Here is a 448,569-nt window from a genome sequence, read left to right as displayed (position 1 = left end):
CGTGCCCCGGGCGGACTCCCGGTCCCGGCCCCGGGCGCGTTGTCGGTCTCGGCCCCGGGCGCGCTGTCGGTCTCGCTCCCGGGCGCACTGTCGGTTCCGGCCCCGGCCCCAGCCGCTCCGTCGGTCTCGGCCCCGGCCGCGAACAGGGCCCGGTAGGAGGGCCGTTGCCACAGTTCGGCATGGGGCGCCACGGCGCGCACGCGTCCGTCCTCCAGCCAGGCCACCAGGTCGGCCCGCGCCGCGGTCGACACCCGGTGGGCGATCAGCACCCGGGTGCGGTCCGACCAGGCCGAGGCGAGCGCGGAGTCGACCCGCGCCTCGGTGGCGGTGTCCAGGCTCGACGTCGCGTCGTCCAGGACGATCACCGCCGGATCGTGCACCAACGCACGTGCCAGACCCAGGCGTTGGACCTCGCCACCGGAGAGCGGGGCGTCGGACAGCGGGGTGTCGAAGCCGTGCGGGAGACGGGTGACGAAATCGTCCGCCCTGGCCGCCGCGGCGGCCGCCACCACGTCCTCGTACGAGGCGTCGGGGCGGGCGAAGGCGATCATCCCGTGAACCGTGGCGCCCAACAGCGCGGGCCGCTCGAAGGCGTACCCCACAGCGGCGTGCAGGGCGCGGGGCGTCAGCTCGCGCAGCGGTACGCCGTCGATGGCGACGGCGCCCCCGTCCGGGTCCCTCAGCCGTCCGATCAGCGCGGCCAGGGTGCTCTTGCCCGCCCCGGACCGGCCGACCACCGCGAGAGCCGTACCCGCCGGGACGGTGAGGTCCACGGCGTCGAGGAGCAGCCGGGAGCCCGAGCGTACGGTCACTCCCGACAGGGTCACCGTGCCGTGGCCGCCCGCCGGGCGGGCCCGGGTGCCGGGGGCCGGGGCCGGCTGGTCGACGACCTCGGCGACCCGGCGCGCCCCGGCGGCCGACATGCCGAGGGCGAAGAGCGCGTCGAGCTGGTCGAGCGCGCCCATCGCCAGCGCCGTGTACCCCACGACGGCGGCGAGCTGCCCCGCGGTGATGTCCCCGTTCAGCAGGGCGAGACCTCCGGCGCAGAGCACCAGCACTTCGACGGCGGGGATCAGCAGGCCGACCTGCCAACCGGTGTCGCGCTGCAACCGCCAGACCCGGTGACCGGTCCGGGACAGTTCCGGCAGGGGTTCCAGGACCCGGGACGTCTCGGCCCCGGCCGTGCCGCTCGCGCCGATGGTGCGGGCCCCGCCGAGCGCTTCCAGCAGCAGCGCGGAGATCCTGCCCTGGGTCTCCTGGTAGTGGAGGAAGAGCCCGGAACTGCGGTTCATGAACATGCGGGCGATGAACACCAGCGGCGGCACGCCCAGCGAGAAGCAGAGCCCGATCCGCCAGTCCAGCAGCCACAGCGCGACCACCCCGCCGAGCGAGGTCAGCACCGCCGCCGAGGCCGTGACCAGGGTGACCCCGGCCGAGCCCGCCTGCGCGCAGCCCGCGGAGAGGCGGCCCGCGAGATCGCCCGCGGGGAAGTCCGCCGCACCCGGCACCCCGGCGTCCAGGGCGCGCCGGGCCAGGGTCCGGCGCAGGGCGGCCACCGTCCCGGAGCCGTAACCCCCGTTGGCCAGGGTCTGGACGGCCCCGGTGATCACGACGAGGGCCAGGAGGGCGGCGCACACGAGGACGGGGCCCGAGGAGGGCCGCCGCGCGACGACCGCGTCCAGGGCCCGCGCCATGGCCCAGGGGAGCGCGAGCGTGCAGGCCGAGCCCAGGACCGCCGTGACGGACGTGAGGACGAACCAGCCGCGCGTCTCGGCGGTCGCGTCCCTCAACAGCCGCTCCGGGGACGTCATGGCGCTCCTTCCGAGGATCCCGCCGGGGCGGCGGGCGGGGCGTGCGCCGGGCGGGTCCGGGTCGGTCCCGCCCGGCGCACGGCTGCTACTGCTGCTCGATGCTGGTGATCGAGCAGGTCCAGGTACAGGTGCGGGTGCAGCCGGCCAGGGCGACGGACTCCTCGCCCTCCAGGGTCTGCAGCTCGTCAACGTCGACGGTCATGGTGTTGTCGATCATGGTGTCGTCCTTTCGTCGTGAGTGATGTGCGGGAACACCGCCGGGGTCCGGCGGTGTCGCACGGCCGCGTCGGCGGCCGTGAGCTCTGGGTGGGCGGCGGTGCGGCGGCGGGCCGGGGGGCCGGCCGTCAGGAAATCCACCAACCGGTCGGTGAGTCGGGCGCCGCCCCGCTCCTGGAGCGGGTGGTGGCCCGCCCCCGCGATCTCGAGGCAGTCGAAGGGGGCGCGCTCCGCGTGGTCTGCCCCGGCCAGCCGTTTCCGCAGGCGGCGCGTCTCGTCCACCGGCACCACGGGATCGTCCGCGCCGTGCAGGGCGAGCAGCGGTACGCGGATGCGGCCGGCCAGCCGTTCGACGTCCCGGTGGCCGAGGTCGTCGTCCGGCGGTTCGCCCAGCCCGTGCCGGTCGATCAGCGCCCGTACGGCGGGAGTTCCCCGTTCGTGCAGTCCGCGCGCGGACAGGAACGGGGCGATCACCGCGCAGCGTGCCCAGGCGTACGGGTCGGCGCACACGGCCAGCAGGGCGAGGAAGCCCCCGTAACTGACGCCGAGGAGGGCGGGAGGCTCGGCGCCCGGCGGGCGGCGCTCGGTCAGCGTACGGACCAGGGACCGGATGTCCGCGAGGTCGGGCACCCCCCAGGCGCCGTGGACGGCCGCCGCGTGCGGGCGGCCGTAGCCGGTGCTGCCGCGCTGGTTGGGGGCCACCACCGCCGCCCCGGCCTCCGACAGGCGCGCGAACAACGGGTTGAAGCCGAGCGTCCAGTGGTCCTCCGGGCCGCCGTGCAGGGCCACGACGACGGTGGGCGCGGTGCGCCAGTCGCCGAGGCAGACGGACTCGAACCGTCCGGACGGGGTCGGGAACCACTCGGTGGCTCCTGCGGCCGTGGGCGTGGGCGTGGTTGTGCTCGTGGGCGTGGTTGCGGTTGTGGTTGTGGCCGTTGTCGTGGTTGTGATGGGGGGTGGTGTGTCGTGTGCGGCGGGGGCCGTCGTGGTGTCCGGGACGGTCACCAGATCGGCGGGGCGGTCCGGGGTCGCGTACACGACGCGCAGCCCGCCCGCGCTCCAGCCGGCGGCCGGGTGGAACGCACCCGGCGGCAGCGCGGCGGGCCGGGGCCGGTCGTCCGCCACGTCGTACAGGAACAGGCGGGCCTGCGCACCCCGGGAGACCCGCAGGGCCACCCGCCCGCCCGCCGGGTCCGCGGCCAGCGGAAGGACCGCGCCGTCCAGGGAGTTGAGCCGGTCCGGGAAGTCGAGGCGGGCCCGGCCGTCGAGGCCGGTGCGGGCGATCCGCAGCCGCCCGTCGCCGGGGTCGCTCGCCGTCAGCAGCAGCCCCGAGCCGGGGGCCGACAGCAGCAGGCGGTGGGTGCGGCCGGTTGCCGTGGACGCGAGCGGGCGCCAGGTCCCGTCCCGCAGATCGAGGGTGACGGGACGGTACCCCTCGGGCCCTTCGAGGTCCGTGGCGTAGCGGCAGCCGGTTCCGTCCAGCGGCAGGAGAGCGGTGACACGGCCCGGCAGGGTCACCGGATCGGTCAGGCGCAGCGGTGCGGGGCGGACCCGCCAGACCCGGGTGCGGCCGTCCCGGCCGGTCTCCACGGCCAGCGCGAGCGCGTCGGGCGGGCCGCCGGGCGTCAGCCGCAGACCCCGCGCCTCGATGGCCGCGGATTCACCGCCGCCGCCCGTGAGGCCCGCTCCCGCGCCGGTGGCCGGGTGGGACAGCAGGAGCAGATGACGGCCGGAGCCCGCCGCCCCGCGCAGCCGCAGCAGTCCACCGTCCTCGGTCGGCAGCACCTGGGTGGCGGTGGACTCGGCCGATGTGCCCTCCCGGTAGCGGGGCGCACCGTCGGCGTACCGGGACGCCGGGCCGTCGAGATCCCACCAGCCCGGGACCAGCCCGCCGTCGGCCGCGCCCACCAGACAGGCGGCGAAGCGCGACCGGGCCGAGAAGCGGAAGCTGACCCGCTCCGGCCGCCGCTTCACACCGCACCCGGCCCGGTGCGCGCGTGCGGCCGGTCGGCGGCGGCCGGCCGCACGACGGCGTTCCCGCCGGTGGTGTTCAGGGCGGTGGTGTTCCGGCCGGTGGTGTTCAGCGCGGCGGTGTTCCGGCCGGTGGTGTTCAGGGCGGCGGTGCCCCGGCCGGCGGGGGCGGGGCGTTCCGGAGCGTCCGGCATCCAGAGCCGGGTGCCGCCGTCGCGCAGGCGCAGCAGCATGCCGACCGTTCCGGCGAGGCCGGTCTGGTATCCGGCGGTGACCGCCTCCAGCGACTCGTCGGGCACCACCAGGAGACCGTCGCGCAGCACGGCCCGGGTGTGGATGCACGCGGCCAGTTCCCGGGCCCGGTCCCGATAGCGGGGGTCCCCGAGCGCGGCGGACATGTCGAGCAGGAACTCCGCGTTGCCGGCGAGCCCGTGGCAGGCGGCGGGGGAGGAGGACCACATGGTCTCCCGCACCGCGGCCGCCGCGAGCGCGGCCGACTCCCGGTGGCGTTCCTCGCCGGACTTCCGCCAGAGCCGGATCAGGAAGGCGCCGATGCCCGAGGAGCCGCTGCACCAGTGCGTCTGGCCCACCGGCCCGTCGGCGACGCGGTCCCCGGCCGGCCAGACCGCCCGCCCGTCCTCGAACCGGGCGAGCTTCACCAGGGTGTCGCCCGCCACGCCGGCCGCGTAGACGAGGTCGTCCCGCCCGGTGGCCAGCCCGGCGGCCAGCAGGAACGCCCCGACGCCCGCGATGCCGTGGGCGAACCCGTAGTGGCGGGCCCCGGCGAGGTTCGAGTCGAACGTGGCGGGGACGGGCCAGATCACCCCGGCGGGGTGGTCCTCGGCGGCCGTGAGGAGGCCCTTGGCGCAGGCGATCACCCGGTCGCGGAAGACCGGGTCGCCGGTCGTGCGCCAGAAGTGGAGCTGGGCCATCCCCGCCCCGGCGGCGCCGTGGCAGATGTCCGGGTTGGGCCATTCGACGGGAACGGCGCGGGCCAGCGCGGACGCCTCCTCGGCGACGGCGTCGTCGCCCAGCAGGAGCGCCGCGTCGAGCAGCGCCCAGGCGGTGCCGGAGCGGCCGAAGTGCAGGCCGGGCAGCAGCGTTCCGTCGGCCGTCCGGCCCGCGGAGGGTTCGGCCAGCCGGCTCCGCGTCCACTCCGTGAGCTCGGCCACCCCTCGGTGCACCTCGGGCCCCGCGCCTGCCGCCGCGGCCCGGGTGAGTACGGCGAGGACGCCGGCGGAGCCGTACTGGACGTTCAACGGGTCGGTGGTGGCGCCGAAGGCGCTGACGTCCCAGCGGTGCCCGCCGTCGCCGGAGCGGGTGCGGAGCAGATAGGTGAGGCCGTCGGCGATCAGCCGCTCGCGGTCCGCGTCGGCGATGCCCGCACCGCTCTCCCGGCCGGCGGGCGGCCGGGCCGGCCCGGCCGTTTCCCGGACGTGGGAGATGGCCCTTGCCCGGGTCCCGGCCGCGGGAGCCCCTGCTGCGGGAGTTCCGGCCCTGGGAGTCCCGTTCGCCGGAGCCGGAGCCGGAGCCGGAGCCGGAGCCGCAGCCGTGTCCGCGGGAGCCGCAGCCGGAGCCAGAGCCGTGTCCGCGGGAGCCGCGGCATCCGCATCCGCAGCCGCGAGAGCCTCACGCACCCGGGGAAGGTCCCAACGGCCTTCGGGGCGAGGGGAACAGAGAGCCAGGAGCAGCGGCAGCAGCCGTGCCGCCCAGGGGCGGTCGGCGATGGCCAGGGTGATCAGCGCGTCCGTGCGGTCTCCCACCGGGCGCTCGTCCGGGACCAGCAGCATGTCGACGCCCGTCGCCAGATGCAGCAGCACCGCGCCGAGGCTGTAGAGGTCGCCCGCGTAGGTGGGGGGCGTGAAGTCGTAGTCCGTCAGCGCGGACACCTCGGGTCCGACATAGCCGGGGGTGTAGCCGCGGCGGACCGGGACGCCCTCGGGGGCCAGATACTCGACGTCGATCAGCCGTACGTCGCCGTCCGGGGTGACCATGAGGTTGTTCGGCGAGAGGTCCCGCAGCACATGGCCGGTGCCGTGGACGGCCGCGACGATGTCCACGATCTGTGGGGCCAGGGCCAGGAACTCCGCGAGGTCGCGCACCGGGCGCTCCGCGATCCGGTCGCGCAGCGTCCGCCCCGGTACGCACTCCTGGGCCAGGAACAGGTTGCCGCCCTGGCCGAAGAGCTCGATCCCGGCCGGGGTGAAGCCCAGCGGGGCCAACTCCCGCAGCATGTCGGCCTCGTGGCGCAGGGTGTCCTGGAGGTCGGTGCCGTCCATGCGCACCCCCACGTGCGCCCGCGCCTCCTTCACCACGACCTCCCGGCCGGTGGACTCGTCGGTCGCCAGATACACCCCGCCCTTGAACGCGTGGCGGATCGCCTTGCCGACCACGTACCGGTCGTTGAGCCGGACGACCGGCTTCTTCCTCGGAGCGGTGGGAGCCGTGGGAGCCGTGGGAGTGGTGAGGGTGGTGGGCGTCGTGCCGGTGGTGGCGGCCGTGGTCACGGGCCGCGCCGTTTCCGTACCGTCCGGCGCGGCCGGGAACGGCGGCGGCGCCCACGAGGGCGTGGTCACCCAGGCCTGACGCCGGTCCTTCTCCAGCCCCCCGTCGGGGCGGCGCAGCCGGACGTCCGCGTCACCGTCGTTCGTCGTCGTCCGCACCCCGTGGAACACCCCGTAGCGGTAGTGGACGAGGCTGCCCGGGGCGTACGGCCGGTCCGACAGGATGCGCGGGCCGCGCAGCCCCAGCGTCGCCTCGTGCAGCCGCCGGGCCAGCCGGCGGAACCGGTCCGGGGTGTCGGGGTAGACGGTGATGAACTTGCCGCCGCCCCCGCGGTCCGCGCGCCCGCCCGTCAGCAGGGCGACCCGGTCCAGAGCCCCGGCGAACTTGAACGAGGCCCGCTCCTCGACCAGGACGTCCGCCGCCACCGCCAGGACCAGGGCCGCCGACAGCGGGGTCGCCGACAGGTGCAGTTTCCAGCCCTGCTCCCCGCTCCGATGGCCCTTCGGGCGCACCGAGCACCAGAACTCCCCTTGATCCACCGCCCATTGCTCCGCGCCCCGCCGGTGCAGGACCCCGTGGACGACGGCGGGCAGCAGGCCGGTGTCCACGGCGAAGTAACTGCTGGTGCCGGGTTCGTCGCGGTCAGCGGTCACGAGAGGTCCTTCCGGTGCGGAGCGGAGTGTGGCCGGGTGTGCCGTGCCCGAGGACGGCCGATGCGACGTGATGAGCCGTCATATGTCTTTCGGCCACGACTGATCGAAAGATCTGCTGAGTTGTCCGGGAATCCCCGACCGCCCCCCGGCCGTCTGTGCCTATCGTGGCCGCAAGCGATCCCCCGATCGCCACGGGTGACGTTAGCGGTGTGCCGAGGGGCCGGTGCACCACCCGTTCTGGGGGGTTGCGATCAAGGGGGGCCGACGGATCGACAGCAGCGAAACGGGGCTCCACCGCGCCCGGAAGACCATGGTCATCGCCACCGCGCTCTACCGCGGCAGCCACCTGGTCGCGGGCGGCGTCGCCGTCACCCAGCACCAGCGCGACCGCCCGTTCCCGTGGCTGGCCCTGGGCTCCGTGATCACCCTGACCGCCCTCATCTGGGCCATGGCCGCCCGGCGCGGGCGACTCGTCCCCTGGGCCGTGGGACTCGACGTCCTGGTGACCGGCTGTCTGCTCCCCTTCGGCGCGTACGCCTGGGGCGGGGCCCGCGCGCCGGAGTCGATCGCCTGGGTCATGCTCCTGGGCGGTTCGGCGTCGGCGATGGCCGCCGTCGCCTTCGGGCTGCGGCGTCTCGTGCTCGCCGTGGTGCTGCTGGTGGCGACCCATCTCGCCGGCTATCTGATGGTCGACGCGGGCACGGCGGTGACCGGCGCCCATCTGAACGCCCTGGTCTTCTCGGCCGTCGTCTCCTGGGTTCTCACGTGGTACCTCTGCCGGCAGGGCGCGCAGGTCGACTCCGCCAACGGGCGGGCGCTGGCCGCCGAGGCCCAGCGGGCCAGGTACGCGGAGCGCATCGCCCACCACAACGCCCTGCACGACACGGTTCTCGCCACGCTGAGCGCCATCGCCCGCGGTGGCGTCGACGCCAACACCCCGGTGATGCGCGAGCGTTGCGCCCGCGAGGCCGCCTATCTCAGGAGGCTCGTCGAGCAGGCGCACGACCGTGAGTCCACCTCCGAGCTCCAGGCCGCGCTGGAGGAGTCCGTACGCGCCGCCGAGGCGCTCGGGCTGCGGGTGACCGCCCGCTACCACGAGCCGCCCGCCGTCCCCGGCGACATCGCCCTGGCCATGTCCCGGGCCGCGACCGAGGCCCTGAACAACGTCCGCTGCCACGCCGGTACCGGTCACGCGTTCCTGACCGCCGCCGGTGACTCCGGCCGGCTGGTCGTCACCGTGGTCGACCGGGGCCGGGGCTTCGACGTCGGCGGCTCCCGTACCGGCGGGATCGGGCTCGACCGTTCCGTGCACGCCCGGATGCGGGGGATAGGCGGCCGGGCGTCCGTGGACACGGCTCCCGGCGAGGGCGTGCGAGTGGAGCTGAGATGGCCGGGCTGATCACCGTCGCCGTGGTCGACGACGACCGGATGCTGCTCGACGGCATCAGATCGTGGTTCGCCGGGGTCGAGCAGCTGCGTCTCGTCGCCTGCGCCGCCACCGTGGACGAACTGCTCGCCGGGCCCTGGGAGCCCCCGGACGTCGTCCTGCTCGACCTCATGCTGCGCGACGGACGGCCGCCCGCCGAGAACATCCGCAGACTGCGCGAGTCCGGCAGCCGGGTGCTGATGATCAGCGTGGTGGCGGACCGCGACCGGATCGTCTCCGCCATCGCGGACGGCGCCGACGGCTTCCTCACGAAGGACCACGATCTGTCGGTGCTCGTCGAAGCGGTCGGGGAGGTCGCGGCCGGGCGCACCGCCCACTCGCCGGAGCTGGCCTTCGCCCTCGCCTACGATCAGGGCGCCGCCCGCCCCAGGCTCTCCCCGAAGGAGCGCGAGGTGCTGGTGGACTACGCCTCCGGGCTCACCCTGAAGTCGACGGCCCGCAGGTCCGGCATCACGGTCAACACGGCGAAGTACTACCTGGACCGGGTGAAGGCCAAGTACCAGGAGGCGGGCCGGCCGACCTACACCAAGATCGACCTCGCGACCCGGGTCCGCGAGGACGGGTGGCGTTGACCCGCACGCGGGCGGCAACCGAAGATCGCTGGTGTGAACCCCCCTGACGTACCCCCGCACCGCCCGCCGCACGGCCCTCCCGAGCCGCCCCGCCCGCCCGAGCCGCTTCGTACCACCGAGTCGTTTCCTGCCGCCGAGCCGCCCCGCCCGCCCGGAGCGGCCTGGCAGGGCTGGGACAGGCCTCCCGAGTGGAGCCGTCCGGTGTCCGGGCCCGTGCGCGCCCCCTCCGGCTCCCGCTACGACGAGCAGGGCCGCAACGGGCAGGGCGGCGGACTCGGCTGGCTGGGCGAGCTGCTGGCCGCCCTGGTGCTGGTCGTGGTGGGTGTACTGACCGTCAGCCTGGTCGGTTTCGTCATCGCGGAGGTGCTGGACGCGGGCCCCGCGGCGGCGGACAGCGACCTCTTCTTCGAGGACCCGGTCGCGGATCTGGCCGTACAGCTCCTCGGCATCGCGGTCGGCATACCCATCGTCCTGTGGGCCGCCCGGTACCTGGGCAAACGCCCGGCCGGCACCGTCTCCTCCGTCGTCGGGCGGCTGCGCTGGGGCTGGCTCTGGCGGTGCGCCGCCGTGGCCTTCCCGCTGATGGCCCTGCAGATCGGCCTGCTGATCGCGTGGACCTGGGACGACGAGCCCCTCGGGGAATCGGGCAGCGGCTTCCCGGGGTGGCCCGTCTTTCTGCTGAGCCTGGCCGTGATCGTGGCGCTGGTCCCGTTCCAGGCCGCCGCCGAGGAGTACGTCTTCCGGGGCTGGCTGGTCCAGGTGATCGGCCGGACCGTCCGCTCGCCGTGGCCCGCGATCGTCCTGGCGTCCCTCCTGTTCGCCCTGGCCCACGGGTTCGGCGAACTCTCCGGGTTCCTTCTGCTGCTCTACTCGGCGCTGTGGTGGGGCTGGCTGGTGATCCGCACCGGCGGGCTCGAGGCCGTCATCGTCATGCACGCCGCGAACAACCTGCTGGCCTTCGGCCTGGCGGCGGGCTTCGGTGAACTCGCCGGCACGGAGACCGCGGCCGACGCCCCCTGGCAGGCCATGGCGGTCGAACTCGTCTTCGCCCCGCTGTACTGCCTGACCATGGCCCGGATCGCGGGCCGCCGCGGGGTGGAGCGGGTGAGCCCCTGAGCCCCTGAGATCCGGGGCGGCGGCCGGCGGGCGTCCGCGACGGACCTCACAGCCGTACGGTCAACTGCGCCTGGACGTGCGCCCGCAGCACCGCCGCCATGTCCGTCGCGCAGTCGCTGATCAGCCACTGGATCTGGAGGCCGTCCATCAGCGCGATGAGCTGCTGGGCGGCGTCCGACGGATCGACGTCGTCCCGGAGTTCGCCCGCCTCCCGGGCCTGGCGGTAGGCCAGTTCGGTGTTGGCAACCGATGTGCGGTAGCGGGCCTCGAAGTAGCCGTGCGCCGGGTGGTCGGGGGAGGTGGCCTCCGCCGCGACCACCGAGAACAGCTCGACGATCCCGCGCCGCTTGGCGTTCAGCTCCGCGAGGTCCGTCAGCCGGCGCAGATGGTCGACGCCCCGCGTCACACCGAGGGCCAGCCACTCGTCGTCCACGTCGTCGCGCCGCTGGAGCACGGCGAGCAGCAGCGCCTCCTTCGTCGGGAAGTGGTGCAGGAGGCCCGGGTGGGAGATGCCGCAGCGGGTGGCGATCACCCGGAGCGACGCGCCCCGGTAGCCGGCCTCGCCGAACAGGGTCATCGCCTGGTCGAGGATCTCGATCCGCTTGGCCCGGCCCTTGGCGTAGCCGCGCCGCGTCCCGGAGGTCACGCGCCATCACCCGCTGTCATCGAACGCCCTTCCCGCCCACGTGATCGGCGCGCCCACCGCTCGGGCGTACCGCGCCGCTGGTTCCGCACCGGTCCGGCACCGCCGCTCCGGCCCAGATTCTCACAGGGATGAAACGTGGCCACCCCAATACTTACCAAGCGGTCGGGATTGAGCGTACGGTACTGCGGAGTGCCGTCGTGAAAGGAACTCCCGTGGGTCTCAAGCCGCCGTACCTCGACCCCGCGCTGCCCGTCGCGGAGCGGGTCGCCGACCTCCTGGGGCGCATGACGCTGCCCGAGAAGGTCGGCCAGATGCTCCAGCTCAACGCCAAGGAGGGCGTGCGGCACCTCGTCGAGGACCTGCACGCGGGCTCGATCCTGCACGCCTCGCCGGAGCGGGTGCGGGAGGCCGCCGCGCTCACCGAGCGGACCCGGCTGCGCATCCCGCTGCTCGTCGCGGAGGACTGCATCCACGGACACTCCTTCTGGGAGGGGGCCACGATCTACCCGACGCAGCTCGGGATGGCCGCCACCTGGGACCCGGAGCTGGTGGAGCGGATCGCGCGGGCGACGGCGGTGGAGGTCGCGGCGACCGGGGTGCACTGGACGTTCTCGCCGGTGCTCTGCATCACCCGGGACCTGCGGTGGGGCCGGGTGAGCGAGACGTTCGGCGAAGACCCGTATCTGATCGGCGAGTTGGCCTCCGCGATGGTCCGCGGCTACCAGGGCGACGGCCTCGACGACCCGACCGCGATCCTGGCCTGCGCCAAGCACTTCGCCGGGTACTCCGAGACCCAGGGCGGCCGGGACGCCAGCGAGGCGGACATCTCGCGGCGCAAGCTGCGCTCCTGGTTCCTGCCGCCGTTCGAGCGGGTCGCCAAGGAGGGCTGCCGGACGTTCATGCTCGGCTACCAGTCGATGGACGGCGTGCCGATCACCGTCAACCACTGGCTGCTCGACGAGGTGCTGCGCGGCGAGTGGGGCTACACCGGGACGCTGGTCACCGACTGGGACAACGTCGGCCGCATGGTGTGGGAGCAGAAGGTCTACGGCGACTACGCGCAGGCGTCGGCGGCGGCGGTCCGTGCGGGCAACGACATGGTGATGACCACGTCGAACTTCTTCGAGGGGGCCCAGGAGGCGGTGGCGCAGGGCGCGTTGGCGGAGCCGGAGATCGACGCCGCCGTACGTCGCATCCTGACGCTCAAGTTCGAGCTGGGCCTCTTCGAGAACCCGCGCCACCCCGACGCCGGCCGGCAGGCCGAGGTCATCGGCAGCGGGGCGCACGCCGTGCTGAACCTGGAGGCGGCCCGCCGCTCGCTGGTGCTGCTGGCGAACGACGGCACGCTGCCGTTCGCGGGCGGCCTGACGGCGGACGAGGACGGCCGGGGGCGCGCCGCCGCATCGGAGCGCCCGCGCACGGTGGCCGTCATCGGCCCCAACGCGGATGACGCGCAGACCCAGTTGGGCGACTGGGCGGGCTCCTCCGGGCAGGCCGACTGGCTCCCGGACGGCCAGCCGCGCGCCATGATCCGTACGGTCCTCGACGGCTTCCGCGACCAGTCGCCCGCCGACTGGACCGTGTCGTACGCGCCCGGCGCCCGGATCCTCGACGTCGGCCCCGACCCCGAGGGGGCGTTCTTCCCGGACGGCCAGCCCCGCCCGGAGGTCGTCGTCCCGGCGGCCCCCGACGCGCGGCTGATCGCCGAGGCGGTCGCCGCAGCCGAGGCCGCCGACCACGTGGTGGCCGTCGTCGGCGACCGGATCGAGCTGATCGGCGAGGGCAAGTCGACGGCCACCCTCGAACTCGTCGGCGACCAGGTGGCGTTGCTGGACGCCCTGGCGGCGACGGGCAAGCCGCTGGTCGTCGTGGTCATCAGCTCCAAGCCGCTGGTGCTGCCGCCGTCCGCGCTCGGAGCGGCGGCGATCGTGTACGCGGCCAACCCGGGCATGCTCGGCGGCCGGGCGGTCGCGGAACTGCTCCTCGGGCTGATCGAGCCGACCGGCCGGCTGCCGCTGTCCTTCGCCCGGCACGCGGGTCAGCAGCCGACGTTCTACAACCAGGTGCGCGGCCAGCACGGTTCGCGCTACGCCGACCTCACCCAGCGCCCGGCGTTCGCGTTCGGCGAGGGGCTGAGCTATTCGACGGTCGTGTACACGGACCTGGAGGTGCTGACGGCGGTCGTCGACGAGTCGGAGACCGTACGGGCCCGGGTCACCGTGACCAACACCGGGGCGCGGCCGGCGCTGGAGACGGCGCAGGTGTACGTGAGCGACACGGTGACGTCGGTGACCTGGGCGGAGAAGGAGCTGAAGGCTTACCGGCAGGTGGCGCTGGCCCCGGGTGAGTCGCGGGAGCTCCTCTTCGAGCTTCCGGTCGCCGACTGCACGCTCGTGGACGCGGAGGGCCGCCGCATCGTGGAGCCGGGCCGCTTCGAGCTGCTGGTGGGCCCGTCGTCCCTGGACCAGGCGCTGCTGCGGGGGGAGTTCACGGTCAAGGGCTGAGCCCCGGACCGCGGGCGGCCGCGCCGCCGGAGGGGTCGCCCACGCCGTCCGGCGCGGGCGGCCTCTTCGGCGTGGGCGGCCTCTCCGGCGTGGGCGACGGCCGGACCCGGGAGCGGCCGAGGAGGACCCCGCAGAGGGTGAGCAGCAGGCCGCAGACCTGGCGGCCGGACAGGGTCTCGTCGGCGATCAGGATGCCCAGCAGCACCCCCGTCACCGGGTTGAGCAGCCCGAGAAGGCCGACCGTGCCCGCCGGGAGGTGCGCCAGCCCGGCGAACCAGGCGGCGAAGGCGACCGCCGTGGCCACCACGGCGACGTAGCCGAAGCCGAGCAGCGCGGGGCCGTCGAGCGCGGGCGGCGCGCCCTCCACCAGGACCGCGCACGGGAGGAGCAGCAGCCCGCCGCCGATGAGCTGCCAGCCGGTCGAGGCGAGCACGTCCACCTCGCCGCTCCAGCGCTTGGCGAGGACGTATCCGAACGAGGAGACGGCCATCGCGGCGACGGAGGCGAGGACGCCGACGGCGTCCACGGACCCGCTCGCGGTGAACACCATCAAGCAGACGCCCGCGATGCCCACGCCCGCCCCGGCGAGGTGCCGGGCCCCCGGCCGCTCGCCGACGAGCCCCCAGGCGAGCAGCATCATGGTCAGCGGCGCGACGGCCATGATGATCGACGCCAGGCTGGTGGGAAGGCGCTGCGCCGCCACGTACACGAGCGCGAAGAACCCGCTCATGTTCAGCGCCCCGAGCACCAGGGACTTGGCCCACCAGCTTCCGCGCGGCAGCTTCCGGCACACGGCCAGCAGGAGCAGCCCGGCGGGAAGCGCCCTGATCGCGGCCCCGTACAGGGGGGTGCCGGCGGGCAGGAACTCCCGGGTGACGAAGTAGGTCGTGCCCCAGGCGACCGGGGCCACGGCCGTGGTCAGGGCCCATTTCAGGTTACCTTCCATGGAAGGTACTATAGCTTCCATGGAAGGTAACCAGCACGGCGAAGCCGCGGAACGCCCCGCCCCGGACCATGTGGCGCGCATCCAGGCCGAGTGGGCCCGGGAACGCCCGGACGTGGACGTCTCCCCGCAGGCGGTCATCGGCCGCCTGCACCGCCTGGGCCTGCTCCTGACCGCCCGGCTGAACCTCGTCTACCGCCGTTACGGCCTGTCCGAGGGGGAGTTCGACGTCCTGGCCACGCTGCGCCGGGCCGGTGCGCCCTTCGAACGCGCTCCGGGGGAGCTGGCCGCGCACACGATGGTCACGACGGGCGCGATGACCAAGAGGATCGACCGCCTGGAGCGGGACGGCCTGGTGGCACGACGCCGGGCGGTCGCCGACGGCCGCGGCCGCGTGGTCGCGCTCACGGAGGCCGGCCGGACGCTGATCGACCGGGCGTTCACGGAGCACATGGGCAACGAGCGAGAGCTTCTGGACGCGCTGGAGCCCCGGGAGGCGGAGGAGCTGGAGCGGCTGCTGACGACGTGGCTGGCGAAGGTGGAGCCGGTGCGCGGGGGCGCGTGAGCGGCCGGGGGTGCGTGGCCCGGAGCTGAGGGCGGTGCCGAGGTACTCACTCGGACTCGGTTTCGACCCGGTGCCGGGACACGCTGAGAAGAAGCGTTTCCGCGTGCGGGTATTCGCCCGTACGGGTGTGGCGTGGCCGCCCGGACGGCGGTGGGGCGAGCACAATGGGGCGGCGGTTCGTGCAGAGGCGCGCAGGCGCCTCTCCCGCACCTTGCGCTCAAGGAGGACCGGTGGCGGAGAGCTGGACGGTTCAGCGGACCGGGCCCGGGGATGTCGCCCGCACGCAGGCGCGGGAACAACTTCTGGAAGCAGCCAGGGAGTTGTACGGCGTCAACGGGTACCGGGAGACCGCCGAGCACGATGTGTGCGAGGCGGCCGGGGTGCCGGTCGAGGTGCTGCGCCAGGAGTACGGCTCCCGGGAGGGGCTGCTCATCGCCCTCCACAACCGGGTCACGACGACCGGGCTGCGGGCGGCCGAGAGCGCCCTGCTGTCCGAGGGCATCGAGGACTGCTCGATCGCGGAGCGGGTACGGCGGCTCTTCGACGCGTACGTGGAGTCCGTCACCAGCGATCCGCGCGAGGCCCGCGTGACGTTCGTCGAGGTGCTGGGCGTGAGCGCCGTGGTGGACGAGCACTGCAAGCTCTGGCGGGCCCTGTGGACGGAGTTCCTGACCGGGGAGGCCGAGCGGGCGGTGGAGCGCGGCGAGGCGGAGGACCGGGACCACCGGGTCGACGTGATGGTGATGGTCGGCACGGTCCACGAGCTGATGGCCCACCACACCCGCCGCTGCCGCCGGGCCCGCCCCGGGGAGGTCTCCGGGGAGCTGACCGAGCTGGCGCTGTCGATGCTGGGATCCCAGCGGTCGGGTGAGCCCGAGGGGCTCTAGGGCCGGTCGCCCGAGATCTACGGCCCCGACGAGACGCCGATCAGGCCGGCAGGGCCTGTGCCGGAACCGGCTGCCCCGCGTACCGCGCGCCCAGCCCCCACGCCTGGTGCATCGCGTCGGCGAAGGCCGCCGCGAGCTTGTGCTCGCCGGTCGGGCCCGGGTGCGTGCCGTCGTAGGTGTCCGTGTGGATGTCGTACGCCGTGGGGTGCGAGGCCAGCAGGAGCGGGGAGGACGGCGCGTCGAGGTCGGCGACGGCCTTGGCGAGCAGGTCGTTGAAGTGGGCGCAGGAGGCGGCGAAGGGCGCGTCCGTCTCGGCCCGGATGTTCGGTATCACCGGGAGCAGCACCATGTGGATGTGCGGGTTCGCCGTGCGCGCCGCCGCGACGAACGCGCGGGCGTTGGCCGCCGTCTGTTCGGGGTCCGTGTAGAACCCGAGGTCTATCAGTCCGAGCGAGACCAGCAGCAGGTCCGCCTCCGCCTCGCGCACCGCGTCCGCGATCACCGGGGCCATGTGCAGCCAGCCCTCGCCCCAGCCCGCCAGATGGCGGCGGGCGGCGGGCGGGAAGGACGGGTCCGCGTACGTCCGGGAGAGCGGAGCGTTCGCCTCGGTGTCGTACAGCGTCGAGCGCGGGCCGACGATCTCGTACGGGAGGCCGGACGCCGCCTCCAGGTGCTGCCACATCCGGTAGCGCCAGGTGAAGTCGCCGGCGCGCCCGATGGTCATGGAATCGCCGACGAAGAGGAAACGCATGGCGTCATCATGGCCGATCAGGGCTCCGGCCTGCGACGTGACGATGGACACTTGGGCCATGCGTCCGTATCCGACCGGCCCGGCAGGCCGCGCCGCCGCCCCATTCGCCGCCGCTCTGGCGCTCGCTCTTCCGCTGTTCGCCGGGGCCGGTCCGGCCGTGGCCGAGGACGGGCGGCCCGACCGTGACTTCACGATCGAGGACCCCCGCATCACCGAGTCCAGCGGCCTCGCCGCCAGCCGCGCGCACCCCGGCGTCTACTGGACGCACAACGACAGCGACGACGGCCCCTATGTCTTCGCCGTCGACTCCCGCACCGGGAAGACCCTCGCGACCATCACCATGCGGGGCGTGGGGGAGCCGAGGGACGTGGAGGGCATCTCGATCGGACCGGACGGCGACCTCTACGTCGGTGACATCGGCGACAACCTCGACGGCACCTGGGACCACGTCTGGATCTACCGCTTCCCCGAGCCGAAGGTCCTGCGCGACGCCACCGTCACGGCCGTCCAGTACGACGTGAAGTACGCGGACGGGGCCCGCAACGCCGAGGCGCTGATGGTCCACCCGAAGACCGGCCGGGTCTACATCGCCTCCAAGAACGAGGACGGCGGCGGCCTCTACGAAGGGCCCGCGCAGCTGACCACCGGCTCCACGAACGTGTTCCGGCGGGTGGGGGAGGTGCCGTGGGTCACGGACGGGGCCTTCTCGCCCGACGGGACCCGGCTGGTGCTGCGCTCGTACTTCAGCGCCCGGGAGTACGCCTTCGAGAAGGGCCGTCTCGGCGAGGACCGGTCGGTCGCCGCCCCGTTCCAGCGGCAGGCGGAGTCGGTGACGTACACGGCGGACGGCTCGGCCCTGATGTTCGGCTCGGAGGGGGAGCGCAGCGGTGTCGTCCGGGTGGAGGTGGAGGGCGGGCCGGAGAAGCCCGGCGGCGGTTCCGGCTCCGGGTCCGGTTCCGGGGCTCCCTCGAAGGGCGGCGACGCGGCGGGCGAGGGGGGCGGCGACGGCAACGTGGCGCTCGGGGCCGCCGTCCTCGTCGGGGTGGCGGCGCTCTGGCTCGCCCTGAAGCGGCGGCGCGGATAGCCGGACGGGCGGGGGCGATCGAAGCGTCAGCGTGTGCCGGCCCACGGGCCGGGCGGACAGGGACGGGGACGGACGGACAGGGACGGGGCCGGGCGGGCGGACAGAGGCGTCCGGGCAGGTCCGTCCTCAGGTGTCGTCCGTCACCGGCCACACCTCGTAGTGCAGCGTCCGGTCCCGCTTCAGCCGGTGCGCGAGCGGGACCAGCACGCCCTGCACGACCGGGTACTTGCGCGACAGCATCCGCGCCGCGTGCGTGTTCTCCTTCGTGCCCGGCTTCAGCAGCCGTGCGTGCGCCCTGACCTGCGGTCCGGTCGGGCTGCCCCGGACCGTGCAGGGGGCGAGCTCCACCTGCGGGTGGTTGCGCATCCGCTCGACCTTCCAGGCGGAGGAGAACGTGCGGATGAACGCGTGATCGCCCTCGACGGCGATGTTGACCGGTGTGCCGACGGGGGTCCCGTCCTGCCGGTGGGTGCTCAGCAGGACGGCGTACTGCTTGACGAAAGGAGCGAGCTCCCGGCTGGCGTCCATATATCCATTGGGGCACGGGCCGGGGACGCTGTCATTTCCGGGCCCCCGGCCCGTCCGCGGTCCGGCCCTCGGTCCGGTCCGCCGTCCGTTCCGCGACCAGGGCCTCGAAACCGGCGATCAGCCGGTGCAGCCCGAACGCGAAGTGGTCGAACTCGGCGCTGAAGGTGTCCTCCGCCATGCTCGCCATCATCGGGTACGCGCCGCTGAGCATGGCCCGCTCCAGGTAGGGGCGCTGGTTGTCCCAGAACTCCTCGTCGCTCAGCCCGGTCTGCCGTACCGCCTCCGCCGCGTCGGCCTGGGTGCGGGCGAGGCCCTCCACGAAGCTGTTGACCGTGATGATCACGCCGATCAGCTCGGGGTCGCGCAGGCCCATGGACCGCAGGGCGGTGAGGGAGAGCTCGAGGCCGCGCAGGGCGCTGGGGCCGAGCACCGTACGCGCCTGGTTGATCTTGAGCAGCCAGGGGTGGGCGCGCAGGTTGTCCAGGTAGGTGCGGGCCATGGCGTCGATCGACGCCCGCCAGTCGGCGGGGGCCCCGGACGTGTCGGCGGGAAGGTCCGTGGGGGAGGGGAGGTCCGGGCCGGAGGGCAGGGGCTCGCCCAGGACCCGGTCGAGCATCAGGTCCAGCAGTTCGGCCTTGCCGGGGACGTACCGGTAGAGCGACATGGTGCCGGTGCCGAGCTCGGTGGAGAGCCGGCGCATGGAGACGGCCGCCAGCCCTTCCGCGTCCGCGACGGCGATCGCGGCGCTGACGATCCGGTCCAGCGTGAGGCCCGGTTTGGGGCCGCGGCTCGGGCGCTCCCCGGTGCCCCAGAGGAGTTCCAGGCTGCGCGCGATGTCGCCGCTTCCGGTGGCCGTGCCGTCCGTCGCCGCTGTCGATCCGTCTTTCGCCATGAGGTCAGCGTAGTGCTCCGGAGCAGGGCCGGGTACACCGTACCCGTATGGGAGTACGCCGTACTCAGTTTGGGGTACGGTGTACTCAGTTGGCTTCCGGTCAGTCGGAGAAACAGGGGGTTGTGCCATGTCCACGCTGGAAACCGGGTCGGGTTCCGCATCCGGGTACGCGGTGCTCGCCGAGGGCGTCGTGAAGCGGTACCGGGGGAAGGGCGGGACGGAGAAGCGGGCGCTCGACGGATTCGACCTCGCCGTCCGCCCCGGCACCGTCCACGGCCTGCTCGGCCCGAACGGGGCGGGCAAGACCACCGCCGTGCGGGTCCTCGCCACCCTGCTGCGCCACGACGCGGGCCGGGCCGAGGTCACCGGGCTCGACGTGGCCCGCGAACCCCGCCGCGTACGGAGCAGGATCGGCCTCACCGGCCAGTACGCGGCCGTCGACGAAGGGCTCACCGGGCGGCAGAACCTGGAGATGTTCGGCCGGCTCTTCCATCTCGGCAACCGCCGGGCCCGGCAGCGCGCCGGGGAACTGCTGGAACGGTTCGACCTGGTCGAGGCGGCCGACAAGGGCGCGAAGGAGTACAGCGGCGGCATGCGGCGACGGCTCGACCTCGCCTCCTCGATGATCCTTTTCCCCGATGTGCTCTTCCTGGACGAGCCGACGACCGGGCTCGACCCGCGCGGCCGGGGCGAGGTCTGGGACGCGGTCCGGGCGCTGGTGGCGGGCGGCACGACGGTGCTGCTGACCACCCAGTACCTCGACGAGGCGGACCGGCTGGCCTCGCACATCACCGTCATCGACCGCGGGCGGGCCATCGCCGACGACACCCCGGACGCGCTGAAGAACCGGGTCGGCGGCGACCGGATCGAGGTGGTGGCCGCCGACGCGGGGGACCTCGATGCGGTGGCGAGGACCGTCGGCCGGGTGGCCGGCGGCGGGCTCGTCGTCACCGACGCCGCCACCCGCCGGGTGCACGCCCAGGTCGCCGACCGGGTGGCCGCGCTGACCGAGGTGGCCCGGAGCCTCCAGGACGACGGGATCGCGGTGGAGGACATCGGGCTGCGCCGGCCGAGCCTGGACGACGTGTTCCTGCGGCTGACAGGACAGGGCACGGCCCACGACGGGTCCCGGGGAAGCACGACGCACGACGCACGGGAGGTGGCGGCGGCATGACCGTGCTCGAACAGAACCCTGCGGGGACCGACCTGTGCCACGGCCGGGGCCGCGCCTACTGGGCGGTCTCCGACTGCTGGAACATCACCCGCCGCACCCTCACCCACTACCAGCGCCATCCCTCCGCCGTCGTCTGGCAGTTGGGATTCCCGATCCTCTCCGTCCTGCTGTACGGATACGTCTTCGGCAGCGCGATGAAGGTGCCCGGGGGCGGGGACTACCGGGAGTTCCTGATGCCCGGCATGTTCGCCATGACGATGGCCATGGGCTTCATGAACACCGCCGTGGCCGTCGTCACCGACGCCGCCAAGGGGGTCGTCGACCGCTTCCGGTCCATGCCGATGGCCCCCTCCGCCTTCGCCTCCGGACGCGGGGCGGCCGACCTGGTGGTGGCCGCCGCCGAACTGACCATCCTGGCCGTCACGGCGCTGCTGATCGGCTGGCGCGCGGACGGCGGGGTGGTGGCGGCCCTCGGAGCGTTCGGGCTGCTCCTGCTGCTGCGGTTCAGCCTGATCTGGGTGGGCGTCTGGCTCGGCATGCTGGTGCCCACCCCGGAGGCGGCGGGCGGGCTGTACGCGGTCGCCTTCCCCGTCACGATGATCTCCAGCACCTTCGTGGCCCCGTCCCTGATGCCCGGCTGGCTGGGCACGATCGCGGCCTGGAACCCGATCTCCTCGACCGCGACGGCCACCCGCGAACTGTTCGGCAACCCGGTGGCGGGCGGCGGCACCTGGGTGGAGGAGCACGCGCTGCTGATGGCGGTGGTGTGGCCGCTGGTGATCACGCTGGTGTTCCTGCCGCTGGCGGTCCGCCGCTTCCAGCGCCTGAGCCGGTGAGGGGGTGAGCGCCTGAGCCGGTGGGCCGGTGGGCCGGTGAGCGCCTGAGCGGGGAGCGGTGAGCGGGCGAGCGGCGGACAGGGAGGGCGGGGGCGGGGCCGGTGCGCGTAGGGTCGGGCACCGTGCCGACGACCCCCGGGCCCCTGCCCTTCACCACCGCCCGCCTCGACGCGCTCCCCCTCGATCCGGTGTATGCCGAGGAGATGGCGGCCGTCCTCGCGGACCCGGCGCTGTACGCGTTCACCGGGGGCGGCCCGCCGGAGCCGGCCGCCCTGCGGTCCCGCTACGAGCGGCAGTGCGCCGGTTCGCCGGATCCCGGGGAGCTGTGGTGGAACTGGGTGCTCCGGATCCGCGCGGACGGGCGTCTCGCCGGGTACGTCCAGGCGACCGTACGGGGCCCCCGGGCGGAGATCGCCTGGGTGGTCGGCACACCGTGGCAGGGCCGGGGTTACGCGAGCGAGGCGGCCGGGGGCCTCGCGGCGCACCTGGCCACGGCCGGGGGCGTCCGGGCGCTCGTCGCCCACATCCACCCCGACCACGCGGCGTCGGAGGCGGTGGCGGTGGCGGCGGGCCTCGCGCCGACCGGAGAGTGGGAGGACGGAGAGAGGCGATGGGCGGGCAACCCGCCCGTTCCGGAGCCCCCGGGCCTGTCGTAGGGTCCCGGTCCATGACCGAACCCGACTTCCTCCACACCACCCGGACCTCGTACGACGCCATGGCCCCCGCCTACGTCGATTTCGCCCGCGGCGAGTTGGCCGCCAAGCCGCTGGAGCGTGCGTTGTTGAGCACGTTCGCGGAGCTCGCGGCGGGGAGCGGCGGTGGTCTCCCGGTGGCCGACGTCGGCTGCGGAACGGGCCGGGTGACCGAGCATCTCCACGGACTGGCCCTGGGACTCGACGTGTTCGGGATCGACCTCTCCCCGCAGATGGTGGCCACGGCACGGAAGGAGCACTCGGACCTGCGCTTCGAGGAGGGCTCCATGCTCAGCCTCCCGCTGCCGGACGCGTCGCTGGGCGGTCTCCTGGCCTGGTATTCGACGATCCATGTCCCGGACGAGGAACTGCCCCGTGCCTTCGCGGAGTTCCGCCGCGTGCTGGCCCCGGGGGCACATGTGCAGCTCGGCTTCCAGGTGGGGGACGAGCCGCTGCGGATGACGGAGGCGTGGGGGCTGAAGATCTCGCTTGTCTTCCACCGTCGGCAGCCGGAGCGGATCGCCGAACTGCTGCGGGACGCGGGCCTGGAGGTCCGGTCCGTGGTGTGGCGGGAGCGGGAGACGGACGGGCCGTTCCCGGAGCGGGCGCCGCAGGGGTTCGTCCTGGCGCGCAGGCCGATTGTCAGTGGCGGCTGTGAGGATGGGGACATCAGCACAACGGACTGACCGGCACACGGATTGTGGGGGACCCCATGGGCGCCTGGGACATCGGCCACTTCGACAACGACACCGCGGCCGACTTCGGCGGCCGGGTCGACGACACGGAGTCCGGGGAGAAGGCGGATGTGCTCCGGGGTGTTCTGACCGCCGTCGCGGACACCGGGGAGGCGGACTATGCGGACGGCGGGGAGCAGGCGGTGGCCGCCGCCGCGCTGATCGCCGCTCAGTGCCCCGGCGGCGAGCCCGTCACCACCGCGTACGGCCCGAAGGAGCCCCTGCCCCCGCTCCCGGCCGACCTGCGCCCGCTGGCCGTCCGCGCCCTGGACCGCCTCACCGCGAAGAACGCCGAGCCACTGGACCTATGGGCGGATGCCGGTGCGGACCAGGAGTGGCTGGCGGGGATAGCCGCGCTGCGGGTGGTGCTGGCGGGCGCGCCGGGGGAGTGAGGCCCGGCTCGGGTGGCGACGGACGGAATTCGACGGTCGCCAGATGCTTCACCAGGCCGAGCAGATGGGTCCCGGTCGGGGTCATGGGGCGGCGGCCAGTTGTTCGTCGTCCAGCCCGTGCAACTTCCACAACACGACATCGCGGTGGCGGTCGAGGCTGATGTGGAGGCTTTCCTTCTCGCCGCCGGTGTATGGGACAGGGGGAATCGGGGACACATGGGTCACGGGGGAACTCAGGTGCGGACCCTAGTGGCGTCCACCGGGTCGTGTCCTCAGCGTTTCGGGCTGCCCGTGCGCACGATCTCGTCGACGTCCAGGGCGACTTCGACACCGATGGAGGCGGGGAGCGGGGCCTCCTGGCCTGGAGCGTAGACCTCGTGGCGGTCGTAGCCGCCGGGCAGCGGTTCGGTCAGGACGTGGACCCGGGCGTGCTTGCGGTCGACGATGACGTACACCGGGATCCTGGCCTGGGCGTAGGCGGTGACCTTGTGGTGGAAGTCGGTCCGGTAGTTCTCGGAGGTGACCTCCAGGACCAGCCGGAAGCAGGCGGGGGCGTAGCAGTTGTTCTCGATCAGGTGCTCGTCGAAGTCGGCGTCCACGATCGACAGGTCGGGGATCGCGTAGTCCTCGGCGCCGCTGGGGAGCCAGAGGCCGATGCCCTGAAGGACCTCGACTTCGGTGTCGCCGTCGCTGAGGCCTGCGGAAAGGAGCGGGAGCATGACGGTGGTCAGTGCGTCGGCGTGGGGTCCGTCACGGAGCGGCGCAACGGTGATCATGCCGTCGATGATCTCGACCCGGTACCCCGGAAGCCGGTCCATGAGCCGGTTTGCCGCGTTGATCAGCGGTTTCGGCTCATCGGCGCAGGGGTGGTCGACTGATGCCGTGGGCATTGGGGGCCTCCTGCGTGAGAGGTTGGCGCAGAAACGGCCCGGCACACCGTGTGGGTGCCGGGCCGTCTCCGTACAGCGAAGAGGCGAATGGCTACAGCTTCTCGATCACGTAGTCGACGCACGCCGTCAGCGCCTGCACGTCCGCCGGGTCGATCGCCGGGAACATCGCCACGCGCAGCTGGTTGCGGCCCAGCTTGCGGTACGGCTCGGTGTCCACGATGCCGTTGGCGCGCAGCACCTTGGCGACGGCCGCCGCGTCGATCTCGTCCGCGAAGTCGATCGTGCCGATGACCTGCGAGCGCTTCGCCGGGTCGGTGACGAACGGGGTCGCGTACTTGGAGGCGTCGGCCCAGCCGTACAGGTGGCCGGACGAGGCGGCCGTGCGGCCGGTCGTGAAGTCCAGGCCGCCCTGGGTGTTCATCCACTTCAGCTGCTCGTTCAGCAGGAAGAGGGTGGACAGCGCCGGGGTGTTGTACGTCTGGTTCTTGAGGGAGTTGTCGATCGCCGTGGGCAGCGAGAAGAACTCCGGGACGTGCCGGCCCGAGGCGTGGATCCGGGCGGCGCGCTCCAGGGCCGCCGGGGAGAACACGCCGATCCACAGGCCGCCGTCGGAGGCGAAGGACTTCTGCGGGGCGAAGTAGTAGACGTCGGACTCGGTGATGTCGACCGGCAGGCCGCCCGCACCGGAGGTCGCGTCCACCAGGACGAGGGCGCCCTCGTCGGCGCCCGCGACGCGCTTCACCGGGGCCGCGACACCGGTGGAGGTCTCGTTGTGGGTGAAGGCGTAGACGTCGACGCCCGCCTCGGCCTTCGGGTCCGGGTGGGTGCCCGGGTCGGAGGCGATGACGGTGGGGTCGGACAGCCAGGGCGCGAGCTTCGCGGCCTTGGCGAACTTCGAGGAGAACTCGCCGAAGTTCAGGTGCTGGGACTTCGACTCGATCAGACCGTGCGTCGCGACGTCCCAGAAGGCGGTGGAGCCGCCGTTGCCGAGGACGACCTCGTAACCCTCGGGGAGGGAGAAGAGCGCGCGCACGCCGTCCCGTACCTCGCCGACCAGGTTCTTGACCGGGGCCTGGCGGTGGGACGTACCGAGGAGAGAGGTGCCGGTGGCGGCCAGCGCGTCGAGCGCCTCCGTCCGCACCTTGGAAGGACCGGCGCCGAAGCGTCCGTCGGCGGGCTTGATGTCAGCGGGAATCTGGATGTCGGCCACGGTCGGAGCGTAGTCCCTCCGCGGCACGGCTCAGCAACCGTGTCCGTCGGATGAGACGCGCGCTCCGACCCGTGGATCACCCCGCGGAGGGAGGAAGGCCCTACGCGTCGCGGCCGAACGGGCAGCCCAGCTCCACCGGCAGCTCGTACAGGTCGTTCTGCGTCACGATCGGCTTGTTGCGCAGCTCGGCGGCCGGGACCGCCAGCTCCAGTTCCGGGAACCGCTCGTACAGCGCGGGGAGCGCGATGCCCGCCTCCAGGCGGGAGAGCGCCGCACCCGGGCAGACGTGCGGGCCGTGACCGAAGGCGATGTGCCGGTTCGGGGTGCGGGCGGCGTCGAACTCGCCCGCCGTCGGGCCGTAGCTCTCCTCGTCCCGGCCCAGCGCGCCGAAGGAGACGATCAGGCCCTCGCCCTTCGGGAGCACCTGGTCGCCGACCTCGATGTCCTCCGTCGCGAAGCGGATCAGGACGTGCGAGGTCGGGGTGTTCCAGCGCAGCGTCTCCTCGATCACGCCCTCCCACGCGATCTCCCCGTTCAGCACCTTCTTGCGCTGCTCGGGGTGGGTCTGGAGCGCCTCCACGACGTTGACGATCAGGCTGATCGTGGTCTCGTGCCCGGCGGCGATGATCAGTTGCAGCGTGTTGACGATCTCCTCGTCGGTGAGGTGGTCGCCGTCCTCGGAGGCCGCGATCAGGGCGCTGGTCAGGTCGTCGCCCGGGTTCGCCCGCTTGCCGTCGACGATCTTCGTGAAGAGCGTTCCGAGGTCCGCCATCATCTGCGGGACCTCCTCCGGCGGGGTCTGCGTCGAGAAGAACTTCTCGAACAGCTCCTTCAGCCGCGGGTGGTCCGCCGCGTCCACGCCCATCAGCTCGCTGATGACGTTCATGGGGAGGGGATAGGCGAACTCGGCCTTCAGGTCCACGGGCTGTCCGGCCGGCAGCGCGGCCAGCCGCTCCAGGCTCGCGTTCGTCAGCGCCTCGATCCCGGCGCGCAGCCGTTCCACCCGCTTCACCGTGAGCGCCTGCGCCACCAGCGTACGGAGACGGCGGTGGTCGGCCCCGTCGACCGTCAGCATCGAGCGGCCCGGGTTGGCCAGGCCGATCAGCGGCCAGTCCATCGGTATCTCGCCGCGCCGCCAGGCGTTCCAGACGTTGATGTCCTTGACCACCCGGCTGTCGGTGAGCAGCGCGCGGGCCTCCGCGTGCCGGGTGACCGCGTAGACGTGCACCCCGCCCGGCAGCTCCACCTCGGCCAGCGGACCGGCCGCCCGCAGCGCGGCGCTCTCGCCGTCGAGGTCGGTGACGAACGGGTCGAGCGCGATACGGGCGGTCATGCGGAGCCTCCGAGGCTTCCGGGTCTTCCGACGGCGGGCGTGGGTGTGAAGAGCACCGGCAGGTCCGTCAGTCCGCGCAGCCACGGTGACGGGCGGCGGGTGAGCTGCTCGGCGGGGACGGCGAGGTCCACGTCCGGCAGCCGGTCGAGCAGGACCTCGATGCCGGTACGGGCGATGACCTCGGCGGTCTCCTGGGCCGGGAACGGGCAGCGGTGCTCGCCGTGGCCGAAGGAGAGGAAGGCGTTGTTGCCGCCGGTCAGCGCCGACGCGTGGGTCCGTATCTGCGGGTCGCCGTTGGCGGCGGCGATTCCCAGCAGCAGCAGGTCCCCGGCGCGGATGTGGCGGCCGCCGAGGTGGGTGTCGCGGGTGGCCCAGCGGCCGGCCACGTTCTGCGTCGGGGTGTCCTCCCAGAGCACCTCGTTCATGGCCTCCGCGACGCTGTGCCGGCCGCCCGAGAGCGAGGCGGCGAACCGCTCGTCGGTGAGCATCAGGCGCAGCGAGTTGCCCATCCAGTCGGCGGTGGGCTGGTGACCGGCCGCCATCATCACCATGAGGTCCTGGACGATCTCCTCGTCGGTGAACCCGCCGGTGTCCGCGATCATCCGGCTGGCGACATCGTCGCCGGGTTCGGCGTGCTTGGCGGCCAGCAGCCCGAACATCGAGGCGGCCAGGTGCTGCTGTCCGGCGAGCGCCCGCTCCCGGCCGTCGATGATGTCGTTGATCGCGCCGACCAGGGGATGGGCGTCCTCGTCGGAGAAGCCGTAGATCCGGCCCAGCACGAGGGCGGGCAGCCGCTTGGCGTACTCCGCGATGATGTCGACCGCACCCTTGGTGCAGAAGCGGTCGACCAGCTCGTCCGCGAACTCCTCCGCGTACCGCTTGAGGGAGAACGGGTCGACGCCCTCCAGCGCGTTGCTGATCATCATGGCGCGGACGCTGTGGCGCTCGCCGACCGTGTAGAGGATCGAGGGCTGCCTGCGTCCGATCATCGGCAGCAGCGGCCAGTCGTCGGGGATGCGCTCCCACTGGTTCCACAGTTCGGAGTCCCGGCTGAAGAGGACCGGGTCGCCGGTGACCTGGTGCAGCTCCCGGTAGCCGAGGACGAGCCAGGCGGGCACGTCGCCGTCCAGCACGATCGGGGCGATTGCCCCGTGGTCGCGCCGCAGGTCCCGGTAGAGCTGGACGGGGTCGCTCTGGAAACGCGGCCCGGACAGGGGGACGGACTCGTGGGTGACGGGGCAGCCCGAGGCGGTGGCGGTCACGGGGCGGGCTCCGGGGTCGGGGCAGCCGCCGCCAGAGCCGCCTCGGGGGCGAGCAGGCGGGCGGCGGAGAGCGCGGCGAGGTGCTCGACGAGCGTGATGAGCACGTACTTGCTGGAGGAGCGGTCGCGGGCGTCGCACTCCACCAGCGGCACGTCGTCCGAGAGGTCCAGGGCCTCCCGGATCTGCTGCTCGCTGTGGAACGGGCCGCCGAAGTCGTTGCACGCCACGATGAACGGCGTGCCGTGGTGCTCCAGGCGGTCGATGGCGTACCAGGAGTCGGCGAGCCGGCGGGTGTCGACCAGGACGACCGCGCCGAGCGTGCCGGAGAACAGCCGGTCCCACAGGAACCAGAAGCGCTCCTGTCCGGGCGCGCCGAAGAGGTACAGCACGGAGCGTTCGTCGAGCGTGATGCGGCCGAAGTCGAACGCCACCGTGGTGGACGTCTTGGTCTGGACGCCGTCGAGATGGTCGACGGCCTCGCCCGCCCGGGTCATCGTCTCCTCCGTGCTGAGCGGGCGGACCTCGCTCACGGATCGGACCATGGTGGTCTTGCCGACCCCGAAGCCGCCGACGACAACGATCTTGAGTCCGTTGTCGGCCGTCGCGCTCAGGGTGGCGCGGTCAGAGGTTGCGGAGTCCAACGAGCACCTGTTCCAGGATGTCGGGGTCGGGGAGCCGGTCCGCGACACGGGCTGTACGGGGGTGGCGGGCGCTGATCCGGCTGGTGTCGAGCAGGTCGCACAGCATGATGCGGACGATGCTGACCGGCAGGTTCAGGCTCGCGGCTATTTCGACGACGGCGGTGGGGCCCTGGCACATCCGCAGGATCGCGACGTGCTCGGACTGCATCCCGGGGGTCGGGTCGCACTCGGCGACGACGAGCGTCACCAGGTCGAAGGCGGCGGAGTCGGAACGGCTGCGGCCCCCGGTGAGGGTGTACAGCCGGTCCGGATCGTCGTCGCGGCCCCGTCGGGAGCGGGGCGTCGTCGTCATATGGGTGTGCTCTCGGCGGGGGTCCGTGGCGGCGCGACGAGGTGTTCGCCGAGCTGCTCGACGAGCTCGCTCATGTTGTGGCCGACGAGGCCCACATCGGCCTCCTCGTCGGCGACGACGGCCAGGTGGGCCCCGGCCCCCGCCTCCACGATGAACAGCACGCCGCCGTAGAACTCCGCCATCGCGGACCGCACGCCGCCGGTGCCGTCCCCGAACTCGACGGACGCGCCGTGCGAGAGGCTCTGGATGCCGGCGGAGATCGCGGCCAGCTGGTCGGCCTGGTCGACGGAGAGCTCAGGGGTGCGGCACAGCTTGAGGCCGTCGCGGGACAGGACGAGGGCGTGGCGGGTGCCGGGGGTGCGGTCGAGCAGCCCCTCCAGCAGCCAGTTGAGCTTCTCGTCGGTGGTCGCGGTCATCGGGTGTTGCCTTCCGGGTGCGGGGAGTTGGGCCGTACCGCCCGGCTGAAGGTGCTGAAGCGCGCTGCCTGGACCTTCGGGTCGGTGGTACGGGCCCGGGGGGTTTCGGCTCCGCCGGGGGTGGCGTTGCCGGTACGGGACTCGGCGGCGGCCAGGGTGCGGCCGCGGCGGCGCTGGGGGAGGCCGCTCTCGCCGAACGCGGGCACGACGCCGGTGGATTCGGACTCCGGCTCCGGCTCCGCCGCCGGGGTCGGGGGCGTGGAGGCGTCGTCCTCGGCGAGGGACCGGGCCGCGGGGGCGGCGTCGGCGGCGTCCGTACCGGCGGCCGAGGTGTGCGAGGGCTCCGGCTCGGCGGGGGCGGCGGGGAGCGTGGCTGCCGGGGCCGGGGCCGGGGTCGTCTCCGTCGGCGCGGGCGCGCGGGAGATGACGTCCTGGGGGAGCATCATCAGCGCGCCGGTGCCGCCGCGCGCGGACGGCCGGAAGGACACGGTCAGGCCGTGCTTACGGGCCAGCCGGCCGACGACGGCGAGCCCGAGGCGGGTGCCGGAGAGGTTGGTGAGGTCCTGGTTCTCGGCGGAGACGGCCTTCTCGGCGCGGCGCAGCTGCACCTCGCTCATGACGAGCCCGCTGTCCTCGACGGTGATGACGATGCCCGCCGGGACCTCCTCCACATACACATGGACCTCGGCGGTGGGCGGCGAGAAGTTGGCCGCGTTGTCGAGGAGTTCGGCGAGCGCGTGCATGACGCCCTCGGCCGCGTGACCGGCGATGGCGACATCGCTGGTGGAGTGCAGGCGGACCCGCTGGTAGCTGCCGATCCGGCCCATCGCGCCGCGCAGGATCGACTCCATGACGATCGGTTTGGCCCAGCGCCGGCCGGAGCGGGCCCCGGTCAGCACGGCGATGGAGTCGGCGAGGCGGCCCGCCTGGGCGGTGCGGTGGTCCAGGTGGAGCAGGTCCCCGAGCACGGACTCGTCGGAGTGCCGGTGCTCCATCTCGCGCAGGTCGGCCAGCATGCTGGTGGCCAGGGCCTGCATCCGCCCCGCCGCGTTGGCGCAGGCGGCGAGGGCGGCGGAGCGCTCGGTCTCGGCACGGGAGGCGCGGGCGGTCAGCCGGTCGACGGTGACGCCGAGGCGGGCCTGCTCGGCGGTGGCGTCCGCGGCCGTCCGCTCCTTCTCGGCGCGGGCGTCGGCGGTGACCCGGGCGGTCTCGGCGGAGGCGGCGGCCTTGATCCTGGCGGTCTCCGCGGTGAAGCGCTGGGCCTCGACGGCGGAGGCGGAGACCAGGCGCGAGGTCTCGGAGGTGAACCGCTGGGAGTCGGCGGCGCGCAGGGCGCGCAGCGTCCGCGCGGTCCCCAGGGTGTGGACGGTGACGGCCACGCAGACGCTCAGCAGCACGGCGGCTGCGCCCGCGCCCCAGGCCAGCGGGGTCCGTACCGAATCGGGGGCCGCGGCGACGCCCCACAGGGTCAGCGTGCCGGTTGCGGCTGCCGAGATCAGCAGCGCGAGTGCGGTGGGCCGGTGTGAGGGGCGCAATCGGAGTCCTCGGTGGCGGACGGTGCGGGACGGTACGGGGCGTGCGGTGTGGCGTGATGCCGGTTGGTACGGGTGGTGCGGGGTGGTGCGGACGTGGGTGGAGCTGACCGGTTGAATTCCGGACAGTTCGTCACGGTTCTGGGCGATCGCGCACAACTGGAGCTGATAATTCCTGCGCAAGTCTTGGTCACTATAGGAGACTTGACGGTCTGTTTGGGAAGATCTTGTGGGCTTTTTTGTGCGGCTTGTCCACTTTCATCCGTGCACATCCCAAGAGTTCATCCGTACCGACGGCATGCTGAAGGAATGGCCGAACAACATCGACCGCATTCCGGACCGCCCCCGGCTTTCGTCGCGGCGCTCCGCTCCGCCGTACGCGGCGAGAGCGACTTCGGCGCCACCGCACGGGCCTTGACGACGATGGACGCCTCCAACTACCGCCGCGTCCCGCTCGGTGTGCTCGCCCCGCGCGACGCGGACGACATCGCCGCCGCGCTGGCCGTCTGCCGGGAACACCGGGTTCCGGTGGTGGCGCGCGGCGGCGGCACGTCCATCGCCGGGCAGGCCACCGGGGCCGGCCTCGTCCTCGACCTCACCCGCCACCTGCGCACGATCCTCGACCTGGACCCCGCCGCCCGCACCGCCGTCGTGCAGCCTGGCGTGGTCCTGGACGACCTGCGGGCCGCCGCCGCACCCCACGGCCTGACCTTCGGCCCCGACCCCTCCACCCACAGCCGCTGCACCCTCGGCGGGATGATCGGCAACAACTCCTGCGGCGCGCACTCGGTGGCCTGGGGCACGACGGCGGACAACGTGCGCGGCCTGTCGGTGGTCCGGTACGGGGGCGAGGCGCTGCGCCTGGAACAAGGAGAAGCGGAGGGGCCCGAGGGCGTCCGGGCCCTGATCGCCTCCCACCTCGCCCTGCTCCGCACCGGCTACCCCGACCTCCCGCGCCGCATCTCCGGGTACGCGCTCGACGCCCTGCTCCCCGAACACCCCGGCGGCCCCGACCCGGTCCGGGCGTTCTGCGGCAGCGAGGGCACCCTCGGCGTCGTCACCGAGGCCACCGTGCGCCTGGTCGAGGTCCCGCGCGCCCGCGCCCTGGCCGTCCTCGGGTACGCCGACGAGTCCGCCGCCGCCGACGCCGCCCCGGGCCTCCTCCCGTACCGCCCGCTCACCGTCGAGGGCATGGCCGCCGACCTGGTCCGGGGGGCCGTCGGACTGCCGCGCGGGGCCGCCTGGCTGTTCGTCGAGACGGGCGGCGACACCCCGGCCGAGGCGAAGGCGCACGCCGAGCGCGTCCTGCGGGGAGCCGACGCGGTGGACGGGATCGTCGTCACCGACCCGGCCGGGCAGCGGGCCCTGTGGCGGATCCGCGAGGACGCCGCCGGCACCGCGACCCGGATGCCCGACGCAGGGGGTGCGGCCGGACGCGGGGGAGAGGCGTGGCCCGGCTGGGAGGACTGCGCGGTGCCGCCCGCCCGGCTCGGCGTCTACCTCCGCGACTTCCGGGCCCTGCTCGCCGAACACGGCCTGCGCGGCACCCCGTACGGCCACTTCGGCGACGGCTGCATCCACGTCCGCATCGACTTCGACCTGATCAGCGAGGCCGGGGTGGCCCGCTTCCGCCGGTTCTCCGAGGAGACGGCCGACCTGGTGGTCGCGCACGGCGGCTCCCTCAGCGGGGAGCACGGCGACGGCCAGGCACGCGCCGAGCTGCTGCCCCGGATGTACGGGGACGAACTCGTCGCCCTCTTCGGCCGGTTCAAGGACCTGTGGGACCCGGACGGCGGCCTGAACCCCGGCATCCTCGCCCGCCCCGCGCCCCTCGACGCGAACCTCCGCTTCGCCGTCCTGCCGAAGCGCCCGGTGGATGTGGAGTTCGGGTATCCGCAGGACGGCGGGGACTTCGGGGGCGCGGTCCGCCGCTGCGTCGGCGTCGCCAAGTGCCGTACGACGGAGGCGAGCGGCGCGGGCGTCATGTGCCCGTCCTTCCGCGCGACCGGCGAGGAGGCCCATTCCACGCGCGGGCGGGCCCGGCTGCTGCACGAGATGCTCGCGGGCGAGGTCATCACGGACGGCTGGCGGAGCACGGAGGTGCGGGACGCGCTCGACCTCTGCCTCTCCTGCAAGGGGTGCCGCAGCGACTGCCCGGTGGGCGTCGACATGGCCACGTACAAGGCGGAGTTCCTGCACCACCACTACCGGGGGCGGCTCCGGCCCGCCGCCCACTACGCGCTGGGCCGCCTCCCGCGGTGGCTGCGCCTGGCCGCCCCCTTCGCCCGTCCCCTCAACGCCCTGGCCCGGCTGCGCCCCCTCGCCGCGCTCGCCAAACAGCTGGCGGGGATCGCGCCCGAGCGGACGATCCCGGTGCTGGCGACGGAGACGTACAGCCGGTGGTCCCGCGCGCGTCAGGGCAGGGGCACTCACCTCCGCTCCGCCGGCCGGGTGGTGCACCTCTGGGCGGACACCTTCACCGAGCATCTGTCGCCGCAGGTGGGCCGGGCCGCGGTCCGGGTGCTGGAGGAGGCGACGGGACGTACGGTGCTGAACGCCGCGCCCGGCGCGTGCTGCGGCCTCACCTATGTGTCGACCGGCCAACTCGACGCGGCCCGCAGCGTGATGCGCCGCACCCTGGACCGGCTGCACCTCTTCCCCGGCCACCCGCTCGTCGTCCTCGAACCGAGCTGCGCCGCAACGCTCCGCACCGACCTGCCCGAACTCCTCCCCGACGACCCGCGCGCCGCGGAACTGGCCGCTTCGGTGCGCACGTTGGCGCAGTATCTGGAGGAGTACGCCCCGGACTGGACCCCGCCCCGCCTGGACCGCCCGGTCGCCGGTCAGACGCACTGCCACCAGCACGCGGTCCTCGGCGACGCGGCGGAACGGAGACTGCGCGAGCGGATGGGCCTCACCGGCGAACTCAGCGGCGGCTGCTGCGGTCTGGCCGGGAACTTCGGCTTCGAGAAGGGCCACTGGGAGGTGTCCGTCGCCTGTGCGGAGGAGCAACTGCTGCCCGCTGTCCGGGAGTCGGAACCCGGTGCCGAACTCCTCGCGGACGGTTTCTCCTGCCGTACGCAACTGGACCAGCTCGCCGGACGGCGGGCCCGGCACCTCGCGGAGGTGATCGCGGAGGGGCTGGGGCCCGGCGCGTGAGGCGGTTCGCCTCCGCCGGGCGGGCGGTCACCGGCCTCGCGCGACGATCTCGCGGGCCAGGGCCGCCAGCTGGGGGAGCGCGGGGTGGCCCGGGGCGTCGCGGCGGGCGAGGAGGACCGGGACGCCCGGGGCGTCGTCGAGCGGGACGAAGGCGACCCCCGCGTGCGGGTGCATGCCGATGGTCGAGGCGGTGGTCACCCCGCTGCCGCGTCCGGCGGCGATGGCGGTGAGCCACTCGTCGGTGTTCCCGACGGTGAGGGTCGTGGCCGGGCGGGCGTGCCGCGGCCACAGGTCGATGGTGGTGGTGCCGGAGACGGGGTTCAGGACGACGGGGCCGTCCGCCAGATCGGCCAGGGCCAGCGACGTACGTCCCGCGAGCGGCCCGTCCGCCGTCACCGCCGCCACCCGGACCTCGGTGAACAGCACCTCGGCGACGAGCCCCGGCGCGTCCACCGGGCCCCGCAGCAGCGCCGCGTCGACCTCGCCCCGGGTCAGCCCGGCGGTGCGGTCGTCGATGCGGAGCAGTTCCAGCGGGGTTCCCGGGTGGCGTTCCTGCCAGGTCCGCAGCAGCGGCGTGGTGTACGGCCCGAAGGCGGCCCAGGCGTGCCCGAGCCGCAGCGGCCAGGTGCGCAGCCGGCCGGAGTCGAGCGCCTCGTCGAAGGCGGCGACCGCGGCGGCGGCCTTGTCGCGGAAGGCGAGGCCGTCGGGGGTGAGGGCGAGGTGATGGGTGGAGCGGTCGACGAGCCGGACGCCCAGGTGCCGCTCCAGCGCCGCGAGGGTGCGGGAGACGGCGGGCTGGGTCAGCCGGAGCCGGGCGGCGGCGCGGGTGATGTTGAGCTCGTCGGCGACGGCGAGGAAGGCCCGCAGGTGCCGGAGTTCGACGGGGCGGACGGGGGAACTGCCTTCGTTCATGCGTGGAGAGCATAACGAGAGCGTGATCGGCATTTCACGGAACGCGCAGGCGTCCTTACGGTGAAGGAAAGTCATGGCGCGAAAGTGTTGTTTGCCGTACCGTCCAGTCCATTGCAGTGGACTGGGTCGCCGGGCCGGCTCCGGCTCCTGGGCCACCTCCTCCCGCTCATCCCTGTTGTCTCCCGTTTCCCCGGAAGGTCCCCCGTGAACGACCAGCGCAGCGCCGCCGAACCGGCCGCCGCAGCCGTCGCCGTACCCGAAGCGGTGACGGCGCTCGAAGGTTCCGGGACCGACCGCAGGGCCGCGCTGGTGCCGATCGTCCTGGTGGTGGCCGGCGGCCTGTCCGTCCAGTTCGGCTCGGCCGTCGCGGCGCTGCTGATGCCGAAGGCCGGCGCGCTGGGCGTCGTCACGCTGCGGCTCGCGGCCGCCGCGCTGATCCTGCTGGTCGTCTGCCGCCCGAAGCTGCGCGGCCACTCGCGCGCCGACTGGGGGACGGTGCTCGCCTTCGGCGTCGCGATGGGCGGCATGAACACGCTCTTCTACCAGGCGCTGGACCGTATTCCGCTCGGCATCGCGGTCACCCTGGAGGTGCTGGGCCCGCTCGCGCTCTCGGTGTTCGTCTCCCGCCGGCTGATCAGCGTCCTGTGGGCCGGGCTCGCCCTCGTCGGCGTCGTCCTGCTCGGCGGCGGAGGCTTCGACCGCCTCGACCCGGTCGGCGCGGCGTACGCCCTGGGGGCCGGGGCGATGTGGGCGGCGTACATCGTCTTCAGCGCCCGCACCGGCCGCCGCTTCCCGCAGGCGGACGGGCTGGCCCTGGCGATGGTGGTCGCCGCGGTCCTCTCGCTGCCCCTGGGCATCATCGAGTCCGGGGCCAAGCTGACGGTCCCGTCCACCGTGGCGCTCGGCGCGGCGGTGGCGGTCCTGAGCTCGGTGCTCCCGTACACCCTGGAGCTCATGGCCCTGCGCCGGCTGCCCGCCTCCACCTTCGCCGTGATGATGAGCCTGGAGCCGGCCATCGCGGCGGCCGCGGGCTTCCTGATCCTGGACCAGGCCCTGGCCACCACGGACGCGCTCGCCATCGCCCTGGTCATCGGGGCGAGCATGGGCGCGGTGCGCAGCCAGACGAGGCGTCGCCGCAAGGAGTGACACGGGCCGGAGGCGGCCGGCCTCACGCGGGCCGGCGGGCTCCGGGATCCGGGATCCGGGCCCGGGTCAGCCGGGCGTCGGGAACGGGAAGCGGACGTCGGTCAGCCGCTCCGACACCTCCCACAGCCGCCCCCCGGTGTCGGCGTCGAGGGCCGCCGGGGCGAGCGGGACCCTGGCCGGTCCGCCGCGCAGCTCCCCGGGGCCGTCCGGGCCGATGAGTTCGCCGCCCCGCGCGTCCGGTGCGGTCGCCGCGTACAGCTGCGGGAGCGCGCCCGCGCCGGGGCGTTGGGCGAGGGGGCGCAGGACGTGGCCGAACAGCAGCTTCACCAGGCCGGTCGGCCCGCTCGTCTGCAACCGGGTGGCGGTGTAGCCCGGGTGGGCGAGCAGGCTGCGGACCGGGCTGCCGGACGCGGTCAGCCGCCGGTGCAGCTCGTGCCCGAAGACGGCGTTGGCGAGCTTCGACCGGTCGTAGAAGACCATCGGCCCGTAGCCGCGTTCGCCGTTCAGGTCGTCGAAGTCCAGGCGCGCCTTACGGTGGTTGACCGAGGTCACCGTGGTGACGCGCGGGTCCCGTCCCTCGGCCAGCAGGTCGAGCAGCAGCCCGGTGAGCGCGAAGTGGCCGAGGTGGTTGCAGGCGAACTGCAGCTCGTGCCCCTGTGCGCTGACCGACCGGGGCGGTGCCATCACCCCGGCGTTGTTGACCAGCGTGTCCAGCCGGGAGCGGTCGGCGTGCAGGGCGTCGGAGAACGCCCGTACGGAGTCGAGGTCGGCCAGGTCCAGGCGGCGCACCTCCAGGGAGGCTCCCGGCCGGCCGGCGGTGATGTCGGCGACGGCCCGGCGCCCCTTCTCCTCGTCGCGCACGGCCAGGATCACGTGCCCGCCCCGGTCGGCGAGGGACCGGGCGGTCGCCAGGCCGAGGCCGCTGTTGGCCCCGGTGACCACGGACACCCGGCCGGTCTGGTCCGGCATCTGCCCGGCGGTCCAGCGCTGCTTCTGTGTCGCATTCCGGGGCGCGTCCCGGGTCGCATCCTGTGTCATACGGCATACGTTGTCTTTCATGGCACCAAGTGTCAAGAAGTTACTGAGTGCCAAAAATGGCATGGCGCTACGATGGGGGCGTGAGCACCCGCCCCGCAGTGACCATGGCCCAGCGCAAACGTCAGCTCGTCTCGAACGAACTGACCGAAGCGGCGCTCCAGTTGATGGCGCTGGAGGGGTTCGACGCGGTCACGGTCGACGAGATCGTGGCCACCGCCGGAGTGTCCAAGCGGACGTTCTTCCGGTACTTCGCGTCCAAGGAGGACGTGGTCGTCCAGTTCCTGGCCGACATGGGAGCGGGCATGCATGCCGAACTGGCCGCCCGCCCCGCCGCCGAACCGCCCTCTGTGGCCCTGCGGCACGCCGTCTGGGTCGCCATGGCGGCCTGCGCCGACGGCGTCGAGCACTCCGGCCGGGCCCTGCGGGTCGTCCAGCTGATCCTGCGCACCCCCGCCCTGCGGGCCCGCTTCCTGGAGCACCAGGCCCAGTGGCGCGACGACCTCGCCCTGGAGGCGGCCCGCCGTCTGGGGCTCGACCCGGAGGCGGACCTCTTCCCGCGTCTCGCCGCCGGGACCGCGCTCGCCGCCTTCGACACCGTGCTGCGGCGCTGGAGCGAGAGCGACGGTGCGGAGGACCCCGCCGCGCTCACCGACCGGGCGTTCGCCGTCCTCGCCCCGGCGCTGGACGCGGCGGGGGCGCACACCGCCGCCCCGTAAGGCCTCCGTCCGCCGTGGATCCGCCGCCCGGAATGCCCTCGTCCGTGCGGTGCCGGACCTTACAGTCGGCTGATCCGCCCCTTCCAGGGGGTGTCCGGCACTCCCTGGCACCCACCGGCCTGGAGGCCCCGCCATGGAATCGACCGGAGCGACCGGACCGACCGGCATCCCCCCGCGGACCGGCGAAGGTCAGGACCTGCTGGCCATGGTCGCCGACCAGCGCACCAACTTCCTCTACTCGGTCGTCGGGCTCACCGACGAGCAGGCCCGCACCCGTTCGACGGTCAGTGAGCTGACCCTCGGCGGCATCGTCAAGCACCTCGCGGACATGCAGCGGAGCTGGCTGTCCGTGATCGACGGCACCGCCGCCCGGACGATCGACTGGGCCGACCTCGATCCGGACGGCAACCGGATGACCGACGACGAGACCCTCGCCGGCCACCTGGACGCCTTCCACGCCGCGGCCGAGGTCTTCGACCGCACGGTCTGCGAGGAGCCCGATCTCGACCGGGCGCTCACGCTGCCGCAGTACCCCTGGTCGCCGCCGGAGCCCGTCATCTGGAGCGTGCGCCGCGTCCTGCTGCACGTGTTCCGCGAGATCGCCCACCACAGCGGGCACGCGGACATCGTGCGCGAGGCCCTCGACGGGGCCAGCACCACCGACCGGATGGCGCGGGCGGCCATGGGCGAGGAGTGGCAGGAAGGGACGACCGGCGGCGAGTGACCGAGGGGCGGGCGGCATCGGGCGATGCCGGGCCCGATGCCGCACGCCGCCCGTACCGGCCGGGCAGAAAATCATGCAAGCGTGCTTGATTGTTTCCTGGTGCGCTGCCATGCTCCTCGGCACCACACCCGGTCCCGAGGGGAGCGCACGTGTCCGCTGTCGCAGCCGTGATCGACGATCTATGCGAAGAGAGCGACGAACTCGACGCCCTGGTCGCCGTGTTGGACGACCCGGGCTGGCGCGGTCCGACGCCCGCCGAGCGGTGGACCGTCGCCCATCAGATCGCCCACCTCGGCTGGACCGACGAGGTCGCGCTGCTGGCGGCCACCGAGCCGGACCGGTTCGGGGACGAGGTGGCCAAGGCCCTGGCCGCCCCCGCGTCCTTCGTCGACGAGGCGGCCGACGCGCTGGTCGCCGCCCACGCCCCGGACGCCCTGCTCGCCCGGTGGCGGGAGGGCCGGCAGCGACTCCACAAGGTCCTGCGGGACGCCCCCGCCGGCACCCGGATCCCCTGGTACGGCCCGCCGATGAGCGTCGCCTCGATGGCGACCGCCCGGCTCATGGAGACCTGGGCGCACGGCCAGGACATCGCCGACGCCCTCGGGGTCTCCCGGGCCCCCACCGCCCGGCTCCGGCATGTGGCGCGGATCGGCGTCCGGGCCCGGAACTACGCCTACGCGGCGCGCGGGATCGCCGCGCCCGAGGAGGAGTTCCGCGTCGAACTCCACACCCCGGACGGCGACCTGGTCGCGTACGGGCCCGAGGACGCCGCCCAGCGGGTCGCCGGGCCGCTCCTCGACTTCTGCCTCCTGGTCACCCAGCGCGCCCACCGGTCCGACCTCGCGGTCACCGCCGAGGGGCGCGAGGCCGACCAGTGGCTCTCCATCGCCCAGGCCTTCGCCGGACCTCCCGGACCGGGCCGGCTGCCCCGCGCGGAGCGGGACGGCCACCGGTGAACCGCGCGGCCGCCCCCGCCCCCCTCCGGATCGGCAACGCCTCCGGCTTCTACGGCGACCGCTTCGATGCGCTGCGCTCCATGCTCACCGGCGGCCCCCTCGACGTCCTCACCGGCGACTACCTCGCCGAGCTCACCATGCTCATCCTCGGCCGCAGCCGCCTCAAGGACCCGGAGAAGGGCTACGCCACCACCTTCCTGCGCCAGTTGGAGGAGGGCCTCGGCCTCGCCCACGACCGCGGGGTGAAGATCGTCGCCAACGCCGGCGGCCTCAACCCGGCCGGACTCGCCGACGCGGTCCGGGCGTTGGCCGACAAGGTCGGGGTACCCGTCGCCGTCGCCCATGTCGAGGGCGACGGCCTGCCGGTCCCGGACGGGTTCCTCACCGCCAACGCCTACCTCGGCGGCTCCGGGATCGCCGCCTGTCTGCGGGCCGGGGCCGATGTCGTCGTCACCGGCCGGGTCACCGATGCGGCCCTGGTCACGGGGCCCGCCGCCGCCCGCTTCGGCTGGGGCCCGGACGACCTGGACGCGCTCGCGGGGGCCGTCGTCGCCGGGCACGTACTGGAGTGCGGTACGCAGGCGACCGGCGGGAACTACGCGTTCTTCGGCGAGCACGACGTCCGCCGCCTGCGTCGCCCCGGCTTCCCGGTGGCCGAGATCCACGCCGACGGCTCGTCCGTCATCACCAAGCACGACGGTACGGGCGGGGTCGTCGACCTCGGCACCGTCACCGCCCAACTCCTCTACGAGACCGGTGGAGCCCGGTACGCGGGCCCCGATGTCACCGCCCGCCTCGACACCGTGACGCTGACCCCGGACGGCCCGGACCGGGTGCGCATCGACGGCGTGCGCGGCGAGGCCCCGCCGCCCACCCTCAAGGCCGGGCTCACCCGGATCGGCGGCTGGCGCAACGAGGTCGTGTTCGTCCTCACCGGCCTCGACATCGAGGCCAAGGCGGCCCTCGTGAAGGACCAGTTCGCCGACGCCCTGGAGCGGGCCGACGGGCCCCCGCCGGCCGAGGTGCGCTGGGAGCTGTCCCGTACCGACCACGCCGACGCCGACACCGAGGAGCGGGCCGGCGCGCTGCTCCGGCTCGTCGTCCGCGACCGGAACGCCGACGCGGTCGGCCGGGTGGTCTCCGGGGCCGCCGTGGAACTGGCCCTCGGCAGCTACCCCGGCTTCCATGTCACCGCCCCGCCCGGAAAGGGCGCGCCCTACGGCGTGTTCGAGGCGATCCACGTACCGGCGGGAGACGTCGGGCACACCGCCGTGCTGCCGGACGGGACCCGGCTGCTCATGGAACCGCCCTCGCTCACCCGGGAGTTGGCCGAGGTCGAGGAACCGCCGCTCCCCGCCCCGTACCCCTCCGCCGCCACCCGGCGCGCCCCCCTGGGCCTGATCGCGGGCGCGCGCAGCGGCGACAAGGGCGGCGACGCCAACGTGGGCGTGTGGGTGCGCGACGACGCCGCGTGGCGGTGGCTGGCGCACGAGCTGACCGTCGAGCGGTTCCGGGAACTCCTCCCGGAGACCGCCGAACTGACCGTCGTACGCCATGTCCTGCCCAATCTGCGCGCCCTGAACTTCACCGTGCGCGGCCTCCTGGGGGAGGGCGTCGCCGCGCAGGCCCGGTTCGACCCGCAGGCCAAGGCGGTGGGGGAGTGGCTGCGGTCCCGGTGGCTGCCCCTGCCCGTACCGCTGCTGGCAGGCATCCCGCTCCCGGAGGTGACCGCATGACCGTCCTGCCCACCGGGCTCGACACCAACGGCCCCGACTACGCGGCCAACCGCACCGCCCTGCTGGCCAAGCTCGCCGAGCTGGAGACCGAGCACGCCAAGGCGCTCGCGGGCGGCGGCGAGAAGTACGTGGCCCGGCACCGCGAACGCGGCAAGCTTCCGGCCCGGGAGCGGATCGAGCTGCTCGTCGACCCCGACACCCCGTTCCTGGAGCTGTCGCCGCTGGCCGCCTGGGGCAGCGATTACGCGGTCGGGGCCTCGCTCGTCACCGGGATCGGGGTGGTGGCGGGCGTCGAGTGCCTGATCACCGCCAACGACCCGACCGTACGCGGCGGAGCCTCGAACCCCTGGACGCTGAAGAAGGCCCTGCGCGCCAACGAGATCGCCTTCGCCAACCGGCTCCCTGTCATCAGCCTGGTCGAGTCGGGCGGGGCCGATCTGCCGTCCCAGAAGGAGATCTTCATCCCGGGCGGGGCCCTCTTCCGTGACCTGACCCGGCTCTCCGCCGCCGGAATCCCCACCGTGGCCGTGGTGTTCGGCAACTCGACGGCCGGCGGCGCGTACGTCCCCGGGATGTCCGACCACACCGTGATGATCAGGGATCAGTCCAAGGTCTTCCTCGGCGGACCGCCCCTGGTGAAGATGGCCACCGGCGAGGAGAGCGACGACGAGTCCCTCGGCGGGGCCGAGATGCACGCCCGCACCTCCGGTCTGGCCGACCACTTCGCCGTCGACGAGCACGATGCGCTGCGCCAGGCCCGGCGCATCGTCGCCCGGCTCAACCGGCGCAAGGCGCACGCCGATCCGGGTCCCGCCGAGCCGCCGAAGTACGACGAGGACGAACTGCTCGGGATCGTGCCGGGCGACCTGAAAGTCCCCTTCGACCCGCGCGAGGTCATCGCCCGGCTGGTGGACGGCTCGGACTTCGACGCGTTCAAGCCGCTGTACGGGACGAGCCTGGTCACCGGCTGGGCGCGGCTGCACGGCTATCCGGTGGGGATCCTCGCCAACGCGCAGGGCGTGCTGTTCAGCGAGGAGTCGCAGAAGGCCGCCCAGTTCATCCAGCTCGCCAACCAGCGCGACATCCCGCTGCTCTTCCTCCACAACACCACCGGCTACATGGTCGGCAAGGAGTACGAGCAGGGCGGGATCATCAAGCACGGCGCGATGATGATCAACGCGGTCGCCAACTCGAAGGTCCCGCATCTGTCGGTCCTGATGGGCGCGTCCTACGGGGCCGGCCACTACGGGATGTGCGGCCGCGCCTACGACCCGCGTTTCCTCTTCGCCTGGCCCAGCAGCAAGTCCGCCGTCATGGGCCCCCAGCAGCTCGCGGGCGTCCTCTCCATCGTCGCCCGCGCCTCCGCCGCCGCCAAGGGGCAGCCGTACGACGACGAGGCGGACGCCGGGCTGCGCGCCATGGTGGAGCAGCAGATCGAGGCCGAGTCGCTGCCGATGTTCCTGTCCGGGCGGCTCTACGACGACGGGGTCATCGACCCGCGCGACACCCGCACCGTCCTCGGGATGTGCCTGTCCGCGATCCACACCGCACCGGTCGAGGGCGTCCGTGGCGGCTTCGGCGTCTTCCGGATGTGATCCGCCCATGAGGAGTGACGTGATCCAGACCCTGCTCGTCGCCAACCGGGGCGAGATCGCCTGCCGGATCTTCCGTACCTGCCGCGACCTGGGCATCACCACGGTCGCCGTGTACTCCGACGCGGACGCCGACGCCCTGCACGTACGGGAGGCGGACCTCGCCGTACGCCTGCCGGGGGCGGCCCCCGCCGACACCTATCTGCGCGGCGATCTCGTCGTGGCCGCCGCACGGGCCGCCGGTGCGGACGCCGTGCACCCCGGCTACGGCTTCCTCTCGGAGAACGCCGCCTTCGCCGCCGCCGTGCAGGACGCGGGGCTCGTGTGGGTGGGCCCGCCGGTCAAGGCCATCGAGCTGATGGCCTCCAAGACCCGGGCCAAGGAGCTGATGGCCGGGGCCGGGGTCCCGCTGCTGGCCCCCGTGGACCCGGCCGCCGCGACCGCCGCCGACCTGCCGCTGCTGCTGAAGGCGGCGTCGGGCGGCGGCGGGCGCGGCATGCGCGTCGTCCGCGAACTCGAAGCGCTCCCGGCGGAGTTGCGGGCCGCCGCCGCCGAGGCCACCGCCGCCTTCGGGGACGGCGAGGTCTTCGCCGAGCCGTACGTGGAGCGCGGCCGGCACGTCGAGGTCCAGGTCATGGCGGACGAGCACGGCACCGTGTGGGCGCTCGGGACCCGGGACTGCTCGCTCCAGCGCCGCCACCAGAAGGTCATCGAGGAGGCCCCGGCTCCCGGCCTGGACGAGGCCCTGCGCGCCCGGCTGTACGAAGCGGCCGTGGCGGCGGCCCGTGCCGTGGACTACCGGGGCGCGGGGACCGTGGAGTTCCTGGTCTCCGCCGACGGGCGGCCGTACTTCCTGGAGATGAACACCCGCCTCCAGGTCGAACACCCCGTGACGGAAGCCGTGTTCGGGCTCGACCTGGTCGCCCTGCAACTGTGCGTGGCGGAGGGCGGACCGCTGCCCTCGCCCCGGCCCCCGGAGGCGGCCGGCCACGCGGTGGAGGCCCGGCTCTACGCCGAGGACCCCGCCCGCGACTGGCAGCCGCAGACCGGAACCCTGCTCGCGCTGGACGTGCCGGACGCGCCGGGCCTGCGCCTGGACACCGGGTACACCGGCGGCGACGCCATCGGCGTGCACTACGACCCGATGCTCGCCAAGGTGATCGCCCACGCCCCGACCCGCGCCGGGGCCGTCCGGCTGCTGGCCCGCGCGCTGGAACGGACCCGGATCCACGGCCCGGTCACCAACCGCGACCTGCTCGTCCGGTCGCTGCGCCACCCGGACTTCACGGCGGCGCGCCTGGACACCGGGTTCTACGACCGGCACCTCGCGGCCCTGACCGCCCCGGGGCCCGGCCGGGATCCGGGCCGGGCCGCCCTCGCCGCCGCCCTGGCGGAAGCCGTACGCGCCACCACCGCCGGCGGCCCCGCCCCCACCCGCTTCGGGGCCTGGCGCAACGTGCCCTCGCAGCCGCAGCTCAAGCGCTACCGCGGCGAACCCGACGGGGCCGAGCACGAGGTCGCCCTCCGCACCCCGCGCTCCGGCCCCCCGGAACCGCACGACGCCCCCGGCGTCCGGGTCCTGGCCGCCGCCCCCGACCGCGTCACCCTCGAGATCGACGGGGTGACCCGGACCTTCGCCGTCACCGCCGACGGCGACCGGGTGCACGTGGACACCGCCGACGCCTCGTACACGTTCACCGCCCTGCCCCGCTTCACCGACCCCGCCACACGGACCGAGCCCGGCTCCCTGCTCGCCCCGATGCCCGGGACCGTCGTCCGCCTCGCGGAGGGCCTGGCCGCCGGGGTCCCCGTCGCGGCCGGGCAGCCGCTGATCTGGCTGGAGGCGATGAAGATGGAGCACCGCATCCTCGCCCCCGCCACCGGCACCCTCACCGCCCTGCACGCCGTCCCCGGACACCAGGTCGAGGTCGGCGCGCTGCTCGCCGTGGTCCAGGAGGACCCGGCCGCCATCCCCGTACCGGAGGAGACCGCATGAGCACCGCACGCACCGTCCTCGAAACCGAAGAGCACCAGGCCCTGCGGGCCGCCGTCGCCGCCCTCGGCAAGCGGTACGGGCGCGACTACATGACCACCGTCATCCGCGCGGGCAACCACACCGACGAGCTGTGGGCGGAGGCCGCCAAGCTCGGCTACCTCGGGGTGAACCTTCCCGAGGAGTACGGCGGCGGAGGCGGCGGTATGGCCGAACTCTCCATCGTGCTGGAGGAGTTGGGGGCGGCCGGCTCGCCCCTCCTGATGATGATCGTGTCGCCCGCGATCTGCGGCACGGTCATCGCCCGCTTCGGCACGGACGAACAGAAACAGCAGTGGCTGCCCGGCCTCGCCGACGGAAGCCTCACCATGGCCTTCGGCATCACCGAGCCCGACGCCGGCTCCAACTCCCACCGGATCACCACCACCGCCCGCCGCGACGGCGTCGACTGGGTTCTCACCGGCCGCAAGGTGTTCGTGTCCGGCGTCGACATAGCCGACGCCACACTGATCGTCGGCCGAACCGAGGACGCCCGGTCCGGGAAGCTGAAACCCTGCCTGTTCATCGTCCCGCGCGATGCCCCCGGCTTCGGGCGGAGCGTGATCGACATGGAACTCCACGCCCCGGAGAAGCAGTTCGAGCTCGTCCTGGACGACGTACGGCTGCCCGCCGACGCCCTGGTGGGCGACGAGGACGCGGGCCTCCTCCAGCTCTTCGCCGGACTCAACCCCGAGCGGATCATGACGGCCGCCTTCGGCATCGGGATGGGCCGGTTCGCGCTGGCCAAGGCCGTGGACTACGCCCGCACCCGCCAGGTGTGGAACGCCCCGATCGGCTCCCACCAGGCCATCGCGCACCCGCTCGCCACGGCCCACATCGACCTGGAGCTGGCGCGCCTGATGATGCAGAAGGCGGCCCGGCTGTACGACGACGGCGACGACATCGGGGCGGGCGAGGCGGCGAACATGGCGAAGTACGCGGCGGGCGAGGCGTGCGTGAAGGCGGTGGACCAGGCCGTGCACACCCTCGGCGGCAACGGCCTGACCCGCGAGTACGGGCTCGCGTCCCTGGTCACCGCGTCCCGGGTGGCCCGGATCGCCCCGGTCAGCCGGGAGATGATCCTGAACTACGTCTCGCACCAGACGCTGGGCCTGCCGAAGTCGTACTGAGGGCTGTCGTCAAACTGCCGCTTTCCGGGCGACGACGGCAGTTTGATGACAGCCCCCAGGGCGCGGGAAGGAGCGGGGCCTACTCTCCCCATTCCGCGCCCGCGCGGCGATTTTGATCCTCCACACCCGCACGGCGTCCCGCGCCTGTCGTCCAGGCGGCGCGGGCCACCACGACGACAGGGGACCGCCATGGTGTTCCGCAGCGAGTACGCAGACGTACCGGCCCTCGACACGCCCATCCACGAAGCGGTCCTCGGCGGGGCCGCCGGGTTCGGTGAGACCCTCGCCCTGATCGACGGGACGAACGGCAACTCCTTCACGTACGCCCAGCTCGACGGCTTCCACCGGCGCATCGCCGCCGCACTCGCCGAGGCCGGACTCCGCAAGGGCGACGTCCTCGCCCTCCACAGCCCGAACACCATCGTCTACCCGGCGGTCTTCTACGGGGCCACCCGCGCCGGGGCCTCCGTCACCATGGTCCACCCGCTGGCCACGACCGAGGAGTTCGCCAGGCAGCTCGCCGACAGCGGGGCCCGCTGGGTCGTCACGGTCTCCCCGTTCCTGGAGACCGCCCGCCGGGCGGCCGAACTGGCCGGCGGCGTCCGGGAGATCTTCGTCTGCGACCGGGCGGAGGGCCACACCTCGGTCCAGGACATGCTGTCCTCCACCGCCCCCGAGCCGGAGATCGCCATCGACCCCGGCGAGGACGTCGCGGCGCTCCCGTACAGCTCCGGCACGACGGGCACGCCCAAGGGCGTGATGCTGACGCACCGCTCGATCGCGACGAACCTGGAGCAGCTGAGTCCGCTCCTTCCCATGGGCCGGGGCGACCGCATCCTGGCCGTCCTGCCCTTCTTCCACATCTACGGGCTCACGGCGCTGATGAACGCCCCGCTGCGCCACGGCGCGACGGTCGTCGTCCTGCCCCGCTTCGACCTGGCCCAGTTCCTGGAGGCCATCCAGACGCACCGCATCACCGGCCTCTACGTGGCCCCGCCGATCGTGCTGGCGCTCGCGAAGCACCCGATGGTCGGGCAGTACGACCTCTCCTCGCTCCAGTACATCGTCAGCGCCGCCGCCCCGCTGGACGCCGACCTGGCCGCCGCCTGTTCGGCCCGCCTGGGGCTGCCGCCGTTGCGCCAGGCGTACGGGATGACGGAGCTCTCGCCCGGTATGCACGCGGTGCCGCTCTCCGCCGAGCAGCCGCCGCCGGGAACCGTCGGCAAGCTGCTGCCGGGCACCGAGATGCGGATCGTGTCCCTGGAGGACCCGGCGAAGGACGCGGAGCCGGGAGCGGACGGCGAGATCCTCGTGCGGGGCCCCCAGGTGATGAAGGGCTATCTGGGCCGCCCCGACGCCACCGCGGAGATGATCGACGCGGCGGGCTGGGTGCGCACCGGCGACGTCGGCCGGGTGGACGCGGACGGCTGGCTGTTCGTCGTCGACCGGGTCAAGGAACTGATCAAGTACAAGGGCTACCAGGTGGCCCCCGCCGAGCTGGAGGCCCTGCTGCTGACCCACGAGCACCTCGCGGACGCGGCGGTGATCGGCGTGTACGACGCGGAGGGCAACGAGGTCCCGAAGGCGTTCCTGGTCCGGGGCGCGACCGGGGAGGACCTCACCGCCGAGGACGTCATGGCGTACGTCGCCGAGCGGGTGTCCCCGTACAAGAAGATCCGGCGGGCAGAGTTCATCGAGGCGGTGCCCAGAGCGGTCACCGGCAAGATCCTCCGGCGTGAGCTGCGCGACCGGGAGAAGACGGAGCGGACGTGACCCTGATCGTACGGACGCAGGACCGGGGCGTGGCGACGCTGACCCTGGACTCCCCGGCGAACCGGAACGCGCTGTCGGCGGCACTGGTGGGCGAACTGCGGGAGGCCCTGGCGGTCTGCGCCGCCGACGACACCGTACGGGCGGTGGTGCTGACCCACACCGGCACGACGTTCTGTGCGGGGGCGGACCTGAAGGCGCCGCCGGACCCGGAGGCGTTCGTGGGCCTGATGCGGGGGATCGTGGCGCTGCCCAAACCGGTGGTGGCCCGGGTCACGGGCCATGTCCGGGCGGGGGGCCTGGGCCTGCTGGCGGCGTGCGACATCGCGGTGGCGGGCGAGACGTCGTCCTTCGCCCTGACGGAGTCCCGGCTGGGCCTGGCCCCGGCGGTGATCTCGCTGACCCTGCTCCCCCGGGTGGACCGCACGGCGGCGCATCGCTACTACCTCACGGGTGAGCGGTTCGACGCGGCGGAGGCGGCGCGGATCTCGCTGGTCACGGTGGCCGCCGAGGACGTGGACGAGGCGCTGGTCCCGGTCCTGAACGGCCTGCGCCGGGCGTCTCCGCAGGGGCTGGCCGCATCGAAGGAGCTGGTCACGGCTACGGTGCTGAGGAGCTTCGACCAGTACGCCGAAGACCTCATCGCCCTGTCCGCCGCGTTGTTCGCCTCCGACGAGGCGCGGGAGGGGATGACGGCCTTCCTCGAACGACGGGACCCAGCGTGGGTGCGGTGACCTCTTCTTCCTCCACCCCCTCCTCCACCCCTGCCACCCCCCACAAGGCGGCCCACGCGCCCAAGCAGGACCGCAGCCGGGCCACCAGGCAGCGTCTCCTGGAGGCCGCGGTGGCCTGCCTGGCGGAACACGGCTGGGCGGGCTCCACCGTCTCGGTCGTCGCCGAGCGCGCCGGGGTCTCGCGCGGCGCGGCCCAGCACCACTTCCCGACCCGCGAGGACCTGTTCACGGGGGCGGTGGAGTACGTCGCCGAGGAACGCTCCGCCGCCCTGCGCGCGCTCCCCGTGCAGGGCCGCGCGCAGGTGGTCGCGGCCCTGGTCGACCTCTACACCGGCCCCCTGTTCCGGGCCGCGCTCCAGCTCTGGGTCGCCGCCTCCAACGAGGCCCAGCTCCGGCCGCGCGTCACGGAGCTGGAGGCGAGGGTGGGCCGCGAGACCCACCGGATCGCCGTCGAACTCCTGGGAGCCGACGAATCGCGACCCGGAGCCCGCGAAACGGTCCAGGGCCTCCTGGACATGGCCCGCGGCCTCGGCCTCGCCAACCTCCTCACCGACGACACCGCCCGGCGGGCGCGGGTGGTGGCGCAGTGGGCGGCGCTGGTGGAGGAGGGGCTGGGGTGAGGCGGCCGCCCACCCGGCCGCCCCATCGCTGACGGGTCCCCGAACGCGGGGACCGGACCCTTCCCGGCTCAGGGGGTGTTGGGCCCCTGGGAGGCGCTGCCGTCGTAGACGTGGTCCGGGGTGGCGATCTGTGTGACCGCGCGGGCGAGCAGGGTGGACGGCTCCTGCGTTCCGCTGAGCGAATCCGTGTTGATCATGATGACCATGGTGGCCTTCTGCGCGGGCAGGTAGACGGTCACGGTCTCGTACCCCGGCAGGGACCCGTTGTGCCCGATCCACCCGCCGGTCTCGAAGATGCCCAGGCCGTAGCTGAGCCCCGGGAATCCGGTCGGCAGGGTCTTGAGCCGCTGCGCCTGGGTCGCGGGGCTCAGCAGCTCCCCGGTGGCGACGACCTTGGCCCAGCGGCGCAGGTCGTGCAGATCGGAGATCATCGCGCCGGCCGCCCACGCCCAGCTGGGGTTCCAGTCCGTGGCGTCCTCGGTCTCACCGCTCAGCGTCTGGTCGGTGTAGCCGTGGGCGTGCGGCTCGGGGAACTCGGCCCCCTTCGGGAAGAGCGTGTGGTGCAGGCGGGCGGGACGGAGCACCCGCTCGTGGATGACCTGCCCGAGCTTCTGCCCGGTGACCTTCTCGATGACGAGCCCGAGCAGGACGAGGTTGGAGTTGGAGTACTGGAACTCCGCGCCCGGCTTGAACGTGTTCTTGTGCTTCATGCCGTACGCGAGCACGCCCCGCGGGGTGAACGAGCGGTACGGGTCGCTCAGCAGGTCGTTCACGAAGCCCGGGTCGGCGGTGTACGGGAACAGACCGCTGCGCATCCCGGCGAGCTGACGGAGCGTGATCCGGTCGCCGTTGCGCACGCCGGGGACATAGGCCGAGATCGGGTCGTCCAGACCGACGCGCTTGTCGTCGACGAGTTGGAGCAGCGCGGTGACCGTGAACGTCTTGGTCTCACTGCCGATCCGGATGCGAGTGTCGGCCGACATCGGCTCACCGGTGGCCTTGTCGGCGACGCCGCTCGTGTGGACGTAGCTCCCCTTCCCCGGCATCCACAGCCCGACGACGGCACCGGGAATGCCCGCCTGTTCGCGGACCTCGTCGATGGTTCTGTCCAGCTCGGCCCTCAGCGCGGGGTCGAGGCCGCCCGGCGGACAGTCGTCCTCGCCGTGCCGGTCGCTCCCGTGGTGCTGATCGTGCCGGTCGAGGCCTGCGGCCTGGACCGCAGGGGCGGGAGCCAGGGCCATCGTGGCCAGGACGGACGCCGCGAGCAGCATCGCGGCGAAGGGGCGTCGGGTGGGGGAGCATCGCATGGCGGGACCTTTCCAGGCCGTGGGGGAGGGGGGGCGGAGCGGACGGCAACGACACCATCCGGCCCCCGGGCTCCGCGCCGCATCCCGGCCGCGTCCCGCCAAGTCCACTCGTTCGGGGCCTGAAAACGCTCGCGCCGGCCCGTCGCTCCCGCGACGGTTCGGGTGCGCTCGGGGGCCTCAGCGTGCCCGTGGGCTCGAGAAGCGTGCCCGTGGGCTCAAGAGTCGAGCACGGCGGCGACGGCCTCGATCTCGACGAGTTGGTCCTGGTAGCCGAGCACGGTGACGCCCATCAGGGTGCTGGGAACGTCATGGTCAGCGAACGAGTCCCGGACGACCGCCCAGGCCGCCACCAGGTCCTCTCGCCGGTCCGACGCGACGAGAACCCTGGTGCTGATGACGTCCTGGAGGGACGCACCTGAGGTGGCGAGGGCGGACCGCATGTTCTCGATGGCCTTCGTCGCCTGACCCGCGTAGTCACCGATCGCGGCCGTGGAGCCGTCCTCGTTCAGCGGACACGCCCCGGCGAGGAAGATCAGGCGTGACTCGGCCGGTGCCGTGGCCGCGTACGCGTACTCGGCAACGTCGGACAGGGTGGCGGAGCGGATCAACGTGACGGCACGAGCCATGGTCGGCGGTCCCTTTCCCTCGGGTGCTGGGCTCGGACATCCTGCCAACGCCCGTTGGCTCCCGCCTTCCCTTTTCGCGACGGTCCCCACGCCCAGCGCCCCTCGCCGGGGTGTCCTTCCGCTCGCGTGCACGGCGAGCGGCTGCCGTGTCGTCGGCTGCGCGTCCTCACTCCTGGCGCAGGCCCGTGATCAGCTCGCGCGGCAGGCCGTGGGTGTCGTGGAGGTAGTGGAAGTCCTCGTCGGTCAGCGGGCCTCGGAACCGGGGCCTGGCCAGCACGCCCCGGCCGCGTTCCAGGAGTTGGCCGAACCGGTGCTCCTCCTCGCGCAGCACCCGGAGCACGTCGCCGGGGCGCATGTCCTGCCGGAAGTGGTCCAAGGTGTGCCGGACCAGTTCTTCCGGCAGGTCCTCGATGCCGTACGGCAGGTCCTTCCGCCGGAGCACGGTGAGGACGCGGCGCAGCAGGCGGCGCAGTACGTAGCCCTGGCCCGTGTTGGCCGGGCGTACTCCGTCGCCGAGCAGTACGACGGCCGAGCGCAGGTGGTCGATGACCAGGCGCAGCGACGGTTCTTCCAGGGGCCACAGGGGCGGCACGAGGCGGTGCCAGGGGTCGAAGACGTCGCAGGCGAAGACGGACGACTTGCCCTGGAGCAGAGAGGCCAGCCGCTCCAGGCCGAGTCCGGTGTCCACGTTGCGCTGGGGAAGCGGTACGAGGGAGCCGTCGTCGAGCCGGCGGTGGGTCATCGTCACGTGGTTCCACACCTCCACCCAGCGGTCGTCGCCGGTGGGCGTCGACCGCGGTGGGCCGTCACCGCTCCACAGGAAGAACTCCGAGTCGGGGCCGCACGGTCCGACCGGTCCGTTGGACCACCAGTTGTCCTCCACGGTGAGTTCCACGGGGACGCCTAGGCCCTGCCACAGTTCGAGGGAGGCGGTGTCCGGCCCGGTCCGGCCGTCACCGGCGTAGACGGTGGCATGCAACCGTCCGGGATCGATGCCGAGCCCCTCGGTGAGCAGCCCGTACCCCCAGTCGAGGCTGAGCGGGCCCTCGTAGTCGCCCAGCGACCAGGTGCCGAGCATCTCGAAGACCGTCAGGTGGCGGGCGTCCCCGACCTCGTCCAGGTCCGTGGTGCGCAGACAGCGCTGTACGTTCACGAGCCGCCTGCCGAGCGGATGTGGGCGGCCCTCCAGGTGCGGGGTGAGCGGGTGCATGCCGGAGGTGGTGAAGAGCACGGCGTCGCCGGGCGGCGGCAGCAGTGTCGAGCCGGTGATCCGGCGGTGGCCGCGCTCTTCGTAGTACTCGACGAACGTGCTGACCAGCTGGTCCGTACGCATGGGAGTGGCTCCTTCGCGTTGCAGCGGGGGAGGCACCGGAGAACGGGACCGCTCGGTCACCCGGCCGGGGCCGAAGGGCCACGGGCACTGCCGACGGACCGTTTCCGGTCGCCGGGGGGAGAGAGAAGAAGGTCAGGCGGCGGCAACCGGCGAGCTGGTCGCTCGCGCGGTCGCGGTGGTGGTGATGCCGGTGACGTTCATGCTGGTGACGATAGCGCGGCCCAGGTCGCGGGAGCACGCGAATTTTCCCGCCCTGGCCTTGCCCGGCCCGCCCCGCCCCGGGCCCACTCACCGAGGCGGCTGTCCGTGATCAGTCGCGGTCGCCCGAGGTCCGTGGTGTGCGGGACGCGTCGGCCGGTCCCCGCGAAGGCTCCTGGCGGGCCCTCAGATGGGCCCGTTCGCCCTGATGGCCGAAGAGGACGAGGAGCTCGACCGTCCGGTCGTCGTCCGGGCCGAGCCAGTGCGGCACATGGGTGTCGAACTCGGCTGCCTCGCCCGGCTTCAGGACCAGCGTCCGCTCGCCCAGGATCAGCCGCAGCCGCCCGGCCAGTACGTACAGCCACTCGAAGCCCTCGTGGGTCCGCAAGGTCGGCTCGGTGTCCGGCCCCGGCGGGATCAGCAGCTTGTGGGCCTGGACGCCGCCGGGGCGGCTGAGCGGTACGTAGGTGAGGCCGTCGCGGGTGACCGGGCGGATGTGGATGCGCGGGTCGCCCGTGCGGGGTGCCCCGACCAGTTCGTCCAGCGGTACCGCGTGCACCTCCGCCAGCGGCAGCAGCAGCTCGAGCGTCGGCTTGCGGGTGCCGCCCTCCAGGCGGGACAGGGTGCTCTCGTTGATCCCGGTCCGCTCGGCCAGCTCGGCCAGCGTCATTCCGTGCCTGCGCCGCAGTTGGCGGAGGCGGGGGCCCACGGCCGCCAGGACGCTGTCCCTGCTTCCCGTGTCTGCCGTGTCTGCCGTGTCCGCTGTGCCTGCCGGGTCTCCCATGGTTGTCAGGTTGCCGAAACGGCATGGCTCCTTGCAAGTGCGGCAGCGCGTGACGCACCTTCCTGCTGAGCGGGGTGCTCCATCCGGAGCGACCGCCGCGACGACGAAGAAGATGAAGAAGATGAGGGAGACAGCCATGAGCAGCGACACCACCGGTGCCACCGACTCCGCCGCCTTCTGGGAGAACCACTACGCCGGCGTGGACGCCCAGTGGGGCACCCGGCCCAACGCGGTCCTCGCCGAGGTCGTGACCGCCCTGGCTCCCGCGCCGGGCGGCGGCGGCCGGGCGCTCGATCTCGGCTGCGGGCACGGCGGCGACGCGCTCTGGCTCGCCTCGCTCGGCTGGGACGTCACCGCCGTCGATGTCTCGGCCACCGCCCTGGGCAGGGTCACCGCCGGAGCCGCCGCGGCCGGGCTGACCGGCCGCGTCCACCCGAGCCGGCACGATCTGGCCCGGTCCTTTCCCGACGGAGACTTCGCCCTGGTCGCCGCCAGCTACTTCCACACCCCTGTGGAGATCCCCCGCGAGCAGGTGCTCCGGCGGGCCGCCGAGGCCGTCGCCCCGGGCGGGCTGCTGGTGCTGGTCGAGCACGCCTCGCTGGCTCCCTGGTCCTGGCGGGACGGCCACCAGGACGTACGCTTCCCCGCCCCCGACGACGTACTCGCGTCCCTGCGGCTGGGCGACGGATGGCGGACCGAGCGCTGCCACGCGCCCCGGCGGACCGCCACCGGGCCCGCCGGCGAGACGGCGACCGTGACCGACAACGTCATCGCCGTGCGCCGGGTCGACCGCGCCTGAACCCCGCGCCTGAACCCCGTGTCCGAGGGCGGTGCCAGGGGGGGTGTCAGAGGGGGGTGGCAGAGTGGAGTGCATCGGAATCGGAGGGGGAACCGTGGGGGATTACTTCCAGATCGTCGTCGACCGCGATGTCACCGAGGCGGACGCCGCCCCGCTGGCCGCACGCGTGGTCGCCTGGCTCGTGGCCGAGGGCGTCATCGGGCCCGACCGCACCGAACCCGTCCTCGGCAGCGATCCCGGATATCCGCCGGGTCCGCGGATCCGGGAGGTCGTCGACAGCAGCGGCTGGGGCGAACCGTGGCAGGGCGGGGGGCTCGACGTCGAGGTCACCCGCACCGTGTTCGACTCCGGGCAGTGGGCCGACCCGGCCTTGGCCACATGCCCACGCTGCGCGCGGGACACCGAGTTCCACGACGAGACCTGGGAGGAGATCCCCGGTGCCTGGTCCCCCTTCGCCGAGGCGATCGAGGACTGGTCGGCGGGGGGCGAGGCCCTCGTCCGGTGCGCGCACTGCGATGCCGCGTCCCCGCTCGGTGACTGGACCGGAATGGACAACTGCTTCGCCTTCGGCAACCTCGGCTTCACCTTCTGGGGGTGGCCCGACTTCACCCCGGCCTTCCTCGCGGAGTTCGACCGCCGGCTGGACGGTCACCGCACGGCCTTCGTGTCCGGGAAGCTCTGAGTCGGGGCGGCGCTACGGGGCGGTGCTCCGGGCCGGTGTTACGGGCCGGTGTTACGGAGCGTAGCTACGGGGGCGGGCCCGGGGCCTCGCCTCCGTAGCTACACCCGGTAGCGCCCGCCTCAGCCCGCGACGATGTCGTCGTACCCGTCGATCTCACGCGGGTCGCGCGTCCCCGGGCCGATGTAGGTCGCCGAGGGGCGCACCAGGCGGCCCGTGCGCTTCTGCTCCAGGATGTGCGCCGACCAGCCCGCCGTGCGGGCACACGTGAACATCGACGTGAACATGTGCGCCGGGACCTCCGCGAAGTCCAGCACGATCGCCGCCCAGAACTCCACGTTCGTCGCCAGGACGCGGTCCGGACGCCGCGCGTGCAGCTCCTCCAGCGCGGCCTTCTCCAGCGCCTCCGCCACCTCGAAGCGCGGCGCGGCCAGCTCGCGGGCCGTGCGGCGCAGGACGCGGGCGCGCGGGTCCTCGGCGCGGTAGACACGGTGGCCGAAGCCCATCAGGCGCTCGCCCCGGTCCAGCGCCTGCTTCACGTACGCACCGGCGTCGCCCGTGCGCTCGATCTCCTCGATCATGCCGAGGACCCGGGACGGAGCGCCGCCGTGCAGCGGGCCCGACATCGCGCCCACCGCGCCGGACAGCGCCGCCGCGACGTCCGCTCCGGTCGAGGCGATGACCCGGGCGGTGAAGGTGGAGGCGTTCATGCCGTGCTCGGCCGCCGACGTCCAGTACGCGTCGACCGCCTTCACATGCTTCGGGTCCGGCTCGCCGCGCCAGCGGATCATGAACCGCTCCACCACCGACTGCGCTTTGTCGATCTCGCTCTGGGGCACCATCGGCCGTCCCTGACCGCGTGCCGACTGGGCGACGTACGACAGTGCCATCACGGCGGCCCGCGCCAGGTCGTCCCGGGCGGTCGCCTCGTCGATGTCCAGCAGCGGTTTCAGGCCCCAGACGGGGGCGAGCATCGCGAGCGCCGACTGCACGTCGACCCGGATGTCACCGGAGTGCACGGGGATCGGGAACGGCTCGGCCGGCGGCAGGCCCGGGTTGAACGCCCCGTCCACCAGCAGGCCCCACACGTTCCCGAACGAGACGTGGCCGACGAGATCCTCGATGTCGACCCCCCGATAACGGAGCGAACCGCCTTCCTTGTCCGGTTCGGCGATCTCCGTTTCGAACGCGACGACTCCCTCAAGACCGGGTACGAAGTCGGACATCAGGCGGCTCCCTCAGTTCGGCGGGCGGCGGGCGGGCGGCGTCCTGTGGTCGGCGGCCGTGGAGCAGGTGCGGGAAAGGGCCGCTGCCATACGAAGGCCACAGGGGCCTGCCCCACGATATTGGCGGGTTCCCACGGAGCGGGGAAGCGTGACATCCGGCACAGGGGCCCATTTCGGCAGGGCGTGGTTACGGCCCCTCGACGCCGGGCAGACTCGGCCACTGCGGCAGGATGGGGCCGTGCCCACACCTGATCACTCCGTGCCCACTCCGGATCGTGCTGTGCCCGCACCGGACCACGCCGCCCATCAGGCTCCTTCCGCAGGGCCTTCCCCTGTCGATTCCACCACCGATCCGGCGGCCATGCGCGAGCAGTACCGCTCCGAGGACTTCACCGAGCGCGACCTCAGCGCCGATCCGATGGACCAGTTCGCCCGCTGGTTCCGCGAGGTCGCCGTCGGCGGGGTGCTGCACGAGCCCAACGCGATGATCGTCTCCACCGCGACCCCGGACGGCCGCCCGTCCTCGCGCACCGTGCTGCTCAAGCAGTACGACGACCGGGGCTTCGTCTTCTTCACCAACTACGACTCCCGCAAGGGCCGCGAGCTGGCCGCGAACCCGTACGTCTCGCTGCTCTTCCCCTGGCATCCCATGGCCCGCCAGGTCATCGTCACCGGTGCCGCGTCCCGGGTCTCCCGTGAGGAGACCGTGGGCTACTTCCGCACCCGCCCGCACGGCTCCCAGCTCGGTGCGTGGGCCAGCGCCCAGTCCACCGTCGTCGGCTCCCGCGAGGAGCTCATCGGCCGGTACGAGGAGCTGGCCGCCCGCTACCCGGAGGGCGAGAAGGTCCCGGCCCCGCCGCACTGGGGCGGCTTCCGGGTGGTGCCGGAGACGATCGAGTTCTGGCAGGGGCACGAGAACCGGCTGCACGACCGGCTGCGGTATGTGCGGGAGATCGGTGAGTGGCGGGTGGAGCGGCTCTGTCCGTGATCCCTGGTCCCTGGTCCCTGGCCTCTGGTCCGTGACCCGTGATCCGGGAGCGGCGCGCGGGACGGGGAACGCAGAAACCCGCAGGCTCTGGTTCCTCCGTGCACGGAGGAGCCGGCCGGACTTACCGGCGAGCCTGCGGGTCGGTGACTGCTTGGGATTGGCCGGCGTCCGGCCTGCACTGCAGAAAGAGTGCGACGACGGGCGTCAGCCCGCAGTCACCTCACGAGTCCGAGAAGAAATCACTTCCTGAACACCTCCTTTCCTGTGTGCTCCACAGCCTAGGAGCGGCCCGGATCGCGGTTCAACCGATTTATTCGACGGCGGGATCCCGAGGCGCGGATCCACCGGGAGAACGCCCCCGGGCGAAATGATTTCGGCGAAGTTGATGTGTGCTGAGTCACGTTCGAGTTGAATGGTCTGACGTGCAGCAATACACGCGGCGACGCGTGGGAGAACAGCCGACACGTTCTGCGGGGGGTGCGGAGTGGGTGCTTCCAGGAGCAGCGGGACCACCGACGAGCTCGGACCGGACGAGGATTCCGGCGGCGGGCCACCGGGGTGCTCCGCGTATCCCGGGCCCCCGGCCGGCGAGGACGGGATCCCCGGCGCGCCCGCCGGGTCCGAGCTGCTGGCGGCGCTGCTCGACGGGATGGACGCGGCGCTGTGCGCCTTCGACGCGGGCGGCACCGTCACCCACTGGAACCGCGAGGCCGAACGGGTCCTCGGCTGGTCGGCGAGCGAGGCCGTGGGACGTACCGGCTTCGCGGGCTGGGCGGTGCGCCGGGCGGACGCGGACGAGGTCCAGGGGCGGCTGATGTCGGCCATGGGCGCGCCGGGGCGGCAGGTGCACGAGTTCGCGCTGCTGCGCAAGGACGGCGGCCGGGTGCTGGTGCGGACCCAGTCCGCCGGGGTGCGCGGCGCGGACGGGAAGCCGGCCGGGGTCTACTGCGCGTTCAGCGAGGTGCACGCCCAGATCGACCTGGAGCGGGCCATCGCGCTGAGCGAGGCGCTGCTGGAGGACGCGTCCTGGGGCGTGGTGCTCGTCGACGTCGACCTGCGCCCGACCGTGGCCAACGCGTACGCCTCCCGGGCGCTCGGCGGGGGCCGCACCGCCCTCCTCGGCCGCCCGCTCGGTGAGCTGGTGGTCCAGGGCGTCGAGGAGCTGGAGGCGGCCCTGCATCATGTGCTGGCCGAAGGCGCCCCGAGCGCCCCGGCCGAGTTGTGGGTGACCCTGCGCACGGCGGAGGGCGAGCGCCGCCGGTGCTGGCGCAGCGGGTTCCTGCGGCTGGCATCGCCGTTGACGGAGGAGCCGGTTCCGCTCGGGGTGGGGTGGCTCTTCCGGGATGTCACCGCTGCCAAGCTCGCGGAGCAGGAGGCCGACCGGCTGCGGTTCCGGACGAGTCAGCTGCACCGGGCCGCCCGTACGGCCTCCGAGTGCGAGGACCCGATGGAGGCGGCGACCTCCCTCCTGGACTTCGCGCTCGCCGGGTTCGCCGACCACGTCCTGGTCGACCTGACGCCGGGTGAGTGGACGGCGGGTGACCCGGTGTCGGGCGATCCGGCGGCGGGGGAGCGTCTGGTGCGTACCGCCGCGACCCCCTCGGACGCGCCCGGACCGTGTCTGCTGGTCGCGGGCGGCTCGGTCCCCGTCCGGTACGGCCCCGGGCACCCGGCCCTCCAGGCCGTCGAGCGCACCGGCTCGGTCCGTACGAGCGCGGGCGCCGGGGCCGCCGGAGACCCGGCCTGGGCGACCGAGCGCCGCTGGCCCCGGGACGCCGCCCACGCCCTGTGCACGGTGCTCCGGAGCCGGGGCCGGACGCTGGGCGTGCTGACGTTCCTGCGCGCGGCGAACCGGGCCGCCTTCGAACGCCCGGACACGGCGTACGCGGAGACGGTGGCGGCCCGGGTCGCGGGGGCCGTCGACCTGGCACAGGCGGTGCGGCGGGCGGCCGCCACCTGAGAGTCCTCCGCGGAGAACCTCTCCCGGGAGAGCCGCCCGCCGGCACTCAGTTCTGGAACGCGGCCTTCCGGAGCTTCGCGATCTTCATGGCCTCCGCCGTCCGCTGCGGCCCCTGCGGGAACCTCTGCAGGTGGGACGCCATGGCGACCGGGTCCTGGACCGACAGCAGGAACTCGGCGATCTCCTCCTTCGCGACCACGTCGCGGAACTCGCTCGCGGTCAGGGGGACCACCCCCTCCGCCGTCGAATCCCGCTGTTCGATCCCCACGATGTCGTAGGGCGCGCCCTGCTGCGCGATCCAGCCCTTCTCGGCACCCGTGGCACCCTTCACCAGGTACTTCCGCTTGATCCGGATGGTGAGCATGTATCCGTACCGGGCTTCGGACGCGAACTGTGCCGCTATCGCGGGGTCCGTGGAGAACTCGATCAGCTTCGCGGTCTCGTCGTTGCGGGTCTGGTTCTTGTAGCCCTCGACATGCTCGGGGTCGGGGCGGGTGGCGTTCTCGTCCGGAGCCTTGACCATCTTCGGGAGGCTGATGAACGAGCCGCGGATGATCTCGTTCTGGAGGTGTTTGCGCTGGGTGGGCGTCACGCCGCGCATCAGGACGACCTCCTGTTCGCTGTCCTCGGGCAGCGAACCGACCTGGTCCTCGGGGCTCAGGGCCGAGGCAGGATCCTCCGGGGCGACCCGCCGGCCGGCCGCCTGCGACTGCTCCTCGCCCTCCGTCATCCGCTGGACGGCACCGTGCGAGCCGTTCGCCGCTCCGCGCGGGGCGGTGACGGAGGGGGCGGTACGCACCCCGGCGGCGTAGGCGGCGCCGTCCTTCTCGGCCGCCCGCTCGGAACCCTGCCTCGGGTCGGTGACGGTGATCCCGGCGCCGTTGCCGTGACCCGTCTCGGGAACGCCCTTGAGGTTCTTGTCCACATGGCTCAGCTCGTGACCGATCAGCTTCTCGTCGCTCGCGGCGCCGGAGGAGAGGAAGATGTGGTTGCCGACGGTCATGGCCTGGGCCCCCATCGCCGCCGTGGCGCGCTGGGCCACCGGGCTGCTGTGGACGCGGGTGGAGGCGAGCGCGTCGTTCCGGTAGAACGCCCCGGCCTTCGCCAGCACCGAGGAAGGCAGCGGTGTGCTCGACGAGTTCATGGCGGAGGCCAGCAGGGCGCTCTGGCCTTCCGGAGTGGTGTCCGGCACCCTTCCGTGATCGTGGTGGAGGTGTTCGTCCTCCGTGGCGCGCGCGACACCGGTGCCGCCCGGGGCGCGCTGCACCCGGGCTTCCGGCGCGGGATGCCCGCAGTCGGGACCGTGCTGGTGCCGGTCCTGCGCCCCCTGGTGCCCGGACTGCCGCAGCATCGCGACCACCGTCCGGTTCCCGACACTCCTCTGCAGGCCGGGCATCCGCTCCACGGCGGTTCCGGCGGGTGCGGGCGTCGTGCGCGGGCGGCCGGGCGCCGACGACTTCCCCGCCGCGGTGTCGTCCTCACGGGCCAGTCTCATGCGTCTTCCTCCGACGATCACAGGCGGACCAACCACCTCACGCTCGCACGGAGTACGGGCAGGTTCCCAGGGCTCCGGGGGCAGACATACGGCACTCCCGGACCCCCCGGAGGGCCGCACCTCCTGCCCGGCGGGGTAGGTCTTTCCCCAGGGCAGGGGGTGCGGCCGGTTCGCCGCGTGCGTCCGGCAGTCCGCCGGAGCGTCGTCACGCCGCGTGCAGCGCCAGGGTCGGGGAGAGCCGGGACGCCCGGACCGCCGGGTACAGGCCCGCCACCGTGCCGATGACCAGCGTCGCGCCGAAGCCGCCGCCGACCGCCCACAGCGGGACCACCCAGGGCAGTTGGCCGGAGTGGGCGTAGACCCCCGTCGCCGCCGCGCCCAGTGCCACGCCCGCCAGGCCGCCCAGGCCCGACAGCATCAGCGACTCCGTGACGAACTGGATGCGGATCTGGCCCCGGGTCGCGCCCAGCGAGCGGCGCAGGCCGATCTCGTACCGCCGCTCCAGGACCGAGATGATCATGGTGTTGGCGACTCCGACGCCCCCGACGAGCAGGGCGATGCCGCCCAGCCCCAGCAGCAGGCTGCTGAACGCGCCCTCGGTCGCCGCCTTCGCGCGGAGCGCCGACGACGGGTCGGTGACCTTCACGTTCTGCGGGTTCCGCGGGTCGACCGTCGCCGCCATCACCTTGCGCACGTCCTGCACCGCCGCGTCCGTCGAGCGTTCGTACACCGACGTGGGGTGGCCCTCGAAGCCCAGCAGGCGCTTGGCGCCCTCCCAGCCGACCAGGGCGGAACGCTCGATCTCCGGCGCGAGCGGCAGCGGGGCGAGGATGCCGACGACAGTGAAGTACCGGTCACCCAGCCACACTTGCTGTCCCGGGGCGGTGATGCCCAGCCGCTCGGCCGACACCTGGCCGAGGACCACGGAGGGGTAGCGTCCGGTCGCGGCGTTCAGCCAGCGGCCGCTGCGGACCTCGCCGCGCAGGACGCGGAGCAGGTCGGCCGTCGTCGCCTTGACCGTGATCCCGCCCGTATCGCCCTCGTCGACCTTCTCGTTGCGCCGTACGGTCGCGTCCAGGTCGGCGGTCGCGCCGACGTCCTCGACGCCCCTGATCCGGCCCACCATCCCGACCGACTCCTCCGGCAGCTTGACGTCCTCCCCGGCGAACATCGACTCGCCGGGGGAGGCGACGAGCAGGTTGGTGCCCAACGTGTCGAGTTCGCGGAGGAGTTGGGCCTGGCTGGAGGCGGAGATGCCGACCACCGAGATCATCGTGGCGATGCCGATGGCGATGCCCAGCGCGGAGAGCACCACCCGCATCGGCCGGCTCCGCAGCCCCGCCGAGCCCACGTGCAGCACGTCCCGGGGGCCGAGCCGGGCCGCCCGCAGCCGTCCCCGGCCCGCGCGGCTCACCGGCCCGCCCCCGTCACCACGGGCGGTACGCAGGACGGATTCAGTACGTCCGCGACCACCTGGCCGTCCCGGACGCGCACCTCGCGCGGCAGCTCCCGGGCGATCTCCGTGTCGTGCGTGATGACCGCGATCGTGGCCCCCTCCCGGTTGAGGTCGCGCAGCAGCCGCATCACCGCCTCCCCGGACGCCGAGTCGAGCGCCCCCGTCGGTTCGTCGGCCAGCAGCAGCGCGGGCTCGCCGACCACGGCTCGGGCGATGGCCACCCGCTGCTTCTGGCCGCCGGAGAGCTGGTGCGGCTTGTGGTCCAGGCGGTCCGCGAGGCCGACCCGTTCCAGCGCCTCGGCCGCCCTGCGGCGGCGTACGGAGCGGGAGAGGCCCGAGTAGAGCAGCCCCTCGGCGACGTTGTCGCGGGCGCTGACGCCCGGGACCAGGTGGAACGCCTGGAAGACGAAGCCCACGTGCTGGGCCCGCAGCGCGGAGAGTCTGCGGTCCGAGAGCGCCGCCACGTCGTGGCCCGCGATGTGGACGGACCCGGCGGTGGGGCGGTCCAGGGTGCCGATGATGTGCAGCAGCGTGGACTTGCCGGAGCCGGAGGGGCCCACGATGCCGAGGAGTTCGCCCTCCTCGACGGTGAGGTCCACCCCGCGCAGCGCGGCGACCGGGCCGGGGTACTCCTTGGTGACGCCCGAGAGGGCGACGACCGTACGCGCACCGGGGCCGCGACCGGGGCCGGGGCCCGAGTCCGTGCCGGGGCCGACGTCCCTGCCTGGGCCCGGGTCCGTACCGACGTGACGGCTCATATCCTCGGCACCCCGACCTTCGTGCCCTCGCGCAGACCGCCGCCGGACACCTCGACCCGCCCCTCGGCGAACATGCCGAGCTCGACCTTCACCTGGCGGGACGCACCGCCCCGGACGACCTCGACGCCGAAGCCGCCGCCGGGCAGCGCCAGCAGCGCGTTCACCGGGACGGTCAGGACGTTCTCGCGGGTCTCGCCCGTCAGGTTCACCGTGACCGGCGACTGGTCGAAGCCGCCGACCTCGTCCGGATCGTCGAACGAGACGGTCAGGGTGACCTTGGGGGTGTCGTCCTGCGGGTCGTCGCCCTGCTTCGCGGTCCGGCCGACCGACGAGACCTTCCCGGGCGCGGTCGTGCCGTCCGGCAGCTCCACGGTGACCTTCGTCCCCGCCTTCGCCAACCGGCTCTCGGCGACGTCCAGCCGGAACGTCACGATGCGTTCGGAACCGGTCGTCTCCAGGACCGGGGCCCCGGGCTGGGCCTGCTCGCCCACGCCCGCGCCGACGCTCTTGATCCGGACCTTCCCCGGCGCGAACGCGACGTCCCCCGGCCCGACCTTCCCGGTCCGCTCCGCGTCGTGGGACTTCTGCCAGCGCTCGACGGCCGCCGCGGTCAGCTCCGTGTACTCCTGGTCCGGGGTGAAGCCCGTGTAGCCCAGCTCGGCGAGATTGCGCTCCAGCTGCTCCACGTCCCGGCCCTTGTCGCCCGGCTTCAGCGTCCGGTACATGGGCCCGGAGCCGTACATCAGGCGCACCGGCCGGCCGTCGATCTCGTACAGCCGCTCGTTCCGCTCCACGGTCGAGCCGGTGCGCGGCGTCCAGGTCATGGTGCCCGCCGCGCCCGCGTTGACCTTGCGCTCCTTGTCGTAGCCGAGCGTCCCGTCGGCCTGGGCGCTGTCGCGCAGGTCCCCGCGCTCGACCGGCGCGGTCGCCGGGGGCAGGCCGGTGTTCTTCGCCCCGCCGCTCTCCTCGCCGGACCCCAGCTGGGCAAGGGCGAGGGAACCGGCGGCCACGGCGAGCACCGCCACCGCGGCCGCCACGGCTCGTCCGCGCCTCATCGGCCGACGCTTTCGCACGCCTTGTTGGCCTTCTCGAACTTCTTCATGTCCTTCTGCTTCAGCGCGGGCGCCGCCTGCATCGCCCCGCCGTCGAACTTCGGGTCGGGCATGTCGAAGCCGTTCTTGCGCATGCACCGGGCGAAGGCGACCATCTTGTCCTTCTCGGCCTGTGTCAGCTCCTTCGGACCGCCGCCGACCGCCTTGTCCTCGCAGGCCTTGAACGCCTTCTCCATCTCCTTCTTGTCCATGGACCCGCCGTCGATGGTGATGCCGACGCCGTCCTGGCCCGGCTTCGGCTCGGGGATGTCCAGGCCCTGGTCACGCAGGCACTTGCGGTGCTCCAGCGCCTGGTCCTCCTTCGTCTTCTCGCTGTCGGACGCGGATCCGCCGTCCTTCGTCCCGCCGCCGCCCGAGCACGCGGTGGCCGTCAGGGCGAGGGCGGCGGCCAGCGCGCAGGCCGCCGCGAGGGAGCGCCCTCGCGAACGTCCTCGCGAACGCGCGGCGGTCCGGCGGGAAAGGGTCTGGTCCATGGGGGCTCCTCGTCGGGTTGCTGCCAGGCCGGGTACGAACGGCCCGAGCGTGCGCGAGGACGCGGTTTCGTTTCTCTCCGCCCGGATGCTTACACCGACGAAACACCGCTTTCGGGTACACAGAGCCCATGCGTGTGCTGGTGGTGGAGGACGAGGAATTCCTGGCGGGGATGATCGCCGAGGGGCTGCGGCGTGACGCCGTCGCCGTGGACATCGCCCCCGACGGCCCGGCGGCGCTGGAGAGGCTGCGGTTCGGCGCGTACGACGTGATGATCCTCGACCGCGACCTGCCCGGCCTGCACGGCGACGAGGTCTGCCGGACGGTCGTCGCGATGCGGCTGCTCACCCGGATCCTGATGCTCACCGCCGCGGGGACCGTACGGGACCGGGTGGCCGGCCTCGGCCTCGGCGCCGACGACTACCTGACCAAGCCGTTCGCGTACGACGAACTCCTCGCCCGGGTCCTCGCGCTCGGCCGCCGCGCCCGCCCCGCCCTCCCGCCCGTCCTGGAACGGGCCGGGCTGCGGCTGGACACCGCCCGCCGCCAGGTCTGCCGCGACGGCCGTTTCCTCTCCCTCTCCCGCAAGGAGTTCGCCGTGCTGGAAACCCTGCTGCGGGCCGAGGGCGCGGTCGTCAGCGGCGACGACCTGATCGAGGAGGTGTGGGAGCAGGACACCAGCTACCGCACCAACGCGGTCCGCGTCACCCTCTCCAAGCTCCGCGCCAAACTCGGCGCGCCCCCGGTGATCGAGACCGTCCCGGGGGCCGGCTACCGCATCGGGGACGGCCCCGCCGCGGGACCGGGGAGCGCCCGGTGAACAGTGAGCGCACCCGGCTCGCCGCGCTGTACGGCGGGCTGCTGGTGATGGCCGGCGTCCTGCTCATGGCCATCGTCTATCTGCTGGTCAGCGAGGGCGTGTACGCCAGCATCGTCACCGCCGTCGCCCCGACCGTTCCCGCCACCCGGCTGGACTCCGCCGCCGTCACCGGCCCCGCGCTGCCCACCTCGGACTGGGCGCGGGCCACGATGCTCGAACCCGGCCAGATCGCGGTCGCGCGGAAGGTCAGCACCGCGGCCGGGGACGCCGCGCTCAGCCAGCTGCTGACCGTCTCCGGGATCTCCCTCGCCGTCTACTCGGCGCTCTCCGTGGCCCTCGCCTGGTGGATGGCGGGCCGGGTGCTGCGGCCCGTCGGCGTCATCACCGCCCGCGCCCGCCGGCTCTCCGGCAGCAACCTGCACGAACGCCTCGCCCTGAAGGCCCCGCCCGGCGAGCTGAAGGAGCTGGCCGACACCTTCGACGGGATGCTCGACCGGATCCAGGAGCTGGTCGCCGCCCGGCAGCGGTTCGCCGCCAACGCCGCCCACGAGCTGCGCACTCCGCTCGCCGTGCAGCGGGCCGCCGCCGAGATCGGGCTGGCCGACGACCCGCCGCCCGAGAAGGTCGCCTGGATCCGGGACAAGCTCATCGACACCGCGGCCAGCAGCGAGCAGCTCATCGAGGGGCTGCTGCTCCTCGCGGTCTCCGACGAGGGTCTGCGGCGGCGGGAGAGGGTCGCCCTCGACGAGACCACCACGACGGTCACCGAGGCGCTGGCGGCCGAGGCGAAGGAGCGGGACATCACCGTCGAGGTGGCGGTCCGGCCGGTGACGGTCGAGGGCGACGCGGTCCTGCTGGACCACCTGGTGCACAACCTGGTCTCCAACGCGCTGCGCCACAACCACCCCGGCGGGACGGTCCGGGTCCGGGTCGGGCCGGACGGTCTGGAGGTCGTCAACACCGGGCCCGAAGTGGACCCGGCGACCGTGCCGCTGCTGTTCGAGCCGTTCCGCCGCGCGCGGGCCCGCCGCCACGCGCCCGGCGAGGGCGCGGGGCTCGGGCTCTCCATCGTGGCGTCGGTGGCGCGGGCGCATGGCGGCGAGGCCCGTGCGAGCGCCAACCCGGGCGGCGGGCTGACGGCCCGCGTCGTGCTGCCGGCGCACCCGCCGCAGGCCGCGGCTCAGTGGCGGTAGAAGATCCGGTCCCGGTACTCCGTCATGACCCGGCCGTTCCACTCGTGGCCGCCGTCGACGTTGCCCGAGCGCAGCATCGGCGGTTCGATGCCCCGGGCCACCAGCTGCTCGGCGGCGGCCGCCAGCATCGCCTGCATGATCGCGCTGGTCACCACGGTCGAGGCGGGGGCGAAGGGGGCCTCGATGCCGGGGGCCGTCAGCTCCGCGTCGCCGATCGCGATCTTGCTGTCCAGGACGATGTCGCAGTGGTCCCGCAGGAAGCCGCCCGAGGTGTGCCGGGAGCGGGTGTTCTCCGCGTACGCGACCGAGGTGAGGCCGATGACCTTCAGCCCGAGGGCGCGGGCGTTCTGCGCCATCTCGACGGGCAGGGCGTTGCGCCCGGACAGCGAGATGATCACCAGGAGGTCCCCGGCGGTGGCGGGGCTGGAGTCCAGGACGGCCGACGCGAGGCCGTCCACCCGCTCCAGCGCCGAGCCGAGCGTGGCGGGCATGACGTCCACGCCGACCGTGCCGGGCACGGTGAGCAGGTTCATCAGCGCGAGGCCGCCCGCACGGTAGACGACGTCCTGGGCGGCGAGCGAGGAGTGGCCCGCACCGAAGGCGAAGAGCCGGCCGCCGGACTCGACGGTGTCCGCGACGGCCGCGCCGGCGGCGGCGATGCTGCCCGCCTCCTCGTCGCGCACCCGGGTCAGCAGGCCGATCGCCGCATCGAAGAACTGACCGGCCAGCTTGCTGTCGCTCATCGGGGAGAGCCCTTTCGACGGGGGTGGGGCGGGGTGGTGCGGCGTGGCGTCCGGCAGGCCGGGAATGCCTGTGCCGCCGATCACGTTGCGGTCTGGACCAGTGGCCTGTCAATAGCGCCTTGCGACCCCGCCCGCACGCTCTTCCACCGGTCTTCCACCGGGGCGGCACGGTTGTCCCCGCTATGCGTCAGAATTGGTGCAGGGCCATCGCACGACGTTTTCTAGTCAGAGCATGAGGGGCACGTATGTCCGGACTGATCGACACCACGGAGATGTATCTCCGCACCATCCTCGAACTGGAAGAGGAAGGCGTGGTCCCGATGCGCGCCCGCATCGCCGAACGGCTGGACCAGAGCGGTCCGACCGTCAGCCAGACGGTGGCCCGCATGGAGCGCGACGGCCTGGTCCAGGTCGCGGGGGACCGCCACCTGGAGCTGACCGAGGAGGGCCGCCGCCTCGCCACCCGCGTCATGCGCAAGCACCGGCTCGCCGAGTGTCTGCTCGTCGACGTGATCGGCCTGGAGTGGGAGCAGGTGCACGCCGAGGCCTGCCGCTGGGAGCACGTGATGAGCGAGGCGGTGGAGCGGCGGGTGCTGGAGCTGCTGCGCCACCCGACGGAGTCGCCGTACGGGAATCCCATCCCGGGCCTGGAGGAGCTGGGCGAGAAGGCCGAGGCCGACCCGTTCCTGGACGCCTCCATGGTGAGCCTGGCCGAGCTGGACCCGGGCGCCGAGGGCAAGACCGTGGTGGTGCGGCGGATCGGGGAGCCGATCCAGACCGACGCCCAGCTGATGTACACGCTGCGCAGGGCCGGGGTGCAGCCCGGGTCCGTCGTCAGCGTGACCGAGTCGCCCGGCGGGGTGCTGGTCGGCTCCAGCGGGGAGGCCGCGGAGCTCGACTCCGAGGTCGCCTCGCACGTCTTCGTCGCCAAGCGCTGACACGGCGGCCGGCCCCGCGCCGGCCGCGGCAACACAACCGTGATGTGCGCTTTCCGTTTTCCGTCCGGAATCGCAGCGGCCGGACGCGTCGCGTGCCAGGCTGAGGACTGGCAGGGGACCTGGGGGTGTCGGCCGGCCACGGCCGGCACGGTCGGGGAGGGAGCAGGGAATGCGCCCGTCGTATCGTCACGCGCACCGCACGGTGCCCGTCGCGCTGCGGAATGCCCTGATCCCGGCTGATGCGGGGCGGTTCGCGCCGCCGTCTGCCATCGTTGTCGACGCCGTCGGCCGTCCCCGGACAGGGGGCGGCCCCGGCGTCCGAAGACGCCGGGGCCGTTCCTCCCCCGTGCTGACCCGGAGCCCCGAGCTCTCGAGGTCAGTTCCCGCGGGCCCCTGTCCCCGAGCGGCCCGCCTCCCGCTGAAGATCTCCCCAGGCCGGTCGGCGTCAATCCTTGACGGGTGTCACTCGAACGTGGGGTGTTGGGTGGCGGAACCCCGTTTTCGAATAAGAGTTCGATAGCCTGGCGGGGCGCGACCACACGGTGATCGAGGACCAGAAGGGGGTGCCAGGACTATGGTGCGGCGCATCGATGTGACCGGAACCGACGGTGTACGCCTTGCGGCATGGGAGTTCGCCGACCCGCCCAAGGGGCGCGCGGAAGCGGACGGCGCGCCCGGGGTCTTACTCCTGCACGGGCTGATGGGCCGGGCCTCGCACTGGGCCCCGACCGCCCGCTGGCTCGCCGAGCGGCACCGCGCGGTCGGCCTCGACCAGCGGGGCCACGGCCGCAGCGACAAGCCCGCCGACGGCCCGTACACCCGCGACGCCTACGTCTCCGACGCCGAGGCCGCGATCGAACAGCTCGGGCTCGGCCCGGTCACCGTCGTCGGCCACGCCATGGGAGCGCTCACCGGCTGGCAGCTCGCCGCCAAGCGACCCGACCTCGTCCGCGCCCTCGTCGTCTGCGACATGCGGGCCTCCGCCCTCGGGGCGGCCTCCCAGCGCGAGTGGAGCGACTGGTTCGACTCCTGGCCGCTGCCCTTCGCCACCCTCGCCGACGTCCGGAAGTGGTTCGGCGAGGACGACCCCTGGGTCGAGCGGCCGAACCCCTCGCGCGGGGAGTTCTACGCCGAGGTGATGGCCGAGAGCGAGGACGGCTGGCGCCCGGTCTTCTCCCGCCGCCAGATGCTCCGCTCCCGCGCCACCTGGGTCTTCGACGCCCACTGGGAGGAGCTGGCTCAGGTCCAGTGCCCCGCCCTGGTGCTGCGCGGCCTCGACGGGGAGCTGGGCCGTGCCGAGGCCCAGGAGATGGTCCGCGTCCTGCCGCGCGGCCAGTACGCGGAAGTGGCGGACGCGGGCCATCTCGTCCACTACGACCAGCCGGAGGGCTGGCGGGCCGCCGTGGAGCCGTTCCTGGAGCAGCTGAGGGCCGTCCCGTAGGCGTAGCGGTGGCCGTCGGGCGGTTCAGCCCTTGCTGACCGCCGCCAGGATCTCCGGCAGCCGGTTCGCCGTGCGCGGCGCGGCGATCCGCAGCCCCGCCCACCCGATGAAGGCCCCGTAGAGCAGCCCTCCCGGCACCATGAACCACAGCGCGTCGTGGTGGTCCGTGATGTGCATCCAGACCGTCGGGACGATCACCGGCGCGGCCAGCAGCGCGGCGGCCAGCATGCCGCCGAGGATCGAGATCCAGGCCAGACCGCCCTGCCCCGGCACCACGTTCTTGAACGCGCCCTCCTGCGGGATCGAGTACGGGAACAGCGCCGAGGCCACCGCCCCCGTCGCCAGCATCGAGCCCAGCAGCGCGAAGGACAAACCCAGCGCCCCCGGCAGCGACCGCCAGTCACCGATCACCGCCGCCGTCACCAGACACACCACGAGCGTGAACGGCAGGGTGAGCAGCAGCAGGACCAGCGCCCGCGCCCGCAGCTCGACATACGCGTCCCGGGGCGAGGAGATCGTCAGCGCCACCATCCAGAAGGCCGAGGTGTCCTGGCCGAACTGGTTGTACATCTGCATGCCGAGCATCCCGGCGGCGAAGCACGCGAAGTAGACCGAGCCGGTGCCCTGGACCGCGTTGAGCAGCGGCACGATCGCCCCGATCGCCAGCGCCGTCACCCAGGCCGCCTTGGTCTTCGGGTCCCGGGCCACATACCGCAGGCTGCGCTGCATCACCGTGCCCGTACGGCCCTCCGGCAGCAGCGCCGACAGCCCGCTGCGGCCGGACTCCTCGCGGGCCGGCTCCGCCGCCGCCAGCGTCGAACCGTCCGGCGCGGTCATCAGCTTCACCAGGCTCCGCCGCCACATCCACATCAGCGCCGCCAGGGCCGCCACCGTGATCAGCAGCTGGAGGACGGCGACCCCGTAGGAACCCTCCGAGGCCGCCTGCACCGCCCCCACGGCGGAGGCGCCAGGCAGCCAGCGGACCACGTCCCCGGCGGGTTCCAGCGCGGAGAGCCCGCCGGACTGCCCGAGCCGCTGGGCGCCGAAGTTGACGAACTGGATGCCCACCGCGATCACCAGCCCGCTGAGCACCGCGAGGTCGCGGCCCTTGCGGGAGTTCAGCAGCCGTACGTTGGCCGTGGCCACCGCCCGGGACAGCGCCACGCAGAGCAGCATCGTCAACGGGACCGCGAGCACCCCGAACACGACACCGGCCGCCCCGTGCGCCAGCGCCAGGACCGAGCCGACCACCAGGCACAGGGTGAACAGCGGGCCGATGCCGATCATCGAGGACACCAGCAGGGCCCGGATCAGCGGCTGCGGCCGCAGCGGCAGCATCACCAGCCGGGTCGGGTCGAGCGTGTCGTCGCCGCTGGGGAAGAAGAGCGGCAGCACCGCCCAGCCGAGCGCCACGACACCGGTGAGCAGCACCACGACCGTGCCCGCGTGCTCGTTGCCGCGCAGCAGCACCAGGCCGAGCACCTGGCCCGCGGCGAGCAGCAGGGTGACGACGAGGGAGGCGATGAACGCCGCCTTGCGCCCGGAGGACTGCCGCAGCCCGTTCCGCAGGAGCGTCAGTTTGAGGGTGACGAAGATCGGGGTCAGGCCTGTCGTCGGCGCGGCCGGTGCGGCGGCGGTGACCGGGGCGTCCAGCACGCTCATCGGGCGCCGCCCAGCCAGTCGAGGGAGTCGCCGGCGTCCCGGCCGCCCGCGCCGACCAGTTCGAGGAAGGCGCTCTGCAGGGAGGGGGCGTCGCCACGCACCTCGGCCAGCGTGCCCTGCGCCTTGATCCGGCCCGCCGCCATCACGGCGACCCAGTCGCACAGCGACTCGACGAGCTCCATCACATGGCTGGAGAAGACCACGGTCGCCCCGGACCGGGTGTAGCGCTCCAGCACGCCGCGGATGGTCTGCGCGGAGACCGGGTCGACGCCCTCGAACGGCTCGTCCAGGAAGAGCACTTCGGGGTTGTGCAGGAGAGCGGCGGCGAGGCCGATCTTCTTCCGCATCCCGGTCGAGTAGTCCACGACCAGCTTGTGCTGCGAACCCGCGAGATCCAGCACGTCCAGCAACTGGGTGGCCCGCTTGTCCACCTCGTCGCCCGGCAGTCCGCGCAACCGTCCGTTGTACGCGAGCAGTTCGCGCCCCGAGAGCCGTTCGAAGAGCCGCAGCCCCTCCGGCAGCACCCCGATCCGGGACTTCACCTCGACCGGGTCCGTCCACACGTCGTGGCCCGCGACCTCGATCTTCCCCATGTCGGGCCTCAGTAGCCCGGTGACCATCGAGAGCGTCGTCGTCTTGCCCGCCCCGTTCGGCCCCACCAGCCCGATGAACTTGCCCGCGGGCAGCTCCAGATCGATCCCGGCGACGGCGACCTGTTCCCCGAACCGCTTCCACAGCCCCTGTACGCGAACGGCGGGCCGCGCCTCGTCGGCACCGCCCGTCGTCGCGTCTGTTTCCGTACGTGCAACCGCCCGGTCCGGCATGGCACAACCTTTCGATATCCCCGCGTGGTGGGGACCACCCTACGAAAGGCCCCTCGCGTCCTACGAGGTCCGGGCTCGGGCGTCGGCCGCCTCCCGGGCGCAGGCGTACGCCAGCGGGCTGACCAACTCGTCCACATCGGGCAGCCAGCGGTTGGCGTGGGTGGGCTTGCGGGCCCACTGCACGGCCCCCCGGCCGCCGACCCGGGTGGGCGGAGCGGCGACGTAGTGGCCCTCGCCGCGGCCGGTCAGGTCGATCGCCTCGGCGTTCCAGCCGAGCGTGCGCACCAGCTCGGAGACCTTGGCGGCGGCCCCCGGCAGCACGAAGAACAGCACCCGGCGGTCGGGCGTGCAGGTGACCGGGCCGAGGGTCAGGTCCATCCGCTCCATCCGGGCCAGCGCCAGGAAGCCCGCGGACTCCGGGACCTCCAGCGCGTCGAAGGTCCGGCCGGTCGGCAGCAGCACCGAGGCGCGGGGCTGCCTGGTCCACATGCGACGGGCCGCCGCGCCGCTGCCGGTCGCCTGGCCCGCCCAGTCCGGCCGGTCGGCGTGGGCCCCGGGCAGGGCGCAGCCGGCGTCGCCGCACGAGCAGCGCTCATGACCGTCCACCGCCTCCAGCCAGGTGCCGGGGAACACGTCCCAGTGACGCTCTTCCGCATACCGCACCGCGGCGTCGAGCAGATGCTCGCCCCGCTGCTGGGGGACCTGTGCGGCTTCCGTGACTCCGATGGGCTCTTCCACGACCAGCACAACTCCCGTCGTCACCTGGGGTTACGGCCTCCCCTGAACCCGGGCCCGGTGCATCGATCCTGCACGCGGGGCGCATCGGTGCACGGGCGGGGGCGCGCATGCGGTGTCGCACCGGAGGAGGGGTAACCACCCCCAGGACCGCCGCCCCGGGCCGCTCCCGGCCGCCGCGACGGGACAACGCGCCATGTCCGTACCGAATGCCGATGGAATATGCGCATTTCTTGTGTATGTGCCGGGCAGTGATCCCTTCCACCGATCACTGCACATAACCGATATTTCAGGGGGACATATGGCTGCAAGGCCTCTCGTAGCCCGCCAGCCCAACGAACGGCTCCAGACGCTCATCCAGGAAGCCGCCTGTTCCAACGCGGGCCTCGCGCGCCGGGTGAACATGGTCGGGGCCGAGCGGGGTCTCGACCTGCGGTACGACAAGACCTCCGTGGCCCGTTGGCTGCGCGGACAGCAGCCCCGGGGCCGGGCCCCGGGGATCATCGCCGAGGCGCTGGGCCGCAAGCTCGGACGTACGGTCACGATCGACGAGATCGGCATGGCCAACGGCAAGAACCTCGCCTCCGGCGTCGGCCTCCAGTACGCGCCGACCGTGGCCGGGGCCGTCGAGCAGGTCTGCGAGCTGTGGCGCAGCGACGTGGGCCGCCGCGATCTGCTCACCGGCTCGGCGGTCGCCGCGTCCGCACTGGTCGAGCCCAGCCGGGACTGGCTGATCTCGGGCCCGGACGCACAGGTCGAGCGGGCGGCGGGGGCCCGCGTCGGGATGTCCGACGTCGAGGCGGTGCGGGCGATGACCGCCGCGCTGACCGACCTCGACCACCGCTTCGGCAGCGGCCATGTGCGGCCGGTGCTCGTGCACTACCTCAACAGCGTGGTCTCCGGGCTGCTTTCGGGGGCGTACCGGGAACAGGTGGGGCGGGAGCTGTTCGGCGCGGTGGCCCGGCTCACCGAGCTCGGCGGCTACATGGCGGTCGACACCGGCCAGCCCGGCCTCGCCCAGCGCTACTACATCCAGGCGCTGCGGCTCGCGCAGGCGGCCGGCGACCGGGCGTACGGCGGCTATGTGCTCGCCGCCTCGATGAGCCATCTCGCCGCCCAGCTCGGCAACCCCCGCGAGATCGCCCAGCTGGCCCGCGCCGCGCAGGAAGGGGCCCGGGGACAGGTCACCCCCCGCGCCCAGGCGATGTTCTACGCGGCGGAGGCCCGCGGACACGCGCTGCTCGGGGACGCCAGGACCTGCCAGGCGGTGGCGGGGCGGGCGGTCGCCGCGCTGGAGCAGGCGGGCCCGGAGTCCGGCGACGACCCGGTCTGGATCGCGCACTTCGACGCGGGCTATCTCGCGGACGAACTGGCCCACTGCCACCGGGACCTGGGGCAGTCGGAGGCGGCGGCCCGGCGGGCCAAGGAGGCGCTCGCGGCGCTGCCGGAGACCCGGGCCCGGCGCCGGGGCATCGCGCTGGTGCTGCTGGCCTCGGCCCAGGTGCAGCAGCGCGAGGTGGAGCGGGCGTGCCACACGGGGACCCGGGCGATGGAGCTGCTGGCGACGGTGCGCTCCAGCCGGGGCGCGGAATACCTCGAGGACCTCCAGCAGCGGCTCACGCCCTACGGCGAGGAGCCCGCGGTGCGGGAGTTCGGCGAGCGCCTGGAGCTCCAGGCGGCCTGAGGGGTGCGCCGTCGCCGATGCGGTCCGGGCCGGGTTCCTGGCGGTCCGGCCGTTAACAGCGTCGTGGGGCCGGTGGGTGTTACCCACCCTGTGAAGGGGGCGTGAGGGGCGCCACGCGCTTGGCGGAGGCGGGCGACCACCCGATAGCGTGAGCCGACGATTCCGTAGGTTCACACGTAGGAGTCCCGGTGACGCAGAGCGGACAGGGCGGCGAGCAGCAGCTCCCCGCCGCACGACCCGCGCACGAGGGTGTCGTGCTGCCTGCCGACGGCGGAGCCCCCTGGACCCCGGGGGCGCCGGCCGGGCAGGGCGAGCAGGCGGCGCCCTCGGGTGGCCAGCCGTGGGGGCAGCCCTGGGGGCCGCAGTCCGACGCGCAGCCGCAGCCGGACCAGCAGGCGCAGGGGCACTACGGCTACCCGCCGGCGCAGCCCCTGCCGCCCGCGCAGCAGTCGCCGGGCCCGGAGGGCTACCAGCAGCCGGGGGCGTACCAGCAGCCGTCCCGGCAGCCCGCCCCCTACGCGCCGCAGCAGCTGCCGCAGCCGCCGTCCCAGCAGCCCGGTGGCTACCCGCAGCAGTACCCCCAGCAGCAGCACGAGCCGTACCAGCAGCAGCCGCATCAGCAGCAGCCGCACCAGCCGCATCAGCAGCAGCCACACCAGCAGCACCAGCCGCAGCCGCACCAGCCGCAGCCGTACGCGCAGCCGCTGCCGCCGGAGGCCGGGCCGGGCGCTCAGGGTGTGCCGGGCGGTGACGCGGACGCCACGCAGTACATCGCGCCCGTCCCGGGCGGTCCCGGCCCCGTGGGGCCCCCGCCGGGCGGCGGGGACGCCGACGCGACCCAGTACATACCCCCGGTGCCCGGAGGGGCCCCGTACGGGATCAGGCCGGGCGCGCCGGGGGACCGGCAGCCGCCCGCGGAGTTCGACAACCTGTTCCGCACGGAGGAACCGGCGGGCGCCACGCAGCAGATGCCGCAGTTCGACGCGGGGCGGCAGCAGCCCCCGCAGCCGTACCAGCAGCAGGGCTACCAGCCCCAGCAGCAGCCCCAGGGCGGCCAGTTGCCGCCGCAGGACCCCGGGGGCTACCAGTCCGGCCTCGAGGGCTTCCAGGGTCGCGCCGAGCAGGACGGGCCGGTCCCGCAGCAGAGCGGCGAGGCTCCGCGCCGGCGGTCCGCGCATGTGCCGCTGATCGCCGCGGTCGTCGTCGGCTGCGCCGTCATCGGACTCGGCGCGGGCGCGCTGATGAGCGGCGGCGACGATTCCGGCAAGGACGACAAGGAGCCGGTCGCCGCGCAGAGTTCACCGGTCGCGGACCCCACCACCAAGGCGGCGCCCGACCCGGCGAAGCCGCAGGCCGAGGGGCTGGACAAGCTGCTGGCCGACAGCAACAACAGCCGGGCCGCGGTGATCGGCGCGGTCGAGAAGATCAAGTCCTGCAAGGACCTGGACCGGGCGAACACCGACCTCAAGGGCGCCGCCCAGCAGCGCCGTGACCTGGTGACCCGGCTCGAGGGCCTGACCGTCGACAAGCTCCCGGAGAACGCGGCGCTGACCTCCTCGCTGAACCGGGCGTGGAAGGCCTCCGCCGCCGCCGACGAGCACTACGCCACCTGGGCGCGGCAGGCCAAGAAGAACAAGTCCGTCTGCAAGGGCGGCCAGGCCCGGTCGACGAACGAGACGGCCAAGGCCAACCAGCAGAGCGGGGTGGCCACCCAGGCCAAGCGGGAGGCGTCCAAGCTCTGGAACGCGATCGCGGTGAAGTACTCCCTCACCGAGCACACGCCCACCGAGCTCTGACCCCCGGGACGGGCCCTAACTCCGCGGGGCGTCCGTCAGGGCCTCGGCGACGTCCACGAAGCCCTTCCGCTGGGCGGTGAGACGGCCCTCGCGGACCACCTGGAACGTCACCTTCGTGTTGACGATGCGCGGGTAGCTCAAGGTGCCGACCAGGTCCTTGAAGCGCCAGCGGAGCGTCGGGGTCAGTCCGCCGGTGTCGACCTCGACGCCCCGGTTGAGGGCGGCCACGACCCGGCCCGACGTGACGTCCTGGTCGCCGATCGCCCGGACGGCCGCCCGCAGCGCCGTGTACGCGATCCACGTCGTCTGCACGGCGGTGTCGTCCGGGTCGATGCGGTTGTCCCCGAAGGCGTACTTCCCGACCACCTCGCGCATCTCCTTCCAGCGCGCGTTCCGCGCGTCGGGGTACCAGCCGGTGACGTAGGCGCCCTCGAAGGGGCTGTTCCGGCCGCCCGTGCGGTCGATGAGGGGCTGACTGACGCTGCCGAGGACGGAGGAGACCCTGACCCGCTCGCCGTCCGCCTCCAGGCGGCGGAAGGAGTCGAAGAACGTCTCCGTACGGGCGCCGAGCACCGCCGTCACACAGCTGCCGTCGGACCGCTCCAGCGCCTTCGTGGCCTGCTCGTCGTAGGACGTGGCGTCCAGGGGGGCCACGATGTCGGTGGAGGCGGGCCGGCCCGCGGCCAGCAGCCCGTTGTTCAGGAGCGGCGGCATGCCGTCGCCGCCGATCGAGTCGGGCCGCACCAGCGAGACCCGCTCGCAGCTGCCGCCCAGCTGCCGCCCGTGACCGGCCAGCAGCGCCGACTGGCCGCCGTTGACCGGGTAGGAGAGGTAGCTGCTGAACTCCTCGGTGGAGGCGCCGTAACCGCCGATGTACGGGACCCCGCCCGCCTCCAGCGCGGGCATGAAGCTCTGTCCGTGGCGGCTGTACGAACCGACGACGGCGGCCACCTTCTTCTCGACGGCCTCCCGCGCGCACCGCTCGGCGCCGATCGCGGTGTCGCCCTCGTCGCAGACGATCACCCGCAGTTCGCGCCCGTCGATGCCGCCGGTGTCGTTGACCCAGCGGGCGTAGGCCTCGGCCATCGCGGGCACCCCGGCCATCTTCACCGCGTTGATGTCGTCCGACCGGTCGGGCGCCCAGGTCATGACGGTGACGTGCTCCCTGGATCCCCCCGAGACCCCAGGGAGCACGCCACAGCCGGACAGCAGTACCGCCCCCGCCACCGCCGCGCTGATGATGCCCGGGAAGGGGCGGGAAGAGGTGGGGCGTCGCCGTCCGGTCATGGACCAGGACTTTTCCGGTCTCCGGGTAACGGCGCGGTGTGCCGTCCTCAACGCACGGTGACGTCCAGGTGAATTGCGGGGGCCCGTGCGGGGACGGTGTGAAGGAACGTACGATCGACGACCGTGCAGCAAGGTTCGGAGAACTCTTCCCGTCGCGGCCGTCGCTCCTCCACCATGGGCGGCATGCCGCTCACTGACATGCCGTGGTGGCGCTGGCGCACCAACGTGCGCTCGGCGTTGCACATGCTCTCCGACCCCACCTTCCACCACGAGTGCTGGCTCGCCGGCCGGGAAGGGTACGGGGACGTCACCGACGCCGTGTACCGCCTGGTCGAGGACACCTGGCTCGACAACTGGTCCGCCGAGAAATACATCGGCACCATATTCAGGGACTCCGCCGAGGCCGCCGCCGTGGACACCGCCGCCCTGCGGGTGCTGCGGATCATGCACCAGGTCGGCGCGGACGCCCCCGTCTCCGCCTATCTGGAGCACCACGGCTGGCCCGAGGCCGTCCACGCGGCCCGCGAGGCCCATGTGATGCTCGCCACCAATGACGCGGAGGATCCGGACATACCGCCGCGCTCGCTGGATGTCATCCGCATCATGACCAGAGCCGCCTGAGGGCGGGCCGGTGTGGCACCCTACGGGGATGACCGCGCCGCAGCCCGCCTCCTCCGCCGTCCCGGACACCGACCTGTCCGAGCAGTACGTCCTCACGCTCTCCTGCCCCGACAAGCAGGGCATCGTGCACGCCGTGTCGAGCTATCTCTTCATGACCGGCTGCAACATCGAGGACAGTCAGCAGTTCGGGGACCACGACACGGGTCTGTTCTTCATGCGCGTCCACTTCTCGGCGGAAACCACCGTGACCGTGGACAAGCTGCGCGCCAGCTTCGCCGCGATCGGCGAGGCCTTCCGGATGGAGTGGCAGATCCACCGGCCCGCGGAGCGCATGCGCATCGTGCTGATGGTCAGCAGGTTCGGCCACTGCCTCAACGACCTGCTGTTCCGCTCCCGCACCGGGGCGCTGCCGGTCGAGATCGCGGCCGTCGTCTCCAACCACACCGACTTCGCCGAGCTCGTCGCCTCGTACGGCGTGCCCTTCCGGCACCTCCCGGTGACCAAGGACAACAAGGCGGAGGCCGAGGCGCGGCTCCTGGAGCTGGTCCGCGAGGAGGACGTCGAGCTGGTCGTCCTGGCCCGCTACATGCAGGTCCTCTCCGACGACCTGTGCAAGCAGCTGAGCGGCCGGATCATCAACATCCACCACTCGTTCCTGCCGAGCTTCAAGGGCGCCAAGCCCTACCACCAGGCGCACGCGCGCGGGGTGAAGCTGATCGGCGCGACCGCGCACTACGTCACCGCCGACCTCGACGAGGGCCCGATCATCGAGCAGGAGGTCGAGCGCGTCGGTCACGACGTGACCCCCGACCAACTGGTCGCCATCGGCCGGGACGTGGAGTGCCAGGCGCTGGCGCGCGCCGTGAAGTGGCACGCGGAGCGGCGCATCCTGCTCAACGGCCGCCGTACGGTGATCTTCGCGTAGCCCGCGGACGCAGGGCCGTCGGACCGGTGTCGGCCGTCGGGCCCGGTGTCAGAGCCGGTTGTGCCCGGCGTCAGAGCCGGCTGAGCGCGGCCGTCGCGAACAGCACGTCGCGGATGGCCTCGCGGTCGCCCTCCTGGCCCGCCGCCGCTTCCACCGGCGAGATGTGCCCGGCGACGAGCCGGCAGAACTCGACCCCGTCCAGGGCCACCTGCGCCACCGCGCGCTCGGGCGAGCCGACCGCGGCCGGTGAGTCCAGCGCGATGTACCAGTCGCCGCCGCCGTGGCCCTCGATCTCCAGATGGAGCGAGCGGCCCGGCGCCCCGGCCGTGACGAGGTCCTTCGCCGGTCCCGCCAGTCCGGCGCGGCGGCGCTCCGCGAGGGTCGCCGGAAGCATCCGGGCCGCCAGGTCGATCATCCGGTGCAGATGGGCCGCGGACGGGGCCTGGTACGGGTAGTCGACGGCGTCGGCGATGTCCCCGCCGTGCACCCAGCACTCGAAGGCCCGGTCCAGCAGGGCGTCCTGCAGCGGCAGGGCGAAGGTCCCGTAGGAGACGGAGGCCTCGGCGACGTTCCGCCCGGCGAAGGACGCCGTGCGGATCAGCTCGTGGCTCTGGTCCCGCCAGGGCTCGCGGACGGCCCGGGTGGGCGGCGGCCCCGTCGCCGCCCAGTAGGCCTCGGTGCGCTCGGTGGGATCCAGCGGCACCGTGCCGCCGCCGAGGGGGTCGTCGAGCCCGAGCGCGGCCGACAGCAGTCCGTCGACCGCCGTCAGATGGCCGATCACGCCGGCGACCGTGGTCCTGCGGCTGACCGCGCGCTCCTCCTCGAACCACCGCAGGCGCACCGGCGCGTGCCACTCGGAGTCCCCGATGTCGCGCAGCAGGGCGTCGAGCCGGGCGGTCTCGGCGTCGTACGGGGCGGCCCACTCGGGCACCGGGATCCGGGCCGGGCGGCGGCCCAGGCAGCCGTCCATCACCCGGGACCGCAGCGTCGGGTCGAGGTCCAGGGAGCCATCGGTGTGCAGCAGCCCCACCGCGTCCCGCAGCCGCAGCGCCTCGTCGGCGCACGGGGCGCACGCGGTGAGGTGGACCTCCACGGCGGCGGTCTCCTCGGCCGAGCAGGCGGACAGCGCCCAGGCGCCGAGCAGGGCCTTGAGGACCTGGTGGGGGAGAGCCTGGTCGGCGGTCATGACCAGCTCCGCGGCGAGGTCCGGCCCGGTCGGGGGCTCCGGCTCGGGCCCGGGTGTCGGCTCGGGCTCCGTGCCGGGGTCCGGCTCCGGCCCGGGTGTCGGTACGGGCCCACGATCCGGCTCCCGGTGACCTCGGGCCGGATCAGGGGGCCCCGGGGCGAAGGGCCCCGGAGCGTCGCCCGACGCGGACGGCGACTGCTCCGGCACGGCCTCGTCCGGGGCGGTCCCGCCGGGCGGCGCCAGGGGCGGCAGCGGCACGGACGCCAGGTCGAGATCGTCCGCCGCCCCGCGCGGGCCCGGTATCCGGCGGGCGCCCCGCACCTCTTCCTCGCCTCCATCGCTCTCCCGTCCGTCGCCGCTCACCGGGCCCGTCCGTAACCGGGTGGCGAGGACCCCTCGAGCGGGCGGGCGTTCGCGGTGGAGAGCAGTTGGAGCCCCAGCCGGAGCCGGCGGCGGGCCTCGTCCTCGGTGACCCCGAGATCGGCGGCGGTCTGCCGGTAGTCCCGGCGGTGGATGTACGCCAGCTCCAGCGCCTGCCGCAGCGGCGCGGGCATCGAGGAGACGATGTAGTCGGCGCGGGCGGCGGACGTGGCGCTGCGCACCCGCCGCTCCAGCTCCTCCGGGTCGGGCACCGCGCCCTCGCCGTGCTCCGCCGCGTAGGAGGAGGCCGCGGCGCGGCGCAGCCGCTGGACGGACTGGCGGTGGGTGAGCCGGGCGACCCAGGAGCGCATCGAGCCCTGCTTCGGGTCGTAGGCCTCGGGGTTCTCCCAGACCTGGGCGAAGACCTCGCGGGTCACCAGGTCGGCGGCGTCCTCGTCGTCGAGCATCCGGTGCGCCTGGCTGTGCACGAGGGCCGCGAACCGGTCATAGAGCTCACCGAGCGCCGCCGCCTCGCCGCGGGCCAGCCTCTGCTGCATCCTGCGGTCCCAGCGGGGTGCCGTGTCCTTCGCCATGAAACCCCCAGCCCCCGGCGCCTGTGCCCAGTTCCGTGATCCACCCTGTGCCCGTGAGGACCGAATGTAGTCCGCCGGGCGGGCGGCGTACGAGCCTTTACGGCAACTCTCTTCCCGCGGCGCGTGGCCGTCGACGGTAGTCGATTTTCGGCCCGGATGGATCCCCGACCGCTCTGAGCAGCGGAAACGGGCCGAAGTGCGTCATTCAGCCGGAAACCTCCTGGGCCTCGATGGGTGCGTCGGTGTTTCATGGAGGCGCGGTTGGGCAGCCGCGAGGAGGAACGGAAACTTCCGGATTGCCGGAAGCCCCGGAACGAGAGGTCCAGTCGCGTGACGCTCAAGGTGAACGAGGCGGAGCAGGGCTCCTGGACTGTGCTGCGGATGAGCGGCGAACTCGATCTGGTGACCTCGCCCGTCGTGCGCCAGTCCGTCCACGAGGCGGTGGCGGAGGGCCAGCACGACGTGGTGCTGGATCTGTCCGAGGTGTTCTTCTGCGACTCCAGCGGGGTCGGCGTGCTGATCGCCTCGCGCCGGCTGATGAAGTCCTGCGGCGGCCGGCTGCGGCTGATCCTCCCGGCCCGGGGCGCGGAGGACGGTTCGCACGTCAACAAGGTGCTCGGTGCGCTCGGGGTGCGCCGTCTGTTCGACGTCTACCCCGACGCGGGGTCCGCGACCGACGAGGAGTGCAGGCCGCTGAGCGCCTGAGGCGGCGGCCGCCGATGCGAGGTTGTCACACAGGAGGAGCTGCTCGGTGACACGTGGGCGCCCCGGGCGTCGTACGCTCCCCGCATGGACAGCGCAGAGTACGAGCGAAAGATCGCGCACCGCTTCGCCGCCTTCGACCAGGACGGCAACGGCACCATCGATCGCGCCGATTTCAACGCCGCAGCCGCCCGTCTGCTCACCGAGTTCGGTACGACGGCCCGCTGCGACAAGGGGCAGGCGCTCTACACCGGTGCCGAGGCGTTCTGGCAGGGCATGGCGGGGATCGCCGATGTGGACGGGGACCAGCGGGTCACCCGTGAGGAGTTCGTGGGCGGGGCGGTGAAGCGGCTCCGGGACAATCCCGAGCGGTTCGCCGAGATCGCCCGGCCCTTCCTGCGGGCGGTCATCGCGGTCGCGGACGGCGGGAACGACGGCAAGGCGTCGGTGGCGGACGTGGAGCGGGCGCTCCGGGTCCTCGGGGCGAGCCCCGAGATCGCGGGCATCGCCGCCCAGAGCCTGGACACGGACCGGGACGGGCGGGTCGCGGAGAGCGATGTGGTGGCGGCGTTCGCCGTGTACTTCACGGTGATCGAGCCGGACGCGTAGGAATCCCGGGTGTCGCGGGGGCGGCGCGCCGCCCCCGCGACACCCGCCCTACCCGCCGAACCGCTCCCGCAGCCGGTACTTGAGCACCTTGCGCAGGGTCTCGTTGCGGGGCAGCGCGTCGAGCACCTCCAACTGCTCGGGCAGCTTGTGGACGGAGAGCCCCGCGTCCCGCAGGTGGGCGGCGAGCCCGGCGAGCGTCAGGGGCGGGGCACCGGGCGGCTGTTCGACCACCGCGCAGACGCGTTCGCCGCGTTCGGCGTCGGGGAGCCCGATGACCGCGGCGTCGGCGACGGCCGGGTGCGTGTGGAGCAGGTCCTCGATCTCCTTGGCGGAGATGTTCTCGCCCTTGCGGATGATGATGTCCTTCAGCCGCCCGGTGAGCGTGAGGTGGCCGCTCTCCTGGAGCCGCCCCAGGTCCCCGGTGATCAGGAACCCCTCGGCGTCGAAGGCCGCGGCGCCGGCCCCGGCGTCCAGATATCCCCGGCAGACCGCCTCCCCGCGCAGCCGCACCTCGCCCTCGACGCCGTACGGGAGCGGCCTGCCCCGCTCGTCGGTGATCCGGATCTCCATGCCCTCCGGCGGCCGTCCCTCGGTCAGGGCCAGGTGGGCCGGGGTGTCGTCCGGGGAGCCCATGGTGATCATCGGGACCTCGGTCATGCCGTAGCCGTGGGTGAGCTGGACGCCCATCTCGCGGACCACCGCGTGGTAGACCTCCGGCGGTTTCGGCGCCCCGCCGCCCGCCAGCAGCCGCAGGGTGGGGATGAGGCGGCTGTCCGGGTCCTTGCGCTGCTCGGCCAGGAACATCGCGTAGAACGCCGTCGAGCCGCCCGCCACGGTCACCCCGTGCCGCCGGTACTCCGCCAGCGCGTCCGGCAGCGCGAACTGCTCGAACATCACCGCCGGGAACCCGTACAGCAGGAGCATCACCGTGTAGTCGGGCCCGGCGACATGGGCGTACGGGAACGCCATCGAGCCCACGTCGTCGGCCGAGAGCTTCAGCGCGTGGGCCAGACAGGAGCCGCCCGCGATCAGGGAGCGGTCGGTGTGCAGGACGCCCTTCGGGTCGGAGGTGGTGCCCGAGGTCCAGTAGATCCAGCGGACCTCCTCGCCCGACGCGGGGGCGGGCGGGGGCGGCAGCACGGCCGGGTCGCCGTCGGGGAGGACGTCGTACGCCTCGAAGACCCGCGGCGGTTCGGGCAGTTCGGCGGCGATCCGCTCGGCCATCGCGGTGTGGTCGAAGCCCCGCCGCACGCCGGGCACGGCGAAGAACGCGGCCCCCGACTCGCGCAGCGCGAACCGCACCTCGCGGTCCCGGTAGAAGGGGATGACCGGGCTCTGCACGGCCCCGAGCCGGGTCAGCGCGAAGGAGAGCAGGGCGGTCTCCAGCCGGGTCGGCAGCTGCCAGGCCACCACGCTGCCCGCCCGCACGCCCATCCCGTACAGCCCGGCGGCGACCCGCTCGGCGCGGTCCCGCAGCCGGCCGAAGGTCAGGCTCCGGTCCTCCTGGAGCAGGACCGGGCGGTCGGGGGTGAGAGCGGCCCGGCGTTCGATCAGCTCCCAGAAGGTGCGGGAGGCGCCCAGGGCGTGGGCGGATGCGGTCACGTCGTTCACGGCGGTCACAGCGGTCCCTCCGAACTGACGACCAGTCAGATAATGCGGAGAGCGTAGGGCTCCGCGCCTTGTCGGTCCAGGGGTGCGGAGCTAGCCTGAGTCCCGCACCGAATCTGACGGGTCATCAGAAAATGCCCGCACCCGGGATCACGCCGGATGCGCCGGAGGGGACGACACCATGACGGAACTGCCTCGGATCGTCAGCGTCGACGACCATGTGATCGAGCCCGCGCACCTCTTCTCCACCTGGCTGCCCGCGAAGTACCGCGAACGCGGGCCGCAGCCGCTCACCGCGGGCATCGGGGAGCTGGCGTACACGGGCGGGAAGTACGTCATCACGATGGACCCGGACGGGCCGCCCACCGACTGGTGGATCTACGAGGACCTGAAGTTCCCGTACAAGCGGAACATCGCCGCCGTCGGCTTCGACCGCGACGACATGACCCTGGAGGGCATCACCCGGGCCGAGATGCGCCCCGGCTGCTGGGATCCGGCCGAACGCCTCAAGGACATGGACCTCAACCACGTCGAGGCCTCCCTCTGCTTCCCGACCTTCCCGCGCTTCTGCGGGCAGACCTTCGCCGAGGCGCACGACAAGGAGGTCGCCCTCGCCTGCGTGCGCGCCTACAACGACTGGATGGTCGAGGAGTGGTGCGGCGACAGCGGCGGCCGGCTGATCCCGCTCTGCATCATCCCGCTCTGGGACATCGACCTCGCGGTCGCCGAGATCCGCCGCAACGCGGCCCGGGGCGTCCGCGCGGTGACCTTCTCCGAGATTCCCACCCACCTCGGCCTGCCGTCCATCCACACCGGCTACTGGGACCCGTTCTTCGCGGTCTGCCAGGAGACCGGCACGGTCGTCAACATGCACATCGGCTCCAGCTCCCAGATGCCCGCCGCCTCCCCGGACGCGCCCCCGGCCGTGCAGGCCTCGCTCTCCTTCAACAACGCCATGGCCTCGATGATGGACTTCCTCTTCAGCGGGGTGCTGGTGAAGTTCCCGACGCTGAAACTGGCGTACAGCGAGGGGCAGATGGGGTGGATCCCCTACGCCCTGGAGCGCGCCGACGACGTGTGGGAGGAGCACCGGGCCTGGGGCGGGGTGCGCGATCTGATCCCCGAGCCGCCGTCCACGTACTACTACCGCCAGATGTTCTGCTGCTTCTTCCGCGACAAGCACGGCATCTCCGCGCTGGACGTCGTCGGCCGCGACAACGCCACCTTCGAGACCGACTACCCGCACGTGGACTCGACCTTCCCGCACACCAAGGAGGTCGCCCTCGACCACGTCAAGGGACTGGACGACGAGACCATCCACAAACTGATGCGCGGAAACGCGATCCGGATGCTCGGCCTGGACCTGGACAAGTAGGCGGGGGACGGCGGTGGATCTCGCGTACACGGAGGCCGAGGAGGAGTTCCGGCGGCGGCTGCGGGAGTGGCTGGCCGCCGTGCTCCCCGGCCTGCCCGCCAAGCCCTCGCCCGACGACTGGCCCGCGCGCCGGGCGTACGACACCGCCTGGCAGCGGATGCTGTACGACGCCGGGTACGCGGGCCTGCACTGGCCGGTGGATGCGGGCGGGCGGGGCGCGACCCCGACCCAGCACCTGATCTACCTGGAGGAGACGGAGAAGGCCGGGGCGCCCTACGTCGGGGCGAACTTCGTCGGGCTGCTGCACGCCGGGCCGACCGTCGCCGCCGAGGGCACGGCCGGCCAGCGGGCCCGCTGGCTGCCGCCCGTGCTGCGCGGGGACGAGATCTGGTGCCAGGGGTTCAGCGAGCCGGACGCGGGCTCCGACCTGGCCGCGCTGCGGACGCGGGCCGTGCGCGACGGCGACGACTACGTGATCAGCGGCAGCAAGATCTGGACCTCGCACGCCGAGGTCGCCGACTGGTGCGAGCTGCTGGTGCGCACCGACCCGGACGCGCCCAAGCACCGGGGGATCAGCTGGCTCGCGATGCCGATGGACGCCCCGGGCATCACGGTCCGGCCGCTGCGCACACTCGCCGGGTCCACGGAGTTCGCGGAGATGTTCCTCGACGAGGTCCGGGTGCCGGTACGCAACCGGGTCGGGGCCGAGAACGACGGCTGGCGGGTCACCATGGTCACCCTCTCCTTCGAACGCGGCACGGCCTTCGTCGGCGAGGTCGTCGCCTGCCGCCGCACCCTGGACGCGCTCGCCGCCGAGGCCCGGCGCAGCGGCCGATGGGACGACCCGGTGCTGCGCCGGCGGCTGGGCAGGCTCAACGCCGAATTCCGGGCCCTGTGGCGGCTCACCCAGTGGAACGTGGGGGAGTCGGAGCGGACCGGCGGCGTCCCCGGCACCGGCGGCTCGGTCTTCAAGCTGCGCTACTCCGGGGCCCGCCAGGAGCTGTACGACGCGGCGGCCGACGTGCTGGGCGGCGACGCCTTCGACCTGGACCGGGAATGGGTCCTGGACCGGCTCTCCGCCCTCTCGTACACGATCGCCGCCGGCACCTCCCAGATCCAGCGGAACATCGTCGCCGAGCGCATCCTCGGCCTGCCGAAGGGGCGCTGAGGCCACCGTGGACTTCCAGCTCTCGGACGACCAGCGGGCCCTGCGGTCCGGCATGCGCGACCTGCTCGGTGCGGTCTTCGACCGGGACCGGATGCGGGCGGCGGTGGAGCCGGGCGGTGGTGTGGACCGGGGGCTGTGGCGGGAGCTGGGCGCGGCCGGATTCTTCGCGCTGCGGCTGCCGGAGGAGGCGGGCGGGGTGGGCCTCGGGCTGCCCGAGGCGGTGCTGCTCTTCGAGGAGGCGGGCCGGGCGCTGCTGCCGGGCCCGCTGGTCGCCACGCACCTGGCGGCGGGCCGGGTGAAGGGGGCCGCCGAGGGCGGGACGGTGGTGACGGCCCTCGACGGGGCCCTGCCGGTGGCGCACCTGGCGGAGGCGGACGCGGTGCTGGTGCTGGAGGACGGGGCGCACGCCGGGGCGTGGGACGGCGCGGTGGACGGCGTGCTCAGCGGGGAGGCGCTGCGGGCCTTCGTGGCCGCCGCCCGGCCCGTACGGTCGATGGATCCGCTCACGCCCCTGCACCGGACGCCGACGGCGGAGCGCACCCCGGCGCACGCGGAGCGGTTCCGGTACGAGGGGGCGCTGCTCACCGCCGCCGAGCAGCTCGGCAGTGCCGCCCGGACCACCGAGACGGCCGTTCAACACGCCGGGGACCGCGAGCAGTTCGGATCGCCCATCGGATCGTTCCAGGCGGTCAAACATCTCTGCGCCGACATGCTCGCCCGCACCGAACCGGCCCGCGCCGCCGTGTACGCGGCGGCGGTGACCGCCGATCCGGTGGAGATCGCGGCGGCCAAACTGCTCGCCGACGAGGCGGCCGTACGCAACGCACGCGACTGCCTCCAGATCCACGGCGGCATGGGCTTCACCTGGGAGGCAGATGTTCACCTCCACCTGAAACGGGCCTGGCTCCGGTCCGCGAGCTGGCTCACCGGGGCCGGGGCGGAGGAGCTGCTGGCCGCCGATCTGGGGGCCGCGCGGCCGCGTTCCGGCAGCTCGGCGGCGTACGGCCGGGGGGTTCCGGAAGCCGGGGGCGGAGGGTGACTCAGCGCATCCGCCGGGTGTCGATACCGGCTTGTGTCCTTTGCGTGATTCGTCACCGGGTGGAGTCGGGGCCCGGCTCGGGTACGCTCCGTGGGATGCGAGTGGTTCTGGAACCGGGCGATCCGGGGGCGGCCTGTGCGGCGGCTCCGGTCCGGGGCGAGGGCACTCGACGGAGATGTGCCGGGCCTGCCCGAAGAGCGTTTCTCGCGGTCTCTGCGCGCTCCTGTTCGACTCCCCGCAGCGTGCGTCGCACAGTATGCACCACGCGTACTCCTTCGCGCTGGAATATGCCCGAAGCGCTTGTTGCGGTGACTGTACGTCAACCATGCTGTCGCGTAAGGGAATCACGTTCCGTGACCCTGAGGAGGCGCGAGGCGATGTGTCCGCCGGTTCGGATGGTGTGAGCGGTGCAGGTGCTTCAGGTTCAGCTGGAGGTCGGTCCGGATCCCGCAGAGGTGGGGCGGGCCCGTAGGTGGGCGCGGTCGCGCCTGGTCGGTTCCGGGATAGGGGATGACGAGCCGCTCGCCGAGACGCTCATCCTGCTGATCTCGGAGCTCGTCACCAACGCGGTCGTCCACACGGGCTGTCCGGCTGTGCTGCGGATGCTCTTCGGCGGGGCCGGGACCGTCCGGGTCGAGGTCGCGGACGCCAGCGACTGCCCGCCGCTCCAGCGGCACGCGGAGGGCGACGACACCAACGGCCGGGGCCTGGAGCTGGTGGACGGCCTGGCGGACCGCTGGGGCTGGCTGCCGGAGGGCGCCGGGAAGCAGATCTGGTGCGAGGTCGACCGGGGCGGCCCGGTGCGGGGCCCCCAGACGCCCTCGGTCGTCGGCCAGGGCGGCGAGGTGTGCGAACCGCCCCACTGCCTGTTCACCAACCTGGCCTGAGCGGCCGCCCCCGCTTCACAGGACCGCGACCGGGGCGACCGGCGAGCCGGTGGCCCCGGCGAACGGCTCCGGAGCGGCGCTGAGCAGGAAGGCGTACCGGCCCTCCTCCGCGCAGGCGGTGGACAGCGCCTCCAGGTTCCAGTTCTGGCCCTGGAGCAGGCCCATCTCGACCAGGTGCAGCGCGTGCACCGGCAGCCACAGGTCCTCGATCTCCGGCGGGAAGATCTCGAAGGTCAGGGTGTCGTTGGCGACCGCCGCCACGTCCCGGGCGTGGAACCACTCGGGGGTGCGCACCGACAGCCCCGGCGACGGATAGCCGTACGCGTTCCGGTCCCCGGCCAGCGCCACCTGCACCTGCCCGGTCCGTACGAGCACGATGTCCCCGGCCCGAACGCGCACGCCCCCGAACTCCTCGGCGGCGATGAGATCCTCCGGGGTGACGGCGTGCCCGCCGGGCAGCCGGTCCAGCCCCTGGGCGCGGGCCACGTCCAGCAGCACCCCGCGCGAGACGAGGTGCTCCACGGCGGCGATCGAGGAGAACCGGGCCCCGCCGTGGGCGGTGATGGTGTCCGCCGGGCGGCCGTTGTAGATCTTCCCGCTGTGCGAGACATGGGTCAGGGCGTCCCAGTGGGTGGAGGCCTGGAGCCCCATCGTGACGGCGTCGTCGCTGGTGGCGACCGTGCCGGGGCCGAAGATCTCCTGATTGATCTGCACCATCGTGTGCAGCGGATTGATCCGGCCCGGGATGAGCCCGCTCTGCACCCCGTCCTGCTGGAGCGGTAGCGCGAGAGGTGTCCGGCGGCCGGTGCGGACGGTGGCCACGGCCTCCCGCACGACGGCGTCGGTGATCAGGTTGAGGGTCCCCAGCTCGTCCTCTGCCCCCCAGCGTCCCCAGTTGTTCACGCGCTCGGCGATCTCGTGGAACTCGGCCGGCAGGGACATGGGGACCTCCTGGGTCTTGTGCCGGAGCATCTGACTGCCCGTAAAATCTAACGGTCCGTCAGAAACCGCGGGAAGGGGCCGGGCATGGGGAACTTCTTGGCAGGCAGGGTGGTCGCCGTGACGGGGGCCGGCCGGGGCATCGGGCGGGCGGTCGCGCTCGCCGCGGCGGCCCAGGGGGCGCGGGTCGTCGTCAACGACTACGGCGTCTCCGTCGAGGGCTCGGAGCCGACCAGCGAGATCGCCCGGTCCGTCGTCAAGGAGATCGAGGCGGCGGGCGGCGATGCGGTCGCGGTGGCCGACGACATCTCCACGATGGCGGGCGGACAGCGGATCGTGGACACCGCGCTGGCGGAGTACGGCCGGCTCGACGGGGTGGTCTGCGTGGCCGGGATCCTCCGCGAGCGGATGCTGTTCAACATGTCCGAGGAGGAGTGGGACCCGGTCCTCGCCACACACCTGAAAGGCACCTTCACGGTCTTCCGGGCCGCCGCGGCGGTGATGCGGAAGCAGGAGGGCGGGGGCACGCTGATCGGCTTCACCAGCGGCAACCACCAGGGCAGCGTCTCCCAGGCCAACTACAGCGCGGCGAAGGGCGGGATCATCTCGCTGGTGCGCAGCGCGGCGCTGGGCCTCCACAAGTACGGGGTCACGGCGAACGCGGTCGCGCCCGTGGCCCGGACCCGGATGTCGGCCGGGGTGCCGATGGAGCTGAAAGAGATCGGGGAGCCGGAGGACGTGGCGGCGCTGGTCGTCTACCTGCTGAGCGAGCGGGCGCGCGCGGAGCGGATCACCGGGCAGGTGTACACGATCGCGGGCCCCAAGATCGCGGTCTGGGCCCAGCCGAGGGAGCTGCGGGCGGCGTACGGGGAGGGCCCCTGGACCCCGGAGCGGATCGCGGACTTCCTGCCGGGGACGGTGGGCTCGGACCCGATGCCGATGCTGGCGCGGCTGGAGGAGATGGCGGCGGCGGCGCGGTCGGGCGACCGGCCCAACGCGCGTGGCGCCTCCGACGGTTGAAGCGGCCACCACCAGCCTCTCCGGCGTTTGAGGGGGCGGGGCCCGAGCATTCCCGCCCTTCCGGCGTGTGAGGGGCGGGCCCGAGCACTCCAGCCTCTCCGGCGGTGAAGGGGCGGGGCCCGAGCGTTCCAGCCTCTCCGGCGTTTGAGGAGCGGGGGTCCGGGGGCGGAGCTCGGGGGGGGGGGGGGGGGGCCGCCCCCCCCGCCCCCCCCCCCCCCCCGGGGGGGGGGGGGGGCCCCCGCGCGGGGGGGGGGGGGGGGGGGGCCCCCCCCCCCCCCCCGCCGGGGGGGGGGGGGGGGGGGGCCCCGCCCCCCCCCCCCCGGGGGGGTTTTGGGGGGGGGGGGGGGGGGGCCCCCCCCCCCCCCGGCGCGGCCCCGGACCCCGGTCCTCAAACGCCGGACGGGCTGGTGGTGGCCGCCTCATTCGCCGGACGGGCTGGTGGTGGCCGCTTCACGCGCCGGACGGGCTGGTGGTGGCTGCGGTGAAGCGCCGGTCGGGCTGGTGGTGGCCGCTTCAAGCGCCCGGAGGGGCCGGTGGTGGCCGCGGCGAAGCGCCGGTCGGGCCGGTGGTGGCCGCGGCGAAGCGCCGGTCGGGCCGGTGGTGGCCGCAGCGAAGCGCCGGACGGGCCGGTGGTAGCCGCTTCGCGAGCGGAGGAGACGGGGGCGGAGCCCCCAGGAGAACAGGAGGCACGTATGGACTTCCGCACCCACGTCCGCAGCTGGCTGGAGACCCACCTCACCGACGCCCCCGACCCCCGCACCTGGGAGCGGGAGCTCGGACGCGCCGGATGGATCGGGATCGGCTGGCCGGGCAAGGACGGCGAGAGCTACGGCAACCGCCGTGCGACCCTCGCCGAACAGGTCGTCTGGGCCGAGGAGTACGCCCGCTCCTCAGCCCCCGCCCGGATGGGGCACATCGGGGAGAACCTCCTCGCCCCGACCCTCATCGCCTACGGCACCGAGGAGCAGAAGCGCCGCCACCTGCCCGCCGTGGCCCGGGGCGAGACCCTCTGGTGCCAGGGGTACAGCGAACCGGGCGCGGGCTCCGACCTCGCCGGGGTGCGGACCACGGCGACCCCGGACGGGACCGGCGGATACACCGTGACCGGGCAGAAGATCTGGACCTCGCTCGCCCTGGACGCCGACTGGTGCTTTGTCCTCGCCCGCACCGACCCCGGCTCCGTCCGCCACCACGGGCTGTCGTTCCTGCTGGTGGAGATGGACCAGCCGGGCAGGATCGAGGTCCGGCCGATCCGCCAGCTGACCGGGACCAGCGAGTTCAACGAGGTCTTCCTCGACGGGGCGCGGGCCACCGAGGCCGTCGGCGGCGAGGGCAACGGCTGGCAGGTCGCCCTGGGCCTCCTCGCCCTGGAGCGCGGGGTCTCCACCCTCGCCCAACAGGTCGGATTCGCGGCCGAGTTGGACCGGGTGGTCGCCGCCGCCATGGCGAGCGGGGCCGCCGATGACCCGGTCATCAGGGCCCGGCTCGTCACCCAGTGGGCCGAGCTGGACACCATGCGCCGGCACGCCCTGCGGACCCTCGGCGCCGCCGGCGACCCGGGCGCGCCCAGCGTGGCGAAGCTGCTGTGGGGCGGCTGGCACCAACGGCTCGGCGAACTGGCCGTGCAGGTCGCGGGCGAGGCGGGGGCCGTCGGCCCGGAGCCGTGGACGGCCGCGCGACCGTACGAACTCGACGAAGCGCAGTACCTGTTCCTCTTCAGCCGGGCCGACACCATCTACGGCGGCTCCGACGAGATCCAGCGGAACATCATCGCCGAGCGAGTGCTCGGCCTACCGAGGGAGCCGAGATGAGAGGCGTCGTCTTCGACGGCACACGGACCGAGGTCGTGGACGACCTGGAGATCCGCGACCCGGGCCCCGGGGAGGTGCTGGTGGCGGTCGCCGCCGCCGGACTCTGCCACAGCGATCTGTCGGTGATCGACGGCACGATCCCCTTCCCCGTCCCCGTCGTGCTCGGCCACGAGGGCGCGGGCGTGGTCGAGGCCGTGGGGCCGGGCGTCGGCCACGTACGGCCCGGTGATCATGTCGCGCTGTCCACCCTCGCCAACTGCGGGGCCTGCGCCCAGTGCGACCGGGGCAGGCCGACCATGTGCCGCAAGGCGATCGGGCGGCCGGGGCGGCCGTTCTCGCGGGGCGGGCAGCCGCTGTTCCAGTTCGCCTCCAACTCCGCCTTCGCGGAGCGCACGGTGGTGCGGGCCGTCCAGGCGGTGAAGATCCCGGCCGACCTGCCGCTCACCTCGGCGGCCCTGATCGGCTGCGGGGTCCTGACCGGAGTCGGGGCCGTCCTCAACCGGGCGAAGGTCGACCGGGGCGACAGCGTCGTGGTCATCGGCACCGGCGGCATCGGCCTCAACGTGCTCCAGGGGGCCCGGCTGGCCGGTGCGCTCACCGTCGTCGCCGTCGACAACAACCCGGCGAAGGAGGCGGTGGCCCGGCAGTTCGGCGCCACGCACTTCCTGACGAGCGTCGAAGGGGTGCGTGACATCCTCCCCGACGGGGCCGATCACGCCTTCGAGTGCGTCGGCCGCACCGAGTTGATCCGCCAGGCGATCGACCTGCTCGACCGGCACGGGCAGGCCGTGCTGCTGGGCGTACCGGCGGCGAGTGCCGAGGCGTCGTTCCTGGTCTCCTCGATGTACCTGGACAAGTCGATCCTGGGCTGCCGCTACGGCTCCTCGCGGCCGCAACGCGACATCGCCCTGTACGCGGACCTCTACCGGGAGGGGCGGCTGCTGCTGGACGAACTGGTCACCGAGACGTACCCGGTCGAGGACTTCGCCAAGGCTGCCGATGACGCACACCACGGGCGGGTGGCCAGGGGGGTCCTGGTTTTCTAAGGCGACGCCAGGACCCGTTTTCCGTAAGGGAGTTCAGCAGGGGTGGTGGCCGGAGCGGGCCTCGGCGGCGGTCTTCAGCTCGCCGAGCCACGCTTCGAGGCCCTGCTTCAGGATCTCGGTCGCGTAGGGGACGTTCGCCTCGACCTGCTCCCCGGTGTGGGTCTCCTCGGTGCGGACGAGGACGCCATCCCTTACCGCGGTGAAGTTCCAGACGTGTACGCCGTCGATGTGCAGGCCCTCGCCGGTCGCGGGCCCGGTCCAGCGGATGCAGGAGCCCCGTTTCAGCTGCTCGACGGTGGAGGTGATGTCCAGGCTGGTGGCCGGCGTCGCCGGGTTGGGCGGGATCGGGGTCGTCCACCGGAACGCCGAGCCCGGCCGGAAGGGGCCGTGGTCGAGGCGGTCGATGCTCGTGACATGGGTCTGCCAGGCCGGCCAGCGCTCCACGTCGGTCTGGAGCTTCCAGACGGTGCTGAGTGGCGCGTCGATCACGGTCTCGGTCCGGGCGCGGACCAGGGCCCGGGAGTCGACCCCCTCGCCCTGGCAGGTGAGGGGCTTCGCGGGGCGGGGCGTCGCCCCGGCGGGCGCGGTGGCGGCGGCGAGGGCGCCGGCGACGAGCAGCGGGACGGTGAACAGGGCGGCGGTGCGGGCGTGGGACATGGTGGGGCTCCTTGTCGGTGCTGGGTGTGCGTGGGGCGGGCGGGGGTGTCGGTGTGTCAGTCGCGTGGGTCGGGTCGGTCGTGTCGGACGTGTCGGTCGCGTTGGACATGTCTGACGTGTCTGACGCCTCGGTCAGGCGGACCGGCGGGCCCGGTGGAGGGTCACGAGGAACGCGGCGGACGCGGCGACGATCAGCCCGGTGAATCCCGGGTGCATGTCCTTGGACAGGCTCTGCGCGCCGTCCGGCCGCACAAGCCAGATGGCGAGCGGGGTGGCGAACGCGAGCGCGACCAGTGAGGCCGTCCGGCGCACCGCCCGGTCGGGGACGCTCCGGAGCGTGCCGATCAGTGCGATCAGGACGGGAACGCCCGCGACGAGGGCGAACTGTCCGACCACCATCACCGGGACCGCCCAGGCGGAGACGGTCACCGACAGCGGAACGCGCCGTCCGGTGGAGGCGGAGGTGCGGGTGCGGGTGGAGGGCGACTCGATCGTGGCGGTCATGAGATCTCCTCGGGTAGAAGCTTTTGCGTTCGTTAGAAGTTGTAACGCATAGCAAGCCGAGAGGTCAATCACTTTCGTGATACCTTCTAACGAAACTTTGAGTGGGTAGCTTCGAGGGTGGGGAAGGTGGTGGACCATGGCGGAGACGGACGCGGAAACCGGTGCGCAGGCCGGTGCGCAGGCCGGAGCCAAGTCCGGTGCGGCGACCCCGCGCGAGCGCTATCGCGCTCAGGTGCGGACGGAGATCAAGGAGCACGCGTGGAAGCAGATCGCCGAGGCGGGAGCCTCCGCGCTCTCCCTCAACGCGATCGCCAAGCAGATGGGTGTGAGCGGTCCCGCGCTCTACCGCTACTTCGCCGGCCGTGACGAGCTGATCACCGAGCTCATCCGGGACGCGTACCGGAGCCTCGCCGACGCCGTCCACGCGGCGGCCGTCACCGGCGCGGACCCGGCCGGACTCGCGCACGTCCTGCGCGACTGGGCCCTGGCGGACCCGCAGCGGTACTTCCTCATCTACGGCACCCCCGTCCCCGGCTACCACGCGCCCGAGGAGATCACCGGCATCTCGTCGGAGATCATGGCCGACCTGCTGACCGCCTGCGCGGCCCTCGAACCGGACGCGCCCGTCACCCCGTTCGGCGCCCACCTCGCGGACCACCGCGACTGGGCCGGGGACCACCCCGCCCCGCCCGGGGTCCTGCACCGGGCCCTCACGTTCTGGACCCGGCTGCACGGTGTGCTGTCCTTGGAGCTGGCCGGTCACTTCACCGGCATGGCCTTCGACCCCGCCCGGCTCTTCGAGGCCGAACTGGACGACCTGCGGGCGCCCCGGGGCTGACGCCGAGGGCCTCGGAGCGCGGTGTGCTGAACGTACATTTCCGATCGCGGTGTGCTGAACCCGGATCTCAGGACGCGGTGTCCGCCGAGGTCCGGAACGTGCGCCGGTAGACCGTCGGCGGCACGCCCAGGGCCGCCTGGAGGTGCTGGCGCAGTGAGGTCGCCGTGCCGAAGCCCGCGTCCCGGGCCACCTGGTCGATCGACAGGTCCGTCGACTCCAGCAGCTGCCGGGCCCGCTCCACCCGCTGCTGGGCGAGCCACTGGCCGGGGCTGATCCCCACCTCCTCGCGGAAGCGGCGCGTGAACGTCCGTACGCTCATCGCCTCCTGCTCCGCCATGTCCCGCAGCAGGATCGGCGAGTCGAGACGGGCCAGCGCCCAGGCTCGGGCGGCGGTCGTGGTCGCGAACTGCGGCTCGGGCACCGGGCGGTGGATGTACTGGGCCTGCCCGCCGTCCCGGTGCGGGGGCATGACCGTGCGGCGGGCGATCTCGTTCGCGACGGCCGTTCCGTGGTCGCGCCGCACCAGGTGCAGGCAGAGGTCGATGCCGGCGGCGACCCCGGCGGAGGTGAGGACGTCGCCGTCGTCGATGAACAGGACGTCCGGGTCGACGCGGACCTGCGGGAAGGTCCGCTGGAAGTGGTCGGCGGAGGACCAGTGCGTGGTGGCGGGGCGGCCGTCGAGATATCCGGCCGCCGCCAGGACGTAACTGCCGGTGCAGATGGAGACCATCCGGGTGCCGGGTCGGACCAGGGCGAACGCGGCGGCCAGCTCATCGGTGAGCCGGCCCTCCTCGAAGACCGGGCCCAGCCCGTAGGAGGCGGGGACGACCACGGTTTCGGCGGTGGCGAGCGCCTCGGGGCCGTGCTCGACGAGGATGGAGAAGTCCGCGTCGGTCCGGACCGGGCCCGGCGGGCGGACCGAGCAGGTCACCACGTCGTACAGCTTCCTGCCCTGGCCGCCCGTCTCCGAGCCGACGGTGCGGCCGAAGATCCGCTGGGGGATGCCCAGTTCGAAGGGGAGCAGCCCGTCGAGGGCCAGGACGACCACGCGGTGCGGCACGACGGCCTCCTTGAAGATCACAGGAAATCCGGTAGCTGGTATAGACCACAAGCTGGTACAGGTTAGCGACGTGATGGAGAAGCCGACAGAGCGCGCGTCCATTCCCGACGCCGCGTGCGACACCCGAACGTCCCCGGCCCGGGTCCCGGTCCCGACCCTGCCCCCGCTCGACCCCGGCGGACTCTGGAACCGCAATTTCCGCTACTTCTTCGTGGCCCGTACGGTCGCGCTCTTCGGTGACGGCATGATCCCGGTGGCCCTGACCGCCGGGCTCCTGGGCGCGGGGCGGCCCGCCTCCTCGGTGGGCTTCGCGCTCGCCGCCTGGATGGGCCCGCTGGCGGTGTTCGTCCTGTTCGGCGGGGTGCTCGCCGACCGGTTCACCCCGCGCCGCATGATGATCATCGCGGACGTCCTGCGGCTGGGCGGCGCCTCCGTGCTGGCCGTGACCTTCGCGACGGGCAACCCGCCGCTGTGGTCGGTGTACGTCCTGAGCTCGGTGGCCGGCGTCGGCGCGGCGCTCTTCCAGCCCGGGGTCGCCTCGACGGTGCCGCGCGTCTCCACCGACGTCCAGCGCGCCAACGCCGTCCTGCGGGTCGCCGAGGCGCTGATGACCATGGCCGGGCCCGCCTTCGCCGGGGCGCTCGTCGGCCTCGCCAGCGCCGGGGCCGTCTACGCGGCGAACGCGGCGACCTTCGCGGTCTCCGGCGTCTGCCTCTTCCTGATGCGGCTGGCCCCGGCCCCGCACGAGGACGCGGTGCGCGGCACGTTCGCCGCCGAACTGGTCGACGGGTGGCGGGAGTTCCGGGCCCGCTCCTGGCTGTGGGGCGTGATCGCGGTCTGGACGGTGTACGGCTTCGCGGTGCTCGGCCCGATGCTCCCGCTGACCGCCGTCCTGGTCACCGAGGCGCACGGCTCGGGGGCGTACGGGATGCTGATGGCGGTGAACGGGGCGGGCAGCGTCGTCGGCGGTCTCCTCGCCCTGCGGCTGCGCCCGGCGCACCCGCTGGCGGCGGGGGCGACGGCGTTGCCGCTGGTGGCGGTGAGCCTGGCGGTGCTGGCGCTCGGGATGCCGCTGCCGGTGCTGGCGGCGGGGCAGTTGCTGGCGGGCGGATCGGCCGCGTTCTGGCTGGTGATGTGGTCCACGACCGTCCAGACGCATGTCCCGCCGGAGGCCCTGAACCGGCTGCACGCCTACGATGTGGCGGGCTCGCTCCTGATGGTCGCGGCGGGCCGCGCGCTGGCGGGCCCGGTCGCCGAGGCGGTCGGGGCGCCGGAACTGCTGGTGACGGCGGCCGTGATCAACATGGGGGTGGTGGCGGTGCTGTTGGTGGCCCGGCCGATCCGCGGCCTGAGGCGCATCACATGAGGCGCCCGGCGCGGCCCACCGCGCCCACGAGCCCGACGCCCGCGAGCCTGATGCCCATGGCCGGTCCGCCCACGGACCGCCGGCCCACGGCCCACCCGCCCACGGCCCACCCGCCCATGGCCCACCCGCCCGCGGCCGGTCCGCCGACGGCCCACCCACGCATGGCCCGTCCGCTCACCGTCCGCGTCGTGGCGGCGGTGGCGGCCTTCGGCATCGTCGGCGCGGGCCTCGGCGTGCGCGCCGGGGCGGACGGCGTCTTCGCCAAGTACGCCGGGAGCGCGCTCTACACGGTGCTGCTCTGCGCGCTCACCGTCTTCTGCGCGCCCCGCGCACGACCGGCGGTGGTCGCCTCCACGGCGCTGGCCGTGAGCTGTGCGGTGGAGTTCGCGCAGCTCACCGGCGTACCGGCGGAGCTGTCGGCGCACAGCACGGCGGCCCGGCTGGTGCTCGGCTCGACCTTCAACGCACCGGACCTGCTCTGGTACGCGGTGGGTGCGGCCGGTGCGTGGGCGGTGCTCCGGGCGGGCCGGCCCCGCCGCTGACCTGCCCGGCCCGCTTCCCGTCGCGCGTCCGCTCCCGGCTCACTTCTTGCTGCGGGCCCGCTCCTCGCTCGCCTGCATCTCCAGCACTTCGAAGACATGGGCGCTGATGCGCCGCCGGGAGGTTCCGCTGACGATGAGCGCCGCGCCCACCGCGGTCGTGGGGACGGAGAGGGCCAGGAGGCCGACGAGCTCGGGCCATTCGCGCTGCCCGGCGCACACGGAACGGCTGTTGTGGGAACCGCCGTTCTCCAGGGGAGAGCCGCATTCCACGTCGCGGATGTGGGACGGGACGCTGTACGGAACCAGCAGCAGCCAGCCGAGCCGGAGCAACAGCCCGGCCGCCACGGCGGACAGACACACTCCCCAGACCAGCCGGGTCCCGGCTCGACGGTCGAATTCCTGACGGGCGGCCCAGTGCATGACACTCCTCGTACTCGGCTCTCGCGGGCGGGTTCTCGCGTACGAGCCGAGATCGTACGCAGGCCCGGTGCGGGCCGGGACGGGCGGCCGGGCAGTGGAGCGGCTGGGCCCGGTGGGACGGCGAGGCCCGGTGGTCCGTGGTCCGGATGACGGGACAGGAGCCCCGCGTGGCCGGATCTCTGCGAAGCGTGTCCAACGGGCCACTCGTCGGGGGCCGCCCGGCCCCGGATGCTGGCTGACGTGACCTACCTGACCAAGACCGCCGGTCCCGGGGCCGCCGCCCCGGGGAGGCCCGGCCGCCGGTTGCCCTTCTCCGTCCATCGGGCGTGGATCGTCGCCGCCGTCACCTTCGTGACGATCATCGGCGGTGCGGCGTTCAACTCCCTGCCCGGACTGCTCATCGACCCGCTCCACACCGAGTTCGGCTGGTCCCGGGGCGAGATCGGGCTCGCGGTCTCCATCGACATGGCGCTGTACGGGCTGACCGCGCCGTTCGCCGCCGCGCTCATGGACCGCTTCGGTATCCGGCGGGTCGTGGCGCTCGCGCTCACCATGGTGGCGGCCGGGGCGGTCGCCAGTGTCTGGATGACCGCCTCCTGGCAGCTGATGATCTATTGGGGGCTGCTCGTCGGCCTCGGCACCGGGTCGATGGCGATGGCGTTCGCCGCGACCGTCACCAACCGCTGGTTCGTGGCCCGCCGGGGTCTGGTCACCGGCATCCTCACGGCGGCGGGGGCCTCCGGGCAGCTGGTCTTCCTCCCGCTCTGCGCCTGGATCGTCGACGAACACGGCTGGCGGCCCGCCTCGGTCACCGTCGCCCTGGCGTCCCTCGCCGTCGTCCCGTTCGTCTGGTTGCTGATGCGCGACCACCCGGCCGATGTGGGGCTCGCCCCGTACGGCGGTACGTTCGTGGCGAAGCCGGCGCCGGCCCGGGGCGCCGCGCGCCGGACGGTGCGGGTGCTGTTCGACGCGGCCCGCACCGGACCGTTCTGGCTGCTCGCGGGCACCTTCGCGATCTGCGGGGCTTCCACCAACGGCCTGATCCGCACCCACTTCGTCCCCTCCGCCCACGACCACGGCATGCCGATCACGGCGGCGGCCTCGCTGCTCGCGGTGATCGGGGTCTTCGACGTCGTCGGCACGATCTTCTCCGGCTGGCTCACCGACCGCTTCGACGCCCGCCGGCTGCTCGCCGTCTACTACGCGCTGCGCGGGATCTCGCTGCTGTTCCTGCCGATGCTGATGGCGCCCGAGGTGCAGCCGCCGATGATCTTCTTCATCGTGTTCTACGGCCTGGACTGGGTCGCCACGGTCCCGCCGACGCTGGCGCTCTGCCGGGAGCAGTACGGCGAGGACAGCGCGATCGTCTTCGGCTGGGTGCTGGCCTCGCACCAGGTGGGCGCGGCCGTGGTCGCGTTCCTCGGCGGGGTCGCGCGGGACGTGTTCGGCGACTACGACGTGGTCTGGTACGCGTCGGGGGCGCTGTGCGCGGTGGCGGCGCTGATGTCGCTGGTGATCCGGCGGGTCCGGAACGCCGGGAAGGACGTCCAGGAGGTGCCGGACACTCCCTGAGGGCGGTCCGGACACTCCCTGAGGGCAGTCCGGACACTCCCTGAGGGCGGTCCGGGCGGTCAGGGGTCCGGGCGGTCCAGGTGTTTCCGGCGCGGCGGCCCTCAGCGGCTGAACCGGCCGAACGCCCCCCGGTGGAACAGCAGGGGCTCGCCCTCGTCCGCCGCCCCCAGCGCCTCCACCCGGCCGACCACGATGAGGTGGTCGCCGCCGGTGTGGACGGCATGGACGCGGCAGTCGATCCAGGCGGGCACGGAGTCCAGCAGCGGCGACCCGGTCGCCGGGGCGTCCTCGTAGGCCACTCCCGCGAACTTGTCGGCCCCGCTCACCGCGAACCCCCGGCAGAGCGCGCCCTGTTCCGCGCCCAGGATGTTCACGCAGAACGCGCCGGCGCGGGCGATGCGCGGCCAGGTCGTCGACGTACGGGCGACCATGAAGGAGACCAGCGGCGGGTCCAGCGAGAGCGAGGCGAAGGACTGGCAGGCGAAGCCCGTCGGCCCGTCCGTGTCGCGCGCGGTGACCACGGTGACGCCACTGGCGAAGTGCCCCAGCACCCGCCGGAACTCCTGCGGTGCGACGGGCAGCCGCTCGTCGTCCCGTACCGCTCTCAGGTCCGGCCGGGGCAGCGCCTCGGGAGGCGCCCCCGGTGCGGCTGTCGTGGCGGCGCCGACGGACCTGAGGTACCGGACGGCGGTGGCGGCCATGCCTGCGTGTCCCATCACGCCGTCCATTAGAGCTGACGGCTCGTCAGATGTGAACCCGTGCGGACGGTCAGGAGCCGGAGCGCCGGGCGTAGTGGCGCTGCGCCTTGGCGCGGTTGCCGCAGCCGGCCATGGAGCACCAGCGGCGCGTCCCGTTCTTGGAGACGTCGTAGAAGTGCAGGACGCAGGCGTGGTTCGCGCAGGGGCGGATCCGGTCGGGGCGGTCCGCGACCAGGCGCAGCCAGTTCTCCGCCGCGTGCCAGGCGGGGATCCAGGACGCGTCCTCCACCACCACCGCGGACTCCGGCGTCCCGTCGGGCCCCAGTGTGCGGCGGATGTGCCCGTGGGAGAGGACCTCGTTCAGCCGGTCGACGTCCTCGGGGGCGGCCGGATCCCGGCGGGCGGCCGCGGTGGCCAGCGCGTGGAGTGCGGCCCGGGTCAGGAGCAGCCGGTCCAGCGTGGTGCGGTCGGCGGCCGGGGTGCGGGCCGTCGCCGGGGCCGGGTCCGCTCCGAGGCGTTCGCGTACCGGAGGGCTGTCCAGCCACAGGGTCAGACCGGCCGTGGAGTCCAGCAGGTCGTGCGGGCCGTCCCCGTCGATCCAGCGGGTGTTGAGCAGGTCGAGGGCGAGCGGCTCGCCGGTCAGCGGCCGGGGGTCGGCCCCGGGGGAGTGCGGCACGACTGGGCTCCTTCGTCACGCGGGGCGGAACGGCTGACCCGTCGATCATAACCAGCCAAACGAAGATCACCGGTTGACGCTGCTCATTCTAACCTTCAAACTAAAGAACAACGGTTACGAGATCACCTCGCGGCCCTGACCGAAGGAACGGGATCGACCATGGGCAAGGCGAAGAACCTCCAGACGGGCCACGTCGGCCTCAACGTCACCGATCTGGCACGCTCGACCGCCTTCTACCGCGAGGTCTTCGACTTCGAGGTGCTGTCCGAAGGCAAGGACGCCGATCGCCGCTGGGCCTTCCTGGGGCGCGACTCCCGGCTCGTGGTGACCCTGTGGCAGCAGAGCGAGGGCACGTTCGCGACGGCCCTCCCCGGTCTTCACCACCTCTCGTTCCAGGTGGACTCCGTCGAGGAGGTCCGGGCCACCGAAGCGGTCCTGCGCGGGCTGGGCGCGGAGTTCGCCCACGAGGGCGTCGTGCCGCACGGCGAGAGCGGGGTCTCGGGCGGCATCTTCTTCACCGACCCCGACGGCATCCGCCTGGAGGTCTACGCGCCGACCGGGGCCGACCCGGCGGACGCCCCGACCGCCGGTGCTCCCACCTGCGGCTTCTTCTAGGCATCGGCAGAGCGGAAGGGCAGGGTGCAGGGCCATGAGCGGATATCACCGAGGAGAGATCGCCGTGCAGGAGCGGGCGGGTCTCGCCCGGCGGGCGGCGAGCGCGCAGCGGGCCGTCCGCTCCGACATCCCCCGGGTCGCGGCGGACTTCCTCGTCCAGCAGCCCTTCCTGGTGGTGGGCGGCGCGGACGAGCGGGGGCGGATCTGGGCGACCCAGCTCACCGGTGAACCGGGATTCCTGAGCGTTCCCGCGCCGGACACCCTGGTCATCGGGGCGCTGCCCCGGCCCGATGACCCGCTGGCCGGACTGCTGACCGGCGCCGGCACGGGCGGGGCCGCCCCGGGCCGGATCGGCATGCTCGGCATCGAACCGGCCACCCGTCGGCGGATGCGGATGAACGGCCGGGCGGTCCGGGACGGGGACGGGCTCCGCGTCGACCTCGACGAGGCCGTCGCCAACTGCCCCAAGTACATCCAGGCCCGCCGGCCCCGCCGGATCGCTCCGGGGGAGGAGACCGGGCAGCGGCACACGGTCCCGGACGGCGACGCGCTGAGCCCCGCGCAGCAGGAGGCGCTGCGGTCCGCCGACACCTTCTTCGTCGCCACCGCCTCCGACCGGGGCGACGCCGACGCCTCGCACCGGGGCGGCAACCCGGGCTTCGTCCAGGTGCTCACGCCCCGGCTGCTGCGCTGGCCCGACTACGCGGGCAACGGCATGTTCCTGACCCTGGGCAACCTCGAACTCAACCCGGCCGCCGGACTCCTCGTGCCCGGCTGGGACACCGGGACCTCCCTCCACCTGACCGGCCGCGCCCGCACGGTCTGGGACGAGGACGCGGTGGCGCGGGTCCCGGGGGCGGAGCGCCTCGTGGAGTTCGAGGTCACCGCCGTGCGGGAGATCGCCGCCGCCTCCCCGCTGCGCTGGTCGGAACCCGACTTCCATCGCTTCAACCCGCCGGTGGCCGGCTGATCCGGAGTGCCGGGGACGCCCTTCTCAACGGCCCCGGTACTCCGGCGCGCGGCGCTCGACGAAGGACGCCACGCCCTCGTCGGCGTCGCGCGTGGTCATGTTGATCTCCTGGGCCGCCGCCTCGGCCGCGAACGCGGTGGTCCGGTCGCTGTCCAGGGAGGCGTTCACCAGCTGCTTGGTCAGGGCGAGGGCGCGGGTGGGCCCCCCGGCGAGCCGGCCGGCCCACTGTCCGGCCAGGGCCTCCAACTCCCCGCCCGGCACCGTGCGGTTGACCAGGCCCAGCCGCTCGGCGTCCGCCGCGGTGAGGGCGTCCCCGAAGAACATCAGCTCCTTGGCGCGCTGCGGCCCCACCAGCCGGGGCAGCAGATACGCGCCGCCGCCGTCCGGGACGAGTCCCCGGCGTACGAAGACCTCGATGAACTTCGCCGTGTCGGCCGCCAGGACCAGATCACAGGCGAACGCCAGATGCGCGCCGATCCCGGCCGCCGTTCCGTTGACGGCGGCGATCACCGGCTTCTCGCAGTCCAGCACGGCGGCGATGAGCCGCTGCGCGCCGAGCCGGATGGTCCGGGCGACATCCCCGGGGACGCGTTCGCGCGTCCGGGCCGGGGCGGCGCGCAGATCCGCCCCGGCGCAGAAGCCGCGGCCGGTGGCGGTGAGCACGACGGCGCGTACGGCGGGGTCGGCGGAGGCCTCGGCCAGCAGGGCGATGATCCGCTCCCGCTGGTCCGGGGTGACGGCGTTCATCACCTCCGGGCGGTTGAGGGTGATCCACGAGACGCCGCCGTCGAGGGAGTGCAGGACGGTCGTGTCCCGGGGGGCGGCCGCTGCCCCGTCCCGGGGGGCGGTGCCCGCCGACGCCTCCCCGCTCACCGGCACACCGCCAGCGCGTCCAGGGCCACCGCGCCCTGCCCCCGGCCCAGCACCACCAGTGGGTTGATGTCCAGTTCGGTCAGGTCGTCGCCCAGCTCCAGGGCCATGCGCTGCACCCGCAGCACCACTTCGACGAGCGCGTCCACATCGACGGGGGGCCCGCCGCGCACCCCCTCCAGCAGGGCCCGGCCGCGCAGCTCCCCGAGCATGTCCCGGGCCTGCTGCTCGCCGAACGGGGGCACCCGGACCGCCGCGTCGTGCAGCACCTCCACCAGGACCCCGCCGAGTCCCACCGTGACGGTCGGGCCGAAGAGGGCGTCGTGGGTGACCCCGACCATCATCTCGACGCCCCGGTCGATCATCTGGCAGACCAGGATGCCGTCCAGGTCCACGGACTCGTACCGGGCGATGTCGGTCAGCTCGCGGTAGGCGTCGCGGACCTGGCTGGCCGAGGTGAGACCGACCTTCACCAGGCCCAGCTCCGTCTTGTGGGCGAGCCGGGGGCCGGACGCCTTCATCACCACCGGGTAGCCGACCGGGCCCGCCGCCCGGACCGCCGCCGCAGCGCTGGTCACCAACTGCTCGCGCGGCACCCGGATCCCGTACGCGCGCAGCAGCTGCTTCGCCGCGTGCTCGCTGAGCTGCTGCCCCGGCCGCAGCAGGCCCTGCGCCTTGCGGAAGGACGGCGACGGGGTGCGCGGGGCGTCCTCGAAGGGGGAGCGGTAGCGGTCGGTGAAGCGGTGGTGGTCCAGGTAGGCCTTCACCGCGGTGACGCAGTTGCGGGCGGTACGGAAGGTGGCGAGGCGGGAGGAGCCCAGCAAGGTGGTGCGGTAGGCGTCCTCGGTGCCGACGGGGGAGCCCCAGATGACGCAGACCAGCTTGTCGGTGGCCTCCGCCGCGTCCGCCAGGTCCTGGGCGAGGCGGTCGCTCATCGGAGGGAAGGGGCCGGTGATCGGACAGATCAGCACCCCGACGGTCGGGTCGGCGAGGATCGCGTCGATGATCTTGCGGCCGCGCCAGTCGCCGACCGGGTGGCCGCCGTTGTCGACGGGGTTGGCGACGTCGAGGTACCCGGGTATCCAGGTGTGCAGCTCCTCCTGCTTCTCCGGCGACAGCGTGGGCAGCGAGAGCCCCGCCGCCGTCGCCAGGTCCGCGAAGTGCGCGCCGGTGCCGCCGGAGATCGAGTACACCGCGACCCCGTCGGCCTGCGGCGGCCGGGCGCGGGCCAGCAGGGCGGCGGTGTCCTGGAGCTCGTCCAGGCCGTCCACCCGGATCACCCCGAACTGCCGCATCGCGGCCTCCACCACCTGGTCCGCCCCGGTCAGCTTGCCGGTGTGCGAGGCGGCCGTACGGGCCCCGGCCTCCGTGCGGCCCACCTTCACGGCGACGACGGGAACCTTGGCGCGGGCGGCCCGGTCGGCGGCGAGCAGGAAGGAACGGCCGTCCTTGAGCCCCTCGACGTAACAGGCGATGGCCCCGACCTCGGGGAGCTGGGCGAAGTACGCGAGGAAGTCGGCGGTCTCCAGATCGGCCTCGTTGCCGGTGGGGGCCCAGTGGGAGAGCCGGATGCCCAGCTCCTGGAGGGCGTGGAGGGGGCGGCCCTGGTGCCCGGACTGGGTGATCAGGGCGATGGCGGGCCCCTCCAGGTCCTCCCGGAACCGCTCGAAGGCGTTCAGGTTGGTGTTCGGTCCGAGCAGCCGCAGCCCGGAGCGCTCGGCGGCCGCCGCCAGCCGGGCCTGGGCGGCCGCGCCTGCCTCCCCGGTCTCGGCGAACCCCGAGGCGAAGGCGACGGCGAACGGCACCTTGGCCTCGCCCAGCTCCTCGATCACCGGGAGCGGGTCCGCGACGAGGAGGACCGCGAGGTCGACCGGTTCGGGTACCCCGGCGACCGTGGGGAAGCAGTCCCGGCCGAACACGGCGCGGCGGGTGGGATGCACCGGGTGCAGCTTGGCCCCGACCCGGTCGGCCCAGGCGATGAGCTGCCGGGTGATGCCGGTGTTGGGGCGGCCCTCGGTGTCCGATGCGCCGACGACGGCCACCGATCGGGGCCGGAAGAAGCGGTCCAGGTCGGGCACGGTCAGGTGCAGCGGTCGCCCGCTGACGTCGAGGCCGCCCCGGGCCGAGGCCGTCGGCAGGCTGACGACGGCGGCGTGCGGTTCCTCGCCGCAGGCCACCACCCGGGCACGGAAGTCGGTGGTGAGGGTGCCGTGAGTCGATCCAAGCATCGTTCCGCCCACTCCTGCTCGATGGCCCGCCGGTGAACGGGCGGGGCCGGCCGGTTAGCTGACACCCTGTCAGGTTACTGAACTGACGCTGCGTCAGGAATGGGTGTGCAGGCAAAGGCTCGGGTGAGCACCGGGCGGCCGTGCGGGCGGAGCCCCTCGTGGTCACGGCGGGGCATTCCGTGGCGTAGTGTGGGGTCTACCGACGCGGGGTGGAGCAGCTCGGTAGCTCGCTGGGCTCATAACCCAGAGGTCGCAGGTTCAAATCCTGTCCCCGCTACTGATGTGTACGACGGTGGCCCGGATCCTCGAGGATCCGGGCCACCGTCGTATGCGGCCCCAGGTCCGGCGGCGGACGCTCGGACATCCCTCCCGGAGGCTGAGCCATGGGCGCAGGCCGCCCCGCCGCGTGAGGCTGGTGCCATGACTCAGACAGACACGACCTCCGCGACGACCTCCGCCCAGGGCCCCGTACTCGTGACCGGCGGCACCGGCAAGACCGGCCGCCGGGTGGTGGCCCGCCTCCGCGAGCTGGGGGTGGAGACCCGGGCGGCCTCGCGGTCCGGGGACACCCCGTTCGACTGGACGGACCCCACTACCTGGCAGGCCGCCCTGGACGGCGTCGCCGCCGTCCACATCACCCCGCTCGACGCCTCGCCCTCCCCGACGCCCGCCTTCGTCGAACAGGCCGTGGCGAGCGGGGTGCGGCGGCTGGTGCTGCTCTCGGCCCGGGGCACGGATGTGCCCGGCTACTTCGGCCCCGCCTACGAGGACGGCGGACCGCACGGCGAGGGCGAGCGGGCCGTCCGCGCCTCCGGCGTGACCTGGACGATCCTGCGGCCCGGCTGGTTCTCCCAGAACTTCAGCGAGGGCGTCTTCCTCGACGGCGTACGCGCCGGGGAACTGGCCCTGCCCACGGGGGACGGGAAGGCCGCGTTCATCGACGCCGACGACATCGCGGCGGTGGCCGTCGCCGCGCTCACCGAGGACGGTCACGCGGGCGAGGAGTACGGCCTCTCGGGCCCGCGCGCGCTCGGTATCGCCGACGTCCTGGACGCGATCGCGAAGGAGACCGGGAAGCGCGCCGCGTACGTCCCCGTCGAGGCGTCCGCCTTCCGGGCCGGGCTCGCCGCCCAGGGCTTCTCGGACTGGGAGGCCGGCCTCTGGACCGACGCCCTGGAGCCGATCACCACGAGCCGGGAGGCGCCCGTCCTGGACGGGGTACGCCGGGCGCTGGGCCGGGAGCCGCGCGACTTCGCCGACTTCGTCCGGGACGCGGCGGCGCGGGGCGTCTGGGGCTGAGCGCCCGCCGGGCGGTGGGGTGAGGCTCGGGCCGCCCCGGCGCTCGGCCCGAGCCTCGGGGTGCGGCCGCCCTGGCACGGGCCCGAGTTCCGTGGTGTGCGGCCGCCCCGGCGCTCGGCCCGAGCCTCACCCCGCCGGGGCGGCCGCCTCCACCGCCTCCACGGCCGACGCCTCCCGCCGGAACGCGCTCGGGCTCGCGCCGCGCAGCCGCTTGAACGCCGCACTGAAGCCGAACGCGTCCGCGTAGCCGACCCGCCGGGCCACGGCCGCCACGGTCAGCTCCGGGCGGGTCAGCAGGTCGGCCGCGAGGGTCATCCGCCACTCGGTCAGGTAGGCCACCGGCCCCTCCCCGACGAGCTCGGTGAACCGCTTCGCCAGCGTCGTCCGGGACACCCCCGCCCGGCTCGCCAGCTCCGCCGTCGTCCAGGGGTGCGCCGGATCCCCGTGCATCGCCCGCAGGGCCGGCCCGGCCACCTCGTCGCCGAGCGCGCCGTACCACCCCGGCGGATCCGCCTCGGGCCGGTCGAACCAGTCCCGCAGCGTGCACACCAGCATCCAGTCCAGCAGGCGGTCGAGCACGATCTGGTCGCCCGGCCGCCCGCGGCCGATCTGCGTCTCCAGGTAGTCGCGCAGCGGCGCGCAGTCCTGCTCGTCGGGCACCACGAGGGCGGCCGGGAGCGCCCGCAGGAGCCGCTGGGGCACCTGCGCCTGCACGTCATAGGTGGCGGCCAACAGCACGGTGGAGCAGTCGAATACGGGTCCGGAGTCCGGCCCGGACCCCAGGCCCCAGCGCGCCTCCCGCACGTCGCCGTCGGCCCGCCCCGCCCCCGTACCGTCCGCCGGGTCGTCGGTGAAGACGAACGGGGCCGGGCCCCGGACGATCGCGGCCTCGCCGACCTCCACCCGCAGCGGCTCGCCCCCTTCCGGCACGATCCACCCCGCACCGCGCAACGGCAGACACAGAGTCAGATACGCCCCGTCCGTGAACCGCAGTGACCACGGCGCACACAGCACCGAACGGCCGAACACCGCGCCCTTGCCCCGCACGCCCCGCAACAGCTCGTCGAACACGTCCATGACGCCACTGTAGGCAGCACCGCGGCCGACCCGGACGATCGCCTGTGCACGGCGGACGGACGCCCATGAGCCGGGCGCCGCCCGCCGCACCGCGGTCGGCGGACCCTCAGACGTGCTCGAGCTGACCTGCGCGGTAGGCGCCGGCCGGGTGCTGGAGGATGACGTTCAGCCGGTTGAAGGCGTTGATCATGGCGATCAGGGAGACCAGGGCGATGAGCTGCTCCTCGTCGTAGTACTGGGCGGCGTTCGCCCAGACGTCGTCCGGGACCCCGCCCGCCGCGTCGGCGATGCGGGTGCCCTGTTCCGTCAGTTCCAGCGCGGCGCGCTCGGCGTCGGTGAAGCAGGTGGCCTCCCGCCAGGCGGCGAGCAGGTTGAGGCGCAGCGGGGTCTCCCCGGCCGCGGCGGCCTCCTTCGTGTGCATGTCCAGGCAGCCGCCACAGCCGTTGATCTGGCTCGCGCGGATCTTCACCAGCTCCTGCGTCACCGGGGGAAGCGCCGAGTCCTCGACGACCTTGCCCGCCGAGATCAGGTGCTTGACGAGCTTGCCCGTGGCGGGGCTGGTGAAGACGTTGAGACGGGCGTTCATGAGGTGCTCCTCTGTTGTCATCAGTGACTCACATACCGGACGGATCGAGCCCGTGCGGATGTGACATCGGAGCGCGGGACGGCCGTCACCAGGCCGGCCCGGCCTGGAGACCGGGTCGGGTGAATGCGGCAGTCCCCGGTGTTCTCGCTTCGGCCGCCCGGACGTCGCGTGGCAGCCGGGCGATCGACGCGCGACGCCTCCGCGCTCGGCTTGTCCGCCGACAGGGCTACCGGGCGCGACGGATCCGTTCCAGCCGGGCTCGACGCTCAAGTCCTTCCCGTCGCTCGCGGCGCGCAAGGACGGTTCCCACGACGGCAGAAACCGGCAACAGGAGACTGACAGCCGCACCGGACAGGATGAGCAGCCATGCCGCACCGGCGGCATCGCTCGTCTGCCGCTCAGCAACCTCCTCGGGGGTGCCGCCGCCTATCAGGACGACACACTCCTGCACCGCGGGATCGCAAAGGTACGGCCCGGCGTCACCGAGCTGCTTGATCCCGAACCCCAGGAGGAGAATTCCCGTCGACTGGATCACAAGAGCGAGCAGGAGACCGGGAACTGCCCACTTCCACGTCTGGCTCTTTCCGTGCGACGTCCGCGCCACAGCGTGTACTCCCCTCCTCCTGGCCCGCTTCAGCGCCTGCACCGCGTCGAAGGCTCGGTAGGGCCTGTGATGCCGCGGCACCACAACACGCTACTGGCTTGGTTCCAGGCGCTGGAAGCCCTTCGAGGGCTGACGCGAAGGTTCCGAGCCGCGCTCTACCGCGAGCCCCCGGCCCCGGGCCACTCGACGCCCTCCGCAACCACGTTCCGCGCCGACTGGATGAAGGAGCGCAGTGCCGCATGCCGGGCCAGGTACACCGGCACCGCGGGCGCGTCGCGGAGGGCGGGCGGGGTCCTCAGCCCGACGCCACCCTCTTGGCGATCTTCCCGGCGTCCAGGGCCAGTTCGCGGAGCATCCCGCTGATCGGGTTGGTGAATCCGGTGAAGTAGAGCCCCGGGGCCTGCTTCGGCGAGCGGCCGCCGTGGGTGACCGGGCGGCCCTGCCCGTCCAGGACGTCGAGGTGGCCGAGCAGCGGCTCCAGGGCGCGGTCGTAGCCGGTGGCTGTGATGACGGCGTCGGGGGTGAGGCGGGTGCCGTCGGTCAGGACCACCGTCTCCTTGTCGAAGGAGGCGACCGTCGCCACCGGGGTGACCCGGCCGGCCTTCACCGCGTCGATCAGGCCGACGTCCTGGACCGGGGTCGCGCCCTCCTTCATACGGGAGTACAGACCCGTCGTGGGGCGGGGCAGGCCCCGGTCGCCGAGGTCGGGGGCGGCGACCCGGCTCAGCAGGCCGCTCGCCCGGTCGACGAGCCACACCGGCAGGCGGCGGATCAGGATGCCCGCCGCCTGCGCGGGCACGCCCGCCGTCGAGCGGCGCACGATGTGCGGGGCGGTGCGCACCGCGATCCGTACCCGGGAGGCCCCGCCCTCCGCCAGGTCCACCGCGATCTCCGCGCCCGTGTTGCCGATGCCGACGACCAAGACGTCCCGGTCCGCGTACGGGGCCGGGTTGCGGTACCCCGCCGCGTGCAGCAGCTCGCCGGTGAACGTGTCGCTCCCCGGCCAGTGCGGGATGCGCGGGGTGTGGTTGAAGCCCGTGGCGACGACGACCGCGCGGCCCCGCAGGACCCGGCCGCCCGTCGCGGTGAGCTGCCAGTCGCCGGAGCCGTCGGGGGCCGGGTCGACCCGCGTCACCTCGACGCCCGTCACCACTTCCAGCTCGTGGTGCTCGGTGTACTTCTCCAGGTACCGCACCACATCGTCCCGGCCCACCCAGCGCCCGAACCTGCGCGGCATCTTCAGCCCCGGCAGCGCGGACCAGCGGCGGGTGGTGTGCAGGTGCAGCCGGTCGTAGTGGCCGCGCCAGGACGCGCCGACCCGGTCCGACTTCTCCAGGACCACCGCCCGTACGCCCCGGGTGCGCAGCGCGGCAGCGGCGGCGAGGCCTCCGGGGCCGCCGCCGATGACGTAGACGGGACGGTCGTCCGTACGGTCGGTGGGGGCGGCGGCACGACTGCCTGCGGGGGATGGGCTGTTGGGCATGGTTCGGAGCGTAATCGCCCGCTCTGTTGATGGGTCTCGGTCAAGAGGGAAAACGATTGCGAATTGATCACGGGGGGTGTGATGCGGTGATAGATCCCCCTTCGCGCCGCTCGCTGTGAATAAGGTAAGGCTAACCTTGCTTTGTTGAGCGGGATGGCCATCGGGGGTCTGTCGCGCGGCACCGTGCCGCGCGCCCACCCGGGGGCCGAAGGGGTGGGACGTACATGAACGGCAGACAGGCGGCGCGGACGGCGACCGGTCGTGGGGGATCCGGAAGGCTCCGGGCCCGGTTCGGGGGCGTGGCCGTGCTCGCCGCCGGACTCCTCGCGCTCACCGCGTGCGGGGGCGGCGCGGACGGCGCGGACGCCCGGGGCGGTGACGGGGCGGCTGCCACCAGGACCGTGAAGCACGACGCCGGGACCGCCGGGAAGGTGCCCGTCCAGCCGCAGCGGATCGTCTCGGTGAGCGTCACCATGACCGGTCACCTGCTGGCCCTCGACGCCCCGGTCATCGCCTCCCAGGCCACCCCGCCCTCGGTCATCACCGACCGGCAGGGCTTCTTCACCCAGTGGTCCGGGGCCGCCGCCGAGAGCGGCGTCAAGGTCGCCTACCAGGGCTTCGAGCCCGATGTGGAGAAGGTCCTCGCGCTGAAGCCGGACCTCATCGTGGGCGCGTCCTCCGGCGCGGAGAACGCCGAGAAGTTCTACGACAAGCTCTCCGCCGTCGCCCCGACCCTCCTCTACCGCCACGACGACGTCTCCTGGCAGGACCTGACCGTCCGCCTCGGCGAGGACCTCGGCCGGGAGAAGCGGGCGGGCGAGGTCGTCGCCGCCCACGAGAAGCGGGTCGGCGAGGTCAAGGCCGCCATCACCGTGCCGAAGCAGTCCGCCGCCCTCGTCCGCGACAACCAGTCCGCGCTGACCGTCTTCACCCCCGAGTCCGCCCAGGGCCGGCTGCTCACCTCGCTCGGCTTCACGGTGCTGGAGCCGCCCGCCGGTCAGGGGCAGACGCAGGGCGGCCGTTCGGACTTCGCGGAGTTCAGCCAGGAGAAGGTCGCCGACACCGCGAAGGACAGCTCGCTGCTCTTCGTCAGCCACACCCCCGAGGAGATCACCGCCGCCACCGCGCGCCCGGTCTGGAAGGACCTGCCCGCCGTGGAGGACCGGCGGGTGTACGACCTCGGCCTGGACACCTTCCGGCTGGACTACTACAGCGCGGGCAACCTGATCGACAAGATCGAGAAGGCCTTCGGCTGACGGTGGTGCCTGCGAAGCCGAAGCGTGCCCTGAGCCGTACACAGCCGAGGGCCGGTGGCTGCGTGCGCCAGGTCGCCGGGCTTGCGGCGGGGCTGGTCCTGCTGGCCCTCGCAGTGGCCGGCGGTCTCGTCGTCGGCGCGCAGCCTGTGCCGCCGGCCGACGTGCTCGCCGCGCTGCTCGACCCGGACGCCCCGCACGCCTCGATCGTCCGGGAGGTCCGGGTGCCGCGCACCCTCCTCGCCATTGCCGCCGGGGCGGCGCTCGGCCTCGCCGGGGCGGTGATGCAGGGGCTGACGCGCAATCCGCTGGCCGACCCCGGCATCCTCGGCGTCAACACCGGGGCCGCCTGTGCCGTGGTCGCCGCGACCGTGTTGCTCGGGACGCGATCCCTCCACGCCGTCGTCTGGTGGGCGCTGCTCGGCGCGGCCCTCGCGGTGGTGGTCGTGTATCTGCTCGGCGGCCGAGGGGCGGGGCGGGGCACTCCCGAAGGGCTCGTGCTCGCCGGAGTGGCCGTCACCGCCGTGCTCGGGGCGGTGGTCAGCGGGCTCGGGGTGCTGGACGCCGACGCGTACGGCACCCTGCGCGTCTGGTCCGTCGGCACCCTCGCCGGACGCGAACTCCCCGTACTGTGGGCCGTTCTGCCGTTTCTCCTCGTCGGCGCGGTGCTCGCCCTCGCCGTCGCGCCCGCCCTCGACGCCTTCGCCCTCGGCGACGAGGCGGGCCGGGCGTTGGGCGTCGCGCCGGGGCGGGTGCGGCTGCTCGGGACGCTCGCCACGGTGCTGCTGAGCGGCGCGGCCACCGCCGCCGTCGGCCCGGTCGGCTTCGTCGGCCTGGTGGCCCCGCACGGTGCCCGCCTGCTCACCGGCCCCGACCACCGCCGCCTGATGCCGTACGCGGTCGTCGTCGGCGCGGGCCTGCTGCTCGTCGCGGACCTCGTGGGCCGGGTCGTCGCCCGCCCCGCCGAGATCCAGGTGGGCATCGTGACGGCCTTCGTGGGCGCGCCCGTACTGATCTGGCTGATCGGCCGAACGCGGCGCGACCGCCGCAGCGCCTCCCGGGAAGCGGTGGCGACGGCATGAGCGCCGCGACCCGTACCCGTGCGGCGGGCGAGGGGCCGCCGTCGACCCGGCCCGTGGGCGTACGGGGGCGGGGCTCCGGTCACCGCACCCTGCGCCTCACCCCCGGCCGCCTCTCCCTGCGCCTGCGTCCCCGACCTCTCGCCGTCACGCTCCTGCTGGCCCTCCTCGCGGCGGGCAGCGGCGCGCTCGCGCTCACCCGGGACGGTCTCGTACCGCCCGCCGAGGTGCTGAGCGCCCTGTTCGGCGGCGGCTCCGGGCAGGCCGCGTTCGTCGTCCTGGAACTGCGGCTGCCCCGGGTGGCCCTCGGCCTCGTCGTCGGCGCGGCGCTCGGTGCGGCCGGGGCGCTGTTCCAGCAGCTCTCCCGCAACCCGCTCGGCAGCCCCGACATCGTCGGCTTCAACTCCGGTGCGGCGACCGGGGCGTTGCTCGTGCTGCTGCACGGCGACCCGGCGTACGTGGCGGCCGGGGCGGCGGGCGGTGGGCTGGCCACGGCGGTCGTCGTCCAGCTGCTCGCCCGACGCGGCTCGTTCCGGGGCAACCGGCTGATCCTCGCCGGGATCGCGGTCGGCTCGCTGCTGGCCTCGGTCAACGCGTACCTGCTCACCCGGGCCGCCCTGGACCACGCCCAGTCGGCCCAGCTCTGGCTGATCGGCAGCCTCGGCAGCGCCGAACGCCACCAGGTCCTCCCCGCCGCACTCGCCCTCGCCGCCCTGCTGCTGGCCGCGCTCCCCGTCGTACGCCGCCTGGACCTCCTGGAGATGGGCGACGAGGCGGCGGGGGGCCTGGGCGTGGAGGCGGGCCGGACCCGGGCGCTCGTCCTGCTGATCGCGGTCGGGCTGAGCGCGGTGGCGGTCTCGGCGGCCGGCCCGATCGTGTTCGTCGCCCTGTGCGCCCCCCAACTGGCCCGCCGCCTCGGCCGTGGCGCGGGGACGGGGCTGCTGCCCTCCGCCGCGATGGGGGCCCTGCTGCTCTCCGCATCCGACCTGGTCGCGGTCGCTCTGCCGACGGCCGGCCCGCTCCCGGTGGGCGTGGTCACCGGGGCGCTCGGCGGCGTCTATCTGGCCTGGCTGCTGGGGCGCGGGCGGCGGCGCTGAGGAGAGGCGCCGGGCGTGCGCGCCTCTTGCGCGGTGCGGCCCCCTTCCGGTGAACTGACGTACCGTCAGAAACGAGTGACCGGAGGCCCGATGCAGACGTTCTGGCTCAGCGGTGCGGAATGGCTCGCCGTCCTGCGCACAGGCCTCGGCCTGTGGTGGCTGGAGAGCTGGCGGCACAAGGACAAGAAGGGCTGGTTCGAGCGCGGCACGGGCATCGCCTGGGCGGCCGACGTCGCGGGCAAGCACCGGTGGGGCGTGGTGCGCACGGGCTTCGCGCGGGTCGTCGAACCGCGCCCGAAGCTGATGGCGTACGTCGTCGTCTACGCGGAACTGGCCCTGGGCCTCGGCCTGGTGACCGGATTCCTGACCCCGATCGCTCTCGTCGCCGGGCTGCTGCTCAACCTGCTCTACCTGGTCCTGATGATCCACGACTGGGCCGAGCAGGGGCAGAACGCGATGATGGCGCTGATCTCCCTGGTGGCCCTGTTCGCGATGGCCTGGCAGACGTGGTCGCTGGACGCGGCGTTCGGGCTGTTCCTGTGAGCCCGGGGACGCCCCCGGCGCGCTTCGACCTCCCGGAGCCGGACGCCTTCACCCGTCCGTACTGGGACGCGGCGGCGGAGGGACACCTGCTCCTGCGGCGCTGCGCCGGGTGCGGCCGGGCGCATCACTACCCGCGGGAGTTCTGCCCGTACTGCTGGAGCGAGGACGTCGGGTGGGAGCGTGCGAGCGGGGAGGCGAGCCTCTACACCTGGTCCGTCGTCCACCGCAACGACCTGCCGCCCTTCGGCTCCCGCGTTCCGTACGTCGCCGCCGTCGTCGACCTCGCCGAGGGGCCCCGGATGATGACGGAGATCGTGGGGTGCGCGCACACCGGCCTCCGGATCGGCATGGGGCTGACGGTCACGTTCCGGGATCGGGGGGAGGACGGCGGCGGCGAGGCCGTAGCGGTCTTCCGGCCCTGCGGCTGACGGGCCCGGGGCCCGGCCGGGAGGAGTGGATCGTGGCCGGTCACATCCCCGGCGCCCCCCACACCGGGAACCACCGGGACAGGTCCTTCTCCACCCGGAGGTCGTCCCCCAGGACGCCTCTGACCTGGAGCTCCAGCTGGTTGTCCCGCTTCTCGGCGTCGCCGGGCAGCGGGGCGAACGGATAGAACGTGCCGCGTTTGTACAGGTAGACCAGGGCCAGGGTCCGCCCCTCCGCGTCCCGGAAGCCGATCAGGGAGCAGAGCAGGTGCGGGCCGAAGCCGCCGTCCTGGAGCAGGGTGTTCACCGCGTGCAGGTCGTTGACCAGGCCCGCCGTGTCGTCGGCCGGGTGGCTGGCCAGCAGCCAGGTGTAGCCGTACGCGTCCCGGCTGAACTCCACCGGGATGCCGCCGCGATCGGTGTCCGCGTCCAGCAGCTCGCGGACGTCCTCCTGGAGCCGGGCGAAGCCGCCGCCCTCCACGCCCGCGAAGCAGACCGACCCCAGGCCGGTCGGCGTGAAGCCGGCGGCGGCCTGGAGGGTGAGGGCGGCGGAGGGCACGGCGAAGAGCTGGTCCAGGTCGGGGCGGACCGGTTTGCTGCGGCCGAGGATCGCGTCGAACAGGCCCACTGACGTAACTCCTCAGGCGGTTAACGGGACAGGTCGGTGGAGATGCGGGACAGCTGGTCCAGGCGCTGTTCCAGCGTCGGGTGCGAGGAGAACAGCCGGCCCAGGCTCTCCTTCGCGGAGAACGCCGGCATGAAGTAGAAGGCGTTGTACGGCTCCGCCTTCCGCAGGTCCTCGGTCGGGATGCGGGCCATCTGTCCGCTGACCTTCGTCAGGGCGGAGGCGAGCGCGGAGGGCCGGCCGGTGAGCAGCGCGGCGGCGCGGTCGGCGGACAGCTCGCGGTAGCGGGAGAGCAGCCGGGTCAGCAGGAAGCTGATCGCGTACACGACGGCGCTGATCAGTGGGATCAGCAGGAGCAGGATGCCCGCCGGGTCGTTGCCCGGCCTGCTGCGGGCGAAGCCGCCCCACAGGGCGATCCGGGTGATGATGCCCGCCAGCACCCCGAGGAACGAGGCGATCGTCATGACGGCGACGTCCCGGTGCGCGACGTGCGACATCTCGTGGGCGAGGACGCCCTCCAGCTCCTCAGGCTCCAGTCGGCGCAGCAGGCCCGTCGTCGCGCAGACCAGGGCCGTCTTCTCGCTGCGGCCGGTGGCGAACGCGTTCGGTACGTCGCTCTCGGCGATGGCCACCTTGGGCTTGGGCATGTCGGCCAGTGCGCAGATGCGGTCGATGGTGCCGTGCAGCTCGGGGGCCTGTTCGGGGGTGACCTCGCGGGCGCCCATGCCGTACGCGGCGATGCGGTCGCTGAACCAGAACTGGGCGATGAACAGACCGCCCGTGATGATCAGGATGATCGGCCAGGAGCCCCGCAGGGCCGCGAGGAGCACCCCCACGAAGACGACGTAGAGCAGGCCGATCAGGAACATGGTGGTGACCATGCGACCGGTCAGACCCCGGTCGGGGGCGTAACGCGAGCGGGCTCGTGGCATCGGTGCCTCCCAACGGCTCAGCTGTCTCCCATAGTGCCCCTTTCCGGTGAGAACGGGATAAAGGTGCAGTCTGCACCGGTCAGGGCCAGAGCAGCTCGCGTGTCCAGTCGCCGTCCCCTGTGCGCCGGTAGCGCAGCCGGATGTGGCGTCGGCGGGCGTCGCCCTGGAAGAACTCGACCCCGGCCGGCTCGACCACGTACCGGGTCCAGGTCGGAGCCTCGGTGTCCGGTGCCGCCCCCGCCCGCTCCCAGGCCGCGTCCGCCGCCCGGTGCAGCTCGGCCACGGAGCCGACGACCTCGCTCTGCGCTCCGGTCAGCGCGGCGGCGAGCGCCCCGGTGGACCGGGCGTGCAGGTCGGCGTGGCTCTCGGCGGGGGTGCAGCGGACGACCCGGCCCCGGACCCGCACCTGCCGACCCTGCGCGGGCCAGTAGAAGCCGAGCGCGGCGTGCGGGCGGGCGGCGAGCTGGTGGCCCTTGGCGCTGGTGGCGTGCGAGGCGAAGTGGAAGCCCCGTTCGTCCGCGTCGTGGAGCATCAGCGTCCGTACGTCGGGCAGGCCCTCGGCGTCGGCCGTGGCCAGCGACATCGTGTGCGGCTCGACCTGCCCGGCGGCCACGGCCTCGGCGAACCAGGCGTGGAAGAGGGCGACCGGGGCGGACGGGGCCGACGCCGGGTCGAAGGAGGGCAGCTCGGTGTCCCAGACGCGCTGGGCGTGCAGGAGGTCGCGGAAGCCGGGGGTGGGGGGTGGCGTGGGTGCGTTCATGGTGGCTATTGGATCGCATGGCCTGCCTCCTTTCGCCGTAGCGCCAGGGGACGGCGTCCCCTCACTCCCGCCCCAGCACCACCGTCCCCGACGAGCAGAACCAGCCGCCCGTCCCGGAGGCCACCGCCAGCTCCGGCAGCCCGCCCCCCGACCGGCGCACCTGGCGTTCGCCGGCCTCGCCGCGCAGTTGCCTTACCGCCTCCACCAGCAGGAACAGACCGCGCATCCCGGGGTGGCAGGCGGACAGGCCGCCGCCGTCCGTGTTCACCGGGAGCGCGCCGCGCAGCCCGGTGCGGCCCTGCTCGACGAACGGGCCGCCCTCGCCCTTCGCGCAGAAGCCCAGGTCCTCCAGCGTCACCAGCGTCATGTACGTGAAGGCGTCGTAGATCTCGGCCAGGTCGATGTCGGCGGGCCGCACCCCGGCCCGTTCGAAGGCCAGCCGGCCCGAGACGGCGGCGGGGGAGACCGTGAAGTCCTCCCACTCGGACATCGTGGAGTGCGAGACGTGCTCCCCGGTCCCCAGGATCCAGACGGGGGCCTTCGCGGTGTCGGGGACGTAGTCCTCGGCGGCCAGCAGCACCGCGCACCCTCCGTCGCTGCGAATGCAGCAGTGCAGCTTGGTGAAGGGGTCCGCGATCATCGGGCCCGACAGCACGTCGTCCACCGTGATCGGCTCCCGGAACATCGCCTCCGGGTTCGCCGCCGCGTTCGCCCGCGCCGTCACCGCCACCTCGGCGAGCTGCTCCAGGGTCGTGCCGTACTCGTGCATGTGCCGGCGGGCGGCCATCGCGTACTTGGCGATCAGCGAGTGCCCGTACGCCACCTCGAACTGCGCCGGCCCCCGCGCCCCGAAGGACAGGTTCGACGTGCGGCGGCCCGCCTTGATGTCGGCCCGTGCCGTCGACCCGTAGACCAGGAGGACGGCACGGGCGCGGCCCGCGGCGATGGCGTCCGCCGCGTGGGCGGCCATCACCTCCCAGGTGGCGCCGCCCACCGCCGTGGAGTCGACCCAGGTGGGCCGCATCCCCAGGTACTCGGCGACCTCCACCGGGGCGAGGGTCCCGAGCCCCGCGGAGGCGAAGCCGTCGACGACCGAGCGGTCGAGGCCGGAGTCGGCGAGTGCGCGGCGGGCGGCCTGGGCGTGCAGGGCGTACGGCGTCGCGTCGTCGACGCGACCGCAGTTCGCGAGCGATACGCCGACGACGGCGACCCTGCGCGGACGGCCGGAGGAGGCCGGGGCGGGAGAAGCCGGGGCAGCGGTGGCCGGGGCGGGAGACATGAATCTGACGGTACATCAGATATGGCCCGCCGCAACCGTGCGTGCGCAGGGCCTTCCTTCCGCCCGGAAGTGTGCGGGACCCTGGGAATTCCCGCACCCCGCACCTAATATGACGGCGCGTCAGATCAGGAGTCGGATCGCCGGCCCCTGAGGAGGGAGCCCGCAGATGGACGCCGCCTTCACCGCGGAACAGCACGAGATCCGCCGCACCCTGCGCGAACTGCTCGCCCGGCACGGCGGACCCGCCGCGATCCCCGCCGCCGTGGGCACCGCCGAGGGCTACGACCCCGCCCTGTGGCGCCGGCTCGCCCGGGACCTCGGGCTGCCGGGCCTCGCGCTCGCGGAGGAGTACGGCGGGGCCGGCTGCACGGCCACCGAGCTGGCCCTCGCCTGCGAGGAGACCGGGCGCGCGCTGCTGCCTTCACCGCTGCTCGCCACCGCCGCCCTTGCCGCGCCCCTGATCGCCGCCCTCGGCACCCCGGACCAGCGCGCCGCCCTGCTGCCCCGGATCGCGCAGGGGGCCCTCACCGCCGCCCTCGCCGTCCCCGGCGGCTCGCTCGCCGCCGCCCTCGGCCTCACCGGCGACAACCGCGACGGGGCCTGGGCGGGCGGCGGACGGGCGGGCGGCATCCAGGCCCGCGGGCCGGGGGAGGGAGGCGGCTGGCGGCTCTACGGGGAGGCCGGCCGGGTGCTGGACGGCCACAGCGCGGGGCTGCTCCTGGTCGCCGCCCACGCCGGGGGCTATCCGCGCAGCCGTACGCTCCTGTTCCTGGTGGACTCCGGCGCGGCGGGGCTGGCGCGCACCCGGCTCACCTCGGTCGACGAGACCCGCCCGCTCGCCCGCCTCGAACTGCGCGACACCCCGGCCGGTCTCCTCGGCGCGGACGACACCGCCGAAGCGGCCGACGCGCTCGCCGCCGCCGGGCGCACGGCCGCCGCGATCCTCGCCGCCGAGGCGGTCGGGACGGCGGCGAGCGCCCTGGAGCGCACCGTGGAGTACGTGAAGGCGCGCGAACAGTTCGGCAGGGCCGTCGGCTCGTTCCAGGCCGTCAAGCACCGCCTCGCCGACCTGTACGTACGGGTCGAGGCGGCCCGCTCCGCCGCCTACCACGCGGCCCGGGACCCGGAGGCCGGGCCCCTCGCGCTCGCCCAGGCCCTGGAAGCGGCCCGGGTCACCACCGGCGAGGCCGTCCAGCTGCACGGCGGCATCGGCTTCACCTGGGAGCACGAGGCGCACCGCTACCTCAAGCGGGCGGCGGGCGACGAACTGCTCTTCGGCCCGGTCCACCGGCTGCGCGACCACGCGGCGCGGCGGGCCGGACTCTTCGGGCCCGACCGGATGTCCCTCGCCGCGCCCGGGGCGGGCGTCCGATGACCCGCGGCGCGCGCCTGGTCCAGAAGGTCTCCTCGACCCGTGCCTTCGGGCGGATCGCCCCGCACGTGGTCCCCGTCCTGGACCGGGCGGTGCACCGACTCACCCGGGGCAGGGTGCTGCTCAGCGCCCGGATGCTGCCGGGGCTCGTCCTCACGGTGCCCGGCGCGCGCACGGGCCGGCCGAGGACCACCCCGCTGGCCTGCATGCCGGAGGGCGAGGCGGAGAGCGGCTGGATCCTGGTCGGCAGCAACTTCGGCCGTACGGGGCATCCGGCCTGGACCGCGAATCTGCTGGCCCGCCCGGACGAGGCCGTCGTCAACTGGCGCGGCCGGGACATCCCGGTGCGCGCGATGCTGCTGGAGGGCGAGGACCGGGCCCGGGTGTGGGAGGCCGCGCTCGTGTTCTGGCCGCCGTACGCGGCGTACCAGCGGCGGGTGGAGCGGCAGATCCGGCTGTTCCGGCTGGAGCGGCGGTAGCGGCCGGCCCCCTCCTCCGGGAACGCCGACGGCGGACCACCCGCAGGGGTGCGTGGGTGGTCCGCCGTCGGTGAGACAGGACGTGGGGCGTCCGGGCGAGCGGGTGCCCGCCCGGCGGCGAGGGGCGTCCGGGGCCGGTGGGCCTCCTGCGCCCCCGCCTACTTCGTCGGCTTCTTGCCGGTGATGCCGAGATGGACCAACAGGGCGAGGTTGGGACGCAGTTCGGCCTGCTTCACGCCCCAGGTGGTGAAGCCCTTCTGGTGCGAGGCGACCGCGGCCAGCATCGCGACCAGGGAGCCCGCCATCGCCGCCGGACTGACGTCCTTGTCGATCTTGCCCTTGCTCTGGAGCTCCTTCACGGAATCCGTGAGGGAGTTGGTGACCGAGTTCAGGATCTTCATGCGGATCTTGTAGAACCGCTTGTCCCCCTCGGCCGCGCCGAGGTCGATCACCCGGAGGATCGCGTCGTTGTGCCGCCAGAAGTCGAGGAATCCGTCGACGAGTTGCTCGGAGGTCGCCCAGCCGGCCTTGCCGACCCAGGAGCGCCCGGCGACCAGTTCGGTCAGTCCGGCGCCCTCCTTGGCGACTTCCTCGGCGATCTCGAGGACGGCGCCCTCCACATCGGGGAAGTACTGGTAGAAAGTCGCGGGTGAAGTCCCGGCCTTCCGGGCGACGTCGATGACTTTGACGTCCCGGTACGGCGAGGAGCTGAGCATCTCGCTGAGGCAGTCGAGCAGCTTCTGCCGCGTCGCCTGACCGCGTCGACCGGCCACGCGGCCGTCGACGGTGCGTACTTGTCCTGTCATGCCGTCAGCTTACCGAGGGGCGATGGGAGCGCGATTCGGCCGACTGCAAATGGGGAACGCCGCAGGACCGGCGGGGTGCGCGGGGGCGTGGGAGCGGCGGTTTTCGGCCGCGGTGCGCGAGGGTGACGGAGCGAGGGCGCCGCCCGGAGTAAATGTTATCAACAGCCTGTGGACAACTTCGGTGGACAACTTTCGTCCACATGGTGGGCGCACCCTTCGCCAATCGGGCAAAGGTTCTCTTTAGGTGCGTCCGGGGGCGCGCGGGGCCGGGGGCGACGTTACGTTGACTGTGACGGGCGTCACTGCTACGAGAGGACTCGGTCCCATGGCCGCATTCGCGCATTCCGCGCCGTGCTGGGCGGACGTGCAGCTCTCCGACCTCGAAGCGGGCAAGCGCTTCTACGGCGGGCTCTTCGGCTGGACCTTCCGAGCGGGCGACGGCATGCCCTTCGCGGACGCGCTCAGCGGCGGCCGGCTGGTCGCCGCGCTCGCCGCCAAGAAGGACGGCCGGATGCCCACCGCCTGGGGCGTCTACTTCGCCACCGACGACATCCGGGCCACCGTCGCCGCGATCCGCGAGCACGGCGGCCAGATCATCACCGACCCGGTGCGGGCGGGACGCGCCGGAATCGTGGCCCAGGCGGCCGACCCCGGGGGCGCGGTCTTCGGTCTCTGGCAGCCGGAGGAGCGCGCGGGCTTCGAGAAGCAGAACGACCCCGGCTCCTTCTGCTGGACCGAGGTCTACACCCGGCAGCCGGAGCGGGTGGACCCCTTCTACGAGAAGGTCTTCGGCTTCCGCGGCGCCGACCTGGACGAGGCGGGCCACGACATCTCCGGCGACGCCGAGGCGCTGGTCGACTTCCGGATGTGGTCCCCCGAGGGCGCCGAACCGGGTCCGGACACCGCCGTCGGCGGCCGCAGCGTCATCACGGACGCGTTCCCGGCCGAGATGCCGAGCTACTTCCTCATCTACTTCGCCGTCGCCGACTGCGACGCCGCCGCCGAACTCGCCGTACAGCTCGGCGGCCGGGTCGCCCAGCCGCCCTTCGACATCCCCTCCGGCCGGATGGCCGTCCTGCACGACGACCAGGGGGCCGCCTTCGCCGTGCTCCAGCCCAGCGAGCTGCTCCCGTAACCGCGCCGGTGGACCGGTGTGGGGGGATACGGGCGGAAGTGACATGGGACACCCCGATCCGCCCCCGGGTTCGCAACCGGGGCCCGAGCCAGGAAGAATCGGGGTGCGTACCGCCAGGTGATGCCCAGTGGTGAGACCCTGCACAGGGCGCGCTGCGCAGGGCGGGATTCGACCGGGCGGTAATTCGCGGACTTCGTCGCCGAGGTCCGTACGGGGAGGTGGCAGGCAAGTGGTGGAGCAGCTGACGCAGCACGACCCGAGGCGGATCGGCCCGTTCGAGGTGCTGGGACGGCTCGGGGCCGGCGGCATGGGGCTGGTCTATCTCGCCCGCTCGGCGTCCGGCCGGCGGGTGGCGATCAAGACGGTGCGGACCGAACTCGCCGAGGACCAGCTCTTCCGGGTCCGCTTCACCCGCGAGGTCGAGGCGGCCCGCGCGGTCAGCGGGTTCTACACCGCGGCCGTGGTCGACGCCGACCCGCGGGCGGCCGTGCCCTGGCTCGCCACCGCCTATGTGCCCGCACCCTCGCTCGAGGAGATAGTGAACGAGTGCGGCCCCATGCCGACCCAGGCGGTGCGCTGGCTGGCCGCCGGCATCGCCGAGGCCCTCCAGTCGATCCACGGCGCGGGCCTGGTCCACCGCGACATGAAGCCGTCCAACGTGCTCGTCGTCGAGGACGGCCCCCGGGTGATCGACTTCGGCATCGCGTCCGGCGTCTCCAACACCCGGCTGACCATGACGAACGTCGCCGTCGGCACACCCGCGTACATGTCGCCCGAGCAGGCCCGCGACTCCCGCAGCGTCACCGGGGCCAGCGACATCTTCTCGCTGGGCTCCACGCTCGTCTTCGCCGCCACCGGGCACGCACCCTTCCACGGGGCCAACCCGGTCGAGACGGTGTTCATGCTGCTGCGCGAGGGCCCCGACACCGAGGGGCTCCCCGACGACCTGCGGCCGCTGATCGAGTCCTGTATGCAGATGGACGCCACGCAGCGCCCGAGCCCCGCCGACCTCCAGGCACAGCTCGCCCCGCACCTCTTCGCCTCCGGCAGCGACGACAGCGGCACGGCCTCGGCCTGGCTGCCGTCCCGGGCCACCGCGATGATCGAGCGGCGCAGGGGCGGCGGGCGCACCGCCCCGCCCGCCGCGGTGCCCCCGCCGCCGCCCCCGCAGCCGCCCAGGTCCCCGGAGCGGGACACCGCCTGGCGCAGCGGGGCCGACCTGCGCTCGCCCTCCCCGCTCGCCTCGCCCTCGCCGATGTCCGGCGGGTCCGTCCAGGCCCCCGCGGCGGGCCCGTCCGCCGCTCCCGACAGCGGGCCCGTCCATCTGCCCGGCGCCAAGGTGCCGATCGGCCCCGGCCCGCGTGCGGGGGAGGGGCGCGGGGCCGCCGCCGCGCACCCGGCCGCCGCGACCGGCTGGGTCCGCCCGCCGGCCGGAGTGAACGGTTCGCCGGCGGCCACGGCTCCGCCCGTCCCGGCCCCGGCCGCCGCCCCGGACGGCGCGGCCCCCGCGCCGGACCGCTGGCGGCCCTGGCGCTTTCGGATGTCCAACGACGTGTGGGGCACGCCGGTGGTCTCCGGCGACCTGCTGTACGTGACGTCCTTCGAGGTCCACGCGCTGGACGTGGGCAACGGGCGGCGCCAGTTCAAGACCCGGGACGTGGCCTGGGCGATGACCGTCGAGGGCGGCAGGATCCATGCCTCGGACGGCCCCTCGCTCTATGCGCTGGACGCCACGACCGGCGCCGAGCAGTGGCGGCTGGGCACCGACGCCTGGGTCTACTCCCTCAAGGCCGACCGGGGCACGGTCCTGACCGCGACCCGGGGCGGCGGCGTCCAGGGCTGGGAGGCGTCCAACGGCGAGAAGCTGTGGGAGATCACCGGCGCGCAGAGCGACTTCGAGACGGCGGAGGCCGGCCCGGTCGTCCACGACGGGACGGTGTACGTCTGGCAGGACGCCCGGCTCCGCGCGCTGGACGCCCGTACGGGCATCGAGCGCTGGTCGTACCCCATCGGCGACGCGGCCTCCTGCGGCGGCGTCCCGGTCCGGGTCACCCCGGCCCCCGACGGCTACGTCTACATCGCTGCGGGCACCCGGGTGCTGGCGGTGGAGACCGGCTCCGGCCGGGTGCGCTGGCACTTCGAGTCGCCCGCGGTCTTCCTCTCGCCGCCCGCGTTCGCGCCGGGCCCGGCGGTGACCGGCGGCGGGGTGTACCTCGCGGACTACCTCGGCACGGTGTACGCGCTGGACGCGACGACCGGCAAGGACCGCTGGCGGATCGCCACGGAGGCCCGGTCCTCCATCGAACCGGTGCTGGTCGCGGTGGGCAACGTGCACGTCGGCAGCGGCAGCGCGCTGTACACCCTGGACGCGGTCACCGGCACCCCGAAGTGGCGCTTCGCGGCGGGCGGCGACGTGGTGGGCTCCCCGGTGGTGGCGGACGGCCGCGTCCACTTCGGCTCGGCCGACCACGTCCTCTACACCCTGGACGCGGCGGGCGGCCAGCTCCGCTGGAAGCTGGCCACGGGCGGCGAGATCACCGGCTCGCCGGTGGCCCAGGCGGGTGTGGTCTACGCCTGCAGCAAGGACCGCTGCGTCTACGCACTGGACGCCCTGAAGGGCACGGGCACGGGCAACAGAGCGAGGACCTAGCCCCGTCCCCGCCGCCCGCCTGAAGGATGTCCTCAAACGCCGGACGGGCTGAAAGATGTCCTCAATCGCCGGACGGGCTTGATTTTTCCAGCCCGTCCGGCGCTTGAGGACGGAACCCTCGACGACGTGACCGTCAATGCGGCGGCGGCGCCCGGTGCGGCGGATGCACCGGATCCCGGGGATCGTCCTCCGGGTGCGCCGCCTGCGGATAAGACCGCGTACGGGGGTCACGCGGATCCGGCCCCGTGTACGGCTCCACCTCCGGCTCCGGCCACGGCGACGTCTGCACGGACATCCCCGGCTCCTGCGTCGGCGGCCACGTGTCCACCTGATCCGCCGCCGGCGCGGCATACGGCTCCACCGGCTCCCGCTCCCGCCGGCTCCGCCGGCCACGCCCGCTCATCAACAGCGCCCCGATCAGCATCAGCACCCCGCCCGCCAGCGCGTTCGCCACCCCCATCTGGAGCCCGGACCCGTCCCCGGAGACCACGAGCGAGCCCGCCGCCTGCCCCTGGCGGACCATCCACAGGATCGTGAAGCCCAGCACCAGCAGGCCCGCGAGGGCGACCACGAGCCGCGAGCGGAGCACCACGCCCGCGATCACCAGCACCGCCGCGGCCAGGAAAGGCAGCAGGATCGAGACCAGCACCCCCGACTCCGTAGCGGTGATCCCCTCGAAGAGGTCCCGCACCCGGTAGTCGTGCCCGACCCGCCCGTCGTACCAGTCGCGGAACGGGCTCAGCACGGCGGAGGCCGCACCGGCCAGGGCGACGACGGAGCCGAGGATGTTGCGGATCATCGTCAGGCCTCCAGGGGCGTACGTACGCGAACGGGCCCCGTCACCGACGCTACGCCGGGACGATCACCCCCGCCACGCAGACCATGACCGGACCGTGACAGGGTCATGACCTGAACATGGAGTCGCGCAGGGCATGCTGAGGGTCACAACGCACGCCATCGGCACGACACACGGCAACGAAACTCAAGGGGGGCTGCATCCATGATGCGGCGACAGATGAAGCTCGCGGCGGTCCTCGTCGTGGTGGTGCTCGCGCTCACCGGATTCTCGACGTCCAGTAGCGGTGGCAAGGGCGGCAAGAGCAGGAGCGGCAAGAGCAGCAGCTCGGGCGGCGGCTGCTCCAGCTCGAAGAAGAGCAACAACGGGTACCGGGACAACGACTTCGACGACGACTACGACGACTCCTCGTCCTCCGGCTCGTCCGGTTCCTACGGGACCCCGACGCCCACCGCGTCCGACGCCCCCGCCTACCGGATCGTCCGCTGCGCCCAGCCCCGCAAGGGCAAGCGCAAGGCGGTCACCTCGTCGCTGATCGAGCTGCGGGCGAACGAGCCGGGCTCGCAGGCGTACGAGATCGACGTGCGGTTCGTCGACGGCTTCGGCAACACCATGGACACCGCCGAGACCACCGTGAACCTCGACGGCGGCGAGGTCCGCACCTTCACCCTGCGGATGGAGAGCCCCCGCAAGGTGTCCAAGGTCAAGAGCTGCGAAGTGACCGTCGAGGCACTCTGAGCCGGGCGGCCCCTGCCGCACCGGGCGGACGGGCGGAGCCCCGGGCGCTCACCGCACCCGGGGCTCCCCGCCCCCGCCCCGCCCCTCGAACAGCTCCGCCTGCCGCTCCGGCGGCAGATTGCCCAGCGCGATCAGCGCCGGGGCCTGGGACATCGCCTGGGTCCTGGCCGCCTCCTTCGCGGACCACACCGCCCGGACGGTGCCCTGCACCGCCTCCGTCGGGTAGCGGGCGATCACCGTCGCCGACCGCAGCGCCGCCGCCACCGCGCCGCCCGGCTCCGTCACCTCGCTGACCAGGCCGATCCCGTACGCCCGCCCGGCGCTCAGCCGTTCCGCCGTGCCCATCAGGGACATCCGGGCGACCTCCCCGAACGGCATCCGCTGGGCCATGGCGATCGCCTCGTACGCCGAGACCATCCCGTACGTCGTGTGCGGGTCGAAGAAGGTCGCCTCGCGGGACGCGACCACGAACTCCGCCTCGCCCAGCAGATAGAACGCCCCGCCGCAGGCCATCCCCTCCACCGCCGCGACCACCGGCTTCCACAGGTCGTTCGCCTTGGGGCCGATCCGCAGGAGCGGGTCGTCGAGGGCGTACGGGGAGGAGGGCTGGGGGACCTCGGCCCCCCGGTCGATCCCGGTACAGAAGGCGCGCGTCCCGGCCCCGGTCAGGACGACCGCCCGCACCGAGTCGTCGAACCGCAACGCGCGCCACAGCGCGGCGAGTTCACCGGCCGTCTCCAGGTCGATCGCGTTGAGCTTCGCCGGCCGGTCCAGGGTGACCAGCGCGACCCCGGTCCGCTGGTCCCGCTCGGTGCGCAGGGCCATCGCTCACCGCTCCAGGAGCCAGCGGACGAGCGTGAAACCGTCAGGTCCCACGGGGCAGAACGCGGCCCGCACCGGAGCCCCGATCCGCAGCCGCGCCGGGTCCACCGAGTTCAGCGGGGCGTCCGGGGCGGCGACGACGTTCCCGGCCAGCCGGATCTGCGGGGCGTCCGCCAGCTCCACCAGCACCGCGTTGTACGGGGCCTGTTCGGCGTAGGCGGGGAGCAGCGGCGGATGCGGGACGACATACGACCAGAGCCGGCCGCGCCCGCTCATCTCCCGCCACTCGCTCGCGAACGAACCGCAGTGCGCGCAGCAGGGCCGGGGCGGGAAGCGCAGTTCGCCGCAGGCGGGGGAGGCGCAGGCCTGGACCCGCAGTTCGCCGCGCGCCGCGTACTCCCAGAAGGGCGCGCCGTCCTCGTCGACGACGGGAAGCAGCAGGGAATCGTTCATGGCCCTCTCCTCAACTCCTCAGCAGGACGGCGGACGTCGGCACGCCCTCGCCCGCGGTGACCAGGCAGGTGGCGGCGTCGGGTACCTGGGCGGTGGAGGTGCCGCGCAGTTGCTTCACGCCCTCGGTGATGAGGTTGAAGCCGTGGACGTACGCCTCGCTGAGTCCGCCCCCGCCGGTGTTGATCGGCAGCCGTCCGCCGCTCTCCAGCGCCCCGCCCTCGGTGAACGCGCCGCCTTCGCCGCGTCCGCAGAAGCCGTAGCCCTCCAGGGAGAGCGGGACGAGCGGGGTGAACGCGTCGTAGATCTGCGCCACGTCGACGTCCTCGGGCCCGAAGTCGGCCTGTTTCCAGAGCTGTCGGGCGGCGGCCCAGGCGGGGCCGGTGAGCGGGTCGTCGTTCCAGTAGTTGACCATCCCGTGGTGCTGGGCGGGCAGGCCCTGGGCGACGGAGTGGAGGTAGACGGGCTTCCGCCGGCAGTCGCGGGCGCGTTCGGCGGAGACGATGACGCAGGCCAGCGCTCCGTCGGTCTCCAGGCAGTTGTCGAAGAGACAGAGGGGTTCGCTGATCCAGCGGGAGGTCATGTACATCTCGCGGGTCAGCGGCCGGTCGTACATGATCGCGGCCGGGTTCTGGTTGGCCCGGTTGCGGCAGGCGAGCGCCACGTTGAAGAGGTGGTCGCGGGTGGCCCCGTACTCGTGCAGGTACCGCCGGGCCAGCATGCCGATCTCGTCGGCGGGCCGCAGCAGCCCGTAGGGGCGGGTCCACTGGGCGGGCGTGGGGAGTTGGACGGCGGTGTTCTTCCACGGCCGGGGCCCCGAGCCGCGTTTGCGCGACCGCCAGGCGACGCCGACGCTCGCCTGCCCGGTGGCGACGGCGGCGGCGAGGTGGGCCAGGGTGGCGCAGGAGCCGCCCCCTCCGTACCCCACCTTGCTGAAGAAGGTGACGTCACCGGCGCCGATCGCCTTGGCGACCTCGACCTCGTCGGTCTCCTCCATCGTGTACGAGGCGAAGCCGTCGACCTCGGCGGGAGCGATGCCCGCGTCGTCGAGGGCCGCCAGGATCGCCCGGCAGGCGAGGGTCTTCTCCGGTTCGGGGAGCCGTTTCGCGAACGCCGTCTGCCCGATCCCGACTATCGCCGTCGCGTCCTTGAGCGTTGCCATCCGCTGACCTCCCGCACCGTCGCGCCTGCTGACAGCGGCAGAGGCTACCGCTAATCTGACGGATAGTCAGCTAGTGCGGCGGCAGGAGGGCGCGTGATGCGAGGCGACGAGGAATGGGGCAGCATCCCGGAGCTGGTGCGGACGGCGGCGCGGCGGTACGGCTCCGTCGAGGCGGTGGCCGACGGCCGCACCCGGCTCTCGTACGCCGAGCTGGGCGAGCGGGTGGAGCGCGCCGCCGCCGCGTGCCTGGCCGCCGGGGTGGAGCCGGGGGACCGGGTCGCGATCTGGGCCCCCAACACCCCCGACTGGATCGTCTCGGCGCTCGGGGCGGTGACGGCCGGCGCGGTGCTGGTCCCGCTGAACACCCGCTTCAAGGGCACCGAGGCGGCGTACATCCTGCGGCGCAGCCGGGCCAGGCTGCTGTTCGTCACCGGCACGTTCCTGGGCACCTCGTACGTGGCGTCGCTGCGGCGGGCGGAGGTGAAGCTGCCGGACCTGGATCAGGTGGTGGTGCTGGCGGACACCGCCTCCCAGGACTACACGAGCTGGCCCGACTTCCTGGCGGGCGGGGCGGGCGTCCCGTCCTCCGCGGTACGGGAGCGGGCGGCGGCCATCGCCCCCTCGGACCCCTCCGACATCATCTACACCTCCGGCACCACAGGCCGCCCGAAGGGTGCGGTGATCACCCATGCGCAGACGCTGCGCGCGTACGCGATCTGGAGCGATCTGGCCGGTCTGCGCGAAGGCGACCGCTACCTCGTCGTCAATCCCTTCTTCCACACCTTCGGCTACAAGGCGGGGATCATCGCCTGTCTGATGCGGGGGGCCACGATGGTCCCGCAGCCGGTGTTCAACGTGGACACGGTGCTGGCGAACATCGCGGCGGAACGGATCTCGGTCCTGCCGGGCCCGCCCACGCTCCACCAGTCGCTGCTGGACCACCCGGCCCGGGGCGCCCACGACCTGTCGGCCCTCCGCCTGGTGGTGACGGGCGCGGCGGTGGTCCCCCTGCAACTGGTGGAGCGCCTGCGCAGCGAACTGCACATCGCGACGGTCCTCACGGCGTACGGCCTCTCCGAGGCGAGCGGGATCGTCACGATGTGCCGCCGGGGCGACGCGCCGGAGGTCGTGGCCACCACGTCCGGCCGGGCGATCCCCGGCACCGAGATCCGAGTCCTGGCGGAACCGGGCGCTCCGGGGGAGGTGCAGGTCCGCGGCTTCAACGTGATGACCGGCTACTTCGAGGACCCGGACACGACGGCCGCCACGATGACCCCGGACGGCTGGCTCCGCACCGGCGACGTGGGCGTCCTGGACGAGGCGGGCAACCTGCGGATCACGGACCGGATCAAGGACATGTTCATCGTGGGCGGCTTCAACGCCTACCCGGCCGAGATAGAGCAGCTCCTCGGCCTCCACCCGGACGTGGCCGACGTCGCGGTCATCGGCGTCCCGGACCCGAGGCTCGGCGAGGTCGGCAAGGCCTACGCGGTCCGCCGCCGGGGCGCGACGCTCACCGCGGACGACCTGATCGCCTGGTCCCGCCGCGAGATGGCGAACTTCAAGGTGCCGAGGACGGTGGAGTTCCTCACCGAACTCCCGCGCAACGCGAGCGGCAAGGTGGTGAAGGGGGAGCTGCGGGGCCGGTAGAGGCCACCCCCGGACATGCGGGAGGGGCCCGAGCGCTCCCCCCCCGACTCGGGCCCCTCACACATTCCCCCGTACCGCGGCCGCGGCGACTCCCCCTCGGCGTCGCCCCGGCCGCTCCCCCCGTATCCCCGTCGGGAAGGTCTAGGCGGGCTCGCCGGTGGCGTGGTTGTCCAGCGGCTTGACCGTGCCACCGGTGGCGTGGTTGTCCAGCGGCTTGACCGTGCCACCGGTCGCGTGGTTGTCCTGCGTCGTGGCCTCCCCGCCCGTGGCGTGGTTGTCGAGAGGCTTCACGACCGGCTTGTTCTTCGCATCGCTCATGGTGTTCTCCAGCTCCCTGAATGGCTGTGCTCGGATTCGACGGGCCCGCCCGGCAACTCCCCCGTCGGGTTGCCGGGCGGGGGTCTTTCGGCCGTCCAACTTACCTGCGTGGCCGAGGCCGGCCCGTCTGCCCCCCGACGCGACGGAACGACTGGGACCACCATGTCGGGGCGCGATAAACGAATGATGAACGTTGCTCACGGCTTCACGCGGGCAGCGTGGGAGCCAGCAACTTCCGTACGGCTCCGGCCTCCGCCGAACCGAGCGTCTCGTATATCTCCAGCGCCTCGCGCCAGCACACCTGGGCCCGGCCCGGCTGGCCGATTCCGTTCAGCGCCTGGCCCAGGACGGTGAGGACGTTGCCGCGCCGCCACTCCCCGCCGATTCCGCGCAGGACGGCGAGCGCCTGCTCGGCCTTCGTGGCCGCCTGCGCCGGAAGCCCGGCGGCCAGGTCCACCTCCGCCAGGCGGAAGGTGGCCATCCCCTCCCAGAGGCGCTGCCGGCTGTCCCGGAACACGGCCAGCGCCTCGTGGAGCTGCTCCGTCGCGTCGGCGAGCCGCCCGCTCTGGGTGAGGGCGAGTCCCAGGGCGTACCGGCCGTTGGCGCCGCGCAGGGCGTGGCCCAGACCGTCGTAGATGTCGATCCCCTGCTGAGCGAGAGCGACCGCGTTGGCGGTGTTCCCCATCGCGAGGTGGATCCGGGAGAGGTTGCACAGGGCGCTCGCCTCACCCGGGCGGTTGCCGTCGGCCCGGAAGTTGGCGATGGCCTGTTCGAGGTACGCCTCTCCCTCCGCGTGGCGGTTCTGGTAGAGCGCGATGATGCCGAGGTCGTTGGGGGCCCAGCAGCTCGGCAGCGGATCGCCCACGGCATGGGCGAGCCGCATGGCACGCTGCGCGTCCTGCTCCGCCTGGTCGAACCGGCCCCCCACGAGACGGGCGTTGGTGAGGGTGATCAGCGCCCGGCCCTCGGCCCGCGCGTCGTCGCTGGACCGGGCCAGGTCGCGCATGGTGATCGCCGCGGCCTCGTACTGCTTGGAGTTCGCACCCGACTCCGCGAGGTCCTTGGTGGCCCAGAGCAGATCGACCGCACGGCGTACCGCCCCGGCCCCCGACGCCTGCCGCACGCAGGCGAGCAGGGAGTTGGCCTCCGTGTAGAGCCAGTCCTGCGCGCTGTGCCGGTCGGCGAACGTCAGCCCGCCGTACTGGGTGGGCTCCCGGTGGTCGGCCAGCCGGTCCCCCGGCCGCTCCAGCGCGTACACCCCCGCAGCGGTCGCCAGATAGAAGTCCAGCAGCCGCGACAGCGCCAGCTCCCGCTTCACCGGGGGCTGTTCGTCCCGCTCGGCGCATGCACGCGCGTAGAGACGCACCAGGTCGTGGTAGCGGTAGCGGCCCGGAGCGGCGGACTCCACCAGGCTCGTGTCGACCAGGGCCTCCAGGAGGTCCTCCGCCGTGTGCGGGTCCAGGTCCAGCAGGGCCGCTGCCGCGGCGAGGGAGATGTCCGGGCCGTCCGCGAGACCCAGCAGGCGGAAGGCGCGGGCCTGGGCCGGTTCCAGCTGGCCGTAGCCGAGCTCGAACGTGGCCTTCACCGCGAGGTCGCCCGCCTGGAGCTCGTCCAGCCGGCGGCGCTCGTCCGCGAGCTTGGCGGCGAGCACCGAGACCGTCCAGGTGCGGCGCGCCGCCAGGCGCGAGGCGGCGATGCGGATGGCCAGGGGCAGGAAGCCGCACGCGGCCACCACGTCCAGGGCCGCCTCGCGCTCCGAACCGACCCGCTCCGCCCCGACGATGCGGGTGAAGAGCTGGAGCGCCTCCTCGGGCGACATCACGTCTAGGTCGACCAGATGCGCCCCGGCCAGGTCGACCATCCGCACCCGGCTCGTCACCAGCGCCGCGCACCCCGGCGTGCCGGGCAGCAGCGGGCGGATCTGGGCGGCGTCGTGCGCGTTGTCGAGGAGGATCAGGATGCGGCGGCCGTCCAGCGTCGAGCGGTAGAGCGCGGCCCGCTCGTCCAGCGTGTCGGGGATCGCCGAGTCCGCCGTCCCGAGCGCCCGCAGGAACGCCCCGAGCACCGTCTCCGGCTCCGCCGCCCGCGCCCCCGCGCCCTGGAGGTCGACGTAGAGCTGCCCGTCCGGGAAGTGCCGGCGGGCCTGGTGGGCGACGTGGACCGCCAGTGTCGTCTTGCCGACGCCGCCGATCCCGGCCACCGCGGAGACGGCCATCACCGAGCCCTCGGCGGTGGCCAGGCGGCTGCCCAGCTCGGTCACGAACGCGGAGCGGCCGGTGAAGTCGGGCACGGTCGCCGGAAGTTGTGCGGGGCGCAGCGGCGCGGGCGCCGGGGCCGGCTCGTCCGCCGGGCGGGCCAGCTCCTCGTCGGCGCGCAGGATCCGCTGCTGGAGCTGGGCCAGTTCGGGGCGCGGGTCGACGCCCAGCTCCTCCGCGAGGAGCCGGCGGGTGTCCGCGTACACCGCGAGGGCCTCCGCCTGCCGGCCGCTGCGGTACAGCGCCACCATCAGGAGCTCGCGCAGCCGCTCGCGCAGCGGGTGCGCGGCGGTGAGCGCGGTCAGCTCGGAGACGGCCTCCGCGTGGCAGCCGACCTCCAGGTCCAGGTCGAGCCGCGCCTCGGTGAGCTGGAGGCGCCACTCCTCCAGCCGGGTGCGCTGGTTGTCCGCGTACGGCCCGGGGACGGAGGCCAGCGCCTCGCCGTCCCACAGGCCCAGCACCTTGTTGATCAGGGTGCGCGCCTGGCAGCGGTCCCCCGCCGCGCGGGCCTTCTCGGCCTCGCCCGCCAGGTCCTGCGCCAACGTGAGGTCGAGCGCCGCCCGGTCGGTCCGGATCGCGTACCCGCCGGACTCGCTCACCAGGGTGTCCTGGCCCAGGATCTTGCGCAGCCGGGAGGCGTACGTCCGGATGGTGGCCAGCGCCTGCGAGGGCGGGTCCTCGCCCCAGAACGCGTCGATCAGCTCGCCCGCGGTGGCCGTCCGGCCCTCGCGCAGCAGCAACGCGGCCAGCAGGGCGCGCTGCTGGGGCGAGCCGGAGGAGAGCAGCTCCGAGCCCCGCCAGGCCCGTACGGGGCCGAGCACGGTGAACCTGAGGGCGTGCGCCGTACCCGGTTTCTCCGGAGCACGCTGCTCCGGTACGCGCACGCGTGGCCCGTTGTCACGGTCCATTGATGCCCCCTGTCCTGCTCGCCTGCCGGTCCCGCTCGTCTGCGGATCCTGCCGGTGGTGCCCGTGCCCGAATGTCCGCCCGTGCGTCGAAGTGCGGTATGCATCCGGATGGCGCGGTACCGCTGGTATCGCGCTCAACAGTCTGCCTTGTCTCGGGTGGACTCGTCAGCAGTGGGTGACGCTCTGCACAAGCCCTCGACAACGATTCGGGAACCGTGCCCCGTGCGGTGTCCGGCGGCGTCCCCGTGCCGTGACCCGTGCCCATGCGTACGCACTAGCTGACGGTTCGTCAGATCCGCGCTACCGTGGAACGCATGGAGACCTTCCCGAAGATCATCTCGGTGGACGACCACACGGTGGAGCCCGCTCATGTCTGGCGGGACCGGCTCCCGTCCAGGTACGCGGACTCCGGACCGCGCGTCGTCCGCGCACCGCTGAAGGAAATGACCTTCATGGGCGGCAGGTTCGCGCCCGTGATGGGCGCGAAGGGCGACGACGGGCCGGTCGGCGACTGGTGGGTGTACGAGGACCTGCACCGCCCGCTCACCCGCCTCGACACCGCCGTCGGCTACGACAGGGACGAGATCAAGCTGGAGATCATCACCTACGAGCAGATGCGGCCCGGCTCCTTCTCGGTCCCGGAACGGCTCGCCGACATGGACGTCAACCACGTCCAGTCCGCGCTCTGCTTCCCGACCTTCCCGCGGTTCTGCGGGCAGACGTTCACCGAGGCGAGCGACCGCGAGCTGGGGCTCCTCGGCGTGCGCGCGTACAACGACTGGATGGTCGAGGAGTGGTGCGGCCCCGAGGCGCACGGCCGCCTCATCCCGCTCACGCTCGTCCCGCTGTGGGACGCGGAACTCGCCGCCGCCGAGGTCCGGCGCAACGCGGCGCGGGGCGTGCGCGCGGTCGCGTTCTCCGAGATACCTCCCCATCTCGGGCTTCCGTCGATACATGCGGACGACTGGGATCCGTTCCTCGCGGCCTGCGACGAGACGGGCACCGTGATCGCCATGCACATCGGCTCCTCGTCGAAGATGCCGTCCACCTCCGCCGACGCCCCGCCCGCCGTCGGCTCCACCATCACCTTCGCCAACTGCTGCTTCTCGATGGTCGACTGGCTGATGAGCGGCAAGTTCGAACGCTTCCCGGGCCTGAAGATCATGTACGCGGAGGGGCAGATCGGCTGGATCCCCTACATCCTGGAGCGCGCCGACGTGGTCTGGGAGGAGAACCGGGCCTGGGGCGGCGTCGCCGAGAAGGTCCACCGGCCGCCGTCCGAACTCTTCGCCGAGCATGTCTACGGCTGCTTCTTCGACGACGCCTTCGGACTGAAGAACCTCGACGCGATCGGCGTCGGCAACGTCCTGTACGAGACGGACTACCCGCACTCCGACTCCACCTGGCCCCGCTCCCGCGAGGTCGGCGAGGAGCAGATGGGGCACCTGGCCCCGGACGTCGTCGACCGGATCGTCCGGGGCAACGCGATCGAACTGCTGGGACTCACGCCGGACGGGCTCTGGGCGGGCGCGTAGCCGTACGCACGGGGAGGGGCGGTGCCGTCTCCCCTCCCCGTACGCCGGATCAGGCCTTCGCCACCGGTTCCTGGAGCTCCGTCACCCACTGCTCCCGGTCCGCCGGGCACTCCAGGGAGACCTCGCGGTTGTAGCCGGTGGAGCGGTAGCCGTTGGCGTCCAGCCAGCGGGCCAGGGTCTGGACCGTCGGCATCACGTCGTCCATCGCGCCCCGGTGCACGATCGTCGCCGCCTCGAAGGGCGGCAGCTCCACCACGCTCACCCCCGTGTCGCCGACCGCGCCCACCGGGGCCGACACCGTCACGCCGGCGTGCACCGTGATCGCGCCGCCGTCCCCGGGGGCGTCCTCGTAGCGTGCGATGCCCGGTCCCGTCGGCCGGACGCCCGCGCCCTCGAGCAGCGGGAAGAGCTGCTCGTACAGCGGGCCGATCACCGGCCCGATGTCCTGCGGCTGGTAGCTCGCGGCCGTCCCGGTCAGCTCGGCCACCCGGACCGCGGGAACGGTCTTGATCACAACGTCGTCGGCAGGCATCTGCCCCTCGCTCTCGATCGACCGGAGCCTCGCGTCGACCCGGGCCAGCCGCGTCGACGCGGCCGCCACCGCCTCCGCCAGCTCGGCCCGGCGCAGCCGCAGCATGCCGCGCAGCTCCTCCGGCCCCACCCGCTCGTCCAGGACGTCCCGCACCTGGTGGAGCGTGAAGCCGAGGTCCTTGAGCGCGATGATCCGGTTGAGCCGTGCCAGCTGGGCCGCGCCGTAGAGGCGGTAGCCGGTGGCGGGGTCGGTGCGGTCGGGGTGCAGCAGCCCGATGGCGTCGTAGTGACGCAGCATCCGGGGCGACACCCGTCCGTACCGGGCGAAGTCTCCGATGGTGAACATGATGGCTCCCACTGCACGGCTTCACACGGTGTGAAGGTCAAGCGGCCACCCGCACCGGTTGTCGTGATGGCCCCCGGGAACAGGCAGGAGCCCCGTTCCTCCGCCGAGGCGGGGGAGCGGGGCTCCTTGGGTACTACTGTGTACGGCCGCGATCGACCGACCCGGGCAACTAGGCCGGGGTGACGTTCTCAGCCTGCGGACCCTTGGGTCCCTGAGTGACGTCGAAGTTCACGACCTGGTTCTCCTCGAGGGAGCGGAACCCGGACGCGTTGATCGCGGAGTAGTGAACGAAGACATCCGGGCCGCCGCCGTCCTGGGCGATGAAGCCGAAGCCCTTTTCAGCGTTGAACCACTTGACGGTTCCGGTAGCCATAAGCCCTCCTTGGGCCAAAGGGTTGCCCTGCTCCAGAACCTGCAAACAAGTCTGAAAACTACAAAAGCCTGCGGGTTACATGCTCCGCAGGCTCTGTACTGCAAGGGAAACCAAACTGCAACTTGCGGGCGAGCCTAGCACGCAGTCTCCGGCGAGCGGTAGAGGGAAAGATCACCTCTCCCGAATGTTTGACCGCCCCGCCGGGCGTCCGGTGAGAGGCCCCCGGAAGGGGGTGCGGACCGGGGTGTGAAACGGGGTGCGGGCAAGGGTGCGGGCGAGGGTGTGGAGGGGAGTGCGGAGGGGGCGTGGGGCAGGGCGCGCGGGCCCCGGTGGTGCCCGTGGCCGGATACGGGTCTAGCCTCGCGATGTGGACAATTCAACCGTCTCCCCCCGCGAAGGCGACGACGACCGTCGCAGCCGGCCCCGCGTCGGCCACATCCAGTTCCTGAACTGCCTCCCGCTGTACTGGGGCCTGGCGCGGACCGGAACCCTGCTCGACCTGGAACTCTCCAAGGACACCCCGGAGCGGCTCAGCGAGCAGCTGATCAGGGGGGACCTGGACATCGGCCCGGTCACCCTCGTGGAGTACCTGCGCAACGCCGACGACCTGGTGGCCTTCCCCGACATCGCGGTCGGCTGCGACGGGCCCGTCATGTCCTGCGTGATCGTCTCCCAGCTCCCGCTGGAGCAGCTCGACCGGGCCCGGGTGGCGCTCGGCTCCACCTCCCGCACCTCGGTGCGGCTGGCCCAGCTGCTGCTGGCCGAGCGCTACGGCGTCCGGCCGGACTACTACACCTGCCCGCCCGACCTGGGGCTGATGATGCAGGAGGCGGACGCCGCCGTGCTGATCGGCGACGCCGCACTGCGCGCCAACCTGCACGACGCCCCTCGGCTCGGGCTCCAGGTCCACGACCTGGGCCAGATGTGGAAGGAGTGGACGGGGCTGCCGTTCGTCTTCGCCGTCTGGGCGGCCCGCAAGGACTTCCTCGCCGCGCGGCCCGAACAGGCGGCCCAGGTCCACGAGGCGTTCCTGGCCTCCCGGGACCTCTCCCTGGAGGAGGTCGCCAAGGTCGCGGAGCAGGCGGCCCGCTGGGAGTCCTTCGACGCGAAGGTGCTGGAGCAGTACTTCACGACGCTCGACTTCCGCTTCGGCCCGGACCAGCTGGCCGGTGTCCGCGAGTTCGCCCGCCGCACGGGTAAGGACACCGGCTACCCCGCCGACGTCCATGTGGAGCTGCTCGGCGGCTGAGCCGGGAGCCGGGGCCGGAGGCCGGGGCCGGGGAATGCGGGGAATTCCCTTTTCCCGTTCCCGTACGGGGAATGGAGGAGGGGCGGCGGAACAACACATTCGCGCCTTTCCCCGGGGCGAAAAGATCCCCTCCTGACCGGAGAAGGGGGAATGGTCCGGCCGTTTCCCGGTGACCGCGCCGGTGGCGCCCCCTAGGCTTCGGTCCGAGTCCGGACCGTCCGCAGGGATTACCGTCCACGGGGTTCACCGACCGCAGGGTTCACAGGGGGAGTCCATATGCAGCCGCTGGAAGCGGGCGAACCGCACACCATCGGTGCCTACCGGCTGCTCGGCAGGCTCGGCGCGGGCGGCATGGGCCGGGTCTACTTGGGGCGCAGCGCGGGCGGCCGCACGGTCGCGGTCAAGGTCGTCCACCCCCACTTCGCCCTCGACGAGCAGTTCCGCGCCCGGTTCCGGCGCGAGGTGGAGTCCGCCCGGCGCATCGGCGCCCAGTGGACGGCCCCGGTCCTGGACGCCGACCCGGACGCCCCGGTGCCGTGGGTGGCGACCGGTTACGTCGCCGGGCCGCCGCTCTCCCAGGCGATCACCGAGCACGGCCCCCTGCCCGAGCACGCGGTACGCACCCTGGGCGCGGGACTCGCCGAGGCTCTCGCCGTCGTCCACGGCCAGGGCATCGTCCACCGCGACGTGAAGCCGTCCAACGTGCTGCTCGCCCTCGACGGTCCCCGCCTCATCGACTTCGGCATCGCACGGGCCCTCGGCGCGACCGTCTCGCTCACCTCCACCGGGGTCTCCGTCGGCTCGCCCGGCTACATGGCGCCCGAGCAGATCAGGGGCGGGGACGTCTCGGGTGCGGCCGACGTCTTCTCACTGGGCGCCGTCCTGGCGTACGCGGCGACAGGCGAGGCCCCCTTCCCGGGAGACTCCTCCGCCGTACTCCTCTACAAGGTGGTGCACGAGGAACCCGAACTGGGCGACCTGGAGGGCGAGCTGCGCGAGGTGGTCGCGGGCTGCCTCGCCAAGGATCCGGCGGCCCGGCCCGCCCCGGCCGAACTCGCCGGTGCGCTCGCCCCCGGCGGGGCGGCGGCGATGGTGGCGGGCGGCTGGCTGCCCGGCGGCCTGGTGCGCGAGGTCAGCCGGTCCGCGGTGGCGCTGCTGGACCTGGAACCGCAGGACGCGCCGGTGCAGTCGGGGCCGGTGCCGTTCAGCAGCGCGTCGCTGGGGGCGCTGCCGGGAACGGCCGCCCCGGGCCGGGGCGGGCCGTTCGGCCCGCCCGGCCAGGGCCCGCAGGAAGCGCCGTACGGGACGCCGCGTCCGCAGGAAGCGGCGCGGGATGCGGCGCAGGAAGCGGCACGGGAAGCCCCGTACGGGACACCGCGTCCGCAGGAGGCGACGCAGGACGCGCCGTTCAGGACACCGCATCCGCAGGACGACGCCTACGGCACGCCGCATCCGCAGGACGACGCGTACGGGACGCCGCCCCCGCCCCCGCCCCCGACGCCGCCGCGCGCGAAACCCGCCTCCACCGTGCCCCCGCCCCCCACGCACGCCGGGACCTACCGCCAGGGCGGCGACGGCGCGCACGGCCCCGGCGGGCTGCCGGGCCAGCGCGCGGGCGACCCCCGCCTCTCCCTGACCGTCAGCGCCGAGAACCGGCCGGCCTCCGGGGAGCGCCGCGGCCGCCGTGTCAGCTGCACGGTCGCCCTGGCCGTGGCGGGCGCGCTCGCGGTCGTCACCTTCGGCACGGGTCTGCTCGACGGCTTCCTCCCGGGCGGCAGCGCCGACCGGAACCAGGGCACCGACGCCGCGGCGACCCCGTCCGCCTCCGCCTCCTCGCCCGCCTCCGGGAAGCCGACGCCCGCCGAGTCCGACGACGCGAGCGGGGCCCCGGCCGGCGAGCTGCCGAAGGCCTACCTGGGCACCTGGAAGGGGCCGGTCACCGAGAAGACGACCGGCCAGCCGCACGGCACCCTCACCGCCGTCTTCACCGCGGGGAAGTGGGGCGCGACGGTCGTCCGGATGAGCACGACGATCTCCCAGCTCGGCATCACCGTCACCTGCAACAGCGTCGGCACCCTCGCCTCCGGCACCGCGAAGGAGCTGAACATCCGCGAGCGCACCGACCCGGACCGCCCCAGCACGCCCGGCCTGTGCACCGCCACCGAGGCCGACCTGGTCTTCCGCCTCGCCGAGGACGGCACCCTGGACTACCGCTCGAAGGAACGCGCCGCGGGCCTTCCGTACGGGAAGCTCACCCGGTCCGGCGGCTGATCGGGCAAGGGGCTGGCGTACGCTGGATCGGTCCGAGGATCCGTAGAAAAACCGCCGAAAGGTGACAGCCCGGTGACCGAGAAGGCCGACCTTCAGCCCGTCCTCGACCGAGCCGCCGAGGGCGGTCGGATCACTCCGGAGGAGGCGCTCGACCTCTACCGGTCCGCGCCGCTGCACGCGCTGGGCGCCGCCGCCGACGCCGTACGCCGCCGCCGCTACGCCGGTACGGAACACATCGCGACGTACATCATCGAGCGCAACATCAACTACACCAACGTGTGCGTGACGGCCTGCAAGTTCTGCGCCTTCTACGCCCCGCCCAAGGCCACCGACAAGGGCTGGACCCGCGACCTCGACGACATCCTGCGCCGCTGCGCGGAGACCGTGGAGCTGGGCGGCACGCAGATCATGTTCCAGGGCGGCCACCACCCGGACTTCGGCGTGGAGTACTACGAGGAGCACTTCTCCGCGATCAAGAAGGCGTTCCCGCAGCTGGTCATCCACTCGCTGGGCGCCTCCGAGATCGAGCACATGGCCCGGATCTCGAAGGTCTCCGCCGAGGAGGCCATCAGCCGGATCCACGCCGCCGGGCTCGACTCCTTCGCCGGCGCCGGCGCCGAGCTGCTGCCCGCCCGGCCGCGCACCGCCATCGCCCCGCTCAAGGAGTCCGGCGAACGGTGGCTGGAGATCATGGAGATCGCGCACGGCCTCGGCGTCGAGTCCACCTCCACCATGCTGATGGGCACCGGCGAGACCAACGCCGAGCGCATCGAGCACCTGAGGATGATCCGGGACGTCCAGGACCGCACGGGCGGCTTCCGGGCCTTCATCCCGTACACCTACCAGCCGGAGAACAACAAGCTGAAGGGGCAGACGCAGGCCACGCTCTTCGAGTACCTGCGGATGATCGCCATCGCCCGGCTCTTCCTCGACAACGTCGCCCACATCCAGGGCTCCTGGCTGACCACCGGCAAGGAGGTCGGCCAGCTGTCGCTGCACTACGGCGCGGACGACCTCGGCTCGATCATGCTGGAGGAGAACGTCGTCTCCTCGGCCGGGGCCAGGCACCGCTCCAACCGGCTGGAGATCATCGACCTGATCCGCAAGGCGGACCGGGTCCCCGCCCAGCGCGCGACCACGTACGAGCACCTCGTCGTGCACGACGACCCGGCGCTGGACCCGGTCGACGAGCGCGTGGTCTCGCACATCTCCTCCACCGCGATCGAGGGCGGCACCGCCCACCCGGAGCTGAAGCTCCTGAGCGCCAACTAGGTCTCCCGTGCTGACGATTCACGCCGCGCCGCTGGTTCTTCCGGTCGGCGCGGCGACCGTCGTGGAGGGCGCGGTGGCGGTGGACGGCGACCGGATCGCCGCCATCGGACCCTACGAGCGGGTCGCCGCCGCGCACCCGGCCGCCCGGGTCCGCCGCTGGCCCGGCCTCCTCACGCCCGGACTGCGTCAGGACCGGGCCCGGGAGCTGCTCACCCGCTGCTACCACCCGGACCCGCGCGAGGCCGAGGAGCTGGGTGAACTCCCGCTGTGGGGCGAGGATTTCGAGCGGCTCGCGGCGACGATGGACGCGACCCGGCGGGCCGGCGGCGTCCGGCGCGGGCTCCAGCGGATGCTGCGGCACGGCACCACGCACCTGGCGGGCCCCTTCGGCGCGGACGACCCCGCGCTGCGCACGGCCCTCTCCCGGTCCGGTCTCGTCCAGGTCCCGCCCCCGCCCGGCCCGCCCGGCCCGCCCGGCCCGCCGGACCTGGACCCCTTCGCGGCGGGCGGTGATCTGGCCGGTACGGCGGGCGCCCCGCTGACCGTGGGCGGGCGCGCGGACTTCGCGGTCTTCGACGTGCCCGACGAGGCGGCGCTGTACGAGGCGGGGGCGGCCGCCTGCGTGGCGACCGTCCTCGCGGGGCGGCTCGTGCACCGCGCCCGCTGAAGCCTGCGGCGCCCGGGGGATCACGGGACCTTCGGGCCTCCCAGATAGCGGCCCTTCGCGTCGTACGGCCAGGCGTTGGCGACACAGCCATTCAGCCCGTCGATCTGCTGCATCATCGCGGGCGCGGGACGGCCCTTCCCCGGGCAGGTCTCGTGGCCGCGCCCCAGCCAGTGGCCGACCTCGTGATTGACGATCAGCGCCCGGTACTCGGAGACGGGCCCGTCGAACTGCGGCGAACCGAGCAGCCAGCGCTTCAGGTTGACCATCACCTTCTCGCCGCCCCGGCAGTTGACCTCGCCGCGCGTGTTCAGCCCGTACTCACCGCACAGCCGGTCGGTGGTCGCCGGGGTGGCGATCTTGATCACCAGCCCCGCCGGTCCGTCGGCGACCTGGCGGAACGAGCGTTCGCCGCCGTGGCTCCAGCCGCGCGGATCGGCGAGGACGGCGGCGATGTCCTCGGCGGCCCGGTCGGGGTCGACGCCGATGCCGTCCTCCACCTCGACCCGGTAGGCGCTGCCCCCGCCCTTCGCCGTGACGCCCGCGCGGGCCACGGTGAACGTGCCGGGCCCCGATGCGGGGAGGTCCCCGGACCCGTCGGCGTCCGCCCCGGCCGAGGCGGACGGGACCGGGGCCGGCGGGGCGGGCCGCGGCCGGACGGGCTCCGCCGCGTTGTCCGGCCCGCCCGCCGGAGCGGTCGGCGCCCCGGCCGGAGCCGCGTTGCCCGGTCCGCCCCCGTCCTGCCAGGGGCGGCCGACGGCGAGAGCCGCGCCCGCCACGACCGCGAGCGCCAGCACGGCGAGAGAGGCCGCCCGGCGCCGGTTCCGCCGTCGGCGCCGCACCCGGGAGCGGGCCGTCGACCGCGCACGGCCCGCCCCGGGCCCCGAGGACCGGGGCGGCGGCATCCGCAGCCGGAAGGTGTCCTCGTCGCGCTCGCCGTACGCGCGCGGCAGGGTGCCCGTGGAGCGGCGGCGCGTCACGAGGCGGCCCCGCTCCGCGTCACCGGGTTCTCGTCGGCGTACGCGATCAGCTCCCGGAACCGCGGGCTCTGGACCACCCGGACCAGGTCCCCGGCGGTGACGGGGGCGCCGCCCGCCCCCGACGGCGCGGGCGAGACGGACAGCACCACCGTGCTGCGGCCGGACCGGTACCGCAGGGAGACCTCCGTCCCCGTCCGGCCCGCGGCGGGCTGCCGGTACACCCGGGCGGGCGTGCCGTCGTCCAGCGTGAGGCCGTCGCAGGTCAGCCCCTTCTCCGGGAGGTCGCGGCAGGCGGGCGTCGCGCTCCCCGGATCCGGGCGCACCGACAGGCGGACGGCGTGCACGATCCCGCCGCGCCGCCCCTGGTAGCTCTGCGCGTCGTCGCCGACCGGCAGGACGGTCCCGATGGACGCGGGCAGCAGGGCGTCCAGGGCCCCGGCGACCTGCTTCCGGAAGTCCTCCAGGCGCGGGGCCTCCTCGGGGCCGGAACCCGGCGGGGCCGACAGGGGCGGCGATGCGGGGGGCGTCGTCGCCCCGGGGGTGGATATCGGGCTCGGCATCTCGGGGCGTGGCTCCGTACGTTGGGGTGACGGGGTCGGGGCGGGCAGGGAGAGGGACGGTCCGGCGGGCACGACGGGATCCGCCTCGGGTCCCGACAGCAGCCAGGGACCGAGCACGGCGAGGCCCAGGGTCACGGCGGTGACCGCGACGAAGGTACCGGCCACCGCGAACGCCCGGGTCCTGGCCCGGCGTCGGCGCCCCTCCCGTACGGCGGCGGGGACCAGGTCGGGCTGGAGGGGCAGCGGTCCCGCGGTCCGGTGCAGGGCGTCCCGGAACAGCTCCTCGTCGGGCGCGCGAAGCGGCGGGTGCTCGTGCGGTTCAGGGGTCATGACCGGCCCTCAGCTTCCGGTGGAGTAGAACTGGACGTCGCCCATCCGGGCGCGCAGTCGGACGAGCGAACGCGAGCACTGGCTCTTCACCGTGGACTCGCTGCACCGCAGCAGCGAGGCGACGGTCTCCACGCTCAGGTCGTCCCAGTAGCGCAGGACGACCATCGCCCGTGCCCGGGGCGGGAGTTCGGCGAGCAGCCCGAGCAGGGTGACCCGGAGGTCGGCCCCCGCGGCCGGATCGGGGTGCGGGCGGGGCGCGTTGCGCCGGTGGGCGAGCAGATCGCTGACGGTGCGGCGGCGTTCGGCCACGAAGGTGCGCACCAGCACGGTCCTGGCGTAGGCGTCGAGATGGTCCGCCCGGCTCGCCCTGCGCCAGTGCTGGAAGAGCTTGGCGAGCGTCGTCTGCGTCAGGTCCCGCGCGCCCTCGACGTCTCCGCACAGCAGGTAGGCCGTCCGGTACAGCCGGTGCTGCCCGGTCCGGGCGTACGCCTCGAACGCGGCGCTCTCGCCGTCCGCCATGGCGGGCTCCGCCCCAGCCGGCATCCGCCCTCCCCTCTCCTCGACCCCCACCCCTTACAGAGCACGCGTGTGCCGAAAAGGTTGAAGAGAAGTGAAGATCGGTTCGTGGCGATGTGCCGGCCGGTCCACGCACCGGTCCGGGGGCGTCTCACTCCCTGGCGGATCCTGGTGCCCGCGCGAAGCGCTGTGCTAGAACAGCGCTCGTGACAGTCGATCGTTTTCTGGTGGAGTGCCTCCACATCGATCTCTGCCGCGTTTCCAGCGCATCCTGTTGATGCCTGCCGCGGCATCCTCGGCGATGCCCACGTGATGCCTGCGCGCGTCCCCGGTATCCGCGCCTCCCGCGCCTTCTCCGCCTCCGGTCTCCGCCCCTCGCGTCCGCGCGTTCCCCGCGCCGCCCGCTCTTTCCTCCCGCCGGCCCGTTCCCCGGTCCTGCGACGCTCCATGACTCCGGAGACCCCTTCATGCCGACCTCCCCGTCCGTGCGGGAACGGACCGCCGGACCCGCCGGACCCGCCGCCCCCGTGATCTCCGGCCCGCCGGCCGGGGACGGCCGCCGCCGCCGTCCCGAACGCACCGCCCTGCTGCGCCGCATCGGTCTGCGGGTCCTCGCGCTCGCCGTCCTGCTCGGCCTCTGGCAGCTGGTGACCGCGCTCCAGCTGTGGTCGCCGGTGCTGGTGCCCTCGCCCGCCGCCGTGTGGCGGGCCCTGCTGGAGACCTCCGGTACGCACGACGGCGTCCGGGGCTACCAGGGGCACACCCTGATCGAACACCTCGGGATCAGCCTGCGCCGGATCTTCGTCGGGGCCGGCGCGGGCGTGGCCGCCGGGCTGGTGGCCGGCGTCCTCATGGGGACGCTCCCCTGGGTCCGGGTGGTGCTGGAGCCCGCGGTGGCCTTCCTGCGCACCCTGCCCCCGCTCGCCTACTTCAGCCTGCTGATCATCTGGTTCGGCATCGACGAGGCGCCCAAGCTGTGGCTGCTGGCCATCGCCGCGATGCCGCCGGTCGCCGTCGCCACCGCATCGGCGGTGGCGTCCGCGCCGACGGCCCTGGTCGAGGCGGCCCGCGCGATCGGGGCGCGGCGCGCCCAGGTCGTCACCTCCGTCGTCCTGCCGTCCGCGCTGCCCGAGATCCTCGTCGGCGTCCGGCTCGCCTTCGGCATCGCGTACTCCTCCGTCGTCGCCGCCGAGACCGTCAACGGACTGCCCGGGATCGGCGGACTGATCCGCGACGCGCAGCGCTACAACCAGTCCGACACCGTCGTGCTCGGCCTCTTCGCCATCGGCATCTCCGGTCTGCTCATCGACGCGGCGCTGCGGCTGCTGGCGGACCGGCTCGCCCCGTGGCGCTCCCACGCATGACCCGCCCGCACCACCGCCCGCACCGCAACCCCGGAACGAAGGACACCCACATGCCCCGAACACGCGGCCTCCTCCGCATCACCTCCCTCGCCGCGGCCCTGGGCTCCCTGCTGGTGATGACGGCCTGCGGTCAGGGCGGCGGCTCCGGCGACGGGGGCGACGGCGGCAAGACGATACGCATCGCCTACCAGGCGTTCCCCAGCGGCGACCTGATCGTCAAGGAGAAGGGCTGGCTGGAGAAGGCGCTCCCCGGCTACCGGATCAAGTGGACCAAGTTCGACTCCGGCGCCAGCATCAACACCGCGTTCGTCGCCGGGGCCGTGGACCTCGCCGCGATCGGCTCCAGCCCGGTGGCCCGGGGGCTCTCCGCGCCGCTGAACATTCCGTACGAGGTCACCTGGGTGCTCGACGTGGCCGGGGACAACGAGGCGCTGGTCGCCCGCGACGGCTCCAAGATCTCCTCGGTGAAGGACCTGGAGGGCAAGAAGGTCGCCACCCCGTTCAGCTCCACCTCGCACTACAGCCTGCTCGCCGCGCTCGACCGGGCCGGCGTGGACGCCTCGAAGGTCCAGCTCCTCGACCTGGAACCGCAGGACATCCTGGCCGCCTGGACCCGCGGCGACATCGACGCCACGTATGTCTGGCTGCCGACCCTGGAGGAGCTGAAGAAGACCGGCGAGGTCATCGTCTCCAGCCGCGAACTCGCCGCGGGCGGCAAGCCCACCCTCGATCTCGGCGTCGCCTCCACCAGCTTCCTCGAGGCCCACCCCGACGTGCTGCCCGCCTGGCGCACGGCGCAGGCCCAGGCGCTCGACCTGATCCACGACGACCCCGACGCCGCGTCGGCGGCCGTGGGCAAGCAGCTCGGCATCAGCCCGGCCGAGGCGGGGGCCCAGATCGAACAGGGCATCTTCCTCAAGCCCGCCGAGCAGGCCGACGCCAAGTGGCTCGGCGCCCCCGGCAAGGTCGGCGGTCTCGCGGACAACCTGCACAGCGCCGCGCAGTTCCTCGTCGACCAGAAGCAGATCGACTCCGCACCGGACGTCGAGACCCTGCGCAAGGCCATCCACGTGGAAGGGCTCAGCGATGCCGTCAGCCCCTGACACCCGCAAGGCTCGCGAGACGCGCGAGGAGACCGTTACGGACCCCGGCGCCGCGTCCGTCGTCTCCGTACGCGAGGTCCGCCACTCCTACGGGCGGGGCGCGGACGCCGTGACGGCGCTCGGCCCCCTCGACCTGGAGATTCCCGCCGGTGAGTTCCTGGTGCTCGTCGGGCCCTCCGGCTGCGGCAAGAGCACCCTGCTGCGGCTGATCGCGGGCTTCGAACACGCCACCGAGGGCACGGTGGAGGTGTTCGGCGAGCGCCCCGACCCCGGCAGCCAGGCGGGGATCGTGTTCCAGCAGCCGCGCCTCTTCCCCTGGCGCACGGTCGGCGACAACATCGGCCTGGCGCTGAAGTACGCGGGCGTGTCCCGGGACGAACGCCGGGAGCGGACCGCGGAGTTGCTGGAACGCGTCGGCCTCGCGGACACCGCCGGCCGCCGCATCTGGCAGATCTCCGGCGGCCAGCAGCAGCGCGTCGCCATCGCCCGCGCCCTGGCGGGCGGCAAGCGACTCCTGCTGCTCGACGAGCCGTTCGCCGCGCTCGACGCCCTCACCCGGGAGCGGCTCCAGGAGGACCTGCGTACGGTGAGCGCGGAGACCGGGACCACCTCGGTCTTCGTCACCCACAGCGTGGACGAGGCGGTCTTCCTCGGCACCCGCGCGATCGTCCTCACCGACCGACCCGGGAGCATCGCCCTGGACATCCCGATCGACCTGCCCCGCACCGGCGCGGACCCCGACGAACTGCGCGGACTGCCCGAGTACGCCGCGCTGCGGGCCGAGATCGGCACGGCGGTGCGCAACGCGGCCCGCTGACACCGCGGCCCGGCACCACGGCACGCCCTGTACGACGAGAGGAGAAGGATCATGACCATCGCGACGACGCCCGTCCTGCGCGAGGCCCGCATCCCCGCCGACGGTCTCTACGAGGGCCCGCGCGAGCTGCGCCGGGTCCCGGAGGGCTGGACCGACCGCCCCTACGAGCGGTTCCGCGTGGTTCCGCTCGGCCGGGTCATCGGCGCCGAAATCCACGGCGTCGACCTCTCCCGCCCGCTGGAGGCCGCCCTGCGCGACGAGCTGGACCGGGCCCTGCTGGAGTGGAAGGTGCTGTTCTTCCGCGACCAGCACCTCACCTCGCTCCAGCAGCGCGCGTTCGCCGGGCACTGGGGCGAGCTGGAGACCAACCCGCTGCTCGCCACCGGCGACGACCCGGAGGTGGTCCGCTTCGACCGCACCGCCGTCCCCACCTTCGAGAACGTCTGGCACACCGACGTCACCTTCCGCGAGCGCCCCGCCCTCGGCGCGGTCCTCCAGCTCCGCGAGGTGCCGCCGGTGGGCGGCGACACGCTGTGGGCGGACATGGCCGCCGCGTACGACAACCTCCCCCGGGAAGTGCGGGAGCGGATCGAGGGGGCACGGGCGGTGCACGACTTCATCCCCGGCTTCTCCCGCTTCTATCCGCCGGAGCGGCTGGCGGCCCACCAGGAGCGGTTCCCGCCGGTCGAGCACCCGGTGGTGCGCCGCCACCCGGTCACCGGCCGCCGGACGATCTTCGTCAACGCCTCGTTCACCACCCGGATCGTGGGCTTCGCCCAGGAGGAGAGCGACCGGCTGCTGCGGCTGCTCTTCCAGCAGGCGCACGCCCCGGAGTTCCAGGTGCGGTTCGCCTGGCGCGCGGGGGACGTCGCGTTCTGGGACAACCGGGCGACCCAGCACTACGCGGTCAACGACTACGCCCCGCACCGCCGGGTCGCCGAACGCGTGGCGATCGCGGGAGACCGCCCTCACTGATCCGCGGGGCCGGGCTGCTTGAATGGCAGGGTGACCCGAGCCTCCCTGGAAAAGCAGCCGCACGAAGTCGCCTCGATGTTCGACGGTGTGGCGGCCAACTACGACCTGACCAACGACGTGATCTCGCTCGGCCAGGCCCGGCTGTGGCGCAAGGCGGTCGCCCAGGCGGTGGACGCCCGCCCCGCACAGAAGATCCTGGACCTGGCGGCCGGTACGGCGACCTCCTCGCAGCCCTTCGTGAAGGCGGGCGCCTATGTCGTGCCGTGCGACTTCTCGCTCGGCATGCTCAAGGTCGGCAAGGAGCGCCATCCGTGGATGCCGTTCACCGCGGGCGACGGCATGAGACTGCCGTTCAAGGACGAGACGTTCGACACCGTCACGATCTCCTTCGGGCTGCGCAACATCCAGGACACCGACGTGGCGCTGCGCGAGCTGTACCGGGTGACGAAGCCCGGCGGCCGGGTCGTGATCTGCGAGTTCTCGCAGCCGACCTGGACCCCGTTCCGCACGGTCTACACGGAGTACCTGATGCGGGCCATCCCGCCGGCCGCCCGCGCGGTGTCCTCCAACCCGGACGCCTACGTCTATCTCGCCGAGTCGATCCGGGACTGGCCCGACCAGCCCGCCCTGGCCGCACTGCTCCAGAAGGCCGGCTGGTCGGACGTCGCCTGGCGCAATCTGACCGGCGGCGTGGTGGCCCTGCACCGGGCCACCCGCGCCTGACGGTCCCGCGACGGCCCCGGTCTCACAGCTCCAGGCGGAAGCAGACGGCCTCCTGGCCGCGCGGGGTGGCGTACGACTCGGCCCGCCGCATCCCGAGCCGTTCCGCGACCGCCATCGACCGGGCGTTGCCCGAGTGGACCATCGCGACCGCCTCGCGCACCCCCGCCGCCCGCAGCCGCTCCAGCGTGATGCGGGCGGCGGCGGAGGCGTACCCGCGTCCCCATGCGGCCCGCCCCAGCCGCCAGCCGATCTCGGTCGCCCCGACCGGCCCGTAGTGGGTGTGCGGCCACGGCTGCGCCCCCGTGAAGCCGAGTACGGTGTCGTCCTCGTCCGTGACGGTCCACAGGCAGTAGCCGAGCTCCGCGTCGTGCCGGCGCTGGCGCGCGGTGAGTTCCTCGTACACGGAGAAATCCGCCCGCCGGCCCCCGAAGAACTCCATGACCTCGGGGTCGTCGAAGGCTCGGTGCCAGCTCAGGGCGTCCTCGTCCGTCGGAACACGGAGGCGTACGGCGGGGGCCGAAGCCGGGGGCGTGGCAGGCGCGATCGACATGAGGGAGCCCTTCGGAGGGTTGGTCTGCAGGCCCCCATAGACTGCACGGGACATGTGCCGCGCGGCACGCGAATTCGAGTCTTCGGGAGATCCGACCGTGACCGAGCCCCTCTCCGAGCACAGCGCGGACGTGATCGTCGTCGGAGCGGGCCCAGCCGGCTCGACGACCGCGTACTACCTCGCCAAGGCCGGACTCGACGTCCTGCTCCTGGAGAAGACCGCCTTCCCCCGGGAGAAGGTCTGCGGCGACGGGCTCACGCCCCGCGCCACGAAACAGCTCGTCTCCATGGGGATCGACATCTCCGAGGAGGCAGGCTGGCTGCGCAACAAGGGCCTGCGCATCATCGGCGGCGGCCAGCGGCTCCAGCTGGACTGGCCGGATCTCGCCTCCTACCCGGACTACGGCCTGGTCCGCAAGCGCGACGACTTCGACGAGCAGCTGGCCCGGCAGGCGCAGAAGGCCGGAGCCCGGCTGCACGAGCGCTGCAACGTGGGCGCACCGATCAGGGACGAGCGCACCGGCCGCATCACCGGCGTCCAGGCGAAGATCGGCGAGGAGAAGACCCCGGTCACCTTCCACGCCCCCCTCGTCGTCGCCGCCGACGGCAACTCCACCCGGCTCTCCCTGGCGATGGGCCTGCACCGCCGCGAGGACCGCCCGATGGGCGTCGCCGTCCGGACGTACTTCACCTCGCCCCGCCACGACGACGACTATCTGGAGTCCTGGCTGGAGCTGTGGGACAAGCGCGGCTCCCAGGACCGGCTGCTGCCCGGCTACGGCTGGATCTTCGGCATGGGCGACGGCACCTCCAACGTGGGCCTCGGCATCCTCAACTCCTCCTCCGCCTTCAAGGAGCTGGACTGGCGTGAGGTCCTCAAGGCCTGGTGCGCCTCGATGCCCGAGGACTGGGGCTACACCCCGGACAACATGACCATGCCGATCCGGGGCGCGGCCCTCCCGATGGCCTTCAACCGCCAGCCGCACTACACCAAGGGCCTCCTGCTCGTCGGCGACGCGGGCGGCATGGTCAACCCGTTCAACGGCGAGGGCATCGCGTACGCCATGGAGTCGGGCCAGATCGCCGCCGACGTCATCGTCCAGGCCCACGCCCGCGCCACCCCCGCCCAGCGCGAACTGGCCCTGAACAACTACCCGAAGGTGCTCAAGGAGACCTACGGCGGCTATTACACGATGGGCCGCGTCTTCGTGAAGCTGATCGGCAACCCGAAGATCATGAAGATCGCCACCCAGCGCGGCCTGACCCACCCGCTGCTGATGAAGTTCACGCTGAAGATGCTGGCCAACCTGACCGACCCGCAGGGCGGCGACGCGATGGACCGCATCATCAACGGACTGTCGAAGGTGGCCCCGAGGGCCTGAGGCCGCTCAGGAAGGGCCCGCCGCACGCGTGCGTTCGTAGTGGCGGGCCACCCGGGCCCGGTTGCCGCAGGAGGGCTTGCACCACTCCTGCCGACCGTGGCTCTTGACGAAATAGCGTACGCAGCGCGGCGCGTGACAGGCCCGCAGCAGCTCGCGCTCCGGGCCGCTCAGGAAGTCGACGGCGTCCCGCGCCAGTGCCGCGACCAGCCGTACGCCCGGATCGTCCTCCGATGACAACAGGCGGGCCGTCAGGGCCCCTTCGGCCGGCCACTCCAGCTGGGGGGCGACGGGCTCCCGGGCGGCGGCCGCGTTGAGGTGGGTCAGTGCCCGGTCGGCGGGCATCAGCCGGTGGGCGTCGGCCGGGCTGGGCGGTGCCGGGCTGACCACCCGGGCGAACAGGGCCCGCACCGCCCGCCGCAGGCCGATGACCGCGGCCCGGAGCTCCTCGTCGGCGACCAGGTCCCCGGGGGCGCTCGCGGTGGTCAGCAGGCCGGGCTGCTGCTGGAGCCAGCGATGCGTTCCCCGGACCGTGTCCAGGTCGTCGAGGACTCCGCCGTCCCCGTCGTGACGGATGGTGCTCACCAGCTCCATGACGGGCCGCTGTGCCACCCGTTGCTCCCTCCGCCGCCTCTTGAACGTCTGCGCTTCCCACTCTAGAGTCCTAACGGAAGAATGAAAACAAGCGTTAGACGGGGGAGTGCCGCTCATGTTGCTTGCTCAGATCAGCGATCTGCACCTGGACGGGAGTGAACGCGCGACGCGGCGGGCCGCCCGCGTCATGGACCATCTGCGGGCCCTGCCCCGCCCGGTCGACGCGCTGCTGGTCACCGGGGACATCGCCGACCACGCGACCGAGGCCGAGTACGAGGAGGCCGTACGCCTGCTGGACGCGCCGTTCCCCGTGCTCGCGTGCCCCGGAAACCACGACGCCCGCCCCGCCTACCGCAAGGCCTTCCTCGGGGAGGCCCCGGACACCGCGCCCGTCAACCGGGTCCACCGCATCGCCGGAACCGCCATCCTGATGTGCGACTCCACGATCCCGGGCCGGGACGAGGGACGCCTCGACGCGCAGACGCTCGCCTGGATCGACGCGACCCTCACCGGGCTGCCCGACGGCGTCCCCGCGCTGATCGCCTTCCACCAGCCGCCCGTCGAGCTCCACCACCCGCTGCCGGACGCCGGGATGCTCCAGGAGCCCGAGCGGCTCGCCGCCCTGCTCGAGGCCCACCCGCGGGTCGTCGCCGTCCTCACCGGGCACGCCCACACGGCCGCCGCCTCGGCCTTCGGGGGCCGCCCCCTGATCGTCGGCCCCGCCGTCACCTGGACCCTGCGCATGCCCTGGGAGGGGGACCGGCCGGCCGACCGCGACCAGCCCCCGGGCCTCGCGTTCCACGTCCTGGGCGAGGACCGGCGGCTGACCACGCACTTCCGCGTCGTCCTCTGACGCCCCACGCGCCCACCCGCCACCGGTAATCCTCGGCCCCGCGGGTGATCGTGTGCGATGATTTGCGCGCCTCCCCGGTTGTCGGCAGTCCGGACCGGCGGGCGCCCGCCCCCGCACACAGCGGCGGCACCCGGCGCGTACCACTCCTCTTGACGCACGCTCACACCGAACGCAGGCCAGCGGGGTACGGAACAAGCCGATACAGCGCTGCTCGACCCCAAGGACAGACAGCCATGACCACCGCCTCCCTGCCCCAGCACCAGGGCCTCTTCCTGGAGCCCCGCTTCGCCGTGGATCCGACCGCGACGGACGAGGACGAGGACTTCGACGCCCCGTACGACGCGCCGCCCGCGCCCACCACCTCGGCCAAGGAGCCGGAGCGGACGAACCGCCGCCCCCGCCGCCGCTGATCCGGACGGCGGCCCTCCGGCCGGGAAAACCGCTGGAGGCGCCGCCACCCGGACGGTAACCTCCTGTCCCATGGCCAGCCCCGAGTCCGACAGACTCCGGCCACCGGTGCGCCGGTGGCCGTGTTCGTGCTGAGCGTCGCCGCCTGACCCCTCGGGTCACCGGCCCCCTCCCGTACGGTTCCACGCCCGCCGGATCACCGCGGGTACGGGCCGTTCCTCCCTCGCGTACGCGCTGAATCACCCCCGTACGCAGGGTTCGTGCCACCGGCTGATCACCGCCGGGCACTCCGCCGCCCCCGCCGGGCCTCCGGCGGGCGTCTCGCGCGGCCCGCATCCCCGCACTCCGGCCTGTCTGTCCACCCGACGGTTCCGTTCCAAGGGGCTTCTCACCCATGCCATTCGCCGTATATGTCCTCGGGCTCGCGGTCTTCGCCCAGGGCACCTCCGAGTTCATGCTGTCCGGGCTCGTCTCGGGCATCGCTGCCGACCTCGACGTCTCGCTCTCCGCCGCCGGCCTGCTCACCTCCGCCTTCGCCGTCGGGATGGTCATCGGCGCCCCCCTGATGGCGCTCTCCAGCCGCACCTGGCCCCGCCGCCGCGCCCTGCTCCTCTTCCTCACGGTGTTCGTCGCCGCCCATGTCGTGGGCGCGCTCACCCCGAGTTACGAGGTGCTCCTCGCGACCCGCTTCGTCGGGGCCCTCGCCAACGCGGGCTTCTGGGCGGTGGCCCTGACCACGGCCGTCGCGATGGTCCCCGACCGGCTGAAGGGCCGGGCCACCGCCGTGGTCGTCGGCGGAGTCACGATCGCCTGCGTGGTGGGCGTACCGGCCGGCGCGGTCCTGGGGGAGCGGTGGGGGTGGCGGTCGGCCTTCTGGGCGGTCGCGGTCGTCTCGCTGCCCGCCGTCCTCGCGGTCCTGCGCTCCATCCCGGGGGGCCGGGGTACGGACCCGGGCGTCGCGCCCGTGCCCGTACGGGACGAACTGCGCGCGCTGACCGGACCCCGACTGCGGCCGGTCCTCCTCACGATGGCCCTGGTGCAGGGCGCGACCTTCTGCACGTTCTCCTACCTGGAGCCGCTCCTCACCCGGGAGACGGGCCTGGGAGCGGCGTGGGTGCCGGTGTCCCTGGCGCTCTTCGGGGCGGGCTCCTTCGCCGGGGTCACGGTGGCGGGCCGGCTCGCCGACACCCGCCCGGTCGCCGTCGTCGCCACGGGCATGGCCGCGCTCGCCCTCGGCTGGGCCGCGCTCGCCCTGACGGCGGGCAGCCCGGTGCTCGCCCTGGCCCTGATCCCGTTCATGGGCCTGCTCGCCTTCGGTACGGGCACCGCCCTGATCACCCGGGTCCTGAGCCTCGCCCCCGGGGCCCCGACCCTGGCCGGGGCCTTCTCGACGACCGCGTTCAACCTGGGGGCGACGGTGGGCCCGTGGGCGGGCGGCCTGGCCCTGGACGCCGGGCTCGGCTTCCGGGCGCCGGTCTGGGTGAGCGCCCTGCTGATGGGCGCGGCGCTGCTCACGGCCGGGGCCGGCCGGGCGTGGGCGGCCCCGAGCCGCGCGACGGGCTGAGGCCCAACGGCCGAGGGCCGCCACTCCCGAGCGGGGGAGTGGCGGCCCTCAGCCGGATTCCGGTGCGCCGACGGGCGCCGCGGAACCGCTTGTGAATCAGAGAACGCGGACCGCGCCGGTCGGCCGGTCGTAGTCCAGGGAGCGCTGCACGGTGCCGGTGCCGGAGTTCTGCGCGCCGACGAACTCGCCGCCGCCGACGTAGATCGCGACGTGGTACGCGCTGCCCGCGCCGCCCCAGTACAGGATGTCGCCGGGCTGGAGGTTGTCCAGGGAGACCTGGGTGCCGGCGGTCGACTGCGACTGCGAGACGCGCGGCAGGTCGATGCCCACCGTGCGGTAGGCGGCCTGGACCAGGCCCGAGCAGTCCCACGCGTTGGGGCCGGTGCCGCCGGAGACGTACGCGTCGCCGACCTGGGCCTTGGCGAACGCGACGATGGCGCCGGCGGAGCCGCCGACGTTGGAGGAGGACGAGGGGGCGGAGGCGGAGCTGCCCGAGGAGCCGGAGGAGGCGCTGAGCGTCGTGCGCTCGGCGGTGCGGGAGGCGCGCTCGGCGCGCTCCTCCGCCGCTGCCTCGGCCCTGGCCTTCGCGGCGGCTTCGGCCTTCTTCTCGGCCTCTGCCTTGCGGACGGCCTCGGCGTGGGCCTTCTTGGCCGTCTTCGCGGCCTTCTCTGCCGCGGCGTCCTCGTACGCCTGTGTCTCCAGGTCGAGGGCGACCTGCTGGGTGGCCTGAGCGGAGGCGGCCACAGCGGTGGAGAAGCCGGACGTGATGGTGGGCATCTCGATGGTCTGGGTCACCGGCTCGGCCTGGGCCGGACCGGCGGCACCCGCGACCGCGATCGTGCTGAGGACGCCACCGGCAACTCCGGCTCGCAGCGCCGACTTCGAGGCACGCTGGCGGGGCTTCCGGTGGCTGGGTATGTGAGCGGTGTGGGACATGGGTACTAGCGCTATCAGGGCCCCGGGGGTCCCATCAAGAAACGTGTGTTGCGACACAGTTACGTTCGGAATGTGTGAATCCGCTTTCTGAGCGCCTTTATTGACGCCGTAACGGGCAAATCGGACGGTCGCGATCAGGCGCGTGATCACCGCCTTTCGGTAATACGCCCTAATTGCCCGTCGCTTACCATCCGTTCACACCGATGGCCAAGCCCCGCTTTCCGGGAGGTGGGGCCGAGTGGCGCAGGTCACAGTGTGAGTCCACCGGGGCGGGCAACCCTCGCGCCCGCGACCGGCGTGGCCGCCCACGGCCGGGTGCTCGATCCGGAACTTCGTGAATGCACGCACATGTCCCCATCGATCCCTGTTGCCCCTCGACCGGGTGACGGGCGAGGTCGAGTGGCCCCTTATCACCGCCGGGCGTCCCATCACCAATTTGCTTGTACAGGCCGTCGATTGATAGCGCCGCACGCCTTTGACCAGCGGTAACACCACTGAATGTCACGTCTCGTGATCACTCGGCCGCTTCGCGTACGAAGATCACCGCTCATACGACTTCATGATCCTTCGTCAGGTGGTGGAGATCACAAAGCCGTTGTCGTACCCCGTGTCGCAGATCACAGGGGAGCAGGCATAGGATGCGGGGCAGTCGGGCTTGTGAACTGCCTCACATGTGCACGATCTTGGTGAGGCGGCGAGCCGGTCGCCCGATGCGGTCCAACGGTCAAGGACGACTGGAAGGAGCTGAGGAGCGTGAATGCCTACGCGCCCATCCTCGTGCTCGGCGCCCTCGGGGCAGGGTTTGCGATCTTCTCCGTGGTCATGGCCACGCTTATCGGCCCCAAGCGCTACAACCGGGCGAAGCTCGAGGCGTACGAGTGCGGTATCGAACCCACCCCGACTCCGGCCGGAGGCGGCCGCTTTCCCATCAAGTACTACCTGACGGCGATGCTTTTCATCGTCTTCGACATCGAGATCGTCTTCCTCTATCCCTGGGCGGTCTCCTTCGACGCCCTGGGGATCTTCGGGCTCGTGGAGATGCTGCTCTTCGTGCTCACCGTCTTCGTCGCCTATGCGTATGTGTGGCGTCGGGGCGGCCTGGAATGGGACTGAGGGGCTGAGGGGCACACCATGGGACTCGAAGAGAAACTGCCGAGCGGCTTCGTTCTGACCACGGTCGAGCAGGCCGCGGGCTGGGTGCGGAAGTCCTCCGTCTTCCCGGCCACGTTCGGACTCGCCTGCTGCGCCATCGAGATGATGACGACCGGCGCGGGCCGCTACGACCTGGCCCGGTTCGGGATGGAGGTCTTCCGCGGATCACCGCGGCAGGCGGACCTGATGATCGTCGCGGGGCGGGTGAGCCAGAAGATGGCTCCCGTCCTGCGGCAGGTCTACGACCAGATGCCGAATCCCAAGTGGGTCATTTCCATGGGGGTTTGTGCGTCATCGGGCGGAATGTTCAATAATTACGCCATTGTGCAGGGTGTTGATCACATTGTCCCGGTTGATATTTATTTGCCGGGATGTCCGCCCCGACCCGAGATGCTGCTGGACGCGATCCTCAAGCTCCACCAGAAGATCCAGAACGGCAAGCTCGGGGTCAACGCCGAGGAGGCCGCCCGCGAGGCGGAGGAAGCGGCCCTCAACGCACTGCCCCTGATCGAGCTGAAGGGGCTGCTTCGGTGAGCGAGAACCCCAACGCGAACGGCAACGCCGTACCCGCCCCGCGCGACACCGGCGGCGAGGTCATCCGCGTCCGCAAGGGCATGTTCGGCGCGAACAACGGCGGCGACACCTCCGGCTACGGAGGCCTCGTCCGCACCGTCACCCTGCCGGGAGCCGTCTCCCGGCCGTACGGCGGCTGGTTCGACGAGGTGGCCGACGAGCTCGAAGGGGCCCTGGAGGAACAGGACCTGCTTCCCGCCAACGCCATCGAGAAGACGGTCGTCGACCGCGACGAGCTGACCTTCCACATCGCCCGCGAGCACCTGGTCCAGGTGGCCCGCACCCTGCGCGACGACCCCGCCCTGCGCTTCGAGCTCTGTACGGGCGTGAGCGGCGTCCACTTCCTGGGCGACAAGGGCCGCGAGCTGCACGCCGTCTACCACCTGCGGTCCCTCACCCACGGCCGGGTCGTCCGGCTGGAGGTGTCCGCCCCGGACAGCGACCCGCACATCCCGTCGCTCGTCGAGGTCTACCCGACCAACGACTGGCACGAGCGCGAGGCGTACGACTTCTTCGGGCTCGTCTTCGACGGGCACCCGGCCCTGACCCGGATCATGATGCCGGACGACTGGCAGGGCTTCCCGCAGCGCAAGGACTACCCGCTCGGCGGCATCGCCGTCGAGTACAAGGGCGCCCAGATCCCGGCTCCGGACCAGCGGAGGTCGTACTCCTGATGACCACTCCCCACGCAACGCCCCGTGCCACGACCGAGGGGACTGTCTACACAGTCACCGGCGGCGACTGGGACGAGGTCGTCGAATCCGCGGTGAAGTCCGACGACGAGCGCATCATCGTCAACATGGGCCCCCAGCACCCGTCCACGCACGGGGTGCTGCGCCTGATCCTGGAGATCGACGGCGAGACCGTCACCGAGGCCCGCTGCGGTATCGGCTACCTCCACACCGGCATCGAGAAGAACCTCGAATTCCGCAACTGGACGCAGGGCACCACCTTCGTCACGCGGATGGACTACCTGACGCCGTTCTTCAACGAGACGGCCTACTGCCTGGGCGTCGAGAAGCTCCTGGGCATCGAGGACCAGATCCCCGACCGGGCCACCGTCCTGCGCGTGCTGCTGATGGAGCTCAACCGGCTCTCCTCGCACCTGGTGTGCATCGCCACCGGCGGCATGGAGCTCGGCGCGACCACGATCATGATCTACGGCTTCCGCGATCGTGAACTGGTTCTCGACCTCTTCGAGCTCTTCACCGGCCTGCGGATGAACCACGCGTTCGTCCGCCCCGGCGGCCTCGCCCAGGACCTGCCCCCGGGCGCGGTCGACCGGCTGCGCGAGTTCATCAAGACCATGAAGAAGAACCTGCCGGAGTACGACAAGCTCGCCACCGGCAACCCCATCTTCAAGGCCCGCATGCAGGACGTCGGCTACCTCGACCTCACCGGCTGCATGGCGCTCGGCGTCACCGGCCCGGTGCTGCGCTCCGCCGGCCTCCCGCACGACCTGCGCAAGTCCGACCCGTACTGCGGCTACGAGACCTACGACTTCGAGGTCCCCACCGCCGACACCTGCGACTCCTACGGACGCTTCCTCATCCGGCTGGAGGAGATGCGCCAGTCGCTGCGCATCATCGAGCAGTGCATCGACCGCCTGGAGCCAGGACCGGTCATGGTCGCCGACAAGAAGATCGCCTGGCCCGCCCAGCTGGCCCTCGGCCCCGACGGTCTCGGCAACTCGCTCGACCACATCCGGAACATCATGGGCACCTCCATGGAAGCCCTGATCCACCACTTCAAGCTGGTGACCGAGGGCTTCCGGGTCCCCGTCGGGCAGACGTACACCGCCGTCGAGTCCCCCAAGGGCGAACTCGGCGTGCACGTCGTCTCCGACGGCGGCACCCGCCCCTACCGGGTCCACTTCCGCGACCCGTCCTTCACCAACCTGCAGGCCATGGCGGCGATGTGCGAAGGCGGCCAGGTCGCCGACGTCATCGTCGCCGTCGCGTCCATCGACCCCGTGATGGGAGGCGTCGACCGGTGACCACATCACGCCAAGACGTCAGTCTGGGGATGCCGCAGCTCCCCGCCACCCCCTACCCGGCCGAGGTACGCGCCCGGCTCGACGCGGACGCGAAGGAGGTGCTCGCCCGCTACCCCGGCAGCCGCTCCGCCCTGCTGCCGCTGCTGCACCTCGTGCAGTCCGAGGAGGGATACGTCTCCCGTACGGGCATGGCCTTCTGCGCCGAGACGCTCGACCTCACCACCGCCGAGGTCACCGCCGTCGCGACGTTCTACTCCATGTACCGGCGCAGGCCGAGCGGCGACTACCAGGTCGGCGTCTGCACCAACACCCTGTGCGCGGTCATGGGCGGCGACGCCATCTTCGACACGCTCAAGGAGCACCTCGGCGTCGGCAACGACGAGACCACCGAGGACGGCAAGGTCACCCTCGAGCACATCGAGTGCAACGCCGCCTGCGACTTCGCGCCCGTCGTGATGGTCAACTGGGAGTTCTTCGACAACCAGACGCCCCAGAGCGCCACGCAGCTCGTCGACGACCTGATCGCCGGACGGACCGTCGAGCCCACCCGCGGCGCACCGATCTGCTCCTACAAGGAGACCGCCCGCATCCTGGCCGGCTTCCCCGACGAGCGTCCCGGCGCCGTCGAGGCCACCGGCGGCGCGGGCCCCGCCTCCCTCGTCGGGCTGAAGCTCGCCAAGGGAGAGGCCCTCCCGAAGGCGCGCGTGGTCTCCCCGCGCGCCGGGCAGCCCCAGGGCGCCCCGCCGCACGACCCTTCGCCGTCGGAGCACCTCAGCTCGCACGACGCACCACAGCAGACCTCGGCCTCCGACCCGGATCACTCGGCCGGGCCCGCAGCCGAGGAGGGGGAGTGATGACCTTGGCCGCCGAGATCGACCACAACGGGACGAGCCCCGAGAAGCTGCTCGCACCCGTCCTCTCCGCCTTCTGGGACCAGCCCGATTCCTGGACCCTGGACACCTACCGCCGCCACGAGGGCTACGAAGGGCTGCGCAAGGCACTCGCCATGGCGCCCGACGACCTCATCGCGTACGTCAAGGACTCCGGTCTGCGCGGACGCGGCGGCGCGGGCTTCCCCACCGGGATGAAGTGGCAGTTCATCCCGCAGGGGGACGGCAAACCGCACTATCTCGTCGTCAACGCCGACGAGTCGGAGCCGGGGACCTGCAAGGACATCCCGCTCCTCTTCGCGAACCCGCACAGCCTCATCGAGGGCATCGTGATCGCCTGTTACGCGATCCGCTCCTCGCACGCGTTCATCTATCTGCGCGGTGAGGTCGTCCCCGTGCTGCGACGACTGCACGAGGCCGTACGAGAGGCGTACGAGGCGGGTTATCTGGGGACGAACGTCCTGGGCTCAGGACTCGATCTGGAACTCACGGTGCACGCGGGCGCCGGTGCGTACATCTGTGGTGAGGAAACCGCGCTGCTCGACTCTCTCGAAGGGCGGCGTGGCCAGCCCCGGCTGCGGCCCCCCTTCCCCGCGGTCGCCGGTCTGTACGCCTGCCCCACTGTGGTGAACAACGTCGAGTCCATCGCCTCGGTTCCCGCGATCCTGAACCGGGGCAAGGACTGGTTCAAGTCGATGGGCAGCGAGAAGTCCCCGGGCTTCACGCTCTACTCGCTCAGCGGCCACGTCACCAGCCCCGGCCAGTACGAGGCCCCGCTCGGCATCACGCTGCGCCAGCTCCTCGACATGAGCGGCGGCATCCGGGCCGGTCACCGGCTGAAGTTCTGGACGCCGGGCGGCTCCTCCACCCCGATGTTCACCGAGGAGCACCTCGACGTCCCGCTCGACTACGAGGGCGTCGGGGCCGCCGGGTCCATGCTCGGCACCAAGGCGCTCCAGTGCTTCGACGAGACGACCTGCGTCGTGCGGGCCGTCACCCGCTGGACCGAGTTCTACGCCCACGAGTCCTGCGGCAAGTGCACACCCTGCCGCGAAGGGACGTACTGGCTGGTCCAGTTGCTCCGCGACATCGAGGCGGGCAAGGGCGAGATGGCCGACCTCGACAAGCTCAACGACATCGCCGACAACATCAACGGCAAGTCGTTCTGCGCGCTCGGCGACGGTGCCGCCTCGCCGATCTTCTCCTCGCTCCAGTACTTCCGCGAGGAGTACGAACAGCACATCACGGGCAAGGGCTGCCCCTTCGATCCCGCCCGGTCCACGGTCTGGGCCGACGACACGAACACCGACGGCAAGAACGCTCACCGGGGGGTGAACGCATGACAGTCACCACGAGTGCGCCCTCCGGGGGCGGCGAGGCGGCACTGCCTCCCGAGGACCTGGTCACGCTGACCATCGACGGCATCGAGATCAGCGTCCCCAAGGGGACCCTGGTCATCCGGGCCGCCGAACTCCTCGGCATCGAGATCCCGCGCTTCTGCGACCACCCGCTCCTCGACCCCGCCGGCGCCTGCCGCCAGTGCATCGTCGAGGTGGAGGGCCAGCGCAAGCCGATGGCCTCCTGCACCATCACCTGCACCGACGGCATGGTCGTCAAGTCGCAGATCACCTCTCCTGTCGCCGACAAGGCGCAGAAGGGCGTGATGGAGCTGCTGCTGATCAACCATCCGCTGGACTGCCCCGTCTGCGACAAGGGCGGCGAGTGTCCGCTCCAGAACCAGGCGATGTCGCACGGCGGCGCCGACTCCCGCTTCGACGGCAAGAAGCGGACCTTCGAGAAGCCCGTCCCGATCTCCACCCAGGTGCTGCTGGACCGCGAGCGCTGCGTGCTCTGCGCGCGCTGCACCCGGTTCTCCAACCAGGTGGCGGGCGACCCGATGATCGAGCTGATCGAGCGCGGCGCGCTCCAGCAGGTCGGCACCGGCGAGGGCGACCCCTTCGAGTCGTACTTCTCCGGCAACACCATCCAGATCTGCCCGGTCGGCGCGCTGACCTCGGCGGCGTACCGATTCCGCTCCCGCCCCTTCGACCTGGTCTCCACCCCCTCGGTGTGCGAGCAGTGCTCGGGCGGCTGCTCGACCCGGACCGACCACCGGCGCGGCAAGGTCATGCGGCGCCTCGCGGCCAACGAGCCCGAGGTCAACGAAGAGTGGCTCTGCGACAAGGGGAGGTTCGGCTTCCGCTACGCCCAGCAGCGCGACCGGCTCACCACCCCGCTGGTCCGCAACGCCGAGGGCGTCCTGGAGCCGGCGAGCTGGCCCGAGGCCCTGGCAGCCGCGGCGGCCGGTCTCCTCGCCGCCCGCGGCCGTACCGGCGTCCTGACCGGCGGCCGGCTGACCGTCGAGGACGCCTACGCCTACAGCAAGTTCGCCCGGGTCGCCCTCGACACCAACGACATCGACTTCCGCTCCCGGGTCCACAGCGCCGAGGAGGCCGACTTCCTGGCCGCCCGGGTCGCCGGACGCGGCCGGGACCTCGACGGCCGGGGAGTCACGTACACCGCGCTGGAGAAGGCCCCCGCGGTCCTGCTCGTCGGCTTCGAGTCCGAGGAGGAGGCGCCCGGCGTCTTCCTGCGGCTGCGCAAGGCCCACCGCAAGAGCGGCCAGAAGACCTTCGCGCTCGCCTCGCACGCCACCCGGGGCCTGGTGAAGGCGGGCGGCACGCTGCTGCCCGCCGCCCCCGGCACCGAGACCGAGTGGCTCGACGCGCTCGCGGGCGGCGTCGGCCTGGAGGCCGAAGGGGCGGCTGCCGCCGAGGCGCTGCGCGGGGAGCACTCCCTGATCATCGTCGGCGAGCGGCTCGCCGGAGTGCCCGGCGCGCTGAGCGCCGCCGTCCGCACCGCCACCGCCACCGGCGCACACCTGGTGTGGATCCCGCGCCGGGCCGGCGACCGGGGCGCGGTGGAGGCGGGCGCGCTCCCCTCCCTGCTGCCCGGCGGCCGCCCGGCCACCGACCCGCGGGCCCGGGACGAGGTCGCGGACCTGTGGCGGGTGGCCGAACTGCCCTCCCGCTACGGCCGTGACACCGGCCAGATCATCGAGGCCGCGGCCACCGGCGAACTGGGCGCGCTGCTCGTCGCCGGGGTCGGCGTCGAGGACCTGCCCGACCCGGCCCGCGCCCTTCAGGCGCTGGACGAGGTCGGCTTCCTGGTCTCGCTGGAGCTGCGGCCGAGCACGGTCACCGACCGGGCGGACGTCGTCTTCCCGGTCGCCGCCGTCGCGGAGAAGTCCGGCACCTTCCTCAACTGGGAGGGCCGGGCCCGGATGTTCCAGGCGGCCCTGAAGCCCGAGCAGATGCCCCGGACGCTCGCACCGGTCGACTCCCGGGTGCTGCACATGCTGGCCGACGCCATGGACGTGCACTTCGCCCTGCCGGACCTGACCGCCGCCCGCCGCGAGCTGGACCGGCTCGGCGGCTGGGAGGGCGGCCACGCGGAGGACCCGCGGGAGAGCGCACAGCCGCTGCCCCGGCCCGGCGACGGCGAGGCGGTCCTCGCGGGCCACCGGATGCTGCTCGACCTCGGCCGGCTCCAGGAGGGCGACACCGCGCTCGCCGGAACCCGGCACGCGGCCGTCGCCCGGCTCTCGGCGGTCACCGCCGCCGAGTCCGGCGTCAAGGACGGCGACCTGCTCGCCGTCACCGGACCGGCCGGCACCGTCGAACTGCCCCTCGCGGTCACCGACATGCCGGACCGGGTGGTCTGGGTGCCGCTGAACTCGGTGGGGCGCGGCATCCCCGCCGGCACCGGCGCGAACCCCGGCGGCCTGGTGCGGATCGGCCCCGCCGCCGCGCCGGGTGCTCCCGTCGAACCATCGGAGGTACGAGCGTGACTGGCCTCGCCGCACTCACGACGGCGCCCGAGGGCGTCGTCCTCGCTGCCGAGGATCTCTCGATGTTCGGCACGGACCCCTGGTGGCTCGTCGGCATCAAGGCGGTCTTCTGCTTCGCCTTCCTGATGGTGACCGTGCTGTTCTCCATCGTGTGGGAGCGCAAGGTCGTCGCCTGGATGCAGCTGCGCATCGGCCCCAACCGCCACGGCCCCTGGGGCATGCTCCAGTCGCTCGCCGACGGCATGAAGCTCATGCTGAAGGAAGACGTCGTCGTCAAACGGGCCGACAAGGTCGTCTACGTCCTGGCGCCGATCATCGCGGCGATCCCCGCGTTCATGGCGATCGCGGTCATCCCGTTCGGCCCCGCCGACAACCAGGTGTCGATCTTCGGACACCGTACGGCGATGCAGCTCACCGACCTTCCGATCGCGATGCTCTACATCCTCGCGGTCGCCTCGGTCGGCATCTACGGCCTCGTCCTCGCGGGCTGGTCCTCCGGATCGACGTACCCGCTGCTCGGTGGTCTGCGCTCCTGCGCCCAGATGATCAGCTACGAGATCGCGATGGGCGCCGCGTTCGCCTCGGTGTTCCTCTACTCCGGGTCGATGTCGACCTCGGCGATCGTGGAGGCGCAGGCGGACCGGTGGTTCGTCATCCTGCTGCCGGTCTCCTTCATCATCTACATCATCACGATGGTCGGGGAGACGAACCGGGCGCCGTTCGACATGCCGGAGTCCGAGGGCGACCTCGTCGGCGGGTTCAACACCGAGTACTCCTCGATCAAGTTCGCGATGTTCATGCTCGCCGAGTACGTCAACATGGTCACCGTCTCCGCGGTCTCCGTGACCCTCTTCCTCGGCGGCTGGCGGGCTCCGTACCCGATCAGCACCTTCTGGGAGGGCGCGAACCAGGGCTGGTGGCCCATGCTCTGGTTCATCCTCAAGGTCCAGCTGCTGCTGTTCTTCTTCATCTGGCTGCGCGGCACCCTGCCCCGGGTCCGCTACGACCAGCTGATGAAGCTCGGCTGGAAGGTCCTCATCCCGGTCTCCGTGGTCTGGCTGATGCTCGTCGCCACCGTCCGCGCCCTGCGCAACGAGGGCTACGACTTCTCCCGGATCGTGCTGTACGTCGGCGCGGCCGTGATCGCGATCCTGCTGATCTCGTTCGTCGTCGACATGTTCCGCGACCGCAGAAACCGGATCGAGGAGGAGGCGGCCGGACCGGAGCCCGCCTTCGACCCGATGGCGGGCGGGTTCCCGGTGCCTCCGCTGCCCGGACAGACCCTGCCGCCGGTGCCCAGGCGCACTCCACGACGCGAGCGGGAGCTCGTTGTCAGTGGCGGGCCGGATACTCAGAGTGACGGAAATGCGAGTGACGGAAAGGAGGCCGGCGGTGTCTGAGAAACCAGAGCTCACGGGCTCATCGGGATCCGCTGGATCCTCGGGCAAGGGGGAGTCGGGGGAGAAGTTCCAGAACCCCGTGGCCGGCTTCGGCGTGACCTTCAAGGCCATGTTCAAGAAGCGGCTCACCGAGCAGTACCCGGAGACGCCGAAGGTGACGGCGCCCCGCTTCCACGGCCGGCACCAGCTCAACCGTCACCCGGACGGCCTGGAGAAGTGCGTCGGCTGCGAGCTGTGCGCCTGGGCGTGTCCGGCGGACGCGATCTACGTGGAGGGCGCGGACAACACCGAGGAGGAGCGCTACTCCCCGGGAGAGCGCTACGGCCGCGTCTACCAGATCAACTACGCGCGCTGCATCCTGTGCGGACTCTGCATCGAGGCCTGCCCCACCCGGGCGCTGACGATGACGAACGAGTTCGAGCTCGCCAACACCACCCGCGAGAGCCTCATCTACACCAAGGACGAGCTGCTCGCGGGCCTGGAGGAAGGCATGGTCGACAGCCCGCACGCGATCTTCCCCGGCATGGACGAACAGGACTACTACCGGGGCGTGGTCACCGAGGTCGCGCCCGGCACGGTCCGCCAGACGGCCGTGTCCAAGGGCGAGAGCGACAAGCCCGACGAGGACCCCGCCGCGTCGGCCAGGACCGCCGACACCCCGCAGGACAAGGGGGTGGGGGCGTGAACGCGCTGGCCGCAGCCACCTCCACCTCGTTGGGCGAGGCCTTCCAGTTCTGGATCCTGGGCACCGTCGCCGTGATCGGCGCGCTCGCCACGGTCCTGCTGAAGAGGGCCGTGCACAGTGCGCTCTCGCTCGCCGGGACCATGATCGTCCTGGCGGTGTTCTACCTCGCCAACGGGGCCTATTTCCTCGGCATCGTCCAGGTCGTCGTCTACACCGGCGCGATCATGATGCTGTTCCTCTTCGTCGTCATGCTCGTCGGCGTCACCGCTGCGGACTCCCTCAAGGAGACCCTCAAGGGGCAGCGCTGGATGGCCCTCGGATGCGCCCTCGGCTTCGGCATCCTGCTGATCGCGGGCATCGGCCACGCGTCCCTGAGCACGTTCCAGGGGCTCGGCGCCGCCAACGCCCGGCACGGCGGCAACGTCGAGGGGCTCGCCAACCTCATCTTCACCAAGTACGTCTTCGCCTTCGAGATCACCGGCGCCCTGCTGATCACCGCGACGGTGGGCGCGATGGTGCTCACGCACCGCGAGCGCACCGAACGCGCCAAGACCCAGCGGGAGATGTCCGAGGAGCGCGTGCGCGGCAAGCACCTCCCGCCGCTCCCCGCCCCCGGCGTCTACGCCCGGCACAACGCGGTGGACGTCCCCGGTCTGCTCCCCGACGGCACGCCGTCCGAGCTCACCGTCATGCAGACGCTGCGTCAGCGCGGCCAGGTCCGTGACGTCTCGCAGCAGTCCCTCGCCGATCTCAAGGCCCTGGAGCAGCGCTCCGGGGAGCGACTCGGGCGCGAGGACGCGGACGTCGTGGCGCGCGGAGCCAATCCCCCGTCCGCGGCGGAGAACTCGGAGGCCGCCAAGTGAACCCGGTCAACTACCTCTACCTCGCGGCCCTGCTGTTCGCGATCGGCGCCTCCGGGGTGCTGATCCGGCGGAACGCGATCGTGGTGTTCATGTGCGTCGAGCTGATGCTCAACGCCTGCAATCTGGCGCTCGTCACGTTCTCCCGGATGCACGGCAACCTCGACGGGCAGATCGTCGCGTTCTTCACGATGGTCGTCGCAGCCGCGGAAGTGGTCGTCGGACTCGCGATCATCGTGTCGTTGTTCCGCTCCCGCCACTCGGCCTCGGTCGACGACGCCAGCCTGATGAAGCTGTAAGGGGTCGGAAACGTGGAGAACCTGATTGCGCTGCTCGTCGCGGCGCCCCTGCTCGGAGCGGCGGTCCTGCTCTGCGGCGGACGCCGGCTGGACAAGACCGGCCACTGGCTCGGCACCCTGCTCGCCGGCGCCTCGTTCGTCGTCGGACTCATCCTGTTCACCGACATGCTGGGGAAGGGCGCCGAGGACCGGGCCCTGCACCAGCACCTGTTCAGCTGGATTCCGGTGGAGGGCTTCCAGGCCGACATCGCCTTCCAGCTCGACCAGTTGTCGATGACGTTCGTCCTGCTCATCACCGGTGTGGGCACGCTGATCCACATCTACTCCATCGGTTACATGGAGCACGACGAGCGCAGGCGCCGCTTCTTCGGCTATCTCAACCTGTTCCTCGCGGCGATGCTCATCCTGGTCATCGCCGACAACTACCTGCTGCTGTACGTCGGGTGGGAGGGCGTCGGTCTGGCGTCGTTCCTGCTCATCGGCTTCTGGCAGCACAAGCCCACCGCGGCCACCGCCGCGAAGAAGGCCTTCCTGGTCAACCGGGTCGGCGACATGGGCCTGTCGATCGCCATCATGCTGATGTTCACCACCTTCGGCACCTTCGCCTTCGGGCCGGTGCTGGAGTCGGCGGGCGAGACGAGCCAGGGCAAGCTGACGGCCATCGGGCTGATGCTGCTGCTGGCCGCCTGCGGCAAGTCGGCCCAGGTGCCGCTGCAGTCCTGGCTCGGCGACGCGATGGAGGGCCCGACCCCGGTCTCCGCCCTCATCCACGCCGCGACCATGGTCACCGCCGGCGTCTATCTCATCGTCCGCTCCGGCGCGATCTTCAACGCCGCCCCGGACGCCCAGATGGTCGTCGTCATCGTCGGCGCGGTCACGCTGGTCTTCGGTGCGATCGTCGGTTGCGCGAAGGACGACATCAAGAAGGCCCTCGCCGGGTCGACGATGTCGCAGATCGGCTACATGATCATGGCCGCGGGCCTCGGCCCCATCGGCTACATCTTCGCGATCATGCACCTGGTGACGCACGGCTTCTTCAAGGCCGGGCTCTTCCTCGGCGCGGGCTCCGTCATGCACGGCATGAACGACGAGGTCGACATGCGCAAGTACGGCGGCCTGCGGAAGTACATGCCGGTCACCTTCGTCACCTTCGGCCTCGGCTATCTGGCCATCATCGGCTTCCCGGGCCTGTCCGGCTTCTTCTCCAAGGACAAGATCATCGAGGCGGCCTTCGCCAAGGGCGGCACCGAGGGCTGGATCCTCGGCTCCGTGGCCCTGCTGGGCGCCGCGATCACCGCGTTCTACATGACGCGCGTGATGCTGATGACGTTCTTCGGCGAGAAGCGCTGGCAGCCCGACGCCGAGGGCCACGAGCCGCACCCGCACGAGTCCCCGAAGTCGATGACGATCCCGATGATCGTGCTGGCCTTCGGCTCGGTGTTCGCCGGTGGGTTCTTCGCGATCGGCGACCGGTTCATCAACTGGCTGGAGCCCGTGACCGGTTACGACCACGGGCACGCCCCGCTGAGCGCGGCCACGGTCACCGGAGCCACCGTGGTGGCCCTGGTCGTCGGGGTCGGGATCGCCTGGGCGATGTACGGCCGCAAGCCCGTGCCCGTCGTGGCCCCGCGCGGCTCGGTCCTCACCCGGGCCGCCCGCCGCGACCTTCTCCAGGACGACTTCAACCACGTGGTCCTGGTCCGCGGCGGCGAGCACCTCACCCGCTCGCTGGTCTACGTGGACCACTCCCTGGTCGACGGCGTCGTCAACGGCACGGCCGCCTCGGTCGGCGGACTCTCCGGCCGGCTGCGCAAGCTGCAGAACGGCTACGCCCGCACCTACGCGGTCTCGATGTTCGGCGGTGCGGCAGTCGTCATCGCCGCGACCCTGCTGATGAGGGCGGTCTGATCACATGTCCTTTCCCCTCCTGACCGCGACGGCGGCGCTCCCGGCGATCGGCGCCATCGCCACCGCCGCCGTCCCCGCCGCGCGGCGCACCGCGGCCAAATGGCTCGCGCTGTTCTTCTCGCTCGGCACGCTCGTCCTGGCGGCGATCGTCTTCATCCGCTTCGAACCGGGCGGTGACCGCTACCAGCTCACCGAATCCCGGGCCTGGATCGCCGACTTCGGCGTCCGTTACGAACTGGGCGTGGACGGCATCGGGGTGGCGCTTCTCGCCCTCACCGCGCTGCTGATCCCGTTCGTCATCGTCGCGGGCTGGCACGACGCCGACCCCCTGGAGACGAAGTCCTCGCGCTGGCGTCCCACGCAGGGCTTCTTCGCCCTGATCCTCATGGTCGAGGCCATGGTGGTCCTGTCGTTCGTCGCGACCGACGTCTTCCTCTTCTACATCCTGTTCGAAGCCATGCTCATCCCGATGTACTTCCTCATCGGCGGCTTCGGCGACCGGGCCCACGCGGGCACCGACGAGAACGCCGCGACCCAGCGTTCGTACGCGGCGGTCAAGTTCCTCCTCTACAACCTGGCCGGCGGCCTGATCATGCTGGCCGCGGTCATCGGCCTCTACGTGGTCGCGGGCACCTTCTCGCTCTCCGAGATCGCCGAGGCCCGCGCCAACGGCTCCCTGGAGATGGCGACCAGCACCGAGCGGTGGCTGTTCCTCGGGTTCTTCTTCGCCTTCGCGGTGAAGGCCCCGCTGTGGCCGCTGCACACCTGGCTGCCGAACGCGATGGGCGAGGCGACCGCCCCGGTCGCCGTGCTGATCACCGCGATCGTCGACAAGGTCGGCACCTTCGCGATGCTCCGCTTCTGCCTCGGGCTCTTCCCGGAGGCCAGCAAGTGGGCGACGCCGGTGGTCATCACCCTGGCGCTGATCTCCATCGTGTACGGGGCCCTGCTCGCGGTCGGCCAGCGCGACATCAAGCGGCTCATCGCCTACGCCTCGATCTCGCACTTCGGCTTCATCGTCCTGGGCATCTTCGCGATGACCAGCCAGGGCCAGTCGGGTGCCACGCTCTACATGGTCAACCACGGGATCTCGACGGCCGCGCTGCTGCTGGTCGCCGGATTCCTCATCACCCGGCGCGGATCACGGCTCATCGCGGACTACGGCGGGGTGCAGAAGGTCGCCCCCGTGCTGGCCGGCACGTTCCTCATCGGCGGCCTGGCCACCCTGTCGCTGCCCGGACTGGCTCCGTTCGTCAGTGAGTTCCTGGTCCTGGTCGGCACGTTCAGCGCGTATCCGGTGGCCGGCATCATCGCCACCTCCGGCATCGTGCTCGCCGCGCTCTACGTCCTGGTCCTCTACCAGCGCACGATGACCGGGCCGGTGAAGGAATCGGTCCGGTCCATGCCGGACCTCAAGGCCCGTGAGCTGGCGGTCGCGCTTCCGCTGATCGCCGTGCTGATCTTCCTGGGCGTCTTCCCGAAGCCGCTCACCGAGGTCGTCAACCCGGCGGTGGAGCACACCATGTCCGACGTACAGAAGAAGGACCCCCAGCCCGAGGTGGAGGCCGCCAAGTGAGCGCAACAGCTGTCCACAGTCTGTGGACGACGGTGAGCGGGGTGACATCGGCGGCACCGGGGGACTCGTTCACGGCACCGAAGATCGAGTACACCCAGCTGATGCCCGTCCTGATCATCGTGGGCGCAGCCGTCCTGGGCATCCTGGTGGAGGCCTTCGTGCCACGCCGGGCCCGCTACCACACCCAGCTCATCCTGACCGTGGTGGCGGTCGCCGCCTCGTTCGCCGCGATCGTCAGCCTCGCGGCCGACGGATACGGCACCACGGAGGCCCGGATCGTGGCGGTGGGAGCCATCGCGATCGACGGCCCCACGCTGTTCCTCCAGGGCACGATCCTTCTGGTCGCCCTGGTGGCGGTGTTCACCTTCGCCGAGCGCCGGCTCGACCCCGCGTCCGACGGCGCCCGGGTCGACTCGTTCGCCGCCCAGCCCGGGGCCGTGCCGGGCAGCGACAGCGAGAAGGCCGCGGTGCGGGCCGGGTTCACCACCACCGAGGTCTTCCCGCTGCTCCTCTTCTCGGTGGCGGGGCTGCTGGTCTTCCCGGCCGCCAACGACCTGCTGACCCTCTTCATCGCGCTGGAAGTCTTCTCGCTCCCGCTCTACCTCCTGTGCGCCGTCGCCCGCCGCAAGCGGCTGATGTCGCAGGAGGCGGCCGTGAAGTACTTCCTGCTCGGCGCGTTCTCCTCGGCGTTCCTGCTCTTCGGGATCGCCCTGCTCTACGGCTACTCGGGCTCCCTGGGGTACGCCGACATCGCCAACGTCGTCGACGGCTCGGTCCTGGAGATCGACCCGGCCCTCGCCGACACCATGGGCAACGACGCGCTGCTGCTGATCGGCGGCGCGATGATCCTGACCGGCCTGCTCTTCAAGGTCGGCGCGGTCCCGTTCCACATGTGGACCCCGGACGTCTACCAGGGCGCCCCGACCCCGGTCACCGGATTCATGGCCGCCGCCACCAAGGTCGCCGCGTTCGGCGCGCTGCTGCGCCTGCTGTACGTGGCGCTGCCGGGTCTCACCTGGGACCTGCGGCCGGTCATGTGGTCGGTGGCCATCCTCACGATGCTGGGCGGCGCGATCGTCGCGATCACCCAGACCGACATCAAGCGGCTGCTGGCCTACTCCTCGATCGCGCACGCGGGCTTCATCCTCGCGGGCGTCATCGCGGCCAGCCCGGAGGGCATCTCCTCGGTCCTGTTCTACCTGGCGGCCTACTCCTTCGTGACGGTCGGCGCGTTCGCCGTCGTCACGCTGGTGCGGGACGCGGGCGGCGAGGCCACCCACCTGTCGAAGTGGGCCGGGCTCGGCCGTCGCTCGCCGCTGGTCGCCGCGGTCTTCGCGGTGTTCCTGCTGGCCTTCGCGGGCATCCCGCTGACCTCCGGGTTCTCGGGCAAGTTCGCGGTGTTCAAGGCGGCTGCCGAGGGCGGCGCCGGCGGACTGGTGGTCGTGGGTGTGCTCTCGTCCGCCGTCGCGGCGTTCTTCTACATCCGGGTGATCGTCCTGATGTTCTTCAGCGAGCCGAAGGCGGACGGCCCCACGGTCGCCGTCCCGTCCCCGCTGACCATGACGACGATCGCGGTCGGCGTCGCCGTGACCCTGGTGCTGGGCCTGGCCCCGCAGTACTTCCTGGACCTGGCGAGCCAGGCGGGCGTGTTCGTGCGGTAGCCCGCGCAGTATGGACGACAGCAGCGCCGGACGGTCCCGTTATCCACAGGACCGTCCGGCGCTGTCGTAGGAGCCGCCTATCGTGGTCGGGGACGGAACCAGACGGGACAGGGCCGGGACGTGCGGACCTCGGGGGACAGAGCATTGGGTGTGACCATGGATGTGACCGGGACGGTGACCGACACCGACACGGGCGGCGAGAGCGAGGCGCGGCGGACGCTGCACCGCGTCTTCGGGTACGAGTCGTTCCGCGGGGAGCAGGGCGCGGTCATCGAGCATGTGGTCGCGGGCGGCGACGCGGTCGTGCTCATGCCCACCGGCGGCGGAAAGTCCCTCTGCTACCAGATCCCGTCCCTGGTCCGACGGGGCACCGGCGTCGTCGTCTCACCGCTGATCGCCCTCATGCAGGACCAGGTCGACGCCCTGCGGGCGCTCGGCGTCCGGGCCGGCTTCATGAACTCCACGCAGGACTTCGACGAGCGCCGCTCGATGGAGGCGCAGTTCCTCGCGGGCGAGCTGGACGTCCTGTATCTGGCGCCCGAGCGGCTGCGCCTGGACTCCACCCTCTCCCTGCTGGCCCGGGGCGAGATCTCCGTCTTCGCGATCGACGAGGCGCACTGCGTCGCCCAGTGGGGCCACGACTTCCGCCCCGACTACCTGGCCCTGTCCGTGCTCGGCGAGCGCTGGCCGGACGTGCCGCGCATCGCCCTGACGGCGACCGCGACCCACGCCACGCACGAGGAGATCACCCGCCGCCTCGGCATGCCGGACGCGAAGCACTTCGTCGCGAGCTTCGACCGGCCGAACATCCAGTACCGGATCGTGCCGAAGTCCGACCCGAAGAAGCAGCTCCTCACCTTCCTGCAGGAGGAGCACGCCGGGGACGCGGGCATCGTCTACTGCCTCTCGCGCAACTCCACCGAGAAGATCGCGGAGTACCTCTGCCGCAACGGCGTCGAGGCCGTTCCCTACCACGCGGGCCTGGACGCCTCCACGCGCGCCACCCACCAGGCGCGCTTCCTCCGCGAGGAGGGGCTCGTCGTCGTCGCGACGATCGCGTTCGGCATGGGCATCGACAAGCCGGACGTGCGCTTCGTCGCCCATATCGATCTCCCCAAGTCCGTCGAGGGGTATTACCAGGAGACCGGCCGCGCGGGCCGTGACGGGGAGCCGTCGACGGCGTGGATGGCGTACGGACTCCAGGACGTCGTCCAGCAGCGCAAGCTCATCCAGGGCAGCGAGGGCGACGAGGCGTTCCGCCGCCGGGCCGCCTCCCACCTGGACTCGATGCTGGCCCTGTGCGAGACGGTCCAGTGCCGCCGGGCCCAGCTGCTGACCTACTTCGGCCAGGAGCCCACGGCCCCCGCCTGCGGCAACTGCGACACCTGCCTGACCGCGCCGGAGACCTGGGACGGCACCGTCGTCTCGCAGAAGCTGCTCTCCACGGTGGTCCGGCTGAAGCGCGAGCGGAACCAGAAGTTCGGCGCCGGCCAGATCATCGACATCCTGCTGGGCCGCAAGACCGCCAAGATCATCCAGTTCGACCACGACCAGCTCTCCGTCTTCGGCATCGGCGAGGAGCTGGCCGAGGCGGAGTGGCGCGGTGTGGTCCGCCAGCTGCTCGCTCAGGGCCTGCTCGCGGTCGAGGGGGAGTACGGCACGCTGGTCCTCACCGAGGAGAGCGCGACGGTCCTGGGCCGGGAGCGGGACGTGCTGCTCCGCAAGGAGCCCAAGAAGCCCACGTCCCGGTCGTCCTCCTCCGCCGGCGGAGGAAGGGGCGCCAAGGGCAAGGCGGCCGTCGCCGATCTTCCCGAGTCCGCCGTCCCGGTCTTCGAGGCGCTGCGCGCCTGGCGCGGGGCGACGGCGAAGGAGCAGGGCGTCCCGGCGTACGTCATCTTCCACGACGCCACGCTGCGCGAGATCGCGACCCTGCACCCGGCCTCGCTCGCGGAGCTGGGCGGCGTCAGCGGCCTGGGCGAGAAGAAGCTCGCGACGTACGGGGAGGGCGTGCTGGAGGTCCTGGCCCGGACACCGGGAGGCGCGACACCGGCGTCCCCGGAGGCGTCGGCCCCGGCTCCCGCGGCCCCCGTGCCCGCGTCCCGTCCGGCGGCCCCGGCGCCCACCAAGGCCCCGGCGCCCACCAAGGCCCCGGTCGCCCCGGCCCCGCAGCACAGCGACCCCGAGTTCGGCTGGGACGAGGAACCGCCCGAGTACGAGTGAGGCGTACCGGGCGGTGGGAAGGGGCGGCGGGACCTAGCTCAGGTCCCCCGCCCGGCGGCGTGGAGTGATCGCCGTGAGGTCCAGGTCCACGGCGAACGGCACCGACACCTTCATCCGGTCGTGGAAGATCCCCGTCGAGGTGTACGCGCCGGTGGCCGGCTCCCGCTCGAAGACGTACACCACGGCACGCCCGTCGTGGTTCTCCACCCGCCAGTAGTGGGGGATCGTCGCGCGGGCGTACTTCACGGGCTTGGTCTCCCGGTCGCGGGACCGGGACTCCGGAGATACGACCTCGATGGCGAGGCGCACCGACCCGGCGGGAAACCGGGTCTGGTTCGGGTCCTGGATGACGTCACCGTCGATGACGATCACATCGGGCTCGGGCCGGTTGTAGCGGTCGATGTCGATGGTGAACTCGCGCACGACCTCCAGCTCGGGCGGAGCCAGGGACTGCAGTTGCCAGTTGAAGAAGTCGACCGCTCGCGAATGGAAAAGGGTCTGCGGACTCACGAAAACGAGGCTCCCGTCGATCAGCTCCGTATGCGGAGGCAGATTCGGGAGTGTGTCCAGGTCATCGGCGGTCCAGCCGCCCTCGGGCGGGACCGCCCACCGCGGCTCGGAGGCCTCGGGTTCGATGCTCATCATTGCTCCCATGGGGAGGAGTCTCGCGGGCCCGACCAGCGTATCCGGCGGGAACCGGATGAGGCTCCCCCGAACGTATGAACGCCTCTCGCGCCGCTGACCGGCTCTCCCAGGGGGCGTCCGACCCCCCTAGTCCCCGTCGCTGCTCCCGCCCCCGCCCCCGCTCCCGCTGAAGCCGCTCCAGCCGTCGCCGGTCTCGTTCTGCTTCACGTTGTAGCGGACGGCCACGGCGGTCCACTCGGAGCGGCGCATGGCCTTCATGACCGTCCGGCCCGTGCGGCCGAGGCGGGTCAGTTCACCGGCCAGGCCGATCGCCGAGACCAGGGAGGCCAGCACCCGGTCGCGGTGCTCCGGGTACCCGGCCGCCTCGGCCGCAGCGAACCGGTCGAGGACGCCCCGCGAGAGGTCCGGCACGCCCGGGAAGTGGCGGTGGTACGGGAACAGGCCGAGGAAGCGGTGGGTCCGCCGGGACAGGACGGAGCGCTCGACCAGGGAGTCCAGGTACTTCTCCTGTACGTACCGGTCGTAGTCACCCACCCAGCGCCGGGCGCGGGTCCCCGAGCGGCGGCGGCCCTTGGCCGGCGGGTCCAGGGTCCGGAGCAGGGCGGCGAGCAGCGGGTCGGCCGGGTCCAGCGGGTTCACCACGTGGACCCGGCCGCGCTCCTCGCGTATGCGGCCCTGGAGCTCCAGCTCCGCGAGGACGGCACCGGCGGTCCCGAACGCCAGGTTGCGGGCCACGCATATCGGCTTGCCCCGGTCCGGGTCCAGGGCGAGCAGGATCAGTTCCTCGGGCAGCGTCAGCTCGGGGGCGTCGTGCGTCATGGCGCGGAGACGATCCTTCCGGTCACATCGCCGAGGCCCACGCGGGTGCCGTGCGGGCCGGGGGCCCAGGCGGTCAGCGTGACCGTGTCGCCGTCCTCCAGGAACGTCCGCTTGCCCTCGGGGAGTTCGAGGACGTCGCGGCCGTTCCAGGTGAGCTCCAGGAGCGAGCCGCGCTGGGCGGGCTCGGGGCCGCTGACCGTGCCGGAGCCGTACAGGTCGCCGGTGCGCAGCGACGCGCCGTTCACCGTCATATGGGCCAGCTGCTGGGCGGCCGTCCAGTACATCGAGGCGAACGGCGGCTCGGCGACGGCCTGGCCGTTGATCTCGACGGTGATCCGGATGTCGAAGCCGCCCGGCTCCTCGTCCTCGGCGTCGTCGAGGTAGGGCAGGAGGGGGAAGTCACGGGCCGGGGGCGCGGTGCGGGCGGCGTCCAGCGCTTCCAGCGGGGTGACCCAGGCGGCGACGGAGGTGGCGAAGGACTTGCCGAGGAACGGGCCGAGCGGCACGTACTCCCAGGCCTGGAGGTCGCGCGCGGACCAGTCGTTGAGGAGCGAGAGCCCGAAGACGTGCTCGCGGAAGTCGGCCAGCGGCACCGGGGCGCCCTGGGCGGAGGGGACGCCGACGACGAAGCCGACCTCGGCCTCGATGTCGAGCTTCACCGAGGGCCCGAAGACGGGGGCCGGGTCGGTGGGGGCCTTGCGCTGGCCGCTGGGCCGCACCACGTCGGTGCCGGAGACCACGACGGTGCCGGAGCGGCCGTGGTAACCGATCGGCAGGTGCTTCCAGTTGGGGGTGAGCGCGTCGCCGTCCGGCCGGAAGATCTTCCCGACGTTGGTGGCGTGGTGCTCGCTGGCGTAGAAGTCGACGTAGTCCGCGACCTCGTACGGCAGGTGCAGGGTCACCGCGTCCACCGGGTACAGCAGCGGCTCGATGTCCGCGCGGTGGGCGGGGACGGTCAGCCAGGCGGTGAGCGCGCGGCGCACGTCGCGCCAGGCGGTGCGGCCCGCCGAGAGCAGCGGCGTCAGGCTCGGCTGCGCGAGCAGCCCCGCGTAGGGGGAGCCCAGTGCGTGGGCGGCGGCCCCGGCGTCCAGGACGTGGTTGCCGATGCGGACGCCGACCCGGCGGTCGTCGGGGTGGTCGGGGGTGGAGAACACACCGTACGGAAGGTTGTGCGGGCCGAAGGGGTCGCCCTCGGCCAGATCGAGCGGGCTGCTCTGCTCGGGCATGTGGTGCTGCCTCGCTTTCCAGGTCGCGTGGAGGACACGTTACGTCGGTGCTCCTACCCAGCGGCAGCGCCCTGACTATCCCCAACTGTGTGTATTGCCCGGAAAGTTCGTCGGGTCCCCCGGAATTCCGGGGGACCCGACGGTGCGACCGGGAGGCTGCTCAGCCCGCCGTGCGCGGGATGCGCTTCTCCCAGGTGCGGTGGAAGACGACCTCCTCGCCGTCCTTGCAGATGACCTCGTCGGAGGTGATGAAGTCGTTTTCGTCGGCGGAGATCTCGGAGCGGGTCTCGATCTCCACGTCCCAGGCGGCCTCCGGGCGGTGCAGCCGGATCCGCCAGTCGGAGCGGGTCCGCGCGGAGAGCGGGTCGTCCTCCTGGATCGTGTACGTCTCCAGGGCGTCCTCGGTGAACTCCAGGCCGTCGGGGTAGACCCGCGTACCGCCGTAGCGGGGGTCGACCTCCAGCCGCCAGGCGCCCTCGGCGACATCGCGGACGACGAGGCGTTCGGGGCGCGGCTCGTCCAGCGTGACCGGGTGGACGACGCCGAGCGGTTCGGACTGTTCCGGTTCGCCGAAGGCGATCGCCGGGTCCTCGGTGTGGCGGCGCACCGGCAGCTCGACGAAGCTGCCGTCGGCGTCGAGCGTGAAGCCCGCCGAGCCGGCCTGCGGCCAGATCCAGGGCCAGTACGAGGAGGAGACGGCCAGCCGGATGCGGTGGCCGGGCGGGAAGGTGTGCCCGATGCCGTTGAGGTCGAAGACCACGTCCTCGGTCTCGCCCGGGGGCCAGTCGTCGGTGCGGTCGCGGCCGTGCCGGGCCGCGAGGTTGAGCACGCCCCGGGTGACCAGGGTGGAGGAGCCGTCGGGCGCCACGTCGCAGAGGCGGGCGATGGCCTGGCCGCGCGGCACGTCCATCCGGATGCGCAGCTTCACCCGGGGGCGGCCGAGGATCTCGATCGGCGCATCCTCGACGGGGAATTCGAACGACACCGACTTCGCGTCCTCGTCCCGCTGGTCCGGCGGCAGGTCCGCGTCGTTGCCGAACGGGAAGAAGCGCCCGGCGTCCAGGCCGGTCTGCTGCGGCGAGGCGACGATCCGCTCGCCGCCCTGGAGGGCGTACGCCACCGGGGAGACGTTCTCCGAGGGCCAGCTCGCGTCCCCGACCCAGCGGCCCGGCAGCGTCTCGTACACGGTGGCGGGCGGGTGCGAGCCGCTGATCCAGGACCGCAGCAGCGGCTCCCGCATCACGCCCGTCTCCTTGCCCTTGAGGTGCTGGTCCCACCAGCGCAGCGTCTCCTGGAGGAAGCCGATCGCGGGTCCCGGCGGCAGCCCCCGGTCCGGGTACTGGTGCGACCAGGGGCCGATCAGCCCGCGCACCCGCTCCGGGTCGAGGTGCTCCACGAGCCGCAGGACGGTGTCGCGGTAGGGGTCGTGCCAGCCGCCGACCGCCAGCACGTTCGCCTTGATCGCGCCGTAGTCCTCGCAGACGCTGCCGTGCTTCCAGTAGGCGTCGCGGCTCTGGTGGGCCAGCCAGGTGTGGATGAAGGGGTCGACGGCCTCCAGCCGCTTCAGCCACATCTCCTTCCAGCCGTCGCCGACCTGCGTCGGGTCCGGCGGGCGGCAGACGAAGGCGAGCATGGTGGCGGCCCAGGCGTGCATGTCCACGGCGAGGACCGAGCCGCCCATGTAGTGGACGTCGTTGTCGTAGCGGTCGTCGGCCGAACAGACGGTGACGATCGCCTTCAGCGGCTCGGGGGCGAGCGCGGCGATCTGGAGCGAGTTGAAGCCACCCCAGGAGATGCCGAACATCCCGACCCGGCCGGAGCACCACTCCTGCTGGGCCAGCCAGTGGACGACGGCGACCCCGTCCCGCAGCTCCTGCGCGTCGTACTCGTCGCCCGGCAGCCCCTCGCTGTTGCCGTGGCCCCGGACGTCGACCCGTACGGAGGCGTAGCCGTGGCCCGCGTACCAGGGGTGGCGCTGCCAGTCGCGGGGCGCGGTCCAGTCGCCGAGCCGGTAGGGCAGGTACTCCAGCAGGGCGGGGACCGGTTCGTCGGTCAGCGGCCGCCAGATCCGGGCGTAGAGCCGGGCGCCGTCGGGCAGCGGGATGTACACGTCCTCGTGGGTCGTCTCGTACGGGAACTCGGTCGTGATGTTCATGGGTCACCTCGGTGGGGGACGGGGTGCGAGGACGCGCTCAGCGGACGGGGTGCATCGTGCGCCTCAGCCAGGGGGCGGCGAGGATCATCGCGATGCCGACCGCCACCGCGATGGCTCCGTTGACGCCGAAGTACGCCGGGTTGGAGACCTCGCCGTAGAGCTTCACGACCTGGGCCTGGATGCCGTTGGCGACGGCCAGCGACAGGAACCACAGGGCCATCGTCTGGCTGGCGAAGGCCTTCGGGGCGAGCTTGCTGCTGGCGGAGAGGCCGGAGGTCTCCAGCAGGACGTCGCCGAGTCCGAGCAGCAGATAGGAGCCGACGATCCACCAGGCGGCCATCTTGTAGGTGTCGCCCGCGTGGCCGGAGGTCGGCAGGACCATCAGCAGGAAGGAGAGCCCGCCGAGGATCACGCCGAAGGCGATCTTGTTGGAGGCGTGCGGCTGGCGCTTGCCCATCCTGACCCAGGTGGCGGCCACCACCGGGGCGAGCGCGACCTCGAAGGCGCCGAGCGCGGAGGCGTACCAACTGGCCGGGAAGGTGAAGCCGAGGACCTCGGTGCGGGCGTTGGTCGAGGCGAGCAGGATCATCGTCGAGTACGCCTGGAACAGGATGAAGTTGAAGACGACCGAGCCCAGGAAGAGCACGACGTACGGGCGCAGCCTGCCGCGCTCCTCGGCGGTGACCCGGGGGCTCCTGAACATCACGACGAAGTAGGTGATCGGGGCGATGATCGAGATCACCGTGAGCACGTCCACGAACCGGTCGATGGTCAGCCAGCCCGCCAGCGTCAGGGCGGTCGCGAGGACGGCGACCACGACGGCCCCGCCGATGATCAGCCGGACCGCGCGGCGCATCGCGTCGGGGGCCAGCGCGAATTCGGCGGCGTGCTTACGCCCGGCCAGGTGACGGCGGCCCGCGACGTACTGGATCAGACCGAAGGTCATGCCGATCGCGGCGGCCGAGAAGCCCCAGTGCCAGCTCAGGTGCTCGCCGAGCCAGCCGGTGATCAGCGGGCCGGCGAAGGCGCCGATGTTGATGCCCATGTAGTAGAGGGCGAAGCCGGCGTCGCGCCGCTCGTCGTCGGTGCGGTAGAGCTTGCCGACCATGGAGGCGACATTGGGTTTGAGCAGGCCCGTTCCGGCGCTGATCAGGCCGAGGCCCACCCAGGTCATGGCGTCGGTGGGGACGGCCATGCAGTAGTGGCCGCACGCGATGAGGATGCCGCCGTACAGCACGGCGCGGTACGAGCCGAGGATCCGGTCGGCCAGCCAGCCGCCCGCCACGGAGACCAGATAGACCAGCGTGCCGTAGGCGGCGGAGACGGAGGCGGCGGTGCCGGGGTCCATGTCCATGCCGCCGTTCGCCACCGTGTCGGCGAAGAACAGCACCAGGATGGCCTGCATCCCCAGGAACGAGAACCGCTCCCAGACCTCCAGGCCGGACAGGGTCATCAGCCCCCGTGGCTGGCCGAAGAAGGCGTGATCGTCCTCGGGCGGGGGGTGGGCCGGCTCGGTGTCGGCGGTGCTGTGGGACAAAGCGGGTACTCCTGATCGTATGAGCTGATCACGAACATACCGGTGGCGGCGGGAAGCCGCCCACGGTGATCCAAAGGGGACCGGATACGCTGAGTTGAGTGAAGACAGCGACACATCGACATTGCGTGTGATCGTCAGCAGACAGGAGATGCCCTCGTGACCGTCGTCGGGCCGTTCGGACTGCACGTGCGGGACCAGTCTCTTGAGACCGATGTCCAGTTGGGCCTGGCCGCTGTCGAGGCGGGGCTGGTCGAAGCCACCAAGAGCGATGTGCCCTTCATCACGGAGGCCGCCCAGCACCTGGTGCGTGCGGGGGGCAAGCGGTTCCGCCCTCTCCTGGTCATGCTCGCGTCACAGTTCGGCGATCCCGACGCGCCGGGCGTCGTCCCCTCCGCCGTCGTCGTCGAGCTGACCCACCTGGCCACGCTCTACCACGACGACGTGATGGACGAGGCCGACGTGCGGCGCGGGGTGCCCAGCGCCAACACCCGCTGGGGCAACTCCGTCGCCGTCCTCACCGGCGACTTCCTCTTCGCCCGCGCCTCCCACATCCTGGCCGACCTCGGCCCCGAGGCCGTCCGCATTCAGGCCGAGGCCTTCGAGCGGCTCGTCACCGGCCAGATCCTGGAGACCGCGGGCCCGCGCGACGGCCGCGACCCGGTCGACCACTACCTGGACGTGCTCAGCGGCAAGACCGGCTCGCTCGTCGCCGTGTCCGGCCGGTTCGGCGCGATGATGGCCGGGGCCGACGAGCGGACCGTGGACGTCCTCACCCAGTACGGGGAGCGGCTCGGCATCGCCTTCCAGCTCGCCGATGACGTCCTCGACATCGCCTCCGACTCCCACGAGTCCGGCAAGACCCCCGGCACCGACCTGCGCGAGGGCATCCCGACGCTCCCGGTCCTGCGGCTGCGCGCCCAGGCGGCGGCCTTCGGCCAGCCCGACGACCTGGAGCTTGTCGAACTGCTCGACTCCGACCTGAGCAATGACGACACCCTGGTCGAGGTGTTGCGCCGGCTGCGCGCCCACCCGGCGCTGGAGCAGGCCCGCCAGGACACTGTGCGCTACGCCCAGGAGGCGCGCGCCACGCTCGCCCCGCTGCCCGAGGGGTATGCGAAGGCCGCGCTGGAAGAGCTGTGCGACGCCGTGGTGCACCGCGCGGGCTGAGCCCGTGCCGGCGTGCGGTGACGCGGCGTCATCCGGTGGCCTACCCCTACTGGATGGCGCGGATGCCCCGTCCGGTTGTCATACCGGAGCAGTAGGCGGAGTTGATCCCCCGGGCTGACGCTTGAGGCCGTCCGTTTTGGTCAGATGGATACCAACGGAAGCCGCGACCACGGAGGTAGGGCACACATGGACCCGAACGACAGCGCAGAGACCACCGGCGAGGCCACGGGCACTGTCGTGGGCCGCCGAAAGGCGACGCGCTACATCGTCCCCGTCGCGGTCGCGGGGGTGGCGGCCGCCACCATCGGCCTCGTCCCGGCGCTCGCGAACACCGGCGACCCGGACCTGCCGAAGATCAGCGCGCAGGAGCTCATCGAGAGGATCGCCGCCTCCGACGAGGAGCAGCTCTCCGGCACGTTCAAGATCAGCGCCGACCTGGGCCTGCCCCTCGACGGCCTCGCCGGCTCGTTCGTACCGGGCGGCGCGGGCAAGGGCGGCGACAAGGACGGCGGCGCGGCGGCCCCGCAGGACAAGCTCATGGAGCTGACGTCCGGCACGCACACGCTGCGGGTGGCCGCCGACGGCCCGGAGCGGCAGAAGCTCTCCATCCTCGGGGACGCCTCCGAGTACAGCCTCATCCACAACCAGGGCGAGGTCTGGGCGTACGACAGCCAGTCCGACGAGGTCTACCACGCCGAGGCCCCCGAGGGCCGGGACGGGGCGGACGGCGCCAAGAAGGCCCCGAAGGCCCCCAAGGGCGCGCCGGCCACTCCGAAGGACTTCGCCGAGCAGGCGCTCGCGGCGGCCGGGGACACCACATCGGTCACCGTGGACGGCACGGCGCAGGTCGCCGGGCGGGACGCGTACCAGCTGCTGATCAAGCCGAAGCAGTCCGGTTCGACGTTCGGCTCGATCCGTATCGCCGTGGACGCCGAGAACGGCGTACCGCTGAAGTTCACCCTGTCGGCGGCGAGCGGCGGCAAGGCCGTGGTCGACGCCGGGTTCACCAAGGTCGACTTCTCCCAGCCCGCCGCGTCCACGTTCGCCTTCACGCCGCCCAAGGGCGCCAAGGTGACCGAGGCCGACGAGCTGGAGACCGGCAAGGACGAGCGGGGCGCGGCGCAGAAGGCGCTCCCCGGGCAGCTCGCCGAGCTGGACGGCTTCGAGGGCCTCAACGTCATCGGCGAGGGCTGGACCTCGATCGCCGAGATCAAGACCCCCGGCGGCAAGGGTCTCCCCGAGGCCGGCTCGGGCGACGTCCCGGCCGAGGCGCAGGGCCTGCTCGACGCGCTCGGCGACAAGGTCACCGGGAAGTTCGGTTCGGGCACGGTCTTCAAGACGCGCCTGGTCAACGCCCTGCTGACGGACGACGGCTCGGTCTACGTCGGAGCGGTGACGAAGGACGCGCTGGTGCGCGCCGCCGACGCCGCCGCCAAGTAGGACACGCCCTCGGCGCTCGCCCTGCCGGGTGACCGGCGCAGGACACCGCCCCGTCGCACACCGTGCGGCGGGGCGGCAGCGCCGTGGGGCCGCCGGCCACGCGGACAGGACACGCGGACGGGAGAGGGGCGACCGGGATGACGACGACGGGGACAGCGGCGGCGCGCGCGGGAGGCGTCCAGGGCGCGGGAGGCGCGGAGGACCTCGCGCCGGTCATCCGCACCCGGGGCCTGACCAAGCGTTACCGGGGCGGCCAGCTCGCCGTGGACGGCCTCGACCTGACCGTGCCCGCCGGCAGCGTCTTCGGCTTCCTCGGCCCCAACGGCTCCGGGAAGACCACCACGATCCGGATGCTGATGGGCCTCATCGACCCGACGTCCGGCACCGCCGAGGTGCTCGGCCGCCCGATGCCCGGAGCCGCCCGTACGGTGCTGCCGCAGGTCGGCGCGCTGATCGAGGGGCCCGCGCTGTACGGCTTCCTGAACGGCCGGGACAACCTCCTGCGGTACGACCGGGCCGACCCCACCGCCGACCCGCGCACCCGCCGGGCCCGCGTCGACGAGGCCTTGGCGCGGGTCGGGCTCGCCGCCGCATCGGCCAAGAAGGCCAAGGCGTACTCGCTCGGCATGAAACAGCGCCTCGGGCTGGCCGCTGCCCTGCTCCGGCCGCGAAGGCTGCTGGTCCTGGACGAGCCGACCAACGGCCTCGACCCGCAGGGCATGCGCGAGATCCGCTCCCTGGTCCGGGAGCTGGCGGCCGAGGGCACCACGGTGTTCCTCTCCTCCCACCTGCTGGACGAGATCGAGCAGGTCTGCACGCACGCCGCGGTGATGGCCCGGGGCCGGCTGATCGTCCAGGGCCCGGTCGCCGACCTCGCCGCGGGCGCCCGGGGCCGGCTCGCCGTCACCACCCCCGACCCCGGGGACGCCGCCCGCATCCTCCAGGAGCACGGGCTCACCGGCCTGAGCGCCGACGGCGACCGGCTCACCGCCGACGCCCCGCCCGCCGCCGTGGACCTCGCCGACCTCAACGCGGCGCTGGTGGGCGCCGGGGTGCGGGTGCGGTTCTTCGGCGTCGAGCGGGGCTCGCTGGAGGACGCCTTCGTCGCACTCACGGGAGAGGGATTCGATGTCGCAGGCTGAGGCTGATCCGGCGCGTCCGGGCGATCCGGTGCGTCCCGGCGGTCCGGCGCGTTCCGGCGATCCGGCGCGTCCGGGCGATTCGGTGCGTCCCCGCGACCCGGTGCGTCCCCGAGGTCCGCTGTGGACGCTGGGCCTCCTCCGGTCCGAGATCACCACCCTGCTCCGCCGCCACCGGACCTTCGCCCTGCTCGGCGTCCTCGCCGCCGTACCCGCCCTCATCGGGATCGCGGTCCGGATCGAGACGGGCGGCGGCGGTGGCGGGGCGGGCGAGACGGGCGGTGGCGGGGCGGGCCCGGCGTTCCTCGCCCAGGTCACCAACAACGGCCTCTTCCTCGTCTTCGCGGCCCTCGCCGCGACGCTGCCGGTCTTCCTGCCGATGGCCGTCGGCGTCGTCGCGGGCGACTCCATCGCGGGGGAGGCGAGCAGCGGCACGCTGCGCTACCTGCTGGTCGCCCCGGCGGGCCGCACGCGGCTGCTGCTGGTGAAGTACGTCTCCGTCCTGGCCTTCTGCCTGGTCGCGACCCTGGTCGTGGCGGCGTCGGCGCTGGCGGTGGGCGCGCTGCTGTTCCCGGTGGGCGAGGTCACCACGATCTCCGGGACCCGGATCGGCTTCGGCGAGGGGCTGGTGCGGGCGGCGCTGACGGCGTTGGTCGTCGCCGTCTCCCTGACCGGGTTCGCCGCGCTCGGGCTGTTCGTCTCGACGCTGACCGGCAGCGGGATCGGGGCGATGGCGGCGACCGTCGGGCTGCTGATCACCGTGCAGATCCTGGACAGCATCCCGCAGCTGAGCGGCGTGCATCCCTATCTGTTCGCGCACTACTGGATGTCCTTCGCGGACGTCCTGCGCGAACCCGTCCACTGGGACGACCTGATCAAGAACTTCCAGTTGCAGGGGCTGTACGTCGCGGTGTTCGGCTCGGCGGCCTGGGCCCGCTTCACGGCCAAGGACATCACGGCCTGAGGGGGGCGCTCCGGGAGGGCCGTCCGGGGAGGGCGTCTCTCCTGGCCGGATCGGATCGGCGGGAACCCGTCCGCGCCGTCGGCCGGGCGAGCCGTCCCCCGATCGGCTCGTCGCGGCACGAACGGCACGAACGGTGCGGACAAGAGGAACGAAGCGACACGGTACGTTCCGTTTCCGCCTGGGTATTGTTCGGTCCTTGGCGACGAGATGTCAACAAGAGATTGGCTGGAACCCCCCTATGCTCACCGAATGATCACATCACCGAGCAGTGTGCGCCGCAGCGAACGGGCACGCCGCGCGATCCTGTGGTCCGCTCTCGACCTCTGTACGGAGCGGGGGTACGGGCACGTCACGATAGAGGCCATCGCGGCCGGCGCCGGGGTCAGCAAGAAGACGATCTACCGCTGGTGGCCGTCCAAGGGCGCGGTGCTGCTGGAGGCGTTCACCGACGCCCTGATCGACGCCACCCCGTTCGCGGACACCGGCGATATCGGCGCCGACCTGCGCACCCATGTCGCCGGCGCGGTCCAACTGCTCTCGGTGCCGCCGTTCGGCCCCGCCTACGCGGGCATCCTCTCCGAGCTGCACCACGACGACCTGCTCGCCCAGCAACTGCGCGAGCAACTGGTCGACCCACGCGTGGAGGAAGCGATCGGCCGGCTGCGCAGCGCCCAGGAACAGGGCCAGATCCCGCCCGGCGCGGACCTCCCGCTGGCCGTGGAGATGCTGTACGGCCCCGTCTACTACCGCCATGTGCTGCGCAAGCCCGTCCAGGACGAGGCGACGGTCGCGGCCCTGGTGGACCACGTCCTGCGCTCGCTGCGCGCGCCGGGGTACTGAGGAGAGCCGCTCCGCCTACCCGAAGGCCTCCAGGGCCAGCGGCAGGTCGTCCAGCCACGCCTGGAGGCGGGAGCGCCTCCCGGCGGCGAGAAGGCACGGGTGGGCCGCGCCGTGGTGCAGGTGCACGACGACCTGGAGGTGCTTGGGGCCCGCGGCCGCGTACGTCACGGTGCTGATCCGGGCCCAGGTGTAGTGCACCTCCGCGTTCTCCGGGCCCAGCGTGACGCCCTCCTCGTCGACCAGGAGCGAACTTCCCGGTCCGACCGCCACGAAGGTCAGGTCGGCGAAGCCGGCGGCGGGCGGCACACCGCCCGCCAGGACGGGCTCGGTGGGGGCCTGGTGCGGCAGGAAGGCGTTGGACGGGGCGTACGACGGCGGCGGCGGGAGCACCGCCACCGTGGGGGCGTACGCCGCGGCGGGCGCATCGGCCGGGGCGTCCGGTACGAACAGGTCCAGGAGGCCCGCCGGGGTGGGCCGCTGGTCCGGGGCCTTGGTCAGACACGCCGCCAGGACCGGACGCAGCCCCTCCGGCACGGCGGCCAGGTCCGGCGGCTCGTGCACCGACCGGTACATCATGCCCATCGGCGTGCCCGCCCCGAACGCGCTGCCACCCGCCGCCGCGACCAGCACCGCACCCAGCGCGAACACATCGGCGGCGCCGCTGACGGCCTCCCCCTGGGCCTGCTCGGGGGCCAGGAACCCCGGCGTCCCGAACGCCATGCCGGTCGCCGTCAGACGGGTCGACTCCAGGGCCCGCGCGATGCCGAAGTCGAGAACCCGAGGACCGTCCGGGGCCATGATGATGTTGCCGGGCTTCAGATCGCGGTGCACCAGCCCGCAGCCGTGGATCGCCGCCAGCGCCTCGGCGAGCGCCGCCCCCAGCTGCCGCAGCCGGACCTCGTCCATCGGCCCCTCGGCCTCCAGCAGCCCGGCGAGGGTGGGCCCGGGAACGTACGCCGTGGCCAGCCAGGGCGCCGCCGCCGCAGGATCCGCGTCCACCACGGGGGCCGTGTGGAAGCCGCCCACGCTGCGCGCGGCCGCGACCTCGGCGCGGAACCGCTCCCGGAAGTGCGGGTCGCTCGCGAGCTCCGGGCGGGCCACCTTCACCGCCACCGCCCGCCCGCCGCGCGAACGCGCCAGATAGACGGTGCCCATCCCGCCGGCGCCCAGCTCCCGCTCCACCGTGTACCCGCCGATACGCTCCGGCAGGCTGCTGCCGTCCGCTCCGTGCTGCATGTGCTGAACGCCCCCCTGTGTTCCGGCGGTTCAGTATGACGCAGGGCCCCGCCGCGGCCCGCGGCCGTCACGCCCCCGCCGTCACGCTTCCGCTGTTCACGCCTCTGCCGTCCAGCGGTGGCCGGGCCCGGTGAGCCGGGTGATGCTGGTCCGGCGCGTACCGGCTCCGGTGTACCGGTGCGCCGGAGCCGGAGGGCGGGTGGAGCCGTGTCGGACGCCGAGACCCCGGCCGGGCGCGGAGGGGCAGCGGAGGTGGGTAGGGCCGCTGAGGTGGGGAAGGCAGCCGAGGCGGGAGGGGCAGCTGAGCCGGGAAAGGCAGCCGAGCCGGGAAAGGCCGGAAGTGTGACGGCCGGAAGCGGGACGGCCGGAAGCGGGACGGCCAAAAGTGCGAAGGCCGGAGGCGGGACGGCCGGAAGCGGGAAGGCCGAAAGTGCGACGGCCGGAAGCGGGACGGCCGGTCGGCTCGGGAGCAGCCCCGAGCAGCTGGACGAGGCCGTGCTGGCGGCGGTGTTCGACCAGTCCGCCGTGGGCCTGATCGTGCTCGACCCGCAGCTCCGGCTGGTCCACGCCAACTCACTGGTCGAGGGCGTGGAGACCGAGGAGTACATCGGCCGCCGGTTCACCGAGGCCTTCCGGCTCGACGACCCGGACGGCTCCGAGCTGCTCCTGAAGCGGGTGCTGGCCGGTGAGGGTCCGGTGCGCGACCACCCCGTCCGGGGCCGGCTGCGCCGGATCCCCGGCGACCGGGAGTTCCTGGTCTCCTCCTACCGCCTGAACGGCCCCGAGGGCCCCGCGGCGCCCGCGCTCGGCCTGTTGACCGCGGTCGTCGACGTCACCGAGCGGGCGCGGGCGCGCGCCCGGGGGGCCGCGCTCGCCGCCGTGCGGGACGCGGTCGGCGGCTCTCTCGACGTCGCCGCCACCTGCCGGTCCTTCATCGACGCCCTGGTGCCCGGATTCGCCGACCTCGCCGTCATCGAGGTGGTGGACGAGGTCCTGCGCGGCGCCGACCCGCCGGTCGGTCCGCTGCCGCCGGAGGCCCCGCTGCGCCGCGCGGCCCGCGGCCGGTGCGAGAGCGTCCGGGACACGGCGGAGGCCGCGGCCGGGGACCGGGGCCGCCCGGACGGCGCGACCCGCCGCCTTCCTCCCCGTACGCCGTACGCGCTCGCCGTCGCCGATCTGAGGCCCCGGCTCGTCCCGCTGACCGGCGACACCCCGTGGCTCGACGCCGACCCGGACGGCGCGCAGGCCGTGGCGCAGGCCGGCGCCCACTCCCTGATCGTCGTCCCCCTCACCCTGCGGGGCGCGGTCCTCGGGCTGGTCAGCCTCTACCGGTGCGGGGCCGCCGAGCCCTTCGACGAGGACGACCTCTCCGTGGCCGGGACGGCGGCCACCCGCGCGGCCCTCGGCATCGACAACGCCCGCCGCTACGAGCGCGAGCACGTCATCGCCTCGACCGTCCAGCGGCGGCTGCTCCCGCAGGTCGAGCGGCAGCAGACCGCCGTCGAGACCGCCCATGTCCTGCTGCCGGGCCGGGACAGCGGCTGCTGGTTCGACACGATCCCCCTGTCCGGCGCCCGAACGGCCCTGGTGGTGGGCGGTGTCGGGGGCGAGGGCCTCCAGTCGGCCATCGCGATGGGCCAGCTGCGTACGGTCATCCAGGCGCTGGCGGGCCTCGACCTGGAGCCGGAGGAGGTCCTGGCCCGGCTCAAGGACACGGCCGACCGCCTCGCCCACGAACGGGCCGCGCTGCCCCCGAGCGACTCCCTCCACGGCGAACCCCTGAGCGCGGGCTGTGTGTACGGGGTCTACGACCCGTTCACCCGCACCTGCACCGTCGCGCGGGCCGGGCACCCCGCGCCGCTGATCGTCGGACCCGACGGGCGGGCGATCGCCCTCGACGTACCGGAGGGTCCCGGACTCTTCTCCGCCGACAGCGCCCTCTTCGCCCCCGCCGCCGTCACCCTCGAGGAGGGCAGCCTCCTCGCGTTCTGCACCGCCGAACTGCTCTCCGGCGACCACGCCGAGGAACGCATCACGCGGGCCCTCGCCCGGTCGGGCCGCAGTCTCCAGCAGCGGGGCGACGACATCGTCTACGCGCTCCCCGACGACACCCGTTCCGCCGGTGCGGCCCTGCTCCTGGCCCGTACGGGTACGGTCTCCGACCACCTCGTCGCCACCTGGGACCTGCCCCAGGACCCCACGGCGCCCGCCACCGCCCGGGTGCTCGTACGCGACCGGCTCCAGGGCTGGGACCTGGACGAGGACACCGTCGAGGCGACGGAGCTGATCGTCAGCGAACTGGTCACCAACGCCGTCCGTTACGGGGCCCCGCCGCTGCGGCTGCGCCTCCTGCTGGACTCCACGCTCACCTGCGAGGTCCACGACGGCTCCACGGCCGCCCCGCACCTGCGGCACGCCCGGACCGTCGACGAGGGTGGCCGGGGCCTGTTCATCGTGTCCCGCCTGGCCTCCCACTGGGGAGCCCGCCACGGGCCGGACGGCAAGGTGCTGTGGACCGAACAGGACCTGCCGGGCGCCGATTCCGGCCCACCTGAGCCCCCGCCCCCGCCTCCGTCCCCCTCTCCGCTCCCGCCGGACTGATTCCGCCCGAACGGCACGTCGGTCGCGCCGATCGAGCAGAGTGGTCCCCATGACGACACCCGCGGAGCTGCTCCGTTCCTTCGCCCGCACCCGCGCCTCCCTCGACGGCGAGGAGGTCACGTACTGGTGGTCGGGAGACGTCTACTCCTGGGCCCCCGACGAGCCCTACCAGCGGGTCTTCGGCTTCGAGGGCCTCAATGTCTCCCGCCTGGTCCAGGACGCCGATGCCGGTCCTGACGCGTACCAACTGCTCACCCGCGAGGCGGCGTTCTATCTGGATCCCGTCAGCCGCGAGATCCTGGAGACCTGGCAGGACCTGCCGGTGGTGCACGTCTGGAACGACCCGGCGAACCAGAAGTGGCGTCCCTTCCCGATCCCGACGACCGACCTCGGGGATCAGGTCTGCTTCAGCCTGGAGATCCCGCTCGCCTACCCGTCGCCGCTGCCGGTCGCGCAGTATCCGGTCCACTCGGCGGGGGACACGTACAAGGCCCTGGAGCTCTTCCAGTTCTTCGCCGACCGCGCCGACCTGGCGGGCCCGGCGCCCAGTGTCCCGGCCACCATGTCGTGGAGCCGGATGTCCCCGTGGCTCCCGTGGATGGCCCGGGGGCAGCGGCCCGGCGGCCTCACCTTCCACTGCCGGGGCCGCAAGCTCGGTGCGTACGCCGAGGTCCCCGAGCGGACGCGCGCCTATATCGCCGCCCACCACCCGGAGTTCGCCCACGCCCCGGAGCGGTGGAGCGAGCCGAACGAGACCAGCTGGACCTACTTCCGCAGGCTCAACCCGCCCCAGGGGTAGGCCCCGGCGACCGGATCCGTCTACGGGAGCGCGATGTCGCGGCCCGGACCGCCTTCGACGGTGTCCTTCCCCGGGCCGCCGACGATCAGGTCGTCGCCGCCCTCGCCGTGCAGCATGTCGTCGCCGGTGCCGCCGAGCAGGATGTCGTCGCCGTCCCCGCCCATGACGTGGTCGTCGCCCGGACCCGCGTACACGATGTCATCACCGTCGTACGCCTCGATCATGTCGTCGCCCCGGCCACCCCACAGCAGCTGGTCGCCGTCGACGGCCATCAGGTGGTCCATGCCGTCGCCGCCGTCGAGGACGACGCGCCCCATGACCATGTCGTCGCCCGCGTCACCCCGCACCGTGTGCGCGGTGTGGGCGTGCAGCATGTCGTCGCCGGGGCCGCCGCTGACGGTGGCGACGCCGGGGTCGCTGGTGGCGATCTCGTCGTCGCCGTCGCCGAGGAAGACGTCGATCCGGTCCGGCCGGGCGCTGTCGGTGGGCAGTTCGCAGACGACGTACGTCTCGTCCCCGGGGGTGAGATACGTGCAGTGGTCGCCGGGCTCCATCGGCACCGCGTCACGGAAGCCGATGCGCCGGACCCCGTCGCCCTGGTCCATCGGCACCACGTGGAGGTCGTTGACCTGGCCGGGGGCGGCGGTGAAGGTGATCGACTGCGTCGCCCAGTCGGCGCCGACGCGGGCCTTCGCCCCGGTGGCGGCGGTGGCCGCGACTGCCGGGGACACGGCGAGGCCGGTGGCGAGCAGGGCCACGGCGGCTGCGTGGGCGGTGACGTGGTGGCGGTTCATGGGACCTCATCTCGATGGGTGGCCGGTGTCCTCGCCCGCGCACAGGCGAGGAGCCGCCCGTCGCCCGGAGCGAACGGTGCACCGCCCGCTCCGGACGCCGGCCGGACATCAGCCGGTCCGGTTCATTCAGGTTCGTTCAGCTTCATTCGGCTTCGTACCGGCAGAGCCGGGAGTGCGGGAGTGCGGTGGCGCGTCAGCTCACGTTCACGTCGATGCAGGCGTAGAAGGCGTTGGTGGTGTCGGCGATGTTCCACACGGCCAGAACCTTCTGCTTGCCGGACAGGCCGCCGAAGTTCACCTGGTGCGTGACGGTCTCGCCGGGCCGGGCGCCACCGTCGTTGAACTCCGCGAGCCTCTGGCCACCGGCGTAGTACTGCCAGGTGCTGGTGGCGTGACTCACGGTCAGCCGCCAGTTGAAGCTGGTTGTCCGGCCGACCGGGGTGACGTTCCAACCCTTGCCGTCGTCGTTGAGCTCGGCGAAGCGGGCGTTCCCTCCGCTGCAACTCGTCAGACCCTTGGGGCCCTCGACGCTCTGCGGCTCGTACTTGATCTCGCCGCAGGAGACCACGCCGGAGGCGCACTGGGCCTGTCGGCTGGGGGGTGAGGATATGTAGCCGTGCGCGCTCGCGCTGCCGGCGGGCAGGCTCACGGCCAGCAGTGGGGCGATTCCCGCGCCGATGGCGACGGCCAGCATCTTCTTGCTCTTCATGACAACTCCTCTGTGGGGGTTGGCGCTTGCCCGCACGAGGGGCAAGCATGCACATGACAAGCAGCAACGCCATGACGGTGGGGGCTGTCACGGGTGGCGATGGAAGCGTACCCCACTTGGTCTAGACCAAGCTAGGGTGCGGGCGCGGGCGACGTTGAGGCGGCGGCTCAGCCGAACAGCCGCTCCAGGACCACCGCGACCCCGTCCTCCGCGTTCGACAGCGTCACCTCGTCGGCCGCCGCGCGCAGCTCCAGGTGGGCGTTGCCCATGGCCACCCGGTGCCCCGAACCGGCGAACATCGGCAGGTCGTTGGGCATGTCCCCGAACGCGATCGTCCGCTCGGCCCCGGTGCCGAACAGCTCGGCGGCCACCGCCAGCCCCGTCCCCTTGTCCACCCCGCGCGGCGCGAGCTCCACCGTGCCGGGCCCCGCCATGGTCACCGTCGCCAGATCACCCACGGCCCCCCGCGCGGCGGCCGCCAGCGCGTCGTCGCCCAGCTCCGGGTGGCGCACCAGCACCTTGATCACAGGCCGCTCCCACAACGCGGCCCGGGATGAGACGCGTTGGGCGGGAAGCGTCGGGTTCGGCATCCGGTACCCGGCCTCGATCAGGGTCGCCCCGTCCACGCCGTCCTGGTCCACAGCGGCGAACACGGCCCCGACCTCCGCCTCGATCTTCCCGAGCGCGGTGTCGGCGGCCTCCCGATCCAGGACGACGGACCGCAACAGCCGCCCTGCGTCGGCGTCGTACAGCTGCGTCCCCTGCCCACAGACGACGAGCCCGGTGTACGCCAGGTCCGCGAGCAGGGCCCGTATCCCCGGGACGGGCCGCCCGGTGACGATCAGATGGCGGGCGCCCGAGCCGGCGGCGCGGGCGAGCGCCGCGCGGGACCGGGCGCTCACGGTGTCGTCCGGGCGGAGCAGGGTGCCGTCCAGGTCGGTGGCGACGAGGTCATAGGCGGGGGGCGTGGGCATGGGCCCCAGCCTAGAAGGACCCGAACGGCCGCTTGCCCGCCAGGGGTGGATCGGCTATGCGGATCGGCCGGGCGGGCGCGGGGACCGCTGTCGCGTCAGGCGAAGATCCCGCTGTAGGCGTTCAGGGCCGGCTGGCCGCCGAGGTGGGCGTACAGGACGTTGGAGTCCTTGGGGATCTCGCCGCCGCGCACCAGGTCGATGAGTCCGGCCATGGATTTGCCCTCGTAGACCGGGTCGATGATCATCCCTTCGAGCCGGCCGGTGAGCTTGATGGCGTCCACCGTGGACGGCACCGGTATGCCGTAGAGCTCGCCGGCCCAGCCCTCCAGGACGGTGATCTCGTCGTCCTTCAGATCCCTGCCGAGTCCGATGAGTCCGGCGGTGGCACGGGCGATTCTCGCCACCTGGTCACGGGTCTCGGCGAGCTTCGCCGACGCGTCGATGCCCAGGACCCGCCGCGGCCGGTCCTGGCCCGCGAACCCGGCGATCATGCCTGCCTGGGTGCTGCCGGTGACGCTGCACACCACGACGGTGTCGAAGAACACGCCCAACTCCTCCTCCTGCCGCTGCACTTCGCGCGCCCAGTTCGCGAAGCCGAGGCCGCCGAGGGGATGGTCGGATCCGCCGGCCGGAATGGCGTACGGGGTGCCGCCCGCAGCCCGTACATCGTCCAGGGCCTGACGCCAGCTGTCCTTGACGCCGATGCCGAAGCCCGCCTGCACCAGGCGCACGTCCGCGCCCATGATGCGGGACAGCAGGATGTTGCCGACCTTGTCGTTGACCGCGTCGGGCCAGTCCACCCAGCTCTCCTGGATCAGGACCGCCTTCAGGCCGGCGCGGGCGGCCACGGCCGCCACCTGCCGTGTGTGGTTGGACTGCACGCCGCCGATGCTGACGAGCGTGTCCGCGCCCTGCCGGAGGGCGTCGGGAAGCAGGTACTCCAGCTTGCGGGTCTTGTTGCCGCCGTAGGCGAGACCGGCGTTGCAGTCCTCCCGCTTGGCCCAGATGCGTGCACCGCCGAGATGCTCGCTGAGCCGGTCCAGCGGATGCACCGGGCTGGGGCCGAACAGCAGGGGGTAACGCTCGAAGTCGTCCAGGGACATCGCGGGCTCCTCGTGGGCGTGGATGGTCCGGCGCGGCCCGGTGACGAGCCGCGTCGCACGGGCGTTCAGGAAACTTCGGGCGCGTTGCTCGACGATCTGCCGCCGGTCCCCGATCCGCCGGGTTCCCCGGTGGCGGCCCCCGTTCCGGCCTCCGGCCAGGCGTCGAGCAGCGGCAGCAGCGTCTGCCAGTTCGCCCGGGTCGCGGCCACCGCGCCCTCGACGTCCCCGGCCGCGCACAGCGCGATGATCCGGTCGTGCTGGGCGACCGACCCGCGCCCGCTCAGCGAGGAGAAGCGCAGCCGCTCCAGGCGTCGCAGTACGGGCGTGAACTGGTCGAGAACGGTGGCGACGGCCGCGTTGGCGCAGGCGGTCACGGCGACGCCGTGGAACGCGTCGTCGGCCTCCAGCGCCCCGTCCGCGTCGTTGCGCCGCAGGGCGTCGGCGAAGCGCGCGTTCGCCTCGCGCATCGCGTCGAGCTCCACCGCGCCCAGCTGTGGGACCGCTTCGCGCACGGCGAGTTCGTGCATGGCGGAGGTGACGGACTGAGCGGCCCGGACGGCGCGGACGTCGAGCGGGCTCACGAGGGTGTGGCGACCGGGCTTCGTCTGCACGAGCCCCGCCTGCTCCAGCCGCGCCAGCGCCTCACGCACCGGCGTGCGGCTGACCCCGAGCCACTCGGCCAGGTCACCGTCGTTGAGACGCTCGCCGGGCGCGAGCGTGCCGTCGACGATGGCGTCACGGATGGCCCGGTAGGCGCTCTCACGGAGGAGCGACCGGGAGACGAGACCTCGGTTCTGCGGAACTGGCATGCAATATATTGCATGCCGTACGGGGGTGGGCTGTCAAGGGCGGTGCGTGCGTCGTCGTGCGCGGTGCGGTCATGGCAGTTCGGGTGCCTGTGACCGATGCCTGACCGCCGCGCAGGGGAGACGGACAAGGTCGCCGCCCGCGAACACGCCGCGAAAGAAGACGAGTTCGCCGGAATTCAGAACTGACGCGTGCTCACGAAGCTGAATACTGACGGCTTTCACGCCACCATGCTGCCGACGAGGGCCCTGCCTGTTCTCGCCCGCGCCGAAGTCTCCCCGTGGCGGCCGATCCCCCTCACTGACGACCACACCAGCCCTCGTGAACATCGGCTTTCGGAGGAAACGACCTCCTCGTTGGAGAAACCTCCCAGCTTGTTCGGTGGCTCGGATTCGTTAGTTCCTGCTGGTTGACGCAAAGACCGATGACAACGTTGTATTTGGCGCAGCCCGCGTGACCAGTGGGTCACATGAAGCCCTTCTGACCAGAGGGCTAAAGGGAGTACAGAAAACAGATCATGGGGGATACGCATGTTTTCCATGCGTCGCAGAACGATAGGCCAGGCTCTGGTTACCGCGTCCGCGCTCGTCGCCGGAATGCTCGCCACCCTGGCACCTGCCACGGCTGCCGAGCAGCCGTCTCCGCCGTCGGCTCAGGAATATCTGTCCTGGCTTGCTGCGCAGGGCGATCCCGGGGCGGCCCGGACGGCCACAGAGTTCAAGGCCTTGTCCGAGGCCGACCAGAAGAAGTTTCTCGCCTACTTGGTGGACAAGGAGGCAATGGCCGCTCTCGCCCAGGCCGCTACCGGGGACCTCGACGGTGATCCCGCCGACGAAACCGGCGGCCCGGTGCAACATAAGCGTGCCGTGCTCGCCGACGGCGACATCGAGGTCACCTCGGAGCAGGGGGTGAAGCCGGAGTCCCCCAACGGGCAGGCTTCCACCTTCGCCGCGGCTCAGGACTGGTCCTGCTGGTACAACGCGAAGCAGAAAGTGCTCGGGGTCACCATCACGAGCCTGAACTTCAAGCAGTGGTACCACTCCACCGGAACCAAGGTGGACAAGGTCTACAACGCGTCGGCCTCGCACACGAACTACAACGTGGGTGTCTCGATCAGCCACGAACCGGAGGAGCAGTGGATCTCCGGTGCCGGCAACGCCCTGGCCTACGTGACCTGGCACGGGAACATCATCTACAAGGGGTTCGGTGTGAGCCTGGACAAGCGCCACCATCTGCGGTGCGACGAGACTGGGCTCAGGTATCACTATCTCAAGAACGTCTAAGGAGTGCCCATGGCATCCACTGCTCGACGGGTCTGGTTGTTCGTCGGCGTAGCTTTGGCCGCGCTGCTGGTGATAGGCGTCGTGGGTATGGCCCTTTGGGCTCAGCTCTGACATCGGAACGGGAGACGGTATGCCGAACGCCACTGTCCAGGCGGCCTACTGGGGGGCACCCAGGAATTCCTCTGCGGCTTCTCCGGCCGCAGTGGCAGGCTGGGTGCTACTGGTCCTACTGGCGCAGGTGATCTTGGCCGCCGTCCCTCTCGCTGTGATCCTGGTGTTCACCAAGCTGCAGAACAATCGGCTCCCGGTGCGCCTGGGCGTGATCGTGTGGAGTATTGCGGTCACCGTTGCAGCGTTGGTAATCGCCACAACGACAGGAACGGCCGGATTCGCTTAGCGAAGCGGAGAGCGTAGTCCCCCGGCCCGCCAATCCGGTGCCGGGGACTACGTGAATCTGTAGCGGCGAACCGGGGACGCGACGATCGTCTACGCCAGGTTCGACCGGCGGATCGACACCCGGGGCGTCGGCGTGGCCGCTCCACCTGGTTGCAGCAACAGCCCCACCGTGCCTGCACGGCGGGGCTGTTGCGCTGTTGGCTCGGGCTCAGGCGGTGCCGAAGTCTCCGGCCCGGACGCCCGCGACGAAGGCGGTGAATGCGGCGGCGGGGATGGTGAGGGCCGGGCCGGTCGTGTTCTTGGAGTCGCGGACGGGGACGATGCCGTGGGGGGTGGCGAGGTTGGTGGCGACCTCGACGCACTGGCCGCCGTTGGCGCTGTACGAGGACGTGAACCAACGAGGGGTCTCGGTTGTCACGGGTGCCCTTCCATAGTTACGGATGATGCAACTCTCCGGACTTGATACCCGTGACGAAGGCGGTGAATGCGGCGGCGGGGACGGTGAGGGCCGGGCCGGTCGTGTTCTTGGAGTCGCGGACGGGGACGATGCCGTGGGGGGTGGCGAGGTTGGTGGCGACCTCGACGCAAGCGCCGCCATTGTTGCTGTACGAGGACGTGAACCAACGGGGGGTCTCGGTTGTCACGGGGTGCCCTTTCGCAACTGCCTGAACATGTCTACGGACGCCGCCTGGGAGGGCGCTACTGCCTGCATCTGATGGTAGGCCGTCAGATGCGGCACCACCGAGCCACTTTCACGTTCCAGATAGCCCTGCTGCGCGGACTCCGCGTACGACATGAGCGAGCGGTCGGGCAGGGTCAGGATGTAGAGCGGCAGATCGAACGGGCGGTGCTCGCCCATGTCGAACGTCGCCACCTGGATCACGGTGTTGGGCAGCTCGGCGAACTCGATCAGGCGGTCCATCTGTGCCTTCATGACCTCCGGTCCGCCGACCGGCCTGCGGATGCAGCTCTCGTCCAGCATCGCGAAGACCAACGGCGGCTTCTCCCGGACCAGGGCTGCCTGGCGCTCCGCTACCAGCGCTACGCGCTCCTGTGCCTGGTCCGCGGTGATCGCTCCTCGCCTGACCGCGCTGTCCGCCAGGACCGTTGCGTACTCCGGGGTCTGGAGCAGGCCCGGCATGACGCCGACCTCATACAGCCGGATCTCCGCCGCCCGGCGCTCGTAACCGAGGAACTCCGGGAAGCCCTCCAGCAGGCTGCCGTGCTTGATCTGGCCCAGTTCGCGCTCGAACGACGCCTCGGTCCCGGTGAGCCCCAGCACCCGGTCCGTACTACGAGAAAAGCGCAAGGTCGCGAGTTTGCGACCAGTTTCCACCGACGAGATGTGCGTGCTGGAGTAGCCGTTGTGGTTCCCCAGCTCCTCCTGCGTCCAGCCGCGCTGCTCCCGTAAGCCGCGCAGACGTGCACCGTAGGCCGCCTGCGCGGAGCTTTCCGGGTTCAACTCCTTGATGTTCACGGACCCCGCCCCGATCTTCCGTGCCGAATAGGCAAGTTGAATGGCTCCTCACGGTAGGTCACGCTGAATCGCCCCGGTAGTCATACGGCTACAGAGAGGAGCGATAGGTGTACGGCGAGAACGTCTGCCCGAACGTGCAGCAGCCTCCCGGCCTCCCGGACCTCGGAGCGCTCATGGTGGACACCGGTCACGGTGACCGCGTGGGCGAATTCCGTGGGGTCGCCGGCCCCTACTGGTCGCTGCGGCCCGTGGGCGGCGGGGCCGAGTGGGAGGCCGAGCCGCATCGGGTCCGGCCCGCGATCCTCATGGAGCAGCTCCGGGCAAGGGCCGCACGGCTCAATGCCCGCAGTCGGGGTGAGGTGCTGTGAACGTCCGGCATCCGCACCCCACTTGGTACGTCGCCGAGAGCCACGGCGGTGACGCGGCCCGGTCCGTCCGGCTCGGCGGGATTCTCGCCCCGACGCGGCGGCTGGCCCTCCGCTGGCTGCGGCGGCAGGCCCGGCGCATTGCGGACGCGCTCGACCCGGACCCGTACACCCCCTGGGTTCCGGCCCGTGCGCTGTACCCGGCCGGCGCGGTCGGCCGACGCGACGCACCGGCCGAACTCCGTTTCTGGGTAACCAGTTTCCGTGAACACGACTACGCGCTGGGGCGGCTCGCCAACGGGCTGCCGTACGAGTTCGTCGCCCGGGACGCCGCGTCCTGGTATGGGCTCGTCATGCGCCCGCTGGTCGCCGCCCGTACCCCTTCCCCTTCTCACCGGCAAGGATGAGCGCCATGTTGCAGTGCACCGCCTTCACCGAACTCCCCGAAATGGGCGCCCGCGTCGCGCTCATGGGACTGGAGGACGGGCCCGGCCAGGCGTCGGAAGCGCCTGAACTGGACGAATTCCTGCTCTGCGAACTCGGCGAGCACGACGAGGGGACCGAGCACGCGGCCCAGCTCTGGTCGGCTTCGGCCTCTGCGGGGCGGGACCTGTGGATGTTCTGGGCCGAGGCCGACGGACGCCGGAAGTTCCGCTTCAAGGAACTGCTGCCGTGCCCGGCCGTCATCCACCGGCTGTCCGTCAAGGACGGGGACGCCTGCGTGCTGTACGACCGGCACCCGGCCGCCCACTCCTGGGACGTGAGGGATCCGCTCGCCGATCTGATGGCGGAGCGGATCCGGGAGGACGTACGGCGCGAGCGGGACGGCCGAGGGTCCGCCTAGCGCCTGTTCGGCCCCGGCGGGGGACTCGGACGCTCCCGGAGCCGGCCGCCGACCCGCACGTTCCATCGATGGCTCACATCATGATCCACCGCAGAGGGTCCGGGTCAGCGCCATCAGCCGCTTCCTGGCCTCGGTGTCATACGCCTGCTCATGGGCTCGGGCATCGGTGAACTGGTTGAAGTAGCGGCCGGTGGTCGTCTCCAGATCGGGATCGAGGAGCAGCCGCACCGTCGGACGTACGCCCTCGTCGACCGTGGTCGCAGGGGTCAGGCCGTAGGCGCGGACCCCGCTGGTGTCCATCAGATGGGCGGGGTGAAGCGCGTTGACCGTGACGCCGGTGCCGTCCAGCTCCGCGGCCAGCTCGAAGGTGGCCATGATCAGGGCGAGCTTGCTCTTGCAGTAGGCGCGCAGCCCTTCGTAGTCCTGCTCCAGCATGACGTCGTCGAAGTCGATGGCCTCCTGCCCGATCGAAGCGACGTTGACCACGCGGGCCGGCGCCGAGTCGGTCAGCAGCGGCAGCAGGCCGCGGGCGAGTGCGTAGGGGGCCAGGTGGTTGACCGCGAAGCGCAGTTCGTGCCCCTGCCGACTGAACTGCCGCACGTGCGGGTCGGGGCCGCCGCCGACGACGGCGTTGTTCACCAAGCCATCGAGCCGCGGCTCGGCATCGCTGATCCGCGCCACGAGCGCGTGTACCTGGTCGAGGTCGGCAAGATCGGCGAGATAGGTGCGGACGGTCGCATCCGGCGCGGCAGTCCGCACCTCGGCCGCGACGGCGTCCAGACGGGTCCGGTCCCGGCCGTGCAACAGGACGGTCCGGCCGCGGGTGGCCAGGTCCAGTGCGATGCCGCGGCCCAGGCCCTGCGTGGCTCCGGTGATCAATGTCGTGCCTTGGTTCATGGCATCCAGCCTGGCAGCACCTCAACGAAACACAGGGGAGTGCGCTGACCCTGGTGTCCCCACCACCAGGGTCACGAACCTCGTTCTCGCCCTCGGCCGCAGATATCTGCCGATCGGCAGATGTGCGGAGTGCCTCCGCGCGGCAGCCTTGATTCCCCGACGACACACGCCGCTTCGAGCGGAGACCGGGGAGACCGGGGAGATCGCGGAGATCGCGGGGACCGGGGATTTCGCGGAGATCAGGGGGAGCCGTCATGCCGAACACCGTCACCGATACGCCTGCCGATACGCCCGCCGGGAAGGCCGCCGATACGCCCGCCGGGAGGGGGGATCCGGAGGGCGGCCCCCGACCTCGGCGCTGGTGGTCCGGGTGGTCCCGGTGGCCCGACCGGGCCGGACAGCTGGCGGTCGTGTGGTCGGCGCTCTACGGCGCGGCGGCGCTGTACTGGGCCCTGGGCGGGGACGGCTTCCCCTTCCAGAAGGTCGACGAGGACCGCTCGTCGGGATCGATCCTGGAGCCGAGCCGGGCCGAGGTGGTCGCCCCGGTGGTGGCCGTGTTCTGCGCCCTCGGCGTGGTCGCGGGTCTGCTGATGCTGAAGAACCTCGGGACCGGCCGGGTCCGCAAGGCCCTCCTCGCCTACGGGTGGGTGGCCGGCAGCGCCCTGACCCTCCTGATCCCCGACTACTCGCTGCTCGGTCTGCTGGCGTTCTCCCCGGCTCTGCTCGTGTTCGTCTTCACCGGGGTGCCGGGCCCGCAGGACATGGGCGACATCCTGTACTGGCACCGCGGGAACCTGATGATCGTCTTCATCGGCGGGCTGCTGTGGGTCGCCGCGACACTCGCGTACCAGCGGCGCACCAACGGGCAGTGCGTGTACTGCGGCCGGGCCCCGCACGGTCCCGGCTCCTGGACCGACCCCGTCAGGCTGCGTATCTGGGGGCGCCGGGCGGTGTGGCTGGCCGTGCTCTCGACCCTCCCGTACGACATCACCCGCATCGCCTGGTACTTCGGTCAGCCGCTCGGCATCACCGACGCGTTCCTGAAGGAGATGCAGGACACGCCCGACATGCTGGAGATCGGGCTCGCGCTGGGAGTGGTGTCGACCCTGGGCAGCCTGCTGATGCACGGGCTGATCGCCAGGTGGGGCGAGGTGTGGCCGCGCTGGGTGTGGTGGAAGAAGGGCCGGCCGATCCACCCGGCGACGGCCGTCGTCCCGGCCGGGTTCGTCGCCGTGGTGCTCATTCCGGCCGGCCTGATGGCGGTGCGCGGCTTCGAGTCCGACTCGTGGGGAATCACGGGGCCCGCGATCCTCTGGATGGTGTGGGGCGCCGCTCTGGGCGCCGCCACCTACCTGTACCACCTGCGCCGCCGTGGCGTCTGCCGCGGTTGTGGGCAGGGGTGACCCCGGCCCCGGTACGAGGCGCTGTCTGCCCGCCGGTCCGCCGATTCGGCTTCCCGTTCCGCCGGGCTACTTCGACTCGACCCGTCCGAACGCGTCGGGGCCCGACGCCAGCGCCTCGCGGGCCGTCCGCCAGGCGGTCTCGTCGGCGTACAGCCTGCTGCGCAGGTAGGCCCAGGTGAGCCGGGCGACCGCGGCCACGCGCGCGGGGTTCTCGTCGGTCGTCTCGGCGACGTCGTATCCGGAGACCCCGCCGAGTCCGTGCTCCGCGCCGAAGAGGGTGAGCAGCGCCTTGGGACCGGGCGCGAGGGTGTAGGGGTCGGCGTGCCAGTCCGGGCCCCGGACCGTCAGATGGCCGGACTCGTCCTTGTCACCGGCGACCACGAGTGCGGGCGTCTCCATCCGGGAGAAGTCCGTGGTGGTGAGGAAGGGCAGGCTCTCGGCCACGGCCGGCACGATGGCGTCGCCGCCCCGGCCCGGCGCGGCCAGCAGGACGCCCGCGCCGATCCGGGAATCGGCCAGGTCCACCTCCGTACCGTCGTCCGGATCGGTGAGGCGCGCGCCCAGCAGGAGGCCCGCGGTGTGGCCGCCCATGGAGTGCCCGGCGACGGCGATCCGGTCCCGGTCCAGGCGGCCGGTGAGTCCGGGCACCGCCGCCTCGATCTCGTCGAGCCGGTCGAGGACGCGCGACAGGTCCTCGGCGCGGGAGCGCCAGTGCAGGGGTGCGCCGGGGGTCTCGGGCGGCAGGTCCAGCGTCGTCGAGCTGAGGTGGGTCGGCTGGAGCACGGCGAACCCGTGCGCCGCCCAGAAGGTGACGAGCGGCGCGTAGCCGTTGAGCGAGGAGAGGTTGTTCGAGTAGCCCTGGCCGTGCGAGAGCAGGATGACCGGCAGGCGGCTCCCGGCCCCGGGTGTTCCCTGCCCGGGTGATCCGTGTCCAGGTGTCCCCTGCCCGGATGTCCCGTGTCCGGGTGTCCCGGCCCCGGTCAGCGGTACGGAGACGCGGACTTCGAGGTCCACGGCCCGGTCGGGGGCGGGCAGCGTCACCGGGCTGACGGAGAGGACGGGGGACGGCGGCCCGAAGACTTCGGACGGGCCGAGCGTGGCGGTGTTCGTGCGCAGGGGATGCGTGCTCATGGGAGGGGTCCCTTCCGGAAGATCCCCGCCCGGGTCCGAGGGGCCGGCGGGCAGGGGAGTGGAAGCGTCCGGCTTCGGCTAAAGTGAAGCGGAACGTTGTTCCATTTACAATACGGAGCACTGTTCCGCTTTGTCAACGGCGGAATGGGCGAGGAGTGAGAGGGGTGCGCGGTGGCTGCCGCCGATGAAGTCGCAGGGGTGTCGGCCCGACCCAGGAGGGCCGACGCGGTACGCAACCAGCAGACGCTGCTCGCCGCCGCCGCCGAGGTCTTCGTGGCCTCGGGGGTCGACGCGCCGATCCGTGAGATCGCCAAGAAGGCCGGCGTCGGGATGGGCACGATCTACCGGCACTTCCCGACCCGGGCGGACCTGGTGGTGGCCGTCTACCGCCACCAGGTCGAGGCCTGCGCCGAGGCGGGTCCGGCGTTGCTGGCCGAGGAGGAGTCCCCGTTCGCCGCGCTGGAGAAGTGGGTGGACCTCTTCGTCGACTTCCTGGTCACGAAGCACGGGCTCGCCGACGCGTTGCGCTCGGACAGCGGCGGCTTCGAGGCGCTGCACGCCTACTTCCTCGAACGCCTGGTGCCCGTCTGCGGGCAGTTGCTCGACGCGGCGGTCGCGGCGGAGGAGTCCCGGCCGGGCATCGAGCCCTACGAGCTGATGCGGGGGGTCGGGAACCTCTGCGTGGGGCGGGACGACGATCCGCGTTACGACCCGCGCCGCTTGGTGGAGTTGCTGCTGCGCGGGCTGCGGGTCGCGTAGGGCCTCCTGGGGTGTTCACGCCGACCGGGCCGAGGTGTCCGAGGAGGCTGGGCGTGCCGGCCGCAGGTACGGGCCGAGGTCGTGCGGCGCGGATGCGGCGGGCCGTCGCTCCCGAGTGGCCGGCTCGGGCCGGGTGCTCGGTCCAGGCGGAACTGGTTGTCCCTGTGGCCGACTTGGGCCGGATGCTCGGTTCAGGCGGAACTCGTTGTCCTCGTGGTCGGCTCGGGCCGGGTGCTCAGTTCAGGCAGAACTCGTTGTCCTCCGGATCCGCCATGACGATCCAGCTCCCGCCCTGCTCGTCCACCGTGCGCAGCGCCCGTGCGCCCAGCGCCGCCAGCCGCTCCGCCTCCGCGTCGCGCTGCCCCGGGGCCGAGTGCACATCGATGTGGAGGCGGTTCTTCACCGTCTTCGGCTCCGGCACCCGCTGGAACAGCAGTCGCCGCCCCTGCCCCGTACCGCTGACCTCGTCGTACGGGTCGTCCGGATGCCGGGCCGCCGCGAGGTCGCGCCAGGCGCGGCGGCCGTGGGCGTGGGTCGTGATGGCCTCGGGAACGGCTCCGGCCGCGAGGAGCTGCTCGACCAGGGGGCTGTTGTCCTCGACGAGATAGCCCAGGGCCGCCGCCCAGAATCCGGCCTGCGCGTGCGGGTCGGCACTGTCGATCACGAGCTTCCAGGACAGGGGCTGCGCCTGCGGCTTCGGCTGTTCCTGCGTCGGTGTCGGTGTCTGCGTCATGGACACCGTTTATAGTGGTTACATGAGCGAGAAGGCAACGGACACGCCGGAACGGTCCGAGCGGCCGGGGCGGCAGGAGCCCTCCGGATTGTTGCTGCGGCATCCGGACGGCAGTGCGTTCCGGTTCGATCCGGGCGCTCTGTGTCTGGAGCTGCTGCCGACCGGGGGCCCCGGCCCGCTGTCGTACTTCGAGGTGCTGCACGAGCCGGCCGACCTGGTGCGCTGGGCGGCGGAGAGCCGGCTGCCCGGCGGGCTCTCCGCCGGATCCCGGGACGGGCTCGCGGTGAGCGGGGACGAGGTGGCGAACGCGCGTGCTCTGCGCGATGCGCTCTGGCGGCTGGCGGAGGGGCGGGTGGGCGGGGCGTCGCCCGGCCCCGACGACCTCGCCACCCTCAACGCCGCGGCGGCGCACCCGCCCCTGACGGCCCGGCTGACCGCGGCCGGCGGCCGGGAGTGGGCTCCGGGGGGCACCGGGACCGGGCTGCTGTCCACCGTCGCCCGCGATGCGGTCGACCTGTTCAGCGGGGCGTACGCCCACCGGATCCGCTCCTGCGGCGCGGACGGCTGTCGCCTGCTGTTCGTCGACACCTCCCGCCCAGGCAAGCGTCGTTGGTGCTCGATGGAGCGCTGCGGCAACCGTCACAAGGTCCGGGCCCACCGCGCCCGGCTGACCGCCACCGACGAGTGACGCCCCCTACGCCTCGCGCGGGGGGCACGCGGGGCAGGCGTGCCGGTCGATCGCGGCCAGCAGGCGCGTGGCCGCCGCCTGTACGGCCCCCGCCGGGGAAGGGCCCCCGACCTCGGGTGTGTCGGGCATGTCCGGGGTGGCGGCCAGGCGCACGGCCGTGGCACGGTCCGCCACCACCGCATCGTGAGCGGCCCGGGTCCACGCCGGGTGCTCGGCGTTTCCGGCGGCCAGAATCGTGGCGAGCAGGTCCAGGACGCCCGCCCGGTCCCTGACCATGTCCGTCGCCGCCAGCTCCCAGAGGAACGGCACCGTCGCCGCCGTCGAGTCGAAGACGGGCGGGGTGCCGATCCACCGCTCCAGATCGCTCAGGGCCTCGCCCGAGGTCGGCGCGTCCCCCCAGGCGATCCGCGACAGCACGCCGGGAACCTGGGACGCGGAGCCGTACGCGTGCTGCAGCTCATGCCACCGCACGTTCCTCATGGCCCCCAGCACAGTCCCCATCCGGGCACTCAATCAGCCTTTACCGCACGGCGTCCACCATGCCGGGGGACCGGTCCGTGGGCCGGCCCACTCCGTGGAGCCGGCGCAGATACTCCCGTACGGCGCGGGCGTCGTCCGCCGGGGCGAGAACGCCCACGTGGTGGTCGGGGCGTACGACCACGACGGTGCCCGTGCCCGTACCGCCGGAGGCCTCCGTTCCGTACGCGGCCGCCGCACGGCCCGCGTCGTCGACCACCGCTCCGGGCTCCGCTCCGGCCCGGTCCTCGCCTGCCGCGTACACCCGGCAGATCCGCACCCCGGCGTCGCCGTGGGTGGCCGCCGCCTCGCGCAGGACCGCCGCACTGCCGGGGCCGAAGCCGAGGACGGTGGTGTGGGGCCCGGCGAAGACGCGGTGCAGTCGGGTACGGGCTCCGGTCGCCGCGTCGACGCAGGGGGCGTCCGGGGCGCGGTCCCCGGCGTGCGGGGTGGGGGATTCGGCATCCGGGGCACGGTCCCCGGCGGCGGGTGCGTCGGACGAGACGTCGTCGCCCTGCGGGGCGTCGGCCGGAGCACCGCTGTGGGCGTCGGCCAGGGAGCTCCAGCGGTAGCCGACGCCCAGACCGGTGGTGTCCGAGGTGATCGCCGCGTCCAGGCCCCCGCCGGGCCGGCGGATCGCCTCCAGCGTGGCCCGCAGCCGCTCCGATGCGAGGTCCAGGGTCCGGGCGGCCACCGGAAGCCGCTCCTCCTCGTAGGTGTCCAGCAGCTCCGCGTCCGCGTGACCGGCGAGCACCTGGCCCAGCTTCCAGCCCAGGTTGAACGCGTCCTGGATGCCGGTGTTCATGCCGAGGCCGCCCGCGATGGCGTGCACATGCGCGGCGTCGCCCGCGAGGAAGACCCGCCCCGCGCGGAATCGGTCCGCCATCCGCTCGTTGACCCGGTACGTCGACAGCAGCTCGGCCCGCGTCAGGTCCTGGCCCCGCAGTGCGGTGTGGTGGGCGAGCAGCCGCCGGAACCCGTCGGCGGTGGGCGGGAGCGGCCGGCCCCGCCCGTCCCGCTCCGGCCCGGCCTGGAACCACCAGCCCGTCCGCGTACCGGGGATCGGGCAGAGCATGACCGCGCCGTCCTCGTCGAACCACTGGTGCCAGCGGGTCCGGTCCAGGGCGCTCTCGGTCAGGTGGACATCGCCGCAGACCATCACCTGGTCCTCGTCGGTGCTCCCCTGGAACCCGATCCCGAGCAGCTTTCGTACGGAGCTGTGGGCGCCGTCGCATCCGACGGCGTACCGGGCCCGCAACGCCGGCCCCTCGGCGAACGCGACCTCGACAGGACCCCCGTCGGCCTCGCCCTCGCCCTTGCCCTCGCCCTTGCCCCGCTCCTGCGACAGCCCCACGACCTCGCGGCCCAGCTCGACGCGGACGCCGTGCGCGGCCAGCCGGTCACGGAGGATGCCCTCCAGCCGCCACTGGGCGATCAGCCGTCCCCGGGCGTAGGGGACGTCCGGGGACGGCGCGGAGTCCGCCCACGGATCGGCCTCCGCGACCGGGAGGCGGTCGCGGTACTTGAGCATCGGCAGCGGGGCCGAACCGGCGGCGAGCACTTCCTCGGCCACCCCGAGATCGTCCAGGATCTCCAGCGACCGGGGGTTGGGGCCCTTGGCGCGCGAGGTGCGCGGCGGCGCGGGGGACCGGTCCACGATCCGTACGGCGACGCCGCGCCGGGCCAGATCGCAGGCCAGCACCAGCCCGGTGGGTCCCGCTCCCACGATGAGTACGTCCACGTCGGTCATACCTGTCTGCTCCCTCGGTCACGTCGTCCGGCGACACCGTCCGGTGCCACCAGGAAAACGTAACCAAGTAAGAAAAGCAACTAGGTAACCTTTTCTTGCGGGAGTGGCGCGCCCGCGACCCCCGTCTCGACCCCCGTCTCCGCCCCCGCCCTCGTATCCGTCTCGGGCTCGATCCCGGTCGCGGGCGCGCCGGCCGCCGCCGCCAGCAGCTTCAGCGCCAGTGCCCGGTTGCGCCGAGCCGTGCGCAGCGCGTCCCAGGTCAGCAGCGACAGGGCCAGCCAGACCAGGGCGAACCCGGCCCACCGCTCGGGCGGCATCGACTCGTGGAAGTAGAGGACGCCCAGTCCGAACTGGAAGACCGGGGCCAGATACTGGAGCAGCCCCAGCGTGGACAGCGGCACCCGGACCGCCGCCGCGCCGAAGCAGATCAGCGGGATCGCGGTGACGACGCCCGTCGCGGCCAGCAGGAACCCGTGCCCCGCGCCCCCGGCCGTGAAGGTCGACCCGCCGGTCGCGGCGAGCCAGAGCAGGAAGCCGAGCGCGGGCACGAAGAGCACGGCGGTCTCCGCCGCCAGGGACTCCAGGCCGCCCATGTTCACCTTCTTCTTCACCAGGCCGTACGTGGCGAAGGAGAACGCCAGCACCAGCGAGACCCACGGCGGCCTGCCGTACCCGATCGCCAGGACCAGGACGGCGGCCAGGCCCGTGGCGACCGCCGCCCACTGGACCGGCCGCAACCGTTCGCCCAGCAGCAGGACGCCCATGGCGATGGTGACCAGCGGATTGATGAAGTACCCGAGCGAGGCCTCGACGACCTGGCCGTTGTTCACGGCCCAGATGTAGAGGCCCCAGTTGACCGTGATGGTCGTCGCGGCGACCGATATCAGGCCCAGTTTGCGCCGGTCGCGGGCCAGCTCGCCGATCCAGGCCCAGCGGCGCACGGCCAGCAGGGCGATGGCGACGACGCCGAGCGACCAGACCATCCGGTGGGCGAGGATCTCGATGGCCCCGGACGGCTTCAGCAGCGGCCAGAAGAGGGGCACGATGCCCCACATCCCGTACGCGCCGATTCCGTACAGCAGGCCTGCCCGCTGTTCGTTCCTGCCCTCCACGTGCCCTCCCGGCCCACCCGCGTCGGCGAATCCACCGACGGCACGACGGTAGCGCCGGAAGGGGCTTCATGTCATGGCCGTCTCACGGAAACACTCATGACCGTCCCGTGTGCGGGGGTGAGCGGGCGCGCGTCGGGGCTCAGGCGGCGGGCAGGGCGGCGCGTACGGTCTCGGCGAGGGGCGTCGTCGGGCGGCCGATGAGCCGGGCGAGGTCGCCGCTCGTCCCCGCGAGCCGGCCCCGTGCGATCGCCTCGTCCACGTCGGCGAGGATCGCGGCGAAGGCCTCCGGCAGTCCCGCGCCGACCAGGATCTCCCGGTGCACGGCGGCCGGGACGTTGTTGTACGCGATCGTCTCGCCGGTCAGCTCGGACAGCAGCGCGGCGTACTCGGCGAGCGACCAGGCGGTGTCGCCGCTCAGCTCGTAGGCGGTGTTCAGATGGCCCTCGCCGGTCAGCACGGCGGCTGCCGCGGCGGCGTAGTCGGCCCGCGCGGCGGAGGCGATGCGGCCCTCGCCCGCGTTGGCGACGACCGCGTGGTGCGCCAGGACCGGGGCGAGGTTGGCGGTGTAGTTCTCCGTGTACCAGCCGTTGCGCAGGAAGGTGTACGGCAGCCCGGAGTCGAGGATCAGCTGCTCGGTGGCCCGGTGCTCGTCGGCCAGCGTGAAGTCCGCGTCCGGGCCGCCGAGCACGCCGGTGTACGCGAGCAGGGCGACGCCGGCCGCCTTCGCCGCGTCGATGACGGCGGTGTGCTGCGGCACCCGCTTGCCCACCTCGCTGCCGGAGATCAGCAGCACCCGGTCACCGGGCCGGAAGGCTCCGGCGAGGGCCTCGGGGTGGTCGTAGTCCGCGACGCGCAGCTCCACGCCCCGGGCGGCGATCTCGGCGGCCTTCTCCTTGTCGCGCACGACCGCGACGACCTCGCCGGCCGGGACGGTGGTCAGCAGGGCGTCCACGACGAGGCGGCCCAGCGCGCCAGTGGCTCCGGTGACAACGATGCTCATGGGGGTTCTCCGATTCTGGTGGTCCAGTCAGCTTCTGCGCTCGATCGCGACCTTACGCACAGCGCTAACCAGAAGAAAGTACCCACTTTGAAGTAAGGTACTGGTATGGGAGTAAGCACCGAGAGCTCACGTCCGGACGTCCAGCAGCGCATGTGTCCGTCCCGGCTGATCCTGGAGCACGTGACGAGCCGCTGGGGCGTCCTCGTCCTGGCGGCGTTGCTGGAGCGTTCGTACCGCTTCAGCGAACTGCGCCGCACGGTCGGCGGGGTCAGCGAGAAGATGCTGGCCCAGACCTTGCAGACGCTGGAGCGCGACGGCTTCGTCCACCGGGACGCGAAGCCGGTGATCCCGCCGCGGGTGGACTACTCGCTCACCCCGCTCGGCGTCGGGGCCGCCGAACAGGTCTGGGGGCTCGCCCGCTGGACCGAACGCCAGGTGGACGTGGTGCAGGCGGCGCGGGAGGCATACGACAGGGCCCGGACCTGATCCCCATGGGGGACCGGGCCGGGCCCCGGGCGGTGCGCGTACCGTTCGCGCCCGGCCTCAGCCGATGACCGTCCAGGTGTCGTTGCCCGCGAGGAGCGAGCCGAGGTCGCCCTTGCCGTCGCGCTCAAGGGCGGCGTCCAGCTGGTCCGACATCAGCGTGTCGTAGACGGGCCGCTCGACACTGCGCAGCACCCCGATCGGGGTGTGGTGCAGGGTGTCCGCGTCGGCGATCCGGGACAGCGCGAACGCGGTCGTGGGCGACTCGGCATGGGCGTCGTGGACGAGGACCTGCGAGCGGTTCTCCTCCGTGACGGCCACGACCTCGAGATCACCGGTGGCCGGATTCCGCACCACGCCCTTGGGCTGCTGGGAGCCGAAGAGGATCGGCTGCCCGTGTTCGAGGCGGATGACGGCCTCGGCGGCCTGTTCCTTGTCCTTGAGGGCCTCGAAAGCGCCGTCGTTGAAGATGTTGCAGTTCTGGTAGATCTCCACCAGCGCCGTGCCCGAGTGCTCGGCGGCGGCCCGCAGCACGCTCGTGAGGTGCTTGCGGTCGGAGTCGACCGTCCGCGCCACGAACGTCGCCTCCGCGCCGATGGCGAGGGACACCGGGTTGAAGGGGGCGTCGAGCGACCCCATCGGCGTCGACTTGGTGATCTTGCCGATCTCGGAGGTGGGGCTGTACTGGCCCTTCGTCAGCCCGTAGATCCGGTTGTTGAACAGAAGGATCTTGAGGTTCACGTTCCGGCGCAGGGCGTGGATGAGGTGGTTGCCGCCGATGGAGAGCGCGTCGCCGTCACCGGTGACCACCCACACCGACAGATCGCGGCGGGAGGTGGCGAGCCCGGTCGCGATGGACGGGGCGCGGCCGTGGATGGAGTGCATCCCGTAGGTGTTCATGTAATACGGGAAGCGGGAGGAGCAGCCGATGCCGGAGACGAAGGTGATGTTCTCCTTCGCGAGGCCCAGCTCCGGCATGAAGCCCTGCACGGCGGCGAGGACCGCGTAGTCGCCGCAGCCCGGACACCAGCGCACTTCCTGGTCGGACTTGAAGTCCTTCATGGACTGCTTCGCCTCGGCCTTGGGCACCAGCTGCAGCAGTTCATTGTGCCGCAGTTCGTCGGTGTCAGGCATCGATGGCCTCCTTGAGGGCCGTGGCGAGCTGCTCGGCCTTGAACGGCATTCCGTTGACCTGGTTGTAGCTGTGGGCGTCCACCAGATACTTCGCCCTCAGCAGCATCGCGAGCTGGCCGAGATTCATCTCCGGCACGACGACCTTGTCGTAGCGCTTCAGCACCTCGCCGAGATTCTTCGGGAAGGGGTTGAGGTGGCGCAGGTGGGCCTGGGCGATGGGCGCTCCGGCGGCGCGCAGCCGGCGTACGGCGGCGGTGATCGGCCCGTACGTCGACCCCCAGCCGAGCACCAGCGTGCGGGCCCCGGCCGGGTCGTCGACCTGGAGGTCGGGGACCTCGATGCCGTCGATCTTCGCCTGGCGGGTCCGGACCATGAGGTCGTGGTTGGCCGGGTCGTAGGAGATGTTGCCGGTGCCGTCCTGCTTCTCGATCCCGCCGATGCGGTGCTCGAGGCCGGCGGTCCCGGGGACGGCCCAGGGGCGGGCCAGGGTCTGGGGATCGCGCTTGTAGGGCCAGAAGACCTCGGTGCCGTCGGCCAGCGTGTGGTTCGGGCCGGTGGCGAAGGGGGTCTTGAGGTCCGGCAGCCCGGCCGTCTCCGGGATGCGCCAGGGCTCGGAGCCGTTGGCGAGGTAGCCGTCGGAGAGCAGGAAGACCGGGGTCCGGTACGTCAGGGCGATCCGGGCCGCCTCGATCGCGGCGTCGAAGCAGTCGGCCGGGGTCTGCGGGGCCACGATCGGGACCGGGGCCTCGCCGTTGCGCCCGTACATCGCCTGGAGCAGGTCGGCCTGCTCGGTCTTGGTCGGCAGCCCGGTGGACGGTCCGCCGCGCTGGATGTCGATGATCAGCAGCGGCAGTTCCAGGGAGACCGCGAGACCGATCGTCTCCGACTTCAGCGCCACTCCGGGCCCGGACGTCGTCGTGACGCCCAGCGACCCGCCGAACGCCGCGCCGAGCGCCGCACCGATCCCGGCGATCTCGTCCTCGGCCTGGAAGGTCCGCACGCCGAAGTTCTTGTGCCGGGACAGCTCGTGCAGGATGTCCGAGGCCGGGGTGATCGGATACGACCCCAGGTAGAGCGGCAGGTCCGCCAGCCGGCCGGCGGCAATCAGGCCGTAGGACAGGGCGAGGTTCCCCGAGATGTTCCGGTAGGTGCCGGTGGGGAAGGCCTGCGACGCCGGGGCGACCTCGTAGGAGACCGCGAAGTCCTCGGTCGTCTCGCCGAAATTCCACCCGGCCCGGAAGGCGGCCACGTTCGCCTCGGCGATCTGCGGCTTCTTCGCGAACTTCTGCCGCAGGAACGTCTCCGTCCCCTCGGTCGGCCGGTGGTACATCCAGGACAGCAGCCCGAGGGCGAACATGTTCTTGGAACGCTCGGCCTCCTTGCGGGGGAGCCCGAACTCCTTCAGCGCCTCCAGCGTCAGCGTCGTCAGCGGCACCGGGTGGACGTTGTAGGCCTCCAGCGAACCGTCCTCCAGCGGACTGGTCGCATACCCCACCTTCGCCATCGGCCGCTTGGTGAACTCGTCGGTGTTCACAATGATTTCCGCGCCGCGCGGTACGTCGTCGATATTCGCCCGCAGTGCGGCGGGGTTCATCGCGACCAGCACGTTGGGGGCGTCGCCCGGGGTGAGAATGTCATGATCGGCAAAGTGGAGCTGGAAAGAGGAGACTCCCGGCAGGGTGCCTGCGGGGGCCCGGATCTCGGCCGGGAAGTTCGGCAGGGTGGAGAGATCGTTGCCGAAGGAGGCGGTCTCCGAGGTGAAACGGTCGCCCGTGAGCTGCATACCGTCACCCGAGTCGCCCGCGAACCGGATGATCACCCGGTCCAGGCGGCGGATCTCCTTCCCGCCGGCACCCGTGATCTCCGTCGTACCCGCCTGCGGAGCTCGCTGTCCCCCGAGGACGGCGTCGTTGGCCTCATCGGCCTTCTCGGCGGCGCTACTGACCTGGCTCGTCACTGAACTGGACCTCCCTTGGGGCGGCGGTTCGGAACCGTCCGGCCAGCCGGCGATCCCAGAGACCACCCTACGTCCGCGTAGGTGGCCCCCCAGGGACCGATCATATGGTGGACACCGTTTTGAGAGACCCATTTAGTCAGGTTTGTCACCCTTCACAGCCTCCCGATCGCAGGGGTGGGAGCGGTCTCGCCCTGAGTCTTTGGTCCTAGGCCCCCCTCGGCCCTTCCTTGATCAGAGGTGCCCGTCCGTCACCCGCCGGACACCCTGGACTCGCGGAATGCCCCCGAAGCGCTTCCGGTGCGCTCCCGGCGTGCCCCCGGCGGGTGGTCGCCGGGGGCACGCCGGGCAGGCTCCCGCTCCACGAGTTTCTGACAGAGTGTCAGATGCTTAGGAATTCAGGTAGGTCAGCACGGCGAGGACGCGCCGGTGGTCCCCGTCGCTGGGCGACAGCCCCAGCTTCAGGAAGATGTTGCTGACATGCTTCTCGACCGCCCCGTCGCTCACCACGAGCTGCCGGGCGACCGCGGAGTTCGTCCGGCCCTCGGCCATCAGACCGAGGACCTCCCGCTCGCGCGGCGTCAGCCCGGCCAGCACGTCCTGTTTACGGCTGCGGCCCAGCAACTGCGCCACCACTTCCGGGTCCAGCGCCGTCCCGCCCTGCGCCACACGCACGACGGCGTCCACGAACTCGCGGACCTCGGCCACCCGATCCTTCAGCAGATACCCCACCCCCCGGCTGCTGCCCGCCAGCAGCTCGGTGGCGTACTGCTCCTCGACGTACTGGGAGAGGACCAGCACCCCGATGTCCGGGTAGTCCTTCCGCAGCCGCACCGCCGCGCGCACGCCCTCGTCCGTGTGGGTCGGCGGCATCCGCACATCGGCGACCACCACATCGGGCAGAGCCTGCTGCGCGTCGAGATCCGCGACGGTCTTGAGCAGCGCCTCGGCGTCCCCGACCCCCGCGACCACGTCGTGCCCGAGATCGGTGAGCAGGCGGGTGAGGCCCTCCCGGAGCAGGACCGAATCCTCGGCGATGACCACGCGCACCCTGTTCTCCACGTTCTCCACGACTGTGTGTCCCCCACTGTTCCGAATGTGCCGCGTTCCCCGCGGCCCCGCACGCACCACGCCCGACCACCGCGCACCGCGCCCCGACCGCTCAAGCATCCCAGGACCAGGACACGGATGGGGAGCCTGTGGATAACCCGCACGCCCCGTCGCCCGGACCGAGGGTCCGGGCGACGGGGCGTACGTACGCGAGTGAGGCGGCGGTCCCGGAATCAGCCCCGCCAGGGCAGCTCGGCGGTGACCGTCGTCGGGCCGCCGGCCGGGGAGTCGACCACGAGGACCCCGTCCACCGCGTCCAGCCGCTCCGTCAACCCGGCCAGCCCGCCGCCCGAGGACGGGGACGCCCCGCCCCGGCCGTTGTCCGTGACCTGGAGCATCAGCCGGTCGGATGCCCGCCACACGTCGACCGTGGCCCGGGTCGCCCGAGCGTGCTTGCTGATGTTCTGGAGCAGCTCCGAGACGGTGAAGTACGCGATCCCCTCGATCGCCTGCGCGGGCCGGGCGTCCAGATCCACCTCGACCGTCACGGGCACGGTGCAGCGGGAGGCGATGGCGGAGAGCGCGGCGTCCAGACCCCGGTCGGTGAGGACGGCGGGGTGGATCCCGCGGGCCAGGTCGCGCAGCTCCTGAAGGGCCACCTTCACCTCGCCGTGCGCCTCGTCGACCATGCGCGCCGCGGCCTCGGGGTCATCGGTGAGCTTCTCCTTCGCCAGCCCCAGATCCATGGCGAGGGCGACCAGGCGGGCCTGGGCCCCGTCGTGCAGGTCGCGCTCGATGCGGCGCAGGTCGGCGGCGGCGGTGTCCACGACCACGCCCCGGTCCGACTCCAGCTCGGACACCCGGGTGGCCAGCCGGGACGGACCCAGCAGACCGGTGACCATCAGCCGGTCCACCGTCAGCAGACCCCGTACGACCCAGGGCGATGCCAGCACCAGCGCCAGGCCCACCGCCCCGGTCACCGCCAGCTCGCCGGGCGAGTCCAGATACTCCTGGTGGGTGCGGTCCCCGTACAGCTGGATGCCGTCGGACCCCCCGAACACCGGGAAGAGCCAGAACCACAGCGGGTACGTCAGCGCCGCCAGGCCGTACAGCCAGAACGTGATCGAGACGACGAACGTGAACACGGCCCACGGGAAGTGCAGCAGCGTGTACACCAGGTGCCGCCAGGACACCCCGCTCTTGAGGACCGCGCCCATCCAGGACATCGGGCCGCCGGTCTTCCCTTGCACCCGCTCCGGATCCGCCACCTCCACCCCCAGCAGCCCGCGCGCCCGGTGCCGCTCCAGCGCACCGAAGCCCCGGCAGACGGCGAGACCGGCCGCGAGGACCGGAATCCCGATGAAGGTGACCAGCAGGCCCGCGCTCATCGACGTCACGGTGACCGCGAAGACGAACATCACCGTGCTGAGCGGGAAGCTCAGCAGCGCGTAGAGCAGCTCGCGCCAGGCGCGCGCCTCCAGCGGCGCACGCAGCGGCGCCGGGAGGAAATGCTTCACCGGGGTCTTCGCCCCGAAGCCGGGGCCGGAGCCCTGGTGCTCCAGGTCCCGCGTGTCCGGTCCGTATGCCGTGGCCATGAGTCCCGTCCGTTCCGTCTCTGTCTCAGTCTCTCAGTGGGCTGTGCGTGGGGCTTGGGCTGTGGCCCGTCACCCCGGACCGTTCTCCCTCCAGGGTGCTGGCCGGCGGCCTTCCGCACCATGAGGTCCCTCTCCGTATCCGACCGGGGGTTTTCCCCACCCCCGGGCCCCGGGGCAGGCCGTGGGCGGCGGTCAGGCGGCCCGGTCGCGCCAGGGCAGCTCGGCGGTGACGGTCGTCGGCCCGCCCTCCGGCGAGTCCAGGACGAACACCCCGTCGACCGCGTCGAGCCGCTCGGCGAGCCCCGCCAGCCCCGAACCCCCGCCCATCCGGGCCCCGCCCCCGCCGTCGTCCGTGACCTGGAGCATCAGCCGGTCCTCCGAACGCCACACCTCGACGGAGGCCGACTTCGCACCGCTGTGCTTGCTGACGTTCTGGAGCAGCTCCGAGACGGTGAAGTACGCGATCCCCTCGATCGCCTCCGCCGGACGCCCCCGAAGCCCCACCGACACCTTGACCGGGACCGTGCAGCGGGAGGCGATGGCGGAGAGCGCGGCGTCCAGACCCCGGTCGGTGAGGACGGCGGGGTGGATCCCGCGGGCCAGGTCGCGCAGCTCCTGGAGCGCCACCTTGATCTCGCCGTGCGCCTCGTCGACCATGCGCGCCGCGGCCTCGGGGTCGTCGGTGAGCTTCTCCTTGGCGAGGCCGAGCCCCATGGCGAGGGCGACCAGGCGGGCCTGGGCCCCGTCGTGCAGGTCGCGCTCGATCCGGCGCAGGTCGGCGGCGGCGGTGTCCACGACCACGCCCCGGTCCGACTCCAGCTCCGCGATACGCCGCTCCAGCTCGTCCGATGGCGACAGCAGCCCGCGCACCATCGCCCGGTCCGCCAACGTCAGCCCCCGCGTGATGAACGGCAGCACCGGCCACAGGACGAACAGGCTCACCAGCGTCACCGCGAACGTCAGCACCCCCCACGGCAGTCGGATGAACCCGTACAGCAACGCCCGCCATCCCACCGGGTCCTTCAGCCCCGCCCACAGCCGGGCGAAGAACCCCTGGTCCCGGTGGGCGCGCGCCAGCGGGCTCGGCTCCTCGACCCATACGCCGAGCATCCGCCGCGCCCGCCACCGCTCCAGCCGGCCCAGCAGCCGCGAACCCTGGAGCCCGCCGACGAGCAGCGGCAGCCCGACCACGGTGACGGAGAGCCCCGCGCCGACGGCGATCACGAGGACGCTGCAGAGGAACCCGACAACGGCCAGCGGCAGATTGGCGAGCAGATAGGCGATCTCCCGCCAGGTCCACCGGTCGAGGGCGAGGCGGGCGGGCGGCAGCCGGTCGGGGCCCGGCAGGGAAGGGCTCATGGTCATAGCCACAGCCTGCCGGGCCGCACCCCTCGCACACCATGGGGCTCATGGGTGGGGTGAAGTAGGGATAACCCCACCCGATGCCCGACGCGGCTGCTTACGCTGCGTTTAGCAGGCCCTAGACTCCCGTGCGTACAGAAGCAGGTACGTGGGACAGATGCGGGCGACGAGGGAGTGGGGGGCGGACGTGACCGACGTGACGGACGTGACCGGCGTGGCGGACGCAGCGGGAACGACCGGCGTGGCGGACGCGGCGGGTATGACCGGCGGGACGGTGGACGCGGCGGGAACGACCGGCGTTGCGGACGCGGCGGCAATGACCGGCGGGACGGTGGACGGACCCACCGCACTCGCCTCCGAGTACTTCCAGAGCTACTCGGTCATCGGCCTGCTCGCCCTGGTAGGCGTCCTGTTCGTCGCCGTGGCCTTCGGAGCCGGACGCCTGCTGCGCCCCGTCGTCCCCACCCCGGAGAAGCTCCTCACCTACGAATGCGGCGTCGACCCGGTCGGCGAGGGCTGGGCGCACACCCAGGTCCGCTACTACGTCTACGCGTTCCTGTACGTGATCTTCGCCGTCGACTCCATCTTCCTGTTCCCGTGGGCCACCGTGTTCGCGGCCCCCGGATACGGCGCGACGACCCTGGTCGAAATGTTCATCTTCCTCGGCTTCCTGGCCGTGGGACTGCTCTACGCATGGAAGAAGGGCGTCCTCGCATGGGCCTGACGAGCCGGCCGACCCCCGCGTCACAGCAGCCCGCGCCCCCGTCCGACCCGGTCCTCCTCCCCGAGCCGAAGCGCCTCGGCGTGCTCTCCCGGCTCGCACCGGAGCCGATGAAGGTCGTTCTCAACTGGGGCCGCCGCTACAGCCTCTGGGTCTTCAACTTCGGACTCGCCTGCTGTGCCATCGAGTTCATCGCCGCGTCCATGGCGCGCCACGACTTCATCCGGCTCGGTGTGATCCCGTTCGCCCCCGGCCCCCGTCAGGCCGACCTCATGATCGTGTCGGGCACGGTGACGGACAAGATGGCCCCGGCCGTGAAGCGGCTGTACGAGCAGATGCCCGAACCGAAGTACGTCATCTCCTTCGGCGCCTGCTCCAACTGCGGTGGTCCCTACTGGGACTCGTACTCGGTCACCAAGGGCGTCGACCAGATCATCCCCGTCGATGTGTACGTACCCGGGTGCCCGCCCCGGCCCGAGGCACTGCTCCAGGGCATCCTCAAGCTCCAGGAGAAGATCGCACGCGAGTCCCTCGCCGAGCGGTACGCCTCCGGGACGACGGGCGGCGGCGCGTCCACCGAGGCCCTGCGCAGCGGCCTGGTCGCAGCGCCGACGGCCCCGGGTCCGCGGGCGGATCCGGCGGCGGACCCGACGGAGGGCGCGACACCGGGGGAGGAGCGGCGATGAGCGACCACGAGCAGCACGTGGGATCCGCCGGAGCCCCTGCGGATTCCGGGGCCGAGGCCCCCGCGGTGGCCGCCGCCGGGGCTTCGGCGGATTCCGGGACCGGGGCCCACGGGGTGGCCGCCGCCGGGGCTTCGGCGGAGGCCTACGGCCGGCTGCCGGACGGGGTCACCGACCTGTTCGGCGACGAGGCCACGGCCGAACTCGCCTACGACCTGCTGACGGTCGACGTCCCCGCCACCGCCTGGCTCACGGCCCTGCTGACCGCCCGCGACGAACTCGGGTGCAGCTATTTCGACTGGCTCAGCGCCGTGGACGAACCGGGCGCGGGTTTCCGCGTCTGCGCCCATGTCGCCGCCCTGGGCACGGGGACGGTGCGGCGGCTGATGGTACGGACGACCGTGCCGCACGACGCCCCGGTCCTGCCCAGCGCCATCGACGTCTACGCGGGCGCGGCGTGGCACGAACGCGAGACGCACGAGATGTTCGGCGTGGCCTTCGAGGGTCACCCCCATCTCGTACCGCTGCTGCTGCCGGAAGGCTTCGAGGGCCACCCGTTGCGCAAGGACTTCGTCCTGGCCGCGCGCGTCGCCAAGGCCTGGCCCGGGGCGAAGGAACCGGGCGAGGCGGCGGACGGCCACACCGGCCCCAAGCGCCGCGCGATGCTCCCGCCCGGGGTCCCCGACCCGAACGAATGGGGCCCGCTGAAGGGCCAACTCCCCCCGGCCGCCGCCCGCCCGGCCCGGGGCGCCCGCGCCGCGGCCGACCGCCCGCCCCGCCGCAGCCGCACCGCCGGCGAGGGCTCAGCGGCGCAACGCCCGACACCGACCGGCGCGGAGGCCCCGCAGGAGTCCCCCACACCCCCGGAGACCCCTTCGGCGACCACGCAGCCCTCGGCGACCACGCAGCCCTCGGCGATCACGCAGCCCTCGACGACCACGCAGCCCTCGGCGACCAGGCCCCCGCGCCGCTCCCGGTCGGCGTCGGAGGGCTCGGCCGGCCAGCGTCCGGACCCGAACGCGCCGGGCGACGCACCCGGTCCGCCCCGGGTGCGCAGCACGGACGCCCCGTGGCACGAAGCCCAACCAGCCTTCGAGGAAGCAGAGTCCGCGGAGCCCCGGGTTGGCGCAGTGCCGTCGCGTGGGCCTGCTGGGCCTGCTGGGCCTGCTGAGTCGCCTGGGCCTGCTGGGCGCGCTGGGCCCGCCGAGTCGTCTGAGCCCGCAGAGCCTGCTGAGCCCGCCGATTCGCCTGAGTCAGCTGGGCGCGCCGAGCCTGCTGAGCCTGCCGAGTCGCCTGGGCCTGCTGGGCGTGCTGGGCGTGCCGAGTCGCCCGAGCCCGCTGTGCCCGCGGAGCCCGCCGAGTCGTCTGAGCCTGCCGAGCTCGCAGAGCCCGCTGGGTCCGCCGGGTCGCCCGAGCCCAGTGGGCCCGCTGCGCGCTCGGAAAGCGTCGAGGGCCCGGAGCCAGCGTCTCCGGATGCGCCTTCTCAGCCCCTCCGGCGTTTGAGGAGCGGGGGCACGGGGGCGGAGCCCCCGGTTCGGGAAGGGGCGGGCAGGGGAGAAGCCCCGCGCAGCGGCCCCACCCCCACCCCCGACGACAAGCCCACCCCCGACGAGCCGGCCCCCACCGACAGGCCCACCCCGGACAACCCCACCCCGGACAACCCCGCCGGAGGCGATCCCGAGTGAACGACGCTCTCGACATCGCCCTCCGCCTGGCCATCGTCTTCGTCGTGTTCCTGGTGGCCCCCCTCCTCGTGGGCCAGACGGAGCACAAGGTGATGGCCCACATGCAGGGCCGCCTGGGCCCCATGTACGCAGGCGGCTTCCACGGCTGGGCCCAGCTCATCGCGGACGGCGTGAAGTTCGCGCAGAAGGAAGACGTGGTGCCGGCCGCGGCCGACCGCCGCGTCTTCCAGCTGGCCCCCGCCGTCGCCCTCCTCCCGTACCTCCTCGTCCTCGTGGTCATCCCCGTCGGCCCCGGCGACGGCGCGGTCGGCCAGGTCGTCGACGCGGGCATCTTCTTCGTGCTCGCCGTCATGGGCATCGGCGTCCTCGGCTCGCTGATGGCGGGCTGGGCCTCCGCCAACAAGTTCTCCCTCCTCGGCGGTCTCCGTACCGCCGCGCAACTCCTCTCCTACGAGCTGCCGATGCTCCTGACCGCCGCCTCCGTGGCCATGGCGGCCGGGACGGTCTCGCTCACCGGCATCCTGGACGCCTTCGCGTGGTGGTGGCTGCCCTGGCAGATCGTCGGCGCCCTGGTCTTCTTCGTGGCCGGTCTCGCCGAACTCCAGCGCCCGCCGTTCGACATGCCGGTGGCCGACTCCGAGATCATCTTCGGCGCCTACACCGAGTACACCGGTCTGCGCTTCGCCCTGTTCCTCCTCGCCGAGTACGCGGGCATCGTCGTCCTGTGCGCCCTGACCACCGTCCTCTTCCTCGGCGGCTGGCACGGCCCGTTCGGGGCCGACGGACTCGGCTGGCTCTGGACCCTCCTCAAGACCGCCGTCCTCGCGTTCGTCGTCATCTGGCTGCGCGTCAGCTACCCGCGTCTGCGTGAGGACCAGTTGCAGAAGCTCGCCTGGACCACCCTCGTCCCGCTCGCCCTCGCGCAGATCGCGCTCACCGGCATCGTGAAGGTGGCGATCAACTGATGCCCCCGATCCCCGGATCCGGCCTGGCCAAAGGCCTGGCGGTCACCCTGCGCACGATGACGCGGAAGACCGTCACCGCGCAGTACCCGGACACCCAGCCCGAACTTCCGCCCCGCTCCCGCGGCGTCATCGGACTGTTCGAGGAGAACTGCACGGTCTGCATGCTCTGCGCCCGTGAGTGCCCCGACTGGTGCATCTACATCGACTCCCACAAGGAGACGACGCCGCCCGCCGCCCCCGGCGGCCGTGAGCGCAGCCGTAACGTCCTCGACCGGTTCGCCATCGACTTCTCCCTCTGCATGTACTGCGGTATCTGCATCGAGGTCTGCCCCTTCGACGCGCTGTTCTGGTCGCCCGAGTTCGAGTACGCGGAGACGGACATCCACGAGCTCACTCACGAGCGCGACAAGCTCCGCGAGTGGATGTGGACCGTGCCGGAGCCGCCCGCCCTCGACCCCGGGGCCGAGGAGCCGAAGGAGCTCGCCGCCGCACGCAAGGCCGCGGACAAGCTCGCCGCCCAACGTGCACAGGAGCAGCAGGAGCAGCAGGAGCAGGCACAGCAGGCACAGACGGACCAGACAGACCGGACGGACGAGAAAGGAGGAACCCCGTGATGCTGCACACCGCACCCCCTCTGCTCAACGCCACTGCCACCGCCGCCACCGCTGCCGCAGGCGACCACCCCGGTTTCCTCTCCCCGTCCGGCGTCGAGATCGCGTTCCTCCTCGTCGGCCTCGCCACCCTCGGCGCCGCCGTCATCACGGTCACGACCAAGCAACTGGTGCACGCCGCGCTCTGGCTCGTCGTGGCGCTCGGTGGACTGGCCGTCGAGTACCTCCTGCTCACCGCGGAGTTCATCGCCTGGGTCCAGGTACTGATCTACGTCGGTTCCATCGTCGTCCTCCTCCTCTTCGGCCTGATGCTCACCCGGGCCCCCATCGGCCGCTCCCCGGACGCGGATTCGGGCAACCGGTGGGTCGCCCTCGGAGTGGCCGCAGCGGCGGCCGCGGCGCTCGTCTGGGTCGTGGTCGACGCCTTCCGCACCACCTGGATCGACCTCGACGGGGCGGCCCAGGGCTCCACCGAGGTCACCGGCGCGTTCCTGTTCCAGAACTGGGTACTGCCTTTCGAGGCACTCTCCGTCCTGCTGCTCGCCGCCCTCGTCGGCGCGATCGTCCTGTCCCGCAAACGCGACACGGACACCGCGGTCCGCCCCGGCCCGTCCGGCCAGTCCAGCCAGTCCGGCCCGTCCGGCCAGGAGGACCAGAGCTGATGCACCTCGCCTATCCCGCCGTGCTCGCCGCCCTCCTCTTCTGCATCGGCCTCTACGGTGTCCTCGCCCGCCGCAACGCGATCCTGGTCCTGATGTCCGTCGAGCTGATGCTCAACGCCGTCAACCTCAACCTCGTCGCCTTCGACGTCTGGCTCCGCGACACCCTCCACTCCGGCCAGGCCCTCACGCTCTTCACCATCGCCATCGCCGCCGCCGAGATCGGCATCGGCCTCGCGATCGTCCTGGCCGTCTACCGCAACCGGGGCACCTCCGCCATCGACCGGCTCCGCGACACCGCCGAGACCGACGCAGCCGAGACGCTCCCCGACGACGCCGAGACCGACAGCGCCGAGACCGACGACGCCGAGACGACTCCCGGCCGAGCGGGCGCGAACGCAGGGAAGACCAAGAAGGCAGAGGCCACCACGTGACCACCACGACCCTCGCCGCCCTCGTTCCCCTCCTCCCGTTCCTCGGCGCCCTCGCCGGGCTCGCCGTCGGCCGTACCGCCCCGGGCTTCGTCCGCCCGCTGGCGATCCTCCCGACCCTCACCGCGGCCGTCCTCGCCGTCCTCGTCGCCGTCCGCCAGGGCGGCGGCCGGGCCATCGACGCCGCGACCCAGCTCACGCCGACCGGTTCGGTCCCGATCGACCTGGCGCTGCACCTCGACGGCTTCGCCGTCCTGGTCGCCGTGCTCGTCACCGTCGTCGCCACCTGCGTACAGCTCTACTCGACGGCCTATCTCCGCGGCGACGCCCGCTACCCCTCCTACGCCGCCCTCGTCTCCCTCTTCACCTCCGCGATGCTCCTGGTCGTCTACTCCGGCGACCTGATGGTGCTCCTGGTCGGCTGGGAGATCATGGGCATCTGCTCGTACTTCCTCGTCGGCCACTACTGGGAGACGCCCGAGGCCCGTGCCGCCTCCCTCAAGGCCTTCCTGGTCACCAAGCTCGGCGATGTCCCCTTCCTGATCGGCCTGTTCGCGCTCGCCGCCGACACCGGCAGCTTCCGGATCACCCGGATCCTCGCCGCCGTCGGCAACGGAGGACTCGACCACCCCACCCTCATCGCCCTGCTGCTCCTCGCGGGCGTCGCGGGCAAGTCGGCCCAGTTCCCCCTGCACACCTGGCTGCCCGACGCGATGGCCGGTCCCACCCCCGTCTCCGCGCTCATCCACGCCGCGACGATGGTCGCCGCCGGCATCTACTTCGTGGCCCGTCTGCTGCCCGTCTTCGCCTCCTCCGGCGCGGCGCTCGTCGTCCTCGCCGTGATGGCCGCCGTCACGATGATCGGGTCCGGGCTCGCGGCCCTCGCCCAGGACGACATCAAACGCGTTCTCGCCTACTCGACCATCGGCCAGCTCGGCTACATGTCGGGCGCCCTGGCCGTCGGCGACCGGAGCGCCGCCGTCTTCCACCTGATCTCGCACGGTGCGTTCAAAGCCGTCCTCTTCCTCGCCGCCGGGGTCGTCATCCACGCCGCCGGCACCAACTCACTGGCCGCCATGTCCCGGATGGGAGGCCTCGCCCGCCGCATCCCGGACGCCTACTGGACGATGACCGTCGCCCTCCTCGCGCTGGCCGCCATCCCGCCCTTCGCCGGCTTCTTCTCCAAGGAAGCCGTCCTCGTCGCCGCCGAGCACACGGCCCTCGGGGACCGGACCGTCGCCCCGGCCGCCGCCGGCTGGACGATCCTGATCGCCGGGCTCCTCGCCGCCGTCCTGACCGCCGCCTACGCCGTACGCCTCTGGCTCCTGGCCTTCCGCGGGCGCGGCGCCGAAGTCCCCGACCACGGCAAGCAGCCCCTCGCCATGACCTCCGTCCTGTGGATCCTGGCCGTCCCCACCATCGGCTTCGGCCTCACCGTCGGGATGATCGGCGACTGGTTCGACGGGCACGGCCTCACGCCGTCCCTCACCACCGCCGTCCTGTCCACCGGCGTCGGCCTCGTCGGCGGTCTCGTCACCTACGGCGCATGGCGGCACACCACCGCCCTCGCCGCCCGCACCCCCATCGGCGCCGTCGCCGCCCACCCCGGCGCCGAACCCGCCCTCGTCGAAGCCGAGGCCATGACGTCCCACACCGCCGCCTACGGCACCATCGCGGACGCCCCCGACCCGGCCGACCCCGGCAGGCTCCTCCTCGGGCCCCTCCACCGACACGCGGTCACCGGCTTCCACCTGGACGCCCTGTACGCGGCGCTGTTCGTCCGGCCCGTCCAGAGGGCCGCCCGCCTCGTCCGCTTCCTGGACCGCGAGGTCGTCGACACCTACGTCAACGGATCGGGCGCCGTCGCCCGCTTCCTCGGCACCGCCGTCCGCCGGGCCCAGACCGGCAACGTGCAGACCTACGTCAGCGCCCTGCTCGCCGGGTCCCTCGTCCTGGCGATCGCCGCCGTCGTCTTCGCCAACGTCAACGCGGGGTCGTGACCGTGATCGATATCAGTGCGTCCGTGATGCAGTTCCTTCTGGCGTTCATCGTCGTCGCCCCCCTCCTCGGCGCCGTCGCAGCCCTGCTGCCCGCCCCGCCCGGCCTCAAGGGGAGGAACCCCGACCAGGCCGTGCTCCGCCACGGCGTGACCGTCACCGGCGCCGTCCTTCTCGCCACGATCGTCCTGGCCGTCGGCTTCGACCACGACCACCCCGCCACGATGCAGGCGACCACCGACATCAGCTGGATCCCGGCGCTCGACGTCCGCATCCACCTCGGCATCGACGGCATCTCGCTCCCCCTCCTGGTCCTGACCGCCCTGCTGACCTTCCTCTGCGCGCTGTACAGCTACTTCAAGCTGCCCGCGGGCCCCTCGCCGAAGGCCTTCGTCGCCCTCGTCCTGGTCCTGGAATCCGGCACTCTGGCCACCTTCGCCGTCCTGGACCTGCTGCTCTTCTTCCTCGCCTTCGAGATGGTCCTCATCCCGATGTACTTCCTCATCGCCCGCTGGGGCGGTGACCAACGGCAGGCAGCCGCCTGGAAGTTCATCCTCTACACACTGCTCGGCTCCGTCGTCATGCTGCTGGGCCTCCTCCTCATCGGACTGAAGAGCGGCACCTTCGACATGGTGGCACTCGCCACTGACAACGGCCGGGGCCTCACCACATCCGTGCAGGTCATCGCCGTACTCGCGATCGGTCTCGGCCTCGCCGTGAAGACCCCGATGTGGCCCCTGCACAGCTGGCTCCCCGCAGCCCACACCGCCGCCCCCACCGTCGGGTCGGTACTCCTCGCCGGCGTCCTGCTGAAGATGGGAACGTACGGATTCGTCCGGATCCTGCTCCCCATCGCCCCGGACGGCATGCGGACCTTCGCGCCCTACCTCGCCGCGTTCGCCGTCGTCGGCATCGTCTACGGATCCCTCGCCTGCCTGGCTCTGGCCCGTACCGGCGCCAAGGGCGACCTCAAGCGCCTCATCGCGTACTCGTCCGTGGGGCACATGGGCTTCGTCCTGCTCGGCATCGCCACCATGACCCCCACCGGAGTCAACGGAGCGCTCTTCGCCAACATCGCCCACGGCCTCATCACCGGCCTGCTGTTCTTCCTGGTCGGCGCGATCAAGGACCGCTACGGCACCGCTGACCTCGACACACTCGCCGGAGCGACCGGGGCCGCCCTCTACGGCCGGGCGCCCCGTCTCGGCGCGCTGCTCGCCTTCGCTGCCGTCGCCTCGCTCGGCCTGCCCGGACTCGCCGGATTCTGGGGCGAGATGCTCACGCTGTTCGGCGCGTACAGCCCCGCCGAGGGTCTCAGCCGCCCCGCGTTCCGCACCTTCATGGCCATCGGGGCGTTCGGTACCCTGCTCACCGCCGCCTACATGCTCATCGTCGTCCGCCGCGTCTGCATGGGCGAGCACGCGCCCGACTCGCGGCTGTCGCCCGACGACCGGGCCCCACAAGCGGTGGACGGGCCCCAGCCGTCCGGGGCCGCCGGCTCCCGAACGGCCACGACCCCGCAGCTCGCCGACATCCAGACGTACGAAGCCGCCGCCTGGACCCCGCTCGCCGTGCTCACCGTCCTCGCCGGTCTCTGGCCCGCCGTCCTCCTCGGCCTCACCGACCCCGCCGTGCAGCAGCTCCTCGCAGGAGGCAAGTCGTGACCGCGGACCTCAGCACCATCCCGGACCTCAGCGCAACCGCGGTCGCCGCGGCCCCGGACCTCGCCGCGGCCCCGGACCTCGCCGCGGCCCCGGACCTCGCCGCGGCCCCGGGCCTCCTGGCCGGCGCGGCCGACGCCCCCAGCCTCGTCCAGTCCATCGACTGGCTCGCCATCGCGCCTCCCACCCTCACCGCGCTGGCCGCCCTGGTCGTCCTCGTCGCCGATCTGTTCCTGCCCACGCACCGCAAGCAGCTCCTCGGCTACGGCGTCCTCACCGCGCTGGCCGCCGCCCTGGCGTTCCTGATCCCCCTGCGCGCCGGGGACCGGGCCACCTTCTGCGTCACCACCGGCGCCCAGGCCTGCAGCTACACCGCCGACCACTTCACCGTCGTCATCCAGGCACTCGTCCTCGGCGGCGCGTTCCTCACCGCCCTGCTCTCGCTCGACGACACCCGCAAGCTGCCCGCGGGGGAGTACTGGTTCCTGCTCCTGGCCTCCGCCGCCGGGGCCGCCCTGCTGCCCGCCTCCCGCGACCTCGCCACGCTCGTCGTCGCCCTCGAAGTGGCCTCGCTGCCGGCGTTCGCCCTCGTCGGCATCGTGCGCGGCGACCGGCGCTCCTCCGAGGCCGCGCTGAAGTTCTTCCTCTCCTCCGTCGTCGCCACCGCCGTCATGCTGCTCGGCGTCAGCTTCGTGTACGCGACCACGGGCACCCTGCACCTCACCGAGATCGCGGACCGCCTCGGCGACGTGCCCCCGGTGCTCGACACCCTGGCCAAGACCGGTGTGGCCCTCACGCTCGTCGGCTTCGCCTTCAAGACGGCCGCCGCGCCCTTCCACTTCTGGGTCCCCGACACCTACGTCGGCGCGCCCCTCCCGATCGCCGCCTATCTCTCCGTCGTCGGGAAGGCCGTCGGGTTCTCGGGGCTCATTCTGGTGACCGTCATCGCGTTCCCCTCCTACGCCGACGTCTGGGGACCCGCCCTCGCCGTCCTCGCCGCGCTCACCATGACCGTCGGCAACGTCGCGGCCCTCCGCCAGAACGCCACCCGCGCCCGCAGCGCCGTCCGCCTCCTGGCCTGGTCCTCGGTCGCCCAGGCCGGTTACCTCCTGGTCCCGATCGCCGCCGCCGCGTACTCCAGCGACGAACAGATCGGCTCCACGGTGGCGTACGCCCTCATGTACGCCGTCGTGAACCTGGGCGCGTTCGCGGTCGCCGCCCTCGTCGCCCGTACGCACCCCGGCAACCGGATCACCGACTACCGGGGCCTGTACGCCACCCGCCCCCTCGCGGCCCTGGCCCTCGGGTTCTTCCTGCTCTGCCTGGCCGGACTGCCGCCCGGCATCATCGGGCTCTTCGCGAAGGTCACCGTCTTCTCCGCGGCGGTCGACGCCGGCCTCGGCTGGCTCGCCGTCGTCATGGCCGTCAACGTGGTGATCGCTCTCTACTACTACCTTCAGTGGACCGCGATCCTCTTCCGTACGCCGGACGGAGCCCCGGAGTCGACCGCGACGGTCACCGGAGCCCCGGCCTCCGCGCCGCCGCGCCGATTCCGGGCCCCCACCCCGCTCACCACGGCGATCGTCCTCACCTCCGCCGCCGGAATCCTGCTCTCCGGGGCTCCGCAGGCCGTCCTGCGCTTCGCCTCCGTGAGCCTGTTCTGACTCCTCCCGCGCCCGCAAGATCGGTTTGCCCGCGCCCCCCGCCGCAGGGCATGGTCTTGGCTGCATACGTCACGTATCCGGCGTGATCGTGTCGGGAACAAGAGGAGAGAGAGCAGTGCTGAACGGGTTCAAGGACTTCATCCTGCGCGGGAACGTCATCTCGATGGCGATCGGGCTCGCCGTCGGGGCCGCCTTCACCGCTGTCGTCACAGGCTTCAGCAACGCCTTCATCACCCCGTTGATCGGCCTCGCCACCCGCGGCACGGGAGACTTCAGCAAGGCCTCCTACAAGGTCGACGGCGTCGTGTTCCCCTACGGCCTCTTCATCAGCGCCGCCATCGCCTTCCTGATCACCGCCGGGGTGCTGTACTTCTGCGTCGTGGTTCCCATGGCCAAGGTGCAGAACCGCTTCGCCAAGGAGGAAGAGGCCGTCGACATCAAGGCCGCCCTCCGCGACTGCCCGCGCTGCTTCAGCGAGATCCCCGCCGTCGCCTCCCGCTGCGGCCACTGCACCAGCGAGGTCGAGCCGGACTCCGAGGCGCTCTCCCTCGCCAAGCTCCCCGCACAGCAGCACTGACCGCACAGCGGCACAGCACCGACCGCACAGCAGCACCCCCGCACCCCCCGCACCACCGCGCCACGAAGACGCCCCGCCACCCGTACGGCCCAGCACCCCTCCGTACGGGCCCGGGGGCCTGACCGGCGTGAACACGCGGCACGGCCCCGCCCTCCGGCCGCACGCACAAGGGAACTAGCTCCTCTCGCCTGGCGTTGACCAGTACAGGAGGCTCCACTGGGGAGTGGAGCACCACCATGCAAAGGGTTCCCCTGCGGCACCACTTGGAGGGCGTACCGTGCACCGCCGGCACAACGGGCTGAAGACCGCTGTCCTCCTCGGGGGACTGTCCGCGCTCATCATCGTCATCGGCAGCTTCTTCGGACGTGCGGGTCTGGTCATCGCGCTCCTGGTAGCCGTCGGCACCAACGCGTACGCGTACTGGAACAGCGACAAGCTCGCCCTGAGGGCCATGCGCTCCCGCCCGGTCAGCGAATTCGAGGCGCCGCAGCTCTACCGCATCGTCCGCGAGCTCTCCACCGCGGCCCGTCAGCCCATGCCGCGCCTCTACATCTCCCCGACCCAGGCGCCCAACGCGTTCGCCACCGGCCGCAACCCGCGCAACGCCGCCGTCTGCTGCACCGAGGGCATCCTCCAGATCCTCGACGAACGCGAGCTGCGCGGCGTCCTCGGCCACGAGCTCAGCCATGTCTACAATCGGGACATCCTCATCTCGTCCGTGGCCGGAGCCCTCGCCTCCGTCGTGATGTTCCTGGTCAACTTCGCCTGGCTCATCCCGGTGGGCCGCTCCAACGACGACGAGGGGCCCGGCCTCCTCGGCATGCTCCTGATCATGATCCTGGGGCCGCTCGCCGCATCCGTCATCCAGCTCGCCGTCAGCCGCTCCCGCGAGTACGAGGCCGATGCCTCCGGGGCCCAGCTCACCGGCGACCCGCTGGCTCTCGCCAGTGCCCTGCGCAAGCTCGACGCCGGTACGAAACAGCTCCCGCTGCCGCCCGAGCCGCGGATCGAGACCGCGAGCCACATGATGATCGCGAATCCCTTCCGTCCCGGCCAGGGGATGGCGAAAATGTTCTCCACCCACCCGCCGATGGCGGAGCGCATCGCCCGACTAGAACAGATGGCAGGTCATCGCCCGTGAAAACCATCCTGAACGTCATCTGGCTCATCCTCTGCGGATTCTGGATGTTCCTCGGCTACCTGGTCGCGGGCCTCCTGCTCTGCATCACCATCATCGGCATCCCGTTCGGGCTCGCCGCCTTCCGGATCGGCGTCTACGCCCTCTGGCCGTTCGGCTACACCGTCGTCGACCGCCGGGACGCCGGTTCGCCCTCCTGCGTGGGCAACGTCCTCTGGCTGATCCTCGCCGGATGGTGGCTCGCCCTCGGCCACATCACCACCGGCATCGCGCTGTGCATCACGATCATCGGCATCCCCCTGGGCATCGCCAACTTCAAGCTGATCCCCGTCTCCCTCATGCCCTTCGGCAAGGAGATCGTCCCCACGGACCAGCCCTTCGCCACCCGCTAGGGGCGTCCTGCCCGCCGGCTCCCCGGCGGGCTCCGGGCAACCGAACACCTGCCCACCGCGTCTTGGGTTCCAAGACGAAGCAAGGGGTAGGTGCAGCGACATGGGCATCATCAGTTGGATCATTCTTGGGCTCTTCGCCGGAGTCATAGCCAAAGTCCTCCTCCCGGGACGCGACCCGGGCGGGATCATCGGCACCACCCTCATCGGCGTGGCCGGGGCCTTCGTCGGAGGCTGGCTCTCCAGCCAGTTCCTCGACCGCCCCATCAGCAACGACTTCTACGACACCGCGACCTGGATCGCCGCCATCGCCGGTTCACTGGTCCTGCTCATCGCCTACCGGCTGCTGTTCGGCAACTCCCGCGACCGCCGCTGACCCGCAGCCGGTCACCGGGGCCCGCGAGCGGCCGGCACACACCGCCCTACCGCGCGTCCCGTGACGACAACCCGGTCTCCCGCAACGTCAGGTTCAACCGGCCGGCCCGCAGCCCCGCGGCCGGGTCGGCCGGTCCCGCGTACACCTTCGGCACCCCGTGGAACGCGAAACGCGACGGCCCGCCGAAGACGAACAGATCCCCGGACGCCAACTCCACATCCGTGTAGGGCCGCCCGCGTCCCTCCCTGTTCCCGAAGCGGAACACACACCTCGCCCCGATGCTCAACGACACCACAGGAGCGCCCGACCGCTCCTCCTTGTCCTGGTGCATGCCCATCCGCGCGTCGGCGTCATAGAAGTTGATCAGCGCCGTGTCCGGTGCGAACGTCTCCGCCGCCTCGTCCCCGTACGCATCGGCCACCGCCGCCCGTCCCAGATCGCCCAGCCACTCCGGGAACGCGGCCACCCGGGCGCCGTTCACATCGTCCGCCGTACGGGCGTACCGATACGGCTGCCAGTGCCACCCCAGGCACACCGTCCGCACCGACATCACCCCGCCGCCCGGCAGCGCCGTGTGCCGCAACGGGACCGGCCCCCGGGCCCACTGACGGCACGCCGCCACCAACTCCCGGCGCTGTTCCACCGACAGCCACTCCGGCACATGGACGGCGCCCGGCGCGACGACCGCCCTCGGACGCCGGAACAGGCCGTCCGAGGACGGCGGAAGCCCAGGCGCCACGGCTCAGCCCGCCACGCCTTCGATCCCCAGCAGCAGCCTCTTGCGCTCCAGGCCGCCCGCGTACCCCCGCAGCGCCCCGTCCGCCCCGATCACCCGGTGGCACGGCCGGACGACCAGCAGAGGGTTGCGCCCGATCGCGGTGCCCACCGCCCGGACCCCCGCGCCCGGGGCCCCGACCTGTGCCGCGACCTCCCCGTACGACACCGTGCTCCCGTACGGGATCGACTCCAGCGCCGCCCAGACCCGCCGCTGGAACTCCGTGCCCACGCCCTCGGCGAACGGCACGTCGAACCGCGTCGAGCGCCCCGCGAAGTACGCCTCCAACTGCCGGGCGACCTCCGCGAACGCCCCGGGGTCGTGCCGCCAGGCGTCCTGGACGACCGCGCCGCCCTTCTGCCCGGACATCGACACCGAGAGCAGCCGGACTCCCGCCCCGTCCGCCGCCTCGCCGACCAGCAGCAGCTCACCCAGGGGGCTCTCCAACCGCGCGTACACCGTCGTCGTCATGCCTTCTCACTCTCCCGATCCGTACGGCCAGTCTGCGCCGCTCGCCCCGATGCCACCGGCGGTATTCGGACATCGCACCCGCACCACCCCCGGGCCGGGAACACGAAGAGGCACGCCGTCGAGGTCGGCCTCGGCGGTGTGCCCCCGTCGTGCTCGGATCAGCTCAGTTCAGCTCAGTTCAGCTCGGCTCGGCTCGGCTCAACCGATCCGGCAACGCCCGTACGGATCGGAACAGTTGATCACCGGTAGTTCGCGAACTGCACCGCGAACTCGAAGTCCTGCCCCTTGAGCAGCGCCTGCACGGCCTGCAGGTCGTCCCGGCTCTTCGAGCTGACCCGCAGCTCGTCGCCCTGGACCAGCGCCTTGACGCCCTTCGGACCCTCGTCGCGGATGATCTTCGCCACCTTCTTGGCGTTCTCCTGGGAGATGCCTTCCTCGATCGTGGCGAAGATCTTGTATTCCTTGCCGGAGAGCTGCGGCTCGCCGGCGTCCAGCGACTTCAGCGAGATGCCCCGCTTGATCAGCTTGGACTGGAAGATGTCGAGGATGGCCTTGACGCGCTCCTCGCCGTTCGCCTCCATCAGGATCTTCTCGCCCGACCACGAGATCGAGGCGCCCGTGCCCTTGAAGTCGTAACGCTGGGAGATCTCCTTGGCGGCCTGGTTGAGGGCATTGTCGACCTCCTGCCGCTCGACCTTCGAGACGATGTCGAAACTGGAGTCGGCCATGACGTGTGGCTCCTTGCGTCGAATGCTGGGGATACAGCGCAAGCCTAGCCACCGCCGCCCCCTCCGGCTGCTGATCAATGAGGTGGCGGAGCACCCCTGGCCATCAGGTATTGTTTACGTCGTCGCCAAGGAGCTCACCACGAGATCCAACGCGTCGTTCGAGGCGGTGTGCCCGAGTGGCCAAAGGGAGCAGACTGTAAATCTGCCGGCTCAGCCTACCCAGGTTCGAACCCTGGCGCCGCCACGCGAACGAAGCCCCCGACCAGTCTTCTGGTCGGGGGCTTTCTCGTTGTCCGGGTGGGGAGTTCCGGGTGGCGCCCGGTGCGGATCAGTTGCCCGCGACATCCTTCACGGCCACGGTCACCGGCACGTTCCCGGAGATCGCCTCGAGGGTGAGGCCCGCCGTCGCCGGGGTGTCCAGCAGCTCCAGCAGGGTGGCCGCCACATCGTCGCGGGGGATCGGGCCACGGCCCGTGGAGGCGGCGAGGAGGACCTGTCCGGTGCCCGCGTCGTTGGTCAGCATGCCGGGGCGCAGGATCGTCCAGTCCAGCGCGGTGCGGGCGCGTACGTCGGCGTCGGCGGCGCCCTTGGCCCGCTGGTACAGGTCGAAGACCTCGTCGCCGGGGTGGTCGGGGTCGGCGCCCATGGAGGAGACGACCAGGTAGCGGCGGACGCCTGCCGCCTCGGCCGCGTCGGCGAACAGCACGGCCGCGCCGCGGTCGACGGTGTCCTTCCGGGCGGCGCCGCTGTTCGGCCCCGCGCCCGCCGCGAAGACGGCCGCGTCCGCGCCGCGCAGAACCTCCGCGGTCTGCTCGACGGTGGCCGATTCGAGGTCCAGCACGGCGGGTTGGGCGCCGGCCTCGGTCAGGTCCTGACTCTGTTGGGGGTTGCGGATGATCCCTACGGCTTCATCCCCGCGTGCGGCGAGCAGCCGCTCCAGCCGCAGTGCGATCTGTCCGTGTCCACCTGCGATGACAATGCGCATACCTCCGACCGTACGCCCGGGGGCGGGCTCGCGCTCAGTTCCTGGGCCCGGCACCGGAGTCGGGTCGCCCCTGGCGCGGAAGTCCGCCGAGGCCGGTGGTGGCGTCGGAGTCGGAGTCGCAGTACTCGCGCACGGCGCTGGTGCGGGCGACGACCCGGCCGCGGTGGATGACGATGCGGCTGTAGGCGAGGGACAGCACCGCCGAGAGCCGTTCGCCGCGTACGGCGAGGAGTTCGGCGGGGAAGCCCGCCTCGACCCGCACGTCGGGAAGGCCGAGGGTCGCGCGGGCGGCCGTGGAGACCATGGCGTACGCCTGTTCGGCACGTAGCCCGGCCTGGGAGGCGAGGAGGTAGGCGGCTTCGAGCGGATCGCCGCGGCCGACCGGGTTGGCCGTGTCCCGCAGTGCGCCGCTGCCCGCCGCGACGCGCACACCGGCGGAGCGCAGGAGGCGCACGGGGGCGGTCGTACGGCGCTCTGCTCCGGCGCAGCCGCCCTGGGGCAGGCAGACCACGGTGATGCCGGCGGCGGCGAGCTGGTCTGCTGCGCGGGCCGCGGCGTCCAGCGGCAGGTGGGCCAGGCCCGCGCAGGGGCCGAGGGTGACGCCGGGGCGCAGGCCGGCGGCCATCGCGGCGAGCCGGGCCAGCCGGGCGGGGTCGTCGCCGTCGGTGTGCAGGTCCACGGGGCAGCCGTGCTCGGCGGCGATCTCCAGGACGGCTTCGGTGTAGCCCGTGGGGTCCGGGTCGAGGTCGGGGCAGCCGCCGACGACGGCCGCGCCCATCTTCACCGCGTCCCTGAGCATCGCGAGGCTGTCCGCTCCGGCGATGCCGGTGAGGAGCCGGGGGACCGCGACGGGCATGACGTCGGCGAGGCCGCGCAGGGCCCGCCGGGTCTGCAGGACGGCTTCGAGCGGGGCGAGGCCCTGGACGTCGCCGACGCGGACGTGGGTGCGCAGGGCGGTGGCGCCGTGGCCGAGCTGGAGGAGGGCGGCCTCCGTGGCGCGGCGCTGGATGTCCTCGGCGCGGTGGGAGGCGGGGCCCGGACTGTCGGGGCCCGCGCTGTCCGCGGTGAGGGCGGTGTCGCTGTGGGCGTGGGGCTCGGCGGGGGCGGGGAGCAGGAGGTAGCCGCGGAGGTCGATGCGGGGGCCGCGGGCGGTGAGGCTGCCCGCGGTGCCGACGGCCTCGATCCGGCTGCCGCTCAGGCGTACGTCGACGGCCCGGCCGTCGGCGAGGCGGGCGCCGCCGAGGACGAGGGCGGGGGAGTCGGCAGTGGCGGCCGCCTCGGCGCTGTCGGGCGCGTTGTCGTCGGGCCGCCGTGGCTGGCTGTCAGGCATCGCGCTCCTGGGAGGGGTGCAAGATCACACGGAGTGACCACACCCTAGGGGCGTGCGGGGGCGGCTTCCGGGAGGAGCGGAATAGTCGTACCGGTGCGCCTGTGCCGGACGCCGGCGGGGCCGGGTCCGGAGTCGCGCGTGGCCTGGATCAAGGCCTGATCAGGGGGTGTGGGCGGCCCCGGGCGGGGGGCCGGAGCGTGCGTCACAAACGGATTTGGGCAACCGGCGGGGGACCGTGTAATGTCTTCATCGCTCGCCCCAATAGCTCAGTCGGTAGAGCGTCTCCATGGTAAGGAGAAGGTCTGCGGTTCGATTCCGCATTGGGGCTCTGGTGATCGGGAACTCCCGCTTCGGCGGGAGGACTCATCATCAAAGCGGTGTAGCTCAGTCGGTAGAGCAAGCGGCTCATAATCGCTGTGTCACCGGTTCAAGTCCGGTCACCGCTACTAACGGTAGCCGATTGTTGGGTCGGTCCTTCGATCGGCTACTCTTTTATGCGTTCATCCGTCCATCCGTCCGTCCAAGGAGCACTCACGTGGCTGCCACCGACGTCCGCCCGAAGATCACGCTGGCCTGCGTGGAGTGCAAGGAGCGGAACTACATCACCAAGAAGAACCGGCGTAACAACCCGGACCGTCTTGAGATGAAGAAGCACTGCCCGCGCTGCAACTCGCACACCGCGCACCGCGAAACACGCTGAATCAGGCTCGTACACGAGGCCGTCCCCTCTGGGGGCGGCCTCGTGTCGTTGTCTGGGGTCGTCCCCGCATGGCGTGCCCTTATTCGACTTTCATCAGGAGGTAGCGAGCTCATGGCGCTCGACCAGTCCTTCGTGGGGCGGACCTATCCGCCCACTCCGGCGTACGAGGTCGGCCGGGAGAAGATCCGCGAGTTCGCCGAGGCGGTGGGTGACACCCATCCGGCGTACGTCGACGCGGAGGCCGCCCGTGCGCTCGGTCATGCCGATGTGATCGCGCCGCCCACGTTCGTCTTCTCGATCACCTACCGGGCGGCCGGAGCGGTGGTGCAGGACCCGCAGCTGGGCCTGGACTTCAGCCGGGTGGTGCACGGCGACCAGAAGTTCTCGTACGTGCGTCCGGTGCGGGCGGGGGACCGGCTGACGGTCACCTCGACGATCGAGGGCATCAAGTCCCTTGCCGGCAACGACATCCTGGACGTCCGCGGGGATGTGCACGACGAGGCCGGCGAACTGGTGGTCACGACGTTGATGAAGCTGGTGGCGCGCGCCGCCGAGGAGGCGTGATGACGGCAAAGGTCTCTTACGGTTCGGTCGAGGTCGGCACGGAACTGCCGGCGCGGACGTTCCCGGTGACACGGGCCATGCTCGTGCAGTACGCGGGCGCCTCGGGCGACTTCAACCCGATCCACTGGAACGAGAAGTTCGCGCGCGAGGTCGGGCTGCCGGATGTGATCGCGCACGGCATGTTCACGATGGCCGAGGCGGTCCGGGTGGTCACGGACTGGGCCGGCGACCCGGGCGCGGTCGTGGACTACGGAGTGCGTTTCACGAAGCCGGTCGTCGTGCCCAACGACGACAAGGGCGCACTGATAGAGGTCAGCGGCAAGGTCGCCGCGAAGCTCGACGACAACCTGGTCCGGGTGGACCTGGTCGCCCTGTGTGACGGCAAGAAGGTGCTGGGGATGTCCCGGGCCGTGGTCCGGCTCGCCTGAGGCGTACCGGCGCGGAGCTCGGAGGTGAGGGGCGTTCCTCCTGCGGAGGGGCGCTCGGGGTCGCGGTGGCCGCCTGAGCCTCCGGACCCCGGTGTACGGTCCGTGGCCCCGCACGAGCGGCGGGGGCGCGGACCGTACTCTTGTCCCCGTGCAGGAACTCCACGACACCCCCCTCGCCCCCCTGACCACCTTCCGGCTCGGCGGCCCCGCCGCCCGGCTGCTGACCGCCACGACCGACGCCGAGGTGATCGCCGCCGTGCGCGAGGCCGACGCGAGCGGCACCCCGCTGCTGGTGATCGGCGGCGGCTCCAACCTGGTCATCGGGGACAAGGGCTTCGACGGCACCGCGCTGCTGATCGCCACGAAGGGCTTCGCGCTCTCGGGCACGTCGTTGGAGCTGGCGGCCGGTGAGGTGTGGACCGACGCCGTCGCCCGGACCGTCGAGGCGGGCCTCGCGGGCATCGAGTGCCTGGCGGGCATCCCCGGATCCGCGGGCGCGACGCCCATCCAGAACGTCGGGGCGTACGGGCAGGAGGTGTCCTCCACCATCACGGAGGTCGTCGCCTACGACCGGCACACGCAGGAGACCGTGACGATTCCGAACGCCGCGTGCGCATTCTCGTACCGCCACAGTCGTTTCAAGGCAGAACCCGATCGCTTCGTTGTGCTCCGCGTCCGATTCGAGCTGGAAGAGGCCGCCGGGCTTTCCGCGCCCCTCAGGTACCCCGAAACGGCCAGGGCGATGGGCGTCGAACAGGGTGACCGCGTTCCCGCCGCGGCGGCCCGGGAGACCGTGCTGAAACTCCGCGCCGGCAAGGGCATGGTGCTCGACCCCGAGGACCACGACACCTGGTCGGCAGGGTCCTTCTTCACCAATCCGATCCTCGACCAGGCCGCGTTCCAGGACTTCCTCGACCGGGTCGGCCAGCGTCTCGGCCCGGACGTGACGCCTCCGGCGTTCCCCGCCGGGGACGGCCGGACCAAGACCTCGGCGGCCTGGCTGATCGACCGCGCCGGATTCACCAAGGGCTACGGCAGCGGCCCCGCCCGGATCTCCACCAAGCACACCCTCGCCCTCACCAACCGGGGCGCGGCCACCACCGAGGACCTGCTCGCCCTGGCCCGCGAGGTCGTCGCCGGGGTGCACGCCGCCTTCGGCGTCACCCTGGTCAACGAGCCGGTGACGGTCGGCGTCAGCCTGTGACCCGCCGGGACGCCGCCGCTCAGTAGGCGATGCCCACGCCCTGCCGTACGGCCGCCGGGTCGTCGATCAGCGCCAGCATGGCGTGCGCCGCATCGGCCCGGGAGATGGACCGGCCGCTGCGTGGCGCACCGCCCACGACCCGGCGGTAGACGCCCGTACGCGGCCCGTTCGTCAGCTTCGGCGGCCGTACCGAGGTCCAGTCCGTCGCACTGCCGGCCAACGCCGCCTCCATCCGGGCGAGATCGGTGTACAACTCCGCCAGGACCGCCCCGATCCCCTTGCGCAGCAACCGGTCGACCAGCGGATCGCCCTCCGGCTCCGGCCCGACCGGCGCCGCGCTCACCACCAGCAGCCGGCGCACCCCCTCGGTCTCCATCGCCGTCAGGATCTTCCCCGTGAGCCGCTCGGCGACGCCGTTCGCCCTGCGGCCGCGCGAACCCAGCCCCGAGAGCACCGCGTCCCGCCCCGCCACCGCAGCCCGCACCGCCGCCGGATCGTCCAGCCGGACGACAGCGTGCGGCGCCGCGTGCTCCAGCGGCCCCGGGATCCGGTCCGGGTCGCGGACCACGGCCGTCACCTCGTGGCCCGCCGCGAGCGCCTGCCCCACGATCTCCAGGCCGACGCCGCCGGTCGCCCCGAACACGGTGATCCTCATAGCGCGCCTCCTGGTGGGTGAGTGTTCACTAACCCCTACAGTGGGTGGCTTCCCGCCCGGTCGTCAAGATCTTCGCCCCACCGTCGCTTGGAGCACGCATGGACCAGAAGCCCGCCCGCGTACGGATCGTCGACGCGGCGCACGAGCTGATGCTCTCCATCGGCCTGGGCCGGACCACCACCAAGGAGATCGCCAGGGCGGCCGGCTGCTCGGAGGCGGCGCTCTACAAGTACTTCACCAGCAAGGAAGAGCTGTTCGTCACCGTCCTCACGGAGCGGCTGCCCCGGCTCGGGAACCTGCTCGGCGACCTGACCGCCGGCGAGGGCAGCGTCGAGGGCAACCTCGCCGACGTCGCCCGGCAGGCCGCCCTGTTCTACGAGCAGACCTTCCCCATGGCCGCGTCCCTGTACGCCGAACCCCAGCTCAAGCGCCGTCACGAAGAGGGCCTGCGGGAACTGGGGGCCGGGCCCCACCTGCCGATCCGGCAACTCGACGGCTACCTGCGCGCCGAGCAGCGAGCGGGCCGGGTCCGGGCCGACGCGGACACCTATGCTGCGGCCTCGCTGCTGCTGGGCGCCTGCGCCCAGCGGGCCTTCGCCTACTCCGCGCTCCCCGACGGCGCGCCCCCGCAGACCCTGGACGACTTCGCCGCCTCCCTCGCCCGCACGCTGCTGGCCGGGATCGTCCCGGGGGCTTCTGGCGGGATCCCGGCCGGGATCAGCTAGCCAGCCAGTGGTCGATCCCGGACAGCAGCTTCTCCCGTACGTCCACGGGGGCCGCCGATCCGCGCACCGACTGGCGGGCCAGCTCGGCCAGCTCCGCGTCGGTGAAGCCGTGGTGGCGGCGCACCAGTTCGTACTGGGCGGCCAGCCGCGAACCGAACAGCAGCGGGTCGTCCGCCCCCAGCGCCATCGGCACACCCGCGTCGAACAGAGTGCGCAGGGGGACGTCGGCGGGCTTCTCGTAGACACCGAGCGCCACATTGGACGACGGGCAGACCTCGCAGGTGACCCCGCGCTCGGCGAGCTTGCGCAACAGCCGGGGGTCCTCGGCGGCGCGCACGCCGTGGCCGATGCGCGAGGCGTCCAGGTCGTCGAGGCAGTCGCGCACGCTGGAGGGCCCGGCGAGCTCCCCGCCGTGCGGAGCCGCCAGCAGACCGCCCTCGCGGGCGATGGCGAAGGCCCGGTCGAAGTCGCGGGCCATGCCCCGCCGCTCGTCGTTGGAGAGCCCGAAGCCGACGACGCCCCGGTCCGCGTACCGCACGGCGAGCCGGGCCAGCGTGCGGGCGTCCAGCGGGTGCTTCATCCGGTTGGCGGCGATCACCACGCGCATGCCCAGGCCGGTGTCCCGGGCTGCGCTGTCCACGGCGTCGAGGATGATCTCGATGGCCGGGATCAGCCCGCCGAGCAGTGGGGCGTACGAGGTGGGGTCGACCTGGATCTCCAGCCAGCCGGAGCCGTCCGCGACATCCTCCTGGGCGCTCTCGCGCACCAGGCGGTGGATGTCCTCCGGGGACCGCAGGCAGGACCGGGCGATGTCGTAGAGCCGCTGGAAACGGAACCAGCCGCGCTCGTCGGTTGCCCGTAGTTTGGGGGGCTCGCCGCCGGTCAGGGCGTCGGGGAGATGGACCCCGTACTTGTCGGCGAGTTCGAGCAGGGTGGTAGGCCGCATCGACCCGGTGAAGTGCAGGTGCAGGTGGGCCTTGGGCAACAGACGTACATCACGCTCCATTGGAAGATCCTGCCGCACGGGCGGGCCGGAGCGGTAGCCGCTTTCCCTTTTAGGGGGGCCACTCGAACAAAAAGCGCCCCCGGCCGGTGGAGGATTCCACCGGCCGGGGGCGCTTTTTGTTCGAGTGGCTTCGTGACCGGTCAGGCCTTGGCCTCGCCCAGCAGCTTCTGGATCCGCGAGACGCCCTCGATGAGGTCGTCGTCGCCCAGGGCGTAGGAAAGGCGCAGGTAGCCCGGGGTGCCGAAGGCCTCACCCGGGACGACGGCGACCTCGGCCTCGTCCAGGATGAGGGCGGCCAGCTCGACGCTGGTGGCCGGGCGCTTGCCGCGGATCTCCTTGCCGAGCAGACCCTTCACCGACGGGTAGGCGTAGAACGCGCCCTCGGGCTCCGGGCAGAGCACGCCGTCGATCTCGTTGAGCAGCCGCACGATGAGCCCCCGGCGGCGGTCGAAGGCGGTGCGCATCTCGGCGACGGCGTCCAGCGGGCCGGAGACGGCGGCGAGCGCGGCGACCTGGGCGACGTTGGAGACGTTGGAGGTGGCGTGCGACTGGAGGTTGGTCGCGGCCTTCACGACGTCCTTCGGGCCGATGATCCAGCCCACCCGCCAGCCGGTCATCGCGTACGTCTTGGCGACGCCGTTGACGACGATGCACTTGTCGCGCAGCTCGGGGACGATCGCCGGGAGCGAGGTGAACGTGGCGTCGCCGTAGACGAGGTGCTCGTAGATCTCGTCGGTGAGCACCCACAGGCCGTGCTCGACGGCCCAGCGGCCGATGGCCTCGGCGTCGGCCCGGCTGTAGACGGCGCCGGTCGGGTTGGACGGCGAGACGAACAGGACGACCTTGGTCTTCTCGGTGCGCGCGGCCTCCAACTGCTCGACGGAGACCCGGTAGCCGGTGGTCTCGTCGGCGACGACCTCGACCGGGACACCGCCCGCGAGCCGGATCGACTCGGGGTAGGTGGTCCAGTAAGGGGCCGGGACGATGACCTCGTCGCCCGGGTCGAGGATCGCGGCGAAGGCCTCGTAGATGGCCTGCTTGCCGCCGTTGGTCACCAGGATCTGGCTGGCCTCGACCTCGTAGCCGGAGTCGCGCAGCGTCTTCTCCGCGATGGCGGCCTTGAGCTCGGGGAGCCCCCCGGCCGGGGTGTAGCGGTGGTACTTCGGGTTGCGGCAGGCCTCGACCGCGGCCTCGACGATGTAGTCGGGCGTCGGGAAGTCGGGCTCGCCGGCCCCGAAGCCGATCACCGGACGCCCGGCGGCCTTGAGAGCCTTGGCCTTGGCGTCGACGGCGAGGGTCGCGGACTCGGAGATCGCACCGATGCGGGCGGAAACCCGGCGCTCGGACGGTGAAGTTGCAGCGCTCATGGCCCCATGCTCCCAGACCGCGAAAGCCGTCGGCACAGGGGTTTCAGAGACCGGACAGGACCCGGACAGCATCCGGACAGGACCGGTCGGTAGTTGTCTGTTCGACGCGGCGGCCCCGAGCACGTACACTCACCTGTCGTTGGCCTTCACCAGCCGCACCGTTCCTGCACCCGGTCACCGGGAAAGATGCGGTAGGTTGGTGGAAACCACAAAGGGTCGTAGCTCAATTGGTAGAGCACTGGTCTCCAAAACCAGCGGTTGGGGGTTCAAGTCCCTCCGGCCCTGCTACACACTCCTTCGCCGGGATGTGTGCGCATGTACGTACTTCATTGCACAGCCGTGCGGCTCCACCGGGCGCGGCACGGCCACGACCCGGAATCAGGTGAGTAGCGTGACGGACGCCGTGGGCTCCATCGACATGCCTGATGCTGAGGATGAAGCTCCCGAGTCGAAGAAGAAGGCTCGGAAGGGCGGCAAGCGCGGCAAGAAGGGCCCTCTGGGTCGGCTCGCGCTGTTCTACCGCCAGATCGTCGCCGAACTCCGTAAGGTTGTCTGGCCGACCCGTAGCCAGCTCACGACGTACACCTCCGTGGTGATCGTGTTCGTCGTCGTCATGATCGGTCTTGTTACCGTTCTGGACATGGGCTTCGCCCGGGTCATCAAGTACGTCTTCGGCTGATCTCGCGGAAGGCGTCCGACCCGGCGCCCCTTTCGCACGTTCCACCCTTTGTATCCAGGAAGAAGCAGCCATCGTGTCTGACCCGAACCTGAACGACGCCGTCGAGCCCGAGGCTGGCGCCTTCGAGTCCGCCAAGGACGAGCTCGACATCGTTGAGGCTGCTGACTCCGTGGACCCGGACCAGGCCGAGGCCGCCGACCTCGCCGCGGGCGAGCCCGCCGAGCAGGCCGCCGTGAACGTCGAGTCCGACGAGTCCGATGAGTCCGACGAAGACACCGCGGGTTCCGACGCCGTCGAGGAAGAGGCCGCCGAGGCGGTCGAGGTCGACGACGAGAACGCCGACGACGAGAGCACCGACGAGGAAGAGGCCGAGCCGGCCGCCCCCGTCGACCCCGTCGCCGCCCTGCGCGAAGAGCTCCGCACTCTCCCCGGCGAGTGGTACGTCATCCACACGTACGCCGGTTACGAGAAGCGCGTGAAGGCCAACCTCGAGCAGCGCGCCGTCTCGCTGAACGTGGAGGAGTTCATCTATCAGGCCGAGGTGCCTGAAGAGGAAATCGTCCAGATCAAGAACGGCGAGCGCAAGAACGTCCGGCAGAACAAGCTCCCCGGCTATGTGCTGGTGCGCATGGACCTGACGAACGAGTCCTGGGGCGTCGTGCGGAACACGCCGGGCGTCACCGGCTTCGTGGGCAACGCCTACGACCCGTACCCGCTGACCCTGGACGAGATCGTGAAGATGCTCGCCCCGGAGGCCGAGGAGAAGGCCGCCCGCGAGGCCGCCGAGGCCGAGGGCAAGCCGGCTCCGTCCCGCAAGGTCGAGGTCCAGGTGCTGGACTTCGAGGTCGGCGACTCGGTCACCGTCACGGACGGCCCGTTCGCCACGCTGCAGGCCACGATCAACGAGATCAACGCCGACTCGAAGAAGGTCAAGGGCCTCGTCGAGATCTTCGGCCGCGAGACCCCGGTCGAGCTCAGCTTCGACCAGATCCAGAAGAACTAGCGCTTCCCGCCGGTTACTGGACACATGCCTACCCAGCAGGTCAGAGAGGCTTCACAGCCGCTCTGACCTGCTGGGTTTTTGGTCGCACAGCTATACCCGTTATCGTTGTGCGGTATGCCTCCATCCGGATGACCGGAATCGGCGGCGAAACACTCTCATAGGACCCGGAGAGAGCAATGCCTCCCAAGAAGAAGAAGGTCACGGGGCTTATCAAGCTCCAGATCAACGCCGGTGCGGCGAACCCGGCCCCGCCGGTCGGCCCCGCGCTCGGTCAGCACGGCGTCAACATCATGGAGTTCTGCAAGGCCTACAACGCCGCGACCGAGTCGCAGCGTGGCATGGTCGTGCCGGTGGAGATCACGGTCTACGACGACCGCTCCTTCACCTTCATCACGAAGACTCCGCCGGCCGCCAAGCTGATCCTCAAGGCCGCGGGTGTGGACAAGGGCTCCGGCGAGCCGCACAAGACCAAGGTCGCCAAGCTGACGGCCGCCCAGGTCCGCGAGATCGCCACGACGAAGCTCCCCGACCTGAACGCCAATGACCTTGACGCCGCGTCGAAGATCATTGCCGGCACCGCCCGCTCCATGGGCATCACGGTCGAAGGCTGATTCAGCCCCGTAACCCCCAGTGGTAGGACCAAGCGCTGGTCCGCACCACGACTCCACACTCTGAAACCACAGGAGTAGAAGTGAAGCGCAGCAAGAACCTCCGCGCTGCGGACGCCAAGATCGACCGGGAGCGCAACTACGCCCCGCTCGAGGCCGTCCGTATCGCCAAGGACACCGCCTCCACGAAGTTCGACAGCACCGTCGAGGTCGCCTTTGCCCTGGGTGTCGACCCGCGCAAGGCCGACCAGATGGTCCGTGGCACCGTGAACCTCCCGCACGGCACCGGCAAGACCGCCCGGGTCCTGGTCTTCGCGACCGGTGACCGTGCTGCGGCCGCGGAAGCCGCTGGAGCCGACATCGTCGGCGCCGACGAGCTCATCGACGAGGTGGCGAAGGGCCGTCTGGACTTCGACGCCGTCGTCGCCACCCCGGACCTCATGGGCAAGGTCGGCCGTCTGGGCCGCGTGCTCGGTCCGCGTGGCCTGATGCCGAACCCGAAGACCGGCACCGTCACCCCCGATGTCGTGAAGGCTGTCAACGACATCAAGGGCGGCAAGATCGAGTTCCGCGTCGACAAGCACTCGAACCTGCACTTCATCATCGGCAAGACCTCGTTCGACGAGACGAAGCTGGTGGAGAACTACGCAGCGGCGCTGGACGAGATCCTCCGTCTGAAGCCGTCCGCCGCCAAGGGCCGCTACATCAAGAAGGCCACCCTGGCCACCACGATGGGCCCCGGCATCCCGCTGGACTCCAACCGCACCCGCAACCTCCTCGTCGAGGAGGACCCGGCCTCCGTCTGAGCCACTGTGCTCACCCGGTAGCCGCGTCGTACGCGTGCACTGTGTGAACGGGCCCCGCAACCTTTCGAGGTGCGGGGCCCGTCCTCGTATCCGTAAGGCCCCATGCCTGTCAGTGCCCTATGACACTGTTGTGCGGGGGACGAAGGACGATACGAGGGGTGGACGGTTACATGAGGACGAGCACGGCACGACGCATGGGTACGGCTCTGGCCGCCGCGGCGGCACTGACGTCGATGGCGGCCTGCAGTGGCTCCGACGGCTCGGGGGGCTCCAGCGGCTCCGGCGGCTCCGGCAGCAAGGACAAGGCCGGCGCGGTCGGCAAGGCGAGCCCGGTGGCCGCGCTGAAGCAGGTGCAGCTGAAGACCGGCGGCGCCCAGTCCGCGCGGATCGAGGGCACCACCGAGATGGGCAGCGCCGTGTCCATGAAGCAGTCCGGGGCCATCGGCTGGGCCGACGGCCTCTCGGGCGCGCTGACCATCACGTACACCGGCGGCACCATGGGCGACGCCCTGAAGCAGTCCGGCGGCGACGGCTCGGTGCAGGCGCGCTACTTCAAGGACGAGTACTACGCCAACATGGGCGACGCCATGGCGGCCAGCACGGGTGGCAAGCACTGGATCCGCTATGCCTACAAGGACCTCGCCGAGCTGGGCGGGGCCTCCGGCGACGTCATGAAGGACCAGATCCAGAACAGCACGCCCGAGCAGGGCGTGAAGTCGCTCCTGGCCTCCGGCGACGTGAAGAAGGTCGGCCAGGAGGACGTCCGCGGGGTCCCCGCGACGCATTACTCCGGCACCGTCGACGTGGCCGAGCTGACCGCGAAGAACAGCAACCTGGACGCGAAGCAGCTGGCCGCGTTCAAGGAGCAGCTCGCGCTGGCCGGGGTGACCACGCAGACCGTCGACATCTGGGTCGACAAGAACGACCTGCTGGTGAAGAAGACCGAGCGCGGCGAGATGAAGACCGGCGCGTTCAACTCGACGCTCTTCTACAGCGACTACGGCACCGAGGTCCCCTCGGAGCAGCCGCCGGCCTCGGACACCGTGGACTTCAAGGAACTGCTGAAGCAGCAGGGCGGCGCCACGGGCGGCGCCTCCTGACACCTCCCGCAAGGGACGAACGGGGACGGATTTGCTCCGCCCGTATCCGGTCGCGTACTCTCACCAGGAAGCCAAAGACCGCTGGTCGTCACCGCGCTCTCGCAAGGGGGACGGTGACCGAAGGTTCCGCTAGATCGGACGACCTGCGCAGGTGACTGTGGAACGCTCCCGGACTCTGTTCGGTCGAGCCGCGCCCTGGCACTTGTGCTGGGGCGTTTCGTCTTTCCCGGCCCCTTCTGAGCGGTCCTCATCACCCGGAAGGAGGCCGACGCTCATGGCAAGGCCCGACAAGGCTGCCGCGGTAGCCGAGCTGACGGACCAGTTCCGCAGCTCGAACGCCGCCGTGCTGACCGAGTACCGGGGTCTCACCGTGGCACAGCTCAAGGAGCTGCGCCGTTCGCTCGGTGAGAACGCCCAGTACGCCGTGGTGAAGAACACGCTGACCAAGATTGCGGCCAACGAGGCCGGGATCGACACGCTGGACGACCTGTTCTCGGGTCCGACGGCGGTTGCCTTCGTCACCGGTGACCCGGTGGAGTCGGCGAAGGGTCTTCGTGACTTCGCCAAGGACAACCCCAACCTCATCATCAAGGGCGGTGTCCTTGACGGTAAGGCGCTGTCCGCCGATGAGATCAAGAAGCTCGCGGACCTCGAGTCCCGCGAGGTTCTGCTCTCCAAGCTGGCCGGTGCCATGAAGGGCAAGCAGACTCAGGCTGCGCAGCTCTTCCAGGCTCTGCCGTCGAAGTTCGTCCGCACCGCGGAAGCTCTTCGTGCCAAGCGGGAAGAGCAGGGCGGTGCCGGTACTCCGGCTCCCGCCGAGGCCGCCGAGTAATTTCGCTCAGCGGTCCAGCGGGCTCCACGTACGCCCGCCGACACATACATCCGGCACCTGCCGAATAGTGGAAGGACGCCATCATGGCGAAGCTCAGCCAGGAAGACCTGCTCGCTCAGTTCGAGGAGCTCACCCTCATCGAGCTCTCCGAGTTCGTGAAGGCCTTCGAGGAGAAGTTCGACGTCACCGCCGCCGCGGCCGTCGCCGTTGCCGGTCCGGCCGGTCCGGGCGCCGTTGCCGAGGCCGCTGAGGAGCAGGACGAGTTCGACGTCATCCTCACCGGTGCCGGCGAGAAGAAGATCCAGGTCATCAAGGTCGTGCGTGAGCTGACCTCGCTGGGTCTCAAGGAGGCCAAGGACCTCGTCGACGGCACCCCGAAGCCGGTCCTCGAGAAGGTCGCCAAGGAGGCCGCCGAGAAGGCTGCCGAGTCCCTCAAGGCCGCCGGCGCTTCCGTCGAGGTCAAGTGACTTCGAGAGTCTCCTGACTCTCCCGAGGCCGTCCTCGCCGTAAGGCGATGACATCACCTCACCGAAGGGCGATCACCCATCCGGGTGGTCGCCCTTCGGCGTGCCCGTGGCGGGTCCCTTGCTCTTCCGCCGACGACGAGTAGGGTGATCTTCGCCGTGCGCCTCTCGCAGGCCCCCCAGGGGCGTCCTGCGGGCTTCCCGGGGGCGGCCGGTGAAGGCTCCTGGAGGTCCGATCGGACCGGCGGGCCTTGACGAACCGGACGCGGCGCGCAATTCTCAGGACGCGTCATCACTTCGATCCGTATCCGAGGCATGGATCGAGAGTGAAGAGGGCAGTAAAGAAGAGCGCACCCCGCGCGAGGGCTAGGGCTAGACATAGGTGTTGAGAACAGCTGTTGAGAGCAACGTGGGTCTCTGAGAACCCCGACTGGACATCAGTGTGCCGCTTGGCTACACTGACCCTTTGCGCTGCCTGTTAGCTGCCTCCTGCCCGTCACCAGGGGCATGCCCACGCTGAAGCACCGATGACCGACCCCCTTCGACCTGGTCGTTTTGCGACCGATTCGGAATGGTCTGTCTTTGTGTCCAGGGTGGGACCGGTACGCGCGTAGTGAGTCCGAGCCCTCGGAAGGACCCCCTCTTGGCCGCCTCGCGCAACGCCTCGACCGCGAATACGAACAACGGTGCCAGCACCGCCCCGCTGCGCATCTCTTTTGCAAAGATCAAGGAGCCCCTCGAGGTTCCGAACCTCCTCGCGCTGCAGACCGAGAGCTTTGACTGGCTCCTCGGCAACGCCGCCTGGAAGGCTCGCGTCGAGGCTGCTCTGGACAGTGGACAAGACGTCCCCACCAAGTCCGGCCTGGAGGAGATCTTCGAGGAGATCTCACCGATCGAGGACTTCTCCGGGTCGATGTCGCTTACGTTCCGCGACCACCGCTTCGAGCCCCCCAAGAACTCGATCGACGAGTGCAAGGAGCGCGACTTCACGTTCGCCGCGCCGCTCTTCGTCACGGCCGAGTTCACCAACAACGAGACCGGCGAGATCAAGTCCCAGACGGTCTTCATGGGCGACTTCCCGCTCATGACCAACAAGGGCACCTTCGTCATCAACGGCACCGAGCGTGTCGTCGTGTCGCAGCTGGTCCGCTCGCCGGGTGTCTACTTCGACTCCTCGATCGACAAGACGTCCGACAAGGACATCTTCTCCGCCAAGATCATCCCTTCCCGGGGTGCCTGGCTGGAGATGGAGATCGACAAGCGCGACATGGTCGGTGTCCGCATCGACCGCAAGCGCAAGCAGTCGGTCACCGTCCTCCTCAAGGCTCTCGGCTGGAGCACCGAGCAGATCCTGGAGGAGTTCGGCGAGTACGAGTCGATGCGCGCCACCCTGGAGAAGGACCACACCCAGGGCCAGGACGACGCACTGCTCGACATCTACCGCAAGCTGCGTCCCGGCGAGCCGCCGACCCGCGAAGCTGCTCAGACGCTGCTCGAGAACCTCTACTTCAACCCGAAGCGCTACGACCTCGCGAAGGTCGGCCGCTACAAGGTGAACAAGAAGCTCGGCGCGGAAGAGCCGCTCGACGCCGGTGTTCTCACCAGCGACGACATCATCGCGACCATCAAGTACCTGGTGAAGCTGCACGCCGGTGAGCTCGAGACCGTCGGTGAGTCGGGTCGGACGATCGTCGTCGAGACCGACGACATCGACCACTTCGGCAACCGTCGTCTGCGCAACGTCGGCGAGCTCATCCAGAACCAGGTCCGTACGGGCCTGGCGCGGATGGAGCGCGTCGTGCGTGAGCGCATGACGACCCAGGACGTCGAGGCGATCACGCCGCAGACCCTGATCAACATCCGGCCGGTCGTCGCCTCCATCAAGGAGTTCTTCGGCACCAGCCAGCTGTCGCAGTTCATGGACCAGAACAACCCGCTGTCGGGTCTCACCCACAAGCGCCGCCTGTCGGCTCTTGGCCCGGGTGGTCTCTCCCGTGAGCGGGCCGGCTTCGAGGTCCGTGACGTGCACCCGTCCCACTACGGACGCATGTGCCCGATCGAGACCCCTGAAGGCCCGAACATCGGTCTGATCGGTTCGCTCGCCTCCTACGGCCGCGTCAACGCGTTCGGCTTCATCGAGACGCCGTACCGCAAGGTCGTCGACGGCCAGGTCACCGACGAGGTCGACTACATCACGGCCGACGAGGAGGACCGCTTCGTCATCGCCCAGGCGAACGCGACGCTCTCCGACGAGCTGCGCTTCACCGAGCCCCGCGTCCTGGTCCGCCGTCGTGGCGGAGAGGTCGACTACGTGCCCGGCACGGACGTCGACTACATGGACGTCTCGCCGCGCCAGATGGTGTCCGTCGCCACCGCGATGATCCCCTTCCTGGAGCACGACGACGCCAACCGTGCCCTCATGGGCGCGAACATGATGCGTCAGGCGGTGCCGCTCATCAAGTCCGAGGCCCCGCTCGTGGGCACCGGCATGGAGTACCGCTGCGCCACCGACGCCGGGGACGTCCTCAAGGCCGAGAAGGACGGTGTGGTCCAGGAGGTCTCCGCGGACTACATCACCGTCACGAACGACGACGGCACGTACACCACGTACCGCATCGCCAAGTTCATGCGCTCCAACCAGGGCACCTCGGTCAACCAGAAGGTCGTCGTCGCCGAGGGCGACCGGATCGTGGCCGAGCAGGTGCTCGCCGACGGACCGGCCACCGAGAACGGTGAGATGGCCCTCGGCAAGAACCTGCTCGTGGCGTTCATGCCGTGGGAGGGTCACAACTACGAGGACGCGATCATCCTGTCGCAGCGCCTCGTGCAGGACGACGTCCTCTCCTCGATCCACATCGAGGAGCACGAGGTCGACGCCCGTGACACCAAGCTCGGCCCGGAGGAGATCACCCGGGACATCCCGAACGTCTCCGAAGAGGTCCTCGCCGACCTCGACGAGCGCGGCATCATCCGGATCGGCGCCGAGGTCGTCGCCGGCGACATCCTCGTCGGCAAGGTCACGCCCAAGGGCGAGACCGAGCTGACCCCCGAGGAGCGCCTGCTCCGCGCGATCTTCGGTGAGAAGGCGCGCGAGGTGCGCGACACCTCGCTGAAGGTGCCGCACGGTGAGATCGGCAAGGTCATCGGCGTCCGCGTCTTCGACCGCGAAGAGGGCGACGAACTGCCGCCGGGCGTGAACCAGCTGGTCCGCGTCTACGTCGCGCAGAAGCGCAAGATCACCGATGGTGACAAGCTCGCCGGCCGTCACGGCAACAAGGGCGTCATCTCCAAGATCCTGCCGATCGAGGACATGCCGTTCCTGGAGGACGGCACCCCGGTCGACATCATCCTCAACCCGCTGGGTGTCCCGTCCCGAATGAACCCGGGACAGGTCCTGGAGATCCACCTCGGCTGGCTCGCCAGCCGCGGCTGGGACGTCTCCGGCCTCGGTGACGAGTGGGCCCAGCGCCTGCAGGCCATCGGCGCCGACCAGGTCGCCCCCGGCACCAACGTCGCCACGCCCGTCTTCGACGGTGCGCGCGAGGACGAGATCACCGGCCTCTTCCAGGCCACGATCCCCAACCGCGACGGCGACCGCCTGGTCCAGCCCTCCGGCAAGGCCCAGCTGTACGACGGCCGCTCCGGCGAGCCGTTCCCGGACCCGGTCTCGGTCGGGTTCATGTACATCCTCAAGCTGCACCACCTGGTCGACGACAAGCTCCACGCGCGTTCGACCGGCCCGTACTCCATGATCACCCAGCAGCCGCTGGGTGGTAAGGCACAGTTCGGTGGACAGCGCTTCGGTGAGATGGAGGTGTGGGCCCTTGAGGCTTACGGCGCCGCATACGCCCTCCAGGAGCTCCTGACGATCAAGTCCGACGACGTGACCGGCCGCGTGAAGGTCTACGAGGCCATCGTCAAGGGCGAGAACATCCCCGAGCCCGGCATTCCCGAGTCCTTCAAGGTGCTCATCAAGGAAATGCAGTCGCTCTGCCTCAACGTGGAGGTGCTGTCCTCGGACGGCATGTCCATCGAGATGCGCGACACGGACGAGGACGTCTTCCGCGCGGCGGAGGAACTCGGTATCGACCTGTCCCGGCGCGAGCCGAGCAGCGTCGAAGAGGTCTGACGGGCCGGCCGGCCGCCTCATCCCGAGGCGGCCGGCCCTCCCCGGACCCGTTCAGACCATTGATTGAGACGAGACCCCGAAAGAGGGATTGACGACAAGTGCTCGACGTCAACTTCTTCGACGAGCTGCGGATCGGCCTTGCCACCGCGGACGACATCCGGACCTGGTCGCACGGCGAAGTGAAGAAGCCGGAGACCATCAACTACCGCACGCTCAAGCCCGAAAAGGACGGACTCTTCTGCGAGAAGATCTTCGGTCCGACCCGGGACTGGGAGTGCTACTGCGGCAAGTACAAGCGTGTCCGCTTCAAGGGCATCATCTGTGAGCGCTGCGGCGTCGAGGTCACTCGCGCCAAGGTGCGTCGTGAGCGGATGGGCCACATCGAGCTTGCCGCTCCCGTCACCCACATCTGGTACTTCAAGGGCGTTCCCTCGCGCCTCGGATACCTGCTGGACCTCGCGCCGAAGGACCTCGAGAAGGTCATCTACTTCGCCGCGTACATGATCACGTTCGTGGACGAGGAGCGTCGTACCCGCGACCTGCCGTCCCTGGAGGCCCACGTCTCCGTCGAGCGCCAGCAGACCGAGAACCGCCGCGACTCCGACCTGGAGGCCCGCGCCAAGAAGCTCGAGACCGACCTGGCCGAGCTGGAGGCCGAGGGCGCCAAGGCCGACGTGCGCCGCAAGGTGCGCGAAGGCGCCGAGCGTGAGATGAAGCAGCTGCGCGACCGTGCGCAGCGCGAGATCGACCGCCTCGACGAGGTGTGGAGCCGCTTCAAGAACCTCAAGGTCCAGGACCTGGAGGGCGACGAGCTGCTCTACCGCGAGCTGCGTGACCGCTTCGGCACGTACTTCGACGGCTGCATGGGCGCCGCGGCGCTGCAGAAGCGCCTGGAGTCCTTCGACCTCGACGAGGAGGCCGAGCGCCTCCGCGAGATCATCCGGACCGGCAAGGGCCAGAAGAAGACCCGTGCGCTCAAGCGCCTCAAGGTCGTCTCCGCGTTCCTGCAGACCAGCAACAAGCCCAAGGGCATGGTGCTCGACTGCGTTCCGGTCATCCCGCCGGACCTGCGTCCGATGGTGCAGCTGGACGGTGGCCGCTTCGCGACCTCCGACCTGAACGACCTGTACCGCCGTGTGATCAACCGCAACAACCGCCTCAAGCGTCTCCTTGACCTCGGCGCCCCCGAGATCATCGTGAACAACGAGAAGCGGATGCTGCAGGAGGCCGTCGACGCGCTGTTCGACAACGGCCGCCGCGGTCGCCCGGTCACCGGTCCCGGTAACCGCCCCCTGAAGTCCCTGAGCGACATGCTCAAGGGCAAGCAGGGTCGCTTCCGTCAGAACCTCCTCGGCAAGCGCGTGGACTACTCCGCGCGTTCCGTGATCGTCGTCGGTCCGCAGCTCAAGCTGCACCAGTGCGGTCTGCCGAAGGCGATGGCGCTGGAGCTCTTCAAGCCGTTCGTGATGAAGCGCCTGGTGGACCTGAACCACGCGCAGAACATCAAGTCGGCCAAGCGCATGGTCGAGCGTGGCCGCACCGTCGTGTACGACGTCCTCGAAGAGGTCATCGCCGAGCACCCGGTGCTGCTGAACCGTGCGCCCACCCTGCACCGTCTGGGCATCCAGGCCTTCGAGCCGCAGCTGGTCGAGGGCAAGGCCATCCAGATCCACCCGCTCGTCTGCACCGCGTTCAACGCGGACTTCGACGGTGACCAGATGGCCGTGCACCTGCCGCTCTCCGCGGAGGCGCAGGCCGAGGCCCGCATCCTGATGCTGTCCTCGAACAACATCCTGAAGCCGGCCGACGGTCGTCCCGTCACCATGCCGACCCAGGACATGGTGCTGGGCCTCTTCTTCCTCACCACGGACGAAGAGGGCCGCAACGTCAAGGGCACGGACCGCGCGTTCGGCTCCACCGCCGAGGCGACCATGGCCTTCGACGCCCGCGAGCTGTCGCTCCAGGCGAAGGTCGACATCCGCTTCCCGGTCGGCACCATGCCGCCGCGTGGCTGGGTGCCGCCGGTCGCCGAGGAGGGTGAGCCGGAGTACCAGCCGGGCGACACCTTCCGGCTGCGGACCAGCCTGGGCCGCGCGCTCTTCAACGAGCTGCTGCCCGAGGACTACCCGTTCGTCGACTACTCGGTGGGCAAGAAGCAGCTCTCCGAGATCGTCAACGACCTGGCCGAGCGCTACCCCAAGGTCATCGTGGCGGCGACGCTCGACAACCTGAAGGCGGCGGGCTTCCACTGGGCGACCCGTTCGGGCGTCACCGTGGCCGTCTCCGACATCGTCGTGCCCGAGGCCAAGAAGGCCATCGTCAGGGGCTACGAGGAGCAGGACGAGAAGGTCCAGAAGCAGTACGAGCGCGGTCTGATCACCAAGGACGAGCGCACGCAGGAGCTCATCGCGATCTGGACCAAGGCGACCAACGAGGTTGCCGAGGCGATGAACGCGAACTTCCCGAAGACGAACCCCATCTTCATGATGGTCGACTCGGGCGCCCGAGGAAACATGATGCAGATGCGTCAGATCGCGGGTATGCGTGGTCTGGTGTCGAACGCCAAGAACGAGACGATTCCTCGTCCCATCAAGGCGTCCTTCCGCGAGGGCCTCACCGTTCTGGAGTACTTCATCTCCACGCACGGTGCCCGTAAGGGTCTGGCGGACACCGCCCTGCGTACCGCCGACTCGGGTTACCTGACCCGTCGTCTGGTGGACGTCTCGCAGGACGTGATCATTCGCGAGGAGGACTGCGGCACCGACCGCGGCCTCAAGCTGAAGATCGCGGTCAAGGGCGCCGACGGCGTGCTCCGCAAGACGGAGGACGTCGAGACCTCGGTCTACGCCCGCATGCTCGCCGAGGACGTCGTGGTGGACGGCAAGGTCATCGCGCCTGCCAACGTCGACCTCGGTGACGTCCTGATCGACGCCCTGGTGGGCGCCGGCGTCGAGGAGGTCAAGACCCGCTCGGTCCTGACCTGTGAGTCCGCGGTCGGCACCTGTGCCTTCTGCTACGGACGCTCGCTCGCCACCGGCAAGCTGGTCGACATCGGTGAGGCGGTCGGCATCATCGCCGCCCAGTCCATCGGTGAGCCCGGCACCCAGCTGACGATGCGTACCTTCCACACCGGTGGTGTGGCCGGTGACGACATCACCCAGGGTCTGCCCCGAGTCGTCGAGCTCTTCGAAGCCCGTACGCCCAAGGGTGTCGCCCCGATCTCCGAGGCCAAGGGCCGCGTGCGGATCGAGGAGACCGAGAAGACCAAGAAGCTCGTCGTCACCCCGGACGACGGCAGCGACGAGACGGCGTTCCCGATCTCGAAGCGTGCCCGTCTGCTCGTGGGCGAGGGCGACCCGGTCGAGGTGGGCCAGAAGCTCACCGTCGGTGCCACCAACCCGCACGACGTGCTGCGCATCCTCGGCCAGCGTGCGGTCCAGGTCCACCTGGTCGGCGAAGTCCAGAAGGTCTACAACTCGCAGGGCGTGTCGATCCACGACAAGCACATCGAGATCATCATCCGGCAGATGCTCCGCCGGGTGACGATCATCGAGTCCGGCGACGCGGAGCTGCTTCCGGGCGAGCTGGTCGAGCGGTCGAAGTTCGAGACCGAGAACCGTCGTGTGGTCACCGAGGGCGGTCACCCCGCCTCCGGCCGTCCGCAGCTGATGGGTATCACCAAGGCCTCGCTCGCCACCGAGTCGTGGCTGTCGGCGGCGTCCTTCCAGGAGACGACCAGGGTCCTGACCGACGCGGCGATCAACGCCAAGTCGGACTCCCTGATCGGTCTCAAGGAGAACGTCATCATCGGTAAGCTCATCCCGGCCGGTACGGGCCTGTCCCGCTACCGCAACATCCGGGTCGAGCCGACCGAGGAGGCCAAGGCCGCGATGTACTCGGCCGTCGGCTACGACGACATCGACTACTCGCCGTTCGGTACGGGCTCCGGCCAGGCCGTTCCGCTGGAGGACTACGACTACGGTCCGTACAACCAGTAAGCGAGTGCTTGTCGCTTGAACGACCGGAGGGCGGTCACCCCGTACGCAACGGGGTGGCCGCCCTCCGGCGTGTGTGCCCTCCCGGGCTCCGGGAGGGCCTCTCCCGGCCCGGCAGGGCCGTGGTGGACCCCGGGAGCGGCGCACGGGATCCGGCAGCCGCACGGACTGCTGACGGCCGGGCGTCACGGCCCGTCGGGAGTGGTCGCCGACCCCGGCGTGTCGGCGTGGACTGCATTTGTTTTGACCCAGCTCCGTGAGGTAGGTACGCTCAAGCCTTGTGCCTGGGGTGTGCCTGGGCTCGTGTGCGTGTCCTCAACCGCACTGCGAGTCCGTCAGTAGCCACCGCAATCTGCGCCCCTTCTGCCCTGAGGGCAGGAGTCCGCAGTATTCGACACACCCGACCGCGTGGGTCGGCGATGTTCCAGGTTAGTTTCACGAACGGCACACAGAAACCGGAGAAGTAGTGCCTACGATCCAGCAGCTGGTCCGGAAGGGCCGGCAGGACAAGGTCGAGAAGAACAAGACGCCCGCGCTCGAGGGTTCGCCCCAGCGTCGCGGTGTCTGCACGCGTGTGTTCACGACCACCCCGAAGAAGCCGAACTCGGCGCTCCGTAAGGTCGCGCGTGTGCGTCTGACCTCCGGCATCGAGGTCACGGCCTACATCCCGGGTGAGGGACACAACCTGCAGGAGCACTCCATCGTGCTCGTGCGTGGTGGCCGTGTGAAGGACCTGCCGGGTGTTCGATACAAGATCATCCGCGGCTCCCTTGACACCCAGGGTGTCAAGAACCGCAAGCAGGCCCGCAGCCGCTACGGCGCCAAGAAGGAGAAGTAAGAATGCCTCGTAAGGGCCCCGCCCCGAAGCGCCCGGTCATCATCGACCCGGTCTACAGCTCTCCTCTTGTCACCTCGCTGATCAACAAGATCCTCCTCGACGGCAAGCGTTCCACCGCCGAGCGGATCGTGTACGGCGCCATGGAAGGCCTCCGCGAGAAGACCGGCAACGACCCGGTCATCACGCTGAAGCGCGCGCTTGAGAACGTCAAGCCCTCGCTCGAGGTCAAGTCCCGCCGTGTCGGTGGCGCCACCTACCAGGTGCCGATCGAGGTCAAGCCCGGTCGCGCCTCCACCCTCGCTCTGCGCTGGCTCGTCGGTTACTCCCGCGCCCGCCGCGAGAAGACCATGACCGAGCGCCTCATGAACGAACTGCTCGACGCCTCCAACGGCCTCGGCGCAGCGGTCAAGAAGCGTGAGGACACCCACAAGATGGCCGAGTCCAACAAGGCCTTCGCGCACTACCGCTGGTAGTCGCTACCCCCATCGAGACCGAGAGAAGATTGAGCCTTATGGCCACCACTTCGCTTGACCTGGCCAAGGTCCGCAACATTGGGATCATGGCCCACATCGACGCGGGGAAGACGACCACCACTGAGCGGATCCTCTTCTACACCGGTGTGAGCTACAAGATCGGTGAAGTCCACGACGGCGCTGCCACGATGGACTGGATGGAGCAGGAGCAGGAGCGCGGCATCACGATCACGTCCGCCGCGACGACCTGCCACTGGCCGCTCAATGATGTTGACCACACCATCAACATCATCGACACCCCGGGTCACGTCGACTTCACCGTCGAGGTGGAGCGTTCGCTCCGCGTCCTCGACGGCGCCGTCACCGTGTTCGACGGTGTGGCCGGCGTTGAGCCGCAGTCCGAGACCGTCTGGCGTCAGGCGGACCGCTACGGCGTGCCGCGTATCTGCTTCGTCAACAAGCTCGACCGCACCGGTGCCGAGTTCCACCGCTGTGTCGACATGATCGTCGACCGCCTGGGCGCGGTCCCGCTCGTCATGCAGCTCCCCATCGGCGCCGAGGCCGACTTCAAGGGCGTCGTCGACCTCGTGTCGATGAAGGCCTTCGTGTGGCCCGAAGAGGCCGCCAAGGGCGAGATGTACGACACCATCGAGATCCCGGACACGCACAAGGAAGCCGCCGAGGAATGGCGCGGCAAGCTCCTTGAGGCCGTCTCCGAGAACGACGACGCCATGATGGAGCTGTACCTGGAGGGCGTCGAGCCCACCGAGGACCAGCTGCACGAGGCGATCCGTCGGATCACGCTGGCGTCGAAGGGCAGTGCCGACTCCGTCACGGTCACCCCGGTGTTCTGTGGCACCGCGTTCAAGAACAAGGGCGTCCAGCCCCTGCTCGACGCGGTCGTGCGCTACCTGCCTTCCCCCCTGGACGTCGAGGCCATCGAGGGCCACGACGTGAAGGACCCGGAGAAGGTCATCCAGCGCAAGCCCTCGGACGACGAGCCGTTCTCCGGCCTGGCGTTCAAGATCGCGAGCGACCCGCACCTGGGCAAGCTCACCTTCGTCCGGATCTACTCCGGTCGCCTGGAGGCCGGCACCGCGGTGCTGAACTCCGTCAAGGGCAAGAAGGAGCGCATCGGCAAGATCTACCGCATGCACGCGAACAAGCGTGAGGAGATCGCATCGGTGGGCGCCGGCGACATCATCGCCGTCATGGGTCTCAAGCAGACCACCACCGGTGAGACGCTCTGCGACGACAAGAACCCGGTCATCCTGGAGTCCATGGACTTCCCGGCGCCGGTCATTCAGGTCGCCATCGAGCCGAAGTCCAAGGGTGACCAGGAGAAGCTGGGTGTCGCCATCCAGCGCCTCTCGGAGGAGGACCCCTCCTTCCAGGTGCACTCCGACGAGGAGACCGGCCAGACCATCATCGGTGGTATGGGCGAGCTTCACCTCGAGGTGCTCGTCGACCGCATGAAGCGCGAGTTCCGCGTCGAGGCGAACGTCGGCAAGCCCCAGGTCGCGTACCGCGAGACGATCCGCAAGGCCGTCGAGCGCATCGACTACACGCACAAGAAGCAGACTGGTGGTACCGGCCAGTTCGCGAAGGTGCAGATCGCCCTCGAGCCCATCGAGGGTGGCGACGCCTCCTACGAGTTCGTCAACAAGGTCACCGGTGGCCGTATCCCCCGTGAGTACATTCCCTCGGTGGATTCGGGTGCTCAGGAAGCCATGCAGTTCGGCATCCTGGCCGGTTACGAGATGGTCGGCGTCCGCGTCACCCTTCTCGACGGTGGTTACCACGAGGTCGACTCCTCGGAGCTCGCCTTCAAGATCGCCGGTTCGCAGGCGTTCAAGGAGGGTGCCCGCAAGGCCTCTCCCGTGCTCCTTGAGCCGATGATGGCCGTCGAGGTCACCACGCCCGAGGACTACATGGGCGATGTCATCGGCGACCTCAACTCCCGCCGTGGCCAGATCCAGGCCATGGAGGAGCGCAGCGGCGCTCGCGTCGTGAAGGGCCTCGTGCCCCTCTCGGAGATGTTCGGCTACGTCGGAGACCTCCGCAGCAAGACCTCGGGTCGCGCAAGCTACTCGATGCAGTTCGACTCCTACGCCGAGGTTCCGCGGAACGTCGCCGAGGAGATCATCGCGAAGGCCAAGGGCGAGTAACTCTCCCGAGCTCACGCTTTAGGCTTGACACCGGAGCCTGGCGGGCATTCGGCACAGCGCGCGAGCACTGTGCCGAATGCCCCCGGCGCCGGCACCCCAGCAAAGATCACCTGGCGCCGATGAAGCAAGGCGTACAGAACCACTCAGGAGGACCCCAGTGGCGAAGGCAAAGTTCGAGCGGACTAAGCCCCACGTCAACATCGGCACCATCGGTCACATCGACCACGGTAAGACGACCCTCACGGCCGCCATTACCAAGGTGCTGCACGACGCGTACCCGGACCTGAACGAGGCCTCGGCCTTCGACCAGATCGACAAGGCTCCCGAAGAGCGCCAGCGCGGTATCACCATCTCCATCGCGCACGTCGAGTACCAGACGGAGTCGCGTCACTACGCGCACGTCGACTGCCCCGGTCACGCGGACTACATCAAGAACATGATCACCGGTGCCGCGCAGATGGACGGCGCCATCCTCGTGGTCGCCGCCACCGACGGCCCGATGCCGCAGACCAAGGAGCACGTGCTCCTGGCCCGCCAGGTCGGCGTCCCCTACATCGTCGTCGCCCTGAACAAGGCCGACATGGTGGACGACGAGGAGATCCTGGAGCTCGTCGAGCTCGAGGTCCGCGAGCTGCTCTCCGAGTACGAGTTCCCGGGCGACGACCTCCCGGTCGTCAAGGTCTCGGCGCTCAAGGCGCTCGAGGGTGACAAGGAGTGGGGTGAGTCCGTCCTCAACCTGATGAAGGCTGTCGACGAGTCCATCCCGCAGCCCGAGCGTGACGTCGAGAAGCCGTTCCTCATGCCGATCGAGGACGTCTTCACGATCACCGGTCGCGGTACGGTCGTCACCGGCCGCATCGAGCGTGGTGTCCTGAAGGTCAACGAGACCGTCGACATCGTCGGTATCAAGACCGAGAAGACCACCACCACGGTCACCGGCATCGAGATGTTCCGCAAGCTGCTCGACGAGGGCCAGGCCGGTGAGAACGTCGGTCTGCTCCTCCGTGGCATCAAGCGCGAGGACGTCGAGCGCGGCCAGGTCATCATCAAGCCGGGTTCGGTCACGCCGCACACCGAGTTCCAGGCGCAGTCCTACATCCTGTCGAAGGACGAGGGTGGCCGTCACACCCCCTTCTTCAACAACTACCGCCCGCAGTTCTACTTCCGTACCACGGACGTGACGGGCGTTGTGACCCTTCCCGAGGGCACCGAGATGGTCATGCCGGGTGACAACACCCTCATGGACGTCGCGCTGATCCAGCCGGTCGCCATGGAAGAGGGCCTGAAGTTCGCCATCCGTGAGGGTGGCCGGACCGTGGGCGCCGGCCAGGTCACCAAGATCATCAAGTAGTTTCTGCTTGGTCCTTGGACCTGGTGGCTCACTGAGTCGCAAGAAGGGCCCCGCACCTCCTCGGAGGTGCGGGGCCCTTCGTCATGCGCGGAGCCGGGGGCCGCGGGGGTCAGCCGACGTGGGCCGGCATCTCGGTGTGCTGGTGCGGGGTGGCCGCGAGGCGGGTGCCGCGGAGCATGGTCGCGGCGATGAGCGCCGCGACCACCAGGACGGCGGCGGTGGCGAGGAAGACCGCGGAGTAGCCGTCGGTGAGGGCGGCCGTCCGCCCGGCGCCGGTCGCGGCGGACCGTTCGACGGCGCTGAGGTAGATCGTGGTGAACACCGAAAGGCCGACGCATCCACCGATCTGCATGGCGGAGTTGACCAGGGCCGATGCCGCGCCCGCGTCGTGCTGGGCGACGTCTGTGAGCGCGACGTTCTGCACGGGGATGATCACGAACGCGATCCCGATGCCCACGACCACCAGGCCGCCGAAGACCTCGGTCCAGTAGCCCCCCTCGGGGGTGATGAAGGTCAGCCACAGCATCCCGGCCGCGGCGATCAGCGGCCCCGCTGTCATCAGCGCACGCGGGCCCCGGGTGGGCAGCAGCCTTGCGGCCACGGGAGCGGTGGCCATGGTGGCGAAGGTCATCGCGAGGCTGGCGAGTCCGGAGTGCAGCGGTGAGAGCCCGAGCACGATCTGCAGGTGGAACATCAGGTAGAGCGTCATGCCGATGTACACGGCGCCGATGGTCGCCTGGATGAGGAACGCTCCGGCGCGGACGCGGTCGCGCACGACCCGCAGCGGCAGCAGCGGCTGGGCGACGCGGGCTTCGATCCCCACGAACACGGCCAGCAGCACCAGGCCGCCGGCGAGGAAGCCGATGGTGTCCGGCTCGGTCCAGCCGGACTCGGCCAGGGTGAATCCGTAGACCAGGGCGGCCAGGCCGAGGGTGACGGTCAGGGTGCCCCAGACGTCGTAACCGTGGTCCCCCTCGGCCCGGCTCTCGGTGACGAAGAGCATCGCGCCGACCAGACCGACGACGGCGAAGACGATGTTGACCAGCAGGCACCACCGCCAGTCGGCGAACTCGGTCAGGACCCCGCCCAGCGCCAGCCCCACCGCGGCGCCGGTGCCGGCGACGGTGCCGAAGACCGCGAACGCCGTGCCGCGCTCGCGCCCGGCCGGGAAGGTGACCGTCAGCAGCGCGAGCGCCGCGGGCGCCAGCAGCGCCGCGAACAGGCCCTGCAGGCCGCGCGCCGCGATCAGCTCGGTCCCGCTACTGGCCAGGCCGCCCCACACGGAGGCGAGGCCGAACCCGAGCATCCCGACCATGTAGCTGCGCTTACGGCCCCAGAAGTCGGCGACGCGTCCGCCGAGCAGCAGCAGGGCGCCGAAGGCGAGGACATAGGCCGTGATCACCCACTGCCGCTCGGTATCGCTCAGGCCCAGCTCCAACTGGGCCTGGGGCAGTGCCACGTTGACGATCGTCGCGTCGAGCACGACCACCAACTGCGTCAGGGCGATCACGGCGAGGGCCCACCATCGGCGGGGATCAGCAGCCGAGGACGAGGACGGGGACGGCAGGGCAGACATGCAGAAACCTCCGGGGTTCTGTCTAGGAGCGCCGGAGGTTTCAAGCCTCGGACCAGGCCGGGACTGCCGGACCTGACCGCCTCGGCCATCGGGCCGAGCAGGGTTCCATCCTAGCCACCGGTCCCCGCCCCGTTCGTGCCGTCGCCGGTCGTGATTCGGGTCACAGCGGGCGTGGTCCACCTGCCCGCACATGGAGGTAGGGCCCCGGTACCTCAGGGCGGAGAGGTACGGGGGCCCTACGGGTGGGGGGTGGTCGGTCAGACGCCCGCGACCGACTGGATCCAGGACCGGTACGCGGTGACGTTCGTGTACGCGGTCGTGGTCTGGCGGTCGCTGGTGGAGGCGACGCCGACCTGGATGCCGTTCGCGGTCATCGGGCCGCCGGAGTCGCCGCCGGCGGTGATGCCGTTGCCCCGGCGGGCGCAGATCGCCGAGCCGCCGTAGGCGTCACCGCAGCCGCCGGTGACGGTCACGTTGGCCACCTTCAGGTAGCGGGACTGGCAGTTGGCCTCGGAGCCGCACTGGGAGGTGGCGCCCCAGCCCCAGACCTGCACGCTCTGCCCGACGCTGACCGAGCCCGGCTGGCCGAGGCGGGAGTAGGTGGCCTGCACCGAGCGGTCCAGCCGCACGAGGGCCAGGTCCGAGCTGTGGGTGTACGTCTGGACGCCGTTGGCCACCGTGCCGCCGCTGTGCTGGTCGAGGCTGCCGATGCGGAAGGACAGCCCGCCGCCGGTGACGCAGTGCTTGGCGGTGAGGATCCAGGTCGGCGCGATGATCGTCGCCGAACAGGTCTCTCTGCCGTTCGAGAAGAGCCGTGCGGCCCATGGGGCGTTGGTCGCCTGGCCGCCGCCGATGATCTGGGTGGTCGGCGGCGGGGCGTCCTGCAGCGGGGCCTCCGGGGCGGCCGTGGCGGACGGTGCGAAGAGGGCGAGGACGCAGGCCGCTGCGGCGGCGGCAGCGGGCACGAGCCTGGATATACGCATGATTCCTCGTTTCGCGCGACACACTGGGTGGGCGTGTCCGTGGGGGATGGTGGGCAACAGGGTGCCGGAGCGCGACGAGGCCGGGGTACTAACGCTTGGCCATAACACGGCGTTATGGCACGGAAGTTGGGCGCGAACGGGTCCGTTCCTACGGACGCCACACCCACGGCACGGCGTCCGGCCCGAAGCCCACGACGACGGGTCGCCCGGCCGCCGAGCCGAGGTGGAGGGCGGCGCCGTCCAGGGCGACGGGGCCCCGGGACCGTACGGCGGCGCCCTCGGAGGTGTGCAGCTGGATCCGGCCCTCCGCGGACCGGCCCAGCAGCACCGGGCCGCCCGGCGATGCGGCGGCGGTCACCGGACCGTACCCGGCGAAGCGGGGAGCGGGCGCCGGGTCGGCCCGTACGACGGCGAGTCCCGCCCGCGCGGCCGGCCGGTAGTACAGCTCCACCGACCCGTCGGACGCGGGGAGTGCGCCGGGCGCGTGCGCGGGGACGGGGGAGTCGGTGAGCTGGGTACGGGCGGTGACGTCGGTCCCCGGAGCATCCTGGGTCCAGTGGTGCACGGCATGGTGCCCGGCCGCGTACACATGGACGAGCCCCGCCGAGTCCACCACCGCGGTCATCCCGTCCTGCACCTCGCCGCCGCCCATGTCGCGCCAGGCGCTCCAGCGGCCGGTGACCGCGTCGCGCACCCGGGTGCTGAGCCCCTTCTCCGCGTTGCGGACGAAGAGATGGACCCGGCCGTCCGGCGCGGCGACGGCGACCGGCGTCCCGATGCGGCGGCCGTGGTCGCTGCCCGCCGCGGGGTTGCCCAGCCCCCGCCAGGCGTGGAAGGGCCCGTCCGGGGAGCGCTGCTCCAGGAGCACGATCTCGCGTTCGTTCTCCGCGCCGTGCCCGCCGAGCGCCGCGAACCGCAGTCCGAACAGCAGCTGCCGCCCGTCCGCCGTCGTCGCGGAGCCCAGCACCGGGGCGAGCGGCCCGCCGCCGAGGTCGTCGGGCGCGTCCGCGATCCCGCCGCCCGGCGTGCTCTCGCTCCACCGCACGGCCCGCAGCCCCAGCACCCCGTACACGGTCAGCCGCCCGTCCGCCCCGGCGGCGACCACGGCCCGGGGGCCCGGGTAGCGGTGCTGGGTGGAGCGGACCCAGCCCTTCCTGTTGGTCAACGGCCGGTCCCCGCCGACGTTGTAGTCGCCGCAGCCCGAGGGGTTGCCGCACTCCCAGTCGGCCGCGCCGCCGTACGGGACGAGGTGGGCGGCCTTTCGTTCCAGCACCGCGGGCGGCAGGTTCTTGGGCCAGTGGCGGTTGTAGTACCCCCGGAACGCGGCGACGACGAACGCGGGCACCGGCTCCCCGCGCCCGGTCGTCCGCGCCACCCAGCGGATCAGGGCCGCCCAGGCGAAGCACCCGGCCGCGGTGTGGTCGGCGTGGTCGGAGTAGCCGCGCTGCTCGCTGTCCCGGCGGCGTTCGTACTCACTGCTGAACTGGAGGTCGGGATCGGGGTCGAGCGTGTGCACGAGCGTGGGCCGGTACTGCTCCAGCAGCCCGACGAGAACGTCGACCAGACTCTCGTACGTGTAGGAACCGGCCCGCTCCAACGGCGAGTCGTCGGCGACGACGGTACGCAGCACGAGCCGGCGGTCCCGCCAGAGACTGGGCAGCCCGAGACGGCCGCGCCCGGTGTGCATCGCGGTGTTGAGGAAGACCAGCTCGACCCGGCGCACCCCGTCGGCCAGCACGTTCACCTCGGCCCGGTGGCCGCCGTGCAGGGCCAGCACGGACTTCTGCCAGGGGGTGAACCGGTCGAGCCCGAGCAGCTCCGCGTACGCCTGCCGCAGCCCCTGGTGCCGGGCGGAGGAGTACGCGGCCCGGTCGGGCGCCGGGCGCGGCCCACCGGGCTCCTTGTTGACCCCGTCCGCCTCGCCCGCGGTGAGGTACACGCAGACCACCGGGGTCCCGGCGTCGAGGGCCTCGCGGGTGTCCGGGTTCATGAAGTACAGGTCGTCGTCGGGGTGGGCGAGCAGTTGCATGATCTGCGCCTGCCGGGTGCTCGCTATGGCCAGACCCGGCGCCGGGTCCGGCACCGGCCCCCGACGCCTGGGCGCCGGCACGGCGCATCCGGCCGTGGCGGCGGTCGCGGTGGCCGCGAGGAGGAGGGTGCGCCGGGGCATCCGTATGCGGGACAGGACAGATCGATCCACCACGCCGCGCACTCCGTTCGCCCGCTTCCCCCGCAGCGGGCGAACGGTCGCCCTGTCCTGCGTACTCCTGACATGCGCAGCGAGCTGCCGACCGGTTCGGCCTCGTCTGCGGAGGGATAGACGGACGTGGGGGCGGACAGGTTGCTCGGCCGGGGGGGTGGGGCTGCGCACGCTGTAAGCCTGGCTCGGCAAGCCTGCGTCGATTCCGTTCTCGGTCGTGCCAAGTGACCGAATCGGCCACACAAGTGCTGTGCCGGACCCCCCTATTGGGGCACTGCTACGGTTCGCTGTCCCTGAAAGATGTGGCGCTGATCGTGAACGGTGAGTATCCGATGAGTGGGGCGGAACCGGAGTGAAAACTGGGCGTCTGCTCGGCCTGATCGTCAGTATTTCTCTCCTCGCGGCCGGGTGCGGCGCAGGTGGCGACGGTTCGACAGGGCGCAGTGAATCGAGTGGTTCCGCTGCTCGGAATGGAGTCACGGGAATGGACATGGATCAAGCGGAGCGAACGGCTGAGTCGCTGATTCGCGAAGCCATTCGCGGGGTGACTCCCGAGCCGACCCTTGAGTCGTTCGGGGGAGGTGTGAAGTCCTGCAAGGAACCCAGTGATGGCGGATCCGAGGAGCGTGTCACCCTGACGCGGAACTTCTGGCTGAAAGGCATTCCGCGGGATTCGGCAGAAGACGTCGTCCGCAAGGTCTTCGGGAACTGGAAGGAAGCGGGTCACGTCGTTGACGCGGAGCCGGATTACGGGCGCCGCGTGGTAGCAGCCAACCTGAGGAGCAAGCCCGACGACTTCCTCATGCAGGTAGCCATGGGGATGGGTGGCCAGCTGAGTGTCGGTGTCACCTCTCCCTGTTTCTGGGACAGGGAACCGGCAGATTCTGAACAGCCTCGTCGGCGGGCGGGGGCTTCCGGCGAGGAGCCGGCCGTTCTCGTGCGTCCGCAGGACGGTTCGTGCCAGTCCGATCACCAGTGGACGTACACCTGCGAGGACGCTCCGTCCGCGGAGCGCGCTTCAGGGTTGCCCGGTCAGGGAGTGGGTTCGCGCACCAGGAACACGTCGATGGGGTCCTCCCGCTCCAGCGCGAACCCGTGCCGCTCGTAGAGCCGCCGGGCCGGGCTTCCCCGCAGCACGTTCAGTCGTACGGGCACCCGCTCGGCGTCCGCGCGGGTCAGCAGGGTGCGCAGGAGCGCCGAGCCGATGCCGCGTCCCTGGAGGGCGGGGGAGAGGAGGAAGGTCTCCAGCCACCAGGCGTCCGCGGCCGGCCGCAGTGTCACGCACCCCGCGAAGGCGCCGCCGGCCTCCACGATCGAGGTGTGCTCGGGTGCGTAGGAGTCCCGCAGCCGTTGTCGCACCCGGCGGCCGTCGTAGCGGCCGAGCCGTTCCAGATCCGGGCGCATGACGACCGCCCGCAGTTCGGCGATGGCCTCGACGTCCTCGGGCACGGCGGGGCGCAGGGTCCAGTCGTGCGGTGTGCTCGTCGGCATGGCCGGATTCTGGCAGGGGGCCGTGCGGAGGGTTCCGGCAGGTCCGGGGGGTCGCGGCTCCGCCGGATGCGTGCCCGCGTTTGAGTCCGCGTCGGCTCGGGGTAAGATCCCCGGCTCGATTGGCCAGGCCCGCGCCCCGTATGGCACACTGACCAGGTTGCTCGGTTGAGTGTCAATGCTGCGCGCCTCCCGCCGGGAGGACCGGAAGCGAGTCCCACAGTACTCGTCGGCCCTGTAGGGCCGGACGTACGGGAATCTTCCGGGAAGTAATGCAGGGCGCCGACCAGGCACCCGGTGGGTGTTCCGCCCCCGGTTCCGCGGTCTCAGGGTCCGCACCCCCTTGGTTGGGATCTCCTTCGGGAGATTTTCGTAGAGGGGATGCGACACGCCCGACCGCGTGGGTCGGAGGAGGAGTCCAGAACCCCCGGGTTCCAGAGCGTTACGAGAGACAGGACTACTAGTAGCCATGGCGGGACAGAAGATCCGCATCCGGCTCAAGGCCTACGACCACGAGGTCATCGACTCCTCGGCGAAGAAGATCGTCGAGACGGTGACCCGCACTGGTGCGTCGGTCGCGGGCCCGGTGCCGCTGCCCACTGAGAAGAACGTGTACTGCGTCATCAAGTCGCCGCACAAGTACAAGGACTCTCGCGAGCACTTCGAGATGCGCACGCACAAGCGCCTCATCGACATTCTCGACCCCACGCCGAAGACGGTTGACTCGCTGATGCGCCTCGACCTTCCGGCTGGCGTCGACATCGAGATCAAGCTCTGAGGGGACGGGCCGAGATGAGCAAGAACATCAAGGGCGTCCTGGGCGAGAAGCTCGGCATGACCCAGGTCTGGGACGAGAACAACCGGGTTGTCCCGGTGACCGTCGTCAAGGCCGGGCCGTGCGTCGTGACGCAGGTTCGTACGAACGACAGCGACGGCTACGAAGCGGTCCAGATCGCCTTCGGCGAGATCGACCCGCGCAAGGTGAACAAGCCCCTCAAGGGTCACTTCGCCAAGGCCGACGTCACCCCGCGCCGCCACCTCGTGGAGCTCCGCACCCCTGACGCCAGCGAGTACACGCTGGGCCAGGAGGTCACTGCCGAGGTGTTCGAGTCCGGCGTCAAGGTTGACGTCACGGGCAAGAGCAAGGGCAAGGGCTTCGCCGGTGTCATGAAGCGTCACAACTTCAAGGGCCTCGGCGCCGGCCACGGCGTCCAGCGCAAGCACCGCTCCCCCGGTTCGATCGGTGGCTGCGCCACCCCTGGGCGTGTCTTCAAGGGCATGCGCATGGCCGGTCGGATGGGTAACGAGCGCGTCACCACCCAGAACCTGACCATCCACGCGGTTGACGCGGAGAAGGGTCTGCTGCTCATCAAGGGCGCGGTCCCCGGTCCGAACGGCGGCCTCGTCCTGGTCCGTACCGCGGCCAAGGGGGCTTGAGGTAATGAGCACCATTGACATCCTTTCGCCGGCAGGCGACAAGGCCGGTACCGTCGACCTCCCCGCGGAGATCTTCGACGCCAAGACCAGCGTTCCGCTGATCCACCAGGTCGTTGTCGCTCAGCTGGCGGCTGCCCGTCAGGGCACGCACAAGACCAAGCGCCGCGGCGAAGTCCGCGGTGGTGGCAAGAAGCCTTACCGCCAGAAGGGCACCGGCCGCGCCCGTCAGGGTTCGACCCGCGCACCGCAGTTCGTGGGCGGTGGCGTCGTTCACGGCCCGCAGCCGCGCGACTACTCGCAGCGCACCCCGAAGAAGATGAAGGCCGCCGCCCTGCGCGGTGCCCTCTCGGACCGGGCCCGTCACTCCCGTATCCACGTCGTCACCGACGTGGTCGAGGGTGCCGCCTCCACGAAGGCCGCCAAGACGCTGCTCGGCAAGATCTCGGAGCGCGCCAACCTGCTCCTGGTCGTCGACCGTGCCGACGAGGCCGCGTGGCTGTCCGCACGCAACCTGCCCCAGGTGCACATCCTGGAGCCGGGCCAGCTGAACACGTACGACGTGATCGTCTCTGACGACGTGGTCTTCACCCAGGCCGCTTTCGAGTCCTTCGTGTCTGGCCCCCAGACCGCTGAGACCGAAGGGAGCGACGCCTGATGAGCGAGGCGACCGTTACCAGCTCGACCATCACGAGCAAGACCTACTCGGACCCGCGTGACGTTCTCGTCAAGCCCGTGGTCTCCGAGAAGAGCTACGCGCTGCTCGACGAGAACAAGTACACGTTCATCGTCGCGCCCGGCTCCAACAAGACCCAGATCAAGCAGGCCGTGGAAGCGGTCTTCTCGGTCAAGGTCACCGGGGTCAACACGATCAACCGGCAGGGCAAGCGCAAGCGCACCAAGACCGGCTTCGGCAAGCGCGCTGACACCAAGCGCGCCATCGTGACCCTCGCCGAGGGCGACCGTATCGACATCTTCGGCGGCCCGACCTCCTAGCGGAGGTCGAGTCGTCCGGAATCGGACGAGGACTGAGAAATGGGTATCCGCAAGTACAAGCCGACGACCCCGGGCCGTCGTGGCTCCAGCGTCGCCGACTTTGTCGAGATCACGCGGTCCACGCCGGAGAAGTCGCTGGTCCGCCCCCTGCACAGCAAGGGCGGCCGTAACAACGCCGGTCGGATCACTGTTCGCCACCAGGGTGGCGGACACAAGCGCGCCTACCGCGTGATCGACTTCCGTCGTCACGACAAGGACGGCGTGCCGGCCAAGGTCGCGCACATCGAGTACGACCCGAACCGCACCGCGCGCATCGCGCTGCTGCACTACGCGGACGGCGAGAAGCGTTACATCGTCGCCCCGCGTGGCCTGTCGCAGGGTGACCGCGTCGAGAACGGTCCGGCCGCAGACATCAAGCCGGGCAACAACCTGGCGCTGCGCAACATCCCGGTCGGTACGACCATCCACGCCATCGAGCTGCGGCCCGGCGGCGGCGCGAAGTTCGCCCGTTCCGCGGGTACTTCCGTGCAGCTGCTGGCGAAGGAGGGCACCATGGCCCACCTTCGTATGCCCTCCGGAGAGATCCGGCTGGTCGACGCCCGCTGCCGCGCCACCATTGGTGAGGTCGGCAACGCCGAGCAGTCGAACATCAACTGGGGCAAGGCCGGTCGCATGCGCTGGAAGGGCGTTCGCCCGTCCGTCCGCGGTGTTGCGATGAACCCGGTCGACCACCCGCACGGTGGTGGTGAAGGCAAGACCTCCGGTGGACGTCACCCGGTCTCGCCGTGGGGTCAGAAGGAGGGTCGTACTCGCTCGCCGAAGAAGGCTTCGAGCAAGTACATCGTCCGCCGCCGCAAGACGAACAAGAAGCGCTAGGAGCGGGTTTAGATGCCGCGCAGTCTCAAGAAGGGGCCCTTCGTCGACGGCCACCTCGTCAAGAAGGTGGACGTACAGAACGAAGCAGGCACCAAGAACGTCATCAAGACCTGGTCCCGTCGCTCGATGATCATCCCGGCCATGCTGGGTCACACCATCGCGGTGCACAACGGCAAGATCCACGTCCCGGTGTTCGTCACCGAGTCGATGGTCGGCCACAAGCTCGGCGAGTTCTCGCCGACTCGCACCTTCCGCGGCCACGTCAAGGACGACCGGAAGTCGAAGCGCCGCTAGCGCGGGGTGGAAATGACTATGACTCACACCGAAGGGACAACCATGGAAGCCAGGGCCCAGGCGCGGTACATCCGCGTCACGCCCATGAAGGCCCGCCGAGTGGTGGACCTCATCCGTGGCATGGATGCCACGGAGGCTCAGGCGGTCCTGCGTTTCGCCCCGCAGGCCGCGAGCGTGCCGGTTGGCAAGGTGCTTGACAGCGCCATCGCCAACGCTGCACACAACTACGACCACCCTGACGCCTCTTCGCTGGTCATCAGCGAGGCGTACGTGGACGAGGGTCCGACCCTGAAGCGGTTCCGTCCGCGTGCTCAGGGCCGTGCCTACCGGATCCGTAAGCGGACCAGCCACATCACCGTGGTCGTCAGCAGCAAGGAAGGAACCCGGTAATGGGCCAGAAGGTTAACCCGCATGGGTTCCGGCTCGGCATCACCACGGACTTCAAGTCCCGTTGGTACGCCGACAAGCTGTACGCGGACTACGTCAAGGAAGACGTTGCCATTCGTCGCATGATGACGAAGGGCATGGAGCGGGCCGGCATCTCGAAGGTCGAGATCGAGCGCACCCGCGACCGCGTCCGCGTTGACATCCACACCGCCCGTCCGGGCATCGTCATCGGTCGCCGTGGCGCCGAGGCCGATCGCATCCGCGGCGAGCTGGAGAAGCTGACCGGCAAGCAGGTCCAGCTGAACATCCTCGAGGTCAAGAACCCCGAGGTGGACGCTCAGCTGGTGGCCCAGGCCGTCGCCGAGCAGCTCTCCTCCCGCGTCTCCTTCCGTCGTGCCATGCGTAAGAGCATGCAGAGCTCGATGAAGGCCGGCGCCAAGGGCATCAAGATCCAGTGCGGCGGTCGCCTCGGCGGCGCCGAGATGTCCCGCTCGGAGTTCTACCGCGAGGGCCGCGTGCCCCTGCACACCCTCCGGGCCAACGTCGACTACGGCTTCTTCGAGGCCAAGACGACCTTCGGCCGTATCGGCGTGAAGGTCTGGATCTACAAGGGCGACGTCAAGAACATCGCCGAGGTTCGCGCCGAGAACGCCGCAGCCCGCGCCGGCAACCGTCCGGCTCGTGGCGGCGCTGACCGCCCGGCCGGCCGCGGTGGCCGTGGTGGCGAGCGTGGCGGTCGCGGCCGTAAGCCGCAGCAGTCGCCGGCAGCCGAGGCCCCCAAGGCCGACGCTCCCGCCGCCGCTGCTCCGGCTGCTGAGAGCACCGGAACGGAGGCCTGACCGAAATGCTGATCCCCCGTAGGGTCAAGCACCGCAAGCAGCACCACCCGAAGCGCAGCGGTATGTCCAAGGGTGGCACGCAGGTTGCGTTCGGCGAGTACGGCATCCAGGCGCTGACCCCGGCGTACGTGACGAACCGTCAGATCGAGTCCGCTCGTATCGCGATGACCCGTCACATCAAGCGTGGCGGCAAGGTCTGGATCAACATCTACCCGGACCGTCCCCTGACGAAGAAGCCTGCCGAGACCCGCATGGGTTCCGGTAAGGGTTCTCCCGAGTGGTGGATCGCGAACGTCAAGCCGGGTCGGGTGATGTTCGAGCTGTCCTACCCGAACGAGAAGATTGCTCGTGAGGCGCTCACCCGCGCTGCTCACAAGCTTCCGATGAAGTGCCGGATCGTTCGGCGCGAGGCAGGTGAGTCGTGATGTCGGCCGGTACCAAGGCGTCCGAGCTGCGCGAGCTGGGCGACGAGGAGCTCCTCAACAAGCTCCGCGAAGCCAAGGAAGAGCTGTTCAACCTCCGCTTCCAGGCGGCGACGGGCCAGCTCGAGAACCACGGCCGGCTCAAGTCCGTCCGTAAGGACATCGCCCGGATCTACACCCTGATGCGTGAGCGCGAGCTGGGCATCGAGACGGTGGAGAGCGCCTGATGAGCGAGAAGACTGTGACTGAGACGAACACCGACCGCGGTTTCCGCAAGACCCGTGAGGGTCTGGTCGTCAGCGACAAGATGGACAAGACCGTCGTCGTCGCTGTCGAGGACCGTGTCAAGCACGCCCTGTACGGCAAGGTCATCCGCCGTACGAACAAGCTCAAGGCCCACGACGAGCAGAACGCTGCAGGCGTCGGCGACCGCGTCATCATCATGGAGACGCGTCCGCTGTCCGCCTCGAAGCGCTGGCGCATCGTCGAGATCCTCGAGAAGGCCAAGTAATTCCTGAGGGGCATTCCCCTCAGGTCAGTTCCGCCAGGCTCGGTGGGGTGCCTCCCCGGTAACGGAGAGGCACCCGCCGGGAACCGGCAGACGATCAGGAGATAGACGTGATCCAGCAGGAGTCGCGACTGCGCGTCGCCGACAACACGGGTGCGAAGGAAATTCTCACCATTCGTGTTCTCGGTGGCTCGGGTCGCCGCTACGCGGGTATCGGCGACGTCATCGTCGCCACCGTCAAGGACGCGATCCCCGGTGGCAACGTGAAGAAGGGTGACGTCGTCAAGGCCGTCATCGTTCGCACCGTCAAGGAGCGTCGCCGTCAGGATGGCTCGTACATCCGCTTCGACGAGAACGCCGCCGTCATTCTGAAGAACGACGGCGACCCCCGCGGCACCCGCATCTTCGGCCCGGTGGGCCGGGAGCTGCGCGAGAAGAAGTTCATGAAGATCATCTCGCTCGCGCCGGAGGTGCTGTAAGCATGAAGGTCAAGAAGGGCGACCTGGTTCAGGTCATCACCGGTAAGGACAAGGGCAAGCAGGGCAAGGTCATCGTTGCCTACCCCGCTCAGGACCGCGTCCTCGTCGAGGGTGTCAACCGGGTCAAGAAGCACACCAAGGCCGGTCAGACGGCTCGCGGTTCGCAGACGGGTGGCATTGTCACCACCGAGGCCCCGATCCACGTCAGCAACGTTCAGCTGGTCGTGGAGAAGGACGGCAACAAGGTTGTCACCCGCGTCGGCTACCGCTTTGACGACGAGGGCAACAAGATCCGCGTTGCCAAGCGGACCGGTGAGGACATCTGATGACTGCCACCACTGCGCCGCGTCTCAAGACGCGCTACCGCGAGGAAATCGCCGGCAAGCTGCGTGAGGAGTTCTCGTACGAGAACGTCATGCAGGTTCCCGGTCTGGTCAAGATCGTGGTCAACATGGGTGTGGGCGACGCCGCCCGCGACTCCAAGCTGATCGACGGTGCCGTCAAGGACCTCACCACGATCACCGGTCAGAAGCCGGCCGTCACGAAGGCCCGCAAGTCCATCGCGCAGTTCAAGCTGCGCGAGGGCCAGCCCATCGGCTGCCACGTCACCCTCCGCGGTGACCGGATGTGGGAGTTCCTGGACCGTACGCTGTCGCTCGCGCTGCCGCGTATCCGTGACTTCCGTGGCCTGTCGCCGAAGCAGTTCGACGGCCGTGGCAACTACACCTTCGGTCTCACGGAGCAGGTCATGTTCCACGAGATCGACCAGGACAAGATCGACCGGGTCCGGGGCATGGACATCACCGTGGTCACCACGGCGACCAACGACGACGAGGGTCGTGCCCTCCTTCGTCACCTCGGCTTCCCGTTCAAGGAGAACTGACCGTGGCGAAGAAGGCTCTGATCGCTAAGGCCGCCCGCAAGCCGAAGTTCGGCGTTCGCGGGTACACCCGCTGCCAGCGCTGCGGCCGGCCCCACTCCGTCTACCGCAAGTTCGGCCTGTGCCGCGTGTGCCTTCGTGAGATGGCTCACCGTGGCGAGCTGCCGGGCGTGACCAAGAGCTCCTGGTAACTCCCCTCTGCCCTCGGGCAAAGGGAAGTTCCGGAGACTCTCGGTAAGTATCTGGTCGGCAGGAGCCCCTCCTTTCATGCCGTAGGCTTGAAGGGTTGGGCGCCTGCCGCCCAAGACCGACTTACTACGCCGTAGGTCCCCGCACCGCACCCGTCCCGCCACTGAGTGGGGAGAGGGATGGCGCATACAGGAAACCCCGGCGAGAGAGGCCGAAGGCCAACTCATGACCATGACTGATCCCATCGCAGACATGCTCACGCGTCTGCGCAACGCGAACTCGGCGTATCACGACGACGTCGCGATGCCGCACAGCAAGATCAAGTCGCACATCGCGGAGATCCTCCAGCAGGAGGGCTTCATCACCGGCTGGAAGGTCGAGGACGCCGAGGTCGGCAAGAGCCTCGTCCTCGAGCTGAAGTTCGGCCCGAACCGCGAGCGCTCGATCGCCGGCATCAAGCGGATTTCGAAGCCGGGTCTGCGTGTATACGCAAAGTCCACCAACCTGCCGAAGGTTCTCGGCGGCCTGGGCGTGGCGATCATCTCCACGTCCCACGGCCTCCTGACCGGCCAGCAGGCAGGCAAGAAGGGCGTAGGTGGGGAAGTCCTCGCCTACGTCTGGTAGTCGGGAAAGGAAGGAAAGCTCATGTCGCGAATCGGCAAGCTCCCCATCCAGGTTCCCGCCGGTGTGGACGTCACCATCGATGGCCGTACGGTCGCCGTGAAGGGCCCCAAGGGCTCCCTCACGCACACCGTCGCCGCGCCGATCGAGGTCTCCAAGGGTGAGGACGGCGTGCTCAACGTCTCCCGCCCGAACGACGAGCGTCAGAACAAGGCCCTCCACGGCCTGTCCCGCACGCTGGTGGCGAACATGATCACCGGCGTGACCGCGGGATACTCCAAGGCGCTCGAGATCAGCGGTGTCGGTTACCGCGTCCAGGCGAAGGGCTCCAACCTGGAGTTCGCCCTGGGCTACAGCCACCCGATCCTCATCGAGGCTCCGGCTGGCATCACCTTCAAGGTCGAGTCGCCCACGAAGCTCAGCGTCGAGGGCATCGACAAGCAGAAGGTCGGCGAGGTAGCCGCCAACATCCGCAAGCTGCGGAAGCCCGACCCGTACAAGGCCAAGGGCGTCAAGTACGCGGGCGAGGTCATCCGCCGCAAGGTCGGAAAGGCTGGTAAGTAGCCATGGCATACGGTGTGAAGATCGCCAAGGGCGACGCGTACAAGCGTGCCGCCCTCAAGCGCCGCCACATCCGCGTCCGCAAGCACATCTCCGGTTCGCCGGAGCGTCCTCGCTTGGTCGTGACGCGTTCCAACCGCCACATCGTGGCCCAGGTCATCGACGACATCGCGGGCCACACGCTCGCGTCGGCGTCGACCCTGGACACCTCGATCCGTGGTGGCGAAGGCGACAAGAGTGCCCAGGCCCAGCAGGTCGGCGCCCTGGTCGCCGAGCGTGCCAAGGCTGCAGGCGTCGAGGCCGTCGTGTTTGACCGCGGTGGTAACCAGTACGCCGGGCGGATTGCCGCTCTGGCTGACGCCGCCCGTGAAGCCGGGCTGAAGTTCTAAGCCCCGGTTCCTACGCACAGCGGACGTAACAGAGAGAGGTAAATCCAATGGCTGGACCCCAGCGCCGCGGAAGCGGTGCCGGTGGCGGCGAGCGGCGGGACCGGAAGGGCCGTGACGGTGGCGCTGCCGCCGAGAAGACCGCGTACGTCGAGCGTGTCGTCGCGATCAACCGCGTCGCCAAGGTCGTGAAGGGTGGTCGTCGCTTCAGCTTCACCGCGCTGGTCGTGGTGGGCGATGGTGACGGCACCGTCGGTGTCGGATACGGCAAGGCCAAGGAAGTTCCCGCGGCCATCGCCAAGGGCGTCGAAGAGGCCAAGAAGAGCTTCTTCAAGGTCCCGCGTATCCAGGGCACCATCCCTCACCCGATCACGGGCGAGAAGGCTGCGGGCGTCGTCCTGCTCAAGCCGGCGTCCCCCGGTACCGGCGTTATCGCCGGTGGCCCGGTGCGCGCCGTGCTCGAGTGCGCCGGCGTTCACGACATCCTGTCGAAGTCGCTTGGCTCGTCCAACGCGATCAACATCGTGCACGCGACCGTGGCGGCCCTTCAGGGTCTGCAGCGTCCCGAGGAGATCGCGGCCCGCCGTGGTCTGCCCCTCGAGGACGTCGCCCCCGCGGCTCTGCTTCGTGCACGTGCGGGAGCGGGTGCGTAATGGCTCGCCTCAAGATCACGCAGACGAAGTCGTACATCGGCAGCAAGCAGAACCACCGCGACACCCTGCGTTCGCTCGGGCTCAAGCGCCTGAACGACTCGGTTGTCAAGGAGGACCGCCCCGAGTTCCGCGGAATGGCCAACACCGTCCGCCACCTCGTGACGGTTGAGGAGGTTGACTGACATGGCGGAGAACAGCCCGCTGAAGGCCCACAACCTCCGGCCTGCCCCGGGCGCCAAGACCGCCAAGACCCGTGTGGGTCGTGGTGAGGCGTCCAAGGGTAAGACCGCAGGCCGTGGTACCAAGGGTACGAAGGCTCGTTACCAGGTTCCGGAGCGCTTCGAGGGTGGCCAGATGCCCCTCCACATGCGTCTCCCGAAGCTCAAGGGCTTCAAGAACCCGTTCCGCACGGAGTTCCAGGTCGTGAACCTGGACAAGCTCGCGACGCTCTACCCCGAGGGTGGAGAGGTCACGGTGGCCGATCTGGTCGCCAAGGGCGCTGTGCGCAACAACCACCTCGTCAAGGTCCTCGGACAGGGCGAGATCTCCGTGGCGCTGCAGGTTTCGGTTGACGCCGTCTCCGGCTCCGCCAAGGAGAAGATCACCGCCGCCGGCGGTACGGTCACCGAGCTCGTCTGAGCCCGGGTACGGACCTGAGCCTGGTCGGCCGCCTCTTCGGAGGTGGCCGGCCAGGCTTTTCCGCGTTGGTGGCGCTGTACGGGAACCGTAAAGGCTCGGGAAAGGTTGAACGGGTGTCCACCGCACCGGCGGTGGGGGAGTCGAGGGGCGTTCGCGTCCCAAATGGTGTGGCTTAGGCGGTCTTTCACGGCGTGGGTCCGGGGACGGGTGGTGCACCGGTGTGCAGTGCGTGTTTCCTGCTCAGTCCCCGGCCGGGTAGGGTAGCGCCGTTAATCTTTTGTGGCCTCCTTACGATGTAGGGCTGCCTTGTATCCGAACCCATCCAGTCCCATCCAGACCCGTCGCCTCTGACGCATAGCGCGGGGGTCGCAGGAGGCACCGTGTTCACCGCGTTCGCCCGAGCGTTCAAGACGCCCGACCTGCGCAAGAAGCTGCTCTTCACGCTCGGCATCATCGTGATCTACCGGCTCGGGGCGCATGTCCCGGCCCCTGGCGTCGACTACGCGAAGGTGCAGCAGTGCATCGACCAGGCCGACTCGGGTGGCCTCCTCGGTCTGATGCAGATGTTCAGCGGTGGCGCCCTGTTGCAGATCACCATCTTCGCGCTCGGCATCATGCCGTACATCACGGCGAGCATCATTCTCCAGCTGCTGACCGTCGTGATCCCGCGCCTGGAAGCCCTGAAGAAGGAGGGGCAGTCCGGCACGGCCAAGATCACGCAGTACACGCGTTATCTGACGGTCGCGCTGGCCATCCTCCAGGGCACCGGCCTCGTCGCCACCGCCCGCAGCGGTGCGCTCTTCCAGAACTGCTCCGTGGGCGACCAGATCGTCGCGAACAAGTCGATCTTCACCACGGTCATCATGGTCCTCACGATGACCGCCGGTACGGCTGCCGTCATGTGGCTCGGTGAGCTCATCACCGACCGCGGCATCGGCAACGGCATGTCGATCCTCATGTTCATCTCGATCGCCGCCACGTTCCCCGGCGCCCTGTGGGCCATCAAGGAGAGCGGCAAGCTGGCCGACGGCTGGATCGAGTTCGGCACGGTCATCCTCATCGGCTTCGTGATGGTCGGCCTCGTCGTCTTCGTCGAGCAGGCCCAGCGCCGTATCCCGGTGCAGTACGCGAAGCGCATGATCGGACGCAGGTCCTACGGCGGTACGTCCACGTACATCCCGCTGAAGGTGAACCAGGCGGGTGTGATTCCCGTCATCTTCGCCTCGTCGCTGCTCTACATTCCGGCGCTGATCGTCCAGTTCTCCAACTCCAAGGCGGGCTGGGCGACCTGGATCACGGACAACTTCGTGACGGGTGACCACCCGTACTACATCGCGACGTACTTCGTCCTGATCGTGTTCTTCGCCTTCTTCTACGTGGCCATTTCGTTCAACCCCGACGAAGTTGCCGACAACATGAAGAAGTATGGTGGCTTCATCCCGGGTATCCGGGCAGGTCGACCTACTGCCGAGTATCTGAGCTACGTGCTCAACAGGATCACTTGGCCGGGCTCGCTGTACCTGGGCCTGATCGCTCTGGTGCCGACGATGGCGTTGGCAGGCTTCGGCGGTGCGAACCAGAACTTCCCGTTCGGCGGGACGAGCATCCTCATCATCGTGGGTGTCGGTCTGGAAACCGTGAAGCAGATCGAGAGTCAGCTCCAGCAGCGCAATTACGAAGGGTTCCTCCGCTGATGCGAATCGTCCTCGTCGGGCCTCCGGGTGCCGGCAAGGGAACGCAGGCTGCGTACCTTGCCCAAAACCTGTCGATTCCGCACATCTCCACGGGCGACCTCTTCCGCGCCAACATGAGCCAGGGCACCGACCTTGGCAAGCAGGCCCGCGCCTACATCGACGCGGGACAGCTGGTGCCGGACGAGGTCACCATCGGGATGGCCAAGGACCGCATGGCCCAGTCGGACGCCGTGAGCGGCTTCCTGCTGGACGGCTTCCCGCGGAACGTGGGTCAGGCCGAAGCCCTTGACGTGATGCTCAAGGACGAGGGCGTAAAGCTGGACGCGGTCCTCGATCTCGAGGTCCCCGAGGACGAGGTCGTGAAGCGGATCGCGGGTCGCCGCGTCTGCCGCAGGGACAGTGCGCACGTCTTCCACCTGTCGTACAGCCCGCCGAAGACGGAGGGTGTCTGCGACGTCTGCGGCGGCGAGCTGTACCAGCGGCACGACGACAGCGAGGAGACGGTCCGTACCCGGCTGGAGGTCTACCACACGCAGACCGAGCCGATCATCGACTACTACCGGGCCCAGGGCCTGGTGGTGACCATCTCCGCGCTGGGACAGGTCGCGGACGTGACCGCCCGTGCCATGGAGGCGCTGAAGACCTCCGACAAGGCCTGAGCGTCACCCCGTACCACCCGCAGTGCAAGCCGGCCGCGGCGCCTCAGGGCGCCGCGGCCGACTGCTTGCGCCCGTATCGTTGAACACGCCGAGTCCTACCCGTCACCGTCGATGCAGAGAGGCGCCGAGCAATGGTGCAGATCAAGACCCCCGAGCAGATCGCGAAGATGCGCGAGGCGGGCCTGGTGGTCGCTGCCATTCACGCCGCCACCCGTGAGGCGGCCGTCCCGGGGTCCACCACGCACGACCTGGACCAGGTCGCCCGCAAGGTGATCGCGGACCACGGCGCGAAGTCGAACTTCCTCGGGTACGGCGGGTTCCCCGCGACCATCTGCACCTCGGTCAACGAGGTCGTCGTCCACGGCATCCCGGACGAGAAGACGGTCCTGAAGGACGGCGACATCATCTCCATCGACGCCGGCGCGATCATCGACGGCTGGCACGGCGACGCCGCGTACACCGCCTTCGTGGGCACCGGTCACGCTCCGGAGCTGATCGAGCTCTCCCGGGTGACCGAGGAGTCGATGTGGGCCGGGATCGCGGCGATGAAGGTGAACAACCGGCTCGTCGACATCTCCAAGGCGATCGAGACCTACATCCGCCGCCAGCCCCGCCCGGCCACCGGCAAGTACGGGATCATCGAGGACTTCGGCGGCCACGGCATCGGCACCGAGATGCACATGGACCCGCACCTGCTGAACTACGTCTCCCGCAAGCGCGGCAAGGGCATCAAGCTGGTCCCCGGCGTCTGCCTGGCCATCGAGCCCATGGTCTCGCTCGGCACGGCGCGGACGGAGACCCTCGGCGACGACTGGACGGTCATCACGACGGACGGCACCTGGTCCTCGCACTGGGAGCACTCCATCGCCCTGACCGAGCAGGGCCCGCTGGTCCTGACCTCCCCGGACTGCGGCCGGGCGAAGCTCGCGGAGTACGGGGTCGAGGCGGCGCCCGACCCTTCCGCGAGGTCGTAGGGGCCAGGGGGAGACCCCATCGGGTGATGCGACCCCTCGGAAAGGTCTAAGGATCACCCCGGCTGGGCAAACTTGACGGATTCGTCTTTTGGAGTCCGCTGACGTAGACTGACTCGTCGGCTCTGGTGCATCCGTGTGCCCGCATGTATAGGCACGGGATCGCGAGAGCCGATCAAGGTAGCCGATTCGAAAGGCGAAGCGTGGCCAAGAAGCAAGGTGCCATCGAGATTGAGGGCACCGTGATCGAGTCCCTCCCGAACGCTATGTTCAAGGTGGAGCTCCAGAACGGTCACAAGGTCCTGGCGCACATCAGCGGCAAGATGCGGATGCACTACATCCGCATCCTCCCGGATGACCGGGTCGTGGTGGAGCTCTCTCCGTACGACCTGACGCGTGGCCGGATCGTCTACCGCTACAAGTAGATCTTGCCGGCATCCCGTTTCGGCGGGTGATGGCACTGACCCGGAGAACCTGACATCCCATGAAGGTCAAGCCGAGCGTCAAGAAGATCTGCGACAAGTGCAAGGTGATCCGCCGTCACGGTCGGGTCATGGTCATCTGCGACAACCTGCGCCACAAGCAGCGCCAGGGCTGACGCACGACCGCCTGCATCTCGCAGTTCTTCGCGCGACGCACGTAAATTCGTACATACGCAGAGCCCGTCCAAGCCACGGCTGACGACACCTCCGGCGGGGGCCGGGGACCCGGACGTACCACTGCTCCTCGAGAGCGGTCGGCGGCCGGGAGTGGCACTGCGGAAGACCCCCGATCTAACAACTGGAGCCATTGAATGGCACGCGTTTCAGGTGTTGACATCCCGCGCGAAAAGCGCGTGGAGGTTGCCCTCACCTACGTCTTCGGTATCGGGCGCACCCGGTCCAAGGAGATCCTCGCCAGCACCGGCGTGAACCCGGACGCCCGCGTCCGCGACCTTGCCGAGGAAGACCTCGTCAAGATCCGCGAGTACGTGGACGCCAACCTCCGCACCGAGGGTGACCTCCGCCGTGAGGTCCAGGGCGACATCCGCCGCAAGATCGAGATCGGCTGCTACCAGGGCATTCGTCACCGCCGTGGTCTGCCGGTCCACGGTCAGCGCACCAGCACGAACGCGCGTACCCGCAAGGGCCCGCGTCGCGCCATCGCCGGTAAGAAGAAGCCGGGCAAGAAGTAGTCCTCAGCGGACGCACTGCGGACCTCCGGTTCTCCGGAACCCGCAGCAACCAGCGGTCTTCGCTGTAGGACCGATCACCTCCCCTCTCCATCTGGAGTCAAGACATGCCCCCCAAGGGTCGTCAGGGCGCAGCCAAGAAGGTGCGTCGCAAGGAAAAGAAGAACGTCGCTCACGGGCACGCGCACATCAAGAGCACGTTCAACAACACCATCGTCTCGATCACGGACCCCTCGGGCAACGTGATCTCCTGGGCCTCCGCCGGCCACGTCGGCTTCAAGGGCTCGCGCAAGTCCACCCCCTTCGCCGCGCAGATGGCCGCCGAGTCGGCCGCCCGCCGCGCGCAGGAGCACGGCATGCGCAAGGTCGACGTCTTCGTCAAGGGTCCCGGCTCCGGCCGTGAGACCGCGATCCGCTCCCTCCAGGCCACGGGCCTCGAGGTCGGTTCGATCCAGGACGTCACCCCGACGCCGCACAACGGCTGCCGTCCGCCGAAGCGTCGCCGCGTCTGATCCGTCACGGCCGGTGACGGCCGTGCGGCAGTAGCGCCGGATGCGGGCGGCACACCTCTTCGGAGGCGTGCCGCCCGTACCCTTGTTACATCTGTCGGGCATCAAATAGTGGGTGCCCACGACTGAAGGATCACCACATGCTTATCGCTCAGCGTCCGTCGCTGACCGAAGAGGTCGTCGACGAGTTCCGCTCCCGGTTCGTGATCGAGCCGCTGGAGCCGGGCTTCGGTTACACCCTCGGCAACTCCCTCCGCCGCACCCTCCTCTCCTCGATCCCCGGCGCCGCTGTCACCAGCATCCGGATCGACGGAGTCCTGCACGAGTTCACCACCGTGCCGGGCGTCAAGGAGGACGTGACCGACCTCATCCTCAACATCAAGCAGCTGGTCGTCTCCTCGGAGCACGACGAGCCCGTCGTGATGTACCTGCGCAAGCAGGGCCCGGGTCAGGTCACCGCCGCCGACATCGCGCCCCCGGCCGGTGTCGAGGTGCACAACCCCGACCTCGTTCTCGCCACGCTCAACGGCAAGGGCAAGCTGGAGATGGAGCTGACCGTCGAGCGCGGTCGCGGCTACGTCTCCGCCGTCCAGAACAAGCAGGTCGGCCAGGAAATCGGCCGGATCCCGGTCGACTCCATCTACTCGCCGGTGCTCAAGGTCACGTACAAGGTCGAGGCGACCCGTGTCGAGCAGCGCACCGACTTCGACAAGCTGATCGTCGACGTCGAGACCAAGCAGGCCATGCGTCCCCGTGACGCCATGGCGTCGGCCGGTAAGACCCTGGTCGAGCTGTTCGGTCTGGCGCGCGAGCTCAACATCGACGCCGAGGGCATCGACATGGGCCCGTCGCCGACGGACGCGGCGCTCGCCGCCGATCTCGCCCTGCCGATCGAGGAGCTCGAGCTCACCGTTCGGTCGTACAACTGCCTCAAGCGCGAGGGCATCCACTCCGTGGGCGAGCTCGTGGCCCGTTCCGAGGCGGACCTGCTCGACATCCGCAACTTCGGTGCGAAGTCGATCGACGAGGTCAAGGCGAAGCTGGCCGGTATGGGCCTCGCGCTCAAGGACTCGCCTCCCGGCTTCGACCCGACCGCCGCCGCCGACGCCTTCGGCGCCGACGACGACGCGGACGCCGGTTTCGTGGAGACCGAGCAGTACTGATCGCCTCCGGCGGGGGGTGCCCGGGTTTCTGGGCGCCCCGTGCCGGGTCGAGGCTTTGTCCTCAATCGCCGGACGGGCTGGATGCGGCTGATGCCGGATTCCGCGCACTACTGGCACGTATGACTTCCGGGAGGCGTCCGCCTCGCGGGAACTGACACCGGTACCTGATACGGCCGGTGCAGCACACAAGGAGAATCACCATGCCGCGTCCCGCAAAGGGTGCCCGTCTGGGCGGCAGCGCCGCGCACGAGCGTCTGCTCCTCGCCAACCTGGCGAAGTCGCTGTTCGAGCACGGCCGCATCACGACGACCGAGGCCAAGGCCCGCCGCCTGCGTCCGGTCGCCGAGCGCCTCGTCACCAAGGCGAAGAAGGGCGACATCCACAACCGTCGCCTGGTGCTCCAGACGATCACGGACAAGAGCATCGTCCACACGCTCTTCACCGAGATCGCTCCCCGATACGAGAACCGCCCCGGTGGTTACACCCGTATCACCAAGATCGGCAACCGTCGTGGCGACAACGCCCCGATGGCGGTCATCGAGCTGGTCGAGGCGCTGACCGTGGCCCAGCAGGCCACCGGTGAGGCCGAGGCCGCGACGAAGCGCGCGGTCAAGGAAGACGCCCTCAAGAAGGACGAGGCCCCCGCGGCCGAGTCCGTCGAGGACGCCAAGCCGGCCGACGACGCGGAGTCGAAGGACGCCTGAGCGTCCTGACGACCACGGAACGGGCCCGCATCACCCTTCGGGGCGGTGCGGGCCCGTTCTGCTGAGCAGGGGTAGGGAGAGGATGACGCGGTGAGTGACGCGGCGGAGCCCGGTTTCGTACGGGTGCGGCTGGACCTGTCCTACGACGGCAAGGACTTCTCCGGCTGGGCGAAGCAGACCAGCCGGCGCACGGTGCAGGGGGAGATCGAGGACGCGCTGCGGACCGTGACCCGGTCGGCCGTGACGTACGACCTGACAGTGGCCGGCCGGACCGACGCGGGGGTGCACGCGCGCGGCCAGGTGGCCCACGTGGACCTGCCGGAGGCGGTGTGGGCCGAGCACGAGGAGAAGCTGCTGCGCCGGCTGGCGGGCCGGATGCCGCTGGACGTACGGATCTGGCGAGCGGCGCCCGCGCCGGCCGGGTTCAACGCCCGCTTCTCCGCGCTCTGGCGGCGCTACGCCTACCGGGTCGGTGACCGGCCCGGCGGGGTGGACCCGCTGACACGCGGTCATGTGCTCTGGCACGACCGGCCGTTGGACGTGGACGCGATGAACGAGGCGGCCGCCCTGATGGTGGGGGAGCACGACTTCGCCGCGTACTGCAAGAAGCGCGAGGGCGCGACGACCATCCGTACGCTCCAGCGGCTGAGCTGGGTACGGGATCCGGCCTCCGGGGTGCTCACCGCGACCGTGCAGGCGGACGCGTTCTGCCACAACATGGTGCGGGCGCTGATCGGGGCGGCGCTGTTCGTCGGCGACGGGCGGCGGCCGGCCGGCTGGCCCGCCGAGGTGCTCGCCGCGAAGGTGCGCGACCCCGGGGTGCACGTGGTGCGCCCGCACGGGCTGACGCTGGAGGAAGTGGCCTACCCGGCGGACGAGTTGCTGGCGGCCCGCGCCGAAGAGGCGCGGAACGTGCGGACGTTGCCGGGGGCGGGCTGCTGCTGAGCGAGAACTCGGGCCGGCGGCCCGGGAGTTCGACGCTGTCAGCCGTTGGGGTCGGCGACGGCCTGGGAGGCCTGGAGCTGGCCCCGGCGGTGGATCTGGCGGAAGGTGAAGTTCGTCAGGTCCTTGTTGACCGCGTAGACGCCCTTGTCGGCGGTGGTGACCCGCTTGCCGTTCAGGAAGCCGCCGACGGTGAAGTAGGCGTATCGGCCGTAGGAGTTGGTGGTCCGCAGGCAGACCGTGCCGCCCCGGCAGAAGGTGTCGACCCCGCCGCCGCCGAGGGAGGCCAGGCCGCCCGAGGCCTGGTCGACGGTCTTCTTCGCGCGGGCCTCCGTGTCGAAGACGGCGATGCCGACCGTGACGGCCACCCCGTCCTTGCGGTAGGTGGCGCGGATGAGCTGCTTGCAGCCGTTGTTCGCGAGGACCGAGCCGAGGGCTCCCTGGGTGCCCGTCGCGCACTTCGCGGTGTTGCTCGTCGCGCCCTTGAGGTGGACGCGGCCGCCCATCGTCAGCTTCTTGCCGGGGAAGAACCCGTCGACGGTGATCGGCGCCTTGTCCTTCCCGGCGCTGGATATGTAGTCCTTGGGGTCCGGCGGGGGCGGCGGTGCGACCGAGGAGAAGGAGGGCGCGGGCGCGGAGGTGTCCTCGGGGAGCTCGGCGGGGGCGGGCAGCTGACTGGCGTTCTTGTCCGCCTTGCCCTTGCCGCCCCCGTTCGACGTGACCACGGCCGTGGTCACGATCGCGCCGATCGCCACGGTGGCGAGTGCGCCGCCGCCGATCATCAGCAGTCTCTTCCGGCGGGTGCGCGCCGCGGATTCCTCCGCCAGCGCCGCCCAGTCCGGAGTCCCGTCGCCCCCGGGCCCCCAGGAGGCCCCCCCTTGCCCAAAGCTCATGCGCGCAGTTTAGGGCTATCGGTAAACATGTTGGGTCCGGGCTTCGCGGACCGTGACAATGCTCTGTATGGGACATCTCGAAGCAGGCCACCTGGAGTACTACCTACCGGACGGGCGGGTGCTGCTCGGCGACGCCTCGTTCCGGGTGGCCGACGGGGCCGTCGTCGCGCTCGTCGGGGCGAACGGGGCGGGCAAGACCACCCTGCTGCGGCTGCTCGCCGGTGAGCTCCAGCCGCACGGCGGCACGGTCTCGGTGAGCGGCGGGCTCGGCGTCATGCCGCAGTTCGTGGGCTCGGTGCGGGACGAGCGGACCGTACGGGACCTCCTGGTCTCCGTCTCCCAGCCCCGCATCCGGAACGCGGCGAAGGAGGTCGACGCGGCCGAGGAGAAGATCCTCACCGTCGACGACGAGGCCGCGCAGATGGCGTACGCGCAGGCGCTCAGCGACTGGGCGGAGGCGCGCGGGTACGAGGCCGAGACGGTCTGGGACATGTGCACGATGGCCGCGCTGGGCGTCCCGTACGAGAAGGCGCAGTGGCGCGAGGTGCGCACGCTCAGTGGCGGCGAGCAGAAGCGGCTGGTCCTGGAGGCGCTGCTGCGCGGGCCCGACGAGGTCCTGCTGCTGGACGAGCCGGACAACTATCTGGACGTGCCGGGCAAGCGGTGGCTGGAGGGAAAGCTGAGGGAGACCCGTAAGACGGTCCTCTTCGTCTCCCACGACCGGGAGCTGCTCTCCCGGGCCGCCGAGAAGATCGTCAGCGTCGAGCCGAGCCCGGCGGGCAGCGACGTCTGGGTGCACGGCGGCGGCTTCGCCACCTACCACGACGCGCGCAAGGAGCGCTTCGCCCGGTTCGAGGAGCTGCTGCGGCGCTGGCAGGAGGAGCACGCCCGGCTGAAGGCGCTCGTCCTGCGGATGCGGCAGCAGGCGGCGAACAGCCCCGACATGGCGAACCGCTACCACGCGATGCAGACCCGCTTCAAGAAGTTCGAGGAGGCGGGCCCGCCGCCGGAGCCGCCGCGCGAGCAGGACATCAGGATGCGGCTGCGCGGCGGGCGGACCGGGGTGCGGGCGGTGACCTGCAAGGGCCTGGAGCTGACCGGGCTGATGAAGCCGTTCGACCTGGAGATCTACTACGGGGAGCGGGTCGCGGTCCTCGGCTCCAACGGGTCGGGCAAGTCGCACTTCCTGCGGCTGCTGGCGGGGGAGCCGGTGGCGCACACGGGGGAGTGGAAACTCGGGGCGCGGGTCGTGCCGGGTCACTTCGCGCAGACGCACGCGCATCCGGAGCTGCTCGGCAAGACGCTGGTGGAGATCCTCTGGACCGAGCAGGCCAAGGACCGGGGCGGGGCGATGTCGGTCCTGCGGCGCTACGAGCTGGAGCGGCAGGGGGACCAGCCGTTCGAGAAGCTGTCCGGTGGGCAGCAGGCGCGGTTCCAGATCCTGCTGCTGGAGCTGGCCGGCACGACGGCGCTGCTGCTGGACGAGCCCACGGACAACCTGGACCTGGAGTCGGCGGAGGCGCTGCAGGACGGTCTGGAGGTGTACGACGGCACGGTGATGGCCGTCACCCACGACCGGTGGTTCGCGAAGTCCTTCGACCGCTATCTGGTCTTCGGCTCGGACGGGGTGGTCCGGGAGACGGCGGAGCCGGTGTGGGACGAGCGGAGGGTGGAGCGGGCCCGGTAGGGCCGACCCGTTTTGACCCGTCCGGGGCGGGGCGGGTAGTGTCGAGGTTTGTTATACGTATTGGCTTCGTCGTTCTCACGCGAAGGGCCCTTACGTAGGTTCTCTGGAGCAGTTACCAGTGGCTCGCATACGGGCAGCGTCCCCGGCATTGTGAGCCCCAGCTGCATGATCGCTTCAGAGGTGCCATGTGTCTGGACCCCATCCACTGAAGAAGCGAAGGCTACGAAGTGCGTACGTACAGCCCCAAGCCCGGAGATGTGACGCGCCAGTGGCACATCATCGACGCTCAGGACATCGTCCTGGGCCGTCTGGCCACCACGGCTGCGAACCTCCTCCGAGGCAAGCACAAGGCGATCTACGCCCCCCACATGGACATGGGCGACTTCGTCATCATCATCAATGCCGACAAGGTTCACCTGTCCGGCAACAAGAAGACCCAGAAGATGGCGTACCGCCACTCGGGCTTCCCGGGCGGTCTCCGTTCGGTGCGCTACGACGAGCTCCTCTCGAAGAACCCCGAGAAGGCCGTCGAGAAGGCCATCAAGGGCATGATCCCCAAGAACACCCTGGGCCGTCAGATGATCTCGAAGCTCAAGGTCTACGCGGGCGACCAGCACCCGCACGCTGCGCAGCAGCCGGTCCCGTTCGAGATCACCCAGGTCGCGCAGTAGTTCCGGCCACCCCCTAAGACATACAGAAAGATCTGAGGAGAATCGTGGCCGAGACCACTGTTGAGACCCCCGTCGAGGGCACCGAGGGCGAGGAGACCTTCGCCGAGGTGACCACCTTCGAGTCGGAGGTCCCCGTCGAGGGTGAGTACACCTCCGAGTCGCTCGCGGGCCGCTTCGGCGACCCGCAGCCCGCGGCCGGCCTTGGCCGTCGCAAGAACGCCATCGCCCGCGTCCGGATCATCCCGGGCACCGGCAAGTGGAAGATCAACGGTCGCACCCTTGAGGACTACTTCCCCAACAAGGTGCACCAGCAGGAAGTCAACGAGCCCTTCAAGGTTCTCGAGCTCGACGGTCGCTACGACGTCGTGGCCCGCATCTCGGGTGGCGGTGTCTCCGGTCAGGCCGGCGCCCTGCGCCTCGGCGTGGCCCGCTCGCTGAACGAGGCCGACGTGGACAACAACCGCGCCGCGCTGAAGAAGGCCGGCTTCCTCTCCCGCGACGACCGTGCGGTCGAGCGCAAGAAGGCCGGTCTCAAGAAGGCCCGTAAGGCCCCGCAGTACAGCAAGCGCTAAATTCGCCTGCTCGACTGTCACGTTCGCCCCGGCAGCACACTTTGTGCTGCTGGGGCGTTCGTCTATCAGCCCTCGCGGGCGTATAACGGCATAAGACGTTCATCGGCCCGCGTGGGACCGCGGCCCGGCGGACATCGCCGCCGCATCTGGCAAGTCGGTCGCGCCATGCCGCCCGACGTGCCTTTCTGCGTTTTCTCGTCACTTTCGTTGTTTGGTTGCTCAGTTCGTTTGCTGTGCAGTGGTTTGCGGTTTCGGAGCACTTCGGAGGACACCAGTGGGACGACTCTTCGGTACGGACGGAGTACGAGGTGTCGCCAACACCGATCTGACGGCCGAGCTCGCGCTCGGCCTCTCGGTCGCGGCGGCACATGTACTCGCCGAGGCGGGCACCTTCGCGGGCCATCGGCCGACCGCCGTGGTCGGACGTGATCCGCGGGCATCCGGAGAGTTCCTGGAGGCCGCCGTCGTGGCGGGCCTGGCCAGCGCCGGTGTGGACGTGCTGCGCGTCGGCGTGCTGCCGACGCCCGCCGTGGCGTACCTCACCGGCTCGCTCGGCGCGGACATCGGCGTGATGCTCTCCGCCAGCCACAACGCGATGCCCGACAACGGCGTCAAGTTCTTCGCGCGCGGCGGCCACAAGCTCGCCGACGAGCTGGAGGACCGGATCGAGACGGTCTACGAGCAGCACCGCACCGGTGAGCCGTGGAACCGCCCGACCGGCGCCGGCGTGGGCCGGGTCACCGACTACACGGAGGGCTTCGACCGGTACGTCGCCCACCTCATCGGCGTCCTGCCCAACCGGCTCGACGGTCTCAAGGTCGTCCTGGACGAGGCGCACGGCGCCGCCGCACGGGTCTCGCCCGAGGCGTTCGCGCGGGCCGGGGCCGAGGTCGTCACCATCGGGGCGGAGCCGGACGGCCTGAACATCAACGACGGCTGCGGCTCCACCCACCTGGACCTGCTGCGCGCCGCCGTCGTCGAGCACGGGGCCGCCCTCGGCATCGCGCACGACGGCGACGCCGACCGCTGCCTGGCCGTGGACGCGGCGGGCGAGATCGTCGACGGCGACCAGATCCTCGCGGTGCTGGCCCTCGCGATGCGGGACGCCGGTCAGCTGCGCAAGGACACCGTCGTCGGCACCGTGATGTCCAACCTCGGCTTCAAGCTGGCCATGGAGCGCGAGGGCATCCAGCTCGTCCAGACGGCGGTCGGCGACCGGTACGTCCTGGAGTCGATGAAGGCCGAGGGCTTCGCGCTCGGCGGCGAGCAGTCCGGGCACGTCGTCGTCCTGGACCACGCCACGACCGGCGACGGCACGCTGACCGGCCTGATGCTGGCGGCCCGGGTGGCCGCCACCGGCCGGAGCCTCGCCGAGCTGGCCGGGGTCATGCAGCACCTGCCGCAGGTCCTCATCAACGTCCCCGACGTCGACAAGACCCGGGTGAACACCTCGCCCGAGCTGGCCATCGCGGTCGTCGAGGCGGAGCGCGAGCTCGGCGAGACCGGTCGCGTACTGCTGCGGCAGTCGGGCACGGAGCCGCTGGTACGGGTCATGGTCGAGGCCGCCGACATCGAGCAGGCGCGCGCGGTCGCGGGCCGGCTGGCCGATGTGGTGAAGTCGGCGCTGGGCTGAGCCCGGAGATCCACCCGCTTGCGGAAAGCCCCCGGTGTGCTCGCCGGGGGCTTTCGCGCGTGGTGCCGGAGGGTGTGCGGTGCGGGAGAGGCGTACGGGCCGGGTTGCCCTGTGGTCGCCTGGTCACGCCCGGGGCAGGGCGGAGCGGGTTATGGCGATCATGGCGGCGTCGTCGTTCATGTGCCCGCCGACATGGCGCAGCAGGTCGGACCGGAAGCGTTCGATGAACGCGTCGGGGTCGCTCTCGCTCCAGCCGGTGATCCGGTCGGTGAGCGGGTAGAACGCGCCGGTGGCGTCGCGGGCCTCGGTGACACCGTCCGTGTACAGCAGCAGGAGGTCTCCCGGCTCGAACGGGAAGCGGTCGACGTGGTAGCGAGGGTGCGCCAGTTCGCCCAGTCCCAGCGGGGGAGCGGGGCGGTGGACGTCCATCGTCGTCGGCCGGCCGTTGCGCAGGATGACGGGCGGCGGGTGCCCGCAGGAGATCATCCGGACCGGTCCGTCCCGGTCGGGGATGTCCAGGACGGTGGCGGTGATGAACGTTTCTCCGTAGCGGCTCGTCTCGCCCGGTTCCATCAGGTCCCAGCACACACTCCGGTCGAGGTAGGTCACCAGCTCGTCCAGGTCCGCCCGGCGGTGGGCGGCGACGCGGAACGCTCCGAGCAGCAGGGCGGCATCGTTGACCGCGGTCATCCCCTTGCCCCGCACATCGCCGACGATCAGCCGGGTCCCGGAGGTGGTCCGAGCCGCCGCGTACAGGTCCCCCCCGATCCGTGCCTCGGCCTCGGCGGCGAGGTAGAGGGCGGAGACGCGCAGGGGGCCGAGCTTCCTGGGCAGCGGTGGCAGGACCACACGCTGGGCGACCTCGGACACGTACCGCACCTGCGTGAGCTCCTTCGCGTGACGCTCCCGCAGGACGCAGAAGACCACCAGGCTCGCGCCGACCAGGATCAGCGCGATGATCTGTGCCTCGTGGTTGGCCGAGAGCAGATCGTCAGGATCGCGGATGACCCCGATGAGCGTCTGCGCGATGACCGCCAGTGCGGCGACCACGCCCACGGTCCTGGGCCCGCCGAACGACGGCGTGATCGCCGGGGCCGCGACGAGCAGCGGACCGAGATGGATGTCGGGCGGCGCGAGAACATCGACCACGGACACCGCGACGATCCAAGCGATCGGGATGGCGACCAGCGCCCACCGGGGGCGGGATCCTGCGCGGCGCTGGGACATGCCTCCTCTCTACACCGCCCCTGCCCGGTCCGCACCGGCAGTCGGGCCCGGCGCGGGTCACGCCCGTACGGAAGCCCCCGGTGTGCTCGCCGGGGGCTTCCGCGCGTGGCGGACCTTCCACAGGCCCTTCTGGAGCAGCAGCGTGAGTGTGCCCGCGAGGACGATGCCGCCGAGGTTGGCGAGCAGCTGCTGTCCGGAGCCGACGGTCTGCTGGTAGTCCGAGTAGCTGAACGCGACGGCCGCGTTGGCGGCGGCCGGGACGGTCGTCACCGAGATCGCCACCCCGATCAGCGCCCCGGACTTCGCGGAGGTGAGCGAGAGCGTCCCGGCGACGCCCGCGAGGAACGCCACGACGAACGACATCCAGTCCGGGTGCCAGATGAACCCGGTGTTGGGCCGGGGCTTGTCGATCATCCCGCTGGTGAAGAGGCCGAAGGCGTCCATCGTCCAGGCGAACCCGGCCGTGACGATCATCGCCAGCGCGAACCCGCCGACCAGCGCCCAGAGCGAGCGCGCCACCAGACGCGGGGCGCGCTGCACCAGGGCCGTGGAGATCCCGGCCAGCGGACCGAACTCCGGGCCGACCGCCATCGCTCCCACGATCAGGACCGCGTTGTCGAGCATCACCCCGCAGGCGGCGAGCATGGTGGCGAGGGCGAGGAAGGAGACGTAGGTGATGGAGAACGTCGACTCCTCGTGCGTCGCCTCCGTCAGTTCCTCCCACAGCACCGCGTCGGCACCGTCGCCCGGGGCCTCCTCCTCCGCCCGGTCGGCGTGGTCGGAGAGCGTCAGCTCCATGTTCTCCATGGTGATCGACCCGGACCTGTCGATGCCGAGCCGGCGCAGCGCACCGATCAGCTCGTCGCCGGCCTCGCGCGCCACGTCGCACATCACCACGTCACCGGCGGGGGAGCGGGCGGCTCCCGGCAGGACCACCAGATGGGCGGTGCCGACGGTGGACTCCAGCAGGGCGACGACCTCGTCCGTGGTGTCGGCGGGCACGATCAGACGCAGGTGCAGCACGGAGTGGCCGGCCTTCCGGGTCGGAGTCTTCGCAGCGGTCGCAGCAGTCGCAGCGGTCGGAGTGTCAGAGAGGGGCGGCGCGGTCAGAGCTTGCGCAGGGACAGCTTCTGGACCTTGTGGTCCGGCCCCTTGCGGAGCACCAGGGTGGCACGGCCGCGCGTCGGGGCCACGTTCTCCAGCAGATTCGGCTTGTTGATGGTCCGCCACATGGTGCGCGCGTAGTCCAGCGCCTCCTCCTCGGAGACCTGGGTGTACTTGCGGAAGTACGAGGACGGGTCCTGGAACGCCGTGGCGCGCAGCTTGCGGAAGCGGTTCAGATACCAGGTCTCGATGTCCTCGGCGCGCGCGTCCACGTACACGCTGAAGTCGAAGTAGTCGGCGAGCCCGACCCTGGTGCGGCCGTCGCTGCCGGGCAGCGCGGGCTGCAGGACGTTGAGGCCCTCGACGATGAGGATGTCGGGGCGGCGCACGGTGAGCCGCTCGCCGGGGACGATGTCGTAGATCAGGTGCGAGTAGACGGGCGCGGTCACCTCGTCCTTGCCCGCCTTGATGTCCGCGACGAAACGGGTCAGGGCGCGCCGGTCGTAGGACTCCGGGAACCCTTTGCGCGAGGTCAGCCCGCGCGCCTTGAGCTCCTTCATCGGCAGCAGGAACCCGTCCGTGGTCACCAGCTCGACGCGCGGGTGCTCGGGCCAGCGGGCGAGCAGCGCCTGGAGGATACGGGCGCTGGTGGACTTGCCGACGGCGACACTGCCCGCGACCCCTATGACGAACGGGGTGCCGCGCTGCGCCCCGTGCCCGTTCCCGGCGTCCCCGAGGAAGGTGTTCAGCGCGCCGCGCAGCCCGGAGGTGGCCTGGACGTACAGGTTGAGCAGCCGGGAGAGCGGCAGGTAGACGTCGCGCACCTCGTCCAGGTCGATGACGTCACCGAGTCCCCGCAGCCGCTCCACCTCGTCGGCGGTCAGCGGCAGCGGGGTCTTGTCCCGCAGTGCGCTCCACTCGTCGCGCGAGAGATCGACGTAGGGGGTCGGCGCGTGCTCGGTGCGACGGTGGGGGGCCCGTGCGGGTGAGGTGATCACCTGTTCATTGTTGCTGGAGTTTTAACGGAGTGGGGGGTGGGGTCGGTCACGTGGGTGCCGGGGGCGGGGGCCCTGACCGCCCTGGCCGCTCCCCGGGGACGGACGCGGGCCCGGTGTCCGCTCCCCTGTGCCGGACTCCGGGCCCGCGGCCGGGCTTGGTGTGTGCCGTACGGTCAGGGCTTCTGGCCCCTGGCGTCGACGACGGCCGCCTTGGTCCTCGCGATGTCGATCAGGACGTCGCCGCGCTGGTAGACCGTGGGCTTCAGGCCGTGGGGGTCGGAGATCTCGTGTGTCCTGGTGACCACGTCGCGCTCGCCCGCGTAGCTGTAGTCCACCGGGTCGATGAGGATCTCGCGCTGGGTGTCCCCCTTGTCGTACTCGCGGGTCACGGCGATGACCTGGCGGCCGGAGGCGTCCCGGATCAGGTGGTCGGTCACCTCGACGCCGTCGACCGTGGCCATCGCCCGGTAGATCCGGGCCAGCGCGTCCGGCGGGATCGGGTACGACTCCAGCAGGACCGACAGGGCGCGGAAGCTGTGCTCGGCCTTGGCCTCGGGGGGGCCGTCGGGGCCGCTGCCGGTGGGGAAGATCTTGCGGAGTTTCGCGAGGAGCGCCTCGGGATCCTCGGGCAGGGCCGCGGCGATCCGGTAGGACCCGCGGGCGGTCTGGTAGTCGGTGTCGGACTCGTCGTTCTCCGCGGCCTTGCCGTCGTACGGGATCCAGGAGTCGGGGCTGTAGGTCATGGACATCTTGTCCCGGATCTCGGCCGGTACGTCGGCCCACTGGTCCTTCTGCTGGGTGTCCACCTCCCGGAGGTAGATCCACTGGTCGGAGCGCGGCTCCGGTGGTACCTCCTGTCGGTCCAGGAAGTCCGCCGCCCGGCCCAGGGCGGCGGCCGGGCCGGACAGGTCGAGGTCGCCCGTCACGGTCGCCGGTGCCGACTGGCGGGGGTCCGAGGTGTCGACGATCTGTGTGACGAAGAGCGCCGCCGCGGTGATCGCCACCACCGCGCCGAGCGAGGCGATCCGCCAGTCGGCCCGCTGGCGGAGAGTGCGGCGGCCGTTGCCCGCGATGGTGTCGGTCAGCCGCTCGCGGCCGTGGGCGAGGGCGGCGCGGTCGGGTACGGGGGCGTCGGTGCGCAGCTCCCGCAGCTGGGTCATTTCGTCCATGACGGGGTCAGCTCCTGTTCGGCCGGGACGAACGCGGGATCGGTACTCAGGGCCTCGCGGACCTTGCGGCGGGCCCGGTTCAGCCGGGACCTCACGGTGCCGAGCGGTATCCGGAGCGCCTCGGCCACCTCCTGGTAGCCGAGGTCGGCCCAGGCGACGAGCAGCAGGACGTGCCGGTCGCCGGGGGAGAGCGCGGCCAGTGCCCCCGCGAGGGGCGCCTGGACGGCGATCCGGTCGTCCGAGCGGTCGCTCCAGGACGCGGCGACCGGGTCGTGGCCCGTCCGGGCCAGCGCCTTCAGCGCGCGGACCTCGCTACGGCGGTGCTTGCCGATCAGGTTGGCCGCGATGCCGTACAGCCAGGGCCGGGCCAGCCGGTGGGACGTGTCGTAGCGGTCCCGGGTGCGGAACGCGATGAGGAACGTCTCCGCCGTGATGTCGTCCGCCGGGCCCTCCCCGAGCCGGCGGGCGGCGTAGCGGTGGATGTCCGGGGCGTGCCGGTCGTACAGCCCGGCGAACAGCTCGGGCTCGTCCAGGGACTGCGTGATGACGTCGGCGTCGTCGCGTTCGGTGCCTGGGCGGGCCGGAGGTGGTCCGGTCACTGCGCCTCCAGGTGCGTCGGTCGGTGTGGCTGTCACCCCCCTGTTGTCCGCAGCGGCCGGAAAGGTTCACGGGCCGGACGGGCGGGGCGGTGGGCCGGCCGAGCCGGTCGGGCCGGAGGGGCGGGGCGGGCCGGACGGGTCGCACGGACGGGTCGCACGGACGGGTCGCACGGACGGGTCGCACGGGCGGGTCGCACGGGCGGGTCGCACGGGCGGGTCGGACGGGCAGGTCGGGCCGGAGGGGCGGGGCGGACGGGGGACGGGTCGGGCGGGCGGGCGGGCCGGGCCGGACGGGCGGGGCCCGGGGCGGTGTTGCCGGCCCGAGCATTTCCGCCTCCCCGTCCGGCAGGGTCAGCCGCGTCCCGGTCGCAGGGAGCGCAGCACCCCCAGCGCCCGGTCCTTCAGCCCGCCGCGTCGCGCGGAGGGCTGCGGGATCTCGTCCGGGTCGCGCTCCGGCATGGGGACGACGGCACCGGCCGGGACCGCCGCGTCGATGGCCGCGATCCGGTCCGGCGTGAGCTTGGCGTACAGCGTCGGCTCCACCTCCACGACGAACGCGTCGAAGCCGATGAGGTGCCGCGCCCCGTCCGGGAAGAGGCGCATCGCGGCGCACGCGTCGTACCGCACGGTGATCTGCCCGTCGGGCGTGGACAGGGTGACGGCCTCCGGCCCGACGGCCAGGCTCACGGAGTCGTGGCCCCGGGACCGGTGCACGGTGCCCGCCGGGTCGGGGTCCGGGGCCGACCACTGGGGAGCCTGGGTGAAGCCCGCCCAGTCCACGGCCCGCCCCGGTACCTGGATCAGTGCGCAGGCGTGCAGCTCGCGGGCCACGTCGCGCAGGTCCTCGACGGTGACGGCCGCCAGTTCGGCGCGGTGTTCGTCGGGGGTGAGGTTGGCGTGGCCCGTCAGTACGTTCAGCGCGTACGAGGGCAGTGCGGCCGCGCCGAGGTCCGGGGTCTCGTACTGCTTGAGGCGTTTGGACCGGGCCGAGTCGAGTTCGGCCTGCTCGATGGTTCCGGCGCACAGCCGTGCCAGTACGTCGATGAAGCCGCCCACCACCGCGTCCTGCTTCTGGGGGAGCGCGTCCGCGAAGGCGGTGATGGTCGCGTGGACGTTGTCGCGCGGGTGGTAGTCGCAGTCGGCGGCGTAGGAGTAGCCGCCCTTCTGCCGGAGGTCCGTGAAGAGCGCCCGGCCCAGCACCTCCGCGAAGAGGGACGCCGCGGAACTGCGCCGCACGATGCCGTCCAGGACCACTCCGCCACTGCTGCCCGTGATGTAGGCGGGGGTGACGGGCAGGGCCGAGGTCGGCGCGGGCAGTGGCTGCCGCCGCCCGGCCGGCAGGGCCAGGTCCAGCCCCTCGGGCACGGTGTCGCCGGTGATCCACAGGACCGCGTTGTCCCGGGTGAACCAGGTCCTCGCCCAGTCGCGCACCGCGTCGGCCGTCAGATGCAGCGTGCCGTACTCCGGGTAGCTGGCGAGTCCGTAGCCCCGGGCCCCGTAACGCCACAGCGGCAGCTGATGGTTGGGGCCCCGGCCGCGGCCCGCCTGCTCGGTCCGCAGGATCTCCCGCTCGGTGGCGAGGCGTTCCACCGGCAGGTCCCGCAGGGAGGCGCAGACGCCGTTGAGGTGGGCGACGACCTCCTCGGCGGTGCCGGAGACCACGAAGTGGGTGTGGGTGGCGGCGGTGGAGCCGTTGTAGTGGAAGTCCGAGACGCCGTGCCGGTGCAGTGCCAGGTGCTCCACGAGGTGGGTGAGGCCGGCCGTGGCCAGCGTCTCGTCCGCGGCCCCGACCCGGAAGTACAGTCCGGCGGTGACCGGGCCGCCGGACGTGGGCGCCAGCAGGGTCGGGATGCGGTCGACCTCGGTGGCGGTGATGAACCCGGGCTCCGAGGGAGCGGGAGCGGGAGCGGGGATGGCTGTGGACGTCGTGGCGGCGGGGATGCCTGCGGGCGTCGCGGTGGCGTCGGTCCCGTCGGTCTGCTGTGTCATCGTCGGTTCAGCCCTTCGCCAGTGCGCGTCTGCGGTGCTTGAGGAACTGCACTTCCCGGTCGCCCCAGTAGCCCCACGGGGTCTCGGTCGCCTTGTCCCCGAGCGTGCGGAAGTACGGGGCCGCCTCCCGGTGATGACCGCCCAGGCTCAGCGCCCCGGCGAAGTCGTTGTGGTCACCCACCCAGTGGAAGCCCGGCCGGTAGTCCGGGTGCCGTACGGACCGGTCGGCGGCGGCCAGGACGTCGTCGCGCACCTCGGCCGGGCGCAGGTAGCCGCCGGGCCCGTCGTCGCTCTCGTCCAGCCAGCGTTCCAGGTGCGCCTGTGCCACCAGCCGGCCCGCGTGGCTTCCCGCGGGAGCGGCGTCCATGCACGCCCGCGCGAATCCGAACGCGTCCTCCCAGCGACCGCCCCACTTGGGGCAGAGCTGCTGGAGCAGCAGGATCTGCCCCTGGATGTGGTGCGGGTGATGCTCCGCCAGCCGGTCGTACCGCCGTCGCGCCTCGCTCGCCCCGAGTTGCAGTCCCCGGGCGGTCGTCAGCCGGGACATCCAGGCGAGGGCGTACGCGGGTTCGTCGGCGCAGACGCCGATCAGCAGCTGCTCGGCCCGTCGCAGCCACGCGTGGAACGCCTGGAACTGATCCCGCGACACGTGTTCCGCCGTGTACGAGCTGCGGATGTCCCAGCCGACGACGATGTAGCGCGCGGCGAGCAGCGTCCGGGCCAGCGGTGACCCGTGGTCGGCGACGGCGCGTTCCAGGAAGCGTTCGCAGGAGCTGAGGTCGGCGACGAGGCCGGCGGCCACGGCACGCTCGTCCTCGTCGTCCAGGAAGTCGAAGTACGCCTCCACGGTGGCCCAGTCGTTCCCGCGTACGGCGGTGCGGAGGTCCACGAGGGAGGGAATCTGGCGGCAGAGGTCGAACTCCGCGCGTATCAGGTCGGGTTCGGTCGGAGACACGTCGGTCCTTGGGTTCTGGGATCGGACGCGACCGGTGGGGGGCCGGCGCAGAAGCGCGCGGCGTGTCGGCGAAGGGGCGGGTGGCGGTGGTGGGGTGACCGGAACGGGAGGGTAGCACCCCGCGCGCGGTGTGTGCCGGGGAGTTTTCCGCAGGTCACGGTCCCCCCCCCCGGTCCCCCCGGAGAGTCCGGAGAGCCAGGGGGTTGGAGAGCCCCGGGAGGCCCGGAGAGCCCGGGGAGTCCAGGGGACAGGCGTCGGAGAGGTACGGCCTACGCGTCCTGCGGATACCAGCGCAGCTCGACCGTGTTGCCGTCCGGGTCGAGTACGTAGACCGAGGTGGCCGAGCCCCGGGCCCCGAAGCGGGGGACCGGGCCCTCCTTCACCGTGAACACCCCGGAGTCGATGACCTCCTGCCAGTCGAGCGGGTCGACGACGAGGCAGATGTGGTCCACGTTCGACTCGCCACGCGGGCGGTCGAGCAGGTCGATGATCGTGGTCGGGCTGACCCGGACCGAGGGGAACGGCACCTTGCCCGCCCGCCACTCCTCGACCCGTACGGGCTCCAGGCCCAGTGGCCCGCAGTAGAACGCGATGGCCCGCTCGACGTCCCCGACGTTGAGGACGAGGTGGTCGAAGGCCTTGACCCGCACGGTCGGCGGTACGGACATGGCTCAGGCCTCCGACGCGTACGCGACGAAGTCCGCCCAGGCGGCCGGGGCGAAGCCGAGGCGGGGGCCGTCGTTCGTGCTGTAGCTGCTCTTGAACCAGGTCAGCTCGGTGCTGTTCATGTCTCTCCCAGCAGTTTTTCGATGAATTCCCGTGACAGCCGATGATCCGGTGTGAACCGCCGCTCTCACCGGATCGTGACTGCCGCGACCCGGTGGACCGGGATCCGGTGAGGCCGCGACGTGGCGGACCGCGTCGCGGTCGCCCGCGACATAAAAGCTTTTGAGTACTTGCCTTTAAGTACTGGGGAAATAACCCCACCCAACCCGCCCTGACCGGCTGTGGCTGCCCCTGCCCGCACAGGCGCGAAGCGCGCTAGGGCATCGTCACTCACACGGGTGAAGTGTGCCAACCGGGCTGGATTCTGGTCCTGTTGGCGGGCATATGCTCACGCTGACCACCCCCAGACATGAGACGGCCCCCGGCCGGGACTGGCATCCCGACCGAGGACCTGACCACCAAGGAAGAGACGCTTCCCGATGGATACCCAGCAGGTTAGCGCGCCCTCGCGCGCCCCGTCCTCCGGTGTTGTGCACATCAACATCCGGCTCACCGACGGCTACTCGATCATCTCCAACCGACTCTCCCAGCACCGGGGCATGTCCCTGCTGGCCATCGGCCTCGGCACCCACATCCAGTCGCTGCCCGCCGGGAGGCGCATCGGCGTCAAGGCCCTCGCCGCGATCTTCCCGGAGAGCGAGGCGCGCATCGCCGCCGCGCTGCGGGAGTTGGAGCACCACGGGTTCCTGCGCCGCACCCGCGAACGCGTCCAGGGCGGGCGGGTGGCCACGCGTACGGAGTCGTACAACCACCCGGAGGCGGCGGCCCGGCGCACGGAGACCCGGCAGGCGGGGACCTCGCGGGCGGGGGCCGTGTCCGTGGAGCTTGCGGTTGCGGCTGTAGATGCGGCCGTGGCTGTGCCTTTGCCGGAGGCCGCGCCCGTACGGGAGCCGGAGGCCGCGCCCGTACGGGAGCCGGAGGCCGCGTCCGTACCGGAGCCGGATGCCGTCGTGGTGCGGGAGCCTCTGCCCGAGCCCGAGCCCGAGCCCGAGCCCGAACCCGCGTCCGCGCCCCGGCTCGTGCCGTCGCCCACCGCGCCCAAGTCGCCGCCTCCGCCGTTGCCCTTCCCCCGCAGGCCCAGCGCCGCGTTGTTCGCCGAGGCCGCCCGCCTGCTCGCCGGGCTCCGGGTCGCCGCGCCCCTGTTCGTCCTCTCCGAGGCGGACGTGGAGCGGCTCACCCCCGGGGTCGCCGCCTGGCTGGAGCGGGGCATGCGGCCGGACACGGTGCGCGGCGCGCTCACCGACGATCCGCCCGTACCTCTCCGGCACCCGGCGAAGCTCGTGCGCCACCGGCTCATCGCGCTTCTGCCGCCGCCCCTGCCCGCCGCCGTGCCCGTCGTCCCCCTCCAGAACTGCGACGACTGCGACCGGGCCTTCCGGTCGTCCGTGCCGGGGCGCTGCGGGGAGTGCCGCGAGGTCCGTGCGTACGGTGGCGTGCCCCATCTGCTCGGTGTGTGACGTCAACGCCTCGCCGCCCCACCCCACTCCCGTTCAGTCGATGTGCGCGCAGATGCTGTCCGTGGTGACCACCGGGCCCGCCACGGTCTTGCTGCCGGTCGGGCTGATGTCGAGCGTGTAGACGCCGTCGACGACGTACATCCCCCGCGCGAGGTTGCCGTCCCCGACGCCCACCAGCACCGGGCCGAGCACCCGCCAGAACTGGGCCCCGGAGGCGTGCACGTCGACCAGCGCGGAGCCGCTCACATCGGCGTCGTAGTGGGCTCCGGTCTCCTTGTTCGTCACCCGGACCACGAGGTCGCCCCGGTACGCGCTCCGCGTGACGCCCTCGGCGGGCGGGGGCAGTTCGCGCCGGACGACTTCGTCCACGACGGGCTCGCCGTGGATGGCGAACGCGCACCGCTCGCCCGCCGCGACGTCCCAGGGGGCCGAGGGGGCCGGCTCCCAGTCGGATTCCCGCGGGGCCGCCGTGGCCGGGGCCGCCGCCGCGGGGCCCGTGCCGAGTGTCACCACGGCCACGCAGGCCGTGCCGAGAGCGCCTAGAACGATGCTGCGCATGAGAACTCCCCGGAGTCTGAGGTCGGGATCGCTTGCTTGCCGGAGGATGATGCGCCGGGTCGCTCACCAAAGGCTCACCACGACGCGGGCCGGGCCGGGGGGTGGCCCTGCGGGCGGGGGCGGCTGGATGCTTCCGGAATGGAATTCCAGTTGCTCGGACCATTCGCCGCCCGTCACCGGGGGCGTCCGGTGCTCGCGGGGCTGCGCCGCCAGGAGCGGTGCCTGCTGGCCGTCCTCGTCCTGGAGGCCGGGCGGACCGTTCCGACCGGCCGGCTCATCGACCTGCTCTGGAACGGCGAGGCTCCGGCCGGGGCCCGGTCCACCGTGCACACGTACATCGGCAGACTGCGCGCCTCCCTCGGGCCCGACGGCGTACACCTGGAGACGCGCAACGACGGCTACCTGCTCCGTGCCGACGATCACGTGATCGACACCCGGGCCTTCGAGGACGGGGTGCGGGAGGCCGCGGTGGCCGTGGACGACGAGGAGCGGGTGCTCCACTACGACCGGGCGCTGGCGCTGTGGCGGGGCGAGCTGCTCGCGGACGTCGCGGACGAGGCCCTGCGCGACCGGCTCGGCCGGCGGCTCGCCGCGCTGCGGCTGTCGGCCGCGGAGGAGCGCGCCCGGCTCCTTCTCTCGCTGGGGCGGCACGAGCACGTGGCCGCCGAGCTGCCCCCGCTCGCCGAGGAGCACCCCGAACGCGAACGCCTCGTCGCGGACAGCATGGTCGCCCTGCACCGCAGCGGGCGGTCCGCGGAGGCGCTCCAGCTCTACCGGACCACGCGCAGCGCCCTGCGGTCCGCCTTCGACGCCGAGCCGGGGCAGGAGCTGCGGACCCTGTACGACCGGGTCCGCCGGGACGATCCGGGCCTGCGGCGGCCCGTGACACCCACGTACGCCGTCCGGGTGCGGGGGGAGTGGCTGCCGTGGAACACCAGCGGGGACCCCGCCCTGGAGTTCTGCAACACCTACGCCGGGTGGGGCGGAGGGCCACGGCCCGGCTCGGAGTGGCTGCGCGGCTACCGCACGCTCGCGGTCTGGTCCGGTCACCTGGACCTCGTCGACGACCGTACGGTCACCCTGCTGCTGCGGAGGGCGGAGGAGCGGCCGGAGGAGGCGAGCGCCGTGCTGAAGGAGGCGCGGGAGTTCCGGAGCGCGCTGTACGGCTGCCTCACGGAGGAGCGGGGCTCGGGCGAGGAGCGGGGGCGAGGCGACGGCGGGGCCTTCGCGCGGGTCGCCGGGGTCATCCAGGAGGCCATGCGCCACGCGGTCTTCGTCCGGGGCGAGGACGGCCTCGGGCGCTGGAGCCCGCATTCCGGTTCCGGGCCCCGGATCCCGCTGTACGCCGTGGCCCAGCGCGCCGCGGACCTGCTCGCCGACCCCCGCCGCCTCACCGTCCGCGTCTGCCCGGGAAAGGGCTGCGGGTGGCTCTTCCTCGACGCGGGTGGCCGGCGTCGCTGGTGCAACATGGGTGTCTGCGGACGGGCGGAGCAGGACGCGGACGACCGCCGGATCCCGACGTGAGACGGAAGCGCGGAGAGGCGTGAGAGGGAAGCGCCGAAGCCGTGAGACGGAAGCGCGGAAACAGTCGCGAAAAAGATGGGGCGGCGTGTCGATCGGGGCCGGCCCTGTTCGTCGTCATCGTGTAGGGCGACCCGCACGGCGGGCGCGACACGCGACACACAGGCGACAGGAGCCGACCATCATGAAGTACATGCTGCTGATCCACAGCGGGGCCGTCGACGAGCAGGGCGGCGCGCCCCAGTGCACCGTCGAGGACTGGATGGCCTACGACAAGGACGTACGCGACGCGGGGATCCACGTCTCCGGGGAGTCGCTGGCCGACCTGGTGACCGCGACCGCCGTGCGGGTCTCGCCGACCGGGGAGCGGACCGTGACGGACGGGCCGTTCGCCGAGACGCGGGAGCTGCTGGGCGGGTTCCTCGTGATCGACGTGCCCGATCTCGACGCCGCCCTCGACTGGGCCGCGCGCTGCCCCGGCTCGCGCGACGGCGGCTCGGTCGTCGTCCGGCCGGTCGCGGACTTCGGGGCCTGAGAGCCGTGCCGGGCGAGGGCCGGTTCCCGGGGCGGGACCGCGTGCCGGGCGAGGGCCTGTCGCCGGGCGAGGGCCGGGGCGCTGCCGAGGCGGGCGAGGACCGGGGTGCTGCCGAAGCCGTCGAGGCGGTGTTCCGGGAGGAGCGCGGGCTGCTCCTCGCCTCCCTCGTCCGCCGGTTCGGGGACCTCGACCTGGCCGAGGAGGTGACGTCCGAGGCGATCGAGGCGGCGCTGCGGCACTGGCCCGCCGAAGGCGTCCCGGCCCGCCCCGGGGCCTGGCTGCTGACGACCGCCCGGCGTCGGGCGGTGGACCGGCTGCGGCGCGACCAGGCGTACGCGGCCCGGCTCGCCGTCCTGCGGGCCGACGCGGAACGCGCCGAGCCCGGCCCCGCCGCTGACGCGGCCGAGGTCGGTGAACTGCCGGACGAGCGGCTCCAGTTGTTCTTCACCTGCACCCACCCCGCCCTCGCCGCCGAGGACCGTACCGCCCTCACCCTGCGCTGCCTCGCCGGGCTCACCACGCCGGAGGTGGCGCGGGCGTTCCTCGTGCCGACGGCGACCATGGCGCAGCGCATCGTGCGGGCGAAGAAGAAGATCCGCGAGGCCCGGATCCCGTTCCGGGTGCCCGGCCCCGACGAGCTGCCGGAGCGGCTGCCCGGGGTGCTCCAGGTCGTCTACTCGGTCTTCACGGAGGGGTACGCGGCCAGCTCGGGGCCCCGTCTCCAGCGGCTCGATCTGGCCGAGGAGGCGATCCGGCTGGCCCGGATACTGCACCGCCTGCTGCCCGCCGAGCGGGAGAGCGCCGGGCTTCTCGCGCTGCTGCTCCTCGTCCACGCCCGGCGCGACGCCCGGACCGGCCCGGAGGGCGAGCCGGTGCTCCTGGAGGAGCAGGACCGGGGGCGCTGGGACCGGCCGATGATCGAGGAGGGTCGCGCCCTGGTCGTCCGGGCGCTGACGGGCGGGCCTGCCGGGCCCTACGGGGTGCAGGCCGCCATCGCCGCCCTGCACGACGAGGCGGGGGACGTGGCGGCCACGGACTGGCCGCAGATCGTGGCCCTGTACGACGTGCTCCGCACGCTCACTCCGTCCCCCGTGGTGGAGGTGAACCGTGCCGTGGCGGTGGCGATGAGGGACGGACCGGGGGCCGGGCTCGCGCTGCTCGACGCGTTGGCGGGGGAGCCCCGGCTGCGGGCGTACCCGCCGTACGTGGTGGCGCGGGGTGACCTGCTGAGCCGGCTGGGGCGGGACGGGGAGGCCGCTGACGCGTACCGGGAGGCGCTGGACCTCGCGGGCACCGAGCCGGAGCGGGCCGCGCTGCGCCGGAAGCTGGGGGAGTAGGCGCGCGGGGTGAGCCGGACCTGGGGCTGGGGGAGTTGGAGCGGGGGAGCAGCGGCGGGGAGCCGGAGGGGTCGGGGGAGCAGGACGGCCCGGGGGGAGCAGGACGGTCCGGGGGGAGCAGGACGGTCCGGGGGCAGGACGGTCCGCGAGCGGCCCGTCACATCCGTTCGGCCAAACGGATGCGATGGCCGGAACCATCATCTTGACCCGCTCATGACATGACCTCATCCTGTGGCCGTCGCACAGCTCCAACCCCCCACCATCCCGACGGACCCAGGAGATGCCAGCATGCGACTCGTCACCGCACGGAGATCCCGGCCGACGAAGGCCCGACGCAACGCCGCCCTAGCCGTCCTGCTCGCCCTCGCCCTCGCGGCCCCCGCCACTGCCGTGGCCACCGCCGGGACCTCGGCCCCGAACGCGGCCGTCGCCGCCGACGAGCGGACGCTCCAGTACGAGATCACCGGGCGCACCACCCCCGCCGCCCGCACCGACATCGCCCGCGCGGGCGTCTCGATCGACGAGGTCCACGACCACGGCGTCGTGATCACGGCGGACGCCGCCCAGGCCCGGACGCTCCGGGCGCGCGGCCACGTGCTGGAGGCGCTGCCCGCCCCCGTCGCCGAGCCGCACGCGGCGGACGGGGTCGGCGCTCTCGACTTCCCGCCCGCCGACTCCCGCTATCACAACCACGCCGAGATGAACGCGGCGATCGACGCGCTCATCGCCGAGCACCCCTCGATCATGAGCAAGCGCGTCATCGGGAAGACCTACGAGGGCCGGGACGTCATCGCGGTCAAGGTCAGCGACAACGTCGCCACCGACGAGGCCGAGCCCGAGGTCCTGTTCACCGCCCACCAGCACGCCCGCGAGCACCTGACCGTCGAGATGGCGCTCTACCTGCTCCGCGAACTGGGCCAGGGCTACGCCTCCGACTCCCGGATCGCCCAGGCGGTCGACGGCCGCGAGCTGTGGATCGTCCCGGACATGAACCCGGACGGCGGCGAGTACGACATCGCCACGGGCTCCTACCGCAGCTGGCGCAAGAACCGGCAGCCCAACTCCGGCTCCACCGCGGTCGGCACCGACCTCAACCGCAACTGGGCCTACCAGTGGGGCTGCTGCGGTGGCTCCTCCTCCAGCCCGTCGTCGGAGACCTACCGCGGGGCCGCGGCCGAGTCGGCTCCGGAGACGACGGTCGTGGCGGACTTCGTGCGCAGCCGGGTGGTCGGCGGGAAGCAGCAGATCACGGCGGCCATCGACTTCCACACGTACAGCGAACTGGTGCTGTGGCCCTTCGGCTACACGTACGACGACACCGCCCCCGGCATGACCACCGACGACCGCGACGCGTTCGCCGCGGTGGGCCGGAAGATGGCGGCGAGCAACGGGTACACCGCCGAGCAGTCCAGTGACCTCTACATCACGGACGGCTCGATCGACGACTGGCTGTGGGGCTCGCAGAAGATCTTCGGCTACACCTTCGAGATGTACCCGCGCTCGGCCTCCGGCGGCGGCTTCTACCCGCCCGACGAGGTCATCGAGCGCGAGACCTTCCGCAACCGGGACGCGGTGCTGCAACTGATCGAGAACGCGGACTGCATGTACCGGTCGATCGGCAAGGAGGCGCAGTACTGCTCCTGACGGCGCAGTACTGCTCCCGACGGGTCGATTCCGCTCCGCGCGGGCCGGGTCCGGTGGTGCCTCACGGCCACCGCGAACCGGCCCGCGCGGGGTTTCGGGCGACGTCACGCGTCGGGCACCGCATTCCTCCCGCGGGGCGCTTCCGGCCTTAGGGTGCCGTTATGTGCGGAATCGTGGGTTATGTCGGTGGGCAGTCGGCGCAGGACGTCGTCGTCGCAGGACTCAAGCGCCTCGAATACCGGGGCTACGACTCGGCGGGCGTCGCCGTTCTCGCGGACGGCGGGCTCGCCGCCGCGAAGAAGGCGGGCAAGCTGGTCAATCTCGAGAAGGAGCTGGGGGACCGGCCGCTGCCGGCCGGGCGGACCGGCATCGGGCACACCCGCTGGGCGACGCACGGAGCGCCCACCGACGTCAACGCCCACCCGCATCTGGACAACGCGGGCCGGGTCGCCGTCGTGCACAACGGGATCATCGAGAACTTCGCCGCCCTGCGGCGCGAGCTGACCGGCCGCGGCCACGCCCTGGAGTCGGAGACGGACACCGAGGTCGTCGCCCATCTGCTGGCCGAGGCGTTCTCGGCGAGCGGGGACCTGGCGGACGCGATGCGACAGGTGTGCCGGCGGCTGGAAGGGGCGTTCACCCTCGTCGCGGTGCACGCGGACCAGCCGGACGTGGTGGTCGGCGCCCGGCGCAACTCACCGCTCGTCGTGGGCGTGGGCGAGGACGAGTGGTTCCTCGCCTCCGATGTCGCCGCGTTCATCGCGCACACCCGCTCCGCGGTCGAGCTGGGCCAGGACCAGGTCGTCGAGCTGAGCCGTGAGGGCGTCGTCGTCACCGGCTTCGACGGGGAGCTCGCCGAGGTGCGCGCGTACCACGTCGACTGGGACGCGTCCGCCGCCGAGAAGGGCGGCTACGCCTCCTTCATGCTCAAGGAGATCGCCGACCAGCCCCAGGCCGTCGCCGACACCCTCCTCGGCCGGGTCGACGGGGAGGGCACCCTCCACCTCGACGAGGTGCGCATCCCGGCCGTCGAGCTGCGGGAGGTCGACAAGGTCGTCATCGTCGCCTGCGGGACCGCGTTCCACGCCGGGATGATCGCCAAGTACGCCATCGAGCACTGGACCCGGCTGCCCTGCGAGACCGAACTGGCCAGCGAGTTCCGCTACCGGGACCCGATCCTGGACCAGCGCACCCTCGTCGTCGCGATCTCGCAGTCCGGCGAGACGATGGACACCCTGATGGCGCTGCGGCACGCCCGCGAACAGGGCGCGAAGGTGCTCGCCATCTGCAATACGAACGGCTCGACCATCCCGCGCGAATCCGACGCCGTCCTCTACACGCACGCCGGACCCGAGGTGGCCGTCGCCTCCACCAAGGCCTTCCTCACCCAGCTCGTCGCCTGCTACCTCGTGGCGCTCTACCTCGGGCAGGTGCGCGGCACCAAGTGGGGCGACGAGATCCGCACCGTCGTCCGCCAGCTCTCCGCGATCTCCGGCGAGGTCGACCGCGTACTGGAGACGATGGAGCCCGTGCGCGAGCTGGCCCGGAGCCTCGCCCACCACGACACCGTGCTGTTCGTCGGCCGGCACGTCGGCTATCCGGTCGCCCTCGAAGGGGCGCTCAAGCTCAAGGAACTCGCCTACATGCACGCCGAGGGCTTCGCGGCCGGCGAGCTGAAGCACGGGCCGATCGCGCTCATCGAGGAGGGGCTCCCGGTCGTCGTCATCGTCCCCTCGCCGCGCGGGCGTTCGGTGCTCCACGACAAGATCGTGTCCAACATCCAGGAGATCCGGGCCCGGGGCGCGCGCACCATCGTCGTCGCCGAGGAGGGCGACGAGGCCGTCGTCCCGTACGCCGACCACCTCATCACCGTCCCCGCAACGCCTACGCTGCTTCAGCCGCTGGTCGCCACCGTGCCGCTCCAGGTCTTCGCCTGCGAGCTCGCGACGGCCCGCGGCAACGAAGTGGACCAGCCGCGCAACCTGGCGAAGTCCGTGACCGTGGAGTGACCCGGGACGCGCCCGGGTGACGAGGTGACAAGGGTGGGTTCGTGATCATTGGGGTCGGCATCGATGTGGCCGAGATCGAACGGTTCGGCGCGGCGCTGGAGCGTACGCCCCAGTTGGCCGCCCGGCTCTTCGTCGGGAACGAGCTGACGCTGCCGAGCGGCGAGCGGCGCGGGACCGCCTCACTCGCCGCCCGGTTCGCCGCGAAGGAAGCCCTGGCCAAGGCGCTCGGCGCACCCGGCGGGCTGCTCTGGAGCGACGCGGAGATCTGGGTCGAGGAGAGCGGGCAGCCCCGGCTGCGGGTACGCGGCACGGTCGCCGCCCGCGCCGCCGAACTGGGCGTGCGCGGCTGGCACGTCTCGCTCAGCCATGACGCGGGGGTGGCGTCGGCGGTGGTCATCGCGGAGGGGTGAGCGCCGGTCCGCCACGGCCCCGCGGGGGTGGCGTGCGCCGCCGTGATCGCGGAGGGGTGAGCGCCGGTCCGCCACGGCCCTGCGGGGGTGGCGTGTGCCGTCGTGATCGCGGAGGGTTGACCCCATGCGACGTGCCTACAGCGTGGAGACCGTACGGGCCGCCGAGGCCGCCCTCATGCAGCGGCTGCCGGAGGGCGCCCTCATGCGGCGTGCCGCCGCCGGGCTCGCGGTGGCCTGCGGCGATCTGCTGCGGCGCAACGGCCGGGTGTACGGGTCCCGGGTCCTGCTCCTGGTCGGCAGCGGCGACAACGGCGGCGACGCGCTGTACGCGGGCGCCCGCCTCGCCCGCCGGGGCGCGGGCGTGCGGGCGCTGCTGCTCGCCCCCGACCGGGCCCACCCCGGGGGCCTCGCCGCGCTGCTGGCGGCGGGAGGACAGGTCGCCGACGGGCCGGACGGGCTCGGCGTGCTGGACCTCGTGGTGGACGGCATCACCGGCATCGGCGGGCGCGGCGGGCTGCGCGAGGACGCCACCGAACTGCTGCACACGGTGACCCGGGACCGTACGCCGGTCATCTCCGTCGACCTGCCGAGCGGGGTGGAGGCCGACACCGGGGAGGTGCACGGCGACGCGGTCCGGGCGGACGCGACGGTCACCTTCGGCACCTACAAACCCGGCCTCCTGATCGACCCGGCCGCCGAACACGCCGGAGCCCTGCGGCTGGTGGACATCGGGCTCGGCCCGGAGCTGCCCGAGCCGCCGGACCTGGAGGCGCTCCAGTACGCGGACGTGGCGGCGCTGCTGCCGGCGCCCGGGGCGGAGAGCGACAAGTACCGGCGCGGTGTCGTCGGTGTCGTCGCCGGGTCAGAGCGCTACCCGGGCGCGGCGGTGCTCGCGGTCGCGGGCGCGCTGCGCGGCGGGGCCGGGGCCGTGCGGTACGTCGGACCGGGCGCGGACGCGGTGATCGCCCGGTTCCCCGAGGCGCTGGTGCACGCCGGGCCGCCGTCGAAGGCCGGGCGGGTGCAGGCCTGGGTGGTCGGGCCGGGGCTCGGCGACGGCAGGGACGCGGCGGCGGCCGTCGCCGATGTGCTGGCCGCCGACGTCCCCGTGCTGGTCGACGCGGACGGGCTGCGGCTGCTCGACGCGGAGACCGTGCGGACCCGGACTGCCCCGACCGTTCTGACCCCGCACGCCGGGGAGGCCGCCGCCCTGCTCGGCACGGCCCGCGAGGAGGTCGAGAGCGGACGGCTCGCCGCGGTGCGCGAACTGGCCGCCCGCTACCGCGCCACCGTGCTCCTCAAGGGGTCCACGACCCTGGTCGCGGAGGCCCGGGACACTCCCGTACGGGTCAACCCGACCGGCACGTCCTGGCTGGCCACGGCGGGCAGCGGCGATGTTCTCTCCGGTCTCGCGGGGTCCCTGCTCGCGGCCGGGCTCGCCCCGCGCGACGCCGCGTCCGTGGGCGCGTATCTGCACGGACTCGCCGCCCGGCACGGTTCGGACGGGGCCCCGGTCTCCGCGCAGGACGTCGCGGACGGCATCCCGGCGGCCTGGCGCGACGTGCGGGCCGGGTGAGACGGGGCGATCGTGGAAGCCCCGGCAGAAGGGCGGTCCAGGCGGTGAGCGATCCCGTACGCGTACGCAGGGTCTACGACCCGCCCGAGGACGGCGACGGCACCCGGGTCCTCGTCGACCGGCTCTGGCCCCGGGGCGTCGCCAAGGAGCGGGCCGCGATCGACGTCTGGCTGAAGGACCTCACGCCCTCGGACGAACTGCGCTCCTGGTACCACCAGGACCGCTCCGGCGCGCGCCGTGACGCGTTCGTCGAGCGCTACCGCACCGAGCTGGCGGGCCCCGCCCACACGGAGGCGGTCGAGCGGCTCGTCGGTCTGGTGCGCGCGGGCGGTCCCGTCACGCTGATCACCGCCGTCAAGGACGTGGCCGACAGCCACGTCCCGGTCCTGGTCGACCACCTGAAGCATGTGATGAAACGTACATAAGCCCGGATAGCGGCGTGCGCTGCCCGGGAGGCGGCAGACGGCTCTGAGAGACTGGGCGCGATGAACGAGACAGCGTCCCTGAGAGCCCGTGCCGAGATCGACCTCGCCGCGCTGCGCGCCAACGTGCGCGTCCTGCGCGAGCGTGCGGCCGGTGCGCAGCTCATGGCCGTCCTGAAATCCGACGCGTACGGACACGGGGCGGTGCCCTGCGCCAGGGCCGCCCGGGAGGCCGGGGCGACCTGGCTGGGCACCGCGACCCCGCAGGAGGCGTTCGCCCTGCGTGCGGCCGGTCTCGACGGCCGGATCATGTGCTGGCTGTGGACGCCCGGCGGCCCCTGGCGCGAGGCGATCGAGGCCGACATCGATGTGTCGGTCAGCGGCCTGTGGGCGCTGCGCGAGGTGGTCGGGGCCGCCGCCCTGGCCGGCCGCCCGGCCAGGATCCAGCTCAAGGCCGACACCGGGCTCGGCCGGGGCGGCTGCCAGCCCGCCGACTGGCCCGAACTGGTCACCGAGGCCCTCGCCGCCCAGCGGGCCGGACGCGTCAGGGTCACCGGGCTGTGGTCCCACTTCGCCTGCGCCGACGAGCCCGGCCACCCCTCGATCGCCGCCCAGCTCGGCGTGTACCGCGACATGGTGGCGTACGCCGAGAAGGAGGGCGTGGAGCCCGAGGTGCGGCACATGGCCAACTCCCCGGCCACCCTCACGCTCCCCGAGGCGCACTTCGACCTCGTGCGGACCGGCATCGCGATGTACGGCATCTCGCCCGCCCCCGAGCTGGGCACGTCCGCCGACTTCGGGCTGCGCCCCGTGATGACGCTCGCCGCGGCCGTCGCCCTGGTCAAGGACGCCCCGGCCGGACACGGCGTCAGCTACGGCCACCACTACACGACGTCCGCCGAGACGACCCTCGGCCTGATCCCCGTCGGTTACGCGGACGGCGTCCCGCGCCACGCGTCCGGCCGGGGCCCCGTCCTGGTCGGCGGGAGGACGCGCACCGTCGCGGGCCGGGTCGCCATGGACCAGTTCGTCGTCGACCTCGAAGGCGACCGGCCCGAACCGGGCGCGGAGGCGGTGCTGTTCGGTCCCGGCGACCGGGGCGAGCCGACCGCCCAGGACTGGGCGGAGGCCGCCGACACCATCGCGTACGAGATCGTCACCCGCATCGGCGCCCGGGTGCCGCGGGTGTACGTGAACGAGACGGCCGACGAGCTGACCGGAGGCGCACCGCAGTGACCGAGAGCAGCGCGGAGGCCGTGGTGGCGGCCACGGCGGCGGGCTGGCGCCGGGCGGGGATCGCCGGGGCCGCGATAGGAGTGCTCGCCGCGGGCGCGGCGGCCGGAGTCGCGGTCGAGCGGCTCACCGTGGGGCGCGGCATGCGCAAGAAGGCCCGTCTGGCGCTGGACGCGACCGGGCCCTACGGCTCGCTGCGCGGCACACCGGGCCGGGCCGTCGCCGACGACGGCACCGAGCTGTACTACGAGGTCGACGAGGTGGAGGCCGCGCCGACGACGCCGGACGAGGGCGCGTCCGGCACCCGCCGGCGCCGTCTCTTCGGTCGCCGGGACCCCGCCCCGGTCACCGTCGTCTTCAGTCACGGCTACTGCCTCGGCCAGGACTCCTGGCACTTCCAGCGGGCCGCGCTGCGCGGCCTCGTACGCGCCGTCTACTGGGACCAGCGCAGCCACGGCCGCTCCGAGCGGGGCCGGGCCCAGGCGGACGGGGTGCCCGTCGGCATCGACCAGCTCGGCCGCGACCTGAAGGCCGTCATCGACGCGGCGGCCCCCGAGGGGCCGCTGGTGCTGGTCGGGCACTCGATGGGCGGCATGACGATGATGGCGCTGGCCGACCGGTACCCGGCCCTGATCCGGGACCGGGTCGCCGCCGTCGCGCTGGTCGGCACCTCCAGCGGCAAGCTCGGCGAGGTCAACTTCGGGCTGCCGGTGGCGGGCGTGAACGCGGTGCGCCGGGTGCTGCCGGGGGTGCTGAAGGCGCTCGGCTCGCAGGCGGAGCTGGTGGAGAAGGGGCGTCGCGCCACGGCGGACCTCTTCGCCGGGCTGATCAAGCGGTATTCGTTCGGCTCGCGGGACGTCGACCCGGCGGTCTCCCGGTTCGCGGAGCGGCTGATCGAGTCCACCCCGATCGACGTGGTCGCCGAGTTCTACCCGGCGTTCACCGAGCACGACAAGAGCGGCGCGCTGCCCGCGTTCCGGGACGTGCCGGTGCTGATCCTGGCCGGGGACAAGGACCTGGTCACCCCCAGCTCGCACAGCGAGGCCATCGCGGACGTCCTGACCGACGCCGAGCTGGTGATCGTGCCGAACGCCGGGCACCTGGTGATGCTGGAACACCCGGAGACGGTCACGGACCGGCTGGCCGACCTGCTCGTACGCAGTGGCACGGTGCCGGCCGCTAACGTTGGCGGACATGGAAGCAGCGCACAACAGCCCGGCCTCTGAGACCGTTCGCGAGCCCGCCGGGGAGACCGCTCCGGAGCCCGCCGGGACGACCGCTCCGGAGCCCGCCGGGACCGGACCCGAGGCCGTCACCGTGGCGCTCACCGTCACGTCCCCCGAACAGATGCAGGACCTGGGCCGCCGCCTGGCCGGGATCCTGGCCCCCGGTGACCTGGTCATGCTCACGGGCGAGCTGGGCGCCGGGAAGACTACGCTGACCCGGGGCCTGGGCGAGGGCCTCGGCGTACGCGGCGCGGTCACCTCGCCCACCTTCGTGATCGCCCGCGTCCACCCTCCGCTGGGCGCCGGCCCGGCCCTGGTCCACGTCGACGCGTACCGCCTGGGCGGCGGGCTCGACGAGATGGAGGACCTGGACCTGGATGTGTCGCTGCCGGAGTCGGTGGTGGTCGTGGAGTGGGGCGACGGCAAGGTCGAGGAGCTTGCCGACGACCGGCTGCGGGTCCTCATCGACCGCGCCACCGGCGACACCGACGACGAACGGCGCGAGGTGACCCTGGTGGGCATCGGGGCGCGCTGGGCGGGGCTGCGGCGGGATCTGGCCTGACGCGACGGGATCCGGCGTACCGCCGCGGCGCTCTTCCCGACAGTGCGTCGGGAAATTGTTGCGCGGGGGACCGTGGTCGTGGTCACATGGATACGAGACGTGGTTAGGCCTACCTAACCACGCCCTCCACCGGAGCACCCAGGAGGCATCCATGCCGACGCCCGAGCGCGCAGCGCGACCGCAGCCGCGACCGACTCCGTCCGCCCTGTCGATGAAGGACCTGCTGGCCTCGTGCGCCGCGGCCACCGCGGTCTCCACCCCGCCGGGCGATACGCGGCGGGAGCCGGAGGAGGCGGAGGGCGATGACGCCCGCGGCGCGGTCCCGCCGGCCCGGCGCGACGCCGCGTAGGGACGCGGAGCGGCGGGGGAGAGAAGGGCGAGCGCGTCCTACCGGACGACGACGACCTTCGCGCCGACCGTCGCGAACCTCCACAGCGCGTTGCCGTCGGCGCGCTTCATCCGGACGCCGCCGGTCTTCGACGTCGGGTCCGGGCTGGCCATCGAGCCGTCCTGCGCGGCGCTGAAGCCGATCGCCACGTCGTCCACGTTCGCGAAGCGGACCACGTGCTCGATCGGGACGCCGTCCGAGCCCTGGACCGTGCCCGAACGCGAGGTGACCTGGTGGACCCCGGGGGGCGGGCCGACGGGGCTCGGCATCACGGTGAAGGTGCGGATCGCCTTGTTCTTCTCGTCGACCAGCCACACCCGGCGGTCCTTCAGCGCGTACACGACGCGCTCGCCCTTGCCGGACGCGGCGGGCACCGCCAGCGGGTCGGCCGGGGGCTTCGGACTGGCTGAGGGCTTGGCCGAGGCGGAGGTCTTCGGGCCGGGCGTGGACGCCACCGAGTCGGGGGCGTTCGCCGAGGCCTGGTAGGCGAGGAAGGCGACCGCGGCGACCGCCGCCGCAGTGAGCCCGGCCACGATTCCCGAGCTGCTCCTTGCCACCGTGAACTCCCCTTTCGGCGGCCCTCTGCCGCATGTCCTACAAGCGTTTACGTCGTACCCGCGGATACCCGGTGACGGTAGCAGCAGCGAGGGTGCGGACCGGGACGCCGTACGGACGCCGTAACGCCGTCGGCGGAGCCGTAGGCTGTTTGCGTGCTCTTGCTCGCCATGGATACCGCCACGCCCGCCGTCACCGTCGCCCTGCACGACGGTACGTCCGTCATCGCCTCCTCGGGACAGGTCGACGCCCGCAGGCACGGGGAGCTGCTGCTCCCCGCCGTCGACCGGGTCCTCGCCGAGGCCGGGACGCGGCTCGACGCCGTGACGGACGTGGTCGTGGGCGTCGGCCCCGGCCCCTACACCGGCCTGCGGGTCGGCCTGGTCACCGCCGCCACCTTCGGCTCCGCCCTCTCCGTGCCGGTCCACGGGCTGTGCACCCTGGACGCCCTCGCCTACGCCGCCGGGCAGGGCGGCCTGGAAGGGCCCTTCGCCGTGGCGACGGACGCGCGCCGCAAGGAGGTCTACTGGGCGCGGTACGAGGACGCCCGCACCCGCACGGGCGAACCCGCCGTCGACCGGCCCGCCGACATCGCCGGGGCGCTGGCCGGGCTCCCCGTGGTCGGCGCGGGCGCGGTGCTCTACCCCGAGTCCTTCCCGGACGCGCGCGGGCCCGAGCACGTCGACGCCGGGGCGCTCGCCGCGCTCGCCGCCGAACGCCTCGCCGCCGGGCAGGAGCTCCTGGAGCCGCAGCCGCTCTATCTGCGCCGGCCCGACGCCCAGGTCCCGAAGAACTACAAGGTGGTCACCCCCCAGTGAGCGCCGCCACCACCGCCGTACTGCGCGAGATGCGCTGGTGGGACATCGCACCGGTGCTGGAGCTCGAACACGCGCTGTTCCCGGACGACGCCTGGTCGCCCGGCATGTTCTGGTCCGAGCTGGCCCACGCCCGCGGCCCCGGCGCGACCCGCCACTACGTCGTCGCCGAGGACCCGGCCACCGGCAGGATCGTCGGGTACGCCGGGCTCGCCGCGCTCGGCGACCTCTCCGACGTCCAGACCATCGCGGTCAGCCGCGAGGCCTGGGGCACCGGCCTCGGCTCGGAACTCCTCACCGACCTGCTGAAGGCCGCGACCGACTTCGAGTGCGGCACCGTCCTCCTCGAGGTGCGGGTCGACAACACCCGCGCGCAGAAGCTCTACGAACGCTTCGGCTTCGAGCCGATCGGCTTCCGGCGCGGCTACTACCAGCCGGGGAACATCGACGCCCTGGTCATGCGCCTCACCCTGCACGAGCACGCTTCAGAGAACGCACCAGAGACCGGGACTGAATGATGGCTGCCGACGAACCCCTCGTACTCGGCATCGAGACCTCCTGCGACGAGACCGGCGTGGGCATCGTGCGCGGGACGACCCTGCTCGCGGACGCCGTCGCCTCCAGCGTCGACACCCACGCCCGCTTCGGCGGCGTCGTCCCGGAGATCGCCTCCCGCGCCCACCTGGAGGCGATGGTCCCCACCATCGAGCGCGCCCTGAAGGAGGCCGGGGTCAGTGCCCGCGACCTCGACGGGATCGCCGTCACCTCGGGCCCCGGGCTCGCCGGAGCCCTGCTCGTCGGCGTCTCGGCCGCGAAGGCGTACGCGTACGCGCTCGGCAAACCGCTCTACGGGGTCAACCACCTCGCCTCGCACATCTGCGTCGACCAGCTGGAGCACGGTCCGCTGCCCGAGCCGACGATGGCCCTGCTGGTCAGCGGCGGCCACTCCTCGCTCCTGCTGGCCCCCGACATCACCAGCGACGTCCGCCCGCTCGGCGCGACCATCGACGACGCGGCGGGCGAGGCGTTCGACAAGATCGCCCGCGTCCTGAACCTCGGCTTCCCCGGCGGCCCGGTCATCGACCGCCTCGCGAAGGAGGGCGACCCGAAGTCGATCGCGTTCCCGCGCGGTCTGACCGGCCCGCGCGACGCCCCGTACGACTTCTCCTTCTCCGGTCTGAAGACGTCGGTGGCGCGCTGGATCGAGGCGAAGCGCGCGGCGGGCGAGGAGGTGCCGGTACGGGATGTGGCGGCGTCCTTCCAGGAGGCCGTGGTGGACGTCCTCACCCGCAAGGCGGTCCGGGCCTGCAAGGACGAGGGCGTCGACCACCTGATGATCGGCGGCGGCGTCGCGGCCAACTCCCGGCTGCGCGCCCTGGCCCAGGAGCGCTGCGAGCGGGCCGGGATCCGGCTGCGGGTGCCGCGCCCCGGGCTCTGCACCGACAACGGGGCGATGGTCGCGGCGCTCGGCGCGGAGATGGTCGCCCGCAACCGCTGCCCCTCCGACCTGGAGCTCTCCGCCGACTCCTCGCTGCCGGTGACGGAGCCGCACGTGCCGGGGACCCGCCATGAGCACGCGCACGACCACGTGCACGAGATCAGCAAGGGCAACCTGTACTCATGAGCTCCGCGACCATCGTCCTGATGTGGGAGGCCCGCGCCGCCGAGGGGCGCGGCGGCGAACTCCTGGAGTGGGCGCGGGCCCGGTCCGCCGAGCTGTCCCGCGAGCCGCACCGCCGCGAACTGCTGCGCGCCCCGCAGGACCGGGTGCTCGTGATGACCTGGTGGCAGGACGCCTCGTACGGCGACGACCTCCCCGAACTCCCCGAGCCCGACGCCGCCCTGATCACCCGCCCGGTGCACCGCTGGCGCTTCGAGGCCGTGGGCTGACGGACGGCGGCGGGGGCGTCAGGCTCCCGCGTCCGGTGTCCCGCGCCGGATCAGGCCCTCCACGATCGCGTCGAGTTCCTCCACGGTCGCGTAGTCGGCGGCGTACTCCCGCCAGCGGTCCCTCAGCCCGGCGAGCCGGGGCAGTTCGGCCGCGTCGTCCTCGGTGACCATCTCCGGGAAGAACTCCCGGCGCGACGGGTTCTCCGCCCGGCGGGCCGCCGCCCTGCGGAAGACCAGGTCCCCGTAGACGTAGCTCCAGATCGTCCGGTACGCCCGCACCGAGCGGGCCGGGGAGAGTCCGCAGGCCAGCGCGCAGTCGACGATCTCCTCCACCATCCACAGGGCGTTGCGGTCGGTCAGCTCGCCCAGCGCCAGGATGTCCAGCACCCAGGGGATCCGGCCGATGATGTCGTGCATGTGCGCGGCCACCGCCACCAGCCGCTCGCGCGGGTCCTCGGGCAGCTCCGGGCGCGGGAACGCCGCCGCCGTGCCGGACAGGGTGAGCATCAGCAGCTCGTCCTTGTCCTGCACGTAGTGGTAGAGCGCCATGGGCGTGCTGCCCAGCTCCTTGGCCACCCGCCGCATGGACAGGGCGGCCACGCCCTCCTCCTCGACGATGCGGCGCGCGGTGGCGACCATCACGTCCGGGTCCAGCCGGCGGGGGCGGCCCACCGGTTTCTTCTTCGCGGTCTTCTCGCTGCCTGACACCTGGGCATTCTCCCCTTTCGGGTGCTGCTCCGTATCGGCGGGTTTGATTTCTATACGTGTATGGTAATTATTCGATCGAGGGTGGCGAAGGGGAGGGCGCGTCATGGACGGCACGGTGACAGGCGGGTCGGAGACGGACGGGGCGGCGCGGCACGGGCGATGGCTGCTGGTGGTGGCGCTCACGGTGCAGTTCCTGGTGTCGCTGGACATGTCCGTGGTGAACGTCGCGCTGCCCGACATCCGCAGGGACCTCGGCTTCGGCGGGGACGGGCTGCTGTGGGTCGTGAACGCCTACGCCCTCGCCTTCGGCGGACTCCTCATGCTCGGCGGCCGGCTCGCCGACCTGGCCGGGCCCCGCCGCGTCCTGATGGCGGGTCTGGTGCTGTTCGGTCTGGCCAGCCTGGCGGGCGGGCTCGCCTGGTCGCCCGGTTCGCTGGTGGCGGCGCGCGCGGTGCAGGGCGTCGGCGCGGCGGCCCTCGCCCCGGTGGCGTTCGCCCTGATCACCCTCGCCTTCCCGGCCGGGCCCGCCCGTTCCCGGGCGCTCGGGCTGTGGGGCATGGCGGGCGCGGCGGGCGGCGCGGTCGGGGTGCTGGCGGGCGGGGTGCTCACCGACGCGACGGGCTGGCGGTCCGTGATGTTGGTCAATGTGCCGATCGTCGCCTTCGCGCTGGCCGCCGCCGCACGCACCGGACCCGTCGGCGGGCGGCGGACCGGGGCGCGGCTGGACGTGGCCGGTGCGCTGCTGGTCACGGCCGGGACGACGCTGCTGGTCCTCGGTCTGGTGCGGACCTCGGACCACGGCTGGGGCTCGGCGACCACCCTCGGCACCCTCGGCGTCGCGGTGCTCCTGCTGGCCGCCTTCATCGCCGTCGAGCTGCGGACCGCCTCCCCGCTGCTCCGGCCCGGACTGCTGAAGGGGCGGCCGGTGCTGACCGCGAACCTCTTCTGCCTGCTGCTGGCCTCGGCCCAGTTCGGCGCGTTCTACTTCGTCTCGCTCTACCTGCAGCTGGTCCTCGGGTTCGGGGCGACCGCCGCCGGGTTCGCCTTCCTGCCCTTCTGTGTGGGCGTCGTCGCGGGCTCGGTCCTCGCCACCCGCGCGGTCGCCGCGCTCGGCATCCGGCGGCTGATGACGGTGGGCGCGACGCTGGCGGCGCTCGGGATGGCCTGGTTCGCGGCGACCGCCACGGTCGACGGCGGCTTCCTCCTCTCCATCCTCGGCCCGTCGCTGCTCTGCTCCTTCGGCATCGGGCTGTGCTTCGTCCCGCTCGGCACGGCCGCGACGACCGACGTGGCCCCCGGCGAGACCGGCATGGCCTCCGGGCTGCTGAACAGCTCGCGGCAGGTCGGCGGCTCGCTCGGCCTCGCGGTCCTGGTCACCCTCGCCGCCCGGTTCACCGGTGGCGACACCGGGCTCACCGCGCTGTCCTCGGGGTACGCGGCCGCCTTCTGGGCCGCCGCGGGGCTGCTGGCGGTGGCCGCGGCGGCGGCGTACGCCCTGCTGCCCGCCGAGCCGCGGGGCGGCGGTGGGCAGCCGGTGGCCCCGAAGCCCGTCGCGGCGGAGCGCGAGGGCGACGCCGCCGCCCGTTGAGCCCGCACGGGTGCGGACCGAGGGGACCGGGGCGTGTCCGATGAGTTCGGGCGGCGCGGCCGGTCTACCTTCCACGACGTCCGGACCGGCCGGCCCGGACGCGTGGACGGCCCGGCGAGGAGAAGACCATGCAGAAGATCACCCCCTGTCTCTGGTACGACGGCAAGGCCAAGGAGGCCGCCGAGCACTACGTCGCGATCTTCGGCGGGGACTCCCGCATCGGGAACATCAGCTACTACGAAGGTGAGGCCCCGGGCGAGACGGGTTCCGTGCTCACCGTCGACTTCCGGCTCGCCGGCCAGGACTTCATCGGGCTCAACGCCGGACCGCAGTTCCCGTTCACCGAGGCGATCTCGCTCTCCGTCGACTGCGCCGACCAGGCCGAGGTGGACCGGTTCTGGGCCGCGCTCTCCGAGGGCGGCGAGGAGGGCGAGTGCGGCTGGGTCAAGGACAAGTTCGGGGTGTCCTGGCAGGTCATTCCGAACGAGCTGCAGCAGCTGGTGACCGACCCGGACCGGGCGAGGGCGCAACGGGCCATCAAGGCCATGCTCGGCATGAAGAAGCTGGACATCCAGGCGCTGCGCGACGCCTGAACGGACGCGCGCCCCGGGGCCGTACCGGGGCGGTCCGCGGGCCCGAACGGGCGGGCGGCCCTCCGGGGCCGGATCGGTAGGGTTCTGCCCATGCCGCGCCGTGCCCCGCTTCCGCCGCCCCCTCCGCCTGTCGAGATCCGCTCCTGGCCCGACCGCGAGGCGATGCTCGCCGACCGTGCGGTGGTCCTGGGCGAGCTGGTGAGGATGCACGTGGGGCCGGGGCGGCTCGGGCTGCTGGGCATGTGGTCGGCGCTCGCCGCGATCGGCTGGAGCCTGGTGGGCTCGGGCATCGTCATGTTCGAACAGGCCCTCGATCTGGTCGACTTCACCAGCGTCGTCGGCGGCGTCGTCAGTCTGGTCATCGGAGCGGCGGTCCTGATCCCGGCCGTCGCCTTCGGCTGCCTCGGCGTCGTCCGGGACCGGAAGGTCCGCGCGCTGCTCGCCGCGTGGGGCGCCCTGGGCCGCGACCCGGAGCGCGACCGCCGGCTGCGGATGCCCGGGATGAGCCTCACCTGGCTGCTGCTGTCGTTCGTTCTGGGCGCGGTGGGGCTCGCCCTCTGTGTGATCGGGCCCGCGAGCGCGCGGCCCGGCCGGGAGACGTACGGGCTGGTCGCCCTGGTGATGGGCGTCGGCATGATCGCCTGGCTGACCGCGCTGACCGGCGCGGTCACGGCCCTGGCGCACCGCCGCTGGGTGGTGGGCGTCCTGATGGGCCCGTCACTCGCGCCGGTGGGCCCGGTCACCGCTGAGGCGCTGGGCGGACCCGGCCACCGCTGAGGCGCTCCCGGCGCCCCGGGTCAGCCCAGCGGGTGGCCGATCAGCATCGTCGGAGCCCCCGCCACCCGGGTCAGGAGCACCGTCGCCGCGTTCCGTCCGCTCAGCTTCATCCGGCGGCGCAGCTCCTCCGGCTCGACCGCCGAGCCGCGCTTCTTGACGGTGAGTACGCCGACCTCCCGCTCCCGCAGCAGCGCCTTCAGCTTCTTCATGTTGAACGGCAGCCGGTCGGTGATCTCGTACCCGGAGACGTACGGGGAGGAGTACGGCACATCGCTCGTGACGTACGCGATCGTCTCGTCCACCAGCCGGCCGCCGCACCGCTCCACGATGTCGGCGACCAGATGGGCCCGGATCACCGCACCGTCCGGCTCGTACAGATAGCGCCCGACCGGGCCCACGGGCGGGGCGGGCAGCGGGGCCGGGGCGGTCAGGGTCGCCCCGGACGGCAGCAGGGTGGCCCGGAACGCGCCGGGCGCGAAGCCCTCCCCGTACCAGAGCACCGCCTCCTTCACCTCGCCGCCGTCCGAGATCCACTCCGCCTCCGCCTCCGGGCCGATCGCCTCGTGCGGGATGCCGGGGGCGATCTTCAGAGCCGCCCTGGGAGCCTTCAGCGCGGCGGCCGTCGCCCAGGACAGGGGCGGTGAGTAGGCCTCCGGGTCGAAGATCCTGCCGCGTCCGCCGCGCCGGGCCGGGTCCACGAAGACCGCGTCGTACGGGGCGGTGTCGATCTCCGTCACATCGGCGCACCGCACCTCGATCAGCCCGTCCAGACCGAGCGCCTCCGCGTTGGCGCGGGCCACCTCGGCGGTCAGCGGGTCGCGGTCCACGGCCAGGACGGAGATTCCGGCGCGGGCCAGCGCGAGGGCGTCGCCGCCGATGCCGCAGCACAGATCCGCCACGCCGCGCACGCCGAGCCCGGCGAACCGGGCGGCCCGGTGGGCGGCGACCGAGGTGCGGGTGGCCTGCTCGACGCCGTTGGGCGTGAAGAACATCCGGTACGCGTCCTCGGCCCCGAACTTCGCCACCGCCCGCTGCCGCAGCCGCGCCTGGCCCAGCGCCGCCGACACCAGCTCCGCCGGGTGGGTGCGGCGCAGCCGGGTCGCGGTGGCCAGCTCGTCGGCGGGGTCGTGGTCGCGCAGCTCGGCCAGCAGCTGCTCGCCCTCGGGGGTGCGCAGCGCGGCGAAGGCGGCGCGGGCGGGGTCGCCGGACGGGGCGGCGGGGGTCGTTGCGTTCACCCGGTCCATTGTGGCCGGTGCGCGGATGTGGGCCGGCCGGGGGACGGGGCGGGGCCGCTCGCGGTGTCGAAAGGGCGCACGGCCCCCCGGCTGGCAGGATGCGGCGCCATGCAGCTAGTACGACAAAAAGACAAATCAGCCATGAAGTGTCACAGAACGGGCGTCGTCGTGCTGGCGGCCCTGCTGGCCGCCGCCGTCGCCTCCGGATGCGCGGCGGAGGCGGGCGGCGGCGGCGCGGGAGCGCCGGGCGGACCCGCGAAGCCCGCCGCCGGCCAGCAGGGCGAGGCCGCCCCGCAGGCCGGGCCCGCCCGCGCCCTCGACACGTACGCGGAGGCGCTCAGGAAGAAACAGGCCGCACGCGCCGTCGCCGCGAAGAAGTGGAAGCTCGCCAAGACGCCGCTCGCAGCCCCCGAGCCGCCGAAGGTGAAGCCGCGCATCACCACCCGCAAGGGGTTCGAGGTCCGGGACGACGCCGGGCTGCCGCCCGTCTTCACCACCGTCCCGACCAAGGAGAAGATCGTCTTCCTGACGATGGACGACGGGGCGGAGAAGGACCCCGAGCTGCTGCGGATGATGACCGAACTGGACATCCCCTACAGCGCGTTCCTCAGTGACTACGTCATCAGCGACGACTACGGCTACTTCAAGAAGATGCAGCAGCGCGGGGTGACCATCAGCAACCACACCCTCAACCACCGCTATCTGCCCGGCCTCTCCTACGCCGAGCAGAAGCGGGAGATCTGCGACCAGCAGGAGAAGATCCTCAAGCACTACGGGAAGCGGCCCACCCTCTTCCGCCCGCCCTACGGCAACTACAACCGCGACACCCTCGTCGTCGCCAAGTCCTGCGGGATCACCGCCGTGCCCCTGTGGTCCTCCGAGGCCTTCCCCGACCACATGGAGTGGCGCGAGTGGGACCGGGACCTGCATCCCGGCGACATCGTCCTCACCCATTTCCGGGGCAAGGAGGACTGGAAGGGCTCGATGCCCGACATGATCCGCCGGGTCATGAAGACCATCACGGACAAGGGGTACGCGGTGGCGAAGCTGGAGGACTACGTCTGACCGGCCCGTCCCGTCGCGTGGAACGCACGACCCCGCCCCCGCGTTGTCCCGAAGACGGCCCGGCAGGAGCCCCGGCCGGAGCCCTGGCCGGGGCGGCGCGAGGGTGGTGAATTGGCACTCCGCTTGACCGAGTGCTAATCGCGGTCATAGTCTCAGGTCTGGCACTCCCCCCTGGAGAGTGCCAGCACCACCTTGCGCGACAGGGCAGGTCCGGCACCCGCGACGACGGATCGGTCTGGTCGCCGCCCACAGACTGTTAAACCCCGTGAGATCTCCGAAGGGGGAGACCGGATCGTGTCGACCACCAGCTCCAAGGTTGCGATCAAGCCGCTTGAGGACCGCATTGTGGTCCAGCCGCTCGACGCCGAGCAGACCACGGCTTCTGGCCTGGTCATTCCGGACACCGCGAAGGAGAAGCCCCAGGAGGGCGTCGTCCTCGCCGTCGGTCCGGGCCGCTTCGAGAACGGCGAGCGTCTTCCGCTCGACGTCAAGACCGGCGACGTCGTCCTGTACAGCAAGTACGGCGGCACCGAGGTGAAGTACAACGGCGAGGAGTACCTCGTCCTCTCGGCCCGCGACGTTCTCGCGATCGTCGAGAAGTAATTCACCCACGTTTGCTTGTGTTCTGCGCCCCTGGCCCCCTGCGAAATAACTAGCCGGGCGGCGAGGGGCGCAGTTCGTTTGAGAGGGAAACACAGCCCATGGCGAAGATTCTGAAGTTCGACGAGGACGCCCGTCGCGCCCTTGAGCGCGGCGTCAACAAGCTTGCCGACACGGTCAAGGTGACGATCGGCCCCAAGGGCCGCAACGTCGTCATCGACAAGAAGTTCGGCGCTCCCACCATCACCAACGACGGTGTCACCATCGCGCGTGAGGTCGAGCTCGACGACCCGTACGAGAACCTCGGCGCCCAGCTCGTCAAGGAGGTGGCGACCAAGACCAACGACGTAGCGGGTGACGGCACCACCACCGCGACCGTCCTGGCCCAGGCGCTCGTCCGCGAAGGCCTGCGCAACGTCGCCGCGGGCGCCTCCCCGGCCGCCCTGAAGAAGGGCATCGACGCCGCGGTCAAGGCCGTGTCCGAGGAGCTCCTCGCGACCGCCCGCCCGATCGACGACAAGTCCGACATCGCCGCCGTGGCCGCGCTCTCCGCGCAGGACACCCAGGTCGGCGAGCTCATCGCGGACGCGATGGACAAGGTCGGCAAGGACGGTGTCATCACCGTCGAGGAGTCCAACACCTTCGGTCTGGACCTGGAGTTCACCGAGGGCATGGCCTTCGACAAGGGCTACCTGTCCCCGTACATGGTGTCCGACCAGGAGCGTATGGAGGCCGTCCTCGACGACCCGTACATCCTGATCCACCAGGGCAAGATCGGCTCCATCCAGGAGCTGCTCCCGCTCCTGGAGAAGGTCATCCAGGCCGGCGCCTCCAAGCCGCTCCTGATCATCGCCGAGGACGTCGAGGGCGAGGCGCTCTCCACCCTCGTCGTCAACAAGATCCGTGGCACCTTCAACGCCGTCGCGGTGAAGGCCCCGGGCTTCGGCGACCGCCGCAAGGCCATGCTCGGTGACATCGCCACCCTCACCGGTGCGACCGTCATCGCCGAGGAGGTCGGCCTCAAGCTCGACGGCGCCGGTCTCGACGTGCTGGGCACCGCCCGCCGCGTCACCGTCTCCAAGGACGACACGACCATCGTCGACGGCGGGGGCAACTCCGACGACGTCAAGGGCCGCGTCAACCAGATCAAGGCCGAGATCGAGTCCACGGACTCCGACTGGGACCGCGAGAAGCTCCAGGAGCGCCTCGCGAAGCTGGCCGGCGGCGTGTGCGTCATCCGCGTCGGCGCCGCCACCGAGGTGGAGCTCAAGGAGAAGAAGCACCGCCTCGAGGACGCCATCTCCGCGACCCGCGCCGCTGTCGAGGAGGGCATCGTCTCCGGCGGTGGCTCCGCCCTCGTCCACGCGGTGAAGGTCCTGGAGGGCAACCTCGGCAAGACCGGCGACGAGGCCACCGGTGTCGCGGTCGTCCGCCGCGCCGCCGTCGAGCCGCTGCGCTGGATCGCCGAGAACGCCGGCCTCGAGGGTTACGTCATCACCTCCAAGGTCTCCGAGCTCGACAAGGGCCAGGGCTTCAACGCCGCCACCGGCGAGTACGGCGACCTGGTCAAGGCCGGCGTCATCGACCCGGTCAAGGTCACCCGCTCCGCCCTGGAGAACGCCGCGTCCATCGCGTCGCTGCTGCTCACGACCGAGACCCTGGTCGTCGAGAAGCCGGCCGAGGAAGAGGCCGACGCCGGTCACGGCCACTCCCACTAGTACGTCGCGGTAGACGCGTACCCCGCGGTACGCGTCCGAGGCCCGGCACCCCCGTCACGGGGGCGCCGGGCCTCGGTGCGTTCCGGCCGGCTACGCCGAGCGGGCGAGGTCCTCCGGCGTCACCGGATCCGCGAACGGCAGCCCGCTCGCGTACCGCGCCACCTCGTCCAGCGCGAAGTCCGCCATGCGATGGATCTCGTCGCCCAGCGAGCCCGCCACATGCGGCGTCAGCAGCACGTTCGGCAGGTCGTACAGCGGCGATCCGGCGGGCGGCACCTCCGGTTCCGTCACATCGAGCACCGCGTTCAGCCGCCCCGACACCAGCTCGGGCAGCAGCGCGTCGCCGTCGATCAGCGAACCCCGCGAGGTGTTGATCAGCGTCGCCCCGTCCGGCATCGCGGCCAGCTGCGCCGCGCCGATCATGTGCCGGGTCGCGGGCAGTTCGGGCGCGTGGACGGAGACGATCCGGCTGCGGGCGCAGAGCTCGTCGAGATCCGCCTTCTCGGCGCCCAGCCGCACCGCCGTCCCCGCGTCCACGTACGGGTCGAAGAGCAGGACGTCCAGATCGAACGGGCGCAGCAGCTCGATCACCCGGCGGCCGATCCGCGAAGCGCCCACGATGCCCACGGCGCGCCGGTAGTTGCCGTGCCCCGCCAGCTCCGCGCGCCAGTCGTGCGGGGCGCGCAACTCCCGGTAGCGGCGGGCCGCCGGCAGCACGTTCTTGCCCGCGAGGAGGATCGCGGCCAGCGTGTACTCGGCGACCGGCAGCGCGTTCGCCCCGGCCGCCGATGTGACCCGCAGGCCGCGCTCCCAGCAGGCCGGGGTGATGTGGTGCTTGACGCTCCCGGCCGCGTGCACGACGGCGCGCAGCCGGGGGGCGGCGGCCAGGACGCCGGCGGTGAGCGGGGGCGCTCCCCAGCAGGTGATGAGCAGTTCCGCCCCGGCGAGCGCACGGGCGACCTCGGGCGTCGGGTCGGTCAGCCGGTGGGCGACCAGGCCGGGATCGGTGTCCACGAGCGCGCTGAGCCGGGCCCGCTGCCGGACGCCGAACAGCTGCTCCGCGATGCCCGGACCCATGGCCAGGAGGGCGGTGGGGGCGGTCATTTGACGCTCCCCGCGGTCAGTCCGGCCTTCCAGTGCCGCTGGAGCAGGACGAAGGCGATGATCAGCGGGGTGACGGCGAGGAGGGAGCCGGTGACGACCATCGGGTAGAAGGCCGGGTCGGCGTTGGCGTTGCTGTGCCAGTTGTAGAGGCCCAGGCTCAGCGGATAGAGGTCCTTGTCCGAGAGCATGACCAGGGGAAGGAAGAAGTTGTTCCAGATCGCGGTGAACTGGAAGAGGAACACCGTCACGAATCCCGGCATGACCATGCGCAGACCGACCGACCAGAAGGTGCGCAGCTCGCCGGCCCCGTCGATCCGGGCGGCCTCCAGGACCTCGTCGGGTATGTAGCCCGCACTGAAGATCCGGGAGAGGTACACGCCGAACGGATTGACCAGTGCCGGGATCAGCACCGCCCAGTAGGTGTTGACGGTGCCGGTCTCGACCGCCAGCAGATACAGCGGCAGCGACAGGGCCGTGGACGGCAGCAGCACGCCCAGCAGCACCAGGGCGAACAGCTTCTCCTTGCCCCGGAAGCGGTACTTGTCGAAGGCGTACCCGGCGGCGACGCTGATCAGCGAGCAGCCCAGCGCCCCGATGCCCGCGTACAGCAGCGAGTTGCCGTACCAGCGGAAGTAGATGCCGTCCTGGTAGGCCGTGAGCTCGGAGAGGTTGTGCGCGAGGTCGAAGCCCTCCAGGGAGAAGACGTCGCCGCCCAGCAGGTTCCCGGCGTCCTTGGTGGCCGCCGAGAGCAACCAGATCAGCGGGAAGAGCGTGTAGAGCGCGGCGATCAGGAGCACACCGTTGACCGCGGTCTTCGACAGCCATCGGCCGGAGGTCATGCCCTGGCCTCCTTACGGTTGGTGAAGCGGGTGACGACGAAGGAGAGCGCGGCGGCGACCAGGGCTATCAGGACGGACGCGGCGGCGGCGAGACCGTAGTCGTTGCGTTCGAAGGCGGCGCTGTAGGCGTACATGTTCGGGGTCCAGGTGCTGGTCACCGCCGAGCCCGAGCCGCGGCTGAGGATGAGGGGTTCGGTGAACAACTGGAGCGAACCGATGATCGTGAAGAGCAGGACCATCACCAGGGAGGAACGGATCAGGGGGAGTTTGATGGAGAGGGAGATCCGCCAGTTCCCCGCGCCGTCCACGGTCGCCGCCTCCAGCAGCGAGCGGTCCACGGCCTGGAGGGCCGCGTAGAAGATCACCACGTTGTAGCCGAGCCACTGCCACAGCGCGATGTTCACGATGGAGGGGAGCGTGCCCTCGGAGGAGAAGAAGTCGAAGCCGAAGCCGCCGGCCTCCATGGCCGCGACGACCGGGCTGAGCTGCGGTGTGTAGAGGTAGATCCAGATCAGCGCGGCGATCAGGCCGGGGATCGCGTGCGGCAGGAACAGCGCCAGCTGGAAGAAGCGGCGGGCGCGGGCCAGCGCGGTGTCCAGCAGCAGCGCCAGCACGATCGCGCCGCCGCCCATCAGCGGGATGTAGAACGCGCAGTAGCCGAGCAGCACCCAGAAGCCGTCGCGGAACGCCTGGTCGCCCAGGGCCGCCGCGTAGTTGCCGAGCCCGTCGAAGACGGTACGGGGGCCGTCGAAGCCGAGGCCGGTCTGCTTCTCGGTGAAGAGGCTGAGCCAGAGCGCATAGCCGACCGGGACGATCATCGCCACGGTGAACAGGGCGAAGAACGGGGTGAGCAGTGTGCCCGCCGCCAGGCGCGTACGGGCCCGGGAGCTCAGCGCCCTCGACCGGCGTCCGGTGTCGTCGCCGCTCATGAGGGCTCCACCACCTTCAGGCCGCGCTTCCGCAGATCGGCGACGGTGGCCTCGTGGGCCCTCCTGATCGCGCGCGGCAGCGTCGAGCCGCCGCCGACGACCTCGCCCAGTTCGTCGCCCAGCGCGGCGTTGGTCGCGCCGGGGCTCGGGCCCCACACCCAGTCGGGCCCGATGGAGCGGCCGGCCTCCTCGAACAGCCCGTACAGGTCCTGGCCGCCGTAGAAACTCGTGTCGAACGCCTTCTTCGCGATCGGCACCATGGCGGGGGAGGCGGGCAGCGCGCTCGATGTGCTCGCCCCGATCCGGGCGTTGATCGCGTCCTCGTGCGTCGACATCCACAGCGCGAACTCGACGGCCGCCGCGGTCCTGGTGCTGCCCTTGCTGACGGCGAACGTGGAGCCGCCGATCATCCCGCTGGCCGGCCGGTCCGCCTCCTGGCTCGGCAGCCGCACCGCCGCCCACTTGCCCTTCTGCTCGGGCACGATGCCCGCGAGCACGCCCGCGCTCCAGGAGGCCCCGAGATAGCCGACGGTGGTGCCCTGCTTGAGGGAGCCGGTCCACTCGGGGCTGAACGAGGAGGCGGTGGAGACGAGCCGGTCGTCGATCAGGCCCTGCCAGTAGTCGGCCGTGCGCGCGGACGCGGGATCCGTGGTGTCGATCTGCCAGGCGTCCGTCCCGGCCCGGAACCACTGCGCGCCCGCCTGCCACGCCATGGCCTGGAAGAACGTCGGGTCGTCGGGGAAGAAAGTGGCGATCCGGGTCTTCGGCGACGCCGCGCGCACCTGCTCGGCCGCGCTCCGGAAGGCGTCCCAGGTGGCGGGCGGTTCGATGCCGTGCTCGGTGAAGAAGTCCTTGCGGTAGTAGAAGATCTGGGGCGCGGCGTCGAAGGGGACGGCCCAGTTCCGGCCGCCGAGCGTCGTCATCTCGATCGTCTGCGGAAGGAACTTCTTCCTGATGTCCTCGGTCAGGTAGGAGCTGATGTCCTGGAGCGATCCCTGGCTGACGAACGCGGACAGCTGCGGATACTCGATGGAGAGCAGATCGGGGGCGATGCCGGCCTTCACCGCGTTGGCGATCTTGGGGTAGCCGCCGAGACCGCCCGAGGGTATCTCCTCGAACTTCACCTCGATCGTGTCGTGGGTGGCGTTGAACGCGTCCACGACCTCCTGGGATCCCTTGGTCCATGCCCAGAAGGACACGGTCACGGGGTCGTCGGCGGTACCTCGGGCGCGGGAGTCGTCGGCGCCGCCGCACGCCGTGACAACGGCGAGAGCGGTGGCGGCGCCGACCAGCGCATGGACGGAACGGGACCAACTGCGGCTCACGGCATGGCTCCTGTACGAGCTGGGCGGCCGGAAGTTCCGGCTGTGCCGCGATATTTCGATTCCTTCTGAGCGAAGTCAAGACCGAAAGATTGAATGATCGAATAGTGATCGATCTGGAGGGGTGAGAAGCCGTCCCAACCCTGTGAAACCGGACAGCCGGTCATGCCCCGGTGGGCGGCTCCGGCGTCGGCCGCCCGCAGGAACCCCGCACCCGCAGCGTCGGCAGCAGCGCCACCTGCCGCCGGGGCGTCGGCCCGTCCCCGCCCGGGTACCGGGGCCCGGACAGCCGCTCCACCAGCAGCTCCGCCGCGAGGCGTCCGACGTCCCGCTTGGGCGGGGCCACCGCGCTCAGCGGGGTGTCGGCGAGCGCGGCCACCTCGTCGTCGTACGTGATCAGCGCCAGGTCCCCGGGGACCCGCACGCCCAGCTCGGCCAGCCGGCGCACCAGCCGGATGGCCTCCTCGTCGTTGTGGACCAGCACCGAGCTCGCCCGGCCCTCGCGCACGGCGTCCCGCACCGCCAGCGCCGACCGCTCGAAGAGGGCCGGATCACGGTCGGCGGCGACCGTCGCGATCAGGGGTTCCGTCCCGGCGAGGCCCAGCACGGCCAGCGCCCGCGCGTACCCCGCGCGCACCGCCTGGGCCGTCGGGCTGTCCGAGCGGGCGACCAGCATCGGCGTCCCGTGCCCCAGCCGCACCAGGTGCCGTACGGCCAGCAGCACCCCGTGCGCATGGTCGGAGCCCACCCGGTCCAGCCCCTCCAACGGGCTGCCCGCCGCCCCCGCGCGCTCCACCAGCACCTTCTCGCCCGGCAGCCGGGCTATCCACTCGCCGTACCGCTCGGGGTGGTCCGGCTCCGTCCAGCTCGGCGCCAGCAGCAGCCCCTGCGCCCCGGCCGCCAGCAGCCCGGCGGCGTGCGCCGCGTCGTCCTCGGGGCGGTAGTCGGTGACCCGCAGGATCAGCCGCGCGCCGAGCCGGGCGGCCGCCTCGTGGGCGCCCCGGATCACCTCGGCGAAGTAGTAGGCGGCGGCCGGGGCCAGCATCCCGATCACGGGGCCGCCGCCCACCGGTGTACCGGCCGGGCCCCGGTCGTCGGGCCAGGACACCGAACCGTGGGCCCGCTCCAGCAGCCCCCGGGAGGCCAGCGCCTCGACATCGCGCCGGGCGGTGACCGCGGCGACGCCGAGCCGGTCCGCCAGGTCCACGACCCGTACGGTGCCGCGCTCACGCACCAGGTTCAGCAGCCGGTCATGACGTTCAGCAGCACCTTCGCGCACGGAGACAGCCCCCTGGAGCAGAATGATCGAACCTGAGCAACGGGCGATCATTCGATCACAGGGCGGCCGGACGCGGGAGAGGGGCGGAGCAACTCCCGTACCGCTCGGCGGTGGTGAACCGCCCACCGCGCAGCGGCGGTTGCGGACCGCCTATCGCGCACCGCCCATCGGTGCTTGCGGACCGCCTGTCGCCCACCGCGCAGCGGCTACTGCGGACCGTACTTGCGGCCCGTCCGCGAGGTGACCCCGCCGAGCAGCCCTCGCGGGGCGACCTTGACCAGCCCCATCAGCGCCTTGTAGCGCGGGTCCGGGATCGACACCGTCTTGCCCCGGGCCAGATCCGCCAGCGCGGAGGCCACCAGCTTGTCCGCGTCGAGCCACATCCACTTCGGGATGTTGTCCGTGCCCATCCCGGCCCGCTCGTGGAACTCCGTCCGCACGAACCCGGGGCACAGCACCATCAGCCGCACCCCCGACCCGGCCAGGTCCCGCGCCGCGCCCTGGGTGAACTGCACGACCCACGCCTTGGACGCCCCGTACGTACCGCGCGGCACGAACGCCGCGACGGACGCCACGTTGACGACGCCGCCCCGGCCGCGCTCCCTCATCCCGGCGACGGCGGCCGAGGTCAGCCGCAGCACGGCCTCGCAGTGCACCTTCAGCATCGTCAGCTCGTCGGCCATGGACACCTCCAGGAAGCGCCCCTTGTTGCCGAACCCGGCGTTGTTCACCAGCAGATCGACCGGGTGCCTGCGGTCCGCGAGCCGCTTCTCGACCGCTTCGATCCCGCCGTCCGTGGACAGGTCGGCGCTCAGCACCTCGGCCTCGATGCCGTGCCGGTCGTGCAGTTCGGTGGCCTGCTCGCGCAGCCGCGCGGTGTCCCGCGCCACCAGCACCAGGTTGTGCCCCTGGGCCGCGAGACGCCGCGCGAACGCGGCCCCGATGCCCGCCGTCGCGCCCGTGATCAGTGCAGTCGTCATACGCGGCACGTTAGTGCCCCGCACGACCGGGCGGCGCACCCGCCCGCTGCCCCCGGTCCACCCCGCGAACGGGCCCGTCGGACAGGCCCCGCGAACCGCCCCGCCGAACCGCGGGGCGGCCCGGCCCTCCGGTCAGGACGGCGCGGGAGCGAAGGACATGATGCGGGCCTCGCGCACCGGCTTGCGGTACTCGTCCCCGCTCACATGGGTCGATGTCAGGACGAGGCGTCCGTCGACGTAGGCCGTGTGCCCCATGGACATCTCGTACTCGTACGGGGAGGTCGCCACCGGGTGCTTCACGACCTTCGTCTCCGTGCCGGCCCCGCGCGGGCCCATGAGGAAGGTCCGGCCGGGGCGGCTCGAGGTGGCCGCCTCGTAGATGAGCATCGACCTGCCCTCCTCGGCGCGCAGCGGGTACAGCCTGCGCAGCTCGTCGGACTTGATGCCCCACAGGAACTTCCCGGTCTTCAGGTCGTACGCGCCGACCTGTTCGGTGCCGCCCAGCATGATGAGGCCCTTTTCGACCCCGGCGCCCCGGCAGGGCTGGATGTCGCCGCCTGCCCCTTCTCCGCCGCAGTGCTCGAAGCCCTTGGTCCGGGCGTCGAAGGTGGTGCGGTGCTTGCCCCCGGGGTCCAGGACCGTGATCCGCCAGTCGCTGGCGGTGTCCTGGTTGTTGATGGTGGTGAAGACGACCGGGTCCATCGAGATCAGGCTTCCGAAGCTCCAGCCGGTCTTCAACCGGTAGCGCCACAGGACCTTGCCGGTCCGTGGGTCCAGCTCGCGCACCTGACCGTAGTTCTTGCTCCGGTCGATGGCGATCATGCAGTCGGAGCTGACCAGCAGCCGGGCGGCGCCGCCCGCCACGTCGTCGGGGACGCACTTGTTCTTGTGCTCCCGGGGGATCTCGTAGAGCTTGCTCCCGTCGGCCATCCGGTAGGTGATGGCCACCATGTTCCGGGCGACGGCCAGGGTGTCGCCGCTGATGGCGCTGTAGACGATGAACGTGCCGTCCTTGTCGCCCGGCTCGTCGAGCTCCTTGTGCCACCCCTGCTTCCCGGTCTTCAGATCGATCATCTGCATCCGGTTGCACTGGTTGCCCCGCTCGCTGTCCGGCCGCTCGTGGTGGAACACCACGACCTTGCCGTCGGGCGTCGGGTTGGCCGGGGTCTCGCACACCGCGGAGGGCAGCGTCACGTTCCAGACCTCGGCCCCGTCCGAGAGCCGGTAGGCCGTGACCTTCCGGTGCAGGGCCTGGACCGCGGTGTCGCCGACGATCCACAGGTCGTGGACCTTGTTGATCTGCTTGGGCAGGTCGGTCCTGTCGTCGACGATCCACGCCGCCGACTCGCCCGGCTTCCGCGCCGCTCCGACCTCCTCCGTCGTCGGAATGTGGCTCAGCCCAGGGCCGCCCGCCGCGGGGGTGCCGGAGGGGGACGCCGATTTGGACGGGCCGGGCGACTCCTTCGCCACGGGCTTCGCGGGCCGGTCCCGCCCCCAGTCGGTGACGGCGTACACCCCGCCCGCCGCGACCACCAGCACCAGCGCGACGACCGCGGCGACGACCGGCCCCCGGCCGAACCGGCGACGCGGCGGCGGGGTGGGCAGGGTCGGGGGCCCGAACCCCTGGGGCGCGCCGCCCTCCGAGGCATAGGGGTTGCCGGGAACGGGCTGCTGCGGCGGGCCCGGGGCGTACCAGGGCTGCTGCGGGTCGGGCATGGTCTTCCCCCTGAGACGGGCCACTCGCCTCGAGAACCGCTTCTCGGGCGCAGGTCACTGGTGGTGGACGCGCCGCACACCGATCCAGTTCCCGCTCAACGGGCCGGGACCTCGGGGTGCGTGACGCTCCGTCACCGGACCGGGATGCCGTCCCCGTACGGCACGCCCTTGTCCGGGCGCCGTCCTGCCCGGCCTCAGCCCTGCCGTGCGAGGTACTCCCGGGCCTGCCGGAGCGACTCGGGGTGCAGCGCATCCCCGGCGGCCAGCAGTGCGGGCAACAGGGTGCGATCGGTCGTCACGGCCCGGAACTGCAGGGAGGCGGTGACCTCGTGGTCGGGCCGGTGCACGATCTCGATGGGGTCGCCGGCGCGGACGGCGCCCGGCTCGATCACCCGCAGATACGCGCCGGTGGCGGCATGCTGGGCGAACCGCCGGACCCACCCCTTCTCCCCGAGGTGGTCGGCGAAGGTCCGGCACGGAATGCGTCCCGAGGTCACCTCCAGCACCAGGTCCGGCCCCACCCGCCAGCGCTCGCCGATCCGCGCGCCGCTGACGTCGAGGCCCAGGGTCGTGAAGTTCTCGCCGAACACCCCGTTGGCCAGCTTCCGGCCGCCCAGCTCCCGCTCCCAGACGTCCAGCTCCTCCCGGGCGAAGGCGTACACCGCCTGGTCGCTGCCGCCGTGATGCCGCAGGTCGCACACCGCGTCCCCGGCCAGCCCGCTGCCGCCGACGCCCTTGGGGCCGGGATCGAGGACCTCCACGGGGCCTTCCGCCGGTCGCTTGTCGATCCCGGTGAGGTTCCCGGGACCGGCGGTCCGGGTGGAGGGGCCGGGGCGTCCGATGTTCACGGTCAGCAGCTTCATGCGCTCACGCTAGCCGCTCCCGCGGACCGCTCCCGAACCCAAAGCCCCTCATCGTTAATTCGCCCTGTCTCCAAGAATTTCTTATGATGGTGAGGTGATCGAAGCTCGCCACCTCCGTGTCCTGCGCGCCGTGTCCGCCACCGGCTCGTTCTCCGCCGCCGCCCGCGAACTCGGCTGCACCCAGCCCGCCGTCAGCCAGCAGATGAAGGCCCTGGAGTCCTCCGCCGGCACCACGCTGCTGATCCGCACCGGACGCGAGATGCGCCTCACCCAGGCCGGCGAGGCCTTGGTGCGGCACGCCTCCGGCATCCTCGCCGGGCTGACCGCCGCCGAGGAGGAGGTCGCCGCCATCGCCGGACTGCGCGCCGGCCGGGTGCGGCTGGTCTCCTTCCCCAGCGGCAGCTCCACCCTGGTCCCGGGGGCGCTGGCCGCCCTGCGCGCCGAACACCCCGGCACCCGGGTCTCGCTGGTCGAGGCCGAGCCGCCGCGCTCGGTGGACCTGCTGCGCGAGGGCGACTGCGACATCGCGCTGGCGTTCCGTTACGGGACGACCGGCGGCGAATGGGACGACCTGGTGGTCCGGCCTCTGCTCACCGACCGGCTGATCGGCCTGGTCCCCGACGGGCACCGGCTCGCGGAGGCGTCGAGCGTGGGCATCGGCGAGCTGGCCGAGGAGTCGTGGATCGCGGGCTGCCCGCGCTGTCGCCGGCAGCTGGTCGAGGTCTGCGAGGGGTCCGGCTTCACCCCGCGCATCGACTTCGCCACCGACGACTACCCGGCGGTGATGGGCTTGGTGGGGGCCGGGCTCGGGGTGGCGGTGCTGCCGGAGCTGGCCGTCGAGTCGGTACGCCCCAAGGGGGTCAGGACCGTGCCGGTGGAGCCCGCGATCGAGCGGGAGATCGTGGCGCTCACCCTGCCGGACCTGGCCCGGGTCCCGGCGGTGGCGGCCACCCTGGACCAGCTGTCGCGGGCGTCCGTCCGCTGAGACCGCGCGGGGCCGCGGCGCCCGCGGCCCCGCGCGGTCCCGGCGGGCGGTGAGGGGGTCCGGTCCCGCTGCGGCTGGTCGCGGGCCGGATGGCTGAAGGTGTCGAAGAAACGTTTCTTCTTTCCGATGTGCGGTGCGGCTGTCAGGTGTTCCCGGGGCGGGTGGCGGGGGCTCCCGAGGGGGCCGCGGTGATCAGTCGGGTTCTGGCTCGGCCCATGAGCTCTTCGCGTTCGTCCTCGGTCAGGCCGCCCCACACTCCGTAGGGCTCCCTGACGGCCAGGGCGTGTGCCGCGCACTCGGCCCGTACCGGGCAGCGCATGCACACCTCCTTGGCGGAGGTCTCGCGGGCGCTTCGGGCCGCGCCGCGCTCACCCTCCGGATGGAAGAACAGGGAACTGTCCACGCCTCGGCAGGCGGCGAGCAGCTGCCAGTCCCACAGGTCTGCGTTGGGTCCGGGAAGGCGGGAGAAATCTGCCATTGCTTGTCCCCTCGGAGCTGTGCTGCGTCTGAAGCGGCATCCTCGACCGTCTGTGATCGACGGCCTTCTGTGATCGGACCGTCTGTGATCGGTGTGACCGAAGTCTCGACCGTACATCTACGGTGCTAGTAGATGTAAATATGACTGATTGCGAATCTAGCCATAGACACCCTCAAAAGGGAAGAAATGGTGCCGAACAGGGCATGCCAACGAGTGAAGATTCGGTTGACGGGTGAATCACCCGCGCCGTTCTCCTCCGTGTGCGGCCCTTCACGTAGAGTGCCGAACCCGGCCGCCCGACCCGTAACTCTTTCGAGTGACCGTCGTTAAGAGAACGGATGCGGTTGACGGATATCCGGCTCGGGCACATGTCCGAGGGGGTCAACCGCACAGGTGACGACTTGTATCAGCCTGGAGGCTCAAGGTGACGCGCATCAGCTGCGGAGGACGGTCATGACATCCGTCCTCGTCTGCGACGACTCCCCGCTTGCCCGAGAAGCGCTCCGTCGCGCGGTGGCCACCGTGCCCGGCGTCGAGCGCGTGACGACGGCGGCCAACGGCGAGGAAGTCCTCCGCCGCTGGGGTGCCGATCGTTCGGATCTGATTCTGATGGACGTACGCATGCCCGGTCTGGGGGGTGTGGAGACCGTCCGACGGCTGCTCTCCGCCGACCCCGGGGCCCGGATCATCATGCTGACCGTCGCCGAGGACCTGGACGGCGTCGCGCTCGCGGTCGCCGCCGGGGCCCGCGGTTATCTGCACAAGGACGCCTCGCGCGCCGAGCTGCGGGCCACCGTCACCCAGGCGCTGGCCGACCCGACGTGGCGGCTGGCCCCGCGTCGGCTGCGGTCCGCCGAGATGGGGGCGGCCCCCACGCTCACCGCGCGGGAGATCCAGGTGCTCGAAGGCATGAGTCACGGCCGCTCCAACGCGGAGATCGGCCGGGAGCTCTTCCTCTCCGAGGACACGGTCAAGACCCACGCCCGACGCCTGTTCAAGAAGCTCGGGGCCTCGGACCGCGCCCATGCGGTGGCCCTCGGGTTCCGCTGGGGCCTGGTCCGCTGACGACCGGCCCGGGTCGCGCCCCGTCCGCAGACCGGCGGACGGGGTCACGGAGCGGGCCGCGGCTCCACATCCCGTATCCGGGCGACCGCTTCGGTGGTGCCGTGTGACGCTTCCCGGCCGATGACGCATCCTTGAGTCGTGGAGTTCCTCAGGAACGATTCGGTCGAGCGGAAGGGGAGGGTGCAGGACATGACATCCGGCGCACCCGCTCATAACGCTTCGGTGCACAACTCGGGACGCGGTGGAGCGGACCTGACGGCATCAGGGCACCATGGTTCGATGCGCGACGACGAAACCACGGTGATCGGTGCCCTCGTGCACCGGGCCGTCGACGGCGACGCGCAGGCCACCCACGATCTGCTGGCCCACGTCCACCCCCTCGCGCTGCGCTACTGCCGCTCCCGGCTGAACCGCCTTCCCGGTGATGCTCGCCACTTCGTGGAGGACCTCGCGCAGGAGGTCTGCGTCGCGGTGCTGATGGCGCTGCCGCGCTACAAGGACACCGGCAGGCCCTTCGAAGCCTTCGTCTTCGCGATCGCCGGCCACAAGGTCGCCGACCTCCAGCGCGCCGCGATGCGCCACCCGGGGTCGACCGCCGTCCCCTCCGACGAGATGCCGGAGCGGCCCGACGACTCCCTCGGCCCGGAGGAGCGCGCCCTGCTCAGCAGCGATGCCGCCTGGGCCAAGAAGCTCCTCGCCAACCTCCCGGAGAATCAGCGCGAGCTGCTGGTCCTGCGGGTCGCGGTCGGGCTGACCGCGGAGGAAACCGGCCAGATGCTCGGGATGTCCCCGGGCGCGGTCCGGGTCGCCCAGCACCGCGCGCTCAGCAGGCTCCGGGCGCTCGCGGAGCAGTAGAGGCGCCTGCGTCGGCCCTGGTCGGAGGCTCTGTAGAAAGCTACAGAACAGCCAAGTGATCTTGATCGTGGAATGAGACACCCGTGGAGCCCGTTAGCATGGACATCCGCACCGATCAAGGCCATTTGGGGAAGGTGTCATGACTGCAAACGTCGACGGAGTGCCCGAGAAGTTCGCGACGCTCGGGCTGACCTACGACGACGTGCTGCTGCTGCCCGGCGCGTCCGAGGTCCTGCCCAACGCGGTCGACACCTCGTCGCTCATCTCGCGCAACGTACGGGTGAACATCCCCCTGTTGTCGGCCGCCATGGACAAGGTGACCGAGGCGCGCATGGCCATCGCCATGGCCCGGCAGGGCGGCGTCGGCGTGCTGCACCGCAATCTTTCGGTCGAGGACCAGGTGAACCAGGTCGACCTGGTCAAGCGGTCCGAGTCCGGCATGGTCACCGACCCGATCACCGTGCACCCCGACGCCACGCTCGGCGAGGCGGACGCGCTCTGCGCGAAGTTCCGTATCAGCGGCGTGCCGGTCACCGACCCCGCGGGCAAGCTCCTCGGCATCGTGACCAACCGTGACATGGCCTTCGAGTCGGACCGGTCGCGCCAGGTGCGCGAGGTCATGACGCCGATGCCGCTCGTCACCGGGCGGGTCGGGATCTCCGGCGTCGAGGCCATGGAGCTGCTGCGCCGCCACAAGATCGAGAAGCTGCCGCTGGTCGACGAGGCCGGTGTCCTCAAGGGCCTCATCACGGTCAAGGACTTCAAGAAGGCCGAGCAGTACCCGAACGCCGCCAAGGACGCCGAAGGCCGTCTGCTGGTCGGCGCGGCCGTCGGCGCCAGCCCCGAGGCGCTGGAGCGTGCGCAGGCGCTCGCGTCCGCCGGTGTCGACTTCCTGATCGTCGACACCTCGCACGGACACAACAGCAACGCCCTCGCCTGGATGGCGAAGATCAAGTCGAGCGTCGGCGTGGACGTCATCGGCGGCAACGTCGCCACCCGCGACGGTGCCCAGGCGCTGATCGACGCCGGTGTCGACGGCGTGAAGGTCGGCGTCGGCCCCGGTTCGATCTGTACCACCCGCGTGGTCGCCGGCATCGGCGTCCCGCAGGTCACCGCGATCTACGAGGCGGCGCTCGCCGCGCGCGCCGCGGGCGTCCCCGTGATCGGCGACGGCGGCCTCCAGTACTCCGGCGACATCGGCAAGGCGCTGGCCGCCGGGGCGGACAGCGTGATGCTGGGCAGCCTCCTCGCGGGCTGCGAGGAGTCCCCGGGCGAGCTGATGTTCATCAACGGCAAGCAGTTCAAGTCGTACCGCGGCATGGGCTCGCTGGGCGCCATGCAGTCCCGCGGACAGGGCCGTTCGTACTCCAAGGACCGCTACTTCCAGGCCGAGGTCTCCTCGGACGACAAGCTCGTCCCCGAGGGCATCGAGGGCCAGGTGCCCTACCGGGGCCCGCTGGCCAACGTCCTCCACCAGCTCGTCGGGGGCCTGCGCCAGACCATGGGGTACGTCGGCGCCGCGTCCGTCGACCAGATGGAGAGCAAGGGCCGCTTCGTCCGGATCACCTCGGCGGGTCTCAAGGAGAGCCACCCGCACGACATCCAGATGACGGTGGAAGCGCCGAACTACAGCAGGAAGTAACGCATCAGCGCAGGTGAGGGGCGGACCGGAGTTCCCGGTACCGCCCCTCAGGTGCGTGTCGGGGATACTGGTCAGCGCAGACGTAGAGGGAAAGGCCACACATCGTGACTGAGATCGAGATCGGGCGCGGCAAGCGCGGCCGCCGGGCTTACGCATTCGACGACATCGCTGTCGTTCCGAGCCGCCGCACCCGGGACCCGAAGGAGGTCTCGATCGCCTGGCAGATCGACGCCTACCGTTTCGAGCTGCCGTTCCTGGCCGCTCCCATGGACTCCGTGGTCTCCCCGCAGCACGCCATCCGGATCGGCGAGCTCGGCGGCCTGGGCGTGCTGAACCTGGAAGGCCTGTGGACCCGGCACGCCGACCCGCAGCCGCTGCTGGACGAGATCGCCGAGATGCCGGTCGAGTCCGCGACCCGGCGGCTCCAGGAGATCTACTCCGCCCCCATCCGGGAGGAGCTGATCGGGCAGCGCATCAAGGAGGTGCGCGACTCCGGCGTCGTCACCGCCGCCGCGCTCTCCCCGCAGCGCACCGCCCAGTTCTCCAAGGCCGTCGTCGACGCGGGCGTCGACATCTTCGTCATCCGCGGTACGACGGTCTCCGCCGAGCATGTCTCGGGCGCGGCCGAGCCGCTGAACCTGAAGCAGTTCATCTACGAGCTGGACGTACCGGTCATCGTCGGCGGCTGCGCCACGTACACCGCCGCCCTGCACCTGATGCGGACCGGCGCGGCCGGCGTCCTCGTCGGCTTCGGCGGCGGCGCGGCGCACACCACGCGCAACGTCTTCGGCATCCAGGTCCCGATGGCCACCGCCGTCGCGGACGTCGCCGGGGCCCGCCGTGACTACATGGACGAGTCCGGCGGCCGGTACGTGCATGTCATCGCCGACGGCGGCGTCGGCTGGTCCGGCGATCTGCCGAAGGCCATCGCCTGCGGTGCGGACGCCGTGATGATGGGCTCCCCGCTGGCCCGTGCGACGGACGCGCCGGGCCGCGGCCGGCACTGGGGCATGGAGGCCGTCCACGAGGACGTGCCGCGCGGCAAGCTGGTCGACCTCGGCCCGGTCGGGACGACGGAGGAGGTCCTCACCGGTCCTTCGCACACCCCGGACGGTTCGATGAACATCTTCGGCGCCCTGCGCCGCGCGATGGCCACCACCGGCTACAGCGACCTCAAGGAGTTCCAGCGCGTCGAGGTGACGGTGGCGGACTCGCAGCACCGCCGCTGATCTCCCGTACGTACGCGGAAGGGCCCGGACCGTCATGGTCCGGGCCCTTCCGTATGGTCCTGCGGGGTGTCAGCCGGCCTTCTTGGCGCCACCGACGGCGGCGACCGCACCGAGGGCGAAGAAGAGGTACGTCATGAAGTCGGCCTCTTCCGACCAGGCTTCCCGCACGGTGTCGAAGTGGTCGCCGACGACCTCGGAGAAGGGGATGCCCGCCAGGTCGGAGAGCACCATCGAGATGCCGACGAGCTGGCCGAGGTAGACGGCGCCGATCGAGAAGACGGCCGAGGCCGCGATGACCGCCGGGTTGGAGCCGCCGACCTTGCTCGCCGCGAAGCCGACCAGGAAGCCGACGCCGACCGCCGCGTAGCCGACCTCGCGCTCGATGGAGCCCGCGATCACGCCGTACAGGATGCCCGCGACGACGGCCGCGCCCAGGGCCACCAGCACGCCGAGCAGGATGTTGTTGCGGGCCGGGGGCGCCGGGGTGAAGGGCGCGCCGCCGCCGTACGGGGCGCCCTGGCCGGGCTGCTGGTCCCCGAACGGGTTACCGGTCGGGGCCGGGGGCTGCTGGCCGTACGGGTTGCCGGTCGGCGCGGCGGGCTGGCCGTACGGGTTGCCGTCGACGGGCTGACCGCCGTACGGCTGCTGGGGCTGGTTCGGCGGCTGCACGGGCTGACTCACGGTGGGACTCCCCCTGGGACGACTGCGCACGAGTGTGCGGGACGCGCACAACTGTGCGCTCTGTGACGCCGCAGGCTAGCAGCACGGGCCGGATCCGGTCACCGGTAATCCGTTTCGGCCGACCGCCGTACCGGCCTCAGAGCCGGTGCGCGGCGCCCGCCGGAGTGGCCCCCCGGGTGTCCAGGAGCAGTTGGGCCTTGACCGCGAGGCCCTGGAGGTCGTAGGTGCGGTGCTGCTGGAGCAGTACGGTCAGGTCGGCGGCGGCCGCGGCCTCGTACAGCGAGTCGGCGCGCGGGACGGGGCGTTCGCGTACCCGCCAGTCCAGGACGTGCGGGTCGTGGTAGCCGATCTGGGCGCCCATGTCCATCAGCCGGGTGGCGATCTCGCGGGCGGGGGCGGCCTCCTGGTCGGCGCTGTCCGGCTTGTAGGTGACGCCGAGCAGCAGGACGCGCGCGCCCCGGACGGACTTGCCGTGCTCGTTCAGGAGGGTGGCGCAGCGCTGGATGACGTAACTGGGCATCCGGTCGTTGATCTCCTGCGCCAACGAGACCATGCGCAGGGGGTGTCCGGGGGTGCGGGTGCTGTAGGGCAGGCAGCCCGGGTCCACCGGGACGCCGTGCCCGCCGACGCCCGGTCCCGGGCGGAAGGGCTGGAAGCCGAACGGCTTGGTCTCGGCGCACCGGATGACGTCCCAGAGGTCGACGCCCAGGTCGTGGCAGAGCACCGCCATCTCGTTGACCAGCGCGATGTTGACGTGCCGGAAGTTGGTCTCCAGCACCTTCGTCATCTCCGCCTCGCGCGGTCCGCGGGCCCGGACGACCTTGTCGGTGAGCCGTCCGTAGAAGGCGGCGGCCGACTCGGTGCAGGCCGGGGTGAGGCCGCCGATGACCTTGGGGGTGTTGGCCAGGACGTGGGTGCGGTTGCCGGGGTCGAGCCGGCCGGGGGAGCAGGCGAGGTGGAAGTCGCGTCCGGCGAGCAGGCCCGAGCCCTCCTCGAGCAGGGGGCGCAGGAAGTTCTCTGTGGTGCCGGGCGGCACGGCGGATTCCAGCAGCACGGTGGTGTGCGGGCGCAGCCGGGCGGCCAGCGCGCGGGCGGCGTCGCCGAGCGCGGTGAGGTCGATCGCCCGGTCGGGGCCGAGCGGGGTGGGGGAGCAGATCACGGCGGTACGGACCCGGCCCAGCTCGGCGGCGTTGGTGGTGGGCCGGAAGCCGCCGGCGAGCATGCGGCGGATCTCGGACGCGGTGAGGGTCCCCTCGACGGGGCTGCGGCCCGCTCTGAGCTCCGCGTAGGGGCGGGGGTCGGGGTCGTAGCCGACGGTGTCGATGCCGGCGGTCACGGCGGCCTGGGCGAGGGGCAGGCCGAGGTGACCGAGTCCGATGACGGCGAGGTCTGCGGGCATACAGGAAGCCCCCCTAAGAGCGGAGAACGAAGATCGCAACTGCTGTGGACAGCGCTATGTCAGACTAGGCGTAAATATGACCTATATGTCGCATTGCGTGACTCCGGACGCCGGGGTGTTGTCCACAGGCGGTGGCTGAACTCGATGAGCGCGGACAGAATCGAGGGGTGGACACGGGCGGCCGGCCCCTCGGCCGGGTGGCACTCCCGTCTCCGACCACCCCGATCCACCGGGAGGCAGCAGTGAGGACAGCGACACTGGGACCCGCCGAGCGCACCGTCGCGCTCGCCGCCATGGCCGAGCGCGAACTGGACGTGCTGGTCGTGGGGGCGGGCGTGGTCGGCGCGGGCACGGCGCTGGACGCCGCCACCAGAGGCCTCTCGACCGGCCTGGTCGAGGCGCGCGACTGGGCGTCCGGCACATCGAGCAGGTCGAGCAAGCTGATCCACGGCGGTCTGCGCTATCTGGAGATGCTCGACTTCGCGCTGGTCCGGGAGGCGCTCAAGGAGCGCGGGCTGCTCCTGGAGCGGCTCGCCCCGCACCTGGTGAAGCCCGTGCCCTTCCTCTATCCCTTGCAGCACAAGGGCTGGGAACGGCTCTACGCCGGCTCCGGCGTCGCGCTGTACGACGCGATGTCGGTCTCCTCCGGCCATGGCCGCGGCCTCCCCGTGCACCGCCACCTCTCCCGCAAGCACGCCCTGCGGGTCGCCCCCGCCCTGAAGAAGGACGCCCTGGTCGGCGCCCTCCAGTACTACGACGCCCAGATGGACGACGCCCGCTTCGTCACCGAGCTGGTGCGCACCGCCGCGTCCTACGGGGCCCACGTGGCGAACGCGGCCCGGGTGATCGGCTTCCTCCGCGAGGGCGAGCGGGTCGTGGGCGCGCTCGTGCAGGACGTCGAGGGCGGCAAGGAGTACGAGGTCCGGGCCAAGCAGGTGGTCAACGCCACCGGTGTGTGGACCGACGACACCCAGGGCCTCATCGGCGAGCGCGGACAGTTCCACGTCCGGGCCTCCAAGGGCATCCACCTGGTCGTCCCCAAGGACCGCATCCACTCCTCCACCGGCCTCATCCTGCGCACCGAGAAGTCCGTCCTCTTCGTCATCCCCTGGGGCCGGCACTGGATCATCGGCACCACGGACACCGACTGGGACCTGGACAAGGCCCACCCGGCCGCCTCCAGCGCCGATATCGACTATCTGCTCCAGCACGTCAACTCCGTCCTGAACACCCCGCTGACCAGGGACGACGTCCAGGGCGTCTATGCCGGGCTGCGCCCGCTGCTGGCCGGCGAGTCGGACGCCACCAGCAAGCTGTCGCGCGAGCACACGGTGGCCCACCCGGCCCCCGGCCTGGTCGTCGTGGCGGGCGGCAAGTACACGACGTACCGGGTCATGGCCAAGGACGCGGTGGACGAGGCGGTGCACGGACTCGACCAGCGGGTCGCCGCCTGCGTCACCGAGGACACCCCGCTGCTGGGGGCCGAGGGGTACAAGGCCCTGTGGAACGCGCGCGCCCGGATCGCGGCCCGGACCGGACTCCATGTCGCCCGGGTGGAGCACCTGCTCAACCGGTACGGCTCAATGACGGAAGAAATTCTGGAACTGGTCCTCGCCGACTCCACGCTGGGCGAACCGCTGCCCGCCGCCGACGACTATCTGCGCGCCGAGATCGTCTACGCGGCCTCCCACGAGGGCGCCCGCCATCTGGACGACGTCCTGACCCGGCGCACCCGGATCTCCATCGAGACCTTCGACCGGGGTACCCGCAGCGCCCGGCTCTGCGCGGAGCTGATGGCGCCGGTGCTGGGCTGGGACGAGGGGAGGATCGACCGGGAGGTCGAGCACTACGAGAAGCGGGTGGAGGCCGAGCGCGAATCGCAGCGGCAGCCCGACGACCTCACGGCGGACGCGGCCCGGCTCGGCGCACCGGACATCGTGCCGATCTAGGGCGCTTCCGGCGGATCCGCGAGAGTCCCCAGCGGCGGCCATCGCCTGTTACCCCCGGGTCAGTTGGGCTCCACCGGCCCGGGGGAGGGCCGTCCGCCGCCCGGACCGGCCTGGACGGGGAGACCCGGTTGGTAGGAGGCTGTGGGGGCTTCCCTCTTCGGGCCGCAGCGCGGCGGACCCCGGACCCGGCACCAGGACCGGTCCCGGGGTGAGGGACAATGAACGCTCTGCCAGGGCGGGTTGATCGCAGAGGGGACGCATGTCGGAGGCGGAGCAGGCACGGGAGCCCCAACGGGACAAGAACGGTCGTCTCCTCGCGGGGCGCTACCGGCTCGGTGAGGTGCTCGGCCGGGGCGGCATGGGTACGGTCTGGCGCGCCGACGACGAGACGCTCGGCCGCACGGTCGCGGTCAAGGAGCTGCGGTTCCCGTCGGCGATCGACGAGGACGAGAAGCGCCGGCTGATCACGCGCACCCTGCGTGAGGCCAAGGCGATCGCACGGATCCGCAACAACAGCGCCGTGACCGTCTACGACGTGGTCGACGAGGACGACCGCCCGTGGATCGTCATGGAGCTGATCGAGGGCAAGTCGCTCGCCGAGGCGATCCGCGAGGACGGCACGCTGACGCCGAGGCGGGCCGCCGAGGTCGGGCTCGCCATCCTCGACGTGCTGCGCTCGGCGCACCGCGAGGGCATCCTGCACCGCGATGTGAAGCCGTCCAACGTGCTGATCGCCGAGGACGGGCGCGTCGTGCTCACCGACTTCGGCATCGCCCAGGTCGAGGGCGACCCGTCGGTCACCTCCACCGGCATGCTCGTCGGCGCCCCCTCGTACATCTCGCCGGAGCGGGCCCGCGGTCACAAGCCGGGTCCGCCCGCCGACCTGTGGTCGCTCGGCGGACTGCTGTACGCGAGCGTCGAGGGCTGCCCGCCGTACGACAAGGGCTCGGCCATCGCCACCCTCACGGCCGTGATGACCGAACCGCTCGACCCGCCGAAGAACGCCGGTCCGCTGACCGAGGTCATCTACGGTCTGCTCGCCCGGGACCCCGAACAGCGCCTCGACGACGCCGGGGCGCGGGCGTTGCTCAACGACGTCATCAACGCCCCCGACGTTCCCGCGCCGGCCGCCGCGGACTCCACCCAGATCATGGCCCTGCCGCCGGCCCCCGCCGTCGACCCCCTCGTCAAGAGGGCGCCGAAGCCGCCCAAGGCCCCCAAGCCGCCGAAGCAGTCCACCGGATCGGGCGAGTCCGGCGAGGGCGCCCGCGACCGGCTGCGCGGAGCCCTGCGCTCCGTGCGCAACGCGAAGACCCCGGCCGTGGCCGCGGGAGCCGCCGCGGGCGCGGCCGCAGCGTCGGCGGGCTCTCCGGCCGCCGCCGCCACCGGTTCGCCCGTCGCCCCGCCCAAGCCTCCGTCGCCGCCCGGGACTTCCACCGCCCCGGGGACGAAGGCGGCCACGGCGTCCGCCCCGGCGGCCGCGAAGGGGGCCGTCGCGGCCCCCGAGGCCCCCACCGGCGCCCCGAAGTCCGCGACGGCGGCGAGCGCTTCCGTACCCGGGCAGCGCCCGCCCGCCCCGCCCGCCTCCACGCGTGCGTCGATCACCGACGTGGTGCCCCGCCGCACCCTCGCGATCATCGCGGCCGTCGTCGCGCTGGCCATCCTCGGCACGGTCCTCGCGCTCACCCTCGGCGGCGACGACCCGGACAAGAACGGCGCCAAGGGCGACACCGCCGCGTCGGCCGGAGCCGCGGGCGGCGCCGACGACCAGGGCGACGACACGGGCGGCGGTTCGGCCGGTGAGAAGGGCGACGGTCAGAAGGAGGGCCAGGGCACGGACGACGGCCGGGCCTCCGACGATCCGTCCGGCGACGGCTCCGACGACCCGAAGGCCGACGACCCCGAGGGCGACGAGCCGGACGCGGGCGACTCCCTGCCCGCCGGCTACCGGAAGGTCACCGACGCCCGGTTCCACTTCACCATGGTGATGCCCGGCGACTTCAAGCGCACGGCCATAGCGGGCAGCAACTCCGGCGGCATCTACAACGCCGAGGAGGGCGCCTTCCCCCGCGTCCAGGTCGACTTCAACAGCTCGCCCAAGGACGACGCGGTGGCCGCCTGGCGCGGGGCCGTCGCGAGCGCCAAGGTGCTCAGCGACGGCTACCGACACGGCGGCATAAAGAAGGTCGAGTACAACGGCTATCCGACCGTCGCGGACTGGACGTTCGAGCGCAACCACAACGGCGTCCGGGTGCGGGTGCTCAACCGCGGCTTCAAGGTGGACGCCAAGCGCGGCTACTCGATCATGATCAGCTGCAAGGTGGACGAGTGGGACGGCGACGCGTGCCGGACGCTGCGCGAGACGGCGTTCGCCACGTTCACGCCCACGGACTGACCGACGGGAAACGTTTGTGCGGGCCGGGTTGGCACGACCCGGCCCGTCCGCCCGCGTTGCCACGTATCGTAAGAGGCCGGAGACCGTACGCAGCCGGAATGGCAGGTCAATTGCCTGCCAAATGACCGTAACTGACGGATTCGTGCGGCTCTGATGACCGGGGGAACAGCGCGCTCTGGGGAGGCGTCGTGGACGACTACGCGGGTCGGGTGCTTGCCGACCGCTACCGCCTTCCGCTGCCCCCGTCCGACGGGTACGAACTGGCCGAGACCCGGGCGTTCGACACATACAGCGGTCAGGAAGTCCTGGTCCGTCAGGTTCCGTTGCCGGAGATCGTGGACGCGGAGGTGCTCGACGCCGACGGGCAGTCCTCGATGTCGGGACGCACCACCGGGCGAGCGGTCCGCCGCAGCACGGACCCCGCGGTCCGGCGGGCGATCGAGGCCGCGCAGGCCGCCGCCCAGGTGCCCGACCACCCCCGGCTCGACCAGGTCTTCGACGTCTTCGCCGAAGCGGGTTCGCTGTGGATAGTGAGCGAGCTCGTCGCGGCCCGCCCGCTCGCCGCCCTCCTCGCCGAACGCCCCCTCAACCCCTACCGGGCCGCCGAGATCGGCTCCGACGTGCTCACCGCCCTGCGGGTGCTGCACGCGCACGGGTGGACCCACCGCAACATCACCGTGCGCACGGTCCTGGTGTGCGACGACGGCCGCGTCGTGCTCACCGGTCTCGCGGCGGGCGCCGCCGAGGAGGCGCTCTGCGGATACGCCCCCGAACCGCAGCCCGACGCCGATCCGGTGACCGGCCCCACGAGCTACGGCATCCCGGCCGTCGAGCCCGCCCCGCCGAGGGAGCTCGACGCCGCCCATGCGCTTCCGCCCGCCAGGAGCGACGCGGATGACGCGGAGTACGCGGACGTCCAGGAGTACGCGGACGTCCAGGACGCCGAGTACGAGAGCGGAGAGGGCGGCGAGGGCGGCGAGTATCCCGTTCCGCCGCTGCCCCAGGGGTACGCGCCGCGCCGGGGCGACGAGCGGTACGACGACCGGTACGACCTGCCGCCGGGCCGGGAGGCCGACCCCTTCCCGGGGCAGCGGGCCGACGGGCAGGAGATCGTCCCGCGCCCCGCCGCCCCCACCGTCCCGTACACCGCCGTGCCGCCCCCCGCCGAGCCGGGCGCCGCGAGCGCCGCCCAGTTGCGGGCCGCCCGCGCCGGAGCCATCGCCGCCTACCGGGCGGGCGCACGGGCCGCCGCCCGGGTCACCGAGGACCGGCAGCAGACCGACCCCGCCCCGGCCGACCTCACGAAGTCGCCGCCGGAGGACCGCGAAGCCACCCCGGCCGCCGACGCGGGCCCGGTCGCCGACGCAGGCGTCCTCCCCTTCCGGCGGCCGGCCCCGGACACCCCCGAGGCCCCCCGGCTCACCACCCCCTGGGGCAGCCCCGCCGAGGACCCCTACGACGACGAGGACGAAGAGGACGACGAGGAGGGCCCCCGCCCGCCGGGCCGCCGCGTCCATCTCGCGGGGACCTGGGACGACGGGCCCGGCGCGGGGCGGCCCGTCTCCGCGGGCGGCTCCGGCGAGGACGCGCTGCGCGCCGACTCCCGGCGGCCCGGCCCGCCGGCCCCCGCCCCGAAGCAACTCGCCCGCACCGCGCCCCTCCCGGACGGGCGGGCCGCGTCCCGGGCCTGGGAGGAAGCCGTCGCGGGCGGCGGCGACCCCCCCCTCTACCGCGGCCCCGCCACCCCGCTCGCCGCCGAACGCGCCCGCCAGGCACGGATCGCCGTCGTCGGAGCCGTCACCGAGCGCTGGGCCCCCGAGCAGGCGGGCCCGGTCCACGACAACTGGCAGCTCGCGCCCCCGATCGGCCCCTCCACCGACCTGTGGGCGCTCGGCGCGCTGCTCTACCGCGCCGTCCAGGGCCACGCCCCCTACCCCGAGGAGAACGCGGCCGAGCTCGTCCAGATGGTGTGCGGCGAGCCGCCCGCCTTCGCGGAGGAGTGCGGCCCGCTGCGGCCCGTCGTCGAATCGCTGCTGCGCCAGGACCCCACGGAGCGGCCGGACTTCGAGGAGCTGCGCGGCTGGCTGCGCTCGCTGGTGCGCTCCGCGCCGGAGCCGGAGGCGGGCGCCGACGTCGTCACCCTGCCCGCGCCCGACGCCACCCGGCTCCCCGTCGTACGCCGCCGGGGCGAGCTGGTCCGCCGGCGCCGGGGCCGTTTCGGCGGCGGCGCTGCGCACGGCCGGCACCGCCAGGGGAAGCGTCAGCAGCCGCCGAAGCAACGCGGCGGCGGCCGGCAGCAGGACCACCACGCCCCGCCGCTGCCGCCCGACCGGTCCGTGCGCCGGCCCGTGGAGTCCTGGGAGGAGGAGCGCCCGGCCCGCGTGCCGCGTGCGCCCAAGGGGCCCCGGGTGCTGCGCGAGCCGCCGCGCCGGGGCGAGGGATCGTCCTCACCGCGCAGCCTGGGCCGGCTGCTGCTCGTCCTGATCCTGCTGCTGATGGCCGCCGCCGTCGCATACGCGGTGATGTTCCTGCCGGAACAGGAGTCGGGCAAGGACGACGGAGCGCCGGGTTCGCCCGCCGGTTCCGCCGCGCCGCCCGCCGCCTCGGGGAAGCCCGAGCCGTCCGCCTCGGGGGACGGGTCCGCCGATCCCGGGTCCCAGCAGCCGCAGACGAGCCGCTCCGCCGTCGCGCTCGCCCCCGGCTACGCGCTCCGCAAGGACACGGAGGGCTTCGAGGTCGGCGTACCGAAGGACTGGCAGCGCAGCCCCGCCAACGCGAACCGTCAGATCCGCTACGGCAGCGACGGGTTCACCCTGCTCGTGGTGCCCGGCCGGGACACGGTGAAGGCGGGCGGCGGCGATCCGCTGGACTACCAGCGGGACAAGGAGCCCGAGCTCCAGCCGTTCCGGGACTCCAGCTGGTCCTCCTCGTCCGGACTGCGCCGGGTCGACGTCGGCCGGCAGGCCATGGCCGAGGGGCAGTTCACCTGGCAGGAGAGCGGCGGGCGTGAGGTGTACGTCCGCAACCTCGCCATGATCGTCGACGGCCGCTACCACATCATCCAGGTCATCGGCCCCGAGAGCGACCGCGACAAGGTCACCGAGATCTACGAGCAGGCCATCGCCTCGTACCGGGTCAACGCCTGACCCTCCGGCCTTCGGACGGTCTGACAGCACGTCATCGCCGGGTCTCCGCAACGGGCGTTGTGCGGTGTCGACAACCATCACAGTGCGGTCTCGTGGGCGATCCCCGGTTCCGCCTGCCCGCTCCGCCTCCGTAATCTGGCAAGCCGAGGAACGGGGCGGGGACATCACGTGGATCGATCACAGGGCACGGACGCGGGATTGGTACTGGCGGGGCGGTACCGGCTGGGCGACGTCCTCGGCCGGGGCGGCATGGGCAAGGTCTGGCGCGCCCACGACGAGGTGCTGCACCGCACGGTCGCCGTCAAGGAGCTGACCGCCGGACTGTACGTCGCCGAGGCCGACCGGCTCGTCCTGCACGCCCGGACGCAGAAGGAGGCGCGGGCCGCGGCGCGCATCACGCACCCCGGCGTCGTCACCGTCCACGACGTGATCGAGTACGACAACCGCCCCTGGATCGTCATGCAGTACGTCGACGGGCCCTCGCTCGCCGACGCCGCCAAGGAGAGCGGCGAGGTCGCCCCGCGCGAGGCGGCCCGCATCGGGCTGCATGTGCTGAGCGCGCTCCGCGCCGCCCACGGGGCCGGGGTGCTGCACCGCGACGTCAAGCCCGGCAACGTCCTGCTGGCCCGCGACGGGCAGGTGCTGCTCACCGACTTCGGGATCGCCGCGATCGAGGGCGACTCCACCATCACCCGCACCGGCGAACTGGTCGGCTCCATCGACTACCTGGCCCCGGAACGGGTACGTGGCGGCGACCCGGGACCGGCCTCCGACCTCTGGTCGCTGGGCGCGACGCTGTACACGGCGGTCGAGGGGACCTCCCCGTTCCGCCGCGCCTCCCCGATCGCCACGATGCAGGCCGTCGTCACCGATGAGCCGCCCGCCCCGGTCAACGCCGGTCCGCTCGGCGCCGTGATCACCGCGCTGCTCCGCAAGGACCCGGCCGACCGGCCATCGGCCGCGGCGACCGAGCAGATGCTGCTGGACGCCATGGAGGGCCGCGAACCCCGTGCCGCCCAGGCGCATGTGCCCACCCAGCGCTTCCCCGAGGACGCCCGGTACGGCTACCCGGACGCGAACGGGCCCGGCGGCCCGCACGGCCCGGCCGGCTCCCACGGCTCCGAGGGCTCCACCGCCCGACTGCCCACGACGGCCCCCTCCGCAACCGCGCCGCCCGACTCCGGCTCCGGCCTCGGCTCCGGCCCGGACGGCATCGCTCCGGTCACCGGTCCCGCCTCCGCCCCGGTGACCCGGCGGGCCGGATCCCGGTGGCGCACCGTGCTCGTCGTGGTCGTCGCCGCCGCCGTCCTGGGGGGCGCGGCCGGGCTGTTCGCGATGAAGTACCGGGAGGGTTCCGGCACCCCGGGCGCGAACGGCGGTACGTCCGCGGGCGGCACACCGTCCCCGAAGCAGACCACCCCCGACCCCGCCGACCCCTCGCAGGGGACACCGGAGATACCCGACGGCTGGCACCGGGTCGACGACCCGGCGGGCTTCAGCCTGGTGGTGCCGAAGAACTGGACCCGGCAGTACCAGGACGGCCAGATCGACTACACACCGGACGGCGGGGCCCACCGGATCCGCATCAGCATCGACCCGGACCCGGACTTCGACCATCCGCATCTGCACATGCAGAACCTGGAGGAGCAGCTGTCCGAGCGGCTGCCGGGCTATCAGCGGATCGGGCTGGAGAAGAAGACCTTCCGCGACCGGCCGGGCTCCCTCTGGGAGTTCACCTGGGACGAGACCAAGGACCACGCCGGCCCCCGGCACGGGATCGACCAGATGTACTACGGCGGCCACGGCGGCCCCGAGTACGCCCTGTACCTGACCGCCCCGCAGGAGGGCTGGGAGGACAGCCGCGAGAAGTTCGACATCATGCTGCGCAGCTGGCGCGCCCCGGGCACACCGCGGTGAGAGCGCCTTCCGGGGGCCCGCTGTGCCCCGCCGGAGTCGCCGTACGGTCACGGCTCTGCATCCGGTGACCGCCCCCGGTGGTGTCAGGACCGGCACGTGAACCAGGATGGGGGGCATGACAGATCACGGGGGACGGGCGAACGAGCCCACCAGCTACGGACTTCAGCCGCCGCACGGACCGGGCGGTTCCGGCGCACCGCATCCCGCGCCCCCGGCGCACATTCCCTCCCCGACCGTCCACGCGAGCGCCCCGGACAGTGCGGTGAACCGGCTGATCGGCGGGCGCTACCGGCTGCTCTCCCGGCTCGGGCACGGCGGCATGGGCACGGTGTGGCGGGCCCACGACGAGGTCGTCGACCGCGAGGTGGCCGTCAAGGAGCCGCGCGTCCCGGAACACCTCGGTGAGCGCGAGCACAGCACCGTGCACCAGCGCATGCAGCGCGAGGCGCGGGCCGCCGCCCGGATCGACCACCCCTCCGTCGTCACCGTCCACGACGTGGCCGTCGAGGACGGCAAGCCGTGGATCGTCATGGAGCTGGTGCGCGGTCCGTCGCTCGGCGACCGCCTCAAGGAAGGCACCCTGGACCCCCGCGAGGCGGCCAGGATCGGCCTCGCGGTCCTCGACGCGCTGATCGCCGCCCATGCGATCGGCATCCTGCACCGGGACGTCAAGCCGGACAACGTCATGCTCGGCACCGGCGACCGGGTCGTCCTGGCCGACTTCGGGATCGCCCAGGTCGAGGGCGAGCAGCAGCTCACCGAGACCGGCGCGTTCGTCGGCTCGCCCGAGTACATCTCCCCGGAGCGGGTCCTCGGGCAGCGCCCCGGACCGGAGTCGGACCTCTGGTCGCTGGGCGTCGTGCTGTACGCGGCGGTCGAGGGGATGTCCCCGTACCGCCGCTCGCACACCCCGGCCACCCTCCAGGCCGTGCTGTCCGCCGAGCCGCAGGTGCCGGCCCGTGGCACGGGCGCGTTCGGCACGCTCGTCATGCAGCTGCTCCGCAAGGACCCCGCCGCCCGGCCGCCGGCCGCCGAGGTCCGCCGGACGCTCCAGCAGCTGGCCTCCCCGGCCCCGGTGACCTCCGCGTACGGGGCGGTCGCCGCGGGCGGCGGCAGCAAGTGGGCGCTGCCCCGCAGCCGTGCCGCCCGCCTCGCCCTCGGCGGCGGGGCGCTGGCCGTGGTGGCCGCGCTCGTGCTGCTCCTGCTGAACCCGTTCGCGGGCGACGGACCGCCCGAGGGCTGGAAGCTCCGGACCGAGACCGAGGTCCTGTCGGCGGACGTGGCCGTGCCGGGGGAGTACAAGCGGGTCGAGGACGACGACGGCGAACTGGTCTGGTACGCGGATCCCAGCGGCGTTTTCGAGATCGACTTCTGGCACCGCGCCCCGAAGAGCGACGACACCACGGACGACAATCCCGGCGTCGCCCCGGCGGCCCGCAAGACGTACTACGAGAAGGGCGGGGCGAACACCACTCAGATGGAGGACGCCTCCGTCACGTACAAGGACATCACGTACCAGGGGCGCGAGGCGGTCGAGATGACCACCGAGTTCATCCCCTACGCCTCCTCCTCCGACGACGATCCGGTGCGCTACCGCTTCCGGGAGCTGCTGATCCCCGGCGAGAAGAAGAGCGACCCCTACTGGCACGTGCGGGTGCGGATGCCCGCGGCGGGACAGGCGGCGAAGGACGGCGACGTGATCTTCACCGAGGTCATCGAGGGGCTGAAGATTCGCGCTTCCTGAGGACCGTGCGCCGACCGCCGCCGGGTGGTCGGCCGCATAGCCACTGATCAGCGGTTATACCGCCAGCGATCACTGGCTCGTTCGAGGTGAGGGTCGGGAGGCGGTGGCGGGTCCTGTGAAAAAGTGTTACCCACGGGTACCCAAAGCCTTCGGCTGGACATACTCTCGCCCTCATGACGGACTCGCAGGCCCCTGACGCCCCTCTCGGTACGAACCCCGTGGCGGTCGCCCCCGCCGGTGTGCGCACGGCCGCCGATGTGGTCACCCCCGAGGTGATCGCCCAGCTGACCCGCGGCGTCGTCGGATCGGGCCGCACGGCCAACCACACCCCCTTCAGCGGGGAGAAGCTGGCCGACCTGCCCGAGTCGACCCCCGAGGACGTCGCCACCGCCTTCGACCGGGCCCGCGCCGCCCAGCCCGTCTGGGCCGCCGTCCCCGTACGGCAGCGGGCAGCCGTCCTGCTGCGCTTCCACGACCTCGTCCTGAGCCGCCAGTCCGAGGTGCTCGACCTCATCCAGCTGGAGACCGGCAAGGCCCGGCTGCACGCCCACGAAGAGGTGCAGGCCGTCGCCGTCGCCGCCCGCCACTACGGGCGCAAGGCCTCCTCCTATCTCAAGCCCCGCCGTCACACCGGTGTCGTCCCGACCCTCACCAAGGTCACCGAGCTGCGTCAGCCGCGCGGAGTCGTCGGCCAGATCGCCCCCTGGAACTACCCGCTCGAACTCTCCGTGGGAGACGCGCTGCCCGCGTTCGTCTCCGGCAACGCCGTCGTGATGAAGCCCGACACGGAGACCGCGCTCACCGCCCTGTGGGCCCGCGACCTGCTGATCGAGGCCGGACTGCCCGCCGAGGTCTTCCAGATCGTGCTCGGCGAGGGACCCGTCGTCGGCCCCGAGGTCGTCAGCCGCGCCGACTACGTCTCCTTCACCGGCTCCACCCGTACCGGCCGCGAGGTCGCCGTCGGGGCCGCGTCCCGGCTCGTCGGCGTGTCCCTGGAGCTCGGCGGCAAGAACGCCATGCTCGTCCTCAAGGACGCCGACGTGGAGAAGGCCGCCGCGGGCGCCGTCCGCGCCTGCTTCTCCTCCGCAGGGCAGCTCTGCATCTCCATCGAGCGGCTGTACGTCCACGAGTCGATCGCCGACGACTTCGTGGCGCGCTTCGCCACCCGGACCAAGGCCATGCGGCTCGGCAACTCCCTGGCGTACGGGGCCGACATGGGCTCCCTCGTCGGCGAACGCCAGCTGGAGACGGTCACCCAGCACGTCGCCGAGGCCGTCGAGAAGGGCGCGACCCTCGTCGCGGGCGGCGCCGCCCGCCCCGACATCGGCCCGCTGTTCTACGAGCCGACCATCCTCGACGGGGTGGAGGCGCCGATGGCCGTCTGCACGGAGGAGACCTTCGGACCGGTCGTCGCCGTCTACCGCTTCAGCGACGAGGACGAGGTGATCGCGCTGGCCAACGCCACCCCGTACGGCCTCAACTCCAGCGTCTGGACCACCGACTCCCGGCGCGGCCACCAGGTCGCCGCCCGGCTGCGCACCGGCACCGTCAACATCAACGAGGGGTACGCCCCCGCATACGGCAGCGTCCAGTCCCCGATGGGCGGCATGAAGGACTCCGGCCTCGGCCGGCGGCACGGCTCCGAGGGCATCCTCAAGTACACCGAGGCCCAGACCGTCGCCCAGCAGCGGCTGATCCCGCTCGCCCCGTCCTTCGGCATGGACGACGAGAAGTACGCCGCGTTCATGACCCGCAGCCTCAAGGCGATGAAGGCGTTCCGGCTGCGCTGAGCGCTCCCGTACCGGCCCCGCCGTCCGCCCTTTTCGTACCGATCCCGTTCCGAGGAGTGTCATGTCCCAGGACAGCCCCGCCCAGAAGCAGGCCGTGAGCCATGTTCCGGCCGAGGACGACGCCGCGTACGACTACGACGTCCTGGTCGTCGGATCGGGCTTCGGGGGCGCGGTGTCCGCCCTCCGGCTGACCGAGAAGGGCTACCGGGTCGGGATCCTGGAGGCGGGCCGCCGCTTCACCCCCGGCACGCTCCCCAAGACCTCCTGGGACCTGAAGAACTACCTCTGGGCCCCCGCGCTGGGCCTCTTCGGCATCCAGCGCGTCCACCTCCTCGGCAACGTCATGGTGCTCGCCGGGGCGGGGGTCGGCGGCGGATCGCTCAACTACGCCAACACGCTGTACGTGCCGCCCGCCCCGTTCTTCGAGGACCGCCAGTGGGCCTCGATCACCGACTGGCAGGACGAGCTGAAGCCGTACTACGACCAGGCCCGCCGGATGCTCGGGGTCCGCCTCAACCCGACCATGACCCCCTCCGACATCCACCTCAAGGCCGCCGCCCAGGCCATGGGCGTCGGCGACACCTTCCACCTGGCGCCGGTCGGCGTCTTCTTCGGCGACGGCAAGGACGCCGACGGCGCCGCCAAGGCCAAGCCCGGCGGCACGGTCCCGGACCCGTACTTCGGCGGCGCGGGCCCCGCCCGCAAGGCCTGCACCGAGTGCGGCGAGTGCATGACGGGCTGCCGCCACGGGGCGAAGAACACCCTCAACGAGAACTACCTCCACCTGGCCGAGCAGGCCGGCGCGGTCATCCGCCCGATGACCTCCGTCGTCGGCGTCACCGACGACCCCGAAGGCGGCTACCGGGTCCTCACCGTCCCCACCGACCGCCGTCGCAAGGCGAAGCCCACCCGGCTGCGCGCCCGCAAGGTCGTCGTCGCGGCGGGCACGTACGGCACCCAGAGTCTGCTGCACACCATGAAGGACCAGGGCCTGCTGCCCCGGCTCTCCGCGAAGCTCGGCGAGCTGACCCGTACCAACTCCGAGGCGCTGGTCGGCTCCCAGACCAGCGACCGCCGTTACCGCAAGAAGCACGGCATCGCCAAGGCCGACTTCTCGCAGGGCGTCGCGATCACCTCCTCGATCCACCCCGACGACAACACCCACATCGAGCCCGTCCGCTACGGCAAGGGCTCCAACGCCATGGGCGCGATGTCGATCCTCCAGGTCCCCTACGGCGGCCGCCGGGTGCTCGGCTGGCTCGCCAACATGGCCAAGCACCCGACCCTGGCGGTCCGTTCGCTCTCCAACCGCCGCTGGTCCGAGCGCACCATCATCGGCCTGGTCATGCAGTCGCTGGACAACTCCCTCACCACCTACCGCAAGCCCGGCGGTATCGGGAAGGGGCTGCTCACCGCCCGCCAGGGCCACGGCGCGCCCAACCCGACCCAGATCGAGGAGGCCACCCGCAGCGCCACCCTGCTCGCCGAGGAGATCAACGGCTTCGCCGGATCCAACGTCGGCGAGCTGATGGGCACCCCGCTCACCGCCCACTTCCTCGGCGGCTGCCCGATCGGCGCGAGCCCGCAGGAGGGGGTCATCGACCCGTACCACCGCCTCTACGGGCACCCCGGCATCAGCGTCGTCGACGGCGCCGCGGTCTCCGCCAACCTCGGCGTCAACCCCTCCCTGACCATCACCGCCCAGGCCGAGCGCGCGATGTCCTTCTGGCCCAACAAGGGCGAGGCGGACCCGCGCCCGGAGCAGGACGCGGCCTACGAGCGGCTCACCCCGGTCGAGCCGCTCGCGCCCACCGTGCCGAAGGAGGCGTTCGGCGCGCTGCGGCTGCCCTTCCTGGGCATCCCCGTGGTGCCGCCGAAGGGGACGGCGGTGGCCGGAGCGGACGTGCCGGGCGTGGGGGACACACCTGTGCCCAATCCGTGATCTCGGGAAGGGCAACTGTTCGGCGGGTTGCGGCGTCGAAACCCGTACTGCCTCACAGCAGTCACACAGCTCCTGCCGAGTCCCAGAGGTCCCCGATGACACGCTTCTCCCCGAGAACCGCGCTGCGCCGCGCAGCGGGTTCCCTCGCCGCCGCAGGTCTGCTGGCCGCGACCGCACTCGCCGGGGCCGGCGCCCCGGCGCAGGCCGCCGACGTCCCGGTGCTCGCCCTCGGCGGTCCCGCCGAGACCGCTCTGCACCCCTACCCGCAGAGCGGTGAGCCGCAGCAGTCCACGGTCGGCTTCACCGTCGACAACCCGGGCACGGACGAGGACGACGAGACCGAGTTCACCGTCACCTTCGACCTCAGCGGCATCGCGGGCGTCGCCGACACGGCGGTGGAGGACACCTCGGACTGCGAGGTCACCGGCGCGAAGGCGGTCTGCACGGACCGGGGCATCTGGCCCGGCAGCCGAGGCATCGACGACCTCCTGCTCACCGCGGCCCAGGGCAGCGAGGAGGGCGACACCGGCACGATCACGGTGACCGGACAGTCGAAGGGCGCGACCTTCACCCCGTTCACCACCCGGGTCACCGTCGGCGGCGCCGACCTCGTCATGGAAGAGCTCCCGTTCACGACGGAGACGAACCCGGGCGACGAGCAGCAGGCCCCGATCACCTTCACCAACCGGGGCACCCGGGCCGCCGACGGCGTCCTGCTCGGCCTGGTGTACTCCCGCGGTCTCGACATCCCGCAGCGCTACGCCAACTGCGAGTACTCCGAGGACGACCCGGGCCTCCCGGGCGTCGGCTGGACCACCGCCCTCTGCTCCGTCGAGGGTTCCTTCGAGGCGGGCGAGACCTACACCCTGGCGACCCCGCTGACCATCGAGGTCACCACCCGCGCCTTCTACGACACCTTCATCTACCGCATCCACGAGGACAGCGCCGCCCAGCGCGCCGCCCAGCGTGCGGGCGCCCCCTTCGAGCGGGGCGCCGGCGGCGTGCTGAAGGCGGTCCCGGTGAAGGCTCCGGCGAAGAAGGGCACGGCGGCCCGGGGCGGGGACCTCAACCCGCAGGACAACCAGCACGAGGCCGACTTCCGTACGAAGAACACGGCCGACTTCGTCGCGTACGGCGACAAGGTGGCCGGGGCCGAGGGCTCCACCGTGCGGGCCGACATCGGCTTCCGCAACGAGGGCCCGGCCTGGATCGGCTACATCCGCTCCGGCGAGCCCGTCGCCACCCTCGACTTCACCGTCCCGCGGGGCGCGACCGTCACGGCGAAGCCGGACCGCTGCCGTGCGGTGACCGCCGACGGGAAGTACCGCGAGGACCAGAAGAGCCCCGCACCGCGCTACATCTGCGAGACCTCCATGACCGTGAAGGACGGCGGCGGGCTCGACCTGCCGTTCGAGCTGCGGATCGACAAGAGCATGGTCGGCGCGGAGGGCGCGGTCACCGTTCGCAACACGTGGCTCCAGGACCCGAAGCTGCCGTTCGACCCGAAGCCCGCCAACAACACCGCGTACCTGATCCTGAACGGCGAGGGCGAAGGCTCCGACTCCGGCGGTTCGACGGGCGGCTCGGGCGAACCGTCCACCCCGCCGACGTCGGCCCCGGACCCGGAGGAGAGCCCGTCCGGCACCCCCGGATCCTCGGCGTCCACCACGTCCGGCGGAGGCTCGGCGGGCACGGCCGGAGGCGGCCTCGCCTCGACGGGATCGATCGCCCTGATCGCCTCGGGCACCGCGGCGGCGGCGCTGGCGGTGGGCCTGGTGCTGTTCACGGCGGCACGACGACGGGCTGCGCAGCAGACCTGAGCGGCGGTGGAGAGGGGAGCGGAGGCGGGAACGGGCCTCCGCCCGAACGCTCCGATCCGTCCGGAGACGTTCCGATGCGGCCGACCCGGGCGTCCCCGGGTTCGGCCGCATATGGGGTGACCGGGCTGCTGTCCCCTGCGGACCGGTCACTTACGCCGGGTCGTGGTCCCACGACGTACCTGCAGTACGTCACACTTCCCGGCGGAGCCACGCGTGGTTTCCTACCGATGCCGCCCCTGGTTGGCACGGACACCAGGATCAACGAAGGCACCGCGCCCCCGGTCACGCGCCGTACGGGTGAGACGGGGTCCGAACGCAGATACGGCCCGTGCGCCGCAGGCGGAGAACCGTTCCGTCCGCGGGCCGTCCACCCGTCCTCGCGGCAGGCCGCTCAGCGGCTCTCACACCCGGCCGCGGCACAGCTCCAGGAGCGTCATCGCCAGCGCGGTGCCCGGCTTGCCCAGCGCGTCCCGGTAGTGCCCGAGCACGGCCGTCTCCCGGGAGAGGTTGACCCGGCGGCCGCCGGAGGTGATCCGGGCCTCCTGGATCACCGCCGAGACGGCCATCCGTTCCTGGACGAGGCCGATGATCCGGTCGTCGAGGGCGTCGATGCGGTCGCGGGCGCCGCCGATCAGGGCGGCGGCCTCGTCGGTGTGCGCGCCGGTCCGCTCGGCGGAGGCGGCGTCGGCGGTAGCGGTGCTGCTGTTCATGGTGGTGACTCCCGGTGGGGTGACGGCCCCCCGGGGCTACGGGCCCGGACGCACGAGACGCCCCGGGCCTGTCGGCCCGGGGCGCCTGGAACGTTGCTCGTCAGTAGCTCAAGCAACACGACCATGGCAGCCGGCGGGCCGGGTGCCATAGGTAAAGACGAAGGTCGTGTGCTGACGCATGGGGGACAGTATGGCCCCGGTCCCGCGCCCCACCAAGACGGGGCCCGGATCGTGAGACGTGCGGCCCCGCGTCCGGCCCGGCGGAGGGCCCGCGCACGGCCGGTAGAATCGGGAGGACCGACCCCCTTCACCACCGCCGGAAGGCCGCTCCCGTGCCAGCAGCACCCCCCGCCGCCCCCGACGCCACGGCCGACGTGGTCCTCGTCGTCGACTTCGGCGCGCAGTACGCCCAGCTCATCGCCCGCCGCGTCCGTGAGGCCCGGGTCTACAGCGAGATCGTCCCGTCCACCATGCCGGTGGCCGAGATGCTGGCGAAGAACCCGCGCGCGATCATCCTGTCCGGCGGCCCGTCGTCGGTGTACGCGCAGGGCGCGCCGTCCCTGGACCGTTCGCTCTTCGAGGCCGGGGTCCCCGTCTTCGGCATGTGCTACGGCTTCCAGCTGATGGCCACCACGCTCGGCGGCACGGTCGACGACAACGGGGCCCGTGAGTACGGCCGTACCCAGCTGCACGTCAGCAAGGCGGGCTCGACGCTCTTCGAGGGCACGCCCACCGAGCAGCCGGTGTGGATGTCGCACGGCGACGCCTGCTCGGCGGCCCCCGAGGGCTTCACCGTCACCGCGTCCACCGACGTCGTGCCGGTCGCCGCCTTCGAGAACGACGAGAAGAAGCTCTACGGCGTCCAGTACCACCCCGAGGTCCTGCACTCCACCCACGGTCAGCAGGTCCTGGAGCACTTCCTCTACCGCGGCGCGGGCATCGAGCCGAACTGGACCACCACCAACGTGGTCGAGGAGCAGGTCGCCCTCATCCGCGAGCAGGTCGGCACCAAGCGCGCCATCTGCGGCCTCTCCGGCGGTGTGGACTCCGCGGTCGCCGCGGCACTCGTCCAGAAGGCCATCGGCTCCCAGCTGACCTGTGTGTACGTCGACCACGGGCTGATGCGCAAGGGCGAGACCGAGCAGGTCGAGAAGGACTTCGTCGCCGCGACCGGCGCGAAGCTGAAGGTGGTCGACGCGGAGAAGCGCTTCCTCGACGCCCTGGCCGGGGTCTCCGACCCGGAGCAGAAGCGGAAGATCATCGGCCGCGAGTTCATCCGCGTCTTCGAGCAGGCCCAGCTGGAGATCCTCCAGGAGGACGGACCCGAGGTCGCCTTCCTCGTCCAGGGCACGCTCTACCCGGACGTGGTCGAGTCCGGCGGCGGCACCGGCACCGCCAACATCAAGTCCCACCACAACGTCGGCGGACTCCCCGACGACATCGAGTTCCAGCTCGTCGAGCCGCTGCGCCAGCTGTTCAAGGACGAGGTCCGGATGGTCGGCCAGGAGCTGGGCCTCCCCGAGGAGATCGTCCAGCGCCAGCCGTTCCCCGGCCCCGGCCTCGGCATCCGCATCGTCGGCGAGGTCACCAAGGAGCGCCTGGACCTGCTCCGCGAGGCCGACGCCATCGCCCGCGAGGAGCTGACCACGGCCGGCCTGGACCGCGAGATCTGGCAGTGCCCCGTCGTCCTGCTCGCCGACGTCCGCTCGGTCGGGGTCCAGGGCGACGGCCGCACCTACGGCCACCCGATCGTGCTGCGCCCGGTCTCCTCCGAGGACGCCATGACGGCCGACTGGTCGCGCCTGCCGTACGAGACGCTGGCGAAGATCTCCACCCGCATCACCAACGAGGTCGCCGACGTCAACCGCGTCGTCCTCGATGTGACGAGCAAGCCGCCGGGGACGATCGAGTGGGAGTGACCTTCCCACCCGGGAGAAGCCTTTAGCGGCTGTCCCGTCCGCCGCCGATGCCGTCGCCCGTACGTTCCGGGCGGCGGCATCGGCGTAAGCGGCCCGCCCGCCGGGTCGGCGAGGTCCACCGCCGCCCCGGGAAACCACTGGCACGGGCCCCGGGCCCCGTGCCAGGCTCCCTGCTCATGTCCGCCGAAGAAGTCCGCGCCATCGTGTCCGCCGCCGGCAATGACCGCCTCATCTGGAACACCCCGCTCTCCGAGGAACACGCGGCCCGGCTGATCGCCGCCTGCGACCCCGCACCCGGATCGCGGATCGTCGATCTCGGATCCGGCTGGGGCGAACTGCTGATGCGGCTCGTCGAGGCCGCGCCCGGCTCCACCGGGGACGGCGTCGAGACCGACCCGGCCGCCGTGGCGCGCGGACGCCGGCTCGCGGGGGAGCGGGGACTCGCCGACCGGGTGCGCTTCCACGAGGTGCCCGCCGCCGGATGGGCCGAGGGCGGATACGACCTCGCCGTCTCCATCGGTTCCTCGCACGCCTGGCCCGGCACCACCCGGGAGGCCCTCACCGCCCTGGCCGCCACCGTGCGCCCCGGCGGGCGGGTCCTGTTCGGCGAGGGCGTCTGGCTCCGGGAGCCGACCCCGGCCGCGCTGGCGGGCATCGGGGCCGAGCCCGGGGACTTCGGCTCACTGCTGGAGCTGATCCGGCTGGCGGAGTCCGTCGGACTGCGCGCGCTCCAGGTCACCGTCGCCGACGAGCGCGAATGGGACCTCTTCGAGTCCGAGGGGCCGATCGGACGCGGGCAGCGCTGGGCGCTGGAGCACCCGGACCATCCGCTGCACGCCGAGGTGACGGCCGAGGTCGACGCCCGCCGCACCGGCTACTACGGCGGCTACCGCTCGTATCTGACCCTCGCCTATCTGGTGCTCAGCGCCTGACCTGCAGATGGTCCGCGAGCCGCTGCCGAGCGGCCTCGACGAAGGCCGCGCGCAGGGCCGTGTACCGCGCCCAGACACCTTCCGGTTCGTCATCGACGGTGTGCATGCCCCGGATGCACTCCACGAGGGCCCGCGCCTCTTCGACCGGGTCCAGTCCGTCGAGGTCGATCACATTGAACGCGGCCTGCGTCCTCGTGTAGGCGGCGTCGGTCCCGGCGAGAGCCTGCTCCCGGTCCGGGTAGTCGCCGCGCCACCGGTGCCAGGCCACCCGTGCCTCGGCATCCGTGGCCGTCAGAAAGGCGGCGTAAGTCTGCCGGTGCGCGAGATAGACGCGTGTCCGGTCCTGCACCATGGGCGCCTCCACCCTGCCGGAGTTCTCCGCCACCTGACGGTGACTCAGAAACCATGGCACGGCGGGGATCCGGGGAGAAGTCCTGTGCGGGGAGTTCAGGAGACGAGCGCACAGGACCGGGCGTCGCCGGTCCGGCCCGTCACCGGCCTTCCCTCGCGGTCCAGCCGCCGGGCGAGCGTGCGCGGTCCGCGGTGGGCCGCGGTGCGCACAGCGCCGGGGCGCTCTCCCCGGCAGCCCGCTGGGCATCGCCGCCACGGCTGCCGACTTCGCCGTCAATCCGCCGTCGGACCAGGAGCTCCAGAACCTGAGGTTTTGGGAGAACTGGGGACCGGGCAACGACTGGGGCCGGCTCACGGAAGGAGACTTCTGGACCCGGTCCTGAGGCAGCGGGCGGGGCCGCCGGCAGCACGTCAATAGACTGGCCGGCGGCCGCGCGCGCTGATGGGACGTGCGGCGGCCGCGCACGAGGGTGCGTGGCCGCCGATTCCGCAGGATTCCGGAGCGAAGGACTTCCCTTGCAAGGCGGCATATGGATCGACTGGCGGCTGGTGGGGCTGGCCGCGCTGGGAGCCGTGGGCGGCCCCGGAGGGGCGGTCCTGGGCGACCTCCCGGTGGTGGCGCGCTGCGTGCTCGCCGCGATCGGCCTGCTGGCCTGGTGGTACCTCTGCCGGTGTGCGGCGGACACCTGGGGCGCCCGCTTCGCGCGGTAGGACGGCGCCGCACGCTCCACGGCCGCCCCCTGGCTGCTCTTCGTCGTGGCCTTCTATCTGCACGCCTCGCTCCTCGGCGCGGCCTGGCGGGCCTGCGGCGGGGGTGAGCCGGGGACCGACATGGTCCATGTGCTGACGAGTTCGGCGCTGGTGGGTCTCGCCGCACTGGCGATCTGGCTGTGGTCGGCGCGACGTGCCGCACCGGGGCGGGCCGGGTGGCCGGCCGTGACGGGCGCGCTGCTGTTCGCCGTTCTGGCGCTCTGGCCCGCGATGGCCCTCTGGCATGGACTGGCCGGTGTGGGGGAAGCGTCCTGCGCGCCGGACGGGATCCCGGGCTGGTGGCCCTCGTGGCTGCCGCTCGGATGACGGCGCGGGGACGTCATCGCGCGGCGGATCATTCGAACGTGTCGACGACACCCGCCCCCGGCCCGCCCCGATGCGGGGCCCGGCCGCCCGGTACGGCACAATTCGCGGATATCGCAAGTGAGTTGGCTGTACCGGGGCAGGAAAGGGCGTAATCCTCCGTGGCGTTGGACGAATCCAGGACGAGCGGCACGCACGGCGGCGGCTGTGCCTGCGGCGACTGCCCGCACGGAGCGCGCAACGGACACCGGCGCGCGGTCGCCGCGTTCCTCGCCCGACGCGACGAACTGGCGGCGGGCGACGGCCTGCCCGCCGGGGTCGCCCAGTCCGCGTCCGCGTCCCGGCAGTGGGTCTCCGACGAGTTGACCGGTTCCGCCCGCACCGTCGCCGAACGGGCCCGGGAGGCCGGGGACGCCTGGCTCCACCAGGTCTGGCGGGGCACCCTGTTCACCGTCTGGGGCGCGGCCGGGGCCCTCCTGGTCGGCGCGAGCGTCTCCGCGATCGGGGCCGGTTGGTCCACCGCCCGCACCGCCGCGCTGCTGGCCGCCCTCGTCACGGCCGGACTGCTCACCGCCGCCGCCCGACTCCACCGCGCCCGTGGCGGCCTCCTCGCCCCGCTGATCGGCGAGGACAACCGGCTCTCCACCTCCCGGGCGGTCGCCGCGCTCTGGGTGCTGTTCGCCGTCTTCGCGGTCCTCGTCCTCGCGCTGCAACTGGCCGGGGCCTCCGATCCGGAGGACCGGGACGCGCTGATCGAGGGCCTCGACCTCGTGCGGTCCACCGGGGTGCTGAGCGTGCTGGCGCTGGTGTGCGCGGTCGCCGTCGTCGTGCGCCGCGTGGTGACCGTGCGGGTGCTGGCGCAGCGGCTCCAGAAGCTCCGCGCCGACCGGCCGCGCGCCGCCGACCTGCTCACCGACGACTCCGGGCGCGGCTCCTTCACCGATGTGCAGTACGTGCTGGTCAGCGCCGTCGCCGTGCTGTTCGCCGGGGTCCGGCTGGCCCGCCGCCCCGAGCAGCTGCCCGATCTGCCCTGGGGGCTCGCGCTGCTGGTGGCGGTCTCGGCGGCGACCTACTTCGCCGGGAAGTACGCGGAGGGCGGCCGCCCCGTCGTGCTGTCCGTCGTGCGGGCCCGGGAGGCCGGGGACCTGGACGCCCCGATCCGGACCGGCGACGACATCGAGATCCGGGGCGCGGGCTTCGTGCCGCCCGGCGCGGGCAGCCCCGACCGGCTGGCCCGGCTCGTCGTACGGATCGGCACCGTCCACGTCCACGTCCCCCTGATCCCGGTCACCGGAGGCTTCGCCAACCCGACCGACACCGCCCTCACCGTGCCCGTCCCGGTCGAGGTCGAACCGGGGACCGTGGACGTCCAGGTCGTCACCGCCGCCGGGGTGGAGACCAACCGCTGCCCGATCGACGTGACGGACTGACCTCCGCCGCGACCCCGGGCGAATTTCCGCCGCCGATCGCGTCCCAGCCCTGGTGAGCAGCGCGCCGGAGGCGTACGTATGGTCGAGGTGACGGGACTTCGGGAAGCGGGGCAGTGGTGATGAACGGTTACGGCGGCGGTTCGTACGGTCTGGGCGAGCGCAGGACGCTGAAGGAGCAGGCAGGCCTCTACGCGCTGCTTCCGCTGCGGATCTTCCTCGGCGTCACCTTCGTCTACGCGGGCCTCGACAAGCTCACGGACAGCGCGTTCCTGTCCGCGACCGGCACCGGGTCCATCGGCGAGATGATGCGCGGGGTCCGCGACTCCTCCGCGATCCCCGCCCTCGTCGACCTGGCGCTCAAGAACCCCGAGGGCTTCGGCCACGCCATCGCGATCGGCGAACTCCTCGTCGGCCTCGGCACCCTCGTCGGCCTCTGGGCCCGGCTCGCCGCGCTCGGCGGCGCGCTGATCTCGCTGAGCCTCTGGCTGACCGTGAGCTGGCAGGCCACCCCGTACTACTACGGCAACGACCTGCCCTATCTGATGGCGTGGCTGCCGCTGGTGCTCGCGGGCGCCGCCGTGTTCTCCGCCGACGCCTTCCTCGCCGCGCGCCGCCGCCGGACCATGTAGGCGGCCCAGGTCACCGTCGCGGCCAGCCACAGTCCGCCGAGGAACAGCGGCAGGAAGAACGCCCACGGGACCTCCCAGGCCCCGGCCGCGTCGGCCGCGTACCCGCCGGCCAGGGCCAGCATCGCCAGGCCCGCCACCGCGCGGCCGGGCCTGAATTCATGACGCAGCACGGGTGACCTCCACCTGTCCGATGCCGACTTCCAGTACCAGTTCGATCGTTCCGGCGGGCCGCGCGCCCTTCGGCGGTGGCAGCGTCCGCTGCGTCGACTCGTCGCTGTTGATCCGGACCTGGAACCGCTGCCCCTCCTCCAGCCGGATCTCCCCGAGGCCCGTCTCCGCGCGCACCTTCACCGTCACGTCCTTCGGGACGACGACGCCCGCCCGCCCCGCCGCCACATCGAGCCCGGTGCGCACGATCGTGCCCCTGGGCACCGTCAGGCCGGACAGGTCCAGCCGGGCGTCGCCCGTACTCAGGTCGTAGTGCGGCCGGACGTCGGCCACCGCGGCGGGCCGCCACTCCTGGCGGGCCCACGACGTGCTGATGTCCTTCGGCAGCGCCGCCGCACCCGCCAGCAGGCCCGCCGTGACCATCGCCATCAGCACCGTGCCGAAGCCGGTCCGCCCCAGCAGCGAAGCGATCAGCAGGCCGAGACCGAACACCGCGAGGGCGGCGACCAGACCGATCTGGAACGCCGTGCCCAACGGCTGCTGCTCCCAGCTCAGCCCGGTGCCCAGACCGCCCGCGACCAGCGCCGTCAGGAAGACCGGGCCGCCGATGGAACGGGGCCCGCGCGGCAGGGCCGACGGCCGCGGCCTCAGGAACGGGGCGTCCGCAGTGGGCTGCCCGGCCTTCGCCCCGGCGCGCGCCGCACCGACGTCGGTGTCCGGCGGCCCCCAGAGATAGCCGGAGCCGACCGGCCCCGTGGTCCCGTCCTTGATGATCGGGTCCCGCCACCACGACGGGCTGCCGGGCGTCGGCGGGGCCTTCACCTCCGGCGGCGGCGTGCCGAGCCCGCCGGTGTGCGCGGGACCGGGTGCGGCCGCCGGTGCGCCGGGCGGGGCCGCCGGGTCCTCCGGGGCCGTCCCCCGCCGGGACTGCGTCCACACGGAGAAGCCGACGACGGCCAGCGTCAGCAGGGCGGCGAACGCCAGCATGCCCCGGTTGTGCAGCATCGACAGGAACAGCCCGCAGCCGATCAGCGCCAGGAGCAGCGCCACCAGGGACGCCCCGTCGACCCGCCCCGACAGCAGCTTGCGGGCCTCGTTCTCGTCCTCGCCGTCCGCGGGCAGCAGCAGCCAGGCGAAGCCGTAGAAGATCAGACCGATGCCTCCGGTCGCCGACAGCACCCCGAGCACGATCCGGAAGATCACCGGGTCCACGTCGCAGTACCGGCCGAGACCGCCGCACACCCCGGCGACGACCTTCTGCCGCGGGGTGCGCCGCAGCTGCGGTTTCGGCGCTTCGGGGGGTGCGACGCCGGGAGCGGCGTCCGAGGGAGCGGTCATGCCTCCATGGTGACGGGCCGGACCGCCCGCCGGGACCCGCGCCGACCCTGGCCGGTCCCTGATATTGACCGCGTACGCCCCTGAAGGGCCGGACACCGGGAGACCGGACACCCGGACCGGCCGCGCGCCGGGGTCCGTCCGCCCGGAGCGGGTAATCAGGGTCTCCTCGGGGGCCGACCCTGATGCCGCCCCGCGCCCGCGCGTGTGACGATCGGGGTATGCCAGCCGCCACCACCCGAGCCGCCAGCTCCCTCGCCGCCGATCCGGAGGAGCCGCCGCTGCGCAAGCTCTACCGCAGCGCCGACGGCCGGCTGCTCGGCGGCGTCGCGCGCGGGCTCGCCGGACACCTCGGGCTGCCCGTGGCCTGGGTGCGGTTCCTCTTCCTCGGGCTGTTCTTCACCGACGGCCTCGGCGCGGTGCTCTACGCGGTGTTCTGGATCGTCGTCCCGCTCGGCGTCGGCGGCGTCGAGGCCCCGCGCTCGGTCTTCGAGACGTCGGTGGACGGCCGCCGCAAGCTCCGCAAACCGGACAGGGGCCAGGTCTTCGCGCTGGTGGCGCTGCTCGTCGGGGCGGTCGCCTTCGTCGTCAACGTCGACATGGGCAGCGAGGCCGACCGCTACATCTGGCCCACGCTCCTGATCGGCGCGGGCTCCGTCCTGGTCTGGCGGCAGGCGGACAACGCCCGCCGCGCCCGCTGGATGGAGACCGGCCGCAACCGCAAACTGCTGCACCTGGCCCGGGGCCTCGCCGGAGTGGCCCTCGTCGGCCTCGGTCTCGCCGTGTTCATGGTCGTACGCGGCTCGGCCGCCCAGCTCGGCAACGTCCTCACCGCGGCCATCGCCGTCCTCACCGGCATCGCCCTGCTCGCCGGCCCCTACCTGGTGCGGATGACCCAGGACCTCTCCGAGGAGCGGCTGATGCGCATCCGCGCCCAGGAGCGGGCCGAGGTCGCCGCCCACGTCCACGACTCCGTGCTGCACACCCTCACCCTGATCCAGCGCAACGCGGACGACGGCGGCGAGGTCAGACGCCTGGCCCGCGCCCAGGAACGCGAGTTGCGCAACTGGCTCTACAACCCCGAGGGCACCGGCAAGGACGAGGACGACGAGCCGGAGAATCTGGCCGAGGCGGTCAAACGGGCCGCCGCCGAGGTCGAGGACAAGCACGGAGTGCCCCTGGAGGTCGTCGTGGTCGGCGACTGCCCCCTCGACGAGGGGCTGGCCGCCCAGATGCAGGCCGCGCGCGAGGCGATGGTCAACGCCGCCAAGTACGGTGGCGAGGGCGGGGCGGTCCAGGTCTTCGCGGAGGTCGAGGGCCGCACGGTCTTCGTGTCCGTACGGGACCGGGGTCCGGGGTTCGACCTGGACGAGGTTCCCGGGGACCGGATGGGCGTACGAGAATCAATCATCGGCCGGATGCAGCGCAACGGCGGCAGCGCCCGGCTGCGTTCGGTGCCCGGCGGGGGCACCGAGGTCGAGCTGGAGATGGAGAGGGCGAGCGAATGACCGAGAACACCGAAGCCACCGGGGGCCCGGAGCGACGGGTACGGGTCGTGCTCGTCGACGACCACCGGATGTTCCGCACCGGGGTGCAGGCCGAGATCGGCCGCACCGAGGAGACCGGCGTCGAGGTGGTCGGCGAGGCCGCCGACGTCGACCAGGCGGTCACCGTCATCACGGCGACCCGCCCCGAGGTCGTCCTCCTCGACGTCCACCTCCCGGGCGGCGGCGGCGTCGAGGTGCTCCGCCGCTGCGCCCCGATGATGGGCACGGCCGAGAACCCGGTCCGCTTCCTCGCGCTGTCCGTCTCGGACGCCGCGGAGGACGTCATCGGCGTCATCCGGGGCGGGGCGCGCGGCTACGTCACCAAGACGATCACCGGCACCGATCTGGTCGACTCGGTCTTCCGGGTCCAGGAGGGCGACGCCGTCTTCTCGCCCCGCCTGGCCGGCTTCGTCCTGGACGCCTTCGCCTCCACGGACGCCCCGCCGGTCGACGAGGACCTGGACCGGCTCACCCAGCGCGAGCGCGAGGTGCTGCGGCTGATCGCGCGCGGGTACGCGTACAAGGAGATCGCCAAGCAGCTGTTCATCTCGGTGAAGACGGTCGAGTCGCACGTCTCGGCGGTGCTCAGGAAGCTCCAGCTCTCCAACCGGCACGAGCTGACCCGGTGGGCGACGGCGCGACGGCTGGTCTGAGCCCGAAGCCCGCTGCTACGCCACCCGCGTCGCGCCCGCGAACGGCATCTGGTCGATGGGCGCGACGCGGACCGGCGCTCCCGGGCGGGGGGCGTGGATCATCTGGCCGCCGCCGATGTAGAGGCCGACGTGGCTGATCCCGGAGTAGAAGAACACCAGGTCGCCGGGGGCCAGCTCGGAGCGGGAGACGCGCTGTCCGGCGTTGATCTGGGTGTAGGTGGTGCGGGGCAGGCCGACGCCCGCCGCCTTCCAGGCCGCCTGGGTCAGGCCCGAGCAGTCGAAGGCGTTGGGGCCCGTCGCGCCCCAGACGTACGGCTTGCCGATCGCGCCGTGGGCGAAGGCGATGGCCTGCGCGGCGCGGGAGCCGGAGGCGGCGACCGAGGCGCGGGCGGTGGAGCGGTCGGCGTGGGCGGGGCCGCCGCCGTGCCGGGCGTCGGCGGAGCGCTCGTAGGCGGCGCGTTCGTCGGCGGTCAGGGTGTCCAGCAGCTTGCGGGCGCCGGCCAGCTTGGCGCGGATCGCGGTGCGGTGTTCGCGCAGTTCGGCGCGGCGGGCCGCGAGGCGTTCGGTCTCCCGGTCGGCGCGGGCCTTGACGCGGGTGATCTGGGAGACCTGCCGCCGGATGCCGTGCAGCAGGCCGCTCTGACGGTCGCCCGCCCGGTCGAGGTAGGACGCGCGTTGCAGATAGGCGTCGGGGTCGGAGGAGAGCGCCAGTTGCAGGGCCGGGTCGAGGGTGCCGCTGCGGTACTGCGCGGTGGCCAGCGAACCCAGGGCGTGCCGGGCGGTGTTGAGCCGGTCGGTGCGGCGGGCGGCCTCGTCGGTCAGGGACTCGACGGTTCTGGTGGCGGTGGCCGCCTTCTCCTTCGCCCCGTTGTACTGCTCCGTGGCGACCTCGGCGTCGTGGTACAGCCGGTCGATCTTCGCCCGGACCTGGGCGGCGGTGGGGGCCGGTTCGGCGGGGGCCGCGCCCGCCCCGGTGACCGAGCCGGCGGTGGCCGCCCCGGCGAGCGCCAGGGTGGCCGCGGTGCGGGCAGCAGGGCCGGTGAGCGGGTGCTGCTTGGGTTTCCGGTGCGCTGCCACGGGGGTGGCGTCCTTCCTGTCGGCTGCCCGCCGGGGGATACCGGGGGTCCGGGAGGGACGCTAATCCTGGCGCGGGGAAAAGGGTCACCATGAAAGCTATTGCCCTGATGTGACGTTTCGCCAGCCGCAACTGATCGGAAATAAGGCCTCATTACGGGGCCATTCGCTCAGGGTCGAGGAAAGCGCGCAAGGAAGGCTTACCTCACTGCATGGTGAAACCCTGGCCATGGCTAGGCTCCGGAACCATGGACGTACTCATCAATGTCTTCGTCGCCCTGCACATCATCGGCATCGCCTCCCTGCTGGGCGGCTTCCTGACGCAGATGAAGGCCATGGGAGAGGGCACCGCCCGCTTCGGTCCGGCCATGCTCCACGGCGCGCTGACCATGCTCGTCACCGGCATCGCCCTCGTCGGCCTCAACCAGGCCGACGACCAGGCCGTGAACAACGTCAAGATCGGCATCAAGCTGGCGGTGCTGGTCGTGATCCTCGCCCTGGTGTACGTCAAGCGGGACGAGGAGAAGGTCGACAAGGGCGCGTTCGCGGCGGTCGGCGGACTGACGGTCGCCAACATCTTCATCGCCACGGTCTGGACCTGAGGCCCTCCGGGGGCGGGGGCGGCCGCCGCGGGCCGCCCCCGCCCCCGGACGCGTACTACGCCGGCCGCACGCTCCCGTAGATCGGCATGTAGTAGATCGACTCCTCGCGCACGTTCGCACCCGGCTTCGGGGCGTGGATCATCATCCCGTCGCCCTTGTAGATGCCGACATGGCTGATGTCGTCGTAGAAGAAGACCAGGTCGCCCGGCTGGAGATCCGCCGTGGCGACCCGGGTGCCGACCTTCACCTGGTCCCAGGTCGTCCGCGGCAGGTCCACGCCCGCCTCCCGCCACGCCGCCTGCGTCAGTCCCGAGCAGTCGTACGAGGCCGGGCCCGAGGCGCCCCACACATACGGCTTCCCGATCTGGGAGCGGGCGAAGTCCAGCACCTTCTGCGCCTTGGCGGCGTAGCTGCCGCCCGCACCGGTGCCGGAGCCCGATCCCGTGCCCGTACCGGAACCGGAGCCCGTGCCCGAACCGCCGCCGGACTCCTTCGCGGCCTCCTCGCGGGCCTTCTTCTCGGCCGCGGCCCGCTCCTTCGCCTCGGCGGCCTGCCGGGCGGCCAGCTTCGCCGCCTTCTCCTTCGCCTCGGCCTCCTTCTTGCGCTCCAGCTCCGCCAGCCGCGCCTTCTCCTCGGCGGTCAGCCGCGACAGCAGGCCGCGGGCCTCGGTGAGCTTGGTCTGCACGTCCTTCTTGCTCGAGGCGAGCGTGGACTGCGTCTCGGTGAGGGTCTCCAGGCTCTTCACCGCCTCCGCGCGCTTCTTCGCCGCCGAGGCCTGCTGCGAACGGAACGCGGTGACGGCCTTCTGCTGCCGCTCCGTCGCCCGGTCCATCAGCCGGCTCTGGTCGAAGTACCCCTGCGGGTCGTCCGCCAGGAAGAAGGTCGCCGTGGGGGCGATGCCGCCGCTGCGGTACTGGGCCGCCGCGTACGAGCCCAGCGCGCGGCGCGCCTCGTTGATCTTCTCCGTCCGCTTCGCCACGTCGGAGAGCAGCGTGTCGACCTTCGTCTGCTGGGACGCGGAGGCGGCCTTGGCCCGGTTGTACTCCTGGGTCGCGCTGCCCGCCTGCCGGTACAGGGCGTCGACCTTCTTCTGCACTTCCTCGATGGCGGGCTTCGGCTCCGCGGGCGCGGCCGTGGCGCTCTGCGTGGAGAGCAGCGTCACGGAGGCCAGCGCGGCCGTCGTCAGCCCGACGGCGGGGGTGGTGGTGCGCACCTTCGTGCGCGGCTTGCGATGCGATGCCAAGACCGGCATCTCCTTCCGTGGACCGCCTACCGGGTTAGCTGTCGGGTTCGGACGGAACGGAAGGCTGTCCTACGGTCCGGATGCGAGGGCACGGACCGATTCACCCCGGTTCTGCGTGTGGGTCCCCGGTTCCGAACGGCCAGGGCGGCAGGACGGATTCGGCAGAGGTGTCCGTCGGGCGTGGTTCGCCCCAGGGAGGTACGGGCCACCTGACCGAGCACGCTAGCCAACCGGCCCCGCCGCTGGGAAGGACGATGAGCGATATGCCCGATACATTTTCGTGACCTTTCCGGATCGGGGGCCCGGCACCCCCTCCGACCGGCCCCTCCTTCACGGAACGTGGACGTCCGTTCTCCGTGTGTACCCGGTCCGGGCGTGTCGGCGGCCGGACCGGAGGGCGGCGGGCGACCGCTTTCGGGCTTCGGCGGAAGGTTGTCAGTGCGGCCCCCTAAACTCGGGAGGCGATGAGCAGCCTCTTTGACGACAGTTTCCTGACCGGCCTCCAGCCCGCGGAGGACGGCCCCCCGCCGCCCCCCGAGGACCACGCGCCCGAAGCGGTGCCGGAGGGACTCTTCGAAAGCGTCTACGACGCGCCCCCGCCGCCCCGGGAGGGGTACTACCGGGACGGCCACCCGCGCCCGGTGATCGACGCCGCCGCGCTGCTCGACGGGCTCAACACCGAGCAGCGCGCCGCCGTGGTGCACGCCGGGTCCCCGCTGCTCATCGTCGCCGGGGCCGGCTCCGGCAAGACCCGGGTGCTCACCCACCGCATCGCCCACCTGCTGGCCGAGCGCGGGACGCACCCCGGGCAGATCCTCGCGATCACCTTCACCAACAAGGCCGCGGGCGAGATGAAGGAGCGCGTCGAGCAGCTCGTCGGCCCGCGCGCCCACGCCATGTGGGTCATGACCTTCCACAGCGCGTGCGTCCGCATCCTGCGCCGCGAGTCCAAGAAGCTCGGATTCACCTCGTCGTTCTCGATCTACGACGCCGCCGACTCCAAGCGCCTGATGGCCCTGGTCTGCCGCGACCTCGACCTGGACCCCAAGCGCTACCCGCCGAAGTCCTTCACCGCCAAGGTCTCCAACCTCAAGAACGAGCTCATCGACGAGGAGACCTTCGCCGGACAGGCGACGGATGGTTTCGAGAAGACCCTCGCCCAGGCGTACGCGCTCTACCAGGCCCGCCTGCGCGAGGCCAACGCCCTGGACTTCGACGACATCATCATGACGACGGTCCACCTCCTGCAGGCCTTCCCGGACGTCGCCGAGCACTACCGCCGCCGCTTCCGCCACGTCCTGGTCGACGAGTACCAGGACACCAACCACGCGCAGTACACCCTGGTGCGGGAGCTGGTCGGCCCGGCCGGAGAGGCCGACGCCCCCGCCGAGCTGTGCGTGGTCGGCGACGCGGACCAGTCGATCTACGCCTTCCGGGGCGCGACCATCCGCAACATCCTCCAGTTCGAGGAGGACTACCCGAGCGCGACGACGATCATGCTCGAGCAGAACTACCGCTCCACGCAGACGATCCTCTCCGCCGCCAACGCCGTCATCGAGCGCAACGAGAGCCGCCGCCCCAAGAACCTCTGGACCAACGCCGGCAGCGGCGCCCGCATCACCGGCTATGTTGCCGACACCGAGCACGACGAGGCGCAGTTCGTCGCCGACGAGATCGACCGGCTCACCGACGCGGGCGACGCCAAGGCCGGCGACGTCGCCGTCTTCTACCGGACCAACGCCCAGTCCCGTGTCTTCGAAGAGATCTTCATCCGCGTCGGCCTGCCCTACAAGGTCGTCGGAGGCGTGCGCTTCTACGAGCGCAAGGAGGTCCGGGACGTCCTGGCCTACCTCCGGGTCCTCGCCAACCCCGAGGACACCGTCCCGCTGCGCCGCATCCTCAACGTCCCCAAGCGCGGCATCGGCGACCGCGCCGAGGCCATGATCGACGCCCTGTCGATGCGCGAGAAGATCTCCTTCCCGCAGGCCCTGCGCCGCGTCGACGAGGCGTACGGCATGGCGGCCCGCTCGTCCAACGCCGTCAAGCGCTTCAACACGCTGATGGAGGAGCTGCGCACCATCGTCGAGTCCAACGCCGGACCCGCCGTCGTGCTGGAAGCCGTCCTGGAGCGGACCGGCTATCTCGCCGAACTCCAGGCCTCCACCGACCCGCAGGACGAGACCCGCATCGAGAACCTCCAGGAACTCGCCGCCGTCGCCCTCGAATTCGAGCAGGAGCGCGGCGACGAGGAGGGCGCCGGCACGCTCGCGGAGTTCCTGGAGAAGGTCGCGCTCGTCGCCGACTCCGACCAGATCCCCGACGAGGACGAGGACGGCTCCGGCGTCATCACGCTGATGACCCTGCACACGGCGAAGGGGCTGGAGTTCCCGGTCGTCTTCCTCACCGGCATGGAGGACGGCGTCTTCCCGCACATGCGGGCCCTCGGCCAGACCAAGGAGCTGGAGGAGGAGCGCCGCCTCGCCTACGTCGGCATCACCCGCGCCCGCGAACGGCTCTACCTCACCCGCGCGGCGATGCGCAGCGCCTGGGGCCAGCCCTCGTACAACCCGCCGTCGCGGTTCCTGGAGGAGATCCCGGAACAGCACCTGGACTGGAAGCGCAAGGGCCCGATGGCCGCCCCCGCCGGACCCACCTCCGGCATCACGTCCTCGCTCTCCTCCTCCCGCTCCCGCACCGGCCCCTCGGGCTTCGCGACCCGGCGCGGCACGGAGAAGCCGACGGTCACCCTCATCGTCGGGGACCGCGTCACGCACGACCAGTTCGGGCTCGGCACGGTGACGGCCGTCGAGGGCTTCGGCGACCAGGCCAAGGCGACGGTCGACTTCGGCGACGAGCGCCCGAAGAAGCTGCTGCTGCGGTACGCACCGGTCGAGAAGCTGTAGACCGCGCGGACGAACGTGAAAAAGGGGGGCCGCAGCCCCCCTTTTTTCACACGCTGCCCGTCAGGTCGGGTCGACGCCCTTGCTGCGCAGCCACGCCAGCGGGTCGATCGCCGAGCCGCCGCCGGGCCGGACCTCGAAGTGCAGGTGCGGACCGGTGGAGTTGCCCGAATTCCCGGAGTACGCGATGACGTCACCGGCCTTCACCGGGCCCGAGCGGATCTTGGTGCTGCTGAGGTGGCAGTACCAGGTCTCGGTGCCGTCGGCGGCGGTCACGATCGCCATGACCCCGTAGGCGCTGTTCAGCTGGGTGCGCACGGTGCCGTCGGTCGCGGCCATCACCGGAGTGCCGTACGAGACGGGGAAGTCGATGCCCGAGTGCACGGACATCCAGTTGACGCCCGCCTGACCGTAATAGGCGCTCAGCCCGTGCTGCTTGACCGGCAGGACGAACTTGGGGCGCAGCGCCTCACGGCGTGCGGCCTCCTCCTCGCGCTTCTTCTTCTCCGCCGCCTGCCGCTCCCGCAGGTCGATGCGCTCCTGGGTGCGGCTCGCGCGCTCGCGGAAGTCGTCGCTGCCCTCGGAGAGCTGCTCCAGCTGGCTGTCCAGCCGGTTGTTCGCGGCGACCGGCTTGACCGTGCTGGGGTCGGCGACCGCCAGCGAGGTGGTCGTCTCGTCCTGCTTCTCCTCGCCACCGGGCATCCCGCCGACCGAGGCGGCGGCGATGCCCGCGACGCTCATGACACAGGCGGAGGGCACCGCGACGGTCAACAGCGCGGAGCGCTTGGCGGGGCTGCGGCGGCGGGACCGGTTGCGGGGAGCGGGGGGACGGACTGCGGTGCGGTTCACGGAGTGCGGGGCCGGGGACTCGTCCTCGGCGTCCGGCTCCGGCGCGGCGTCCGGTGCGAGGGCGGTGAACCCGGCGGTGGAGGCGGGGTCGGTCGCAGGATCCTCGGCCGCACCGTCCACAGCGGCCGACGCCTGTTCGTACAGCGGGTACGACGTCTGTTCGGGCTCGTACGCGGTGTCCCCGGGCGTGGCACCGGAGTTCCAGGCGGTCGCGTCGTAGGCGCCGGTGTCGTACGCAGCCGTGCCGTAGCCGCCGGCGTCGGCGTACGAACCGGTGTCGTACGAGCCGGTGTCGGCGTATGAGCCGGGGCTGTCGTAGGAACCGGTGCTGTCGTACGCGCCGGTGTCGTAGGAACCGGTGTCCTGCGTGCCCGGGTCGAGCGTTCCGGTGGTGAAGGCGGTGGTGGCGTAGGTCCCGGTGTCGGCGGCGACGGCCGGCGTGCCGTACGCGCCGACCGGATACGCCCCGGTCTCGTAGGCGTCGGCCCCGTGGACGCCGCCGGTTCCGTACGCGGTGTCGGCGGGATACGCCACGGCGTCGTAGGCGCCCGTCTCGTACGCCCCGGTGCCGTACGCCTCCGTGCCGTACGCCTCCGTGGCGTACGGGGCGTTCGTGGCGTAGGAGGCGTCGGTGCCGTACGGGGCCTCGGGGAAGCCGGTGGTGGGGAACGCGCCGGTGTCGGCGGTCGCCCACTGACCGGTGAGGTCCTGGTCGGCTACCTGCTGCCAGGACCCGGAGGTGTCCCACTGCTGCGGGGCCTGCTCCTGGGCGGCGTAGCCGTCGTACGTGAGGGTCTGCTGTGCGCCGGTGTTCCACGCGGAGGCGTCGTACTGGCCGCTGTGGTCCGGCTGTCCGGTCGCATACGCGGTGTCGTAGCCGTTGTTGTAGGTGCTGTCGCCGTACCCGGCGGCGGGGTGACCCGCGTCGTATCCGGTGTCGTGGCCGCCCGGAAGGGAGCCGAAGAGCGGGTCGGTGTCGAAGCTTCCGGTCGATCGGTCGTCGTACCCGACGTGCCCGGCGTGGGGGTGCTGGTCGTTCACCAACTTCTCTCTCGCCTCGGCAGCAGGACTGTTCTGGGTCCCGGTCAGGGGTGTCCCAGGGGGAAGCAGTGGCCGCGACTGTACCCGGCGGTATGTGAGGACGACAATCTTCGACAGGTTTTACGTTCGTAGGAAACGGGCAATCGGCCGCCTTTCGGTGGACGACAGACGCAGCTTTGGCCCTACGTTCGAGTGGTGTTCTATTTCAGGCGACGGAAGCCGCTCCGGGGGCGGCGTTGGAGTCCCCCTCGGCCTCCGGTGCCTCAAGAGCCTCACGGATCGCGGCGGCCACCGTCGGATGAACCGGCAGCGCGAGGTGCCCGATGCCGGTGACGCGTACGTTCACCGCGTCGAGATCGGGGTGGTCGACGCACGCCGTCTCGACGGGGACCATCACCTGGTCCAACTCGCTCCAGAAGCTCACGAACCTGGTCCGGCAGCCGGGGGCGGGCCCGCGCAGTTCCTCGATCACGGGGGAGCCGCTGCGCATCTGCCGCACGATGGGGTGAACGCCCGCCCCGGGGGCGACGGCGGTGCCCCGGTGCGGGGTCCCGAGCGTCACCAGAGTGCGCACCCGCCGGTCGCCGCCGAGCCGTTGTACGTAATACCGGGCGATCAGCCCGCCGAGGCTGTGCCCGACGATGTCGACCCGGCTGTGCCCGGTGCGCGCGCAGATGTCCTCCACGTGCCGCCCGAGCAGTTCGGCGGCGGTGCGGACGTCACGTGTCAGCGGGGAGTAGTTGAGGGATTCCAGGTGGCGATGGCCGTGCCGGGTCAGCGCGCGGCGCAGGACGACGAACACGGAGCGGTTGTCGATGAAGCCGTGCAGCAGGACGACGGGCGGCGCGGCGGCGGCCGTGAGCGGCAGGGGAGTGGTGCCGGGCGGCGTCTCGTCCGGACCGGGGTCGCCGGTGCCGATGCCGGTGCCGGTGCTTCCCGGGCGGGCCGGCGGGCGGCGCTCCGGGGTGAGGCCGAAGGGGTAGACGATCAGGTGCCCGGCGAGGACGACCAGCTCCAGCGCGGTGGCGCCGAGCAGCGCGGACGACAGCCGGGGGCCCGGCAGGCGGGGCAGCAGGGAGAGGAGAGGGAGCAGCTTCACGGCCGACCTCCTGTACGGGCGCACGGGGGAGGCTGCCCCCGGGCCCCGTATGCCCTCATGGGGTGTCGGCACGAGGGCCGCGGGCGGTGGGGACGGCAGGGAAACGGGGGGCCGTACCACCGTGCCGTGCGGCTGGCGGCACGGTGGTACGACGACCTCGCTGCGGCTCCCCCTGAAGGGGTGTCTCGTCGATCAGGGCCGAAACCCAGCGGGGAGCGGGGGCCGGCGCCTGGCGAACATGTCCCATGTGTGATTTCCCCCTCCCCGGCTGCCGCGAAACAGCGGCTTGCGGGATGCTGTGGATAACGTTCGTTCACATCCCCGGCCCTTCAGGCGCGGGAGACCATGTGGAGGCAGTGATGGGTGTGACCGGTCCGATCCGAGTGGTGGTGGCCAAGCCGGGACTCGACGGCCACGACCGCGGGGCCAAAGTCATCGCGCGTGCGTTGCGGGACGCCGGTATGGAGGTGATCTACACGGGGCTCCACCAGACACCCGAGCAGATCGTCGACACGGCGATCCAGGAGGACGCCGACGCCATCGGCCTCTCCATCCTCTCCGGGGCGCACAACACGCTGTTCGCCAAGGTGATCGAGCTGCTGAAGGACCGGGAGGCGGAGGACATCAAGGTGTTCGGCGGCGGGATCATCCCGGAGGACGACATCGCGCCGCTGAAGGAGCTGGGCGTCGCGGAGCTCTTCACCCCGGGGGCGACGACGACCGAGATCGTCACGTGGGTCAACGCCAACGTCCGCCAGGCCGCCCAGGCCTGAACACCGACCCGCGCGGACCTGTACGTGCAGGACCGCGCGGGGCCGTGCGGGGCGGAGCGGGGCCATGCGGTGCGGTGCCGGCCGGGGGCGGGGATGCGTGCAGGCCGGGACGGGGGTGCGTGCAGGGCCGGGATGTCGGCCCGTGCTTTCCGCGCCGGGATGTCGGCCCGTGCTCTCCGTGGGTCAGCCCATCAGCTCCGCCTCCATCGCGGCGCGCAGCCGCAGCGTGGAGACCAGGCGCTGGAAGGCTTCCGACCAGTAGCCGCCCGCCCCCGGTGACGCCCCCTCCTGTTCGTCCTGCGCGGCCGTCAGCACCTCCAGCCGGTCGGCCTCGGCCGGGTCCAGGCAGCGTTCCGCCAGGCCCATCACCCCGCTGAAGCTCCACGGATAACTCCCGCCGTCCCGTGCGATGTCGAGCGCGTCGACCACCGCACGCCCGAGCGGACCGGACCAGGGAACCGTGCACACCCCGAGCAGCTGGAACGCCTCCGACAAGCCGTGCGCGGCGATGAACTCGGCCACCCAGGAGGCCCGCGCGTCCTCGTCCAGGATGGTGAGGAGCTTCGAGCGCTCGGCTATCGAGGCCGTCCCGGGGCCGCTCGCCGGGGGCGCCGAGGGACGCCCGAGCAGGGCCGGGGCCCACCGCGGATTCCGCTGCCGCACCGCCGCCCGGCACCACGCGGTGTGCAGCTCACCGGCCCAGTCGTCGGCGACGGGCAGGGCCACGACCTCCTCGGGCGAACGCCCGCCGAACCGCTCCTCCCAGACACCGAGCGGGGTGGCCTCCACCAACTGCCCGAGCCACCAAGACCGTTCGCCCCGCCCCGTCGGCGGGACCGCGGCGACGCCGTCGCGCTGCATCCCCGCGTCGCACTCGTGCGGCGCCTCCACGGCGATGGATGTGCCGCCCCCCGTACGGTCCGGGTTCACGCAGGACATCGCGCGGGCCGCCATCCGTCGGGCGAGTGCCGATGCGGGCAGGGCGGAGAGCAACTCGGCGGCGGTGGCCCGGACGTTGCGGCTGCGGTCGGACAGGGCCTGCTCCAGGAACGGCTCGTCGTCGCCCCCGAGCCCGTTCCGCAGGGAGTCCAGGAACATCAGCCGGTCCTCGGCGCGTTCGGCGGACCAGGTGGTGGCCAGCAGGGCAAGCGCGGCGGGCGGATCCTGCGCCCGTACGGCGTCGAGCAGGGCGACCCGCTCCGCGAACAGTCCCTCCTCCCACAGCAGGGCCACCGACTCCGGGTCCGTGATGTCGGGCTGGAGCGCGCCGCTCGCGGAGCCCCGCAGGGCGAACTTCCAGTCGGGATTCAGCGCGGCCAGCCACAGACCGCGCGGCCCGGCGAACGCGAGCGCCTGCGGGCGCAGGTCCGTACGCGCGCGGGCGGCGTCCAGCAGCGGCGGCAACAGCGCGGCCGGGGCGCGGAATCCCTTCCGGTTGGCGGTGGCCAGCCACTGCGGAATGAGCTCGGTCAGGTCGGGTGCGGTCCCGCGCCGCCCGCCGCCCGAGGGCGCGGCACGGTCGGCCAGCAGGTGGGCGAGCCGGTGCCGGGCGGCCTCGGGGAGCGCCGGGCGCGGATCCGGGGCGGCGGGCTCGGGCCGGGGCTCCGGCACGGCGGGCCGCAGCCCCGCCCGCTGCCGCACGGTGTGCAGCGCGGCCGCGTCCAGCAGGGCGGCGGGAGCATCGGCCGGCACGGGGCCGCCGGGTGGGGTGGGCGGACGGCGGTCGGTGCCCAGGAGCGCCGAGGTGACCAGCTCCTCCCAGGGGAGGGAGTCGGCGGAGGCGGACGCGGTGGACGCGGCGGTGTTGGTGGCAGTGGTGGTCGTACGAGGCATCGTTCCCCTCCAGTGGCAGGGATGCGCGGATCTCGGGCAGGGACGGGCCGGCCGGGCGACCGGGTCAGACCAGTTGGACGACCGACCCGACCGTCGTGCGCCCGGTCTCCTCCCCGTCGCCCGGGTCCCAGGCCGCGAACGGGTCGAAGCCGCGGTGGCCGATCTCGCCGAACACGGTGACCGGCCCACCGCCGGACAGGGCGACGAGCTTCCACAGGCCCGGCCGGGACAGCGCGGCCGGGGCGACCGGCAGCGCGGAATCGGCGTGTGCGTCGGCCAGTTGCCAGCCGTCCTTGGACGGCACGGGTATGACGTCGCGCAGGGTGACCGGGCAGGCGTCCAGCCAGGGGTCCTCCCGCAGGGCGTGCCCGTAGACGGCCGGCGCGGCGGCTGCGGAGATCCCCGGCGGGGGCCCGGAGGTTTGCTCGGAAGGGGGCCCGGACGGTGGTGGCCCGGACGGGGTGGTGACGCCGAACTGTTCGCCCAGCTCCGCGCGGAGTTGTCCGCCACCCGGATACGGCGTCAGCTCGGCGTCGACCGTCGCGCCCACCGGCATCGCCTGCGCCGGGGACCGGCCCGCCGCGCCGAACGAGAGCAGCAGAGCCGTGCGGCCCGACTCCCTTCCGTACAGCCAGATCCGGCGGGTGACGATCTTGCCGTCCGGGGTGTCGTACTGCGCGAGGACCAGCCAGCGGTCACGGACCGGAGGGCCTTCGGCGGACATCGGCAGCCCCACCCTCGTGCGCACCGTCGCGGCCAGTGGGTCCGGCAGCCGCTCCCGGCCGAGCCAGGCCGTGTCCAGCAGATGGAGCAGGCCGCACTCCTCCAGCAGACGGACCGGCCAGCCCGGACCGGAACCGGTGATCGCGCCCAGCTCCCTCACCCGGGCGGCCAGCCCGGGTGCCTGGGCGTCGACCATGCGGGCCGCGGTCTCCTCCCACAGGCCGTACTCCGAGCGGTCGGCCGCCGCGAGTCCGCCGCGCAGCAGGTCGCCCAGCCGCTGTTCCAGCTCCTGGGCCCCGCCCGTGACGCGCTCGCTGCGCCGCTCCGCCCGCTTTCTGGCGGCGTCGGTGTCGGCGGGCCCCCGCGCCGCGGCCCCGCCCGCCGTGACCCGGTCCTTGGCCGCCTCGCGTCCGCGCCGGCCCTCGATCCACGGCGCGGCCCAGTCGGCCGGCTCGGCCTGACGGAACGCCGCATCGTCGGAGGCCCGGAGCAGCAGCAGCCCCAGCGCGTGCTTGCACGGGAACTTCCGGCTGGGGCAACTGCACTGGTAGGCAGGGCCGGTGGTGTCGACCACGGTCCGATACGGCGTGCTCCCGCTCCCCTTGCACAGCCCCCACACCGCGCCCGCCGCGTCGCACCCCGTGCCGGACCACGGGCCGGCCGAACCGAGTCGGCTGCCCGCCTTGCGCGATGCGTCGTCAGGAGCCAGTGCCAGCACCTGTTCCACCGTCCAGCGCGCCACCGGCCCGCCGGTGGGCGAGGGTTCTCCCCCATGAGATAGCAGCATGTCCCCGACGGTAGAGGGCACCACTGACAGTCCCCCCTGACCTGCGAAGCAGCGGCCCCGAGCGGGATCCGACCCGCTCCTCCTCGCCCTCCTCCTGCTCCTCCGCACCCGGCCGGTCCCGCATGCTCGCGCAGGGGGGGGCATGACCGCAGGTCAGGGCCCGTTGTCAGTGGCATGGTGCACGGTGGGAACCACATCAGGTCGACCGATCTGGAGGGGGATCCATGACCGTGCCCGAAACCGCTGCGGCCGTCGAGCCGGGGGCAGGCGCCGAGGCCCTGCGCCCGCACGCCGAGGACGCGTTCGCCGATGAGCTGAAGGCGCTCGCGGCCGCCGACGACCGTCCCAGGCCCGCCCGTTGGCGGCTGTCGCCCTGGGCCGTCGCCACCTATCTGCAGGGCGGGACCCTGCCGGACGGGACGGTGATCACACCGAAGTACGTGGGCCCGCGCCGTTTGGTCGAGGTGGCGGTGACCACGCTCGCCACCGACCGGGCGCTGCTCCTGCTCGGCGTCCCGGGGACGGCCAAGACCTGGGTGTCCGAGCATCTCGCCGCCGCCGTCAGCGGTGACTCGACGCTGCTCGTGCAGGGCACCGCCGGGACGCCCGAGGAAGCCGTCCGCTACGGGTGGAACTACGCCCAGTTGCTCGCCCACGGCCCGAGCCGCGACGCCCTGGTGCCCAGTCCGCTGATGCGGGCCATGTCCGAGGGGATGACTGCCCGGGTCGAGGAGCTGACCCGCATCCCCGCCGACGTGCAGGACTCGCTCATCACGATCCTGTCCGAGAAGACGCTCCCCGTCCCCGAGCTGGGCCAGGAGGTCCAGGCCGTCCGGGGGTTCAACCTCATCGCCACGGCCAACGACCGGGACCGCGGCGTCAACGAGCTGTCCAGCGCGCTGCGCCGCCGGTTCAACACCGTCGTGCTCCCGCTGCCCGCGACCCCGGACGCCGAGGTCGACATCGTGTCCCGGCGCGTCGACCAGATCGGCCGTTCGCTCGACCTGCCCGCGGCGCCGGAAGGCCTCACCGAGATCCGGCGCGTGGTGACGGTCTTCCGTGAACTGCGCGACGGGGTGACCACCGACGGGCGCACCAAGGTCAAGTCCCCCTCCGGCACGCTCTCCACCGCGGAGGCGATCTCTGTCGTGACGAACGGCCTGGCCCTCGCCGCGCACTTCGGCGACGGCATCCTGCGCCCCGGCGACGTCGCGGCCGGAATCCTCGGCGCGGTGGTCCGGGACCCCGCGGCGGACCGGGTGGTCTGGCAGGAGTATCTGGAGACCGTGGTCCGGGAGCGGGACGGCTGGAAGGACTTCTACCGCGCCTGCCGCGAGGTATCCGGATGAGGAGCGCAGAGGTGGCCCGCCCCGCGACGACGGGCGGCCCCGCGACGCCGGGCCGTATCGCGACCGGCAACGATGTGACCGGCACGGATGTGGCGGTGACCGATGCGACCGGCACCGATGCGACCGGCACCGATGCGACCGGTACCGGTGTGACGGTGGCCGATGTGACACGTACCGACGCGACCGGTACCGATGCGACCGGCACCGAGGTGACGGTGGTGGCCGACGCGGCGGGGGCCGTGCCGGCGGGGTCTGCGGTCGCGGGGGCTGTGGTGGCCACGACCGGGACGGGCGACGCCGGGCCCGTGGCAGCCGCCGGGCCCTGGCTTCTGGGGGTGCGGCATCACGGCCCGGGGTCGGCCCGTGCGGTCCTCGCCGCGCTCGCGGCGGCCCGCCCGGCCGTCGTCCTCATCGAGGGACCGCCCGAGGGCGACGCGCTGCTGCCGCTCGCCGCCGACCCGCAGATGCGTCCCCCGGTCGCGCTCCTCGCGCACGCCGTGGACGACCCGGGGCGGGCCTCGTTCTGGCCGATGGCCGCGTTCTCGCCGGAGTGGGTGGCGATCCGCTGGGCCCTCGACCACGACGTCCCGGTGCGTTTCATCGACCTGCCCGCCGCCCACTCGCTCGCGCTCAAGGAGCCCGCGCCGGCCGCCGGGAGCGACGAGAGGCCGCAGGAACGGGCCGAGGAAGCGGTCACACCGGTCGTCGACCCGATCCGGGTGCTCGCCGAGACCGCCGGATACGACGACCCCGAACGCTGGTGGGAGGACGTCGTCGAGCACCGCTCACCGGGCGGCGGCACCCCTGCCGGCACGGCTGCGAGCGCGGCTGCCGGCACCGGCCGTGGCACCGGTGGCAGCCCGTCCGGGGTCGCGGGGGAAGAGGGCGACGCACTGGCGCCGTTCGTCGCACTGGCCGAGGCCATGAGCGCTCTCCGTGAGGCCTACGGCGACGGCGGGCAGCCCCGGGACGCGGTGCGCGAGGCCTACATGCGGATCCAGTTGCGCGCCGCGCGCAAGGAGTTCGGGGACGACGTCGCTGTCGTCTGCGGCGCCTGGCACGTCCCCGCGCTCTCCGCGCGGACCACTCTCGCCGCCGACCGCGCGCTGCTCAAGGGACTCCCGAAGGTCAGGACCGACCTGACCTGGGTGCCGTGGACCCACCGCAGGCTCGCCCGGCACAGCGGATACGGGGCGGGCATCGACTCGCCCGGCTGGTACGGGCACCTCTTCGACGTGGCCGACCGGCCGATCGAGCGATGGATGACCAAGGTCGCCGGCATGCTGCGCGAGGAGGACCGGTTCGTCTCCACCGCCCATGTCATCGAGGCCGTCCGGCTGGCCGAGACCCTCGCCGCCCTGCGGGGCCGGCCGCTGGCCGGTCTCGGCGAGACGACCGACGCGGTGCGCGCCGTCATGTGCGAGGGGTCCGACGTCCCGCTCGCCCTGGTCCGGGAGCGGCTCATCGTCGGCGAGACCCTCGGTGAGGTGCCGGACACCGCCCCGGCCGTCCCGCTGCAACGGGACCTGACCCGCAGCCAGCGCACCCTCCGGCTCAAGCCGGAGGCGTCGGAGCGCGAGCTCGACCTCGACCTGCGCAAGGAGACCGACGCCGCCCGCAGCCGCCTCCTGCACCGGCTGCGCCTCCTCGACGTCGGCTGGGGCGACCCGGTGGCGGGGCGGGGCAGCACCGGCACCTTCCGGGAGAGCTGGCGGCTGAGCTGGGAGCCGGAACTGCACGTCCGGGTCGCGGAGGCAGGCGTATGGGGCACCACCGTCCTCACCGCCGCCACCGCGAAGGCCGCGTCGCAGGCCCTGACGGAGACCGCACTGGTCGATGTCACCGCTCTCGCCGAGCGCTGCCTCCTGGCCGAACTGCCCGACGCGCTGCCCGTCGTGATGAAGGCCCTCGCCGACCGGGCCGCGCTCGACGCGGACGTCGGCCATCTCGCGGACGCGCTGCCCGCTCTGGCCCGCTCCCTGCGGTACGGGGACGTGCGCTCCACGGACACGGCGGCGCTCGCGGAGGTCGCGGCCGGACTCGCCGAGCGCATCTGCGTCGGTCTGCCGCCCGCCTGCACCGGCCTCGACGCCGACGGGGCCGAGGCGCTGCGCCGTCAGGTGGAGGCCGTGCACGGTGCGATCGGGCTGCTGGTCGCCGGAACGGCCCCCGCCGAAGGGCTGCGGGAGCGCTGGGACGCCGTCCTGCACAAGCTGGCGGCCCGGGACGCGGTCGCCGGCATCATCCGGGGCCGGGCCACCCGGCTGCTCCTGGACGAGGGACGGCTGACGGAGGACGAGGCGGCCCGGCTGATGGGGCTTGCTCTCTCGCCCGGAACCCCGCCCGCCGACGCCGCCGCCTGGATCGAGGGGTTCGTCGGCGGTGCGTCGGGCGGCGGCATGCTGCTGGTCCACGACGAGCGGCTGCTCGGCCTCGTCGACGCCTGGTTGACCGGCGTCCCGGCGGGCGTGTTCACCGATGTGCTGCCGCTGCTGCGCCGCACGTTCTCCGCCTACGAACCGGGCGTACGGCGCACGCTGGGCGAGCTGGTCCGGCGCGGGCCCGCCCCCGAGGGCGCGCGCCGGGGCGAGGCCGGCCGGGTGCCCGGAGGCTTCGGACCCGGCCTCGACCCGGCCAGGGCCGACGCGGTGGAGCCGGTGCTGCGTCTGCTGCTCGGCCACCGGTCCGAGCCCCCGGAGGCGGCCGAATGACGACGACGGACCCGGGCACGACGGACCCAGGCACGACGGACCCAGGGATCACGGACCGGCGAACGACGGACCCGACGGGGGAGACGATGGAACGGACAACGGCACCGGCTCCGGGGACCACGCGGCCCACCGCCCCGCACGTGCCCGACGCCGAACGGCTGCGGCGCTGGCGGATGGTGCTCGGCGCGGACAGCGCCGACAGCACCGGGTGCACCCTCACCGGCCAGGACGCCGCGATGGACGGCGCGTTGAACGCGCTGTACGGCGGAGGCGCCGGGAAGAAGCCCGGCGGCCGGGGCTCCGGTGGCCGCTCGGCGGGGCTCGGAGCGTCGGCGCCCTCCGTCGCCCGCTGGCTCGGCGACATCCGGACCTACTTCCCCAGCTCCGTCGTCCAGGTCATGCAGCGCGACGCGATCGACCGGCTCGGCCTGGCGGCCCTGCTCCTGGAGCCGGAGATGCTGGAGGCGGTCGAGGCGGACGTCCACCTCGTCGGCACCCTGCTCTCCCTGAACAAGGCGATGCCCGAGACGACGAAGGAGACCGCACGCGCCGTGGTCCGCAAGGTCGTCGACGACCTGGAGAAGCGCCTGGAGAGCCGCACCAGGGCCACCCTGTCCGGGGCCCTGGACCGCTCGGCGCGGATCAGCCGGCCGCGCCACCGGGACATCGACTGGAACCGGACCATCCGGGCCAACCTCAAGAACTACCTCCCCGTCCCGGGACCGGCGGGGGAGGTGACCGGTGCGGGACACGGCGAGAGCCGGGGCACGATCGTTCCGGAGCGCCTCATCGGCTACGGGCGCGCCTCCCGGTCCGCCAAGAAGGACATCGTCCTGTGCATCGACCAGTCGGGCTCGATGGCCGCATCGGTCGTCTACGCCTCGGTCTTCGGTGCGGTGCTCGCCTCCATGCGCACCCTGTCGACCCGGCTCGTCGTCTTCGACACGGCGGTCGCCGACCTCACCGACCAGCTCGACGACCCGGTCGACATCCTCTTCGGCACCCAGCTCGGCGGCGGCACCGACATCAACCGGGCGCTCGCCTACTGCCAGTCGAAGATCACCCGCCCCGCCGACACCGTCGTCGTCCTCATCAGCGACCTCTACGAAGGCGGTATACGCGACGAGATGCTCAAACGGGTCGCCGCGATGAAGGCCTCCGGGGTGCAGTTCGTGACGCTGCTCGCGCTCTCCGACGAGGGTGCGCCCGCGTACGACCACGAACACGCGGCGGCGCTCGGGGCGCTGGGCGCACCCGCGTTCGCCTGTACGCCGGACCTCTTCCCGGACGTCATGGCGGCGGCGATCGAGAAGAGGCCACTGCCCATACCGGACAAGGAGACCCAACAGTAGCCAGGGGCTTGCGTCACCCCCACGGGCTCGTGCGAGCATCGACCGGTCGTTCGCGGAGGGCCGCATTCCGCCGCCTCCTGCCTGCGCCAACGCTGCCCACCGCCCACCGCCCACCGTTCGCCGCTGCCCGTGCACCAGGGGAGGAGCCACCGAGGTGACCGCGACCGTCGCTGCCCGCGCAGCCGTCGAACCGCGCCCGGTGCGTGGGGCGGCGGGGCGTCGCGCGGTTCAGACGGTGCTGTTCCTCGGCGGGCTGCTGGCCCTGGGCCTTCTCGCGGGTGGCCGCGCGGAAGCGCAGGAGCGTCCGGAACCCGGTCCGCTCACCGCCTCCGTGGCGGACGTCGTTCCGGAGCGTGCAGCCCCTGGGTCCGCCGTCCGTAAGACAGTTGAGCGCTCCGCTCAGCGCGTCGTCGAGCCGGTCGATCGGGACACACCGCAGCGGGCCACCCAGCAGCGGTCCATACGGGAACCCGTTGCGGGATCGGCCGCAGAGCCAACCGCAGAGCCGGCCGCAGATCCCGAAGCGCCTGCCCCGGTGCGGGTGCCCGTGCCTGCGGCTGCGGTCGGCTCCACCCCCGATCGCGTTCGCGATCCGGTGACCGTGGGAGTCGGGGACGCCGTGGACCGGGTCGCCGGGGAGGCGCGACCGGTGGCGTCCCTGCCGGGGCTCCCGCCGCTCTTCCCCCTGCTGCCCGTTCCCGGCGGCGAACCAAACGCACCCGGTGCTCCGTCACCTTCCGGGCCGGGCAACGGCCGTGGCGCCGAGGACGGTTCGGGAGCCTTGGGGCCGGATGCCGCCGGGGCGGACACCTCCGTCGAGCGCGCGGCCGGGTACGACCGGGGCGCCGGGGCGCTGGGCTCCACCCCGGCCGTGCCGGACGGGTCCGCTGCGCCGGACGTCGGGCACGCACGGGTCTCGGCCCCCGCGGGGGCCCCGGGCCGTGCGCCGTTCGCCCCCTCCGGCGACCTCGTGCGTACGGCGGTGGCCGACGTCCAGGGGCCGCGCGGCGGCGACCTGCACGCGCTGCCGGTCCCGGGCGGTCCGTCCGCGGCGCTCGTCCGGGGAGCGGGCCTCCCGGCGACCACCGCCCCGATACCCGACAGATCCGGCGAGATCCTCGAATTCCCCGGCTAGGGCAGGCCGTTCCCCGCCTCGACCTGCCGCGCGGGGGCGGAACAGGTCTGCCCGCGTCCGGACTTCTCCGGACTGCCGAACACCTTCGAAGGATCTGACACACCCATGCACAAGAACATGCGCCGATCCATAGCCGTCGCCGCCACCGCCACCGGTATGTGGGCGCTCGGCACCGCCGCGGCGAGCGCGGCCGAGCTGCCCGTGTCCGTACCGCTCTCCATCCCGGACCCGGCGGCCGAGGCCCCCGACGCGACGGAGATCGTCAAGGACGTCGAGACGGCCAAGGACACCCTCACGGGGCCCGTGGGCAAGGCCGCCGGTGCGACCGACGTACGGGATCGCCTCCCGTCACCGGTGGGCACGCCGCAGACCCCGGAGGTCCCGCGCGCCGCGGAGGTCCCGGAGCTCGGTGACGTACAGCGTGCTCCCGGGGCCGTGCAGGTCCCCGCAGCGCCGGTCGACGAGATCGACTACCTCTTCGGGCCGATCGAGCAGATCCCCGGCTACGCCGGGAACCAGGTGCCGGCCGCCGTCCAGGGCGTGCCGGCCGAGGCCGGGCCCGTGGTCGGGCAGACGTCCGACGCCGTGCTGCCGCCGCTCGCCGCGGGTGCCGTCGGCGTCGCGGTCCCGGTCGTCGGCCAGGCGGTCGGCGACGTCGGCACGCTCGCCCAGGGCGTCATCGGCGAGGTCGGGCCGTTCGCCCAAGGAGTCGTCGGCGACGCCGCCGCCCCCTTCGCGCAGGGCGTCACGGCCGAGGTCCAGCCGCTGGCGTCCGGCGTCACGGGTGCGGCCGTGCCGTTCGCCGGGGGTGTCGCGTCCGAGGTCCGGCCGCTGGCGGAGGGGCTGACCGGTGACGCGGCCGGGCCGTTCGCCCAGGGGGTCACCACCCGGGTGCGGCCACTGGCCGAGGGCGTCGGGGAGCAGGCCCGGCCTTTCGCGGGCGGTCTGGCGGAGACGGTCCGCGAGGACGCCCGTCCCGCCGGTGGCCGCGCGGCCACCGGCGTCCAGGGCGTCACCTCGGTCACCCCGTCCTTCCTGACGGACACGGTGCCCGCGCCGTAAGAAGGAAGCGCGTAAGAAGGAAGCACGCGCGGTGCCGTGATGCACCGCACCGGAGTACCCGGTCCAGGGGGACCAGGAGCGGGATACTCCGGTTCTCGTCAGCCGCTTCCGGCTCCCGGGTGGCCCCGCCCGGGAGCCGGAGGGGCCACCCTCTGTGACCGTTATCACCGCTCAGGTGTGATCTGCGATTTAGGGTCACACCGAGCGCGGGGATAACCTGCCGGATGGACATGCCGCGTACTCGGACACCGTGTACGCCTCCCTAGTGACAGCGCAGTCACGTTGCCCTTCGCGGCACGCCCACGCAGAAGAACGAACCGCGAGACCACTAAAAGGGACGGACGCGCGTGGACCTGTTCGAGTACCAGGCGAGGGACCTCTTCGCCAAGCACGGTGTACCGGTGCTGGCCGGTGAAGTCATCGACACGCCTGAGGCAGCCCGCGAGGCGACCGAAAAGCTGGGCGGCAAGTCTGTCGTCAAGGCGCAGGTGAAGGTCGGCGGCCGCGGCAAGGCCGGCGGCGTCAAGCTGGCCGCCACCCCCGACGAGGCGGTCGCACGGGCGACCGACATTCTCGGCATGGACATCAAGGGCCACACGGTCCACAAGGTGATGATCGCCGAGCTGTCCCCGGAGATCGAGGCGGAGTACTACGTCTCGTACCTCCTCGACCGCACCAACCGCACCTTCCTGGCCATGGCCTCGGTGCAGGGCGGCATGGACATCGAGGAGGTCGCGGAGAAGAGCCCCGAGGCCCTCGCGAAGGTCCCGGTCGACTCCAACTCCGGTGTGGACATCGTCAAGGCCCGCGAGATCGTGGCCCAGGCGAAGTTCCCGGCCGAGGTGGCCGAGAAGGTCGCCGAGGCCCTGGTGACGCTGTGGGACACCTTCGTCGCCGAGGACGCGCTCCTCGTCGAGGTCAACCCGCTGGTGAAGACCAAGGACGGCCGCATCCTGGCGCTGGACGGCAAGGTCTCGCTCGACGAGAACGCCGACTTCCGTCAGCCCGGCCACGAGGCTCTCGAGGACAAGGACGCAGCCAACCCGCTCGAGGCTGCTGCCAAGGCCAAGAACCTCAACTACGTCAAGCTCGACGGCGAGGTCGGCATCATCGGCAACGGCGCCGGCCTGGTCATGTCGACCCTGGACGTCGTCGCGTACGCCGGTGAGAACCACGGCAACGTGAAGCCCGCCAACTTCCTCGACATCGGTGGCGGCGCCTCCGCAGAGGTCATGGCGAACGGCCTGGAGATCATCCTCGGCGACCCGGACGTCAAGTCCGTCTTCGTCAACGTCTTCGGTGGCATCACCGCCTGTGACGAGGTCGCCAACGGCATCGTGCAGGCGCTCGCGCTGCTCGAGTCCAAGGGCGAGAAGGTCGAGAAGCCGCTGGTCGTGCGCCTCGACGGCAACAACGCGGAGCTGGGTCGCAAGATCCTCTCCGACGCCAACCACCCGCTCGTGCAGCGCGTGGACACCATGGACGGCGCGGCCGACAAGGCCGCCGAGCTCGCCGCGGCTGCGAAGTAAGGGACGAGGGACTCCAACACCATGGCTATCTTCCTCACCAAGGACAGCAAGGTCATCGTCCAGGGGATGACCGGCGCCACGGGCATGAAGCACACCAAGCTCATGCTGGCCGACGGCACCAACATCGTCGGTGGCGTGAACCCGCGCAAGGCCGGTACGTCCGTCGACTTCGACGGCACCGACATCCCGGTCTTCGGCTCCGTCAAGGAAGCGATGGAGAAGACCGGCGCGAACGTGTCCGTCCTCTTCGTGCCGCCGGCGTTCTCCAAGGCCGCCGTCGTCGAGGCGATCGACGCCGAGATCCCGCTCGCGGTCGTCATCACCGAGGGCATCGCCGTTCACGACTCCGCCGCCTTCTGGGCGTACGCGGGCGAGAAGGGCAACAAGACCCGGATCATCGGCCCGAACTGCCCGGGTCTCATCACCCCCGGCCAGTCCAACGCCGGCATCATCCCGGGCGACATCACCAAGCCCGGCCGCATCGGTCTCGTGTCCAAGTCCGGCACGCTGACCTACCAGATGATGTACGAGCTCCGTGACATCGGCTTCTCCTCCGCTGTCGGCATCGGTGGCGACCCCGTCATCGGCACGACGCACATCGACGCCCTCGCGGCGTTCGAGGCGGACCCCGAGACCGACCTCATCGTGATGATCGGCGAGATCGGCGGCGACGCCGAGGAGCGTGCCGCCGACTTCATCGCGAAGAACGTCACGAAGCCGGTCGTCGGTTACGTCGCGGGCTTCACCGCCCCGGAGGGCAAGACCATGGGCCACGCCGGCGCCATCGTCTCCGGCTCCTCGGGCACCGCCCAGGCGAAGAAGGAGGCCCTCGAGGCCGCCGGCGTCAAGGTCGGTAAGACGCCGACCGAGACCGCCAAGCTGGCGCGCGAGATCCTCGGCGCCTGAAGCAGGCAGTAGAGACACGCGTACACGGCGCGGGCCCGCACCCCCTTTCACCGAGGGGTGCGGGCCCGCGCCGTGTCGTCACGCATGCGCCGCCGGGATCACCGCAGCTGCGGAACCAGCCGCTCAGGGCCGTGTGCCAACTGCTCGCGCAGCGACTTCTGAAGCTTCAGGTCCTGCGCGCTGAGCTTCTGCGGACCACCGCGCGGCGGTACGCCCCCGACCCGTTCGGCCGGGGAGATCGGCTGCTCGTAGTGGGTGGGCGCGGTGTGCAGGGTCAGCCCGGTCACGGCGATGAGCAGCGCGACGCCCGCGACGGCGGCCCGGGTCCACCGCCTGGCCTTGTCCTCGCTGCCGGTGCGCACGGCACGGGCCGGCTGCGGTACGGGGACGTGCTCGGCGCGGGCGAGGCCGCCGAGCCGGTCGTGCAGCAGAACCGACTGTTCGGCGGGGGACGCGGCGACCGCCAGCTCGGGGAGCCGCTCGGCGACGGCGGCGCGGGCGGTCATCAGCCGGCCCGCCGCCGCCGGGGTGCTGGCCTCCGTCTCGGCGGCGGTCTCCGGAAGGTCCAGCCCGACCCCGTCGTACAGGAGCAGCGTGCGCCGGTAGGCCGGGGGAAGGTCGAGCAGCGCGTCGAACAGCGCCCGTTTGCCCGGCTCGGTGGGCGGGGCGTCGGGGTGCCGGTGCGTGCGGCGCAGCCGGTGCCAGGGGGACATCGCGTACTCGTACGCCGCCGCGCGCACCCAGCCGGCCGGGTCGCGGTCGACGGCCACCTCGGGCCAGCGCTGCCAGGCCAGTTCGAAGGCGCGCTCGACGGACTCGCGGGCCAGGGCGCGCCGGCCGGTCAGCAGATAGGCCTGGCGGACGAGGCCGGAAGCGGTGCCTGCGTACAACTCGTCGAAGGCCTCGGCGGGGGAGAGACGCCGCTCGCCGGCCGCCTCCACTTCGACGACCGACTCCGACTCCACCCCCGACTCCGACTCCACCCCCGACTCCGACCCCGACCCCGACTCCGACTCCACCTCCGCTTCCGCGTTCAGCTCTGTCGGGGAGGCGGCCTCTTCCGGAGCGGCCTCGGGCGCGTCCGGTGGCCGCTCCTGGGGCGTGGTCGTGTCCGTCACTGGTGCCGCGACCGGCTGTTGACGCCCCGCCTCCGGCTCCGGGCCGATGAGCTTCGCGTACAGCGCGCGCTTGCGTCCGCGCGGGCTCGTGCGCCCCGTCTCCCAGGAGCGCACGGTGGCGCGCGTGACGCCGACGGCCGCCGCCACCTGCTCCTCGCTCAGCGCTTTCGCCTCGCGCAGTCTGCGGCGCTCCTTGGGGGAGGGCAGCGGCGGCGCGGCGGCCTCGTCGGTCGTGCTCCGGGTCATGGGTGACCCCCGGCAGCGCCGCACTGGGTGAAAAAGTACATAAACGTATATTGAGCGACACCGACGCTGTTCGCGCGTTACGCGAAATAAGCGCGTGTCGTTGGCAGCATGGGCCGCGTGACCCAAATGACGCAACGCAGCCCGAAGGCGACGGCCGAGCGCAACCGCACGCTCGCCCTGGCCTCCGCTCTCGTACGGGGTGCCGTCGCCGCCGGGCTCGGCCTCGGGTCGCTGACGGTGCTGGTCATGGTGGTGTGGGTCAGCTCCCCGTACCCCGACAGCGGACCGGGTGGGGCGCTGCGCGCGGTCGCCGGGGTCTGGCTGCTCGCGCACGGCGCCGGACTCGTGCGGCCCGACACCCTGAGCGGCGTTCCCGCCCCCGTCTCCCTGGTGCCGCTGCTGCTCATGGTGGGCCCGGTCTGGCTGGCGCACCGTGCGGCGCGCGATGCGGCAGAGCCGGAGGAGGGACAGCCCCGGCCCTCGCAGGCGGGCGCGTTCTGCGCGGTGACCGCGGGGTATCTGCTGGTCGTGGCGGGGGCGGCGGCCTGCGCGCGGGGCGGTTCGCTGCGCGCGGACCCGGACACGCTGGTGTTCCCGGTGGCGCTGGTGGTGGCCGGTGCGGCGGCGGCCGGGGTGTGGACGGCGGCCGGACGGCCGCTCGGGCCCCTGCCGTCCTGGTCGCCCCTGGCGCTTCAGGAGGCGCTCGCGCGCACGCTCTTCCGGCACCGGGCCGAGGCTGCGTGCCGGTCGGCGGCGGTGGGCCTGATGGTGTTGCTCGGAGGCGGTGCGCTGCTGGTCGGGGTGGCGCTCGGCCGGAACGCAGGGGCGGCGCAGGAGGAGTTCCTGGCGCTCGCGGGCGACTGGCCGGGGCGGTTCGCCGTACTCCTGCTGGCCGCCTCGCTCGTGCCGAACGCGGCGCTGTGGGGCGCGGCGTACGGGCTCGGACCCGGCTTCTCGCTCGGTACGGGATCCACCGCCACCCCGCTGGGCCTCGACGGGACCCCGGCGGCGCCCCCGTTCCCCCTGCTGGCGGCGGTGCCGGACCAGGGGCCGGGCTCCCTGCTGAACGCGACGGCCCTGGCGGTGCCGGTGGCGGCCGCGTTGGCGCTCGCCTGGTTCACCGTACGCAGGGCCGCGCCCGCCGACGCACCCCGCGCGCAGGCGTGGAGCCCGCGCGAGACGGTGCTGGTGACGCTGCTCGCCGCGCTGGGGTGCGGCGTGGGAACGGCGCTGCTCACGGCGGTGGCCGGCGGGCCTCTCGGCACCGGAGAGCTCAGCGCGTTCGGCCCGGTGTGGTGGCTGACCGGCCCGGCGGCGCTGGCGTGGACCGCGGGCCTCGGCGTACCGGCGGCCCTGCTGCTGCGGCTGTGGCGCCTGCGCACCCCGGGCTGGGCCTGGCGCCGGGACGTACCCGAAGCGGAAGCGCCCCCGGCGGCGGCCGAGGAGGAGCAGAGCGGGTCGCCGGTGCACCGCACCGTGCGGCGGAGTGAGCGGGAGGCGCCGGAGACCGAAGCGGCGGTCGTCACCGGCCGTCCGCGGCGCTGGTGGGCGCCGTGGCGCGGGCGGGGCGGTCCGCAGGGCGAGTCGGCCGATGCGGGGCCGGGCGGGCCCTCGGCCTCGGCCGACTCGCCCTGCGTTCCGGCGCCTGGGTCGGCACCCGACGCGGCCTCCGGCGCGCTGCCGGGCCCGGCGGCGGGGCGGGGCGACGCGGGGTTCGAGCCCTACGACTTCCTGCCGACCGATCCCTGGCACGAGACGACCGATCCCTGGCACGAGACGAGCGATCCGAGGCAGGAGAAGGCCCATCCTTGGCAGGAGAAGACCGATCCCTGGCACGGGAAAGACGCCAGGGAGGCCCGTTGGGCCTCCCTGAAGCGGGACTCCGGCGGCCTGATGGCCGATTTCCGTGCTGATCCCGCTGATCCCGCTGGGTCCTCTGGTCCCGCAGACTCCGCCGATCGCGCTTCGGGTCGCCCCGCGGCGGAGCCGGACGGCTCCGGCCCTACTCCTTGACGCCGAAGAACGGCTCCAGCGGCTTCGGCAGCTGGTCGTTGCAGGCCAGCGCGCCGGACTTGGTCAGGGCGTCGTTCACGCAGGTGTAGTAGTCGCGGTAGACGAGCTGCACGGTGAACGTCGTCGCCACGATGAGCAGCGCCAGCAGGGCGGTCACCAGGCCGCTGACCGCCGCCGTGGTCTGCTGCCTGGTGCTGACGTTCTGCGGGGCGGCGGCCGCGGCCCCGGCCACGGCGTCCGCCGTGGCCCCCGGGCCGGTCCCGGTCCCGGTTCCGGCGGCGTCCCCGGTCGTCCCCGTACCGCCCGCCGCCGCGCGGTCCGTCGCGGCGGCGTTCTTCAGCGGGGCGCGGAGCGCGCTGATCGCCCAGTACGTCGAGAGCGCGCCCAGCAGCAGGGCGATCTCCGGGAAGTCGAAGAGGGCGAAGAAGAAGGCCCACATGCCGCCGAGCACCGCATAGCGGGCGCGCCGCTGCGCGGGGTCGGTGGGGTCCCAGCGCAGCCCGCCCGGACGGCCTCCCTCGGGTCCGCCCTTGCCGCCCGGACCGCCGGAGCCGTTCCCGCCGGGGCGGCCGCCGAAGCCGCCGTTGCCCCGGCCGGGCTGCTTGCTGCTCCACTGGCTGCCCCACGCCGGACGGTCGCCGGAGGAGCCGTCGCCGTTTCCGCTGGACCCGCCGTTCCCGTCCGATCCGTCCTCCGAGGAGGGGCGGCGCGGCTGCCACGGCTGGTCCGGACGGTCCGCGGGCGGCGCGGCGAACGGGTTGTCCTCCTGCGGCTTCCCGGCGGAGCCGGAGGCCGGGGCGGACCCAGAGGAGGAATCCGGCGAGGAGGGACCCGGCGACGAGGCGCCCGGTGAAGAGGGGTCCGGGGACGGGGAGTCCGGCGAAGAGGACTGGCGTTCCCGCATCAACAGAGCGGACCGCTCGGGCAGGGGGAGGCGGAAGGCGGTGCGACGGCGTCGGTCCGGCATGTGGTGAACGTCTTCCCCATCTCGTCATGTCCGCCCGAGGGGCGGCTCGTCCGCCCGGTGGACGGCTCGCTGTCCCCTGACGCTACCTCCCGGTCACGCCCCCGTCCCGTGGGGGCCGCCGGGTGTGCCGGTATCGTTGCTGACGGTCGGCCCGTTCGTAGGGTTCCCCGTACCGGGCGAAGCGATTCTTTCGTACGACCCTACAAAGAGCATGCCGCACCTGCGTCACCACGCGGTCATCACGTGAGAAAGGGCCCCGACGTGGCCTCCCCGCCCCCCTCCACCGCTCCCGCCCGGCTGGTCGTGCTGGTCTCCGGATCCGGTACGAATCTCCAGGCGCTTCTCGACGCCATCGGCGACGACCCGGTGGCGTACGGGGCGCAGGTCGTCGCGGTCGGCGCGGACCGTGACGGGACCGGGGGCCTGGAGCGCGCGCGGCGGGCCGGAATCCCCACGTTCGTCTGCAAGGTCAAGGACCACGCGACGCGTGCGGAGTGGGACGGGGCGCTCGCCGAGCAGGTCGCCGGGCACCGCCCGGACCTCGTCGTCTCCGCCGGATTCATGAAGATCGTGGGGCCCGCGTTCCTCGCCGCCTTCGGGGGCCGGACCGTCAACACCCACCCCGCCCTGCTGCCCAGCTTTCCCGGTGCCCACGGAGTGCGTGACGCGCTCGCGTACGGCGTGAAGGTCACCGGCTGCACCGTCCACTTCGTCGACGACGGCGTCGACACCGGTCCGATCATCGCGCAGGGCGTGGTCGAGGTGACCGAGGAGGACACCCCGGAGGGCGAAGCGGCCCTCCACGAACGCATCAAGGAAGTCGAGCGCTCGCTGCTCGTCGAGGCCGTGGGGCGGATCGCCCGTGACGGCCATCGCATTGAGGGACGAAAGGTTCATCTCGGTCATGTCGGTGAATAGCCCCACTTCGGTGAATAAGCCCATCCGTCGCGCTCTGGTCAGCGTCTACGACAAGACGGGGCTCGAAGAGCTCGCCCGCGGTCTGCACGAGGCGGGTGTCGAGCTGGTGTCCACCGGCTCCACCGCCGGGAGGATCGCAGCCGCCGGGGTGCCGGTCACCAAGGTCGAGGAGCTCACCGGCTTCCCCGAGTGCCTCGACGGCCGCGTCAAGACGCTGCACCCCCGTGTGCACGCCGGCATCCTCGCCGACCTGCGTCTGGACGCCCACCGCGAGCAGCTCGCCGAGCTCGGCGTGGAGCCGTTCGACCTCGTGGTCGTCAACCTGTACCCGTTCACGGAGACCGTCGAGTCCGGCGCCTCCGACGACGAGTGCGTCGAGCAGATCGACATCGGCGGCCCCTCGATGGTCCGCGCCGCCGCCAAGAACCACCCCTCCGTGGCAGTGGTGACCAGCCCGGAGCGCTACGCCGACGTGCTCGCCGCTGTCGCCGCGGGCGGCTTCGACCTGACCGCCCGCACCCGGCTCGCCGCCGAGGCCTTCCGTCACACCGCCGCCTACGACGTGGCCGTCGCCTCCTGGTTCGCGGCCGACTACGCGGCCCCCGACGGCGGCCTCCCCGAATTCCTCGGGTCCACCTTCACGCGCAAGAACGTCCTGCGCTACGGCGAGAACCCGCACCAGTCCGCCGCCCTCTACACCGAAGGCGCCGGCGGCCTCGCCGAGGCCGAGCAGCTGCACGGCAAGGAGATGTCCTACAACAACTACACGGACACCGACGCCGCCCGCCGCGCCGCCTACGACCACGCCGAACCGTGCGTCGCGATCATCAAGCACGCCAACCCGTGCGGCATCGCCATCGCCGACGACGTGGCCGAGGCGCACCGCAAGGCGCACGCCTGCGACCCGCTCTCCGCGTTCGGCGGCGTCATCGCCGTCAACCGCCCGGTGACGGTCGCGCTGGCCGAGCAGGTCGCCGAGATCTTCACCGAGGTCATCGTCGCCCCGGCCTACGAGGACGGCGCCGTCGAGGTGCTGGCCCGCAAGAAGAACATCCGCGTGCTCCGCGCTCCCGATGCCCCGGCCACCGCGTTCGAGGTCAAGCCGATCGACGGCGGCGCGCTGCTCCAGGTCACCGACCGCCTCCAGGCCGAGGGCGACGACCCGGCCAACTGGACGCTCGCCACCGGCGATGCGCTCTCCGAGGCCGAGCTGAAGGAACTGGCCTTCGCCTGGAGGGCCTGCCGCGCGGTCAAGTCCAACGCGATCCTGCTCGCCAAGGACGGCGCCTCGGTCGGCGTCGGCATGGGCCAGGTCAACCGCGTCGACTCCGCGAAGCTCGCCGTCGAGCGGGCGGGCGAGGAGCGGGCCGCCGGTTCGTACGCCGCGTCCGACGCCTTCTTCCCGTTCCCCGACGGCCTGGAGATCCTCACGGCGGCCGGCGTCAAGGCCGTCGCCCAGCCCGGTGGATCCGTCCGCGACGAGCTGGTGATCGAGGCCGCGAAGAAGGCGGGCGTCACCATGTACTTCACGGGCACGCGCCACTTCTTCCACTGACCGGGACCCGGGGCCGCACCCCTTCGGGGGTGCGGCCCCGGCTCTGTCCGCTGTACGGAAGCCGCTCGCCGCTCTGTTCTAATGAACGGCCGTATCCGATGAACGGCCGTGGAAATCCCTAGCGGGGGCAGTCACCGTGCTTGAGCTGAACAAGAGTGGAACGGACCGGTCACAACCGGGCAGCCTGCCCGCCCAGGACCCGGGGCCGGACCCCCGTCCGGCCGGCGAAGCGCCGCGCGCGGGCGACGCCGCCGCCGAGCAGGTGCCCCTGCGCCCGTACCTCATCGCCGGCGCGATCCTGTGCGCGCTCTACTTCCTCTACGCGTACTTCCAGTACAGCCGCTTCGGCTCGCCCTCCTGGGACCTGGGGATCTTCGAGCAGGAGGTCAGGGCGTACGCCGGGTTCGACGCCCCGGTCGTCGACATCAAGGGCCCCGGCTATCTGATCCTCGGCGACCACTTCTCCCCGGTCGTCGCGCTGCTGGCCCCGCTGTACTGGCTCTGGCCGTCGGCCGAAGCGCTGCTGTTCGCCCAGGCCGCGCTGTTCGCGCTGGGAGCGGTCGTCGTCGGCCGCACCACCCAGCAGCTGCTCGGCGGGCGCTCCGGGCTCTGCGTCACCGTCGCCTACGGGCTCTCCTGGGGCATCCAGGAAGCGGTGAAGGCGGACTTCCACGAGATCGCGTTCGCCGTGCCGCTGCTGGCCCTCGTCTGCCGGGCCCTGCTCCTGCGGCGCTGGACGGCCGCCGTGCTGTGGTCGCTCCCCCTGGTCCTGGTCAAGGAGGACCTGGGCGCCACCGTCGCCGTGGTCGGCTTCCTGCTCTTCGTGTACGGGCGCCGCCTCCAGGGCGCCCTGCTCGCCGCGTTCGGGGTCGTGGCCTTCGCCGTCACCCTCGTCGTCCTCATCCCGGCGGCCAGCAGCGCGGGCACGTACGACTACTGGACGAAGATCGACAAGGACGGTGAACAGGACGTCTCGATGCTGGACTCCGTCCTCGGCGTCCTCGACTCCTCCGTCAAGATCGAGATGCTGGTCTTCCTCATCGGCATCACCGCGTTCATGGCGCTGCGTTCACCGCTGACGCTGCTGATCGTCCCGACGCTCGGCTGGCGGCTGCTCTCGCAGGACAGCAACCACTGGGGCATGGTCTGGCACTACAGCGCGATCCTCATGCCGGTGCTCTTCCTCGCGCTGGCCGACGGCGTCCGCCGCAGCCGCGACTCGCACCGCCCCTGGCTCGCCTCGTACGCGAAGGTCGCCGTGCCCGTCGCGGCCGCCATCGCCGTCGCGATGACCCAGCATCTGCCGCTGCGGGATCTGCTGCGCCCGGAGACCTACCGCACCGACGACGCCCGCAGCCAGGCGGCGCGGGCGGCGCTGGACGCCATCCCGGCCGGGGCGCGGGTCGAGACGGACATCACGCTGATGGCCCACCTCACCTCCGACCGCACCGTCTACTGGATCGGCGGAGCCCCGGGCACCGCACCCGACATCGTCGCCGTCAACCTGGACTTCGGCTGGTCCCAGCCGATCCAGGACCCGGTGGCGTACGCCGAGCAACTGCACCCCGAGGCGCGCTACCGGCTCAAGCACCGGGGCGGCAGCTTCGTGGTGATGGAGCGCACGACGCCGGAGCCGGCGGAGATCCCGGGCGTCCGCGGGGACTGAACGGCCGGGCGCACGGGCCGCACGGTCCGGGACATGCCGCGAGGGCCGCACCCGTGAACGGGTGCGGCCCTCGCCGTGTGTTCTGGAGGGAGCGTCAGTTGGCCTTGACGACCACGGACGAGCAGACCTTGTCCGCGAACGTCTGCTTCTTCTGGTCCCACAGCGGCCACAGCCAGCCGATGTAGCAGGCGATGTTGTCCAGGAAGTGGGCCAGGCGGCGCACGAAGGCCATGCCGAAGCCCAGAGGGCGGCCGTCGGCCTCGCGGAGCAGCCGGATGCCCACGGCCTTCTTGCCGATGGACTGGCCGGTCGTGCCCTCCATGTACATCTGCCAGAGGGCCAGGCCGAGCATCCCGAGGAAGCCGATCACGACGAGGACGCCGCCGGCGCCGTCATCGCCCATGCTGACGCCGACCGCGGCGAGGAGGTACGGGGCGCCGACGATGAGACCGTCGATGATGAACCCGCCCACCCGCAGACCCCAGTGGGCCAGCTCGGGCATGCCGCCGCCGTAGCCGGGCTGCTGCTGCGGGTAGCCGCCGCCGTAGGGCTGGCCGGGCTGCTGGGGATATCCCGGTTGCTGCTGCGGGTAACCGGGCTGCTGCTGGGGGTACCCCGGCTGCTGCTGCGGGTAGCCGTAGCCCTGCTGCGGGACGCCCTGCGGAGCCTGCTGCGGGTAGCCGTAGCCGGGCTGACCCTGCGGCGGGCCCTGGGGAGGCTGGCCGGGCTGCTGCCCGTACGGGTTGTTCGGGTCGCCGAAGCTCATAGGGGTGTTCCTTCAACAGACGTGTGGGGACGAAATGGCCACACGGAGGAAGGACATCGTCGGCGGCCCGGCCCCCCGTACAACCGCGGCCTACATCGTTATAAGCGCAACCCGTGTTTGTCCAGCCCGGCACCCCGGACGTTGTGCAAGTGCAACGTCCGGTACGGAGGCGGCACCGGCAATTGGTATGCGGGCGGGGTCATCCGCGAGGATGGGCGCATGACTGCCCAGATTCTCGATGGCAAGGCCACCGCTGCCGCGATCAAATCCGATCTGACCGTCCGTGTGGCGGCCCTCAAGGCGCAGGGGATCACTCCCGGCCTCGGAACCCTTCTCGTCGGGGACGACCCGGGCAGCCGGTGGTACGTCAACGGCAAGCACCGGGACTGCGCCCAGGTCGGCATCGGCTCCATCCAGCGCGAACTCCCCGACACCGCCACCCAGGAGGAGATCGAGGACGTCGTCCGGGAGCTCAACGCCGACCCCGAGTGCACCGGTTACATCGTCCAGCTGCCGCTGCCCAAGGGCATCGACACCAACCGGATCCTGGAGCTGATGGATCCGGCGAAGGACGCCGACGGGCTGCACCCGATGAGCCTCGGCCGCCTCGTCCTCAACGAGACCGGCCCGCTGCCCTGCACCCCGCAGGGCGTCGTCCAGCTGCTGCGCGCGCACGGCGTGGAGATCAACGGGGCGCATGTCGTGGTCGTCGGACGCGGTGTCACCATCGGCCGGTCGATCCCGCTGCTGCTGACCCGCAAGTCGGAGAACGCCACGGTGACCCAGTGCCACACCGGCACCCGGGACCTCGCCTCCCATCTGCGGCAGGCCGACATCATCGTCGCCGCCGCCGGGGTGCCGCACCTGATCAAGCCCGAGGACGTGAAGCCGGGCGCGGCCGTGCTCGACGTCGGCGTCAGCCGGGACGCGGACGGCAAGATCGTCGGCGATGTGCACCCGGGCGTCCGTGAGGTGGCCGCCTGGGTCGCCCCGAACCCGGGCGGGGTCGGCCCGATGACCCGCGCGCAGCTGCTGGTCAACGTGGTGGAGGCCGCCGAACGGGCTGCCGCCGAGGCCGCCGACGCCGCCGCCGCGGGCTGACGGCCGGATGCCGGAGGGGAACCCCATGGGTGCTGGTACGAGTCCGGCCGACCCCGCCCCCGCGGGCCGGGCGGCGGACGAGCCGGGCGAACCGGCCGAGCAGGCCGACCGGACCGAGCAGGTCGACCGGACGGATCGGACCGACCAGGCCGACCGGACCGGGGCCGGCGTGCCGGACCCGGCGGACGAGGCCGCGGGCAGCACCGCGGCCGAGGCCACGGGCCGGGCGGCGGACAAGAACGAGGACACGGGCCCGCCCGCTACCGCCGGGCGGCCCCGCCGGTCGCGGCGGTTCCCGCGGTTCACCCGGGACACCGCCCGGCCCGAGGGCGGCGGCCGGGCCGCGTCCGGGGACGCGCCCGCCCCGGCCCGGCAGTGGCCGTTGCTCACCGTGCTCTGCGCGGCGGGCCTCGGCCTCATGATCGTGGTCCTGGACTCGTTCGACCAGGCGTTCCGCGTCGGCGTCATCCTGATCGGCGGCGCGCTGATCGCCGGTGCCGTGCTGCGCTGGGTGGTGCCTTCGGTCGGGATGCTGGCGGTGCGTTCCCGCTTCACCGACCTGGTCACGTACGGGCTGATGGGCACGTTGATCGTGCTGCTCGCGCTGGTCGCACAGCCCGCCCCGTGGCTGGACGTCCCGATCCTCGAGGACGCGGTCCGCTTCACGATCCGCTAGCGGCCGCCGGCCCGGCCGTGGTGTCCGTCCCTACCCCCGAGGAGGGACGGACACCACGGTGGAACAGGGCCCACCGGGCAAGAAGCCCCGGTATCCGGCGAGATGGGCCGCCTTGCCCCGTCCCGACTCCAGCGTCATGGACATGAAGGGCCGGAACAAGCGCTCACTGTGGCCTGTGGCACGGAAGTGACCATTCCGGCACGGTGTGATCGCCGCGCAACGATGGCAGACTGGCACGGCGCACAGAGCGGCACGGAGCAGACAGAGCGGTGGCCGCGGCGGCGATCGGGGCACTGATCGGGGCGCGTGAAGACACGCACCTCGTCCCGAATGCTCCCGTGCGCCCCCTCGTCAGGAACTGACACCCTGGCTTCACGCATCCTCGTGGGTAGTCCAGCTGACGGTCCGGAACGGACGGACAGCGGACGGACCGGGGGATGCGCGGGCCGGGGGGCCGGTCGCAGCGGGGCACAGCAAAGACGTCCGGGGGACATGAGGGGGGAAACGCGATGCCTCGTTGGAAGGCACTGCCCGAAGAGCTCGACCCGCAGATCAGGGAGTTCGCCAGCCAGCTGCGCCGACTCGTCGACCGCAGCGGGCTGAACATCAACGCGGTGGCCGACCGCACGGGTTACAGCAAGACGTCCTGGGAGCGTTATCTCAACGGGCGGCTGCTCGCACCGCGCGGGGCCGTCGTGGCCCTCGCCGAGGTGACGGGCACCCCGCAGCACCACCTCACGACCATGTGGGAGCTGGCGGAGCGGGCCTGGAGCCGGGCCGAGATGCGCCACGACATGACGATGGAGGCCATCCGCATCACGCAGGCCCGTGCCGCGCTCGACGAGCCCGGCACGGCGGCTCCCGACGCTCGGGCGGGCGGCCGGTCCGGCCGTTCCTCCGCCGGGGGCCGGCGCGGCGCGACCGGTTCCGGCGCGCGGGTGCCCACGGCCGCGGGCCCGGACGCCCCGCCCCGTGACGCCGCCGCTCCCGGCGGACGCGGAACCTCCGCCCACGAGGCGTACGGCCAGGGCCCGGTCGGGCACGCGACCGGCGGCCACGGCGGCGGCCAGGGACCGGGCGCGTACGGAAACGACGGCCAGGGACCGGGCACGTACGGAAACGACGGCCACGGACCGGGCGCGTACGGCAGTGCCGGCCAGGGACCGAGTGGTTACGGAAACGCCGGCCACGGACCGAGTGGTTACGGCAGCGACGCCTACGGGCCCGGCGGCCACGACGCGACGCGCCCTCCGTCCGTACCCCACCAGCGCGGCAGCGCACCGGGGGAGCCCCGGCCGCCGCAGGGCGGGCAGCGGGCGGGCGGGACCGCCGGGGGCAAGGCCCCCGGAGGCCGCCGGAAGGGCCTCATGCTCGCGGTCGGGGCCGTCGGCGCGCTGATCGTCGTGGTCGGCGCGGTGCTGCTCGCGCCGGGCGGCGACAAGGCCGCCAAGGCCACCCCGCCCCCGTCGGCGGCTCCCACCACCCCCGCACCGGAGCTGCCCGTGGGGGTCGAGTGCAGCGGTGCGGACTGCGCCGGCGAGGACCCCGAGGCGATGGGCTGCGGCGGCGAGTTCGCCCGTACGGTGGCCAGCGCCGTGGTCGGCGGCAGCAAGATCGAGGTCCGCTACAGCGAGGTCTGCTCCGCCGCCTGGGCCCGCCTCACCGAGGCGGCCGTCGGCGACACCGTGCGGATCACCGCCGGGGCCGGCGGGCAGGACGGCGAGGTCATGGGGGACACCGACGCGTACACCCCGATGGTCGCGGTGAAGAAGGCGGCCGACGCGAAGGCCTGCGCGACGCTCACCTCCGGCACGGAGGGGTGCACCGACCCGGGCGAGTGACCCACGGGCCCGGGTCGCCGTCGTCCGTGCGTGCGGTACGTGACCGGTTGTGCGCGGTGCCACAGGGGGGCGGGCGGACCGGTCCGGCCGGGTCCGATAGCCTGACCGCTGGATATCTCTTCACGTCAAGATTGGTCGGACGCGGAGGGGTGTCCAGCACCAGGGTCCGGCACCAGGGGCCGGGACCCCCACCGCCAGCTGTCTAAACGGAGACCGCCATGACCCGCACTCCCGTGAATGTCACCGTGACCGGCGCAGCCGGCCAGATCGGCTACGCGCTGCTCTTCCGCATCGCCTCCGGCCACCTGCTCGGCCCGGACGTGCCGGTCAACCTGCGCCTCCTGGAGATCCCGCAGGGCCTCAAGGCCGCGGAGGGCACCGCGATGGAGCTCGACGACTGCGCCTTCCCGCTGCTGCGCGGCATCGAGATCACCGACGACCCGAACGTCGGCTTCGCCGGTGCGAACGTCGCCCTGCTCGTCGGCGCCCGCCCGCGCACCAAGGGCATGGAGCGCGGCGACCTGCTCGCCGCCAACGGCGGCATCTTCAAGCCGCAGGGCAAGGCCATCAACGACAACGCCGCGGACGACATCAAGGTCCTCGTCGTCGGCAACCCGGCCAACACCAACGCGCTCATCGCGCAGGCCGCCGCCCCGGACGTACCGGCGGAGCGCTTCACCGCGATGACCCGCCTGGACCACAACCGCGCGATCTCGCAGCTGGCCGCCAAGACCGGCGCCGCCGTCTCCGACATCAAGAAGCTGACGATCTGGGGCAACCACTCGGCCACCCAGTACCCGGACATCTTCCACGCGGAGATCGCCGGCAAGAACGCCGCCGAGACCGTCAACGACGAGGTGTGGCTCGCCGACACCTTCATTCCGACCGTCGCCAAGCGCGGCGCCGCGATCATCGAGGCCCGTGGCGCGTCCTCGGCCGCCTCGGCCGCCAACGCCGCCATCGACCACGTGCACACCTGGGTCAACGGCACCGCCGCGGGCGACTGGACCTCGATGGGCATCCCGTCGGACGGCTCCTACGGCGTCCCCGAGGGCATCATCTCCTCGTTCCCGGTCACCACGAAGAACGGTGTCTACGAGATCGTCCAGGGCCTGGACATCAACGAGTTCTCCCGTACGCGCATCGACGCGTCGGTCAAGGAGCTCACCGAGGAGCGCGACGCGGTCCGCGAGCTCGGCCTCATCTGAGCCGCACCCGCAGCACTCCGAGCGCCCCCGGCAGCACACGCTGCCGGGGGCGCTCGCGCATGCCCGCCCGGAGGGCTCCCGGTCAGCTCTTGAAGTCGCCGGGCGTGTAGTGGCCGGGGGCCAGCCGGCCGGTGACGCCGAAGCGGTTCCAGGCGTTGATCACGGTGATGGCCGCGATCAACTGGGCCAGTTCGGTCTCCTCGAAGTGCGCGGCGGCCCTCGCGTACACCGCGTCCGGGACGAAACCGTCGGTCAGCACGGTGACCGCCTCGGTCAGGGCGAGCGCCGCGAGCTCCTTCTCGGTGTAGAAGTGCTGCGACTCCTCCCAGGCGCTGAGCTGGACGATCCGCTCGACGGACTCGCCCGCCGCGAGCGCGTCCTTGCTGTGCATGTCCAGGCAGAACGCGCACTGGTTGAGCTGCGAGGCCCGGATCTTCACCAGCTCCACCAGGACCGGGTCCAGGCCCTTACGGGCCGCGATGTCGAGCCGGACCATCGCCTTGTAGACGTCGGGGAGGAGCTGGGAGACGGAGATCCGGGCCGGGTGCTCGGGGGCGAGGTCGGCGGGGGCGTGGTGGTGCTCGTGCGTGGTGGTCATGAGATCGACGCTACGACCCCGATGGCCCCCCGGTATGGTCCATTGACATGACGGATTCCTGGGCCACTTTCGGTACGGACCTGCATCTGGAACCGGTCGGCCAGGGCCTGCGCAGCGGGCTGATGGAGGCGCTGCGGGAGGCGGTGCGGACCGGCCGGCTTACCCCCGGCACCCGGCTGCCGTCCTCCCGGGTGCTCGCCGCCGACCTGGGCGTCGCCCGCAACACGGTCGCCGACGCCTACGCCGAACTGGTCGCCGAGGGCTGGCTCACCGCCCGCCAGGGCTCGGGGACCCGGGTCGCCCGGCGGTCCGCGCCGCGCCGGACGGGCCCGGCGGCGGCCCCCTCCCGGCCGGCCCGGCCCGGGGCCGGGCACAACCTGAAGCCCGGCTCGCCGGACCTGTCCACCTTTCCGCGCACCGCCTGGCTCAAGGCCGCCCGCAAGGCGCTCACCGCCGCGCCCGACGAGGCCTTCGGCTACGGCGATCCGCGCGGGCGCGTCGAACTGCGCACGGTGCTGTCCGAGTACCTGGCGCGGGCGCGCGGGGTGTACGCCGACCCGGAGCGCATCGTGGTCTGCTCCGGCTTCTCGCACGGGCTGACGCTGCTGGGCCAGGTCCTGCGCGGGCGCCGGGTCCGGGAGGTCGCCGTCGAGTCGTACGGCCTCGACCTGCATACGGGCCTCCTCGCCGACGAGGGGCTGCGCACCCCGTGCCTGCCGCTGGACGAGCACGGGTCGCGGACCGGCGAGCTGGCTTCGCTGCGCGGCGCGGGGGCGGTGCTGCTGACCCCGGCGCACCAGTTCCCCACCGGCGTACCGCTGCACCCGGACCGGCGGGCCGCCGCCGTCGACTGGGCCCGGTCCACCGGGGGGCTGATCCTGGAGGACGACTACGACGGGGAGTTCCGGTACGACCGGCAGCCGGTGGGCGCGCTCCAGGGCCTCGATCCGGAGCGGGTCGTCTATCTCGGCACCGCCAGCAAGTCGCTGGCCCCGGGGCTGCGGCTGGGCTGGATGGTGCTGCCCCGGAGCCTGGTGGGCGAAGTGACGGCGGTGAAGGGCGAGTCCGACACGATGTCCGCCTCGCCCGACCAGCTGACGCTCGCGGAGTTCATCGCTTCGGGGGCCTACGACCGGCATGTGCGCTCGGTGCGGCTGCGCTACCGCCGCCGCCGCGATCAGCTCGTCGCGGCGCTCGCCGACCGTGCGCCGGGCATCGAGGCCAGCGGGATCGCGGCCGGGCTGCACGCGGTCCTCGAACTCCCGGCGGGAGCCGAGCGTTCGGTGATCCAGGCGGCGGCGTTCCAGGGCCTGGCGCTGGACGGCCTGGCGAGCTATCGCCACCCGGACGCCCCGGCCGCCCGCGACGGCCTGGTGATCGGCTACGCATCGCCGTCGGAGAGCGCCTGGGCCGGCGCGCTGGACGCCCTGTGCCGGGTGCTGCCCTGAGACGTGTCCGGCCCTAGGACCCACCCGGCGGTACGGTCCCCGGATCGGGCTCCGGCCCTGGCTCCCGCCCTGGCTCCGGCCCTGGACCCGGCTTCGCCCCCGCCTCCGGGGCCTCGCCGAAGCGGGCCAGGGCCAGTGAGCCCGCCACCGCCACCGCGAAGCCGGTGACCGCCAGCCAGCCGAGGCCCGAGCGGGTCCCGTCGCCCAGCCACACCACCCCGACCAGCGCCGGGCCGATCGTCTCGCCGAGCACCATGCCGGCCGTCGCCGTGGTCACCGAACCCCGTTGCAGCGCCGAGGTGAGCAGCAGGAACGCGGCCCCGCCGCCCAGCAGCAGCCCGTACAGCGCCGGGTCGCTCAGCAGCGCGCCCGGTGCGGGGTCGTCGATCAGCCGGACGGCCACCTCCACCACCCCGAAGCCGAACCCCGCCCCGAGCCCCAGGGCCAGTGCCCGCGGCTTCGCCGGCAGCCGTCCCGCCAGCACGCCGGCCAGGAGCACGCCGAGCGCCACGGCGGGCAGGGCCCAGGGCAGCGCGTCCGGGCCCGGCCGGTGGCCCTCCGCGCCCGAGGCGAGGGCCAGCATGCCCAGACCGGCGCAGACCACCCCCACCGCCGTCCACTCCGTGCTGCTCAGCCGGACCGCCAGCAGCCGGGACGCGACCACCGCCGTGACCGCCAGGGACGCGGCGAGCGCCGCGCCGACCGCGTAGATCGGCAGGGTGCGCAGCGCGACGATCTGGAGGAGGAAGCCGGCGCCGTCCAGGGCGAGACCGGCCACGTATCGCCACTGCCGCAGCGCCCGCAGCAGCAGCGCCGGGTCCACGCCCGCCCCGGAGTCCGGCCGGGCGGCGGCCCGCGCGGCGACGGCCTGGAGGACGGACGCCGTGCCGAAGCAGACCGCCGCCCCGAGCGCACAGATCATCCCGAGAAGCACAAAAGGAATCTACCGGGCGGAGGTTGACGCTCCGGCCCCTCCAGGTTTCGAACCGGCCATCCGTCGAACTAGTCTGACAAGCGGTCCGGTGCCGGGAAGGGAGCCGGATCCGATCGCGTATCACGGGGGAGAATCGAACATGGCCAAGCGGAGGCTGAGGTCGAGCACGGTCGTGCTCGGCGGTATGGGGCTGCTCGCCCTGACCATCACATCCTGCGGATCGGAGCCGGACCGGCGCTGCGCCGACCGGACGACCCGCGAGACCCTGCCCAGTTACGAGTGCCGGAGCGGCAGCGGCGGCTCCGGCAGCGGGCGCGGCTCCTACTACTACGGGGGCGACAGCTCCAACGGCAAGGTGGAGGGCGGCAGCTTCAACAAGTCCGCGGTCGACCGCGGCGGCTTCGGCTGCTCCAAGTCCGGTGGAGGCTGAGCACGATGGAGCGCCGCACCATCGAGCCGCGCCCCGGCTGGCAGGAGACCGTCGAGTCGCAGGGCATCGTCTACCCGCTCACCCGCTACCCGGACGACTCGCTGCGTCCGTACTGGGACGAGAGCGCCTACTACGTCTTCTCGCTGCCCGAGGTCGAGGCCCTGGAGGAGACCGCCGAGGAACTGCACACGATGTGCCTGGCCGCCGCCGCGCACATCGTCGAGCGGGACCGCTTCGCCGACCTCGGCATCACCGATCCCCGGCTCGCCGCGCTGGTCGCCGAGTCCTGGCATCGCCGCGCCGAACTGCCTTCCCTCTACGGGCGGTTCGACCTGCGCTACGACGGGAGCGGCCCGCCGAAGATGCTGGAGTACAACGCCGACACCCCGACCTCGCTGGTGGAGGCCGCGAGCGCGCAGTGGTTCTGGATGGAGGACCGCTTCCCCGGGGCCGACCAGTGGAACTCCCTGCACGAGCGGCTGGTGGACGCCTGGAAGCGGCAGGCGTCCCTGCTGCCGCCGGGGCCGCTGCACTTCGTCCACTCCGACGGCGACGAGGCGGGCGAGGACCTGATGACGGTCGCGTATCTGCGCGAGACCGCCCAGCAGGCCGGGATCGACACCGAGGCGCTCTCCGTCGAGGAGATCGGCTGGGACCGGCTGTCGGGTCGGTTCGTCGACGACCGGCTCCGCTTCATCCGCAGCTGCTTCAAGCTCTATCCGTGGGAGTGGCTGGCCACGGACCGCTTCGGGCCGCAGGTGCTGGAGACCCTCGACAACGGCGGCGGCAGCGGCACCACCTGCTGGATCGAGCCCGCCTGGAAGATGCTGCTCTCCAACAAGGCGCTGCTGGCGATCCTCTGGGAGCTGTATCCGGACCACCCGAACCTGCTGCCCACCTATCTCGACGGCCCGCGCGAGCTCGCCGGACCCGGCGGGGCGGGCTACGTCTCCAAGCCGCTGCTCGGCCGCGAGGGAGCCGGGGTCGACCTGCACGGCCCCGGCTCCCCGCCGGTGGAGCGCGACGAGCCGTGCTGCTACCAGGAGTTGGCCCCGCTGCCCGACATCGACGGCAACCGGGTGGTGCTCGGCGCATGGATCGTCGAGGACGAGGCGGCGGGGCTCGGCATCCGGGAGTCGGCGGGGCCGGTCACGGACGAGTACGCCCGTTTCCTGCCCCACGTCATCCTCTGAACCCGGCGCGTCCTACCGGGCGCCCAGCACCGTACGCAGCCGGTCCAGGCCCCAGTCCAGGTCCTCCTTGCTGATCACCAGCGGCGGCGCGATCCGGATGGTGGAGCCGTGGGTGTCCTTGACCAGCACCCCCTGCTCCATCAGCCTCTCGGAGATCTCCCGGCCGGTGCCCAGCGCCGGATCGAGGTCGACGCCCGCCCACAGCCCCCGGCCGCGCACCGCCGTCACCGCTCCGCCGCCCGTCAACAGGCCCAGCTCCCGGTGCAGGTGGTCGCCCAGCTCGGCCGCCCGCTGCTGGTACTCGCCGGTCCGCAGCATCGCGATCACCTCCAGCGCCACCGCACAGGCCAGCGGGTTCCCGCCGAAGGTGGAGCCGTGTTCGCCGGGCCGGAACACGCCGAGCACGTCCGCCGACGAGATCACCGCCGAGACGGGCACCACCCCGCCGCCCAGCGCCTTGCCGAGCAGGTACATGTCCGGCACCACGCCCTCGTGGTCCAGCGCGAACGTCTTCCCGGTCCGGCCGAGTCCCGACTGGATCTCGTCCGCGATGAACAGCACGTTCCGTTCGCGGGTCAGCTCCCGCACCCCGGGCAGATAGCCGGCCGGCGGCACCAGCACCCCGGCCTCGCCCTGGATCGGCTCGATCAGCACCGCCACGGTGTTCTCCGTCATCGCCTCCCGCATCGCGGTGAGATCCCCGTACGGCACGATCTCGAACCCCGGGGTGTACGGGCCGAAGTCGGCCCGCGCCTCCGGGTCCGTGGAGAAGCTGACGATCGTCGTCGTGCGGCCGTGGAAGTTGTCCGAGGCCACGATGATCTTCGCCATGCCGTCCGGCACGCCCTTGACCCGGTAGCCCCACTTGCGGGCGGTCTTGACCGCGGTCTCCACGGCCTCCGCCCCGGTGTTCATCGGCAGCACCGTCTCCATGCCGCACAGCGCCGCCAGCTCCGTACAGAAATCGGCGAACCGGTCGTGGTGGAAGGCCCGGGACGTCAGCGTCACCCGTTCCAGCTGGGCCTTGGCCGCGTCGATGAGCCGGCGGTTGCCGTGGCCGAAATTGAGCGCCGAATATCCGGCGAGCAGATCGAGGTACCGGCGGCCCTCGACGTCCGTCATCCAGGAGCCCTCCGCCGTCGCCACGACGACCGGCAACGGGTGGTAGTTGTGCGCGCTGTGCGCCTCGGCGGAGGCGATGGCAGTTTCCGTGGTCGACACGGGATCTCCGTTCGTCGTGGGGCGTGGGCGGGGGGTGGTGCCCACTTTGTATCGTCGGTCGGAACCCGCGCCGGGAAACCTTCCGCGCCCGGCGCGCCCGCCGTCGCGCGCCGAGCGGCCGGAATGTGTGGTTCGTCTCAGGCGTGCGCTCCCGTGCTCCGGGTTCCTGCGGGTACGCGCCCTCTCTGCCCCGCACCGGCTGCCGGAGATCGCCCCCGTACCTGAGACAATGGAGCCATGGCCTCTGACCTCCCCACCGACCAGCCGCAGACGGGCCGCACCGGTGCGGCCGCCCGTCCGCGCGTGCTGTCCGGGATCCAGCCCACCGCAGGCTCGTTCCACCTCGGCAACTACCTGGGTGCGGTGCGCCAGTGGGTGGCGCTGCAGGAGACCCACGACGCCTTCTACATGGTCGTGGACCTGCACGCGATCACGGTGCCGCAGGACCCCGCGGAGCTGCGGGCCAACACCCGGCTCGCGGTGGCGCAGCTGCTGGCGGCCGGTCTGGACCCGGAGCGCTGCACGCTCTTCGTCCAGAGCCATGTGCCCGAGCACGCCCAGCTCGGCTGGGTGATGAACTGCCTCACCGGCTTCGGCGAGGCCTCCCGGATGACGCAGTTCAAGGACAAGTCCGCCAAGCAGGGCGCCGACCGGGCCACCGTCGGCCTCTTCACCTACCCGGTGCTCCAGGTGGCGGACATCCTGCTCTACCAGGCCGACCAGGTCCCGGTCGGCGGCGACCAGCGCCAGCACATCGAGCTGACCCGCGATCTCGCCGAGCGCTTCAACGGCCGGTACGGACAGACGTTCACCATCCCGGCGCCGTACATCCTCAAGGAGACGGCGAAGATCCTCGACCTCCAGGACCCGGCGGTCAAGATGAGCAAGTCGGCCTCCACGCCGAAGGGCCTCGTCAACCTCCTCGACGACCCGAAGGCCACGGCGAAGAAGGTCAGGAGCGCGGTCACCGACACCGACACGGTGATCCGCTACGACGAGGAGAAGAAGCCGGGCGTCAGCAACCTGCTCACGATCCTCTCCACCCTCTCCGGCAGCTCCGTCGAGGATCTGGAACGGAAGTACGAGGGCCAGGGCTACGGTGCGCTGAAGACCGACCTGGCCGAAGCCATGGTGGAATTCGTCACTCCCTTCCGGGCCCGCACCCAGGAATATCTGGACGATCCGGAGACGCTGGACTCCATCCTGGCCAAGGGAGCGGAGAAGGCCAGGGCCGTCGCCGCGGAGACGCTGGCACGGACGTACGACCGGATGGGCTTCCTGCCCGCGAAGCACTGAGTCCAAGGACCCTGGCGAGATCACGGCCGAAGGGGTCACACTTGCGGCGGAACGCGCGGGCCGGACACCCGGCCCGCGCGGCATGACCGGAAATCGACCATCGACGATGGAGGAGAACGACGTGGGGACCGTAACGCTCGGCGTTTCGATCGCGGTCCCGGAGCCCTACGGCAGCCTGCTCCAGGAGCGCCGCGCGAGCTTCGGGGACCCTGCCGCCTTCGGCATTCCCACCCACGTCACCCTGCTCCCGCCGACCGAGGCGCAGTCGACGGACCTGCCGGCGATCGAGGCGCACCTCGACCGGATCGCCACGGCCGGCCGGCCGTTCCCGATGCGGCTGTCCGGCACCGGCACCTTCCGCCCCCTGTCGCCGGTCGTCTTCGTCCAGGTCTCCGCGGGCGGCTCGGCCTGCGCCTGGCTCCAGAAGCGGGTCCGGGACGCCTCCGGCCCCCTGGTGCGCGAGCTCCAGTTCCCCTACCACCCGCACGTCACCGTGGCCCACGGCATCGCCGAGGAAGCCATGGACCGGGCCTACGAGGAGCTCGCCGACTACGAGGCGGCCTGGACCTGCGGTTCCTTCGCGCTGTACGAGCAGGGACCGGACGCCGTCTGGCGCAAGATCAAGGACTTCCCGTTCGGGGCGGGCGGCGGGACGCCCGCCGTCCCGGCCCAGAGCGGCTACACCATCGACACGCCCTCGGCCCCCTCGCTGCGGCCCTGAGCGCCCGGTAGCGCCCCCGCAGCGGCGTCAGACCGGCAGCCCCGGCGTCAGACCGGCAGCCCGGCCTCAGACCGGCAGTCGGCGGAACAGCGGGCGCGGGACGTGCCGGAGCGCGGCCATCACCACCCGGAGCGAACCGGGCACCCACACGGTCTCCGAGCGCCGCCGCAGCCCCGTGACGATCGCCCCGGCGACCTCCTCCGGCCCGGTCGCCAGCGGCTGCTCCGGCCGGCCCGCCGTGGCCCGGGTCCGGACGAAGCCGGGGCGGACGACCATCACCTGCACCCCGGTCCCCTGGAGCGCGTCGCCGAGCCCCTGCGCGAACGCGTCCAGGCCCGCCTTGCTGGAGCCGTAGATGAAGTCCGCGCGCCGGGCGCGCTCCCCGGCCACCGAGGACAGCACCACCAGCGAACCGTGCCCCTGCGCCTGTAGTGCGCCGGCGCACACCAGCCCGGCGGAGACCGCCCCCGTGTAGTTGGTCTGGGCGACCCGGACCGCGGCCATCGGGTCCTCCTCGTCCCGCGCCTGATCGCCGAGGACCCCGAACGCCATCAGCACCACGTCGATGTCGCCCTCCGCGAAGACCTTGCCGAGGGCGACCTCGTGGGAGGCGGAGTCCAGCGCGTCGAAGTCGACGGTGCGCACGTCGGCCCCCCGGCCGCGCAGCTCGGCCGCGGCCGACTCCAGGGCCGGGGAGGGGCGCCCGGCCAGCCAGATCCGCCGGGTGCGCAGGGCGATCAGCCGGCGCGCGGTGGCCAGGGCGATCTCCGAGGTGCCGCCGAGGACGAGCAGGGACTGCGGGGCGCCGAAGGCATCCTTCACGGAACACTCCTGGTCAGATGGTGTGTACGGGGGTGCGAGAGGTACGTGCGTGGGGGCCGGGCCCCGGGCCGGTGGGGGCCTTACAGCCCGAGCCGGCGCGACAGGTCGGAGCGGAACGCCCCGGTCGGGTCCAGCCGCGCCCGCAGCTCCCGGAAATCCGCCAGCCGCGGGTACATCGCGGCCGCCGTCTCCGGCCGCGTCCGGGAGTCCTTCGCCAGGCAGACCCGGCCCCCGGCGGCGGCCACCTCCTCGTCGACGTCGTCCAGGAAGCGGGCCAGGCCGGGCAGGGCGGCGGGCAGGTCCAGGGCAAGGGACCAGCCGGGCGCGGCGAACGACAGCCAGCCGGGGTCCGCCGCCCCGAACCGCTGGAGCTCGGCCCGCACGGCGGGGCTGCGGCGCGCCGCGATCCGGCGCACCACCCGGTGCAGGGTCTCCTCCTGGCCGTACCCGACGGCGAACCGGTAGCGCACCAGACCGCCCCGGCCGTACAGCGGACGCGGGTCGGGGAGCGCGTCCGGCGCGTGGAAGAAGGCCGGGAGCGGGCGGAGCTCACCGGTCCGCGCGCGGGGTGCGCCGCGGTAGCGGACCTCGTTGTACAGGGCGGCGGCCGCCGGGGAGAGCAGTCCGCCCGGCAGCGGCGGGAGAGCGGGGACGGAGAGCCGCCACCCCCGGGTCCCTCCGGAACGCGAGGAGAGCCGAGTGCGCCCAGCGTGCGCCGGGCGCACATCAGGGGGTGCGTGCTCCCCCCGTGTGAGGATCCCGCGTCCGGTCGCCCGGCCCCGTGCCAGCAGGTCGATCCAGGCGGAGGCGTACGGCAGACGGTCGCCGCCCGCGGTGAAGCGGGCCAGCAGATCGTCCAGGTCCCCGGCGCGCTCGGTGGAGACCGACATCAGCGGCGTGGCGACCCGGCGGAGGCGGAGGGTGGCGCCCAGGACCACCCCGGTCAGCCCCAGCCCCCCGGCGGTCGCGTCGAAGAGGGCGGTGCCCGGCAGCACCGTACGCACACCGCCGTCGGCGGTGAGCAGCTCCAGGGAGCTCACGTGCCGGGCGAAGGCCCCCGACCGCCGGTGGTCGCGGCCGTCCAGGTCGGAGCAGATCGCCCCGCCGACCGTCACCCTGCCGGTCCCGGGCACGACCGGCGGGAGCCAGCCGAGGGGCAGCAGGACCCGCAGCAGCCGCTCCAGGCTCACCCCCGCGTCGCAGCGCACCACACCGGCGGCGGCGTCGACCGCGCCGATCCGGGCCAGGCCGGTCATGTCGAGCACCGAGCCGCCCGCGTTCTGCGCGGCGTCCCCCGGGGACCGCCCCAGCCCGCGCGCGATGACCCCCCGGGGCCCGCGCCCCCGGACGGCGGCGGCGGCCTCCTCGTGGGTACGGGGGCGAAACCGTACGGCGGTCGTCGGGGCGGTACGGCCCCAGCCGGTCAAGGACACCGTGTCGACGGACATGAGGGTGACCGTATCGTCCGGGAAATCCCCTTCGCGGCATTGGTGAATTCGCTCACCGGAACGGGTGATGGAGTGAGTGTCAGCGAAGGGTGACGGAGATCTCCCGGACGCGTCCGGGAGAGTCCGGGGCGGGCCGCTGGTGTTCCGGGCCCAGGAGGGTACGCGTACGTCATGGACTGGCTCAAGAAACTCCCGGTGATCGGGCCCCTGGTCGCCCGGCTGATGGAGACGCACGCGTGGCGTTCCTACGAGCGGCTGGACCGGGTCCACTGGGCCAGGCTCGCTGCGGCGATCACCTTCATCAGCTTCCTGGCCCTCTTCCCGCTGATCGCGGTCGGCGCGGCCATCGCCGCCGCCCTGCTGAGCGACAAGCAGCTGGACACGATCAAGGACAAGCTCGCCGACCAGGTGCCCGGCATCTCCGACCAGCTCGGCATCGACGGGCTGATCGCCAACGCGGGCACGGTCGGACTGGTGGCCGGTGCGCTGCTGCTGTTCACCGGCATCGGCTGGGTCGGCTCGATGCGGGAGTGTCTGCGCGCGGTCTGGGAACAGGACGATGTCCAGGCGGCCAACCCCGTCGTCGCCAAGGTGAAGGACGCCGTGCTGCTGGTCGGCCTCGGCGGCGCGGCGCTCGCCACCCTGGCGGTCTCCACCGTCGGCACCACGGCGGTGGGCTGGACCGCCGACCTGATCGGCATCCCCGAGGGCGGGGCGGGCGGCATCCTGCTGCGGGTGGCCGCGCTGGCGGTCGCCGTCGCCGCCGACTTCCTGCTGCTGCTCTACCTGCTGACGCTGCTGCCCGGGGTGGAGCCGCCCCGGCGGCGGCTGGTGGTCGCGGCCCTGCTCGGGGCGGTCGGCTTCGAACTGCTCAAGCTGCTGCTCGGCAGTTATATGCGGGAGGTCGCGGGCAAGAGCATGTACGGCGCGTTCGGCGTGCCGATCGCGCTGCTCCTGTGGATCAACTTCACCGCGAAGCTCCTGCTGTTCTGCGCCGCCTGGACGGCGACCGGCAGCAAGGGCGAGGAGAGCGGCGGGGCCGAGGCGCAGGACGCGCAGGAGGCGGGGGCCGGGGAGGCCGCCGGGACCGTGGCTCCCGGCGGCTCCACCCGGACCTAGGGGGTGTCCGACAACCCCTAGGACTTTTCGGTCGAGCCGGTCGAGCCGGTCGAGGCAGTCGGTTCGGCGGGCTCGGCGGGCTCGGCGGCCTCGGCCGGCTCCGCGGGGCCGGCCTTGCCGGCCTTGCCGGCCGGGTCGGCCGCCGGCGGGTTGCGGCGGGCCAGACCCGGCAGCGGCCAGCGCCGGTTGACCAGGAACACCCCGCCGGCCAGGAGCACCAGCAGACCGCCGACGATCGCCAGGGCGATCCCGACCCCGCTGGAACCGTTCGAGGCCGCCGACGCGTGCGTCGCCTCCGCCTGGCCCCCCGAACCCTGGTCCGCGCCGGCGGCGGGCGCCGCGCCCTTGCCGCCGGTCCCGGTGCCCGTGCCGGTGTCCACGGACTTCGGCGGCACCAGCTCACCGACCGGGGTCACCTTGCCGCTCGCGGCGAAGCCCCAGTCGAGCAGGTGGGCGGCCTCCTTGTAGACGGCGTGGCTCTCCTCCGCCGACGGGTTCATGACCGTGACCAGGAGCACCTTGCCGTTGCGCTCGGCCACGCCGGTGAAGGTGTTGCCCGCGTGGGTGGTGTAGCCGTTCTTGACGCCCGCGATGCCCTGGTACGGGTCCACGCCGATGTCCCCGGTGATCAGCCGGTTGGTGTTCTGGATCTCGAAGGAGTCGCGCTTCTTCCCCTTCTTCTTCTCGCCGGGGAAGTCGGCCGACGCGGTCGCCGCGTACTCGCGGAAGTCCTTCTTCTGGAGTCCGCTGCGGGCGATCAGGGTCAGGTCGTAGGCGCTGGAGACCTGGCGCGGCGCGTCGTACCCGTCCGGCGAGATCACCACGGTGTCCAGGGCCTGGAGCTCCTCGGCGTGCTTCTGCATCGCGGTCACCGTCTCCGCGACGCCGCCGTACATCTCCGACAGGACGTGCACCGCGTCGTTGCCCGAACGCAGGAACACCCCGAGCCACAGGTCGTGGACCGTGTAGGTGTGGTCCTCCTTGATGCCGACCAGGCTGCTGCCCTCACCGACCCCGGCCAGCTCACTCTCCGTCACCTTGTGGGTCTGGGTGGTGGGCTGGAGCGCGGGCAGGACCGTGTCCGCGAAGAGCATCTTCAGGGTGGAGGCGGGGGGCAGCCGCCAGTGCGCGTTGTGCGCCGCGAGGACGTCCCCGTTCTCCGCGTCCGCGACGATCCACGACCGGCCCGACAGCTTCTTGGGCAGCACCGGCGCCCCCGGGCCCAGGCTGACCTGGGTGCCGGCCTGGCCGAGCCGTTCCCCGCCGAGGCTGGACATCGTGCTCGGCGGCTTGGGCTGTTTGTCGTCGCTCTTGTCCTTGTCGGCCGCTGCGGCGGGACTGAGGACGAAACCGGACAACAAGGCGGCGGAGGTGACCGTGAGGGCGATCTTTTTCAGTGCAGGCACGGTCGGAAACGTACAGGGCGAAGATGTGGATGCGGACCCGGACCGGCTGACCCGCCGCAGGGAGCGCCGGGACAGCCCCGTTCGGACGCCACCCCGGGGGAGGGGGCCGGGTGGTGGCGGCGATACTGGACCCATGAAGCTCAGCCGCCGCGTGTCCTGGTTCCTGCTCGCGTTCGGGGTGTGGAGCTGGTTCATCTGGATCACTTTCGTCAAGAACCTGTGGCAGGACGGCAGCGGGCTCGCCTTCGACGACGCGGGCGAACCGACCGGGTACTTCTGGGTGCACCTGCTGCTCGCCATCACGTCCTTTCTTCTGGGGACGGCGGTCGGCGTGATCGGGTTGCGCGGAGTCAGGGCTTTGCGCGACAAGCGCGCATGACGACGGGAACATGGGGAAGCTCGGATGGCAGCAGTGGTCTTCGCTCTGGTGGGGCTCGTGGTGCTGGCGCTGCTCGGCGCCGTGCACCGGTACCTGTGGAGGCGCTTCGTCGGTGACACGACGGCGCCGGGCAGCCCGCTGCGACGGGCGGGCACCGTCGCGGCCTTCGTGCTCCCCGTCCTGAGCGTCGGCGCGATGTCGTCCGGCCGGGTGGGCGCCCCCTTCTGGCTCCAGCAGGTGCTGGCCTGGCCGGGTTTCCTGTGGCTGGCCTGCCTGCTGTATCTGACGCTGGCGCTGCTCGTCGGCGAGGTCGTGCGTCCGGTGTTCCTGAGGGTCCTCGCCCGGCGCGACGGGGCGACCGCGCGGACCGCCACCACCGCTCCGGCGACGGAAACGACGGAAAGCGGAGCGGAATCCGCAACAGCTTCCGGAACCCCCGCCGAGGTCCCGGAAGAGACCCGCCCCCGTACCGAAGAGCTGGTGCCGTCTCGCTCGGCCGGTTCCTCCGCCCGCTCGGAAGCGACAGCGCGTACGGCACCGGAACCCGCGGCGGAACCAGAAGCGGAACCCGCGGCGGAACCAGAAGCGGAACCGACTTCCGGGGACCCGGCCGCGGCCGGACCCACACCCACACCCGCCCTCGGCCCCGGCCCGTCCCGGCGGCTCTTCGTCTCCCGGGTCGTCGGCGGCGCGGCGGCGGCCGCCGGACTCGCCACCGTCGGGTACGGCACCTACGGCGTGCTGCGCGGGCCGAGCGTCAAGCGGGTCACCGTCCCGCTGGCCAAACTGCCCCGCGCCGCCCACGGCTTCCGGATCGCCGTGGTCAGCGACATCCACATCGGGCCGATCCTCGGCCGCGCCCACACCCGCCGGATCGTCGACACGATCAACGCGACCTCGCCCGACCTGGTCGCCGTCGTCGGCGACCTCGTCGACGGGTCCGTCGCGGATCTGGGCTCCGCCGCCGAACCGCTGGCCGCGCTGCGCGCCCGGCACGGCAGCTTCTTCGTCACCGGCAACCACGAGTACTTCTCCGGCGCCGAGGCCTGGGTCGACCACGTCCGCGAACTTGGCCTGATCCCGCTGGAGAACGCCCGGGTCGAGATCGAGGGCTTCGACCTCGCCGGCGTCAACGACATCGCGGGCGAGACCGAGGGCCAGGGGCCCGACTTCGGCCGCGCACTGGGCGACCGGGACCGCGGCCGGGCCGCCGTCCTCCTCGCCCACCAGCCCGTCGTCATCCACGACGCCGTCGAGCACGGCGTCGACCTCCAGCTCTCCGGCCACACCCACGGCGGACAGCTCTGGCCCGGCAACCTCCTCGCCGAACTGGCCAACCCCACCGTCGCCGGGCTCGAACGCTACGGCGACACCCAGCTCTTCGTCTCGCGCGGCGCGGGCGCCTGGGGCCCGCCGGTCCGGGTGGGCGCCCCGTCCGACATCACCGTCGTGGAGCTGGCCTCCCGGCAGGCCTAGGGCGGCCGGCTCCGTTGCGGGTGCGACGGTGCGGGAGCGTTGGTTCCTTCGTCATGAAATCCCCACCGAAGGGTCACCGTCTGCTACGGAAAGCCGCAGGTGGGAGGCAGGAATGCGCCTTTTCGGACAGAGCTTTCGGTGTGTGTCCAACAAAAGGCTGTGAGTGCCCCATTTACTCTTCCAGATGTGAAAATCGTGTGATTGGGTAAGTGCGAACGTGCGGCGATGTGCGGATCTGAGCGCAACCGCCGAGGTGGGGCTGGTAAGGGAGAGCACGGCAATGCGGTCGGTCCGGGTACGGATTCTCGCGATTTTCGCGGTATTGGTCATCGCAGGCGTCGGCGCCTGGCAACTGCTCCCGTCCGGGGAGGCGAAGACCGATGCGATCACCGTCGGGACCTCGGATGTCGTCACCTCCCTCGACCCGGCCGGCGCGTACGACGCGGGATCCTGGGCGATCTACAGCAACATCTACCAGTCGCTGATGACCTTCCGGCCCGGTGCGGTCACGCCGGAACCGGACGCCGCCGAGAGCTGCGGTTTCGTCGGGCAGAAGCTCCAGACGTACCAGTGCAAGCTCCGTGACGACCTGACCTTCTCCAACGGCCGCAAGATCACCGCCGAGGACGTCAAGCACTCCTTCGACCGGATCTTCACCATCAAGTCGGACGTCGGTCCCGCGGGTCTCTTCCCCACCCTCGACACGGTGACGACCGAGGGCCGCACGATCACGTTCAACCTGTCCGGCAGGGACGCGACCTTCCCGCAGAAGATCGCCACCGGCGCCGCGGCGATCGTCGATCCCACCCAGTACCCCGAGGACAAGCTCCGTGCGGGCAACCAGGTCGACGGCTCCGGCCCGTACGTCCTCCAGTCGTACGAGCCCGGGAGCCGCGCCGAGCTGGTGCCGAACCTGAAGTACAAGGGTGCGCTCAAGAAGACCGGCGAGCCGGTCACCATCCGCTACTTCAAGACCTCCGAGGACCTGCAGACGTCCTGGGACGGCGGCGAGGTGGACATCGCCCACCGCCAGCTGCCGTCCGAGACGCTCGCCGAACTGAACGCGAACGACCCGGACGTGCGGGTGACCGAGGCGGCCAGCGCCGAGATCCGCAACATCATCTTCAACGCCCGCGAGGACTCGCCGTTCGCGGACAAGAAGGTCCGCCAGGCCGTGGCCGCGCTCCTCGACCGGGGGCCCCTGGTCAGGAAGGTCTACCAGGGCACGGTCGACCCGCTGTACTCGCTGATCCCCACCGGCTACATCGGGCACAGCACCCCCTTCTTCGACGCCTACCCCTCCTCCGACCCCAAGCGCGCCGCGCAACTGCTGGAGCAGGCCGGGGTGCAGACGCCGGTGGCCATCGACTTCGCCTACCGCGAGGGCGACATGTACACGAAGGAGACCGCCGAGCTGCGGCGTCAGATGGAGAAGGACGGGCTGTTCAAGGTCTCGGTCGAGGCCGTGGAATGGACGACGTACCAGAAGGAGTACGCCGCCGGTAAGTACGACATGTACACCGTCGGCTGGTTCCCCGACTTCCCGGACCCCGACACCTTCAGCCAGCCGCTCGTCGGCACCGGGAACGTCCTGCACAGCGGCTACTCCAGCAAGAAGATGGACCAGCTGATCGCCGCCACGCAGCAGTTCAGCGACCGCAGCCGGACCTCGAACGACTTCAAGCAGATGCAGTCGCTGGTCGGCGAGGACGTCCCCCTGCTGCCGCTGTGGCAGAAGAAGGACTACGTCGTCGCCAAGTCCGAGGTCGCCGGCTCCCAGTACCTCTCCGACGGCACCGGCACCTGGCGCCTGTGGGAACTCAGCTGGATCTGACCGGACCGGCCGGCCGGGGCTCCGCCCCGGCCGTCGCCGTATCCGGCAGGAACTCCACCAGCAGCCCGTGGATCTGCCGCACCAGCGGTCGCAGCACCCGGAACCGGGAGAGCGAGATGGCCCGTGCGGCGATCGGCGCGGTGCGCTCGACCAGCCGGCGGCTGCGTTCGGTGCCCTCGCTGCGGTCGTACACCCAGAAGAGCACCAGCCCCATCTGCATCAGCCACATCAACTGCGGCAGCAGCGGAGCCAGTTCCGGGTCGCTCTTGACGTTCGCCCCGGCGATGCAGCGCTCGTGGAGGGAGATCGCCGCCTCGCGGGCGGCCGCCGAGTCCTCGGAGAACGGGGAGAGCGGGCTGTCCGGATCGGCCGCGTTCTTGAAGAACTGGGCGGCGAAGCGGTGGTACGGCTCCGCCACGTCCAGCCAGCCGAGCAGCAGGCCCCTGATCCGGGCGGTCAGATCCCCCTCGCCCTCCAGCACGGGCCGGACCGCCGCCGCGTGTTCGCCGGCGATCCGGTCGTAGAAGCCCTGGACCAGGTGCTCCTTCGAGGAGAAGTAGTAGTAGGCGTTCCCGACCGAGACGCCCGCCTCCTGGGCGATGGCCCTCATGGTCGTCCGGTCGTAGCCGCGCTCGGCGAAGAGCCGGAGCGCCGTTTCGAGAATCAGCGTGCGGGTCTGCTCGCTCTTCGCTGCCTTGGCCGGCTTGTTCTCCTGCACGTTCTTCTCTTCCTTCACCACGGGCCCAAGGTTAACGGGGGCCCCACTGTCCGCCGGGCGGGGTGGAGCACACATCGCCCCCCGGAGCGCAGGGCGGGAGGACCATCGAGCGGTAGCGGGCGGCGGCCAGCACGGTGCCCCGGGCGAAGGGCCGCCCCGCCGGGGTGGTCAGCCAGTGGGCCCTGGAGCGGTACTTGGCGAGCGCCCACAGGCAGACGATCCAGGCGGAGGTCTCCCGGTAGACCTGCCCCAGGTCGCCGACGACGGTGATCTCCGCCAGCGTCGCCGCATGGTCCAGCTCCGGGAACCGCCGCCGCGCCTCGGCCGATCCGGCCGGTACGAGATCCAGCGGGACGAGCTGCCGCTGCCGCTGGAGCCAGTGCCGCAGGTGGACGCAGAGGGGGCACTGGGCGTCGTAGAGCACGGTGAGCCGGCGTACGGGGGCGGGCCCGGCGGTGTACGGGGCGGGGCCCCGCGACACCGTGGGCGCGGCTGCGGTCACCGGGTTCACCGCCCGGCCGCGGGAGCGGCCCACGGGCCCTGGGGCCCCGGAGGCGTCCAGTCCTGCGGCGGCACGGGCGGGGTCTGCTCGTGCTCCAGGGCGCTGCGGCGACGGATGCGGCTGAGCACCCACACGTTGCCCAGGTGCATCACGCCGAGGACCAGCAGGACCACGCCCACCTTCACCGAGAGCGCCTCGAACAGCTCGCGGGCCGTGGCCACCCCGTCGGCGTTCTTGAGGTAGAGCGTGACGAACCCGAGATTGACCAGGTAGAAGCCGACCACCAGCAGGTGGTTGACGGCGTCGGCGAGCTTCTCGTTCCCGTGCAGCACATCGGCGAGGAAGATCCGCCCGTTGCGGCTGAGCGTGCGCGCGACCCAGACGGTGAGCGCCACGGTGATCAGCAGGTATATGACGTACGCGACAACAGTGAGGTCCATGCCCCACCCTCCCTTGAACGCGTTCAAAACTACTCGTGGGCATGACTGTAGACCTCTTCTTGAACATGTTCAACAAGGGGTCAGTGGGGTGTCCGCACGGGTGCCTGCGGGATCGTCTGCGGGGGCGACTGAAGGGGCGACTGAAGGGGCGACTGAAGAGGCGACTGGCGGGGCGGCTGAAGAAGGGACTACAGGGGCGGCTGCGTCAGCGTGTCGGCGATCTCCGCGCGCAACGCCTCGCCGTGCAGCGGCGTCAGCTCCCCGAGCGCCGTGTTCCACTCCTCGGCCGCACGCTCCACCGCCTCCCGGAAGCCCCGCGTCACGGGACCCCGGGCGAGGAACAGCGCCACCGCGCCCACCGGCCGCAGCAGCCACCGCCCGCGCACGCCCAGCACCACGGAGACCTGCCAGGAGCCGTCCTCGGCCGGGCGCGGGACGACCGTCAGACGGGCCTTGGCCAGCCGGTGCACCGCCCTGCCGGACACCGGCGGCCGGGCGGCCGGGGGCGCCGCGGCCGGCCGGTCCACCGCCGCCCACCAGGCGGCCGGATCGGCCCTGCCGCGCCCCGAGAAGCGGTACAGCCAGCCGCCCTCCGGTTGGTGCCCGGACAGGGAGAGCTCCAGCGCCCCGGGTGCGATCGGATCGCGCAGCCGGATCTTCGTCCGGACGGAGAAGGTGGCCTCCTCCAGGATGTTCTCCACCTCGATGGAGCGGGTGGGCCGCCACTCACGCAGGACGGTCGCCTCCGACACCGGGCCGGTCTGCGGGGCGTCGGCCGTCCCGGCCGGCTCCGGGGTGCTCGCATACTGCGCCCCCGGCTGCAGATGACGCCCCTTCAGCAGCCGGATGCCCACCACGGCCCGCCCGTCGGCCAGCAGAATCGCCCCGTCCCGCTCCCGGGAGGCGTCGAGGAGGCCCACCAGCGCCTCGGCGGCCTCCTCGAACCAGCCACGGTCCAGAGGCGCGAGAGTGACCGTGTGCTCGAAGCGCGCCATGGGCGGGCCCCGCGCGTCAGGCGCTCATGGAGCGGGCCTGGTTGAGCTGGCCCATCACCGCGGGGAAGGTGTACGGGCCCACGGCCGGGATCATCGTGGAGTGGTGCCGCCCGCCGCTGGTGACCGTGACCTGGATGAAGCCGGTGGTCCGCTTCTCCTTCATCAGCAGGAACAGCAGCCCGATCAGGCAGAACAGCGCGAAGATGATCGCCAGCACGACCGCGTGCGTCGGGATCTTCTCCTCCGTGCGCGACATGTCCGTGGCCGTCCAGACCGCACCCCTGAGCGGCATCGACCCGGACGGGGTGACGATCGCGTCGCTCATCACGGTGATGTCGCCGATCGACAGCACCGGGACGCCTCCCTGGCCGGGCGCGCCCTGCGGCACCGGGAGGTACTGGCCGGGCATCGTCGGCTGCGCCGCTTCGGGATACCCGTAACCGGGGCCGGGCTGGGCCGCGGACTCCGGCATCGGCTGCGGATAGCCGTACACGGGCGGGGCCCCCGGCGCCGGATACCCGTACCCCTGGCCGTCGGCGACGGTCGGCTGGTGGCCCGGCTGCTGGGGCGGGCCCCACTTGTACGCGTCGTCCGCGTACGGATTCGGCTCGCTCACGACGATCCCCGTTCTCTTTCGGTCTTCAGCTCCGCTGAACCGTACCGCCCGCACGGCCCCGGCGCAGCAACAGGCCCCGCCCCCGGCAGCAGTTGCGCTGCGGGGACGGGGCCGGGGTGGTGCTGTGCGACCCGGAAGGGTCAGAAGCGACGCGTGATGAGCGCGCGCTTCACCTCCTGGATCGCCTTGGTGACCTCGATGCCACGCGGGCAGGCGTCCGTGCAGTTGAACGTGGTGCGGCAACGCCACACGCCGTCACGGTCGTTGAGGATCTCCAGGCGCTGCTCGCCGCCCTCGTCGCGCGAGTCGAAGATGAAGCGGTGGGCGTTGACGATCGCCGCCGGGCCGAAGTACTGGCCGTCGTTCCAGAACACCGGGCACGAGGACGTGCACGCGGCGCACAGGATGCACTTGGTGGTGTCGTCGAACCGCTCGCGGTCCTCGGCGGACTGCAGACGCTCGCGGGTCGGCTCGTTCCCCTTGGTGATGAGGAAGGGCATGACGTCGTGGTACGCCTGGAAGAACGGGTCCATGTCGACCACGAGGTCCTTGAGGACCGTGAGGCCCTTGATGGCCTCCACCATGATCGGCTTGGCCGGGTTGATGTCCTTGATCAGCGTCTTGCAGGCGAGCCTGTTCTTGCCGTTGATCCGCATCGCGTCGGAACCGCAGATGCCGTGGGCGCAGGAACGGCGGAACGTCAGGGTTCCGTCGAGCTCCCACTTGATCTTGTGAAGGGCGTCGAGGACACGCTCCTTCGGGTCGATCTCGATCTGGAAGTCCTGCCACTGGACCTCGTCGGAGACCTCCGGGTTGAAGCGGCGGATCCGGAACGTGGCGGTGATGAACGGGGAGTCGGCGAAACCGGCTTCGGGCTTCGCGGTCCCGTCGGTCTTGTCCAGGGTCGGGGTAGCCATCAGTACTTACGCTCCATCGGCTGGTAGCGGGTCGTCACGACCGGCTTGTAGTCGAGCCGGATCGACTCGGCGCCGTCGGCGGCCACCTCGCGGTACGCCATGGTGTGGCGCATGAAGTTGACGTCGTCGCGGTTCGGGAAGTCCTCGCGGTAGTGACCGCCGCGGGACTCCTTGCGGGCGAGCGCGGAGACCGCCATGACCTCGGCCAGGTCGAGCAGGTTGCCCAGCTCGATGGCCTCCAGCAGGTCGGTGTTGAACCGCTTGCCCTTGTCCTGGATGGACACGTTGAGGTACCGCGCGCGCAGCTCGGCGATCTTGTCGACCGCCGTCTTGATCGTCTGCTCGGTGCGGAACACCATCACGTTGGCGTCCATGCACTCCTGGAGCTCCAGGCGCAGGGTCGCGACGCGCTCGGTGCCGGTGGAGCTCCGCAGCCGCTCGACCTGGTCGACGACGAGCTGCGCCGGGTTCTCGGGAAGCTCGACGAAGTCGTTCTTCACCGCGTACTCGGCGGCGGCGATGCCGGAGCGCTTACCGAAGACGTTGATGTCGAGCAGCGAGTTGGTGCCCAGGCGGTTGGCGCCGTGCACGGAGACACAGGCGACCTCGCCGGCGGCGTACAGGCCCGGGACGACGGTGGTGTTGTCGGCCAGCACCTCGCCCTCGACGTTGGTCGGGATGCCGCCCATGGCGTAGTGCGCGGTCGGCTGGATCGGGATCGGGTCCGTGTAGGGCTCGATGCCGAGGTACGTCCGCGCGAACTCGGTGATGTCCGGGAGCTTGGCGTCCAGCTGCTCCGGCGGCAGGTGCGTCAGGTCCAGGTACACGTGGTCGCCGGCCGGACCGCAGCCGCGGCCCTCACGGATCTCCGTGTAGATGGAGCGCGAGACGACGTCACGGGACGCGAGGTCCTTCATGACCGGCGCGTACTTCTCCATGAAGCGCTCGCCGTCCTTGTTGCGGAGGATGCCGCCCTCACCGCGGGCGCCCTCCGTCAGCAGGATGCCCATGCGCCAGATGCCCGTCGGGTGGAACTGGAAGAACTCCATGTCCTCCAGCGGCAGGCCGCGCCGGTAGCAGGCGGCCTGGCCGTCACCGGTCAGCGTGTGCGCGTTGGACGTCACCTTGAAGAACTTGCCGGTGCCGCCGGAGGCGTAGATGACCGACTTCGCCTGGAAGACGTGGATCTCGCCGGTCGCCAGCTCGTACGCGACGACGCCGGAGGACTTCTTGACCCCGTCGACCTCGGTGATCAGCTGGTCCAGGACGTAGAACTCGTTGAAGAACTCCACACCCTCCTTGACGCAGTTCTGGTACAGCGTCTGGAGGATCATGTGGCCGGTGCGGTCGCCCGAGTAGCAGGCGCGACGGACCGGGGCCTCGCCATGGCTACGGGTGTGACCACCGAAGCGGCGCTGGTCGATCTTGCCCTCGGGAGTGCGGCCGAACGGCAGGCCCATCTTCTCCAGATCGAGGACGGCGTCGATGGCCTCCTTCGCGAGGATCTCGGCGGCGTCCTGGTCGACCAGGTAGTCGCCGCCCTTGATCGTGTCGAAGGTGTGCCACTCCCAGTTGTCCTCCTCCACGTTGGCGAGCGCGGCGGCCATGCCGCCCTGCGCCGCGCCCGTGTGGGAGCGGGTGGGGTAGAGCTTCGTCAGTACGGCGGTACGGCTGCGCGTGGTCGACTCGATGGCCGCGCGCATGCCGGCGCCGCCGGCGCCGACGATGACGGTGTCGTACTTGTGGATCTGCATGGTTTCCTCTGGTCCCTCTGTCCCGGCGCCTAGCGGATGTTCGGGTCGAAGGTGAAGATCACCAGCGTGCCCAGCAGGACGGTGAACACCGTGGCGGTGTACAGGAGCATCTTCAGCCAGAAGCGGGTGTTGTCCCGTTCGGCGTAGTCGTTGATGACCGTGCGCAGGCCGTTGCCGCCGTGGAGCATGGCGAGCCACAGCATGATCAGGTCCCAGGCCTGCCAGAACGGCGAGGCCCAGCGGCCCGCCACGAAGGCGAAGCCGATCTTGGAGACGCCGCCGTCGAGCACCAGCTGGATCAGCAGGTGGCCGAGGACGAGGACGACCAGGACGATGCCCGACAGGCGCATGAAGAGCCAGGCGTACATCTCGAAGTTGGTGCGCGAACCCTTGGGCGTCTTGCTCGTGCGCCGGCGCGGGGGCTCGATCACCGGAGCCGGGTGGTCGACGTCGTAGAGGCTCACGCCTTCCACATCGCCGATCGCGGCTGCGGAGGAAGTCTCGCTGGACATGGGCCTCAGCTCCCGAAGACGTCGCGTACGGCGTGACCGAGGACGGGGTACAGGGCCCCGATCATCAGCACGATCCAGATGCCCACCACGGTCCAGAGCATCTGCTTCTGGAGTCGCGGGCCCTTGGCCCAGAAGTCCACGGCGATGATCCGGAGACCGTTCAGCGCGTGGAAGAGAATCGCGGCCACCAGGCCGTATTCGAGAAGCGCGACAGGCCACGTCTTGTACGTGGCCACGACGTCGTCGTAGGCCTCGGGGGAGACGCGGACGAGAGCGGTGTCCAGGACATGTACGAACAGGAAGAAGAAAATGAGGACACCGGTGACTCGATGAGCCACCCAGGACCACATGCCTTCCCGGCCGCGGTACAGCGTTCCAGCCGGCACGGAAGAACCCTCCGGGAGCGGGGATTGGGGTCGGCCGGCTTGACTGTCGGTCTGACCCGGCCAGGTACGGTCCACCGGCCCCGGCCATCGTAGCGACGCATTGTCGGTTCGTTCGCGCCGGGGCCTCTGGTGTGATCAAAGTGGCAATCAATCAGCCACGTACGGGCTAGAGGGCGGTCTGTCGACCGGGCCGGGCTCGCGTGCCCCGGAGGCCCGTTACCACCGGGGGTCCGCGGCCACCAGCTCGACGATCCGGCTCCGGGCGAGTCGGCGCAGCTCCTCGGCGGTCACCGCCCGCTCCTCGTCCGGGTCGTGCGCCAGCCGGATCCGGATCCCGGCCAGCACCTGGTCCACGTGCTGGGAGGGCTGGAAGGCGTCCAGGCAGATCAAGAAGGCGTGGCCGAACCTGCTCTCGTACGCCGCGTGTGCGGCCCGCAGCGCGAGATGGGCGGCGCGGGGCGCGTCGTGGTGCAGGCAGGGGGCCGGCTCGGAGGCCAGGGCCTCCGCGATGTCCCGGGGCGCGAGGTCGTAGCCCGCCTCGTCGGAGGCGGCCAGTAGGGAGCCGAGATCCGGGTAGGGGCGGTGGGCGGCCATCCGGTGGGCCCAGCGGAGACTGCCGCAGCACTCCAGGAAGGCCGCCTCGGCGGCGGCGAAGGGGAGGCTGTTGAAATGGGCCAGGCCGACGACGGCATGATCGACCGGCGGCGGGCCGGCGGGCGCCGCTCCCGGGCCGTCGGCCGGAGCGGGGTGGCGCGGCTGTACGGGTACGACCGACGGTCCGGCCGGGAGCGCGGATGGCTTCGGCAGGCCGGCGGGGGACTCGCTGGACCTGGACAGCGTGGACTCCTCGTAATCAACGACATCTATGACGTCAACGACATCTGTGACCCTGTGACCCGGAAAGGGGCCCTCTGCTCCTGAAAGACAGGTCCGCGCGCAACGAGGTTGCGCGCGGGGCGCGAGTGACTTCCGCGGAGTGGGGTGAGTTCCGCGGGATGGGGGTGAAGGGAGGGACGAATGTGCCGCAACGCTAGCGAGATCGGTCGGCGGCCGTCCGGAGTACCGGAGAAAAATCACCCGAACGGGAGAGTTTCGGAACGCGTGATGGACGCCCCTGACCTGCGTCGGCCCGGGTTCTGTCCGATCCGCCGGAGCTTCCGATGGGCGAGGCTCCGGCAAAAATGCCAACCTTGCACCCTCTTCACTCGTTTCACCCGCAATTGGCCCACCAACGGAGGAATCTAACGATGTCGCCCACGCGTGGTGCCCTCGTCACCGGCGCGGCTGTCACGGCCGCAGCCGCCGTCGTCCTCACCGTCGTCGTCTGGCCGGAAGGATCAGGCAGCGGACCCTCCGGCGACACGGCGTCGCCCTCCGGCACCTCCGCCGAGGCCGCCGCCCCGTCGCCCTCCCGCAGCTACCCCCTGTCCAGCACGCCGAGCACGATCCCCGCGGTCCGCGAGCACACCGCGGCCCGGGGGCCCGGCTGGCAGCCGGGCAAGGACAGCACCGTCGTCATCGCCAAGGGCAGCCAGGTGCTGGCCGACGAGGCGGAGCTCCTCGCCAAGGAACTCAAGATCCGCTACCGGGGCGCCGAGCCGGCGCGGTCGGGAGACGTCGAGCTGGCCCTCGGCGCCAAGGACGCGGGTCCCACCGAGTCGTACACCCTCACCGTGCGCGACCGGAAGGTGAAGATCACCGGACCCGACGAATCGGGCGTCTTCTACGGCACCCGCACCCTGAAGCAGTCGCTCCTGGCGGACCGGACGGTGCCCGAGGGCGTCGTCAACGACCGGCCGGACCGGCCGCAGCGCGGCCTCAACCTCGACATCGCGCGCAAGCACTACAGCGCGGAGTGGATAGAGGACCGCATACGCGAGATGGGCGACCTCAAGCTCAACCAGCTCGGCCTGCACTTCTCCGACGACCAGGCCTTCCGGATCGAGTCGAAGTCCCACCCCGAGGTGGTCTCCGACGAGGCCCTCACCCAGGACGAGGTCCGCCGCATCGTCGGCCTCGCCAACAGCCGGCACATCGAGATCGTCCCCGAGATCGACTCGCCCGGACACCTCGGCGCGGTGCTGGCCGCCCACCCCGACCTCCAGCTGCGCAACACCGCGGGCGTCGAGTCCAAGGGCTCCATCGACATCTCCAAGCCGGGCGCGGCCAAGCTCATCGACGAACTCCTCGACGAGTACACCGAGCTGTTCCCGGGGAGGTTCTGGCACCTCGGCGCGGACGAGTACCAGGCCCTGACCGTCCAGAACCCCGCCGCCTCCTACCCCCAGCTCCAGCGGGCCGCCGAGCAGCGGCACGGCTCCGGCGCCACCATCGAGGACCTGGCCACCGGCTGGCTGAACGACCGCGCCGACGTGGTCGTCCCGAAGGGCCGGACCGCCAAGGCCTGGAACGACGGGCTCTTCCGCGGCACGAAGGTCAAGGCCGACGAGAACATCGAGATCGAGTACTGGACCGGCAAGGAGATCGGCGCCCGCCCGCCGCAGGAGTACCTCGCCGCGGGCTACAAGATGCTGAACCTCAACGACGAGTTCCTCTACTACGTGCTCGGCGAGCCCAACGACTTCGTCTACCCGACCGGCGAGCGGATCTACGAGCAGTGGACCCCGCTGGTCCTGCGCGGCACGGAACCCGTCGCCGAGCGCTACTCGCCGCAGATCCTGGGCGGCCGGTTCGCGGTCTGGGGCGACCTGCCGAACGCGCAGACCACCCAGCAGGTGGCGAACGGCATCAGGATGCCGCTGGTGGCGACCTCGCAGAAGCTGTGGGACCCGCGCAAGCCCGCGCTGAGCTGGACGCAGTTCCAGGACCTGGCGAAGCGGACCGGCAGCGCGGGGTGACCGCGACCGCCGGGGGCCGGGCGGGCTGCGGATCGTGGGTCCGCCGGGCGGTGCGCCCGCCGGACCCCGGGCCGTGCGCCCGCTGGACCCCGGCCCGCCGTGAGGCGCCGCCCAAAGGGCTGTCCCTACCCCCGCCCACCTGCGAAGATGCGAGGCGGACAGTCCGGCGGTCGCCGGCCTGCGCAGCATCGGCCGTGCGCTCCTGGGGAGGGACGCGCGGCCGGGCACCCACACCGCGTCCTGGGGGGACTTCTTCATGCTCTGCACCCGTTGCCGTATCAGAACGGCCGTGACCGAGGACGGCCTGTGCACCTTCTGCTCGGGCACCCGGCCCCCGTTGCCCGACGGGATGGCGGGCCAGGTCTCAGGTCCCGGCGGCTGGGGCGTCGGCAGCTGGCCGCGTTCGCCCGTCGGCCTGTCCCGGGCGGTGACGGCGCTGCTCGGCGTGGTCATCGCCGCCGACCTGTTCGCCATCGGCACCGGACTGCGCGTGCGCAGCCTCTGGCACCGCCTGGCGACGGACGGAGCCAGCGACGTCCTTAGCGGGGACGGCGAGACGGCCGAGCGGCTGTACGGCATCGCGGGCTTCACCCAGGGCGCGGCGCTGGTGGCCACCGCCGTCGTCTTCATCATCTGGTTCCACCGGACCCGCCGGAACGCCGAGGTCTTCGACGCGGGCGTGCAGCGGATGGGCCCCGGCTGGGCGGTGGGCGGCTGGTTCGTCCCGTTCGCCAACTTCTGGTTCCCCTACCGCGTCGCGAGCGGCATCTGGGAGGCCAGCGCGCAGACCCGGTCGGACGGCGGCTGGCGCACGGTGCCCCGGACCCCGCTCAACCTCTGGTGGGGGGCGTGGGTCGTGAGCCTCCTCTTCTCCCGCGCCACCGGGCGGCTGTGGGAGCGGGCCGGGGAGCCGGAGGAGATCGTGCGGGCCGCGGGCCTGGTGGCGGCCTCCGACACGGTGGACATCGTCGCCGCGGTGCTGGCGATCCTCTTCGTCCGCGCCGTGACCCGGATGCAGGTCGAACGGGCGGCGCACGGCCTGGCTGCCGCCCCGGCGGTCCCGGGCGCGCACCCCTGACGGCCGCGCACGGATGAGGGTCGCGCACCCCTGACGGCCGCGAACGGATGACGGTCGCCCCGAGGTGTCTGCTGTTCACGCATGACGGCCGTTCCGAGGCGACGATCGCTCCGAAGTGACGATTTTCAGCCATTCGGCGCAGTATCCGGTAGACCGAGGGAGACGTCGATGAGTCTGCTGGAACTGATCGAGCGAGCCGACGAGCGCGCGTTGGCCGCCGGGGCGCTGGCCTGTCTGGACCGGTGCCTGCCGCTGCTCGCGGGGCCCGGCGCGGAGCCCCTGCGCCCGCTCTGGGCGAGCTGCGAGGACGGGCAGGATTGGGCCATCCGGCTCGCGGCGGCACGGACGGCGATGGAGCACACATCCGTCCCCGACGGTCCGGCCGCGCTCGTGCGGGCCATGCTCGGCGCAGCCCCCTCCGACTTCGCCGTCGTACCGCTGCGGGAGTGGGCCGACGCCTGTTCGCTGGTCGCGCTCCGGGTCCACGGGCGGTTCGACGCCCCGGACGGGGACGTGCCGCCGGACGAGGACCACCTGCTCAAGTCGGCCCGCGGCGGCGAACCGGCCGCCGTGGGGCCCCTGGTCGCGGGGGAGTTGGAACGGCAGGTCCGGATCCTGGAGATCCTCGCGGAGACCGTCGGCACGGCGGGCAGCGGCGCCGGACTCCGCAAGGCGCTGGACCTGTCCACCGAGGGCCGCCGGGTCCTGCGCGCGGTGATGTCACGGCGGGCCCGCGGCCGGGGCTGACGAGCGGCGCCGCACGACGAGGCGATCGAGGCTCCCCGCCACCGCCACCGCCGCGCCCCGAGCCGTGGGCTCGGGGCGCGGCGGTGGCGTCGCTGCCTACCTGCCGGAGATCCAGGCGATCATCGGGTTGGAATCACCCTGGTCCGCCCCGTTCGCTCCGTCGCGGAGCACCGTCTTGAAGAGAACCGTGTGCCCCTCGGCGAAGTTGTAGTCGCACTTGGTGGGAGGGTTGTTGGCGCCGTTCGAGTCGTGGCACTCTCCCTTGCGGCCGTAATCCGTTTCCCACTTGAGAACGGCGCGCAGTCCGTCGGCACGCATATCCTGGACCGTGAAGTCGTCACCGGTCGAGTAGAAGCACCCCAGGGCGAATGCGGCCGGAGGCCCACAGAATTTGGTCGTTGCGGCCTGGGCCGGTGTGCCGACGGCGAGGATCGCGGCCACCGAAGCGGCCGCTGTCACCGATGCGGTGATGACTTTTCGCGCTGACATGGATCCTCCTGAGTGATGCCGAACGAGAGCGAATCGGCTGCGCGGAATTTACCTCGCCGGTCGGCCGCAAAGTAAAAACTTGAGCGAAATTTGATCATGCGCGTCCGAATCGAGGGGGAGGTGTCGATACGGGCGGGTGGTGAATTCCCTCCGAGTGCGCCCGGAACACGTCGGGAAGCCGCTCCACCCGCCGACCTGCACCGGAGGGCGTACGACCGGCCCCCGGAAAGTCCGCCCCCGGCCGGTCGGAGGCGTCAGACCGGCGTCAAGGGTTCCGCTTCCTTCGTATGGACCCCGTCAAGGTGGCTCACCACCGGGGCGAAGTCGAGGTTTGCTCGGATTGGCCAAACGGCCGATTCCCTTCCTCACGTCAATCAGGAGCTCGCGATGGCCGATCTGGCCTTCGTCGCCACCACGATCGCGGTATTCGCGTTGGTGGCTCTCATCGCCCGGGGGGTGACCAAGCTGTGACCGTCGAAAACGTCGTCGGCCTCGTCGTGGCCGTGTCCCTGCTCGGATATCTCATCCTCGCTCTCCTTTACCCGGAGAGGTTCTGAGAACGGAAATGAGTCCTCAGGTCGCTGGTCTGCTCCAGCTCACAGCCCTGATCGCCGCCCTCGCCCTCGCGTACCGTCCGCTGGGCGATTACATGGCCAGGGTCTACTCCTCCGAGAAGAACTACCGGCCGGAGAAGTGGATATACCAGGTCATCGGCGCCAACCCCGCCGCCGAGATGCGCTGGCCCGCCTATCTGCGCGGCGTCCTCGCCTTCTCGGCGGTGAGCGTTCTCTTCCTGTACCTGATGCAACGGGTGCAGGGCTCGCTGCCCGGTTCGCTCGGCTTCTCCTCGATCGACCCGGACCAGGCGTTCAACACCGCCGCGTCCTTCGTCGCCAACACCAACTGGCAGTCGTACTACGGCGAACAGGCCATGGGCCACGTCGTGCAGACCGGCGGTCTCGCGGTGCAGAACTTCCTGTCCGCGGCGGTCGGCATGGCCGTGGCGGTGGCACTCGTACGGGGCTTCGCCCGGTCGCGCACGGGTGAGCTCGGCAACTTCTGGGCCGACCTCGTACGCGGCACCGTCCGCATCCTGATCCCCCTCTCGGCGATCGGCGCGATCGTCCTGGTCGCCTGCGGGGCGATCCAGAACTTCTCCGGCATCCACCAGGTCGGGCAGTTCCTGGGCGGTACGCAGGAGTGGAACGGCGGCGCGGTCGCCTCCCAGGAGGCCATCAAGGAGCTGGGCACCAACGGCGGCGGCTACTTCAACGCCAACTCCGCCCACCCCTTCGAGAACCCCACCCCCCTGTCGAACCTCTTCGAGATCTTCCTCATCCTGCTGATCCCGTTCGCGCTGACGCGGACCTTCGGCCGCATGGTCGGATCGCTCAGGCAGGGGTACGCGATCCTCGGCACGATGGCCGTCATCTGGATCGGCTTCACGGCGCTGATGATGTGGACCGAGTTCGCCCACCGCGGACCGGCCTTCGAGATCGCCGGCGGGGCCATGGAGGGCAAGGAGACCCGCTTCGGGATCGCCGGCTCGTCGATCTTCGCGGTCGCCACGACGCTGACCTCGACCGGCGCGGTGAACTCCTTCCACTCCTCGTACACCGGCTTCGGCGGCGGCATCACCCTGCTCGGCATGCAGCTCGGCGAGATCGCTCCCGGCGGGGTCGGCTCCGGCCTCTACGGCATGCTGATCATGGCGATCATCGCGGTGTTCATCGCCGGGCTGATGGTCGGACGCACCCCGGAGTACCTCGGCAAGAAGATCGGCACCCGCCAGATCAAGCTGGCGGCCTGCTACATCCTCGTCACCCCGGCCCTCGTGCTCGGCTTCACCGCCGTGGCCATGGCCCTGCCGACCCCCGCCGACTCGATGACCAACTCCGGCGCGCACGGCTTCTCCGAGATCCTGTACGCCTACACCTCCGGCGCCAACAACAACGGCTCCGCCTTCGCCGGGCTCAACGCCGACACCCCGTGGTTCAACACGACCATCGGCATCGCGATGCTGCTCGGCCGGTTCCTGCCGATGGTGTTCGTCCTCGCCCTGGCCGGCTCGCTCGCCGAGCAGAGGCCGGTGCCCGAGACCGCGGGCACGCTGCGCACCGACAAGCCCCTCTACGCGGGGCTGCTCGTCGGCACGATCCTCATCATCACCGGACTCACCTACTTCCCGGCCCTGGCACTGGGTCCGCTCGCCGAAGGGCTCGCCTCATGAGCACCGTCACCCCCACGCGCGCTCCGCACGGAGACATACCGCAGGCCGGTGGCCACGGGGTCTCCGACCGGGTCGGCAGCGGGCTGTTCGACCCCCGGCAACTGCTGAGGTCGTTCCCGGACGCGCTGCGCAAGCTCGACCCGCGCGTGATGATCAAGTCGCCCGTGATGTTCGTCGTGCTGGTCGGCTCGGTGGTCACCACCGCGCTGGCGCTCAGCGACCCGACCGAATGGTTCGGCTGGGCGATCACCGGCTGGCTCTGGCTGACCACCGTCTTCGCCAACCTCGCCGAGGCGGTCGCCGAAGGCCGGGGCAAGGCCCAGGCTGACACCCTGCGCCAGGCCAAGACCGGCACCGTCGCCCGTCGGCTCATCGGCGCCAACGAGGAGCGGGTCGCGGGGACGGACCTGCGCATCGGGGACCTGGTGGTCTGCGAGGCCGGCGACACCATTCCCGGTGACGGCGACGTCGTGGAAGGCGTCGCCTCCGTCGACGAGTCCGCGATCACCGGCGAGTCCGCCCCGGTCATCCGGGAGTCCGGCGGCGACCGCTCGGCCGTCACCGGCGGTACGAAGGTGCTGTCCGACCGCGTCGTCATCAGGATCACCACGAAGCCGGGCGAGACCTTCATCGACCGGATGATCAACCTGGTGGAGGGCGCCTCCCGACAGAAGACGCCCAACGAGATCGCCCTGAACATCCTGCTGGCATCCCTCACGATCGTCTTCCTGCTGGCCGTGGTCACCCTGAAGCCCTTCGCGATCTACGCGGGCGCGGACGAGCAGACGTCGCTGATCGTGCTCGCCGCGCTGCTGGTGTGCCTGATCCCCACCACGATCGGGGCGTTGCTCTCCGCGATCGGCATCGCGGGCATGGACCGCCTGGTGCAGCGCAACGTCCTGGCCATGTCGGGGCGCGCGGTCGAGGCCGCGGGCGATGTGTCCACCCTGCTCCTGGACAAGACCGGAACGATCACCCTCGGCAACCGGCAGGCAGCCGAGTTCCTCGCGGTCGAAGGCGTGAGGGAGGCCGACCTCGCGGACGCCGCGCAGCTTTCCTCGCTCGCCGACGAGACGCCGGAAGGCCGGTCGATCGTCGTGCTCGCCAAGGAGAAGTACGGGCTGCGGGAGCGGCACCAGGGGGAGCTGACGGGCGCCGCGTGGGTGGAGTTCACCGCGCAGACCCGGATGTCGGGCGTCGACCTGGACGGCCGGAGGGTCCGCAAGGGCGCGACCGGTTCCGTCATCGCCTGGGTGAAGGAGCGCGACGGCCGTGTCCCCGAGGACGCGGAGGCGCTCACGGACCGGATCTCCGGGGCCGGTGGCACACCGCTGCTGGTGGCGGTGGAGGACGCGGACGGCGCCCGGGTCCTCGGGGTCGTCCACCTCAAGGACGTGGTGAAGGAGGGCATGCGGGAGCGGTTCGAGGAGCTCCGCCGGATGGGCATCCGTACGGTCATGATCACGGGTGACAACCCGCTGACCGCGAAGGCGATCGCCGAGGAGGCCGGGGTCGACGACTTCCTGGCCGAGGCGACGCCCGAGGACAAGATGGCCCTCATCAAGCGGGAACAGGCCGGCGGCAAGCTCGTCGCGATGACCGGCGACGGCACCAACGACGCACCCGCCCTGGCCCAGGCCGACGTCGGCGTCGCGATGAACACCGGCACCTCGGCCGCCAAGGAGGCCGGGAACATGGTGGACCTCGACTCCAACCCCACCAAACTCATCGAGATCGTCGAGATCGGCAAGCAGCTCCTCATCACCCGAGGAGCCCTGACCACCTTCTCCATCGCCAACGACGTCGCGAAGTACTTCGCGATCATCCCCGCCATGTTCGCCGTGGCGTACCCGTCGCTGGACCGGCTCAACGTCATGGGGCTCACCTCGCCCGAGTCCGCGATCCTGTCCGCGGTCATCTTCAACGCACTGACCATCGTCGCGCTGGTGCCCCTCGCCCTCAAGGGCGTGCGCTACCGGCCCGCGAGCGCCGACCGGATGCTGCGCCGCAACCTGGGCGTCTACGGACTCGGCGGCATCGTCGCCCCGTTCGTCGGCATCAAGATCATCGACCTGCTCCTCTCCCTCCTTCCCGGAATCGGCTGATCCGCCATGACCCACAACTCCCTCAGCGGCACCGCGCGCGTGCTCGGGGCCGGACTGCGAGCCCTGCTCGTCCTCACCCTGGTGTGCGGGGTCATCTACCCGCTCGCCGTCACCGGCGTCGCCCAGGCCCTGTTCAACGACCAGGCCAACGGCTCCGAGACCAAGGACAGGAGCGGCCGGGTCGTCGGCTCCGCCCTCATCGGCCAGCGGTACGACCTCCCGATCGAGGACGGCCAGAAGTCACCCGCCCCGGACCTGAAGTGGTTCCAGCCGCGACCCTCCAACGGCCTCGGCGGCAACAGCGTCAACACGCAGTACTCGCTGATCCTCTCCGGAGCCACCAACCGCTCCGGCGACAACGAGGAACTGATCCAGTGGGTGACCGACGCCAAGGCGGCCGTGGTCAAGGACAACTCCACCCCCACCCACCGGGTGAACCCCGCGGACGTGCCGGCCGACGCCGTCACCTCCTCCGGCTCCGGCCTGGACCCGGACATCTCACCCGCGTACGCCGAACTCCAGGTCCACCGGGTCGCCGAGAAGAACCACCTCGACGTCAAGGAGGTCGAGGGCCTCGTCACCGATCACACCACCGGCCGGCTGCTCGGCTTCATGGGCGAGCCCCGGGTGAACGTCCTGGAGCTGAACACCGCGCTCAGGAACCTGACCCAGGGCTGATGGAACCGCTGTACCCCGCCGGACTCCGGTGGGGTACAGCCCCCCGAACGGGAGCGAACCGCGTCTTCCCGGGTGGCGTCGGTCACGCCGCCGGCCGCGCGGCCGTGCCGGGGTCCGGGGCGTCCCTGGTCAGGGCGCAGGTGAAGAGGAGCGACGACCGGGGCCGCCACCCCCCACAGGAGAGGCCCCGGCCGTCTTCCACGGGGTCGCAGCACGACCCCGTACTCATCTCAGCGCCATGACTGCGTTTTCTGTCACACCCCGGAGCGGCCGACGAATTGTTGCGGGTTGTACAAGTCATGGACGTGGCCCCCGCCGAGCACGTAGCGTGCTGGTTCGCGCAGGGTTGCGCAGCAGTTGACCAGCTGCGATTGAGGACGGCAGAGCGGGTTGAGGGAGTGCTGGGGGACGACGCGGAGCTGACTGCCGCGGTGCTCGCGGCACAGGACGGGGACGAGGACGCCTTCCGTGCTGTGTACCGCGCGGTGCAGCCACGGTTGTTGGGCTACATACGGACGCTGGTCGGGGAGCCGGACGCCGAGGACGTGGCGTCCGAGGCGTGGCTGCAGATAGCGCGCGACCTCGACCGCTTCAGCGGTGACGCCGACCGTTTCCGGGGCTGGGCCGCCCGGATCGCGCGCAACCGCTCGCTGGACCACCTGCGGATGCGCAGCCGCCGCCCCGCGATCGGCGGCGACGAGACCGAGCTGACCGCCCGCGCCGCCGAGTCCGACACCGCCGGCGACGCCATCGAATCACTGGACACCGACCGCACCATGTCCCTCATCGCCCAGCTGCCGCAGGACCAGGCCGAGGCCGTCGTGCTCCGGGTGGTCGTGGGGCTCGACGCGAAGAGCGCGGCGCAGACCCTGGGCAAGCGGCCCGGCGCCGTCCGCACCGCCGCCCACCGGGGCCTCAAGCGGCTGGCCGAACTCCTCGGTGCCGACGAGCAGCTCCGGGCCGATGGCGCGTTCGCCCCGGACGGCGGCCCGGCCGCCGACCCGGCGCAGGGCGCCGGGGACGACGCGGGTGCGGACGCGGGCGGTGGCGCCGGGCTCGGTGCCGTGCCCTCCCAGCGGCCCGGCCGGGACGGTCCGGCGGCACCCGCCGGGGTCACTCCCGGTGTGACGCATTCGCGACCGTGGACGCAGAAGGACATGTGATGGCCGACGAGCACTACGAGTGGCTTGACAAGGACGCCGCGGAGAGACTCCTCCGCGGCGAACCGGTCGTCCCCGTCGGCGACCAGGCCCGTACCGACGCCTTCCGGCTCGCCGAAGCGCTGGGTACGGCCCGCGGCGGCCTGCGCTCCTCGACCGGCGCACTCCCCGGCGAGGACGCGGTCCTCGCCGCGTTCCGGCAGGCCGGCCACGGCGACGGAGCGGACCGGCTCGCCGGCCGGAACGCCGGCGCCGCCCTTCCCGGCCGGCCCGGCATGCTGCACGCCGTCCACCTCGGCGCGGCCCCCGACACCCCGGCCCGCCGTCCGCGCTGGAGCCGGCCGGTCCGCTTCGGTCTCGTCGCCTCGCTCGCGGGCTGTGCGCTCGGCGGGGTGGCGGTCGCCGCCGGTACGGGCGTGTTCACCGGCACCTTCGGCGGCCAGGGCTCGCCCGCGCCCGCCACCTCCGTATCGGCTGCCGTGACCCCCGGGCCGCTGACGTCTGGCGGGCCCGCCGACGACCCGTCGTCCCCGGTGGACCCGTCCTCGCCCGACGAGCCGGAGGCGTCCACCTCGCCCCCGTCCCGCGAGTCCGCCGACCCCGAGAAGCCCGGCGGGGCGCGGACCGGGGACCCCGGCCGGGAGCCCGGCGCGGACCGTCCGGGCAGCCCGGACCGGCCCGGCGACGACGGCCGGGAAGAGCCTTCCGGTGGTGGTGACGGCCAGGACAACCGCCCCGACGGCCCCGGCGGCGACACGGACTCCGGGAACTGGTACGAGAAGTCCGTCAAGGCCTGCAAGGCCTTCCGCAGCGGCACTCTGGACGAGCGGAGCCGACGTCAGCTGATCGAGCTGGCGAAGGGCGAGGACAACCTGGAGCGCTTCTGCGACCGCCTCCTCGGCGGGGGCGGCGGATCCGGCGGGGGCAATGGATCCGGCGGTCCCGGCGGCGGGGGCGACGACGACGGCGGCCAGAGCGGGCCGGGCGACGGGGACGGCGGCTCGTTGCCGCCCGTCTCCTTCCACCCCGTACCGCGCTCCGGCGTGGCCCCGGAGGCCGGGGTGGAGGCCGCGGCCCCGCTGCTCCCGAAGAGCACCGGCGCGGCCGCCGAAATCACGCGCTGACCTGCTGGTTCACGCCCTGGCGAGCGTCCTGGGCGACCAGGTGTGACGTTTTTCGGAAGCCGGGCGCAGTACAGAGTGAGCCGACTGGTCATCGGCCGCGCGACGAGCCGGGGTTCCCCCCGTACCTTCGGCTCAGCGCATCGGCGCGGGCGGGACACGTTCCCCCGGTCCCGCCCGCGCCCTCTCCTCCCTCGTGCCGGCCGCGCGCCGGATCACCCCTGGTGGGTCACCAGTAGACGACGACCTTGTCGCCGTTCCTCACCTGGTCGAACAGGGCCGCGACCTTCTTCTTGTCCCGCACGTTGACGCAGCCGTGCGACGCGCCGCCGTAGCCGTTGGCCGCGAAGTCGGCGGAGTAGTGCACCGCCTGGCCGCCGCTGAAGAACAGGGCGTACGGCATCGGGGTGTCGTAGAGCGTCGACACATGGTCCCGGGACTTCCAGAACACCGGGAACACGCCCTCGCGGGTGGGCGTGTACTCCGAGCCGAAGCGCACGTCCATCGCGGAGACCACCCGGCCGTCGATCATCCACGCCAGGGTGCGGCTCTTCTTGCTGATGCACACGACCCGGCCCTTCAGGCACCGTTCGTCCGGCGCCGCCACCGGCCGCTCGGTCGGCGGGTCCAGCTCGGCGGCCGTCGGCACCCGGGTCATGGCCAGCAGCCGCTGCCAGGTGACCGCGTCGGTGCTGCCGGTGGTCGCCAGCTGCCGCTTGGCCTGGAAGGACCGTACGGCGCCGGCGGTGACGGAGCCGTAGTAGCCGGTGGGGTTACGCCCGAAGTGGCCGATCTGGCGGAGCCGGGCCTGGAGTTCGCGTACCTGGTCGCTCTCGGATCCGGTCCGCATCAGGACGCGCGGCGGCGGCGCGGTGCTCCGCTCCGGGGCCGGCCGTGCGGTCGTCGGGGCCGGGGCCGCGGTGGACGCCGAGGGGCTCGGGGGCGGTGCGGTGCGCGCCTTCGCGTCATCGGTTGCGGAGGCGGTGGGGGAGGGGCTCGCGGTCGGCGCGGCGGCCTGCGTGGCCCGCACCGGCGGCGGCGCGTCCTGCGCCCCCGCGGCGGTCCCGGGCTCGCATCCCGTCGCGAGGGTCGCCAGCGCGACGAGGGAAGCGGCGGCGACCCGACGCCCCTGGGGCCCCGCGTCCCGTCGCCTCTCCGCCGCCGCGCCTCGACGTCTCCCGGCCGCTGCGCCCCGCCCCGGAGCCGAAGCCGCGCCCCGCCCCGGAGCCGAAGCCGCGCCCCGCCCCGGAGCCGAAGCCGCGCCCCGCCCCGAAGAAGTCGGCGCTCGTACCGGAGCCGGACCCGCTGCCCCGCCTCGATCCGGTATCGCTTCGTCCGCCCGTGCCCCGGGCACTCCCCGGCCGTCCCGCTCGCTGTCCGTGTCCGCCATCCTCGGTCCCCCTGACTCACCCGCCGGCCCGGTGCCTCCTGTACGGATTCCCGTCCGGCCCGGTCACCGAATCCTCTGTCGGACGGAAGCCGCGCGTCCACCCCTCCGAGGCATCGTCCGGCGGATCATGGCCGAGTCCGGTCCCGCGGGGATCCGTCTCTCCCATGCCGTGCCGGACGGCCGGTATCGCCTGGTGAAACCCCTGGACGGCGACCCGTACGGACGTGCGAGACTCCGTCCATGCTGGGTGTCACCGATCTTCCGACTTATCTCGCCGGTCTGGCGCTGATCGTTCTTCTGCCGGGGCCGAACTCGCTGTACGTGCTCTCCGTCGCCGCCCGACGCGGCGTACGCACCGGCTATACGGCCGCCGCGGGCGTCTGGACCGGGGACACCGTCCTGATGACGCTCTCCGCGCTGGGGGCCGCGTCCCTGCTCCAGACCACGCCCCTGCTCTTCGCGATCGTCAAGTACGCGGGCGCGGGCTATCTGACCTGGATGGCCATCGGGATGCTGCGGGCGGCCGTGTCCCTGTGGCGCGAGCGGCACCGGCGTACCGCCGAGCTGGTGGAGACGGACCAGACGCCCGCTGCGGCGGCCTCCATGGAGAGGCCCTACCGCCGGGCGCTGGTGGTCAGTCTGATCAACCCGAAGGCGATCCTGTTCCTGATCTCCTTCTTCGTCCAGTTCGTCGACCCGGGCTATGCCTACCCGGCGCTGTCGTTCCTGGTGCTGGGCACGCTGCTCCAACTCGCCAGCTTCGCCTACCTCTCGGTGCTGATCTTCGGCGGCACCCGCCTGGCCGCCGCCTTCCGTCGCCGTAAGCGACTGTCGGCGGGGGCCACATCGGCGGCGGGCGTCCTGTTCCTCGGGTTCGCGGCCAAGCTCTCGCTCAGCAGCGTGTAGGGAAGCGCGGGCGGCCCTCAGTGGTGCCAGGCCTTCCCCCCGACGTTGTGGATCATCCGCTGGAGCACCTTCAGCGCGGCGACGAACTCCTCCTCGGGGATGCCCTCGTGAATCTCCGCGCTCGCCCGCGTGACCCGGACGATCGCCTTCTCGCGCAGGGCCCGCCCCTCCGGGGTCGTCCGCAGCCGGGACCCGGAGTCCTCCGTGACCAGGCCGCGTTCCAGGAGGGACTCGACGGCCTCCTCCATGCCCGCCTCCCCGGTGTGGAGGTAGCCGCTGAGCATGGTGACCAGCTCGGCCCGCCCTCGTCCCTCCTCGTCCGCCCCGCCCAGTTGGTTGAGCACCCACCAAGGGGGCTGGGTGAGTCCGTGCTCGGCCAGCGCGGACCGGATGTGGGTGACCGTCGCCTCGTGCGCGGCCCAGCTCCAGTAGCCGATCGGCTGGCGGGCGAGTCCTGCGTCGTCGTGTGAGTAGTTCATGCCTCAAAACGTAGGACCTCAAGCGAACTTGAGGTCAAGCCCGCGTGTGATGTTCCCCGGCGCGCGCCCGGTCATCCGGCGGACGCGCAGAGTTCACCCGCTGTCGTGGCGGGCGTCACCCGATCCTTCCGCCGGCTCACTACGTTGTCGGGACCATGATCGAAGGCGAGGGCGCGCGTGCCGAAACTGTCCGTTGTCGTACCGTTCCACAATGTCGCGGCCTACGCCCCGACCACGCTGGGCAGTCTGGCCCGCAACGCGGACCCGGACATCGAGTTCCTGCTGGTCGATGACGCGTCCACCGACGGCACGCCGGACATCGTCGACCACTGGGCCGAGCGGCTGCCGGGCGCCCGGGTGATCAGACACGGTACGAACACCGGCATCGCGGCCGCCCGCAACAGCGGCATCGACGCCGCCGAGGGCGACTACCTCACCTTCCTCGACGGCGACGACTGGTACGCCCCCGACCATCTCGACCGGCTGGTGCGCGCCGCCCAGGACCTCGACTGCGACTTCGCCCGCACCGACCACGTCCAGTCCACCGGCACCACCCGCGTGGTGCGGCGCGCCCCCGCGCCGCTCCGCGACACCGTGCTCGACCCCCGCGACGGGATCGGGGTTCCCGAGCGCGAGACCATGGTCGACTACCCGTTCGTCTGGGCCGGGATCTACCACCGGCGGCTCTTCGCGGACGGCGCCCAGCGCTTCGCCACCGAACTGCGCACCGCCGAGGACCGGTTGTGGATCTGGCAGCTGCATCTGCGGGCCCGCACCTATGCGGCGCTCGGGCTGTACGGCATCTTCTACCGGCGCGGGGTCACCACCTCCCTGACCCAGATCAAGGACGCCCGCCAGCTCGACTTCTTCCCCGCCTACGACACGCTGCTCGACCAACTGCGCGCGGACCGGGACGCGGACACCCTGCTGCCCAAGGCCGTCCGCACCTACTGCGCGATGATCGCCTTCCACAACGAGAAGGCCGACGACTACGAGCCCGCCACCGCCCGGCGGCTGCGCGCCGAGTCGGCCGCCGCGCTGCACCGGATGCCGCAGGACGTGCTCGACCGCACCCTGACGATGATCGACGACAAGCGCGGCACGCTGCTCAGCCGCCTGCGCACCAAGCAGAAGGCCGCCTGACCCATGCCCGTGCGCACCCAGATCTTCCAGGTATCCACCCTGTACGGGGCGGCCACCCTCGCCGCCGCGCTCGACGCCGGACAGTTCGGCCGGGCCCTCGACAGCCACCGCATCCTGCTGGTCTCCAACAACGCGGCCGTCCCCGAGACCGCCCTGCGGCTGGAGGAGATGCGCGGTTACGGCTCCCTCGCCGCCCGCTTCGACGCCGTCGTGGACTGGAACGAGGCGATCAGCCCGCACCACCCCAGCGGCTGGGGGCCCCGCTCCGAGGAGACCGTCCTGTGGCAGCGGGCCTTCCGCCTCGCCTGGGACATCGCCCCCGACGCCCCCGTCGACCTGGCCGTGGAGTCCATCCAGGTCAACCCGGCCCGCGCACTCGCCGCGATCTTCTCCGAGAGCGCCGTGCACGTCTACGCCGACGGCCTGATGAGCTACGGGCCCACCCGCAACCGGCTGCCCCAGTCCATCGCCTGCCGCATCCGGCGCGTCCTCCACCTCGACCTGGTCACCGGGCTGCGGCCGCTCCTCCTCGCGGAGGCCGGCGTCGAACCCGAACTCGTCCCCGACGACGCCTTCCGCGCCGTCCTGTCCGAGATCGCCGCCGCGGCCGAGGGCGACCGGGGCCTCGCCGCCGCCGAAGCCGCCGCCCCCACCGCGATGCTGCTCGGCCAGTACCTCGCCGCCCTCTCCATCCTCACCCCGGAGGAGGAAGAGGACCTGCACATCCGGATGCTGCGCGGAGCCGCCCGCGCCGGGCACACCTCCATCCTCTTCAAGCCCCACCCCACCGCCCCCGCCCGCTACTCCCGCGCCCTCGACGA

At 72.1% G+C, this 448,569-nt stretch carries 422 protein-coding genes, 5 tRNA genes, 2 pseudogenes and 1 riboswitch (2 of these 430 cut by a window edge); of the genes and pseudogenes, 263 read left to right on the top strand and 166 right to left on the bottom strand.

All coding sequences use genetic code 11. The annotated features are described in order from the left end of the window. From ACH4UK_RS13525 to lanL, 4 genes are all read right to left on the bottom strand, one after another. Nucleotides 1-1,811, bottom strand: partial view of an ABC transporter ATP-binding protein gene (locus ACH4UK_RS13525; RefSeq protein WP_398356177.1) — the 5' portion only. Its footprint begins 106 nt before the window's first position; only the first 1,811 of its 1,917 coding nucleotides appear in the window; it begins with the start codon at nt 1,809-1,811; its stop codon lies off the left edge, out of view. A gap of 85 nt (nt 1,812-1,896) precedes the next feature. Next, nucleotides 1,897-2,028, bottom strand: a complete 132-nt coding sequence (locus ACH4UK_RS13520; protein ID WP_189460106.1) for an ALQxL family class IV lanthipeptide — start codon at nt 2,026-2,028, stop codon at nt 1,897-1,899. Then, on the bottom strand, nt 2,025-4,001 hold the full coding sequence (locus ACH4UK_RS13515) for an alpha/beta hydrolase family protein (protein WP_398356176.1): 1,977 nt from the start codon (nt 3,999-4,001) through the stop codon (nt 2,025-2,027). The genes ACH4UK_RS13520 and ACH4UK_RS13515 overlap by 4 nt, the downstream gene beginning before the upstream one ends. Then, the gene (gene lanL, locus ACH4UK_RS13510) at nt 3,998-7,156 is read right to left on the bottom strand and encodes a class IV lanthionine synthetase LanL (protein ID WP_398356175.1); all 3,159 of its coding nucleotides are present in this window, start codon (nt 7,154-7,156) and stop codon (nt 3,998-4,000) included. Before lanL ends, ACH4UK_RS13515 begins: the two co-directional genes overlap by 4 nt. 310 nt (nt 7,157-7,466) lie before the next feature. Here lanL and ACH4UK_RS13505 point away from each other — a divergent pair, with 310 nt between their 5' ends. The 3 genes from ACH4UK_RS13505 to ACH4UK_RS13495 all read left to right on the top strand — a co-directional run bounded on the left by ACH4UK_RS13505 (nt 7,467) and on the right by ACH4UK_RS13495 (nt 10,291). Then, entirely contained in the window at nt 7,467-8,555 is a 1,089-nt protein-coding gene (locus tag ACH4UK_RS13505) for a sensor histidine kinase (RefSeq protein ID WP_398356174.1), read from the top strand. Then, nucleotides 8,543-9,175, top strand: a complete 633-nt coding sequence (locus ACH4UK_RS13500; RefSeq protein ID WP_398356173.1) for a response regulator — start codon at nt 8,543-8,545, stop codon at nt 9,173-9,175. Before ACH4UK_RS13505 ends, ACH4UK_RS13500 begins: the two co-directional genes overlap by 13 nt. A gap of 213 nt (nt 9,176-9,388) precedes the next feature. Beyond that, on the top strand, nt 9,389-10,291 hold the full coding sequence (locus ACH4UK_RS13495) for a lysostaphin resistance A-like protein (protein WP_398356333.1): 903 nt from the start codon (nt 9,389-9,391) through the stop codon (nt 10,289-10,291). A 46-nt stretch (nt 10,292-10,337) separates the two neighbouring features. Here ACH4UK_RS13495 and ACH4UK_RS13490 read toward each other — a convergent pair whose 3' ends face one another. Beyond that, on the bottom strand, nt 10,338-10,937 hold the full coding sequence (locus ACH4UK_RS13490) for a TetR/AcrR family transcriptional regulator (RefSeq protein ID WP_398356172.1): 600 nt from the start codon (nt 10,935-10,937) through the stop codon (nt 10,338-10,340). A 212-nt stretch (nt 10,938-11,149) separates the two neighbouring features. On the opposite strand from ACH4UK_RS13490, the gene ACH4UK_RS13485 reads away from it, so the two are divergent. Further along, complete coding sequence (locus tag ACH4UK_RS13485) at nt 11,150-13,441, top strand: glycoside hydrolase family 3 N-terminal domain-containing protein (protein WP_398356171.1); 2,292 nt, start codon at nt 11,150-11,152, stop codon at nt 13,439-13,441. Here the strand turns inward: ACH4UK_RS13485 and ACH4UK_RS13480 are convergent. Next, nucleotides 13,431-14,387, bottom strand: coding sequence for a DMT family transporter (locus ACH4UK_RS13480; protein WP_398356170.1), 957 nt, complete (start codon nt 14,385-14,387; stop codon nt 13,431-13,433). The genes ACH4UK_RS13485 and ACH4UK_RS13480 overlap by 11 nt on opposite strands. Nucleotides 14,388-14,406: 19 nt before the next feature. On the opposite strand from ACH4UK_RS13480, the gene ACH4UK_RS13475 reads away from it, so the two are divergent. Beyond that, complete coding sequence (locus ACH4UK_RS13475; protein WP_398356169.1) at nt 14,407-14,949, top strand: MarR family winged helix-turn-helix transcriptional regulator; 543 nt, start codon at nt 14,407-14,409, stop codon at nt 14,947-14,949. A 230-nt stretch (nt 14,950-15,179) separates the two neighbouring features. Beyond that, on the top strand, nt 15,180-15,836 hold the full coding sequence (locus ACH4UK_RS13470) for a TetR/AcrR family transcriptional regulator (protein ID WP_398356168.1): 657 nt from the start codon (nt 15,180-15,182) through the stop codon (nt 15,834-15,836). Nucleotides 15,837-15,876: 40 nt separating this feature from the next. Here ACH4UK_RS13470 and ACH4UK_RS13465 read toward each other — a convergent pair whose 3' ends face one another. Continuing rightward, nucleotides 15,877-16,647, bottom strand: coding sequence for a GDSL-type esterase/lipase family protein (locus tag ACH4UK_RS13465; RefSeq protein WP_398356167.1), 771 nt, complete (start codon nt 16,645-16,647; stop codon nt 15,877-15,879). Here ACH4UK_RS13465 and ACH4UK_RS13460 point away from each other — a divergent pair. Continuing rightward, nucleotides 16,646-17,671: a WD40 repeat domain-containing protein gene (locus tag ACH4UK_RS13460; protein ID WP_398356166.1), complete on the top strand. Its 1,026-nt coding sequence runs from the start codon at nt 16,646-16,648 to the stop codon at nt 17,669-17,671. The genes ACH4UK_RS13465 and ACH4UK_RS13460 overlap by 2 nt on opposite strands. A gap of 126 nt (nt 17,672-17,797) precedes the next feature. On the opposite strand, the gene ACH4UK_RS13455 is transcribed toward ACH4UK_RS13460, so the two are convergent. Together ACH4UK_RS13455 and ACH4UK_RS13450 are read right to left on the bottom strand one after the other, a co-directional pair. Continuing rightward, nucleotides 17,798-18,199, bottom strand: a complete 402-nt coding sequence (locus ACH4UK_RS13455; RefSeq protein WP_398356165.1) for a PPOX class F420-dependent oxidoreductase — start codon at nt 18,197-18,199, stop codon at nt 17,798-17,800. Between the two features lie 31 nt (nt 18,200-18,230). Beyond that, nucleotides 18,231-19,091, bottom strand: coding sequence for a TetR/AcrR family transcriptional regulator (locus ACH4UK_RS13450; RefSeq protein WP_398356164.1), 861 nt, complete (start codon nt 19,089-19,091; stop codon nt 18,231-18,233). 127 nt (nt 19,092-19,218) lie between these two features. Here ACH4UK_RS13450 and ACH4UK_RS13445 point away from each other — a divergent pair, with 127 nt between their 5' ends. From ACH4UK_RS13445 to ACH4UK_RS13425, 5 genes are all read left to right on the top strand, one after another. Beyond that, nucleotides 19,219-20,265 (top strand): ATP-binding cassette domain-containing protein, encoded by a 1,047-nt coding sequence (locus tag ACH4UK_RS13445; protein WP_398356163.1) that lies wholly within the window; start codon nt 19,219-19,221, stop codon nt 20,263-20,265. After that, entirely contained in the window at nt 20,262-21,101 is an 840-nt protein-coding gene (locus tag ACH4UK_RS13440) for an ABC transporter permease (RefSeq protein WP_398356162.1), read from the top strand. Before ACH4UK_RS13445 ends, ACH4UK_RS13440 begins: the two co-directional genes overlap by 4 nt. Nucleotides 21,102-21,223: 122 nt before the next feature. Continuing rightward, entirely contained in the window at nt 21,224-21,757 is a 534-nt protein-coding gene (locus ACH4UK_RS13435; RefSeq protein WP_398356161.1) for a GNAT family N-acetyltransferase, read from the top strand. Nucleotides 21,758-21,768: 11 nt separating this feature from the next. Then, nucleotides 21,769-22,479, top strand: a complete 711-nt coding sequence (locus ACH4UK_RS13430) for a class I SAM-dependent methyltransferase (RefSeq protein ID WP_398356160.1) — start codon at nt 21,769-21,771, stop codon at nt 22,477-22,479. Nucleotides 22,480-22,505: 26 nt separating this feature from the next. Next, nucleotides 22,506-22,919, top strand: a complete 414-nt coding sequence (locus ACH4UK_RS13425; protein WP_398356159.1) for a DUF4259 domain-containing protein — start codon at nt 22,506-22,508, stop codon at nt 22,917-22,919. Nucleotides 22,920-22,944: 25 nt separating this feature from the next. On the opposite strand, the pseudogene ACH4UK_RS13420 reads toward ACH4UK_RS13425, so the two are convergent. From ACH4UK_RS13420 to ACH4UK_RS13380, 9 genes and pseudogenes are all read right to left on the bottom strand, one after another. Next, nucleotides 22,945-23,126: pseudogene (locus tag ACH4UK_RS13420) on the bottom strand (DUF664 domain-containing protein); the annotation flags it as partial. Nucleotides 23,127-23,191: 65 nt separating this feature from the next. Beyond that, entirely contained in the window at nt 23,192-23,809 is a 618-nt protein-coding gene (locus tag ACH4UK_RS13415; protein WP_398356158.1) for a Uma2 family endonuclease, read from the bottom strand. A gap of 91 nt (nt 23,810-23,900) precedes the next feature. After that, nucleotides 23,901-25,019: a phosphoserine transaminase gene (gene serC, locus ACH4UK_RS13410; RefSeq protein WP_398356157.1), complete on the bottom strand. Its 1,119-nt coding sequence runs from the start codon at nt 25,017-25,019 to the stop codon at nt 23,901-23,903. 100 nt (nt 25,020-25,119) lie between these two features. Then, nucleotides 25,120-26,352: a cytochrome P450 gene (locus ACH4UK_RS13405; RefSeq protein ID WP_398356156.1), complete on the bottom strand. Its 1,233-nt coding sequence runs from the start codon at nt 26,350-26,352 to the stop codon at nt 25,120-25,122. Further along, complete coding sequence (locus ACH4UK_RS13400; protein WP_398356155.1) at nt 26,349-27,614, bottom strand: cytochrome P450; 1,266 nt, start codon at nt 27,612-27,614, stop codon at nt 26,349-26,351. Before ACH4UK_RS13400 ends, ACH4UK_RS13405 begins: the two co-directional genes overlap by 4 nt. Continuing rightward, nucleotides 27,611-28,255: a GTP-binding protein gene (locus ACH4UK_RS13395; protein ID WP_398356154.1), complete on the bottom strand. Its 645-nt coding sequence runs from the start codon at nt 28,253-28,255 to the stop codon at nt 27,611-27,613. Before ACH4UK_RS13395 ends, ACH4UK_RS13400 begins: the two co-directional genes overlap by 4 nt. Continuing rightward, nucleotides 28,236-28,607 (bottom strand): DUF742 domain-containing protein, encoded by a 372-nt coding sequence (locus tag ACH4UK_RS13390; RefSeq protein ID WP_398356153.1) that lies wholly within the window; start codon nt 28,605-28,607, stop codon nt 28,236-28,238. The genes ACH4UK_RS13395 and ACH4UK_RS13390 overlap by 20 nt, the downstream gene beginning before the upstream one ends. After that, nucleotides 28,604-29,023: a roadblock/LC7 domain-containing protein gene (locus ACH4UK_RS13385; protein ID WP_398356152.1), complete on the bottom strand. Its 420-nt coding sequence runs from the start codon at nt 29,021-29,023 to the stop codon at nt 28,604-28,606. The genes ACH4UK_RS13390 and ACH4UK_RS13385 overlap by 4 nt, the downstream gene beginning before the upstream one ends. Beyond that, entirely contained in the window at nt 29,020-30,558 is a 1,539-nt protein-coding gene (locus tag ACH4UK_RS13380; protein WP_398356151.1) for an ATP-binding protein, read from the bottom strand. Before ACH4UK_RS13380 ends, ACH4UK_RS13385 begins: the two co-directional genes overlap by 4 nt. A 306-nt stretch (nt 30,559-30,864) precedes the next feature. Between ACH4UK_RS13380 and ACH4UK_RS13375 the strand changes: the two genes are divergently transcribed. Further along, on the top strand, nt 30,865-33,714 hold the full coding sequence (locus ACH4UK_RS13375) for an FAD-binding and (Fe-S)-binding domain-containing protein (RefSeq protein WP_398356150.1): 2,850 nt from the start codon (nt 30,865-30,867) through the stop codon (nt 33,712-33,714). Between the two features lie 27 nt (nt 33,715-33,741). On the opposite strand, the gene ACH4UK_RS13370 is transcribed toward ACH4UK_RS13375, so the two are convergent. Then, entirely contained in the window at nt 33,742-34,626 is an 885-nt protein-coding gene (locus ACH4UK_RS13370; RefSeq protein WP_398356149.1) for a LysR family transcriptional regulator, read from the bottom strand. 204 nt (nt 34,627-34,830) lie between these two features. On the opposite strand from ACH4UK_RS13370, the gene ACH4UK_RS13365 reads away from it, so the two are divergent. Continuing rightward, nucleotides 34,831-35,772: an EamA family transporter gene (locus ACH4UK_RS13365; protein WP_398356148.1), complete on the top strand. Its 942-nt coding sequence runs from the start codon at nt 34,831-34,833 to the stop codon at nt 35,770-35,772. Between the two features lie 66 nt (nt 35,773-35,838). On the opposite strand, the gene ACH4UK_RS13360 is transcribed toward ACH4UK_RS13365, so the two are convergent. Beyond that, a complete protein-coding gene (locus tag ACH4UK_RS13360) occupies nt 35,839-36,810 on the bottom strand; it encodes an oxidoreductase (RefSeq protein WP_398356147.1) in 972 nt (323 codons plus the stop codon). A 56-nt stretch (nt 36,811-36,866) separates the two neighbouring features. On the opposite strand from ACH4UK_RS13360, the gene ACH4UK_RS13355 reads away from it, so the two are divergent. The 10 genes from ACH4UK_RS13355 (at nt 36,867) to ACH4UK_RS13310 (ending at nt 48,820) form a co-directional block, all read left to right on the top strand. Then, the gene (locus ACH4UK_RS13355; RefSeq protein ID WP_398356146.1) at nt 36,867-37,526 is read left to right on the top strand and encodes a TetR family transcriptional regulator; all 660 of its coding nucleotides are present in this window, start codon (nt 36,867-36,869) and stop codon (nt 37,524-37,526) included. A gap of 133 nt (nt 37,527-37,659) precedes the next feature. Continuing rightward, nucleotides 37,660-38,250, top strand: coding sequence for a DinB family protein (locus ACH4UK_RS13350; protein WP_398356145.1), 591 nt, complete (start codon nt 37,660-37,662; stop codon nt 38,248-38,250). A gap of 149 nt (nt 38,251-38,399) precedes the next feature. Then, a complete protein-coding gene (locus ACH4UK_RS13345; protein ID WP_398356144.1) occupies nt 38,400-39,206 on the top strand; it encodes a TIGR03084 family metal-binding protein in 807 nt (268 codons plus the stop codon). Further along, nucleotides 39,203-40,942 carry an acyclic terpene utilization AtuA family protein gene (locus tag ACH4UK_RS13340; RefSeq protein WP_398356143.1) on the top strand — a complete coding sequence of 580 codons (1,740 nt, stop codon included), beginning with the start codon at nt 39,203-39,205 and terminating at the stop codon, nt 40,940-40,942. The genes ACH4UK_RS13345 and ACH4UK_RS13340 overlap by 4 nt, the downstream gene beginning before the upstream one ends. Beyond that, nucleotides 40,939-42,537, top strand: coding sequence for an acyl-CoA carboxylase subunit beta (locus ACH4UK_RS13335; RefSeq protein ID WP_398356142.1), 1,599 nt, complete (start codon nt 40,939-40,941; stop codon nt 42,535-42,537). The genes ACH4UK_RS13340 and ACH4UK_RS13335 overlap by 4 nt, the downstream gene beginning before the upstream one ends. A gap of 7 nt (nt 42,538-42,544) precedes the next feature. Beyond that, on the top strand, nt 42,545-44,530 hold the full coding sequence (locus ACH4UK_RS13330) for a biotin carboxylase N-terminal domain-containing protein (protein ID WP_398356141.1): 1,986 nt from the start codon (nt 42,545-42,547) through the stop codon (nt 44,528-44,530). Continuing rightward, nucleotides 44,527-45,696 (top strand): acyl-CoA dehydrogenase family protein, encoded by a 1,170-nt coding sequence (locus ACH4UK_RS13325; RefSeq protein WP_398356140.1) that lies wholly within the window; start codon nt 44,527-44,529, stop codon nt 45,694-45,696. Before ACH4UK_RS13330 ends, ACH4UK_RS13325 begins: the two co-directional genes overlap by 4 nt. Nucleotides 45,697-45,885: 189 nt before the next feature. Then, the gene (locus ACH4UK_RS13320; RefSeq protein ID WP_398356139.1) at nt 45,886-47,469 is read left to right on the top strand and encodes an AMP-binding protein; all 1,584 of its coding nucleotides are present in this window, start codon (nt 45,886-45,888) and stop codon (nt 47,467-47,469) included. After that, nucleotides 47,466-48,200, top strand: a complete 735-nt coding sequence (locus ACH4UK_RS13315; RefSeq protein ID WP_398356138.1) for an enoyl-CoA hydratase family protein — start codon at nt 47,466-47,468, stop codon at nt 48,198-48,200. Before ACH4UK_RS13320 ends, ACH4UK_RS13315 begins: the two co-directional genes overlap by 4 nt. Next, a complete protein-coding gene (locus tag ACH4UK_RS13310) occupies nt 48,188-48,820 on the top strand; it encodes a TetR/AcrR family transcriptional regulator (protein WP_398356137.1) in 633 nt (210 codons plus the stop codon). The genes ACH4UK_RS13315 and ACH4UK_RS13310 overlap by 13 nt, the downstream gene beginning before the upstream one ends. A gap of 68 nt (nt 48,821-48,888) precedes the next feature. Here the strand turns inward: ACH4UK_RS13310 and ACH4UK_RS13305 are convergent, their stop codons facing one another. The 4 genes from ACH4UK_RS13305 to ACH4UK_RS13290 all read right to left on the bottom strand — a co-directional run bounded on the left by ACH4UK_RS13305 (nt 48,889) and on the right by ACH4UK_RS13290 (nt 53,068). After that, nucleotides 48,889-50,127, bottom strand: a complete 1,239-nt coding sequence (locus ACH4UK_RS13305) for a serine hydrolase domain-containing protein (RefSeq protein WP_398356136.1) — start codon at nt 50,125-50,127, stop codon at nt 48,889-48,891. 215 nt (nt 50,128-50,342) lie between these two features. Beyond that, nucleotides 50,343-50,753, bottom strand: coding sequence for a RidA family protein (locus ACH4UK_RS13300; protein WP_398356135.1), 411 nt, complete (start codon nt 50,751-50,753; stop codon nt 50,343-50,345). Between the two features lie 166 nt (nt 50,754-50,919). Further along, nucleotides 50,920-52,086 carry an alanine--tRNA ligase-related protein gene (locus tag ACH4UK_RS13295; protein ID WP_398356134.1) on the bottom strand — a complete coding sequence of 389 codons (1,167 nt, stop codon included), beginning with the start codon at nt 52,084-52,086 and terminating at the stop codon, nt 50,920-50,922. A gap of 310 nt (nt 52,087-52,396) precedes the next feature. Continuing rightward, entirely contained in the window at nt 52,397-53,068 is a 672-nt protein-coding gene (locus tag ACH4UK_RS13290; protein WP_398356133.1) for a helix-turn-helix domain-containing protein, read from the bottom strand. A gap of 136 nt (nt 53,069-53,204) precedes the next feature. Between ACH4UK_RS13290 and ACH4UK_RS13285 the strand changes: the two genes are divergently transcribed. Continuing rightward, a complete protein-coding gene (locus tag ACH4UK_RS13285; RefSeq protein WP_398356132.1) occupies nt 53,205-53,867 on the top strand; it encodes an SAM-dependent methyltransferase in 663 nt (220 codons plus the stop codon). Between the two features lie 94 nt (nt 53,868-53,961). Continuing rightward, nucleotides 53,962-54,549 carry a hypothetical protein gene (locus ACH4UK_RS13280; protein WP_398356131.1) on the top strand — a complete coding sequence of 196 codons (588 nt, stop codon included), beginning with the start codon at nt 53,962-53,964 and terminating at the stop codon, nt 54,547-54,549. A gap of 119 nt (nt 54,550-54,668) precedes the next feature. Here the strand turns inward: ACH4UK_RS13280 and ACH4UK_RS13275 are convergent, their stop codons facing one another. Then, on the bottom strand, nt 54,669-55,772 hold the full coding sequence (locus ACH4UK_RS13275) for a citrate synthase 2 (RefSeq protein WP_398356130.1): 1,104 nt from the start codon (nt 55,770-55,772) through the stop codon (nt 54,669-54,671). A 361-nt stretch (nt 55,773-56,133) separates the two neighbouring features. Between ACH4UK_RS13275 and pdxH the strand changes: the two genes are divergently transcribed. Together pdxH and ACH4UK_RS13265 are read left to right on the top strand one after the other, a co-directional pair. Further along, nucleotides 56,134-56,760, top strand: coding sequence for a pyridoxamine 5'-phosphate oxidase (gene pdxH, locus ACH4UK_RS13270; RefSeq protein ID WP_398356129.1), 627 nt, complete (start codon nt 56,134-56,136; stop codon nt 56,758-56,760). 484 nt (nt 56,761-57,244) lie between these two features. Further along, nucleotides 57,245-58,720 carry a PAS domain-containing protein gene (locus ACH4UK_RS13265; protein WP_398356128.1) on the top strand — a complete coding sequence of 492 codons (1,476 nt, stop codon included), beginning with the start codon at nt 57,245-57,247 and terminating at the stop codon, nt 58,718-58,720. 46 nt (nt 58,721-58,766) lie between these two features. On the opposite strand, the gene ACH4UK_RS13260 is transcribed toward ACH4UK_RS13265, so the two are convergent. The 5 genes from ACH4UK_RS13260 to ACH4UK_RS13240 form a co-directional block, all read right to left on the bottom strand. Next, entirely contained in the window at nt 58,767-60,215 is a 1,449-nt protein-coding gene (locus ACH4UK_RS13260; protein WP_398356127.1) for a DUF4157 domain-containing protein, read from the bottom strand. Between the two features lie 205 nt (nt 60,216-60,420). Then, the gene (locus tag ACH4UK_RS13255; RefSeq protein ID WP_398356126.1) at nt 60,421-61,629 is read right to left on the bottom strand and encodes an ABC transporter permease; all 1,209 of its coding nucleotides are present in this window, start codon (nt 61,627-61,629) and stop codon (nt 60,421-60,423) included. Continuing rightward, a complete protein-coding gene (locus tag ACH4UK_RS13250) occupies nt 61,626-62,429 on the bottom strand; it encodes an ABC transporter ATP-binding protein (protein WP_398356125.1) in 804 nt (267 codons plus the stop codon). Before ACH4UK_RS13250 ends, ACH4UK_RS13255 begins: the two co-directional genes overlap by 4 nt. After that, nucleotides 62,426-63,484: an efflux RND transporter periplasmic adaptor subunit gene (locus ACH4UK_RS13245; protein ID WP_398356124.1), complete on the bottom strand. Its 1,059-nt coding sequence runs from the start codon at nt 63,482-63,484 to the stop codon at nt 62,426-62,428. The genes ACH4UK_RS13250 and ACH4UK_RS13245 overlap by 4 nt, the downstream gene beginning before the upstream one ends. Next, nucleotides 63,481-64,014: a hypothetical protein gene (locus ACH4UK_RS13240; RefSeq protein ID WP_398356123.1), complete on the bottom strand. Its 534-nt coding sequence runs from the start codon at nt 64,012-64,014 to the stop codon at nt 63,481-63,483. The genes ACH4UK_RS13245 and ACH4UK_RS13240 overlap by 4 nt, the downstream gene beginning before the upstream one ends. A 128-nt stretch (nt 64,015-64,142) precedes the next feature. Here ACH4UK_RS13240 and ACH4UK_RS13235 point away from each other — a divergent pair, with 128 nt between their 5' ends. Both ACH4UK_RS13235 and ACH4UK_RS13230 read left to right on the top strand, forming a co-directional pair. Then, nucleotides 64,143-64,832: a response regulator transcription factor gene (locus tag ACH4UK_RS13235; protein ID WP_398356122.1), complete on the top strand. Its 690-nt coding sequence runs from the start codon at nt 64,143-64,145 to the stop codon at nt 64,830-64,832. Further along, nucleotides 64,829-66,025, top strand: a complete 1,197-nt coding sequence (locus ACH4UK_RS13230; protein WP_398356121.1) for a sensor histidine kinase — start codon at nt 64,829-64,831, stop codon at nt 66,023-66,025. Before ACH4UK_RS13235 ends, ACH4UK_RS13230 begins: the two co-directional genes overlap by 4 nt. On the opposite strand, the gene ACH4UK_RS13225 is transcribed toward ACH4UK_RS13230, so the two are convergent. Then, nucleotides 66,013-66,768 carry an SIS domain-containing protein gene (locus ACH4UK_RS13225; RefSeq protein ID WP_398356120.1) on the bottom strand — a complete coding sequence of 252 codons (756 nt, stop codon included), beginning with the start codon at nt 66,766-66,768 and terminating at the stop codon, nt 66,013-66,015. The two genes, ACH4UK_RS13230 and ACH4UK_RS13225, sit on opposite strands and share 13 nt — an antisense overlap. A 245-nt stretch (nt 66,769-67,013) precedes the next feature. On the opposite strand from ACH4UK_RS13225, the gene ACH4UK_RS13220 reads away from it, so the two are divergent. Both ACH4UK_RS13220 and ACH4UK_RS13215 read left to right on the top strand, forming a co-directional pair. After that, nucleotides 67,014-67,706, top strand: coding sequence for a metal-dependent transcriptional regulator (locus ACH4UK_RS13220; protein ID WP_007454123.1), 693 nt, complete (start codon nt 67,014-67,016; stop codon nt 67,704-67,706). A gap of 574 nt (nt 67,707-68,280) precedes the next feature. Further along, on the top strand, nt 68,281-69,147 hold the full coding sequence (locus ACH4UK_RS13215; protein ID WP_398356119.1) for an alpha/beta fold hydrolase: 867 nt from the start codon (nt 68,281-68,283) through the stop codon (nt 69,145-69,147). Nucleotides 69,148-69,171: 24 nt separating this feature from the next. Here the strand turns inward: ACH4UK_RS13215 and ACH4UK_RS13210 are convergent, their stop codons facing one another. The 3 genes from ACH4UK_RS13210 to ACH4UK_RS13200 are packed head-to-tail and all read right to left on the bottom strand — an operon-like array spanning nt 69,172 to nt 72,380. Beyond that, nucleotides 69,172-70,809, bottom strand: a complete 1,638-nt coding sequence (locus ACH4UK_RS13210; protein ID WP_398356118.1) for a transporter — start codon at nt 70,807-70,809, stop codon at nt 69,172-69,174. Further along, complete coding sequence (locus tag ACH4UK_RS13205) at nt 70,806-71,633, bottom strand: ABC transporter ATP-binding protein (RefSeq protein WP_398356117.1); 828 nt, start codon at nt 71,631-71,633, stop codon at nt 70,806-70,808. The genes ACH4UK_RS13210 and ACH4UK_RS13205 overlap by 4 nt, the downstream gene beginning before the upstream one ends. A 60-nt stretch (nt 71,634-71,693) precedes the next feature. Further along, a complete protein-coding gene (locus ACH4UK_RS13200; RefSeq protein ID WP_398356332.1) occupies nt 71,694-72,380 on the bottom strand; it encodes a bifunctional DNA primase/polymerase in 687 nt (228 codons plus the stop codon). Between the two features lie 289 nt (nt 72,381-72,669). On the opposite strand from ACH4UK_RS13200, the gene ACH4UK_RS13195 reads away from it, so the two are divergent. Both ACH4UK_RS13195 and ACH4UK_RS13190 read left to right on the top strand, forming a co-directional pair. After that, a complete protein-coding gene (locus ACH4UK_RS13195) occupies nt 72,670-74,052 on the top strand; it encodes a transcriptional regulator (RefSeq protein WP_398356116.1) in 1,383 nt (460 codons plus the stop codon). 188 nt (nt 74,053-74,240) lie between these two features. Beyond that, nucleotides 74,241-75,848 carry a hypothetical protein gene (locus tag ACH4UK_RS13190; protein ID WP_398356115.1) on the top strand — a complete coding sequence of 536 codons (1,608 nt, stop codon included), beginning with the start codon at nt 74,241-74,243 and terminating at the stop codon, nt 75,846-75,848. 15 nt (nt 75,849-75,863) lie between these two features. On the opposite strand, the gene ACH4UK_RS13185 is transcribed toward ACH4UK_RS13190, so the two are convergent. Beyond that, nucleotides 75,864-77,135, bottom strand: a complete 1,272-nt coding sequence (locus ACH4UK_RS13185; protein ID WP_398356114.1) for an ABC transporter substrate-binding protein — start codon at nt 77,133-77,135, stop codon at nt 75,864-75,866. 174 nt (nt 77,136-77,309) lie between these two features. On the opposite strand from ACH4UK_RS13185, the gene ACH4UK_RS13180 reads away from it, so the two are divergent. Beyond that, a complete protein-coding gene (locus ACH4UK_RS13180; protein ID WP_398356331.1) occupies nt 77,310-77,756 on the top strand; it encodes a hypothetical protein in 447 nt (148 codons plus the stop codon). 28 nt (nt 77,757-77,784) lie between these two features. Beyond that, nucleotides 77,785-78,681, top strand: coding sequence for a formyltetrahydrofolate deformylase (purU, locus tag ACH4UK_RS13175; protein ID WP_398356113.1), 897 nt, complete (start codon nt 77,785-77,787; stop codon nt 78,679-78,681). Nucleotides 78,682-78,751: 70 nt separating this feature from the next. Here purU and ACH4UK_RS13170 read toward each other — a convergent pair whose 3' ends face one another. Continuing rightward, on the bottom strand, nt 78,752-80,230 hold the full coding sequence (locus tag ACH4UK_RS13170) for a zf-HC2 domain-containing protein (protein ID WP_398356112.1): 1,479 nt from the start codon (nt 80,228-80,230) through the stop codon (nt 78,752-78,754). After that, the gene (locus ACH4UK_RS13165) at nt 80,227-80,820 is read right to left on the bottom strand and encodes an RNA polymerase sigma factor (RefSeq protein ID WP_398356111.1); all 594 of its coding nucleotides are present in this window, start codon (nt 80,818-80,820) and stop codon (nt 80,227-80,229) included. The genes ACH4UK_RS13170 and ACH4UK_RS13165 overlap by 4 nt, the downstream gene beginning before the upstream one ends. A 330-nt stretch (nt 80,821-81,150) precedes the next feature. On the opposite strand from ACH4UK_RS13165, the gene ACH4UK_RS13160 reads away from it, so the two are divergent. Together ACH4UK_RS13160 and ACH4UK_RS13155 are read left to right on the top strand one after the other, a co-directional pair. Then, nucleotides 81,151-81,525, top strand: a complete 375-nt coding sequence (locus tag ACH4UK_RS13160) for an STAS domain-containing protein (RefSeq protein WP_398356110.1) — start codon at nt 81,151-81,153, stop codon at nt 81,523-81,525. 84 nt (nt 81,526-81,609) lie between these two features. After that, the gene (locus ACH4UK_RS13155) at nt 81,610-82,131 is read left to right on the top strand and encodes an EF-hand domain-containing protein (protein WP_398356109.1); all 522 of its coding nucleotides are present in this window, start codon (nt 81,610-81,612) and stop codon (nt 82,129-82,131) included. Between the two features lie 48 nt (nt 82,132-82,179). Here the strand turns inward: ACH4UK_RS13155 and ACH4UK_RS13150 are convergent, their stop codons facing one another. After that, complete coding sequence (locus tag ACH4UK_RS13150; RefSeq protein WP_398356108.1) at nt 82,180-83,751, bottom strand: class I adenylate-forming enzyme family protein; 1,572 nt, start codon at nt 83,749-83,751, stop codon at nt 82,180-82,182. A 169-nt stretch (nt 83,752-83,920) separates the two neighbouring features. Between ACH4UK_RS13150 and ACH4UK_RS13145 the strand changes: the two genes are divergently transcribed. The 4 genes from ACH4UK_RS13145 (at nt 83,921) to ACH4UK_RS13130 (ending at nt 88,208) form a co-directional block, all read left to right on the top strand. Then, the gene (locus ACH4UK_RS13145; protein WP_398356107.1) at nt 83,921-85,114 is read left to right on the top strand and encodes an amidohydrolase family protein; all 1,194 of its coding nucleotides are present in this window, start codon (nt 83,921-83,923) and stop codon (nt 85,112-85,114) included. A 13-nt stretch (nt 85,115-85,127) separates the two neighbouring features. After that, complete coding sequence (locus tag ACH4UK_RS13140; protein ID WP_398356106.1) at nt 85,128-86,282, top strand: acyl-CoA dehydrogenase family protein; 1,155 nt, start codon at nt 85,128-85,130, stop codon at nt 86,280-86,282. A 7-nt stretch (nt 86,283-86,289) separates the two neighbouring features. Continuing rightward, complete coding sequence (locus ACH4UK_RS13135; RefSeq protein WP_398356105.1) at nt 86,290-87,321, top strand: acyl-CoA dehydrogenase family protein; 1,032 nt, start codon at nt 86,290-86,292, stop codon at nt 87,319-87,321. 407 nt (nt 87,322-87,728) lie between these two features. Then, on the top strand, nt 87,729-88,208 hold the full coding sequence (locus ACH4UK_RS13130) for an ATP-binding protein (RefSeq protein ID WP_398356104.1): 480 nt from the start codon (nt 87,729-87,731) through the stop codon (nt 88,206-88,208). 15 nt (nt 88,209-88,223) lie between these two features. On the opposite strand, the gene ACH4UK_RS13125 is transcribed toward ACH4UK_RS13130, so the two are convergent. After that, nucleotides 88,224-89,150, bottom strand: coding sequence for a cyclase family protein (locus ACH4UK_RS13125; protein ID WP_398356103.1), 927 nt, complete (start codon nt 89,148-89,150; stop codon nt 88,224-88,226). A gap of 84 nt (nt 89,151-89,234) precedes the next feature. Between ACH4UK_RS13125 and ACH4UK_RS13120 the strand changes: the two genes are divergently transcribed. The 3 genes from ACH4UK_RS13120 to ACH4UK_RS13110 all read left to right on the top strand — a co-directional run bounded on the left by ACH4UK_RS13120 (nt 89,235) and on the right by ACH4UK_RS13110 (nt 93,024). Then, nucleotides 89,235-90,167, top strand: a complete 933-nt coding sequence (locus ACH4UK_RS13120) for an SDR family oxidoreductase (protein ID WP_398356102.1) — start codon at nt 89,235-89,237, stop codon at nt 90,165-90,167. Nucleotides 90,168-90,859: 692 nt separating this feature from the next. After that, nucleotides 90,860-91,978 (top strand): acyl-CoA dehydrogenase family protein, encoded by a 1,119-nt coding sequence (locus ACH4UK_RS13115; RefSeq protein WP_398356101.1) that lies wholly within the window; start codon nt 90,860-90,862, stop codon nt 91,976-91,978. Continuing rightward, nucleotides 91,975-93,024 (top strand): Zn-dependent alcohol dehydrogenase, encoded by a 1,050-nt coding sequence (locus ACH4UK_RS13110; protein ID WP_398356100.1) that lies wholly within the window; start codon nt 91,975-91,977, stop codon nt 93,022-93,024. Before ACH4UK_RS13115 ends, ACH4UK_RS13110 begins: the two co-directional genes overlap by 4 nt. A 33-nt stretch (nt 93,025-93,057) precedes the next feature. Here ACH4UK_RS13110 and ACH4UK_RS13105 read toward each other — a convergent pair whose 3' ends face one another. Then, nucleotides 93,058-93,681, bottom strand: coding sequence for an SRPBCC family protein (locus ACH4UK_RS13105; RefSeq protein ID WP_398356099.1), 624 nt, complete (start codon nt 93,679-93,681; stop codon nt 93,058-93,060). Between the two features lie 132 nt (nt 93,682-93,813). Continuing rightward, the gene (locus ACH4UK_RS13100; RefSeq protein ID WP_398356098.1) at nt 93,814-94,185 is read right to left on the bottom strand and encodes a hypothetical protein; all 372 of its coding nucleotides are present in this window, start codon (nt 94,183-94,185) and stop codon (nt 93,814-93,816) included. Nucleotides 94,186-94,321: 136 nt separating this feature from the next. Here ACH4UK_RS13100 and ACH4UK_RS13095 point away from each other — a divergent pair, with 136 nt between their 5' ends. Continuing rightward, the gene (locus ACH4UK_RS13095; protein ID WP_398356097.1) at nt 94,322-95,023 is read left to right on the top strand and encodes a TetR/AcrR family transcriptional regulator; all 702 of its coding nucleotides are present in this window, start codon (nt 94,322-94,324) and stop codon (nt 95,021-95,023) included. Between the two features lie 67 nt (nt 95,024-95,090). Here ACH4UK_RS13095 and ACH4UK_RS13090 read toward each other — a convergent pair whose 3' ends face one another. Further along, nucleotides 95,091-96,083: a GlxA family transcriptional regulator gene (locus ACH4UK_RS13090; protein ID WP_398356096.1), complete on the bottom strand. Its 993-nt coding sequence runs from the start codon at nt 96,081-96,083 to the stop codon at nt 95,091-95,093. A 73-nt stretch (nt 96,084-96,156) separates the two neighbouring features. Between ACH4UK_RS13090 and ACH4UK_RS13085 the strand changes: the two genes are divergently transcribed. Then, nucleotides 96,157-97,449, top strand: a complete 1,293-nt coding sequence (locus ACH4UK_RS13085; RefSeq protein WP_398356095.1) for an MFS transporter — start codon at nt 96,157-96,159, stop codon at nt 97,447-97,449. A gap of 161 nt (nt 97,450-97,610) precedes the next feature. After that, on the top strand, nt 97,611-97,991 hold the full coding sequence (locus ACH4UK_RS13080) for a DUF2809 domain-containing protein (protein ID WP_398356330.1): 381 nt from the start codon (nt 97,611-97,613) through the stop codon (nt 97,989-97,991). A gap of 39 nt (nt 97,992-98,030) precedes the next feature. Here the strand turns inward: ACH4UK_RS13080 and ACH4UK_RS13075 are convergent, their stop codons facing one another. Next, a complete protein-coding gene (locus ACH4UK_RS13075) occupies nt 98,031-98,411 on the bottom strand; it encodes a hypothetical protein (protein WP_398356094.1) in 381 nt (126 codons plus the stop codon). Nucleotides 98,412-98,639: 228 nt separating this feature from the next. Here ACH4UK_RS13075 and ACH4UK_RS13070 point away from each other — a divergent pair, with 228 nt between their 5' ends. Further along, on the top strand, nt 98,640-99,983 hold the full coding sequence (locus ACH4UK_RS13070; RefSeq protein WP_398356093.1) for an MFS transporter: 1,344 nt from the start codon (nt 98,640-98,642) through the stop codon (nt 99,981-99,983). 101 nt (nt 99,984-100,084) lie between these two features. Here ACH4UK_RS13070 and ACH4UK_RS13065 read toward each other — a convergent pair whose 3' ends face one another. Beyond that, on the bottom strand, nt 100,085-100,684 hold the full coding sequence (locus ACH4UK_RS13065; RefSeq protein WP_398356329.1) for a flavin reductase family protein: 600 nt from the start codon (nt 100,682-100,684) through the stop codon (nt 100,085-100,087). Between the two features lie 67 nt (nt 100,685-100,751). Further along, nucleotides 100,752-101,357: a CGNR zinc finger domain-containing protein gene (locus tag ACH4UK_RS13060; RefSeq protein WP_398356092.1), complete on the bottom strand. Its 606-nt coding sequence runs from the start codon at nt 101,355-101,357 to the stop codon at nt 100,752-100,754. A 159-nt stretch (nt 101,358-101,516) separates the two neighbouring features. Between ACH4UK_RS13060 and ACH4UK_RS13055 the strand changes: the two genes are divergently transcribed. Continuing rightward, the gene (locus ACH4UK_RS13055) at nt 101,517-101,972 is read left to right on the top strand and encodes a VOC family protein (RefSeq protein ID WP_398356091.1); all 456 of its coding nucleotides are present in this window, start codon (nt 101,517-101,519) and stop codon (nt 101,970-101,972) included. Between the two features lie 34 nt (nt 101,973-102,006). Then, complete coding sequence (locus ACH4UK_RS13050) at nt 102,007-102,942, top strand: pyridoxamine 5'-phosphate oxidase family protein (protein WP_398356090.1); 936 nt, start codon at nt 102,007-102,009, stop codon at nt 102,940-102,942. Nucleotides 102,943-102,966: 24 nt separating this feature from the next. Here ACH4UK_RS13050 and ACH4UK_RS13045 read toward each other — a convergent pair whose 3' ends face one another. Together ACH4UK_RS13045 and ACH4UK_RS13040 are read right to left on the bottom strand one after the other, a co-directional pair. After that, entirely contained in the window at nt 102,967-103,821 is an 855-nt protein-coding gene (locus ACH4UK_RS13045; protein ID WP_398356089.1) for an enoyl-CoA hydratase/isomerase family protein, read from the bottom strand. Further along, nucleotides 103,812-106,040, bottom strand: coding sequence for an acetate--CoA ligase family protein (locus ACH4UK_RS13040; RefSeq protein ID WP_398356088.1), 2,229 nt, complete (start codon nt 106,038-106,040; stop codon nt 103,812-103,814). Before ACH4UK_RS13040 ends, ACH4UK_RS13045 begins: the two co-directional genes overlap by 10 nt. A gap of 203 nt (nt 106,041-106,243) precedes the next feature. Between ACH4UK_RS13040 and ACH4UK_RS13035 the strand changes: the two genes are divergently transcribed. Both ACH4UK_RS13035 and ACH4UK_RS13030 read left to right on the top strand, forming a co-directional pair. Continuing rightward, nucleotides 106,244-106,317, top strand: a tRNA-Met gene (locus ACH4UK_RS13035). Between the two features lie 143 nt (nt 106,318-106,460). Beyond that, complete coding sequence (locus ACH4UK_RS13030; protein WP_398356087.1) at nt 106,461-107,339, top strand: NAD(P)H-binding protein; 879 nt, start codon at nt 106,461-106,463, stop codon at nt 107,337-107,339. Nucleotides 107,340-107,465: 126 nt separating this feature from the next. On the opposite strand, the gene ACH4UK_RS13025 is transcribed toward ACH4UK_RS13030, so the two are convergent. The 4 genes from ACH4UK_RS13025 to ACH4UK_RS13010 all read right to left on the bottom strand — a co-directional run bounded on the left by ACH4UK_RS13025 (nt 107,466) and on the right by ACH4UK_RS13010 (nt 111,089). Continuing rightward, on the bottom strand, nt 107,466-108,416 hold the full coding sequence (locus tag ACH4UK_RS13025) for an AraC family transcriptional regulator (protein WP_398356086.1): 951 nt from the start codon (nt 108,414-108,416) through the stop codon (nt 107,466-107,468). A 106-nt stretch (nt 108,417-108,522) separates the two neighbouring features. After that, entirely contained in the window at nt 108,523-109,002 is a 480-nt protein-coding gene (locus ACH4UK_RS13020) for a carboxymuconolactone decarboxylase family protein (RefSeq protein WP_398356085.1), read from the bottom strand. A gap of 226 nt (nt 109,003-109,228) precedes the next feature. Then, the gene (locus ACH4UK_RS13015) at nt 109,229-109,648 is read right to left on the bottom strand and encodes a hypothetical protein (protein ID WP_398356084.1); all 420 of its coding nucleotides are present in this window, start codon (nt 109,646-109,648) and stop codon (nt 109,229-109,231) included. A 253-nt stretch (nt 109,649-109,901) separates the two neighbouring features. Continuing rightward, on the bottom strand, nt 109,902-111,089 hold the full coding sequence (locus tag ACH4UK_RS13010) for a flavin-containing monooxygenase (RefSeq protein WP_398356083.1): 1,188 nt from the start codon (nt 111,087-111,089) through the stop codon (nt 109,902-109,904). A gap of 224 nt (nt 111,090-111,313) precedes the next feature. On the opposite strand from ACH4UK_RS13010, the gene fepB reads away from it, so the two are divergent. The 5 genes from fepB (at nt 111,314) to ACH4UK_RS12985 (ending at nt 115,489) form a co-directional block, all read left to right on the top strand. Beyond that, complete coding sequence (fepB, locus tag ACH4UK_RS13005) at nt 111,314-112,345, top strand: Fe2+-enterobactin ABC transporter substrate-binding protein (RefSeq protein ID WP_398356082.1); 1,032 nt, start codon at nt 111,314-111,316, stop codon at nt 112,343-112,345. Nucleotides 112,346-112,407: 62 nt separating this feature from the next. Then, entirely contained in the window at nt 112,408-113,424 is a 1,017-nt protein-coding gene (locus ACH4UK_RS13000) for a FecCD family ABC transporter permease (RefSeq protein WP_398356081.1), read from the top strand. Beyond that, on the top strand, nt 113,421-114,518 hold the full coding sequence (locus tag ACH4UK_RS12995; RefSeq protein ID WP_398356080.1) for a FecCD family ABC transporter permease: 1,098 nt from the start codon (nt 113,421-113,423) through the stop codon (nt 114,516-114,518). The genes ACH4UK_RS13000 and ACH4UK_RS12995 overlap by 4 nt, the downstream gene beginning before the upstream one ends. Nucleotides 114,519-114,608: 90 nt before the next feature. Continuing rightward, on the top strand, nt 114,609-115,061 hold the full coding sequence (locus ACH4UK_RS12990) for a DoxX family protein (RefSeq protein ID WP_398356079.1): 453 nt from the start codon (nt 114,609-114,611) through the stop codon (nt 115,059-115,061). Continuing rightward, nucleotides 115,025-115,489, top strand: a complete 465-nt coding sequence (locus ACH4UK_RS12985) for a Zn-ribbon domain-containing OB-fold protein (RefSeq protein WP_398356078.1) — start codon at nt 115,025-115,027, stop codon at nt 115,487-115,489. The genes ACH4UK_RS12990 and ACH4UK_RS12985 overlap by 37 nt, the downstream gene beginning before the upstream one ends. A 40-nt stretch (nt 115,490-115,529) precedes the next feature. Here ACH4UK_RS12985 and ACH4UK_RS12980 read toward each other — a convergent pair whose 3' ends face one another. The 4 genes from ACH4UK_RS12980 to ACH4UK_RS12965 form a co-directional block, all read right to left on the bottom strand. Next, nucleotides 115,530-116,114 carry a hypothetical protein gene (locus ACH4UK_RS12980; protein WP_398356077.1) on the bottom strand — a complete coding sequence of 195 codons (585 nt, stop codon included), beginning with the start codon at nt 116,112-116,114 and terminating at the stop codon, nt 115,530-115,532. Between the two features lie 20 nt (nt 116,115-116,134). After that, nucleotides 116,135-117,043, bottom strand: a complete 909-nt coding sequence (gene htpX, locus ACH4UK_RS12975) for a zinc metalloprotease HtpX (protein WP_018510731.1) — start codon at nt 117,041-117,043, stop codon at nt 116,135-116,137. A 79-nt stretch (nt 117,044-117,122) separates the two neighbouring features. After that, nucleotides 117,123-117,803, bottom strand: a complete 681-nt coding sequence (locus ACH4UK_RS12970) for a pyridoxal 5'-phosphate synthase (protein WP_398356076.1) — start codon at nt 117,801-117,803, stop codon at nt 117,123-117,125. 61 nt (nt 117,804-117,864) lie between these two features. Further along, a complete protein-coding gene (locus ACH4UK_RS12965) occupies nt 117,865-119,082 on the bottom strand; it encodes a thiolase C-terminal domain-containing protein (protein WP_398356075.1) in 1,218 nt (405 codons plus the stop codon). A 166-nt stretch (nt 119,083-119,248) separates the two neighbouring features. Here ACH4UK_RS12965 and ACH4UK_RS12960 point away from each other — a divergent pair, with 166 nt between their 5' ends. Together ACH4UK_RS12960 and ACH4UK_RS12955 are read left to right on the top strand one after the other, a co-directional pair. Beyond that, the gene (locus tag ACH4UK_RS12960; RefSeq protein WP_398356074.1) at nt 119,249-120,457 is read left to right on the top strand and encodes an acyl-CoA dehydrogenase family protein; all 1,209 of its coding nucleotides are present in this window, start codon (nt 119,249-119,251) and stop codon (nt 120,455-120,457) included. Continuing rightward, nucleotides 120,454-120,933 carry a nitroreductase/quinone reductase family protein gene (locus ACH4UK_RS12955; RefSeq protein WP_398356073.1) on the top strand — a complete coding sequence of 160 codons (480 nt, stop codon included), beginning with the start codon at nt 120,454-120,456 and terminating at the stop codon, nt 120,931-120,933. The genes ACH4UK_RS12960 and ACH4UK_RS12955 overlap by 4 nt, the downstream gene beginning before the upstream one ends. Before the next feature lie 158 nt (nt 120,934-121,091). Here the strand turns inward: ACH4UK_RS12955 and ACH4UK_RS12950 are convergent, their stop codons facing one another. Then, on the bottom strand, nt 121,092-121,739 hold the full coding sequence (locus tag ACH4UK_RS12950; RefSeq protein WP_398356072.1) for a TetR family transcriptional regulator: 648 nt from the start codon (nt 121,737-121,739) through the stop codon (nt 121,092-121,094). 325 nt (nt 121,740-122,064) lie between these two features. Between ACH4UK_RS12950 and ACH4UK_RS12945 the strand changes: the two genes are divergently transcribed. Next, nucleotides 122,065-122,874, top strand: a complete 810-nt coding sequence (locus ACH4UK_RS12945) for a VOC family protein (RefSeq protein WP_398356071.1) — start codon at nt 122,065-122,067, stop codon at nt 122,872-122,874. Between the two features lie 229 nt (nt 122,875-123,103). Further along, nucleotides 123,104-125,524 (top strand): PQQ-binding-like beta-propeller repeat protein, encoded by a 2,421-nt coding sequence (locus ACH4UK_RS12940; RefSeq protein ID WP_398356070.1) that lies wholly within the window; start codon nt 123,104-123,106, stop codon nt 125,522-125,524. A gap of 133 nt (nt 125,525-125,657) precedes the next feature. Here the strand turns inward: ACH4UK_RS12940 and ACH4UK_RS12935 are convergent, their stop codons facing one another. After that, on the bottom strand, nt 125,658-126,323 hold the full coding sequence (locus ACH4UK_RS12935) for a hypothetical protein (RefSeq protein WP_398356069.1): 666 nt from the start codon (nt 126,321-126,323) through the stop codon (nt 125,658-125,660). Nucleotides 126,324-126,524: 201 nt separating this feature from the next. Between ACH4UK_RS12935 and ACH4UK_RS12930 the strand changes: the two genes are divergently transcribed. Further along, nucleotides 126,525-127,058 (top strand): hypothetical protein, encoded by a 534-nt coding sequence (locus ACH4UK_RS12930; protein WP_398356068.1) that lies wholly within the window; start codon nt 126,525-126,527, stop codon nt 127,056-127,058. A gap of 48 nt (nt 127,059-127,106) precedes the next feature. Here ACH4UK_RS12930 and ACH4UK_RS12925 read toward each other — a convergent pair whose 3' ends face one another. From ACH4UK_RS12925 to ACH4UK_RS12915, 3 genes are read right to left on the bottom strand one after another with little or no spacing between them, the layout of a single operon-like run. Next, nucleotides 127,107-127,883, bottom strand: coding sequence for an enoyl-CoA hydratase/isomerase family protein (locus ACH4UK_RS12925; RefSeq protein ID WP_398356067.1), 777 nt, complete (start codon nt 127,881-127,883; stop codon nt 127,107-127,109). Between the two features lie 3 nt (nt 127,884-127,886). After that, complete coding sequence (locus ACH4UK_RS12920; RefSeq protein WP_398356066.1) at nt 127,887-128,333, bottom strand: Zn-ribbon domain-containing OB-fold protein; 447 nt, start codon at nt 128,331-128,333, stop codon at nt 127,887-127,889. A 10-nt stretch (nt 128,334-128,343) separates the two neighbouring features. Continuing rightward, nucleotides 128,344-129,492 carry a lipid-transfer protein gene (locus tag ACH4UK_RS12915; RefSeq protein ID WP_398356065.1) on the bottom strand — a complete coding sequence of 383 codons (1,149 nt, stop codon included), beginning with the start codon at nt 129,490-129,492 and terminating at the stop codon, nt 128,344-128,346. Nucleotides 129,493-129,588: 96 nt separating this feature from the next. On the opposite strand from ACH4UK_RS12915, the gene ACH4UK_RS12910 reads away from it, so the two are divergent. Further along, entirely contained in the window at nt 129,589-131,142 is a 1,554-nt protein-coding gene (locus tag ACH4UK_RS12910) for a FadD3 family acyl-CoA ligase (protein WP_398356064.1), read from the top strand. 141 nt (nt 131,143-131,283) lie between these two features. Here the strand turns inward: ACH4UK_RS12910 and ACH4UK_RS12905 are convergent, their stop codons facing one another. Both ACH4UK_RS12905 and ACH4UK_RS12900 read right to left on the bottom strand, forming a co-directional pair. Next, nucleotides 131,284-131,460, bottom strand: a complete 177-nt coding sequence (locus ACH4UK_RS12905) for a hypothetical protein (protein WP_398356063.1) — start codon at nt 131,458-131,460, stop codon at nt 131,284-131,286. 205 nt (nt 131,461-131,665) lie between these two features. Continuing rightward, complete coding sequence (locus ACH4UK_RS12900) at nt 131,666-134,623, bottom strand: AfsR/SARP family transcriptional regulator (RefSeq protein WP_398356062.1); 2,958 nt, start codon at nt 134,621-134,623, stop codon at nt 131,666-131,668. A gap of 314 nt (nt 134,624-134,937) precedes the next feature. Here ACH4UK_RS12900 and ACH4UK_RS12895 point away from each other — a divergent pair, with 314 nt between their 5' ends. Beyond that, nucleotides 134,938-136,158: an amidohydrolase family protein gene (locus ACH4UK_RS12895; protein ID WP_398356061.1), complete on the top strand. Its 1,221-nt coding sequence runs from the start codon at nt 134,938-134,940 to the stop codon at nt 136,156-136,158. A 49-nt stretch (nt 136,159-136,207) separates the two neighbouring features. Here the strand turns inward: ACH4UK_RS12895 and ACH4UK_RS12890 are convergent, their stop codons facing one another. Together ACH4UK_RS12890 and ACH4UK_RS12885 are read right to left on the bottom strand one after the other, a co-directional pair. After that, complete coding sequence (locus tag ACH4UK_RS12890) at nt 136,208-137,035, bottom strand: MerR family transcriptional regulator (protein ID WP_398356060.1); 828 nt, start codon at nt 137,033-137,035, stop codon at nt 136,208-136,210. Between the two features lie 169 nt (nt 137,036-137,204). Beyond that, the gene (locus ACH4UK_RS12885; RefSeq protein ID WP_003967102.1) at nt 137,205-137,408 is read right to left on the bottom strand and encodes a cold-shock protein; all 204 of its coding nucleotides are present in this window, start codon (nt 137,406-137,408) and stop codon (nt 137,205-137,207) included. Nucleotides 137,409-137,775: 367 nt separating this feature from the next. Here ACH4UK_RS12885 and ACH4UK_RS12880 point away from each other — a divergent pair, with 367 nt between their 5' ends. The 4 genes from ACH4UK_RS12880 to ACH4UK_RS12865 all read left to right on the top strand — a co-directional run bounded on the left by ACH4UK_RS12880 (nt 137,776) and on the right by ACH4UK_RS12865 (nt 142,867). Further along, nucleotides 137,776-138,657 carry a menaquinone biosynthetic enzyme MqnA/MqnD family protein gene (locus tag ACH4UK_RS12880; RefSeq protein ID WP_398356059.1) on the top strand — a complete coding sequence of 294 codons (882 nt, stop codon included), beginning with the start codon at nt 137,776-137,778 and terminating at the stop codon, nt 138,655-138,657. A 276-nt stretch (nt 138,658-138,933) separates the two neighbouring features. Next, nucleotides 138,934-140,928, top strand: coding sequence for a serine/threonine-protein kinase (locus ACH4UK_RS12875; RefSeq protein ID WP_398356058.1), 1,995 nt, complete (start codon nt 138,934-138,936; stop codon nt 140,926-140,928). Between the two features lie 72 nt (nt 140,929-141,000). Next, entirely contained in the window at nt 141,001-142,200 is a 1,200-nt protein-coding gene (gene mqnC / locus ACH4UK_RS12870) for a cyclic dehypoxanthinyl futalosine synthase (RefSeq protein ID WP_398356057.1), read from the top strand. 7 nt (nt 142,201-142,207) lie between these two features. Beyond that, entirely contained in the window at nt 142,208-142,867 is a 660-nt protein-coding gene (locus tag ACH4UK_RS12865; RefSeq protein WP_398356056.1) for an imidazolonepropionase-like domain-containing protein, read from the top strand. Nucleotides 142,868-142,887: 20 nt separating this feature from the next. Here the strand turns inward: ACH4UK_RS12865 and ACH4UK_RS12860 are convergent, their stop codons facing one another. The 3 genes from ACH4UK_RS12860 to ACH4UK_RS12850 are packed head-to-tail and all read right to left on the bottom strand — an operon-like array spanning nt 142,888 to nt 145,253. Beyond that, a complete protein-coding gene (locus tag ACH4UK_RS12860) occupies nt 142,888-143,844 on the bottom strand; it encodes a DUF3152 domain-containing protein (protein ID WP_398356055.1) in 957 nt (318 codons plus the stop codon). Further along, nucleotides 143,841-144,734: a hypothetical protein gene (locus ACH4UK_RS12855; protein WP_398356054.1), complete on the bottom strand. Its 894-nt coding sequence runs from the start codon at nt 144,732-144,734 to the stop codon at nt 143,841-143,843. Before ACH4UK_RS12855 ends, ACH4UK_RS12860 begins: the two co-directional genes overlap by 4 nt. Nucleotides 144,735-144,743: 9 nt before the next feature. Further along, on the bottom strand, nt 144,744-145,253 hold the full coding sequence (locus tag ACH4UK_RS12850) for a SigE family RNA polymerase sigma factor (protein WP_398356328.1): 510 nt from the start codon (nt 145,251-145,253) through the stop codon (nt 144,744-144,746). Nucleotides 145,254-145,717: 464 nt separating this feature from the next. Here ACH4UK_RS12850 and ACH4UK_RS12845 point away from each other — a divergent pair, with 464 nt between their 5' ends. The 5 genes from ACH4UK_RS12845 to ACH4UK_RS12825 are packed head-to-tail and all read left to right on the top strand — an operon-like array spanning nt 145,718 to nt 150,232. Next, nucleotides 145,718-146,614, top strand: coding sequence for an ABC transporter permease (locus ACH4UK_RS12845; protein ID WP_398356053.1), 897 nt, complete (start codon nt 145,718-145,720; stop codon nt 146,612-146,614). Nucleotides 146,615-146,664: 50 nt separating this feature from the next. Next, entirely contained in the window at nt 146,665-147,717 is a 1,053-nt protein-coding gene (locus ACH4UK_RS12840) for an ABC transporter substrate-binding protein (protein ID WP_398356052.1), read from the top strand. Continuing rightward, the gene (locus tag ACH4UK_RS12835; RefSeq protein ID WP_398356051.1) at nt 147,701-148,534 is read left to right on the top strand and encodes an ABC transporter ATP-binding protein; all 834 of its coding nucleotides are present in this window, start codon (nt 147,701-147,703) and stop codon (nt 148,532-148,534) included. The genes ACH4UK_RS12840 and ACH4UK_RS12835 overlap by 17 nt, the downstream gene beginning before the upstream one ends. 51 nt (nt 148,535-148,585) lie before the next feature. Then, nucleotides 148,586-149,509, top strand: a complete 924-nt coding sequence (locus ACH4UK_RS12830; RefSeq protein ID WP_398356050.1) for a TauD/TfdA dioxygenase family protein — start codon at nt 148,586-148,588, stop codon at nt 149,507-149,509. 30 nt (nt 149,510-149,539) lie between these two features. Continuing rightward, nucleotides 149,540-150,232 (top strand): demethylmenaquinone methyltransferase, encoded by a 693-nt coding sequence (locus tag ACH4UK_RS12825; RefSeq protein ID WP_398356049.1) that lies wholly within the window; start codon nt 149,540-149,542, stop codon nt 150,230-150,232. A 22-nt stretch (nt 150,233-150,254) separates the two neighbouring features. On the opposite strand, the gene ACH4UK_RS12820 is transcribed toward ACH4UK_RS12825, so the two are convergent. Continuing rightward, nucleotides 150,255-150,782, bottom strand: a complete 528-nt coding sequence (locus ACH4UK_RS12820) for a GNAT family N-acetyltransferase (protein WP_398356048.1) — start codon at nt 150,780-150,782, stop codon at nt 150,255-150,257. 97 nt (nt 150,783-150,879) lie between these two features. Here ACH4UK_RS12820 and ACH4UK_RS12815 point away from each other — a divergent pair, with 97 nt between their 5' ends. Beyond that, on the top strand, nt 150,880-152,163 hold the full coding sequence (locus ACH4UK_RS12815; RefSeq protein WP_398356047.1) for a geranylgeranyl reductase family protein: 1,284 nt from the start codon (nt 150,880-150,882) through the stop codon (nt 152,161-152,163). Between the two features lie 6 nt (nt 152,164-152,169). On the opposite strand, the gene ACH4UK_RS12810 is transcribed toward ACH4UK_RS12815, so the two are convergent. Then, the gene (locus ACH4UK_RS12810) at nt 152,170-152,754 is read right to left on the bottom strand and encodes a CGNR zinc finger domain-containing protein (RefSeq protein WP_398356327.1); all 585 of its coding nucleotides are present in this window, start codon (nt 152,752-152,754) and stop codon (nt 152,170-152,172) included. Between the two features lie 115 nt (nt 152,755-152,869). On the opposite strand from ACH4UK_RS12810, the gene ACH4UK_RS12805 reads away from it, so the two are divergent. The 3 genes from ACH4UK_RS12805 (at nt 152,870) to ACH4UK_RS12795 (ending at nt 155,579) form a co-directional block, all read left to right on the top strand. Next, nucleotides 152,870-153,607: a metallophosphoesterase gene (locus ACH4UK_RS12805; protein ID WP_398356046.1), complete on the top strand. Its 738-nt coding sequence runs from the start codon at nt 152,870-152,872 to the stop codon at nt 153,605-153,607. A gap of 233 nt (nt 153,608-153,840) precedes the next feature. Next, the gene (locus ACH4UK_RS12800; RefSeq protein ID WP_398356045.1) at nt 153,841-154,017 is read left to right on the top strand and encodes a hypothetical protein; all 177 of its coding nucleotides are present in this window, start codon (nt 153,841-153,843) and stop codon (nt 154,015-154,017) included. A gap of 392 nt (nt 154,018-154,409) precedes the next feature. After that, the gene (locus ACH4UK_RS12795) at nt 154,410-155,579 is read left to right on the top strand and encodes a Cmx/CmrA family chloramphenicol efflux MFS transporter (RefSeq protein WP_398356044.1); all 1,170 of its coding nucleotides are present in this window, start codon (nt 154,410-154,412) and stop codon (nt 155,577-155,579) included. Between the two features lie 96 nt (nt 155,580-155,675). Here the strand turns inward: ACH4UK_RS12795 and ACH4UK_RS12790 are convergent, their stop codons facing one another. After that, nucleotides 155,676-156,515, bottom strand: a complete 840-nt coding sequence (locus tag ACH4UK_RS12790) for a C40 family peptidase (protein WP_398356043.1) — start codon at nt 156,513-156,515, stop codon at nt 155,676-155,678. A gap of 753 nt (nt 156,516-157,268) precedes the next feature. Between ACH4UK_RS12790 and ACH4UK_RS12785 the strand changes: the two genes are divergently transcribed. The 15 genes from ACH4UK_RS12785 (at nt 157,269) to recQ (ending at nt 175,585) form a co-directional block, all read left to right on the top strand. Beyond that, entirely contained in the window at nt 157,269-157,628 is a 360-nt protein-coding gene (locus tag ACH4UK_RS12785; protein WP_003967084.1) for an NADH-quinone oxidoreductase subunit A, read from the top strand. An 18-nt stretch (nt 157,629-157,646) separates the two neighbouring features. Further along, nucleotides 157,647-158,201: a NuoB/complex I 20 kDa subunit family protein gene (locus ACH4UK_RS12780; RefSeq protein ID WP_398356042.1), complete on the top strand. Its 555-nt coding sequence runs from the start codon at nt 157,647-157,649 to the stop codon at nt 158,199-158,201. Then, nucleotides 158,198-158,914: an NADH-quinone oxidoreductase subunit C gene (locus ACH4UK_RS12775; protein WP_398356041.1), complete on the top strand. Its 717-nt coding sequence runs from the start codon at nt 158,198-158,200 to the stop codon at nt 158,912-158,914. The genes ACH4UK_RS12780 and ACH4UK_RS12775 overlap by 4 nt, the downstream gene beginning before the upstream one ends. Then, complete coding sequence (locus ACH4UK_RS12770) at nt 158,914-160,236, top strand: NADH-quinone oxidoreductase subunit D (protein WP_398356040.1); 1,323 nt, start codon at nt 158,914-158,916, stop codon at nt 160,234-160,236. The genes ACH4UK_RS12775 and ACH4UK_RS12770 overlap by 1 nt, the downstream gene beginning before the upstream one ends. 29 nt (nt 160,237-160,265) lie before the next feature. Beyond that, nucleotides 160,266-161,090, top strand: a complete 825-nt coding sequence (nuoE, locus tag ACH4UK_RS12765) for an NADH-quinone oxidoreductase subunit NuoE (protein WP_398356039.1) — start codon at nt 160,266-160,268, stop codon at nt 161,088-161,090. Next, entirely contained in the window at nt 161,087-162,469 is a 1,383-nt protein-coding gene (gene nuoF, locus ACH4UK_RS12760; RefSeq protein ID WP_398356038.1) for an NADH-quinone oxidoreductase subunit NuoF, read from the top strand. Before nuoE ends, nuoF begins: the two co-directional genes overlap by 4 nt. Continuing rightward, on the top strand, nt 162,466-164,976 hold the full coding sequence (locus ACH4UK_RS12755; protein ID WP_398356037.1) for an NADH-quinone oxidoreductase subunit G: 2,511 nt from the start codon (nt 162,466-162,468) through the stop codon (nt 164,974-164,976). The genes nuoF and ACH4UK_RS12755 overlap by 4 nt, the downstream gene beginning before the upstream one ends. Next, the gene (gene nuoH / locus ACH4UK_RS12750) at nt 164,973-166,376 is read left to right on the top strand and encodes an NADH-quinone oxidoreductase subunit NuoH (RefSeq protein WP_398356036.1); all 1,404 of its coding nucleotides are present in this window, start codon (nt 164,973-164,975) and stop codon (nt 166,374-166,376) included. The genes ACH4UK_RS12755 and nuoH overlap by 4 nt, the downstream gene beginning before the upstream one ends. Further along, nucleotides 166,369-167,061 (top strand): NADH-quinone oxidoreductase subunit NuoI, encoded by a 693-nt coding sequence (gene nuoI / locus ACH4UK_RS12745; protein WP_398356035.1) that lies wholly within the window; start codon nt 166,369-166,371, stop codon nt 167,059-167,061. The genes nuoH and nuoI overlap by 8 nt, the downstream gene beginning before the upstream one ends. Further along, nucleotides 167,058-167,924, top strand: coding sequence for an NADH-quinone oxidoreductase subunit J (locus tag ACH4UK_RS12740; RefSeq protein ID WP_398356034.1), 867 nt, complete (start codon nt 167,058-167,060; stop codon nt 167,922-167,924). Before nuoI ends, ACH4UK_RS12740 begins: the two co-directional genes overlap by 4 nt. After that, nucleotides 167,921-168,220, top strand: a complete 300-nt coding sequence (gene nuoK / locus ACH4UK_RS12735; RefSeq protein ID WP_007451729.1) for an NADH-quinone oxidoreductase subunit NuoK — start codon at nt 167,921-167,923, stop codon at nt 168,218-168,220. The genes ACH4UK_RS12740 and nuoK (ACH4UK_RS12735) overlap by 4 nt, the downstream gene beginning before the upstream one ends. Nucleotides 168,221-168,232: 12 nt before the next feature. Further along, nucleotides 168,233-170,128 (top strand): NADH-quinone oxidoreductase subunit L, encoded by a 1,896-nt coding sequence (gene nuoL, locus ACH4UK_RS12730; protein ID WP_398356033.1) that lies wholly within the window; start codon nt 168,233-168,235, stop codon nt 170,126-170,128. Between the two features lie 4 nt (nt 170,129-170,132). Further along, nucleotides 170,133-171,704, top strand: a complete 1,572-nt coding sequence (locus ACH4UK_RS12725) for an NADH-quinone oxidoreductase subunit M (RefSeq protein WP_398356032.1) — start codon at nt 170,133-170,135, stop codon at nt 171,702-171,704. Next, nucleotides 171,701-173,365, top strand: a complete 1,665-nt coding sequence (gene nuoN / locus ACH4UK_RS12720; RefSeq protein WP_398356031.1) for an NADH-quinone oxidoreductase subunit NuoN — start codon at nt 171,701-171,703, stop codon at nt 173,363-173,365. Before ACH4UK_RS12725 ends, nuoN begins: the two co-directional genes overlap by 4 nt. A gap of 156 nt (nt 173,366-173,521) precedes the next feature. Further along, complete coding sequence (recQ, locus tag ACH4UK_RS12715) at nt 173,522-175,585, top strand: DNA helicase RecQ (protein WP_398356030.1); 2,064 nt, start codon at nt 173,522-173,524, stop codon at nt 175,583-175,585. 33 nt (nt 175,586-175,618) lie between these two features. On the opposite strand, the gene ACH4UK_RS12710 is transcribed toward recQ, so the two are convergent. From ACH4UK_RS12710 to ACH4UK_RS12690, 5 genes are all read right to left on the bottom strand, one after another. Continuing rightward, nucleotides 175,619-176,227, bottom strand: coding sequence for a Uma2 family endonuclease (locus ACH4UK_RS12710; protein WP_398356326.1), 609 nt, complete (start codon nt 176,225-176,227; stop codon nt 175,619-175,621). Nucleotides 176,228-176,356: 129 nt separating this feature from the next. Next, entirely contained in the window at nt 176,357-177,049 is a 693-nt protein-coding gene (locus tag ACH4UK_RS12705) for a GPP34 family phosphoprotein (RefSeq protein ID WP_398356029.1), read from the bottom strand. After that, a complete protein-coding gene (gene fahA, locus ACH4UK_RS12700) occupies nt 177,046-178,275 on the bottom strand; it encodes a fumarylacetoacetase (protein WP_398356028.1) in 1,230 nt (409 codons plus the stop codon). Before fahA ends, ACH4UK_RS12705 begins: the two co-directional genes overlap by 4 nt. Nucleotides 178,276-178,435: 160 nt before the next feature. Further along, a complete protein-coding gene (locus ACH4UK_RS12695) occupies nt 178,436-180,430 on the bottom strand; it encodes a CocE/NonD family hydrolase (protein WP_398356027.1) in 1,995 nt (664 codons plus the stop codon). A gap of 37 nt (nt 180,431-180,467) precedes the next feature. Beyond that, nucleotides 180,468-181,967 (bottom strand): peptide MFS transporter, encoded by a 1,500-nt coding sequence (locus tag ACH4UK_RS12690; RefSeq protein WP_398356026.1) that lies wholly within the window; start codon nt 181,965-181,967, stop codon nt 180,468-180,470. A gap of 156 nt (nt 181,968-182,123) precedes the next feature. On the opposite strand from ACH4UK_RS12690, the gene ACH4UK_RS12685 reads away from it, so the two are divergent. The 5 genes from ACH4UK_RS12685 (at nt 182,124) to ACH4UK_RS12665 (ending at nt 187,517) form a co-directional block, all read left to right on the top strand. Beyond that, nucleotides 182,124-183,134, top strand: a complete 1,011-nt coding sequence (locus ACH4UK_RS12685; RefSeq protein ID WP_398356025.1) for a polyprenyl synthetase family protein — start codon at nt 182,124-182,126, stop codon at nt 183,132-183,134. A gap of 186 nt (nt 183,135-183,320) precedes the next feature. After that, on the top strand, nt 183,321-184,574 hold the full coding sequence (locus ACH4UK_RS12680) for an outer membrane lipoprotein carrier protein LolA (protein ID WP_398356024.1): 1,254 nt from the start codon (nt 183,321-183,323) through the stop codon (nt 184,572-184,574). 137 nt (nt 184,575-184,711) lie between these two features. After that, nucleotides 184,712-185,716 (top strand): ABC transporter ATP-binding protein, encoded by a 1,005-nt coding sequence (locus tag ACH4UK_RS12675; protein ID WP_398356023.1) that lies wholly within the window; start codon nt 184,712-184,714, stop codon nt 185,714-185,716. Next, on the top strand, nt 185,703-186,677 hold the full coding sequence (locus ACH4UK_RS12670; protein ID WP_398356022.1) for an ABC transporter permease: 975 nt from the start codon (nt 185,703-185,705) through the stop codon (nt 186,675-186,677). The genes ACH4UK_RS12675 and ACH4UK_RS12670 overlap by 14 nt, the downstream gene beginning before the upstream one ends. 249 nt (nt 186,678-186,926) lie before the next feature. Then, on the top strand, nt 186,927-187,517 hold the full coding sequence (locus ACH4UK_RS12665) for a TetR/AcrR family transcriptional regulator (protein ID WP_398356021.1): 591 nt from the start codon (nt 186,927-186,929) through the stop codon (nt 187,515-187,517). A 15-nt stretch (nt 187,518-187,532) separates the two neighbouring features. Here ACH4UK_RS12665 and ACH4UK_RS12660 read toward each other — a convergent pair whose 3' ends face one another. Further along, a complete protein-coding gene (locus ACH4UK_RS12660; RefSeq protein WP_398356020.1) occupies nt 187,533-188,753 on the bottom strand; it encodes a serine/threonine-protein kinase in 1,221 nt (406 codons plus the stop codon). 483 nt (nt 188,754-189,236) lie between these two features. Here ACH4UK_RS12660 and ACH4UK_RS12655 point away from each other — a divergent pair, with 483 nt between their 5' ends. Together ACH4UK_RS12655 and ACH4UK_RS12650 are read left to right on the top strand one after the other, a co-directional pair. Then, nucleotides 189,237-191,354 carry a SpoIIE family protein phosphatase gene (locus ACH4UK_RS12655; protein ID WP_398356325.1) on the top strand — a complete coding sequence of 706 codons (2,118 nt, stop codon included), beginning with the start codon at nt 189,237-189,239 and terminating at the stop codon, nt 191,352-191,354. Between the two features lie 49 nt (nt 191,355-191,403). Beyond that, nucleotides 191,404-192,153 (top strand): DUF1838 family protein, encoded by a 750-nt coding sequence (locus ACH4UK_RS12650; protein WP_398356019.1) that lies wholly within the window; start codon nt 191,404-191,406, stop codon nt 192,151-192,153. Between the two features lie 20 nt (nt 192,154-192,173). Here ACH4UK_RS12650 and ACH4UK_RS12645 read toward each other — a convergent pair whose 3' ends face one another. From ACH4UK_RS12645 to ACH4UK_RS12625, 5 genes are all read right to left on the bottom strand, one after another. Further along, entirely contained in the window at nt 192,174-192,947 is a 774-nt protein-coding gene (locus ACH4UK_RS12645; RefSeq protein WP_398356018.1) for a calcium-binding protein, read from the bottom strand. Nucleotides 192,948-193,140: 193 nt separating this feature from the next. Continuing rightward, nucleotides 193,141-193,656, bottom strand: a complete 516-nt coding sequence (locus ACH4UK_RS12640) for a lytic polysaccharide monooxygenase auxiliary activity family 9 protein (RefSeq protein WP_398356017.1) — start codon at nt 193,654-193,656, stop codon at nt 193,141-193,143. Nucleotides 193,657-193,823: 167 nt separating this feature from the next. Then, entirely contained in the window at nt 193,824-194,630 is an 807-nt protein-coding gene (locus ACH4UK_RS12635; RefSeq protein ID WP_398356016.1) for an HAD family hydrolase, read from the bottom strand. Nucleotides 194,631-194,725: 95 nt separating this feature from the next. Then, a complete protein-coding gene (locus ACH4UK_RS12630; protein WP_398356015.1) occupies nt 194,726-195,733 on the bottom strand; it encodes a 1-aminocyclopropane-1-carboxylate deaminase in 1,008 nt (335 codons plus the stop codon). 65 nt (nt 195,734-195,798) lie between these two features. Then, nucleotides 195,799-196,542, bottom strand: coding sequence for a GntR family transcriptional regulator (locus tag ACH4UK_RS12625; RefSeq protein WP_398356014.1), 744 nt, complete (start codon nt 196,540-196,542; stop codon nt 195,799-195,801). Between the two features lie 528 nt (nt 196,543-197,070). Here ACH4UK_RS12625 and ACH4UK_RS12620 point away from each other — a divergent pair. Both ACH4UK_RS12620 and ACH4UK_RS12615 read left to right on the top strand, forming a co-directional pair. Next, nucleotides 197,071-197,823, top strand: coding sequence for a hypothetical protein (locus tag ACH4UK_RS12620; protein ID WP_398356013.1), 753 nt, complete (start codon nt 197,071-197,073; stop codon nt 197,821-197,823). Nucleotides 197,824-197,953: 130 nt separating this feature from the next. Continuing rightward, nucleotides 197,954-198,220 carry a hypothetical protein gene (locus ACH4UK_RS12615; RefSeq protein ID WP_398356012.1) on the top strand — a complete coding sequence of 89 codons (267 nt, stop codon included), beginning with the start codon at nt 197,954-197,956 and terminating at the stop codon, nt 198,218-198,220. Between the two features lie 207 nt (nt 198,221-198,427). On the opposite strand, the gene ACH4UK_RS12610 is transcribed toward ACH4UK_RS12615, so the two are convergent. From ACH4UK_RS12610 to ACH4UK_RS12600, 3 genes are read right to left on the bottom strand one after another with little or no spacing between them, the layout of a single operon-like run. After that, nucleotides 198,428-198,637 (bottom strand): DUF397 domain-containing protein, encoded by a 210-nt coding sequence (locus tag ACH4UK_RS12610; protein ID WP_398356011.1) that lies wholly within the window; start codon nt 198,635-198,637, stop codon nt 198,428-198,430. Nucleotides 198,638-198,653: 16 nt separating this feature from the next. Further along, nucleotides 198,654-198,863: a DUF397 domain-containing protein gene (locus tag ACH4UK_RS12605; protein WP_398356010.1), complete on the bottom strand. Its 210-nt coding sequence runs from the start codon at nt 198,861-198,863 to the stop codon at nt 198,654-198,656. Next, nucleotides 198,860-199,696 (bottom strand): Scr1 family TA system antitoxin-like transcriptional regulator, encoded by an 837-nt coding sequence (locus tag ACH4UK_RS12600; protein WP_398356009.1) that lies wholly within the window; start codon nt 199,694-199,696, stop codon nt 198,860-198,862. Before ACH4UK_RS12600 ends, ACH4UK_RS12605 begins: the two co-directional genes overlap by 4 nt. A 107-nt stretch (nt 199,697-199,803) precedes the next feature. On the opposite strand from ACH4UK_RS12600, the gene ACH4UK_RS12595 reads away from it, so the two are divergent. Genes ACH4UK_RS12595 through ACH4UK_RS12585 form a run of 3 tightly spaced genes read left to right on the top strand, consistent with a single transcriptional unit; the run spans nt 199,804 to nt 200,905 of the window. Then, a complete protein-coding gene (locus ACH4UK_RS12595; RefSeq protein ID WP_398356008.1) occupies nt 199,804-200,064 on the top strand; it encodes a hypothetical protein in 261 nt (86 codons plus the stop codon). Further along, nucleotides 200,061-200,468, top strand: a complete 408-nt coding sequence (locus ACH4UK_RS12590; RefSeq protein WP_398356007.1) for a hypothetical protein — start codon at nt 200,061-200,063, stop codon at nt 200,466-200,468. The genes ACH4UK_RS12595 and ACH4UK_RS12590 overlap by 4 nt, the downstream gene beginning before the upstream one ends. A 5-nt stretch (nt 200,469-200,473) precedes the next feature. Then, nucleotides 200,474-200,905 carry a hypothetical protein gene (locus tag ACH4UK_RS12585; RefSeq protein ID WP_398356006.1) on the top strand — a complete coding sequence of 144 codons (432 nt, stop codon included), beginning with the start codon at nt 200,474-200,476 and terminating at the stop codon, nt 200,903-200,905. A 78-nt stretch (nt 200,906-200,983) separates the two neighbouring features. On the opposite strand, the gene ACH4UK_RS12580 is transcribed toward ACH4UK_RS12585, so the two are convergent. Then, on the bottom strand, nt 200,984-201,802 hold the full coding sequence (locus tag ACH4UK_RS12580) for an SDR family NAD(P)-dependent oxidoreductase (protein ID WP_398356005.1): 819 nt from the start codon (nt 201,800-201,802) through the stop codon (nt 200,984-200,986). A 254-nt stretch (nt 201,803-202,056) separates the two neighbouring features. On the opposite strand from ACH4UK_RS12580, the gene ACH4UK_RS12575 reads away from it, so the two are divergent. Continuing rightward, nucleotides 202,057-203,205, top strand: coding sequence for an NYN domain-containing protein (locus ACH4UK_RS12575; RefSeq protein WP_398356004.1), 1,149 nt, complete (start codon nt 202,057-202,059; stop codon nt 203,203-203,205). A gap of 66 nt (nt 203,206-203,271) precedes the next feature. Here ACH4UK_RS12575 and ACH4UK_RS12570 read toward each other — a convergent pair whose 3' ends face one another. Further along, nucleotides 203,272-204,336, bottom strand: coding sequence for an alpha/beta hydrolase family protein (locus ACH4UK_RS12570; RefSeq protein ID WP_398356003.1), 1,065 nt, complete (start codon nt 204,334-204,336; stop codon nt 203,272-203,274). 198 nt (nt 204,337-204,534) lie between these two features. Here ACH4UK_RS12570 and ACH4UK_RS12565 point away from each other — a divergent pair, with 198 nt between their 5' ends. Next, nucleotides 204,535-205,095 (top strand): TetR/AcrR family transcriptional regulator, encoded by a 561-nt coding sequence (locus ACH4UK_RS12565; protein ID WP_398356002.1) that lies wholly within the window; start codon nt 204,535-204,537, stop codon nt 205,093-205,095. Between the two features lie 235 nt (nt 205,096-205,330). Here ACH4UK_RS12565 and ACH4UK_RS12560 read toward each other — a convergent pair whose 3' ends face one another. Then, nucleotides 205,331-205,828 carry a VOC family protein gene (locus ACH4UK_RS12560; RefSeq protein ID WP_398356001.1) on the bottom strand — a complete coding sequence of 166 codons (498 nt, stop codon included), beginning with the start codon at nt 205,826-205,828 and terminating at the stop codon, nt 205,331-205,333. A gap of 22 nt (nt 205,829-205,850) precedes the next feature. On the opposite strand from ACH4UK_RS12560, the gene ACH4UK_RS12555 reads away from it, so the two are divergent. Next, nucleotides 205,851-206,516, top strand: coding sequence for a CGNR zinc finger domain-containing protein (locus tag ACH4UK_RS12555; RefSeq protein WP_398356000.1), 666 nt, complete (start codon nt 205,851-205,853; stop codon nt 206,514-206,516). 6 nt (nt 206,517-206,522) lie between these two features. Here ACH4UK_RS12555 and ACH4UK_RS12550 read toward each other — a convergent pair whose 3' ends face one another. From ACH4UK_RS12550 to ACH4UK_RS12535, 4 genes are all read right to left on the bottom strand, one after another. After that, nucleotides 206,523-207,017 carry a hypothetical protein gene (locus ACH4UK_RS12550; protein WP_398355999.1) on the bottom strand — a complete coding sequence of 165 codons (495 nt, stop codon included), beginning with the start codon at nt 207,015-207,017 and terminating at the stop codon, nt 206,523-206,525. Between the two features lie 19 nt (nt 207,018-207,036). Further along, on the bottom strand, nt 207,037-208,782 hold the full coding sequence (locus ACH4UK_RS12545) for an FAD-dependent monooxygenase (RefSeq protein ID WP_398355998.1): 1,746 nt from the start codon (nt 208,780-208,782) through the stop codon (nt 207,037-207,039). A gap of 80 nt (nt 208,783-208,862) precedes the next feature. Beyond that, on the bottom strand, nt 208,863-209,894 hold the full coding sequence (gene rarD / locus ACH4UK_RS12540; protein WP_398355997.1) for an EamA family transporter RarD: 1,032 nt from the start codon (nt 209,892-209,894) through the stop codon (nt 208,863-208,865). A 139-nt stretch (nt 209,895-210,033) separates the two neighbouring features. Further along, a complete protein-coding gene (locus ACH4UK_RS12535; protein WP_398355996.1) occupies nt 210,034-210,894 on the bottom strand; it encodes an SDR family oxidoreductase in 861 nt (286 codons plus the stop codon). A 105-nt stretch (nt 210,895-210,999) separates the two neighbouring features. Between ACH4UK_RS12535 and ACH4UK_RS12530 the strand changes: the two genes are divergently transcribed. Continuing rightward, complete coding sequence (locus ACH4UK_RS12530; protein ID WP_398355995.1) at nt 211,000-211,380, top strand: winged helix-turn-helix transcriptional regulator; 381 nt, start codon at nt 211,000-211,002, stop codon at nt 211,378-211,380. Between the two features lie 57 nt (nt 211,381-211,437). Here the strand turns inward: ACH4UK_RS12530 and ACH4UK_RS12525 are convergent, their stop codons facing one another. From ACH4UK_RS12525 to ACH4UK_RS12505, 5 genes are all read right to left on the bottom strand, one after another. After that, complete coding sequence (locus tag ACH4UK_RS12525) at nt 211,438-212,511, bottom strand: 2-oxoacid:ferredoxin oxidoreductase subunit beta (RefSeq protein ID WP_398355994.1); 1,074 nt, start codon at nt 212,509-212,511, stop codon at nt 211,438-211,440. Further along, on the bottom strand, nt 212,504-214,468 hold the full coding sequence (locus ACH4UK_RS12520) for a 2-oxoacid:acceptor oxidoreductase subunit alpha (protein WP_398355993.1): 1,965 nt from the start codon (nt 214,466-214,468) through the stop codon (nt 212,504-212,506). The genes ACH4UK_RS12525 and ACH4UK_RS12520 overlap by 8 nt, the downstream gene beginning before the upstream one ends. A gap of 387 nt (nt 214,469-214,855) precedes the next feature. Then, on the bottom strand, nt 214,856-215,515 hold the full coding sequence (locus ACH4UK_RS12515; protein WP_032791991.1) for a response regulator transcription factor: 660 nt from the start codon (nt 215,513-215,515) through the stop codon (nt 214,856-214,858). A 233-nt stretch (nt 215,516-215,748) separates the two neighbouring features. Continuing rightward, nucleotides 215,749-217,110, bottom strand: a complete 1,362-nt coding sequence (locus ACH4UK_RS12510; RefSeq protein ID WP_398355992.1) for a sensor histidine kinase — start codon at nt 217,108-217,110, stop codon at nt 215,749-215,751. 192 nt (nt 217,111-217,302) lie between these two features. Then, nucleotides 217,303-218,475: a sensor histidine kinase gene (locus ACH4UK_RS12505; protein WP_398355991.1), complete on the bottom strand. Its 1,173-nt coding sequence runs from the start codon at nt 218,473-218,475 to the stop codon at nt 217,303-217,305. 313 nt (nt 218,476-218,788) lie between these two features. Between ACH4UK_RS12505 and ACH4UK_RS12500 the strand changes: the two genes are divergently transcribed. The 14 genes from ACH4UK_RS12500 (at nt 218,789) to ACH4UK_RS12435 (ending at nt 232,029) form a co-directional block, all read left to right on the top strand. Beyond that, nucleotides 218,789-219,196 (top strand): NADH-quinone oxidoreductase subunit A, encoded by a 408-nt coding sequence (locus ACH4UK_RS12500; RefSeq protein ID WP_398356324.1) that lies wholly within the window; start codon nt 218,789-218,791, stop codon nt 219,194-219,196. After that, complete coding sequence (locus tag ACH4UK_RS12495; protein ID WP_398355989.1) at nt 219,187-219,879, top strand: NADH-quinone oxidoreductase subunit B; 693 nt, start codon at nt 219,187-219,189, stop codon at nt 219,877-219,879. The genes ACH4UK_RS12500 and ACH4UK_RS12495 overlap by 10 nt, the downstream gene beginning before the upstream one ends. Beyond that, nucleotides 219,876-221,561, top strand: a complete 1,686-nt coding sequence (locus ACH4UK_RS12490) for an NADH-quinone oxidoreductase subunit C (RefSeq protein WP_398355988.1) — start codon at nt 219,876-219,878, stop codon at nt 221,559-221,561. The genes ACH4UK_RS12495 and ACH4UK_RS12490 overlap by 4 nt, the downstream gene beginning before the upstream one ends. Then, entirely contained in the window at nt 221,558-222,526 is a 969-nt protein-coding gene (locus tag ACH4UK_RS12485) for an NADH-quinone oxidoreductase subunit H (RefSeq protein ID WP_398355986.1), read from the top strand. Before ACH4UK_RS12490 ends, ACH4UK_RS12485 begins: the two co-directional genes overlap by 4 nt. Further along, the gene (locus ACH4UK_RS12480; protein ID WP_398355985.1) at nt 222,526-223,140 is read left to right on the top strand and encodes a NuoI/complex I 23 kDa subunit family protein; all 615 of its coding nucleotides are present in this window, start codon (nt 222,526-222,528) and stop codon (nt 223,138-223,140) included. The genes ACH4UK_RS12485 and ACH4UK_RS12480 overlap by 1 nt, the downstream gene beginning before the upstream one ends. Further along, a complete protein-coding gene (locus ACH4UK_RS12475) occupies nt 223,140-223,799 on the top strand; it encodes an NADH-quinone oxidoreductase subunit J (RefSeq protein WP_398356323.1) in 660 nt (219 codons plus the stop codon). Before ACH4UK_RS12480 ends, ACH4UK_RS12475 begins: the two co-directional genes overlap by 1 nt. Further along, complete coding sequence (nuoK, locus tag ACH4UK_RS12470; protein ID WP_398355984.1) at nt 223,799-224,230, top strand: NADH-quinone oxidoreductase subunit NuoK; 432 nt, start codon at nt 223,799-223,801, stop codon at nt 224,228-224,230. The genes ACH4UK_RS12475 and nuoK (ACH4UK_RS12470) overlap by 1 nt, the downstream gene beginning before the upstream one ends. Continuing rightward, nucleotides 224,227-226,227, top strand: coding sequence for an NADH-quinone oxidoreductase subunit L (locus ACH4UK_RS12465; RefSeq protein WP_398355983.1), 2,001 nt, complete (start codon nt 224,227-224,229; stop codon nt 226,225-226,227). The genes nuoK (ACH4UK_RS12470) and ACH4UK_RS12465 overlap by 4 nt, the downstream gene beginning before the upstream one ends. Next, nucleotides 226,224-227,888 (top strand): NADH-quinone oxidoreductase subunit M, encoded by a 1,665-nt coding sequence (locus ACH4UK_RS12460; protein WP_398355982.1) that lies wholly within the window; start codon nt 226,224-226,226, stop codon nt 227,886-227,888. The genes ACH4UK_RS12465 and ACH4UK_RS12460 overlap by 4 nt, the downstream gene beginning before the upstream one ends. 116 nt (nt 227,889-228,004) lie before the next feature. Then, nucleotides 228,005-229,549, top strand: coding sequence for an NADH-quinone oxidoreductase subunit N (locus ACH4UK_RS12455; protein WP_398356322.1), 1,545 nt, complete (start codon nt 228,005-228,007; stop codon nt 229,547-229,549). 115 nt (nt 229,550-229,664) lie between these two features. Continuing rightward, nucleotides 229,665-230,126 (top strand): large conductance mechanosensitive channel protein MscL, encoded by a 462-nt coding sequence (mscL, locus tag ACH4UK_RS12450; protein ID WP_398355981.1) that lies wholly within the window; start codon nt 229,665-229,667, stop codon nt 230,124-230,126. Nucleotides 230,127-230,403: 277 nt separating this feature from the next. Next, a complete protein-coding gene (gene htpX, locus ACH4UK_RS12445; RefSeq protein ID WP_398355980.1) occupies nt 230,404-231,267 on the top strand; it encodes a zinc metalloprotease HtpX in 864 nt (287 codons plus the stop codon). Continuing rightward, nucleotides 231,264-231,656 (top strand): YccF domain-containing protein, encoded by a 393-nt coding sequence (locus tag ACH4UK_RS12440; RefSeq protein ID WP_398355979.1) that lies wholly within the window; start codon nt 231,264-231,266, stop codon nt 231,654-231,656. Before htpX (ACH4UK_RS12445) ends, ACH4UK_RS12440 begins: the two co-directional genes overlap by 4 nt. 100 nt (nt 231,657-231,756) lie before the next feature. Then, on the top strand, nt 231,757-232,029 hold the full coding sequence (locus tag ACH4UK_RS12435) for a GlsB/YeaQ/YmgE family stress response membrane protein (RefSeq protein WP_398355978.1): 273 nt from the start codon (nt 231,757-231,759) through the stop codon (nt 232,027-232,029). 46 nt (nt 232,030-232,075) lie between these two features. On the opposite strand, the gene ACH4UK_RS12430 is transcribed toward ACH4UK_RS12435, so the two are convergent. The 3 genes from ACH4UK_RS12430 to ACH4UK_RS12420 form a co-directional block, all read right to left on the bottom strand. Then, the gene (locus ACH4UK_RS12430) at nt 232,076-232,768 is read right to left on the bottom strand and encodes an alpha-ketoglutarate-dependent dioxygenase AlkB family protein (RefSeq protein ID WP_398355977.1); all 693 of its coding nucleotides are present in this window, start codon (nt 232,766-232,768) and stop codon (nt 232,076-232,078) included. Nucleotides 232,769-232,771: 3 nt separating this feature from the next. Further along, the gene (locus tag ACH4UK_RS12425) at nt 232,772-233,275 is read right to left on the bottom strand and encodes a methylated-DNA--[protein]-cysteine S-methyltransferase (RefSeq protein WP_398355976.1); all 504 of its coding nucleotides are present in this window, start codon (nt 233,273-233,275) and stop codon (nt 232,772-232,774) included. Nucleotides 233,276-233,514: 239 nt separating this feature from the next. Next, complete coding sequence (locus tag ACH4UK_RS12420) at nt 233,515-234,003, bottom strand: YajQ family cyclic di-GMP-binding protein (RefSeq protein WP_266803432.1); 489 nt, start codon at nt 234,001-234,003, stop codon at nt 233,515-233,517. Nucleotides 234,004-234,165: 162 nt separating this feature from the next. On the opposite strand from ACH4UK_RS12420, the gene ACH4UK_RS12415 reads away from it, so the two are divergent. Beyond that, nucleotides 234,166-234,247, top strand: a tRNA-Tyr gene (locus ACH4UK_RS12415). An 84-nt stretch (nt 234,248-234,331) separates the two neighbouring features. On the opposite strand, the gene ACH4UK_RS12410 is transcribed toward ACH4UK_RS12415, so the two are convergent. Both ACH4UK_RS12410 and ACH4UK_RS12405 read right to left on the bottom strand, forming a co-directional pair. Beyond that, nucleotides 234,332-234,988: an SDR family oxidoreductase gene (locus ACH4UK_RS12410; protein WP_398355975.1), complete on the bottom strand. Its 657-nt coding sequence runs from the start codon at nt 234,986-234,988 to the stop codon at nt 234,332-234,334. A 34-nt stretch (nt 234,989-235,022) separates the two neighbouring features. After that, nucleotides 235,023-236,318 carry an amidohydrolase family protein gene (locus ACH4UK_RS12405; RefSeq protein WP_398355974.1) on the bottom strand — a complete coding sequence of 432 codons (1,296 nt, stop codon included), beginning with the start codon at nt 236,316-236,318 and terminating at the stop codon, nt 235,023-235,025. A 255-nt stretch (nt 236,319-236,573) separates the two neighbouring features. Here ACH4UK_RS12405 and ACH4UK_RS12400 point away from each other — a divergent pair. From ACH4UK_RS12400 to ACH4UK_RS12375, 6 genes are all read left to right on the top strand, one after another. Next, nucleotides 236,574-236,646 (top strand) — tRNA-Thr (locus tag ACH4UK_RS12400). Between the two features lie 45 nt (nt 236,647-236,691). Then, nucleotides 236,692-236,764: transfer RNA gene (locus ACH4UK_RS12395), tRNA-Met, on the top strand. A gap of 89 nt (nt 236,765-236,853) precedes the next feature. Continuing rightward, entirely contained in the window at nt 236,854-237,018 is a 165-nt protein-coding gene (gene rpmG / locus ACH4UK_RS12390; protein WP_003956487.1) for a 50S ribosomal protein L33, read from the top strand. Between the two features lie 111 nt (nt 237,019-237,129). After that, a complete protein-coding gene (locus ACH4UK_RS12385; RefSeq protein ID WP_398355973.1) occupies nt 237,130-237,582 on the top strand; it encodes a MaoC family dehydratase N-terminal domain-containing protein in 453 nt (150 codons plus the stop codon). Continuing rightward, nucleotides 237,582-238,010 (top strand): MaoC family dehydratase, encoded by a 429-nt coding sequence (locus tag ACH4UK_RS12380; protein ID WP_398355972.1) that lies wholly within the window; start codon nt 237,582-237,584, stop codon nt 238,008-238,010. The genes ACH4UK_RS12385 and ACH4UK_RS12380 overlap by 1 nt, the downstream gene beginning before the upstream one ends. A 148-nt stretch (nt 238,011-238,158) precedes the next feature. Further along, nucleotides 238,159-239,214, top strand: a complete 1,056-nt coding sequence (locus tag ACH4UK_RS12375; RefSeq protein ID WP_398355971.1) for a UDP-N-acetylmuramate dehydrogenase — start codon at nt 238,159-238,161, stop codon at nt 239,212-239,214. 19 nt (nt 239,215-239,233) lie between these two features. Here the strand turns inward: ACH4UK_RS12375 and ACH4UK_RS12370 are convergent, their stop codons facing one another. After that, nucleotides 239,234-239,869: an NAD(P)-dependent oxidoreductase gene (locus ACH4UK_RS12370; protein WP_398355970.1), complete on the bottom strand. Its 636-nt coding sequence runs from the start codon at nt 239,867-239,869 to the stop codon at nt 239,234-239,236. A 98-nt stretch (nt 239,870-239,967) separates the two neighbouring features. Between ACH4UK_RS12370 and ACH4UK_RS12365 the strand changes: the two genes are divergently transcribed. Further along, the gene (locus ACH4UK_RS12365; RefSeq protein WP_398355969.1) at nt 239,968-240,594 is read left to right on the top strand and encodes a TetR/AcrR family transcriptional regulator; all 627 of its coding nucleotides are present in this window, start codon (nt 239,968-239,970) and stop codon (nt 240,592-240,594) included. Here ACH4UK_RS12365 and ACH4UK_RS12360 read toward each other — a convergent pair. Continuing rightward, nucleotides 240,587-241,600, bottom strand: coding sequence for an adenosine deaminase (locus ACH4UK_RS12360; protein WP_398355968.1), 1,014 nt, complete (start codon nt 241,598-241,600; stop codon nt 240,587-240,589). The two genes, ACH4UK_RS12365 and ACH4UK_RS12360, sit on opposite strands and share 8 nt — an antisense overlap. A gap of 140 nt (nt 241,601-241,740) precedes the next feature. Continuing rightward, the gene (locus ACH4UK_RS12355) at nt 241,741-242,967 is read right to left on the bottom strand and encodes a pyridoxal phosphate-dependent aminotransferase (RefSeq protein ID WP_398355967.1); all 1,227 of its coding nucleotides are present in this window, start codon (nt 242,965-242,967) and stop codon (nt 241,741-241,743) included. 212 nt (nt 242,968-243,179) lie between these two features. Here ACH4UK_RS12355 and ACH4UK_RS12350 point away from each other — a divergent pair. From ACH4UK_RS12350 to tuf, 14 genes are all read left to right on the top strand, one after another. After that, nucleotides 243,180-243,252: transfer RNA gene (locus ACH4UK_RS12350), tRNA-Trp, on the top strand. Between the two features lie 106 nt (nt 243,253-243,358). Further along, nucleotides 243,359-243,646, top strand: coding sequence for a preprotein translocase subunit SecE (gene secE, locus ACH4UK_RS12345; protein ID WP_215107274.1), 288 nt, complete (start codon nt 243,359-243,361; stop codon nt 243,644-243,646). A gap of 73 nt (nt 243,647-243,719) precedes the next feature. After that, a complete protein-coding gene (gene nusG / locus ACH4UK_RS12340; RefSeq protein ID WP_398355966.1) occupies nt 243,720-244,649 on the top strand; it encodes a transcription termination/antitermination protein NusG in 930 nt (309 codons plus the stop codon). Between the two features lie 176 nt (nt 244,650-244,825). After that, a complete protein-coding gene (rplK, locus tag ACH4UK_RS12335; RefSeq protein WP_024494105.1) occupies nt 244,826-245,260 on the top strand; it encodes a 50S ribosomal protein L11 in 435 nt (144 codons plus the stop codon). Nucleotides 245,261-245,340: 80 nt separating this feature from the next. Further along, nucleotides 245,341-246,063 (top strand): 50S ribosomal protein L1, encoded by a 723-nt coding sequence (gene rplA / locus ACH4UK_RS12330; protein ID WP_215107270.1) that lies wholly within the window; start codon nt 245,341-245,343, stop codon nt 246,061-246,063. Between the two features lie 170 nt (nt 246,064-246,233). After that, the gene (locus ACH4UK_RS12325) at nt 246,234-247,163 is read left to right on the top strand and encodes a hypothetical protein (protein ID WP_398355965.1); all 930 of its coding nucleotides are present in this window, start codon (nt 246,234-246,236) and stop codon (nt 247,161-247,163) included. Nucleotides 247,164-247,437: 274 nt separating this feature from the next. Next, a complete protein-coding gene (gene rplJ / locus ACH4UK_RS12320; protein WP_398355964.1) occupies nt 247,438-247,995 on the top strand; it encodes a 50S ribosomal protein L10 in 558 nt (185 codons plus the stop codon). 83 nt (nt 247,996-248,078) lie between these two features. Further along, nucleotides 248,079-248,462 carry a 50S ribosomal protein L7/L12 gene (rplL, locus tag ACH4UK_RS12315; RefSeq protein WP_398355963.1) on the top strand — a complete coding sequence of 128 codons (384 nt, stop codon included), beginning with the start codon at nt 248,079-248,081 and terminating at the stop codon, nt 248,460-248,462. Between the two features lie 640 nt (nt 248,463-249,102). Further along, nucleotides 249,103-252,588: a DNA-directed RNA polymerase subunit beta gene (gene rpoB, locus ACH4UK_RS12310; RefSeq protein ID WP_398355962.1), complete on the top strand. Its 3,486-nt coding sequence runs from the start codon at nt 249,103-249,105 to the stop codon at nt 252,586-252,588. A 98-nt stretch (nt 252,589-252,686) separates the two neighbouring features. Then, nucleotides 252,687-256,586, top strand: coding sequence for a DNA-directed RNA polymerase subunit beta' (locus tag ACH4UK_RS12305; RefSeq protein WP_069754082.1), 3,900 nt, complete (start codon nt 252,687-252,689; stop codon nt 256,584-256,586). A 463-nt stretch (nt 256,587-257,049) separates the two neighbouring features. Then, on the top strand, nt 257,050-257,421 hold the full coding sequence (rpsL, locus tag ACH4UK_RS12300) for a 30S ribosomal protein S12 (protein WP_003948652.1): 372 nt from the start codon (nt 257,050-257,052) through the stop codon (nt 257,419-257,421). Nucleotides 257,422-257,423: 2 nt separating this feature from the next. Next, entirely contained in the window at nt 257,424-257,894 is a 471-nt protein-coding gene (gene rpsG / locus ACH4UK_RS12295) for a 30S ribosomal protein S7 (protein ID WP_007445917.1), read from the top strand. Nucleotides 257,895-257,932: 38 nt separating this feature from the next. Further along, nucleotides 257,933-260,062 (top strand): elongation factor G, encoded by a 2,130-nt coding sequence (fusA, locus tag ACH4UK_RS12290; RefSeq protein WP_398355960.1) that lies wholly within the window; start codon nt 257,933-257,935, stop codon nt 260,060-260,062. Nucleotides 260,063-260,219: 157 nt separating this feature from the next. Then, nucleotides 260,220-261,413: an elongation factor Tu gene (gene tuf / locus ACH4UK_RS12285; RefSeq protein ID WP_398355959.1), complete on the top strand. Its 1,194-nt coding sequence runs from the start codon at nt 260,220-260,222 to the stop codon at nt 261,411-261,413. A gap of 109 nt (nt 261,414-261,522) precedes the next feature. Here the strand turns inward: tuf and ACH4UK_RS12280 are convergent, their stop codons facing one another. The 4 genes from ACH4UK_RS12280 to ACH4UK_RS12265 form a co-directional block, all read right to left on the bottom strand. Next, on the bottom strand, nt 261,523-262,989 hold the full coding sequence (locus ACH4UK_RS12280) for an MFS transporter (protein ID WP_398355958.1): 1,467 nt from the start codon (nt 262,987-262,989) through the stop codon (nt 261,523-261,525). A gap of 257 nt (nt 262,990-263,246) precedes the next feature. Then, a complete protein-coding gene (locus ACH4UK_RS12275; protein WP_398355957.1) occupies nt 263,247-263,972 on the bottom strand; it encodes a S1 family peptidase in 726 nt (241 codons plus the stop codon). A gap of 148 nt (nt 263,973-264,120) precedes the next feature. Then, nucleotides 264,121-266,142, bottom strand: a complete 2,022-nt coding sequence (locus ACH4UK_RS12270) for a PIG-L family deacetylase (protein WP_398356321.1) — start codon at nt 266,140-266,142, stop codon at nt 264,121-264,123. Between the two features lie 1,062 nt (nt 266,143-267,204). Beyond that, entirely contained in the window at nt 267,205-267,663 is a 459-nt protein-coding gene (locus ACH4UK_RS12265) for a GNAT family N-acetyltransferase (protein WP_398355955.1), read from the bottom strand. Nucleotides 267,664-268,129: 466 nt separating this feature from the next. On the opposite strand from ACH4UK_RS12265, the gene rpsJ reads away from it, so the two are divergent. The 31 genes from rpsJ (at nt 268,130) to truA (ending at nt 285,640) form a co-directional block, all read left to right on the top strand. After that, the gene (rpsJ, locus tag ACH4UK_RS12260; RefSeq protein WP_003948644.1) at nt 268,130-268,438 is read left to right on the top strand and encodes a 30S ribosomal protein S10; all 309 of its coding nucleotides are present in this window, start codon (nt 268,130-268,132) and stop codon (nt 268,436-268,438) included. Nucleotides 268,439-268,452: 14 nt separating this feature from the next. Continuing rightward, a complete protein-coding gene (gene rplC / locus ACH4UK_RS12255; RefSeq protein ID WP_015610723.1) occupies nt 268,453-269,097 on the top strand; it encodes a 50S ribosomal protein L3 in 645 nt (214 codons plus the stop codon). Between the two features lie 4 nt (nt 269,098-269,101). Next, the gene (rplD, locus tag ACH4UK_RS12250; RefSeq protein ID WP_215105398.1) at nt 269,102-269,752 is read left to right on the top strand and encodes a 50S ribosomal protein L4; all 651 of its coding nucleotides are present in this window, start codon (nt 269,102-269,104) and stop codon (nt 269,750-269,752) included. After that, nucleotides 269,752-270,090, top strand: a complete 339-nt coding sequence (gene rplW, locus ACH4UK_RS12245; RefSeq protein WP_031096361.1) for a 50S ribosomal protein L23 — start codon at nt 269,752-269,754, stop codon at nt 270,088-270,090. The genes rplD and rplW overlap by 1 nt, the downstream gene beginning before the upstream one ends. A gap of 39 nt (nt 270,091-270,129) precedes the next feature. Further along, complete coding sequence (rplB, locus tag ACH4UK_RS12240; RefSeq protein WP_215105394.1) at nt 270,130-270,966, top strand: 50S ribosomal protein L2; 837 nt, start codon at nt 270,130-270,132, stop codon at nt 270,964-270,966. A 12-nt stretch (nt 270,967-270,978) separates the two neighbouring features. Further along, complete coding sequence (gene rpsS, locus ACH4UK_RS12235; protein ID WP_015610726.1) at nt 270,979-271,260, top strand: 30S ribosomal protein S19; 282 nt, start codon at nt 270,979-270,981, stop codon at nt 271,258-271,260. Between the two features lie 42 nt (nt 271,261-271,302). Next, the gene (rplV, locus tag ACH4UK_RS12230) at nt 271,303-271,650 is read left to right on the top strand and encodes a 50S ribosomal protein L22 (RefSeq protein ID WP_026290933.1); all 348 of its coding nucleotides are present in this window, start codon (nt 271,303-271,305) and stop codon (nt 271,648-271,650) included. Beyond that, entirely contained in the window at nt 271,650-272,486 is an 837-nt protein-coding gene (gene rpsC / locus ACH4UK_RS12225) for a 30S ribosomal protein S3 (protein WP_398355954.1), read from the top strand. The genes rplV and rpsC overlap by 1 nt, the downstream gene beginning before the upstream one ends. 5 nt (nt 272,487-272,491) lie before the next feature. Next, nucleotides 272,492-272,911: a 50S ribosomal protein L16 gene (gene rplP, locus ACH4UK_RS12220; RefSeq protein ID WP_003966953.1), complete on the top strand. Its 420-nt coding sequence runs from the start codon at nt 272,492-272,494 to the stop codon at nt 272,909-272,911. Next, a complete protein-coding gene (rpmC, locus tag ACH4UK_RS12215; RefSeq protein WP_003966952.1) occupies nt 272,911-273,135 on the top strand; it encodes a 50S ribosomal protein L29 in 225 nt (74 codons plus the stop codon). The genes rplP and rpmC overlap by 1 nt, the downstream gene beginning before the upstream one ends. Beyond that, nucleotides 273,135-273,419 (top strand): 30S ribosomal protein S17, encoded by a 285-nt coding sequence (gene rpsQ / locus ACH4UK_RS12210; protein WP_073718385.1) that lies wholly within the window; start codon nt 273,135-273,137, stop codon nt 273,417-273,419. Before rpmC ends, rpsQ begins: the two co-directional genes overlap by 1 nt. Before the next feature lie 107 nt (nt 273,420-273,526). Further along, nucleotides 273,527-273,895: a 50S ribosomal protein L14 gene (rplN, locus tag ACH4UK_RS12205; RefSeq protein WP_003966950.1), complete on the top strand. Its 369-nt coding sequence runs from the start codon at nt 273,527-273,529 to the stop codon at nt 273,893-273,895. A gap of 2 nt (nt 273,896-273,897) precedes the next feature. Next, a complete protein-coding gene (gene rplX / locus ACH4UK_RS12200; protein ID WP_031127480.1) occupies nt 273,898-274,221 on the top strand; it encodes a 50S ribosomal protein L24 in 324 nt (107 codons plus the stop codon). Further along, on the top strand, nt 274,221-274,778 hold the full coding sequence (gene rplE / locus ACH4UK_RS12195) for a 50S ribosomal protein L5 (protein WP_003966948.1): 558 nt from the start codon (nt 274,221-274,223) through the stop codon (nt 274,776-274,778). Before rplX ends, rplE begins: the two co-directional genes overlap by 1 nt. Before the next feature lie 2 nt (nt 274,779-274,780). Continuing rightward, nucleotides 274,781-274,966 (top strand): type Z 30S ribosomal protein S14, encoded by a 186-nt coding sequence (locus ACH4UK_RS12190; RefSeq protein ID WP_003948630.1) that lies wholly within the window; start codon nt 274,781-274,783, stop codon nt 274,964-274,966. Between the two features lie 223 nt (nt 274,967-275,189). Then, nucleotides 275,190-275,588, top strand: a complete 399-nt coding sequence (gene rpsH / locus ACH4UK_RS12185; RefSeq protein WP_073792868.1) for a 30S ribosomal protein S8 — start codon at nt 275,190-275,192, stop codon at nt 275,586-275,588. Between the two features lie 21 nt (nt 275,589-275,609). Beyond that, nucleotides 275,610-276,149, top strand: coding sequence for a 50S ribosomal protein L6 (rplF, locus tag ACH4UK_RS12180; RefSeq protein ID WP_215105392.1), 540 nt, complete (start codon nt 275,610-275,612; stop codon nt 276,147-276,149). Between the two features lie 2 nt (nt 276,150-276,151). Further along, nucleotides 276,152-276,535, top strand: coding sequence for a 50S ribosomal protein L18 (gene rplR / locus ACH4UK_RS12175; RefSeq protein WP_015610732.1), 384 nt, complete (start codon nt 276,152-276,154; stop codon nt 276,533-276,535). A gap of 47 nt (nt 276,536-276,582) precedes the next feature. Beyond that, complete coding sequence (gene rpsE / locus ACH4UK_RS12170; protein ID WP_097866720.1) at nt 276,583-277,185, top strand: 30S ribosomal protein S5; 603 nt, start codon at nt 276,583-276,585, stop codon at nt 277,183-277,185. Further along, nucleotides 277,185-277,367, top strand: a complete 183-nt coding sequence (rpmD, locus tag ACH4UK_RS12165; RefSeq protein WP_015610734.1) for a 50S ribosomal protein L30 — start codon at nt 277,185-277,187, stop codon at nt 277,365-277,367. Before rpsE ends, rpmD begins: the two co-directional genes overlap by 1 nt. A 1-nt stretch (nt 277,368) precedes the next feature. Further along, on the top strand, nt 277,369-277,824 hold the full coding sequence (gene rplO / locus ACH4UK_RS12160) for a 50S ribosomal protein L15 (protein ID WP_215105390.1): 456 nt from the start codon (nt 277,369-277,371) through the stop codon (nt 277,822-277,824). Nucleotides 277,825-278,204: 380 nt separating this feature from the next. Next, a complete protein-coding gene (gene secY, locus ACH4UK_RS12155) occupies nt 278,205-279,518 on the top strand; it encodes a preprotein translocase subunit SecY (protein WP_398355953.1) in 1,314 nt (437 codons plus the stop codon). Then, complete coding sequence (locus ACH4UK_RS12150) at nt 279,518-280,177, top strand: adenylate kinase (protein WP_398355952.1); 660 nt, start codon at nt 279,518-279,520, stop codon at nt 280,175-280,177. The genes secY and ACH4UK_RS12150 overlap by 1 nt, the downstream gene beginning before the upstream one ends. Nucleotides 280,178-280,308: 131 nt before the next feature. Continuing rightward, nucleotides 280,309-281,151, top strand: coding sequence for a type I methionyl aminopeptidase (gene map / locus ACH4UK_RS12145; protein ID WP_398355951.1), 843 nt, complete (start codon nt 280,309-280,311; stop codon nt 281,149-281,151). 200 nt (nt 281,152-281,351) lie between these two features. Beyond that, complete coding sequence (gene infA, locus ACH4UK_RS12140; protein ID WP_003956442.1) at nt 281,352-281,573, top strand: translation initiation factor IF-1; 222 nt, start codon at nt 281,352-281,354, stop codon at nt 281,571-281,573. A gap of 59 nt (nt 281,574-281,632) precedes the next feature. Beyond that, nucleotides 281,633-281,746: a 50S ribosomal protein L36 gene (gene rpmJ / locus ACH4UK_RS12135; protein WP_003956441.1), complete on the top strand. Its 114-nt coding sequence runs from the start codon at nt 281,633-281,635 to the stop codon at nt 281,744-281,746. A 195-nt stretch (nt 281,747-281,941) separates the two neighbouring features. After that, the gene (gene rpsM, locus ACH4UK_RS12130; protein WP_007446719.1) at nt 281,942-282,322 is read left to right on the top strand and encodes a 30S ribosomal protein S13; all 381 of its coding nucleotides are present in this window, start codon (nt 281,942-281,944) and stop codon (nt 282,320-282,322) included. A 104-nt stretch (nt 282,323-282,426) separates the two neighbouring features. Beyond that, nucleotides 282,427-282,831: a 30S ribosomal protein S11 gene (gene rpsK, locus ACH4UK_RS12125; RefSeq protein ID WP_003956432.1), complete on the top strand. Its 405-nt coding sequence runs from the start codon at nt 282,427-282,429 to the stop codon at nt 282,829-282,831. A 137-nt stretch (nt 282,832-282,968) separates the two neighbouring features. After that, nucleotides 282,969-283,991 (top strand): DNA-directed RNA polymerase subunit alpha, encoded by a 1,023-nt coding sequence (locus tag ACH4UK_RS12120; protein WP_202275769.1) that lies wholly within the window; start codon nt 282,969-282,971, stop codon nt 283,989-283,991. A 200-nt stretch (nt 283,992-284,191) separates the two neighbouring features. After that, a complete protein-coding gene (gene rplQ / locus ACH4UK_RS12115) occupies nt 284,192-284,695 on the top strand; it encodes a 50S ribosomal protein L17 (protein ID WP_018960210.1) in 504 nt (167 codons plus the stop codon). Between the two features lie 90 nt (nt 284,696-284,785). After that, entirely contained in the window at nt 284,786-285,640 is an 855-nt protein-coding gene (truA, locus tag ACH4UK_RS12110) for a tRNA pseudouridine(38-40) synthase TruA (RefSeq protein ID WP_398355950.1), read from the top strand. A 38-nt stretch (nt 285,641-285,678) separates the two neighbouring features. On the opposite strand, the gene ACH4UK_RS12105 is transcribed toward truA, so the two are convergent. Beyond that, entirely contained in the window at nt 285,679-286,530 is an 852-nt protein-coding gene (locus ACH4UK_RS12105; RefSeq protein ID WP_398355949.1) for a hypothetical protein, read from the bottom strand. A gap of 67 nt (nt 286,531-286,597) precedes the next feature. On the opposite strand from ACH4UK_RS12105, the gene ACH4UK_RS12100 reads away from it, so the two are divergent. The 4 genes from ACH4UK_RS12100 to glmM all read left to right on the top strand — a co-directional run bounded on the left by ACH4UK_RS12100 (nt 286,598) and on the right by glmM (nt 291,093). Next, entirely contained in the window at nt 286,598-288,217 is a 1,620-nt protein-coding gene (locus ACH4UK_RS12100) for an ABC-F family ATP-binding cassette domain-containing protein (protein ID WP_398355948.1), read from the top strand. 227 nt (nt 288,218-288,444) lie between these two features. After that, nucleotides 288,445-288,888 carry a 50S ribosomal protein L13 gene (rplM, locus tag ACH4UK_RS12095; RefSeq protein WP_352240245.1) on the top strand — a complete coding sequence of 148 codons (444 nt, stop codon included), beginning with the start codon at nt 288,445-288,447 and terminating at the stop codon, nt 288,886-288,888. Nucleotides 288,889-288,932: 44 nt separating this feature from the next. Beyond that, nucleotides 288,933-289,460, top strand: coding sequence for a 30S ribosomal protein S9 (gene rpsI, locus ACH4UK_RS12090; protein ID WP_392946641.1), 528 nt, complete (start codon nt 288,933-288,935; stop codon nt 289,458-289,460). A gap of 274 nt (nt 289,461-289,734) precedes the next feature. Beyond that, complete coding sequence (glmM, locus tag ACH4UK_RS12085) at nt 289,735-291,093, top strand: phosphoglucosamine mutase (RefSeq protein WP_398355947.1); 1,359 nt, start codon at nt 289,735-289,737, stop codon at nt 291,091-291,093. A gap of 123 nt (nt 291,094-291,216) precedes the next feature. Here the strand turns inward: glmM and ACH4UK_RS12080 are convergent, their stop codons facing one another. The 9 genes from ACH4UK_RS12080 to ACH4UK_RS12040 form a co-directional block, all read right to left on the bottom strand. Next, complete coding sequence (locus ACH4UK_RS12080; RefSeq protein WP_398355946.1) at nt 291,217-292,320, bottom strand: PP2C family protein-serine/threonine phosphatase; 1,104 nt, start codon at nt 292,318-292,320, stop codon at nt 291,217-291,219. A 57-nt stretch (nt 292,321-292,377) separates the two neighbouring features. Further along, nucleotides 292,378-293,343, bottom strand: coding sequence for a DUF389 domain-containing protein (locus tag ACH4UK_RS12075; protein WP_398355945.1), 966 nt, complete (start codon nt 293,341-293,343; stop codon nt 292,378-292,380). A gap of 83 nt (nt 293,344-293,426) precedes the next feature. Beyond that, the gene (gene coaA, locus ACH4UK_RS12070; RefSeq protein ID WP_097955925.1) at nt 293,427-294,422 is read right to left on the bottom strand and encodes a type I pantothenate kinase; all 996 of its coding nucleotides are present in this window, start codon (nt 294,420-294,422) and stop codon (nt 293,427-293,429) included. A gap of 173 nt (nt 294,423-294,595) precedes the next feature. Beyond that, on the bottom strand, nt 294,596-295,591 hold the full coding sequence (locus ACH4UK_RS12065; RefSeq protein ID WP_398355944.1) for a CU044_5270 family protein: 996 nt from the start codon (nt 295,589-295,591) through the stop codon (nt 294,596-294,598). After that, nucleotides 295,579-296,190: an RNA polymerase sigma factor gene (locus tag ACH4UK_RS12060; RefSeq protein WP_398355943.1), complete on the bottom strand. Its 612-nt coding sequence runs from the start codon at nt 296,188-296,190 to the stop codon at nt 295,579-295,581. The genes ACH4UK_RS12065 and ACH4UK_RS12060 overlap by 13 nt, the downstream gene beginning before the upstream one ends. Before the next feature lie 351 nt (nt 296,191-296,541). Then, nucleotides 296,542-298,179, bottom strand: coding sequence for a M16 family metallopeptidase (locus tag ACH4UK_RS12055; RefSeq protein WP_398355942.1), 1,638 nt, complete (start codon nt 298,177-298,179; stop codon nt 296,542-296,544). Nucleotides 298,180-298,186: 7 nt separating this feature from the next. Continuing rightward, nucleotides 298,187-299,134 (bottom strand): hypothetical protein, encoded by a 948-nt coding sequence (locus tag ACH4UK_RS12050; RefSeq protein ID WP_398355940.1) that lies wholly within the window; start codon nt 299,132-299,134, stop codon nt 298,187-298,189. Between the two features lie 269 nt (nt 299,135-299,403). Beyond that, nucleotides 299,404-299,802: a VOC family protein gene (locus ACH4UK_RS12045; RefSeq protein WP_007453133.1), complete on the bottom strand. Its 399-nt coding sequence runs from the start codon at nt 299,800-299,802 to the stop codon at nt 299,404-299,406. A gap of 3 nt (nt 299,803-299,805) precedes the next feature. Beyond that, nucleotides 299,806-299,922: a DUF397 domain-containing protein gene (locus tag ACH4UK_RS12040; RefSeq protein ID WP_398355939.1), complete on the bottom strand. Its 117-nt coding sequence runs from the start codon at nt 299,920-299,922 to the stop codon at nt 299,806-299,808. Between the two features lie 417 nt (nt 299,923-300,339). On the opposite strand from ACH4UK_RS12040, the gene ACH4UK_RS12035 reads away from it, so the two are divergent. Then, the gene (locus ACH4UK_RS12035) at nt 300,340-301,377 is read left to right on the top strand and encodes a hypothetical protein (protein WP_398355937.1); all 1,038 of its coding nucleotides are present in this window, start codon (nt 300,340-300,342) and stop codon (nt 301,375-301,377) included. Nucleotides 301,378-301,410: 33 nt separating this feature from the next. Here the strand turns inward: ACH4UK_RS12035 and ACH4UK_RS12030 are convergent, their stop codons facing one another. Beyond that, a complete protein-coding gene (locus ACH4UK_RS12030; protein ID WP_398355936.1) occupies nt 301,411-301,935 on the bottom strand; it encodes a hypothetical protein in 525 nt (174 codons plus the stop codon). A 138-nt stretch (nt 301,936-302,073) separates the two neighbouring features. On the opposite strand from ACH4UK_RS12030, the gene ACH4UK_RS12025 reads away from it, so the two are divergent. The 12 genes from ACH4UK_RS12025 (at nt 302,074) to ACH4UK_RS11970 (ending at nt 314,756) form a co-directional block, all read left to right on the top strand. After that, nucleotides 302,074-303,459 carry a BTAD domain-containing putative transcriptional regulator gene (locus tag ACH4UK_RS12025; RefSeq protein ID WP_398355935.1) on the top strand — a complete coding sequence of 462 codons (1,386 nt, stop codon included), beginning with the start codon at nt 302,074-302,076 and terminating at the stop codon, nt 303,457-303,459. Nucleotides 303,460-303,640: 181 nt separating this feature from the next. Continuing rightward, entirely contained in the window at nt 303,641-303,991 is a 351-nt protein-coding gene (locus ACH4UK_RS12020; protein WP_398355933.1) for a YciI family protein, read from the top strand. Between the two features lie 41 nt (nt 303,992-304,032). Then, nucleotides 304,033-305,328, top strand: a complete 1,296-nt coding sequence (locus tag ACH4UK_RS12015) for an RNA polymerase sigma factor (protein ID WP_398355931.1) — start codon at nt 304,033-304,035, stop codon at nt 305,326-305,328. Nucleotides 305,329-305,616: 288 nt separating this feature from the next. Then, nucleotides 305,617-306,972 (top strand): M14 family metallopeptidase, encoded by a 1,356-nt coding sequence (locus tag ACH4UK_RS12010; protein WP_398355930.1) that lies wholly within the window; start codon nt 305,617-305,619, stop codon nt 306,970-306,972. Nucleotides 306,973-307,133: 161 nt separating this feature from the next. Continuing rightward, the gene (gene glmS / locus ACH4UK_RS12005) at nt 307,134-308,981 is read left to right on the top strand and encodes a glutamine--fructose-6-phosphate transaminase (isomerizing) (protein WP_398355929.1); all 1,848 of its coding nucleotides are present in this window, start codon (nt 307,134-307,136) and stop codon (nt 308,979-308,981) included. 41 nt (nt 308,982-309,022) lie between these two features. Continuing rightward, nucleotides 309,023-309,391: a holo-ACP synthase gene (locus ACH4UK_RS12000; protein WP_398355928.1), complete on the top strand. Its 369-nt coding sequence runs from the start codon at nt 309,023-309,025 to the stop codon at nt 309,389-309,391. A 124-nt stretch (nt 309,392-309,515) separates the two neighbouring features. Beyond that, entirely contained in the window at nt 309,516-310,964 is a 1,449-nt protein-coding gene (locus ACH4UK_RS11995) for an NAD(P)H-hydrate dehydratase (RefSeq protein WP_398355927.1), read from the top strand. 44 nt (nt 310,965-311,008) lie between these two features. Next, nucleotides 311,009-311,389: a DUF488 domain-containing protein gene (locus ACH4UK_RS11990; RefSeq protein ID WP_398355926.1), complete on the top strand. Its 381-nt coding sequence runs from the start codon at nt 311,009-311,011 to the stop codon at nt 311,387-311,389. Nucleotides 311,390-311,449: 60 nt separating this feature from the next. Beyond that, nucleotides 311,450-312,622 (top strand): alanine racemase, encoded by a 1,173-nt coding sequence (gene alr / locus ACH4UK_RS11985; protein WP_398355925.1) that lies wholly within the window; start codon nt 311,450-311,452, stop codon nt 312,620-312,622. Then, nucleotides 312,619-313,845 (top strand): alpha/beta fold hydrolase, encoded by a 1,227-nt coding sequence (locus tag ACH4UK_RS11980; RefSeq protein WP_398355923.1) that lies wholly within the window; start codon nt 312,619-312,621, stop codon nt 313,843-313,845. Before alr ends, ACH4UK_RS11980 begins: the two co-directional genes overlap by 4 nt. Continuing rightward, a complete protein-coding gene (gene tsaE / locus ACH4UK_RS11975; protein WP_398355922.1) occupies nt 313,814-314,407 on the top strand; it encodes a tRNA (adenosine(37)-N6)-threonylcarbamoyltransferase complex ATPase subunit type 1 TsaE in 594 nt (197 codons plus the stop codon). The genes ACH4UK_RS11980 and tsaE overlap by 32 nt, the downstream gene beginning before the upstream one ends. 151 nt (nt 314,408-314,558) lie before the next feature. Further along, nucleotides 314,559-314,756 (top strand): hypothetical protein, encoded by a 198-nt coding sequence (locus ACH4UK_RS11970; protein WP_398355921.1) that lies wholly within the window; start codon nt 314,559-314,561, stop codon nt 314,754-314,756. A 38-nt stretch (nt 314,757-314,794) separates the two neighbouring features. Here ACH4UK_RS11970 and ACH4UK_RS11965 read toward each other — a convergent pair whose 3' ends face one another. After that, nucleotides 314,795-315,328, bottom strand: a complete 534-nt coding sequence (locus ACH4UK_RS11965; protein WP_398355919.1) for a hypothetical protein — start codon at nt 315,326-315,328, stop codon at nt 314,795-314,797. A 192-nt stretch (nt 315,329-315,520) separates the two neighbouring features. Between ACH4UK_RS11965 and tsaB the strand changes: the two genes are divergently transcribed. From tsaB to ACH4UK_RS11945, 4 genes are read left to right on the top strand one after another with little or no spacing between them, the layout of a single operon-like run. Then, the gene (gene tsaB / locus ACH4UK_RS11960; RefSeq protein ID WP_398356320.1) at nt 315,521-316,168 is read left to right on the top strand and encodes a tRNA (adenosine(37)-N6)-threonylcarbamoyltransferase complex dimerization subunit type 1 TsaB; all 648 of its coding nucleotides are present in this window, start codon (nt 315,521-315,523) and stop codon (nt 316,166-316,168) included. Continuing rightward, nucleotides 316,165-316,683, top strand: coding sequence for a ribosomal protein S18-alanine N-acetyltransferase (rimI, locus tag ACH4UK_RS11955; protein ID WP_398355918.1), 519 nt, complete (start codon nt 316,165-316,167; stop codon nt 316,681-316,683). Before tsaB ends, rimI begins: the two co-directional genes overlap by 4 nt. After that, nucleotides 316,683-317,789, top strand: coding sequence for a tRNA (adenosine(37)-N6)-threonylcarbamoyltransferase complex transferase subunit TsaD (gene tsaD, locus ACH4UK_RS11950; protein WP_398355917.1), 1,107 nt, complete (start codon nt 316,683-316,685; stop codon nt 317,787-317,789). Before rimI ends, tsaD begins: the two co-directional genes overlap by 1 nt. Then, a complete protein-coding gene (locus tag ACH4UK_RS11945; RefSeq protein ID WP_398355915.1) occupies nt 317,786-318,055 on the top strand; it encodes a hypothetical protein in 270 nt (89 codons plus the stop codon). Before tsaD ends, ACH4UK_RS11945 begins: the two co-directional genes overlap by 4 nt. Before the next feature lie 18 nt (nt 318,056-318,073). On the opposite strand, the gene ACH4UK_RS11940 is transcribed toward ACH4UK_RS11945, so the two are convergent. Next, nucleotides 318,074-318,763, bottom strand: a complete 690-nt coding sequence (locus tag ACH4UK_RS11940; protein ID WP_398355914.1) for a TetR/AcrR family transcriptional regulator — start codon at nt 318,761-318,763, stop codon at nt 318,074-318,076. A gap of 103 nt (nt 318,764-318,866) precedes the next feature. Here ACH4UK_RS11940 and ACH4UK_RS11935 point away from each other — a divergent pair, with 103 nt between their 5' ends. The 3 genes from ACH4UK_RS11935 to ACH4UK_RS11925 all read left to right on the top strand — a co-directional run bounded on the left by ACH4UK_RS11935 (nt 318,867) and on the right by ACH4UK_RS11925 (nt 321,721). Next, nucleotides 318,867-320,351 (top strand): MFS transporter, encoded by a 1,485-nt coding sequence (locus tag ACH4UK_RS11935; RefSeq protein WP_398355913.1) that lies wholly within the window; start codon nt 318,867-318,869, stop codon nt 320,349-320,351. Between the two features lie 128 nt (nt 320,352-320,479). Continuing rightward, complete coding sequence (locus tag ACH4UK_RS11930) at nt 320,480-320,944, top strand: VOC family protein (protein WP_398355912.1); 465 nt, start codon at nt 320,480-320,482, stop codon at nt 320,942-320,944. 90 nt (nt 320,945-321,034) lie between these two features. After that, nucleotides 321,035-321,721, top strand: coding sequence for a hypothetical protein (locus ACH4UK_RS11925; RefSeq protein ID WP_398355911.1), 687 nt, complete (start codon nt 321,035-321,037; stop codon nt 321,719-321,721). 20 nt (nt 321,722-321,741) lie between these two features. Here the strand turns inward: ACH4UK_RS11925 and ACH4UK_RS11920 are convergent, their stop codons facing one another. After that, a complete protein-coding gene (locus ACH4UK_RS11920) occupies nt 321,742-322,965 on the bottom strand; it encodes a methyltransferase domain-containing protein (protein ID WP_398355910.1) in 1,224 nt (407 codons plus the stop codon). Between the two features lie 132 nt (nt 322,966-323,097). On the opposite strand from ACH4UK_RS11920, the gene ACH4UK_RS11915 reads away from it, so the two are divergent. From ACH4UK_RS11915 to groL, 3 genes are all read left to right on the top strand, one after another. Next, nucleotides 323,098-324,021, top strand: coding sequence for a polysaccharide deacetylase family protein (locus ACH4UK_RS11915; protein WP_398355909.1), 924 nt, complete (start codon nt 323,098-323,100; stop codon nt 324,019-324,021). 294 nt (nt 324,022-324,315) lie between these two features. Beyond that, complete coding sequence (gene groES / locus ACH4UK_RS11910) at nt 324,316-324,624, top strand: co-chaperone GroES (RefSeq protein WP_003966899.1); 309 nt, start codon at nt 324,316-324,318, stop codon at nt 324,622-324,624. Between the two features lie 98 nt (nt 324,625-324,722). Then, nucleotides 324,723-326,339, top strand: a complete 1,617-nt coding sequence (gene groL / locus ACH4UK_RS11905; protein WP_398355908.1) for a chaperonin GroEL — start codon at nt 324,723-324,725, stop codon at nt 326,337-326,339. Nucleotides 326,340-326,429: 90 nt separating this feature from the next. Here groL and ACH4UK_RS11900 read toward each other — a convergent pair whose 3' ends face one another. From ACH4UK_RS11900 to ACH4UK_RS11865, 8 genes are all read right to left on the bottom strand, one after another. Next, entirely contained in the window at nt 326,430-327,443 is a 1,014-nt protein-coding gene (locus tag ACH4UK_RS11900) for a hydroxyacid dehydrogenase (protein WP_398355907.1), read from the bottom strand. Further along, nucleotides 327,440-328,282, bottom strand: coding sequence for a carbohydrate ABC transporter permease (locus ACH4UK_RS11895; RefSeq protein ID WP_398355906.1), 843 nt, complete (start codon nt 328,280-328,282; stop codon nt 327,440-327,442). The genes ACH4UK_RS11900 and ACH4UK_RS11895 overlap by 4 nt, the downstream gene beginning before the upstream one ends. Beyond that, the gene (locus ACH4UK_RS11890; protein WP_398355905.1) at nt 328,279-329,211 is read right to left on the bottom strand and encodes a carbohydrate ABC transporter permease; all 933 of its coding nucleotides are present in this window, start codon (nt 329,209-329,211) and stop codon (nt 328,279-328,281) included. Before ACH4UK_RS11890 ends, ACH4UK_RS11895 begins: the two co-directional genes overlap by 4 nt. After that, nucleotides 329,208-330,536: an ABC transporter substrate-binding protein gene (locus ACH4UK_RS11885; protein ID WP_398355904.1), complete on the bottom strand. Its 1,329-nt coding sequence runs from the start codon at nt 330,534-330,536 to the stop codon at nt 329,208-329,210. Before ACH4UK_RS11885 ends, ACH4UK_RS11890 begins: the two co-directional genes overlap by 4 nt. Nucleotides 330,537-330,696: 160 nt before the next feature. Next, nucleotides 330,697-331,812, bottom strand: a complete 1,116-nt coding sequence (locus ACH4UK_RS11880) for a substrate-binding domain-containing protein (protein WP_398355903.1) — start codon at nt 331,810-331,812, stop codon at nt 330,697-330,699. 206 nt (nt 331,813-332,018) lie between these two features. Continuing rightward, nucleotides 332,019-332,792 (bottom strand): SDR family NAD(P)-dependent oxidoreductase, encoded by a 774-nt coding sequence (locus ACH4UK_RS11875; RefSeq protein WP_398355902.1) that lies wholly within the window; start codon nt 332,790-332,792, stop codon nt 332,019-332,021. 132 nt (nt 332,793-332,924) lie between these two features. Next, complete coding sequence (locus ACH4UK_RS11870) at nt 332,925-334,508, bottom strand: PQQ-binding-like beta-propeller repeat protein (RefSeq protein WP_398355901.1); 1,584 nt, start codon at nt 334,506-334,508, stop codon at nt 332,925-332,927. A 194-nt stretch (nt 334,509-334,702) separates the two neighbouring features. Next, complete coding sequence (locus ACH4UK_RS11865) at nt 334,703-335,371, bottom strand: MOSC domain-containing protein (protein WP_398355900.1); 669 nt, start codon at nt 335,369-335,371, stop codon at nt 334,703-334,705. 94 nt (nt 335,372-335,465) lie between these two features. On the opposite strand from ACH4UK_RS11865, the gene ACH4UK_RS11860 reads away from it, so the two are divergent. After that, on the top strand, nt 335,466-336,356 hold the full coding sequence (locus tag ACH4UK_RS11860; RefSeq protein WP_398355899.1) for a LysR family transcriptional regulator: 891 nt from the start codon (nt 335,466-335,468) through the stop codon (nt 336,354-336,356). A gap of 142 nt (nt 336,357-336,498) precedes the next feature. On the opposite strand, the gene ACH4UK_RS11855 is transcribed toward ACH4UK_RS11860, so the two are convergent. Then, the gene (locus tag ACH4UK_RS11855; RefSeq protein WP_398355898.1) at nt 336,499-336,834 is read right to left on the bottom strand and encodes a WhiB family transcriptional regulator; all 336 of its coding nucleotides are present in this window, start codon (nt 336,832-336,834) and stop codon (nt 336,499-336,501) included. Between the two features lie 453 nt (nt 336,835-337,287). On the opposite strand from ACH4UK_RS11855, the gene ACH4UK_RS11850 reads away from it, so the two are divergent. The 4 genes from ACH4UK_RS11850 (at nt 337,288) to ACH4UK_RS11835 (ending at nt 341,625) form a co-directional block, all read left to right on the top strand. After that, on the top strand, nt 337,288-337,899 hold the full coding sequence (locus ACH4UK_RS11850; protein WP_003948568.1) for a response regulator transcription factor: 612 nt from the start codon (nt 337,288-337,290) through the stop codon (nt 337,897-337,899). A gap of 279 nt (nt 337,900-338,178) precedes the next feature. After that, nucleotides 338,179-338,754, top strand: coding sequence for a sigma-70 family RNA polymerase sigma factor (locus tag ACH4UK_RS11845; RefSeq protein WP_030084428.1), 576 nt, complete (start codon nt 338,179-338,181; stop codon nt 338,752-338,754). A gap of 139 nt (nt 338,755-338,893) precedes the next feature. Then, complete coding sequence (gene guaB, locus ACH4UK_RS11840; protein WP_398355897.1) at nt 338,894-340,396, top strand: IMP dehydrogenase; 1,503 nt, start codon at nt 338,894-338,896, stop codon at nt 340,394-340,396. Between the two features lie 104 nt (nt 340,397-340,500). Next, nucleotides 340,501-341,625, top strand: coding sequence for a GuaB3 family IMP dehydrogenase-related protein (locus tag ACH4UK_RS11835; protein ID WP_398355896.1), 1,125 nt, complete (start codon nt 340,501-340,503; stop codon nt 341,623-341,625). A 69-nt stretch (nt 341,626-341,694) separates the two neighbouring features. Here the strand turns inward: ACH4UK_RS11835 and ACH4UK_RS11830 are convergent, their stop codons facing one another. Next, nucleotides 341,695-342,306, bottom strand: coding sequence for a hypothetical protein (locus ACH4UK_RS11830; protein WP_398355895.1), 612 nt, complete (start codon nt 342,304-342,306; stop codon nt 341,695-341,697). A gap of 136 nt (nt 342,307-342,442) precedes the next feature. Then, nucleotides 342,443-343,705, bottom strand: coding sequence for a nucleotide sugar dehydrogenase (locus ACH4UK_RS11825; RefSeq protein WP_398355894.1), 1,263 nt, complete (start codon nt 343,703-343,705; stop codon nt 342,443-342,445). Between the two features lie 242 nt (nt 343,706-343,947). Between ACH4UK_RS11825 and ACH4UK_RS11820 the strand changes: the two genes are divergently transcribed. From ACH4UK_RS11820 to ACH4UK_RS11785, 8 genes are all read left to right on the top strand, one after another. After that, nucleotides 343,948-345,654 carry a glycerol-3-phosphate dehydrogenase/oxidase gene (locus ACH4UK_RS11820; RefSeq protein WP_398355893.1) on the top strand — a complete coding sequence of 569 codons (1,707 nt, stop codon included), beginning with the start codon at nt 343,948-343,950 and terminating at the stop codon, nt 345,652-345,654. Nucleotides 345,655-345,913: 259 nt separating this feature from the next. Further along, nucleotides 345,914-348,049 carry a serine/threonine-protein kinase gene (locus ACH4UK_RS11815; RefSeq protein WP_398355892.1) on the top strand — a complete coding sequence of 712 codons (2,136 nt, stop codon included), beginning with the start codon at nt 345,914-345,916 and terminating at the stop codon, nt 348,047-348,049. A gap of 188 nt (nt 348,050-348,237) precedes the next feature. Beyond that, entirely contained in the window at nt 348,238-351,195 is a 2,958-nt protein-coding gene (locus ACH4UK_RS11810; RefSeq protein WP_398355891.1) for a protein kinase, read from the top strand. A gap of 168 nt (nt 351,196-351,363) precedes the next feature. Then, nucleotides 351,364-353,112, top strand: a complete 1,749-nt coding sequence (locus ACH4UK_RS11805) for a protein kinase (protein WP_398355890.1) — start codon at nt 351,364-351,366, stop codon at nt 353,110-353,112. Nucleotides 353,113-353,227: 115 nt separating this feature from the next. Continuing rightward, on the top strand, nt 353,228-354,856 hold the full coding sequence (locus tag ACH4UK_RS11800; RefSeq protein WP_398355889.1) for a serine/threonine-protein kinase: 1,629 nt from the start codon (nt 353,228-353,230) through the stop codon (nt 354,854-354,856). A 173-nt stretch (nt 354,857-355,029) separates the two neighbouring features. Next, entirely contained in the window at nt 355,030-356,646 is a 1,617-nt protein-coding gene (locus ACH4UK_RS11795) for a succinic semialdehyde dehydrogenase (protein ID WP_398355888.1), read from the top strand. A gap of 61 nt (nt 356,647-356,707) precedes the next feature. Continuing rightward, nucleotides 356,708-358,588, top strand: a complete 1,881-nt coding sequence (locus tag ACH4UK_RS11790) for a GMC oxidoreductase (RefSeq protein WP_398355887.1) — start codon at nt 356,708-356,710, stop codon at nt 358,586-358,588. A 95-nt stretch (nt 358,589-358,683) separates the two neighbouring features. Beyond that, nucleotides 358,684-360,408, top strand: coding sequence for a peptidase (locus tag ACH4UK_RS11785; protein ID WP_398355886.1), 1,725 nt, complete (start codon nt 358,684-358,686; stop codon nt 360,406-360,408). 401 nt (nt 360,409-360,809) lie between these two features. On the opposite strand, the gene ACH4UK_RS11780 is transcribed toward ACH4UK_RS11785, so the two are convergent. Further along, nucleotides 360,810-361,118: a chorismate mutase gene (locus tag ACH4UK_RS11780; protein ID WP_398355885.1), complete on the bottom strand. Its 309-nt coding sequence runs from the start codon at nt 361,116-361,118 to the stop codon at nt 360,810-360,812. Between the two features lie 332 nt (nt 361,119-361,450). On the opposite strand from ACH4UK_RS11780, the gene guaA reads away from it, so the two are divergent. Further along, nucleotides 361,451-363,037 (top strand): glutamine-hydrolyzing GMP synthase, encoded by a 1,587-nt coding sequence (gene guaA, locus ACH4UK_RS11775; protein ID WP_398355884.1) that lies wholly within the window; start codon nt 361,451-361,453, stop codon nt 363,035-363,037. Between the two features lie 176 nt (nt 363,038-363,213). Next, on the top strand, nt 363,214-363,969 hold the full coding sequence (locus tag ACH4UK_RS11770) for an SAM-dependent methyltransferase (protein ID WP_398355883.1): 756 nt from the start codon (nt 363,214-363,216) through the stop codon (nt 363,967-363,969). On the opposite strand, the gene ACH4UK_RS11765 is transcribed toward ACH4UK_RS11770, so the two are convergent. Further along, nucleotides 363,959-364,321, bottom strand: coding sequence for a hypothetical protein (locus tag ACH4UK_RS11765; RefSeq protein WP_398355882.1), 363 nt, complete (start codon nt 364,319-364,321; stop codon nt 363,959-363,961). The two genes, ACH4UK_RS11770 and ACH4UK_RS11765, sit on opposite strands and share 11 nt — an antisense overlap. Before the next feature lie 95 nt (nt 364,322-364,416). Continuing rightward, nucleotides 364,417-364,563: pseudogene (locus ACH4UK_RS11760) on the bottom strand (RNA polymerase sigma factor); the annotation flags it as partial. Between the two features lie 273 nt (nt 364,564-364,836). On the opposite strand from ACH4UK_RS11760, the gene ACH4UK_RS11755 reads away from it, so the two are divergent. The 4 genes from ACH4UK_RS11755 to ACH4UK_RS11740 all read left to right on the top strand — a co-directional run bounded on the left by ACH4UK_RS11755 (nt 364,837) and on the right by ACH4UK_RS11740 (nt 367,453). Next, a complete protein-coding gene (locus ACH4UK_RS11755; RefSeq protein ID WP_398355881.1) occupies nt 364,837-365,031 on the top strand; it encodes a hypothetical protein in 195 nt (64 codons plus the stop codon). Nucleotides 365,032-365,076: 45 nt separating this feature from the next. Continuing rightward, on the top strand, nt 365,077-365,397 hold the full coding sequence (locus ACH4UK_RS11750) for a hypothetical protein (RefSeq protein ID WP_398355880.1): 321 nt from the start codon (nt 365,077-365,079) through the stop codon (nt 365,395-365,397). 158 nt (nt 365,398-365,555) lie between these two features. Beyond that, nucleotides 365,556-366,824, top strand: coding sequence for a hypothetical protein (locus tag ACH4UK_RS11745; protein WP_398355879.1), 1,269 nt, complete (start codon nt 365,556-365,558; stop codon nt 366,822-366,824). Between the two features lie 119 nt (nt 366,825-366,943). After that, the gene (locus tag ACH4UK_RS11740) at nt 366,944-367,453 is read left to right on the top strand and encodes a DoxX family protein (RefSeq protein ID WP_398355878.1); all 510 of its coding nucleotides are present in this window, start codon (nt 366,944-366,946) and stop codon (nt 367,451-367,453) included. On the opposite strand, the gene ACH4UK_RS11735 is transcribed toward ACH4UK_RS11740, so the two are convergent. Further along, nucleotides 367,360-367,623 (bottom strand): hypothetical protein, encoded by a 264-nt coding sequence (locus ACH4UK_RS11735; protein ID WP_398355877.1) that lies wholly within the window; start codon nt 367,621-367,623, stop codon nt 367,360-367,362. The two genes, ACH4UK_RS11740 and ACH4UK_RS11735, sit on opposite strands and share 94 nt — an antisense overlap. After that, nucleotides 367,610-368,959 carry a PspC domain-containing protein gene (locus ACH4UK_RS11730; protein WP_398355876.1) on the bottom strand — a complete coding sequence of 450 codons (1,350 nt, stop codon included), beginning with the start codon at nt 368,957-368,959 and terminating at the stop codon, nt 367,610-367,612. The genes ACH4UK_RS11735 and ACH4UK_RS11730 overlap by 14 nt, the downstream gene beginning before the upstream one ends. Nucleotides 368,960-369,177: 218 nt before the next feature. Between ACH4UK_RS11730 and ACH4UK_RS11725 the strand changes: the two genes are divergently transcribed. Beyond that, a complete protein-coding gene (locus ACH4UK_RS11725; RefSeq protein ID WP_398355875.1) occupies nt 369,178-370,464 on the top strand; it encodes a PspC domain-containing protein in 1,287 nt (428 codons plus the stop codon). Continuing rightward, a complete protein-coding gene (locus ACH4UK_RS11720; protein WP_030579654.1) occupies nt 370,461-371,156 on the top strand; it encodes a response regulator transcription factor in 696 nt (231 codons plus the stop codon). Before ACH4UK_RS11725 ends, ACH4UK_RS11720 begins: the two co-directional genes overlap by 4 nt. Nucleotides 371,157-371,171: 15 nt before the next feature. Here ACH4UK_RS11720 and ACH4UK_RS11715 read toward each other — a convergent pair whose 3' ends face one another. Beyond that, nucleotides 371,172-372,233: an NlpC/P60 family protein gene (locus ACH4UK_RS11715; RefSeq protein WP_398355874.1), complete on the bottom strand. Its 1,062-nt coding sequence runs from the start codon at nt 372,231-372,233 to the stop codon at nt 371,172-371,174. A gap of 245 nt (nt 372,234-372,478) precedes the next feature. On the opposite strand from ACH4UK_RS11715, the gene ACH4UK_RS11710 reads away from it, so the two are divergent. Continuing rightward, the gene (locus ACH4UK_RS11710) at nt 372,479-372,832 is read left to right on the top strand and encodes a hypothetical protein (RefSeq protein ID WP_398355873.1); all 354 of its coding nucleotides are present in this window, start codon (nt 372,479-372,481) and stop codon (nt 372,830-372,832) included. Between the two features lie 55 nt (nt 372,833-372,887). Here the strand turns inward: ACH4UK_RS11710 and ACH4UK_RS11705 are convergent, their stop codons facing one another. Then, nucleotides 372,888-374,075, bottom strand: a complete 1,188-nt coding sequence (locus ACH4UK_RS11705) for an NlpC/P60 family protein (RefSeq protein WP_398355872.1) — start codon at nt 374,073-374,075, stop codon at nt 372,888-372,890. A gap of 7 nt (nt 374,076-374,082) precedes the next feature. Further along, nucleotides 374,083-374,249, bottom strand: a riboswitch (cyclic di-AMP (ydaO/yuaA leader). 290 nt (nt 374,250-374,539) lie between these two features. Between ACH4UK_RS11705 and pcrA the strand changes: the two genes are divergently transcribed. Continuing rightward, on the top strand, nt 374,540-376,978 hold the full coding sequence (gene pcrA, locus ACH4UK_RS11700; RefSeq protein ID WP_398355871.1) for a DNA helicase PcrA: 2,439 nt from the start codon (nt 374,540-374,542) through the stop codon (nt 376,976-376,978). Between the two features lie 60 nt (nt 376,979-377,038). On the opposite strand, the gene ACH4UK_RS11695 is transcribed toward pcrA, so the two are convergent. Then, on the bottom strand, nt 377,039-378,865 hold the full coding sequence (locus tag ACH4UK_RS11695) for a peptidoglycan DD-metalloendopeptidase family protein (RefSeq protein WP_398355870.1): 1,827 nt from the start codon (nt 378,863-378,865) through the stop codon (nt 377,039-377,041). Nucleotides 378,866-379,070: 205 nt separating this feature from the next. Beyond that, entirely contained in the window at nt 379,071-379,964 is an 894-nt protein-coding gene (locus ACH4UK_RS11690) for an esterase/lipase family protein (protein WP_398355869.1), read from the bottom strand. Between the two features lie 359 nt (nt 379,965-380,323). Here ACH4UK_RS11690 and ACH4UK_RS11685 point away from each other — a divergent pair, with 359 nt between their 5' ends. Further along, complete coding sequence (locus ACH4UK_RS11685; RefSeq protein ID WP_319598284.1) at nt 380,324-380,737, top strand: cobalamin B12-binding domain-containing protein; 414 nt, start codon at nt 380,324-380,326, stop codon at nt 380,735-380,737. A 183-nt stretch (nt 380,738-380,920) separates the two neighbouring features. Here ACH4UK_RS11685 and ACH4UK_RS11680 read toward each other — a convergent pair whose 3' ends face one another. After that, nucleotides 380,921-382,570, bottom strand: coding sequence for a DUF5691 domain-containing protein (locus ACH4UK_RS11680; protein ID WP_398355868.1), 1,650 nt, complete (start codon nt 382,568-382,570; stop codon nt 380,921-380,923). 64 nt (nt 382,571-382,634) lie between these two features. Next, nucleotides 382,635-384,080, bottom strand: a complete 1,446-nt coding sequence (locus ACH4UK_RS11675; RefSeq protein ID WP_398355867.1) for an SWIM zinc finger family protein — start codon at nt 384,078-384,080, stop codon at nt 382,635-382,637. Nucleotides 384,081-384,304: 224 nt separating this feature from the next. Between ACH4UK_RS11675 and ACH4UK_RS11670 the strand changes: the two genes are divergently transcribed. From ACH4UK_RS11670 to sucD, 7 genes are all read left to right on the top strand, one after another. Beyond that, complete coding sequence (locus ACH4UK_RS11670) at nt 384,305-385,429, top strand: AAA family ATPase (RefSeq protein WP_398355866.1); 1,125 nt, start codon at nt 384,305-384,307, stop codon at nt 385,427-385,429. Continuing rightward, the gene (locus tag ACH4UK_RS11665) at nt 385,426-388,140 is read left to right on the top strand and encodes a DUF5682 family protein (RefSeq protein ID WP_398355865.1); all 2,715 of its coding nucleotides are present in this window, start codon (nt 385,426-385,428) and stop codon (nt 388,138-388,140) included. Before ACH4UK_RS11670 ends, ACH4UK_RS11665 begins: the two co-directional genes overlap by 4 nt. Nucleotides 388,141-388,226: 86 nt before the next feature. Further along, a complete protein-coding gene (locus tag ACH4UK_RS11660; RefSeq protein WP_398355864.1) occupies nt 388,227-389,492 on the top strand; it encodes a VWA domain-containing protein in 1,266 nt (421 codons plus the stop codon). 547 nt (nt 389,493-390,039) lie between these two features. After that, the gene (locus ACH4UK_RS11655) at nt 390,040-390,627 is read left to right on the top strand and encodes a hypothetical protein (RefSeq protein ID WP_398355863.1); all 588 of its coding nucleotides are present in this window, start codon (nt 390,040-390,042) and stop codon (nt 390,625-390,627) included. 105 nt (nt 390,628-390,732) lie between these two features. Continuing rightward, entirely contained in the window at nt 390,733-391,689 is a 957-nt protein-coding gene (locus tag ACH4UK_RS11650; RefSeq protein ID WP_398355862.1) for a hypothetical protein, read from the top strand. 347 nt (nt 391,690-392,036) lie between these two features. Then, complete coding sequence (gene sucC / locus ACH4UK_RS11645) at nt 392,037-393,218, top strand: ADP-forming succinate--CoA ligase subunit beta (RefSeq protein WP_398355861.1); 1,182 nt, start codon at nt 392,037-392,039, stop codon at nt 393,216-393,218. A gap of 21 nt (nt 393,219-393,239) precedes the next feature. Continuing rightward, entirely contained in the window at nt 393,240-394,124 is an 885-nt protein-coding gene (sucD, locus tag ACH4UK_RS11640) for a succinate--CoA ligase subunit alpha (protein ID WP_398355860.1), read from the top strand. Between the two features lie 98 nt (nt 394,125-394,222). On the opposite strand, the gene ACH4UK_RS11635 is transcribed toward sucD, so the two are convergent. Then, nucleotides 394,223-395,488 (bottom strand): helix-turn-helix domain-containing protein, encoded by a 1,266-nt coding sequence (locus ACH4UK_RS11635; protein ID WP_398355859.1) that lies wholly within the window; start codon nt 395,486-395,488, stop codon nt 394,223-394,225. A 126-nt stretch (nt 395,489-395,614) separates the two neighbouring features. On the opposite strand from ACH4UK_RS11635, the gene ACH4UK_RS11630 reads away from it, so the two are divergent. Then, a complete protein-coding gene (locus ACH4UK_RS11630; RefSeq protein WP_398356319.1) occupies nt 395,615-397,501 on the top strand; it encodes a DUF6350 family protein in 1,887 nt (628 codons plus the stop codon). Here ACH4UK_RS11630 and ACH4UK_RS11625 read toward each other — a convergent pair. Next, nucleotides 397,491-398,468 (bottom strand): hypothetical protein, encoded by a 978-nt coding sequence (locus ACH4UK_RS11625; protein WP_398355858.1) that lies wholly within the window; start codon nt 398,466-398,468, stop codon nt 397,491-397,493. The genes ACH4UK_RS11630 and ACH4UK_RS11625 overlap by 11 nt on opposite strands. A 261-nt stretch (nt 398,469-398,729) precedes the next feature. Between ACH4UK_RS11625 and purN the strand changes: the two genes are divergently transcribed. The 3 genes from purN to ACH4UK_RS11610 all read left to right on the top strand — a co-directional run bounded on the left by purN (nt 398,730) and on the right by ACH4UK_RS11610 (nt 402,607). Next, nucleotides 398,730-399,386, top strand: a complete 657-nt coding sequence (gene purN, locus ACH4UK_RS11620; RefSeq protein ID WP_398355857.1) for a phosphoribosylglycinamide formyltransferase — start codon at nt 398,730-398,732, stop codon at nt 399,384-399,386. Continuing rightward, nucleotides 399,373-400,941, top strand: coding sequence for a bifunctional phosphoribosylaminoimidazolecarboxamide formyltransferase/IMP cyclohydrolase (purH, locus tag ACH4UK_RS11615; RefSeq protein WP_398355856.1), 1,569 nt, complete (start codon nt 399,373-399,375; stop codon nt 400,939-400,941). The genes purN and purH overlap by 14 nt, the downstream gene beginning before the upstream one ends. A gap of 136 nt (nt 400,942-401,077) precedes the next feature. Next, nucleotides 401,078-402,607, top strand: coding sequence for a DUF2079 domain-containing protein (locus ACH4UK_RS11610; RefSeq protein WP_398355855.1), 1,530 nt, complete (start codon nt 401,078-401,080; stop codon nt 402,605-402,607). Between the two features lie 94 nt (nt 402,608-402,701). Here ACH4UK_RS11610 and ACH4UK_RS11605 read toward each other — a convergent pair whose 3' ends face one another. Next, nucleotides 402,702-403,373, bottom strand: a complete 672-nt coding sequence (locus ACH4UK_RS11605) for an RDD family protein (RefSeq protein ID WP_398355854.1) — start codon at nt 403,371-403,373, stop codon at nt 402,702-402,704. Nucleotides 403,374-403,592: 219 nt separating this feature from the next. Between ACH4UK_RS11605 and ACH4UK_RS11600 the strand changes: the two genes are divergently transcribed. From ACH4UK_RS11600 to ACH4UK_RS11585, 4 genes are all read left to right on the top strand, one after another. Then, the gene (locus ACH4UK_RS11600) at nt 403,593-404,474 is read left to right on the top strand and encodes a bifunctional methylenetetrahydrofolate dehydrogenase/methenyltetrahydrofolate cyclohydrolase (protein WP_398355853.1); all 882 of its coding nucleotides are present in this window, start codon (nt 403,593-403,595) and stop codon (nt 404,472-404,474) included. Nucleotides 404,475-404,499: 25 nt separating this feature from the next. Continuing rightward, nucleotides 404,500-405,150: a DUF3017 domain-containing protein gene (locus ACH4UK_RS11595; protein WP_398355852.1), complete on the top strand. Its 651-nt coding sequence runs from the start codon at nt 404,500-404,502 to the stop codon at nt 405,148-405,150. 509 nt (nt 405,151-405,659) lie between these two features. Continuing rightward, nucleotides 405,660-406,991, top strand: a complete 1,332-nt coding sequence (locus ACH4UK_RS11590) for a helix-turn-helix domain-containing protein (RefSeq protein ID WP_398355851.1) — start codon at nt 405,660-405,662, stop codon at nt 406,989-406,991. A gap of 218 nt (nt 406,992-407,209) precedes the next feature. Next, a complete protein-coding gene (locus tag ACH4UK_RS11585; RefSeq protein WP_398355850.1) occupies nt 407,210-408,199 on the top strand; it encodes a malate dehydrogenase in 990 nt (329 codons plus the stop codon). Nucleotides 408,200-408,281: 82 nt separating this feature from the next. Here ACH4UK_RS11585 and ACH4UK_RS11580 read toward each other — a convergent pair whose 3' ends face one another. Further along, nucleotides 408,282-408,797 (bottom strand): carboxymuconolactone decarboxylase family protein, encoded by a 516-nt coding sequence (locus tag ACH4UK_RS11580; protein WP_398355849.1) that lies wholly within the window; start codon nt 408,795-408,797, stop codon nt 408,282-408,284. Between the two features lie 47 nt (nt 408,798-408,844). On the opposite strand from ACH4UK_RS11580, the gene ACH4UK_RS11575 reads away from it, so the two are divergent. Continuing rightward, nucleotides 408,845-410,245, top strand: coding sequence for a PLP-dependent aminotransferase family protein (locus ACH4UK_RS11575; protein ID WP_398355848.1), 1,401 nt, complete (start codon nt 408,845-408,847; stop codon nt 410,243-410,245). A gap of 13 nt (nt 410,246-410,258) precedes the next feature. Here the strand turns inward: ACH4UK_RS11575 and ACH4UK_RS11570 are convergent, their stop codons facing one another. Then, nucleotides 410,259-411,167 (bottom strand): hypothetical protein, encoded by a 909-nt coding sequence (locus tag ACH4UK_RS11570; protein WP_398355847.1) that lies wholly within the window; start codon nt 411,165-411,167, stop codon nt 410,259-410,261. 151 nt (nt 411,168-411,318) lie between these two features. On the opposite strand from ACH4UK_RS11570, the gene ACH4UK_RS11565 reads away from it, so the two are divergent. After that, a complete protein-coding gene (locus tag ACH4UK_RS11565) occupies nt 411,319-411,609 on the top strand; it encodes a hypothetical protein (RefSeq protein ID WP_398355846.1) in 291 nt (96 codons plus the stop codon). Nucleotides 411,610-411,614: 5 nt separating this feature from the next. Then, nucleotides 411,615-412,802 (top strand): glutathionylspermidine synthase family protein, encoded by a 1,188-nt coding sequence (locus tag ACH4UK_RS11560; RefSeq protein WP_398355845.1) that lies wholly within the window; start codon nt 411,615-411,617, stop codon nt 412,800-412,802. A gap of 12 nt (nt 412,803-412,814) precedes the next feature. Here the strand turns inward: ACH4UK_RS11560 and rocD are convergent, their stop codons facing one another. After that, nucleotides 412,815-414,023 (bottom strand): ornithine--oxo-acid transaminase, encoded by a 1,209-nt coding sequence (gene rocD / locus ACH4UK_RS11555; protein WP_398355844.1) that lies wholly within the window; start codon nt 414,021-414,023, stop codon nt 412,815-412,817. Nucleotides 414,024-414,260: 237 nt separating this feature from the next. Between rocD and trpS the strand changes: the two genes are divergently transcribed. Both trpS and ACH4UK_RS11545 read left to right on the top strand, forming a co-directional pair. Further along, the gene (gene trpS / locus ACH4UK_RS11550; RefSeq protein ID WP_398355843.1) at nt 414,261-415,319 is read left to right on the top strand and encodes a tryptophan--tRNA ligase; all 1,059 of its coding nucleotides are present in this window, start codon (nt 414,261-414,263) and stop codon (nt 415,317-415,319) included. Between the two features lie 121 nt (nt 415,320-415,440). Next, entirely contained in the window at nt 415,441-416,040 is a 600-nt protein-coding gene (locus tag ACH4UK_RS11545; RefSeq protein ID WP_398355842.1) for a 2'-5' RNA ligase family protein, read from the top strand. 66 nt (nt 416,041-416,106) lie between these two features. On the opposite strand, the gene ACH4UK_RS11540 is transcribed toward ACH4UK_RS11545, so the two are convergent. Continuing rightward, nucleotides 416,107-416,862, bottom strand: coding sequence for a decaprenylphospho-beta-D-erythro-pentofuranosid-2-ulose 2-reductase (locus ACH4UK_RS11540; RefSeq protein ID WP_398355841.1), 756 nt, complete (start codon nt 416,860-416,862; stop codon nt 416,107-416,109). Between the two features lie 80 nt (nt 416,863-416,942). Then, nucleotides 416,943-418,310, bottom strand: a complete 1,368-nt coding sequence (locus tag ACH4UK_RS11535; protein WP_398355840.1) for an FAD-binding protein — start codon at nt 418,308-418,310, stop codon at nt 416,943-416,945. 171 nt (nt 418,311-418,481) lie between these two features. Between ACH4UK_RS11535 and ACH4UK_RS11530 the strand changes: the two genes are divergently transcribed. Continuing rightward, nucleotides 418,482-419,429: a YihY/virulence factor BrkB family protein gene (locus tag ACH4UK_RS11530; RefSeq protein ID WP_398355839.1), complete on the top strand. Its 948-nt coding sequence runs from the start codon at nt 418,482-418,484 to the stop codon at nt 419,427-419,429. 17 nt (nt 419,430-419,446) lie between these two features. Here the strand turns inward: ACH4UK_RS11530 and ACH4UK_RS11525 are convergent, their stop codons facing one another. Next, nucleotides 419,447-420,835: a D-alanyl-D-alanine carboxypeptidase family protein gene (locus ACH4UK_RS11525; RefSeq protein WP_398355838.1), complete on the bottom strand. Its 1,389-nt coding sequence runs from the start codon at nt 420,833-420,835 to the stop codon at nt 419,447-419,449. Between the two features lie 133 nt (nt 420,836-420,968). Between ACH4UK_RS11525 and ACH4UK_RS11520 the strand changes: the two genes are divergently transcribed. The 3 genes from ACH4UK_RS11520 to ACH4UK_RS11510 all read left to right on the top strand — a co-directional run bounded on the left by ACH4UK_RS11520 (nt 420,969) and on the right by ACH4UK_RS11510 (nt 424,524). Beyond that, nucleotides 420,969-421,214: an SCO4848 family membrane protein gene (locus tag ACH4UK_RS11520; protein ID WP_030084543.1), complete on the top strand. Its 246-nt coding sequence runs from the start codon at nt 420,969-420,971 to the stop codon at nt 421,212-421,214. Nucleotides 421,215-421,247: 33 nt separating this feature from the next. Beyond that, a complete protein-coding gene (locus tag ACH4UK_RS11515) occupies nt 421,248-422,690 on the top strand; it encodes a metallophosphoesterase (RefSeq protein ID WP_398356318.1) in 1,443 nt (480 codons plus the stop codon). Between the two features lie 280 nt (nt 422,691-422,970). Then, nucleotides 422,971-424,524 carry an ABC transporter substrate-binding protein gene (locus ACH4UK_RS11510; protein WP_398355837.1) on the top strand — a complete coding sequence of 518 codons (1,554 nt, stop codon included), beginning with the start codon at nt 422,971-422,973 and terminating at the stop codon, nt 424,522-424,524. On the opposite strand, the gene ACH4UK_RS11505 is transcribed toward ACH4UK_RS11510, so the two are convergent. From ACH4UK_RS11505 to ACH4UK_RS11460, 10 genes are all read right to left on the bottom strand, one after another. Further along, nucleotides 424,511-425,263: a TetR family transcriptional regulator gene (locus ACH4UK_RS11505; RefSeq protein WP_398355836.1), complete on the bottom strand. Its 753-nt coding sequence runs from the start codon at nt 425,261-425,263 to the stop codon at nt 424,511-424,513. The two genes, ACH4UK_RS11510 and ACH4UK_RS11505, sit on opposite strands and share 14 nt — an antisense overlap. Before the next feature lie 10 nt (nt 425,264-425,273). Beyond that, nucleotides 425,274-425,744 carry a thiol-disulfide oxidoreductase DCC family protein gene (locus ACH4UK_RS11500; RefSeq protein WP_398355835.1) on the bottom strand — a complete coding sequence of 157 codons (471 nt, stop codon included), beginning with the start codon at nt 425,742-425,744 and terminating at the stop codon, nt 425,274-425,276. Between the two features lie 5 nt (nt 425,745-425,749). Then, nucleotides 425,750-426,184 carry a hypothetical protein gene (locus ACH4UK_RS11495; RefSeq protein WP_398355834.1) on the bottom strand — a complete coding sequence of 145 codons (435 nt, stop codon included), beginning with the start codon at nt 426,182-426,184 and terminating at the stop codon, nt 425,750-425,752. A gap of 188 nt (nt 426,185-426,372) precedes the next feature. Beyond that, complete coding sequence (locus ACH4UK_RS11490) at nt 426,373-427,179, bottom strand: hypothetical protein (protein ID WP_398355833.1); 807 nt, start codon at nt 427,177-427,179, stop codon at nt 426,373-426,375. A gap of 16 nt (nt 427,180-427,195) precedes the next feature. Beyond that, nucleotides 427,196-427,795 (bottom strand): hypothetical protein, encoded by a 600-nt coding sequence (locus ACH4UK_RS11485; protein ID WP_398355832.1) that lies wholly within the window; start codon nt 427,793-427,795, stop codon nt 427,196-427,198. Between the two features lie 140 nt (nt 427,796-427,935). Continuing rightward, entirely contained in the window at nt 427,936-428,712 is a 777-nt protein-coding gene (locus ACH4UK_RS11480; protein ID WP_398355831.1) for a succinate dehydrogenase iron-sulfur subunit, read from the bottom strand. Continuing rightward, nucleotides 428,712-430,466 (bottom strand): succinate dehydrogenase flavoprotein subunit, encoded by a 1,755-nt coding sequence (sdhA, locus tag ACH4UK_RS11475; RefSeq protein ID WP_398355830.1) that lies wholly within the window; start codon nt 430,464-430,466, stop codon nt 428,712-428,714. Before sdhA ends, ACH4UK_RS11480 begins: the two co-directional genes overlap by 1 nt. A gap of 29 nt (nt 430,467-430,495) precedes the next feature. Continuing rightward, on the bottom strand, nt 430,496-430,978 hold the full coding sequence (locus ACH4UK_RS11470; protein WP_398355829.1) for a succinate dehydrogenase hydrophobic membrane anchor subunit: 483 nt from the start codon (nt 430,976-430,978) through the stop codon (nt 430,496-430,498). 5 nt (nt 430,979-430,983) lie between these two features. Further along, the gene (gene sdhC, locus ACH4UK_RS11465; RefSeq protein ID WP_398355828.1) at nt 430,984-431,364 is read right to left on the bottom strand and encodes a succinate dehydrogenase, cytochrome b556 subunit; all 381 of its coding nucleotides are present in this window, start codon (nt 431,362-431,364) and stop codon (nt 430,984-430,986) included. Between the two features lie 216 nt (nt 431,365-431,580). Then, nucleotides 431,581-432,171, bottom strand: a complete 591-nt coding sequence (locus tag ACH4UK_RS11460) for a 2-oxo-4-hydroxy-4-carboxy-5-ureidoimidazoline decarboxylase (RefSeq protein ID WP_398356317.1) — start codon at nt 432,169-432,171, stop codon at nt 431,581-431,583. A 440-nt stretch (nt 432,172-432,611) separates the two neighbouring features. Between ACH4UK_RS11460 and ACH4UK_RS11455 the strand changes: the two genes are divergently transcribed. The 3 genes from ACH4UK_RS11455 (at nt 432,612) to ACH4UK_RS11445 (ending at nt 436,047) form a co-directional block, all read left to right on the top strand. Next, the gene (locus ACH4UK_RS11455; RefSeq protein ID WP_398355827.1) at nt 432,612-434,222 is read left to right on the top strand and encodes a glycoside hydrolase family 20 protein; all 1,611 of its coding nucleotides are present in this window, start codon (nt 432,612-432,614) and stop codon (nt 434,220-434,222) included. Between the two features lie 256 nt (nt 434,223-434,478). Then, the gene (locus tag ACH4UK_RS11450) at nt 434,479-435,300 is read left to right on the top strand and encodes a DUF4328 domain-containing protein (protein ID WP_398355826.1); all 822 of its coding nucleotides are present in this window, start codon (nt 434,479-434,481) and stop codon (nt 435,298-435,300) included. Nucleotides 435,301-435,468: 168 nt separating this feature from the next. After that, entirely contained in the window at nt 435,469-436,047 is a 579-nt protein-coding gene (locus tag ACH4UK_RS11445) for a hypothetical protein (RefSeq protein ID WP_398355825.1), read from the top strand. A 96-nt stretch (nt 436,048-436,143) separates the two neighbouring features. Here the strand turns inward: ACH4UK_RS11445 and ACH4UK_RS11440 are convergent, their stop codons facing one another. After that, a complete protein-coding gene (locus ACH4UK_RS11440) occupies nt 436,144-436,536 on the bottom strand; it encodes a hypothetical protein (protein WP_398355824.1) in 393 nt (130 codons plus the stop codon). A gap of 467 nt (nt 436,537-437,003) precedes the next feature. On the opposite strand from ACH4UK_RS11440, the gene kdpF reads away from it, so the two are divergent. The 6 genes from kdpF (at nt 437,004) to ACH4UK_RS11410 (ending at nt 443,833) form a co-directional block, all read left to right on the top strand. After that, nucleotides 437,004-437,093 (top strand): K(+)-transporting ATPase subunit F, encoded by a 90-nt coding sequence (gene kdpF / locus ACH4UK_RS11435; RefSeq protein ID WP_018955984.1) that lies wholly within the window; start codon nt 437,004-437,006, stop codon nt 437,091-437,093. 8 nt (nt 437,094-437,101) lie between these two features. After that, a complete protein-coding gene (gene kdpA / locus ACH4UK_RS11430) occupies nt 437,102-438,766 on the top strand; it encodes a potassium-transporting ATPase subunit KdpA (RefSeq protein WP_398355823.1) in 1,665 nt (554 codons plus the stop codon). Then, nucleotides 438,763-440,871, top strand: a complete 2,109-nt coding sequence (kdpB, locus tag ACH4UK_RS11425; protein ID WP_398355822.1) for a potassium-transporting ATPase subunit KdpB — start codon at nt 438,763-438,765, stop codon at nt 440,869-440,871. Before kdpA ends, kdpB begins: the two co-directional genes overlap by 4 nt. 6 nt (nt 440,872-440,877) lie before the next feature. Beyond that, a complete protein-coding gene (locus tag ACH4UK_RS11420; RefSeq protein ID WP_398355821.1) occupies nt 440,878-441,549 on the top strand; it encodes a potassium-transporting ATPase subunit C in 672 nt (223 codons plus the stop codon). Between the two features lie 398 nt (nt 441,550-441,947). Beyond that, entirely contained in the window at nt 441,948-442,712 is a 765-nt protein-coding gene (locus ACH4UK_RS11415) for an RNA polymerase sigma factor (protein ID WP_398355820.1), read from the top strand. Next, nucleotides 442,712-443,833 carry a hypothetical protein gene (locus ACH4UK_RS11410; protein WP_398355819.1) on the top strand — a complete coding sequence of 374 codons (1,122 nt, stop codon included), beginning with the start codon at nt 442,712-442,714 and terminating at the stop codon, nt 443,831-443,833. The genes ACH4UK_RS11415 and ACH4UK_RS11410 overlap by 1 nt, the downstream gene beginning before the upstream one ends. Nucleotides 443,834-444,059: 226 nt before the next feature. Here the strand turns inward: ACH4UK_RS11410 and ACH4UK_RS11405 are convergent, their stop codons facing one another. Then, nucleotides 444,060-445,220 (bottom strand): L,D-transpeptidase family protein, encoded by a 1,161-nt coding sequence (locus ACH4UK_RS11405; protein ID WP_398355818.1) that lies wholly within the window; start codon nt 445,218-445,220, stop codon nt 444,060-444,062. 240 nt (nt 445,221-445,460) lie between these two features. Here ACH4UK_RS11405 and leuE point away from each other — a divergent pair, with 240 nt between their 5' ends. After that, nucleotides 445,461-446,126 (top strand): leucine efflux protein LeuE, encoded by a 666-nt coding sequence (gene leuE / locus ACH4UK_RS11400; protein ID WP_398355817.1) that lies wholly within the window; start codon nt 445,461-445,463, stop codon nt 446,124-446,126. Nucleotides 446,127-446,143: 17 nt separating this feature from the next. Here the strand turns inward: leuE and ACH4UK_RS11395 are convergent, their stop codons facing one another. Continuing rightward, nucleotides 446,144-446,605, bottom strand: coding sequence for a MarR family winged helix-turn-helix transcriptional regulator (locus tag ACH4UK_RS11395; RefSeq protein WP_398355816.1), 462 nt, complete (start codon nt 446,603-446,605; stop codon nt 446,144-446,146). Nucleotides 446,606-446,782: 177 nt separating this feature from the next. On the opposite strand from ACH4UK_RS11395, the gene ACH4UK_RS11390 reads away from it, so the two are divergent. Both ACH4UK_RS11390 and ACH4UK_RS11385 read left to right on the top strand, forming a co-directional pair. Then, the gene (locus ACH4UK_RS11390; RefSeq protein ID WP_398355815.1) at nt 446,783-447,748 is read left to right on the top strand and encodes a glycosyltransferase family 2 protein; all 966 of its coding nucleotides are present in this window, start codon (nt 446,783-446,785) and stop codon (nt 447,746-447,748) included. Nucleotides 447,749-447,751: 3 nt separating this feature from the next. Next, nucleotides 447,752-448,569 carry the 5' portion of a polysialyltransferase family glycosyltransferase gene (locus ACH4UK_RS11385; RefSeq protein WP_398355814.1) on the top strand. 529 nt of this gene lie beyond the right edge of the window, so the window shows 818 of its 1,347 coding nt (coding positions 1-818); it begins with the start codon at nt 447,752-447,754; its stop codon lies off the right edge, out of view.

This window comes from Streptomyces sp. NPDC020884, assembly GCF_044333935.1.
GTDB lineage: Bacteria > Actinomycetota > Actinomycetes > Streptomycetales > Streptomycetaceae > Streptomyces.
The sequence above is the reverse complement of the archived record's forward strand: the minus strand, read 5'-3'. Positions and strand labels throughout refer to the sequence as shown.

What these genes read in the sequence shown, in the direction of transcription:
- ACH4UK_RS13460 (WP_398356166.1), top strand. Translation starts at nt 16,646, where the DNA reads ATGCGTCCGTATCCGACCGGCCCGGCAGGCCGCGCCGCCGCCCCATTC.
- ACH4UK_RS12105 (WP_398355949.1), bottom strand. Translation starts at nt 286,530, where the DNA reads ATGAGCTTTGGGCAAGGGGGGGCCTCCTGGGGGCCCGGGGGCGACGGG.
- ACH4UK_RS12025 (WP_398355935.1), top strand. Translation starts at nt 302,074, where the DNA reads ATGGAATTCCAGTTGCTCGGACCATTCGCCGCCCGTCACCGGGGGCGT.
- ACH4UK_RS11850 (WP_003948568.1), top strand. Translation starts at nt 337,288, where the DNA reads ATGACATCCGTCCTCGTCTGCGACGACTCCCCGCTTGCCCGAGAAGCG.
- ACH4UK_RS12660 (WP_398356020.1), bottom strand. Translation starts at nt 188,753, where the DNA reads ATGCAGCACGGAGCGGACGGCAGCAGCCTGCCGGAGCGTATCGGCGGG.
- ACH4UK_RS12360 (WP_398355968.1), bottom strand. Translation starts at nt 241,600, where the DNA reads ATGGAGCGTGATGTACGTCTGTTGCCCAAGGCCCACCTGCACCTGCAC.
- rplW (WP_031096361.1), top strand. Translation starts at nt 269,752, where the DNA reads ATGAGCGAGGCGACCGTTACCAGCTCGACCATCACGAGCAAGACCTAC.
- ACH4UK_RS13360 (WP_398356147.1), bottom strand. Translation starts at nt 36,810, where the DNA reads ATGACACAGGATGCGACCCGGGACGCGCCCCGGAATGCGACACAGAAG.
- ACH4UK_RS11660 (WP_398355864.1), top strand. Translation starts at nt 388,227, where the DNA reads ATGGAACGGACAACGGCACCGGCTCCGGGGACCACGCGGCCCACCGCC.
- ACH4UK_RS11440 (WP_398355824.1), bottom strand. Translation starts at nt 436,536, where the DNA reads ATGTCAGCGCGAAAAGTCATCACCGCATCGGTGACAGCGGCCGCTTCG.
- ACH4UK_RS13480 (WP_398356170.1), bottom strand. Translation starts at nt 14,387, where the DNA reads ATGGAAGGTAACCTGAAATGGGCCCTGACCACGGCCGTGGCCCCGGTC.
- ACH4UK_RS12275 (WP_398355957.1), bottom strand. Translation starts at nt 263,972, where the DNA reads ATGCGTATATCCAGGCTCGTGCCCGCTGCCGCCGCCGCAGCGGCCTGC.
- ACH4UK_RS12405 (WP_398355974.1), bottom strand. Translation starts at nt 236,318, where the DNA reads ATGCCTGACAGCCAGCCACGGCGGCCCGACGACAACGCGCCCGACAGC.
- htpX (WP_018510731.1), bottom strand. Translation starts at nt 117,043, where the DNA reads ATGCCACGAGCCCGCTCGCGTTACGCCCCCGACCGGGGTCTGACCGGT.
- ACH4UK_RS12945 (WP_398356071.1), top strand. Translation starts at nt 122,065, where the DNA reads ATGGCCGCATTCGCGCATTCCGCGCCGTGCTGGGCGGACGTGCAGCTC.
- trpS (WP_398355843.1), top strand. Translation starts at nt 414,261, where the DNA reads ATGGCCTCTGACCTCCCCACCGACCAGCCGCAGACGGGCCGCACCGGT.
- ACH4UK_RS12055 (WP_398355942.1), bottom strand. Translation starts at nt 298,179, where the DNA reads ATGACACAGCAGACCGACGGGACCGACGCCACCGCGACGCCCGCAGGC.
- ACH4UK_RS12420 (WP_266803432.1), bottom strand. Translation starts at nt 234,003, where the DNA reads ATGGCCGACTCCAGTTTCGACATCGTCTCGAAGGTCGAGCGGCAGGAG.
- ACH4UK_RS13475 (WP_398356169.1), top strand. Translation starts at nt 14,407, where the DNA reads ATGGAAGGTAACCAGCACGGCGAAGCCGCGGAACGCCCCGCCCCGGAC.
- ACH4UK_RS11845 (WP_030084428.1), top strand. Translation starts at nt 338,179, where the DNA reads ATGCGCGACGACGAAACCACGGTGATCGGTGCCCTCGTGCACCGGGCC.
- ACH4UK_RS12965 (WP_398356075.1), bottom strand. Translation starts at nt 119,082, where the DNA reads ATGTCTCCCGCCCCGGCCACCGCTGCCCCGGCTTCTCCCGCCCCGGCC.
- ACH4UK_RS13405 (WP_398356156.1), bottom strand. Translation starts at nt 26,352, where the DNA reads ATGACCGCCCGTATCGCGCTCGACCCGTTCGTCACCGACCTCGACGGC.
- ACH4UK_RS13445 (WP_398356163.1), top strand. Translation starts at nt 19,219, where the DNA reads ATGTCCACGCTGGAAACCGGGTCGGGTTCCGCATCCGGGTACGCGGTG.
- ACH4UK_RS11770 (WP_398355883.1), top strand. Translation starts at nt 363,214, where the DNA reads ATGTCCGCCGAAGAAGTCCGCGCCATCGTGTCCGCCGCCGGCAATGAC.
- rplK (WP_024494105.1), top strand. Translation starts at nt 244,826, where the DNA reads ATGCCTCCCAAGAAGAAGAAGGTCACGGGGCTTATCAAGCTCCAGATC.
- kdpA (WP_398355823.1), top strand. Translation starts at nt 437,102, where the DNA reads ATGAGTCCTCAGGTCGCTGGTCTGCTCCAGCTCACAGCCCTGATCGCC.
- ACH4UK_RS11605 (WP_398355854.1), bottom strand. Translation starts at nt 403,373, where the DNA reads ATGAGCTTCGGCGACCCGAACAACCCGTACGGGCAGCAGCCCGGCCAG.
- pdxH (WP_398356129.1), top strand. Translation starts at nt 56,134, where the DNA reads ATGCGCGAGCAGTACCGCTCCGAGGACTTCACCGAGCGCGACCTCAGC.
- rplV (WP_026290933.1), top strand. Translation starts at nt 271,303, where the DNA reads ATGGAAGCCAGGGCCCAGGCGCGGTACATCCGCGTCACGCCCATGAAG.
- ACH4UK_RS11560 (WP_398355845.1), top strand. Translation starts at nt 411,615, where the DNA reads ATGGAGCGCCGCACCATCGAGCCGCGCCCCGGCTGGCAGGAGACCGTC.
- ACH4UK_RS11420 (WP_398355821.1), top strand. Translation starts at nt 440,878, where the DNA reads ATGACCCACAACTCCCTCAGCGGCACCGCGCGCGTGCTCGGGGCCGGA.
- rplJ (WP_398355964.1), top strand. Translation starts at nt 247,438, where the DNA reads ATGGCAAGGCCCGACAAGGCTGCCGCGGTAGCCGAGCTGACGGACCAG.
- ACH4UK_RS13085 (WP_398356095.1), top strand. Translation starts at nt 96,157, where the DNA reads ATGGAGAAGCCGACAGAGCGCGCGTCCATTCCCGACGCCGCGTGCGAC.
- ACH4UK_RS12570 (WP_398356003.1), bottom strand. Translation starts at nt 204,336, where the DNA reads ATGAGCACGCATCCCCTGCGCACGAACACCGCCACGCTCGGCCCGTCC.
- ACH4UK_RS11780 (WP_398355885.1), bottom strand. Translation starts at nt 361,118, where the DNA reads ATGAACAGCAGCACCGCTACCGCCGACGCCGCCTCCGCCGAGCGGACC.
- ACH4UK_RS11410 (WP_398355819.1), top strand. Translation starts at nt 442,712, where the DNA reads ATGGCCGACGAGCACTACGAGTGGCTTGACAAGGACGCCGCGGAGAGA.
- tsaB (WP_398356320.1), top strand. Translation starts at nt 315,521, where the DNA reads ATGGATACCGCCACGCCCGCCGTCACCGTCGCCCTGCACGACGGTACG.
- ACH4UK_RS13520 (WP_189460106.1), bottom strand. Translation starts at nt 2,028, where the DNA reads ATGATCGACAACACCATGACCGTCGACGTTGACGAGCTGCAGACCCTG.
- groL (WP_398355908.1), top strand. Translation starts at nt 324,723, where the DNA reads ATGGCGAAGATTCTGAAGTTCGACGAGGACGCCCGTCGCGCCCTTGAG.
- ACH4UK_RS12645 (WP_398356018.1), bottom strand. Translation starts at nt 192,947, where the DNA reads ATGAACCGCCACCACGTCACCGCCCACGCAGCCGCCGTGGCCCTGCTC.
- ACH4UK_RS12575 (WP_398356004.1), top strand. Translation starts at nt 202,057, where the DNA reads ATGCCGAACACCGTCACCGATACGCCTGCCGATACGCCCGCCGGGAAG.
- ACH4UK_RS13335 (WP_398356142.1), top strand. Translation starts at nt 40,939, where the DNA reads ATGACCGTCCTGCCCACCGGGCTCGACACCAACGGCCCCGACTACGCG.
- ACH4UK_RS12970 (WP_398356076.1), bottom strand. Translation starts at nt 117,803, where the DNA reads ATGAACGCACCCACGCCACCCCCCACCCCCGGCTTCCGCGACCTCCTG.
- ACH4UK_RS12890 (WP_398356060.1), bottom strand. Translation starts at nt 137,035, where the DNA reads ATGTTCACCATCGGAGACTTCGCCCGGTACGGACGGGTGTCGCCCCGG.
- ACH4UK_RS11720 (WP_030579654.1), top strand. Translation starts at nt 370,461, where the DNA reads ATGACCGAGAACACCGAAGCCACCGGGGGCCCGGAGCGACGGGTACGG.
- ACH4UK_RS12380 (WP_398355972.1), top strand. Translation starts at nt 237,582, where the DNA reads ATGACGGCAAAGGTCTCTTACGGTTCGGTCGAGGTCGGCACGGAACTG.
- ACH4UK_RS13185 (WP_398356114.1), bottom strand. Translation starts at nt 77,135, where the DNA reads ATGACCGGACGGCGACGCCCCACCTCTTCCCGCCCCTTCCCGGGCATC.
- ACH4UK_RS11630 (WP_398356319.1), top strand. Translation starts at nt 395,615, where the DNA reads ATGACGCAACGCAGCCCGAAGGCGACGGCCGAGCGCAACCGCACGCTC.
- ACH4UK_RS13285 (WP_398356132.1), top strand. Translation starts at nt 53,205, where the DNA reads ATGAGCAGCGACACCACCGGTGCCACCGACTCCGCCGCCTTCTGGGAG.
- ACH4UK_RS13505 (WP_398356174.1), top strand. Translation starts at nt 7,467, where the DNA reads ATGGTCATCGCCACCGCGCTCTACCGCGGCAGCCACCTGGTCGCGGGC.
- ACH4UK_RS13125 (WP_398356103.1), bottom strand. Translation starts at nt 89,150, where the DNA reads ATGTCCCTGCCGGCCGAGTTCCACGAGATCGCCGAGCGCGTGAACAAC.
- ACH4UK_RS13450 (WP_398356164.1), bottom strand. Translation starts at nt 19,091, where the DNA reads ATGGCGAAAGACGGATCGACAGCGGCGACGGACGGCACGGCCACCGGA.
- ACH4UK_RS13110 (WP_398356100.1), top strand. Translation starts at nt 91,975, where the DNA reads ATGAGAGGCGTCGTCTTCGACGGCACACGGACCGAGGTCGTGGACGAC.
- ACH4UK_RS12960 (WP_398356074.1), top strand. Translation starts at nt 119,249, where the DNA reads ATGGACGCCGCCTTCACCGCGGAACAGCACGAGATCCGCCGCACCCTG.
- ACH4UK_RS11685 (WP_319598284.1), top strand. Translation starts at nt 380,324, where the DNA reads ATGGGTGTGACCGGTCCGATCCGAGTGGTGGTGGCCAAGCCGGGACTC.
- ACH4UK_RS12510 (WP_398355992.1), bottom strand. Translation starts at nt 217,110, where the DNA reads ATGGCCACGGCATACGGACCGGACACGCGGGACCTGGAGCACCAGGGC.
- ACH4UK_RS13425 (WP_398356159.1), top strand. Translation starts at nt 22,506, where the DNA reads ATGGGCGCCTGGGACATCGGCCACTTCGACAACGACACCGCGGCCGAC.
- ACH4UK_RS11405 (WP_398355818.1), bottom strand. Translation starts at nt 445,220, where the DNA reads ATGGCGGACACGGACAGCGAGCGGGACGGCCGGGGAGTGCCCGGGGCA.
- ACH4UK_RS12545 (WP_398355998.1), bottom strand. Translation starts at nt 208,782, where the DNA reads ATGACCGACGTGGACGTACTCATCGTGGGAGCGGGACCCACCGGGCTG.
- ACH4UK_RS11920 (WP_398355910.1), bottom strand. Translation starts at nt 322,965, where the DNA reads ATGGACCGGGTGAACGCAACGACCCCCGCCGCCCCGTCCGGCGACCCC.
- nuoK (WP_398355984.1), top strand. Translation starts at nt 223,799, where the DNA reads ATGCACCTCGCCTATCCCGCCGTGCTCGCCGCCCTCCTCTTCTGCATC.
- ACH4UK_RS11510 (WP_398355837.1), top strand. Translation starts at nt 422,971, where the DNA reads ATGCGGTCGGTCCGGGTACGGATTCTCGCGATTTTCGCGGTATTGGTC.
- ACH4UK_RS12010 (WP_398355930.1), top strand. Translation starts at nt 305,617, where the DNA reads ATGCGACTCGTCACCGCACGGAGATCCCGGCCGACGAAGGCCCGACGC.
- ACH4UK_RS13240 (WP_398356123.1), bottom strand. Translation starts at nt 64,014, where the DNA reads ATGGACCAGACCCTTTCCCGCCGGACCGCCGCGCGTTCGCGAGGACGT.
- ACH4UK_RS12620 (WP_398356013.1), top strand. Translation starts at nt 197,071, where the DNA reads ATGTTTTCCATGCGTCGCAGAACGATAGGCCAGGCTCTGGTTACCGCG.
- ACH4UK_RS11665 (WP_398355865.1), top strand. Translation starts at nt 385,426, where the DNA reads ATGAGGAGCGCAGAGGTGGCCCGCCCCGCGACGACGGGCGGCCCCGCG.
- ACH4UK_RS12835 (WP_398356051.1), top strand. Translation starts at nt 147,701, where the DNA reads ATGCCGTCAGCCCCTGACACCCGCAAGGCTCGCGAGACGCGCGAGGAG.
- tsaD (WP_398355917.1), top strand. Translation starts at nt 316,683, where the DNA reads ATGGCTGCCGACGAACCCCTCGTACTCGGCATCGAGACCTCCTGCGAC.
- ACH4UK_RS11625 (WP_398355858.1), bottom strand. Translation starts at nt 398,468, where the DNA reads ATGCCGGACCGACGCCGTCGCACCGCCTTCCGCCTCCCCCTGCCCGAG.
- ACH4UK_RS12625 (WP_398356014.1), bottom strand. Translation starts at nt 196,542, where the DNA reads ATGCCAGTTCCGCAGAACCGAGGTCTCGTCTCCCGGTCGCTCCTCCGT.
- ACH4UK_RS12840 (WP_398356052.1), top strand. Translation starts at nt 146,665, where the DNA reads ATGCCCCGAACACGCGGCCTCCTCCGCATCACCTCCCTCGCCGCGGCC.
- ACH4UK_RS11995 (WP_398355927.1), top strand. Translation starts at nt 309,516, where the DNA reads ATGCGACGTGCCTACAGCGTGGAGACCGTACGGGCCGCCGAGGCCGCC.
- ACH4UK_RS11935 (WP_398355913.1), top strand. Translation starts at nt 318,867, where the DNA reads ATGGACGGCACGGTGACAGGCGGGTCGGAGACGGACGGGGCGGCGCGG.
- ACH4UK_RS11790 (WP_398355887.1), top strand. Translation starts at nt 356,708, where the DNA reads ATGTCCCAGGACAGCCCCGCCCAGAAGCAGGCCGTGAGCCATGTTCCG.
- ACH4UK_RS13055 (WP_398356091.1), top strand. Translation starts at nt 101,517, where the DNA reads ATGGGCAAGGCGAAGAACCTCCAGACGGGCCACGTCGGCCTCAACGTC.
- ACH4UK_RS12580 (WP_398356005.1), bottom strand. Translation starts at nt 201,802, where the DNA reads ATGAACCAAGGCACGACATTGATCACCGGAGCCACGCAGGGCCTGGGC.
- sdhA (WP_398355830.1), bottom strand. Translation starts at nt 430,466, where the DNA reads ATGCAGATCCACAAGTACGACACCGTCATCGTCGGCGCCGGCGGCGCC.
- ACH4UK_RS13100 (WP_398356098.1), bottom strand. Translation starts at nt 94,185, where the DNA reads ATGACCGCCACGATCGAGTCGCCCTCCACCCGCACCCGCACCTCCGCC.
- ACH4UK_RS13165 (WP_398356111.1), bottom strand. Translation starts at nt 80,820, where the DNA reads ATGGCGAAGGACACGGCACCCCGCTGGGACCGCAGGATGCAGCAGAGG.
- ACH4UK_RS11520 (WP_030084543.1), top strand. Translation starts at nt 420,969, where the DNA reads ATGAAGCTCAGCCGCCGCGTGTCCTGGTTCCTGCTCGCGTTCGGGGTG.
- pcrA (WP_398355871.1), top strand. Translation starts at nt 374,540, where the DNA reads ATGAGCAGCCTCTTTGACGACAGTTTCCTGACCGGCCTCCAGCCCGCG.
- rpsC (WP_398355954.1), top strand. Translation starts at nt 271,650, where the DNA reads ATGGGCCAGAAGGTTAACCCGCATGGGTTCCGGCTCGGCATCACCACG.
- ACH4UK_RS13330 (WP_398356141.1), top strand. Translation starts at nt 42,545, where the DNA reads ATGAGGAGTGACGTGATCCAGACCCTGCTCGTCGCCAACCGGGGCGAG.
- ACH4UK_RS12885 (WP_003967102.1), bottom strand. Translation starts at nt 137,408, where the DNA reads ATGGCTACCGGAACCGTCAAGTGGTTCAACGCTGAAAAGGGCTTCGGC.
- ACH4UK_RS11495 (WP_398355834.1), bottom strand. Translation starts at nt 426,184, where the DNA reads ATGGACCTCACTGTTGTCGCGTACGTCATATACCTGCTGATCACCGTG.
- fusA (WP_398355960.1), top strand. Translation starts at nt 257,933, where the DNA reads ATGGCCACCACTTCGCTTGACCTGGCCAAGGTCCGCAACATTGGGATC.
- ACH4UK_RS11795 (WP_398355888.1), top strand. Translation starts at nt 355,030, where the DNA reads ATGACGGACTCGCAGGCCCCTGACGCCCCTCTCGGTACGAACCCCGTG.
- ACH4UK_RS12800 (WP_398356045.1), top strand. Translation starts at nt 153,841, where the DNA reads ATGACCACCGCCTCCCTGCCCCAGCACCAGGGCCTCTTCCTGGAGCCC.
- ACH4UK_RS12820 (WP_398356048.1), bottom strand. Translation starts at nt 150,782, where the DNA reads ATGTCGATCGCGCCTGCCACGCCCCCGGCTTCGGCCCCCGCCGTACGC.
- ACH4UK_RS11590 (WP_398355851.1), top strand. Translation starts at nt 405,660, where the DNA reads ATGCCTCGTTGGAAGGCACTGCCCGAAGAGCTCGACCCGCAGATCAGG.
- ACH4UK_RS13305 (WP_398356136.1), bottom strand. Translation starts at nt 50,127, where the DNA reads ATGCGATGCTCCCCCACCCGACGCCCCTTCGCCGCGATGCTGCTCGCG.
- ACH4UK_RS13215 (WP_398356119.1), top strand. Translation starts at nt 68,281, where the DNA reads ATGGTGCGGCGCATCGATGTGACCGGAACCGACGGTGTACGCCTTGCG.
- rplO (WP_215105390.1), top strand. Translation starts at nt 277,369, where the DNA reads ATGGCGGAGAACAGCCCGCTGAAGGCCCACAACCTCCGGCCTGCCCCG.
- ACH4UK_RS11730 (WP_398355876.1), bottom strand. Translation starts at nt 368,959, where the DNA reads ATGACCGCTCCCTCGGACGCCGCTCCCGGCGTCGCACCCCCCGAAGCG.
- ACH4UK_RS13095 (WP_398356097.1), top strand. Translation starts at nt 94,322, where the DNA reads ATGGCGGAGACGGACGCGGAAACCGGTGCGCAGGCCGGTGCGCAGGCC.
- rpsK (WP_003956432.1), top strand. Translation starts at nt 282,427, where the DNA reads ATGCCCCCCAAGGGTCGTCAGGGCGCAGCCAAGAAGGTGCGTCGCAAG.
- rpmD (WP_015610734.1), top strand. Translation starts at nt 277,185, where the DNA reads ATGGCTCGCCTCAAGATCACGCAGACGAAGTCGTACATCGGCAGCAAG.
- ACH4UK_RS12355 (WP_398355967.1), bottom strand. Translation starts at nt 242,967, where the DNA reads ATGAGCGCTGCAACTTCACCGTCCGAGCGCCGGGTTTCCGCCCGCATC.
- rplQ (WP_018960210.1), top strand. Translation starts at nt 284,192, where the DNA reads ATGCCGCGTCCCGCAAAGGGTGCCCGTCTGGGCGGCAGCGCCGCGCAC.
- ACH4UK_RS11930 (WP_398355912.1), top strand. Translation starts at nt 320,480, where the DNA reads ATGCAGAAGATCACCCCCTGTCTCTGGTACGACGGCAAGGCCAAGGAG.
- ACH4UK_RS13235 (WP_398356122.1), top strand. Translation starts at nt 64,143, where the DNA reads ATGCGTGTGCTGGTGGTGGAGGACGAGGAATTCCTGGCGGGGATGATC.
- ACH4UK_RS12770 (WP_398356040.1), top strand. Translation starts at nt 158,914, where the DNA reads ATGACCACTCCCCACGCAACGCCCCGTGCCACGACCGAGGGGACTGTC.
- ACH4UK_RS13040 (WP_398356088.1), bottom strand. Translation starts at nt 106,040, where the DNA reads ATGCTTGGATCGACTCACGGCACCCTCACCACCGACTTCCGTGCCCGG.
- ACH4UK_RS12550 (WP_398355999.1), bottom strand. Translation starts at nt 207,017, where the DNA reads ATGGGGACTGTGCTGGGGGCCATGAGGAACGTGCGGTGGCATGAGCTG.
- ACH4UK_RS13155 (WP_398356109.1), top strand. Translation starts at nt 81,610, where the DNA reads ATGGACAGCGCAGAGTACGAGCGAAAGATCGCGCACCGCTTCGCCGCC.
- ACH4UK_RS11480 (WP_398355831.1), bottom strand. Translation starts at nt 428,712, where the DNA reads ATGGCTACCCCGACCCTGGACAAGACCGACGGGACCGCGAAGCCCGAA.
- ACH4UK_RS13050 (WP_398356090.1), top strand. Translation starts at nt 102,007, where the DNA reads ATGAGCGGATATCACCGAGGAGAGATCGCCGTGCAGGAGCGGGCGGGT.
- ACH4UK_RS13020 (WP_398356085.1), bottom strand. Translation starts at nt 109,002, where the DNA reads ATGAACGCCCGTCTCAACGTCTTCACCAGCCCCGCCACGGGCAAGCTC.
- ACH4UK_RS13440 (WP_398356162.1), top strand. Translation starts at nt 20,262, where the DNA reads ATGACCGTGCTCGAACAGAACCCTGCGGGGACCGACCTGTGCCACGGC.
- ACH4UK_RS12615 (WP_398356012.1), top strand. Translation starts at nt 197,954, where the DNA reads ATGCCGAACGCCACTGTCCAGGCGGCCTACTGGGGGGCACCCAGGAAT.
- ACH4UK_RS12925 (WP_398356067.1), bottom strand. Translation starts at nt 127,883, where the DNA reads ATGGCCCTGCGCACCGAGCGGGACCAGCGGACCGGGGTCGCGCTGGTC.
- ACH4UK_RS12665 (WP_398356021.1), top strand. Translation starts at nt 186,927, where the DNA reads ATGATCACATCACCGAGCAGTGTGCGCCGCAGCGAACGGGCACGCCGC.
- rpmC (WP_003966952.1), top strand. Translation starts at nt 272,911, where the DNA reads ATGTCGGCCGGTACCAAGGCGTCCGAGCTGCGCGAGCTGGGCGACGAG.
- ACH4UK_RS13070 (WP_398356093.1), top strand. Translation starts at nt 98,640, where the DNA reads ATGCTGGCTGACGTGACCTACCTGACCAAGACCGCCGGTCCCGGGGCC.
- ACH4UK_RS12325 (WP_398355965.1), top strand. Translation starts at nt 246,234, where the DNA reads ATGAGGACGAGCACGGCACGACGCATGGGTACGGCTCTGGCCGCCGCG.
- ACH4UK_RS11585 (WP_398355850.1), top strand. Translation starts at nt 407,210, where the DNA reads ATGACCCGCACTCCCGTGAATGTCACCGTGACCGGCGCAGCCGGCCAG.
- ACH4UK_RS12385 (WP_398355973.1), top strand. Translation starts at nt 237,130, where the DNA reads ATGGCGCTCGACCAGTCCTTCGTGGGGCGGACCTATCCGCCCACTCCG.
- ACH4UK_RS13295 (WP_398356134.1), bottom strand. Translation starts at nt 52,086, where the DNA reads ATGCGTACGGACCAGCTGGTCAGCACGTTCGTCGAGTACTACGAAGAG.
- ACH4UK_RS12680 (WP_398356024.1), top strand. Translation starts at nt 183,321, where the DNA reads ATGGACCCGAACGACAGCGCAGAGACCACCGGCGAGGCCACGGGCACT.
- ACH4UK_RS12990 (WP_398356079.1), top strand. Translation starts at nt 114,609, where the DNA reads ATGCAGACGTTCTGGCTCAGCGGTGCGGAATGGCTCGCCGTCCTGCGC.
- ACH4UK_RS12365 (WP_398355969.1), top strand. Translation starts at nt 239,968, where the DNA reads ATGGACCAGAAGCCCGCCCGCGTACGGATCGTCGACGCGGCGCACGAG.
- ACH4UK_RS12045 (WP_007453133.1), bottom strand. Translation starts at nt 299,802, where the DNA reads ATGTCCGTACCGCCGACCGTGCGGGTCAAGGCCTTCGACCACCTCGTC.
- ACH4UK_RS11890 (WP_398355905.1), bottom strand. Translation starts at nt 329,211, where the DNA reads ATGAGCGGCGACGACACCGGACGCCGGTCGAGGGCGCTGAGCTCCCGG.
- ACH4UK_RS12810 (WP_398356327.1), bottom strand. Translation starts at nt 152,754, where the DNA reads ATGGAGCTGGTGAGCACCATCCGTCACGACGGGGACGGCGGAGTCCTC.
- ACH4UK_RS13370 (WP_398356149.1), bottom strand. Translation starts at nt 34,626, where the DNA reads ATGAACGAAGGCAGTTCCCCCGTCCGCCCCGTCGAACTCCGGCACCTG.
- ACH4UK_RS11865 (WP_398355900.1), bottom strand. Translation starts at nt 335,371, where the DNA reads ATGAAGCTGCTGACCGTGAACATCGGACGCCCCGGCCCCTCCACCCGG.
- ACH4UK_RS11815 (WP_398355892.1), top strand. Translation starts at nt 345,914, where the DNA reads ATGTCGGAGGCGGAGCAGGCACGGGAGCCCCAACGGGACAAGAACGGT.
- ACH4UK_RS12020 (WP_398355933.1), top strand. Translation starts at nt 303,641, where the DNA reads ATGAAGTACATGCTGCTGATCCACAGCGGGGCCGTCGACGAGCAGGGC.
- ACH4UK_RS11650 (WP_398355862.1), top strand. Translation starts at nt 390,733, where the DNA reads ATGCACAAGAACATGCGCCGATCCATAGCCGTCGCCGCCACCGCCACC.
- ACH4UK_RS12475 (WP_398356323.1), top strand. Translation starts at nt 223,140, where the DNA reads ATGCTGCACACCGCACCCCCTCTGCTCAACGCCACTGCCACCGCCGCC.
- ACH4UK_RS11450 (WP_398355826.1), top strand. Translation starts at nt 434,479, where the DNA reads ATGCTCTGCACCCGTTGCCGTATCAGAACGGCCGTGACCGAGGACGGC.
- ACH4UK_RS12480 (WP_398355985.1), top strand. Translation starts at nt 222,526, where the DNA reads ATGCCCCCGATCCCCGGATCCGGCCTGGCCAAAGGCCTGGCGGTCACC.
- ACH4UK_RS12650 (WP_398356019.1), top strand. Translation starts at nt 191,404, where the DNA reads ATGACGACACCCGCGGAGCTGCTCCGTTCCTTCGCCCGCACCCGCGCC.
- ACH4UK_RS13390 (WP_398356153.1), bottom strand. Translation starts at nt 28,607, where the DNA reads ATGACGACGACGCCCCGCTCCCGACGGGGCCGCGACGACGATCCGGAC.
- ACH4UK_RS12505 (WP_398355991.1), bottom strand. Translation starts at nt 218,475, where the DNA reads ATGACCATGAGCCCTTCCCTGCCGGGCCCCGACCGGCTGCCGCCCGCC.
- ACH4UK_RS12675 (WP_398356023.1), top strand. Translation starts at nt 184,712, where the DNA reads ATGACGACGACGGGGACAGCGGCGGCGCGCGCGGGAGGCGTCCAGGGC.
- ACH4UK_RS12065 (WP_398355944.1), bottom strand. Translation starts at nt 295,591, where the DNA reads ATGGACGAAATGACCCAGCTGCGGGAGCTGCGCACCGACGCCCCCGTA.
- ACH4UK_RS12035 (WP_398355937.1), top strand. Translation starts at nt 300,340, where the DNA reads ATGGATACCCAGCAGGTTAGCGCGCCCTCGCGCGCCCCGTCCTCCGGT.
- ACH4UK_RS11800 (WP_398355889.1), top strand. Translation starts at nt 353,228, where the DNA reads ATGACAGATCACGGGGGACGGGCGAACGAGCCCACCAGCTACGGACTT.
- ACH4UK_RS12635 (WP_398356016.1), bottom strand. Translation starts at nt 194,630, where the DNA reads ATGCCCACGCCCCCCGCCTATGACCTCGTCGCCACCGACCTGGACGGC.
- ACH4UK_RS13105 (WP_398356099.1), bottom strand. Translation starts at nt 93,681, where the DNA reads ATGTCCCACGCCCGCACCGCCGCCCTGTTCACCGTCCCGCTGCTCGTC.
- ACH4UK_RS12265 (WP_398355955.1), bottom strand. Translation starts at nt 267,663, where the DNA reads ATGCCGACGAGCACACCGCACGACTGGACCCTGCGCCCCGCCGTGCCC.
- ACH4UK_RS13500 (WP_398356173.1), top strand. Translation starts at nt 8,543, where the DNA reads ATGGCCGGGCTGATCACCGTCGCCGTGGTCGACGACGACCGGATGCTG.
- ACH4UK_RS12100 (WP_398355948.1), top strand. Translation starts at nt 286,598, where the DNA reads ATGGGACATCTCGAAGCAGGCCACCTGGAGTACTACCTACCGGACGGG.
- ACH4UK_RS11900 (WP_398355907.1), bottom strand. Translation starts at nt 327,443, where the DNA reads ATGACCGCCCCCACCGCCCTCCTGGCCATGGGTCCGGGCATCGCGGAG.
- ACH4UK_RS11395 (WP_398355816.1), bottom strand. Translation starts at nt 446,605, where the DNA reads ATGAACTACTCACACGACGACGCAGGACTCGCCCGCCAGCCGATCGGC.
- ACH4UK_RS12080 (WP_398355946.1), bottom strand. Translation starts at nt 292,320, where the DNA reads ATGTCCCAGCGCCGCGCAGGATCCCGCCCCCGGTGGGCGCTGGTCGCC.
- ACH4UK_RS12560 (WP_398356001.1), bottom strand. Translation starts at nt 205,828, where the DNA reads ATGACGCAGACACCGACACCGACGCAGGAACAGCCGAAGCCGCAGGCG.
- ACH4UK_RS12995 (WP_398356080.1), top strand. Translation starts at nt 113,421, where the DNA reads ATGAGCGCCGCGACCCGTACCCGTGCGGCGGGCGAGGGGCCGCCGTCG.
- rplF (WP_215105392.1), top strand. Translation starts at nt 275,610, where the DNA reads ATGTCGCGAATCGGCAAGCTCCCCATCCAGGTTCCCGCCGGTGTGGAC.
- ACH4UK_RS12640 (WP_398356017.1), bottom strand. Translation starts at nt 193,656, where the DNA reads ATGAAGAGCAAGAAGATGCTGGCCGTCGCCATCGGCGCGGGAATCGCC.
- ACH4UK_RS12850 (WP_398356328.1), bottom strand. Translation starts at nt 145,253, where the DNA reads ATGGCGGACGGCGAGAGCGCCGCGTTCGAGGCGTACGCCCGGACCGGG.
- ACH4UK_RS12845 (WP_398356053.1), top strand. Translation starts at nt 145,718, where the DNA reads ATGCCGACCTCCCCGTCCGTGCGGGAACGGACCGCCGGACCCGCCGGA.
- ACH4UK_RS13375 (WP_398356150.1), top strand. Translation starts at nt 30,865, where the DNA reads ATGGCCGAACAACATCGACCGCATTCCGGACCGCCCCCGGCTTTCGTC.
- ACH4UK_RS12150 (WP_398355952.1), top strand. Translation starts at nt 279,518, where the DNA reads ATGCGAATCGTCCTCGTCGGGCCTCCGGGTGCCGGCAAGGGAACGCAG.
- ACH4UK_RS12790 (WP_398356043.1), bottom strand. Translation starts at nt 156,515, where the DNA reads ATGTCCCACACCGCTCACATACCCAGCCACCGGAAGCCCCGCCAGCGT.
- ACH4UK_RS12495 (WP_398355989.1), top strand. Translation starts at nt 219,187, where the DNA reads ATGGGCCTGACGAGCCGGCCGACCCCCGCGTCACAGCAGCCCGCGCCC.
- ACH4UK_RS13465 (WP_398356167.1), bottom strand. Translation starts at nt 16,647, where the DNA reads ATGGCCCAAGTGTCCATCGTCACGTCGCAGGCCGGAGCCCTGATCGGC.
- ACH4UK_RS11675 (WP_398355867.1), bottom strand. Translation starts at nt 384,080, where the DNA reads ATGCTGCTATCTCATGGGGGAGAACCCTCGCCCACCGGCGGGCCGGTG.
- ACH4UK_RS11680 (WP_398355868.1), bottom strand. Translation starts at nt 382,570, where the DNA reads ATGCCTCGTACGACCACCACTGCCACCAACACCGCCGCGTCCACCGCG.
- recQ (WP_398356030.1), top strand. Translation starts at nt 173,522, where the DNA reads ATGGATGTGACCGGGACGGTGACCGACACCGACACGGGCGGCGAGAGC.
- glmS (WP_398355929.1), top strand. Translation starts at nt 307,134, where the DNA reads ATGTGCGGAATCGTGGGTTATGTCGGTGGGCAGTCGGCGCAGGACGTC.
- ACH4UK_RS12830 (WP_398356050.1), top strand. Translation starts at nt 148,586, where the DNA reads ATGACCATCGCGACGACGCCCGTCCTGCGCGAGGCCCGCATCCCCGCC.
- rplE (WP_003966948.1), top strand. Translation starts at nt 274,221, where the DNA reads ATGACTGCCACCACTGCGCCGCGTCTCAAGACGCGCTACCGCGAGGAA.
- ACH4UK_RS13025 (WP_398356086.1), bottom strand. Translation starts at nt 108,416, where the DNA reads ATGGACGTGTTCGACGAGCTGTTGCGGGGCGTGCGGGGCAAGGGCGCG.
- ACH4UK_RS12040 (WP_398355939.1), bottom strand. Translation starts at nt 299,922, where the DNA reads ATGAACAGCACCGAGCTGACCTGGTTCAAGAGCAGCTACAGCACGAAC.
- ACH4UK_RS12905 (WP_398356063.1), bottom strand. Translation starts at nt 131,460, where the DNA reads ATGAGCGATGCGAAGAACAAGCCGGTCGTGAAGCCTCTCGACAACCAC.
- ACH4UK_RS12950 (WP_398356072.1), bottom strand. Translation starts at nt 121,739, where the DNA reads ATGACAGGACAAGTACGCACCGTCGACGGCCGCGTGGCCGGTCGACGC.
- ACH4UK_RS13275 (WP_398356130.1), bottom strand. Translation starts at nt 55,772, where the DNA reads ATGTCCGACTTCGTACCCGGTCTTGAGGGAGTCGTCGCGTTCGAAACG.
- ACH4UK_RS13205 (WP_398356117.1), bottom strand. Translation starts at nt 71,633, where the DNA reads ATGCCGGACCGGGCGGTTGCACGTACGGAAACAGACGCGACGACGGGC.
- ACH4UK_RS13075 (WP_398356094.1), bottom strand. Translation starts at nt 98,411, where the DNA reads ATGCACTGGGCCGCCCGTCAGGAATTCGACCGTCGAGCCGGGACCCGG.
- ACH4UK_RS12370 (WP_398355970.1), bottom strand. Translation starts at nt 239,869, where the DNA reads ATGAGGATCACCGTGTTCGGGGCGACCGGCGGCGTCGGCCTGGAGATC.
- ACH4UK_RS11740 (WP_398355878.1), top strand. Translation starts at nt 366,944, where the DNA reads ATGAACGGTTACGGCGGCGGTTCGTACGGTCTGGGCGAGCGCAGGACG.
- ACH4UK_RS13210 (WP_398356118.1), bottom strand. Translation starts at nt 70,809, where the DNA reads ATGAGCGTGCTGGACGCCCCGGTCACCGCCGCCGCACCGGCCGCGCCG.
- ACH4UK_RS13195 (WP_398356116.1), top strand. Translation starts at nt 72,670, where the DNA reads ATGGCTGCAAGGCCTCTCGTAGCCCGCCAGCCCAACGAACGGCTCCAG.
- alr (WP_398355925.1), top strand. Translation starts at nt 311,450, where the DNA reads ATGAACGAGACAGCGTCCCTGAGAGCCCGTGCCGAGATCGACCTCGCC.
- ACH4UK_RS13385 (WP_398356152.1), bottom strand. Translation starts at nt 29,023, where the DNA reads ATGACCGCGACCACCGACGAGAAGCTCAACTGGCTGCTGGAGGGGCTG.
- ACH4UK_RS13325 (WP_398356140.1), top strand. Translation starts at nt 44,527, where the DNA reads ATGAGCACCGCACGCACCGTCCTCGAAACCGAAGAGCACCAGGCCCTG.
- purH (WP_398355856.1), top strand. Translation starts at nt 399,373, where the DNA reads ATGTCGGTGAATAGCCCCACTTCGGTGAATAAGCCCATCCGTCGCGCT.
- ACH4UK_RS13300 (WP_398356135.1), bottom strand. Translation starts at nt 50,753, where the DNA reads ATGGCTCGTGCCGTCACGTTGATCCGCTCCGCCACCCTGTCCGACGTT.
- ACH4UK_RS11635 (WP_398355859.1), bottom strand. Translation starts at nt 395,488, where the DNA reads ATGACCCGGAGCACGACCGACGAGGCCGCCGCGCCGCCGCTGCCCTCC.
- ACH4UK_RS11530 (WP_398355839.1), top strand. Translation starts at nt 418,482, where the DNA reads ATGGACTGGCTCAAGAAACTCCCGGTGATCGGGCCCCTGGTCGCCCGG.
- ACH4UK_RS11825 (WP_398355894.1), bottom strand. Translation starts at nt 343,705, where the DNA reads ATGCCCGCAGACCTCGCCGTCATCGGACTCGGTCACCTCGGCCTGCCC.
- rpmJ (WP_003956441.1), top strand. Translation starts at nt 281,633, where the DNA reads ATGAAGGTCAAGCCGAGCGTCAAGAAGATCTGCGACAAGTGCAAGGTG.
- ACH4UK_RS13120 (WP_398356102.1), top strand. Translation starts at nt 89,235, where the DNA reads ATGGGGAACTTCTTGGCAGGCAGGGTGGTCGCCGTGACGGGGGCCGGC.
- ACH4UK_RS12525 (WP_398355994.1), bottom strand. Translation starts at nt 212,511, where the DNA reads ATGCCTGACACCGACGAACTGCGGCACAATGAACTGCTGCAGCTGGTG.
- nuoE (WP_398356039.1), top strand. Translation starts at nt 160,266, where the DNA reads ATGCCGCAGCTCCCCGCCACCCCCTACCCGGCCGAGGTACGCGCCCGG.
- rpsE (WP_097866720.1), top strand. Translation starts at nt 276,583, where the DNA reads ATGGCTGGACCCCAGCGCCGCGGAAGCGGTGCCGGTGGCGGCGAGCGG.
- ACH4UK_RS13320 (WP_398356139.1), top strand. Translation starts at nt 45,886, where the DNA reads ATGGTGTTCCGCAGCGAGTACGCAGACGTACCGGCCCTCGACACGCCC.
- ACH4UK_RS12895 (WP_398356061.1), top strand. Translation starts at nt 134,938, where the DNA reads ATGGAGACCTTCCCGAAGATCATCTCGGTGGACGACCACACGGTGGAG.
- ACH4UK_RS13260 (WP_398356127.1), bottom strand. Translation starts at nt 60,215, where the DNA reads ATGAGACTGGCCCGTGAGGACGACACCGCGGCGGGGAAGTCGTCGGCG.
- leuE (WP_398355817.1), top strand. Translation starts at nt 445,461, where the DNA reads ATGCTGGGTGTCACCGATCTTCCGACTTATCTCGCCGGTCTGGCGCTG.
- ACH4UK_RS12410 (WP_398355975.1), bottom strand. Translation starts at nt 234,988, where the DNA reads ATGCGCATTGTCATCGCAGGTGGACACGGACAGATCGCACTGCGGCTG.
- ACH4UK_RS11670 (WP_398355866.1), top strand. Translation starts at nt 384,305, where the DNA reads ATGACCGTGCCCGAAACCGCTGCGGCCGTCGAGCCGGGGGCAGGCGCC.
- ACH4UK_RS11925 (WP_398355911.1), top strand. Translation starts at nt 321,035, where the DNA reads ATGCCGCGCCGTGCCCCGCTTCCGCCGCCCCCTCCGCCTGTCGAGATC.
- ACH4UK_RS13455 (WP_398356165.1), bottom strand. Translation starts at nt 18,199, where the DNA reads ATGGACGCCAGCCGGGAGCTCGCTCCTTTCGTCAAGCAGTACGCCGTC.
- rpsJ (WP_003948644.1), top strand. Translation starts at nt 268,130, where the DNA reads ATGGCGGGACAGAAGATCCGCATCCGGCTCAAGGCCTACGACCACGAG.
- ACH4UK_RS12805 (WP_398356046.1), top strand. Translation starts at nt 152,870, where the DNA reads ATGTTGCTTGCTCAGATCAGCGATCTGCACCTGGACGGGAGTGAACGC.
- ACH4UK_RS11765 (WP_398355882.1), bottom strand. Translation starts at nt 364,321, where the DNA reads ATGGTGCAGGACCGGACACGCGTCTATCTCGCGCACCGGCAGACTTAC.
- ACH4UK_RS13115 (WP_398356101.1), top strand. Translation starts at nt 90,860, where the DNA reads ATGGACTTCCGCACCCACGTCCGCAGCTGGCTGGAGACCCACCTCACC.
- ACH4UK_RS11490 (WP_398355833.1), bottom strand. Translation starts at nt 427,179, where the DNA reads ATGGCGCGCTTCGAGCACACGGTCACTCTCGCGCCTCTGGACCGTGGC.
- ACH4UK_RS12725 (WP_398356032.1), top strand. Translation starts at nt 170,133, where the DNA reads ATGTCCTTTCCCCTCCTGACCGCGACGGCGGCGCTCCCGGCGATCGGC.
- ACH4UK_RS13350 (WP_398356145.1), top strand. Translation starts at nt 37,660, where the DNA reads ATGGAATCGACCGGAGCGACCGGACCGACCGGCATCCCCCCGCGGACC.
- ACH4UK_RS11455 (WP_398355827.1), top strand. Translation starts at nt 432,612, where the DNA reads ATGTCGCCCACGCGTGGTGCCCTCGTCACCGGCGCGGCTGTCACGGCC.
- rplP (WP_003966953.1), top strand. Translation starts at nt 272,492, where the DNA reads ATGCTGATCCCCCGTAGGGTCAAGCACCGCAAGCAGCACCACCCGAAG.
- ACH4UK_RS13065 (WP_398356329.1), bottom strand. Translation starts at nt 100,684, where the DNA reads ATGGCCGCCACCGCCGTCCGGTACCTCAGGTCCGTCGGCGCCGCCACG.
- ACH4UK_RS13010 (WP_398356083.1), bottom strand. Translation starts at nt 111,089, where the DNA reads ATGCCCAACAGCCCATCCCCCGCAGGCAGTCGTGCCGCCGCCCCCACC.
- ACH4UK_RS11855 (WP_398355898.1), bottom strand. Translation starts at nt 336,834, where the DNA reads ATGGCAGATTTCTCCCGCCTTCCCGGACCCAACGCAGACCTGTGGGAC.
- ACH4UK_RS13250 (WP_398356125.1), bottom strand. Translation starts at nt 62,429, where the DNA reads ATGAGCCGTCACGTCGGTACGGACCCGGGCCCAGGCAGGGACGTCGGC.
- ACH4UK_RS13355 (WP_398356146.1), top strand. Translation starts at nt 36,867, where the DNA reads ATGGCATGGCGCTACGATGGGGGCGTGAGCACCCGCCCCGCAGTGACC.
- ACH4UK_RS11600 (WP_398355853.1), top strand. Translation starts at nt 403,593, where the DNA reads ATGACTGCCCAGATTCTCGATGGCAAGGCCACCGCTGCCGCGATCAAA.
- fepB (WP_398356082.1), top strand. Translation starts at nt 111,314, where the DNA reads ATGAACGGCAGACAGGCGGCGCGGACGGCGACCGGTCGTGGGGGATCC.
- ACH4UK_RS12755 (WP_398356037.1), top strand. Translation starts at nt 162,466, where the DNA reads ATGACAGTCACCACGAGTGCGCCCTCCGGGGGCGGCGAGGCGGCACTG.
- rplX (WP_031127480.1), top strand. Translation starts at nt 273,898, where the DNA reads ATGAAGGTCAAGAAGGGCGACCTGGTTCAGGTCATCACCGGTAAGGAC.
- fahA (WP_398356028.1), bottom strand. Translation starts at nt 178,275, where the DNA reads ATGCCCGAGCAGAGCAGCCCGCTCGATCTGGCCGAGGGCGACCCCTTC.
- ACH4UK_RS12270 (WP_398356321.1), bottom strand. Translation starts at nt 266,142, where the DNA reads ATGCCCCGGCGCACCCTCCTCCTCGCGGCCACCGCGACCGCCGCCACG.
- ACH4UK_RS12875 (WP_398356058.1), top strand. Translation starts at nt 138,934, where the DNA reads ATGCAGCCGCTGGAAGCGGGCGAACCGCACACCATCGGTGCCTACCGG.
- ACH4UK_RS12795 (WP_398356044.1), top strand. Translation starts at nt 154,410, where the DNA reads ATGCCATTCGCCGTATATGTCCTCGGGCTCGCGGTCTTCGCCCAGGGC.
- rpsM (WP_007446719.1), top strand. Translation starts at nt 281,942, where the DNA reads ATGGCACGCGTTTCAGGTGTTGACATCCCGCGCGAAAAGCGCGTGGAG.
- ACH4UK_RS12435 (WP_398355978.1), top strand. Translation starts at nt 231,757, where the DNA reads ATGGGCATCATCAGTTGGATCATTCTTGGGCTCTTCGCCGGAGTCATA.
- ACH4UK_RS13430 (WP_398356160.1), top strand. Translation starts at nt 21,769, where the DNA reads ATGACCGAACCCGACTTCCTCCACACCACCCGGACCTCGTACGACGCC.
- tsaE (WP_398355922.1), top strand. Translation starts at nt 313,814, where the DNA reads ATGGAAGCAGCGCACAACAGCCCGGCCTCTGAGACCGTTCGCGAGCCC.
- ACH4UK_RS11875 (WP_398355902.1), bottom strand. Translation starts at nt 332,792, where the DNA reads ATGACGACTGCACTGATCACGGGCGCGACGGCGGGCATCGGGGCCGCG.
- ACH4UK_RS11470 (WP_398355829.1), bottom strand. Translation starts at nt 430,978, where the DNA reads ATGTCCAGCGAGACTTCCTCCGCAGCCGCGATCGGCGATGTGGAAGGC.
- ACH4UK_RS12530 (WP_398355995.1), top strand. Translation starts at nt 211,000, where the DNA reads ATGGGAGTAAGCACCGAGAGCTCACGTCCGGACGTCCAGCAGCGCATG.
- ACH4UK_RS13225 (WP_398356120.1), bottom strand. Translation starts at nt 66,768, where the DNA reads ATGAGCGACAGCAAGCTGGCCGGTCAGTTCTTCGATGCGGCGATCGGC.
- ACH4UK_RS11535 (WP_398355840.1), bottom strand. Translation starts at nt 418,310, where the DNA reads ATGTCCGTCGACACGGTGTCCTTGACCGGCTGGGGCCGTACCGCCCCG.
- rplR (WP_015610732.1), top strand. Translation starts at nt 276,152, where the DNA reads ATGGCATACGGTGTGAAGATCGCCAAGGGCGACGCGTACAAGCGTGCC.
- ACH4UK_RS12710 (WP_398356326.1), bottom strand. Translation starts at nt 176,227, where the DNA reads ATGAGCATCGAACCCGAGGCCTCCGAGCCGCGGTGGGCGGTCCCGCCC.
- rpsQ (WP_073718385.1), top strand. Translation starts at nt 273,135, where the DNA reads ATGAGCGAGAAGACTGTGACTGAGACGAACACCGACCGCGGTTTCCGC.
- ACH4UK_RS12670 (WP_398356022.1), top strand. Translation starts at nt 185,703, where the DNA reads ATGTCGCAGGCTGAGGCTGATCCGGCGCGTCCGGGCGATCCGGTGCGT.
- rplC (WP_015610723.1), top strand. Translation starts at nt 268,453, where the DNA reads ATGAGCAAGAACATCAAGGGCGTCCTGGGCGAGAAGCTCGGCATGACC.
- ACH4UK_RS11970 (WP_398355921.1), top strand. Translation starts at nt 314,559, where the DNA reads ATGCCGACGCCCGAGCGCGCAGCGCGACCGCAGCCGCGACCGACTCCG.
- ACH4UK_RS11785 (WP_398355886.1), top strand. Translation starts at nt 358,684, where the DNA reads ATGACACGCTTCTCCCCGAGAACCGCGCTGCGCCGCGCAGCGGGTTCC.
- ACH4UK_RS13080 (WP_398356330.1), top strand. Translation starts at nt 97,611, where the DNA reads ATGGCCCGTCCGCTCACCGTCCGCGTCGTGGCGGCGGTGGCGGCCTTC.
- ACH4UK_RS12780 (WP_398356042.1), top strand. Translation starts at nt 157,647, where the DNA reads ATGGGACTCGAAGAGAAACTGCCGAGCGGCTTCGTTCTGACCACGGTC.
- ACH4UK_RS12900 (WP_398356062.1), bottom strand. Translation starts at nt 134,623, where the DNA reads ATGGACCGTGACAACGGGCCACGCGTGCGCGTACCGGAGCAGCGTGCT.
- ACH4UK_RS12695 (WP_398356027.1), bottom strand. Translation starts at nt 180,430, where the DNA reads ATGAACATCACGACCGAGTTCCCGTACGAGACGACCCACGAGGACGTG.
- ACH4UK_RS11445 (WP_398355825.1), top strand. Translation starts at nt 435,469, where the DNA reads ATGAGTCTGCTGGAACTGATCGAGCGAGCCGACGAGCGCGCGTTGGCC.
- ACH4UK_RS11595 (WP_398355852.1), top strand. Translation starts at nt 404,500, where the DNA reads ATGGGTGCTGGTACGAGTCCGGCCGACCCCGCCCCCGCGGGCCGGGCG.
- rplL (WP_398355963.1), top strand. Translation starts at nt 248,079, where the DNA reads ATGGCGAAGCTCAGCCAGGAAGACCTGCTCGCTCAGTTCGAGGAGCTC.
- ACH4UK_RS11580 (WP_398355849.1), bottom strand. Translation starts at nt 408,797, where the DNA reads ATGACCACCACGCACGAGCACCACCACGCCCCCGCCGACCTCGCCCCC.
- map (WP_398355951.1), top strand. Translation starts at nt 280,309, where the DNA reads ATGGTGCAGATCAAGACCCCCGAGCAGATCGCGAAGATGCGCGAGGCG.
- rplD (WP_215105398.1), top strand. Translation starts at nt 269,102, where the DNA reads ATGAGCACCATTGACATCCTTTCGCCGGCAGGCGACAAGGCCGGTACC.
- ACH4UK_RS12955 (WP_398356073.1), top strand. Translation starts at nt 120,454, where the DNA reads ATGACCCGCGGCGCGCGCCTGGTCCAGAAGGTCTCCTCGACCCGTGCC.
- ACH4UK_RS12425 (WP_398355976.1), bottom strand. Translation starts at nt 233,275, where the DNA reads ATGACGACGACGGTGTACGCGCGGTTGGAGAGCCCCCTGGGTGAGCTG.
- ACH4UK_RS13290 (WP_398356133.1), bottom strand. Translation starts at nt 53,068, where the DNA reads ATGGGAGACCCGGCAGGCACAGCGGACACGGCAGACACGGCAGACACG.
- rpsG (WP_007445917.1), top strand. Translation starts at nt 257,424, where the DNA reads ATGCCTCGTAAGGGCCCCGCCCCGAAGCGCCCGGTCATCATCGACCCG.
- ACH4UK_RS13220 (WP_007454123.1), top strand. Translation starts at nt 67,014, where the DNA reads ATGTCCGGACTGATCGACACCACGGAGATGTATCTCCGCACCATCCTC.
- ACH4UK_RS11870 (WP_398355901.1), bottom strand. Translation starts at nt 334,508, where the DNA reads ATGCCCGACCCGCAGCAGCCCTGGTACGCCCCGGGCCCGCCGCAGCAG.
- ACH4UK_RS12705 (WP_398356029.1), bottom strand. Translation starts at nt 177,049, where the DNA reads ATGACGCACGACGCCCCCGAGCTGACGCTGCCCGAGGAACTGATCCTG.
- ACH4UK_RS12555 (WP_398356000.1), top strand. Translation starts at nt 205,851, where the DNA reads ATGAGCGAGAAGGCAACGGACACGCCGGAACGGTCCGAGCGGCCGGGG.
- ACH4UK_RS12630 (WP_398356015.1), bottom strand. Translation starts at nt 195,733, where the DNA reads ATGTCCCTGGACGACTTCGAGCGTTACCCCCTGCTGTTCGGCCCCAGC.
- ACH4UK_RS13145 (WP_398356107.1), top strand. Translation starts at nt 83,921, where the DNA reads ATGACGGAACTGCCTCGGATCGTCAGCGTCGACGACCATGTGATCGAG.
- ACH4UK_RS12855 (WP_398356054.1), bottom strand. Translation starts at nt 144,734, where the DNA reads ATGACCCCTGAACCGCACGAGCACCCGCCGCTTCGCGCGCCCGACGAG.
- ACH4UK_RS13030 (WP_398356087.1), top strand. Translation starts at nt 106,461, where the DNA reads ATGACTCAGACAGACACGACCTCCGCGACGACCTCCGCCCAGGGCCCC.
- rpsS (WP_015610726.1), top strand. Translation starts at nt 270,979, where the DNA reads ATGCCGCGCAGTCTCAAGAAGGGGCCCTTCGTCGACGGCCACCTCGTC.
- ACH4UK_RS12120 (WP_202275769.1), top strand. Translation starts at nt 282,969, where the DNA reads ATGCTTATCGCTCAGCGTCCGTCGCTGACCGAAGAGGTCGTCGACGAG.
- ACH4UK_RS13415 (WP_398356158.1), bottom strand. Translation starts at nt 23,809, where the DNA reads ATGCCCACGGCATCAGTCGACCACCCCTGCGCCGATGAGCCGAAACCG.
- ACH4UK_RS12935 (WP_398356069.1), bottom strand. Translation starts at nt 126,323, where the DNA reads ATGATCCGCAACATCCTCGGCTCCGTCGTCGCCCTGGCCGGTGCGGCC.
- ACH4UK_RS13245 (WP_398356124.1), bottom strand. Translation starts at nt 63,484, where the DNA reads ATGAGGCGCGGACGAGCCGTGGCGGCCGCGGTGGCGGTGCTCGCCGTG.
- ACH4UK_RS11570 (WP_398355847.1), bottom strand. Translation starts at nt 411,167, where the DNA reads ATGATCTGTGCGCTCGGGGCGGCGGTCTGCTTCGGCACGGCGTCCGTC.
- ACH4UK_RS11565 (WP_398355846.1), top strand. Translation starts at nt 411,319, where the DNA reads ATGGCCAAGCGGAGGCTGAGGTCGAGCACGGTCGTGCTCGGCGGTATG.
- ACH4UK_RS13180 (WP_398356331.1), top strand. Translation starts at nt 77,310, where the DNA reads ATGGGCGGCATGCCGCTCACTGACATGCCGTGGTGGCGCTGGCGCACC.
- purU (WP_398356113.1), top strand. Translation starts at nt 77,785, where the DNA reads ATGACCGCGCCGCAGCCCGCCTCCTCCGCCGTCCCGGACACCGACCTG.
- ACH4UK_RS11915 (WP_398355909.1), top strand. Translation starts at nt 323,098, where the DNA reads ATGAAGTGTCACAGAACGGGCGTCGTCGTGCTGGCGGCCCTGCTGGCC.
- ACH4UK_RS12500 (WP_398356324.1), top strand. Translation starts at nt 218,789, where the DNA reads ATGACCGGCGGGACGGTGGACGGACCCACCGCACTCGCCTCCGAGTAC.
- ACH4UK_RS12930 (WP_398356068.1), top strand. Translation starts at nt 126,525, where the DNA reads ATGATGCGGCGACAGATGAAGCTCGCGGCGGTCCTCGTCGTGGTGGTG.
- rpsH (WP_073792868.1), top strand. Translation starts at nt 275,190, where the DNA reads ATGACCATGACTGATCCCATCGCAGACATGCTCACGCGTCTGCGCAAC.
- ACH4UK_RS12490 (WP_398355988.1), top strand. Translation starts at nt 219,876, where the DNA reads ATGAGCGACCACGAGCAGCACGTGGGATCCGCCGGAGCCCCTGCGGAT.
- ACH4UK_RS11575 (WP_398355848.1), top strand. Translation starts at nt 408,845, where the DNA reads ATGACGGATTCCTGGGCCACTTTCGGTACGGACCTGCATCTGGAACCG.
- ACH4UK_RS12915 (WP_398356065.1), bottom strand. Translation starts at nt 129,492, where the DNA reads ATGGCAACGCTCAAGGACGCGACGGCGATAGTCGGGATCGGGCAGACG.
- rplB (WP_215105394.1), top strand. Translation starts at nt 270,130, where the DNA reads ATGGGTATCCGCAAGTACAAGCCGACGACCCCGGGCCGTCGTGGCTCC.
- guaB (WP_398355897.1), top strand. Translation starts at nt 338,894, where the DNA reads ATGACTGCAAACGTCGACGGAGTGCCCGAGAAGTTCGCGACGCTCGGG.
- ACH4UK_RS11945 (WP_398355915.1), top strand. Translation starts at nt 317,786, where the DNA reads ATGAGCTCCGCGACCATCGTCCTGATGTGGGAGGCCCGCGCCGCCGAG.
- ACH4UK_RS12920 (WP_398356066.1), bottom strand. Translation starts at nt 128,333, where the DNA reads ATGAACGATTCCCTGCTGCTTCCCGTCGTCGACGAGGACGGCGCGCCC.
- ACH4UK_RS11710 (WP_398355873.1), top strand. Translation starts at nt 372,479, where the DNA reads ATGGACGTACTCATCAATGTCTTCGTCGCCCTGCACATCATCGGCATC.
- ACH4UK_RS12535 (WP_398355996.1), bottom strand. Translation starts at nt 210,894, where the DNA reads ATGAGCATCGTTGTCACCGGAGCCACTGGCGCGCTGGGCCGCCTCGTC.
- ACH4UK_RS12585 (WP_398356006.1), top strand. Translation starts at nt 200,474, where the DNA reads ATGTTGCAGTGCACCGCCTTCACCGAACTCCCCGAAATGGGCGCCCGC.
- ACH4UK_RS12030 (WP_398355936.1), bottom strand. Translation starts at nt 301,935, where the DNA reads ATGCGCAGCATCGTTCTAGGCGCTCTCGGCACGGCCTGCGTGGCCGTG.
- ACH4UK_RS11895 (WP_398355906.1), bottom strand. Translation starts at nt 328,282, where the DNA reads ATGACCTCCGGCCGATGGCTGTCGAAGACCGCGGTCAACGGTGTGCTC.
- ACH4UK_RS11725 (WP_398355875.1), top strand. Translation starts at nt 369,178, where the DNA reads ATGCCAGCCGCCACCACCCGAGCCGCCAGCTCCCTCGCCGCCGATCCG.
- sucD (WP_398355860.1), top strand. Translation starts at nt 393,240, where the DNA reads ATGGCTATCTTCCTCACCAAGGACAGCAAGGTCATCGTCCAGGGGATG.
- ACH4UK_RS12910 (WP_398356064.1), top strand. Translation starts at nt 129,589, where the DNA reads ATGCGAGGCGACGAGGAATGGGGCAGCATCCCGGAGCTGGTGCGGACG.
- kdpB (WP_398355822.1), top strand. Translation starts at nt 438,763, where the DNA reads ATGAGCACCGTCACCCCCACGCGCGCTCCGCACGGAGACATACCGCAG.
- ACH4UK_RS12280 (WP_398355958.1), bottom strand. Translation starts at nt 262,989, where the DNA reads ATGTCTGCCCTGCCGTCCCCGTCCTCGTCCTCGGCTGCTGATCCCCGC.